Here is a 461373-nt window from a genome sequence, read left to right as displayed (position 1 = left end):
TAACCACAGGTTTTGTATGGCACAAACCACGCTGAACTTGCCCATTTCGGGCATGCTGGTTTGGCCTAACACAGCCTCTGTACTGGGCTGATAAAATACCGCTAGATTAACAGGCGCCTCAATAATCCCCTCAAGTTTCAAGGCGTCATATTGAGCCCGCTTTTCACCACTAAACTGTAGGCTGCCAGCAGCATTTTCTTCTACGAAAGTTTGTTGTACTGCCTTTTTGGTCGCTAAGTCTCGGATAACCACAAATTGCCAAGGTTGTGAATATCCCACCGAGGGCGCCTGCATCGCTGCATTTAGCAGTGAATCAATCGTTGCTTGAGAAACCGGATTATCATTAAAACGATTACCGCGTACATCTCGCCTAAGGCGAATGATATCAGCCAATACTTGGCTATCGCTGTCACTAAATAACTGACTCATTTGGCTTCCATTTATGCTCTGGGGGCATTCGTTACGAATAAAAAAACGTGCCGTTAGCGGCACGTTTTGAGTATAACCAGATTGGGGGGGCAAGGTTAGCTTGATTGTGTATCAGCGAACCCTTTTATTAGTTTATCGCCATTGAAATAAAATAGCCGACAAATGTCGCTGTCACCACACCAATAAATCCAGGGATGATAAAGCTGTGGTTCAATACATACTTACCTATGTGAGTGGTACCTGTTCTATCGAAACTAATTGCTGCCAAATCACTTGGGTAAAATGGAAAGAAGAAGTAGGCATAGCAAGCTGGTAATACGCCGATCAATACCGGCGCAGGGATCCCTAAAGAGAAGCCTAGTGGCAGCATGATTGTTAAAGTAGCTGCTTGGCTTTTTAAAAACACCGAAGCGACAAACATGGCAATCGCAAATGACCAAGGATGCGCGTGTACTATGTCACTAACAGATTCAATCAAGTAACTCTTGTGGTGACCGATAATGGTGTCACTTAACCATGCGATACCGAAGATAATAATCACCGCGGTCATTCCGGCAATAAACACGTTGCTGTTAACTATTTTCTTGGGATCTATTTTGGTCGCTAATAAAATAAGCGCGCCGACAGAGAGCATCATAAATTGAATCGCCACCGACATCTTAACGCCTTCTGGTAGCAATTCTTTGCTAAACATAGCTAAACCAATGACGGCTAGGATCCCAAGTAAGAAAATGGTTAAACCTTTTTTGGCAATACTGTCACTTTTGGCTGCATCAGTGGTTTCTATTTCGGGATCAATAAGGCTATTTTTAAATTCTTCATCCAATAGACGAGCTTGAAACTCCTCGTCCTTATCAAGATCTTTACCGCGTTTTAGGCTCCACGCTGAAGCAACTAACACCCCGATAAGCGTAGAGGGGATAGTGACCAATAATACGTCTACTAAGCCAATGTCTAAATTGTTTTCCATAGAGGTGGCAATAACAACCGCTGCCGCCGCTGCGATTGGGCTAGCGGTGATCCCCATCTGTGACGCTACAGTGGCAATAGCAAGTGGCCGCTCAGGTCGAATACCTTTCTTGTATGCCACGTCATAGATCACTGGCAACAGCGGATAAACGGAGTGACCAGTACCAACCAGCACAGTGAGTGAATAAGTACATAGCGGCCCGAGAAAGACAATTTGATTTGGATGTTTACGCAGTAGTTTTTCAGCATAACGTACCAGAAGTTTCAAGCCTCCAGTCGCTTCTAGCGTCGCCGATGCGGCTACAACCGCTAGAATTATCAACATTACATTGATGGGAGGCGAGCCTGGAGCAATCCCAAACACAAAGGCGAGAATCGACACACCTAAGCCGCCTAAAAGGCCAAAGGCAACACCGCCATGACGGATCCCGACAAAGATGACAGCCAGTAATAACAGCATATGTACAAAAAACATGGGGTATCCTTATCTTGTGAGAAGCTGAATGATATTGTAGAACAAAGCATGCATTGCATAGGAACACGCTGAGCATTAATGGATTTATACCGTATGTTATCTACTGCTTAAATAGTGGCGGTGCAGCAAGGTGATAAGCCGCATTGTTCTGCCATTATTTTTAGATAAAATGTGAGCTTAGTGCTTTTCATTGGGCGCCAAACTATCGTGCTAAAAAACAGTTATTGATAGTAGGGCGGATTAAGAGAATGATACTAAAGTAGTAGAGGAAATAATCAGCAGGCCATGAATAGCCTGCTGTGAGGTGTATTTGTTAACGAATCAATAGCAGCGGTACAGTGCTTTTGAGCAGTACTTGTGTGGTATTACTTCCAACAAAGTACTGTCTTAGTTTTGAGTGGCCGTAGGCTCCCATTACAATCATTCCAAGCTGTTGCTGCTGCTGATAGCCGAGTATTGCGGTATCCACATGGCCTGTTAATACCCTCTCTGTCACCCTTATCCCGGCATCAGTCAGCTGTTTTGATGCTTGACTAAACGCGGCTGTTTTATCGCCAGAGCTATTGACCATTACAAGATGGCATTCAAGTCCTGTGAGTAGGGGAGTATTTTTGGCTTTTTCAATTAGCTTGTCGCTGGTTGCACTGCCGTCAAAAGCAATCATGAATGAGCTGGGTATAGCGAAGGTCTCATTGACCACCAGAGTATGTGATTTTATTGTTCTCAAAACACTCTCAAGCTGTGAGCCTATGTTTTTAGACGCGCTATGTGCTTCACCTGCGCGACCAATGACCAGCACTCTTAGCTCTGGTTCGATATCACAGAGTGTTTCGAGTAAATTACCATGGCGCTGTAATTTATAAATCTCATCAACGCCTTTAACGTGGGCGAACTCTTCAGCATCGTTGAGCAGCCGTTTTCCGTGTTTCAATGCTACTTTACTGCGCATCTCATCAAGTTCAACCAGCTCATTAAGTAACTCTTCTTGACTACCGATACCTATCTGGCCTGATAATTCACTTACGACAGGTCGAGTTGTTTTGTCGAGCACATGCAATAGGGTTAATGGTGCTTGGACTTTCTGTGCAACCCAAGCGCTGGCTTCACAGGTGGCTAGGGTTAATTTTGAACCATCAATACATGCAACTATATTTTTCATCTGTCTCATCCTTTAATGTCCAGCCAATAGTCTTTCAACTTCTTCGGGTTTGTCATGTACACCAAACTTATCGACAATGGTGCGGGTCGCTTGATTCATGCCAATGAGGTTTACTTGCGTCCCTTCACGGCGAAACTTAATCACTACTTTATCTAATGCTGATACCGCAGTGACATCCCAGAAATGAGTCGCAGACAGATCAATGGTGACCGATTCTAAAACTTGCTTAAAATCAAACGAATCAATAAATTTATCCGCGGATGCAAAAAACACTTGTCCGATAACACGATACTCACAGCTGTCATTTTTAGCGTTGTTTCTCTTTATCACCATCATGCGGCTGATCTTGTTGGCGAAAAATAGCGATGCCAGTAACACACCTACAAGTACTCCTATGGCGAGGTTATGGGTTGCCACCACCACGACTACCGTCGACAGCATGACAATGTTGGTCGACAGTGGATGCTTCTTCATGTCGATAATTGAACGCCAAGAGAAGGTACCAATGGCCACCATTATCATGATGGCTACTAAGGCGGCCATTGGGATCTGTTTTAACCAAGGGCCAAGAAACACCACCATAATCAGCAGAAAAATTCCCGCCGAAAAACTGGATAAACGTCCACGGCCACCAGATTTTATGTTAATCATCGACTGACCAATCATGGCACAACCTGCCATACCACCCAGTAAACCTGTTGATATATTGGCCAACCCTTGGCCCTTACATTCACGATTCTTATCACTACAGGTATCGGTAAGGTCATCGACAATGGTTGCAGTCATCATTGACTCTAACAGTCCGACAACAGCTAGTCCCAAAGAGTAAGGTAATACAATCAGTAAGGTATCGAGGTTTAACGGTACATCAGGCCATAGGAATATCGGCAAAGTATCGGGTAGATCGCCCATATCGCCCACTGTGCGTATATCAACATCGAACATCATCGTAAATGCTGTTAAGCCTACAATACAGACTAAAGGGGAGGGCACCACTTTACCGATAATCGGTAAATAGGGAAACAGGTAGATAATCGCTAGCCCTGCTAATGTCATTGCATATACATGCCAGGTAACATTGCTGAGTTCAGGAAGTTGCGCCATAAAAATGAGTATTGCTAAGGCATTCACAAATCCAGTTACCACCGAGCGCGATACAAAGCGCATTAGATCCCCAAGCTTTAGATAACCAGCAAGGATCTGTAGCAGGCCTGTTAACACCGTTGCTGCAAGTAAGTATTGCAACCCATGCTCTTTTACTAGCGTAACCATTAACAGTGCCATAGCACCAGTTGCCGCTGAAATCATCCCAGGACGGGCTCCAGTAAAGGCAATAACGACCGAAATACTGAATGAGGCATAAAGGCCTACTTTAGGGTCGACACCAGCAATAATCGAAAAGGCGATAGCTTCTGGAATTAGCGCTAGGGCAACAACGATACCCGCGAGCATGTCGCCACGAATATTAGATATCCAATCAATTTTGAAATTTTTAAACATTGAACTCTCAGTTTACGCACGGCAGTTCGCACCAGAGGTAATACCAATCAGTTTAAAGATTTGATCGCTCAGCGAGAGTTTAGCGGCTTTGAAGCAAGGCGATGAATGAAGAGCATAGTTATTCTACGCTCAAGTTCATTAACGCAGTATCAGAGCCGCTAAAACTCGCCAGTAGGAGTGTTTGGGCTTGCTAGTTCTACGTTGAATAAACTCATAAGGGAATAACCATTATGTCATTTATCCGCCTTGAATTAGCTTGCCAAAAATGCTCTGAGTAGATCAACTTCTTATACTGATTGGTATAAGGCTGGAGTGTTATGCGTGCTTTTTTGATAAAATTTTGGCGCGGAAAATGGTCGTAGTGATTCGACAACGAATTAACAAGCGCAAAGAATATAAGTGTGATACTTAAGTTAGCAATGAAAGCTATAGGGAGGGCAGAGCGTTAGGGCGGCGTCATTAGCACAGTGAGTAATTTCCTCTAGATTAATTTTAGCTGAAGACTACACCTTATAGCTGCTTGCTTTTGTGACCTGCATCACGCTGTAGTTGTTTTTCAATCAATGTAACAAGTCAATTTTATGCCAGCCTGCACTTTTCTGTTGAAGGTGCAGCAGCGTATTTTCGTGTACAAAACCACAGCAACCCCCTACAGAATTGCCAATCTTGTGTTTGAGTGAGTTTAAACCATAGTTAACTGACAAATTGCCCCGCAATTGGTTAGAATAAAGCAGATTTTTAAATTCAGAGTGACCACTATGCACGTACATATTTTAGGGATTTGTGGCACCTTCATGGGCGGCCTTGCGCTGCTTGCAAGAGCTGAAGGGCACAAAGTGACAGGTAGTGATGCCAATGTTTACCCGCCGATGAGCACTCAACTAGAAGAGCAAGGGATTGAGCTTATTCAAGGATTTGACCCATCTCAATTAGGACAAGGTGAAGATGATGCTCCTGATCTTGTCGTGATCGGCAATGCTATGAGCCGCGGTAACCCTTGTGTGGAAACCGTGCTCAACCGTGGTCTTAAGTATACTTCTGGCCCACAGTTTTTAGCGGAGCATATTCTTGCTGAGCGCTGGGTATTGGCGGTTTCCGGTACTCATGGTAAAACCTCAACTGCTAGCATGCTGGCCTGGATTTTAGAAGATTGCGGCTATGAACCCGGTTTTTTAATTGGCGGTGTGCCGCAGAACTTTGGCGTATCAGCCCGCCTTGGAGGCTCGCCATTTTTTGTGGTGGAAGCCGATGAATATGACAGTGCATTTTTCGATAAACGCTCCAAGTTTGTACATTACCAGCCTCGTACCTTGGTGATTAATAATCTGGAGTTTGATCATGCAGATATCTTTGATGACTTAAAAGCCATCCAACGCCAATTTAATCACGTAATACGTACAGTACCGGGAGAGGGTAAAGTCATTTGGCCTGCTGACGCTAAAAGTGTGCAGCAAGTTATTGAACTGGGTTGTTGGAGCGAACAGGAGATGTACCATCTAAACTCCGCAGCTACAGGTTGGTACGCCACTAACCTTAGTGAAGATGGTCATGAGTTTGAAGTGTTCTTAGAGGGTGACTCACAAGGTGTTGTTAATTGGCAATTGATTGGCCAGCACAATATTGAAAATGCAGTAATGGCAATCGCAGCAGCTAGACATGTCGGGGTTAAGCCAGATGCCGCGATTGAAGCATTGGTTAAGTTTGCGCCGCCAAAACGCCGTATGGAGCTGATTGGTTGTGTTGCTGGTGTTGAAGTTTATGATGACTTTGCTCATCACCCTACAGCGATAACCACCTCTTTGGCAGGCATGCGAGCTAAAGTGGGGGCGGGAAAAGTGACGGTTATTTTAGAGCCGCGTTCAAACACCATGAAAAGTGGTGTACATAAAGACACCTTAGCAAATTCATTGGCCTTGGCCAGTAACGCATATCTTTATCAAGCGGGGAATATTGATTGGGATATAAGCGCTGCCATGAGTACAGCTGCAGTGCCTGTTGAAGTCTTATTCGATATTGATGAGATTATTGCCAAAGCCGTGGCTCAAGCTTGCAGCGGAGATACTATCATTGTGATGAGCAATGGAGGTTTTGGTGGCTTGCACCAAAAGTTACTTGCTCAGCTAAGCGATAAAGCTAGCCACTAACATAGCGATTAAAATAGGTAATAGATTAAGCATGAGTGTCACATATCAAAAAGCAGACAAGTCTATCAGTTTAGCTTGGACTGGCGCCTCTGGTGCACCCTATGGTTTGAGGTTATTGGAGATCCTGCTTAAGAGCGATTACCAAGTTTTCTTGATGATCTCATCTGCCGCAAGAGTGGTACTCGCCACAGAACAAGGGTTGCAGTTAAGTGCCAATAGTGACAAAGCCAAAGCGCAGCTACTTGCACAGTTTGGCGATGTGGCCGGAGAGCTCATTGTACTCGGTAAGGAGGAGTGGTTTTCACCACCTGCGTCAGGTTCCGCAGCGCCTAAGCAGATGGTGATCTGTCCCTGTAGTACTGGGACTTTAGCCGCCGTTGCCACTGGGATGAGTAATAATTTACTTGAACGAGCGGCGGATGTTGTAATAAAAGAGCGTGGCCAATTGATACTTGTTCCAAGAGAAACTCCTTTTAGCGCCATACACTTAGAGCACATGTTGTCGCTATCTCGACTCGGTGCAACCATTATGCCTGCTGCGCCAGGCTTTTATCATAATCCCAAATCTATTGAAGATCTGGTAGACTTTATGGTCGCCCGGATTCTTGACCATTTGGGCGTCGACCATGCATTAACGAATCGTTGGGGTTATGAAAAGCATAATAGCAACGACATCGACTATTGAGAGTTTTATGAAACACACCACTGAAGTGATGATCTCTGCTGAAGAGATCGATCAAAAATTGGATATTTTGGCTGAGCAAATTAATGCTCATTACGCCGATAGTGACCGCCTGTTGATGGTCGGTCTACTTAAAGGTTCTGTTGTATTTATGGCAGATCTTTGTCGACGTATTAAAGGCCACGTAGAGATCGATTTTATGTCGGTATCAAGCTATGGCAATGCCATGACAAGTAGCCGTGACGTAAAAATCCTTAAAGACGTGCAGTCCGAGATTCAGGGGCGTGATGTACTGATCGTTGAAGATCTTATCGACTCAGGTAATACTTTAAATAAGGTACGTGAGATGTTACTTATCCGCGAACCAAAAAGTTTAGCCTTATGTACGCTGCTTGATAAGCCTGAACGCCGTGAAGTTAACGTACCTGTCGACTTTATCGGTTTTACCATTCCTGACGAGTTTATTGTTGGTTATGGTATCGACTATGCGGAGCAGTATCGTAACCTGCCTTACATCGCAAGAGTCGTTCCACTAGAAGACTAATTTGGTCTCTTTAGCTTTAATCTAGTTTCAACGCCGTTCGGCGTTAACGTTAGATTGAAGCTGGGAGCGCAATGTAAATTATTGACTCCCGCAATAGCGGGAGTTTTTTTATTGATACAGATTGATTGGAATAACCATGGCAAACACAGAAGCCGCCTTAGTTATTGACTCCCTAAAGAAAACCTATAAAGGCGGAGTTGAAGCAGTAAAGGGCATTAGTTTAACCGTTAACAAGGGTGATTTTTTTGCGCTGCTTGGGCCAAACGGAGCGGGTAAATCTACAACGATTGGTGTGATCAGCTCTTTGGTGCAAAAAAGCTCAGGCAGCGTGTCAGTATTTGGACACGATATTGATAAAGAGCTTGAGCTTGCCAAACTCAGTATTGGTTTAGTGCCGCAAGAGTTTAATTTCAATCAGTTTGAAACCGTGCAGCAGATAGTCGTTAATCAGGCTGGCTATTACGGCGTTAAGAAAGAGGTGGCGCTGCAACGTGCTGAAAAGCACTTAACTCAGCTCGACCTATGGGAAAAGCGTGATAGCCCCGCACGAGCCTTATCGGGTGGTATGAAGCGCCGTTTGATGATCGCTCGGGCGCTAATGCATGAACCACAGCTTTTGATCTTAGATGAGCCAACCGCAGGCGTAGATATTGAGCTTCGCCGCTCTATGTGGACATTTTTGACTGAACTGAATGAGCAAGGTGTGACGATTATCCTCACCACTCACTATTTGGAAGAGGCAGAAATGCTATGCCGTAATATCGGCATTATCGACAAAGGTGTGCTGGTGGAATGCACCACGATGAAGTCACTGCTAAGTCGATTGAACATGGAAACATTTATTCTTGATCTCGCTTGTGATCTGGCAGCTAAACCTGAGTTGTTAGAGATTGAAAGCCGTCTTACCGATCCGCATACGTTAGAAGTCGATGTAGCTAAAGATCAGAGCTTGAACGATGTGTTTGTGCAATTAAGTAAGCTTGATATTCAAGTATTGTCTATGCGTAATAAAGCTAACCGTCTAGAAGAGTTATTTGTCGAGCTGGTAGAGAAGGGCAAAATGGCTGAGGATCAACAATGAATATGAAAGCGCTGTATTTTACAGCTTTTAAAAGCATCTTAACCAAAGAGATAAACCGTTTTACCCGTATATGGGTGCAAACATTAGTACCGCCAGCTATTAGTATGACTCTGTACTTCCTTATATTTGGTAATTTAGTTGGTAAACGTATTGGTGAGATGGGCGGCGTGTCATACATGGAGTTTATTGCCCCTGGTTTAATCATGATGGCGGTCATCACCAGTTCATATTCTAACGTGGCATCTTCCTTTTTTAGTGCGAAGTTTCAACGAAACTTAGAGGAGTTGATTGTCGCTCCTGTGCCGCATTACGTGATTATTGCTGGCTATGTTGGTGGTGGTGTTGCTCGCGGCCTCTGTGTGGGCACGATAGTGACCTTAGTGGCGCTGTTCTTTGTCGATATCAGCATACAGCATGTTGGCTTGGTCGCTATTACCGTGTTTTTAACCGCGGTATTGTTTGCCTTAGCTGGCTTAATCAATGCGGTTTTTGCCAAGAGCTACGACGATATTAGTATTGTTCCCACTTTTGTATTAACGCCGCTAACCTACCTTGGCGGTGTATTTTACTCGTTGTCTTTGTTACCAGACTTTTGGCAAGGGGTGTCAGCGTTAAACCCGGTGGTTTACATGATCAACGTATTCCGCTTTGGCTTTTTAGGTTACGCAGATATGAGTGTGCCTTTGTCGGTTGCAGTGATGGTTGGCTTCTGCGTCGGCTTCTGGAGCCTAGCTTATTACCTAATTTCACGTGGAATAGGCCTAAGAAGCTAACACTATTAGCTTCAATAAGATCTGTAAAAAGCCAGCAATGTCATTGCTGGCTTTTTTATTCGTTTATTTCTGTAGCAGGGAAAGTTAACCCTGTTCGATAAATGCAACGACCTCAAATAGCTGTTCAATGGTATTAATCGTTAACTTACTGGTACAGCAGTGACCGTTTTGGCTAGCATATCGTTGAGCAGTGCTGCGTAGCTGATCTAAAGATATCTGTGGCGAAGCAAGCTGCAACCTTGTCGGGAAATCTTCGCTAATCAAGTAACTGCTACCTGTATTATCAATAATATAGCTGCCTTTTAGTACGCCGAGCATCTCTGTTTGTTCTGGCCAATCTTGTAAAGATTCAACAAGCAGCAAATCGTCGCTACCTTGTTGTTGCACAATGATAGGCCAGTTAACTTTGTCTAATAATACTGCCATCAATCCTCCCGATGGTGTAACCAAGGGTATTGTTTTTGGCAGGCATAATCAGCATAAGCTTGGGATTTGTCTTGAATGCTATCTGCGATGCCAAAGGCATAGCCCTTGATATATACAAGCACGTAAAAAGCGCGCTGTTGACCGTTATCAAATGGCGCCAATAATGAATTGAGTCGTAGGTTAAGCTGCATATTATCAATTTTCTTACCACTGCTCATTGCTAACTTTGAACAGACTAACATGTCGATTATTTCGGGCTTATCTAATACTTTATTGGCAGTGTTAATAAAATCATGCATCCCCATACCACCGCGAGTGGCAATCATTTTTTGCAAGGTTATGTAAGCAAGGCCTGTACCCAATAGGAGGCCAAGAATGAAGAGGGTGATATAACTGAGTTTACGCATGTTGTTGACAGTGTTTTTATATTGAGAATCCGTAAATCATACCTGTGTTGCGTATAAAACCTACCTTCTACACTCTTATGTGTGACATAAGTTTTATGTTACTTAGTCTCTAAAGTTTCTAAGGTAATTTGCGCTTTTCGATCACCAAGTAGCATTATGGTTGTCGCGTTGTTGGCGATAAGATTGTCGAAATGGCTATTCATCTCTTGAACTGATTCGATGTACTCAGGATCCGTCGTCTCCTTTTTCTGCCAATATCGGTTCCGCTCCAGTTTTTGTAACTCACTGGCTCTTAATATTTCAAAGTAACTATTTTCTTGTTTTAAGCGGTACACTTCACTGTCTAGAAGCTGTAATAAACGAGTTTTAGAAATAACTTCTTTCTGTAGCAGTGCTCGCAATGGATCGACAGTATTGGTGCGTTTATCTGAGTCAGTTTCGGTAGTAATGCCTAGTTGATATTCAATTTTGTGCTGTCGAAATTCCTTTGGGCAGGAATGTTGACTAAAGACGATCTTATCGTCTTTAGTGCACTTATAAATGCTGTTTGCGACAGCGGAACCACTAAGCATTATGCAAAGTATTGAGAGTATGACTTTCGTCATGGGGTTAAATATCCTTTTAGCCACAGATTCCATTACCGATTTCATCCATATTCCGCCAGCATTTTTAGCGATGCTTGGTTTTACTATAGATACAAATGTGTGGTTTGTGTAATAAGCATACTATGACTGAACTAGAAAGATAAAACCAGTTTTTTGACGCTGGATTAGAATGAGAAATTATGTAGTTAAGCCGGAGAATAAGGAGGTGTATAGATGATATTTGTGTTCAAAGTTCAAAATATTGACGTATAACCAAGCCTATTTAGTGAGATTAAATAGGCTATAAGCTAAGCCATAAAAGCGGGTGGGCTTAACAAGGCTCAAGCCCGCAGGCTTGAGCCTATGAAGGGTTACTTAAGTTTGACTATAAGATTATCGATTAAGCGTGTTGCACCCATATAAGCAGCGACCAAAATGACCTGTTCTGCATCACTGCTGTCTGCCTTATTGAATGTTTTTGCATTACGAATATCCAGATAATCGTTATCAAATCCCGCTGCAGAAATTGCTTGCTTTGCAGTGCTGATCACCTCGTCAGTTTGTTTGCCAGCGCGAAGCTCTATCGCCATTTTGTCTAAGGTTTGTTTGAGCACTGCTGCTTGCTGTTTTTGCGCTGCAGTTAAGTAGCCGTTGCGTGAGCTCATTGCGAGGCCTGAATCTTCACGAATCGTTTCTACACCGATAATTTCAATGGGCATAGAAAGATCTTCAACCATGGTCTTAATGACTAACAGTTGCTGGAAGTCTTTTTGTCCAAAAACAGCAATATCGGGCTGAACGATATTAAACAGCTTACACACTATCGTGGCTACGCCGCGAAAGTGGCCTGGACGGCTTTCACCACATAGCTGATCTGAAATAAGCGGCACTTCAACAAAAGTTTGTGCTTCCATTCCCTTTGGATAAATAATGCTCGGTGTCGGCGTAAATAGTAGTTCAGCTCCAGCCTCAACTAATGCACTTTGGTCATCACTAAGGGTTCTTGGGTAAGCATCAAGATCTTCATTCTGACCAAATTGCATGGGGTTGACGAAAATGGAAGCGACTACGTGATCGGCGCGTGATTTTGCTTCTCTAACTAATGTGAGATGCCCTAGGTGTAAATTACCCATTGTAGGAACAAAGGCAACAGTCTCGCCTTTCAAGCGCCATGCAAGGACTTGCTTGCGAATAGCGCTAATTGATTCGGTGGTGATCATGATTTTACTGCTCTAACACTGGCAAAAATTAAATTTTTGAAATACTTTTAACTAATCGTTTTAGCTAAAAGTATGCTCTTCAGCTGGAAAAACACCTTGAGCGACTTCGTCAATATAGGCGCGGACCGCACTGCGGATCTCACCTGTTTGCTTGAGGTAATTTTTAGAAAAGCGTGGAATGTAACCACTCGATATACCGAGTACGTCGTGCATCACTAAAATTTGCCCATCGGTATCTGCGCCAGCTCCAATACCTATTACAGGTATAGTTAAGGCTTCGGTAATTGCTTTTGCTAGTGGTGCAGGAATGCATTCTACTACGAGTAACTGCGCTCCTGCGGCTTCTAGTGCCTTAGCTTCATCGAGAATGCGTTGGGCATTATCTGCATCACGACCTTGAATTTTGAAACCACCAAAGACATGCACTGATTGCGGCGTTAACCCCAAATGAGCGCAAACTGGAATACCGCGCTCGGTAAGCATTTTAACGCTTTCTAGTAACCAGTGGCCACCTTCAACCTTAACCATGTTAGCGCCAGCTTGCATCAGCGTGGTAGCGTTAGTCATGGTTTGCTCTGGTGTGGCATAACTCATAAAAGGCATATCAGCGATTAGCAATGCGCGTTCAACGCCGCGACGAACACAGCGAGTATGGTAGGCAATATCATCAACGGTAACAGGCAACGTATCGTTATGTCCTTGAAGTACCATTCCCATAGAATCACCGACTAATAGCACGTCAACGCCTTCGCTATCGAATGCGTTTGCAAAGCTGGCATCATACGCCGTTAATGCAGTGAATTTCTTGCCTTCACTTTTGAAGGTTCTCAGTGTGGAACTCGTAATTTTGGACATAGTGGTAATTTTAAAACCTAAATTGTGAAGTTGTTATAAGCCAAGTAGCTCTGAACTTCAATGATCATGGAGTCAAACATCTGTACTAATGTGGATAGTCTATCAAAAAACAGCCATGAAAATGAATTCTATGGTTCGGACTGCTGCGCTAGTTGCAATTCGGCTACTAAAGCGTCGGTAATCAAACTGCTTAACGGTACTTCATCTGGTAGTACGAGTGTTGGAGATAGATCAAATAACGGCACTAATACGAAGCTGCGTTGCTTCATTCCATAATGGGGCACTGTTAGTCGAGGTAGATTGATCTGTTCATTTCCATACAGCAGCAGATCCAAATCTAAGGTTCTGGGTCCCCAACGCAACGTCCTTAATCGACCTTGTTCATTTTCTATCTTTTGCAGTGCGTCGAGTAGAGCAAGAGGAGCGAGATCCGTTTTAAAAGTGGCGACAGCATTAACATAATCAGGTTGTTCAACCTCACCCATTGGCACTGAACGGTAGTAAGGCGAGACGCTAAAAGAGGCTTCTTCGGCAATGCTCAACAATGCTTGGCAAGCATTGTTGAGCTGTTCGATGGGCTGGCTTAAATTAGCCCCCAATGCAACATAGACTTGAATCATTATTCAGCAGGTTTAGGTGCTGCTTTTTCTGAAGGCTTTCGGCGACGGCGTTGGGAGTTGCGGTTACGGCCGCCTTTGTTAGTCGATTTTGCAATCACATTACGTTGATCTTCACTACCTTCAACAAAGCTCTTCCACCAGGCTGCATTCTTGGCGACAGTTCCACCTTCGGCCTCGCCACGCAGTAAGAGTAGATCGTAAGCTGCTCTGAATTTAGGGTGCTCTATAAATTTAAACGCCTTGGTGCCTTTATTGCGTTCAAAACGTAATTGCAGTTGCCAAATATCTTTGGTTACCGTGCTAAAGCGGCGTGGAATGCTGATTGAGCGGCACTGCTGCTCCATGATATCGCCCATGGCTGCAGTGTAGGCGTCATACAAGCTAAGACCACTTTCTAAAGCTATATCGTCTGCTCGCTGGGTGAGTGGATACCAAAGCATTGCTGCATAGAAAAATGCAGGAGTGACTGGTTTTTCCTGCTCAATACGCGAGTCGGTGTTTTCCATCATCTCTTGTAGCAGCTTAGCTATCGGCCCGTGTGGGGCTTCATTTAACTGCGTATCAACCAGTGGAAATAGTGGCGCAAATAAACCAAAGTCACGCATCATATTGTAGTTCTGTGCAGCTTTACCGGCGAAGAACAGTTTTAATACTTCTTCATACATGCGTGCAGCTGGAATATCTTTCAATAGTGGCGCTAACTCTTGTATCGGGTCGGCAGCTGCAGACTCAATGCTCATATCGAGCTTGGTGGCAAAGCGCACTGCTCGAAGCATACGTACGGGATCTTCGCGATAGCGAGTCTCTGGATCACCAATAAGACGAATAGTGCGCGATTCTAGATCTTGCAGTCCACCGCCGTAGCTATGAATAGAGAAGTCACTGATATCGTAGTAAAGTGCGTTGACCGTAAAGTCTCGACGCTCGGCATCTTCATCGATAGAACCATAGACGTTGTCACGCAGTAAGCGGCCTGACTCGTTAGTCTTGGAGATCTTCTCGCCACTATCCACGTGATGACCACGCAAAGTTGCCACTTCAATGACATCACGACCAAATACAATGTGTGCGAGACGGAAGCGTCTACCGACAAGGCGACAGTTACGGAATAGACGTTTAATCTCTTCTGGTGTCGCATTGGTCACAACGTCAAAATCTTTTGGTTGCATGCCCAATAGAATGTCACGCACACCACCGCCGACTAAGTAAGCCTTAAAGCCTGACTTATGCAGCCTGTAGAGAACTTTGATCGCATTTTCGCTGATCTGTCTACGAGAAATTGAGTGCGCTTTTCTAGGCACAACTTCTAAACTCAGACCTTCCTGAGTATCTTCTTCAGCTTTCGGACTATCGTCAAATAACTGTTTACAGAATTGGCTTATACGGCGAAAAATGGGACACCTCTGAATTCGATCTTAACTTAGGTAAAAACAAGTGGGCTATGATAACCCAATTAAAGCTCAATGAGTATACGATTAAGCTCACGTAACTAACAGGATTTCAGATTGCTGAGGTACCTGATTCAAATTGAACTGGTCAACGGCTTGCTCTAGCATCAAACGAACATCTGTTTCTGTCTCGACTTGCGGTTGCCCTAAAAAGGCTAATGCTGCATTAATACTGGCTTGTGGCTTAATGGTATCAATCGCTGCAGCATGGTTTTGTTTGGATAACTTACGGCCTTTTTCTGCGCAGGCTAACGGCAGATGTAACCAATCAGGACTCGGGCAATTTAATAGCTTAAAAAGACTTATCTGGCGACAGGTCGGTTCGAGTAGATCTGAGCCTCTAACGACCTCAGTAATCTGTTGATAAATATCGTCAAGTACCACTGCCAACTGGTAAGCATATAGGCCATCGCTGCGTTTGATAATGAAATCTTCGGCAGCAAATTGGCTATCGACAGCAATTATGCCTTTTAGCTTATCTTGGAACTGTGCCACGCCATAACGGTTCCGAATGCGAATTGCTCCGGTTGTATGGGGCTGAATACGTGATCCACATCGGCCATCATAGCTGCCACCCATCGCCTTAATCTCTTTACGAGTGCATTGGCAGTAGTAGGCATTATCGGTTGCGAGTAATTGGTTAATTTGTTGCTGGTAAACATCGAGTCGCTGACTTTGATAAAGCACTGTGCTGTCCCAGTGCATACCGTACGCTTCGAGCGTTCTGAGTATTTGATCGCTAGCACCTTCGATTTCACGCGGTGGGTCGATATCTTCAATACGCACAAGCCATTGACCACTCAAAGAGCGGGCACGCAAAAAACTGCCGAGGGCAGCAATCAATGAACCAAAGTGAAGTGGACCAGAAGGGGACGGTGCGAAGCGACCGATATAGGGTGTCGAGTTAACCATGACGAAAAGAACAAAAGAGCGGAGCCTTTGCTCCGCACCTTATGATGGCGTTTAACCCGCCATCTGCTTTTCTTTGATCTCTGCAAGTGTCTTACAGTCGATGCACTGATCGGCTGTTGGACGAGCTTCCAGACGGCGAATACCGATTTCAATACCGCAAGAGTCACAGAAACCAAAGTCTTCTTCTTCGATTTTCTGTAGTGTCTTTTCAATCTTCTTGATTAGCTTGCGCTCTCTATCACGAGCACGCAACTCTAAACTAAACTCTTCTTCCTGGGCAGCACGATCGACAGGATCTGGGAAATTGGCTGCTTCGTCTTGCATGTGATTAAGAGTACGATCGACTTCTTCACGCAATTGGTTACGCCAAGCTTCAAGAATTGTTTTGAAGTGAGCAGACTGCTCCTCATTCATGTACTCCTCACCGGGTTTTTCCTGGTAAGGTTCTACACCTGCGATAGCGAGCACGCCGAGTTTTTTAGTGCCTTCTGGCATAACGCATCTCCTGTTAATCATTTGCGTTGTAGGGCGTCTGTATAATAACGGGCGCTATCTATATCAGAAACCCACGATATAGGCAAATAATTTGTGTTATCTGGACTCTATTCTTTGACTATGTCCGCTATTAAGAACAATTTCAACTGTATATTCTGAATTAGAGTTTAACCGGGCAGGATTTAACCAAACTCGCAGCTATGGGCGACATGTCAGCACTATAAGCTAACACCTCCACTCCGGTTGCATGGGCTTCACTGAGTAATTTGGCATATGCAGGGTCGATATGTTCAGCTGCTTTGACTGAGTGTATTCCTGTATGCTGAACAACAAACAGCAATACCGCCCTGTGCCCTTGCTCAACCATCTCCATTAATTCACGTAAATGTTTTTGACCACGAGTGGTGACGGCATCTGGAAAATATCCTTGCCCGTTTTCCAGTAGGGTGCAGCTTTTGACTTCTACATAGCAGTTAGCTTGTGCATCGCTGGTTAATAATATGTCTATGCGGCTATTTTCACTGCCATACTTCACTTCCCGGCGTAGCGACTCATAGCCTTGAAGCTCCACTATAGTGCCAGCATTAATCGCTTCTTCGGCTAAGGCATTGGCTCTGCCCGTATTAATACCAATAATGTCACCGTCAGGGGTTTGCGCCTGCTCCCAAGTGCGACTGTACTTGCGCTTTGGGTTGTTTGAGACTGAAAACCACACCTTGTTACCTGGAAATAAACAGTTACGCATTGAACCAGTATTTGGGCAGTGAATGGTGACTTCAGTGCCATCTTCTAGAGTGATATCGGTTAGAAAGCGTTTATATCGTTGAATGAGCAGCCCGCTCGCAAATTCAGGGGTGAATTTCATCTCTACTCCCAAGTTAAAACTGATTTTGCGTTAGGTTAGCAGAGTTCGTAGGTAGGATATGAGAAATATTCATTAGAGTGAGTTTAGTTTTTACTCGCTTGTACTCTAGAATAACCTCAGAAAATACTGGCTTTAGAAATCAATAGCAATCCAGTAAACTCAGCTGAAAATAATAAGCGAGTCGAGGGCACCACTGCTGATCGATTCATATTTTAAGGACCGAAAATGACGGATTTAATGCAAGTTACCCTCACTCAAGATGCACCCGCTGCACATTGGGGCAAAGCCAATGTTACTTTTCAAAATAACGTGGCTTCAATCCATATTAAAGCTGGCGATATTCAGCGCCAAGTTCAGCAGGCTGCTCGTAAACTGCAAAGTCAGGGCGTAAGCGCGGTAGCTTTGGAAGGTGAGTTATGGACCGTTGATTCTCAGTGGGCATTTGCTCAAGGTTTCGCGACGGCTCAAATCAAACCAAAAATTCAGTGGACCGGCGATGATGCGAGCAAAAAATTGCTTAATGATCGCCTAGAGAGCGCTAGCTTTGCCCGTGATTTAATTAACGAAACGCCTGAAAACTTGTCTCCTATGGCGTTGGCGACTCGCGCCGCTAACTGGCTGAGTGAAATAGGTGGCGATAAAGTCAGCTATCGCATTATAGAAGGTGAGGAGCTGTTGGAGCATCAGTGGATAGGTATCCATGCAGTAGGCCGAGGTAGTGAGCGCCCACCTGCTTTGCTAGAGGTCGATTTCAATCCGTTAGCCGCAGATGCCGATGTGTCAGTTGCTCTTGTAGGCAAAGGTATTACCTTCGACTCTGGCGGTTATAGCATTAAAAGCTCAGAAGGTATGCTGGGAATGAAGTGCGATATGGGTGGAGCTTCTACAGTCACAGCAGCACTTGGATTAGCCATTAAATCAGGCTTGAACAAGCGTGTTAAATTATTCCTATGTTGTGCTGAAAACTTGATTAGCGGTCATGCTTATAAGTTGGGCGATATCCTGACTTACAAGAACGGTGTCACCGTAGAAGTAGTGAACACCGATGCTGAGGGACGTTTAGTACTGGCTGACGGTTTACAGGCCGCTTCAGAAACTGGCGCGCCACTTATTATTGATGCTGCAACACTTACCGGTGCTGCGTTTATGGCTGTTGGGACTAATTACAATGCTATCTTCTCGCCACAAGCAGAAGTTCTAGCGTTGGCTCAACAAAAAGCGATTGCAGCAGGTGAGCGTGTATGGCCATTGCCACTTGACCCTTGGCATATGGATAACTGTCCAAGTCCATACGCGGATACGGCTAATAGCCGTGCTATGAAAGGTGGCGGCGCAGGTGGAGCATCAAATGCAGCTGGCTTCCTATGGCGTTTTGTCACCCCTGAAGCTAACTGGTTGCATATAGATTTAGCGTCAGCATTTTCAGATGCCGGCGATTCACTGTGGGCCGCTGGGGGGACCACGCATGGCGTGCTGACAATAGCGGGTCTTTTAGAAGGTTAGTGAGAACTATGGCCACAGCGGCAAGAGTGGTCATCAGTAAGTCGTAACTGTTTAAAAAAAAGCCACCTCGAAATAGGTGGCTTTTTAGTATTTACAGTACTAATACCAATTGCATTAAGTATTTGACCATTTCAGAGCCCCTCAGCCTTTTCAATTCAAAGCACATTGGTAAAGAAATGGTTATTCCCTTTTAAGCCAATGCAAAGCAGAAGTGGAAAGGCTGAAGGGCTCACGTAGTGCGGGTTTCAAAAACGCTGTATGCTGCGCTATGGGATTTGGATATAGAATAACTATTAGCTCAAATCCCACTGCTTGCCTACAACGTTTTGAATTCCCGCTGAATGGTCAAACTTTTAATGCAATTGGTATAAATGTAAGCCCTTTCAGAAATAATCCTCTTCAGGTTTTTCATTGAAGCGATATTCTGTTGTGCTTTGAGCGCGCTGAAGCCCATTCTGCTGAAAACAGTCTTTGCCAAATCTTTTTTATTGTTGCAGTATTGTTAACTAGTACTTAAGTATTGGTTTGCCGTCCATGAAATTGAGTTTTAGCGAATTTACCATCGATAATGAAGCTACTGAGCTACAAGTTAATGGCAATGTTTTTGCCTTAGATGAGCGTAATATTGCACTTATCCAACTGCTTTCTAATCATTATCCTGAACATTGTTCAAAGCAGGACTGTTTAGATAAGATTTGGGTTGGCACGGTAGTATCAGATATGTCTTTGTCCAAGTTGGTGTCAGACACGCGCAGGACGTTTAGCGATGCAGGCTATTCTGGTCCCTTAATTCAAACGGTTCATGGCCGAGGTTATCGGCTAGAGCATACGCTTGGGAAACAGTTGTCAAAATTACAGCCGGCAGCAGAACCGATAAGCACTTCACAAGATAAAATACCTTCCTCTGTCCCTTTTGTTGAGCGCCGTAAAAGTCCAATCGCTATTTCCTGGTGGGAAATATTTGCGAAAGTATTTATTGCTTTATTACTTGTTATTGCCCTTATTTTTCAGTTTTGGCAAGGTGACGTCAGTAGTGACTCGGTAACTGAGTTTAGAACTGCTGAGCCAGCTAACGCAGTGGGTCGGGTATTATGGGTCGATGACCACCCAGAGAATAATCTGGTAGAAAGGGCTTATTTGGAGCAGAGAAACATTGGTGTCTACACCACTGTAACCTCAGAAGAAGCATTAATGTTGTTATCAATGTATAACTACCAAGCGATCATTTCTGATATGGGGCGCCATGGAGATTCATTGGCTGGGTTGAAATTGCTGCAAGCGGTTCGTGCGGCTGGTTACGACACTGATTTTTACCTATACACCTATGTTGAATCTCCTGGTGTCAGTGATGCTATTTTTAAAAGTGGCGGTCAAGCTGTTGTCACCGAAAGTGATACACTGTATCAATTAGTATTAGCTCACTTTTAGACTTCCTTACTTCACGTTGCTGCACTGTTTAGCGGGCCGTAATGTGGGGGCTGTAAATTACTGTTCTGTGTCAACAAACCCACCATGAATACCAGCCATAATTATTAACTATCAACTGTTTGAACCTCTATTTAGGGCATTGTATTTAGCTTTAATAGAATAAAGCGCTAAAAAAAACAAACCCTATCCAATTGAATTTATTCAGTTTAATCTCAATTCATAATCTTTCAAACAAATTCAAATTATCTCAATGGGCAATTGCCAATGCCTATGGTATCTATATGTTTAACAAGTGATTAAAGCTTTAGCGCAAAACCTTCCTTGATACTTTCGTACGCCATAAGTGATGGTGTATCAAATGAAACAGCGTAATAGTTCTTCGATTAGCCACCTAAATTAGGTGGCCTTTTTTTGTGCTAACATCGACTTGCTTCTGTTTGAATAAACCAAGACTCAGCGAAAGCTGAATATCTTTAAATCGGCTTAATCAGAAAAACCATCTTGGATAAATAGGTGCTTAGTTTGATTAAAGTTTGCTTCGCTACAGTTTACAAAATCAATGGCAAACTGCGCATTGTCTAAGCGAAACTTCTCTATTTTTGCTATCTCATATTCATTCATCACGATATTCATCGCTTCTTGCGTCCACTCAGGCTCACCTTTACCAATCACAACTTCAGGCGGATCGTAATGAGTCACCATCCAGTTTTGCAGCTCTTCTGCAGTGATCTTGCCCTGTTTCCAAGAGGTTAAAAGTTCGGTTAATTGTACTTTAGTAATCTCTGACATTGTCATAACGGGTTCCTATTGGCGCTAATGCGGCATAGCTTAGCCTAATTTTACCAAGCTCAACAGTGGTTCAGGGCGCTATTATGTCAAATGCCATGAGTGCAAGATTGGGTACTCTACGCCATCTTTACCGGCAAATGATTCAAAGAGATGGAGTGCATTAGGTTGTAAAGTCAGTGCGGTATAACAAATACCGTCAACAGCCTCCTTGGCCTTTCTAGACAGGGTGATATGCGGGTTATAGTGGTATTCGCTTTGATGTAGCTTGAGTTTCTGCGCAATCGTTTGGCTATCGTTTGCTATCGATAACAGGTTTGGGTCAGACGCTGTGCCTTTAAGGCAGAGTATTTTTGGTTTTTTCCAGTGTGCAATGCAATCTAAATGGACCGTAAAATGCGGTTTACTCATCGCATCGATATTATTGATGAGCGCATCGATAGTCTCATTGCTGGCGTAGCCGAAAAATGCCAGTGTCATGTGTAAATTTTGGCTTGGTACCAGCCTAACATTTTCAGGAAGTTGTGACTGAATGGCTTCGATCTGCTTAGTTTGTTCAGTGGTGAGTGCGAAGCCAAGGAAAACCCGCTTTCCCGCCGCAGTGCATATGTTACGCGTACAGTTAGTCATCAATCGGTACCACAATAAAGATAAACACCTTTGAGAGTTTAGCCTGTTAGCGCTTTTAGAGTACACTGCTTGGCAAACATTACTTTAGTATGTGCGTTATACGCCGCCATAACGAGCCTCACTACAAAACAATGCCAGTAACTTCATTACCCATTCACAGCTTATTAGATCCTATTCGCCATGCTTTTAATCAAGCGAATCAAGTGATACTTGAGGCGCCTACCGGAGCCGGAAAGTCGACGGCATTACCTTTGGCCATGCTGGACTGGGATGAGATCGACGGTAAAATCCTAATGCTTGAACCGCGCCGAGTCGCTGCTCGAAATGTTGCCCAGTTTATTGCAAGCCAGCGCGGCTGCCCATTGGGGGCTGAGGTTGGCTATCGAGTTAGAGGCGAATCAAAAGTTAGTCGCGATACCCGGCTTGAGATTGTGACAGAAGGTGTGCTGACGCGGATGATCCAAAACGATCCTGAATTGACAGGTATTGCGCTGGTAATATTTGATGAGATCCATGAACGTCATCTAACCACTGATTTAGGTTTAGCTTTAGCGTTAGAGATCCAAGCGAGTTTTCGCGAGGATTTAAAGTTACTGGCTATGTCAGCCACCTTGTCGGGATTACCGCTAAGCGAGTTGATGCCTGATGCGCTGACTCTGAGCAGTGAAGGGCGCAGCTTCCCGGTTGAGCAGTGCTATCGCGCCGCACCTGTGCAATCGCTATGGATCGATCACATGGCAAAAGTGATCGCAGATGCCTTGAATACCCAGCAACAGGGCTCATTGTTGGCATTCCTACCTGGGCAAGGGGAGATTAGGCGGCTGCAAAGTTTACTTGCACCGCGTTTAGACCCCAACTTATTTATTATCTGTCCGCTGTATGGCAGCTTGCCAACTAAAGCACAGGATCAAGCTATTGCGCCGCCGGTAACAGGTATTCGTAAAGTGGTACTCGCCACCAACGTAGCCGAGTCTAGTTTGACGATTGAGGGAATAACCCAGGTTATTGATTCAGGCTATAAACGCCAAGCAAGCTTTAATCCAAGAACTGGAGCGACGCGGCTATCACTTAAGCGGATAAGCCAAGCATCCGCGGCTCAACGTAGTGGGCGAGCTGGGCGGCTCATGGCTGGTTTTAGCACTCGATTGTGGAGCCAAGAGGAGCATGGACGATTGATAAAGGCTGATGAGCCTGAGGTCATGCATACCGATCTCATTACGATGGTATTAGATGGTGCGTACTGGGGCGTTAAATCTCTCGACGAGTTACCTATGCTAACTCAGCCGTCAAAAGCGAATGAAAAGGTTAGCTGGCAGTTACTTCGCTCGCTTGAAATGGTTGATGATAAACGGGTGATTACCGCTCATGGTCGTGCTGCTTATGAGCTGGGTTGCCAGCCACGTATTGCGCATATGCTGCTTAAAGCGCAGCGTTTATCAAGGCAAGAGAGTGATAATAATCTAGTGATGCTTGCAGCAATTTTGGCTGGCACTTTAGAGGCTAGAGGTCGCAGTCGTAAAGGCAGTGATATCAGCCATTATTTTCAAGAAGCTTTAACGTCTGAGGCTGGCAAACAGATCCGTCAGTGGCTTAATAGCTTAGGTGTTCGCAATGGTTCGTCGCACACTCTTTCAATGGTCGCAAGGCAGGCTGCTAGTGATGATATTGCCATGCTGCTGGCTTTTGCTTATCCCGATCGCATTGCCAAGCAGCGCGGCGCAAGCGGCTATCAGTTAGCAGGTGGTACGGGCGTCGAGTTAGCGAACGATGATAGCTTGTCAGGGCAACCTTGGTTAGTGGTTGCTGACTTTCAAGAGAGTGAAGGCCGCAGCAATGGCAAAGTCTATCTAGCTGCCACACTCAATGAACAATTATTTACTGATCAATTGTCGAGCTTAGTGGATACTATTGAGTACTGTGGATGGGATAACATTAAAGGACGATTTTTCGCCGAGCTACGACGTAACGTCGGTCAGATATCCCTCAGTAAAACCCCAGTTAAACAGTTAGATAAAAAGCTTATTAAAAATGCGATTGTAGAGCAGGTCGTACTCAATGGCTTAGCATTACTGAAATTTGATGAACGTACAGAGCAGTTGCGCTATCGAGTGGCGATTGCCAGCGACCTAGATAAATCGCATGATTGGCCAAGCTTAGATGACGAAAGCTTAATTGCATTATTGGATGATTGGCTAAAGCCCTATCTTGATGATGTGCGCAGTTTGGCACAATTACAGCAATTAGATTGTTATACTTTGCTGCTTAATTTAATGCCTTGGGCTACCCAACAGCACTTAGACCGAATATTGCCAATTAAATGGCTCATGGCCACCGGTACACATGCCAAGATTGAGTATGACGCTCAGAAGCGTGGACGGTTAAGTGTAAGGTTGCAAGAGGCCTTTGGTATGCAGCAGAGCCCTCAGTTAGTTAATGGTAAGTTAGTGCTTACTATGGAGCTGCTGTCGCCAGCTAGGCGACCTTTGGCATTAACGGCTGATTTAGCGAGTTTTTGGCAAGGTCCATATGACCACGTAAAGAAAGAGATGAAGGGCCGATACCCAAAGCATCTATGGCCTGATGACCCGGCAAATACACAGCCCACCAAATTTACTAAAAAGAAGACCTTTAGCTCACAATAGTGTTGAGCTAGGCAGCGGAACAGTAATGACTGATAAAGCGACACCAAAACCTAAAAAAACCACCAAGCGTCCAGCGGTAAAAAGAGTATCAGCCGGCAAAGGTGGTAAAAAAAGAGCCACTAAGAAATCTCCCCAAAAATCGGGTTGGGGCCGTAAAATATGGTCTATAACTTGGAAGCTTGGCGTTATTGCAGCAGTCGTTATTGCTGCTTATGGGATCTATTTGGATCAAATTATCGCACGCAAGTTTGAAGGGCAAAAATGGCATTTACCTGCGCAAGTGTTTAGCCGCTCTATGGCACTATATCCTGGAGCAGCTGTTAGCCACGGGCAGTTGATGTCTGAGCTAAAACTACTGGGCTATCGTAAAGTGGCTAACCCGCGCCAAGTGGGAGAGTTCTCTGCTTCAAAAACAAAAATTGATCTATGGCGTAGACCTTTCCTACATCCTAAAGGTGACCAAACAGAACAAAGAGTGATGATAACGTTTGACTCGAACGGCATAAGCTCTGTGGCAAGAAGTAGCGACCAACGCCAGCTGGCGGTATTTCATTTAGAACCGGTACTACTGGACAGAATTATTACCGGGGATGGAGAAGATAGATTATTTGTGGCAGCCGATAAGATGCCACAAGCGATAATTGATGCGCTTATCTTGGTTGAAGATCGCAGCTTCTACGAACATCACGGTGTTAATCCTTTTGCCATCTTGCGCGCGGCCATGGTGAATATCAGTGCTGGTCGGACAGTGCAGGGTGGTTCAACTTTGACCCAACAACTCGCTAAGAACTTCTTCCTTTCAAGTGAACGTTCACTGACGCGTAAGCTGCGTGAAGCCTTAATGGCGATTATTATCGATTTTCGTTATGAGAAAAACGAGATCCTAGAAGCTTACTTAAATGAAGTCTACATGGGGCAAGACAAAGCGCGGGGGGTTCATGGCATGGGACTCGCCTCACAATTCTATTTTGGCCGACCAATAGGCGAGCTAACCTTGCCTCAACAAGCATTCTTAGTCGCGGTGATTAAGGGGCCTTCCTATTACAACCCTTGGCGATATGAAGAGCGAGCACAGAAACGTCGTGATTTAGTGCTTAGGTTACTGATGGAAGCGGGAGAGCTGAATGTGGCTCAATATGAAGCTGCAGTTGAATCACCATTAGGACTAAGAAAGTCCGATAAACCAGTACACCAAAAACTGCCAGCGTTTTTCGCTGTGGTTAAGCGTGAATTGTCGACTCGATATGGTGAGGCATTATTGCAACAGTCAGGCATTAAGGTCTATACCACACTTGACCCTATGGCGCAGGAGGCGGCTGAGAAAGCGGTGAAACAGACCCTTAAGCAGCTAGGTAAGAATGATGAATCCTTGCAAGTTGGCATGGTGCTGACCGATAAATACTCAGCGGGTATTGCCGCAATGGTCGGTGATAAGGTACCAAGTTATCAAGGCTTTAATCGTGCAGTTGAGATAAGGCGACCTATAGGTTCGTTAATCAAACCATTTGTATATGCCACAGCGCTTAATCAACCGAAGAAGTACACCTTAGCAACGCCTTTAAAGGATGAACCTATCACCCTTAAAAATGGCCAAGGTAAAACCTGGTCACCGCAAAACGTAGATAGAAAATTTCGTGGCCAAGTGCCGCTATTGACTGCGTTTAAAAAGTCGATGAACGTGCCGACCGTTAACTTAGGAATGGCAATTGGTGTCAGCAGTGTGGCAACGACCTTAGACAAAGCGGGTTGGAAAGATAAGGTCCCTGAGTACCCATCAATGCTACTAGGCGCGGTTAATGGCTCACCACTCATGGTGGCGCAGGTGTTCCAGACCGTTGCAGATAATGGTCGTTATCGCCATTTAAACTCGGTTACCACGGTGCTAGATGAGAATAATCAACCGTTAGTCGCATCTAAGCGGGCAGCGACGCAAGCGATTCCTGTTGCAAGCAATTACCTGGTCAAATATGCCATGACACAAGTGGTCGACAATGGCACCGCTAAACGCTTGGGTAATGCTTTCCCTCGAGCGACACTTGCGGGGAAAACAGGTACCAGTAATGATTCACGTGATTCATGGTTTGCTGGTTTTGATGAGCGAAACGTAGCGGCTATCTGGGTTGGCCGTGACGATAACGGTAAAACAGGCCTCTACGGTAGCAGTGGCGCGATGGCAGTCTATCAAGCGTTTTTGAAAAATCGTCCTCCGCTGAGTCTGCGTATGGCGCCTGTTGATGGTACGGTTCAAGGTTATTTTGATCGTAATAGCGGCGCGGCGAAACAAGCTGACTGCGGCAATGTGATCAAGGTTCCTGCTTTAAGGGAAAGCTATCAGCCGGTGGCTAATTGTGGTGAGCCGCTACCGTGGTGGAAAAAGTTGATTGGCGGCTAGCAAAATAATAGCGGCTTTCTCCTTTGCTTTAAAGGAGCAAGTCGCTGTTGCTTTATGCTAGATCCAACTTTGCTCAATCGCGGTTGAAAAAGCCGTAGAGAAGTTAGACAAAATAGCATTATGGCCAGTAGTAAACATTTTAAATGACGCATCAATAGGCACTGTTTGATCACTGCTAGTAACGCTAACTGCAAGTACCGGGAATAACACTGTACTGGCGCGATTGACTAAATCTTGTGCTTCAGTTATTGAATATTTATCATTGCTAAGGCTGGCGGTAGAGACATTGGTTAGCTTGGAGCTTGTCACTCGCTTTATTACCGCGGAATTCACTAATTTGGCCAGTGATTCATCAGCGTCATTAACTACATCAGCTGTTTCTATATCAGTGGGTTCTACCCAAGTGTATTCATAGCCATCATTAAATTGGTAGCTGCGGTTATTTTCAAATTCAATTCTAGCTGCAGTGCTGTCGACAGGCAGGTGAAAAATAATACGACTAGCATCCGTACTTTTAGCGTAATCATTTTCCTGCGTTACATTATTGTAGCTATATTCAAATCTGACTTCTTGTTGGTTGCTTTCACTGCTGAGGACGCTAATACACTTAACACTGATCTCCTTAGTCGCTGTACAGAGTTGAGTGATAATAGCTTCAGATAAGCCCAATTGCAGCGCATCATTTTTGAAATTTTCATCAATTACGATTTCATCACCATCGTCTGGATGTAATATATTGTCGACGTATTCACAGCCGACTAAATTCAAACATAGCAAACTTACTAGCAGCATTTTAACTTTTGTATTCATTCCTTGAGTACTCTTTCTTACTGATTAATTAGGAGATAGCGACAATTTAGCATTGTTTTTATTAGTACTAGTAGTGAAACTTACACTTATTGGGTGTGGGCGAACATCCGGTTTCGATAACTGTTAGCGTTGACAGAGTTGAAATTCCGCTAACCTAGGCGTTATTGAGTCAGTATATTGTGACTATAGACAGAAACATTCATTGCTGGAGTGCTTAATGTGAGTCATTACAAACTGATGATTGATTATTCTGCCAATTTGGAACTCTATGCCGAATGGAATAAGGCTATATACTTATAGGTCTTTTATAGACCATTTAAAAGTGGCAATAACTCACTATTAATCTGAGGCGTTAGCTTATTGTTAGCAGCAGAATAAAGAGGTGAAAATGGATTTAAATCTGTTGAAAACGTTTGATGCGGTGATGAACGCCCGCAGTGTAAATGTAGCAGCTGAAGTACTAGGGATAACCTCTCCAGCGGTTAGCCAAGCGTTGAACCGGCTCCGAGAACAATATGGTGACCCACTATTTGTGAGAGCTGGGCGAGGAATACGACCGACTAGTTTTGCGGTGGAACTTCATGCTGAAATACAACAACCCTTGTTGCAGTTAGTCAACGGCACACAATCTCGTCACCTTTTCAATCCTAAAACCAGTCAACGAAAGTTCAGAGTATCTAGCCATAAAGATCTGGATCTAATGCTGATCCCAAGTTTGGTGAGATATCGCCAAAAAAAGGCGCCCCATACCAAGTTTATCGCCGACATTGAACACGACAGTGAAGAGTCTAGGCAAGATGATTTAAGGATGAGAAAGGTCGATATTATTATATCGACTGTGCAACTCGAAGAGCATGGTTATCATAACCAGTTACTTTTTAAACAAGACCTCGTTGTAGCCTTAAGCAGTGAACATCCTAGGATTCAAGGGAGAATGAGTGAAGATGCGTTTTTTGCTGAAGAACACATACTTTGGCAAACCAAAAGAATGGACCGCTATACCCTCAACTCAGTAGCCACTAAACACTTACCCTCAAGAAGAGTTGCTTACTCAACGGGGTCTGCGATGACGGGGCTTAACTTAGTGGCTGACACTGAATGGTTATGTGTCAGTTCACGTTGGCATTCTAACCAAGTTGCTGTGACGGGACGAATACAAGTGCTGGAGTTGCCATTTGCAACCCAGCAAGTACCAGTTTATATGACGTGGCACCATTCGCAGCACAAGGATGCTGGTCATCAATGGTTCAGAGAAGCAATAATGACCACTAGCTCCACACTATTTGGTTAGCACTGGTTAAAGTTTATTGGGTATTAATGATAAGTAAATCTTAATAGTTGTTTAAGTTTTACTCTATCGATACTGTGGCGATAACCTCTTAATATCTCCTTCATCAACGGGCCAAATAGTTGAGCCCGTCACTTTGAGAGAGTATCACTATGTTTAAATCTAACCTCATCGCAACATCAATTTGTGCAGTACTATTAGCTTCTGCAACAACGAGTGCGTTTGCTGCTAATACTGACTTAGTTCGTAGCGCCGACCCTTCTTTTTTCACTAACGCGCAAGTGCAGAGCCATTTGGCGAAAGTGGTTTGGCAAGATGAAGCGCACAATAAAGCTTACACCGAAAGCTCTGACATGATCCCAGTGGCAATGACGGAGTTTGCTAAGCAAATGGCCCCTAAAATACAAGAGATTGCGCCGGGTAAGCTCTACTCTATTTCCGGCTTTCAATTGGCATCAACGCTAGTTGCCGTAGGTGATGATGGTTTGATCATTGTCGATCCTGGTGAAAATGACACGGCGGCCAAAGCTTCTATGGACGCTTTCAGTCAATTTTCTAAGTTACCGGTAAAAGCGGTTATATATACCCATCGTCATCCTGATCATGCATTTGGCGCAGCAGGGTGGGGCGTGACGGAGGAGCAAGTGAAATCAGGTGAAGTTAAAATTATCGCGTCAGATAACTTTATCCCAAACCTTGTCAGTGATGTAGGAGTGACGGGAGCCATCCTGACGCAACGTACAGCTTATGCAAGTGTTTACTTGCCAAAGGCACCAGCAGGACGCCCGGCACAGTTTGGCTTAGGGCCAACCTTTACGGCAGGCCCCGTTTCGTTCTTCATGCCAAATGTTTTAGTGAGTAATGAGCAGCCATTAAAGATCACCGTCTCGGGCATCGATATGGAAGTTTTTGGTGCATACGGTGATGCAGGTGATGATGAAATCGATATCTATTTTCCTCAATTCAAGCATGTTCATGGTAGCGAAACAATTCAAGGTGAAACGTTCCCGAATCTATACACACTGCGCGGGACTAAATATCGCGATGTACAAAAATGGTATGAAGGTATCGACCACTTGTTAGCTTATTCGGAAAAGGCCAATACCTATAGTGGTTCTCATATGCGAGCTTGGGTTGGTCACGACTTTATTAACCAACGCATAACTAATTACCGCGATGCCATTCAATATGTGCATGACCAGTCTGTTTACTATATTAACCGTGGTATTAAGCGCGATGAACTTGCTGAAAAAGTTATTTTGCCTGAAAACCTAGCGAATGACCCTTGGTTAGGTGAGTACTACGGTACTGTTGCTCACTCTGTGCGTAATATTTATAACGGTTACCTAGGCTGGTGGGAAGGCGATGCAACTAAGCTTGCTCGTCCTGCGGTAAAAGAGATGGCTCAAGACTATGTCGATGCCATGGGTGGTGAGGCTAATGTGATTAAGATGGCGCAAAAAGCCGTTGATACGGAAAACTATGGTTGGGCGGCTGAGATATTAACTCATGTGAACAACGTTGACCCAGCAAATATGGATGCGCGTAACTTAAAGGCTGAAGCATTACGTGAGTGGGGTTACAAGCAAACCAATATTTATTGGAGAGGATTTGCCGTTGCTGATGCTGGAGAACTTGATGGCACGTTAGATCGCTCAGTTGCTTGGGATTTTGCAAACCCAGCTATTGTGAAAGTACTACCTACAACCAAGATTTTAGCCACGCAGCGTGTGAACCTTAATGCTGAACGCGCCAAAGGCCAAGCATTATCTATCAATATTAAGGTGTCAGATACTGGCGAAGTGGCCAACTATACCGTACGAAATGAGATTGCTATCTTCTCGTTAAAACTAGACCCTAATGCTGATGCTACATTAACTGGTAAGAAGCTAGAAATGTTGGGATATTTCACAACGGGTGATGCTAGCAAAGCTCAAGTATCGGGTGATAACAAGTCAGTCGAAACCTTCTTTAGCTTATTTGACCACAACAAGGCAAATGATATTAATCTGGTTTTACCAAACTAATTAGTGTGTAAAGGGTGTAAAGGATGAAAAGCGGTTCATAGTGAGCCGCTTTCTTAGTTTGGCGGTTGAACTTGTTGTTCATGGGCTGCTAATTATTTGCGTCTTTTCTAACTCAATAGCGTCTCAAGAGGTAACTAAACACTTTATTTATTCGGAGTTAACCATGATCAAACTTATTAGCTTTAAAAATTGCCCCTTTGTACAACGCGTAATGGGTGCACTTGTTAGCAAGAATATCCCTTTTGAAATCGAATACATTGAACTTAGCAATAAACCTCAATGGTTTTTAGACATTTCCCCTAATGGCCAAGTGCCAGTACTCATTACTGAAGATGAAACCGTACTATTTGAGTCTGATGCCATTGTCGAGTACTTAGATGATAAATATGCACCTATTGAACAGGTATCGGCCGAACAAAAGGCGCTAGATCGAGCTTGGTCATATCAAGCGAGTAAGCACTATATGGCTCAATGCGGCACTATGGGGAGTAAAGACCAAGAGACCTTTGAAGCACGCTTAGCTAAGCTATCAAAGTCGTTCGCTAAAGCTGAAAATAAACTTGGCGACAGTGCTTTCTTTAAAGGCAGCACCATCTCTAATGTTGATATTGCGTGGTTACCGATATTACACCGAGCTGATGTTATTAAGCGCTGTTCGGGTTTTGATATGCTCGATGGTTTTCCTAAAGTACAGAAGTGGCAAGCCGCTTTGATAGAATCCGGTCTTGCAGATAAAACGGTACCAGATGATTTCGTTAACAGCTTCAGTAATTTCTATTTGAAGAATACCTATCTGGCGAGCTTGGTTGCTGGTGCTGTCATTAATGGCAAGGCGAGCTGCTGCGCCACTGACTCTTGCTGTGCTTAGTTGTTGAATATCATCGCCCTGTTATGTATCAGGGCGATATTTTTATTACATAGTATTCTTGCGCAGGCGTGTTATTTGATCCAGCATAGGCCTTGTTTCGACAAGCTGTGAGGAGTAGCCATTGGATCTGTTTGAGGAATATCGAAAGCAACAAGCTTGGCGAAATTGGCCCCATTATCTACAGCATGTTCCTTTTAAAAGCAGTGACGTTGTCATCGACCTCGGCTGCTCTGTGGGGGGGATGTCATCATTGTTAGCGTCTGAAGTTAAACAGGTGGTTGGGATCGATATAAACCGAAGCTTTATCGACTTCTGCCAGCAACATCAAAGTGCAAATCAAACTTTCATTCACAGCGATTTTGATAGTATTGATTACCAGGCGTTGGGTGAGATTAACGGCGTATGGGCAAGTTTCTCGCTATCCTACCTATCGAATCCGCTTGAGTATCTGACGAAGCTGCATGCTATTATTCAGCCTGGTGGCTGGGTAGCTGTGCTCGATGTCGCAAGTTTTATCTCTGCTAATCTCAGTCTCGACAGTGCTTTTTATGACAAGGTGCGTCAGTTTGAACTGCAGTCGGCACAATCTGGGATCTATGATTTTGACTTCGGCGACAAAATGCAGCTGATGTTGCAGCAGGTTGGTTTTGAAATTGGCTACGTCGATAATGATGTTACCGACCTTGAACTTAACTTTTTAGGCGCTGCGCGGGCAGATGTGATCTTGGGCTGGTCTGCAAGGCTTAAGCGTATACAAAAATTGCGGCAGTTACTTGGAGGTGATTATTGCAGCTTTTGTTCTGATTTACTGGCAAACCTTCAATCGCCACAGCATCAACAACGAGGCTGCGTTAAATATGTTATCGCTAAGAAAGCAGAGTGAACTGATTATTTTAACCTTGCGGTGAGTCAACTTTTCTTCTGAGCGCGACAAGCATAGCAAGAAAAACTTGTTATGCTTTTTTCGATTATCTACTCACTAAGTCTAGGCGTCGACAAAGATGACTTCACCCGTAATGAATCCATCGACAGAACGCTCAAAGGCTTTGCCTACCAATGCGCTTGGAACAGGCTCAAATCCTGGCATCATTTCGCCGTAAACATCCCATGCTTCTGTTAATACGGTTGGGTTTACAACATTAATGCGTTGATTTCTAGGCATTTCAAAAGCAACACATTTGGTAAAGGTGTCAATAGCACCACTCGTGGTGGCGTCGGCAATAGCAAAAGGGATCGGCTTAACATTAAGTATGCCGCTTATCAGTGTGAACGAGCCGCTGTCAGCGATATACTCTTGGCCAATACGCACTAAGTTTATTTGTCCCATCATCTTGCTCATTACCGTGTTCATCCACTGGGCATCTGTCATTTCAGTGAAGTTGGCGTATTCACATACACCGACTGTGTTCACTACAGCATCAAATTGACCGACGCTTTTATAGAGGTCTCTGATTGATTGCTCATCGGTAATATCAACGATGTGGTCAACGTCACCAGAGCGACCTGCGGTAATCACCTTGTGCTTTCCAAGACCCATTAATGCCGCTTGTCCCATTTTTCCGAGTGCACCAATTAAAATTACTGTTTTCATTTCGTTCTCCAATCATTCACTTTGTTTCGATGCCGAGATAGTAGAGGGCTTGCTTAACAAATAGAAACAAAGCTTATTTGTTAGTGATACAAATTATTCTTGTGTAATGTTGGTCTAGGATCGGCGGCTGGGTTAACTTTAGAGTGGCAAGTCGATAAATGAGGGGAATGAACTGTGAGTAAACTAGACCGATTAGACATTAAGCAGCTACGGGTATTCCAAGCGCTGATCCGCGAACAGAATGCCTCTAAAGCGGCGAGCCAACTGGGGATGACTCAGCAAGCGGTGAGTGAGCATTTGAAAAAACTGCGTGATGTGTTCGATGACCGCTTGTTTCTGCGAAAAACCAATGGTTTTGTGCCGACGCCTTTTGCTGAGGAGCTATCCATCGGCGTCGATAAGCTATTAAACGATTTTAAGGCGTTGTTAGCACCTAGCTGTTTTGAACCGCAAACTATTAGCGGTACCTTCGTGATTGCCGCCACCGATTATGCTCAACAGGTGGTGTTACCATAATTGATGGCAAAGTTAAGACGGCTGTCGCCGAATTTGAAGTTGATTGTTAGGGATTTTGAGATCGATAAACTGCATGATCTAATGCAAAGCGGCAAAGTGAACCTAGCGATAGCCTTCCCTGATTACATTCCTGATAGTTACCCAATAGTTACGCTGTTTGAAGAGCATCATGTCTGCGTGGCTTCTCCAAACGCCTCGATAGCACAATTTCCCCCTTCACTGGCGGACGTGGCTAACTACCCGAGTATTATTGCTTCGCCATCTAGGCCCAATTTTAAAGGCTCGATTGATGATTGGTTTAAGCAGTTTGGTTTAAAGCGCAATATCGTTATATCTGCGCCCTGTTTTTCAGTTGTGCCTATGTATCTTAAAACCACAGACTCAATAGCATTCTTGCCATCGAGAGCGATTAAAGGCTTGGACTTAATTGAAATAGCATTAGAGCAGTCGCCCGATAAGTTTGATGTTATTGCGGCATGGCATCCTCGTTATAACGAAGATGCATTGCAAAAATGGGTAGTTTCGCTATTAAAAGAGAGCGAGTAATTAAAGCTTAGCGCTCGCTACTTCATTTCTTTTTACGACGTTTCACTTTAGCGGGTTTCTGTTGTAGCCAAATATAGCAGCCCGTTAAAGACATGATGATCAGTGCGAATGCGACCAGATCCATCAGCCAAGGGCCTAAAGTGCCAAAGAAACGACCACTGTGTAGATCCAGTAAGACTCGTTCCCAGTGCAGTCGACTGCTACGGATTTGCTCGGCGGCCTCCGAAATATCAGTACCTTCTATCGGCTTAATCCAAGGAATTGCCGCTAACGGTTGTGCTGGTGACCAATCAATCAAATCACTATCAGCAACAAATACTCCAGCTTGAGTTTTAAGCCATAGGTTTTGTTGTAACCCTATTGCATGAATATGGGAGGGAAGGCCTGTGGCACTGTCTTGGGTTTCCAGCAACTCGCCGCTTGAGGACATTAAATACAGATGACTTGCATCGATAGCAACCAGCATATTGTTATAGTGGGTTACTGCTAACACTAGGCTGTTTGCTTCGAGTATGAGCTGATTGTCTAGCCAGACTTGATTTCCAGCACTAATGAGTTTCTTTGGGCTTTGTTGGTAAAAGCTTATCTCAGTGGGGGCTTTAATACCGTAGTAATCGAGTAACCAGCGCTGTTTTACTTGGGCACTATCGAGCGAAAGAGCATTACTGTGATTAATGAGTACCCCTGACACGGCAATAAAGATGACCAATAGGGTGGAAAATATCCCAATCCTACGATGCCAAGGGCGTAATTGTCGTAACAGTTTGACTCTAAAGCTGGGGTGTTTGCGCGTCATTCTTTATCTTTATTTATCACATAATCGTCTAGATACAGGGCAATGCGCGATAACTTAGTTAACGCTCTAACTGATAATGTAGCACCTGTTATGCCATCAATATGTGTATCGAGTTGTAAGTCTTGCTTGAGTTTGGCTGATTTAAACTGATCAGTAAAGAAATCATGTCTGACTTCATCGCCGCGACTCTCTCGATAAACTAGTACTTTTGTTTGGGCAATCGCACTGTCTTTGACATGAATGCCGACTGTGATGGGGGACTCTTTGCCAATTTCATCCATGATCCATACGCTTTCATCTGCTTGTTGCCAGTAGCGTAGACGCATCTTTTTAAAGTTATGGGCAAGAATAGATTCAATGGCTTGTTTTGCGGTATCGTCAATCCAGAATACTTTTGCTTTTGGCACTTCAGCATTAAAAGCCTGGCCAATAAACTCTTCTGGTGTTTGGTAGGTCCCTCTAGCGTTTACTGCAGCGCTCGTCAGTGAGCAACAAAATAAGACAGATAATACAACGAGGGGTAGTTTCATATTGCGCTAGCTCGTGTGAGAGGAATTGAATGAGTGCTCAAGGTTGAGCACTCATTTTTAGGTCAGTTTAGTTCAAATTAGAACTGGTACCCAACACCTAAGTTGAATCCGTCAGCGTCTTTAGCGCCGCCAACTTTTTCGTAGTCTGCTTTAAATACTACGTTTTCGTGCAACCAGTAGTTAATACCTACATTGGTTTGCTCTATTTTAGTATCGTCGCTGCTACCTGCGTTGTTGTCATACTCGTTGTAGCGAGCAAATAGGCCAAAGCTATCGTTGAACTTGTAAGATGGCTCAATGTACCAACCATTTTGCTCGTCACGTCCTAAAGCTTCGGCTTCTTTACCATCGATATCCCACTGTGCGTAAAGTGCTTTAACAGTGAAACCTTGGATAGAATAGATTGCGTGCGCAGAAAGCAATGTGGCAGATGCTGTGTCAACGCCACCAGCACTTTGCGTTAGGTCAGCTTGATATTGTGCAGTCGCTGCTAGCTCAAGACCAGGTACCGCAGTGTATTTAACACGAGCCGTGTAGGCTAAATCTGAAGCGTCGGCTTTAGCTACTTTTTGACGGCCGCCACGAATGCTATAAGTTTCATCAACTTTAAGACCTGAAGTAATTGCACCATCAAACGCTAAACCTGGAGCCGCTTTTAAGTTAAGTGCAGCACCGGCTTCCCACCAAGTTGCTGGGATGATGTTTTTCTCAACTGGGTTACGCTCAACACCGTAGAAAGTTGGTGGCTCATGAGTTTCATTAATAATACCGACTGGTACTAAGAATAGACCCGCTTTACCAGTAAACATGTCGTTAAAGTCATGCTCGATATACGCTTGCTCTAGCTCAACTTCACCTGGCTTGTCGTCACCTGAAAGTGCATGCTCAACTTCTAGCTCAGAGAAGAAACGAGTGCTTTCTGTGAACTCATGGCCAAAGAAAAGTACGAAGCGGTGGAAATCAATCGCTTTCTTATCTTTACCAGACTTATTGTCAGTGATGTTGTTGTAATGTAGCTCACCGTAACCACCGATAGTGGTTGCACTCTTAGATTCTGAAGCTGACTCTTCAACTACATCTGCGGTTTTCTCTACACGCATTTCAGTTTCATCGAGACGTTTTTCAAGATCTTGTAACACTTTCTGTTGCTGCTCAATAATCTTACGTAGCTCAGCTGTTTCATCAGCAGCATAAGCTCCTTGAGTTGCAAACATGCTAACTAGCGCAGTAGCAAGTAAGGTTTTCTTCATCATCATTCTATCCCTTTGTTATGGCGGGTTGTAAAATTTGTGGAGGAGTTTACCAATTGATTAACATAATGCAAATTATTCTCATTTAAATTATGATTAAGATCAAGGTTTGTAAATTATTTGTGTTAATGTTTATGGCCATGTAATTTATATGGTTATATTAAGTTGTTGCAAATCAATCGGTTGTGGGGCTTGTGTTTTTGAGGGAAATAGGAAGGATTTTTCTTTACGTTTGTAAATTTTCGGCCGAATGAAAAATTAAAGAGTTAGCAAAGCCCATTAGCGCACTAATGTAAGATTTTTATGCTGTAACAGCGACGCTAAGCATGGCCTAAATACACTCGGCAATGACTGAAATTTCTACGGCTACATTTAGTGGTAAGCTGCTGCAACCTATGACTGAGCGAATGTGACCTGCTTTATGCTGTAGCACTTTACTGAATAGATCGGATGCACCATCAAGTACTTTTGCATGCTGGTTAAAGTCGTCAGTGGCATTGATGAAACCTTCCACTTTAATGATGGTTTTTAATGAATCGAAGCCGATTGCCTGGTTAACTTGGCTGAGAATATTGAGCGCACTCAGTTGTGCGGCTTGGTAACCCTCATGCAAACTAAGCTCTTGGCCTAGTCGCCCTTGATAACGCGGCACGCCATTGACGATAGGAAGTTGACCTGAGATAAAAAGCTGCTTGCTGGACAAAAGGTATGCTTGGTAATTGCCACCAGGGGCGGGGGCATTCGGTAACTCAAAGCCAAGTCGCTGTAAGCGCTGTATCACACTGATCATCTGTTATCCTTAATTGGGTATTTTTACTAGCAGCAATAGGTGCCAAGACGTGTTATTCCGCGATACAGAAGGTTAAATCACCTTCTGTATCGGTCACGGCTATTACCCAATACATCTAGTATTGGACCTGCTCAGAGCCACTCAGGCCTTTCAATTTCCGCTGAATGGTCAAACTTTTAGTGCAACTGCTATAAATTGTTAGTCAGCGAATTTAAACGGAATGTGAGCCCGCATTGATACCACCATCAATAAAGTGAGTTTGTCCTGTAACGAACTCTCCACCTTTACCAGACAGCAGCATTACCCAACTAAGAATATCGTCTAAGTGACCTAACTTTCCTAGTGGGTGTAGCGATGCCAGGCTAGTTAGGGTGTCTTTATCCATTAGTTTGTCATAAAGCGGCGTTTCGATAATGGCCGGGGCAAGGGTGTTCACCCGGATATTATCTTTAGCGAACTCGATTGCGAGGTGTCGAGTCAGTGTATGCATGGCGCCTTTAGCGACTTGCGATGCTGAAGCGGGGGTGGCTTCTATTGGATTCTCAACCCACATAGAACCTATGTTGATGATTACGCCATTTTTTTGGGCTTGCATTGTCGGGATGACGGCTTGGGCACTGAAGTAGCTTCCTTTAACCGTTGTTGCGTAGTAAGCATCGAGGTTTTCTTCCGTTTCTTCGAGGAATGGTTTAGGTACAAATGCCCCTGCATTGTTGATGAGCACATCAATCGTGCCAAAGTTATCTAGTGCAGTCTGTGCTAACCGTAAGGTAGTACTTTTTTGGCCAATATCGCCAATAACAGTCTTTATTCGATGGCTGTGGTTGTTATTTTCTGCAATAAAACTGCTGAGTTTTTCTTCACTGCGGGCGTTTATTACCACATTTGCTCCGGCTTCTAAAAAAGCTTGTGCAATCGCTCTGCCCATACCAGATGCTGCGCCTGTTACGATGATCGTTTTGTTTGAATGCATGATTTGTGCTCCTATTTAGGTTGCACAAAAGACTAACGAAAATTAAAGTATATAAATAATCGATATTTTTTATGTTTTCTATAGAGGTTGTCTATATGGAGTTGCAGCAGATAAAGTATTTCTTGGCTGTGGTAGATAGCGGGACTTTTCTTGCTGCTTCGAAAAAAGTCTTTGTTACGCAGCCGACCTTATCTGCGGGGATCCGTAAGTTAGAGGAATCCTTGCAGGTAAAGTTATTCCACCGTGGTAGCCGAGTTGCATCGCTTACACCCGCGGGTAAGCAGTTCATTGCTACCGCCAGGCAGTCTTATAATCAGCTTATGACGATAAAGTCTGAATTGAGTCATGAGCCGCAAAAATTGGTTATCGGCGTATTGGTGAATATTCATATGGATCATGTCGCTAAAATTATTGGAGTTTTTCGCCGCACTTATCCGCATATTTTGATTGAATTTATCATTGCTCATGACCAAGAGTTGCAACAGCTCCTCAAACAGCAAAAGATTGACCTTGCCATTGTGAATAGCCACACCAAAGCAGACAGTTTTGTGCCCCTAATTCCTGAGAAAATGTGTGTAGTGGTATTAAAGAGCACCCTATGGCTAATCAGTCATCTACTACCTTAGCGGCTTTGGATGCTGAACTGTTTATTGAGCGGTTAAAGTGTGGTTTTTGGCAGGAGCTACAGGATCTGTTTAAAGCAAAACAGATTGTCCCTCATACTGTCATGAAAGCTGAGAATGATGAATTTGTGCTATCGCTTGTGGCTGAAAACTTAGGCGTTTCCATCATCACAGATAGAGCTACCCCTTATCAAGTCGCCTTTATTCCAATCGATGACTTTAAAATTGAGCAATATATTGGCATTGCCATATCCACAACAGATTTTGCAGCGCATGTTCAGGTGTTGTTCGACACAATAATTGGCCATTACTGTAACAATTGAAGCCGGTGTTTGTTGATGGGCGCGGGTATTTATCCTGTCTCCTGTGTGCAGACGAGTCATCGGGTGAGTCAAATTTCAATCATGGTATACAATGCTCGGCCACTTTAAAGGCTAACAAGATTGTTGAGTGACTATGTTTCTAAGTTCTTTCTCTAAAAAAGTAAACCAGTCAGTTGTGATTGCTCCTGAACAAGCGAGTGAGTTTGCTAAAAGCGTTGCCCATGATTTCAATCCAATCCATGACGTTGCCGCAAAGCGTTTTTGTGTACCTGGCGATCTGCTTTTCTCTTTAGTATTAAATGAATATGGTCTTAGCCAGAAAATGACCTTTAATTTTGCGGGGATGGTAGGTGATGGCGTTAAGCTGCAGTTTCCAGCTGCAATCGAAGAAGATTTCGATATTAGAGATGACAAAGATAAATGCTATCTAAATGTGCACCGTAGTGGTGATGTAAGACATTGCGATGTGCAAATCGAGTCTTTCATTCGCAAATATGTGGCATTTTCAGGCCTTAACTTTATGCATATTTTGGTGCCGATGATGAAACAGCACCAAATGATGATTAATCCCGCAAGACCTTTGGTCATTTATGAAAGCATGTCTTTTGATTTAACGACCCTTGATTTTACTGAGGTTGAGTTGACCTTGGTCGCGCAAGACTTAAAAATTGAAGGTAAGCGTGGTGATGTCACACTGACTTTTGAATTGCACAGTGGTGACACGCTAGTTGGGACAGGTATCAAAACGTTAGTGATGAGCGGCCTGCGTCCTTATGTTGAAGAGCAAGCGCAGCAGATGTGTGATACCTATGAAGAGCGCCGACTCAGCTATACTGGCTAAGCTATAGCGTTTAACTTGCTATCAGACATTCGTCAATGATTGTTGATAAACCGACTAATGACACTGGTGATTAGTCGGTTTTTTGTTTTAAAGCGATGATTTAAGCAGCAGCCAATCCGATTTGACTTTGTGAGTGAATAAACTGTGAACTGGCTCACTTGAGGCTAGAGGATAGATAACGCATTCTGTTTGCCCCTATTATTTGTATTTCGGTACGAATAATAGAGATCCGTTCGGATGAAGGTAGCAGGAGAGTAGGTAACGATACCACTTCCATTGAATATGTACTCAATTCAGAGCTTTCTCAATGCGCTTCAATGTAAGGCGCATTGTTGATAAAGGTTTTTCCCCTTTTGAGGTAATGTAACGCCACAGTGAAAGTATTGAGAAGCTCACTTCGTGCGAGTTTCAAAGCCCTGTAGGCTATGTTCGATAATCTAGATATAGAATAACTATTAGCTTCGATTATCCGCCTTGCCTAAAGGGCTTTGAATTCTCGCTGAATGAGAAAATATCCAAAGGAATTGGTATTACTACACCGACGAGGCAACTTTGTTAATGCTTAGGCTAAACAAAGCACTCTTTCAGGTGCCACTTATGTGGTGAGGACTGTTACTGGACGAGCCTCTGGAGAGACTGTGAGCAAATAAGTGTTCGTCAGCTTGATTGTCACGCAGCGCCGAAGGCGAAAGTGTTAGCATTTTTTGCTAATGCGAAACGCTCAGGCAAAAGGACAGAGGAGAGGATGACTGTGTTAACTTTTATCAAATCGATATTAGTCACTGTCGTTTGCCGCTGCGCCTTTTCTGTCCTCATTCGAGGCGGATAAACCGTTTGCTGCGCTCGGCAGCACGCTACACTAGCCATTTCTTTTCCTCCTCCGATTATTAATAACTCCTATTTCAAGCCGTTTGAATATAGCGAGTTCTGTTGTTTAATACTCGAGGAATACCATGAATTTTGAAACACTGCTAGCCGATATCAACGCCATCGTTTGGGGGCCAGTTACTCTCTGCCTATTGGTGGGTACCGGTCTTTATCTCACTATCCGATTAAAGCTTATCCAAGTTTTTAAACTCCCTTTCGCACTCAGTTTGCTGTTTAAGCCTGCAAGTGGCAAAGGTGATCTGTCTTCTTTTGCCGCGCTATGTACCGCGCTGTCGGCAACCATAGGCACCGGTAACATTGTCGGGGTTGCCACCGCGATAAAAATTGGTGGTCCAGGTGCGCTGTTTTGGATGTGGTTAGCGGCGTTTTTTGGCATGGCAACCAAATATGCTGAATGTATGTTGGCGGTTAAATATCGCACTACCGATGCTCGCGGCAATATTGCTGGTGGCCCCATGTATTACATTGAACGGGGGCTAGGGCTTAAGTGGTTGGCTAAAATCTTTGCAGTGTTTGGTGTTGGAGTCGCCTTTTTTGGGATCGGTACTTTTGCCCAAGTTAATGCGATTAGTGATGCGATGACTATCGCCTTTGACGTACCTGCTTGGACAACAGCCATCGTATTGACCTTAATGGTCGCTGCGGTAACTTTAGGCGGAGTCAAGCGTATTGCCAATGTGGCGCAAAAACTGGTGCCGACAATGGCACTAGGCTATGTGCTTGCGTGTATTTGGATATTACTAATGTTTGCCGATCAGATAATGCCCGCGCTACAACTCGTGCTGCACTCGGCCTTTACGCCGATATCGGCAGCGGGTGGTTTCTTAGGGGCGACGGTTGCTCAAGCATTACAAATCGGTATCGCTCGCGGGGTGTTCTCCAATGAGTCAGGCTTAGGCAGCGCACCCATTGCCGCTGCGGCCGCTAAGACCAATGAGCCCGTTGAGCAGGGTATGGTCAGCATGACGGGCACCTTCTTCGATACCATTTTAATTTGTACCATGACGGGACTCGTGTTGATTATTACCGGTGTTTGGAGTGGTGACACTGCGGGCGCAGCCATGACCAGCGCTGCATTTGCTGCTGGAGGCTCAGCGATTATTGGCCAATATGTGGTGACTATTGCTTTGGTTTGTTTCGCGTTCACAACGATTTTAGGCTGGCATTACTATGGCGAACGTTGTTGGTATTACTTAACGGGACAGCGTCTTGGCGAGAAAGGCATTAAGTTATATCAGCTGACTTTTCTCAGTTTGATTGCCGGGGGAGCCTTCATCAAGCTTGATCTGATCTGGATGTTAGCCGATACGGTTAACGGACTAATGGCAATACCCAACTTAATTGCCCTGATTGGCTTAAGGCATGTGATTATGGCTGAGACCAATAAGTATTTCGCTAAGCGTCGGGCAGCAGTGCTTGATGAATTGCGTGCGCAATAGGGAGACCTAGCGGCAGCTGCTCTTCGATTAATCTGCCATGAGTCGAGATCTATAAGATTGTTTTATCGAAGGCGCTCAATTGCCGATTGATTGAGCACCTTCACCGCAGAAAATGGCGTATGATCGCGCTTCCCTAATTTAGTCACTAAAGTCAGCAAAATAGCTGCTTGGCGATGATTGCCAAGCGCGGCGCTTTCCTTTAATTTAGTGACCAGCTAATTTTATTATCAACCTCTTTATATGCGTGTTGCTATCACTGCGACACGTAACCGCTTGCTAGCCATTTTTGCTAGCAAGCTGCGTTTGGATTAAGGAATGTAATGCCAAGCTTAAATCGCATCGTACTGATTGATACTCACTTGCCAGGCGTGGTCGAACTCGCCCTTGATGGCCATACCAACATATGCGGCACGAACGCATCGGGTAAAACCACGCTACAACGTTTGGTACCGGTTTTTTACGGTGAGTACCCAAGCCGAGTTGTCCCCTCTACACGTGATAGTTTTGAGCGCTGGTACCTGCCGCACGAATCAAGCTTTATCATCTATGAATATATCAAGTCTGACGGACTCGCTTATCAAGCGGTATTAGCCTCTGCAGGCGACGGCAAAGGGGTTAATTACCGCTTTATCGGTAAAGGTTTTGAGTTAGATGATTATATTAAAACTCAGCAGGGCGATAACATTCAGTGTTTTACCATGGCTGAACTTGGCCGTGAGATGAAGCGAGCGGGTATTGCGGTCACGAACTTACTCAATACTCGAGAGTTTAGGGCGATCATTCAGAACGATAGAGCATTATTGAGCACTGGTAGTAACCGTACCGAGTTACGTAATTACGCCCGTCAATTCTCACTCTGTGAAGCTGAGCATTCGCTACGCCATATTGAAAAGCTAGCTAAAGCGGTGCACTCAAAAGAGGGCAAGATGGAGACGATCAAATCGATGATCGCCGCTATTCTTGAGGAGGATGGCGTAAATCCACCGAGCTCGCGTATTAACCCACAACATGTTGAGTCTTGGATCAAAGAAAGCCAACTTATTCAAGGTTTTGAGCTTATCCGTCCAGAGTTTGAAAAGCTTGAGCAGGAGTTTGACCAGCTACTAAGCACAGAGCAGCGACTCGCCAGCCTGCGCCGCGGTTATAGCAAAGATGAAAGTGATGAAGTTGAAAGGCAAGAGCGTCACCAAGATCTATCTAAAGCGCTCAACGCCAAGCTAAGAGAGCTAGATGAAGAGTGGAAAGAGCAGCGTGACGAGCTCAACCTTGACCTTTCTGCCGCGAAAGGCGATGTGGCCAAGTGTGAACAAGAGTTAGATTCTATTGAAGATCAACATGCTTCTTTTCAAGATGCAGAGATTGAACAAGCAAAATTGGATCTAGAGCAGCTACCAAGCTGGCGTGGTAGCTTAGAAAACTTGTCAGAGCGACATAAGTTACAAACTGAAAAGCACCAAGATATTGAAGCGGCTTACAACGCACGCCGCAGTAAAATTGGTGAAGGGCTTAACCGAGAGCTGGAAAATTTGCATCAAGAGCAAGACAGCTTAAGAGAGTCTCGCGATAAACAGCGTGAACAAGGCCGCAGTGAATTAGCAGCATTAGAAGAGCAATGGCGTGACGCGACCGATAAAGGTCAGGCTAAATTTAGTGAACAGGCCTATCAATTAAAGCTGTCTGCCGCAGAGCTAAAAGTACGCGTTGATAGCGTGACCTATTCGGAAGAGGAAAAGCTTGCCTTAGCAGTATTTGATGAACGAATTACCCGCGCCGATGAGGAGCAAGAAAGCTGCAATGCTAAGGTTGATCGCTTCACAAGTGAAGAGCGAAAACTGCGGGCTAAACGTGATCAAGCTAACGAAGGTTTGCGGGTGGCTGGCATACGCGTCACTGAGCGCCAAAGCGAGCTTGAAGAGCTGCACCATATCTTATTCCCACAGTCACACACGTTACTAGAGTTCTTGCGTAAAGAGGCCAATGGTTGGGAGAACACCTTAGGCAAGGTGATCAATTCAGATCTACTACACCGCAGTGACTTGCACCCGACTATTAGCGGTGAAAACCTTGAAGCTTTATATGGCATAGCGCTTGATCTAAAAGCTATCGATTCACCAGAGTACGCTGCATCTGAGCAGGAGCTGCGCATCAAGCATGCTAACGCGGATGAGATGTTAACCAGTGCGAAAGAGTTACAAACTGAAGCAGAAGCTAAATTGGTGGCCGTTAATTCAGAGCTTGATGCGATGGCAAGAGAGCTAACATTTGCCCGCACAGCATACAAAAATAGCCGCGATGATCTGCGCCGTCTGTTTGATGATAAACGCGCTGAGCAGGAGAAGATCAACCAAGCACTTAATGAGCGAAAGTCTGCCTCGCAAAAGCAGCTTGCCAGGCTCGATAACGAGCTGAAACAATTAAAGCAACAGCAGCAAGAGTGGCTTGAAGAGCAAAAAGAGCAGGCGTTAGAAGCGCGAATGGAGAAAAACGCTTATTGGCAAGAGGTTGTTGGTGCATTAGACAATCAACTTGGTCAGGTTAAAGCGAATATACAGCACCGCCGAGATCACGCCAAAAGTGAACAAAAGGCGTGTGAACAGTGGTACAAGAATGAGCTTAAATCTCGTGGTATCGATGAAGCCAAAATTGTTGCGCTAAAAACAGAGATCCGCACCCTTGAAGCGAATATCAGTAAAGCGGAACAACGCCGCAGTGAAGTGCTGCGTTATGACGACTGGTATCAACATACTTGGCTTAAGCGTAAGCCTAAGCTACAAACTGAGCTTAGCACTGTTAAGCAAGCTAGCTTATCGTTAGAGCAGCAGCTTAAAGCCAAATCTAATGAGGTCAAAGCCAAGCGTAGTGAGCTTGACGGTGAACGCAAGCGCTCTGATGCTGTGCAAGTAGAAGCATCGGAAAACCTCACTAAATTGCGCAGTGTTATGCGCAAACTCACCGAGCTTAAACTGCCTGCTAATAATGAGGATGCTCAAGGTGGACTCAGCGAACGTCTGCGCCAAGGTGAAGACCAGCTGTTAAAGCGTGATTCATTACTCGGCTCTGTTAAGCAGTATGTTGAACACTTTGACTCGGTGATTGCCAGTAAGTCAGGTTCTAGTCTGTCAGAGACCTGGGAGCGTGCGCGCGAAGAGTCGAGCTTTATCAATGATAAAGGCATTCGTATTCTAGATTACCGCAAATTAGTGCCGCAGTTGGAACAGCTACTGAACGTGATGGTGCCACAGGCAATGAAGGGTCTACGAGATCAGGGGCAAATATTCGGTATTGATCTCACTGCATTTTATGATGTACTGGCCGATATTGACCGCCGTATTGCCACCCAAAGCGCCCGTATTACCCGTGAGGTGGGTGAAGAGTTGTTCCTTGATGGGGTATCGGAATCTGCGGTTAAAATCCGCTCACGCATTAGCGAACTAGAGTTTTGGCCAGAACTTGAAGCCTTTGTAAAAGCCTATCGCCAATGGAAAGCCGATGGCTTCAGTGAATTGCCGGGTGAGGATTACACCAACAGCATGCGCCGCGCATTAGATATTATCGGTCGGGCAGCATTATCGGGCGGCATTGCTAAGTTACTGGAGATTGAACTGCGCTTAAAAGAGGGCAATAGCGACCTGATAATACGTACCGACAGACAGCTTAATGAGTCATCAAGCCATGGTATGGCGTATCTGATCTTATGTAAGTTCTTGTTGGCATTTACCCGTCTACTGCGTGGCCGGGCGGAGGTGACCATTCATTGGCCTATCGATGAGCTCGGCACCTTGCATCACGGTAACGTGAAAAAGATTTTTGATGCTTGTGAAAACAATAATATCTCAGTGTTGGGTGCATTCCCGAATCCAGAATCTGAGGTGCTTAGCCTGTTTGCTAATCGTTATATTATTAACAAGCAAACCAAAAAACTGCAGGTGGTTAAACCACAAATTAATCCAATAGCCGAAAAACTTAGTCAGCGACGTACCCAGGAGGCGGTGTAATGAGCCAAGCAACAGAAACCACATTAGTTGGCACTAGTGCGCTGATTGAACGCTTACTAAAAGGCCAGTTTATTTGCCGAACCACCGATGAAGATGGCTGGCGTGCGCTGAAAAACCCAGACACCCGCGAGCGTGTTGAAGCCTATTTAAACCAGATTAATCGTACTATTGGTTCGGCGGGCGAAGGTGAAGTGTTCTTTTGTGGCTATCAGCAGTTAGGCGAAAGCGAACGCAAGGTGATTTCGTCGCAATTCAAAGATATCTGTAATGCGCTTATTCCATTGGTCGAGTGGCTGGTGTTGGTGCAAGAGGGCAGTGGTCAAGATGCGCCGTTATCTGAAGGTGCAGCAGTTAGACTGACAGAGTTACAGACCCGCATTGAAGATACGCCAGCTTTTCGTGAGCAATTGGCTAAAATCAGCCACTATCGTCTGTTTGGCTCGACCAGCAGCAATGTTGATGCGCAGATAAAGTTAGTGTTTAAGCGTTTGGTCGAGCTCGGATATTTAACTAAGCCTAACGCAGAAAAGCAGATCTTTATCGCCACAGGTAAGCTAGATTACCTGTATGAGGTTATCCGCTTTATTGATGAGACTGAAGGCTTGAGCTTAGAGGCGCAAGCTGAAACTGCCACCCAAAGGGACTTGGTCTAATATGAGCAGTAACTTACATCAAGCTGGCGTTAAGCTGCTCAAGCAGCTTGGCCGTCATGCTGAATTAGTGATGGATGTGTATCTATCGGGCTCAGTGTCAGAAGATGAAACCAATGCGGCGGCAATAGAGAAGCTACGTAAAAGTGATATCTTATGGCGGCCTGAAGCGGATCAAGAGTTACGCTTGAAGCGTTCGGTACGTGCCTTATTAGAGGAGGCATTAAGCGATGAGCGTAACCGTCAAATAGACTCGAATGTTGGCAGTTCGCTAGCCAGCATTAAAACCTTGGCTGCTCATTATAAAGAAGCTCGTCACAATGTTGATTATGCTGCTTCTGAGGCTTATCTTGCTGACTTAAGTGAGCATGTCTATAGCTTTGCTGATGGCCTACGCTACTCGATACGGGTACTGTGGAGCCGCATTAACAACGAGTTTGGTTATGTGGGGACCATCAACGCTAAAATTCGTGAGAACGAATTGGCACAAAAACAGGTAACGGAACTGCTCAATGGATTGGAGATGTTCCAGTTTAGCGAGCTTGGTGAGATAGCGGGCGATATTCGTGAACTAAGAAAGCTCTTAGTCACTTCTTTGCAGGATACGTTGAGTGATTGTACTCAAGAGTTGAGCGTGGTGCAGGGACGTTTGCTAGAGTTGCTTGGCCGCTTCCGTCAAATTCGCGGGCGTACTCGTTTGCTAAAGGGCTGGCAGCTCTATACCGATCTTCATCCTGATTATCATCCTGCGGATCATGTCAGTCACAAACAGCTGCCTGCATTGTTTAATTGCGCCGAAGCTTTGCTCGCGCCAGCAGCGGTAGATGTTCACAGTACTTTATATGAGCCTGAGCTTTTTGAAATCGTCTCCAATATTAAGCGTATCGATAGGCTTAATGCTGGGCATGTTATCACTGAGCATGATGTATCAGTATCGCTAAGCCAAACCGAAGATTTCGATATTCCTGATAACCCTCTCAAGTTGGCGGTTGATGCCTATTTCTGTGCGGTGATTGATTCAGGCAAGAGTCAATCGGCATTAGAGTACCTTGATGAACAAGCGCTGGATTGGGATCGTGAAAGCTGGCTCTATCAAGTTATTTGCGGCTATGAGGGCTTGCCTGAAGAGCATAGACAATATTTCGAGCTCGAAGCTATTGGGGAGTCAGACCCTGTTTATACTGGCAATTTTGTTATCCGAGATGTAGAGCTGTGGCTCGCCTAACTAAAGTCCATGCAAACCTCATTACCAATGTGCTGCGAAAGCGCAGTGCTAAGGTAGCCTTTAGCAGCAATTGGCAAAAGATATTCGCTGAGCTAGAGGTGGGCAGTGTCGATGAGTCTGGCCGATATCTGCATTTTAGTGCTGCTCAACAGCATCAACTTAAGCAGATGTCGGTAGATTACTTTGGTAGTGATCTGCTGACGAATACTTTTGATGGTGATCGTATTGATGTTGCTAAACATAGCCGTTATGAAAAGCTTGCTGCCATTGCGCCTGATGACCAGTTTGTACTGATAAAATCTCGCCCTTTTTTCCCTAATATTCCTATTGAGTGCTCACTTAGAATACCGCTTACTAACGTCATTCAATTACTTGAGTCGCAGATTGCAACGATTACTCACCTAGTGATTGTTGAAAACCTCGATGCCTTTGATTATTGGTATCAGTTTTCGGTCGATGAAGCGCTCAACAATGTATTAGTGGTGTATCGAGGGCATAACGGATTGAGTATAGGGCTTAGCGTTTTGCTTGAGCTGCTACCAGAGAAGGTTACTGTTGTAGCATTTGTTGATGTCGATCCAGCTGGTGTACAAATCGCACTCACGACGCCCAGAGTCACTCAGCTGCTCGCCCCAAGCATTGAAGCCCTTTCATCGCTAGTCGTTACCGCAAGCTCCACGGAAGACTACACTGCACAATATAAACAACTTAAATATATCCAACATCAAAGTGAACAGTGGCGGCCATTACAGCAGTTTATTATCGAGCATAAAGTCAGCATTAAGCAGCAGCATCTATTGGCTCATAATCTAGGGTTAATTATCCATCCTCGAGCTTGTTAAGCATAAAAACTCAGCAGTTTTTCTTTAGATAACACTGCGCAATAAAGTTGGTTAGTTATGCCGACTGCTCGGCCTGCTTTCGCTAGTGCATTGCGCTGCCTAGGTCGTTTTTAATAGGTGTTGTCACTGCTCTGTTTTTGCTGGTATGTTTCTATTGTGTTGCCTTGGTGTTGCCTGTGTAAAAGTTGCTTCAATTTGGCTTTCAGTTTTGCAGTTGAATTTACTGTTGATACAGAGGGTTATCTTGTTACTGCCGGGGTGTTATAAGATTGTTTCATAAACTAATTTTATGGTTTTGATTGAAATTCTTGCTAGCATGTTTCACTATCCCTGCCACTAATAGATGGAAATTAAATATCCATCAAGATTGAAGGCAATAGAAGACATGCGATAAGACATGTCGAATATAAGGCAAGTTAATGACTAAATCACTTTCTACTCGGATCTTTATCGGTCTGTTTTCAGGTTTGATCCTCGGCTCGATCATTCAGTACTTCCTCGCAGATATCGGTTTCTTCACTGGCACTGTGGTCGATATCGCTTCCGGTGCTGGCACCATGTTCGTTAATATGATCATGATGTTAGTTGTACCATTAGTATTCGTTTCAATCGTATGTGGCGTTTGCGAACTAAAAGACCTCAATAGTTTTGGCCGTTTAGGCGGTAAAACGTTTGGCTTCTACATCATTAATACCTTAGTGGCTATTTTTGCCGCTTTAGCTGTCGCTTTGCTATTGGCACCGGGTAAAGGTGTTGATATGTCGAGCGGTGGTGGTGTTGATATCGTCGCCACAGAGCTACCAAACTTAGTACAGCTGATTGTTGGTATCGTGCCTAGTAACCCTGTCGCAGCCTTTACATCTGGCAATATGCTACAAGTGATCTTTATGGCACTTTTGCTCGGTGGCGTGATTAAGTCACTTGGTGAAACAGCTAAAAGTGCTGTGAGCGGCTTTCAGGTTGCTAACAAAATCATGATGAAGCTCATTAGCGTGGTTATGCAGTTAGCACCTATTGGTGTGTTTGCATTGATGCTAAAGCTGGGAGCAACCCTTGAAGCTGAGATATTTGGTAGCGTATTAGAATACCTTGTGGTGATTTTAAGTTTACTGCTGTTATGGATATTTGTAGTTTACCCATTTGCTGTAAGCATGTTTACTCCAGTGTCGGCCAAAGAATTCCGCGCTAAAACTCGTGAACAGATCCTATTTTCACTTTCAACAGCGAGCTCAAACGCCACTATTCCAGTGACAATGCGTACCTTAACTGAGAAGCTTGGTGTTAATCGTGCCGTGGCAGGTTTTGGCGTACCGCTGGGCGCAACGATGAACATGGGCGGCGTATCAATTTACATCACCATTGCTATCTTCTTTGTGGCTAATGCGTTTGGCGCACCAATTGGTATGGATCAGTTACCTGCACTATTGTTTAGCATCTTCTTACTGTCTGTTGGTGCTGGCGGTGTTCCAGGTGGCGGTATGGTGATGATTGGTGTACTTATTCATCAGATGGGTCTACCAGTAGAAGCATTCGCTATTGTTGCCGCGCTTGACCGTTTAATCGATATGGTACTGACATCATGTAATGTAGTGGGTGACGCTGCAGTACTTACTATTGTTGATGAAACAGAGAAGCGTGCAGAAGCTAAGCTGGAAACTGCATCAAACAGTGTTACCTCAAGCTAAATTGAGAACTGGTTATTGCCAAAAACTCGCCTAAATTGGCGAGTTTTTTGTATGTATTCTCAAATGTTATTTTTCTTGTTTTAGCCGACGACTTAATGCGCTTTGGCTAATACCAAGCATTCGTGCTGCAGCCGTCTGGCTATTGGCGGTGCGACTCATAGCCTCATTAATCAATGCATCTCCCATCTGTGCCAATGTCGGCAGTTCTTTTGGAAAGACTAACTGATCACAATGCTCTGCAGTTACCTTGCTGAGGTTGATGGCCTCCATAAAAGGGCTGATATTGAGTTGTATACCATCACTCCTGCTTACAGCATCAAATACCATCCCTTTTAATTCATGCAAATTGCCAGGAAACTCATAGTCTGCGAGTTGCGCGGCAAGGGTACTGGGTTGGTTAGGTCTTGGCAGGTTCATTTCATCAGCTGCTAAGGTGATGAAATGATTGATCAACATGAATAGATCAAGCCTACGTTGTCTAAGTGGAGGCAGTTTAATGGTGTGAGAGCGTAGGCGGTAGAGAAGATCATTACGAAACTTACCAGCTTTGCTTAAAGCGAGTAGATCGTGCTGCGTTGAAATGATTATTTTACACAACACTGGGTAGGCTTTGTCGCTGCCAATAGGGTAATACTGTTTATGCTCAATCACATCCACCAGCTTTGCCTGAGCTTCTATCGGTAAATCACCAATCTCATTGAGATAAAGTAAGCCGGATTGCACTTGATGCAACACGCCTGCTTGAGCGCTGACTTGACCATTATCTAAGGTCTTGATTTGGCCAAACAGCTGTAATTCAAATGCGCTCGCGCTTATTCCTGCTAGATTGACGTTGATAAAGGGAGCTTCTGGGCAGCACAATTGGTGTGCTGATTTAGCAAACTCATCTTTGCCAGTGCCACTCTCACCTTGGATCAGGATTGGCTCTGGACTAGGTGCAACCGCTTCAAAATAGCGAAACTGATCGAGTAGCGCGGGTTCACAGGTAAGAATGTTATTGAATGCTTCGGGTTGGGTTAAGGTTTTACTGAGAAAGCTCTCTTTAATTCTCAAATAATTACGTTCCAGCCCCACGACTTCTAATGCGCGGCGCACTGTGCGGGCAAGATCGTCAACATTATCGGTTTTGATAAAGTAGTCATAAGCACCATGCTTAATGCAACGCACTGCAGTATCAACCTCATTGACACCGGTGACTATGATGACCCGAGTATTGGGGTGGGCATTGCGGATCATATTCAGCAGCTCTTCACCTGAGTGGAACGGCATAGTTAAATCCAGTAACACTAGCGCGTAATCACCGACTTCAAGGCGGTTCATCACCTGCCTGCTATCGACACAGGTATCAATTTTTGCTTCGGGCACTAATCGGTTGAGCGTTATTGCAAGGGTACGTAACCAAGAGGCCTCATCATCGACAAGTAGAATGTTTCTGGCTAGTTTCACGTTTGAGTCTCCAATGGGAAGCGAAGGGTAATAACGGTACCTTTGCCAATATGCGATTTTATCTGCATGTCAGCTTTATGCTCTTTAATGATGCGGCTACAAACCGACAGCCCAAGCCCTGTGCCGCCGCTTGAGCGTCTTGTTGTGAAAAATGGCTCTGTGATCCGTTGTAAAGTTGCCCTGTCCATACCTTGCCCTTTATCGGTAATCGTCAAGTAAGCAAATTCTTGCTCAATGTGGGTTTCGAGCACAATATGCTGGTCATTATCATAAGTGTCAGCATCGAGCACGATGGCGTGGCAGGCGTTTTGAATTAAGTTGATTAGCACTTGATTTAATTGCTGTGCATCGCCTTTAATAATGGGACTCGGACTGGATAAGTCAGTGACTACGTTTAAGGTTTTTATCTGATTCGCTGTTAAGCGCAAAGAGACCTGTACCACTTCATTAAGTGATATTGCTTGGTATTCATCAGCAATGGTCGGTAAGGCATAGCGTTTTAAGTCGTTAACGATACGGCTAATACGATCGGCCCCTTCAACAATCGATTGGCTACTCAGATTGAGTTCAGTTAATGCCGATGTAGGCTCTAGTCCTGCAATATTCCAAAATGGGTTCTGTTTCTGGTAGCTATCAGCAGCGATAGAAAGATCAGCTAGGGCATCATTTATAAACGCTATAGAGTGGATGATTATGCCAGTGGGGTTGTTGATTTCATGAGCGATACCTGCTGAAAGTTCTCCTAAAGAAGCCAAGCGACTGGCCTCGTCATTAGCTTGACGCAGTAGTTGCTGCTCTGTGGTCTCTTCCAGCAAAATAACAGCTTGGTCGTCGCCAATGGGATGCAATTGTAACTGCCAATGCTGGTTTTTAATAACCATATCAGCGATGGTGGAACGGTTGCTGTCTAAGGCTTCAAGTAAGCTTGGCAATAGCTTGAATGGTTGACCATCGATGTAGTGGAACTCAGGATTTTTGAGTAGTTGATTATTATCATTACTCCACAGGCATTCACCTTGTCGATTAAATAAGGTGACTCCATGAGGGATACCGTCGAGAACTGATTGAAACTGTTTCGATAAGTTGGATATTGCCGCTTCCGCTTTTTTCCGTTGAGTTAACTCTAATTTTAGTGCTTTGCTGCGTTTACGTAAGCTGAGACTGACATACCCTGTGAGCAGCATGCCAACAGCAGAGATCAAGCTGACAAAAATTGCCAGTGACAACATACGCTGTTGCGCGGAGTTAAGGTCGACTTTTTCACGCCCTGTACCAAACCACTTATTCACTAGACGGTCATATTCACCCGATAGTTTCAGTTGACGCAGTGCATCATTAATGTGTGCCATTAAGGCTGCATTTTTGCGATTACTAACAAAGTTAAACGCGCCATATATCAGTGGGTCACTAGAACTTCTGATAGAGGGGTATAATGGCATTAGTCGTCTGGCTACAAAATTTTCTGCGATCACAACATCGACTTGCCCCTTTATTAATAGCTGAAACCCTGTCTCGTAAAGGTCAACATCAACTCTCTTAAAGTCTTGTTGTTTGCCAGAGATATACACATCGACAAAGGCCCCTTTTTTAATAGCGACTCGTTTACCTTTTAGATCGTCCCAGCCTTCGATAAAAGATTTACCTTGCAGGGTATAAGCTTTCGCGTGGGTGGCGTAGATCGGATCGGACTGGCTAAGGTCGCGATCGATTGTTACTGGGCTGACAACCGCGATCACATCAATCAGGGAGTCAGGATTATGAACATCTGTCAGCAACTGTTGGAAGGTCTTACGTCTAACTGCAATACGGTTACCGGTGAGTTGACCGATCCGATCCAGTAGCTCCAAGTTAAAGCCTTGATCGACACCGTTATTACGCCATTCAAGTGGAGCTGTTTTTGAGTGAACACCAAACACAATACTGTTGCTCTCTTTAGCAACAGCAGTTTGGGTGAGTAGCGCTGAAGTTATTACCAGCAGTGCGTATAAAAGCTTAACAAGTATTTTCATCGCTTAATCTTAGCATGCACTTATACACGTTAACTGTGCAGTAATTCTCGGTTTTTGACCGCTACAGCAGCTAGATAATGATGGGATTTTCAAGCCTGAAGTCTCTTTGAGGATCTAAATAATCGCTGCAAGAGGTCTTATTGATCAATGTTAGCTCGCTCACACAGAGTTATGCATTTTTGCATAACCCATCATGCCGTTATGCATTCGTGCATGAGCAACTAATCAGCCTGTGATCAAGTGTTTAGTTTGTTACTTGCTGAGCCGTTGTTGATTGAGCGTAGGCAATATTGAGCTCAAAATGAATTTGAACTTAACAATTGACGACAACATTAACGATTGTCGAAATTACCGTGATGACTTTTATAAGTGACGATAAGTGACTTGGTGAGAGTGAGGATTTGAGATGAAAAACTTTAAAAAAGCAGTGTGTATTGCAACGCTATTAGGCTCAGCTGGCTTTATGGGTAATGCAATGGCTGCGGATAACTTAGCTGAATTCCATGGTGAAAACCAAGAGTGTGATAGCTGCCACATGCCAGATGGCGAGCTTTCAAACGACAACCTAAGTTACGAAAATGAGCAGTGTGTATCATGTCATGGCACGATGGAAGAGGTGGCAAAAGAGACTGAACATGAGCACTACAACGCACACGCATCTCACTTCCCTGGCGAAATCGCTTGTACTTCTTGCCATAGCGCCCACGAAAAATCGATGGTTTACTGTGATTCTTGCCATAGCTTCGACTTTGACATGCCATACACGAAGAAGTGGGAGCGTGATGAGCCTAGCATCGATGAATTATTAAAGGACAAGTCAGATCGCCAAGCTGCATTAGCTGCTGAACCACGCGACACAACTGATGTAGTGGTTATCGGTTCTGGTGGCGCAGGTTTCTCTGCTGCAGTTTCTGCCTATGACAACGGTGCCAAAGTTATTCTTGTTGAAAAAGAGCCTGTTATTGGCGGTAACGCTAAACTAGCTGCTGGCGGTATGAACGCTGCTTGGACAGATCAACAAAAAGCCAAAGGTATTGAAGATAGCGTTGAGTCTATGGTTAAAGACACCATGAAAGGTGGCCGCAACTTAAATGACCCTGCTCTTGTCGATGTATTGGCATCACACTCAAAAGGTTCAGTTGACTGGTTAACTGGCATGGGTGCCGATCTGACTGACATTGGCCGTATGGGCGGCGCGTCAGTTAACCGTTCTCATCGTCCAACAGGTGGTGCAGGTGTGGGTGCTCACGTGATTCAAGTGCTTTACGATAACGCAGTTAAGCGTGATATCGATATGCGCATGAACACCCGTGGTATTGAAATCCTAAAAGATGATAAGGGCAATGTTAAAGGCCTGCTCGTTAAAGGTATGTACAAAGGTTACTACTGGATTAAAGCTGATGCAGTGGTACTGGCAACAGGTGGTTTCGGTAAGAACAACGACCGTGTAGCCAAACTTGATCCAAAACTTAAAGGCTTTGTATCAACAAACCAACCAGGTGCGACTGGTGATGGTATTGATGTAGCGGGTAATGCTGGCGCTGCGATGCAAGATCTACAGTACATCCAAGCTCACCCAACACTGTCTGTTAAAGGTGGTGTGATGGTTACTGAAGCGGTACGTGGTAACGGTGCAATCTTGGTTAACCGCGAAGGTAAGCGTTTCGTCAACGAAATCACCACTCGTGACAAAGCCGCTGCAGCGATTCTTGAGCAAACAGGTAAAACAGCTTACCTAATCTTTGATGATTCCGTGCGTAAGTCACTAAGCAAAATTGATAAGTACATCGGCCTAGGTGTTGCCCCGACTGCTGACTCATTGGTTAAGCTTGGTAAGCTAGAGAACATCGATGGTAAAGCATTGACTGAAACTGTGGCGCGTTACAATAGCTTTGTGACTGCTGGTAAAGACGCTGACTTTGAACGTCCAAACCTACCGCGTGCTCTTAATGAAGGTAACTACTTCGCGATTGAAGTAACTCCTGGTGTTCACCACACTATGGGCGGCGTGATGATTGACTCTAAGTCTGAAATCTTGAACGCTAAGAAGCAGGTTATTCCTGGTCTATACGGTGCGGGTGAAGTGACAGGCGGTGTTCACGGTGCTAACCGTCTAGGTGGTAACGCGATTTCTGACATCGTTACCTTCGGTAGAATGGCTGGTGAAAATGCAGCTAAGTACGCCGAAAAGAAATAACTTTGGTAGCGTTAGTTTGAAAAGGATTAGTTTCGAAGTTTCTCTTTAAATTAATCTTTAAACTGAAAGCCTTCACCTTATTAGATGAAGGCTTTTTTGTATCAGAGTGATTTGTCTAAGGCTTGAAAATAATCGATAAGGTAGTCTATAAAAGCTCTGACTCGGTAGGGTTGATAATCATCATTTTTGAACACCGCATACATGGGTAAAGCGATAGATTGATAGCTAGTCAATACCTGGATCAGACTACCAGTTTTTAACTGCTCAGCAACCATCCAGTTAGGCAGTGCTGTTATGCCACGCCCAAGCAAGGCCATCTCAAGCAGCAACTCTGGGCTATCACTTTTAAACACTTCTTTGACCATGACTTTTGCATCTACTTTACCGCCTTTACGTAAGCTCCATATATTGGATGGACTCATAAGCGAATAGGTTAGACAGTTGTGAGACTGAAGATCGCTGGCAAGGATCGGAGCTTCTCTGCCTAGTAGATAGCGAGGTGAGGCAACATAAACGGCTTGGTTATTAAATAAGAAACGTGCTTTGTAACCTGAATCTTCTAAAACAGCGGCTCTAATGGCGATATCGATATTGCTTTCTATCAGATCGACTTGCCGATCATTGACAGAGGTATCAACTGTGAGCCCAGGATGAAGATCCATAAAGTCGTTGATTGGTTGCAGTAGTAGTTGAGTGGCAATTGAACTTGGCACTGATAGTTTGAGCTGGCCTTTAACCTGCTCTAGTTCCTCTTTTAAGCTAGATTCGAAATGTGTCATTTCATCGATAAATCTTTCGCTATATTGAAGATACTGAACACCTTGAGTGGTTAACTGAATTTGTCTGCTGTTACGGTGAAATAGCGCAAATCCGAGCTTGTTCTCTAGCCATGCAATTTTTTTACTCACGGCACTCTGCGTGATATTCAGTTCGTTTGCCGCGGCAGTAAAGCTACCTAGCTGCGAGATTTTGACAAAAATTTGGAGGCAATCAAATTTATCCATTGCATTCTTATTTGGAATGTAAGTTATGCCAAAAATAGCATTTATATAACTTTTTAGGAATGCTTTAATTTCGCTATTCAAAAAGAGGATGCTTAAGATGAAAGAAATTATTATCGCTGTGTTAGTCACTTTCTTTATGTTTGCCAGTTCAATTAAGTTGCTAGGTTGGCAAAAATTGATCTTCGAAACTCAGCTTAAATTTTTTAAGAAGTATGGTCTTAACAGACAAGTAATGTTTGTTGTTGGCTTGATAGAGCTATCCGGCGCTATATTACTGAGTGTATTTCTAGCTATCGCTACACCTATATGGACGTTATGGCTCGGTGCAGTGCTTATTGTTGTGACCTCACTTGGTGCGATATTTTTCCATCTACGTTTTGACAGATGGCAAGATGGAATTCCTGCTATGGTCACTCTACTTCTGTCCCTTACTGTACTGCTAAGTTGATTACTGCTTTACTCAAATCTTATAGTCAGTTATTTGTTCGCTAGACAAAGTCTAATTTTAAGGTTTTAGTCTGCCATCCATTTAGTAACCAGCCAAAAAAAAGCGCAGTCCTAACTATTATAGGATTGCGCTTTCTTAGGTTTAGGAGTCAGTGTCAAGAGCCTTCTTTAAGCTTCAGGTTGCAGCTTTTCCGATTAGCTACTTTAGCTTTTACGGTCTGTACCTTTCCGAGCTCCTAGGATCTAACGTCTTATATAGTTGGCTCTTGTGAGTAATCAACTTGATGATACTCAAGGCATGCGTCAACTTCATTGGCAGAACCTAAGATAACCGCCACACGCTGGTGGATCTCGCTTGGTTCGATGTCCATGATGGTTTCATAGCCGGTAGATGCTTTACCGCCAGCTTGCTCAACTAGGAAAGACATTGGATTTGCTTCGTACATTAAGCGTAATTTAAATGGTTTGTTCGGGTTCTTGTTATCAGTTGGATAGGTGAAGAGTCCGCCGCGGCAAAGTACTCGGTGAACGTCGCCAACCATGGCTGCAATCCAGCGCATATTGAAGGCTTTTTCACGTGGACCAATAGTGCCTAGTAGCAGATCGTTAATGTAGGTCTGCATTGGCGCTTCCCAGAAGCGTTGGTTTGACATATTAATGGCAAACTCAGCTGTGTCTTTACTGATACTCATCGCTGGATCAGTTAACAAGTACTCATTGGTTTCAGGATTTAAGGTAAAGAGTTGCACGCCTTTACCTGTGGTGAGCGCCAACATCGTAGATGGGCCATACAGCACATAACCTGCGGCAACTTGATTACGACCCGCTTGTAGGAAGCTTTTCTCTGAAAACTCGCCCGCTGGCGCTGGTAATACCGAAAAGATAGTACCGACTAATGAGTTAATGTCGATGTTTGATGAGCCGTCTAGTGGATCAAAGCAGACTAGAAACTCGCCGTTAGCATCGGCATCAACCACGTAGTCTTCCTCTTCAGATGCAATGCCGCGGACTGTACCGTCAGCTTTTAGTGCATCTTTGAGCATATCGTTGGTAATGATATCCAGTTTCTTTTGGGTTTCACCTTGAACATTTTCTTGCTCTGTAGCGCCTAAAATACCTGCTAAGGCACCATGGCGAACTGCATGGCTGATCTCGATCGAGGTGTCAGCTAAGGTCAGGATCAGTTTTTCAAGAGAGGGAGAAATTGCTTGCGATGTCAGGTTTTCAGCCAGAGTCTGCATGTTGTTTCCTATGACAATTTAAGTGTATTAAATTGAGTTAGAGGTCGGGATTTTTAGTTTTAATACCTATCGGGATAAGTAGTTGGTCTACTCAGAGTGTTTTTTGGCGAACTAATTCAAGGCGGATAATTGACATAATGGTTGTTCCCTTTTGCCTTTATCCAACACAGAAGTAGGAAGCCAAAACACTCCTTACAGGCGAGTTTTAGCGGCTCTGATGCAGCGTTAATGAGCTTGAACGTAGAATAACTATGTACTTCACTCACTGCAAACCACATGGCCTAGCATGTTCCTGACATGCTTAAGGCATTACCTCCATCCCTGGAGGTCAGATGTGGTGAATGTCATTAATGCTGGAGCATTTAATGACCTTGCTTCAAAACCGCTAACTCTCGCTGAGCGACCAAATCTTTATACCGATTGCTATAAACCTATTATTGTCGGCGATGATACCTGAGATTGGCAGTTTTTTCAGCTGTAAAGCGCACACGCCAATGCATATTGTCTGCATTGTTTTTGTTTTGCTTATATTTGAGGCACAATGTAGACGAATTTTCAGCCAAAACACGTTTTAACAACGTGTTATCCAAGGAATAATAATGAAAAAAAATTGGATGAGTTTGCTGCTTGCCACGTTTCCAATGATGATGGCATCTCCAGCAATTGCACAATCTTCAGTCACCAAAGGTGGTGACAAACCATTAACTATCGAGCGTATGTATGCCTCGCCAGCTTTAGCTGGCACCAGCCCGCGTGGGCTGAAGCTTTCGCCTGATGGTAAGCGAGTGACCTATTTGGCTGGTCGTAAAGATGATCAACATTTTTATGATCTATGGCAGATGGATGTCGCAACGGGCAAGCAAAGCTTGTTGCTTGACGCTGATAAGTTGACGATTGGCGAGCTATCCGATGAGGAGAAAGCGCGTCGCGAACGTCAGCGTATTTATGGCCAAGGCATTATGGAATATTTCTGGGCAGATGATAGCCAAGCTATGCTTATCCCAGCCTCAGGCCAGTTGTATTACTTCTCGGTGAAAACCAATCAAGTAAAACTGCTTAAAACTGGTGAGGGCTTTGCGACCGATGCAAGACTGTCTCCTAAGGGCAATTACGTCTCTTTCGTACGTGAACAAAACTTGTATGTGTTGGACCTAAAAACTGAAAAGGTGACAGCATTAACCACTGATGGCGGCGGTGCGATTAAAAACGCCATGGCTGAGTTTGTTGCGCAAGAAGAGATGGGCCGTATGACGGGCTATTGGTGGTCACCTGATGAATCAGCGATTGCCTACACTCGTATTGATGAATCTGCTGTCGAGTTAGTTACCCGTAATGAAATCTACGCCGATGGCATTAAACTCACCGAGCAGCGTTATCCATATGCAGGTAAAAATAACGTAACAATCGCACTAGGTGTCGTTTCGCTTAGCGATAGCAAAGTCGCTTGGGTTGATTTAGGCAAAGATACAGATATCTATCTTCCGAGAGTAAAGTGGTTGCCTGATAGTAAGCAACTCTCTTACCAGTGGCAGAGCCGTGATCAGCAATCGCTCGACTTAAGAGTTGTTAATATTGATGATATCAAGCGCAATAAAGACTTGGTACAGGAGCGCAGCGAAGCATGGGTCAATTTGAACGATGACCTGCATTTCTTAAAGAAACAGAAATCGTTTATCTGGGCGTCGGAGCGTGATGGTTTTAACCACCTTTACCTAATAGGGCTTGACGGCAAGGTTATTCGTCAGCTTACCCAAGGTGATTGGGCGGTAGATGCTGTTGAGTATATCGATGAAAAAGCCGGCGAAGTGTACTTTACAGGGCGTAAAACTAAAGTTACTGAAAGGCAGTTATACCGGGTCGCTATCACTGGTGGTAAAGTCGAACCTATAAGCAGTCGCTCTGGTATGCATTCAACTGTGTTTGCCGATAACCAGCCAGTCTATTTAGACTATTTTAGTAGTTTGTCGCAGCCACCTCAGGTGAGTTTGCACAGTGAGTCAGGCAAGCGATTAGCCTGGGTTGAGCAAAATGAAGTTAAAAAAGGCCACCCACTTTATGATTACTTTGGGCTGTGGCAAGTGCCTGAGTTTGGAGAGTTAACCGCAGAAGATGGACAAGCGTTACAGTACCGCATATTTAAGCCAACAAACTTTGATGCTAACAAGAAATATCCTGTGGTTGTTCGGGTCTATGGTGGTCCACACGCACAACTAGTGACCAATAGTTGGAGTCATCAGGACTACTTTACTCAACACCTACTGCAGCAAGGCTTTATCGTTTATCAATTAGATAATCGTGGTTCCGCCCATCGCGGTACAAAATTTGAATACGTGATTTACAAGCAACTAGGTGATGCTGAAGTTAACGATCAAAAAGTGGGTGTCGACTATCTGCGTAGCTTGCCGTATGTAGATGGCGATAATATTGCTATCTACGGCCACAGTTATGGCGGTTATATGGCGTTGATGAGCTTGTTTAAAGCACCTGATTACTTCAAGGCCGCAATCTCTGGTGCACCAGTATCCGATTGGTCATTGTATGATACCCATTACACCGAGCGTTACCTGAGCCACCCCGAGACAAATGCCAAAGGCTATGAGGCGAGTAGTGTGTTGCCATATGTCAAAGGTTATCAGTCTGGATTGTTGATGTACCACGGTATGGCGGATGACAATGTGCTATTTGAAAACAGCACGCGAGTTTATAAAGCATTGCAAGATGAAGGAAAGCTATTCCAGATGATAGATTACCCCGGTTCTAAACACTCTATGCGCGGTGAGAAAGTACGGGTTCATTTATATCGCTCGCTAGCAGACTTTTTGGACCGTGAACTAAAATAGAGTTAACAATTTCAAAATAGGTATAAAGACAATTAAGTTTATGCCTATTTTGATTAACCGAAGATTAAATATCGTTAATAAGAAGGTTTATTTATTCTTAACGTTAAAAAGCGACCTATATAGGGACAAAGCAATATTTATAATTATGGTTGGCTTATTTGACAAATGAGGATTATCTGCTAGCGGAATTTAACTTGTTCTAGCGTCAGATTAAGGTTTAATTAAGATTAGGTGTCAAGTTTATAGCTTAGTTATTTGACTTGTTTTCCTAGATTTTAGATACAAAAAAGCCAGTCAAATGACTGGCTTTTTTGTATTAGAAGATTGGATTAGTCTTCTAAGTTACCACAAAAACGGTAACCTTCACCGTGGATGGTAGCGATAATTTCTGGTGTATCTGGCAAGCTTTCGAAGTGCTTACGGATACGACGAATCGTCACATCAACAGTACGGTCATGTGGCTTAAGCTCACGACCAGTCATTTTCATAAGTAGGTCTGCACGGCTAAGGATCTTGCCTGGGTTCTCTACAAAGTGCAGCATAGCGCGGAACTCACTACGTGGCAGCTTGTAAGACTCACCTTGTGGACTAACTAGAGAGCGGCTGTTGATTTCTAAGCTCCAACCGTTGAAACGGTAGAACTCAACTGCGCTTTTCTCTTCAGACTCAGCACCAGTGCTATTTACACGGGTCAATAAGTTACGAGCTCGAATAGTCAATTCACGTGGATTGAATGGCTTAGTGATGTAATCATCAGCGCCAATTTCAAGTCCAAGAATCTTGTCTACTTCGTTATCACGGCCTGTAAGGAAAATAAGGCCAATGTTATTAATTTCACGAAGTTCGCGTGCTAATAAAAGTCCGTTTTTGCCGGGAAGGTTAATATCCATCACGACTAAGTTAACTTTGTTATCTTGCATAGCTTTATGCATTTCAGCGCCATCATTGGCTTCAGATACCACATATCCTTCTGCTTCAAAAATACTTCTAAGTGTGTTTCTGGTAACGGCTTCATCTTCAACAATCAGAATGTGCGGGTTTTGCATATTAATTACCTAATCTCTGTCAATTCTATTCTAACCATGAGTATAAATAATTTTATACTCCATAAAGTCATGCTGATATTTCACTGATACACGCTGGTGTTTTCAAATTCTATTCTGAAACAGCAACACACTTCATGATAAGTAAAGTATGGGTATCTCACATATGGAAAACGTAAACTGTATTTCCTTCGATAAACAATAGGGACAAGAAGTTCCTTAACGATTGTTTTTTTTTGAAGTTTAAATGTTAAATCAAACATAGATCACATTTGGTACAGCTGTGTGGATTACTCTTCTATCTGTTTCAGATATGTGTAACAAAATGTGTCATCACATGTATATCAGTGTGAGTTAATCAACAGGACCTATTGTACTCGTTTTAGGCATTTGTTAACAAATGAAATGTTAACAAATTTACAAGAAGGCATGACTTAGATCACGAAAAAGCAGTTAAGTGGTTGATAATTAAGATAAGTGAAATTTTATTTACTGTGATCGATATCACGTCTCTAGGCAGCCCTAACGATTTTGCTATAATAAAATCACTTCAATTAGAGAATTTGTTAGCAATGAATCACTCAGTAGAAAGGCTTTGGCACGAATATCAACAAACGGAATTCTTGTTCACACAAGGTTTATCTCCCAAAATTTCATTCGCAATCATCACTGCTCACAATCCGAAAGGTGAATCATTGGCTCCTAGTCAGAATCGATTACTCGACCGTAAGCTACTGCAAGAGATCCTCGGTTTACGGCGTCCTTATCGGGCGATGGTAGGAGCGTCTCAAGATCGTAGCCATATGGAAAAGAGTTGGGCGGTTGCCACTGATAAAGCCTCTGCGATTAAACTTGGCTGTAAATTTAATCAAAATGCTATCTACTATGTCGAGTCAGACAAACTGCAATTGATCCCTTGCTTATTGTTACAACAGGAAACGGCTCTTGGTGCGTTTTCACCTCGAGTTAACGTAGTGCATGAGCTGCCTGATAACGTGTAATAGCAATTGAGATCAAATCAAGGTGGCTGCTTTGAGTCGAGCAGTTATTTATTGGTTGGTATAATTCTAAAGTTGTACAAATTTTGTTTGACTTGCTGGCGTTAATTATATATTTTTCACTTTCTTGATTTGTATACAAATTGAGTACAGAAGAGGAGCGTTAACTAGGTAGTGAATGAGAGGGGACCAAAACCCAAAGATCATTCATGAGGGAGATTAGCGCCGAGATATTAAAAGCTTTTTGGGATAGCTTTAAGTATCGGTCGTTCAGGCTGAATCCTGTCGATTGTCACCTATTATTATGGTGGAGAGCTTCTGGTGACGATCGCTGTTTCCCATCAATGGGGTGCATATCTTAGCACCAGGCTCTTCGAACGAAGTTAGTTCGGAGCTTATTCATGTTAGTTTTTCAAAACCGTCAGTTTATTCAGATTCCACTTTCCGTGGAGGCTGCCCTATGTCTATAGCCAATGGTTTAACTGTCGCTAAGTTTGGCGGAACCTCAGTTGCAGACTATGATGCGATGCACCGCTGTGCTGATATCATTATCAATAACCCAGCTACAAAAGTGGTGGTGGTGAGTGCATCAAGTGGCGTCACCAATAAGCTTGTAGCACTGACTCAAGCTACAACAACCTCAGAGCAAAGCAAACTGCTGATTAAACAGATTGCTTCTATTCAGTATCAGATCCTCGATAGGCTGGGTCATCCAAGTGAAGTGGCTGCAAAAATTGATGCCGTCATTAGCCATATATCGGTACTCGCCGAACGCTTAGTGCTGAGCCGCAGCAAAGCAGTTATGGATGAAATGCTATCGCAAGGCGAGATGTGCTCGTCGGTATTTTTCGCCGCTGTGTTACGTGAGAAAGGCGCAGCAGCTGCAGCATTCGATGTGCGACAAGTGATGCGAACTGATAGCCATCATGGCCGTGCAGAACCACAAATAGAATCCATTGCTCAACTTGCTGAAGAACATTTAGCGCCATTGTTGAGTTCTCAAGTAATAGTTACCCAAGGTTTTATAGGGGCTGATGAAGAGGGAGCTACCACGACTTTGGGGCGTGGCGGCAGTGATTATTCAGCAGCACTATTAGCAGAAGCGCTGCGGGCAACCGCGGTTGAGATCTGGACTGATGTTGCTGGGATCTACACCACTGATCCAAGACTTGCCCCCAATGCTAAGCCTATTGCTGAAATCAGCTTTAATGAAGCGGCAGAGATGGCTACTTTCGGGGCTAAAGTATTGCATCCAGCCACGATTCTTCCAGCGGTTAGGCAAAAAATCCAAGTGTTTGTTGGCTCAAGCTGGACACCAGAACAAGGCGGCACTTGGATCCGTCACCAGGTGTCTGACGAGCCCGTCTACCGCGCGGTAGCGGTAAGAAGAGATCAAACGCTGCTAAATCTTCATAGTCTACAAATGCTTCATGCACAGGGTTTTTTAGCCCAAACTTTTGCCACCCTAGCAAAGCATAAGATCAGTGTTGACCTAATTACCACCTCAGAAGTGAATGTGGCATTAACCTTAGATAAAACCGGCTCTGATTCGAGTGGCCATGGTTTATTGAGTGAGTCGCTGTTGCAGGAGTTGTCGCAGCACTGCCGAGTTCGTGTTGAAGATGGCTTGGCATTGGTTGCTGTTATAGGTAACAGAATTGCGTCAACGGCGGGTGTATGTCGCAGAGTGTTTGAAGTACTAGAGCCTCATAATGTACGCATGATCTGCCAAGGCGCGAGCCCGCATAATCTATGTGTACTGGTAGAAGAAGCACAAGCCGCTGATGTGATCCGTGCATTACATGAAAATTTGTTTGAATCATAATCGCCGTTGAATATTAGTCGCTGGTGAAGCAAGGAACCGAGTACACATGATGCAATTTACCCAATCTAGCCTTAATGTTGGCGAACTGGCAACAGGGCAAGAGCTAAGCATTCCTGTGTACCGTGTAGCTGCGAAAGACCCATCTGCGCCGAGTGTATTTGTGCAAGCGAATGTTCACGGTGCAGAAGTACAGGGAAATGCGGTTATTTTCCAGTTAATGAAGCAACTGGAGCGAATGGATGTTCGCGGTGAAGTGACATTATTGCCGCTTGCTAATCCGTTGGGGATCAATCAAAAGAGTGGCGAGTTTACACTTGGGCGCTTTGATCCTATTACAGGGGTCAACTGGAACCGTGAGTACCTTGAGCATTCAATCGATATCCCTGCATTTTATCAACAACATTGTCATCTAGATGATGTGCAGCTAAAGCAGCAGTTTAGGTTGGCGTTGCTGGCATCATGTGAGGTACATTTAGCAAACCCTTGGGGCGTGACGACAGGTAAAAGGCTCGCTGTCACGTTGCAAACGTTAGCGCATCAAGCCGATATTGTGATTGATCTGCATACCGGACCTAAATCCTGTAAACACCTTTATTGTCCTGAATACGATAGAGATTCAGCAAGGTTTTTTTCTATTCCTTATAGCTTAATCATCCCCAATGATTTTGGCGGCGCGATGGATGAGGCGGCATTTTGTCCTTGGTGGGCATTGGTTGAGCATGCTGCTAGCCAAGGGAGAGAGATGCCTGTTCCTGTAGCCGCTTTTACACTGGAGCTAGCTAGTCAAGAGCGTATTGATATGCGAGATGCCCTGGTCGATGCTCAGGGAGTTTTGGCTTATCTTAGTTTTCGCGGGGTGATCAACGAGAAGGTTGCCCCGGCCGATATGCCTCGCTTTGGTTGTTTACTCAAGGATTACAAAAAATATCATGCACCTAAAGGCGGATTAGTAGAGTACTTAGCTCAGCCAGGTATACCGCTAAAGGCTGGTGAACCGCTGGCAAATATTCTTAGGCTGGACTGTTATGGCACCGAAGATGAGTTAACTTCGCTGCAGCTTGAACAAGATTGTGTGCCCATTCTTCATTTTGCTTCAGCCTCTGTTTATCAAGGCACAGAGTTGTATAAGCTGATGACTAATGTGTTTGAGCTTTAATATCATCACTAAGTAAGGGCTGTTTAATGTTATGCTAATGTTTAAATAGAACATTATTGATAGAGGTTCGGGCTAATTATGCGACTAATCCCACTATGTGCAGCGCTATTGCTAACAGCAGGTTGTACTGCTGACAAAGCGACTCCAGATCAGAATGTGCAAGCTAAAGTGACCAAAGTAGCCGAAGCTGAAGTTGAAACAAACGCTATAGGAATGGATAAGGTATCGACAAGCAATGCGACTAGCTTGCAGCTAAACGGCGCTAAGTTTATTGCCGAGACTACCCCTCTGGCTAAAGGAACTCGGGTCTTTAACCCCGAAATGAGCCAAGGCGGAATATTAAAAGGTAGTTTTGTCGTTCAAAGCGAGTCTGGAATCGATTCGCTGCATACGCTGTATTCTATTGAGCAGATAGCGGCAGAAACTTACCGATTAATACCTACCGATGAGGATGTTGACTTGTTAGTTATGTATAAGTCGTTGCAACAGGATGTCAGCTTACGTACAGTCGAAATTGAAATAGATTATAGCCGTTCTTTAGCTACAGACGAATACTAATATATTTCTAACTAGCTAGGGGCTGTTGATCTTTCATGGTTGTTTTTGCCGCAGTTTATTGGCTTTTTAACAAGGCAAAGGTTATGCGGTTTAGTCTTTCTCCACAAATATCCTATAACGCAGTAAAAATAGCCAAGAAGCGCGGTCCTTCGGGGGCGTTGCAATGCTTTATCACTGCGCAACGAGCTGTTCACCTAGCTCGTTAAACATCATTGCTCAAGCCTTCTCCTAAAAGCATTATTCCTTACGGTAAAGAATCGAACAAAAACTAATACCAATTGCATTAAGTATTTGACCAATTCAGAGCCCCTCAGCCTTTTCAATTCAAAGCGCATTGATAAAGAAATGGTTATTCCCTTTTAAGGCAATGCAAAGCAGAAGTGGAAAGACTGAGGGGCTCACGTAGTGCGGGTTTCAAAACGCTGTATGCTTCGCTATGGGATTTGGATATAGAATAACTATTAGCTCAAATTCCACTACTTGCCTACAGCGTTTTGAATTCCCGCTGAATGGTCAAACTTTTAATGCAATTGGTATAAGCTCGAAAGTTCAACAGCCCTAATGAAGTGAAATAAAAAAGCCATAACTTTTGTTATGGCTTTTTGTTATCAGCTATACCAGGCTTATTTGCGGCGACGGAACGCTGCAAACGGTAGTAGCATCAATGCTATCCAGCCCATTGAGCCACCGCTTGAAGAGTTCGATGCCGGCTTGGCAACTTCTGGAACATCTTTAACGTAAACTTTGATTTCAGATACGACATCGTCTGTACCATCATTCACTGTTAGGCTGAACTCCAAAGTTTCACTGCTAGCGACTGTTGGCGCAGTAAAGGTCGCTTCGTGAGTATCTGCTCCCGTTAATGTTGCTGCTGTGCCAGCTGTTTGTACCCAGCTATATGTATGGCTATCAGCTGCATTCGCATCAACAGTGACTGACGATAGCGTAACAGAATCACCTTCATTAACGCTTGAAGCGCTTGCGCTTATTGAGACGTTAGGTAAGCGATTGTCACAAGCATTGGTATCACCAGCGATTTGTGTATGGAACACATTAGAAGTGATATTGCTGAATGTAACGTTATCGACAATCCAACCAAATGAGTTGGTATTGCTGTCAGTTACAATGCGGAAACGGAATTGAACTTCATTGCCATTCAGTGCCGTGCCAAAGTTAAGTGATTCAGTCTCTCCTGGAATAGGTAAATTGCCAGTAAATGCTTTTCTACCCGGTAACAGGTTTTCAAGCTCAGCAGAGTAACCTGTGCCACCAAATACACCACCCATATCTGTTACATCTTCCCACTCGCCGCCATTGACACGTATTTCAACAACACCACCATCATACTCTGTTTCGATTTGATAGAATTGGAACCAGCTCACACTGAAATCGCCGCCATATCCAACAGTAAATGGCTTAGTCTCAAAGGCTACATCAGATGTAAAGCCGTTGTTTCTAATGTACATGTACTGCTCGCCAACAGGGAAGAAGTTCGTATAGCGTGAATCAAGTGATGAAGTGCCTGCTGCTAGCTCTCCACCGCTTAGCACTACTTCTTTGAAGTCGACTAGGCCTGAGTAATCTTCCATATCACTGGTAGACATACTGTTTTCGATATCTTTACTTGCAAAATCCATGTTTACAGCTGTGTGTAGGATATAGTCAGCAGGTTTGATATCTTCATCGAGATCAGGGAAAGATAACTCGAAAGTCACTTCGTCGGCAGTGCCTGCTTCGTCTAAAGTAAATTCAATCGGAGTACTAGTCGCATCATTAAATGGAAGTACGTTAGAGAAACTAATTTTACCTTCATTCGCTAAAGTGACTTTATGATCACTGGTGACTTTAACAACAGCATCGATAGTTTCAAATACTTCGCTACCTTTGTTGGCGACTGTAAATGAGATGGTAGCCGTTTCACCTTTATCGACGATGCCATCTTTTGAACAGTAACCTACAGTCATACCTTCGTAATCGGCATCGATGTCATGATCAGCAACAATGAATTTTGCCAGAGTTGCTTCGTACGATTCAACAACTCCCGTGTGCTTTCTGTCCATACGTTCTGGCGATACTGCTCCAAAACCCATACCACGACGCGCAAACGCTGCCATGATTAATTCGTAGTCCGCAACATCGTTTGCATAGGCTGCAGCAAGAATTGCATCACGAGCTTCAGTATAGGTTGGAGCGACTGGAGTCATCTTATAACCAGCAACGAGATAGTCCATCATCAAGCTACGCGCTTCAGCAAAAGAATGGCGCTCATCATTGATAAGGGCTACATAGCTATCCCAAAGCATTGCTGCCCACGGCTCACCTGCATCATGTACTTCTGCGTTACCGTACTGATCTGGACCAGTACCATTGCCTAATTCAACATTGGCAAAGGTGAGTGGGTTAACTTTCATATCAGTACTATACGGGTAGTTACGAATACCTGTGTAGAAAGACCCTACGTAAGATACTGCAGCGTAGGCTTTCTGGAACATTTCGTTGCCTTCAAGCATTGCATCGTCTGCTTCAGAAACTAACAATAGTGCGTGGAAGTCACCCCAACCTTCACCCATTGAGCGACCTTGCTGGTTATATAGACCTGAAGCGTTGCCTACTAAACGGTTAGAGATGTAATGTCCCCATTCATGGGCAACAATTGCATTATCCCAAGAACTTGCCTTGTAAGGCTTTTGGTTAAACATCGACACAGTGACGTCTTCACCACCATCAAGTAAAGCATCGATAGCTTTAGCATCATTGAGTGATAATCCCATGCTTGGGATTGTCACTGTATCATCACTGCCACCCATTGGAGCGGGTTCAGTTGTACCAGAATTATTAGCAATTAATACCGCGATTGCACCGGCATCCTGCGCGTGCTTAACTTTCTGGGTAAACGCACAAGCGCCGCGATCAATTAGTGCTATATTGCCTGCTATCTCGACTCCGTTGGTGGTTGCTTCACAACCATCTTTAACAGTGCCGTCAATTGTTCCGCCTTCACCGTCATCAGTTAAAATGGCCCCATCGTCGACACGAACAATAGAGCCTGAAAGGTCAAATTGACCTTGTCCAAAGCTAGCTCGCTGCGATGAGAGAAGTAAGCCTACAGAGTCATCAGAGGTTACTGTTACACCGTAATGTTCACCAACAACGGCATCTTTGCTATCCCAAAGGTACATTTGCATACGTGGCGATGCACCATCTGCAGGTGTGCTCATATTGGCATTATTAAAGCCTGAGTTATCTTGCACTTCTGCACGTATTGGATCGCCCTCAACACCACCACGGTCAAAGTTTAGTGCTTGTGCATTACCTGATGCTTCATCAAAGCCATGATCGTAGAAAGTATCATGTAAGTAGTTGTTAATATAGAAAAGGTTAACGATTGCTGCTTTACGGTTATTGACAGAGCTTTCAGCTTCTTCTGTGTTGTATTTATAGTCGAACGTGTTAGCACCAGTCACTTCAGCAGCAAAGTCACCATTAGAGAATCCATCTGGTGCAATAGCATCCACATAAGCATTAACGTTATTACCTGAAGTGGTAGTGGCATCAGCTGCAAGCCAAGCATCTTTAGTGCTGATAGGACCATGGGTCATTGTCACCATTGGTGCATCAAGGTATGCAGTGGCATCAATTTGTTCTGCGCTTGCCGCTGGAATAACATTGCCGTGTGGGCTGTCCCAAGGTACACCCGTTTCATCTGCATATACACGGTAGTTAAAAGCTGAATCTTCAGAAGTTAAGTTGTGCTTGAACAGTACTTCCTCTGTATTGGCATCGATAATGAAACTGTAGAATTCAGAATCAACACTTTCAGAATCTGCAACTTCTAGCTCTACATAATGCGCTGGGACGAGGTCACCTTTCTTATCGAAGTAAACTTTTTTAGCTCTCGGTTTTCCTACTATTTGTTTGGAACCTGATGCATTTGAGCTTAAAAATGACTGATACTTTTTAGAGCCAGAATCTACCGCTGTTAGAGTGACTAAATTGCCGCCCATGTCCGAGAATGCAGTGTTAATGGCCGTAGAAGCTTCGCCAAAGTTGTGCTGAATACCGGTAATACTGTTGCTTGAGTGAGAAACGTTAGCAAATTTACCAGAACTGGCGACAAGGTTGAATTCACGGTCCATCATGATGTTTACTTCATGATTAAATACTTCAACACCATTAATCTCTTGGCTGTATTTAGCAACTGAAGCCCCGCGACCATTATCATGCATGCTGGTTAATACAGCTTTTGCAGCACCTTTGTTAGCAGATGAAATTCCAGTAACTTTATTTAGGTAATAGTCTGCAGCCGTTGCAGCTTTGTACTTTTGCTCTAGAGCGCCTAATGCGGGTGCTTGCTGGCCTTTTTTAGCCCACTGAAAGGTTGCCTCACCTGATTTTGCATCATATTGATCGCGCATACCGCTGATGCTTGATGTTGTCACTTGCGACTGATGTGCGACAGTTTGAGGTATTTGGCTAATAGTTGCATTGCTTGCAGAAGCTGCAACCGCATAGGTAGCCGATGAAATAAGCGCAGCCGAAATGGCTATTGATAGTTTAGTTTTCACAACGATTTCCTTGTCAATTTTGTTGTAACTCCAAGACCTACGTGGGTTTTGGTTATTTTTATATGTTGGTTTTTTGTTATGGTTGCGCTGTTGTATCCACAGGCTGCCGTCAGCTTTGTAACACAAAAGACTTATTTTGATAACAAATGTGTTAAAAAAAGTCGCAGTTAGTGCTTTTATTGATACATTTGGCTGATTTTTGAACCATGATTATGGGTTGGCTAACAGAAAGCTAGCTATAGCAGGGGTTGAACGAGTAATAAGTATATTTGTGTTGTTTGCTATTCAATAAAGTGGCAACTGATAATCTGGGCTGGTAATGGAAGAATGGAACATTGGCTTTACAGTTGGATAGTTATTGCCGCTATTTTTCTGCTTTATTTCGATATTTTATATAAATCTAATAGAAAGTACTGCCTAATTTGAATGTTCATAAATAGATCTTTTGTTAACGTTGGAGTTTGCTCGCGAGTCAATGCATTCGTTTACTTCAACTCGATGATTTAGGAGCATTATTGCTACCACGCATATTGATATACGTGGTAATTTAGTCTGCAGGCATTAAGGCTTAACCGCTCTTACAATTGGGTTTTGTAGACTGATAAGTGTTTCCGTTGATTGGATCTCATCAATCGACTGAATGCGGTTAATCAGTACATGCTGGAGACCGTCTATTGATTGGCACATCACTTTGACAAACACGCTGTAATTACCTGTGGTGTAATAGGCCTCTACCACCTCTTCAAGTGCATTTAGTTTAGACAGGGCTGCGGGGTAATCGCCTGCACTTTTAAGATTGATGCCGATAAAACAGCAAACATCGTAACCCAGTGCTTTTGGATTGACGGTGATTTGGGCGCCAGTAATAATTCCCGCTTGCTTCATTTTCTCTACCCGCACATGAATCGTGCCAGCGCTGACACCAAAGCGTTTTGCTAGCTCAGCGAAAGGTGTACGTGCCTCTTGCATCAGTGCTGAAAGAATTTGATTATCGAGTGAATCTCTTTGAAATGAAGGTTCCATAATAAATACGTAAATTAGCTAAGGGAGTGCTTGGTAATCTACGTATTTTTGTATGGATAATCTAGTCATTACGCCTATTTTTTATAAATTACTGCTCGCCCTCAGCTTGCATGAATGGGGCTTCACAGCTGAAGGTCATCGGCTCTTTAGTATAAGGGTGGGTAATTGTTAATGACTGGGCATGCAGCAGCAGCCGTGACGCTAAACGCTTGGCTAATGGATCGGCGTAAAAATTATCACCCAAAATCGGGTGCCCTAATGCCATCATATGCACGCGTAATTGGTGAGAGCGTCCGGTGATTGGCGTCAGCTTGACTAAGGTTGAGCGCTTGGCACGACTAACCACATCATAATGAGTTTGTGAGGCTTTACCTATTTGATGATCGACTTTTTGCTTTGGTCGATTAGGCCAGTCACAGATTAGTGGCAGGTTTACTGTGCCACTATCGGCTTTGACATGACCGGCAACGCGGGCGTAGTAAGTCTTCGCAGTTTCTCTATCTCTAAACTGCCTTTTCAGCTCAGACTCAGCGCTACGCAGAAGCGCGACCACAATAACCCCTGAGGTTGCCATGTCGAGGCGATGCACTATCTTTGCCTCAGGATACTGGGCTAACACACGGCTATAGGTACTATCATTATGAGCTGGATCTCGCCCAGGAACAGACAACAGGCCTGAAGGCTTATTGAGCACCATAATATCTTGGTCTTGGTGCAAAATATCGAGCCAAGGCGTAGTCGGCGGCGAGTATACAAAATCAGTCATGATAAAACCTTATTTAAAATGCGCCGCAAAGATACCTCTTTGGCCGTTCTTGATGCAAGTAGATTATCCCTATTGGGCAAACTATCGAAACATTTATTGATGCAGCTGGAGCAATAGCACTATCAGGTTGAGTTTTTCACACCATTATGAAGTGGTGAACTCATTATCTAAGCTAAGATCGGGGGAGAGAAGCTAGTGCTGTTAGCGTTTCAAGTGTGGTTTTTATTCGAGTTCAATAATGTTAGGCCGAGGCTTTCGCGATGATGCTTAGCGAGCTAAGTGAAAGCTTGTAACCCACGCTATTGTAATACCAATTGCATTAATTATTTGACCAGTTCAGAGCCCCTCAGTCTTTTCAATTCAAAGCGCATTGGTAAAGAAATGGTTGTTCCCTTTTAAGCCAATGCAAAGCAGAAGTGGAAAGACTGAGGAACTCACGTAGTGCGGCTGAGGTTAAACAAATTGGCAAACGCTGTATGATTCGCTATGGGATTTGGATATAGAATAACTATTAGCTCAAATCCCACTACTTTCCTACAGCGTTTTGAATTCCCGCTGAATGGTCAAACTTTTAATGCAATTGGTATAACAAGCTAAAAGCATTGAAACGAACCCAAAGGGTCGCGCTTGGCTATTTTCTGTGGACTCATCAAGAGTCAGGCTAAATCAGATAGTAGAAGGCGCTGGATATCAGGATCACTCCAATGACTCGGCTGGAGATTTTACCAAAGGGCAGCAATTTCTCGAGCATGACCAGTAAAGTGAGTAGCAGTATCCATTTTAGGTTCATCACTCCCGTGGCAAACAACAGTGCCATTAAAAACCAGCAGCAGCCTAGGCAGTATTGCCCATGTTTAAAACCCATCCAGATCGCGCCATCAATTCCCTCTCGCCATTGGCTACTTATAAAGCCAATGGGCGAGCGGCACTGACTTAAGCAGGCTTGTTTCAAAGGGGTGAACTGATATATTCCAGCGATAAAAAGCAGTGCTGCGGTAAACGTGTCATTAGCACTGATCATCATGCTATTAAGTAGTGATAAATGATGTAGTCCATATTGAACTAAGGTAATGATTGCGCTGTAAAAGCTCCAAGCTATCAGGTAACCCAGCATAAAGTACAAACTGGGGGCATAGCTGCTGTGGCGTTGTTTGCGTTGTTGATTGAGTTTTTCAACTAATAAAATAACTGGGGCGGCTGATGGCAGCATCATGCCTGCCATCATGATTGCCCACATCACAAAAAGCATCGCTATATCGTGCAGTTGCCACTGCTGCACTGGGTCCATATTCATGCTCATGGCAAACAGCATGTAGTACCAACTCAGTGCTGTCACTAGTAGTAATGTGAGTGCCACTAGGCTACGGCGTAGGCCGTAGGGCGATAACCATTGCGTTAACAAGTTAAGCGTTGTTCCAGTTAACAACGGCTTTAGCTGCAAAGCGACCGACATGCTCAAAGGTTACGGCGCCATAATTCATCGACATCTTATCCGTTGTGCCAATGATGCCGTCATTCCACATAAAACCGCCATCAGGAAAGGTAATATGTACATTTTGGTCTTCACCTGTGACAGGGTTTTTGAGCGGACGTTGATACGCCTCTGTTATGCCCTCAATAGAGAACCATGAATGGGTATCCGATGCATCCATTTTGATATCGCGAATAATCGGGCCTTCGAATGCGCTAAAAGTGGTCGCCAATGCTTCCAGTGGCATGCCGTTAGCTTGTCCCGACATGATGGTCGCTAGTGCGGTTATTTGCTCGCTACTGGCCGCCGAGTCGATGAATAAAACACCTTTTCCATTGCCTTCATGCATTGCTTGAGGCCACATGGCGGCAAATACCATTTTTAAGCCAGATAAATCCAAATCGCCATAATGGCCATCGATGATCAAAAAACCTAGGACTGCTTCACAGCCACCATTTTCGCTATCGGGAAAGCCGCCAAATTGGCAACCACAACCGTGGCTACAACTGCAGTTTTCAATTTGGTGCATTGATAATGCCCAATCTTTAATATCCGACATAGTACTTCACCTTAGATGATCAATATTCGATTGAGTATAGTCCAGCTAAAGCTTTATGTTTTGGGAGGACTCGCGCTATAGGCAGCAGGTAGGTATTGGCTGGTCTAACTTTCAATAGGATTCAAGTATCTACGCTATTCAACAAGCTGAGTCGTCTATAGACTAATTGGATCTATTAATGGGAAGCCACCCACTAAATGGTGATTTAGCTATGGCTCTAGGAAGTTTTGCGGATTACTTTTCGGCGGCTATATTCCTAGCGTATATAAAAGAGGAGTTAAGAGAAGCCGCTACCATTGACGTGCATAATACAAAAAGTCCATACCACAAAGGCCAAAGAGCAATGCACCAGTGCGTAGAAAGACTGATCTAGTCGGCCCATACTTCTGGCATCCCAAATGAGGATTATATGCAGTAGTACAACTAACGGAAATAGTGCTAACAAGGGGTAAAGGCTGAGGCTGCTGGCATCGCCAAACACTAAGCGACTGATCAGTGACCATACAACCATAGCACCGGTGATGATTGGCGGCGCTGCAACGCGGTAATGTTCAGGGTATGGAAACATCATTATGCGATTAATCCTTTAGCCGTTTTTATAATGGTTTTTGAGCAATGATTTGAGCTTTATAACTTGCGTTACTTGATTCACCAAGCAGACCTTCAGAGTAATGTAGGCAGCGCCAGTTAGCAAATAAAGCTTTTAGCTCGGCATCAGTGAGCAAAAAATTAGGATTACGTGGCCTGCCTATACTGGCTTGCTGGTGGGTAAAAGTCTCATAAATAATGAGTCCACCTGGTTTAATCGCATCAATTATTTGCGAGAAGAGTGGTCGATGTAGGTAATTAAATACTACAACCACATCATAGCTATTAGCGGAGAGTGTTGGTGAGTTGTTTGTTTCTAAATCCCACTCAAGCAGCTTAGCCTTGTCGCTGACATGCTGAAGCTCAAGCTTGCTTAAGTCACGATCAAGGAAAGTTACTTGGCAGCCGTGTTCTAAAAACCATTTGCCATTGTGGCCAGTGCCGCAGGCTAAATCGAGCACATTAGTGCTCGGTGTGAGATGTTCAGTTAGCGCAGTAAACTCACTGATAAGCGCCGCAGTTTTAGCCTTTAACTTCTTTTCTACCATCAATTCTGCGTCCGTGTACAATTGAAAAGTGCCTCAAACCTGCAGGCCCATGAGAGACGACCACCGACAGTAATACTACTGTGATTAGCAGTTCTGGTTTATAAGTTGCTAATGGGATAAATAAGCAGAGTAAGCCTAATTTTACCAGAGTCAGTACGCCTTTTAGTTGGATCAACCAACGCCAATCCCTGACAACTTCCCAGAGCATCATTGCTGCGCCTGTACTCATGGCCATGATCCAGTAGATCTGCCATTGCTCTTTAGGGACATGCATTAGAATGCCGCCGCCAGCGCCTGTGATCCCGAGGATATGTATAGCGCGCAAGCTTGTCTTCGAGAAACGTTGGATCCAAAATTGCTTTTCGCTGAGCTCTTTTCTAGCCATAGTGAAATGAATATTCCTATTAATTTGGGTAAAGCTTATCAGTAATTGTTGTAAAGGTAAGCGGAGATTGATCACAGCTTGCTTATCTATCTTGAGAACGCAATTACAGGGTGCAAGACAAACTTATGAATATCACATAAACTTACTTCCCATATTATCTACTTATTTTGGATAAGGTTCTGCAATGAAAATCGGTTTTTTTAGCGCTAAGCATTACGATATGCAGCATTTTGATCGCACCAATAGCGCATTCGGTGCTGATATTGAATACTTTGATTACCGTCTATGCATGCAAACGGTAAAGCTTGCAGCTGGCTTTGAAGTCATCTGTGCGTTTGTAAACGACTCTCTTTGTGAAGAGGTGTTAGTGGAGCTGGCAAAAGGTGGCACTAAGATTATCGCCATGCGCTGTGCAGGCTTTAATAATGTCGGCCTGGAAGCAGCAGAGCGGTTAGGCATGAAAGTAGTGAATGTTCCGGCCTATTCGCCAGAGTCAGTTGCTGAACACACCGTGGCTTTGATGTTGACTTTGAATCGTAAGATCCACAAAGCATATCAACGCACCCGTGATGCAAACTTCTCTCTTGAGGGCTTGGTGGGTTTTAATATGCATGGTCGCACTGTCGGTGTCATAGGAACGGGGAAAATAGGCTTGGCAACGATTAAAGTGTTGCAAGGCTTTGGCTGCAAGGTCATTGCGCATGATCCGTATCCAAGTCAGGCCGTGACCGATTTAGGCGTTGAATATGTCTCTCTTGAAGATATGTACCCTGTTTGTGACGTGATCAGTCTGCACTGCCCATTAACCGCCGATAACCATCACCTGTTGAGTGAAAAGAGTTTCGCTAAGATGAAGCCTGGCGTGATGGTGATCAATACCAGCCGCGGTGGTTTGTTAAACGCGCAAGATGCGATGGAAGCACTTAAGACAGGCCACCTAGGTTCACTAGGGCTTGATGTTTACGAGAATGAGAAAGAGCTGTTTTTTGAAGATAAATCGAGTGAAATCATTCAAGACGATGTGTTTAGACGTTTATCTGCCTGTCACAATGTTATCTTCACTGGCCATCAAGCTTTTTTAACAGAAGAAGCGCTGGGAGCGATTGCGGCAACGACACTCACTAATGTACAGCAATTATTAGCTGGAGAAACGTGTCCTAACGAGCTTTTCTAGGGTTATGGATGATTGATATGGAATAGCAGGTACGACGGTTAAAGTTGTAGCTGCTTTTTTGTGGCTAAAAATAGCTGACTGTTTTAGGCTAGAGCCTGATATTTAACTGAAACATGCTATTTACTTGATGTAATATCTTGCTAGGTTTAACTAATCAGCGTCTACGACTGACTCTAAGGAAAGAAAGCCGATGGTCATCACCCAAGAAACCCATGATATTTCAACTGCCACAGGTACGATGCGTACCTATCTTTATCGCCCGGATTGTGATGGTCAGTTTGCAACGATCATCTTTTATTCTGAAATTTTTCAGCAAACCGCTCCTATTGCTCGCGCCGCAGCAATCCTTGCGGGGCATGGATTTGTGGTACTGGTACCGGAAGTGTTTCATGAGTTGAATCCTGTTGGTACTGTGCTGGCTTATGATGATAACGGTAAAGATAAAGGTAATGCCGACAAGTTTGCTAAGCCATTAGAACATCACGATAGTGACACCGAAGCCTTAGTCGATTTTGCTCGAAGCCTGAGTTTTTGTACGAGTCAAATTGGCAGTATGGGAGTTTGTATTGGTGGGCATCTGGCATACCGCGCCGCACTAAACCCAGATATTTTAGCGGCTTTCTGTTTATATCCAACCGATATTCACTCCAATACGCTACCTTGTGAAAAAGATAATGATTCACTGTCGCGTACTGGCGATATATCTGGTGAGTTGGTGATGGTGTTTGGTAAGCAAGATCCGCATGTCTCCAGCGAAGGGCGTAAGCTTATTTACGCTAAGCTTGAAGCAACAGAGCGCAACTTTAGTTGGCATGAAGTTAATGCTCAGCACGCCTTTATGCGTGATGAAGGTGAACGATATGACGCTGCTATTGCGCTGCAAATGTATCTAAAAGCAGTGGCATTTTTTCAGCGAACTTTGAAATAGTTTTTTGGGTGTTTTAGCGGAGAAAGGGCGAACTCAATTCACCCTTTTGTATCTTTCGACTTAAGCAGCTGTCATTAGCCCTGCTGGTAATTTAGCAGTTCATCTAAATCTACTCGTGCGATAAAGCTGTCATCTAAATAAAAGTCGACATGCTTATCTTGCTTCATACCTGACATCAGTTGTTGGCTACCATCTTCATAAGTTAGCAGCATCAATAAGGTGTTTTTATCTTTTGCTTCAAGGGTCGCTTGGGTTAGCTTTACATCGGTGAGCGGCGCTTTAGTTAAGTCATCGTCTAAATGCTGGTTTACCTTAAAAATAGCTTCCACTGGCATATCAACCACTGCAGGCGACTTTCCGGTTACCGGATTGGTACCCGTCCAGAACTCAATGCTGTTGACAATAAATAGATCGGCCGTTGCAGCTATCCCATAAACAGGGCTCATCAGTGCAAATAGACCTGCACGGCCATAACGGTTATCTACTGCACTCAAGTTTCCCTTAGTGACCATAGCACTTAATCCCATTTGCCCCATGCAGCCTGTCAATTGACTCGTCAGCAATCCCGATAAAACCAGTGCAGATATTTTCTTTTTCATAGTTAGATTTTAATTATTCAACTCAGTTAGCAGGGGGCTGATTGTATGTATTAGTACAAATTAAATTGCGATCGTGTGCTCATTTTTATGTTGTTATTTTGCTGAGTAAGTTGTTGTCTTGTGGGCTTTGTAGGTGAGTGCGTCTAGTTGTATCTCTGTTGGTGGGGATTGGCGTTGTTGGTAAGCAGTCTGTTGCGCAGGAGTACAAAAAGCGAGTGCTGCTCAGCGTCAAACTGAGACAAGTTACAAAGCGTTCAATTGTGCTTTAATTTAACGCATAATAGCGCTCCGATTACTGGAGAGCCCATGTCTGATTACCAAGTATTGCATCAAACCGAAGATGAATATGGCCCTCTTATTGTTCTAGACGATAAAGAGAGCAGAATTTTAGCCTTTGCTGAACATGATGAACAAAGTAAATTGCTCAAAGCAGCGCCGCATATTCCGCAGCACACTTATGTGCAAGCGATGTTATTGGTACTACTCTATAGCCAACCTAAAAGCGCGATTGTACTGGGGTTAGGTGGAGGCGGACTTATCCATGCTCTGCGTCATTTCGATGCTGGCATTAAGTTGACCGCCGTCGAGCTTAGAGCTGATGTGATTGAAATTGCCAAACGCTATTTTCAGTTACCCCTTAGCAAGAAACTTAAGCTGGTTAACCAAGATGCGACTCAGTTTCTAGCGGCAGGCGATCATAAACGCGTTGATATTGTTTTTACCGATATCTACAGCGCCGAAGGCGTTGATGCGGCGCAGGTATCAGAAGCATTTATCGCTCAATGTGCAGCGCTAATAAAAGCAGATGGTTATTTGGTGTTGAATTGCTGGAAAGAACACAGCAAGAACCGAGAACTATTAGCCTACCTTGAGCTGCATTTTGTTGAAGTTAGAGCCTGTTTAACCGGTAGCGCAAACTGGGTGGTAATTGCTGGCAAGGCAAAACGAGAGATCAGTGCCAACGGATTAAAGCAGCAAGCGCAAGCGCTGTCGCAGAAGCTCGATTTTCAGTTGGGCCGATCGCTAAATCGCTTTGATATTTGGGAGTGATGCTGGTCTTTTAACCATGAGAAAGATAGCGGTGAGGGTATTGCTAATATTAACCTTTCTATTTTCAACTATTACTAATGCTGATGATTGTTTATTTGAACAGGTTGGTGATAATTACCGCATTGAAAATGCCATTCGTGATGCTAATACCAATTGCATTAAGTATTTGGCCAGTTCAGAGCCCTCAGTCTTTTCAATTTAAAGCGCATCGGTAAAGAAATGGTTATTCCCATTTAAGTCAATGCAAAGCAGAAGTGGAAAGGCGGAGGGGCTCACGTAGTGCGGCTGAGGTTAAACAAATTGGCAAACGCTGTATGCTTCGCTATGGGATTTGGATATACGACTAAATAGTCTATTTTGTTCCATACAAAATAAGACATTCCGGCCCTCCTTGGCGGTCAGATTTAGGAGGTACGAGGCCAAGGATGGTCGAAGGTAGAATAATGCAGGAGCAATTATCGAGAGCGAAGCAGGATGCCAGAGCCGAGAATAACTAGTAGCTCAAATTCCACTACTTGCCTACAGCGTTTTGAATTCCCGCTGCATGGTCAAACTTTTAATGCAATTGGTATAATAGTGAGTATACAAGTGGTTCAGTCTACTTTATTAATGTCGCCAGCTCTGTTGCGCCAGTGCGTCCAGTAGTTCCTGTATAAATCACGCTGAACTAGTACTTTTGGTAATTGAGTACGCCAGCGCATTTAATCAAACAATGATTGAGCGGGCAAAACATAGTACTCATTACGGGTGTGCCGCAGACTTAATATAGCTTGGCGCTAATTATCTAAACAATCCAGGTTTTCAACATTGCGGTGCAAGTGAGCGAACGTTGTTCATTGCTATAGTATCTCTGCTACTTACTACTCACTGTTTTGGTGGCCGCAGATTAACGCTCAGTTAATCGCATCGCGTTCATTTCACTCTCCATTCGGAAAAACAGATTAAGATAATAGATTTTGTCCGTTATCTTATTTTTTTGTACTGCTCTATTATTCTCACATCGGAAACGAACTGGCTTAAGAGACTCATCATCACTCACCCTAGTTTGTTGAATTATAAAGACTCATCATCTTATTTTTTAATTTTTGAATATTTAAAACGGAGCTTAACATGCATCAATCAATCATCAACTCGACTATCAAGCCTTTCTCTGCAACCGCTTTTCATAACGGTGATTTCCACCCAGTAACAGAGCAAGACCTACTTGGTAAGTGGTCAGTTGTTTTCTTCTACCCAGCGGATTTCACGTTTGTTTGTCCAACAGAGCTAGGTGACATGGCTGATCATTACGAGAAGCTACAATCTATGGGCGTTGAAGTTTACTCAGTATCTACTGACACTCACTTTACTCACAAAGCATGGCATGCAAGCTCTGATACCATCAACAAAATCCAGTACCCAATGATTGGTGACCCAACTGGCGCAATCACTCGTAACTTTGGCGTGATGATTGAAGAAGATGGCTTAGCGCTTCGCGGCACTTTCGTTATCAACCCAGAAGGTGAAATCAAAGTTGCTGAAGTACATGACCTAGGTATTGGTCGTAGCGCATCTGAACTTGTTCGTAAAATTCAAGCGGCTCAATATGTAGCGACTCACGACGGTGAAGTATGTCCTGCTGCATGGCAGCCAGGTGAAGCAACACTTGCTCCATCAATTGACCTAGTGGGTAAGATCTAACTCAAGAGCAAATGGATGATAGTGTGCTAACAAGCCCCATCTCTTGTTATCACACTCGATATTCATCATCGAGTTACATCTCCATTGTTCAGCTTAGCGCCCCTGCAGTCTAAGCTGACCCCCCCCTACTAACCGTTAGTCGCTGCACCTTTTTATTTTCGATTCATTTTTATTTTATTTCTAAGACTTAAGCGCAGGCTTACGACCACGGCTGTCTGTAAGTCGAACTAAACAGCTTTGCTTTACCTTATTAGGAGTCATCATGTTAGATGCAAACGTAAAAAATCAACTGAATACTTACCTGCAGAACCTCAAACACCCAGTTGAGCTTGTTGTATCTGCCGATGACAGTAAAAAAGCCCAAGAGCTTAAATCACTTGCCAGCGATATCGATAGCTTATCGTCATTTATTTCTGTCACAGAAAAAGTCGGTAAACGCACACCGTCAATGGCGGTGATTAACCCGCAGCTTGCTAGTCAAATTACCTTTGCAGGTTTGCCAATGGGGCATGAATTTACCTCCTTGGTATTGGCTTTACTGCACAGCGGAGGACACCCAATCAAGCTTGATGCTGATGTGATTGCACAGATCCGCGATCTTCCCGGTGAGTACCAGTTTGAGACGTATGTATCACTTAGCTGTCAAACCTGCCCCGAGGTTGTGCAAGCGCTGAATATGATGGCGGCAATTAACCCTAATATCACCAACGTGATGATTGATGGTTCTCTGTTCCAAGATGAAGTTAACGAACGCAACGTGATGGCGGTTCCTGCGGTATTTCTTAACGGCGAGCAGTTCTCCATGGGGGCGATTAGCACTGTAGAGATCCTTAACAAACTCGATGTGAATGCTGCAGGCAGAAAAGCCGAGCAGCTCAATGAGAAAGAACCGTTTGAAGTGTTAGTCGTAGGTGGTGGCCCAGCAGGCGCATCTGCAGCGATTTATGCTGCACGCAAAGGTTTACGAACCGGCATTGTTGCCGACAAATTTGGTGGCCAAGTGGCTGAAACGGTAGGTATTGAGAACTTTATCTCAGTTAAAGCCACAGAAGGACCAAAGCTGGTGGCCAATCTTGAAGCACACGTGCATGAATATGATGTTGATATTATGGATAGTCAGCGCGCCTTGAGCTTAAAGTCAGGTGAACTGTTTGAACTCACGCTCGAAAGCGGCGCAGTGCTGCGCAGTAAAACCATATTGCTAGCCACTGGTGCTCGCTGGCGCGAAATGAACGTACCGGGTGAGCAAGAGTACCGCGGTAGTGGTGTTGCTTATTGCCCACATTGTGATGGCCCATTGTTTAAGGGCAAGCGTGTGGCCGTGATTGGTGGCGGCAACTCGGGTATTGAAGCTGCCATTGATCTGGCCAATATTGTAGAGCACGTTACTGTTCTTGAGTTTGATAGCACACTAAGAGCAGATGACGTTCTGCAGCGCAAAGCCAGATCAATGGGTAACATTGAAATCATTACTCAGGCGATGACCACTGAAGTGACCGGTGACGGCAAACGAGTTAACGGGCTGAATTACACTAATAGAGCGACAGGCGAGTCACACCACGTTGAACTGGCGGGTATTTTCGTACAGATAGGTTTGGTGCCGAACTCTGAATGGTTGCAAGAGACAATTGATATGACGGCTAGAGGCGAGATCATTGTCGATGCTAAAGGTGAAACATCACTGCCAGGCGTATTTGCCGCAGGTGATGTGACCAACTCCGCCTATAAGCAAATTATTATCGCTATGGGCAGCGGCGCTACCGCTTCACTGGGGGCGTTTGACTATTTGATCCGCCATAGTGTTGATGAAGCGGTCACAGCATAAAGCTTATCATTCGTGTGTTAGTTTGATTCGTATCATAAGAGCCAGTGTTTACTGGCTTTTTTTATTAGAAAACTCAACTAACATTGAAGGAGTGAAATCGTTATCAATACTAGGGCGTTAGTCTGAACAGCAAGCAATATAAACATCAACTCAAAATTGAAACTCAAAAAATTCTCCAGCGAGGGATTTTTTGGGCGATGTATATGACGCTGTTTTTGGTGCTAGTTGTCCTACTCAATACCTATTATTTTTCACATGATATCTATGACCTCAAGGATATTTTTCCAGAATTAGCGCCAGTGACTCTGTTAGTTATCACGGCTTTTGCTGTCATCAAGTTTTTGCATATTGATAGCGTAACTCCAAGGCAAAGCCAGCTATTTTTAATGTTGCTCATTTTAACTTGGTGTTACCTGCTTTATGGGCTGATACAATTATCAAGCGAGCCTCTACCTGGTATTGAGTCTCTGGCGGATATTCTGGTAATGGTATTCGTGTTTGCGCTGTTTCCCAATCGAAAGGTGATGTTGCTGGGCATATTACCCTTTCTATTGTTCTCTTGTTTTTATCGATTGTATGAATACCCCGAATCACCAGTATATCCACTGACCAAATTCGCCTGTGTATTGGCAATCATTATTTCTGGGCAAAAGATCATTTCCGGCTGGTTTATTAAGGCTGTGATCCGTGATTTTGAAAAGCAGAAACTGGTTAAGCAATTTAAACGTTTAGCACTCATTGATGGACTGACTAATATTAGTAACCGTCGCCATTTTGACGAGATATTGAGCCAAGAAGTGCGGGTCGCTGAGCGTAATCATCACGCGCTGTCAATTATCCTGCTCGATATCGATTTCTTCAAGCGTCTCAATGATACTTTAGGCCACCAAGCCGGTGATGCACAATTAATTAAAATTGCTGAGATCATTAGTTCGGCGGTGAATCGCCCACGAGATCTGGTGGCCCGATATGGCGGCGAAGAGTTTGTTATAGCATTGCCAAATACTAATCTAGAAGGTGCGATTAGAGTGGCGGAAAAGGTTAAAAGCCTACTTGAAGAAGCACAGATTGTGCATCCATGTTCCGATGTTTCAGCGCAAGTGACACTGTCACAAGGTATTGCTCAGTGGGAGCCGGGAATGAGTAGGGACCAATTAATCAAAGCGGCTGATCGCATGTTATATCGAGCTAAATCAGCCGGTAGAGACAGTTATTGCTTTGAAGGCCGCAGTCGCTAACTATGCTTTAGTGCTAATAATATGTCCTGCATTGCCGACAGGGGCTGGAGCGGTTTCAGGCAAAGCGGATTCAATCAGTTTAAGTGCTATATCGCCCTCAATTTTCTGCTGCTCTTTAGACATCTGTGCGACTTTCAAACCGACACTGCCGTGACTCATATTAGGTTCGAGATTTGGGGTGGATAGTGAAATAGCCATAGTGGACTCATCGTTAAGGGGGACAAGCTTTTATCGGCGCTACACACTGCAACTTAAGCACGTGCTTGTTACAGTGTGTATCACCATCTTTAGTGAGTTATTAGCCTAACTTTTTCTTCCTTTTTTCAACCATTTTTCGAGTCAAAGTGATGACAAAGGTGAGGACGATAGAGCTTAGAATAAGCCCAATAGCGAGTACTACGTTTTGCAAGGCAGTTGGGTCCATAGCTAGCATGCCGCCAAGACCTACCATCATAATGCCCGACATTAACTTAAGCGTTTGTCCCTCTTTCTCTGTGAGCTTACGTTTGCCCAAAGAGATACTGAAAGCGATAACAATAATTGCTAACGGGATCACGTAGACGATGTTATAGAACACCAGATACATGTAGCGCTCCGCAGCCTCAAGGTCGTGCATTGATAACACACTGGTATAGATCATTGGGAAGCCGGCCGTGCAGAGTAACTCATAAGCATTGGCGAGAATCGAAAGCACCACAGTTCCGGCTATCATAGCGGTCATACTACTGGCACTGGTGAGTTTCCCCATACGTTTGATGAGTCCCGTTCGATTCTCTGCAGACATGGATAGGGTGACCTCACCTTTGGTAAAGAAGTAGTCCTTAATATTTACCGCCCCCGCGATAAGTGCAAGAATACCGGCCCCGAGAATAATCAAACCACCGTCGCTGCCCGCGCCAAGCAATTGGAAAATATTGAGCCAAGCGCTCATAAAGATGAAGTAGATAAATCCTGAGAAGAATACAAAAATACCGCCAACAATCAGCATTCTCGTGCGACTCTTAGCATTAACCATGATTGATAATAAAAACAGCAACACAAAAAAGGCGCAAGGGTTAAATGCATCTACACCCGCAAGTACCACAGTGAGTAATGGCAGTGACATCTGCTCAGGGTGAACCACCCCTACTAATGGGATTTCAACGGGTTGTACATCGGAAGTGGTTATTGGGCTGGTGGTTTCCAGCCCTAAGTCACAGGTTCCTTCATCGGCACTTTCACTACAGGTTTCAAAAAATGCGCCGCTAGCACTGGCCATTGGTGCTGTATAGCCGCTGTTATCTCCAGGTTTAAGTTTGCCACCTAAGGATACGTAGTAAGATTTTAATCGACTTAATAGAAACTCACCGGTAACGGCTTGGCTGCTATAACCGACCACCGCTTTTTCGCCGCTGGCAAAAAAGGGGACGGAGCGGGCCTGTGTTCCTGTTTGCTTGGCGATACTTTGCCAAATATCCATGGTGCCAGGATCTGAAATTAGATGATCTTCCACTTCGATCCATGGGTAACGTTCAGGCAAACTATCGATAAAAGGGTGCGCTTCTTTGCAGTGAGGACAGGTTTGTGACCAGAAAAAATATAACTTAACTTTTAGCTCTCCTGCATCATTGGTGTAATGCCATACCGTCGCTGGTTCTGCGGGAGAAGCTGCAAAGCTTGGGAGTGAAAAGCTCGAAAATAGCAAGGTAACTAAGAGTAATATATATTTCGCCATAGGGGCTCCGAATTAGCTAATAGCGCAAGACTTTCTTGTGGTATTAGCTACTTTACTAAAGCTATATTTAATTGGTAAATAAATGTGTCGGATATGCGGGGGGATTCTCGAATAAATAACTTTTGAGAACAGTAGTTTGTTTTTAATAATAATTTGAAACTTTTAGCAACATTGTGAGTCAATTATTTTAGGCGGCGATGTATTAGGAATCTTCAATGGATAATCGAGTTCACATGTAGGTTTATACTGAAGAGCGACTCGCTGTAGGAGTTAACAGACAGTAGAAGAGTGCGGAACTCTGTATGCTTTATATATAAAGGCTACCACATAATATATTGCAGTTTTAACTTTTAAGCGTTAACTACACTTATACCAATTGCATTAAAAGTTTGACCATTCAGCGGGAATTCAAAACGCTGTAGGCAAGTAGTGGAATTTGAGCTAATAGTTATTCTCGGCTCTGGCATCCTGCTTCGCTCTCGATAATTGCTCCTGCATTATTCTACCTTCGACCATCCTTGGTCTCGTACCTCCTAAATCTGACCGCCAAGGAGGGCCGGAATGTCTTATTTTGTATGGAACAAAATAGACCATTTAATCGTATATCCAAATCCCATAGCGAAGCATACAGCGTTTGCCAATTTGTTTAACCTCAGCCGCACTACGTGAGCCCCTCAGTCTTTCCACTTCTGCTTTGCATTGGCTTAAAAGGGAATAACCATTTCTTTACCAATGCGCTTTGAATTGAAAAGGCTGAGGGGCTCTGAACTGGTCAAATACTTAATGCAATTGGTATTATTGCTTGCTGGTTGTGGGAGCTTTGATACTTGCAACCCGCAACTGAGTCTTTTCTGTTGGGGAGGCACACCAATGAATGGCAACAGAGCGGTCAGTATCTGTACTCGCGGTTAAAATTTTGCTGATGATTGGCGCAGAATATTCAGACTCATTGAGGTAAGTTCTAATACGCTCTATTCTACGGTTGGCCAGCCATTTATTATAGTGACGCACATCTTCACTCGGCTGAATATTGTTTACTTTAAACTCAAGCAGTAAATAACCTGCTTGCTTGGAGGGGTGAGCAATTAGATCATCAAGCTCGGAACCGTACTTACTACTAAAATAGGAGCTATTTTTAGCATACGCAATATCAGTAATATGAACTTTTTGATTGCACTGTGCCATCACTGAGGTGGCAGTGAAACTTATGAAAATTAGCCACGTGGCAGCTATAAATCTCATTTTTAACATTCCCTTGTAAAATAAAAGTCTTTTAAGAGCCTTTTGGGTAGCATTATCCATTAATTTTATGGCTGGGAATTTATGCTATTGCGTAGTTGATTGCAATGGGAAATGGCCATTTTCTACGACGAAAGTATTGCAAAATAGGGCTGCACTTTGAGTGTCATTAAATGGTCGCCCAATTTTACTCGGCTAGCGTTAATAGCGACCTATTTAATGACAAAATATTGACTCTTTTTTGAACAAGTGAATTATGCTAATACTTGCTTATTCACTGTTAATTCGACCTCTATATTGTTACGTATTGCATTGGAGTATGGGCATACTTGATGGGCAATACGAACCAATTCAACAGCAACTGTTTGCTCTAGTTCAAGCTCAATAGCTAACGCTGCAGAAAGTGCAAAACCGCCTGATTGATTAGCGCCTATGCCTATCGTTGCGCTTACCGGCGCCGCATTAATAGCAATTTTTTGTTCACGAGCAACATGTAAAATCGCATTTGAAAAACAAGCTGCGTATCCCGCGGCAAAAAGCTGCTCTGGATTGGTCGCATTACCCGCTCCCCCCATCTCTTTTGGATAGCTTAAATTAACTTCGAGTAGCCCATCTTCAGTTTTAGCGATGCCGTTACGGCCAGCGGTAGCATTTGCAGTTGTTTGGTAGAGAGTTTTCATGATTAACCTTTGGATTTTAAGTTGCGCGCAATTTAATTGGTGGCAAGTTTATCTCGATCTTTATGTTTAACGCAAGTATATTGTGCGCAATTAAATTGTTGGAGTATTCTTAGATGGCTAATGACAGCATACGCGACCCACTTTGTTTAGATAACCAAATCTGTTTTTCGCTATATAGCGCGACCAATGCAATGGTGCGGGCATACCGTCCACTACTTGAAAAACTCGATCTTACCTATTCGCAATATTTGGCCATGATGGTGTTGTGGCAAAGTGATGGGATTAGTGTGAAAGATATGGGCGAACAGCTGCATTTAGATTCTGGCACGTTAACTCCGTTATTAAAGCGTTTAGAAACTAAAGGCCTGGTGATAAGAGGTCGAAGTGAACATGATGAAAGAGTACGTGTACTTAATATCACCGCCGCTGCCAGAGTATTAAAGCTGGAAGCTGAAAAAGTACCAGAGCAGATGAAATGCCAAATTAAAATTTCAGACGCTAAGTTAATGCAGTTAAAGTCGCTCTGTGATGAGGTATATGGCAACTTCACTGAGTAGCTGATCCGAAGTGCCAAGAGAAAGCTTAGAATTGAACAGCAGTTTAATTGGGTTGCTATTTAGCGTGCCGTCGACTCCGAAAAACTAACAAAAGGCTGTGGCATAGGGTAAGTTAGATAATACTTAAGACAAGCTAATTCACGCATGGAGGTGGAATGTCGACAGTCGATCTGGTTATCGTAGGAGGCGGCATTAATGGAGCGGGTATCGCCCAATGCGCTGCCGCTGCAGGTTACAGTGTTATATTACTGGAAAAAGGCGTGGTAGCAGGCCAAACCTCGGCTAACTCCAGCAAACTTATTCATGGTGGTTTACGTTATCTAGAAACTGGCCAGTTATCTTTAGTTAAGCAGTCGCTTGCTGAACGTCGAGCCCTGCTAAAGCTTGCCCCTTCGTTAGTTAACCCTATCCCGTTTTATATTCCTGTTTACGAAAATAGCCGTAGAGGTGCGATTGCGATACGAGCTGGTTTGAGTATGTATTCAATGCTCAGTAAGTTTGATGCCTTAGGTCAATTTAAATCCGTTCCCTCAGTGCATTGGGCAAAAATCAAAGGACTAAAGCTCGATGGTCTTAAGGCTATTTATCAGTATTGGGATGCGCAAACAGACGATAAATTGTTGACAGAGGCGGTGGTTCGTAATGCACGTAGTTTAGGCGCACAGGTGCTTGAGCATACGAAGTGTACTCAAATTGAGCACTTGAAAAGTCATTGCGTGGTGCACTATCAGCACCAACAAGCGTTACATAAAGTTGAAGCGCTAGCGGTAGTTAATGCAGCAGGACCTTGGGTCAATGATGTACTCGATTGTGTAACACCTGCTGTCGCTCCATTGCCGATTGAATGGGTACAAGGTAGCCATCTGCTGCTCGATATTGACGCCGCCGATGGTATTTTATATCTCGAGTCTTGCTTCGATAAACGGGTTATTTTCGTGATGCCATGGAACGGTAAAACATTGATTGGCACCACTGAAATTGTGCTCGATGAAATAACAGGGCGGCCGACACCGACAGCTGATGAAATCGATTACTTACTCGGTATTTATCAGCACTATTTTCCAACGTTAGGTGATGTTGAAAGCTTAAAAACACAAATTATTGATACGTTTTGTGGGGTACGTGTATTGCCCAAGCAGCAGGGGAGTGCCTTCGATCGCCCCCGTGATACCTTGCAGCAAACCACTGCATCTCATCCACATTTGTTGACGCTTTATGGCGGTAAGCTAACCACCTATCGCACCACTGCCGTTGAAGTGCTTAGTTGGGTAGAGTCTCATATTGGTCGTCGCAATGTATTGGCGGACTTTAACCAGTTACAGTTAGACTGATAAAATTTGGCATTGTGTTTAGGGCCTGTTGAGCTTTCACGGTTATTTTTGCCGCAGTTTATTGGCTATTTTGACAAGGCGGAGGCTATGCCGTTTAGTTATTCTCCACAAATAGTCTACAACACAGTAAAAATAGCCAAGAAACGTGGCCCTTTGGGTTCGATTCAATGCTTCTATTACGGTGTTATGAGCTTTCACTTAGCCAGCTAAGCTTTATCGCTCAAGCCTTGTACTAGAAGCATTATTCCTTACGGTAAAGAACCGAACAAAAACTAAGTTCGAAAGATCAATAGCCCCTAGTGCTTCATTAAACTGTCATCTTTGTGTCATATTATTTGGCAAATTGATTGTTGGCATTTTAGGACGTTGAGCATGCTGCAAATATTTATACGATTTTTCTCATTAGGGTTAGTGTCCTTTGGCGGTCCTGCAGCCCATATTGGCTATTTCAGACAGACATTTGTTCAAGAGTTGCAATGGCTTGACGATAAACATTACGGCAGCTTGGTGGCGCTAAGCCAGTTTATGCCTGGACCAGGTTCTAGTCAGGTTGGCTTTGCCATTGGCTATCATCGAGGCGGCTTATTAGGCGGCATTGCCGCTTTCTTAGGCTTTACATTGCCCTCATTTATTTTGTTATTTTTACTGGCGGTGACCAGCAGCCAATGGTTGGAGTACTCCATCACTCAAGGGGTGATCCATGGTTTAAAGCTGTTGGCTGTCGTGGTGGTTGCCGATGCTATTTTAATTATGTTTAAGCAGTTTTGTCAGCGCAAAACTGCCAAGTTATTGATGGTCTTAAGTTGTGTGGTTATTTTGCTGCAGCCATCAATGCTAGTGCAATTTTCTCTGCTCATTATCGCTGCTATTGTAGGACGATTTTACCTGTCCGCTAGCGATAATGCAGAGCCCCCAGCAAGTTCAACACACACAACAGAACCTGTGCGTGTTAATTTCTTCTGGTTAAGTATCTTTGTCGGTCTGCTTATCGCTTCGTTGGTGGCTGTGGGCCTATCTAAGCAGGCCGGAATTGCTACCCTGACAGAGCTATTTAGCCAGTTTTATCAAGTCGGTAGCATGGTATTTGGTGGCGGCCACGTGGTATTGCCACTGCTGCAGTCAAGTATTGGTGATGCGGTTAATAATGACCAGTTCTTAACAGGCTATGCATTAGCACAGGCGGTACCTGGACCTATGTTTGCCCTAGCGGCATTTCTAGGTGCCGAAATTTGGATCTCACAACCGTTAGTGGGTGCGTTAGTGGCAACCTTAGCGATATTCTTACCCGGCTTTTTACTGATGTTAGTTGCCCTTAAAAGTTGGCATGGGATCAGTAGTCGTCCAAAGGTTACTGGGGCGATAGCGGGAGTGAATGCGACGGTGGTAGGCTTCTTGTTAGCTGCGCTGTACAACCCTATTTTTAGTAGTGCAGTACTGTCACCACTGGATATGGCATTAGTAGTATTAGGTTTTGGGTTATTTAAGATTTTTAAACCTAATATCTTTATTTTAGTTGCTGGGTTTGGCGTTTCAGGTGCGTTGATTACAGCGATTATTTGATAGTTTTTACAAACATATAGCACACAAAAAAAGGCCGCAGATTGATACCGTTCTACTTGAATATCAATCTGCGGCTTTTGGTATTAGTTCCGTTTCTCGCTATGCAAGTATCGCACTTTCTACCTTGGCAACTTTCTCTACTTTCACTGCACAAACTTTAAATTCAGGGATTTTTGCCACTGGATCTAACACATTGTTGGTGAGTTTATTCGCGGCAGATTCTGCAAAGTGAAACGGCAGAAAGATAACCCCCGCTTGGGGCGCGCTTAGTCACAAAAGCTGCAATCTCGATCTCACCGCGGCGGGTAGATAACTTAAGCTGATCGCCGTTGTTTATCTGCAATCGCTCGGCATCGAATACTGAGATCATTACTCGCGGTGAGCCTAGCTCATTAAGCCCCGGGGTTTTACGGGTGAGGGTGCCTGTGTGGAACTGCTCCAATAAGCGTCCGGTAGACAGCATCAGTGGATAGTCATCACAAGGCATCTCTGCCGGCAAGCGATACTGCACAGGGCGCATTTTTCCTTTGCCGTGAGTAAACTGTTTACTGTGTAGTATTGGCGTGCCTGGGTGGCCTTCTGCCGGGCACGGCCACTGCAAACCCTGTCGGCCATTGGCGGTTTCACTGTCGATGACTTTCCACGTAATACCTCGGTATTGTGGGGTCACTTCGGTGATCTCATGCCAAATTTGCTTTTCTGACTGGTATTGCCAATCTTCACCCATCTGCTGCGCTATTTGCTGCACTATCTGCCAGTCATTCATCGCTTCACCCGGCGGCGTAACTGCGGGTAGAAGCTGCTGTACGCGGCGCTCAGTATTGGTAAAGTGCCCCTGTTTCTCTGCAAAGGCTGCAGCTGGCAAGACGACATCGGCCAATTCTGCGGTTTCGGTTAAGAAGATATCTTGTACTACCACAAACTCTGCTGCTGCGAGGCCTGCGAGAACATGCTGTTGATCTGGGTCGCTCAACACGGGATTTTCACCCATTACATATAAGGCTTTGAGTTCGCCATGGGCTAGCCCATGCATCATCTCCGTGGCTGATACACCTTTACCGGAGCACAGCTCACTCTTACCCCAAGCCTTTCTAAAGCGTTGCTGAACTAGCGGATCATTGAGCTTTTGGTAACCGCTGAAGTAGTTTGGCAGTGCGCCCATGTCACACGCACCTTGAACATTACTTTGGCCGCGCAATGGGTTTATACCAGCGCCCTTAATGCCAATATTGCCACACAGTAACTGTAAGTTAGAGATAGCGGTGACATTATCATGGCCTGAGGTGTGCTGAGTGATCCCCATTGCATAGTAAATAGCAGTCTTTTTAGCGGTGCCAATTAATCGCGCCATTTCTATGATATCTGCCGCGCTAACACCGCAGATTAAAGCAGTATTTTCAGGGCTATAGTCGTCACTCATCACTTCATCGAAAAGCTGACTGAAACCTTCAACACGCTGTTGAATATAATCTAAATCGTGCCAGTCGTTTTTGATGATCTGCTGCATTATTGCATTCAATAGCATCACATCTGTGCCAGGTCTTTGCGCAACATAAAGCTGGGCTTTGTCGGCAAGAGAAACCTTTTTCGGATCGGCAACGATTAAGCGTGCGCCATGATTTTGTAGCGCCAGTTTAATATGTGAGGCAATGATTGGATGCGCACTTTCAGTATCCGAGCCAATAATAAAAATTAGATCAGAATCTTTAATGCTAGGAATATCGTTGGTCATGGCACCACTGCCTAAGCTTTCGCGCAGGGCGGTAACGGTTGAAGCATGGCAGAGCCGTGCACAATGGTCGATGTTGTTATTGCCAATGACGCTGCGGAACAACTTTTGAAATACATAGTTGTCTTCGTTAGTCGCCTTCGCCGACGAAAGTCCCGCTATCGATTTACGTCCATGCTTAGCTTTAATGCTAGTGAACTTCTCTGCAATTAAGCTGATAGCTTCTGGCCAACTGGCAGGCGTGAGCACTCCTTCTTTGCGAATTAACGGCGTAGTAAGCCGTTTATCGCTGTTGATAAAGTCGAAACCAAAACGTCCTTTAACACACAGCATGCCGCCGTTGACGGGGGATTCTGTATCTGCACTTATACGGCGGATTTGATTCTTCTGTTTATCAACATGCATCTCTACTCGGCAACCAATACCGCAATAGGTGCAAATAGTCGACACTGTTTCAAGTGGTGCTTTTAGCTCGGAGGTTAGCCCCTGGGTTTTATCACGCGAGTCAACCAGCGCGCCAGTTGGACACACTTGCACGCAGTTTCCACATTGCACGCAATCACTGTCGTTCATGCTGGCGCTAAAGCCGACTCTTGGCGCATTACGTTTGGCTGTGTTATCAGTCGAGGGTAGCGCTTGGTAGTGATCTTTCTCAAAGCAAATTGCGTTATGGCCGCTAGCCCCTTTGCAGGTTTCTACGCAGGCGCCACAGCTAATACAGCGGTTTGCGTCGAATGTAATAAACGGTGCGCTACTGTCGATGCTAAAGTGCTGTGCTTTACTGATATCCAGCTCCGGGGCTTTGACTTTGTACTCAGTGGCATAGTCGCGCAGTTTACAGTCGGTATTGGCTTGGCAAGCACACTCAAGGCAGCGCGCAGCTTCTTTCATGGCGTCATCGGCGGCAAAACCTAGCTCGACTTCGCTAAAATTGAGGGCTCGCTGCAACTTGTCGAGCTCCGGCATTTTACTGCGTAGTTCATGCTTGGCTGCTGGATACATAGCTTGCGCGTTGAGTGTTTCAAGTTGGCGAGTTTTAGCCGCTTTGCTGGAGTTAAAGGGTTGCTTTTCAAGTTCGCAAGTCAGCCCTTGGGTCAGCAGTTTCTCAATCGCGTCGGAGGCCTTCCTGCCATCAGCTACAGCTGCAACCGCTGTAGCAGGGCCAGTACGAGAGTCACCAATCACAAACAGTTTATCGAGCCCCGCTGCCAGACCTGCCGACATGGTATGCTCGCAACCTTCAAAAGTGTTCCAGCGGGTTAACGCTATTTCACCGGTGGCTAATTGACTGTCAGGATGGTTGAGAAACTCCATATCGGGCGTTTGAGAGACGGCAGGGATCACCGTATCAAAGGCTTCAGTAAAGGTTTCACCGGTTGGCTTTGGCGAGCGGCGACCAGAGCTGTCAGGCTCTCCAAGTGCCATCACTTCGAAAGTGACTCTGCTAACGCGGCCATTGTCGTCGCTGTGGTTCTCAATAGGATTGGTTAAGAAATGAAATTTAATCCCTTCCTCTTCCGCTTCATGGATCTCATAAGGCTCTGCGGGCATCTCATCGCGGGTTCGGCGATAAACTAAAGTCACATCGGCGCCATCGCGTTTAGCAGTGCGGGCGCAATCGATTGCTGTGTTACCACCACCAATGACCGCTACTTTGTTGCCTGTACGGTAGCGCTGTTCGGTGCAATAATCTCGGAGGTAATCGACGCCTAAATAGCAACCTTCTAGCTCAATACCGGGGTAGTTCATCGGCACTGCTTTTTGTGCGCCAATGGCTAAACAAATAGCGTCATAATCTTCAATTAAGCCATTTAGGTGTATGTCTCTGCCGAGTCGAGTATCAGTTTGAATGTCTAAGCCATTTTCACATAACAGTGCGATCTCTTTGTCGAGGATTGCTTTCGGCAAGCGGTACTCTGGGATACCGTATCTTAACCAACCGCCTGCTTGGGGCATGGATTCAAAAATAGTGACGTCATGACCGTTATTCGACAGGTAATAACCCGCTGAAATCCCCGCAGGGCCACTGCCTATGATGGCGACTTTCTTATTGGTCGCGGCCTTTTTAGGTGGCACATATGGAGTATTGTCTTCAAGATCGAGATCGGCTGCGTGACGCTTTAGCTGGCGAATCGCAACAGGTTCGTCGACTAAGCCACGACGACATTCTGTTTCGCAAAATGCTGGGCACACACGGCCGATAGAGAGCGGCAGAGGCAGCGTTTGCTTGATGACTTTGACCGCTTCTTGATGATCGCCTTGGGCAATATGGTAAAGGTATGACTGCACGTCAACACCAGCAGGGCAGGCGGTTTGGCAGGGCGCTTCACAATCGGCAAAGTGGTCTGAAAGTATATTGTGTAATGCTGCTTTGCGCTGCTTACTTAACGCGGCAGATTGGGTAATTACTTCAATATTCTGAGCATCTAAATCGGCGATTTTAGTGTCGCAGGCGCGTACTGAACAGAGCTCGCCATTGGCTGATTTAAGTTCAACATGGCACAAGTCACAATGTTGTTTAGTGTTAGTGACTAAAGAACCTGCAGGGCTTTTACACAAATTAGGGATCGCGATATCGGCGTTTAACGCAGTATCGAGTAAGGTATCTTGTTGATTGGCAGTTAGGGTTTTGCCATCAATGGTAATCTGTTTCATCGCAAGGGCCTGTTAGTTATAGGGCTCACAGCTTGCGACAAGGTATTGAAACACAAAACCTCAATTGTCACTGTGGCGCTTTGAATGTGGACTCGGCGAAATGAGTGACTTTGAGTATACCTGTGCACCTTTTTTACGCAGAAAATGCAGCTTAAGTTTGTGCTAAATTTGCAGGTGGATTCACAAAGGCTAATGGAAGTGTGCGCTGGCAAGTTTTGTTGTTTTTTAGAGTGTGAGCTGGGCGGTGTTTATTGCTCATCTACTCACAGTGGCTGTCGTGAATAGTCACTGGCGAGTCACTTTACGGGCTTGAAAATTTACCCAATAAGCGTTTTGTGATAATTTTTATCCCGCATCAGGTGTTTGTTTTAGCTTTAAATATAAGGATATTAGATTGTCTACTGTAACTGTCTTTGGCTTCATCTCTATCCCCGAAACCGACCTTGAGGCTGTGCTTCAAGCATTGCCTGAGCATATAAAGCTGACGCTCGCAGAACCGGGTTGCCTAACATTTAGCGTTAGCCCATCAAGTATAGACCCAAGGCGTTATGAGGTTTATGAAGAGTTTGTTGACCAACAAGCCTTTGATTATCATCAGCAAAGAACTTTAGCGTCAGAATGGGCTAAGGTCAGTAAAAATGTTTCTCGCTTTTATCAAGGAACAGTTGATGACTAGGTGGCAATTTATAAATTGCTATTGGGTTAGGTTGCTCAAGCTTCAGCTGAATCTCTAATGCACCAGACTACGCATAATTAAAGTCGTGGTGCTTCGCCCATTCTTGAAACAGAGAGCGGAGCCAAGGGGCAAAGCGCTTGATTTTATAAGAGTCTATTCCCCAGCGCCCCTAACAAAGCTGTCTTCCTCGTACTTATTCAAAATAGCCTAACACTTCCGATGGGGCATCTGCTGTAAATGGATTTACCAATGCAGCGGTGGCATAGAAGCAGGAGAAGGACCGTGTGGGAATTATGGACTTTGGCTAATAAAGGGTCTTCAACGCACTTCGGCAATTTCGATGGGGAATCGGTGTGTTCTGTAAGTTTTTGATACTCCCTTTTGCCCCAAAGTTAGCTTGCTTTCGAATGAAGACTAATTACATTTTTGACTGCTGTTATCGATCAACCTGTTTGAACTTGTGGTCTCATGGTTATTAATCGCCTCCAGCGGGTGCTGGACAGGATGACCTAATGTCGTGAACACATGGTCAATGATGTTCCCGACATCATTATGACATTTCCCATATCCCTATGGGTCAAATGTGAATGAACGATCGTATGTGCAGACACTGCTGAAGCACGCTTCAAGTACGTCCGTGTAAGCTCAGCGAAAACATCCATGTTTCCGACGGCTTCAGCCGTATCTACACTGCTTTACTGGTGTTTCAATCTATACTCTTGCGGCTTGATGCTTAACGCGGAAATATCCCAGAGTTAGTTAACTTTAAGTTAAACGTGGATTACAAATTCTCATACAGGTATAACTAAAAGTGAGCAAGATCACTCAATATGGCGTAAATAAAGATGCCAAAAACTGTCCTGCGAAGCATCGATAATTGTTTAACATTTCACAAAACCTATAAAATTTAGTCTTATGATATATGTACAAAAGTGATATACGGGCCCATCGAGCAACCTAGGCTTAGTTTCTCCGCAGTCAATGCCGAAATACCTACTGCTTAAATCTAGAGTTTATCTATTTACAGCAATACCTTAGCAGTGATAGATTGTTAAAAGTTAACGAGTTGCTGAGAATGTTATCGAGCGACTAATGAAGAAGCTGTTAAAAGGCTGTTGAGGGGGCGTCGTAAGGTATGGAAAAGTACAAAACGATCAACCCAATCCCTACATTTGAGCGAGATGCTGTTGAAATTTTTCATGACTTGCACCGCGATAACCTAGCTGTGACTATCTGCATTGATCAAGCAGTTGAAGGTGTGCTTAGTGACCTTGTAGTAACGTTTGAAAGTTACGTGTCAGCTATGTCACTAGATGATCATTGGCACCCAAAAGCGCCTGAGTATCTAGATAGCTTTCCTACAATTGAAAGTTTTTCCTGGCCTCTTGTAGAAGTAGATGAATCCTTGTGGTTAGGAGTGCTATCCTCATCACAAATTGATGTTGCAGGTATTCCTAAGAATTATCGTTTTATCAGCCTCAATAATACATTGGATGTATTGACCTTTAGTGAACCAAAATTCAACTGGGTAAAATCAGAACAGCTTATATCAAGGCAGTTTAAGTCTAACGAGGACTACTATTTTTTCTTGGCAATAGGTACTGAAGATAGTGAACAGCGTTGTAATGAAATTGGGTGTGAGAACTATAGGGTCTCATCATCAAGAAAGTGTAGAAAACACCATTTTGAGATGATTAGAGGCTATCAGCCACCAGTTAGCGCCTCTTAAAAAGGCCAAGCAAGCCGACTCCGTCAGCTGTCACGTTTTTTGCAAAAGTCGCAACAAATCGCACCAACTACTGCACGATTGTTGGCGGCGTTATATTTACCAAGGAGAGTAGTTTTGAGATTCGTAGTAATAATATTTATTGCATTATTGTCAGGTTGTACTGGTCTCCCTGAATCTATAGGAGAGCTGCAGACAAACTCCCATAAAACGTTCAGTTTCAATGCAGATATTTCCCCTGAGAAAACGTATGAACTCCTTCAAAAAGAGATGGTGGCTTGTTACGCCTATAATGGTGAATTGACTTATCCAGTAGCGGGCTCATTTATTACCAGTAGTGCTCAGGCCGGAATGTTCGTCGAGGGCAGCAAGTTATCTTCGGATGAGTATCAGATCGCGCTTAGTCAGCAAGTAGAACCCTACCCAAGAGGGTACTTAGAGCTGGTCAGAATCACTGGTGAAGTTGGTCAGACTACAGTTTATGTTTATCCGCTAAATAGATTTTGGGAAAGACATGTAAAAAGAATTGAAACATGGCTGGAAGGTGGCCATGTGGATGATTGCAGAATTTGGTAAATATAACAATCCGTTGTAGGCGGATTGCAACCAACTTGGTTGCGCTCGTTCCTCCCCATTTTTGCAAGCAATTATCAGCCCTCTCAATGGGTGTTATGTACATAGGGAATCGTCAAATTAATGGATTACGAACCAAACTTTTCTGAATACTCTTACAACGATTTGTTAGATGCTGAAAAGCATATAAACAAAGACATGTATCCTCAGAGATATGAAACTGTTGTTAAACTTTTAAATGATCCTAATCATTTACCAGAAGGAAAAATTGAATCTTCCAAAGAAATTGAAGTAGATAAATATTCTACATTCTGGCCCCGTTTCTGGGCTGCGACAATTGATGGGATTGTATTTGCAATAATTTTGTATGTGGAATGTCTAGTTTTTGGTGTTGAGTACAGTGCTGAAGATCAGTTCCTACAAGCATTAAATGGAGTACAGTTTGCGATATACGCCATCTTTATGCACGGTTGCTTTGGTCAGACACTCGGAAAAATGTTTATGGACGTTAAAGTCCTCAACCATGACACTGAAACTGAAATAAATGTTAAACAAGCATTACGAAGAGAGTCCGTTAATTTAGCTCTAAATATTTCTTGGGTCTTAATTATCTTAGTTGTTGCAATATCTTTAGAATTGTCTGGAGCTATCTCAGAAGGGGTAGCTTACGGAGTAATTGGATTTGGTATTTTAGCCACGGTATGGGGATTATCCGAATTTATTACTATGCTATTTAACGATAAACGCCGAGCATTACATGACTATATTGGTGGGACAGTAGTAGTACGAACATAACAAGCAATCAACCAAGAACACGTAACAGTTGGCTAGGTTTCGCTTCGTTTTACATTCTAGCCAACTACAATTTTCCCCTTAACAGGACTGTTAGCTAAACCGATAGTATGGCGCTTTTTCTAATTATTATTTATATCTATTTAGTTTGTGGAGTAGTGCTTTATGCTAAAAAACGTAAAGCATATAGCCACTTCAGATACTCAATCAGTGAATTGGGGGAGTTGAACTCGGAATATGAAAAGCAGGTTTCATATTTCATATTCTTACCCGTAGGATTAGGTTGTTTAATTGTTTCTTTTGCTACGTATACCAGTAATTATCCAGCTGCGTTGGTAAGCCCCTAGAACAGTAGACACTTCATAGAGTTATACTTAACCAAAAATATGAGGTGTTACATGCGCGGAAAACGATATCCAGATGAGTTCAAAATAGAAGCTGTTAAACAAGTCACTGAGCGTGGTTATCAAATCGCAGATGTTGCTGATAGATTAGGCGTCACTTCCAAAAGTTTGCACAACTGGATTAATAAGTTTGATAAGCCGGAAAAGCAACACATCACCATTGATAATCAACAAGACGAAATACGTAAACTCAAGGCTGAACTACGTCGCGTAACCGAAGAGCGAAATATCCTAAAGGAGGCCGCCGTGTACTTTGCAAGCGAGTCAAAGAAAAGTACACGTTCATAAAGTCTAGGCTCAAGCACTACCCAGTAAAAACCCTATGCGAAATACTTGGCGTTCACCGCAGCGGCTTCTATGCCTGGCTTAAGGAGCCTCTGAGTCGCAGAGCTACTGAAGATAAGCGACTACTAGGTAAAATTAAACAGTATTGGCTAGAAAGCGGTTGTGTGTATGGCTACCGAAATATCACTTTAGACCTTAAAGATGATGGTGAGGCTGTTGGAAAAAATCGGGTATATCGGATCATGAGAACAGCTGATATTAAGGCTGTACGTGGCTATAAGCGCAATCCAAGTTTTGGCAGAGGCGATGTTAGTCATACAGCACCAAATACGTTAAATAGAGGGTTTGACATCGCTGAGCCCAATAAAGTTTGGGTGACCGACTTTACCTATATTCGGACTCATGAAGGTTGGCTATATCTCACTGTTGTTATCGATCTATTCTCTCGACAAGTTGTCGGTTGGACAATGAAAAGTACAGCTAGAGCTGACCTAGTTATTGATGCGCTACTGATGGCGGTATGGAGACGCACTCCAACAGAAAAGGTGCTTATCCATTCCGATCAAGGCGTGCAATATACTTGCTCTGATTGGCGCAGCTTTCTTAAAGAGCACAACCTGGAAGCGAGTATGAGTCGAAGAGGAAACTGTCATGATAATGCAGTTGCTGAAAGCTTTTTCTCATTACTGAAAAAAGACAGGATTAAGCGAAAAGTCTACAAAACCAGAGATGAAGCGCGTGCTGAAATATTTAACTATATCGAATATTTCTACAATCCAGTGCGGCATCATGGTAGTAATAACGGACTGTCTCCAATGAATTTTGAAAAGCAGTATTATGAGAACTTAGAAAGTGTCTAGAAAACTAGGGGCTTACCACGTTCTTATCGGGTGCAATTGGCTTGAGCTATTTTCTAAGTGCATTTTTTCCGTGCGATCCGGGAACCCCTTTACTAGGTACGTGGAAAAACTCCATACATAATATTATTGGTGGTGTTTGTTACGCTGCGATGGCATATCAACTAAATGAATTAATGGACAGCAAGGAAGTTTGGTTTATTGACGTAGCTTTTACTTTGCTTTGTTCTTTTTTATTAATATTTCTTATTGGGTTCCCTAAAAGGTTTATTGGTTTAGCGCAGAGGTTAGCTGAAGCAAGTATATTTCTAAGTACGGTTTTGTTACTTTTTGGTGTAAGTTTTCACTAACAAGCTGTTCCAGCGGAACATGTAACCGTTGCAGGTTCCGCTCGCTTCAGATTTCAGGCAACTACAATTTTCCCCTTACAGGTCGTTAGGCACACGTGGGGTATGGATGAGCTCACCTAACTATGAAAGATACAATCTGGACGAGTTACACGATGTGCTCGAAAACATAGATCGTGAAAAGTGGCCCCGTGCACTTCAAGTCATTCAGCCATCTTGCCTATCAGATGTGGGCATAGCTTTGGCGGGACAAGCGCTTTGATCCATAGCTCGGGTTTGGGGTTTAGATGTCGAACCGCTTCAAACACAAATAAAATTTTGTCCAATAATGAGTCCGCTACAGCAATAAGTTTGCAAGCTATTCATCTAAGTTGAGCTATGCAAGCTGCTAAATCATGGATGATTTAGCAGAGCCTATAGGGATATATTCACGGCGACTTGCAAAAGCTCAATGCAGATGAATTGCATTTGATTGCGATATATTCTCTTTACCCCGCGCTGTAGTACTTAATCTATTTAAGCCATTGAGCAACAAAGTAGCCTTAACGGGTCATCTTTTTCACAAATACCACCACGAAAAGCGCAATAGTAAAGCTGCCGGTGAAGGCTTCGAACGCAGCGATTGCGCGGGAGATCCCTATGGGGGTGAAGTCTCCATACCCGAGTGTGGTAAAGGTGACTACAGAGTAGTAGATACAATTTAGAAAGATAAACAGGTTATCGACTAAGCTGTTGTTAAAGCTGAATTGGTGCACTTCGCCGTTAAAGTTAAGTCCAGTAAAAAAATATAAAATGGCGCTGAACAATATCAACACCAAAGAAAACCCTATGACTCTCAAGGGCGCTTCACCGTAGCCGCAAAACAGATCAATCGCTTTAGAGATAAATCGTTTTACGCAACGTTTGGGCATTTGGTGGCGGCGCATGGTCAATTCTTTACGAATATACTCGCCTGACATGGCGAATAGTCCTTCACGCTCGGCGGCTTTACGTAGGTCGCGATAGATCTCTTCTGCCTGCTCAAAATAGTCCATGGCTTTTTCTGTGTTACCACATTTTTCAGCCGCTAGCGCGAGCTTTTCCTGACGCAGGATCTTGCCTGCGTGCATGTTCTCTATTTTGGAGCCAATCCATTTAACTCCCAGCAAATTACAGCCATCAAGGTTGGCGCAGTGCAGATTTGCTTCCCGCAGATCTGCCTTCATTAAACTGGCATCAGTAAGGTTAATATTAAACAGGTGACCGCCACTTAAATCAGCACGGTAGAGCTCGGCGTTACTGAGATCGTAGCCAATTTTTTGTTGGTGGCGCACCAGATCTATTCCGCTAAGCTTGGCATGGTTGAGACTGATGCCCCTAAGTTGACCTCCGCGTCTGGCGTATTGTTCAAGCTGTTGAATATCTTCGGGTCTGTCTTTAATAAACTTTGGGTCGTGCCAGTAGCACAAGCCTGAATCACCTGCCGGTTCTTGGCAAGTGTGGTTATTTTCCTCATGATAACGGCATGTCAACGCTTGGTCGTGTGTCGGCGGCATTCGCTGATTGTGGCCTCGGTATTTAATGGTCTTTTTAGTATAGAAGTTGTTGCTATTTTCAGCGTTTTTTTTGTTAATTCCCTAGAATTTATTGGTTCCTGCATCAAGTTTTACTTAGTTTATTTGGATTGGTATTTTCCGTCTAAGCATCATAAAAGAAGTGTGGTCGTTAGTATCAATGTGGGTTTTTAGCGCTTTAGCTAATATTGTTGAATAAAATTGCTGTTTTGATCGGTTTTGCGGCTAGGTTTCAACCCATGCATAGGTTAAAATAGCGGGTTTTCTATCTGTATATAATTGAGGCGCTTGCAAGTCATTGCTTGTCGTCGGCAAAACTAATTAAAAAGTTGGCTAAATCATGTTTGAAGTAAATCCAGTTAAGTTCAAAATCAAGGAGCTCGCTGACCGTACCGACCTTCTTCGGGGGTATCTTTGACTACGATGCTAAAAGTGAGCGTCTAGAAGAAGTTAGCAGAGAACTTGAAAGTGCTGAGGTTTGGAATAATCCTGACAACGCACAAGCGCTAGGTAAAGAGCGTTCCGCACTTGAAGCGGTAGTGAAAACTATCGACGATATGGATAGCGGCTTAGAAGATATTGAAGGATTACTTGAACTTGCTGTTGAAGAAGATGATGAAGAAACCTTCAACGACGCAAGTGCTGAATTAGATGATCTTGAGAAACGGTTAGAGGAACTTGAGTTCCGCCGTATGTTCTCTGGTCCACATGATGCAGCCGATTGTTATTTAGATATTCAATCTGGTTCTGGCGGAACAGAAGCGCAAGATTGGGCCAATATGGTACTGCGTATGTTCTTGCGTTGGGGTGAAGCCCACGACTATAAGCCTGAACTGATTGAAGTGACTGATGGTGATGTTGCTGGTATTAAAGGCGCTACCATTAAGTTTACTGGCGAATACGCCTTTGGCTCACTGCGTACAGAAACCGGTGTACACCGTTTAGTACGTAAGTCACCGTTTGATTCATCGGGCAAACGTCACACCTCTTTTTGTTCGGTGTTCGTTTATCCAGAGATTGACGACTCGATTGAGATTGATATCAATCCGTCTGATCTAAGAATTGATACCTACCGCGCCTCAGGTGCGGGTGGTCAGCATGTGAACAAAACCGAATCTGCGATTCGTATTACTCACGTGCCTACAAATACCGTCGTGCAGTGTCAGAATGACCGTTCACAACATAAGAACCGTGACGCTGCGATGAAACAGTTAAAAGCGAAGCTGTATGAGCTAGAGATGCTTAGACAGAACGCTGATAAGCAAGCCGCTGAAGATGCTAAATCAGATATTGGTTGGGGCAGCCAGATCCGCTCATATGTGCTCGATGATGCACGTATTAAAGATCTGCGTACCGGCGTTGAAAACCGAAATACCCAGAGCGTTTTAGATGGCGATCTGGACAAGTTTATTGAAGCTAGCCTTAAATCTGGCCTTTAACGAGAGAAGAAGATGACTGAACAAACACAAGATGAGAACAAGTTAATTGCAGAACGCCGTGCCAAGTTAGAGCACATCCGCGCGAACTGCCCAGCAAACGGTCACCCGAACAACTTCGATCGAAAACACAAAGCGGCAGATATCCAAGCTGAGTATGGTCACCATACTAAAGAAGAGCTTGAAGGCATGGACGTTCAACGTTCAATCGCTGGTCGTGTTATGGCTAAGCGTGGCCCATTTTTGGTTATCCAAGATGTGAGCGGACGTATCCAAGCTTATGCGGGTAAGGATGTTCAAAAAGATCTTAAAGCCACTTTCCAAGGTCTAGATATCGGTGACATCATAGGTGTGACAGGCAAGCTGCACCTTTCTGGTAAAGGTGACCTTTACGTGAACATGGAACAGTACCAGTTGCTAACTAAAGCACTGCGTCCACTGCCTGAAAAATTCCACGGCTTGTCAGATCAAGAAACTCGTTACCGTCAGCGTTACGTTGACTTGATTGTTAATGAAGAGTCTCGTGAAGCCTTTATCATGCGTTCAAAGGTTGTTTCAGCAATCCGTAACTTCATGATCAAAAAAGAGTTCATGGAAGTTGAAACCCCAATGATGCACAGCATCCCAGGTGGCGCTTCAGCTCGTCCATTTGAAACGCATCATAATGCCTTAGATATGGCTATGTATCTGCGTATCGCACCAGAGCTGTACCTTAAGCGTTTGGTTGTTGGTGGCTTTGAGCGTGTATTTGAAGTTAACCGTAACTTCCGTAACGAAGGCTTGTCTCCTCGTCATAACCCAGAATTCACTATGATGGAATTCTACATGGCGTACGCTGACTATAAAGATCTGATGGATCTTACCGAAGAGATGCTAAGTTCTATCGCCACTGATCTTTGTGGTTCAACTCAGCTGCCATACGGTGAGCATACGGTTGATTTTGGTGGCCCTTACGCGCGTTTAAGCATGTTGGATGCGATCAAGAAGTACAACCCAGAAAACGCAACGATTCAGTCAATGACTTATGAAGAAGTTAAAGACGTTGAGTTTATGCGTAACCTGGCGAAAAGCATCGGCATGACAATCGAGAAGTTCTGGACTTGTGGTCAACTGCTTGAAGAGATCTTCGGTGAAACAGCTGAGCCTCAGCTAATGCAACCTACTTTCATTACTGGCTACCCTGCAGACATCTCTCCGCTGGCACGTCGTAATGATGAAAACCATTTTATCACTGACCGTTTCGAGTTCTTTATCGGTGGCCGTGAAGTGGCTAACGGTTTCTCTGAGCTTAACGATGCAGAAGATCAAGACAACCGTTTTAAAGCTCAGGTTGACGCGAAAGATGCTGGTGATGACGAAGCAATGTTCTATGACGCAGATTATATCCGCGCACTAGAGCACGGCCTACCGCCAACAGCGGGTCAAGGTATTGGTATCGACCGTTTGGTGATGCTATTTACCAACACGCACACTATTCGTGACGTGATTCTGTTCCCAGCGATGCGCCCACAAGGGTGATTGTTAGGGGCATTGCCTCACTCAATGTGAGTTGAGTCTGATTAAGAAGCAGTTAGGTTTTCCTAGCTGCTTTTTTTATATCCACTGATTTAGAGGTTTAATTTTTCGCTAAATGTTACTTAGTTTATTTAGTGATAGAGCACACAGAATTGATTCGAAAACGGTTAACTCGGTTGGGTATCACATACAAATAAATAGGCAGCATGCTAGCCTCATCACTAGAGAATGATGGCTCTAGATACAAGAGAAACACTGAATATCATAAAGGTATCAGGAAGATGATGACTTTTTAAAAGGGTTTATCATAATGAAAAAAGTTTTATTGGCGGGTCTTTTAAGCTGCTTGATTGCAGGGCAAGCAAGCGCAGAGCAGTTAGACCAAGATGTGGCATTAGGCATGGCAAGTCTAATGATTTGTACCACATTTTATGCTGAACATGACATGCAGATAGAAGGTAGTATTGTCGGGCAGTCTGCCATGGCGCATAGAGGTGCTGGTATTGAAGATATGGTGATGTCAAAGGAGACAAGTGACGCACTGGATCTCTATATGAAGAACTTCCAAGCGGCCAACAAACAACAGCAGGTTAAGATCTGTGAAGCTGCAATAACATTTGCTCGCGAAAGTGAGTTTGTTAAAGCGAGTTAGTCTTGATTGAGACTTACAGGCTTTAGTTGTTCACCGATATTAAGCCGAATTAAAGCAGCTAAGCCTGAGCTTAACTGCTTTTTTTTATAACTGAAAAATGTGCTTCGCTTAGCTAAAGCTATTTAAACGCGTTAGCTATTGAGATTAGAAACACTCTAGTCGACAGAGTGCTTCTATTGACTGACATAAGCGTCCAGTTAAAGCAGGCGTGCAAAACATTCAACTTAGGCTATAAAAACATTAGACAAAACCCGGTGCATCCAGAGTTTTGCCACTCATGTCGCCGGTTACAGCTGCAACGTAGGCGTTTGCTGTATCTGCAGCAGATAAACCTGACGTTGTATCCATGCCCATCATTGCCATGGTCTCTTTTACAAAGATAGGTGCTACGACGTTAACACGCAGTGTATCGAGTTCTAGTGCTGCCGCTTTTACAAAGCTCTCTAAAGCCCCGTTGGCCATACTGATAACGCTGCTACCATGCATAGGCTCACGTGATAATACTCCAGAGGTGAGGGTAACCGAACCGCCAGTGTTGACAAATTGTTGACCAATTCGAATCAGGTTGATTTGCCCCATGAGTTTGTTCTGTAGCGCTAGTTGATAGTCTGCTTCGGTCAGCTCATTCAATGCCGCAAACGATGCTAATCCAGCGGTAGAGATAACGGCGTCTACCTTGCCTACAGAGTTGAACATCGCGTTAATGGATTCAGTGTTGCCAAGGTCAACCTGCACATCGCCGCCACTAAAGTTTGCAGAGATGACTGTATGCTCAGGCTTAAGAGCTGTTTCTACTGCTGCGCCGATAGTTCCAGATGCACCGATAAGTAATATTTTCATGTGTTGCTCCAAGTTGATTCGTTGTAGATGATGGAGTCACTATAATTGTTCATGTATATTTGATAAATAACCTCAAAATGAAATGAATATTCTCCAAATGAGAAAAATAGATCTATTAAAAGCGATGCGAAGTTTTGTCATCGTGGCTGAAAGAGAGAGTTTTACTGAGGCATCGCGAGAGCTGAATATTGTGGCGTCGGCAGTAAGTAAACATGTATCTGATTTGGAAAGTCATTTTTCATCACAGCTGCTCTATCGCACCACCAGAGCGATGCATTTAACCAGTGAGGGTGAATATTACCTCGAGCAGTTTAAAGAGATTATTGCGCGGATAGATAGCCTCGAAAATATTGCCAGTGAAAGGCTGCAGCAAGTTGCGGGAAATCTGACTATATCCGCGCCTCAAGGAAGTGCGGCATTAGGTTATCTGCACAATACCAGCGAGTTTATTAAGCGGCATCCTGATGTGCGGATCTCGTGGTTATTCTTAAATCGTTTCGTCAACATGGTTGAGGAGGGGGTGGATTTAAGTATAAGAATAGGTGAGCTTGCGGACTCTAATTTGATTGCACGGCAATATACTTCGATAAAGGTACATTTTGTTGCGAGCCCTGACTACATTAAGCTACATGGTTTACCTAAACATCCGAAAGAGTTGAGCCAGCACCAATGCGTGCTTGATAGCTCGAACCGCCAGCCAGGTCGATGGCGCTATAATGAGGCGGCTAAGGAGTCGACGATTACAGTGAAAGGCTATGTGCAGGCCAATGACGGTGAAGTTGCAGCGAGATTCGCCGCTGATGGTCATGGAATTGCTTACCTGCCTTCATTTTTGATGCAGCAGTATTTAGATTCTGGTGAACTTTGCCCAATTCTAGAGGATTATGAGTTTGACGAAACGCCTGTTTCACTGGTTTTCCCAGCCAACAGATTGATGAATCCTGCCCTTAGAGCGTTAATCGAATTCCTTATTGAAAAAAAACCAGCCTAATGGCTGGTTTTTATTGAGTATCAAAACCCTATAAGCTTGTGTTTTCCTCTGGAGTTTCAGCAGTTTTGGTGTTTATTGCTGGGGTAAAATGCTCAGCACTAATGGGTAAGTTTTTAGCTGAGTTGGCTGCATAGCGAGTTATTTTCTTATGGATTGGCTTTTGAGCAAGAGTCGCTAATATCTCTTTATAGCGGCCATTTTTGCTGTTGCTTAATACTTTACATAGCCAAGCAAGTGAGTCTGCAAATTGGTCATTTTGGGTGTCTTGGCTGTCCCAAATATACTGTGCGATATGATCGAGTGTTGCTTGATCGGTTAAAGGTAGTTTTATTGCCTCTCTAGCGGCGCTGCGAATTTGAGTGACATCATTGCTGACAAGGCGAGAGAGTAGATCGCGAAAATCTGCAGAAACTGCAGAAATATCAGCATCAGTTTGTTTTGATTTTAGGTCAACCAGCCAATGTGTCTTCTCATACCTAAGTTCCATAGAACCAAAGTTAATGTACGATAAGCGCAAATTTTGAAACGTCTGACGGCCAATAAAAGGGCGTCTATAACTACGAATATACTGTCCGACCCCATTTGGTTGCCCGAGCAATGAAAGTACCACTTCTAAGGTATCGCCAACTTTTATTCTTTTGAAGTTTTCAGCGGTTGCCCGAATATGCTTAGGGTCACTCAACGCTACTTGTGCTGTGTAGTTTGTAGCATCAAATTGTAGCTCTTCAGTATTGTTAAGCTCTTTGATTGCTCCCTTAAAGTAGCGCCTTACTTTACTCGATTGTGCCAGCTTTAATTGCTCGTTTAACAGTGTTTGGTATCGCCCTCGCTGACTCTCACCTATGGCTTTCGCTAGCCAAGAGATAGTGTCGTCAAACTCTGCATTACTTCTGTCGCCATTGCTATTCATTGACCAAATAGTAAAGGCGGCTAAATCCCAGAGTTCGACATTATCAGGTAGATCATGGTGTAGCGCTTTGGCACCCAATTTTACATTCTGCAAATTATTACTATTGAGTAGATCCGCGTAGACAGATTCTTTACTGTCAAAAGCTGCATGAGCACTGAATGTAAATAGTATTAAAAGCGCAAGGATGAGCTGTTTCATTTTGAGGTGTGTCCATTATTAGTAGTCAAACGTAAATGTCTGAAAACCTTCCTTAGTTAGCACTATGATGACTGAAATTCGCTAGAGCTTCAATTAATTGCGGTTGCTGTTATTAAGCTCGAATTGGTGTGATTGAGTTTGTGCGTATGAGGGGAAACTAGCTTTTCACCTGTGATGCCACAGGAGTATCCAATAGAGGCTGTTCGCCTAAAGCTGTTATGGATAAATTGAATCTTGGCAATAACAAAATATTTTCGTACGAAAAACCAGCTATCAATCTGAAAGTTAACATGCTAGGTTAAAATGTAAGCGGTTACATTTTGTGTCTGTGAAATTTAACCATATTTACGATCTACAGAGTGACACCATTTTACTGTGGTGTAGTGCTAAGGTGCTTCAAGGATGCAACGACAAATCATAAAGGGACGCTTGGGTTTAGTGCAGCAAACCTCTAGTCAAACCATCTCTTTAAAAGAAAAACTAGGTTATGCCTGCGGAGATGTCGCCTCTAACTTTTACTGGCGGGTGTTTGATGTTTTTCTATTCATTTTCTATACCGACGTGTTTGGCTTATCGCCTGCCGTAGTCGGCACCATGATGTTGGTCACGCGGATTATTGATGCCTTTTCAGATCCTCTCATGGGGGCATTAGCGGATAGAACCCACAGCCGTTTTGGAAAATTCAGACCCTACCTTATATGGGGCATATTGCCTATTGCCGCTGCGGGCATACTGACATTTACAGTCCCCGACTTAGATGAGCCAGGCAAAATTATCTGGGCTTATGCGACATACATTTTGATGATGCTGGCCTATACCTTTATCAACGTGCCTTATGGTGCGCTGCTTGGGGTTATCACCGCCGATACTCAGTCTAGAACCGCGCTGACTAGCTTTCGCTTTATTGGCGCTTTCTCTGGCGGAACCTTGGTGGCTTATCTCACCCCTGAATTGGTGAGTTGGTTAGGTAATGGTGATGAGGCATTGGGTTGGCAATTAACCATGATGGTCTATGGAATCGCAGCAGCCGTGTTATTTACTATTAGTTTTGCTACCACCACAGAGCGCATTAAGCCACCGGCACATCAACAAACGCCTATCAAGCAAGATATTAAAGACCTATTTAGTAACCGCCCTTGGATTATCCTATTTTGCTTAGCGCTCATTATCATGATGACAATCTCGCTGAGGGGCAGTACTGGCACCTTTTATTTTAAGTATTACGCCGAGCGTGAAGATCTTATCGGCAGTTTTGCCATGGTGTATATGCTGGCCTTGGCTACGGGGGCTGCACTCACACCGCTATTGACTAAGTGGTTTGATAAACGCCGTTTACTGCTTATTTTGATGACGGCAGTGACGCTATTATCGGCGCTATTTTATTTTGTACCTAAAGAGAGCATCGGCTTGATGTTCAGCTTACAGATTTTGATAGGTTTGTGCTTGGGGCCAAAATCACCGCTGGTATTTTCAATGTATGCCGACACCGCTGATTATTCTGAATGGAAGAATAAACGTCGTGCCACGGCAATGATTTTCTCTGCCGCCTCTTTTGCGCAAAAGCTTGGCGGCGCGTTAGCGGGTGGAATGATAGGTTGGTTGCTTGCATCGATGGGTTATGTTGCTAACCAAGTTCAAAGCGGTGAATCTCAACATGGCATTGTATTATTGATGACTCTGCTACCCGCACTGTTCTCCTTGTTGTCATTGGTGGTGATTCGAATGTATCCATTGGATGATGCAGCGCTGCAGCAATTACAACAGGAATTAATTGAACGCCAGCAAGGGGAGTTCGAAGATGCCCGTGGTTAAAGCTAATGCACCTCTTTTCTCTATGAGTCAACACAGTGTGCAGTTAAATAGCGCCACCGCGATGCCCAAAGCTTCGGGCTTCTTGTGGAATAGACAGATGATGTTACATATGAATTGTCGCGGCTACGCAACTGCACAATTCATGCAGCCAGAACCAGCAAAATACAGCCATGGACCAATGCTAGAAGCTAAAACGTTTATGCAGCCTGAGCATAGTTATTTTGCGCATCATCCAGGGCGGTTTTTCTATATCAAAAATGAAGATACTAACGAGCTATTTTCCGTGCCTTATGAGCCCGTTCGATGTCGCTCGCAATCTTTTAGTTTTGTGCAATCTAGCGCTGCAATAAATTGGCTGGTGGAGTGTTTTGGCCTATCGGTTTCAATTGAAGTTAATCTGTCTGCGAGTGACCCACTTGAGATGTGGCAGTTCGAGGTTAAAAACACTCGCGATAGCGCAGTTAATATCAGTATCTACCCCTACTTCTCGATTGGATACATGTCGTGGATGAATCAGAGTGCAACTTTTGACTCTGCTTGTAATGGCATCGTGGCGACGAGTGTTACGCCTTATCAAAAGGTGGAGGATTACCCAAAGCTGAAGGATTTTAAAGACCTAACCTTTTTAATTGCAGAGGATAAACCCGATAGCTGGACGGCAAATCAATATGGCTTTGAAGGAGAGGGCGGCTTGGCCAGTCCCGACGCAATCAATACTCCGCTATTAGCCAGCAAAGTAAGCGCTTATGAGCCGCCTGTCGCGGTGATGCAGTATCGTCATCGTTTGCTGCCGGATGAGATTAGGCGGCATCGCTTTGTGTTTGGACCAGCGACTAATAAAGCTGAGGTTAAGCAGAACCGTCAGCGCCACTTTGGTGACCCCAAAGCGTTTTCTACGCAGCAACAGCGCTACATAGATTATATTGAGTCTGGTAAAGGTTGTTTAAATATTAATTGTGGTGATCCGCTGTTCGATCCGTTTTTTAATCAATGGTTGCCGCGGCAAATGTTTTATCACGGCGATGTCAATCGCTTGAGCACCGATCCACAAACACGTAATTTTCTGCAAGACAATATGGGCATGAGCTACATCAATCCTACTACTGCTCGGCAATCTTTTTTATTGGCGATGTCGCAGCAGTTATCTTCAGGTGCTATGCCCGATGGAGTGTTGCTGAGTGAAATTGCAGAGCTTAAATATATCAATCAAATTCCCCATACAGACCACTGTGTTTGGCTGCCTATCTGCGTGAGCGCTTATCTCAATGAGACTGGGGATATTTCGTTGTTAGGTGAGCAGGTTAAGTTTGCTGACAGTGAGCAAACCTTGAGTGTGCATCGCCATATTGAGTTGGCTTTAGGCTGGTTAATACAGCGTAGAGATAGCCGTGGCCTTAGCTATATTGAACAAGGTGACTGGTGCGATCCAATGAATATGGTGGGCCATAAAGGGCGTGGGGTTTCTAGCTGGTTATCTTTAGCGACTGCATTTGCACTGCAGCAATGGGCTGAGATAAACCAAAGGTTAAATAAAGATAGCCAGCGTCTACTCGCAACTGCAACTGAAATTAATGCGGCAGTCAATCAACATTGCTGGGATCAAGACTGGTTTGCTAGGGGAATAACCGATGACAATGTTGCCTTTGGGGTTAAGGCTGATGCTGAAGGTTCTATCTACCTTAACCCCCAAAGCTGGGCACTAATGAGCAAGGCTGTTGATGCCGAGCAAACCACGAAAATACTTGCTGCCGTTGAGAAACAGTTGATGACGCCCTATGGCCCTATGATGTTGGCCCCGGCTTACACCGCAATGCGTGAAGATGTGGGGCGGCTAACGCAAAAGTATCCTGGCTCAGCTGAGAACGGCAGTGTTTATAATCATGCAGCGGTATTTTATGCCTATAGCTTATGCTTGATTGGCGAGCATCAAAGGGCATTTGAGATCCTCATTAAAATGCTGCCTAGTCAGCGTGATGCGCTCATTCGAGGTCAGTTACCTACTTTTATCCCAAATTATTATCGCGGCGCATATTTTCAACATCCGCAACAGGCTGGGCGTAGCAGTCAGCTGTTTAATACCGGCACTTTGGCTTGGTATTACCGCTGCATTGTGGAAGAGATAGTGGGGGTGAAAGGTGAGTTAGGTTGTTTGGTTATAGAGCCGCATCTTCCAAAAGAGTGGCCGAAAGTGGAATTGCGACGGATGTTTAATGGGATAGAGCTGAACATCAAAATTGAGCAAGCTGTGGTTGAGCAAATGAGCATCAAGGTGAATGGTGAGCAGATTGAAGATAATCATCTACAAGGGTTAGTCGCAAGCAAAAGTTACCAAGTGGAAGTGCTGGTTCCAAAGACTGCTGCGCAGCAAAATGCTGTCATGGAGGCTGTATGAATACCAGCTCCACACTACCGCAATTGATTATTGTAATGGGCGTTAGTGGTTGTGGTAAATCAACACTAGCGCAGCGACTTTCAAACGTATTAGCGGCTCAGTTTATTGAGGCTGATGACTTCCATAGTGCAGCTGCTAAGGCCAGCATGGAGCAAGGTATTGCGTTAACTGATGAGCAGAGACAACCATGGATTGGCAGGCTATTGCATCAGGTCAGTAACCTGACTGAGCAGCAAACGGCTGTTTTGGCATTTTCTGGACTCAAAAGAGCACATAGAGATTGCTTTAGGGCGCTCGGTTATCGCACCCTGTTTATCTGGTTAGCCGTCGATGAAATGGAGGTTTTACAGCGGCTCAGCAATCGCAAAGATCACTTTTTTCCAGCTTCATTATTGAAAAGCCAGCTTAGCGCGTTGGAGCAACCGACCGATGAACCCGATGTTTTAATACTGTGTCAGAATGAGAATATCGAAGAGCAAATAGTACGGCTCTTAAAAGTATTTTCAATCAAAGCTATTAGGGGCTGTTGATCTTTCGAGCTTAGTTTTTGTTCGGTTCTTTACCGTAAGGAATAATGCTTCTAGTACAAGGCTTGAGCGATAAAGCTTAGCTGGCTAAGTGAAACGCTCATAACACCGTAATAGAAGCATTGAATCGAACCCAAAGGGCCGCGTTTCTTGGCTATTTTTACTGTGTTGTAGACTATTTGTGGAGAATAACTAAATGGCATAGCCTCCGCCTTGTCAAAATAGCCAATAAACTGCGGCAAAAACAACCGTGAAAGATCAACAGCCCCTAATAATACGCTTGGAGTATAAGCAATGACCTCGTCAGATAAATGCTTAAAGTCATGGTTGCCAGTGGCGCTATTGCTGACTACATCAATAACTAGTTTTGCCTATGAGGCGCCTTTTGCTGTAAAGGCACCGGTAATTGATGCGGTTGCTGATGAGCCCATTTGGCAGCAAGGGAAATGGTACCAGATAGATCAGCTTATTTTGGGGACACCGCCTAGTCATGAGGACTTTAGCGGGCGTTTTAAGCTTGCATGGACTAAAGAGCACTTATATTTGTTGGTGGAGATCAAAGACGACATTTTATTTGATCAATATGCAGATCCTTTAACAAGTTACTGGGATGATGATTGCTTAGAAATTTTTATTGATGAAGACCATTCTGGTGGTGAGCACCAGTTTAACTTTAACGCCTTTGCTTATCATATCGCACTGGATAACCAAGCTGTTGATATCGGCCCGAATTATCAAGATGGCCAAACGCAAGTTTTGCTGTTGAATCAGCATGTAGAAAGTCGTTGGCAACGGCAAAGTACGGCCGATAATAGGATTGTTTGGGAGGTCAGCTTAGAGGTGCATGACGCTAGCTTTTCAGTGAGTGGAGCAAGCAACTCTAGAGTCAGCTTAACAGATGGGAAAACGATGGGCTTTATGCTGGCTTACTGTGACAATGATGGCTCAAAAGAGCGGGAACACTTTATTGGTTCCCAGTCTATAGAAGCGGTTAACGGCGACAAAAACCTAGGCTACAAGAATGCTGATGTGTTTGGCGAACTAAAGCTATTGAAAGCCGTGCGATAACAAAAGTGCATTGTTAGACTGCTAACAATGCACTTAAAAATAACAGAAATGACCACGGTGTTGCGGCTTACTTACCTTTATAACTAATGCGATAGATAGCATTAGCCGCATCATCTGAGATCAATAATGAACCATCATTTAGGGTCAACACTGCAGCGGGTCTGCCCCAGCTTTGCTCTCCTTGCAACCAACCAGAAGCGAATACATCTGCGTGCGCGACTTGGTTACCATCAAGCTTCACATTAACAATACGGTAGCCAACTTTACTGCTGCGATTCCAAGAGCCGTGCTCCGCAATAAAGATACTGTTTTTGTAACCAGCGGGGAATTGTTCTCCCTGATAAAACTCCATGCCTAATGCTGCCACATGGGCACCTAAATTGAGCGCGGGTGGCTGGTTGTTAATACTACTGGCTTTCTTACCAAACTCAGGGTCGAGAATATCGGCGTTATGTATATAGGGAAAACCAAAATGTTGTCCCTCTTTAGTCACATGGTTGAGTTCATCATCGGGTAGATCATCGCCCATCATGTCTCGGCCATTATCGGTAAACCATAAATCGCCAGTGTGTGGGTGGAAATCAAAACCGACGCTGTTGCGAACTCCCTTAGCCACAGTAGTGACTTGCTTAGTATCAACATTGAGTTTAATGATACTGGCAAAAGGAGCGTCACTTTCACACACATTGCAGGGCGCGCCAACGGGGATATAAAGTAAACCGTCCGGACCAAAGCGGATGAATTTCCAGCCATGATGTGACTTGTTAGGCAGCTTGTCATACACCAATTCTGGCTCTGGTATTTTAGGCAGACTTGCTTCTATATTGCGGTAGCGCCAAATCTTATCCACCTCAGCAACATATAAATCGCCTTGGTGAAAAGTAATCCCTGATGGCAGAAAAAGATCGCTAGCCACTTCAAACATTACATCTGCTTGGTCGTCATTGTTACTGTCTATTAGCGCATGGACTTTGCCAGCTTTGCGGCTACCGACAAATAGCGTGCCTTTATCTCCAAGCGTCATCTGACGAGCGTTTGGTACATTGGCTGCGTAGGTGGATATTTCAAATCCCGCAGGGAGGGTTATTTTATCAATTGGTAGTGCTGCATTTGCGATTGAGGGCAGTAGTAAACTAATTGAAACGGTCAGTTGTTTTAGCACAAGCTTCATCCTTGTTATTGTTATGCTCCCATAATAAGGCTAAGTGGCTACGGATGAAAAGTACCTGTTTGATCACAACCCTTATTTTATCTAGCAGACGCGCTTTAGATACTGCTGAGTGGGTCGCTAATTAGTGTAAAGGTAATATATGCATCAAATTTGCAATATAATTACTCGCTAATACTAATAATGGTTAGTAGATTTGTCTTTTTACGATAAAATAACTGATTAATTACCTGTAAATGTTGGCCTTTCAAGAATAATCTGGCAGGTTATATCTTGTAGTCTGAATTTTGAGCTGATGTTTGGTAGTCACTAGGTGGAGCGTTGAATGATAGAGATTGATGTCTCAGATACTCAACAAGTTCAGTGGGGAACCTCCATTGACATGCTTGCGCGTGTTTCTAGTTGTGGAGTTGCACTATTAAGGATGGGCCATGATGGCTGTTTTAATGTGTTTTCAGCAACAAGGGTGAGTGACTCTTATTTAGAGCGCCTCTGTCAAAATTGTACTCAACAAACTTTTTCGAATTCACAGCGATCAAGCTCAGTAAGCCCAGTAAATCCGCAACAAGTGATTAGACCTCTAGCGGCCAATGAGCAATATTTTGAAATTGACTTAAGCTGTTCAATGCCAATCTATTGGCCTTCACAGGCTCTGTTTGGTTATCTATGCATCACCCAAGAAAACCCTCAAACTAACGCTTCATTGAGTAAGACAGATTTAAGGTTATTGCTTAAACAGTCTGCCGATAGTATGGAGTTGGATCTAAGCAAGATTTACCGTGATTACAGTAAAGGGATTCAACGTACTGCTGATAAGCCGCTGAACGTGAGTTTGCAGCAATTTATCGACGCAATGAAAGAGCATGTGTGGATGAAGGATGCTGAAGGCCGCTATATTATTGTTAACCAAAGCGTCGAAATGGCCTGGGAGCTATCAAGGGAACAGATCCTCGAACATACCGATGAGGAGTTGTTTACTCCACAACTGGCGCAGCAGTTTATTGAAGGCGATAAAGAGTCGATCACCAAAGGCGTGCAAGTCACAGCAGGTGAGTGCAAAGGACTGGATATTGGTAATGTCGAATCTTGGTTAGAGACCACTAAAGTGCCTGTTGTCAGCGAGGCTGGAGAGCTTTCCGGTATTATTGGTATCTCCCGTAATATCTCGACCCATAAAGCTGCGCAAGATCAACTCGAACTAGCATCACGTGTATTTGAAAACTCGGTAGAAGGGGTGCTAATTACTGACGTCGATGGCATCATTATTGATGCTCATGGCGCTTATACCGAGATTACTGGCTTTGAAAAAAGCGAGCTAATTGGCCAAAATCCGCGGGTGTTTAACTCTGGTCGTCATGATAAAGCATTTTTTGAGTCATTGTGGCAGTCCCTGCTCGGTAGCGGTAAGTGGCATGGTGAGATCTGGAATCGACGCAAGAACGGCGCAGTATTCCCGCAACTACTAACTATAAGTGCAGTTTATGGTGATGAACATCAAATCCGCTATTTTGTTGCTGTGTTTGCTGATCTATCGACCCAGAAAAAGAATGAGGCAGAACTGGCCCATTTAGCCTTCCATGATCCGTTAACTAAGCTGCCTAATCGGATGGCGGTGACCTCTCGCTTAGAACAAGAGATCAGATTGGCAAACCGAAGCGAATATCAGTTAGGTGTTATTTACATCGACGTTGATCTCTTCAAACAGGTTAACGAGAGCTTTGGTCATGTTATTGGTGACGAAGTACTGGTTGAGTTAAGTCAGCGTTTAACGTTAGCTATAGGGAGCCTGGCAACCATTGCCCGCCTAGGCGGTGATGAGTTTGCAGTAATATTACCTAATATTGAAAGCAGCGATATGCTATTGCTGCGGCTCAGTAAATTGCCGCAGATTTTTGAGCGGCCCTTTATGCTGGGTGAACATGCGCCAGTGAGGCTTACTGCAAGCATGGGGGTTGCTCTCTATCCACAAGATGGTCGTGACTCCAGTACATTATTGGTTAATGCTGATGCTGCTATGCACAGAGCCAAGCAAGATGGCCGTAATAACTATGCTTTTTATACTCAGTCTTTGACGTATGAATCGGTCGCCCACCTTAAGTTACAAAGTGCGTTGCATGATGCGCTGGCTCAAGAGGCCTTTTACTTGGTTTACCAACCAAAAGTTGATTGTAAGACCAAGGCATTAAGCGGTTTTGAAGCGCTGCTTCGCTGGAATGATCCGCTATTAGGTAGCATTTCTCCGGCTATTTTTATTCCTGTTGCTGAGAAGATAGGCCTTATTCAGGAGATTGGGCGTTGGGTATTACAGCAAGCTTGTGAACAGGGGGTTAGTTGGCTGGCTGAGGGCAAAGATTTTGGCCGTATAGCGGTCAATGTTGCGGGACCGCAGCTGCAACGGCGCACCTTTGTCAATGAAGTCGCCGATGTGCTTAAGGCGACAGGGTTGCCTGCAAATCGTCTTGAATTAGAAGTGACAGAAAGCTGTATGATGTCAGATCCTGAATCGGTTGGGCGCGATCTTATTTTGCTGGCTGATATGGGCATTGTACTTTCAATAGACGATTTTGGTACCGGCTACTCTTCGCTCAATTACCTTAAAAAATTACCGATAAATAAGCTGAAAATCGATCAAGGTTTTGTCAGAGATATCCCTGAGGATGCCAATAATACTGCTATCGCTAAGGCTGTCATTGCATTGGGTCGTTCTCTTAACTTGAAAGTGATCGCAGAGGGGGTTGAAACGCCCGAGCAAGCAATGTTTTTTGCCGACAATGGCTGCGATGAAGCCCAAGGTTATTTGTTCAGTAAACCTAAAGCTGCATCTGAATTGGAACACTTTTTTGAAGTACCATATTGCGTCTAAGGCTTTGGCTTTAGCGCCGCATTAAAATCTGATAGAGGCGTAACATCGCCAGCCTGCATACCACCAACAAATATGTTGCCAATTCTGACTCTGACCAACCTTAGTGTGGCAAAACCCACTGCAGCGGTCATTTTTCTTATCTGCCGGTTTTTACCTTCGCATAGCGTTATTGACACCCAGCTTGTTGGACCATGCCTAGGATCGCGGATCTTACGGCCTCTTACTGGTAGCTGTGGTTCCTCAGTCAACCTAAAAACATTGCAGGGCAATGTTTGATACTTCTCGCCGTTAATACCGATCTCTACACCTAGTTGTAACGCAGTTATCGCGCTGGCTGTGATATCACCATCGACTTGTACGTAATACTCTTTTTCGATGCCTTTACTGCGGATTTGATGACTCATCATGCCGTCAGTCGTCAACAATAATAATCCCTCTGAATCATGATCTAGTCTACCTATCGCCATGGTTTTGCTGGGGAAACTAAACAGTTCACCGAGTAGCTTTTTGCGTTTACGGGCTTCAGGTAGAAACTGGCTCAGAAAACCATAAGGTTTATAGATTTTAAAGTGCTGATGACTGATGTCATCTTTAATAGTGCAGGCTTGCTCTTGATCGCTTAACGTCATGCAGTTGCTCTTAATCAGCGGAGTTAATCTCTTAAGGAGAGTTCATTATAAATAGCATCGGTGCTTCAAGCCAATTTAGTCAGTGTGGTGTCTGTGCAATACAAATTTTTATATCAAACCATTAATAGTAATGACAGCGTTGTCATTTGAGGTTATAGTTATGTTACATAACGTGTTGGTATAATTAGCCGCTGTTATCCCTGTTTCTGTTGTTACCATATTGTATGGTGCTGCAGTGACTGTTAGATATTCACTTTTATTGGATCAATTTATGCAAATCGTAATATTAAAAGACAGCGCTGCAGTCGCGGCCTATGGCGCAAATATCTTTATAAAGCAGCTGCAGAAGAGATCGCACTCAGTGCTGGGCTTAGCAACAGGGTCAACGCCAGTATCGCTTTATCAGCAGTTAATTGAAGCGACTAAGGCTGGCAATATTTCATTTTCTAATGCCACGACTTTTAATCTCGATGAATATCTAGGTCTTGCAGGTACTCACCCACAAAGTTACCGTTACTTTATGAAGCAGCAATTGTTTGATCATATCGATATTGATCAAACAAACACTCACGTACCACCAGGTGATGCAGCTAATCCTATTGCGGCTTGCCAAGGCTATGAACAGCAGATTGAGGCTGCGGGTGGTATCGACATCCAGCTATTAGGGATAGGGCGTAATGGTCATATTGGTTTTAACGAGCCGTCATCGGGTTTAATGTCGCGCACTCGAGTAAAGACTTTAACCAAAGCAACAATTGACGATAATGCACGTTTCTTTGAAGCCGATGAGTACCAACCGCATCTGTCGATTACCATGGGGATAGGCACCATCATGGATGCCAAGAAAGTCGTGCTATTAGCGACAGGCGCCAATAAAGCTGAAGCGATTAAGGCGACAGTCGAAGGTCCGTTAACTGCTGCATGCCCTGCATCGGCGCTACAGATGCATAAAGATGTGGTACTAGTGATAGATGAAGCGGCGGCTGCGAGTTTGTCTGACTGTGATTTTTACAAGCATATAGAGGCTGAAAACCAGAAGCTGATGGCCAGACTCGGGCTGTAATAATAACGCAGCCAAAAATACTCCTTACAGGCGAGTGCTAGTGGCTTTGAAGCTGCGTTAATGAACTTGAACCTAGTTTAACGATGCTCTTCATTACAAACCACATGCCTAGCATGTTCCTGACATGCTTAAGGCATTCGCTCCACCGCTGGAGATCTGATGTGGATAATGTCATTAAAGCACGACTATATGGTCTATTTTATTCTATACAAAACCAGGCATTCCCTCCATTTCTGGAGGTCTGATATAAGAGGTACGAGAGCAACGATGCTCGAAGCTAGCATCATGCTGGAGCGATTATAGAGAGTCACACTGGTGCAGTTACCGAGGAGCATTTAATGACCTTACCTCAAAGGCGCTAAACTCTCGCTGAGCGATCAAATTTTTATACTGATAGGTATAAGCTATGGCTTGTCCTTTTTTGTTTTAAGCTCGACAACCATTTTGCTGTTGACGAATGGCAGTAGTATTTAGTTGACGCTTTAGTGCCGCGCAACGCTTATTGGGGGACATTTACGGGTTAATGAAAATACCTGTAAGCAAAAGTAGGCTCTACTCGCATGAATTAACTCGCCTATTCAGTTAGGGACGATTACCACTTTGCCTGCGACCAAATCCGTCTCTGTTCATATGTTAATTATTTGTATACTCTTTATTGGTTAAGATAATTTTTAGGCCAAAACTAGGCTTGCAAGTTCAATAGCCCTTAATCACTTATTAGAGAGTAAAAAAATGCTAAAAAAATTCTCAATAGCGGTACTGATACTCATCGCGCTGCCCTTTATTATCGCGCTATTCGTACAGAAAGAGTATTCGGTAGTGACTAATATCACCATCGATAAACCTGTGGCTGAAGTGTTTGATTATGTGAAGTATTTAAAGAATCAGGATAACTTCAGCGTCTGGGCACAGATGGATCCTGATATGGTTAAAAGCTATCGCGGTACAGATGGAACCGTAGGTTTTGTATCTCGATGGGAAAGCCAGTTGGAGGATGTTGGAATCGGTGAGCAGGAGATCATGCGTATTGACGAAGGCAAGCGTATTGATTTCGAGTTGCGATTCTTTTCGCCTTTTGAGTCAACCGACCCCGCTTTTATGAGCACAGAAGCCGTAGGTACTAACCAAACTCGGGTGCAGTGGGGTTTTGATGGCCATTTAGATTACCCAATGAATCTAATGTTTCTGTTTCTTGATTTTGAAACCATGATTGGCAACGATCTTAATCAGGGGTTAGTGCAATTGAAACAAGAGCTTGAAGCTCAGTAACTCATATTAATATCGATAGATAACTTTAGTTGGAGAATGTTATGACGATACCATTATGGTGTTTAGGCATAGTCGCTTTACTGCCGTACTTGCTCGCGGGGCTTGGTGGCTATTATAAAAAGACTCAGCTTGGGTATATTGATAGCGAAAACCCGAGAGAGCAGTTCAAGTTACTCACCGGTAATGCTATTAGAGTGCTACCAGCACAGCAAAATGCTTGGGAGGCTTTAGGGTTGTTTACTGCTACGGTGTTGATTGCGCATTTAGCTGGCGCTAATGCAGAATTAAGTGCGTTTGCATCCATTATTTTTGTGTTGACTCGGTTAGTTCACCCATTTCTGTATATTGGAAACTATGCTAAGGCCCGATCAGCGATCGTTATATTGGGTTTGTTGAGCTGTATCTTTATGATACTTCTCGCGAGCATGGCATAAGAAGTAAATTGCATTACTGCCGCTTTGCTAACAAGTGAACAGTAAATTTGCACGGTTAACTATAATAAGCAGTGGCCAAAGCGCTGCGATGAAGGTAGGTAGAAATGTCGGAAGAGCATCATCCATTAACGGATTTTATCGAGTACCCCGAGCATGAAATGCTTGAGAGAGCTGAGCAACACTATCAAGACATAAAGCGTCGCCACTCGATTCGTAAGTTCTCAGATAGAGCCGTTCCACAAGCGCTAATTGAAAAATGCATTTTGGCCGCGGGAACAGCCCCCAATGGTGCTAATCATCAGCCTTGGCACTTTGTTGCTATCAATAGCTCTGAGGTTAAGGCTCAGATCCGCCATGAGGCTGAAGCGTTAGAGCAAGCTTTTTATGCTGGGCGTGCCGGAGAGGAGTGGCTCGATGCGCTTAAGCCATTAGGCACTAATGCCAGTAAACCCTACCTTGAGCATGCTCCTTGGTTAATTGCTATTTTCAGTAAGAAACGCAGTGAAGAGGAAGGCGAGCAGAAAACCAATTATTATGTACATGAATCGGTTGGTATTGCGACTGGTTTTTTGATCCAAGCATTGCACAATGCAGGGCTAGGAACGCTTACTCATACGCCTAAGCCTATGTCTTTTCTTAGTAAAGTCTGCGGCAGAGACAGTGCCAATGAGCGGCCTTATATGTTGATTATCGCAGGTTATCCAAGTGAAGATGCGACGGTTCCTGAACATGCATTACAAAAGAAGCCGCTGGCAGAGATCTGCGATTTTATCTAAAAGCTAAGAATATTAAAAAGGAGCATAGCGTCAGTCGACGGTATGCTCCTTTATGGCTTGATAGGCTAGCACTTATAGCGAAGCATGTGGACCAAAGACTTCATAGTGAATACGGCAGCTATCTACTCCTAACTCTATCAGCTGCTGCTTGGCAAACTGCATAAAGGCGACGGGGCCACATAGGTAATAATCACCACTGTCGATCGGAAGAGCATCTCTCAATGTGGCAAAGTTCATAAAGCCTTGGTGAATGTTGCTAACATCTGCAACTTCATTTGAATGAGCAATATCGCGGTACCATGTGTGATGCTGTAAATCTAAACTTAGCCCTAGCGTTTCAACACGTTGGTTAAATGAGTGCTGTTCTACGCCTTCGCAAGCATGTAGATAGAATACTGGCTTAGCGAAAGACTTAGCCGCCAACATCTCCAGCATAGATTGCATCGGAGTCACCCCTACACCTGCAGAAATGAGTACTACAGGGGCTTCACGCTCCTCGTAATGAAAGTCTCCAGCGGGTGGATAGACATCAAGGCTGTCACCAACATTCATGTGATCATGCAGATAGTTCGACACTACACCAGGTGTTGCTTGTGCTTCACGCTTAACTGATATGCGGTACTGCTTGCCATTAGGTTTATCCGATAGTGAGTACTGACGCATTTCACGATATTCATGTTCAGCGGGCTCTACACAGATCCCAAGGTACTGGCCGGGTTCAAAGTCAATAACAGCTTGGCCATCAACAGGAGTTAACACAAAGCTTGTTACCAGCTCTGATTCTTTCGTTTTATCGGTAATAGTAAATTGTCGTGCGCCTTGCCAGCCGCCAGTTTCATTGGCACTTCTATGGTAAAGGGCACCTTCGCGCTCGATAAAGATCCCAGCGAGTACACCGTAAGCAGCACCCCAAGCTTCTTCGACTTCAGGAGTAAAAGCATCTGGTGCTAATTCTCTTAAGGTTTCAAGTAGGTGATGACCTACGATTGGATAATGCTCTGGCTGAATATTAAAGCTGGTGTGTTTATGGGCAATGCGCTCAACGGCGCCAGTTAATGCGCCCAAGTTATCAATGTTTTTAGCATAGGCTGCAACAGCATTGAAAAGTGCAGCAGGCTGGCCGCCAGAGTGCTGGTGGCTTAAGTTGAAGATATGTTTTAGCTCTGGATTCTGGCTAAACATACGTTTATAAAAGTGTTCGGTGATGGCAGTACCAGCAGACTCTAATAATGGAATGGTGCTCTTAACTATGCTGATATGTTTTTCAGATAACATCTAAATATCCTTAATCAATTTTTGTACCGGAAAGCGGCACTGTTAGGGTGTAATTTCTAATTGTGTTCTTATTAATTTGTTTTGATATCGACGATATAGATCTTGTTTAGCTCGGCCTTGGGCGCACAAGTATTAAGCTGTAGTGCCAGATGAATAAACTGAAGGCGGCTACCCAGCAAGTAGCACTGATATCCCAAGCCAAAATAGGCTGCTGAGCTAACGGTAATATTACTCGTGCCAAAGCACCTGCAAGAATAAGCATAAAAGCGATATTGATTGAAAAGTGAGGCTTGAGTGGCCGACCTGTATGACCTAATGAGACGCGCGCGATCATCGCGAGGATCATCGCACCTAAGGTGCCCACCGTGATTAAGTGCAGCGCATCAGCAAAACGTAACGCGTCAATATGATAGCTAGCCCCGAGCGCAATCAAGCCCAGTCCTAAGGCTAAGTATGAACCGTGCAGTGACCACAGCAGCGGTACTTTTATTGTGGCTAGGCTGTTCCAGTTAAGTAAGCGTAACAGATGCATGGCACCTGCTAGCATCAACAGTGTTGCTGGTGTAAAAGGGAGTTCGATGAAGTAGCCAGTGAAAAAGACGGCCAGTCCGAGTAGAGAAACCCAAGGTAACCATTTATCGAGTTGCGGTGTTGGTTTTACCTTGGCATTTTCAGCGCCTCTGCCGGTGAAAAATGGAATGACGCGGCCACCAATGATGCCGACTAACAAGCAAAACAGTAAAATAGCACAGCGAGAAAGGTGCATCGCCAACTCGGTATAGCCATTTATATCAGCCAGTAAAAAGCCAATATTGAATGACATCATTGCTGTTAATAATGGAATGAATTGATAGTTGCGACTGCTTTTAGCTTTAATCACCATACTGGCTAAATAACCAATCGAGATAAGCCACCAAGATGCCTGCAGTGCAACCGCTGCTAGCTGTAATTTGGGGTCATTCGACCAGAGTAAGCCACGTACCGCTAGCCAGATTAGTGTAAGCGCTATTAATGGTAAACCGTTTATGCTGCGGCGGTTAGTCCAGGTCTGGGCGGCTGTGAGCAAAAAGCCAACCGCAATCGTCGCTGCAAAACCAAATAACATTTCATGAATATGCCAAACAACAGGGCTTAGACCCGTTGTTGCTAAGCTAGGTAGCTGACCATGTAAAAAGAGTAGCCAAGCTGCAATGCTTAGCACAGATGATAACGTGGCAGCTAAAAACCAAGGTCTGAAAGCAAGCTCCCATATAGGCATATCGCTGATCTTGCTCAACAATGAATCAGGTTTTATTACTACAGCCTCTACTTCACCGCTGGCTGAGAGTATTTGCTTGGTCTTGGCAGAGCTAATCGTTTGCATCAGTATTGTTGTCCAAATGGTAGTCGTAAACGGTAATTGCGATCAAAATTCTTTCCTAGGGCCTTGCTACAACTGTAAGTGCCCCATGCCATCGAGTCCTATGCAGCGCATCACGTAGCCAATTTTTACTGCTGTCGCAAACAGTATCAAACCGATGTGGCTGGCGACTTGTGCCCACAATGAAAAGCTATCAGCATAGGAATAACCAACTAAAATGCACAAGAGTAAGCCAATGATCGCAATCAACATGGTGCTGTTGCCGCCAATCAGTGCATGTGAATAAAATCGATTCGATGCTGCCCCAAGTTGCACTAACGTACGTTGCTTGGCTGTTGATGTCGCAGCAAGCTGAATGTTCTGTTTTTTAGTTAGCTCGTCGACTAAATTTTCGTGAGAGTAGGGCATTGATTGTGTGGCTATCATGAGTTTGCTCCATTTGCTCTGCTACAGTGTGCTTGAACTAGTGTATTGCGATAACCGTGCCAATATTCACGCTAGTGATAATTACTAGCATTCAGCCGTTTAATTGAATGATTGTAGTCATAATGACTACGCTGCTTTGTAGTCATTATGACTCATTGGAGTGCTTTTGATGGATAGTGGCTAGCATGATAAGCTAAAGCCAGTTTTAGACGATTAGGTTTACTATACTTGTGAGTGAAATATCTTCTGCTGCTTTGGTGCAACTCGCGCTAGATCTCACCAACAGCCTGACAAATCATGACAGGTTTGAGCGCTTGCTTAATACGGTGCGTCATACTGTTAATTGCGACGCTGTAGTGCTGCTGCATGTGCAAGGTGAGTATTTGAAGCCGCTAGCACTACAAGGTCTGACTAAAGAAACTTTAGGACGTCGATTTGAAATCGCAGCTCATCCAAGATTCGAGCTGATATCTTCATCGCAAACACCGGTTCGTTTTGCAGCTGACAGCAAGCTAGCGGATCCTTATGATGGCCTACTGCTTTCCCATGAAGGTGACCTCCCTGTGCATGCTTGTATGGGGTTACCATTATTGTCAGATGACAAGCTGATCGGTATTTTGACTTTAGACAGTATGGTCCCCAATGTATTTGATGAGATCCCTAAGCGTACACTAGACATTATTGCTGCTATGTCAGCAGCCACCTTAAACACAGCGATATTATTGCAGCAGCTTGAACTGCTTTCTAAACATAATCAGCAGGTTGTTGCTGAGCTGACCCACGAAGCATTAGTTAAAGACGGTGGCGAGCTAATCGGTAACAGCGAGATCATGGTTAAACTCAAACGTGAAATCGAGATGGTTGCCGCCTCTAATTTTTCTATTTTAATCGAGGGAGAAACTGGCGTCGGCAAGGAGCTGGTGGCAAGAACTCTACATCGCCAATCTAGCCGAAGTGAAGGGCCTTTGGTGTATGTTAACTGTGCCGCGCTACCTGAAAGCCTAATTGAGAGTGAGCTATTTGGTCACGTCAAAGGTGCATTTACAGGTGCGGATCGAAATCGAACCGGTAAGTTCAGCCTAGCCAGCGGCGGCACCATATTTTTAGATGAAATTGGCGAGTTGCCATTAGCGGTACAGAGTAAGTTACTTAGGGCGCTGCAGAATCAAGAGATCCAAGTTGTCGGTAAAGACGATGTAGAGTATGTCGACGTGCGTATTCTTGCTGCAACCAATAGACAATTAAAAGTCGAGGTAGAGCAGGGGCGTTTTCGCGCCGATCTGTATCACCGTCTGAGTGTGTATCCCGTTATTGTCCCGCCATTAAGGCAGCGTGAAGGCGACATCAGTTTGCTTAGTGGCTACTTTATTGAATTAACGCGGCGTAAGCTTGGCATGAGTCAGTTGACCCTAAACGCTAGCGCGATAAAAATGCTAAACCAATATGACTGGCCCGGTAATGTACGTGAGCTCGAGCACGTTATTAGCCGAGCTGCGTTGCGAGCGAGAAGTGAGAGCACTGCAGCGATAGTGCGTATTGGACTCACCCATTTAGCTCTATTGTTATCGACTAACCCTCAAGGTGATGATAGCAAGAATAAAGCTGAAGACTCAGCACTGGAAATCGAGGTGTTAGCACAGGGAAACCTTAAGCAGCAGACTGATGACTTTCAGCGGCAACGTATTTTGCAAACCATGACTCAGTATCATGGTAACTGGTCTGCAACCGCTAAAGCGCTGCAGATGGATCGTGCTAACTTAAATCGTTTGGCAAAACGTTTGGGTATACGTGTGAGCAAGAGTATCGTTATTGATAACAATGATGGTGGGCTGGGCAATGGATAAAGCTAATATTTTTGGTAACTTGGCTAAAGATCTTACGCGAGAGCAGTTTGAGCCAATCGTAAATACAGATGGCGTTTTAGTCGAGCGTATTACCTCTAAAGCCCACGTGACTCCCGCTGGGCAAATCGATACGATCAAGCTCATTATTCAATGAGTTGCTAAGGCTGAAGCAAAGGATAAATAAGTGGATAAAGCTAATATTTTTGGTAACTTGGCTAAAGATCTTACGCGAGAGCAGTTTGAGCCAATCGTAAGTACAGATGGCGTTTTAGTCGAGCGTATTACCTCTAAAGCCCACGTGACTCCCGCTGGGCAGTGGTATGATCAGGAACGCAGCGAATGGGTGATGGTGATGCAGGGCGCGGCTAAATTAGAGTTTGAAACTGGCGAAATGCTGCTCTTAAAGCAAGGCGACTATGTCAATATTGACTCCCATGTAAAGCATCGAGTCGCTTGGACATGCGAGCAAGCAGAGACAATTTGGTTAGCGGTGCATTACTAGTTTTAAGTCGTTATTAGCCGTTATAGATAGTAAATCAACAAGGAAGATCGTCACTATGCAACATGATAAATGGACATGTATTAAGTGTAACAATAGAGAGTTTGAAACCGGTGAAATTCGTGTGTCAGGCGGCTTTTGGTCACGTATTTTTGATATGCAGAACAAGCGTTATTACGCAGTGACTTGTAGTAACTGCAGCTATACCGAATTTTATAAAGGAAAATCTTCCGCCTTAGGTAACGCCTTCGATCTGTTTACTTAAGCGAACCCTTACTAGCGCTGCTGGATTAATGAACAAGTAATCAGTCGCTTAACTTCCTCCAAGCAAGTAACTCTTCTCGATTGTTACTGACTAGCCGTTGATGTTCTTCATTAATGGCTAGTATTGCTGAGTATATTAGCTAACGCCAAATGTGAGATTTTGCTATAATCTTCGCCCAAAATAATAGTCTTTTCCTTTTTGAGTGATTTTTTTATGAGCAATGTTGGCATCTTCAGACCTAATGAAAAGCCTGCTGGTGAGCCTTTGGCGCCTCTAGAAACCAATTCTAATCGTCTTGAGTTGTTAGCGCCGGCTAAAAATGCAGACTTTGGTATTGAAGCTATTCGCCATGGTGCCGATGCTGTATATATCGGTGGTCCTGCATTTGGTGCGCGCGCCACTGCAGGTAATAGCGTTGAAGATATCGCTCGGCTTTGTCGCTTCGCTCATCAATATCACGCACAAGTGTTTGTGGCGATTAACACCATTTTGATGGATGAACAGGAGCTAGATGCTGCGCAAAAGCTCATCTGGCAAGTGTATGAAGCCGGAGCGGATGCATTAATTGTGCAAGATATGGGGATTTTACAGCTCGACTTGCCACCGATTGCACTGCATGCCAGTACGCAGATGGATAACCGAAATCCTGAAAAAGTGGCATTTTTAGAGCAAGTTGGTTTCTCTCAAGTGGTACTCGCGCGTGAACTTGGCTTGAGCCAGATCCGAGATGTTGCTGCCAAAACCAACATGCAAATTGAGTTCTTTATTCATGGTGCGCTATGTGTTGCCTACAGTGGCCTGTGTAATTTAAGTCACTCTTTCAGTAACCGCAGTGCAAACCGCGGTGAATGTTCACAACTTTGCCGCCTTCCTGGCGATCTGAAAACCCGTCAGGGTGAAGTTTTGGCGCAGAACGAACATCTACTGTCGCTTAAAGATAATAACCAAACGGATAACTTGGAAGCGTTAATTGATGCCGGTGTACGCTCATTTAAAATTGAAGGCCGCCTTAAAGATCTCAGCTACGTAAAAAATGTGACTGCTCATTATCGCCAAGAGTTAGACAAGATTATCGCTAAGCGTCCGGAGTTTAGTGCATCATCCCATGGTCGTTGCGAACATACCTTTACGCCTGATCCAGAGAAAACTTTCAACCGTGGCAAAACCGATTATTTTGTCCATGAACGTAGCCAGGGGATGAACGACTTTCGTTCACCAAAATATATTGGTGAAGAGGTCGCAACCGTTAAGCGCATAGGCAAAGATTTTATTGAAGTCGCCTCGGAACATACGTTCAACAATGGTGATGGCCTATGCTTTTTCCCAAGTAACTACGCCGAAGCTAAACAGTCTGACGACAAGTTAAAAGGGTTGCGAGTCAATCGAGCTGACGGCTTAAAACTCTTTGTTGCCCGTATGCCTAAAGAACTGCAGGTCGGTATGACTATTTACCGCAATCATAATCAGGCCTTTGAAGCAGTATTATCCAAAGAGTCGGCTAAACGGATTATTGGTGTTGATATTACCCTTAGTGATAGTGATGAGGGGGTGTCATTGACCATGACCGATGTCTACGGTCACACTGCAACACAGTCTTTAGTTTGCGAAAAAACGCCGGCCACAGATGTTGAAAAGGCACTAAAAGGCTTACGTAAACAGCTGGGTAAGCTGGGTAGTACCGACTTTAATGCTCAACAGATTAACATTGAAACAGCACAGGCGTGGTTTATTCCTACCTCCGTACTAAATGGCTTACGACGTGACACAGTGGCAGCATTAGAGTTGGCACGAGTCAATGATTATCAACGGCCTAAAGCGTGGGAATATAATCGTGATGCGGTATACCCAATGAAGCACTTAAGCTACTTAGGTAACGTAGCCAATGATAAAGCGAAAGCGTTTTACCAACGCCATGGGGTTATCGATATTCAAGACACCTATGAGAAAAACGGTGTTACTGAAGATGTACCATTAATGGTCACTAAGCACTGCCTGCGCTTTAACTTTAATTTGTGCCCGAAAGAGGTGCCAGGGATTAAAGCCGATCCCATGGTGTTAGAGATAGGCAAAGATGTATTAAAGCTGGTTTTCGATTGCCCTAAATGCGAAATGCTGGTGGTTGCCGAAAACAGGCAAGTGCCCAGTTCGCAGAAAGTGTAAACAGTAAAAGAATCGCCTTATGGCGATTTTTTTATATCTCAGGTAAGTTAATCAGACAAGCTTGAGCTTCTAGGGACTAGCAGTTCTCAACATAAAATATTAAGGAAAATAGCATGGGATTATTGGATTCATTGATGGGTAACGCCTCTGAGGTCAACCTTAAAGAACTCACCGAGGAGCTTAGCCCTATTATGGCGGAAAATGAGGGCTTACATTTAGCCTATAAAGTGGTACGCGATATGTTTGTGTTTACCAACAAGCGCCTGATCCTGATTGATAAGCAAGGCATGACAGGTAAGAAAACCAGCTATCATTCGATACCTTATAAAGCCATCACCCATTTTGAGGTGGAAACTGCCGGCACGTTTGATATGGACGCTGAGCTAAAGTTATGGATCTCAGGCCAAAAAGATCCATTAATCAAAGAGCTTAAGCGTGGTACTGATGTGGTTGGCATTCAGAAAACCATAGCTAACTTTTCACTGTAAGTCTCGATCTTAGCCCACTTGCTACTCAGCCAATGGCCGCAGCACATTTAGCTGCGGTTGTTCCAGCGCCAACTTGGCTTACTCAATATATCTTGTCCAATCATCTCGGTTTGCCCGAGCTGCTTATCCAGCTCTATCAAATTGCAATCTTCAAACTGATTCAGTGAGTTAATTAGACGGTTAGCATGAGAAACGATCCACAACTGACAGCGCTCTGAGGCTTTAATGATTAAGCGAGAAAGGGCGGGCAGAAGATCGGGGTGCAAACTGGTTTCAGGCTCATTAAGTACCATCAATTCTGGAGGGCGCGGGGTGAGCAGTGCGGCAACTAATAGCAAATAACGCAAGGTCCCGTCTGATAGCTCTGCCGCATTCAGCGGTCTTAACAAACCTTGTTGATGAAATTTGAGGCTCAACATGCCATTGGATTCATACTCGATAATGACATGAGCGCCGGGAAACGCGTCACTTAACGCGGTATCGAATGCGTCTCTATCACCCACTTCAAAAATGGTTTGAATCGCTGAGGCTAAGTCTCTGCCGTCATGGTGTAACACTGGTGTGCGCGTGCCAAGCTGCGGTTTACGGGCGGGAGCGTCATTGTCACTGCGGAAGTGATCGTAAAAACGCCAAGCGCGAATGTTATCGCGCAGGCGGATCACTTCAGGGCTTCGCTCAGGATCCGCAAGCTCAGTAAAGATACTATCGCTATGTTGCATATGCACATTTAAGGTTTGCCAGCCAGCAGGTTTATCCTTGCCAGTACGACTTTTTACTAAGGCTGAGCGACGCTCAACCAGCACAGTGGATGGACGGTAGGCATTACCAACCCAAATAGCCTCACGCTTAATTTGTGGATCTAAACCGAATAGCGTAGTGGAGTCGGGCTTAGGTAAACCAAGCTCAATTAAATAACTGAATTCGTCGCTGGAAAAACCAAGCTTTAACCGCTTTACCTCTTGCCTAACGGTTGCCTCAACGGGGACTTCACCGGCGAGCATTGCGCGCGATAGTGTTTCAGGGCCAGCCCAAAAACTGGAATCTAAGCCGCCTTCTAGCGCAAGCGCATTCACCACGCCACCTTGGGCTGTTTGCGCCAGCAGCCTTAGCGCTTTGTAAAGATTGGATTTACCACTGCCATTAGCGCCTGTCACCAGATTGAGTTGCGCTAGTGGTATGGTGATATCGCGTAAAGAGCGATAGTTGTTAATGGCAAGTGCGGTTAGCATATTGTTGTGAATGCTCCTTGAGCTCAGAGTTGTTCTTTGGGCTCTCTGTGGAGTTAATGGGCTGGGTTGATTTTGGCTGTTAGCACGTGATCTTGCCAGATCCCGGCTATTTTTAAATAGGATTTCGCCAACCCTTCTTGTTTAAACCCTAATTGTTTGAGCAATGCAGCACTGCGCTGATTGCTTGTCATATAATTCGCCATCACCCGATGTAAATTTAGCTCATCAAACACATAGGCCAGCGCTGCTTGCAGAATTTCGCGCATATAACCTTGACCTTGATATTTGGCTGCAACCGAGTAACCCAGATTACAAGCTTGAAAAATACCCCTTTGGATATTGGTAAAGTTGCAGACCCCGATGACTTCACTAGCATTTTTATTGAGCACAACTAGCTTTAAAGCAGAGCCTATTGCAAACAGGCGACGATTGTCTGTTAGTTGCTGCTGCCAATGCTCTAAGCGATAAAAACCACTGTCTCTTTGTGGTTCCCAAGGGTTGAGGTGCATTCGGTTTTCTAAATAGTAGTCAAGCATTAGCTGGGCCTTTTCTGGCGCCAAAAGCAGCATCATACTTCTCTCAGTTTCAATGATAGGCATAGTTATGCTTACAGGGCTATTCATGACTATATTTCCAATGATAGTGGCTTCGATTTTAATACCGTTGTTAACTAAGAGGTCGCAATTATACTAACACCTCATTAAGCACTCTTTGCCAGTTTTGTCCCATGATCTTATCGCGGTCGTTACTCGTAAAGCCTGCCTTACCGAGCGCCAAGTCGATACGCTCCATGCGATCGATATGGTTCAGTTCAGGGATCACCACATGCACAGGTTCAACATCGTAACCGAGTACATTTTTCTCTCGTAGGCTATGCCACCAATCAAGATACTGCTTAACCCCTTCAGCGTTGTTGTTATTAAGTTTTAGTAGATTTTTCTGGCCTCTAAGGGGGTAATCATTGGCAATAGCGACGGCATCAATCCCAGCCACTTTAGCGACATGCTTCAAATGGTTTATATAGTGGTCTGTTGTCGGTACTTTATCGTTAGTAAGCCAAAAGCTCATCATAAATACCCCAAACAAGCCGCCTGTGTCGGCGATGGCCTTTATCACTTCATCTGGGCTGCACCGAGCATGATTAACAATAGCCCGCACTGCGCCATGGCTTTGCACTATCGGTGAGTTGCTTGTTCTTGCGGTATCTAAAGCCGCTTGCGGGCTTGAATGGCTAACATCAACCAAAATATTGCTTTGATTGAGTTTATGAATGAGCGCTTCACCCGCTTTGGTTAACGGTAGATTTAAGCCGCCACTGGCATCGTTATCCAATGCCCCGCCGCTAAATTGGTTACCGTAATGGTGAGTAAGCTGCAGGGCGCGTAGACCTTTAGCATGAAATTCATCGACTTGGTTTAAGTTGTTATCAATACTCTCCTCAACGCAATCAGCGCCTTGGATTTGAAAAAACACAGCGGTGCGATCGGTCTGCTTTGCCCGTTTGATATCTGAGCTATTTAGGCCAAGGATCAACTTATCCTTATTAGCCTCAACTCGGCTGTTTGCCTCTGCAATGCTCTTGATGCAAGCTTTATAAGTACGCTTATAGTTAGTGGTGCCATCGGGCTGTTTAATAGCTTCAATGGCAGATATGTCACAAAGATAAGCATCAATTTTGGAGCTGCTTAGGTCTGCCAAATCATCAGGAAGAAAGCAAAGGCCATCAACAAATAGGCGCCGTTCGTTACTGGCTAGCGCGGGCAGAGAACCGAGTTGGCTCAAGATTGTACCAGCGGTAATCCCTTTAATCAGTTGACGTCTATTAATTAGGTTTTGCATATTTGTCCTTTGTCTTCATTAGATTAGCGACACTTATCGTTATGCTTGCCATATTAGCCTATATGTCTTTATGAGTTCAAAATGGATCTAGCGGATTGTGGATTATTGCTTTTCATCAGCCTTATATGAGGCGTTCTAAACAACTATTACGGCATACTTCACCGCGAGTTTTTGGCTTGTTTGGTGGGTTTGTTCGACTATTCGACGGCTTGACAATGGTTAACTCTTCAGTGAGTATCGAGGCCAAATTGAAGTGAAATCGTTAATAATTAAAAGCTTTTAAATTAAAGCCTAATATAAAAATAAATGAAATTTGAGGGGAAAGCTATGTTGCATCGTGTGTTAATGCTTGCACTACTATTGGTCTTGCCAGCGTCGGCTCAGGCCGATAATTATTCGATTGGCACGGGTGGCCAAAGTGGGATCTATTATCCTTTTGGTGGCGCCTTAGCCAAGGTTTGGTCTGATAAGGTCCCTGAAGTGAATGTAAAAGCGGAAGTGACGGCAGCGTCAGTGGAGAACACGATTAAAGTGGTTCGTGGTGACATGATTGCGGGCATCGCGATGGGCAATGTGGTCCTTGATGCTTATAAGGGGGAGGGTAAATTCAGAAGTGCAATGCCGGTCAATACTTTATTCGCGCTATACCCAAACTTAGTTCATGCTATCAGCCTAGAGAACTCTGGCATTAGCTCTTTGGCCGATCTTAAAGGTAAGCGCATTTCGCTGGGTGCGCCAGCGAGTGGCACTGCGGTGACCTCGGCTGCACTGCTTGAATCTATCGGTATTGACGTAAAAAAAGATATTAAAGCGGTATATCTTAACTACTCTGAGACCACAAACGCATTAGCTAACGGTCAGATTGATGCCGGCTTTATTGTGGGTGGCCAAGGCGTTGGCGCAGTGACTCAAGTTGCACTGACGCATAAAGTTAATATTATTCCTGTCTCAGCTGCGGAGAGTGCGGCATTTATCAAGCAACACCCAGCTTATAGCAGCTATACCATACCTGCCGATGTTTATAACAACGTGGGCGCGGTTGCGACATTAAGTGTATGGAATGTGATTGTGGTGAGCGCTAAGATGAGTGATGAGATGGCGTTTAACCTTACCAAAGCAGCCTTTGAAAATATGACTGAAGTGCAAAAAGTGGTGAAAGTGGCTGAGGCGACAACCCCTGATAATGCAGGTCGGTTAGAAGGTGTGCCATTGCACCCTGGTGCGCAAAAGTACTTAGACTCGTTGGCTAAATAGTTTACTTTTCAGTAAGCGATTCTTGAAGTCGACGATCATTAGCAGTTAATAAACTGCGGTGTAAATCATCAATAAAGGCAGCTTTGGGTTGCCTTTATTTTATCTAGCTTATATCTCAAATGCCCGTAATCTATCACCGATTGAACATGAGTCACGGAGCATTTGAGAGTAGACAATTTGAGGACATGCTATGAGCCCTCTTCAACAAAACAGTGATACGGATGCGACGACACATGCACCTGTTGTAACGCCACTTCCCCATGAATCGACTGTTAAATATCTCGGCTATGTGATTCTTGCTATTGCGGTGGCGCTGTCATCCTTTCAAATATGGCAGGGGATCACTTCAACAATTTCGGCGACCTACTTTCGTCCAGTGCACCTATGTTGGGTGTTAGTGTTGATATTTTTACATTACCCGTTGATAAGCAATCGATATAGCAAAGGCTACATGCTCGGTCGTGTAACCGATCTGCTGTTGTGTGGACTGACCGTTTTTGCCGGATATCGGATGCTGATCTTCGACTACAACGATATTGACCACTTATTGTATGGCTTAGGCAATATCGACTTAGCGGCAGGATGCGCCCTGCTGTTGTTATTATTGGAAGGGTGTCGCCGAACTGTCGGCTGGGTGATGGTGATGATTGCCGGGCTATTTTTAGCTTACAGTGCATTTGGTGATATGTTGCCGGGCGCGTTAGCAACTAAAGCCTACTCGTTGCAGGAGCTTATTCAATTCCAGATCTTCTCTGCTAATGGGGTATTTGGCTCCGCCTTGGGGATTGCCGCGACCACAGTGTTCATTTTTGTACTATTTGGTGCTTTTCTTGAGGTCACAGGTGCAGGCAAGTTCTTTATCGATTTGGCGTTCTCTATTGCGGGGAAATATCGTGGTGGACCAGCCAAAGCTGCGGTTTTAGCATCTGCGGGTTTAGGTTCCATTTCTGGCTCCGCTATCGCCAATACAGTAACAACGGGTTCGGTGACGATCCCGATGATGAAGAAGCTTGGCTATACGCCAGAGCAGTCCGCAGGCATTGAAGCCGCTGCATCAACGGGTGGGCAGATCATGCCGCCAATTATGGGAGCGGGCGCTTTTGTCATGGCGCAGTTTACGGGCGTGCCCTATAGCGACATTATGCTGGCATCGATTGCACCAGCTATCCTCTACTTTTTCTGTACCTTACTGTATGTGCATTTGATGGCGTGTAAGTTGAACTTGCAAGCTGCGAGTCGCACAGAGGCTGTTATTGCGGTGATGAAACAAGGGGCGCATCATCTTATTCCGTTAGTGATTATCACCGTACTGCTGATGATGGCTTACTCGCCATTATTGGTCGGTGTTGCCGGTTGCGCTGCAATACTACTTACCGCAGCTTTGCGTAAGCATAGCCGTATAGGCTTGAGTAAATTTATTTCAGGAATGAAAAATGGTGCACTAATGGCACTGCCAATCTCTGTTGCTTGTGGCGCAGCGGGCATTATTGTTGGCGTGGTGGGACAGACAGGTATAGGGCTGCAGTTTACCCAGTTTGTGATGGATTTCTCTGGCGGTTATATGTTGGTGGCTTTGGGGTTAATCAGTATAGTCGCTTTAGTATTAGGCATGGGTCTACCGGTAACTGCTGCTTATATCGTATTGGCTGTTATGGCTGTGCCGATGTTGGGCGACTTTGGTTTGCCGCTACTAACAGCGCATCTAATCGTATTTTGGTTATCGCAAACATCAAACGTAACACCACCGATTGCACTGGCGGCATTTGCTGGTGCTGGGGTGGCAAATGCAAATCCTATGAAATCTTCTGTTGAAGCGTTTAAGTTAGCAGGAGGCCTGTTTATGATCCCGATTATGATGGCTTATACCGACTTACTAAATCCAGAGGCCGGTGTATTGGCATTTGGATTTGCCATACTGCAAACTGCCACGATTATCTTGGCATTAGCAATTGCGATTGAAGGTTATCTGCTGCGTGCTTTATCAAGCGTTGAGCGTATTGTCGCTTTTGCTGCAGTGCCACTGGTGCTGTTCAATCCGTTTGGTATCGGCTTTGTGGGCATGTTGATTGTATTAGGTTTGTTGGTCAAACAGTGGAAAACCACAGCAAAGGTAGCTGTTTAGCATTTTATCACCAGCCAAGTGTAGACTTGGCTGGTACTCGATTTAGCCGATGAAGCTTGTTACTTGGTATCAACAACACCTGCTTTAATCGCTTGGACTAACGCCAATAAACCATTAGTACGAGATGGGCTGAGCTGACCTTGTAAGCCAAGCTGACTAAAGTAATCATCGGCATCGAATGCGCTTATTTCTGCACTTGTTTTACCATTACAGGCAATCAACAATAGTGTGACTAACCCTTTAACTATGCGAGCATCGCTGTCTGCGAGGAAGTAATGCTTGCCATCTATTTCACTGTGATACAACCAAGCATCACTTTCGCAGCCTCTAACCTGAGCGCTTTCAACGCGGTATTCATCAGCAAGTTTAGATAAGTTTTTACCTAGCAGCATGATATGACGATAACGTTCTTGCCAGTTGTTTGCTTGTTGAAACAGCGCTAACGTTGCTTGAGTCGATTGGCTGAACTCTAATGCTAAAAAGTCTGCTGTTGAAGGTTGGATTAACTGGCTCATACTCGACCTAAGATTGATGTAATGGTGATATTATAAATATAGTTGTAAAGAGTGTTATCTGACTTTTAGAAGCGTCAGCTTTTAAATTAGAGCTGCCTAGCATCTAGTCGCTATAACAGCAGTTCTTTCACTGATTTCATTGCGGTTATAAAGTTGTCGATATCGGCTTTATCGGTATAAACGCCAATGGAGGCGCGGCAACAACCATTTAGCTGTAATATTTGCATCAGAGGCATGGCGCAGTGGTGGCCGCAGCGAACCGCGATCCCTTGTTGATCAAGTAAGATCCCCACGTCTTGATGATGCTCTCCAGCTAGATTAAAGGCGACGGCACCAAGATTATCGCTATGAGCGCCGTATAGCGCTATATCACCTAAGTCTTGCAGTGAATCTTGTAAGTAAACCAATAAAGCTTGCTCTGCTTCACGCACTGGCGTTTTAGGCAAAGCATTAAGGAAATCGATTGCAGCGCCTAAACCGATAACCTCTGCAATCGGTGGCGTGCCAGCTTCTAGCCTGTTTGGCAGCTGGTTAAATACAGTGCCGCTAAAACTGACGGTTTTTATCATCTCTCCGCCCGTCATTAACGGGGTGAGTTTATCTAGTGGATCAAAGCGACCATAGAGCACACCGATCCCCGTCGGTCCATACATCTTATGGCCTGAGAATACGTAAAAGTCACACCCTATCGCTTGTACATCAACATCCATGTGGGCGATGGCTTGTGCACCATCGACTAAGGTGATTGCCCCCACTTGCTTGGCTCTAGCCACGAGCTCGGCCACTGGGTTCACGGTCCCCAACACATTGGACACATGACTTAGCGCGACAATTGCAGGGCGCTCGGTTAATAGCGCATCGAAAGCGGTAATATCTAAACGGCAATCGCCAGTTAAAGGAATGGGTTTAACAATTGCGCCAGTGCGCTGTGCCAGCTCTTGCCACGGCACGATATTAGCGTGATGGGCTGCACTATCAATTAAAATCAGCTCGCCTTGCCTGAGCTGCGAGGTAAGGCCATTAGCGACGATATTTATCGACTCAGTGGTACCGTGGGTAAAAATTATCTCTTCGCGGCGCTCAGCACAAATCAACTGGCAAAGCTTGTCGCGTACCGCTTCATATTGAGTGGTTGCTCGGGCTGATAATTGGTGCGCAGCGCGATGCACGTTGGCATTATCGAATTGATAGTAGTGATTCATGGCATCAATCACTTGTTGCGGTTTCTGGCTGGTGGCGGCGGTGTCTAAATAGCACAGCGGGTAGCCGTCGTTAGACTGGGCAAGCGCAGGGAACTGAGACCGTAACGTTGAGAGATCCATTAATTTGACCTGTGGATTAGAATGCGCGCAGATCTTGTAAGATCTGCGCCTTTAATGCAAGCCTATTTACTAAGGGCAAGGCAAGCGATATAGCTGTGCTAGTTCATTAAGACGCAACTGCAACTGTGGTGAGATACTGCAATGAATGCTATCGATATTCTCTTTTAGCTGCTCAAGGTTGGTGGCGCCGATAATATTTGAGCCAACAAACTTTTGCTGATTAACAAAGGCCAACGCCATTTGTGCTGGGCTAATATTGAACTCTTTAGCCAGTGCCACGTAAGCATTTGTTGCCTCAAGCGCCATTTCAGATCCTGTATAGCGAGCAAAGCGTTTAAACAGAGTCAGTCTAGCGCCTTCAGGCCATTGATCATTAAGATACTTACCCGATAGTGCCCCAAAGGCGAGCGGGGAATATGCAAGCAATGGTACCTCTTCGCGATGGCTTATCTCTGCCATACCGACTTCAAAGCTGCGGTTGAGCAGGTTGTAAGGGTTTTGCACAGAGACAATCTTCGGCAAGCCATGTTTTTCGGCAAGCTGTAGGTACTTCATAAAGCCCCAGGGAGTTTCATTTGAGATCCCGATATAACGGATTTTACCTGCGGTGACGAGATCCGCTAATGCCTCAAGGGTCTCTATAATTGGGGTTTGCTGTTCGTTGTCATCTTGTTGGGTATAGCTCAACTCGCCAAAGAAGTTAGTATTACGATCGGGCCAATGGATCTGGTAAAGATCAATGGTGTCTAGTTGCAAACGCGCTAATGATGAATCGACGGCCTGATGAATATTACGCCAGTCTAATGCCATATTAGGACGAATATAGTCGCTCTTACCACCAGGGCCAGACACCTTGCTGGCGATGATGAGGTTGTCGCGATTACCGCGCTGCTTAAGGTAGTTACCGAGAATGGTTTCGGTGGCGCCTTGGGTTTCAGCTTTTGGTGGCACAGGGTACATTTCAGCGGTATCGATGAAGTTAACGCCTTCACCAATGGCATAATCAAGTTGCTCAAAAGCTTCAGCTTGGCTGTTTTGCTCGCCCCAAGTCATGGTGCCTAAACAAATTTCACTGACGTCTAAACTTGAGTGTGGCAGACGTTTATATTCCATAATGCAACTCACTTAATTTAAAAAACTACCTAATCTTGAGGCTAACAAGTTTTTAGCATAAAAACGATATGCTTAATGGCTTAAGTTGATTTCGTTTGGCTTAGTTTTAGTAACATGGTTATTTCGCATGCATCATGCCCAGTACTACCGAGCGGAGCATCTAAATGCTGGAAAGAGAGTGACTCATAGAGCTTTATTGCTTCAGTTAAATTAGCTGTGGTTTCTAGATAACAAGCGTCATAAGCTTGCTCTGTGGCAAAACCGATAGCTTGTAGCGCTAACCGCCTAGCAAAGCCTTTACCTCGCAGAGCCTGAGAAAAGTACATCTTTTGCAGTTCACATACGCCAGGTTGATTGTTCAGTGGTGCGATGCCGCCCCCGCCAAGGATCTGTCCGTCCTGTTCAATCACCCAATAACAAGCATTGCTTTGTTGATAGACTTCGCTGAGACTATCGAGAGTAGGATCTGATACTCCGTAGCCTTTATCTGCAGTGAGTCCATATTCAGCTGAAACGTCACGAATGATCTGCGCCATAGCCGCATTATCGGCAGGCTCAATAGTTCTAATGTTATAACCGATTTGCGCTTTAGATTGCATAACAGCTTTATTGTATTGACTCAGTGATTGCTCTATTTGTGAGATCTGTGCCACTGGCAGTTGCGCCATAATCTCATTGAACTGCTGGTTCTGTTGGTTATCAAGCTTAATCAGCTGCTTTTTGCCGCTGGCCGTTAATTGAGCCACTAGACTGCGGTTATCTTTGGGGTTAGCTGTGGTTTTAGCAAATCCCTTCTCAACTAAATGACTCACTGCGCGGCTGGCATTAGATTTATCAATATTGAGTAATTCAGCTAACTGTTTAATCGAGTAGTTGCTCTGGCCTAACTCTATCAGTGTGTGGGCTTGGACTGGTGACAAGGGTTGATTACCGCAGGCAGCATCGAGCAAACCTAATTGGCGAATAAGTTGTCTTGATAAGCGGCGTAATTGAGAAGCTTGGCAGAGAGGCTGAGGCATAGTGAAATTATTTAGACTCATTTAGTTGCGACTTGCATCTAACTTACGAGGGCTACTAAATAAAATCAAGTGGATCTTAACTATTGGAACTTAAGTATTAAGTTAACTACTAAAATATGCTTGGTCAATAGTTACTTCAGACTGACCAAGCTTTAGTTTTATAGGCTAAAAATTTCAGGGTTAAGCATGGGGGCCATTGCAAGAATAATAGCCTGGGTGTAAATACTCTGGCGAGTAGCATGGCCCTGGGTCAGTAATGCTATTGCACCACCTTGTTGTTTGATATTGACGGTATTAAACATGCTGTCCATGACATGACCTAGCTCCTCACCTTGAGTTAAAGCTTGATATACCTGCATAGGCAGTGGCAGCAATGCACTGCGGCCGACACTTACCTGCTGTTTATGGGCAATAGCGATATGGGCGAATGTGGCCGGGCCATGGTCAAATAGATCGACACCGCCTTCCATCGCAAGAAAGTAATCGGCTTGGTAATTTTCCATGCAGTACTTAACTCGATTAACTGCACCTGCTTGTGTTTCGCTTTCGGTCATGGGTTGATCGGCCACAAGCGAGGGCGCATGTACACCTTCACACTCGATAACCACTTCAGGGAAGAGGGTACTTAATGCCGATTTTGCGGCACCAACTTTCACTGGATTTTTTGAACCAACGATAATTCGAACTACTTGTGTCATAGGAAGGGGCTTTTCTATTTATATATAGCTTAAATTATTTCACATAAAGCGGGTCATTAGCGATTAATTTTAACTGTTTTTATAAGGCATAATCTCGCTGTCAGCTGCACTGTTTTCTATCTCTAAGTTGGTCTGCTAAAAATAGGGTAAAACTATTTTCCTATATTAATCATTAGATTGACTAATACCCAGAGAAAATGGGGCTGAAAATCGCGAGATCCAGATCAAACTTACCGTGCTGAATGCTGGTCGATGTCTCAAAATGCGTAATTTTTAGAGCTATGTCCGCCGCTCAATTTTATCTCCGGTGGAGTTTATATCAGCATTTAATGAATTAAGTGAGATTCGTGTTAAATCTAGGTTCGATTCGGTTATCAAACTGCAATAAAAATGAAAATTCATTACATGAAATAAGCGATATAGCTCCCAATATGCGTATATTGTGAAATTCAATTACAAAATGTGCATCCAGATCAATTTATCTGCCCTGCATTAGGATTACCTTAACCGCGAAAATTACTCCTTAGATACAAATCTACAGGTGTTAAGAAACACCTTAAAGGTAAAGCTAATGCAAAAAGACGCGATAAGTACACAAGAAGTGACCCAGGATGATGTAGCGACAACTAAGTCGTTACCGTGGACACGACAAGATACGACTTGGATGTTGAGTTTGTTTGGTACCGCAGTAGGTGCTGGCATTCTATTTTTACCAATTAATGCTGGCATGGGCGGTTTTTGGCCTCTTGTACTCATGGCAGCAATTATTGGCCCAATGACCTACCTTGCTCATCGTGGCTTATCACGTTTTGTGTGTTCTTCACAAAGACCAGGAAGTGATATTACTGATGTAGTAGAAGAGCATTTTGGCGTTGGCGCTGGTAAAGCGATTACCATGCTGTACTTCTTCGCTATCTACCCAATTGTTTTGATCTACGGCGTAGGTATTACTAATACCGTTGATAGCTTTATCGTTAACCAACTCGGTATGGCGTCGCCTCCACGCTTCTTACTTTCTGGCGCGCTTATCATTGCGATGATGTCAGTCATGGTTGCTGGCGAGAAGTTTATGCTTAAGGTGACTCAGCTGTTGGTATACCCATTGGTTGCTATCTTGGCATTTATGTCTTTCTATCTCATTCCTGACTGGAAGATGGATGCGCTGAACGTTGTACCTAGCACCGGCGCTTTCTTGGGTACTGTTTGGTTGACGATTCCTGTGCTCATTTTTGCATTTAACCACTCTCCTGCCATTTCACAGTTCTCTGTGGCACTTAAGCGTGAACATGGTCAGAATGCAGCACGTAAAGCAGACTCTATTTTGCGTAACACCACTATGATGCTAGTGGGCTTTGTGATGTTGTTTGTGTTCTCTTGTGTATTGTCACTCTCTCCAGCACAGCTTGCTGAAGCCAAGGCGAATAACTTACCGATCCTTTCTTACCTCGCTAACGTACACGACAGTGGTTTTGTAAGTTACTTTGGTCCTATCATCGCTTTTGTTGCCATCATCTCTTCTTTCTTCGGCCACTACATGGGCGCAACTGAAGGCATGAAGGGCATTATTAGCAAGCAGCTTCGTTCAAGTAACAAAGAAATATCAGACAAGAAGTTAAACAAGTTTATCTTAGGCTTTATGTTCTTCACCATTTGGGCTGTAGCGGTAATCAACCCAAGCATCTTGGGAATGATTGAAGCACTAGGTGGGCCGATTATTGCGGCAATTCTTTACCTTATGCCTATGTATGCGATTCATAAAGTGCCAGCTCTAGCGCCATACCGTGGCCGTGTGAGCAACATCTTTGTTGTGATTGCAGGTTTACTTTCTATGACCGCTATCCTGTTTGGACTTATGTCTTAACTGAGCAGGAGCGTTGGCTGAACGCCATTTTAAATGGCGTTTAGCCCCAATGATTTAAGTACAATGTTTGACACAGGGTTGAAAAATCTTTTAGCCCTTCCTCTGTTTTCGAGGTAATTCTATGTTTAGCGCATTCGATATTTTTAAGATAGGTGTGGGCCCGTCGAGCTCTCATACTGTCGGGCCGATGAAGGCCGCAAAAGAGTTTATCGACGACCTACATCAAGCAAACCAATTTGAAAAAGTCACTCGCTTAAGTGTTGAGATCTTTGGCTCATTGTCACTCACAGGCAAAGGGCACCATACTGATATCGCAATTCTTATGGGCTTAGGTGGTAATACACCTGAGAGCGTCGATATCGAATCTATTCCGCATTTTATTAGCCAGGTTGAGCAAACTGAAAAGTTGCCAATGGGCAAAGAGCAGCGACTCGTCGATTTTGGACATGACGCCGTTATTTTCCACAACTACGCACTACCAATGCATGAGAACGGCATGATGTTGCACGCTTATGCTGGTGACGAAAAACTCATGAGTAACACCTATTATTCAATCGGTGGCGGTTTTATTGTCGAAGAAGCGCAGTTTGGTAAAGCAGTCGAAAATCCAGTTACCGTGCCTTATCCCTTTAACTATGCAGACGAATTGCTAGCAACATGCAATGAAACTGGGATGAGCATTAGTACCATCATGTTCAAAAATGAGCTGGCATTTAATAGTGAAGCTAATATCTACCAAGGTTTTGCAGATGTATGGGGTACCATGCACGCAGCGATCGAGAAAGGTTGCCAAACTGAAGGCGTATTATCTGGGCCTTTGCGAGTACCACGTCGTGCCCCTGCACTTTACCGTCAGCTATTAACGGGCGAACGTTTATCACAAGATCCAATGGAGATCGTCGATTGGATCAACGTATTTGCCATGGCTGTTAGTGAAGAAAATGCTGCTGGTGGACGGGTGGTGACTTCGCCAACTAATGGTGCTGCAGGCATTATTCCAGCGGTATTGGCGTACTACGACAAGTTTATTAAACCTGTTGGCCCACAAGAATATACTCGCTTCTTTTTAGCCGCTGCCGCAATTGGCTCCCTATATAAGCGTAATGCTTCTATTTCTGGTGCTGAAGTGGGTTGTCAGGGCGAAGTGGGGGTTGCTTGTTCTATGGCCGCTGCAGGTCTAGCAGAGGTTATGGGCGGCAATGCTGCACAAGTTTGTATGGCGGCTGAGATTGGTATGGAGCATAACTTAGGCCTGACGTGCGATCCCGTTGCAGGTCAAGTGCAAGTGCCTTGTATTGAGCGTAATGCGATTGCGGCAGTTAAAGCGATCAACTCATCAAGAATGGCGATGCGTCGTAATTGCCAACCTAAGGTAAGCTTAGATAAAGTGATTGCGACCATGTATGAGACAGGCAAAGATATGCATGTTAAATACCGTGAGACTAGCCAAGGCGGTTTAGCTATTAAGGTCACCAGTATCTGCGGCTAAAAGTTGAAATAGTTGCTAAAAAAGGCCATCAGTTGATGGCCTTTTTTAATGAATTAGAATCAATGAAAGCTACTTTTCTTCGTACATTAGATAGTAACTTTGATCCATACCTAGTGCGCTATAAGTCTGCTGCGCTTTGATATTTTCCTGCTCAACATAGAGTCTGAAGCTGGCCGCACCACCATTTTGTGCGGCGATATCTTTAACCTCTTGATAGAGTTTTTTGTAGATCCCTTGGCGACGATTTTCAGGGCGAATATAAACGCTTTGGATCCAGTAATAATCTTTAGCGCGCCAGTCACTCCATTCAAAGGTGACCATTAATGAACCCGCGATCTCACCATCAACTTCAGCGACTATATAAAAGCCCTTTTCCGGGGAGCTAAGTAGGGTGTTAACGCCTATGGATAGCTGGTCTGCGTCGAGCGAAAGCCCTTCCGTTTCCAATGCCATTGCTTGGTTGAAGTCTATTAGCGCTTGTAGATCAGTGGATAAGCCTTTACGGATGAGCATATTTAATTCCTCCTTTTTTGCTAACTTTAACATGAGCTCAAGTTTAAGAAATGCAACTTTTAACCATTTCGCTCCATTTTTATTCGACTAAAGTCTAACTCTGCTACACTTTTTCTATAGCTTATTTATAGGTGAGGGCGCGATGGAAAATACTCCCCAATCTGATGAACATAAAGATAATGATGAATGTAAACAGAGGGCTGTTGATTACAAGTCTATCAATCATCCACGCCATTTCGTGGCAACGATACTCACCTTTGGTCTTTGGGGGCTGGTTTGGTGGTGGCTTATCTTGCGTTCAGAAGGTAAGCATAAACAGATCTTTAGCGGTTTTGATGATGCTTATTGGAGCTACTTAATTGAACGAGATCAACCGCCAGCAGCACTTCATAAGATGAGTTTTAATAAAAATAAAGAAAATGCAAAATTCGACGCCTAATATTGAGAATTATTCATTGTAGTGGCAATTTTTGTAGTGAGTAGTTCGTTGAAGAGCGCAGCGTGATACAGATCATCTCTCCTGTTTAGTGCCTATGCTAAACTGCCGCGTTATTTTTTAAGCAAGTATCTGCTTGTGTCCTCTTTATCCAACAGTAGCAAGGTTTAAATATGTCAAAACAACAAACTTCACTTTTTAGAAAAGTGTGGTCAAGCTGGATGTCTGTGCCACTGTGGCTACAGATCATGATTGGTATGCTACTCGGGATCTTAACCGGTATCGGTTTTGGGGAACAAGCAACGGTACTAAAACCGATCGGCACCCTGTTTGTTAATACTATTAAGATGTTGATTGTGCCTTTGGTATTTTGTTCGCTGATAGTGGGCGTTACCTCTATGCAAGATACTGCCAAGATGGGGCGTATCGGCTTCAAATCTTTTGCCTTCTATTTGGGCACGACCTCAATAGCCATTACTGTGGGCCTTGCTGTTGGACACTTTTTACAGCCTGGTAAAGGGTTGGATATGGTTGCTGAACCCGCGGAACAAGTGGTTAAAGCGGCGCCATCAGTGATGGAAACTTTGATTAATATTGTGCCAACAAACCCTATTGCTGCATTGGCCAGTGGTCAGATCTTGCAAGTGATTGTGTTTGCAGTAGCGCTAGGTGTTGCTCTGGTACTGATTGGTGACCATGGCAAGCCTGCAATCAAAGTCTTTGAAAGTCTTGCAGAAGCTATGTATAAGCTGACTGATATGGTGATGAAACTAGCACCGTACGGTGTATTTGGCCTAATGGCATGGGTGGCTGGAGAGTATGGCATTGGCATGCTAATGCCTCTGATTAAAGTCATTGCGGCAGTTTATATTGGTTGCTTGCTGCATATTGTTGGCTTCTATAGCATAGTGTTGACAGTATTTGCCAAACTTAACCCTATACAGTTCTTTAAAGGGATCAGCAACGCTATTGCTGTTGCCTTTACCACCTCAAGCTCGGCGGGTACGTTACCTGCGAGTATGAAGTGCGCTAATGAGTATTTAGGGGTCAATAAGAAGATCTCTAGTTTTGTATTACCCCTTGGCACCACCATTAATATGGACGGCACGGCGTTATACCAAGGTGTGACAGCACTGTTTGTAGCACAAGCGTTTGGTATCGATTTAAGCTGGGTTGATTACATCACTATTATCTTAACCGCCACACTTGCTTCGATTGGCACCGCGGGTGTACCGGGCGCAGGCCTGGTGATGCTTACCTTAGTGTTGACTACCGTTGGTTTACCGCTAGAGGGTGTAGCATTGATTGCTGGTATCGACCGAGTGCTTGATATGGCTCGAACCGTGGTGAATGTGTCTGGCGATTTAGTGGCGACGACTGTGATAGCCAAATCTGAAGACGAACTTAATGTTGAGCATTACAATGCGGGCGTTGAAGAAAGCGCTGAAATAGCTGAAAAGTTAAAATCGTAACAGCTTAATTTAATAGCAAAAAAACCGCCAGTTGGGCGGTTTTTTTGTGTCATCTTTTACTGCTATACACAGTTTTACAATATTGGTTACTGCTTGCTGAGTACCATCAAGGTCTTACTATCTGCATCTTGCAGTAACAATTTACCTTTGCTTATTTTAGCTTGGCTAACTTCAGGCATCGCTTGCATGACGCGTTGCTCTTGTGCCATTAATGCATCGACACAGGCTTTCATAGTGTTACCTGCAGGCTGTAGCTGTATAGATTGACCTGATAAAACGTAACTGCCAAAGAAGTTATTGCAGCTATTATTACCGGTTAACTTACCTTCTGCTTCGAAAGTGAGCTGAGCTGGGCTATAGTCGATAACGGGTTGGCCGTTTGCGATCTCGATATGCCATGTACCTTCTATGGCTAAATCCTCGATTTGGGCTTGCGGCGTTGATTGGCATGCGGATAAACCCAGTAGCAAACTTGCTACGAAAAAGGATTGTTTTATCATGTTACGGATCCAAAGTGATTAATATCATTATATTGTGAGTATTTTAGCTCAAAATCAACCGAAATAAGGCGTTTGTTAGTGCAAAAAAATGTAATTAATTACCTCAAGATGTTGCATTGGGTAGGCTTAAGCATGTTGTTATGCGGTGTTGGCTTATATTTCTTTACGGAGCTAACACAACAGGTTACAGGAATGATGATTGTCGCCAGTTTGGCTGGATTAGGCATGGTAATGATGTCGCCTTTTCCCATTGCACTATTTCTGCAATGGGCTCAGGCTCAAAATCAAGATCAATAAGGTTTAGTCACTAAAGATTGACGACATAGTTCGAGATTATCCTCTGCGGCTTGCTGCATAGGGACCAATGATTGCTGGGCATCTGGGGTAAAAAAGCTTTTGCCGACTAGGATACTCAACTTACCCGCTTCTTTGGCTATCTGTTTGCGTAGGCGGCCAATTAAGGTGTCTAAGTTTGATTCACTATCTACAAACGCTAAGATCATAAATCTATCTTCATCAATACGGGCTGACATATCTGCTTCACGTAAGCTCTCGGCTATGATTCGAGCAAGTAATCGAGCCTTTTGCGCAGTCGATAGTGGGGCTGTGCGCATTAATGGATTGTCGACCAGCTCAATTAATACTATTCCCGCATGAGAGCCAAACCGTCTACTTAAACTTAATTGCCTTGGCGCCATTAAGCCAAAGCCATAGTGGTTAAGCATTTGAGTTGTTTCGTCTTGAAACGATAGCCTTTGCACTTGCTGCATTAAGTAAACTTGCTTCAGTTCACTTTGTAATAATGAACGCACAGACTCTATCACTGTTAGTGATGCTGATGTTGCTTGGGTTGTGTTTGGATCGCAAATGAGGATACAGCCGAAGACTCGACCATCAGGCCAGGATAACTGTATGCTGAGAACCTGCTCAAACTCAGCAAAGGCATCTCCAAGTTCATCGATAGTAAGTTCACTTGAGCCAAAGCTACTGATTGAGTTTATCGCGGTTAAAAGTGGAGAATTAGTCAGCACTTTTCCTGCTTTTAGAGCGCTATCATGATGCTTTTTACCACAAACTATCTGAGCATCTTGTCCCGAAAACTGCATAACAAGGCAAGTTTTAGCGCGATAAAGGTCGTTGAGTAGATCAACCTGTTGTTGCCACCTTGGCAAGCTAACTGCGGGTTGTTCCTGATCTCGCAGCCAAACATTATGATCGATATTTTGAGCTAACATGGGTAAAACTCACTTGTGATTAATTATGCTGATAATTCGGAATTAAAAATACATTTACTAGGTCGACTATACTGTTTTTTTGAAGTTGTTGAAATGTAAACAAGTAAAGATTTGATGTTAAGCATGCTTAAATCATGCTCATCGGATCACTCTTAATGCCCTTTGTATATTTGCTGCGATTTATAGCCATATTTTCGTTGGTGAAGTTGCTATAATGGCACTATTAATTAGGGTTTTTACTCCAGAAAATAATGATGAATAGCATTAAAATCCGTTTAGCCACAGTGCAAGACGTTGCCGCTTTGGCTGTCTTAGAGCAAAGCCAACAACAAGATGAATTGGCGATAGAACAGCGAAATAACAGTTTAGCTGGTCAGTCATTTAGTCAAGGTGATCTAACTTGTTTAGTCACACAGCATTGGGTTGTCGTCGCCGAACTTGATGGTGATATTATTGGTTACGTTATCGCGGGACGTTGGAGTTTCTTTAAGCAGTGGCCGATATATCGAAATTTGCTTAATCGACTGCCAAGAATTGACTACGAAAAAGCCAAGCTTAGCGAAAGAAATTGCTGTCAATATGGCCCGATCTGGATCGCGAGCGAATATCGTGGCCAAGGCATATTTGAAGCATTAGTGCAGTTTGTCAAAAAATCGGTGGCCAAGGAGTTGCCTTACATGGTGACTTTTATTGCTGAAGATAATGCAGGCTCCTTTGCCGCACATACTCGTAAGGGCGGAATGCAGGTCGTCGATTTTATTAGCTTTGACGATCGTGATTATTATTTGCTGGTATTACCCACTAGTGACTCTTTTTTCTAAGGACTGTTATGTTGTCTGAATCGGTAGCATCTATTTTCTCCCCCTATCTGCAATTGAATTTGTCAGCCTTCGATAACCTTAAGCTGGTCGTGGCGGTTTTAACCGATAGAGCTGAAGAGTGCCATGCCTTAGAAGCTGAGATGGCTGTTGAGGGGAAGGCTCAAACGGCATACTTGGTACGCTGGCATAAGCACTTTATCTATTGTGGTCGGACAAACTCTTATGGCAATAAGATTGATGAAGTCGCCGACTTGGATGCGATAAACCCTGAGTCGATAGAGGTGCTGCAGCCACCGGTATTGTCGATGCAACAAGTTGAGTTTATGTGCATGGAAAATGCTCACTTCGACCATATTTAGAGGGTAAGCGCCCCGGCGAAATTTAAAAGGCGAAATTTCCAATAGGAAAGATTAGCTACTGTTAGTTGTGGTATTGAGGTTTATATTGATATTTACAGATGATACGAATAACGACATTTTCAACGTAGTTCGATAACTCCTATGGGAAATTGGCATTGTCTGTGAATCTACTATTGCTTCGATGTGTTCAAGTCATCGCTATTCAGTATTGAAGTTTTAGAACGTTTAAGCTGACCTTCATCTATTTACGTTACAGTTAGCTCTGTCTCAACAATGTTTGATGAAGAGTGACACTTGATGTAGAAGAAGGTATTTTTACGCCGCTATACGTTAGTGAGTATCGATACTGGCATCATAAAAGTTGCTGTAATGGTTTTTATCTTTAAATTTTTCGAAGCTTGCATACTTCGCCTGGAAAACAATATATGAGTAGTACATCGACACATAAGCCTCGGCCTTTGGTTGACCTGATAGTGAGCATTGCGATCCCCGCTTTTATTCTAATGAAGCTAAGTGGTGAAGATCAGTTAGGGGCGAGTGGTGGATTAATGTTGGCGTTGAGCTTTCCGCTGGGCTGGGGCTTATTCGAGTTAATCAAATATAGGAAGTTTAATTTTATCGCCTTGCTTGGATTAGCCAATGTGCTGCTGACTGGCGGGATTGGTTTACTGGAGCTGGACCTTAAGTGGTTGGCCATTAAAGAAGCTGCTATCCCGGCGATTATCGGCACCGCTGTGGTGTTGTCGACCTTTACTTCTAAGCCATTAATTAAAGCCATCATATTTAATCCGGCGGTGATGGATGTTGATAAGATCAATGACAGGTTGAAAAAGAACAATTGCGTGGCTGCATTTGAACAGCGCTTAATGAAGGCCACTTATTTAGTTGGCGGCTCCTTCGCCTTTTCTGCCGTTATGAATTACGTTTTGGCTAAATGGATCGTCACCAGCCCAACAGGGACGCCAGAGTTTAATGAGCAGTTGGGGCAATTGAGTCTATACAGTTACCCAATGATCGCCGTGCCATCGATGTTGATGATGATGGGGATCTTTTATTATTTATGGCGCACTATTCATGATTTAACTGGGCTTAAACTAGAAGAGGTTTTGGCCAACCAGTAATGGTTGTGTCAGGTTGCGGCTGACTTACGCTTTACAGCGATAGGCAATCAAACTTCGTTTGATAAAGGGTCGTGACCTTGTCACTTATCAGGCGATGCCTGACTTCTAAGTTAGATTGCGTCTAACAACTGACGTCGCGGCGCTTCGCCCGCACCCAAGTGCCAATCAAGCTGCGCTTGATAAAGGTCGTGAGCTTCCAGCTCACACTCGGTCAAAAGGGGAACAACAGCTTCCCTCTCTTGATCATTTCTCTTATAAAAAGTCCGAGCCGCCCCTACGAAGTTGTTGATCCTCATGCTCCAATAAAAATTGCCTAACGGCTCAGATGGGACATCCATGTCCCTCCGAGCCTGAACCATCATCTTATAGGCAGGATGCCTGAATGTCTTGAAGTGCATGGATGCACGAGAAAGGCCATGATGGTTCTACGGCATTTTCATCTCCGCACTTCGGCAACTCCGATGGGGAATGTGTGTGTTCTGCTCGTTTTGAAGGTTAAATTTTACTCTGCCCCACTAATCTGGATGCCAAAGAACGGCCTGTCCCGCGAAAGCTATGCCGACATCTGATAGGCAGTATGCCTGAATGTCTTGAAGTGCATGGATGCATGAGAAAGACCGTGTGGGCATTACGGTTATTTTTCAACGTACTTCGGTAACTCTGATGGGGAATTGGTGTTTTCAGGTAGCCTTGTGGAAAGTTTAGGTTGATCTCACTTATTTCAACTATTGTTCAATAAAATTTGAAATAGAGATGCTATTTCGATCTGCCCCGCTGTCTATTAATTATTCACTATTCTTTTTTAGTGCTAGAGTGTTGTGGCTACAAAAGGATTTATTAAAAAAAGGATTTATTAAAAAAAGGATTTGTAATGAAAGGATTTGTGAGAAAAGGATTTGCTCTTAGCGTCTTTTTATTGTTTTTTTCAACTAACTCAGTGGCTCAGGATGAGTGTTATGATGAGGAGTGTCGCGTTAATTCGAAAGAGGTTGTTAATATTGAAGGTGCAGTAGCCGTTGGAGCTAAAACTGCAAAGTTAAAAGTTGCTTTCGAACTCGATATTACCAAAGCTTCTCTTAGAGGTGAAACTAACATCAGTGTTAACTCAAAGAAAATTAAGTCGATTGACATAGAGATGGAATGTGATTGGTCTGAGGATATCTGCAGTAATGAAAATAAGCTCAAGCAATACTTTGGATATGATTTAAGGGAAGTTAACTCATATTTCATGGATAGCACAGGATTTAATTGGAGTGCCCTTGTTTTTGCTCAACCAGCTGTTTCGAAAATTAAAGTGCCTATTGCCAGCTCTGCTAATGCATTTGTACGTGGCTTAACTGATGAAACGGTTAAGTTGCTGATAAATTACTATCAAGAATATGAAAATGGCAAGATTTACATTACCTACAAAGGACAAGGGATTGAGCTGAAGGTTAGACTTGTACTGAACAAAAAGACTCAATACTGGGAAGTTGATGAGAGTATTTTTTTTAATGTAGAAGATAAGTATATGGATTTGGCTACAGATGATATATGGGGCTTTCTGGCAGCGAACGAAGACCTGCGTGATAGCATTGTTGATCCTTTAGTCTCAGCGAATAAAATAAAATTTTGTGAGGAGGTACCCTACAAAATTATGGTCATACAGAACGATGGTACCGTAAGAGAGCACACAGGAATGGCTACACGCTGCCATTTTGTAACTGTATTAAATTAGAGTTAGCGTGTTTTTCTCGTCAATTTTTATAGTCAGCAACTCTAGTGCTAGATAGTTCCTGAGTTGCTGAATCAGTGTAGATACGGCTGAGGCCGTCGATAACATGGCCAATTCTGTTCCATACAGAATTTGGCATTCCCTCCGTCCATGAAGGTCAGATGTTTTCGTTGAGCTTAGATTGTAATTAGGAAGCGGAATGCTTATCTTGCGAAGTTTTATAGTTGGCGGCTATGCATATTACAGGAAGAAAAAGCTTGAACACGGTAATGCTGTGACAATGCTAATATTATCTGTATTTGGCTTGCCTACATTAATTGTTGCTGGGGTGGTCTTTCATATATCTAAAGACCTTTCTGCTATTTTTGATAAATATGTATTCGAGCTAATATTAGTGTTTTTAGCTATTGGTCTATTAGCTATTTATAAGATGGATAAATACTTAGAAGCATACCAAAGTGAAGAGATGTTAAAAGCTCTATCAAGAGAGATTAGCATTCATAGTGTAATCGTTTATTCTCTAATTGCTGTAAATTTTTGTGTTTGGTATTTTCTAAGGTAGTTAGTATGGTCAAGCTTTGGTTCTCTAAGGTGTTTAGCAGAAGTTTTAGGCTGAGTACATTTTAATTATTAGTGACTTAGGTGACGGTGCTTTCTAACCCAGTGTAGATGCGACCGTGACCGTCCATGACATGGATGTCATGGCTGAGCTTACAGGGAGGTATTTATAGCGTGTCACGGCAGTATCTGCACATGCGCTGACCGCAGGTCATTGTAACCTGTGTGGTTGCAAGTTGCCACTGAGTATTACCGTTACGCTGTAGCTGCTGGTTCACTAAGGAAAATGAGCTAACCCCATTAAAACAAGTTCCTTATCAGAACCCTGATACTTCAAAAATAACTGCGCAATATCATTGGGCGCGTCCTCAATGACAGTAAATCCATGTTGAGCATAAAGTCCTACTAAATGGGCGAGAGCAAAAATGTAAGTTTTGCCATCACAAAGAACGGGTTCAAGTTCTCGCATCAACAAATGCCCCACACCTTGGCCGCGAAAATCTGGATGCACCAACATCCCGGTTAAAATGGATAACTGACCAATAGGCCGAATTCGCGCACTAGCTATTATCTTCGAAGAGGTGATTTCGCCAAAACTATCAAAGTTAGGGTCAGTTTGCGTTAACACGCAGAGTGACTCTTTCTGTAACAAGCGTGCGTAGGGCATGTGCTGGCGATAGAACTTCTTCACCTCGTTGCGATCATCAGGCGCTAACCAAGTTAATTGCACTGTGCTGTTTATCCTTACCGATTAAAAGAAAATTATGACGACTAAAGCAAAATGCATACGACTTGCGGTAGAGCTAATTTTTGTCAGTTCAAACATCTGAGGTTAGGTCATATTGCTTTTCTAATCTAGTGTAGATGCGACTGAGGCCTTCGATGGCATGGATGCCATCACAGAGCTTACAGGGCCAATTCTGTTCCATACAGAATTTGGCATTCCCTCCGTCCATGGAGGTCAGATGTACTTGCAGCGTATCTCAGTAGTATCTGCACATACGCCGACCGCAGGTCATTGGAACCACTACAGTTGGAAGGTAACTGTAATACGCTATTTATGGCGTTTTGCGTAATTGTGTCACTCTGATGCAAAACCTATACACAAATTACAGAGATAACGACGATTTCTTGCCATTCATAGTAAACCTTCATGTCTGTTCCAGACATAACGACGATTTTTTGCCATCCTTGGCAAATCGTCATAAATGTTCCAGACATAACGACGATTTCTTGCCATCCTTGGCAAATCGTCATAAATGTTCCAGACATAACGACGATTTCTTGCCATCCTTGGCAAATCGTCATAAATGTTCCAGACATAACGACGATTTCTTTCCATCCTTGGCAAATCGTCATAAATGTTTCAGACATAACGATGATTTCTTGCCATCCTTGGCAAATCGTCATAAATGTTCCAGACATAACGACGATTTTTTGCCATCCTTGGCAAATCGTCATAAATGTTCCAGACATAAAAAAAACCGCCGGTAGGCGGTTTTAATTGCAAGCTTTGCCGATTTAATCGGTAGAGCTTAAAGACCTGCGTCAGCGCGTAGGGCTTCTGCTTTGTCTGTTGCTTCCCAAGGGAACTCGTTACGACCAAAGTGACCATATGCAGCAGTCGCTTGATAGATTGGACGAGCTAGGTTCAACATCTCTGTTAGACCGTATGGGCGTAGGTCGAAGTGACGACGTACTAGATCAATCAGTAACTCTTCAGCCACTTTCGCAGTGCCAAATGTTTCGATGCTGATTGATGTTGGCTCTGCCACACCAATGGCATAAGACACTTGGATTTCACAACGATCTGCAAGACCCGCTGCAACGATGTTCTTCGCCACGTAACGTGCTGCGTATGCTGCGCTGCGGTCAACCTTCGATGGATCTTTACCAGAGAAAGCACCGCCACCGTGACGAGCCATGCCGCCGTAGGTATCAACGATGATCTTACGACCTGTTAGACCACAATCGCCTACTGGGCCACCGATAACAAAACGGCCGGTTGGGTTGATGAAGTATTTAGTGTCTTTAGATAACCACTTAGCCGGAAGTACTGGCTTGATGATGGTTTCCATAACACCTTCAATCAGATCCGCTTGACTAACGTCTTCACGATGCTGAGTTGAAAGGACCACAGCGTCGATTCCCGCAATGCTACCGTCGTTGTTGTACGCAAAAGTCACCTGACTTTTCGCATCTGGACGTAACCACGGAAGGGTCTTGTCTTTACGTACTTCAGATTGACGCTTAACCAGCTTGTGTGAGTAAGTGATAGGCGCAGGCATTAACACGTCAGTTTCGTTATTTGCATAACCAAACATTAGGCCTTGGTCGCCAGCACCCTGTTCTTTAGGATCTGCGCGGTCAACACCTTGGTTGATATCTGGAGACTGTTTACCAATAGCATTGAGAATTGCACAAGAGTCAGCATCAAAACCCATGTCTGAGTGGGTGTAACCGATTTCACGTACGGTCTTACGGGTGATCTCTTCGATATCAACCCAAGCTGAAGTGGTGACTTCGCCGCCAACCATAACCATGCCAGTTTTGACATAAGTTTCGCATGCTACGCGTGCTTTTGGATCTTGCTCCAAAATTGCGTCTAGTACCGCATCAGAAATCTGATCGGCGATTTTATCTGGGTGACCTTCTGAGACCGACTCAGAGGTGAACAAGTGCTTTGCCATGATGGTAAATCTCGTCTTTAAACAATTTGAATGTGTAGAAGTATCTACATCTAGACGGCTATCTTAGTGGAAAACAGCTTGGATGACACCCTTTTCACTTAATTTTGTGCAGTAATCCACGCTATTAAATCCCTAATAGGTACAAGGATAATAACGCTGGTTTTTTCTAAGTTACTGATAAAAATATTATAAACTTGTTTGGTTCGCTAGCTTGTTCTGATAAAAAAATGATCAAGCAATTGCCATTATTGAGCGGTTAGCTGTGGAATATTTTATTTTTGCTTAGCTAAATTCGTTCGCAATTAAGTTAAGGTGTTGTTAAATATGGTTAGAGTGTCATAGGTAATGAATAATATGTTTCGATAATTTTTCATATCAGGTGAATTAAATTTGCGTCCTACTGCCTAGTAGGCGAAAATATGGCTCCAAATTTTGCTGTAGTAGAAGGTTAAGCAGATACCGCACTTGCTGCCTTTCGCTAGATCTAAGCCTCAATACCCAACACGACGCAGGAGAGAGCATGTCATCTCGTAAAGAACTCGCTAACGCAATCCGTGCATTAACCATGGATGCCGTTCAAAAAGCCAATTCTGGTCACCCAGGTGCACCAATGGGGATGGCTGACATCGCTGAAGTGCTATGGAATGATTTCCTAAAGCACAACCCAAACAACCCTGAGTGGGTTGATCGTGACCGTTTTATCTTGTCAAACGGCCATGGTTCTATGCTTATATACTCTCTGCTTCACCTTACGGGTTATGCATTGCCAATCGAGGAGTTGAAAAACTTCCGTCAGCTTCACTCTAAAACACCTGGTCACCCAGAATATGGTTACACACCTGGTGTTGAAACAACCACTGGCCCACTAGGCGCTGGTATCAGTAACGCTGTCGGTATGGCGATTGCTGAAAAAACATTAGCGGCACAGTTTAACCAACCAGGTCATGACATTGTTGACCACTTCACATACTGCTTCCTAGGCGATGGCTGTTTGATGGAAGGTATCTCACACGAAGCCTGTTCTTTAGCGGGTACCTTAGGTCTTGGTAAGCTAGTCGCTTTCTGGGATGACAACGGTATCTCTATCGATGGTCACGTTGAAGGCTGGTTTACTGACGATACGCCTAAGCGTTTTGAGTCTTACGGCTGGCACGTAATTGCTAACGTAGATGGTCATGACAGCGACGCTATCCGCGCCGCTATCGAAGAAGCTAAGTCAGTGACTGACAAGCCAACTATGATCTGCTGTAAAACAACGATTGGTTTTGGTTCACCAAACAAGTCTGGCAGCCATGATTGTCACGGCGCGCCACTGGGTGATGCTGAAATTGCAGCTGCACGTGAGTTCCTAGGTTGGGAACACGGTGCATTTGAAATTCCTGAAAAAGTTTATGAAGGGTGGGATGCTAAAGATTCTGGCGCTTCAAATGAAGCTAGCTGGAACGAAAAGTTTGCTGCATACACTGCTGCTTTCCCTGAACTTGCTGCTGAATATAAGCGCCGTGTTATCACTGGCGAACTGCCTGCAGAATTTGAAGAAAAGGCAAATGCCTTTATTCAAGAGTGCCAAGACAAAGCTGAAGGCATTGCTAGCCGTAAAGCATCACAAAATGCTATCGGTGCATTCGGTGCAATCTTACCTGAAATGCTAGGTGGTTCAGCTGACCTTGCTGGTTCTAACTTAACGTTATGGTCAGGTTCTAAAGGTATTCAAGATGACCCAGCCGGTAACTACATCTACTACGGTGTACGTGAATTCGGTATGAGCGGTATCATGAACGGTGCTTCTTTACACGGTGGTTTCATCAACTACGGTGCTACTTTCATGATGTTTATGGAATACGCGCGTAACGCAGTACGTATGTCAGCATTGATGGGCATTCAAAACATCTTCGTTTACACCCATGACTCTATCGGTCAAGGTGAAGATGGTCCAACTCACCAGCCTGTTGAGCAACTTGCCAACTTGCGCATGACTCCAAACATGACAGTATGGCGCCCATGTGATGCGGCTGAAACTGCTGTATCTTGGAAGAACGCGATTGAACGTCGTGACGCCCCAACATCCCTTATCTTTAGCCGCCAAGGCCTAAAGGCTCAAGCACGAAGCGCTGAGCAGTTAGCTAATGTTGCTAAAGGTGGTTATGTACTGAGTGATTGTGCTGGCACACCTGAGCTAATTCTTATTGCAACGGGTAGTGAAGTGCAGCTGGCACTTGATTCTGCAGCTGCGCTAACAGAGCAAGGTCAAAAAGTTCGCGTCGTTTCTATGCCGTCAACTAACGAGTTTGACAAGCAAGATGCAGCTTACAAAGAGTCTGTACTGCCAAGCAATGTGACTAAGCGTGTTGCTATTGAAGCTGCTCACGTTGATTTCTGGCACAAGTATGTTGGTTTCGGCGGCGCTGTTGTTGGTATGACTACCTTTGGTGAGTCTGCACCTGGCGGCGACTTAATGAAGCACTTCGGTTTTACTGTTGAAAATGTTGTAGCAACCGCTAACGGTCTATAATCAGTTTTAGCATTTAAAGCAGCAGATGCAATGGCTCACTTGCCTGTCGATTAGTGCGTGCATTGCATCTCATGATTGCTCTATGATCTAACGGCTTACCAATTGCGGTAGGCCGTTGTTGTATCAAAGAAACAAGGTAAATGAGTTAATGATAAGAGTCGCTATTAACGGCTACGGCCGCATTGGTCGTTCAATTCTTCGTGCAGTCTACGAGTCTGCAAAACGCGATCGAATTCAAATCGTGGCGATTAATGAGTTGGCAAAGCCTGAAGCGATGCTACATTTAACCCAGTACGATACTACTCACGGCCGTTTTCATACCCAAGTTAAGCTTGATGAACAACATATGATTATTGGTGATGACGCCATCAAGCTGTTGCATGAGCCCAATCCTGCTAACTTGCCTTGGCAAGAGATGGATATTGATATTGTATTTGAAGCGACGGGGGTTATTAACGACAGACAAGCGTGCGAAGCACATATTGAAGCAGGTGCTCGGCAGGTTTTAATTAGCCATCCCTCTTCAAGTGATGTAGATGCGACCATTGTTTACGGTGTTAACCAAGATCTCCTAAAGGCTGAACATACTATTGTCTCAAATGCCTCATGTACTACCAACTGCATCGTACCTGTGATTGATGTTTTAGATAGACATTTTCAAGTTAAGAGTGGCGCTATTACCACTATTCATTCTGCGATGAATGATCAACAAGTGATTGATGCTTACCATGATGATTTGCGTCGCACCCGCGCTGCTGGACAGTCAATTATTCCGGTTGATACTAAGCTTGCCCGTGGTATTGAACGTATATTGCCGCACATGAAAGATAAGTTTGAAGCGATTTCTGTGCGTGTACCAACGATTAACGTTACCGCTATCGACCTCTCCGTTACGCTAGATAAGCGCGTCGATATTGAGCAGGTAAATAGGGTGCTTAAGCAGGCAACTGAAGGCTCATTTTCCGGTGTAGTTGGTTACACTAATGAACCATTAGTGTCGTGTGATTTTAACCACGACCCGCGTTCAAGCATTGTCGATGGCACTCAAACTCGAGTCAGCGATGGCCATTTAGTAAAGCTATTGCTCTGGTGTGATAATGAATGGGGGTTCGCTAACCGTATGCTCGATACCAGCTTAGAGATGATTAAGGCTAGAAGAGCATAGGCCCTGCTACTGTTGTAGAACGGCATTTATTTGTAGGTCGGTATTTATGCCGTCAAAGGTATATAGCAATACCAAGAAACAGCTTGGACGTTTGAAGCCTGAAAACAACGGCAGCAGGCAAAGTTGTAGAATGGCCTTTTTTGTAGGTCGGCATTCATGCCGTCAAAGATTTATATCATGGCCAAGAAACAGCTTGGACGGTTCAAGCTTAGAATAGATGTTCAAGCTTGAAAGATAAAAGATAAGTCGCTTCAAATTCGGCATGTTTGATTATGCTGAACCTAGAAAGAATAAACCAGATGGCTAGGTGTTGTGTCCCAGCGGTCAGGTAATACAGTTTAACTTTAATTTTTTAACTTTAACTTAAATCGTAAGGAAGCATGAAAATGTCGATTCTTAATATGCAAGACCTAGAGCTACAAGGTAAGCGTGTGCTTATTCGTGAAGATCTTAACGTACCGGTTAGCGATGGTGTAGTAACAAGTGACGCGCGTCTACGTGCATCACTTCCAACTATTAAGCTAGCGCTCGAAAAAGGCGCTGCTGTTATGGTGATGTCGCACTTAGGCCGCCCTACAGAGGGGGAGTTTAACGCTGAGTTTTCTATGCAACCAGTCGTTAACTATCTTGCGAAAGCACTGGATTGCCCTGTGCGTCTAGCTAGCGAATACCTTGATGGTGTTGACGTGGCTGTTGGTGAAGTGGTTGTATTTGAAAACGTCCGTTTCAATGTCGGCGAAAAGAAAAACGATGAAGCATTAGCGAAGAAGATGGCTGCACTGTGCGACGTTTACGTGATGGATGCATTTGGTACAGCGCATCGTGCTCAAGCGTCAACTCATGGTGTGGGTTTACACGCTCCTATCGCTTGTGCGGGTCCTTTGCTAGCGGGTGAACTTGCAGCGTTAGGCAAAGCACTAGATAACCCTGCGCGCCCAATGGTGGCGATTGTTGGTGGTTCTAAGGTATCAACTAAGCTGACTGTACTAGAAAGCCTGTCAACTAAAGTTGATCAGCTGGTTGTTGGTGGCGGTATTGCTAATACGTTCGTGGCTGCAGCAGGCCACAATGTCGGTAAGTCGCTGTATGAAGCAGACTTGATTGATGAAGCTAAGCGTCTTGTTGCGGCAGCACAAAGCGGTGGTGGCGATATTCCAGTACCAACCGATGTGGTTGTTGCTGGCGAGTTTAGCCCAACGGCGACTGCAACCTTGAAAGATGTTAGTGCTGTTTCAGATACCGATATGATTTTTGATATTGGTCCAGATAGCGCAGAGGCGTTAGCTGAAATTATCAAAAATGCAGGCACAGTTGTTTGGAACGGCCCTGTAGGCGTATTTGAGTTTGATCAGTTCGGCGAAGGTACTAAGCGTATTGCACAGGCAATCGCTGATTCAAATGCCTTCTCTATTGCGGGCGGCGGTGACACGCTTGCAGCGGTTGATAAGTATGATATCGCTGATAAGGTGTCATATATCTCAACAGGTGGCGGTGCTTTCCTTGAGTTTTTAGAAGGCAAAGAGTTGCCAGCAGTAGCAATGCTTGAGAGTCGCGCTCAGTAATAGACTCTGATTTTGCTATAGCATACAAAAAAATTACCAAACTGTATGTTGGCGGGCTTTAAATCGACATTTGTCGGGGGTACACTAGCCGCCAACTATACAGTGCTTAGCGCTGTAGCTTAAAAGTATAACAATTATAAAAAATAACCAGTAACCGTTATTGAGTTTAAAGCAAGAATGCTGGTGACTTGATGACATAAAAATCAATCCAAACGATAGCGACCTCGGTGAGTCAAATCACCCTATTATTGGAGTAAAAAATGGCCTTAATTTCCCTACGTCAAATGTTAGATCACGCAGCAGAACATGGATATGGCGTACCTGCGTTTAACGTAAACAACCTTGAGCAGATGCGTGCAATTATGCAAGCTGCTGAAGCAACTGACAGCCCTGTGATCGTGCAAGCATCAGCTGGTGCCCGTAAGTATGCTCGTCCACAGTTCCTGAAGTATCTAATGGCTGCAGCACTTGAGCAGTATCCGGATATCCCTGTTTGTATTCACCAAGATCACGGTACGGATCCTGATATTTGTCAGCGCTCTATTCAATTAGGCATGTCATCAGTAATGATGGATGGCTCTTTGATGGCAGATGGTAAAACTCCTGCATCTTATGACTACAACGTCGATGTCACTCGTCGTACAGTGGCATTTGCTCACGCATGTGGCGTATCTGTTGAAGGTGAAATTGGTTGTTTAGGTAGCCTAGAAACAGGACAAGCTGGCGAGGAAGATGGTATTGGTGCAGTAGGCACGCTGAGCATGGATCAAATGCTTACCACTCCTGAAGAGGCTGCACGTTTTGTATCTGACACTCATGTTGATGCACTGGCCATTGCGATTGGTACTAGCCACGGCGCGTATAAGTTTAGCCGTAAACCTACCGGTGACGTGCTACGTATTGACCGTATCAAAGAGATCCACGCTCGGATTCCTAACACTCACTTAGTGATGCATGGTTCATCTTCAGTGCCACAAGAGTGGTTAGAGATCATCAACCAGTACGGTGGTGCTATCCCTGAAACATATGGTGTACCACTGGAAGAGATCGTTGAAGGTATCAAACATGGTGTTCGTAAAGTAAACATCGATACTGATTTGCGTCTAGCATCTACCGGTGCTGTACGTAAGTTCCTTGCTGAAAACCCAACAGAATTTGATCCTCGTAAATTCTTGAAGGCGTCAATGGAAGCAATGGCTGATATCTGTACCACTCGTTACGAAGCATTTGGTTGTGCGGGTATGGGCTCGAAAATTAAGCCTAAGTCGCTGCAAGCGATGTACAAGGCATACCAGTCAGGCGAACTTGATCCACAAATCAAGTAAGTTTCATTGAGAAACTGAATTGCTTTAAATAAAAATACCTGCCGAGTGCAGGTATTTTTTTATCCATTTTTCAGGTTTTTAATTCACAGAATAAAAGCTGAAAGAATGTTATAAGTCATATTTTCAATTACTAGCACTAAATGTTAATATTGCGCCGATTTTTAGGGATTTAAGTAAACGGAGTAATACAAAAATGAAAACAATGTTGACTGCAATTGCAGTTCTATTGGCGGCTCCTTTTGCTGCCCACGCTGGCGCTGACTTTGTAGAGGGCGATAAGACTTTCGCAGGTGAAGCTGAACTCGGTGCTACTTTAACAACAGGTAATACTGATACATCGTCTATCAAAGGGCGTTTAAACCTAATGCAAGAACTAGGTAATTGGGAAAACCAGTACCTATTTGAAGGACTTTATAAAGAAGATACTGGCGAGGTAACTGCTAAGCGTTATTATGCGGGTATCCAAGGTGACTATAAATTCGATGACAAGAACTACATGTTCATCACTGGCAACTATGAAGTCGATCCATTCACTGGTTATGATTTTAAATCAGTAGTTTCTGCCGGTTATGGTCATAAGTTCATTGATACTGGTAAGGTATTGCTCAGCGCCGAAATTGGTCCTGGTTATATCTACAAGAGTCTTGATGAAGAGCAGACAGCACTACGAGGATATGACAGCGAAGATAGTGTGGTTGGTCATGGTGTGATGAACTTTGCTTATGAAATCAGTGAAAGTTCAAAATTCACGCAGATGTTTGTCGCTGATTATGGTGAAAGCTTAGAAGGGCGCTCTGAAACGGCTATCACGGCAAATATTGTTGGTGCCTTAGCAATGAAATTTGCGGTAATTGTTCGCTATAACAGTGAGCCGCTAGACGATAAGAAAAGCACAGATACAGAAACAAACATGACCTTGCTATACGCATTTTAATCGTCATGATTGTTGTTATGTTTTGAATATAGGCACTCGTTTTCGGGTGCCTTTTGTTTTTATGTTGCAAATATCAAGGAGAATAGAGGAGACTTTTGTTTCTAAGGTTGGCTTTTACTTTCTGGTGGTTACTTTTCGGTAACTAGGTTATCAACTTGTATCCTCCCTATACTGATTAGCGATTCGATTAACGTGCTAAAGCTCACGAAAGCGTTATTGAGTCTAGGATTGCTTGATTTAATCACGGACTCTGGAATCGATAGCCATTACACTGATAAGCCCTAGAATTTTTTGAGTTGCAAATGTGTTTATAGGTCCAGTCAGGTTTGACGTTGAGCTAAGGCAGTTGGTGAATACTGAATCTGCGCAAGCACTCAAACTGTCTAATATTGAGTTTCTAGTGATCAAGGAGCTGATCTCGTATAGAGGCCAAGTGGTGTCTACGGAATCAATTTGCACCTTACTCGAGCCGCAAGTTGCAACGGCGCAAGATATCACTATTGCCATCACCAATATCAAAGCATTTTTGGGTGTTAGTCTAGCTCCTATGATTGAGGTAGTGACTAATCAGGGCTACTTACTGCATGTAAAATCCAGAACCTTACAACTGCACAGTAGCCCTTACGAAGCTATCTCGCTAAAGCAATTGTCGATATTTTTACTGCTTGGAATTATGTTGGTTGTTTTTCTGACTAGCCGTTTTGAGACTACGCCTAATATTCATTTTTCGCTCCCAGAGCAAATTTTACTAGACGGAAAAAAATCAGTTTTAGTGCCAATCTACTCCTCGGATATCGAACTTGCGGCCTTTGGCGACAAGTTTAGAAGGATGGCTGTGTTGATTGATAGCTGCGATACCATCGTTTGGCAAAAAATCTACGCTGCATCCTCTCAAAAGGGCGATGTACTCCATTTCATTTTGCATAGTACCGACGCCGTTGGCGATGAATTTACCGGTTTTAAAGTGATTAATGTTGATGAGAATTGGGACTTCTTGACGAGTGCTTGGCTAAAGGAGGTTGGCTTCTGTGAATAGACGATTAAACCGCGAATTATTCTTGGGCTTTAAATCGACGCCAATATTGACCATGCTGGTTTTCATTTTGGGACTCTGCCTGTTGCTCGACCACATTGTTGAGCCCAACGAAGATATCAAGCTAATCTGCGATACCAGCAGTTATGATGTTGAAAAACCTAGTGCGGAAGTTGGGAATATACGCTTTGAAATAGAGCGGGTTGCGAATGCCATCGCGCTGGAAATGACCTTTGTAAAGGCTAATCATCCGCTTGTTAGCGTTAGTGCGGTTGGTTCGTTGCTTGAAGTGAGTGGTCCAGTATTGACCTATGAAATACAGTTACAGAACGGAAAAGTGCACAGAGATATTTTGAACACGACGTTTAGCGAAGAGATCCGTGACCAAGTCGAATTCGTTAAGGAATCACTTATTTTAGACTCTTTCGAACAGGAAAAATCCTTTTATATTAAGGTACTCGAGATGGACAAAACGCTCGGTTTTGTCTCTTTACAGTTCTCGGCTCGAAACGGGTTATGGGCCTGTAAAATTCAGTAAAGTTGAATTAGGATGATCTTTCAAACTTAGTTTGTACCTGAAAGGGTCGCGCGTCTTGGTTATGCTTACTGTGTTATAGGCTATGTGTCGAGACTAACTAGAATTCATCGCCTCCGCCTTATTAAAATAGCCAATAAACTGTGGTAAACCAAGCGTGAAAAATCTACAGACCTTAGTGCCAATTTAGTTTCAATAGTTGAGATACGCTATACTTGCTTCATGGTTGAAACGCCCTGTTGTAATATAGTATTACTAACAAATAACGGCGGCTAGAAAGAGCTAAACTACATGCAAACGGCAAGTCAGCGAAGTAATGCATGGTAAAGGTTGATATCAATCATCTTTAGTGATGGCTTATGCGAGAGTGCTCACCTGTCTACTTCCTCGGTGAAATGAGTTGCATAGAATAAAGAGTCCTCACACTCATCAAGCTCTATTTACGGCGTTATCACGTCGTCTCACTTCGCTATTAATGTTATAAAGCCTTTGGTTATCGTCGTATCGTAATGCGGCGCATTGATGTCGAAAAGATACCAACTGCGAAGCTATCAAGCTGTTGTCGTCATAAGGATATTTGTGGCTAAAATTAGAGTTAAGCAAGAAGAATCACTATCAATCAAATTTCTACATCAGATGGAAGTGGGTGATAACCGTCGATTAGATCTGTATTTTTTCTTGCCGAAAGAGATGGGGATAAATCCGCAGAGTTTAAATGAGGAGGAGTATTACCATTCTTCAATCACTGGGCGGCGTTCTTATTACTCCTCAGGGCTGCATTTGCCATTAGTGCAAAGCCGCTTTGTTAGTCAGAAGAAACGAACAGTTGAAGAGTTTCGACTGTATTTAAATCTATTTGCTTATCAATTCTCTGTTGCAATAGAGACCGACAGTAAAGAACTGGCTCAGGTCGAAGATCTCGTTCAATTTTATACCTCACTGGAAGAGTTAAGCGCACAGGTTATTCATCTGCTCAAGCGTTTTAGGCGTAATGAACCTAGCGATGAGAAATGGAAGTCATATTTCGAGAATGCGGATAATTACCTCTCTTGGTTGTGCGAGCAGCGATTACTAAAGCTTTTGGCCCATGCCCCTCGAAGTAGTGATTATACCGAGATCACAGAGAGTGTGGTTGCACTGTGTCGAGCGGAAGCTGATTATCGCAAAGAGCATAAGTACAACTCCTCCAAGACGTTAGAGGACGCTAATCGTATCGCCAACAAGATGCACTTGTTAAGACGTTTGATCCAGCAAGGGGTGGTACTTAAAGAGGAGCTTAAGCCATTAGGTATAGGGCTTAAAAAGATGACCACAGGCATTGCTACAGCTATGGTCATGCTGGTGGTTTCTACTTTAATTATTAAAGCGCAAGGTGTGTTTAGCGGCTTAACCATTGCGTTAGTATTAACCCTTGCGGTTATCTATGGTTTTCGAGAGATCTTTAAAGACGATATCCGTAATGCATTGTGGCGGCTTATTCAGCGTGGACGGCCGCGTTGGAGCCGATTATTAACAGATACAACCAGTAAGCTATCAATAGGTAAGCAGCTTGTATGGCTCGACTTTATGAAGAAAAAGGAGTTGCCGCCTCAAGTTAATCAGATCTTAAAGAAGCGCCATAGCCAAAATAAAGTGGACGCTGAGATATTGCATTATGGGATCCACTCTCGAGTTTCGGCCAAAGGTTTTTTAGCTGGCTACTCACAAATTCAAGAGCAAGTTAACTTTAGCTTTGTACCCTTTGCCAGAAACTTAGAACGTGGTAAGGCCAAAATTTATAAAGAACATGAAGGTAAAATTAGCAATGAGTCTGTAGAGCGCCGTTATCAAGTTAATCTTATTTTAGTACTCAAAGAGGGCAAGGATGAGCCACAGTACGCTCGTTATAAGATAACCATGAACCGCTCAACTATTATTGAGATCACTGAAAGTGATTTGCCGTCAGGCATGAAGAATATGGATGAAGCGCCATTTGAGGATGAACTATTAACCCCTAGTGCAACTGACGCCGTAGAGGTTAAATCTTAGTCCTGAGTATTAAAATATCTGTCTGGTAAAGGCTTGGCAGATATTTTGCTCATCAGTTTGCTTCGCTCGCTTTAAGGCAATCTCTGCATTACTCAGGAACTGTTCTAGTACTTGGCCGCCCTGATAAGCTGCGATTCCTATGCAGATCCCTTCACCTAAGCCATTGCTTTTCAGCTTAGATAGGGTATCGATGGCAAAATAGTGTGCTTGGTCAGAATCAGTATCAGGTAGCATGATAATCAGTTTACCCAATTGCCAGCGGGACATTTGATATCGATTGGGCAACTCACGCAATAGCTGACTTTCAACCTCTTTTTGACGACTCTCTAACTGGCCAATATCACTCATGTGGCTTAGCATGCCTTCGGCAGCAATATCGAGTAGCATCAGGCTTGAGAAATCCTTTTTCTCTTGGCTCATATTATTAAAGTAGCGTTCAAGATCGCGACGATCGTTAAAGATAGTGCTGCGATGCGGCACTGAGCTACCTGGTTCTGTACCATGGGCTTTTAACTTGGCGTGCTCAAAGGTGCAGACAATGTATTCGATATCGTCTGATGCATCCAAATGACCCTTTAAGGTGGCAAGCATACAATCATCACTAGCACGGTTATTGGCAGATAATATCTGCCCCTGCCAAGTCCTTTTGAGGATAAGTTGCTGTGAGATCTGTGGCCATTGATTTTTAAAGTCTTTGGTCAATAAGTCGGTAATCTGCAAGCTACGGCTATCCTTTACCTGCATTAAAGAGTTGAATGCAGCGTTAGACTTGATGATGACACCTTTGGCGTCAGACAGTACCGTTGCCATCGGATTATCATTAAGCAGTTGGTTTAATCTTGCTTCTTCCTGACTATGTTTTAGCTCGCCAATATCTTCAAACGTCACCAAGGTGTAGTTCTGCTTGTTATCCATATCGTATTCGAGACGCAGGCTGACAGACAACTGAGTATACTCAGAAGCCTCTGTATCAAGCTCTCCACGCCACTCTTTTTGTTCTGCAAGTACAGTCTCAAGTTCCTGGTACTGCTCGTCATCCATATGCAGGATACGCTGTAAGCTACGGTCGGACAGTTCATCTTTTTCGAGTGATAACAGTTTTGCAGCCATGGTGTTGGCACTGAGTACTCGCCCGAGTTCATTGGCAATAATGTAGCCTGAATCGGTATTAAATAAGCGATTGGCTAGATCAATACTAAAATCTCGTGAACGGTGTACTAGACGGTATGCATGGGTCAAATAGATAACAACACAAGCGAGTAGAGTCAAAAATATCGCTCCGCCCATCAAAATATTACGCCACTGTTCAAACTTGGCGGCGATATCATCGTTCTTTACATAGGAGAGTAGGAAGTACTCTCTGCGGGTTTCGTATTGTGTGGTTAGCTCGACTTTAAGGTAAACAAACGTGGCATCGTCGCCGTGGAACTGGCCAAAATTACTGGTGGCCATTTTGCGCCAAAGGGCTGGATAGGATTGTTTGAGGCTGCCGCCCATGGTTTCTGGTAATCGACCCGTGGTAGGAGAATCAAGTGCACCAGAGTAAAGCAGCCCTTGGGTATCAAGCATCATTAACGGTGCTTGCTTACTTGAGTAAGCTGGCTTGATATTTTTTAACATGCGCGACATAGAGTTGTACGCGACCAGATAACCTCTCACTGATTGGTCCGGGTTTTCAAGCCATGCAAGTTGATAGAGATAAGGCTCTAGTTTGCCATTGATCGGACTAAACTCAAGCGGTGAGGTGTAGATTTCATTACCCCCCATATTACGTGAACTGCCTAACAACGACGGTGGAAGAGCGTTGTGACCAAACTCTTCGTCTGTGGCAAATTTTAGCTGGCCTTGTGGGTCGTAAAGTGCAATCCCCAGTAACTCGGGAATGTTATCCACGACGATATCCCAGTTATTTTGCAGATTCTCTTGGTTAGCTTCAGTCGGTAAGTCCAGATAACGATTAAGTAGCTCTGATGTGGCAAACATTTGTGTTCTAAACTGTTGAAAAGAAACTTTATCAGCAATCAGTGTACCTACCGCTTGTAGCTCACTGTAACGCTGGGTAGCCCAGTCTTCTTGCAGGCGTCTTTCACCAAGAGTAATGACAATATTGGTAAGAACAATAACCGAGATCAATAGAATGCAGATCTGACTAGCAGCAGCAAAAATTCGTTGTTGGGACCATTGGATCCCTTGTGCATTGATAAGTAGCGGTAATTTTCGCGTTAACATGAATAGCTATTTTCGATGGTTGTTATAGCCGCTATATTATACCAATTCGGCTATATATGTAATCAATTCAGTAGGGTTATCCCGCGGTTGATTAAACTCAGTTGAGGGAGTGTCTGTTCTAGCCATAACTCAAGAAGCTATTGATTTAAGTGATATTAGCCGACAACCCCTAGCTCTCTTTGTTTGAACTTAGCACCTGCCACTTCAACTATTTTGCGGCAAGCCTCAATATCTACCTCTGCAAGCCCGTTTATCGCTGATACTTGAACATCTGCAATGTAGTGTGGCGCGAGCTCGATAAATTCAAGTAGGGCGGCATAGGCACCTTTTAGTTTTGGCTGGCAATGTTCTTGATAAGCGGCTGCTGTATCTGTGTTGAGTGAAATTGACAGGCTGTCTACGCATTTTGCTAGTTCAGGTAAAATATTGCGGCGATGAAATAGATTACCTAGCCCGTCAGTATTAACTCTTACTCTGCCACCGCGGGCTTTAATTTCGCTAGCAACGCTTAAAAGGGTGGCTAAGTTGAGGGTTGGTTCGCCGTAGCCACAAAATACATATTCATCGAAAGCTGTTGTGTCACCTAGTAGTGCGATTACTTCGTCTGCGCTTGGTTGGTTCTCTAGAGCAAGTTGATACTGATGAACTTGTTTACTGCCGTTGTGCTTAGGGCAAAATTGACAGCGTAGAGTGCATCTACCGGTGATATTTAAGTAGCGACTATTGCGAATGTCGTAAACAAGTGTGGCAGCAGATTGGGTCATATTAATGGTCACTAGCAAGAGAGGCGTTTAGCATAGCGAATGCCAGCGACTAATTCTGTTCGCTAGATCGAGTATTGTATCAATTCCACTAAAGATGTGATCAATTCAGAGCTTTCTCAGGACTTTCAATTCAAGGCGCATTGTGGAAGAAATGGTTATTCCCTTTTGAGTTTATTCAACGCAGAAGTAGCAAGCCAAAAACACTCCTAAACTCTCGCTGAGCGAGCAAATCTTTATACTGATTTGATCGCTCAGCAGTGAATGTCCTGAAAAGCTCACTGCGTGCGGGTTTAAATCCCTTAATACGGCGCATTTGGCTTTCGATATAAAACCCACTTGCTTGTCTAAAGTGATTTAATACCAATTGCATTAAGTATTTGACCAGTTCAGAGCCCCTCAGCCTTTTCAATTCAAAGCGCATTGGTAAAGAAATGGTTATTCCCTTTTAAGCCAATGCAAAGCAGAAGTGGAAAGACTGAGGGGCTCACGTAGTGCGGGTTTCAAAACGCTGTATGCTTCGCTATGGGATTTGGATATAGAATAACTATTAGCTCAAATTCCACTACTTGCCTACAGCGTTTTGAATTCCCGCTGAATGGTCAAACTTTTAATGCAATTGGTATAAATTCCCGCTGAATGACCAACTCTTTAATGGAATTGGTATTAGTATTTTTATTCAGGCATAAAAAAGGAGGCCAATGGCCTCCTTTATATAAAGAACTAGCGACTCATTAGTTAGAGGGCTGCTCGACTTCAACAGTCGCTTCCGTGTCAGCTTTAGGTTGCCACCACCATTGGTAAAAACGGTTTAGTACCCGCTTTATATCATCAAGAATAATATAAAGCAGAGGCACTAAGATCAGCGTCACCACTGTGGAGAACAAAATACCAAATGCCAAAGAGGCTGCCATCGGGATGACAATTTGAGCTTGTAAGCTCTTCTCTAACAAGATGGGGACTAAGCCAACAAAAGTGGTAAGTGAGGTTAAGATAATTGCTCTAAAACGATAACAACCAGAGTCGACAGCCGCTTTGATGATTGAATGCCCTTCAGCACGAGCGCGGTTAACAAAATCAACCAAGATCAACGAGTCATTCACTACCACTCCAGCAAGCGCCACAATGCCACATAAGCTCAAAATACTCATGTTAAGACCCAAGATGAAGTGACCAAACAGCGCGCCAATCATACCGAATGGGATCACTGACATGATAATCAATGGCTGGCTATATGATTTTAGCGGAATCGCCATCAGTGCATAGATTGTAAATAGGGCAAAGAAGAATCCTTGTAGCAAGCTAACAAGCGCACTTTGCTCATCCGCGCTGCCACCATCTAATGCCGTCGATATACTAGGGTATTTCTTCGATAGCATCGGCAAGAAATCAGCTTGGATTTCTGACACAACTTTTGATGGTTCAACCTTGTTGGTGTTGGCATTGGCGGTAATTGTAATTGCGCGTCGACCATCTACCCGAGTAATTGACGAGTAAGAATCACCAAGTTCAAGCTGGGCAACATTTGCAAAGGGAACTGCAGTACCAGTAGGAGTGCGGATCAGCATATTCTCAAGGTGGCCAACGGTGCGGCGCTGCTCAAGAGGGTAGCGCACCATGACTTTCACTTCCTCTTTATTACGTAAGATCCGTTGAGCTTCATAGCCGTAAAATCCATATCGCACCTGACGTGCAAGATCAGACAGAGTCAATCCTAGCGCTTCGGCTTCAGGTTTGATCTTAAGTTTGATCTCTTGGCTGCCAGAGGAGAAGTTGTCAGCAATATCATAAACGCCTTCGTAGCTCCTCAACTTCTGCTTTAGCTCCGCTGAAGCTAAAGACAGTTGTGCAAGATTACTTGAGGTTAGTCTGAAGGAGATGTCACCACCCGCATCGTTGGTGCTGGCATTAATATTGAGCTTTTTAACTGCTAGCAGTTCAGGTAATTTTGCTCGCCATGCGGATGCGATGGTTTCCCCATCGACATCGCGCTCTTCACCTTTGGTGAGTTCAGCAAAAATAAACGAAGAGGTACGTGAGCTCATGTTGATGAAACTATGTTTCACGACTGGGTAACCTAGCTCAGCCTCCATTTCATCATTCATGCGATACAGCGCTTCTTCAACCTCTTGCACTACTTTAAGGGTGTTTTCCTCTGAGCTGCCTTCGTCCATTTCGATATTGACCTGAATGAAATCAGACGGAATATCTGGGAAGAAAACCCAACGTACCTGACCACTGACGACCAACGCGATAGACAGAATCAGCACTCCAGTAAACACCGCGACAGTGTTATATCGTTGCTTAATGCAACGCTCTAAAAATACACGGTAGTTGTTATGAATGAAGTACTGGACCTTGTCATTCAGGCCAGCTTTGAGCTTGCCAAAGTAGCCCAGCTTAGCACGAGGCTTAGGTGGCTTCATATGAGCAAGATGCGCAGGCAAGATCAGCTTAGATTCGACCAGTGAAAATGCCAAACAGAGCACTACAACCATGCCGATAGATTTCCAAATAATCCCTTGTGGGCCTGAAACCATCAACATAGGCATAAAGGCAGCTATGGTGGTTAATACCCCAAAGGTTGCTGGCATGGCAACTTTCTTGGCACCTCTAACCACATTATCCAGTGAGTGACCATGCCGCTCTATTTCACTATAGGCACTCTCGCCAATGACAATGGCGTCATCCACCACAATCCCTAGCACCAGAATGAATGCGAACAGCGTAAGTAGGTTAATAGACAATGAAAAAGGCTCGATCGGCATAACCAGCATCGCGCCCAAGAAACAAATGGGTAGGCCAACCATGACCCAAAATGCGAGTTTGATCTCTAGAAATAGTGCCAAAATGAAGAACACCAATAAAGCACCATAAAACATGTTGGATAACATCATGTTTAATCGGCCTTTGAGGTAATGAGTTAAGTCACCCCAAGTATCGAGTTTGGCACCGGTAGGAAGATCTGCTCGCTTAGTCTCAATATAGCTTTTGACTTGGGCTGAAATATCAAGTGCATTTTGATCGTCAACACTGAGTATTTCGATAATAGCTGCAGGCTGTCCATTAAAGCGAGTGTACTCAAGACGCTCTTCAAAACCATCATTGATAATGGCGACTTCTGGCAACATGACCCTGCTACCATCGGGGCGGGTACTGACGACTATTTGTGAGAAGTCTTCACCTGTGTATGCCTGACCTTTAGTGCGCAGCAGGATGTCGCCATCTTTTGCACGAATAGAGCCACCAGGTAAATCAATAGAGGAGTTTTGTACCGCTGTCGCTACCTGAGAGAAGGTAAGGCCGTATTCGCGCAGCTTGTCTTCAGACAATTCGATGCTTATCTCATAATCACGCACGCCAGTGACTTGGGCGCGAGTCACTGCTGGTAAAGCAGTGACTTCGTCGCGAATCGTTTTTGCTAACTCCTTCATATCTTCAAGAGATTGGTCACCGTAAACGGAGACCCAAATAACGTTATTTTCAGGTTTAATGCGAACGATATTGGGCTTTTCGATATTAACGGGGAAGGTCGAGATGGCATCTATAGCCAGTTTAGCTTCATCGAGGATATCTTGTGGATCATGGCTATCTTCAACTTCAATCCTAACAGAGCCAACCCCTTCACTAGCGACCGAGGTGACCTTCTTTATGCCATTAATATCTTGGATCGCTTCTTCGATCTTAATATTAATACCTTCTTCAATCTCCTGTGGGGCAGCCCCTGGGTATGCGACAGAGATATTGAGGTAGTTAAGTTCAAAAGTTGGGAAGATCTCTTTATTAATAATAAGCGTGCTAAATAGCCCGCCTATTAATAGCACCCACATTAATAAGTTCGCCGCGACGTTATTCTTAGCGAACCAAGCGATAATACCTTTTTCAGTGGCCATTATTGGTCACCTGCGCTAGCGAGTTGCTCTTCGGTTGTCGCTTCATCAGTACTTTCGATAGTTGAGCTGTTGTCATCACCTAAAATTTTAACTAATTGGCCATCTTCAGGATTACTGAGATTCGTCACGGAGATGCGCTCACCGCTAGCTAAGCTGTCTTTGATATAGACATTTTCTAGATCAGTGCGGACGATGTTAACTTCTCGTACTTCAACACTGCTTGTAGCTGTGATTAAAGTGACTTTGCCATGGCGCACTAAGTGGCGTGGCAGTTTTACAATCCCATCGACAGTTCGGCCTTTGATGATAGCAGTGACAAAGCTGCCGTATTTAAGTGGTAGTTGTCCTTCGGCCTTAGCGCTGCGAAGGTAAGGATCTTTTACCTCTGCAACCAAGTAGACCATGCGGTTTTCTGCATCTATCACACCTTCGCTGCGAATGATCTTGCCAGTCCAAGTGACCACTTTACCTGCAAGGTCGGCACTTAAGGTCACTTCAGTATCTGGGTTATCTACCGATTCTAGGTAGGCTAAATCATTATTTGACAGTGGTAGACGGATCTCGGCAACACGAGTGTCATAAAGCTCACCGAGGTTTGTGCCTAAAGTAACATACTGGCCTAAGTCGACATTGCGAGCTTTTATTATGCCATCAAAGGGGGCGCGTATTATGGTTCGTTCAAGGTTACGCTCTGCTCGCGCCAAGGCTGCTTGCTGGAATTTAACGTTGGCTTGCTCTTGCTTAAGTTGTGGTAAACGTAGGCCTAACTCTGGTGGAATGCCGCCGTCGTATCCTTTCCAGTCATTCTTAGCCACTTCACCTTTAGCGCGTTCTTCTTCGAGTGCTGCTTTGGCTTGTGCGAGAGAAGCTTGCGCTTGCATTAAGTCTGCTTCGTAATCTGAAGGTTCAATGACAGCCAGCTCTTCGCCTTTTTTGACAACGCCGCCAGCAACAAACTTATTTGAAATATTTAGCATGCGACCTTGTACTTCAGTCACTAGCTGAGTTTTATATTTGGGGCTAACAACGCCGTATGAGGGGAGATTGAGAGAGACCGTTTGCTGTTGAACTTCCATTATGTCAACAATTGGGACCGGTGCTTCATCTGCCTTTTGCTCAGGTGCCTCTTTAGTGCTAATAAGTACTAGTGCAGCAACAATAAAGAGAATAAGAATAAGTAATGGGGAGACCCTTCGAATTATTTTTTTTATCATTATAGTTTCGCTTTTCCATGTAATGCGTTTCCTAACGGCTAAATTACCAGACTAAGCGTTGAGGGGATACGATTTTTTGTAAATAAAATGTTTCAATTTATGGCGTTAGTTACAAGTTTTGAAGGGCGAGTCTGGTGCAAGGTAAGAGGTTAACAGGGATGACTGTGACAGTTTAAAAAGCGATGCAATACGGGAAATAAAAAAGGATCAGCAGATGTGATCCTTTCAAAAGCGGTGAGAAGTTAAACCTTACTTCTTTTTCTTCTTGTTTTTCTTACTGAATGTCTTGCCAGTATCTTTAACTTTCTTCTTCCCTGGAGGCTTCGCCTCTTTGTTTTTAGGGCGAAGATCTTTAATGAAGCGACGCTTAAGTGGTTGCTCTATGTAACGTTCAATCTTACCAACCACGCGAATATCATGGGCTTCGACCAAAGATATTGCGGTTCCCTTAGCGCCTGCTCGGCCGGTACGTCCGATACGATGAACATAGGTATCTGCAGAGCGTGGCATATCGAAGTTGATCACATGAGTGATATCATCAACATCGATACCACGGGCGGCAACATCGGTTGCTAGCAGTACATTGACTTCACCTTTGGTGAATCGGCCTAGTGCTTGAAAACGAGCTTTCTGCTCCATATCACCGCGCATAAAGCTGCAAGTGATCCCTTGCTTTTGCAACAGGCCGTCTAGGCTTGCTACTGCCTCACGTGTTTTGACAAACACGATCGCACGCTCTACTTCTTCTTGCTGCAAAATAGCGTATAGCAGGGCAAATTTATGTTCTCTATCATCAGCAATATGAACCCATTGGTGGATCTTAGCCTTTTCGCTACGCGGAGCTTCAGCTTCTAGCTTCACAGGGTTGCTTAACAGCTGGTGGGAAAAACGACCAACGTCGCTGCCTTCAAGCGTTGCAGAGAACAACATGGTTTGTTTACGGCCAACAGATTCAATCGCGATGGTTTCAACTACGGCTGAAAAACCCATGTCTAGCATGCGGTCTGCTTCATCGATGACGAGCACTTCAACCTCTTCTGCATTGAATAGGCCTTTATCTAGGTATTCCATCAAGCGACCAGGAGTGGCAACTAAGATATCGACGTTTTTCTTTAACGCTTCTTCTTGAGGAGCGTAGGGCACGCCGCCAGTGATGATGCTGATATCCAGATCTAAATCAGTCGCCAAATGAGATGCGTAGCGGTGGATTTGACTGGCCAGCTCACGAGTAGGTGTTAGCACTAATACTCGAGCTTGGCCGCCGAAGCGACGTGGAAAGTCAATAATATGCTGCAGCGCTGGCAGTAAGAAGCTCGCTGTTTTCCCCGTTCCTGTTGGTGCGCGAGCAAGAATATCTCTTTGCTCCATCGCTACAGGTATTGTTTGTTGTTGTATCGTAGTGGGCTTGTTGTGGCCCATTGCTTTCAGTGACTCTAACAAACAAGGGTCAAGCTGGAGATCTTCAAATAGCATGCGTGGCATCTCAATAAATAACAGCCGAACATTATAAAGGTTTCAACCCAGACTTGAAACGATTAGATCGCCAGATCGCTACAGCTTTAAATAAAAACTTTTGCTCAGCAGTATAAAGTCATCGCTGTAGTGGCCATCAGTGTTGCGGATCACCAAGTTCGAGACAGGATGGGTTGTAGCTTGATTGGCAAAGTTTGAGCGACAAGGTGTAATGAGTAGTAATTGTCGATTGGGTTTTTTGCCTTCAACACTGGCAACTAACACCGCATGTTGGCAGGTGAGCTGGTGTTGCTCCAGTTGCTGCAATAACTGATTTGCGCCAGTTATCGGTAATATAAGGCTCGCCTGTCCTGCTGGACTTAATAATGAACTGATAGCCGTTAATAGCTCATCAAAACTTAAGCTATCGGTATGGCGAGCTGTGGCTCTTAAAGCACTATTAGATTGTGGGCCGTTGTCAAAATAGGGTGGATTACAGATGATGTGATCAAAGCTGTGTTTCTTAGCTGTTGTGCAAAATTGCTGAATTGAACGGGTCAACAGCGTTAATCGTTTACTCCAAGGGCTTAGGTTGAAGTTACTTTGGCAATCAAGCGCTGCATTTTCGTCAAGTTCTATGGCGGTGATATTTGCCTTACTGCGCTGAGCGGCCATTAAGCTAAGTAAGCCACTACCTGCGCCGATGTCGAGAATATTTTTGCTATTGGATAAAGGAGCCCAGGCACCAAGTAGTACGCCATCGGTGCTCACAGGCATACCGCAGCGGCGATCATCTATATGAAATTGCTTAAAGCTAAATGGCATGGAATTTACAGGCATCGAGTCAGTTAAATAATTGTACGCTAATTTATTACGGTCGGTAACAGGCATATTTGGTTTCCCTCTGTATTTTTTAAATGCAGAAGGTAAGTGTTTACTCGCGATTGAGACCTTGCTAGAGCAGCAATTGAATGTTTCTTGCTTACATGACAAATGCGCTGAATGTAAGTTATGGAATCGACCTGTTATTGAATTGTTATTATTTATATCGAGTGTGGCGTTTATTAGGTGTCGATTCTTGTTAATTAGCTGTGACTCTGATAATAGTATGGCCCTCCTAGTAGGTTCAAAGCCTATTCTTAGGGACGGTAAACCAGTTTTATAGCAATTTCAGTGTTCATTTTTTCGCTGCTGTTCATAAACTCGCCAAGCTTAGGTCGTATTTACCACTGGGTTGTGTAAACCAAATATTACACACTGAATTTTGTCATTCTAAAGTGGTGCAGTTAAGGCCTGATGACATGAAATTGTTAATTATAAAAATTATTGATGAGGCATAAAGTGCAAAATAATCAAATGAGTATTGCAGATACGTTAGGGTTAGGTTTCATGACCTTCGCGTTCTTTCTAGGAGCGGGTAACCTTATTTTCCCTCCTCTTGCAGGTTTTCTTGCTGGCGAGAATATGACATTAGCTATGCTTGGCTTTCTTGTCACCGCAGTTGGCTTACCTCTGATAACATTGATTGCTGTCGCGAAAGCAAATGGCAAGATTATGGATCTGTTGCCTCCTATTGCTGCAACCACTCTTGCAGTGGCTATTTTTATTATCATTGGCCCAGCTTTCGCCGCGCCAAGAACAGGGTTAGTAGCATTCGAAGTGGGCTTTAAGCCATTTTTAGACAATGCTGATGCAACCTTTGTACTTGCGGGAATTACCTTCACCACAGCTCAACTTATCTATACGCTGGTCTTTTTTGGTATCTCTATGGTATTTGCACTGTACCCAGGGAAGCTACTTGATAACGTAGGTAAGGTATTAACGCCTATTCTTATATTATTGCTTGTCGGTCTTGCGGCAACGGTAATTATCCTTCCAGGTAGCCCTGTCGAAGCGGCTGTTGGTGACTACCAAACCAACCCGTTAACGAAAGGGATATTGGAAGGCTATAACACTATGGATACTTTAGCCTCGCTCATTTTCGGTATTTTAATTATCGACATTTTGCGCAAAAAAGGCATCACAGAACCTAAAGCACAGACTGGCTATTTAGTGAAAGCGGCTCTTATAGCTGCAGCGGGTCTAGCATTTGTTTATATCGCATTATTTTACTTAGGTGCTACAGCAGGCGATTTAGCCGCAGGTGCTAAGAATGGTGGTGTGATTTTAACTAACTATGTCACTCATGAATTTGGTACAACAGGTTTGGTGTTATTAGCGACGGTCGTAACCTTAGCTTGTTTAACCACAGCTGTAGGCCTTATTAGCGCCTGTAGTGAGTTCTTTAATGAGCTATTACCTAAGATCTCATACCGCCGATTTGTTGTGCTATTAAGCGTTATTTGCGCAACGATCGCTAACGTTGGTCTTTCTCAGCTTATTAGTATCAGTATCCCAGTATTGATGACGGTATACCCTGTTGCGATAGCGTTGGTTGCGGTAACGTTCCTAACTGAACGTTTTGCAAAACCTGAAGCCGCTCATAGAATCGTGCTTAGTGTTGCGTTGTTCTTCGGTATTATTGATGGTATCAAAGCTGCTGGTGTTGATGTGAGCGTATTTAACTTTATGCCTTTACACGCTGAAGGTATGGCTTGGTTGCTACCCACTGCGATTGCTATTGTTGCGTGTTTAATGATGAAGAAACAGCAAGCGACTGCGGCTGTTAGCTAAGCCACTTGGCTGCGATGCTCGGGTGAGATAGCATCTGCAAGCTTGATAACATATGATAACGGCGATGAATTTATGATTCATCGCCGTTTTTATATCTAATTTAAGGAAGCCATTTTAGGTGCCTACCGAGTATACCCCTGATCGTGCAATTGATCTGTTTCTTGACCATTTATGGTCAACTAAAGGCTTGAGTGACAATACCTTAAGCGCCTATCGTACAGACCTGCGCCATTTCGACCGCCACCAACAGTTAAAAGGTTTAAAGTTGGTTGAAAGTAGCCAATTTGATGTCAGGGATTATCTTGCTACGCGTTTTGATAAGGGCTTTGCTAAAACCAGTAGTGCAAGAATGATGAGCAGTCTGCGGCGCTTCTTTGGTTATTTGGTGGTAAATAAGCAGATTAGTACAGACCCAATGGCTTTACTCGAATCGCCCAAATTGGCACGCAAGTTACCCGACTCATTAAGCGAGGATGATATTGATAGGTTGTTGTCTGAGCCACAAGCCGATGATCCTATCGAGTGTCGTGATAAAGCCATGCTTGAGCTGCTGTATGCTACTGGTCTGCGGGTGTCTGAACTTGTAGGTTTGACCATGGAGCAACTGAGTTTACGGCAAGGGTTAGTACGTATCGTGGGCAAGGGCGGCAAAGAGCGCTTAGTGCCTCTTGGTGAGCTTGCGGTTGGTGAGGTTGAAAACTACCTCAAATTTGCCAGAGTGGAGCTACTTAAAGGTAAGCAAAGTGATGTGCTGTTCCCTTCAAAACGTGCACAACAGATGACACGGCAGACATTTTGGCATCGAATAAAGCTTTATGCGCTGCGAGCAAATATTAGCACTGAGCTGTCACCGCACACCTTAAGGCATGCTTTTGCTACACACTTACTTAATCATGGTGCAGATCTAAGAGTGGTGCAGCTGCTTCTTGGCCACAGCGATTTATCAACCACGCAGATCTACACCCATGTTGCCACGGCCCGTTTAGCGAGTTTACACTCAGAGCATCACCCACGCGGTTAAGTCTTAATACTGACGATTCAGTTGGGAAGATGAAAATCTTTAGTGCAGAGTTCTAGCAATAACTTGATAGATTTCACGTCTGTATGATTTCGTTACAGCAAAAAGTTTGCTTTAGTTAGCATGAGACTGTAACTTTTCAGCTCCAGACTAGGTCTAATCCTTATACCCTTTAATAGACCGTAACGTAGAATAGGATATCCAATGAAGTTCACCCGAGCATTTTCTTTGATCATTGCAATGGTCATAGCCCCTGCAGCCCTTGCCGGGTCAAATACCCAAAGTGATGACACTGCGGCGATAAAACAGAAGTTGTCTGATACATTAAGCGTAGATGTGATGTCGCTGAAAGAGTCGCCAATTCCTGGTTTGTATGAAGCCCTAACCAATCGTGGTGTGCTGTATATTAGTAAAGATGGTACTAAGCTGTTGCACGGAAATCTTTATGACTTAGATAAAGGCATGAAGAACCTAACCGAAGCAGCGATGTCAGGTCCACGTATTGACATGATGAAACCTCTTGAGAAGAACATGTTGGTTTATAAAGCCAAGAATGAAAAGCATGTTGTTACGGTGTTTACTGATGTTGATTGTGGTTACTGCCGCAAGTTACATAATCAAATGGATGAATATAACGATCTCGGCATTACAGTTAGATACTTAGCATTCCCACGAGCAGGTATTCCATCAGCTAATGCTGACGAGATGGAAGCTGTTTGGTGCGCTGCCGATCCATTGCAAGCGATGACTGATGCTAAGTCGGGGAAGTCAGTTAAAGTGGCTAAGTGTGATGCGAAAATTGCAGAGCAATATAATCTTGGCCAAACCTTTGGTATTAATGGAACACCTGCAATCGTGCTTGAGGATGGCAGCTTGATCCCAGGTTACCAACCGCCTAAAGATCTATTAAGAGTGCTAGATGCTGCAGCCGCAGAGTAATAATTAATTAGGGGCTGTTGGTCTTTCACGGTTGTTTTTGCCGCAGTTTATTGGCTATTTTGACAAGGCGGAGGCTATGCCGTTTAGTTATTCTCCACAAGTAGTCTACAACACAGTAAAAATAGCCAAGAAACGCGGCCCTTTGGGTTCGATTCAATGCTTCTATTCTTTTATGACTAGAATGTGTTATGAGCTTTTCACTTAGCCGGCTAAGCTTTATCGCTCAAGCCTTGTGTTAGAAGCATTATTCCTTACGGTAAAGAATCGAACAAAAACTAAGCTCGAAAGATCAACAGCCCCTAGTAAAAAAGGTGAGCCTCGGCTCACCTTTTTTGTGCCTGCTAAAGAGAGTGAAGAGCAAGCCTTTATTAGCAGTCTTTGCTATGCTGGCAGGACTCATTGTTTAAAGGTAGTCAGCCCTGTGATCCATAAGATAGTTCGCCGCTCAAAAGTCGATGATAGCCATTTACCTAACTCTTTATCTCCACTGTTAAAACAGATATATGCCAGCCGTGGTGTGAGTGCAAATGAATGTGAATTGAGCCTAGGTAAACTACTTAGGCCCAATACCATGTTGGGAGTGACCCAAGCCGCAGAAATTGTCGCAGACGCGATTGCAGCGCAGAAATCGATTCTGATCATGGGTGACTTTGATGCCGATGGAGCCACCTCAACCAGCGTATGTATGTTGGCGCTAAAAATGATGGGCGCTAACAATATAGATTACTTGATCCCCAATCGATTTGATTATGGCTATGGACTGAGTCCCGAGATTGTCGCTGTAGCAGCGCAAAAAGGGGCTCAACTCATCATTACAGTTGATAATGGTATCTCATCAATTGAGGGCGTCGCCGCGGCTAAAGCATTGGGGATGACCGTTGTTATCACCGACCATCATCTGCCTGGCCAGTCTATACCTGATGCTGATGCGATTGTTAATCCTAACCAGCACGGTTGTGAATTTGCCAGTAAATCTATTGCGGGGGTTGGCGTAGCGTTTTATTTGATGTCAGCACTGCGTGCAGAATTAAGACAGCGTGACTGGTACCAACAACAAGGTATCAACGAGCCAAATCTAGGTCACTTACTCGATATCGTAGCCTTAGGCACGGTTGCTGATGTGGTATCGCTTGATACCAATAACCGCATCTTGGTTGAAGCGGGGCTGCAAAGAGTGAAAGCGGGGCGTTGTCGAGTGGGGATCACCGCGTTACTGGAAGTGGCTAAACGTACTCCGTCACGTATCGTCGCCTCTGATTTTGGCTTTGCAGTCGGCCCAAGGCTTAATGCTGCAGGGCGTTTGGATGAGATGGCATTAGGTGTTGAAACACTCCTGTGTGAAGACATCATGCTAGCTCGAAGAATGGCATCTGAGCTCGACAGCTTAAATGCAGAGCGGCGCGATTTAGAAACTGAGATGCAACAGGAAGCGCTTAAGAGTCTTGAAAGTGTTGAGTTAAACGAATCCGAGCTTCCTTGGGGAATTGCACTGTTTCAAGCTGATTGGCACCAAGGGGTTATCGGCATTTTAGCCTCACGCATTAAAGATAAGTATCATCGTCCTGTTATCGCATTCGCCGATGCGGGAGATGGTCAAATAAAAGGTTCAGCTCGTTCTATCAAAGGTTTGCACATGCGCGACCTTTTAGAGCTCATCAACAGTCGCCATCCAGGGCTTATTCTTAAGTTTGGTGGTCATGCGATGGCTGCTGGCCTATCAATAAAAGCGGGGCAGTTTGCGTTGTTTGCTGATGCATACGATAAAGCGATTCGTGACATTTTGGCGCCAGAGCTACTGACTGGTGAATTGGTTTCCGATGGTGAGCTGACGCCAGATCAATTTACTTTGCCTTTAGCAGCAGAGCTCCGCGCAGCAGGCCCATGGGGGCAAAACTTCCCTGAGCCACTGTTTGATGGTCACTTTAGGATCATCCAACAACGAATTGTTGGTGAGAAGCATTTAAAGCTAGTGTTAGAGACCGAGTGCGGCCAAGTGATGCTGGATGCTATCGCGTTTAATGTTGACCTGAAAACTTGGCCTGATGCGAGCATTCAACATGCCGAGATTGTTTATAAGCTGGATGTGAACGAGTTTAGAGGTAATCAAACCTTGCAGTTGATGGTGGATCAGATAGCGCCAAAGTAGTTTGGGCTGGGAAATCAGCTTTTAGCTTTTAGCTTTAAAGTTAAAGTCAAAATCTAGATCAAAGTCGTGGCGCTTCGCCCACACCAGACCAAAAAGGGGAAAGCGCTTGCCCCCCTTTTGGATATCCCTCAGCGCCCCGGCGAAATTTAAAAAGCGAAATTTCCAACGGGGGAGATCTGAATCTGGACGTTTGGTTAATGTATTTAAGCCACGATGTTTACTGAGAGATAGCTATTTCTTATTTGAAGGCTGATAACTCAAATGCAGATAGTTTGCGCTTTTCAAACTCAGTGTAGTCCGGCTGAGGCCTTCGGTTTCAGGAGCAATTCTGTTCCTTACAGAATTTGGCATTTCCTCCATCCTTGGAGGTCAGACGGCGCAAAGCGAGCCTCAGTTGCGTCTGCACATACGCTGACCGCAGGTCATTGGAACCACTTTGGTCAGCAGCTAACGCATTTATGCCCCAAAATGAGTTTACGCCAGCAATTAGTCCAATACAGCAATAACCTCTTTGCAATATTTTTCTCATCAGTCGGAAAGAGCAGTGTTTGTGTTTTTATACAGTATTATTGGTTTTGTGCGGATAATCACCAAATTATGCGCAATCAGTTCGCGGTTTGCTATTGAGCTAAAATAAAAAGAATTGTAAATTCAAGTAACTAAAAACGCGCTTGCTCGTTTTGCAGGAGATACGAGGCAAACAAAGTGTGCATTCTCGTTTTTCCAGAAGGTGTATTTGGACTAACCGTTGAAAGTTATTATAAATCAGACGTTTAAGTGCATACATTTTGACTGCTCTAACCTGGTAAACGCGCAAGGCGTGTATACAAATGTTAGGGCTATCTAGGATTTTGAGTATGTATCAACATAATGGAGTATGTTTTGAGTATCCTGATTCTTGGGAAGTCATCGACGATGATAACGATGATCTTATCAGGGCAATAACGATAGAATGCCCAAATGAAGGGTACTATACGATTGATATTTACAATTCAGAACAAGCTCCTTCAATAGAAAACTATATTGAGCGCTCATTAAAATATTTCATTAAAGAACTGCCTTTTGGTTTCAAAATGCTTTCGGAGCCAAGTCAGGATGTCGAAAGAACGATTCATCAAAAATCAGAAATAGAAGGTTTAAAACTGGAGTTCATCATAAGAACATTGTTCAGGCATAAAATAAAATATATCAATAGCTACTTCCGAGTTCAGTCAGGAAGTAAAATTAGTCATATATCTGGACAGTTTTTGGCTGAGCATGAAGTAGATTCAGTAGCTGGTTTTAACAAAATAATTGCTAGTTACAGTTCAGTGTAAATAGCCCTAACAAGCTAATTAATAAGGACAAAAAACAGTTGGCTGTTTTCGTTCCTCAACATTTTAGCCAACAATTTTTTGCCCATTATTAGGGCGTTGGTATGACTCCCCACGTCAAGCAGAACATCACTATTTCGGCCTAAATATTTAAGCCTGCTTTTGCTCTTTTGACTAAATTGGATTGAGCTAACACAGTCGATGAAGCAAGTAATTTCGTCGGTTGTCATGCTGATATCCGTGGATTACTTATCTTTCAATAAGCAGCGCCTACCTTACCTTTTGTTATTAATTATGGCGTCGTGACACCTGTCTTCAGTCTATGTTCGTGGTTCAATACAGAGTTAACCGTATTGCCATCCTAACGCCCTCGGTGATCGTGTCACATCCGATGCTTGACCCACTGTATTAGCTCAAAATCGTTTATCATGCAGGTACTCTCGACAACCGTAGTTTAGGGTTAACTTTTGTCAGTACCACTTCTCGTGAAATCGCCCAAATATAAGCAATCATTTCTCTGGCTATGGCTGTCACGACTACGTTGTTATGTTTACCTTTGTACATGAGTTTTGGTATCGACGACAAAGCCTAAGCTGCGCTTGCCATGCAATATCAATGATTTCTTTCGGTAAACCTTCTTGTCTTATTTGCATCTCGCTTGAGATCTTAGCGGGGTAGCGATAGGAGTGAGCCCCTTCGACTAATAGCCGTCTTGCTCGACCATTGCCGCATTTCGTTATCGCACCCAAATGCCGCTTTCCACCACTTGAGTGTTCCGATGGAACTAGGCCTACATAACTCATTAGTTTTCGGGGATGATCAAAGCGAGTTAAGTCTCCCAACTCAGCAATGACACCTGCAGCAACCAGTAACCTCACTCCACGTAATGCTTGTATGGCTTTGATGACCGGATAGTAACGCCACTTTTTAACGTGATGCTCAAGTTCATTGTCTAGCCGTTTTAGCCTCGCGATCCGCTCTGAAATGGTTTGTAAGTATTCTTGCAAGACAATCTGTTGACTCGGGTGCGGCAATATCAGTTCAGTCAGCCAGCGTAAGTGCTTTAGCGACCAGTTAGCAGTGCCTCTGTAGTTAATATTGTTTCTTAGCTGAAGCGCTTTAAGCTGGTATTTGGCATCTTTTAAATCTTTCATCGCGGTCTCACGAGCACGAGATAAATCGCGGATAGCTTCATCTTCAGGCTCTGGAACATAAATCGCGCTAAGATCTTCCGACTTAAGCAGCTTTGCTAATTTAAGCGCATCACGTTTATCGGTTTTAATTTTCTCACCAGGTTTTTTGGGAATAAGTGAAGGGGCTATAACATAGCAACAGTGACCTAGGCTGGTAAGCAATCGTAGATCCAGTAACCGCAGGGGCCAGCCTCATACACAAAGTGTAAGGTTGCTTCTGGGTACTTAGATTGAAACTGCCTAGCCAGTTTAGTGATAGAGGCTTTCGCACTTGAAACTCGTCCAAAATGAACCGCTTGCGCTCCTCTTTGATCTTCAATATAAGCAATTTCTACAAATTCTTTATGTGTATCAAGGCCAATAAAAAGTATGTTATGTTTATTCATGCTGATCTCCGATTTAGTTTCTTTAACAAAACTATTATGGCTCTGGCTTTCAGCTAACCCACGATTGATTGGAGATCAGCACCTTTTGTGGGGAGTCATTATGTCTATGTTGCTAAGAAAAGTATGATTAATATTCGAATAGTATTTATTATAACTGGAGTTATCTTTCTAGTTTTAACCCATATAGGTGATACATATTATCGTGATTGGGTTTATTCCAATCAAATAGCAGATTTTGGCTTGGCTAACTATTTACCAAGTATTACTGGGACAATTACTGCGATTTTTCTTTTAATAGGGCTATCAAAAGAATCTTTCAAAAAAGCTCCCACCTCAGCATTTGGGGTAATGGTTGGTTGTGTAATATATGAGGTGATGCAGCCCACTTTAGGAACAGGTACCTTTGATTGGCAAGATTTGATTGCTGTAGTAATTACTGGTTGTATTGTAGTTTTTGCACTAAATATATCAAATAAAACAATGGTTAATGTCACAACATAACAAGAATTTAAATCGGGACTGCTAACAGTTTGCTCGGTTTCGCTTCGCTACACATTTTAGCAAACTATTATCAGCCCATTAGCAGTACAGGGATGGATATGTTGTTACAAGTAGTTGAGGGAAATATTCGAAACGAGTTCCCTTCACTTAAATACTTTATGAATGAAAGTAATGATACTTTAATCATTAAAGGACCTAATGACTGCATTGGTGACATTGAATTGGAAGATGATCTAGATGAAATTATCGTAATGGTAGGTAATTTTACTCATTGGCATGCCGCATGTTATGACCAAACTATAAGTAAGGAAGAGAGAGATAAACAAGTTTCGGCTGAAATTACTGGATTCTTAAAAGATCTCTTTACAAATAAACTTGTTTTATGGGGCAGTCATCAAGCAGGTGGTGGGTTCTACAATATTGATTTTGATATCAATGAACAAGATTCTCCTTGCGAACCAATTGAAGTAGAACAGTATTTTTGGTCTGGAGAAAAGTACAGCTAACAAGCAATTAAAGCGGGACTTTTTACAGTTTGCTCAGTTCCGCTTCGCTTCACAATTTTAGCAAACTATTATCAGCCCCTTAAATGGGCGTTGACGTATATCCACTTTCCATACTTTCCCTAATGGCTGTCGTTGATTTCAGGGATATGTGGGGCAGAGTAAACTTTATTTGAGAACCATATTTTTCCTCATCCCACGCCCTAGCTTTAGACTCCTTGCTCTAACCAATTTTTGTCCAATAATGAGCTTGCCCGTTAGGCTGATATCTAGTGACTAACAGCCATTACAGACTCAGCCAATACACCCACTCCCCATCGAAGTTACCGAAGTGCGTTGAAGAAATAGCCGTAATGCCCACACGAACTTGGCATAGCTTTCGCGGGACAGGATGTCCCATCGGAAGCGCTAGGCTATTTCGAATAAGTATGAGGAAGACAACTTCGTTTGGGGCGCTGAGGGATTGTTAAGGGGCGCAAGCGCTTTGCCCCTTGGCTCGGGTGTGGGCGAAGCGCCACGATCTTATATCAAACGAAGTTTGATTGGTTTGGCTTTTAGATGCAGAAGTGCTTTAAGCACCAACAAACTTTTGTCCAATAATGAGTTAACGACTACCATCGACTTGCAAGTATTCATCTGAATTGGGCTGTGCAAGCTTCTAAATCATGGATGATTTAGTAGAGCCTATAGGGATATATTCACGGCGGCTTGCAAAAGCTCAAGGCAGTTGAATGGTGCTTAACTGCTATATTTCCGCTTAACCTCGATACTGATCTTTCGGCTCCTCAGCCTACCTAATACCTGTCCAAAAACGTGTTTCACTTCTCATGACCAAAAACACAAAGCATTAAAAAAGCCAGTTGAATTAACAACTGGCTTTTATTTTGTCTAGCAATGCTAGACAAGTCGCTTTCGCTAAAGCAAATTACTCGCCTTGATCAACGCCTGCACGGTTGATTAAGAACTGAGTCAATAATGGTACAGGGCGACCTGTAGAACCTTTATTTGCACCGCTGTTCCAAGCCGTACCTGCCACATCTAAATGTGCCCAGTTATACTTTTTCGCGAAGCGAGATAGGAAGCAAGCCGCAGTAATAGAACCTGCTGGACGACCACCTAAGTTAGTCATATCAGCAAATGGGCTCTCTAAGTGCTCTTGGTACTCATCCCATAATGGCATGCGCCAAGCGCGGTCACCACTTTGCTCACCAGCATTAAGTAGCTCATGTGCAAGCGGGTTATGACCAGAGAATAGACCTGATGCGTGCTTACCCAGTGCAATAACACATGCGCCGGTTAAGGTTGCCGTATCAACCACTAATTCAGGATCAAAACGCTCAACGTAAGTTAATACGTCACATAATACTAATCGACCTTCAGCATCAGTGTTTAGCACTTCAACCGTTTGACCTGACATAGTGGTTAAGATGTCGCCTGGACGATATGCATTACTCGATGGCATGTTTTCACAGCCGGCAAGTACGCCGATGACGTTGATGGGGAGCTGCATGTCACACAGTGCTTTCATCGCACCGATAACACCTGCTGCGCCGCCCATATCGTATTTCATCTCATCCATGCCTTCGCCTGGTTTAAGTGAAATACCACCTGAATCGAAGGTTAGCCCTTTACCGATAAGTACAATTGGTTTTTGAGTATTATCAACAGCGCCTTTGTATTCCATGATAGTCATAACTGATTCGTTATCACTACCACGGCCTACTGCTAGGTATGAGTTCATTCCTAGCTTTTCCATCTGCTCTTCGCCAACCGTTGTTACTGTGAGGTTCTCAGTATTTTCAGCGATTTGACGAGCTTGTGATGCAAGGTAAGCGGGGTTACAGATGTTTGGCGGCATGTTTGCCACGTCGCGACAAAGGTGCATACCAGCTGATACAGCCATACCATGCTCAATCGCGCGTTCGCCAACCGTTAGCTCACGTCGAGTGGGTACGTTAAACACCAACTTACGTAGTGGACGACGAGTTTCGCCTTTACGTGTCTTAAGCGCATCAAAACTGTATAAGCTGTTTTGTGTACTTTCGACCGCTTCACGTACTTTCCAGTATGTATCGCGACCTTTTACGTGTAATTCGGTAAGAAAACAAACAGCTTCCATTGAACCTGTTTCGTTTAGGGTATTAATGGTCTTAGTGATAATTTGCTTGTATTGGCGTTCATCAAGTTCACGCTCTTTACCACAACCGACCAAAAGTACCCGTTCGCTTAATACGTTAGGCACATGATGCAGTAATAACATCTGTCCTGGCTTACCTTCCAAATCGCCACGACGAAGTAGGTTACTGATGTAACCTTCACTGATCTTATCTAACTGTTCGGCGATACCGGACAAGCGTCTTGGCTCGTATACACCTACGACGATACAAGCTGAGCGTTGCTTCTCTGGGCTACCGCTCTTTACGCTAAACTCCATGAGCTCTCCTAGATTCTTAAAGACAAATTTTATTATTTATTAGATAATGTCTGCTTGTGCCCAAAAAGGGCCTGAATATGGCGCACCCTAAAATAGATTTTTCAGGTGTTTTCCTGGCCATGTTATGCAATTGTTGGTTACAAAACTACTAAAAGTAGACAGTTTACATGAAAGTTGTATTGATACCAGCATAATTCAAAGTTTAGAGACAGGATCCTACCTGTGATTGTATTTAGATACTTGATTCGAGAAGTTTTAAAGGCCCAAATAGCGGTACTTTTGGTGCTGTTAGCTATTTTTATTAGCCAACATTTCGTGCGTGTGCTTGCAGACGCCTCTGATGGCGAATTTCCCGCTTCCCTAGTGATGACATTGCTAGGGCTCAACATGCCGTTTTTAATTGTTTTAGTGCTGCCCCTCAGTCTATTTTTAGGTATTTTGCTGGCTCATGGGCGTATGTACTCTGAAAATGAGATGGTTATTTTGCACGGTGTCGGCATCAGTGAATGGTATATCACCCGAGTCACTTTGCTGCTGGCTGTGGTTAATATGATTTTCACCGGCTTTTTGTCCATTTATGTTACCCCTTGGGCTGAAGAGCGGCAGAACCAAGTGTTGGAGCACGCCCAGTCTGAGGCGGGCATCGCTGCATTAACCCAAGGTCGTTTCCAAACTAGCCCTAATGGCCGTGCGGTACTATTTGTGGAACGTATTGGTCGAGACAATAAGCTTGATAAGGTATTTGTTGCTCAGCTTCCGGATCCTGATGATGAAACAGGCCTAGCTAATGTTGTAGTTGCACGTTCAGGCAAGGTGGTTGAAGACGCAACGGGTGGGCAAAGATTACAATTGGAAGACGGGGTTCAGTACCAGGGCAGCCCAAGACGTGTTGATTATCAGGTGGTCGAGTTTGGCGGATATCAAATGGAAATTAAAGATCAAGAGGCGGGAGAGCGCAGACGTAAGCTTTCGGCATTGCCCATTGATCAGTTGATGGATATCGATACGCCAGAAGCGACTGCAGAATTCCATTGGCGACTCGCGATACCACTCGCAATTCCATTGATGACTTTAATTGCAGTACCTATGGCTCGGGTTAATAACCGTCAGGGTAAGTTCGCTAAGATGTTCCCTGCTATTTTGCTTTATTTAGGTTACTTCGGACTGATGGTAGCAGGCCGTAAATCATTGGAGGACGGGGTAATTCCGGAGTTTCTTGGCATGTGGTGGATCCATGCCTCCGCCTTGTTGATAGGGTTATTATTGCTCGGAAAAGAGCGGCCTACTGGTGCAAAACTTTCTGGCGTATTTAAGCGGAAAAAGGCGGAGTGCTCATGAGGATTTTAGATCTTTATATCGCTAAGGTTCTTATCAGTAGTTCCTCTTTGTCACTGCTTATATTGACAGGCCTGTCAGGGATTATTAAGTGGGTCGACCAGCTGCGCCTAGTGGGACGAGGCACTTATAGCATGATGGATGCTGGGATCTATGTATTGTTTCTGATCCCTCGTGATATTGAGATGTTCTTCCCGATGGCGGTGTTGCTTGGGGCGCTCACGGGCATGGGAATGCTGGCATCTAATTCTGAATTAGTGGTGATGCAATCATCCGGTTTATCGCGCTTGCAAATAGCGTTGTCGGCGATGAAAACAGCGATACCTTTGATGATTTTAGTCATGCTACTGTCGGAGTATGTTGCGCCTGTTGCCGAAGTGCGAGCGAAAGAGATCCAGCGAACGCAGATCTCAGGCGGTAGTTTGATTGAGTCTACTCGCGGAGTTTGGGCCAAAGATGGCGATTTGTTTGTCAATATTGGCGGCGTTGTCGATAGCAATAATTTACGTGATATTACTTTGTATGAATTTGACGATACCACTAACCTTACCAGCACTGTACATGCTGAAACCGCTAAATATATGGGAAAGTTTTGGCAGCTCTATGATGTTAGAAGAACGTCACTAAAGAGCGAACAAGTGGTGCTGACCAACCTCGATGAGGATAAATGGATATCGTCTTTGACACCTGAGAAGTTAAGTGTTGTATCGGTGAAGCCAGAGTCACTATCTATCGAAGGCTTGCTGGATTATTTAGACTATCTTAAAAATAACAAGCAAGCGTCAGCGCGTTATGAATTAGCATTGTGGCGCAAGCTTATGCAGCCGGTGACCATTGCGGTAATGATGTTAGTTGCACTCTCCTTTGTATTTGGTCCACTGCGAACGGTGACCATGGGAGCGCGAGTGCTGCTAGGGGTCGTTGCTGGCTTTAGTTTCTATATATGCAGTGAAGTGTTTGGACCGCTGAGTATTGTTTACGGCTTACCTGCATTTATAAGTGCCGGGATGCCAGCACTGATATTCAGTGCCGGTGCGCTGTACTATATCCGTAAATAAAGGTCTAACCCTTAGAAAGTAGGCAATAAAAAGCCAATAAACTAGTGGTCAGTTTATTGGCTTTTTCAGTAGTATCTAGCAAGTATCTAGCAAGTATCTAGCAAGTATCTAGCAAGTATCTAGCAAGTATATTAGCGATTAAACACCACGCCAGTTACGCATCTGATTTGCCTCTTTAGATAATACCACCACTTCAGATCGGGTCATCATATCTTGCAGTGCAAGCTTGTCGCCATTAATCAATATCCACAAGTTACCTATACCTAAGAGCGACCAAACAAGTCTTGCAGCAGCAGTGACCATGCTGAGATTCTGACCATTTGGATGCTGGATCTTTAGTCTCCAAGCGCGCATACCAAGTGTCTGACCACCGTAGCTCCAGAAGCTGATGTAGAACAAGCCTACACATAGCGCGATCCAGAATTGGTAGATCCCTTTATACAAAGGGACGGCATTAAGTGCATCGGACACATGTTCATAGCCCGTTATGTCGATTAGTCCGCCTGCAACCAGTGCGGTGAAAATGCCAAAACCAATCGCACCTGCGATCATATAAACGGCGACTGCTAGCAATAGATCGTAAATAATTGCGCCGCAGCGTTTGAAAAACCCAGCGCGTGGAAAGTTGGCATGATCGCTATTAGGCATAGAGTTTGCTGTCATTAATATCACTCAATTGGTTAGTTTCCAGGGAAGCGTTTAACTGGTTAACGCGCTTTAGGGTCATCTTTTATGTAATAGATATCGCTAAAACCAAATCTAGCAAACTCCTTATTACGGAAATCCCTTACGGCTGATGAGCCTTTAGATGTCATTTCAACTTGCTGTTCCATCATATGGTAGCGAGTTAAATCTACGCCTTCCTCTGCAGCCACTGCTTCATAGATGTCATGAAATTTGTCGTAGGCAAAGTTAATCTCTTTTGCTTTGCCTTTGAACTTATAGGTGATTCTTACGGCCATATTGATCTTCTCATTTTAAATTGGGTGTAAGCCCAAGCAGCCTCAAAATGCAGTCTGGAGCAAGTTGAGGTTAATTATCGCTATGATAGCAAATCTCGGCTACAAGGTATAAACCATATAACAGGCATCGGCAGGGTAATCGCTAAGATCTTTATCAATCTCCTGCACTTTAAAGCCTTGTCGTTGCCAATAACGATCAGCACCCTGTACGGCAACCAAGCTAATGTTGCTAAACCCATGAATCTTGGCGAATTGCATAAGTTGATCTAGGATCAGACCGCCAGCTCCTTTACCTTGAGCCTTAGCCGACAGTGCAATATCGTGTAGATAAAGGGTATCAGTAGTGGTAATGGGCCCGAGTTCTTGTTCTAAGGTCGGTGGAAACCCGAGTATCCAAGGGTGCGCCAAACAGTAGCCTGCAACTTTGTTGTCAATCTCTAGACTAAAGCAAGACTTAGGTGATGCTCGCCATTTACTCTGTAATACTGCTAATGATTCAGGCTCTATTTGAGGGTAGCATTCAAGCTGGATCTCAAGAATACTCGGCCAATCAACTGTTTCAATACTGCGTAACTTCATCGATTTATCCTGTTATACCAATTGCATTAAGTATTTGAGCAGTTCAGAGCTCCTCAGTCTTTTCAATTCAAAACGCATTGGTAAAGAAATGGTTATTCCCTTTTAAGCCAATGCGGTATTAGCTTGCACTGCTTAAGCGCCATACCTTTGTAAAAGATGCTTCTTGAAATACTCAGGGTTGAGTGTCTCTCCCGTAGCCTGTTGAACCAATTCATCGGTGGTCAATAAACTGCCTTTCGACCAAATATTATGTTCAAGCCAACCCGTCACCGATGATAAATGTCCACTTGCGACAAGCGACTCCATTGAACCTAATTGCTGCTCCATTGCTACCCTAAATTGAGCTGCATACATAGCGCCTAAGGTGTAGCTAGGAAAGTAGCCCATTTCACCAACAGCCCAGTGAATATCTTGCATGCAACCGTTCTTGTAGTCGCCATCGGTATTGATTCCTAAAAGGGACTGCATCTGCGCCGACCAAAAATCGGGGAGGTCGGCAACTGCAAGTTGATTGCCGACTAAGGCTTTCTCTGCTTCAAAGCGCAGCAGAATATGGCAAGGATAAGTGACTTCATCGGCATCGACTCTGATATGTCCTGGTGTGACTCGAGAGTAGATATTAAGTAACTGCTCGTGGCTTAAATTGCAATCCAAGCGTTGTTGTAACATCGGCTGTAGCTGTTTGAGAAACGCACTACCACGGCCAAGTTGCATCTCGCAGAACAAACTCTGGCTTTCGTGGATAGCCATTGAGCGCGCAACACCAGCGGGCTGACCGCGCCATTTTAGCGGTAAGCCTTGCTCATATTTAGCATGACCTGTCTCGTGCACAACCCCCATCAAGCCGCTGGTAAAGTCCGCTTCATCATAACGAGTTGTTAGGCGAACATCACTGGCAACGCCGCCACAAAATGGGTGGCTGCTGGTATCGAGCCTGCCATGATTAAAGTCAAACTGTAGTAATGTCATTACATCACGACTTAACAGTGCTTGGGCATCACTAGAGGCATGAGGGATCTGAAAACGATCTTGATGTCGTTGCTTTTCTTGAATTTGTTCAATCAATCCAGGTAACCAGCTTTTTAAACCACCAAATATATGTTCAAGCCTTGTTGATGTCATCCCTGGCTCAAACTTATCCAATAGCGCATCGTAAGGCGAGATGTTGAGGGCTTCTGCACGGATCTGCGCCTCCTCTTTTGCGAGTGCGAGTACATTTTCAAGGTTAGGTCTAAAGCCTTGCCAGTCGTTTTGACTTCGCTGCTCTCGCCAAGCTTGCTCGCACTTGTATGCGGCTTTAGTTTTAGCTTCAACAAGGCTTCCTGGTACGATGTTCGCTTGTTGATATTGATAACGGATCTCTCGAAGGTTGGCCTGCTGTTGGGCGGTTAACGCTTCTAGCTCTGCAGCTGCAATAGTTTGCTCTAGCATGGGCGCAGTCTTCAGCGAGTGAATATGTTTAGCAAGTTCTGCCATGGCCGCGCCTCGCGCCTCGCCACCGCCAATAGGCATCATTGCAGCTTGATCCCAATCTCCAAGGGCGCTTAAATGTTCGAAGTGGCTAATGCTTTGAAAGTGGCTACAAAGCAATTGATAGTTTTTGTTAGTAGGCTGGTTCATAAAGGTCAGCTAAAGATGAATAATCTCGCTATGCTAGCATGAAGTTCAATGGCAAATAAGCGCTACTAAATCGATTATTTATATTGCAAGTGCAGTAAGTAAAAAGGAGATAATAATGAGCAAAGCTCAGGGAAAGAGTCTTATTGCAGCCAGTATGCTGCTGTGTAGTTTTAATTTGATGGCGGGGAGTGAAGCATTTAAACCGGGAACTGTATTGCCTCAATACGGCAAAATAGCTGAGGTTGAGACTAGCGTAACCATACCCAAAGAGATGCAATTCAAAGTGGTATTCGACATGAGTAAAGCCGCTGAGCCAGGAAAAGTTAACCGCAGTTTGGATTCGCTGGCGCGTTTTATCAACATGCATGTCAGCAACGGAGTCGCACTCGATGATATCGACTTGATGATGGTGGTCCACGGCAGTGCCGTCAAAGATTTTACCCAGGACAAATTCTATCAATCAACTCAAGCTCTGCCTAACATCAATGCAGAGTTGATAAACCAACTGTCAAAGCTTGGGGTTAAGTTTAATTTGTGCGGTCAAAGCGCTGCTTATTATGATGTTTCGCTACAGCAATTATTACCAGGAGTTGATATGGCATTGTCTGCGATGACAGCTCACGCCATTGCAGCTAAAGAGGGCTACAGCTTGAATCCTTTTTAAGCTGTGGATTTTTTAGTTTGGCTAAGGGGCAAAGTTTGGTATGCTGAATAGTACATAAATTATTTTAAATTATGTAGTTAGCCACATTGTAAGGCAGCGAAGCCTTACGCCGCACAGGATTATGCGGATAAATTGTGTTCATGGAGGATTTAATGGTTTCATTTCTATTAAGCCAAGAAAACTTACCCTATGTCATCTCGTTATGTATTGTTGGCATACTCGGCATTGTTGAAAGCTTATCTCTTGTCATAGGAGCCAGCTTCTTGGGGCTGCTCGATGATTGGGCGCCTAATGATGCAGGCAATGATGTCGGCGGAGTCACCGGACTCGCTGGTTGGTTGTGCATTAGTCGTTTGCCGCTGCTCATTTGGTTTGTATTGGCACTCGTTAGCTTCGCCATTGCAGGCTTATCTGTAAATTACTTCTCCCTTAGCTGGTTTAATAGCTTGCTAACTCAATCTGTTTCTTTGCCCATATCACTAATGCTAATGGCTTTAAGTTGTCATTTTCTTGGGGGAAGGCTTGCTAGTATTTTACCAAAAAATGAATCATCAGCCGTTTCTGTTGAAGACCTCAATGGTTGTGTCGGTACATTAACTATAGGTAAAGCCGTTTTAGGAAACCCTAGCGAAGCTTTAGTTAAAGATGACTATATGCAAAAACACTATGTATTAGTGGAGCCCGACGAAGACGGCGTTGAGTTTTTGACTGGGACGCAAGTGGTGCTGCTTAAAAGAAAAGGCAGAGTGTGGAGCGCCGCAAAACTTAAATCATAAATTAGTATAACGTTAATAATGAAGGAACATTATAGATGGAACCAGTACAAGATATAGCAGCAGGATTTGGTGGTAGCTTCGCTTTAATAGTAGCGGGCTCAGTCTTTGTCGGTATGTTGGTAATAGGGATGATTTTTGCCAAACTATATTGCCGTGCCACCAAAGAGATGGCATTTGTTAGAACGGGTTTCGGTGGTGAGAAAATAATCAAAGATGGTGGCGCTATCGTGCTGCCTGTATTGCACGAAACCACCGTAGTTAATATGAATACCTTGCGTATTGAAGTGGAAAAAACCCAGAAAGATGCCTTAATAACCAAAGATCGTATGCGAGTCGATGTTAAAGCGGATTTCTATCTACGGGTTGCCCCCAATGTAGAGGGGATATCCATGGCAGCGCAAACACTTGGTACCAGAACAACCAGAGTTGAAGAGCTGAAAAAGTTGATGGAAAGTAAGTTTGTCGATGTGCTGCGAGCGGTGGCGGCAGAGATGAATATGACCGAAATGCATGAACAGCGAGCTGACTTTGTGCAGCGAGTGCAAAATAATGTCGCTAATGACCTTGAGAAAAATGGTCTTGAGCTGGAATCGGTATCGTTAACAGGCTTCGATCAAACAGATCTGCAATTTTTCAATGAGAACAATGCCTTTGATGCTGAAGGTCGCGCACGCTTAGCTAAGATTATTGAAGAGAAGCGTAAAGAGACCAATGATATCGAGCAGGAAAACCGTATTAAAATAGAGCAGCGTAACCTCGAAGCTGAAAAACAGTCGCTTGAAATCGAAAAGACGGAAGAGGAAGCAAGGCTAGTGCAACAACAAGCGCTAGAGTTTAAACGTGCTGAACAAAAAGCGGAGATCTTAAAGCAACAAGAGCAAAAAACGCGTGAAGAGCGCGAGGCTGAAATTGCTAAAGAGCGCGCCATTGAAACTGCGGAGATTGAGAAAACTAAAGATATCGAAACCCGTGAAATTGAAAAGCGTAAAGCGATTGAGCAATCACGTATTCAGCAGCAACGCGATATTGAAGTGGCTGAGCAAGACAAGCAAATTGCCGTTGCCGCTAAATCTGAAGAGGAGTCTGCAGCGCGTGCGCAAGCCGCTGACGCTGAAAAGCTTAAAGTAGAGAAAGAAGAGGCGGTTATCACCACTCGTCAAGTGGCTGAAGCTAACCGCCGTAAAGAGATTGAAGTGATTGATGCGCGCAAAGAAGCGGAGCGTGAGGCGGTGGGAGTCACCGTTGAAGCAGAAGCTGAAAAGCGTGCTGCCGAAGATAGATCGAGTGCGATCTTGATTGAAGCGAAAGCAGCAGCAGATGCGAAGAAGTTAAGCGCAGAAGCGGATGAAAAAGTCTATGCAGTTGATGCTGCAGGTAAGCAAGCGCTACATGAAGCCGAAAATGTTTTGAGCGATGAGCAGATTGCACTGCAACGCTCACTGGCGATTTTAGCTTCGCTGCCTGACATTATTAAGGAATCTGTTAAGCCACTGGAAAGCATTGAAGGCATTAAGATCCTACAAGGCTACGGCGCTGGTAACGGTAATGCTACTGGTGCAACAGAAATTGCAGGCCAACAAGGGGGGATTGCTGAGCAAGTCACTACTGCAGCGCTAAATTACCGCGCTAATGGCCCTGTAGTTGATGCCATGCTACAAGAGCTAGGACTGGTTGATGCTAAAACGGGCAACTTAAGTGAACTGCTAAAAGGTAACAACACCCTCACAGAGCAAGCGCTTAATATCCCTAAGGTTGAGCTTGATACGCTCGAGGGGCACAGCCATAAGCAAACCACAGCAGCGGATCTTAACTAAACTCTCTGCCACCTAAAAAGAGCGCCTTTCGGGGCGTTTTTTTGTGTCTAAAGCAAATGAGTATTGTGTAGTAAAGGCTGTTACCCGCTTTGAAATTAGGCTGATAAAATGGGGTTTATCTTACATTATCAGGGTAACCTCCAGCCTCGGCTGCAATTCTAGCAGCGTATTTAGCGGCCAATTACTCGCTAATACTTTAGTGCTAGGAAGATATTCTAAAAAAATATGTTGAATTTTTACTCAATAAATTCACCTTTTAAATTCTCTTAGAGCATCGGTGAATATTAGTTAATTACCTGAAAAAAATAATTATAAGTTAGGCTGAGAAGTATTTTCTATATGGAGATTTATTCATATCGACGAGGGTTTACAAAATTTACATTTGTTAATTTATTGTTGCGAGCGATGGTTGTGCTAGGTTTTTAAGTTCCACTTAGTTGGTATTGCTGCCAACTAAAGGATTTGTAGTTAAAGAATCTAATAATTAATTGGGCCATAAAAGAGCCTTGTGCAAACCTCTTTGGAGCAACACTTTATGAAATTGACAAGAATTGCAGCGACCTTAATAGCACTATCTGTTGGCGCCTCTGCGGCAGCAACAGCAGATGAGCGCTATGTTATTCAAGTGGATAACAGCAAAAAAGGGGTTGTAAAAGCCTTAGCAAAGAAGGTGGGTGGAGAATTAAAGCTTGATGGTGATGGCTTTATTGCTGCGACATTTTCAGGAAAAGATCTCGCACAAGTGAAAGGTTTGCTTAACAACCCACACATTCAACTAGTAGAAGTGGATCAACGTCGAGCGTTAATGTCATTCAATGACGATGTTGGAAACCCTATGGCGCAGCAAATAACCCCTTATGCGGTTTATCAATCTAATGTGAACGATATTGGCTTCAATAATGCCGCAGGTATGAAGGTATGTGTGATTGACTCAGGCTTAGATGCGTCAAACCAAGACTTTGAATGGGGCAATATTAGTGGTAATTCTGACAGTGGTACAGGAAACTGGAATGAAAATGGTGGCCCACATGGTACGCACGTGGCTGGTACCGTGGGTGCTGCAAATAATAACGTAGGTGTAGTGGGCATGGCACCAGGCGTAGATATGCACATTATTAAAGTATTTAATGCCGACGGTTGGGGCTATTCGTCCGACCTTGCTCACGCCGCTAACTTATGTAGTGCAGCGGGCGCAAATATTATCAGCATGAGCCTAGGTGGCGGCGGTTCAAACTCAACAGAGTCAAATGCATTCCAATCTTTTACTGATGCAGGTGGCCTTGTCGTTGCCGCAGCGGGTAATGATGGTAACAGTGTTCGCTCATATCCTGCTGGTTACCCTTCAGTAATGATGGTTGGCGCCAATGATGCAAATAACGACATTGCTGATTTCTCGCAATTTCCAACGTGTACGACGGGTAGAGGCAAAAAACGAAAAACAGATACCAGTATCTGTGTTGAGATCGCCGCTGGTGGTGTCGATACACTATCGACCTATCCAGCTGGTATGGCAACAGCATCCAGCATGAGTGCTGATGGCGTAGCCTACTCAAGCTCAGCTATGGAAAATTCAGGTTCAACATCAGGCAGTGTATTTTACATGGGGACTGCAGAAGCAACCAATGCAGGTGCTAACGGTATGGTCTGTATGATTGACCGAGGTGCTATCTCCTTCCATGACAAGGTATTGAATTGTGAAAACTCTGGAGGTGTCGGCGCCGTTATAATCAATAATGAACACGGTATGCTTTATGGAACATTAGGTGACACCAATGCTACCACTATTCCTGCTGTTGGCGCAGCATTTGAAGACAGAGCAGCGCTGATTGCGGCTGCTAACGCTGATATTGCAATTGGCATCTCTGATTACGGTTTTATGAGCGGTACTTCAATGGCTACACCCGCTGTATCTGGTATTGCTGCGCGAGTTTGGTCTAACCATAGTGAGTGTACGGGCAGCGAAATTCGCGCCGCATTAAATGCTTCGGCAATGGACAGTGGTGCCAGTGGGCATGATGTTTACTTTGGCCACGGTATTGTTGATGCTGCAGCGGCAGATGCTTACTTAACGGCTAATGGTTGTGCTGGTGGCGATGACGGCGGTGAACCTGGCACTGGTGACGGTCTAACGTTAACTGAAACCCACTATAAACGCCGAGGTGTTAAAACGGTTGAGCTTAAATTTAGTGGGGCAGCGGGCACTAGCGTTGATGTTTTCCGTGATGGAAACCTTGTTGGAACATCTCTTAGTAACGCGACATTCACAGACCGCATTACCACTAAAGGTGGTGGGACGTTTATCTATAAAGCTTGTGATGCTGGTACTACAACGTGCAGTGCGGATATTAGCGTAACATTCTAAAGCATGCTGTTAGTCGATAGAAAAAGGCCTGCTTTCGCAGGCCTTTTTGATCCGATAAGATTGTTATTTAGCAGTGAGTGGCTGTAATAGTGCAAGTGCTGGCTGTAGATTCTTCGGCCATATTTGATAAGCCTTGTGGTGCTTAATCAATGAGGCTTTTTTGTTGCCAGCACTGATAAGCAGATCATGCTTATAAGCCACCGCGGAAAAAGCAGGTTCTTGGGCGCGCACATAAAGTGTGATGGGTTTAATTAATTCATCGCCATCAATACGCTGGCTAAATTGATCATCAGAGATGATTAAACTTGCGTGGCCTTCACTGTCGAGTTTCAGTTTTTTGCTGACCTCTTGATCGGTAATGATAAGCCAATCGTCCGCTTCAAGTTCAACTAACATCGCCTTTAAAGATGCTGCCAGTCCTTGTTGTTTGTTGGCAATGTAGCTGTACTGTTGACTAATTTTTTGCAGCAACAACTTAAGCTCTGCTCCAGCTCCCATACTGCGGGCTTGTCTTATCCAAAAAGTAAGATCATCAGCGATCAGTTTTGAGAAACTACGCTTCTTTAACGCTGTAACCATCCAGCTACATAAAAAATGACTCTCTGCCGCGGGTGTTTTGGTGCTACTACTGCTCGCTGCTGACTCGGCAAGTGCAGCAAGACCTGCGTTAGCAAATTCTAAAAGGGCTTGGTTATAACTGATATCGGACATGAGATCTCCGCCGTGAAAAATGATTAAGGGTACGGCGGAGGGATTATAGCTAATGCAGTTCTTAACAGCTACGTCGAAGCGCAGCTAACAGAGGTTATTTGAGTGCCAGTTTTGCTGCGGTAATGATTAACTCAGGCGCAGGACGGACTCTAAAATTGGGGTTCACATATTGGAAATGGACTAAACCACTCGCATCGCTGATATAAACTGCTGGCACTGGCAATACTAGGCGGCTCTCGCCAGTAGGAGTTTGCCATAGCTTATTTTCAAGCTTCATTTTGCTTGTGTATCGAGCAGTGGTTTTGGCGCTGGTGAAATAGGCTAGGCCAAAGGCTTTACTGGCCGCTAAATTGGCATCTGACAATAAGGTATAACTGAGTTCTTGCTTGGTCATCGATGCTGTTAACTTCTCTGGAGTATCTGGAGAGATGCCTATGAGTTGATAGCCCATCTCAAGTAGCTGTGGCTCAATTGCTTGTAACTGACCCATTTGAGAGTTGCAAAATGGGCACCAGCCACCACGATAGAAAAAGATAATGCTGGGTTTTCCGGCAGTGAGTTTGGCGATATCAACACTGTTGCCATTAAGATCTTTTAGTGAAGCAGAGGGGATAGTTTGTCCGTTCATTAACGGCATCACATTCAATTCATCGAGTGCGATAGGTTTAGCAAAAATAGGCAAACTAAACAGTAGCGTTGATAGTGTAAGTGACAGTACAACTAAGGTCTTTTTTAACATTATTTTGGCCTTTGAATATAGGGGGCATTATTCGCAAAGTAATAGACCTGTGAAATGTAATTTAACTTTCAATAATACCAATTGCATTAAGTATTTGGCCAGTTCAGAGCCCCTCAGTCTTTTCAATTCAAAGCGCATTGGTAAAGAAATGGTTATTCCCTTTTAAGCCAATGCAAAGCAGAAGTGGAAAGACTGAGGGGCTCACGTAGTGCGGGTTTCAAAACGCTGTATGCTTCGCTATGGGATTTGGATATAGAATAACTATTAGCTCAAATTCCACTACTTGCCTACAGCGTTTTGAATTCCCGCTGAATGGTCAAACTTTTAATGCAATTGGTATAATGTGGCTGCTATTGAAAATAAGCCAAACTGATCAAAAAAAGCACCAATGGGTGCCTTTTTTGATTATAAAATAATTCGATGTCCGTACTGCGATTATTTTATCTTCTTTATTTTTGCCGGTGAGGCATTTTTCACTTTCACGCGACGGCCTTGCATGTTTTTCTCGGCAATCACTTGAGCGCCAGCATTGTCGGCACGTTGCTGCTTCTTGGCAAAGCTGCGACGAGTTTGCAGCTGTTTAATCAACAGATCTCGACTACCCACCTCGTAACCTGGAACCGTTACACGGCGTAGCTTTTGGCCAATCAATTTTTCAATATCAGCTAATGTACGTTCCTCTTCACGACTGACAAATGAGATGGCAACGCCAGATTTACCTGCTCGGCCAGTACGGCCTATACGATGAACATAATCTTCTGCAAGAAAAGGTAGGTCGTAGTTGACTACGTATTCAAGGTCTTGAATGTCGAGGCCGCGAGCTGCTACTTCGGTTGCAACTAGCACGCGCATTTTACCTTCTTTAAATTCACGCAGTGCACGACGTCGGCTACCTTGCGCCTTTTCGCCGTGTACGACTGCTGTAGGAATACCATCTAGATTTAGCTCTTTCTCGAGTTTATCTGCGGCATCACGGGTGGCTGTAAACACCAATACTTGTTGCCAGTTTTTCTTTCCGATAAGTTCTGAAAGTAGCTCGCGCTTACGACGTTGCTCTACTGGGTATATAACTTGGCTAACGGTATCTGCGGTGGTGTTCTGTTTGTCAGCTGTGATGACGTTGGGTTTTACCATCATCTCACTGGCAAGCTTTTTCACAGGAGCAGAGAAGGTGGCTGAGAACATTAAGTTCTGACGCTTGCTGTTCACTGCTTGTAGAATTTTTTGGATATCGGCACTAAAACCCATATCTAGCATACGGTCAGCTTCATCGAGTACTAAAAAGTCGACATTTGAAAGGCTAAGATTACAGGCAACGATATGCTCAAGTAAGCGACCTGGCGTAGCGATAATAATATCGGCACCGCGCTTTAACTTAGTGGCCTGGCTATCCATTTTTACGCCGCCGACAATAGTGACGACATTGACCTCAAGGTATTTCGCGTAATCATTGATGTTGTCGGCAATTTGCGCTGCTAACTCGCGAGTAGGCGTTAAGATTAACGCTCGGGCGTTAGAGCGCTGCGTCGCGCTTGGGTTATCGAGCATTTTTTGCAAGATAGGCAGTGAAAATGCAGCCGTTTTACCTGTACCGGTTTGGGCGCTAGCTAACACATCCTGACCACGGCGAACCGCTGGAATTGCCTGCTGCTGAATAGGTGTCATTTTTTGATAACCACATTCAGAGATGGCGCGCAAAATCTCGGGAGCAAAACTAAAAGATTCAAATCTCATGATGAGGGTCCTGTAATCAACTATTCAACCGCTAGCGAACGGCGCTAACTTCTATCTACCATTAAAATGGCGGTGGCGGAGTATAGCAAACTTTAGCTTAAAACCTGTACTTATTTTATAGGGGCTGTTGATCTTTCGAGCTTAGTTTTTGTTCGAATTCAATGCTTCTAGTACAAGGCTTGAGCGATAAAGCTTAGCTGGCTAAGTGAAAAGCTCATAACACCGTAATAGAAGCATTGAATCGAACCCAAAGGGCCGCGTTTCTTGGCTATTTTTACTGTGTTGTAGACTATTTGTGGAGAATAACTAAACGGCATAGCCTCCGCCTTGTCAAAATAGCCAATAAACTGCGGCAAAAACAACCGTGAAAGATCTACAGCCCCTAGACTACGACAAATGAAATTAATAAAAAAGCAGCGCTGATGCGCTGCTTTATCGAGGAGCGGTATTATATCGCTGCGGTAACCTTGTTGAGCCAAGCCAGTTCTGTGCCTTGCATGTGTGGAGTTAGCTTTTCTCGCACCTGCTGGTGGTATTGGTTGAACCACTCAATTTCAGCGCTAGTCAGTAAGCTCTTATCTATCAGTCGAGCATCCATAGGGATAAAAGTTAGTGCTTCAAACTCCAACATTTCACGCTCACTATTGGCTAAGGTGACTGATGGACGCACTGCGACTAAGTTTTCCAGCCGAATACCGAATTCATTGGCACGGTAATAGCCTGGCTCATTTGATAACACCATACCCGGCAATAAAGCGATAGCGCTTCTATTCTTAGCAATACCTTGTGGCCCCTCATGGACGCTGAGGTAGTGGCCTACACCATGACCTGTACCATGATCGAAATCAAAACCATGTTGCCACAGGTACTGGCGAGCGAATGAGTCTAACTGTTGCCCCGATGTGCCCAGTGGAAACTTAGCTTGATCAATGGCGATATGGCCTTTTAATACCAAAGTCACCATTTTACGCTGTTCATCAGTCACTTCACCTATGGCAATGGTACGAGTGACATCGGTAGTGCCATCTAGGTACTGAGCACCAGAATCGACTAGATAGATACTGTTCATGCTCATCTGTGCCGGCGTGCCATCGTTGTGGTTGTAATGACACATCGCTGCGTTGGCGCCTGCGGCTGAAATAGTATCGAAACTTGGCTCTTGATATAGCGGATCTTCTAAGCGGAAGCCTTCTAGTTTATCGGCAAGTTGCCCTTCATCATATAGACGTTCTGCCTCAACTTCGCTATCGAGCCAAGCAAGAAAACGGCTAACGGCGACGCCATCACGAATATGACAGGCCTTCATGCCACCAAGTTCTGCTTGATTTTTTTGCGCTTTAGGCAGCGCGACAGGATCGGCAGCAGCAATAAGTTCTGCACCAGCATTTTTGGCGGTGATCTGTAACCATGCATTGGTGGTATCTGGGCTTGCGAGCACCTTTGCGCCAGTAAGCTTACCCAGCTCCGCTTCAAGTTCTGCTTCGGTTTTAAAACTAACGCCGTTACCGACATGCTGCTGTATGCCCTCAGGCAGCTTTGTAGTGTCAGTAAATAGCAGCATATCGCCGTTGGCATGAAGCAAGGCTGTACCTAAAACGACAGGCAAACGTGGCACATCTTTACCACGAATATTGAGTAGCCAACAGAATGAATCGAGTGCTGCGATAATCGCCACATCAGCGCCTGCGGCCTTTATTGCTGTGCCTATTGTGCTGCGCTTCTCTATGCTGCTGCGGCCGGCACTTTGTTCACAGAAGGCCATGATAGGTTCGCTTGATGCTTGTGGTCTATCGCTCCAGTTAAGATCGATTGGATTGTCTTTAACGGCAACTAACTGTATCTGGGCCTTGCTTAATGTATTACGAGTATTGTTGAACCAAGAAAGGGTGTGCAGTCTTGCGTCAAAGCCTACATTAGCGTTGGCACTGAGTTTCTCTGTCAGCCATTGGGCTTGCGGGGTGTCGTGCAAGCTTAAATATTCAAATAACTCTGCATCAACTTGTTGACGAACCTGCACCGTGTAACGACCATCGACAAATATAGCTGCGGAGTCTTTTAGAACTATGATCATGCCAGCAGAGCCGGTGAAACCACTAGCCCACAACATGCGCTCATTATGGGCTGGGACATATTCCCCCAAATACTCATCTGCACGTGGAATGATAAAAGCATCGAGATTAGATTTTTCCATCTCACTTCGAATAGCACTTAACCGTGCGGCAATAGTATTTGACATTAATGGCTCCCACCTAGCATTTATACAGCAACAGGGTATTGGCTGCAGGCTATGAATTTTAGTTAGACTTTAGCGCGGAGGTTATCACAATCTATTATCGCTAGGGGAGTGGCTCACTCGCTTATTTGTATCACTTTTTTTACTAGTTTGTAGCATTGTCTGTGACTATAAGCCTATATTCAGTGGTTTACCTAGGTGAGTTAACACTAAATTCGTGCCACTATGTGGCAACAAATTTTTGATCAGAGTGACGACGTCGCGTGTTAATTGCGTTGTTTAAGGATAATAAAAAGCTTATGCCATTTAATGTATGGGTACTAACGTTGGCACAGGCATTTGCCATGAGTGCCACGCCAATGATGATGTTGTTAGGCGGTATTATCGGTGCTGAGATCGCGCCATCACCAGAGTTGGCAACTTTGCCGATAGCTTCTATGGTAATCGGCGTGGCGTTGTCTATTTTTCCAGTGTCTAAGTTAATGCAGGCTTTTGGTAGAAAGCGAGTCTTTATATTTGGCGCATTGGTGGCAGCATGCTCTGGGGCAATAGCTGCTGTTGCGACGTCACAGCAAAATTTTTTGCTGTTTTGTTTAAGCGGAATGATGCTAGGTTCTGCAGGCGCTGTGGTGCAGCAATATCGTTTTGCTGCGATGGAGTCAGTGTCTGAAAGCTTGGCAGCTAAAGCGGCCTCGAGGGTACTACTTGGTGGGCTGGTGGCAGCCATAATTGGACCTGAATTGGCAGTAATAGGTGGCATCTTGTCTGATCAAGCTTATGTTGGCGCTTTTTTCTTTCTAACCATGGTGAGTTTGATTGCTGCGCTCATTCTATGTTTTTATCGGGAAGCAAAAATCGAGTGTAACCCTACCAAGGAATTCACTGGAACCACGGGCCGGCCTCTAGGCGCAATATTGTTACAACCACGAATTTGGGTGGCGATTGCGGGGGCAACTTTGGGCTATGCCATGATGAGTTTTGTGATGACGGCTACTCCGCTACATATGCACCATATTGAGCATCATTCGCTTGCCGATACTAAATGGGTTATTCAAAGTCATATTATCGCTATGTACCTGCCTTCATTAATCAGCGGTGCATTAGTGGTACGTATTGGTGTTTCTAAGATGATGTTGCTCGGCTTACTTGCGTATGTGATCACCATTGTTACCGCGCTGCTTGGGCATGATCTACTTAATTATTGGGCCGCACTGGTATTACTTGGTCTAGGTTGGAATTTTCTATTTGTGGCGGGCACTGCTTTGCTACCTCGCTGTTATAACAAGGATGAACGCTACAAGGTGCAAGCGTTTAACGATAGCTTTGTTTTTGGTGCGCAAGCGATGGCGTCGCTGAGTGCTGGTTGGGTGATTTATGTTCTAGGGTGGGAGATATTACTGATCAGCTGTTTACCACTGATTGCAGCCTTACTGTTACTCATCGCTTGGTGGAAACTATCCAAAAGTCGCATGTTACAAAAAGATCGCTAGGGGCTGTTGAACTTTTGAGCTTAGTTTTTGTTCGATTCTTTACCGTAAGGAATTATGCTTTTAGGGCAAAGTTTGAGCGATGATGCTTAGCGAGCTAAGTGAAAAGCTCGTAACGCATTCTAATCATAGAATAATAAAAGCATTGAGTCGAACCCGAAGGGCCGCGCTTCTTGGCTATGTTGACTGTGTTACAGGTTATTTGGGCAGAATGACTAAACGACATAACCTCTGGCTTGTCAAAATAGCCAATAAACTGCGGCAAAAATAACCATGAAAGATCAACAGCCCCAACATGATATTAAGTTTGTTGTGGTAAGCTATTTAATCGATATTTGTGAACGTCTTAGGAGTAGTTGGTGCAAACATTAACGGTGGACATTAGTGGTTCAAAAGCCTTATTTGAGATTGAGACCCAAGGGCGAATTGAACAATATAAGATCGGTGCCAGCGATTCGTTCAATATAGACAGTTTAAACATTCAAATTGCTGAGCTAGAGCAAGACTATGATCTTAATGGCTACTCGCTGGGGATTGCCGTTCCTGGTTTGGTGCAAGACAAGCAATTAGTCACTTGTAAGTCACTTCCGGGGCTTAATGGTTTGTCAGCAGGGCAGTTGGTGACAAGGGCAAAGCAGATCATCATTGCTAACGACAGTGATGCTGCTATGCAAGCATTGTTAGAGCCTAAGCAGCAGTGTGAACTGCTAGTAATGTGTGATACCGGGATTGGTATGTCGATCGCGATTAACGGTAAACCTTTTACTGGGGCTGCGGGGATAGCTGGAGAGCTTGGGCATTGCAGAGTGATGACGGAATCTGGCGAATTTAATTTAGAAAGGCTTGCGAGTGGCGAGTCTATTGTGGCAAGAAACCTCAGTAGCAGCGCCGATCTATATCGCGCAGGTAGCTATTTAGGCATGGGGTTAGCTTGGGCTGTTAACCTTTTTAATCCCTCTCGAGTCTATCTTGCGGGCAGCATGATGAATAACCTTGATTACTACAAAGGTTGCGTCGACACATTGAAACAGATGGCATTAAGAGCGCCGTTGGCCAGTGCAAAAATTAATCGCGTTGATGACCGTGAAACCATAGTATGTCGCGGGCTAAAGGTGATGTTAACGAGTTAATGGCTAAGTCGAGTCATATTAAGGAGCGCTAGTCGCTCCTTTTTTATTGCTAATAAAACGATGCTTTCTACAGTTATACCAATCAGTATAAAGATTTGATCGCTCAGCGAGAGTTTAGCGGCTTTGAGGTAAGGTCATTAAATGCTCCTGCATTAATGACATTCACCACATCCATGTGGTTAGCAATGAATGAAGAGCATAGTTAAACTAGGTTCAAGTTCATTAACGCAGCATCAAAGCCGCTAAAACTCGCCTGTAGGAGTGTTTTTGGCTTGCTACTTCTGCGTTGAATAAACTCATAAGGGAACAACCATTATGTCATTTATCCGCCTTGAATTAGCGTGTCAAAAACGCTCTGAGTAGATCAACTTCTTATACTGATTGGTATTAAACTAGGCTTTTCGATAACTATTTATCAATTACCTGCAATTCTCAGTGAATTTTTGTATATTTTATGCTAGAAAGTGTGGCAGATATTCTAAAATAGATCTTCCTGTTTAAATATTGCCGTAGTAATAGCAATAAGATGGGAGGGCAGCTTCAATTATGATAAGCGCTGAACGCCGTGAATACGGGGTGACTTCGCCGCTTAGAATTAACTTTTAAGGTAAGGGTAAGCAGATGACTATAGGTGTAGGCGGTTCTACCGCAGAACAAGAGCTAGCAAAGCTCACAGACATGACTCAAGGCGCAGCGTCAATTAGCCGTGATGAATACTCAGCACGCATCGCAAACGCACAGTCAATAATGCAGGCTGAAGGAATTGCCGCTATTTATGTCAATGCTGGCACCAACCTATACTATTTTACTGGAACACGATGGTATGCCAGCGAGCGTATGGTAGGAGCGATTATCCCTGCTAGTGGCGCTGTTGAATACATCGCGCCCGCATTTGAAGTTGATACCCTAAATGGTTACATGACGATTGAAGGTAAGGTAAACACTTGGCAAGAAGATGAAAGCCCTTACGCACTATTTGGTGATGTATTGGCTCAAATGGGCATCAACTCAGGTGATATCGGTATTGATGAGTCTGCAGCATTCTTTATTTTTGATGGTGTTCGTCAAGCGCACCCACAGTTCAACTATGTTAATGCCAAACCTGCAACAGCGGGTTGCCGAATGATTAAATCTGCAACAGAGCTAAGTCTATTACAACGTGCTAAAGATATGACGTTAGAGGTACACAAAGCTGTGGCGCGTATACTTCGCGAAGGTATCACCACCACTGAAGTTGAAGCTTTTATTAATGCGGCGCACATAAAGGTTGGCATCCCTGCTGGATCTTATTTCTGTATTGTGTTGTTTGGCGAAGACAGTGCCTATCCGCACGGAGTTAAATCGCCAAAAGCTCTGGAGTTAAACGACACGGTATTAATTGATACTGGTTGCCAGTTGTTTGGCTATAACTCGGATATTACTCGCACTTATGTTTATGGTGAGCCAAGTGCGCGCCAGCGTGAATTGTGGCAGTGTGAGCAAGATGCGCAAATCGCAGCTTTTGAAGCCGCGCAACTGGGGGCGAGCTGTGCAAGTGTCGATCGCGCGGCCCGTGATGTGCTAGAAGCAAAAGGTTTTGGCCCTGGTTATGATGTACCTGGTTTGCCACATCGTACTGGGCACGGAATTGGCCTAGATATTCATGAATGGCCGTATTTAGTGCTTAACGATCAGACTCCACTCGCTGCAGGAATGTGTTTTAGTAACGAGCCAATGCTATGTGTCCCTGGTGAGTTTGGTGTACGTCATGAGGACCACTTCTATATGACAGATCAAGGCCCAGTTTGGTTTACTAAGCCTGCGCATTCAATCGATGATCCGTTTGGTTATCAAGCTTAACGATTACTCAAAAAATGACACAAAAAAGCCCGAATGGTTAACCGTTCGGGCTTTTTTTAAAAGCGATTGTTAATCGATACTGATGAGCTCGACATCAAAAATTAGCGTTGAACCGCCAGCAATTTTTCCAGCACTGCGATTGCCGTAGGCTAATTCACTTGGAATAAAAAAGCGTGCTTTCTCGCCAACAACCATCAGTTGCACACCTTCTGTCCAGCCCTTAATCACGCGATTTAATGGAAAGCCTATTGGCTCGCCGCGCTCAACAGAGCTATCAAATACGGTGCCGTCGATTAAAGTGCCATGGTAGTGAACGGTAACAGTATCACTTGCCTTGGGATGGACAGTACCATCGCCCGCCGCCAATACCTGATACTGCAACCCTGACGCGGTGGTGGTGACACCCTCTTTCAACTTGTTCTCTGCTAGAAAGGCATTACCCAGTTCAATATTCTCTTTAGCTGCTTTTTGGTTATTCATTGAAGTAAAGAAGTAAAAAATTACGCAGGCAATGACGACTACGGCGAGGATCATTTTCATTTTGATTCACTTTATTTATTGTCTTGAAGGCAATCATATCCAATTGCTATTGAGAGGTAAATCAACGCAAGCTTATAGCATGCGCTGGATCTGATCTGTAAATGAGGACAATAGTAGATAACACAGACCGAGATTAATTAATATCGTTAGCCAAAGTATTATTTTAAATGAGGTTTTAGCTGACTTATGCCTTAATGCTTGCTGCGCCAGTAACGCTCCAGGCCAACCACCAAGCAGTGCCAAAAGGTGCAGTCTAGACTCTTTTATACGCCAGCTTTGATTTTTTGCAGCTCGCTTATCCAGTGCGTAAGCGATAAAGGTAATACTAGATGCCGCTATAAAATAAACAGCGGCATCTAGTGGTATTATCGCCAAATAGTACAGTATGAAAATGCCGATAATCGCAAAAATGGCAAATAGACTCACAAGATTTAGTCGCCTACTTGTTGTCCGATGTTGGTGGTATTTATCTGCTTTTGGCATTGACTAGCGCTCTATACACTTCTAATTTGAATTCACTTATTCATAATCCCCCCCTCATAGAGGGGCTTCGACAGTTTAGCTGTACTGGCTATAATCATTGCCACGTACGTATTAGGGGTTGTTGATCTTTCGAGCTTAGTTTTTGTTCGGTTCTTTACCGTAAGGAATAATGCTTCTAGTACAAGGCTTGAGCGATAAAGCTTAGCTGGCTAAGTGAAAAGCTCATAACACCGTAATAGAAGCATTGAATCGAACCCAAAGGGCCGCGTTTCTTGGCTATTTATACTGTGTTGTAGACTATTTGTGGAGAATAACTAAACGGCATAGCCTCCGCCTTGTCAAAATAACCAATAAACTGCGGCAAAAACAACCGTGAAAGATCAACAGCCCCTAGTTTATCAAAATATGTAACGAGCAAAGGCGGGATTTAATGTTAAATATGGATTTAAGCCAGCGAGTCGTCATTAGAACCCAGCAGCAAGCTTGGTTAGCAAGCCCGTCTCCAACAGTATTTCGTAAACCGTTAGAACGCGCAGCAGCCGAAAGCGGGCATACAAGCAGCATTGTTAAGTATCAAGCTGGGGCGAGTTTTAAACGTCACTCTCACCCATTAGGGGAGGAGATACTGGTATTGGAAGGGATATTCTCCGATGAAGACGGTGATTATCCTGCTGGCACTTATATTCGTAATCCCCCTGGGAGCAGTCATGCGCCGTTCAGCAAAGAGGGTTGTGTGCTGCTGGTAAAGTTAAACCAGTTCGATAAACGTGATTTACAAAGGGTGCGGATTAATACTCGCACTAATGAATGGCGAGCGGGGATCGGTGGTTTACAGGTGATGCCGCTGCATGAGTTTGAGCATGAACATATCGCTTTAGTTAAATGGCCTGCGGGCGAACGCTTTCAAGCACATCGGCACTTTGGCGGTGAAGAGATTTTTGTGCTAAGTGGCGAATTTGCCGATGAGCATGGCGCTTATCCACAATACACCTGGCTGAGAAGCCCACATAACAGTGAGCATTTTCCATTTGTAATACAAGAAACCATTATCTATGTAAAGACAGGCCACCTTTACCTTAAAGGGTAATGGACATTAACACTTCTCGTCGCTGCAACACTCCTCTTGCAGAAAAGCAATTAACCCGTCTAAACATTCAAACTGAGGGATACAGTGCAACACTCTTCCCTCTCTTTGTTGCTTAACAAGGCCGGCAGACATCAAGCTTGAAAGGTGATGGGACAAGGTAGAGTTAGGGATCTGTAATGTCTCTTGTAGTTGTCCAACAGGTAAACCTGCGTGCCCCGCCTTTACTAAGCAGCGAAATAGCGTCAACCTTGTAGGGTGACCAAGTTCTTTCAATGCCTTCGCGGCAACGTCAATATCCATAATTTCAACTCAGTGTCATTGTTGTGATTGTCTTTAAGCGCAGAATTAGCTCGCCGTGATAAAGCTTTATTTCTCTGGCCTGCTATTATTTCGATTGTTGCCGAAATAATAGCAGGGTATACGCTGCCATTGAAGCTCTATCCGCAAATACTTTATTTTCTCAATGGTTTTTCTGAGATCCATAGCTTAATTGTGCCCTGCACCACTGCTACGCCGTCTGTATCATATGCCGTTACTGGCACTAACATGTCACCAACCACCCATTGCTCAGGCTTTACTTCAGCAATACAAGTGATATCACTGCCCGCTTTAGCAGTGTAATCAACACTCATCCCCTTAGGGATCCAACGTAAGTGACTCGGAATCGAAGCTTCTGCCATGGTGCCCATTGCCATCTCGAGACCATTACAAATTGCGATTACATGCACAGTTTGAATATGGTTGTGGACTAATTTACGTTTTTTAATAAGACAAACGCATTTATTCACTTTTAATTCACTGATAAAAGGTTTTACTGTACCGAAGTAAGGGGCCATGCGGCAGACCATGAGTGAAAATATCTTGTTGCCAAAGGGTAAGCGAGTAATTCGCTTGTATAGAGACATCACCTTGGTCGGTTTGTTGCTTGGCTTGTTATTAGTTGAATTGCTCATCTTCTTCCTTGTGAACTTTACTGGTCGGATGAGATTAACATTGAATTAACATCGATTGCTAGCGTCTTACTTGTTTCAAGAAAAAGATAAGCTTCGCTTCTCAGGTGTAGCGCAGTATAATTTTGGCAGATAACTCTACTGAGTCGATTAAGGAATAAAGTGAACTATTTAAAGACCTACCTTAAAGGGATGGCAATGGGAGCGGCTGATGTCGTACCTGGTGTTTCAGGTGGTACTATCGCCTTTATTACAGGCATTTTAGATCAACTGCTTGATAGCATAAAAAAGATTAGACCCTCTTTATTTAGCGTTATCAAGCAGCAAGGCGTTAAAGCGGCTTTTATGCACATTAATGGACCGTTTCTTGTATGTGTATTTGGTGGGATATTAACCAGTATTCTCACGTTAGCTAAGCTTATTACCTATCTACTGCATACTCATCCTATCCCCGTTTGGTCATTTTTCTTTGGGCTAATCGTAATATCTGTAGTGCACATGCTCAAACAGGTTAAGGGCTTCAGCGTTGGTCGGTTAGCCTTGTTCGTATTAGGGGTCGCCATTGCATGGGGGATCACTATGCTCAATCCTATTGCATTGGAGATGACCTACTTAAATGTGTTTCTCGGAGGCTGTATTGCCATTACCGCTATGATATTACCGGGGATCTCAGGCAGTTTTATTTTGTTGTTACTAGGGTTGTACACCTCGGTAATGGGAGCGGTTAAGGGATTTGATATTGCCATCATGGCAACATTTGCAGCAGGAGCCGCTACAGGCTTGTTGAGCTTTAGCCATGTATTGTCGCTATTATTACGTAAGTATCACGATGCAACATTGGTCTTCCTGACAGGGCTAATGTTGGGCACGCTGGGTAAGATTTGGCCTTGGAAAGAAGTACTGACTTTTCGTGAAAACTCAAAAGGTGAGATGGTGCCACTGGATGAGCGTATTTTGTCACCATTTCAGTATGAGCATATTACCGGTCAGCCTGCATTATTAAGCTATGCCATTGTCGCCATGCTATGCGGAGTCTTATTAGTATGGGGGCTTGAGCAATTCGCTAATAAAGACCGAACCTAATTTGAGTAAAGATATACCTAAATTAGGGGGGCTGATTTGAGTAATGGTAAATAAAATCATTACTCAAATCAGAGCATTGATACGAGTAGGCGGAATTAATTTATAATAGCTGTTTCGATGTTTGCCTCTAGGGCACTTTTACAGGTATATTGGCTTTTAAGACGTTCTATTGGTATTGATTTCAGCCAGCCTCTCAAAGTGTGAATAACAACGTGTTTGCAATCATCACTAATAATACTCGCTCGTTCAAAAGCGATTTTATCTCCATCATCATAGCGAAAGTTTTGTTTGTTTGTTGACTTAATAGAATTGTCATTTGAACTTATTTGAATCGCGCCTAATGCCAAGGTTTTTGAAAGTAAGCGACGCATGGTCTTAATGAGTGTCTCGCCATTGTTCGCTAACCAGTATTTTTCAGGTGATTCAATAGGCAATTTTGAAGATAAGACTTCTATTTGATTTTGGTAAAAGACTTTACGTTTTTTTCCTGTCACGTGTTGGTCTTTTTTCTGATAGACGAGAAACTGTGTCCTCAAAATCAGGGTGTCTTGTTTTTGATTGAGTAGGTAAATAGGGGTTATATCAAGTATGAAGTCAGAATCAGAATGGCTGTCACTGTAGCTTGCAAGCTTGAATCCACGTGACAGAGCAATGTCCTCAAGTTGTGATACTAGCGCCTGATTGGGAATATCTTTAACGAAAGAGCGATAAGGAATTGTAACTCTATCTGCTATATCTTGAGCTCTGTTTTTCTTATCATTTTTAATTGACTCCGTAATTGCAGCATGTGTGATGACAGATGCGAAGAAATCTACAGGAGTCACTGCTGGATATAATATTCCTGCGTGATCAACATTGGCTGCGCTGGCTTCTACTTTACCAATCATTAAAGCTGTCCCGTCAGGAACTTTAACGTAAAGTTGGCTGTTTTCTTTTAAGGTAATTCTGTTGTCTACATGTTTTACATAACCCTTAGATTGATGCGTACTGCAAGCTGACAGAAAAAATATGAGTATACTAAGGGAGATGACTTTAGGCATAAATATTCACTTTGTAGTGAAGGGAGATTGATCTCCCTTGGTCAATTTAGAGCGTAATGTTTGACTTGATCGCTTCTTTACCTGTCGCTATTACTTCATAAAGTGAATTTGTTAGCCCTGGAAATAACGGTGGTTCATCCCACTCAAGCTCTGAAGCTTTACGATTATTAAAAGGTTTATATAATACGTACTTATTATTTTCTAAATCAATGATGTATGCTTTTCCGGTAAATGTGGCGACAGGATCCATTGTTGGGACATAAGAGGAGTAGTTTCTATAGGCACCAACCTGTGTGACATCTACTACTAATAGATAGTTAATGCCCTTACTTTTATAGCTAGAATAATCTCTTGTAGCGACGTTTGGTGCTTTAGATTTGTTTTTCTTTAATTTTGTAACATCAATATTTCCTTGAAGAGCGACCGCGTCAACCCCTGTATCCAAAAGTATCTGAGTGAGTTCAGATTTTAGGTTTTTAATATCATCAACAGGGATAGTTTTTAGGTGCTCGTCTAATGATGAGTTAGCTGCAGATGCAACTGCGTAGCATAGCAAACAACTAGCCCCAGTAATGGTCGTTTCTGGCAATGGAATACTAGAGGTAATAACACCAACTTTCGCCTCTGTCTTTTTTAGGGCATTTGCATCTAAGGGAACAATAGGCTGTATTTTTGCTGCGCAACCACCAAGTATCATTGATGTTAGTACGACAAAAATGAGAGTGAATTTATCTTTCATGTTAGTCCTTTAATCGCTTGTAAATGTGTGTTTCCGCTATATTAAATTTTTGTCTATCTAAATGTAAAGTGAATGTTTTTTGTTTGAGGTTTGTTTGAGGTTTACAATAGAAAAGCTTTAGTCAATTAATCTGTTTAATTGGGGAAAGTTTGGATTTTGTCACTAGTTTGTAGCTTTTATTGTAGTTGTTTTTAGGTATTAGTTTTTTATAGAACCTTATAGATTATACTTTTTAATTGGTTGAAAATACTTGGAGTGAACTCTGACGCTTTGAAAGCGTTTCCACCTAAAAAGTGCCTCCAATACAAGTAAGTTATACAATAGCTGCTTCCTACGGAGTTAAATATTTATTTTTATTAATGTAACTTGCAACTTAAATTAAGATCGTAATGGTAGTGGCTATTTTGATTTATATGCAATTAAAGTTGGAATTAGAGCTTTTTTACATAAGGGCTTGTGCGTTTCGACAGAGATTAAAAAGTCTCAATTCAATTTGTACATATTAGTTCATCATGGTCGTGGCTTGATTGTGGCGCTTTAATTTAGAAATCGTTCAAGTTTATTCAACTATTTGTTGGGAACAATATCTTGATCCAAGCCTGTTAACCCCCTCTGAATTTTTACCTTCAGCTGAAAGCGTATAAAAAGCAGTGCCTAAAAATTCTTTAGGGAACACAAAGGTGACCTCTCAAGTATTTTGATCTAACAAAAATGGCTTGGTGCTTATTACGCACAAAACAAGGCTAACTTTTTGTAAAAAACTCCTTTATGCTAAAGCACTAAATTAATTTTTATTAAAAGGGATTTTCATGAAATATTTAGCAGCGTTATCTTTGGTTTTAGTGTTGTCGGCATGTGGCTCTAATGCCAGCTACTCGGTTTCTGCCAGTTCAGATGATGATGTGATGGGCTCTCGACAAGCGCCGATGATGAGTGACAATCCCCCGATTATTAATGACGATCTGGTGAAGGAAGCAGATGAGAAAGAGCAGGCTAGTAAAGCAAAAGAATAGAGCGCCACAGAGTGAACGCTCTAGCTTATAGCTGGTAATTAAGAGCTTTTACGGCTGTTATCGACCTGCTTCTTATCGTAATACTCAAAGGGAAACATATTTCTTATCCTTTGAGTTATATCATCGCCGACATTGGCTGATACATGCAATCTGACGCCGTTGAGTTTTTCAGCTCTAATGGTACAGGTCAGTTTGTTAGTTTTGGCGATAGCGCGGCACTCTTTTTCAAACTTCTCGGGGATCTTACCTTTGTGGGCGTTTAATCTGCCTTCTTTAAAATGCATTTCAAAAACGGTTAACCCTCTTTTACCGCTGAAAATCAATTTGTAGACAATGAAGATACCGATAGCAATAAAAGCGATTTTGAGTAGCGTTGGCGTCATATCTATTCCTTTTATTTTAGGGACTGTAGATCTTTCACGGTTGTTTTTTCCGCAGTTTATTGGCTATTTTGACAAGGCGGAGGCTATGCTGTTTAGTTATTCTCCACAAATAGTCTATAACACAGTATAAATAGCCACGAAACGCGGCCCTTTGGGTTCGATTCAATGCATCTATTCTTTTATGACTAGCATGTGTTATGAGCTTTCACTTAGCCAGCTAAGCTTCATCGCTCAAGCCTTGTACTAGAAGCATTATTCCTTACGGTAAAGAACCGAACAAAAAATAAGCTCGAAAGATCAACTGCTCCTAGTCCTATCACCTAAGATACTCTGGCTGATTGCTTTTTTAAAGTGGGCAGAGCACAGTTTGCCAAGATTTGTAATTTTTAATCAATAGGATATATTGATGTTAATTGCGTTATGCAATTCAGATAGTTAATACAGTGTGTATTAGCGGCCAAGGAGTGATGGCTGGCTATTCTTTTCAGTAAAGGAAGACAATATGAGCGTTTCTAACGCAAAAAGATGGGCTGAGCTGTGTCAACAGCAGGCTGAGTTGATTGATAATCTGACTCGTGTTTTCCCCGAGCGCAGTGATGAACATGCACATTTGAGTGACCATTGGCGTGAGGTTGGTCGGAAGATCACCGAGGGTGAAGTTGTTTTAATGCCAAAACTTAGATAATTGAATATCAGTCAGCTAATAAAAAACCGCCAACAGGCGGTTTTTTTATGGGTAGGAAACAAGGTAAAAGCAGTATTAGAAAGCGTAGCTCGCTGACGCTAATACTGTGCCATCGTTTCTCCAAGGCTCAGATGAGTCGATGATATTGTCTGAGCTTAAGTTAGTATCTAACCAAGCTAAAGACAGCGCCACACCACCAAGCTCTGTTGAGACGCCAATCGAATAGTCGGCGTAGTCTTCGCCCCAATCATAGTCTGCGCCGTCGCCATAGCTGTAACCTACGTGAGCATCAATACTCCAGTTTTCAAAAATCTCATAGGAGTAGTTAAGCTCGGTATAGTTTAGCGCTACATCGGCATTTGAATAATCATTGGTATACCACTGAGCAAGATGAAAATCGCCATAGTATAAGCCGACAGAAGCTTCTAAATACTGTGAACTTTCATCTTGTCCAGGGTAGGTATAGTAGGTCAATGTAACGTCATATTCCCACTCTTCATCAGCACCGAAAGCCCCGGCATATCCGGCATAAATATCAACTTCTACATCGGCATCATAGCTAGCATCATCAACATTACTTGCCCACACACCAAGGAAAATACCATTTTCCATGCTGTAATCTACGCTGCCTTGAACGGCAAAGTCACCAGCTGTCTGAGATACGCCGCGGAAGCGGTAATCATTGGTCACCCCTATCTCACCTGAGAACTCTGCTTGAGCAAGTGGTGCAATTAGCGCTGTTGATAAGGTTAGACCGACAACTTGGGCAATCCGTTTTTTATTTAATTTTTTATACACGGTAGTTTCTCCATTTTACTATGTTGACTTAGATGCTTGGTTATTGTGTTTTAAGCACCTTATGGTTTTGCCAAACAGCAGCATTTGCTACGACCTCATGGCGAGAATCATCAATCTAGGTGAAACAAAAACCTAAGATTGAGTTGAATCCTAATTCGGTTTTATTGGGCGTTTGACTCGAAAATCACGTACACTTTTCGGCAATCTTCAAGTACCTCCCAGCTGCCCTTAAATCCCGCTGGGATCACAAATCTATCGCCAGCTTTTACGGTGGTTTGATTGCCAATGCTGTCGGTGATCACGCTCGCCCCTGATAGAATTTCACAGTATTCATGTTCGCTATAAGAGACTTTCCAGCGGCCAATATCACCTTGCCAAACGCCAGCATGAAACTGCTCACAATCACTTGAGTAATGGTTTTGCAGCTGCTGCTGAGGGTCACCCTGAAGCCGTTTTTCTGCAGCTAGCTTGTAACGCTCAACGGCGGTATTGATGGCCGAAAAATCAATAATTGAATCAATGCCTATGCTCATCGGACTCTCTATTCCTTTTACGTGCATGAGTTATGTTATTGGGTGATAAAACGACAAATGCGCAGCGTTAACTGCGCATTTTTCGGTTACTTCATTGTTGGCATTACAAACTCAGCCTTTGCTTGCTTACTTGGCTGCGGCCAGCGAGCGGTAATTGCTTTACGTTTGGTGTAAAAACGCACTCCATCTGGACCATGCATATGCAGAGGACCAAACAGTGAACGCTTCCAGCCACCAAAACTATGGAAAGCCATTGGCACTGGGATCGGTACGTTCACCCCAACCATGCCCACTTGCACGTGATGACAGAAATGACGCGCCGCTTCACCGCTTTGGGTAAAGATTGCGGTGCCGTTACCAAACTCATGGTCATTGATGAGTTGCAACGCTTCGGCGTAGTCTTTTACTCGCACAATGGCGAGTACTGGGCCGAAGATCTCCTCTTTATAGATGGTCATCTCAGGGGTGACATGATCAAACAAACAGCCACCTAAGAAATAACCTTGTTCATGGTCAGCAACGGTTAGCGCTCTGCCATCGGCCAGTAACTTGGCGCCTTCATTGAGGCCCGTTTCAACATAGCTGGTCACTTTCTCTAGGTGTTGCGTCGAGATTAGTGGCCCCATATCCATCTCTGGCGTCACGCCGTTCCCGACTTTTAGTGCTTTGATTTGCGGCAGTAGCTTTTCAACGAGTGCATCGCCAGAATCTCCAACCGCTAGCACGACAGATATCGCCATGCAGCGCTCGCCCGCACTACCGTAGGCTGCGCCCATAAGGGCGCCAACGGCTTGGTCTAGATCTGCATCTGGCATTAATACCATGTGGTTTTTAGCACCGCCTAAGGCTTGAACACGTTTACCGTGTGCTGAAGCGGTAGCATAAATATATTCTGCAATAGGGGTTGAACCAACAAAGCTAACCGCATGCACATCTTTATGAGTGAGCAGGGTATCTACCGCCTCTTTGTCGCCATTAACGACGTTGAATACACCATCAGGTAACCCAGCTTCGGTAAGTAGTTCAGCCATACGCATCACTGAGCTTGGGTCTTTCTCTGACGGCTTCATGATAAAGCTATTACCGCAGGCAATGGCAATAGGGAACATCCACATGGGTACCATCACCGGGAAATTGAACGGTGCAATACCCGCCACAACGCCTAAAGACTGGTTTAAGGTCCACGCATCGACGCCGCCGCCGACTTGTTCTGTATGCTCACCTTTCAATAGGTGCGGAATACCACAGGCAAACTCAACCACTTCTAGCCCACGAATGATCTCACCTTTAGCATCGTCGAGTACCTTGCCGTGCTCGCGAGTGATCAGCTCTGCCATCTCATCCATATTAGCTTCGACCAGCGCTTTGAACTTGAATAGCACTCGAGAACGGTTTAGTGGAGTGACTTTAGACCAAGACTCATGAGCCTTTTTTGCTATTTCAATGGCACCAGCAACATCTGCTGCGCTGGCTAAGGAGACACTGCCGCGCTGCTCTCCCGTTGCTGGCTCATAAAAAGCTTGTGTACGTTGGCTAGGCGCAGTGTGGCCGCCATTTATGTAATGGTTAATCGTGTGCATAGCGCAAAAATCCTAATTCTAATTCCCTTTAGGGAGCCAATGGTGTTTATAGGTTTTAATGGATTAGCCTGTTGCAGTTATCACCTAAACTCGGACAATTAAGGCAACAGGCTTGAGATTAACCGACAGCGCTAATCGCATCCGATAAGGTATTAATGATGGTATCGACCTGTTGTTTATCGATGATCAACGGCGGTGATATAGCAATAATATCGCCAGTTGCCCGCACTAAGGTGCCATTAGCAAAGCAGTGCTCAAAGATACCAAAGCCACGCTTGCCGACTCCTTTATCACTTGGGGCAAACTGAATACCGCCGACCAAGCCGGTGTTGCGGATATCGATGACATTGGGCAAGCCTTTTAAGCTGTGTACAGCATCCTCAAAATAGCCTTCAAGTTCGCGGCTGCGTTCAAATAGCTTTTCGTTTTCATAGATATTTAGGGTGGCGATAGCGGCCGCAGCTGCCACTGGGTGGCCTGAGTAGGTGTAACCATGAAACAGCTCGATGGCGTTTTCTGGTCCTTGCATGCAAGTGTCGTAGATGGCGTCATCTATCAACACCGCGCCCATAGGAATGGCACCATTGTTAAGTGCTTTGGCTGTGGTGATCATATCTGGAGTGACTCCCCAGCGCTGACTTGCAAAGGCATCACCAACACGGCCAAAGCCGGTAATTACTTCGTCAAAAATCAATAAAATGCCGTACTTTTTAGTGATATCACGTAATTTTTGCAAATAGCCTTCTGGTGGCAAGATAACGCCAGCAGAACCTGACATCGGCTCAACAATCACCGCCGCGATATTCTCGGCACCGTGCAGGGCGACTAACTGCTCAAGCACTTCTGCTTTTTCTGCACCAGTCTTTGGCATGCCACGGCAAAAGGCATTTTCTTGCATATCAAGTGTATGGGGTAGATGGTCAACACCTTGTAGTAGCTGCTGATTAAAGGTCTTGCGGTTGTTACCAATACCCCCGACTGAAATACCGCCAAAGCCGACGCCGTGATAGCCAAGCTCACGGCCAATAAAGCGTGTACGAGTCGCTTCACCATTGGCGCGATGATAAGTCAGGGCAATTTTAAGGGCGCTATCAACAGACTCAGAACCTGAATTGGTAAAGAAGGCCTTATTCAGTCCTTCTGGACTTATCTGCGCTAAACGTTCAGCCAGTTCAAAAGCAAGCGGGTGACCCATTTGGAAAGAGGGCGCATAGTCCATCTCGTGGATCTGCTTGCTAACGGCTTCAGAGATCTCTTTTCGTCCATGACCAGCATTGCAGCACCAAAGTCCTGCAGTACCATCTAATATGGGGCGACCAGCAGTGTCTTTGTAATACATGCCCTCGGCATGAGCCAGCATTCTGGGGTTAGACTTAAATTGTCTATTGGCCGTAAACGGCATCCAGTAATTTGATAAAGACGGTGTTTCGCTGTGGTGGTGCGTCTTTGAATCTGCCATATCATCTACCTTGATTCAGTTTAATTATTGTTGTTTTTTTAGTAAGTGTTGCTTTTTTAATCGAGCGGTTGATATTTGCTATGCTATGTCAGAAATAATGAACATGAAAGCTTTTTGTGCATTTATTTATAGCAAAAAAGAACTTTTTGTAAAATATATTGAAATTTAGGGGCGGTTAAGCGTAATCTTGCTTAATACCTTCTTGGGGTCGGTTGCCGTTTATAGGTAAAAAGAGCCCATTTAAAGCGATTCTAATAATTACATACAGCGTTAAGAGGTCATCATGAGCACACCCGAAAACCGCAGCCAGTGGCAAGCACTCGCAGATTCAATCGCTATTAATGGTTCAGCGTTCATCGCTGGCGAATATGTTGAGTCACAATCGAAAGCGACCTTTGACTGCATCAGTCCTATAGATGGCAAAGTGTTGGCAAAAGTGGCGAGCTGTGATGAGGCTGATGCTAATATTGCCGTTAGCAATGCCAGAGCAACATTTGAAAGTGGTGTGTGGGCAAACCTGCCGCCTGTTAAACGTAAACAGGTGATGATCCGTTTTGCCGATCTGCTCGAAGAGCATGTTGATGAGTTGGCGCTGCTAGAAACGCTTGATATGGGCAAACCTATTCAATATTCCCGTGCAGTGGATGTTGCTGGCGCTGCGCGCTCTATTCGTTGGTCAGGTGAGGCAATAGACAAGATTTATGATGAGATAGCGCCTACTGCCCATAACGAGATCGGTATGATCACTCGTGAGCCAGTCGGTGTTGTTGCTGCCATTGTGCCCTGGAACTTCCCGCTATTAATGGCATGCTGGAAATTGGGGCCTGCATTGGCAACGGGCAACAGTGTGGTATTAAAGCCCTCTGAAAAATCACCTCTAACCGCTATTCGTATGGCAGAGCTTGCCATTGAAGCGGGGATCCCTAAAGGCGTGCTAAACGTACTGCCGGGTTTTGGTCATACCGTTGGTAGAGCCTTAGCGCTGCATATGGACGTTGATACCTTAGTCTTTACCGGTTCGACCAAGATAGCCAAACAGCTGATGGTTTACGCGGGTGAGTCAAACATGAAACGTGTTTGGTTAGAGGCGGGTGGTAAGAGCCCGAATATCGTATTTAATGATGCCCCCGATCTTAAAAAAGCCGCTCAAGCTGCGGCGTGCGCCATTGCGTTCAACCAAGGCGAAGTGTGTACTGCAGGTTCACGTCTATTAGTTGAAGCCGGCGTTAAAGATGAGCTTATCGGCCTCATTGCTGAAGAGTTACAAGCTTGGCAGCCGGGTCATCCACTGGATCCAAATACCACATCGGGCGCGGTGGTTGATAAACAGCAGCTCGACAATGTATTAGGCTACATTCAATCGGGTAAAGATGAAGGGGCTGCGCTCAACTTTGGTGGCCGCCAAGTGATGCAAGACAGCGGCGGCGTCTATGTTGAGCCGACTATTTTCTCCGGTGTTGATAACAAGATGACTATCGCTAGAGAGGAGATCTTTGGCCCAGTGTTATCGGTGATCACCTTTGATGGCATGCAGCAAGCGATTGAGATAGCAAACGACAGCATCTATGGCTTAGCCGCTGGCGTGTGGACCGCTGATATTAGCAAAGCCCACAAAACGGCTAAAGCACTGCGCAGCGGTATGGTATGGATAAATCATTATGATGGCGGTGATATGACCGCACCGTTCGGCGGTTATAAGCAGTCGGGTAACGGCCGCGATAAATCACTGCATGCGTTTGATAAATACACCGAGATAAAAGCGACTTGGATCGCGCTGGATTGAGCTTGAGCTAAGCGATAAGGAAAGCCAGCCTCATTAGAGGCTGGCTTTTTTCTAATTCTTACCTTGGTTCGACCTATTAACTCCGTAATAAATTCATCTCACCGATAATGTAGCCTAATTTATCTTTGTTTCATCTATCGAATTTAGGTGCTAATTGCTCCTTTAACTGTAATCGTAGAAGTTAGATGTTTTAGATGGTTCAATCACTCTGTTTTCCTTATGTCAGGAGGTGTTTCTGCGTAGAATATCTTGGCTAAAATACTATGAGGTCGGCGTCTAGGTATTTCTTTGGCGAGCTCATTGCTATCTGAACAGACTGTTTTGGTTTCTAGAGCCTCATTATTATAGAATAATTATAGGGCTGTATTTTATAGTAGATATTTAGATTCTTGAACTGCTGTAACCTATATATTTCTGCTTTATGCTGATTAGGCTTTGCGAGTTGTGCTATTGATAAAAAATGATAATAATCAGTACCATACCTCTTATAATAAAATTCACTCTAATTACTGTTAGCAAACTGTTAACATGTCATGCTTATGTCCTATTTTTTATATTGAAAAATAGCCTTATAGCATGGAAATAACTTGTCATGGATAACTTAGTTAAGAAAGTCGGCAGTGGACTACTGCTCGCCATTATTAGCACCAGCTTTGTTTGGGCTGCAAATGGCTCCCCCAGTGAACCTGGTGAAAATGAGTTTTTAAGTGGTGCATCAGAATTTGACCTTGAACGATTAAACCCAAACCCGGAACTAGAGGTTTTGTCTAATAATTTAGCAGGTGAAAACATCTCATTAGTCGATGGCTCAATTTCATTTTCTATTACCGATATTCATATTCCGCTCTCATCAAATTTGGCCGTATCTGTACAGCGTAATTATTCAAGATTGCAAGGGAAGAGTCAGAGGCAGGCATCGGCATTTGGAGATTGGGAGTTAAATACTCCTACAATTGAATCAACTTATATTATTGGGGACACTAGGTTAACACCTAATGGATATGCAGAAACCGCATGTAGCCGAGCATTAACGGCCGGACCAATCAGAGCTGCGCTTGGTCAAACTGTGGAGCAGTATGAATATTTTAACGGTGTCGATATAAATATTCCTGGAAAAAGTAGTGGGAAGCTAATGGATAGCACAGGGCCTGCAGACTACACTACAAAGGATAACTTTGCTGTTTTTTGTAAAAAAGATACTGCAGGTAACGAGTATTATAGTGTTAACTCTCCTGATGGGGTGACCTATACATTTTCTCAGCGCATAACTGAAAAAGCTAAGCCTTTAATGAAGGCTTTCAAAGCCGCTGCAAGGAAAAAATTAATTTACGCGGTATCTCAAATAGAGGACTCATCTGGTAACCGTATTAAGTATAGTTATGTCGATTCTAGAATAGCTAGTATTAGCTATATTGCAGTGGGAGTACCATCAGAAGAGTTAGTTCGTTTTAACTATGATAGTTTGAATCGTATATCTACGATTGTTGCTGCTGGTAAATCTTGGGCTTATTCATATTCAGGGCAAAATTTATCAAGTGTTACAAGGCCTGACGGTAATAATTGGTTATATAATTTTCCTGAATATCATGAATATGCACCGCAAGTTTTACCTCTAAATTTTGGTAGAGATAGTTTAGTCACTACTGCTCAAGCGCAATGTCAATTCGAAGCTAAAAAGCTAGACCGAAAAGAGTTTTATGTTACTCACCCTAACGGGGCTTTTATCCAGTTTAATGTGGGTTTATTAGTGCATGGGAAAACTGATGTCCCTAGTGCTCAGATGATTAGTGCTAGTGGTATTACCAATAAACCTCTTTTTAATATAAATGCTTGCTATGGCAATATAGGGGTAATTAGTAAAAAAATCACTCTAAGCCCAAATACTAGCTATCAATGGAATTATCAATTTAGTAACGATGGTGCTCATTGGGACTCTTCGGGCTTTAATCCCTCTATGTGGGTTGGTATTGCTAATCCTAGATTTAATTCAAATGCACTTTTAGATGGTGAAAAACAAACAAAATGTGCACAAATCTCCGATTGTAACGTAATTCCAAACGATTTAGGCTTTGAACAATACGACTTACGCTTATTGACTGTGACGGAACCCGACTTGTCGAAAAAGAGGTATTACATTAGCAAGCGCTGGGATCATACTGATGGTGAAATAGTTTCAACGCAGATATCTGACGCTAGCAGTACTCTACGGCTGAAAGAAGTAAAAGCATTTGTAAAAAGTGCAAAACTCGGCACAACAGAAATTAACTCAGAATTTGTTACGACAAACGAAAAAAACCTCGTCTATCGAGCTAATAACAGTAAGAAGAGTGTTGAGCAGGACGGGGTAATTTATACAAATGAATATACAAATTATAATTCTTATGGAACGCTTCTTACATCTGTTAGCTATAACAGTGTATCCCCCACACTGAAACGTTATAGTAAAACTGATTTCCAACATGATATAAATAAATGGCAACTCAACCTGCCAACGAAGTACTATCTTAATACATCATCAAGTTTTGGCTCTCCTTATAGAGAAACTATTTACAATAGTAAGTTACAACCTTATCAGCAAAAAACTATGGGGCGTTTAGTTACAACACATTCCTACCATATAGACGGTAATCTTAAAAAAACGACTTATAATGGCTCAAATCGTTATGAACAGTTTGAAGACTACTATCGTGGTAAAGCGCGTAAAATAACCCTTCCTTGCGCAATTTCAAATGGCTGTAATACCGCTAACGGTAGCACTGCCAATACTATGATTGCCAAAGTTGAGGTTAATAGTGATGGTACAACCAAGAGTGTGACGGATTTTAAGGGTTTTAAAACCTCTTATAGCTATAACGCTATCGGTTGGTTGACTAAAGTTGATTATGCTGATTCAAACTGGACAGACAAAATCATCAGTTACGCCAAAGTAACGAGTGCCAACGACGGCATTAGCGGTAGTGGTATTGCTGTGGGGCAGTTAAAGCAAACCATTACACAAGGTAATTTTGAGCAGAAGATATATCATGATGGTTTATTGCGGCCTACGTTTACAAGGACGCGCGATAAAGCAGATGGCTCAACCATTAATTATCAGCGTAATAATTATGACTATGATAATCGGCCAACGCTGCAAACCTACCCTAGCAGTAGTGCCAGTAATACCATTGGTATGACGACTGAATACGATGCTCTTGGGCGTGTAATAACTAGCACGCGCCAAAGTGATAATGCTTTCACTACAGTGGAGTACCTAAGTGGTAATCGTAAACAAGTCACTGACGCCAAAGGTAATGTGACCACCACAACTTATCAAGCATTTGGTAGCCCGAGCTATAGTAAGCCTACTCTGATTGAAGCGCCAGACAGCAGCGATACTCGCATTAGTTACAACAAGTTTGACCAAGTCACTTCAATCTCCCAAGGTGGTGTGACTGAAAAACGCTTATACGATGCTTATCAGCAGTTATGTAAGACTTACCGCCCAGAAACAGGCGTAACCGCCTATGGTTATAACGCCCAGCGTCAGCCTATTTGGCGCGCAGAAGGGACTAATGGCGGCAGTAGTAGCTGCGCTGCGGCTTCAGTTCCCGCCTCGCATAAAGTACTGTTAGCCTATGACAACTTTGGGCAATTGAAAACTGAGAACTTTCCCGATACAACTCCAGATAACCACTACCGCTATGACGCCAATGGTAACTTAACCAAGCTCACATCGGGCAGCGGCAGCAGTGCTATTGTCTGGGATTACCAATACAACTCACTCAATTTGGTTGAAAAAGAATCCTTAGCCATTGATGGCAAGAGCTTTGTGCTGGACTGGGGATATAACGCATTAGGTGCGATTTCCTCACTGAAGTACCCTTCAGGTGAGACCGTTAGTTATGCACCAAACGCCCTCGGACAAGCAACCAAGGCGGCAATAACGGCTTACCAGTATGCCAGTGACCTCAGTTATCATCCCAACGGGCAACTCAAGCGTTTACGTTACGGCAACGGTATTGAGCGCAATATCGCGCTCGACAGCACAGGCCGGATTGACGAGATAAATGATAAGAAAGGCAGCAGCTACCAGTTACGCCTGGACCCTCGCTACGATAAAAACGACAACGTCACCGGGGTCATCGACTGGGTAAGCCGCGTTAACGACATCGACAATATGCACTATGACGGTGTTGATCGCCTTGAAAGCGCCGACGGTAAGTGGGGAACGGGCAGTTATAGCTACGATGGTTTAGGCAATATCCTCAGTCGCAGTATCAATGGTTCTAGCATTAATTATCATTACAACAGCTTAAATCGCCTTAACAATATTACTGGCGCCTATCGTTACAGTTACGGTTATGACACCCGTGGTAACGTCAAACACAACGGCCGCTACGGCTTAACCTTTAATCGCGCTAATCAGGTGACCGCCGCCAAAGATAATAGTTATCGCTATGATGGCCATAATCGACGGGTCAAGCAGACCACACCTAAAGGGGTTAGCTACAGCGTTTATAGCCAAGGTGGTCAACTTCTCTATCGACGTAAGCCAAACGGGAACCATATAGACAGCGTGTATGTAGGTAAACAACTAGTTGCCGATGTTGAACGTCGTTGAAGGGAGATAGTGAGATGAAAAAATTAGCGATAGCAACTTCTATTCAAGTGTTTTGTGTAGCTTCTATATGTATGCTGGTTTTGCTGCTTGGTTCTGTTGTAACAGCGACAACGGTACGAGCGAGTGAATCAACGCAGGGGCAAACAGTATTTATTCCTATAGCGGTAGGGGATATCACCACCTTTATTCCTATCATGCCTTCTAGCAGTACGGCAAGTGTGATGGGGGGGGATACTGACGGTAGTTATCATTTAAGTTGGGCGGCGGTATCAAACGCCAGCTATTACCAAGTGATAATAACAGATGAAACTGGTGAACAGCGTATCATCAAGGTACTAGGCACCAGCTATGATTTGGCAGGCCTCTCGCTAGGCAGCAGTAAAGTAGAAGTGCAAGCGTGTAATGCTAGCAACCAATGTGGTGTCGGTTCCTATGCTGGTACCATCGCTCGCAGCAGCAAGGTCACTTACCAACATACCGATATGCTCGGCACGCCAGTGATGGAATCTGATGAGTCTGGAAATGTAATTAGTCGCAGTGTGTATGAACCGTTTGGTAAACGCCTTGGCGGTGAGAAAGCGGGCATAGGTTATACTGGGCATCTGCAAGATACCGATCTTGGGCTGACGTATATGCAGGCACGATACTATGATCCAGTTATAGGTCGTTTCTACTCGAATGATCCGGTTGGGTATACCTCTGCCAATCCTGTGATGTCATTTAACCGATATATGTATGTTAATAATAACCCCTATAAATATAATGATCCTGATGGGAAACTATTAAATTTTGCGATTGGGGCGGCTGTTGGGTTTGTTTCTGAGGTTATTGTACAAACAGTGATTGAGGGTCGAAGTATTGGTAACTTAGATACAGGTAGGCTTGGACAATCGACTGCGATTGGAGCACTTTCAGGAGGTGTCGGTGGTGCTGCTGGAAAACTAGCAGGTAAAGTTATTGGAGCAGTGACTAAACCTGCATCAGGTATGGCTAACGGTGCATCGAGAGTTGCTACAGGTGCAGCTCAAGGAACTGTTTCTGGTGCCACTGGCAGTGCAACTCATAGTGCAGCTACACAATTTGCTAATACAGGAAGTGTCGATATGGGACAAGTCGGGGATGCTGCTGTTTTAGGAGCTGCAACAGGTATGGCAGGTGGTGCGGTAGCTGGGCAAGTAAGAGCAAATGCTGCTCAGAAAACCTTGGGAAATCCTAAGGCTCAAACTATGTTTACTAATACTCAGCCAGGTGCACGGGCAGGAGCTATAGCAGGTAATGCGGCTGGAGCTGCTTCAGGTGTAGGTAAAGCTACTAATGCAGCATGTCAGAAAGAAGGAAGTGGTTGCTAATGATTCTTAAAGAAAAAAAGAGTGCTATAAGTTTACTTTGCCATTATTTATTCATCTATCCGGCCTACTATCTATTTGCAATGGCTTTAGCGTCTGCATTTGCGGTATGGTATATGGATTGGGGTTATGAAGCAGGTAAGCGATATTTTCTTATTTTAGGGATAATTATGTGGCTAGCCTCATATGTAATTCATTTTGATATTTTGAGATTTTCGATAAGAGAAATGAGCAGAAAAAATAAGATGTAACTAGAAGCCCCGCAAGGGATTAACCAAGACACCCATCATAAGAAAAAGTAAATAAAATAGACACCCATATTTATCTGATTGATTTACCGTGTTTTATCTTTAAATAACCATAAGATCACCAAAGCCTCGTTAATGCAGTAGCAATAACGAGGCTTTTTCTTAGCTGCTGTTTTCTTAGTTGCTTGTTATTTTAAATCATCACTAAAAGCACGTTTAGCATTGTGTTTAAGGATCAGACTTTCTAATACAGCCTTAACCACTTTACGATCTTCTTCGCTAAATTGAGTCAGGAGCTATGATGATTTCTGGTGTACGAGTTTGAAAGGAAAGAATACATAGACAGCCATAGTTAATGGCATCAGCAAATAATATATAGACACCCATAGTTAATGGCATCAATCGCGACCTCCTACTATGCTTGATTTGAGCATTGAACAAGGAGGTTGCATGCCAAGGCCAAGACGAACCCTCATTAGTATTGAAGACACCCCCTATTACCACTGTTGTAGCCGTGTTGTTCGGCGTGCCTTTTTGTGTGGTGATGATAAATACACAGGTAAAAACTATGACCACCGCAGAGGCTGGGTTGAGGAGCAACTACTTAAGTTAACCGAAGCATTTGCCATTGACGTTGCGGCATACGCTGTAATGAGTAACCATTTGCATGTGGTGCTTTATATTGATTTAGATACCGTGAACAGCTGGTCAGATAGAAAGGTTGTCGAGCAATGGCATAAACTGTTCAATGGCACAGCGCTGACGCAAAAATTTGTTAAAGGTGAAGTGATTGAAGAGTGCATGGTCGCACAACTTAAACAGCTTATCGCGACTTACCGCTCACGTCTAAGTGACTTAAGTTGGTTCATGCGGTGCTTGAATGAACCTATCGCGAGGCAAGCCAATATTGAGGATAATTGTACAGGGCATTTCTGGGAAGGGAGATTCAAGTCTCAGGCGCTGTTGGATGAGGCTGCAGTGCTTGCCTGTATGGCCTATGTAGAGCTCAACCCTATTCGTGCCAAGATGGCGAATACACCGGAGAAATCTAATTTTACGAGTATCAAATTAAGAATCGAAGCTGCACTAAAAGGCGAGCAGCCCAAGTCACTCTTGCCCTTTATTGGTAACGAAAGAGTCAATCAGCCTAAAGGCATTGCATTCTCGCTAAAAGACTATTTAATCCTAGTCGATGAAACGGGAAGGGTTATTCGTGATGATAACCGTGGGGCTATCTCTTCAAGTGCAGAAACCATTTTGAATCGACTCAATATACCATCAACGAACTGGGTTAAAATCGTCACGGAGTTTGGGCATTTATTTCATGGTTCGGTTGGTACGCTGCAGGAGCTTAATCGTTATTGTGAACACTTAAGTAAACGACGACGGCACTTTTACAACAGTTGTCAATTTATGCAAGGCAGCTAATTTAAAGCAGTACCTTTTGCCACCTTTTCCTCTATATTCCCGATAGAGTTAGCTAGTTACGTCTTCGAGCACATTGTTTTGGCTTCATTCATCAATTTTACCTTTTGTTCTTCCGCAATAAGCATTGAAAGTACTTTTGTAGAAGTAGGGCAAGATAGTGTCAGTTGATATTAAGAGGGAAGCTGGCTATGTTGTTGATTTATAGTGGCTGGCAATAGAGATTCTATAGAGATTCTTTTTGTTCTTCCGCAATAAGCATTGAAAGTACTTTTGTAGAAGTAGGGCAAGATAGTGTCAGTTGATATTAAGAGGGAAGCTGGCTATGTTATTGATTTATAGTGGCTGGCAATAGAGATTCTGTAGGGGATATCACCACCTTTATTCCTATCATGCCTTCTAGCAGTACGGCAAGTGTGATGGGGGGGGATACTGACGGTAGTTATCATTTAAGTTGGGCGGCGGTATCAAACGCCAGCTATTACCAAGTGATAATAACAGATGAAACTGGTGAACAGCGTATCATCAAGGTACTAGGCACCAGCTATGATTTGGCAGGCCTCTCGCTAGGCAGCAGTAAAGTAGAAGTGCAAGCGTGTAATGCTAGTAACCAATGTGGTGTCGGTTCCTATGCTGGTACCATCGCTCGTAGCAGGAAGGTCACTTACCAACATACCGATATGCTCGGCACGCCAGTGATGGAATCTGATGAGTCTGGAAATGTAATTAGTCGCAGTGTGTATGAACCGTTTGGTAAACGCCTTGGCGGTGAGAAAGCGGGCATAGGTTATACTGGGCATCTGCAAGATACCGATCTTGGGCTGACGTATATGCAGGCACGATACTATGATCCACTGATTGGGCGTTTTTATTCTAATGACCCTGTTGGATATACAGCAAAAAATCCTGTGATGTCATTCAATAGATACTTGTATGTCAACAACAATCCATATAAATATACTGATCCTAATGGTGAGTTTCTGTTCGCTCCTCAAGTTGGTGCAGGTATAATTGGATTTGCGATTGGGGCAATAGCCGAGGCTGTCGGCAACGAAAACGCTAGCATTGGATCTGTGATGAAAGCTGGCGGTGTTGGTGCTGCTGTAGGTGTAGCAACTACGTTCGGTGGAGGGCTACTAGGCACGATGGCAGTTGGAGGAGCAGCAAATGGACTTGGTGAAGTTGCAAATCAGGCTATGGACGGAGAGTTTAACCCAGAGGGAGTAGCTGAAGCTGTAGCAATTGGAACTGTTGGCGGGGCTGTTGCTAAAGGTGCTGCTAAGATTGCTGTTGCTGGCAGAGGTTTACCAAACAATACTGCGACACAGGCATCACATAACACTACAGCATCATCGTCACAGCGAGTGCTTGCAGACTCAAAAACTCTCAGCTCAACACCAGCCAATCGTGCAGTTGCAGAGGTGAAGCTGGGAGGTGCATATGGAACAGGAGCCGCTGCTGAAGCTACACACCAACAAACTCAATGCCAAAATGAATCTTGTTAAGAGTTGATATGAAAAAGATAAATGTTGCTGGAGGAAGTTCAAAAAGAGCAAACAGAAAGCGAGCTGCTATTGCATATAGCTGCTTGGTTATTGCAAGCTTGATTATTTATTTTCTTGGTGTTTGGATAGTGAGTTTATATGGCTTTGAACTTAAGACAAAGATCAGAGATGTTGATTCTTACAAGGCCCTATTGGTATTTATAACTATGATCCCAATAGTCGGATTAGTAATTTGGGGCACATTAAGTGTAATAAATCTGATATTTAATAAGCTAAAGATTTAATTGTAGAGATGTAAATAATTCACCATTTTGAATCCAAAGCCTCGCACTCGCGGGGCTTTTTATTTTTTCAATTCTTCCAAATTCATATATTAAACTATAATCTTAGTGTGCTGTATTAATTGAGTTTTATTGATTTTTAGATGGATAATAGAGGGAATACATAGACACCCATAGTTAATGGTATAATACCAATTGCATTAAGTATTTGACCATTTCAGAGCCCCTCAGCCTTTTAAATTCAAAGCGCATTGGTAAAGAAATGGTTATTCCCTTTTAAGCCAATGCAAAGCAGAAATGGAAAGACTGAAGGGCTCACGTAGTGCGGGTTTCAAAAACGCTGTATGCTTCGCTATGGGATTTGGATATACGACTAAATGGATTTAGGAGGTAGAGCGAAGCAGGATACCAGAGCCGAGAATAACTATTAGCTCAAATCCCACTGCTTGCCTACAACGTTTTGAATTCCCGCTGAATGGTCAAACTTTTAATGCAATTGGTATAAAAAATATATAGACACCCATAGTTAATGGCATCAATCGCGACCTCCTACTATGCTTGCTTTGAGCATTGAACTGGGAGGTTGCATGCCAAGGCCAAGACGAACCCTCATTAGTATCAGTAAAATACATAGACACCCATAGTTAATGGCGCAGATGGTTCGATATCAACATACCTATATGCTCGGCACGCCAGTGATGGAATCTGATGAGTCTGGAAATGTAATTAGTAAAAAAATACATAGACACCCATAGTTAATGGCATCAATCGCGACCTCCTACTATGCTTACTTTGAGCATTGAACAAGGAGTGTAGTGGTACGGTGAATTTGGCCACCTAGTTAGAGGTGATATCATTACCTCATAAGTAAACAGGTGACACTATGACGAAACGTACAAGAAGACTTTTTAGCGCAGAATTCAAACTTGAATCAGCTCAATTAGTGCTAGATCAAAATTACTCAATTGTTGAAGCCGCTCAAGCTATGAACGTGGGTAAATCGACCATGGATAAGTGGGTTCGGCAATTAAGAGAAGAGCGACAAGGTAAGCAACCTAAAGCATCACCTATATCACCAGAACAAATTGAAATTCGAGAGTTAAAAAAGCAACTAGCTCGCCTCCAGGAGCACAACGAAATATTAAAAAAAGCCACAGCTCTGTTGATGTCGGACTCACTGAACAATTCTTAATAATTGAGAAACTCAGGCAGAGCTACAGCATAAAAACATTATGCGAAGTGTTCAGTATTCATCGTAGTAGTTACAAGTATTGGAGAAAACGGCCAATAACCATAAACGCAGATAAAGTAAAGCTTCGAAGTCTAGTTAGCGAAGTACATACTGCAAGTAACGGCTCGGCAGGAGCTAGGACGGTTGCAGATATGGTTAGCCAGCAAGGTATCTCGTTAAGCCGTTATCGCGCCACTAAGCTGATGAAGGAGCTTGGTATAGTGAGTTGTCAGGTACCTAAGCACAGATACCGAAAAGCGACACTAGAGCACATCGAAATCCCTAATCACCTAGGTCGACAATTCGCTGTCACCGCTCCGAATGAAGTTTGGGTTGGTGATGTCACCTACGTGTGGGCAGGTAACCGCTGGATGTACTTAGCGGTTGTGATTGATCTATTTGCTCGTAAAGTCATTGGCTGGGCTATGTCGTTATCACCTGATAGCCGTTTAACGGGCAAAGCGCTTTCGATGGCCTATGAAGGTCGTGGAAAACCTAAAGGTGTTATGCTCCATAGCGATCAAGGGACTCACTATACAAGCAGAAGATATCGACAACTATTATGGCGATATCAGCTCAAGCAAAGTTTATCTCGACGTGGGAACTGTTGGGATAATAGTCCAATGGAACGCTTTTTTAGGAGCCTTAAGACAGAATGGATACCACCAATAGGGTATCGTAGCTTTGCTGAAGCTCAGCAAGAAATTACACGATACATAATTGGATATTATTGTCAGCTTCGCCCGCACCAATATAACGGCGGACTGACACCTAATGAATCAGAACGATTGTTTTGGTTAAACTCTAAGATCGTGGCCAATATTAGTTGACCACTACAGAGGTTGCATGCCACGGCCAAGACGAACCCTCATTAGTATTGAGCTCTTTATTTGGTAAGAAGTCCCTATTATCACTGCTGCAGCCGCGTCGTTCGGCATGCATGCTGTCGAAACAAAAAGTGTGTGGTGATGATAAATACACAGGTAAAAACTACGACCACCGCAGAGGCTGGGTTGAGGGAAAGAAATACATAGACAGCAAAAGTTGACGCCATCCATTGCGACCTCTTATCTATGCTTGACTTGATTAGAATCAATATGGACAGGCTTAATGAATGATGACGCGGCTAGTTCATAGTATCTAAACTATGGGCTAGCCGCTTAATATTGAACCTATAAACCTTACGGAGTGACGATATTAAACACCCCTTTAGGCTTATCCAGTTTGGAAAAGAAACTGGCTAAATCAATCTTACTGCCCTCAATTTCTAACTCATCTGAAAATAGCACATCCTTTACGCCAGCCTTACCAATAATCAGGTCGATAAACAGTTCGTGACTGATGTTAAGCGTGGCATTTGCACTGAGAGATTTTTGGGCCAGTTTGTGGTGCAGCACTGCATTTTTAAGCGTTAGCACGTAGTTCTTATCAAGGTCAGTAAAGTAGATATTAAGTTCAAACTCATCACCAAATGCCTTTGGCCCTATAACCCTTGATGCCATCGATTGCAGAAAGTTCTCGACTGGCGATCGCAGTAAGATTTGTTTCATGGAGGCCAAATCAATGCCAGTCTCTGGACTACCATGTCGCAGTTCATAGGCCGCGCTCAGGTACACATCACGCCAAGGTGCTGACTCAGCCTGATACCCGAGTTGATCGTAGCTTGAAGCCAACAGCTCTTTAGCACGGCTGTTGCTATCATCAGCCACCACAAGGTGGTTAATGAGCTCTGCCGCCCAGCGATATTCGCCGTCTGCTATGGCGATTTCAGTCTGCTTGATAATATTGTCAGCGCCGCCCAGCAACGCGACATATTTTTCTGCTGACTCGACTGCTGGTAGCGGATCTAAGTGAACGGGGTTGGCGTCATACCAGCCTAAATAGGCTTGATATACCGCTTTAGCATTGTGTTTAGCTGTGCCGTAGTAGCCGCGACTAGAGAAAGTATTTGCCAGCGCCGGCGGCATTTCAATCGCTTCGGCTATCTCTGCTGGAGTAAGCCCAGCATTAAGCATACGCACAGACTGGTCGTGGATATATTTATAGGTATCGCGCTGGGTTTCTAAAAAGTGATTGATTGGCTCTTGCCCCCAAATTGGCCAGTGGTGACTACCAAAATATACCTTGGTGTCGCGCTGCGCATTGAGCGCTTTATCAATCGAGCTGCTCCATGTTAGCGCATCGCGCACCTTGGCGCCGCGCAGGGTATAGAGATTATGCATGTTTTTAGAGACCAGTTCTGCGCCGCAATAAGCCTGCTGCTCTGGTAGGAAAAAGGTAAATTCAGCTGGCGCTTCACTGCCAGAGACAATTTGAAACTCAAACGGTACCCCATCGATGAGTTGCGTTGAGTCTTGCTCAATGACGGTGGTGGGGCTCAAAATGCCAAATTGTCCAAATGCTGGCTCTTTACCTAAACCAGAACCAATATGCCCCCTCGCTGAGCGAGGAAGTTGTTTACCGTACATATACATGGCGCGACGGCTCATTGCGGTGCCAGCCATGACGTTTTCACTGGTGGCTTCATGCATAAAGCCTGCTGGGGCGATAATGTCTATCTCTTCTAGGGAGTTGTTCTTCTGGGTATTGGTTTCAAGTAAGCCGAGTGCACCGCCAAAGTGATCCATGTGGCTATGGGTAAATAAAATGGCGCTAATCGGTCGTTCTCCTAACTGCTGCTTAAGAAACTCAAATGCAGTTTTAGCCGTTTCTGCGGTGGTTAACGGGTCTACCACTATCCAGCCAGTCTTGCCTGCAATCACCGTCATATTGGCTAAATCAAAGCCACGTAGTTGATATACGCCTTCGGTGACTTTAAATAGGCCATCAATGTTGTTCAGTGTTGCTTGGCGCCAAAGGCTCGGATTGACGCTGCTAGGGGCTTCTCCAGTAATGAAATCGTAAGCGGTTCTATCCCAAATAGTTTTACCTTGTTCATCAGTCACAACCAGTTTAGGCATTCTGGCGATGAAACCGCGTTTGGCATCGGTAAAGTCTTGGGTGTCTGCAAAAGGGAGCTCATCCAACAGCGCTTTATTTGCATTGATGGTATGGCTACTTGCCGCGGTAAAGCCATAGTCATCATTGCTACTGTCATCAGTGAGCGTTTGATTTGGCTGACATCCAGCTAACAGTATTGCGGCTAAACTAGCAACCAACAGCGGCAAAGAGGTGCCGGAGGTGAAGGGAAAACAGTATTGTGAAGATTGACTTGGCATAATGACTCACTGGCTAGGGAATTAACAATTAACCGTAAGTTATTACAAGTTGATAACGAGTTAGTTATCATTTTTCGCCAACTTAGCTTGTGACTTTGAAATTATCTTTAGATAGCAGGCGATAATTTGCCGGGCTAACGCCGCTCCACTGGCTAAAGGAACGGCTGAAATTACTGACACTGCTGTAGCCTAAAGTGTCTGATAATGCGCTAACGGACATCTGAGTATTCAGCAGATAATGACGGGCCAGCTCTTGGCGCTTTAACTTCAACAAGGCCCTAAATCCAGTCCCTTCAAGCTTGAGGTAACGGCTTAAACTGCGCTCACTGATGTTGTACATCTGCGCAATTCTAAGCGCTGTTGGCTCGCCATTAACCAGTAGGGCATGGATCCCTTGGCTGGTTTTTTCCTGCCAGCTTAACGCTTGCATGTTATTTAGATACTGCCTGACAACTTGTTCATTGTGCTGTGCTAGATGGCGATTTCTACTGATAACGGTCTGCTCAAGCATGGTGCGGTCCATCCACATACAGTTGCTGTCTGCAGCCATCGTCACCGGGCAGCCAAACATGTCAGACCAAGCTTGTTGTGACTTAGGTATTGCTCTGAGCAGGTCAACTTTTCGGACAAAGTCGCTATGACCAATCATCTGTTTACCGTGCAACATCAAGCTGGCGAAAAAGGCATCAATCGCGAGATCGCTGATCTCAACGCCATTAAGTGGGATGATTGTAAACCCAAGTAGCTGCGGGGTACGTTGTAAGCTAATTACCGCTGAATTACTCACTAGAGCAGCGTAGTCGGGCAAGGTTTCAAAGGCTTGGGCGAGCGTATCACTGCTTAGCATGAGTGCGCCAAGGGCGCGAAAGTTTATTGGGTAAGCATATTGGCCAACGGTAAGTCCAAAAGCCGCAGAGCCAGATTCTTGCTCTGCTGCCTGCCAAAGCAAGGTCATTTTATCAATCGCCACCCGTGAGTCGGGTTCGGCTTCTAGCTGAGGCAGAGATAAACCCGCGCGTTTAAATAAGGTATTTGCGTCTATATTACTTGCGCTGAGAGCCCGGGCAATCGCTAACGACCAAGCGGCAATAGTGCTGTATTTTGCGGTTGTCAAAGCTCACTCCACTTCTGCTTAGTCGATGTTATATCTTAACCTGTGTGGTGATTGTAGCGTTAAAATCTATAAAATTGATATGGTTATAATTCATCCTGTTATGTAGTCTGGGTGATGACAATGGCATAAAAATGGAAAGGTATAGCTGTTATGGCTTCGATAGAAGTAAGGCAATTAACGGAGCAAGATTGGCGCGAGTATAAGCGTTTACGCTTGGCATCATTACAAGATGCCCCCGACTCATTTGGATCCACTTTTGAAAAAGAACAGCTTTTTACTGAAGCGACATGGCGGGCCCGTTTAACAGCTGCAACAGTTACAGCGCAGTTGCCATTAGTTGCATTTATTGATGGCACAGCGGTTGGTTTGGCGTTTGGTGTACTGCATAACGGTGGTGATCGCTGTGCTCATGTATATCAAATGTGGGTAGCCAAAAGTGCACGCGGCCAAGGTATTGGTAGACTGTTGCTGAAAAAAATACTTGATTGGTGCGGAGACCTAGCCATCGCCGAAGTTAATCTGTTGGTGACGATTGATAACGCAGCGGCTATTACGCTCTACCAAAAGCTAGGTTTTCAAGCCCGGCCGGAACTTGAGCCACTTAGAGAAGGCTCAAAGATCATGGTACAGGCGATGGTCTTCGAGGTCGATTGATAGGGAGGTTTGTGAGTGTGAATTTGTAATTATGAAAATTGTTGCGAAGTTGTTATGGTTGGTCGGTTTTTAATAGATAACAAATTGTCATCGCATAATGGAATTTATACATATGGATAAGTGGATTAAAATACTGGCACTGGTGTTCACCTTGCCCTGCGCTGCTGCGACAAATAGCATTCCTGTCGAAAGTTTTTCTAATCTCAAAATGATTGAATCTCCCCAGGTCTCGCCAAATGGCGAGTCTATTGTCGCTATTTATAATACTGAGAATGGTCCTTTGGTCGTTTTGTCTGCGTTCGGTTCAGCAAACATTACTGGGCTCGCTCAGCTGAAAAAAGCTAAAGATAGAGTCGACTTTGTTCGCTGGTCTGGCAGTGAGTATGTGATTATTGGTACCAGTTACCCGGGCTATTTCAACGGTATGTACTACAGAGTATCTAGACTTTATGGCATTAATGTTAAGACCAAGAAGGTACGAGAACTCATCAATAAACGGATGAGTAAGCAAAGTTTTCATGAGGTGCAATCTTATCAGTTAACGTCAACACTAAAGAATGAGCCAGAGCACGTGCTGATCAGCACATATGATCAAAGAGATAAAGCATACAGTGTATTTAAGGTCGATCTATCTGATGGTGGCTTTGATAAGCAATTTGCGAATAAATATGAAGTTGGCGCTTGGTACCCTGATGCTAAAGGCGTTATTCGTTTTGGAGTTGGAGGGGAGAAAGCGAAGAGCTTATTTCAAGAAAAAGGCCACTTTATAAGTACTTGGTATCGTAAAACAGAAGACGAAGATTTTGCTTTGTTGCATAAAAGAAAGATGGGTGAAGGTGCTACCTTTAGTGTTCAAGGTTTAACTGATGATGGTAGTCAGGCATATATTTTGAGCGATAGAGAAACTGGCCGTCAAAGTTTGTGGCTTTACGACATAGTCAGCGGACAATTTGATTCAAAGCTGTTTGGTCATGAACAGTTTGACCTTAGCGGTACCATTACTAACTCTAGCGGAGAAATAGTTGGTGTAACCTGGAATGACGACTTTCAAAGACGTCATTATTTTGATGAAAAAGACAGTCAGCACTTTGAAGATGTAAAAGCGGCACTGAAAGGTTACGAAGTATTCATTAGTAGTGAAAGCAAAGATCAAAGCAAAGTATTGGTTTTTGCGATTAAAGATAACTCTCCAGGTAAGTATTTTTGGTTAGATCTCAAATCGAATAAAGGGGGCTTATGGTTTTCTCAATATCCTCATTTGGAGAAACAGCCACTTGCTAGCGTGCAGGCCATTGAATACCCAGCAAGCGATGGGTTGATGATCCCGGCTTACCTCACTCTGCCAGTTGGCCTTAAAGAGGGGGAAAAACCGGCGTTAGTCGTGTTACCACACGGTGGACCCCATGCGAGAGATATGCGTTACTTTGACCCATTGGTTCAGCTCATTGCAAGTCGAGGTTACGCTGTTCTGCAGATGAACTTTAGAGGCTCTCAAGGTTTTGGCACAAAATTTGAGACTGATGGTTATTACCAGTGGGGCAAACGGATGCAACAAGATGTGATGGATGGTGTTGCATGGCTAGATACGCAGAATATTGTTACAAAAGACGCTTGTATTGTCGGGGCTAGCTATGGCGGCTATGTAGCACTGACTGCTGCATTTCAAGCTAGCGAACGCTTTAAGTGCGTAGTGAGCATTGCTGGGATTAGCGATTTGAAAGTGCTAGTTGAAGACGAAGAGCGCCAATCTTCATACGTCGAGAATATTGTAAAGTTTGGTGATGATGACGCTGTTGAAGCGTTGGATGAGGTATCTGCAATCGCTAACATTAATAAAATCAAGGCGCCAATATTACTTATTCACGGCACTAGAGACACTCGAGTTGGTTATAGTCAGTCTAAAGATTTCTATAAAAAGGCAAAAAAGAAGCTAGATATTAACTACATTGAGTTTAAAGATGGTACCCATTTCTTGGATAACCCCGAGAACCGAAAAGTGGCTTATGACGAGCTGAGTAAATTTTTGAGTAAACACCTTTAAGTAATACAAATAGAACATATTTATAATGAACTTGACGAAACGTCGTTCGAAAAATGTGTAGTCATTTTTGAGTTATCAAGTTATACCAATTGCATTAAAAGTTTGACCATTCAGCGGGAATTCAAAACGCTGCAGGCAAGTAGTGGGGTTTGAGCTAATAGTTATTCTATATCCAAATCCCATAGCGAAGCATACAGCGTTTGCCAATTTGTTTACCTCAGCCGCACTACGTGAGCCCCTCAGTCTTTCCACTTCTGCTTTGCATTGGCTTAAAAGGGAATAACCATTTCTTTACCAATGCGTTTTGAATTGAAAAGACTGAGGGGTTCTGAACTGCTCAAATACTTAATGCAATTGGTATTAGTTAGCTTATCAAAATGAAAAGCCTGTAGAGAAATCTTCAGGCTTTTTTGGTTATTAGCCTGGGTGAGTCATATCGTTTATTTACAACAGTATGTTACAGGTGCTAGCTTGTTGTTCAAATAATAAAAACTATTACAGATCCTTGCTGTATCAAGCATGGTAAGCCATGAGAAACCATTATGAAAATCGAGGTATTACACAGTGAAGACCGCAACGTTTTTGACGCATTAGTTGCCGGTCTTCGCCTGCACAGAAATGAAAACATGGGTGATGAGGACACTAAACCATTGTCCGTTGTCGCCAGAGATGATGCAGGAAATATTATTGGCGGCGTTACTGGCCGCAGCATTTACAAAAACTTTTTAATTGAAGTGGTGTGGGTCGACAAAGCAGCTCGAGGCACAGGTCTTGGACGGCAATTAATGGAGCAAGCCGAAGAGCAAGCAAAACAAAGAGGTTGCCTCGTTGCTCAGCTCGATACTTTATCTTTTCAAGCACCGCAGTTTTACCAAAAGCTAGGTTTTGAAGTTGTAGGAACTGTGCCGGAATTTGCTGGCAGCCCCGCACGTTACTTTATGCTGAAAAAGTATCAATAGGTCTTTTGGCATCTTTCTGGGTAAGTGGTTAATGCGTTAAGAAGCCGTTTATATCTGTTTGCAGTGTTACCAATGCTTAATAGTAAAACGGCTGCCATTTAAAGCTGTTCTAATTTCTAAAAAATATCTCTGAATCTATGGTATAACATGCCCATGGCTAGTAGTGGCGAACGTAGGTGAGGGCCACCAGGGAATGTCATATGCGGTATTTGTGCAAAAATATCAAACCGTTCTGCTTGAGTGCTGATAGCTTCTGCAATTAATTTGGCTGCCATATGGGTGGCATTTACACCGTGGCCTGCATAGGCCTGAGCGTAGAAGATATTTTTTGCATCTGGCAAGCGACCTATTTGCGGGAGGCGGTTAGCGCCTATCCCTATCATACCGCCCCATTCGTAATCGATACGGACGCCCTTAAGCTGCGGGAATACTTTTTCAAGATTAGGTCTGAGCGCTGCTTCTATATCTTTAGGATCTTTACCTGAATAGGTGCACAAACCGCCGAATAGCAGGCGGTTATCTTCTGATAGGTGATAGTAGTCGAGGTCGACTCTTAGGTCGGCAAAAGCCATATTTTTGGGAATGATGCTGTCACATTGTGCTTGCGTTAATGGTTCTGTTGCCAGAATATAAGTGCCAGCTGGCAGGACTTTGCCACCAATATTACTCTCAAGTTCGTGACCCAGGTAAGCATTACCTGCCAACACCAAGTATTGGCAATTTACCTCACCATGTGCAGTCATCACTTTAGGTTTATCACCTTTAATTATCTTCTCTGCCGCGCTGTACTCATACATTTTTACCCCTAAACTGCGAGCAACCTTGGCTTCACCTAACGCCAAATTCAAAGGGTGTAGGTGACCGCTAGCCATATCGACTAGTGCACCTTGATAGAAGTCTGAGCCTATTACTTCACTTACGCGAGACTTGTCGAGTAGTGTCATGTTTTTGCCGTAACCAATTTTGCTCAGGTGTTCGAGATCAGCTTCGAGTTCATGCATATGTTTGGGTTTTATTGCCAAGTCGCAATAGCCCATCTGCAAATTACAGTCGATGTTATGCTGTTTGACTCGCTGCCTGACAATATCAACAGCTTCAAAGCCCATCTGCTCGATGCTGTTAACTCCTTCACGGCCGATGATATTCTCGAACTGTTCAATATTATGACCAATACCGCGAATAAGCTCTCCACCATTGCGCCCAGAGGCTCCCCAGCCAATCCTTTTTGCTTCGAGTAGCGCGACAGAAAAGCCTTTTTGCGCGAGTTCTATCGCAGTATTAATGCCACTAAAGCCGCCACCTACAACACATACGTCAACATCGATTACTTCTTCCAATCGCGGTGATTGGTGTAGCTCTTTTGCTGTTGCAAAGTAATATGAGGCTGGGTATTGCTCACTATGCACCGGGCTTTTAGTTGACATATTTTCTCCAAACATGTGTTTTTATTGTAAATTGGACTTGGGACAGTATACTCAAGACTCTGTAAATAAATTATTTACATATGTTCGTTATTTTTAACACGCTTTCCTGTAGAATACAAATACGCCCGATAAAATGAACAGTACTTTTTGAATCAAGCTGTACTGAGTTAGAACTAGGTCGTGCGTTTTATTGTTCTGCATGTTGTTGGAGGCATAGAGCAACAACTTCAATTAGGGGAAAGAATTTGGATATTGGAGCAAGCCTTAAAACCGTTAGAAAAGAGAAAGGCTTATCACAGCGCGAACTTGCTAAGCGTGCTGGTGTAACTAACAGTACCATCTCGATGATTGAGAAAAATAGCGTTAGTCCGTCAGTGAGTTCTTTGAAAAAAGTACTCTCTGGGTTACCTATGTCTTTGGTGGAGTTCTTTTCTATTGAAGATGAAACTGTCAGCGAACAGAAGGTGGTTTATCGTAGTGATGAACTTTTGGATATCGGTGATGGCGTTTTGGACTTCAAATTAATTGGTCGAGATTTTCCAAATCGCGCCATGTCTGTGATGAGTGAAACTTACCCGCCAGGTGCTGATACAGGCATTGAGATGCTTAAGCATGAAGGGCAAGAAGCCGCGATGGTGATTGAAGGAAAGCTCGAGCTCACCGTCGGCGAAGAGGTCTTTGAGCTTAACGAAGGTGATAGCTATTACTTTAATAGTGAACTGCCCCATCGTTTTCGTAACCCGTTTGATACGCCTTGTCGTATTGTTAGTGCGACCACTCCAGCGAACTTCTAATCGTATAAGAAAACCCTTCATAAGACCTTACCAGCTAGATACCTATTTAGCTGGTGGCTTTTTGGCGCTTTATTTACGCTAATGTCCAGTGTCCTTTTTAAATTCACATGTTCCATGTGTAAATAATATAAAGCAGGGTGACGCTCTTTTTGTGAAGTGTGTCAACAATGGAGAACATGAGTAAATCACTCGACTATTGCCTGCAAAAGCCACTGTTTTACTAGTAAAATAAACCTTATCAACTTCAAGTTGTTGTAATTAATTGGTTTTTGATTTTAGTTCGATATTATTTACATTCCTAGCTGTTAATCTATTGCCTAGTTTCAAAATTAAGTGTACTGTGTGAAAAAATGAACATTTGAGTGTAATTTGTTCATTATAAAAAATTCGTAAATCAAGATTAAAAATTACTATAAAAACCATTGAAAAAACTCTGAATACGAAGGATTGAAGGTGTTATATGTCGGAAGTAGGGCTCGCGGTAGTAGGTGTGACGGCATGCAATCAACAGTTAGGATTGCATCCATTTAACATTGTTGGCGAAAAGTACTTATTAGCTATAGCAGATGCCACTCAAGCTTGGCCTCTGGTTATCCCTTCGCTGGGACATTGCCCAGCAGAAGTCGTGTTATCAAGACTCGACGGAATTTTGTTTACCGGCTCCCCCTCGAATATTGAGCCGCACCATTTTGATGGACCAGCAAGTGAAGCGGGAACGCATCACGACCCTAAGCGAGATGCCACAACTTTACCATTGATTCATGCCGCTATTAAGGCGGGTGTACCTGTGCTTGGAATTTGTCGTGGCTTTCAAGAGATGAACGTCGCTTTTGGTGGCAGCTTACACCAAAGATTGCATGAAGTCGGTGGTTTTATCGAGCACCGTGAAGACAAAACGGCACCAGTTGAAGAACAGTATGGTTTATCTCATGAGGTCAAGATAGAACCTGGGGGATTGCTTCACGATGCGTGGGGCCGCAGCTCCGCAGAGGTGAACTCTGTGCACACTCAAGGCGTAGACCGTTTGGGTGTTGGGTTGCGGCCAGAAGCATATGCAAATGATGGATTAATTGAAGCGTTTTCAGTTAAAGACGCAAAGAATTTTGCATTAGGTGTTCAATGGCATCCAGAGTGGAAAGTGTTAGATAACGCTTTTTATACTGCAGTTTTTAAGGCCTTTAATGAGGCTTGCCAGCACCGTGCAGCGAGCAGAGTAAAATAATAATGAAAAAACTAATTAGCTATTTAAAAGACCAAAAGATCACCGAAGTTGAATGTGTTGTTTGTGATATGACCGGTATTGCCCGTGGCAAAATTGCCCCAGTGGGTAAGTTCATCGATGAAAAAGGCATGCGAATGCCTGAAAGCGTGCTATTGCAGACAGTAACTGGCGATTATGTCGAAGATGAAGCTTATGATGCTTTATTGGATGCTGCCGATATCGACTTTGTTTGCGTGCCAGATGAGAATGCCGTCTATAAGCTTCCTTGGACGATTGAAGCGACAGCGCAAGTGATCCACGATACCTACGATAAAATGGGGAACCCGATAGAACTGTCTCCCCGAAACCTACTTAAAAAAGTACTCAAGTTATATGAAGATAAGGGCTGGAAGCCAGTTGTAGCTCCAGAAATGGAGTTCTATCTTACTCGTATTAATGAAGACCCTGATCAACCGCTTATTCCGCCAGTTGGCCGTTCTGGCCGCCAAGAGTCTGGCCGCCAGTCATTTTCGATTGATGCCGCCAATGAGTACGATCCGCTGTTTGAAGATATGTATGACTGGTGTGAGATCCAAGGTTTAGATATTGATACCTTGATCCATGAAGAGGGCACTGCGCAAATGGAGATTAACTTCTCCCACGGTGATGCACTGTCGCTTGCTGACCAAGTATTTGTGTTTAAGCGTACCTTGCGTGAAGCAGCACTAAAGCACAATGTATGCGCAACCTTTATGGCAAAACCCATCACTAATGAGCCTGGCAGTGCGATGCACTTACATCAAAGCATTGTTGATATTAAGTCGGGTAAAAATATCTTCTCAAACGAAGATGGTAGCAAAGGACCACTGTTCTATAGCTACATTGGTGGGCTACAGAAGTTCATTCCTGAATTACTGCCACTCTTCGCGCCAAATGTGAACTCTTTCCGCCGTTTCCTACCAGGTACTTCAGCGCCCGTTAATTTGGAATGGGGCGAAGAGAACCGCACTTGTGGATTACGAATTCCAGAGTCTTCACCGCAAAACTTACGTATTGAAAACCGCATTGCTGGCGCTGATGCCAATAGTTACCTGTCGATAGCTGCAAGCTTATTGTGTGGCTATATGGGCATGATTGAAGATGTTAAACCTATGACGCCAGTTCAAGGTCGTGCCAACGAGACTCGTAGCGGAATATCGCTGCCACTCACATTAGAAGAAGCGTTGGCAGTGATGGCTGAAAGCTCAGCCTGTCGAGAGTATTTAGGGGAAACCTTTACTAATGGCTATGTTGCAGTCAAGCAAGCTGATTTAGAGAACTACCGTCAAGTGATCAGTTCTTGGGAGCGTAAATTCCTGCTGTTAACGGTTTAAAAGAGAACACTACTGCTATCGATTTTGGGGATTGGGAACAGTAGTGAGCTTTGCCAGTAATTAACAATGAATAAAGAAGGAGTCATTCATATAGATAGTGCTATAAAACAGAGCGTTATCTATATGAAAGCTGTAAAGCAGTAGTAACTGCCGGTGCGGTTTTTCAGGTGTAGCATTGGTTAACAATAAGAACTAAGTCGATTAATCGGCAAACAATGCAGCAACAGCAGAGAAGGTATCTCTGCTGCTACGCTAAATAGGAGATAGCATGAAGCTTATAAAAAAGGTGACCACATTAGCACTCGTCACAGCAAGTGTTTTGGCCAGCAGTGTCACTTATGCAGAAGAAGTGGTTAGGGTATATAACTGGTCTGACTATATTGCCGAAGATACGCTTGAAAACTTCCACAAGGAGACTGGTATTCGCGTTGTCTACGATGTGTTTGACAGTAATGAAGTGGTCGAAGCTAAGTTACTTTCTGGTCGCTCAGGTTACGACATTGTCGTACCATCTAATAGCTTTTTAGCTAAGCAGATTAAAGCGGGGGCTTTCCAAAAGCTTGATTCGAATCAATTATCAAATCATAAGAATCTAAGCCCTGAGCTCATGACTCAGCTGGAATCTGCCGACCCGGGTAATCAGTATTCGGTACCATACTTGTGGGGAACAAATGGTATTGGTTACAACGTCGATAAAGTCAAAGCAGCGCTGGGCGAAGATGCACCAGTAGATTCATTAGAGCTAATCTTTAACCCTAAATATGCTGAGAAACTGTCGAAATGTGGACTATCGCTGTTAGATAGTGCTGATGAGATGATCCCAATGGCGCTTATCTATTTAGGGCTTGATCCAAACAGCACTAAGGCTGATGATTTTAAAAAGGCGGGTGAAGTTCTGGCTAAAGTACGCCCATACATCACTTACTTCCACTCTTCACGTTACATTACTGACTTAGCCAACGGCGATACCTGTGTTGCATTCGGTTACTCAGGGGATATTTTCCAAGCGGCAGCACGTGCGGAAGAAGCGGAAAATGGTCAGGTTATCGAGTACTCAATTCCAAAAGAAGGCTCAAACCTATGGTTTGACATGTTAGCGATACCTGCTGATGCAGCTAACGTGAAAAATGCCCATACCTTTATCAACTATCTACTTCGTCCAGAAGTGATTGCGCCTATTAGTAACTATGTTGCTTATGCGAACCCAAATGTTCCCGCGCTGCCATTAGTGGATGAAGAGGTACGTACTAACACCTCAATTTACCCAAGCAAAGAGGTGCTAGATCGCCTTTACGTCGGTGATGTACGTCCAATGAAATCTCAGCGTGCCTTGACACGCGTGTGGACCAAAGTTAAATCGGGTTATTAATCAAAAATGGGGCAAGGTATTACCTTGCCCTTTTTGATCAACAGCAAAAATAGACACAATTTTAAAAGGTAAGCCCCTGACCTTAAGGGTTTATCTGTTGGAGAAGTAATATGACTAGTACCTTGGGCGTCACCAATAAACCGATTACAAAGACGCAAGGCGAAGTGCTACTTCAGATCGACCGAGTGAGTAAACTTTTTGACGAAGTGCGCGCAGTAGATGATGTGTCGCTGAATATAAAGAAGGGTGAGATATTCGCATTATTAGGCGGCTCAGGCTCGGGCAAGTCAACCTTATTGCGTATTCTCGCTGGTTTCGAAAAGCCGTCCGAGGGGCGTATTTTCCTCGATGGCGAAGATATTACCGATATGCCGCCCCATGAGCGACCTATCAATATGATGTTCCAATCTTATGCACTGTTCCCCCATATGTCAGTTGAGCAGAACATCGCCTTTGGTTTAAAGCAGGACAAACTACCAAAAGCTGAAATTGCTGAGCGTGTGCAGGAGATGCTAAAGCTGGTTCATATGGAAGCCTATGCCAAGCGCAGGCCAAATCAGTTATCTGGCGGTCAACGTCAACGTGTGGCACTAGCTCGCTCGTTAGCGAAACGCCCTAAATTACTACTGCTTGATGAGCCAATGGGCGCGTTAGATAAGAAGCTGCGCACGCAGATGCAACTTGAGGTCGTCGATATTCTTGAAGCAGTTGGCGTGACTTGTGTGATGGTAACCCATGACCAAGAAGAAGCGATGACCATGGCTGGGCGGATCTCGATCATGAATGATGGCTGGATTGCGCAAACTGGCACGCCTACAGACATCTATGAAAGCCCGAGCAGTCGTATGGTTGCCGAGTTTATTGGCAGTGTTAACCTGTTTGAAGGCCAGATAATACAAGATCAAGCCGATCATCTGATGATCGCCAGCGAAGGCCTGTCGCAGAATATCTTCATTGACCACGGTGTATCGACCAGTGTTGAAGACAAGACCGTTTGGGTCGCAGTGCGCCCAGAGAAGACACGTATTACTCGTGAGCAGCCTCAAGGTGAATATAACTGGTCAAGTGGTGTAGTGGAAGATATCGCTTATTTAGGCGGGATCTCTGTGTATTACATCCGTCTACCGAATAAGCAGTTAATTCAAACCATTATGACAAACCGCGAACGTCGCTCTGATCCTCCTACATGGGAAGAAGCGGTTTTCATTAGCTGGGAGGCCACCAGCGGAGTGGTCCTTAGAACATAAGGAATCGATCATGAAAAAGCCGTTAAAGTTTCGATTACCCAAAGGCCAATGCTGGACCATAGGCGTCCCCTATTTTTGGCTACTACTGTTTTTTGCACTGCCCTTCGCAATTGTACTTAAGATCAGTTTTTCCACTCCAATTATTGCCATACCGCCATATGAGCCACTATTTCAGTACGCGGAAGAGTCACTGAATATCATGCTCAATCTGGGCAACTACTTGCTCATTCTTGATGACTCCTTGTATTACAACGCTTATTTAGGTTCGCTAAAAATGGCGACAATCTCAACCCTAGGTTGTTTGCTTATTGGCTATCCGATGGCCTACGCCATTGCAAGAGCCCCAAAGAGCAGCCAAACCTTGTTGGTGTTGTTAGTAATGTTGCCGTCTTGGACCTCTTTTCTTATTCGGGTTTATGCCTGGATGGGAATATTAAGCAACAATGGTGTGATCAATAATGTATTGATGTGGACAGGGCTTATCTCTGAACCGCTGCAGATACTTAATACTAATACTGCCGTATACATTGGCATTATTTATACCTATTTACCCTTTATGATTTTACCTCTGTACGCCACCTTATCGCAGCTCGATATGAGTTTGATCGAGGCTGCTTCAGACTTGGGCTCTCGTAGCCTAAACACCTTTTGGAAAGTGACATTGCCGCTATCAAAAGGTGGCGTTATTGCAGGCTCGATGTTGGTGTTTATTCCAGTTGTGGGTGAGTTTGTTATTCCTGAACTATTAGGTGGCCCCGATTCCTTGATGATAGGTAAAGTGTTATGGCAGGAGTTCTTTAATAACCGAGATTGGCCGGTAGCGTCTGCGCTAGCGATTGTGATGTTGGGCTTATTGATTATCCCTATCACGCTATTTCATCGTTATCAGGCACGTGAAATGGAGAAAACAGCATGAAGAAGTTAAGTTTCTCTACCATTATGCTTTGGGCTGGCATGTTCTTCCTGTACGCGCCAATGTTCATCTTAGTGTTTTACTCATTCAATGAATCTAAGCTCGTTACCGTATGGGGTGGGTTTTCGGTTAAGTGGTATGGCGAGCTGTTTCGCGACCAGCAGATTCTAGATGCGGTAGGCACCAGTTTGCAGGTGGCGTTTTACGCCTCTACCATGGCGGTTATTCTCGGCACAATGGCGGCGTTTGTGATGACTCGTTTTGCCCGCGGTTGGGGTAAATTGACCTTGTCGAATATGATCACCGCTCCTCTGGTCATGCCAGAAGTGATCACGGGTTTGTCATTGCTGTTACTGTTTGTGCATATGGCTGACTTTCTGGGCTGGCCGGCAGAGCGAGGCATGCTCACCGTGTGGATTGCGCACTCAACTTTCTGTGCGGCTTATGTTGCGGTGGTGGTGTCGTCGAGATTGCGCGAGATTGACCGTTCAGTGGAAGAGGCGGCGCAAGATCTTGGTGCTACACCGTTGAAGACCTTCTTTCAAATTACCGTACCCATGATCTCTCCGGCAATCGTCGCTGGTTGGTTGCTGTCGTTTAGCTTGTCGTTGGATGATCTGGTTATTGCTAGTTTCGCTTCAGGCCCTGGTGCTACAACCTTACCTATGGTGGTGTTCTCGTCTGTGAGAATGGGGGTATCTCCAAAGATAAATGCCTTAGCAACCTTGATTATCCTGATGGTGTCCTTGATAGCATTCATCTCCTGGTACTTTGCCCGCAGAGCAGACGCTAAACAGCGCTCAAGTTCAGCCTAGACAAATTAGGAAGAGTCAGGTCATGTGGAGCTTAGTTTTGCATGGCCTGCGATAAGGCATCGTTAAATTGTTGAACAATCAGAGCGACATATCGCTCACAGATAGTGATCGTAAAATTCGCTTAGAAAGCGAGAAGGACAGAAGTTATGTCAATAATAAATAACCAAAGACAGGCGGAAACCATGACCAGTACACCTCATGCAGATTCATACTACGCGGCATCGGCTAATGACAAAACAGAGCGTGCTCAACTGCGAGATAATATCGATACTGATATCTGTATTATCGGTGCTGGTTACACTGGTTTATCAACTGCATTGCACTTGCTGGAGATGGGCTATAGCGTCACTGTGCTTGAAGCGGCGCGTATCGGCTGGGGGGCTTCGGGGCGAAATGGTGGCCAAATAGTCAATAGTTTTAGTCGCGACATTGATTCGATTGAAAAGACGGTCGGTAAAGAAGCAGGCAAGCTATTTGGCGAAATGGCATTTGAAGGTGCTCGGATCATTAAAGATCGCATTAGCAAGTACAATATCCAATGTGATCTGCAAGATGGTGGTGTATTTGCCGCGTTGAATAATAAGCAGATGGGCCACCTACAGTCGCAAAAGGCGCTGTGGGAAAAACATGGTCATATGAACCATTTAGAGTTGTTGGACAAAAATGATATCCGTAAAGTGGTTGATACTGAAGCCTATGTGGGAGGATTACTCGACAAAAGTGGTGGGCATATCCATCCGCTTAACTTAGCACTGGGTGAAGCAAATGCCGTTGAGTCCCTTGGCGGAAAGATCTATGAAAACTCCGCGGTAGTTAAAGTCGAGGAGGGCGAAAACCCAGTAGTGCATACCGCTCATGGAAGTGTAAAAGCTAAATTTGTCGTGGTCGCGGGTAATGCATATCTTGGTGGCTTAATCCCTCAACTGCAAGCTAAGGCTATGCCCTGTGGTACACAGGTCATTACTACAGAGCCCCTCAGTGATGAATTAGCGAAAAGCTTACTCCCACAAAACTACTGCGTAGAAGATTGTAATTACCTATTAGATTACTTCCGTTTGTCTGGAGATAACCGTCTTATTTATGGCGGTGGCGTGGTGTATGGCGCACGTGATCCAGCTGACATCAAGTCGATCATTACTCCCAAAATGCTGAAAACGTTCCCGCAGCTTAAAGGCGTGAAGATTGATTACACTTGGACTGGTAATTTCTTGCTGACTTTATCTCGTCTACCTCAAGTCGGGCGTATTGGCAGCAATATCTATTACTCACAGGGCTGCAGTGGTCACGGAGTTACCTATACGCATTTAGCCGGAAAAATCTTAGCTGAAGCGATTAATGGTCAAGCAACGCGATTCGATGCGTTTGCAGGTTTGCCACACTACCCGTTCCCTGGTGGACATATGTTTCAAGTGCCATTCAGTGCTATTGGCGCTTGGTACTACACTATGCGCGATAAGTTAGGCGTTTAAGGCGGCACCAGCGACACAAGTGTTAAAGTGTTTTAATCCAATAACATTAAGTATTTGACCAGTTCAGAGCCCTCAGACTTTTCAATTCAAAGCGCATTGGTAAAGAAACGGTTATTCCCTTTTAAGCCAATGCAAAGCAGAAGTGGAAAGCCTGAGGAACTCACGTAGTACGGCTGAAGTTAAACAAATTGGCAAAACGCAGTATGCTTAGCAATGGGGTTTGGATATACGATTAAATGGATTTAGGAGATAGGGCGAAGCAGGATGCCAGACCCGAGAATAACTATTAGCTCAAATTTCACGGCTTGCCTACAGCGTTTTGAACTCCCGTTGAATGGTCAGACTTTTAATGTAATTGGTATTTGTGAATGTTTTGCCTAGAGTTTTAAGCGAGAAAGCATCGTGGAGAGTGTGAATATTTCAATATAAAGCCTGCATAGCAGGCTTTTTTCCGATCAAGAACTGACAGGTTCAAAGTTCAATGCTCTCTTTAAGTGACTCCATGGTCAATGCATAGTGGCGCATGTCCAATAGCGGTTTTTTACTGACCATTGGCGATAGCGTTTTGAGCATGTTTTCATAACTTAAAGAGTGGCACTCTTCCTTCCATTTAAGAGTTTTCACAATCCAACACAGTGCATCAAAAGTTGGTTTTAAGTCGCAGTCATAACCAAACTGTCTTAAGAACCTATTTTGTCCCATAGCAACAGCCCCTCTTTCGATCTCATTCAGTAATAATATGCATTTAAGGACATCTTCTTTATCTGAAAGCAGTTGACCTTCTGCGATGGCTTGTTTCCAAACACTTTGTGCTTGCTCTTTTACCTCGATGAAAAGTACTTGCAAATTCCCCACGAACTCGGGGCTGGCGAGATCGTAGATATGAGGGTTTACCCCCAGAAAGTTCATACAAAGATCATCTTTTTCCGCAGCCCAGCATTTCATTGGGTCGAGGGCCATCGAGTATATGATTTTCTCTTGATTGGATAGGGAGTCTGAATCAATGATTCTATTCACGCAGTTTGAAACATCATTGATGTGTTGAATATATAGCGAGACGACAATGTCTTCTTTGCATTTAAAATAGTTATACAAGGTTTTCTTGGAACAGCCTGCTCGGTTCGCAATTGTCGCCATTTTAAACGAGCACATACCTTGCTCTTTTATTACCTCTGAAGATACTTTTAAAATGTAGCAAATGACCTTGGGTGGGTTCAGTAAATAGTTGTTCATAGTAGGTATCTTCTTTTGCATCTCTCCTTTCATAGTGTCACTTTCGGCTCCACTAAGCCCCCTGATTTTCAGTGTAAAACCAGATTCTGTGACAAACATTAAAATAATTTAATGTCTGGGATTGGCCTAACAAATTGCTACTAACTTGTGAATTTGTGCCTTTAAAACGTAAACACTTGGTTTCCTATAAGAGGATTTTTGCTCACGGAACACATCTCTGCACCTCGTTAACATAATCATCAGAAACTAACCTGATCATTATCGAGGAAATATGAAAACTTCTCTTACCACATTGGCCGCTGCACTGTTCATGACATTTACTGCATCCGCAGCAAACGTTATTGATATTGACACTCCTGCGCTGGATAACACTGTGCAAAAAGTGTACTCGGTCTATTGTCCATTCTGTTACAAGTACGAAAAATCAGTCACTCCTAACCTAATTAAAAACCTCCCTAGTGGTACCGATTTTCAAGGTGTATGTCTTGAAAACAAAGGTGAACTAGGCACTGAAGCATGTGAAGTTCTGGCGGCTGCAGACACCATCAGTCATGAAAAATATAAAGCTGCAAAGTTAGCTATGTACTCGGCTGTACATGACAAAAAGCTGAAGAATGTCAAAGGAGCAGGGGCGATTAAAGGTGATTTGGCCGCTATTGGTTTAGCGGCTGCAGAGATATCTCAGCAGGATTTTGAAACCGCGCTTAGCTCAGCAGCTGCGCAAGATAAGCTTGCGTACGACCGTACTATCGCACTGACCATTGCAAAGGTAAAAGGTATCCCAGCCATTGTTATTAGTGGGAATAAGTTAGTTGATACATCGACAGTTTCTTCCCTATCTGATCTCGATAAAACCATCAAAAATAACCTTTAGGGGCTAACTATGATCACCAACTTTAAACAGTGGCTAAGTCAATTGCGTCAGCAGCCATTATTAACGTTAGAGGCCACGCAAGAGCTGCGAACCGTTTGGACTGTTATGGTTTTTGCTTGCGTGTTCCTGCTGGGTTCTGCCATGGGTTATTTCCAGTGGTTTTTAGAGATGGCGCCTTGTGAAAACTGTGTCTATATCCGCTTTAGTCAGTTCTGCATATTGATAGCAGGCGTGATTATTATCATTAATCCTAAGCACACACTGCTTAAAATTATCGGCTTAGTTCTAGCTTGGTACGGCATTATCTATGGCTTGGACAAGGCGATTATTTTGTCTGGCCAACATGTGGCATCACACGCTGCCGACACAGGTTTAGATCTCTTCCAATCAGGTCAAGGTGCAAATGCTTGCTCCTTAGAGCCTAAGTTCCCATTAGGTTTACCGTTGCACGAATGGCTTCCCTATGAGTTTGCACCAAGTGGGATCTGTGGTGAGGACGACTGGTCGCTGTTTGGTCTGAATATGGCTCAATACTGCATCATTAGTTACTGCGTATTTATTGCCTGTGCATTGCCACTGACCATTGCATTCATCACCAAGATGCTGAAGAGAGGTAAATGATGAAATCGTTCATGTTAGTTGGCCTCTTCGCAATATTTATCTTTGGTTGTACATCAGCTCCGAGAGCGGTAGAGGTCATCACTTATCAAGACGGCAATATTGTTTGTAAAACCATTACAGATGAAGCAACAGAATATGTCGATATTGAAACGGCTTCTGAGTGCCCAGTTGAAGGCTTATAGCCAAGTATAACAATTGATAAATCAGGATGATGAAGATGAATTTTAAAATGAAAAAAACAGCGCTGATGATGGGCTTACTCGGTGCGCTCATTGTGCCGACTTCGAGCGCGAGCATGCTTGCGATTGAGGCGGGCATCATGGATTGGAGTGACAGTACCGAAGACTATTTTGGTGACGGTAAAAGCGAAAATGAATTTGTCACTATTAAGGGAGCCACAGGCAGTGCTTTTGGTGATGTCTATGCCCGCCTTAAGTTAGAAGACTTTACTGATGCTGACATGATTGGTTCGGAAATAAATATCATTGGCCAGATCAATATGGGTGAAAGTGATTTCAATTGGTACGGACAGGTATTTAGCAAGCAAAAACCGACTTGGTCGGAGACCAACACCTTACTCGGTTTTAGCCATGACAAAACGTGGGATAACGGTTGGTACACCCAAGTTGCAGTCGCTGGCCATGTTGTCACCTCTTACTACAACCATTTCAGTAAACCAGATGGCGAAAAATTCGATGCGAATGGGTTTAATGGTGGCTATGCCTATCTGGCCGTAAACAAAAGCTTCAGCGCATTAAACCAGGACTTTACGTTTGGCTGGTGGCAAGAGCATTACTTCGGTCGTGGTGATGATTACCTAGTGGTGTCTGGTGATATTGAAGATCACGGTTTTAACGGTCAAGCCACGCTTCGCTGGCATCTGGCGGGTGGTTTATCTACCGCTATTCAGTATCGATACGCGCAAAACAACCTTGGAAAAGAGGGGTGGCAAAACGCCATATTCTACTCAATGCAGTACAACTTCTAATTAAAATCTTAATTAAAACAAATAAATAAACATTCTGGAGTTTAAGATGAAAAAGACAATTTTAGCCACGTCCTTAGCCATTGGTTTAATCGGTTTGAGCGGCACCGCCGTTGCTGCGGGGGATTGGGCGGATAAATATTTAACAACGGTAAAGACTCAAGGTCAGATCGGTATTGTTAAAGTGAACCCTTACGATTTTGCGCCATTAACAGCGATTATCGATCTAAATGGCTTTGAAATATCAAATGTGGAAGTTCGCGTCGAGCCTAAAGCTGGTGGCGTACCTATCGAATACCCTGTAGATGATGTGGCAGTGACGACTCATAACGGTATCCCTATATTTGGTCTTTATGCAGACTATCAGAACACAGTTAGCGTCAAATATATTAAGAATGGGCAGAAGGTTTCAGAGAAATACAAGATTAATACTGGACCATTAAAGAGACTGTTATTCGATGGCCAAACTCGTACTTTTCCAGAGGTGAAGCCTGTTAAAGTTGCTCATGAGTTTAAAGATAGACTGTATATGGTTAACCACTTAGGCGCAGATGATAAAACTGAAGGCTGGGATAATTACCCTGTAGTATTTGTTGCCGATACAACGGGTGAAGTTCGCTGGTTTATGGATTGGGATAAGGTCTACGATCAAGAAACAACCAAAGGCATAGCGATGGGCTTTCATCTAGCAGATAACGGCGAGCTTTATTGGGGGCAAGACCATTACTATGCCCGTTATGACATGTTAGGTCGTAAGGTATTTAAACGGGAAATGCCACGTGGGTTTACTGGTTTTTCACACGCTATGTTAGAGATGCCAAATGGCCACTATTTACTGCGAGTAGCAAAAGAAAAGTACCTCCGTGAAGATGGTAAACGTATCGATACTGTACGTGACCATGTTATCGAAGTTGATCAAACGGGTAACGTTGTCCATGTTTGGGATTTCAACAAAATATTCAACAATATGCGCGACGATCTGCTTGTAGGATTAGATAGTGGCGCCGTGTGTCTGAATGTTGATGAAAACCATGCCGGTGAAACCATGGATATTGAACCTGATGCGCCATTTGGCGATCTGCCAGGTGTGGCTGCTGGACGTAATTGGGCTCATATCAACTCAATTGAGTACGATGCAAAAGATGATTCTGTCATTGTGTCTATGCGCCATCAAGGTACCGCAAAAGTGGGGCGTGATGGTGATGTTAAGTGGATCTTAGCGGCAAATAAAGGCTGGGGAGAGCTAAGCGATAAAGTATTGACCCCTGTGGATTCAAAGGGCAATAAGCTAGATTGTGATGAGAATGGCCGTTGTAACGACACTGATTTTGACTTTCCTTGGACGCAGCATACTTCTTGGCTAACTTCTCGTGGCACACTCGTTTCTTTCGATAATGGTGATGGTCGTTACTTTGAGCAACCAGCCATGCCAACGATGAAGTACTCTCGTGGTGTCGAATATAAGATCAACGAAGATAAGATGACGGTTGAACAGACCTTTGAGTATGGTAAAGAGCGAGGCTATGAGTGGTACTCGGCGATTACTTCGAATATAGAATGGCGTGAAAAGAGCGAAACCTTCTTTATGTATTCCGCAGCCGCTGGACTTTTCACTGGAGAGCCTGGCAAGCACTTTATCAATGAAGTAACAGAAGATGGTAAGGTTAAAGTGGAGCTAACAATTAACTCTATGGCTAAAACTGAGCCATCTTACCGTGCGTTGATTGTGGAGCCTCAGAAGCTATTCAGCAAATAGTTATTTCTAATAGAAAGGCCGCGATATCTGCGGCCTTAAAGAAGTATAACTATGATCAAATTAAAGCACTTAACGATAGTGATATTAAAAAGCCGAGTATGTTTAAGAAAGATGAGTTTAATTCTTAAGGGAGATCAGCCTGACGTCAGTTACAGCTGTTTATTCTGAAGATAAAAGTCTACTTGCGTCGTTTTTATGTTGCAATAATGGCTTTATAAACTTGATGTGAACTTTTTGATCGCTAGTCCCAAACCTATTACCAACACCTCAACAGCGGCAATCCCTGCGATAACGTGAAGTAATGCAGGTACATGTCTAATAAAATCCATCTCTATTTCTCTCTAGATACATGTTGTTACTTTTTCTAAATATCTCATACATCTAGCTCTCAATTTTTGATGTTGATCGCAAAAAGCCTGTTTTTAAGCGCAGGAGGCTAAATTTCCTTTTACGCCCTCAAAAAAGGGAGAGAGGCGTTAGCTTGTCATTCAATTTGCTTAGAGTTGTGAACTAATTCCACTGTGGAAACGTAACGTTATTTAGAATATATGGCTATTAATGCTGGAAAGTTAAGCAATCCATACTAGCTTCAATAGGGTGCCTAAGAATAAAAGAGAACGCTAATGAATCGAATAATGCTGCTGGCTGTGCTGTTGATTTTTGTCACTGATGTTAATGCGGACTATGAACCTTCCTTTGAGATAGGTAAGCAAAAAGCCAAAGTTTGTATGACATGTCATGGTGAGGATGGCATATCAACACTCGATCCTTATCCCAATTTACGTGGTCAGAAAGTGGGTTATTTGATCTCCTCCCTCAAAGATTATAAGTCGAGGCAACGTACCAGTGGCCTTGCGATTCTAATGCAGCAGCAAGCTGATGCTTTATCAGAGCAAGATATCAAAGATATTGCCTACTATTTTTCAGTGCTCGGTACTAAAAAGGAAGGGGAATAGCGTATGTCACAAGGCATGGAGCTTTATGACGTAAAAGTTGTCCGTTACTTTATTGTGGCCGCAGTGGCTTGGTCCATTGCTGGAATGTTTATTGGCGTCGTACTGGCTGCGCAGCTGTATTGGCCTGTGCTTAATTTTGATTCTGAATATATCCAGTTCGGCCGCCTAAGACCGCTACACACCTCGGGGGTGATTTACGGTTTTGTGGTCAACATGTTGATGGGAACTTCACTCTACATAGTGCAAAGAACTGGTCAAACTAAACTGTTTAATCAAAGCCTGTCCTGGATGGTTTTTTGGGGATGGCAATTAGTGTTGTTTTTGGCTTTAGTCACCTTGCCAATGGGATATACCTCTAGCAAAGAATATGCGGAACTAGAGTGGCCAATTGATTTACTGATAGTGTTGGTTTGGGTGCTATACGCAGTGTTGTTTTTCGGCACGATAGCAAAAAGAAAAGTCAATCATATCTTTGTCGCAAATTGGTTCTTTGGCGCCTTTATTATTGTGGTGGCACTTATCTTTATCCTCAATAACCTCGCTATGCCTGTGTCTTTAATGAAATCATATTCTGTATTTGCAGGGGCTCAAGATGCCATTGTTCAGTGGTGGTGGGGGCATAATGCAGTTGGGTTCCTGCTAACAGCCGGCATCATTGGCATGAACTACTACTTTATTCCTAAGTTGTCAGAAAGACCTATTTATTCATATCGGCTATCCGTCATCCATTTTTGGGGACTGGTGGGTTTCTACACTTGGGCGGGTACCCATCACTTAGTTTACTCATCAGTACCTGTGTGGGTTCAAAATATCGGTATTGTTATGTCACTCATCCTTTGGCTTCCCTCTTGGGCGGGGGCATTTAACAGTGCGATGACTTTATTGCAAAACAAGGAAAAGCTTAAGACTGATTACATTATGTGGTTTTTCATGTCGGCAATTCTCTATTACTGCTTAGCGACATTTGAAGGGCCGTTACTGGCGATTCGCTGGTTTAACATGGTGGCACATAACACCGAATGGATTATTGGCCATGTACATTCGGCAGCGCTCGGTTGGGTTGGTATGTCGGGTATTGCAACTTTCTATTACTTTATTCCGCGGTTGTGGGGTAAGACTCAGCTTTGGTCAAATCGAATGCTCAAATGGCATTTCTGGTTAGCCCATGTGGGGGTGGCACTCTATGCCATCGCGCTTTGGGTTGCGGGGATTGGTGAGGGCTATATGTGGTTGGCACAGCAGGAGAACGGTTCACTAGCGTATAGCTTTGTAGAGGCAATGGACTTTAAAGCACCTTGGTTATTTGTTCGCTTCTTTGGTGGTGCATGTTTTGTATTGGGCCTGCTACTGATGGCATTTAATCTCTATAAAACGGTTTCGCAAGAGCAGGGGGAAGTCGCTGATGCTAACTAAAGACTTTACGCATTCGGTGGTGATCTTAATTATCTCTACTATCGTGGTTGCGAGTTTTTCGATATTGGTACTTATCGTTCCTAACCTTGTTCGTACCGATGAAATAAGAGCGACATCACTCGCTAAACCGCTAACCGCACTAGAGGTGGCAGGTAGAGATATTTACATTAGTGAGGGGTGTCATGTTTGTCATACCCAAATGGTGCGAGGAATTGAGCCTGAAATAAAACGTGATGGTCGAGCGAACAAAGAGGGGGATGACATTTATGAGTTTCCTAACCTTTGGGGGTCGAAAAGAACGGGGCCTGATTTGACTAATTTGGGACGGAAGTATTCAGCGCAGTGGCAACGATTGCACCTTATTGATCCAAGGCAGGTCGTACCAACTTCTTTAATGCCGGCATATCCATGGTTATTTAAACAGGTGCTATCAGGCGATGATATTGAAAATAAGATGCGGGTCCTTAAAGGGTTGGGCGTCCCCTACACTGAAAATGAAATAGAGCGATCGCGACTTGCTGTTAAAGGGGTGACGAAAGGGGAGGCTTTGGTTCACTATTTACAAAGCTTAGGAAATGATACCGCCAGCGATCAGGAGCGTTGATATGACTGTTTTCTGGAATACTTGGGTAATAGGGTTCATCCTCATCTTTCTGGCATTTATGGCATTAGTTGTCATTAAATATTGGCGCAGTGAGCACACCGCAGACAAAGATAAGACGGTCGAAACATTCGATGGTATTGATGAAAACGATGCCCCACCTCCGCGACTTTTTTATCTTTCTTATTTAATCGCATTTATCATTTCGGCTGGATTTTTAGTGTTATATCCAGGCCTTGGTAATTGGGCGGGTCTTATGGGGTGGAAGCAAATTGACGATGCTCTGAGCTCCCCTTTGACAGACTTGGATATGCAAATAGCACCGTTAAGCGATCTCAGTCTAGGAGGATTAGCCGCTAATCCCCAAGTAACTAAAAGCGGCGAGTTGTTGTTTCAAAACCATTGCGCAGCATGTCATCGCGCCAATGCTCAAGGGCAAAAGCACTTCCCCAACCTTACTGATAATGAATGGCTTTATGGCGGAACCGAAAAAGATATTCTTCACTCTATTGAAAAGGGACGTCATGGTGCAATGCCTGGTTGGAAAGGTATTTTATCGGAAGATCAAATTCTTAAAATGTCTTACTACATAGCCTCCCTGCAACGTCGAAACTTAAATGCTCCACAAGTGAAAATTGATCTGGGTAAAGAGATATTTGTGCAATATTGTTCAAGCTGTCATGGCGACGGTACGGTTGCCAATATTGAAATAGGTGCGCCAGTATTATCAGATGATATTTGGTTGCATGGCGGCAGTATTGAGGAGATAGAACATACTATTGAATTTGGTCTGAATAACCTGATGCCAGCTTTTTCTGAACAGTTAAGCCGTAATGAAATACTGGCTATTGGCGCTTATATTACCGAGCAAAGGCTTAGGTATGACGCCAAACTTGCTGCGCTAGACCCTCAATCCGTTGCACGAGGTGAATATCTAGCCAATGCGGGTGACTGTGTTGCTTGCCATAGCTCAGAAAGTGGCGAGCGCTTTGCTGGTGGGCTGCCATTTAAAACGCCTTTTGGCACCATCTATTCAACCAATATTACGCCGCACTTCAGTGAAGGTATTGGTGATAATGACTATGCGGAGTTTAAAGCTGCGTTATTTGATGGAAAAGGCAAGCATGGTTATCTGTATCCTGCAATGCCTTACACCTCTTATCAGTATTTAACCGAGCAAGACACTCAAGATTTATGGAATTACTTACAGTCGATTACGGCGGTGCCAAGGCAGAATGATTCTAATGAGATGATGTTTCCGTCCAATATTCGCCAAGGGCTATTAGGTTGGAATCTGGTGTTCATGGATAGCGAACCTCTGTCTTATGCAGCCCCTGAACATGTGGAGCTGAATGAGCATGAACTCAAGCAGTGGCAGCAGGGTAAGTATTGGGTGATGGGGTTGGGTCATTGCTCTGAATGCCATACTCCTCGAAATTTGGCGCAGGCTCTAATCCCTGAAAAAATATTCCAAGGAAATATTATTGATGGCTGGAATGCCCCTAATATTTCTGCCCAAGAGCTGCATGAAGACCGATGGGATTTAGAGTCCCTAACTGACTTTTTGCACACTGGGCACTCAGATAAAGGTTCGGCGTTTGCTGGTATGGCAGATGTGGTGAAAAATAGTACCAGCTTGATGACCCGAGATGATATTGAAGCGATATCACGCTATTTATTGGTTGGAGATGTTTATAACACCATTCCTGATGGCCAAAAGCAATTATCGCCTACGGGGTTTGTGGCCGAGTCATATTCAGCTGATCAATTTGAAACTTTTGCAATGTACGCTGATACCTGTGGGGCTTGTCACGGAGAAGATGGAAAAGGTCGTGATCCGATTGCGCCGACTCTGCTTAATAATGGGATCATTATGCACAGCGATCCGTTTAATACTATCGCCGTGACGATCCGTGGTTTAGCACCGACCTATCTGGATGAAGAGCGAAACTTTATGCCGATGACCAGTTTTCAGAATGTGCTTACCGATAGTGAGTTAGCAAAGCTTATCAGCTTTGAACGCTTATATTTGGGTGGCCGTGAGGAGCCTGTGACTGCCGCGCAAGTCAAGGCGGTGCGCCAGAAGTTGGAAAAAGCTGGATTTGCAGGCAATCTGCACACCACTCCTGATATGTATGATCATAAAGATACTGATATCAATATTGATTAGCGAATTTTCGACTGCATAAAAAAAGCCTGCTATGCAGGCTTTTTTATGCGTTTCACCAGAGTATTAGCGAACAAAAGGGTCGCTAAACTTTTCATCTGTGAGCAATGTTTCATCGGTGAGTGTTTCTAAAAAAGCCACTAGTTGTGCTTGTTCCGTCGCGCTAAAGTTATACCGTACTGGATTACCGTCAGCATCTTTTAGCAGGGCTTGCAACGTCGGATGTGCCTCAATGCCGCTACTGTAGTGCTCTACCACTTCTGCTAACGTGTCGAATCGACCGTCATGCATATAAGGAGCGGTGACCCCAATATTTTTAAGTGATGGGGATTTGAACTTTCCTCTATGGCCCATAGCGCCAGTCGATTCAAACACCCCTTGGTCGCTATCGGAGTTGGCATCTAGGCCGTTATTACTCGCACTGGTGGTTGCATTAGAATCCTCACCAATTAATGGGCCGACAAAAGCTTCACTGCTATGACAGCTCGTGCAGGGAGGTATGCCATCTCTAAACTGCATGAACAGCCTTTTACCGGCATTTTCATCAACGCTAAAGTTACTAAAATCATCTAATGGGTTATTGACTGTTAGGCGACCTTGATCATATTTGGCATCGATGCTTACCATAGCGCGAATAAACTGCGACAGGGCAAAGCTAATCCGCTCACTACTGACCTCATCGTCACCAAATGCATTGATAAACAGACTGTTGTAATAGGGTTGCGCCGCAACGACATCGACTAGCTGAGTCAAGGTTAACCCCATCTCAACCTCATCTTGAATAGGCATCAATACTTGCTGCTCTAATGTATCTGCGCGTTCATCCCAGAAGAATTTCCCTGTTTGATAAAACCGAGCATTCGCTAAAGACATAGAGTGGCGACGCGTCTCTCCACCGTCAAAACCAATACTCAAGCGACGAGAGTCGGAAAAACCTTCGGCTTGCACATGGCATGAGGCGCAAGAAACAGTATCGTTAAAGCTGAGTTTTGTGTCGTAGAACAGCACTCGTCCTAAGGTGGCCCCATGATCGCTAATTGGGTTGTTTTCAGGAGTATTGTCAGATTCGATCGCGGCGGTTTGAAATATAAAATTACTAGGGAAAGCATTAGTCGTGTAATGCAGAGGCAACGCTATTACAGCATAATTAAAGGGAGTCTGCGGCAACTGCAGTACGCTTTGCTGCGCTAGTGGATTGATGGTTATCTCGATGGTTTGTTCAACGGTTATTTGTCCATCAAATAAGCTCACTGTCAAGTTTTGAACTTGCTGGGTTTGTACTTCTTCGGCAGTGATAATCAATTGGTCCGCGATGATTTCGCTGCTAATCAAAGGAGGGTTGTTGAGGCTATATGTCAGTTGGTCTGAATCCGCGTCGGTGGCGGATACTCCTATGCTTGTAGAGCCTTGACTGTCGATGCTGACGGTTGTTGTTGTCAGGGTTAATACTGGCGCACTGTTTACCGGAGCGACAGGTGTATCGGGGGCGATAGGAGTTGGCGTAATTTCAGCCTCCGAAGAGGAGTCTCCGCCACAAGCTGTGATAAATACAGCGAGAAAAATACTGCTTATGGCAGGGCTTGATGAGTGATTTAACGGCATAGCAATCTCTCTTTTTATTAACTTTTTGGTAACAGTTATCACTATAGATAAATGGACGTAAATGAACGCGTGTTTGATGTAAAGTAGTGCAAAGCTGACGATGTTATTTACGTTTATACTGGTGCTTTAATATTAACACTTTGATTTTTAGTCTAGTTATTGTCGCTATATTAAGAGTGATGACTTTGTTCTTTATCAAGAAAAGTAGCGGTTTAACAACTGGTATTAATACAAATCGAGAATGGCTAGTTGGTGTTCATGTTTAGGTTTTTGTGTTGAATATGTTAAGTGGGTTGAAATATTCGATGTTGATAATGTTTTTGGCCGCTGCTAGTTTTATACTGATTGATATTACTGGTAGCTTTTTATGCTAAATCGAGATTTGTCGTATAGGTCATATTTCCTCCCTTTATTGATCCTGTTTTTAAGCCGCAGGGGAGTTACCTAATTAATCTTGCCGATTACTTTGTGTTTTCTTGCGTCGTGTCGGCTGGTGATTGCCATGACTCTTCCCCATCAAGCGGTGCGAAAGATATGCCGGGTGCTAAAGGTGTATTTGCTTTTAAACCCAGTGATTGGATAGAAGGAAAAACGACCTGGTGGAAAGACAGTGATGGAGTCGCACCTGGTGTTGCGGGTTGCCATATTGGTACTGATAAAAATGGCGTCGCGAACGGCAGAATGTTTGGCGAAGCATGCTTACCCGATGGCTTGCTGGTTGAGTCTAACCCGGGTAAAGATGTTGTTCATGCCCACGCTAATGATACGGGACACCCTGATACATTTGACTGCAACGCTTGGTGTGTCGGTACGGGAAATAGCAGTGGTATGTGCACTATTGCATCCGCGGCACCTTGCGAGCAATCTGCTAAGTGTGTCTGTAAATAGCGGCTAGCTATATTAAATTTAAAGCAAACCGTTTACCTGTCGTTGGGGGGAAACGGTTTGCTTTATTGCCCATTAAATTAATCTTGCAGGCTTACTGTTATATTAAAGACTAAATTCTCCACGTACTGTCAAAGCAAACTGTCTTGGTTCGCCTAACGCCGGCGTACGAGTAAACTTATTGGTAATGTACTCTTCATCAAATAAGTTCTTACCTTGTAAGTAAACCCCTACGTTTTGCCACTCATAGCCTATCTGCATATTCACCAGTGTGCGGCTGTCGTTGTATGGATCAAACAGAGCGTCACCTTCTTTATATCCTTCACGGTACGGATCGACCTTAACTGGCGCACTGTCGGCGTAGTTGGCATTGAGGTTAGCGAAAATACCATTATCGGCGGTGTAGGTTGCGCCGACATTACCTGTCCACTCCGGCGCGGTAAATTGACGACCCGATAAGTCATTCACAATGGGAGTGGTTTCAGTCGGAATGGAAATTACAAATTCAGTAAACTCGGTCTTTGATTGCCCAACTGAGGCATAAAGCGCTAGTTCATTAGTTACTTGGTAATTCAGTTCAAGCTCAAACCCTTTCACGGTTGATTGACCCGCATTGACTGTCTCGCTGTCATAACGGTTGGGTGAAAGCTGTACATTTACTTGTTGATCGCGCCAGTCCACATAAAACACGTTGGCATTGGCAATTAGGTCACCGTCTAACCAAATTGAACGCAGTGAAAATTCATAGTTATCAGTATATTCTGGGTCATATTCAAACACCTCTCCACGCGCATTATTAATGCCTACGCCGCCTGAACGGTAGCCCTTTTGGAAAGAAAAACTGGTGATTAAGTCTTCAGTCCAGTGATAGCTCACGCCTAATTTCGGCAAAATGGTATTAAAGTCATTATTAATTTGTGGCGTGGCTGTTGAAGCATTCGCTGCTAAATCATAAAACTGCTGGTTAATACCAGCGATTAAAGGTGCGATACCTTCATAATGGGGTACCCATATCACTGGCTGGATCAGGCATTTTATCTTTATTTCAAATGATGTACTGGGCGTCATTCTGAGTTTCTTGTTTTTCATGGTCAAAGCGAATACCGCCAAAACATCCCACTTTTCAGTGATATTCCAAACAGCATCAGCAAACAGTGCATAGCTGGAAACTGTCTGTTGTGATGACGTTAGTGCGCTTGTGTGAGCGGGGTTAAACTCGGCATATTGGTTAACCACTAGATCAGCGATAGGTTGGCTTAAACCGTACCTTGCTTGTAAAATATCACTTGTCAGCCCTAAGCGGTTTAGCTTTAAGTTACTTAAACCGTTAGAGTGGTCATCGATGTCTGTATTGAAATAATACGCACCAATAATGCCGCTAAAATCATCGTACTCAAAGGTAAGTCTCAGCTCTTGACTGAGCGAGTCGGTAGTATTGTTATAGTTAGAAATACTGCCGGTATCTTCTGGGAGTTCACTTCCCTCGATTGCCAAGAAGTCAGAGTCCCAAGTAAATTGTGTATCTACACTAGACCAAGTGGTGTAGGAGCTAAGTGCCCAATAATCACTTAAGTCATAGTTTAGCTCCAACACCAGTATGTCGGCATCGACCGCCTCTGCTCTTTCATCATTATTGTAAACATAGCGATTTTCAAATGGATTTTGACCTTGGGCAATTTCTACCGCGGTATGACCATATTCACTATTGGCACGGGTATAACCTAGTTGAGCTGAAAACTCAGGCATTGCCGATGGCTGATATAGCAGCTTTAATCGGTAAGTGCCGTCTTCACGATAATCGGCAGCTTCATTACGCACTAGGTTTTCGATATAGCCATCAATCTCTTTCTTTTCGCCACTAAAACGAAATGAAAGTTCATCTTCGATAAGACCACCACCAATTGCAACGCCAATCTCTCGTTGACCATTTTCACCTACCGTTAACTGATATTTGCCTTGCCAATCTTGGGTTGGTGCTTGGGTCGTCATGATGACTGCGCCCGCTAACGCATTACGTCCTTGCAAAGTAGATTGTGGGCCTCGTAATATTTCAACTTGTTTAGCGTCCCAAGTTGAAAAGCCACCACCATAAATCATGCGTTCTGGCAAAGGGGCCCCGTCTACGTAAACACTGGCTAAGAAACTATTCCCACCACCGGAAACGTTAAAACCATCAATACCACGAATACTAAAGCTGCGATTACCAGTGACTTGAGCATTAGCGGTATTGATTAACACTTCACGAAAATCATTAATGTTTTCCTGCTCCATCTGCTTCTCTGTTAATACGGCAACACTGGTCGTCGTCTCTTGCACTGAGCGAGCAATTTTCTGCCCAGTAACCATGATGCGCTCGATATCACTGGTATCGATGCTGTCATCTGCCATAACTGACAGGCAGGTTAAAGAGGCTGGAATAATTAACCCAAAGCGGATTGCGTTGGTAATAGGGTTTAACTTAGATGATCCCATGGTTTATCGTCCAAATGATAATGATTGCTATTAACTGTGGCGCAGGATGCTATCACAATCATCTTGAGTTTTTCTAACGTTTTTACGATAATAAATACAAATCGTTATCATTTGTATTTAATTTTGGGTTGGATTTATGATTTTTGTGGGCACATTACTGCTTTGGTTTGCTTGTTTTTTTAGTTATTTATCATCTAATAAACAGAGGCTTATTGATTATTCTTTACCAAAGCACATTGTTTGGATTGGGTTTGTAGTCTCCGTGGCTTTGGCTATCAGTACCTTTACAAGTTACTACGGTTTGATTGTTGCTATGTTAATCGCTTTGTTATTAATCATGGCGATGTGGATGATATTGGTGGTGATCTCCTCTCATGCTAACCGTCGTAGCATGTTGGTCTTTTCCCTCGGTGTGGGTTTATTTTCAAGTATTATTTTACTAGGGGGCATTAACCATGTGGCCTAAGTCTATTATCGCTTTTCTCGGTGGTTTATTGCTCTCTGTGAGTATTATGCTGAGTCTTTATCTGTTGCTCCCTTTAGCTATAGATATCAAATTACTGCTAGGTCTTTTGTCGGGCTTTCTTATTTGGGTTGCTGTCATGGTTTATTGCTATAGCTTTAACAATGGTAAAGCAGTGGCAGTCGCCTGCGGCAAGCTGTTGATGCTGTCGCTGCTCGTTAATGCTGTACTTTTCTGGACTCTACCTCCGCTATGAATACTCAAATAATGAAGAAACCTCAAAATAAATTAATTAAAAACCTCACTGAATCCCATAGTTGGATAGGGGTCATCATTTCGCCATTGCTGTTCCTTATATTTTGGGCTGGAGCTGTGACACTTTTCTATGAAGAGGTGAAGCAGTGGGCTGTGCTACCGCAGTTTCCAGTTGCTGTGCAGCAGCAAGAGCTACCTTTACAAGAGATTGTAGAAAGCAAGTTAGCACAACATGATTTTGACTATAAAGAGCACTTGATGGTGCAAATGCCGTCAGAGCATGACCCCTACTATAAGGTGTACCTAGATCTTGTTCGTGAGGAGGGGAAGGAGGACGAACATGGCGAGGTTGTATCTTTATTAATTGACCCTAACACAGGCGTCAGTGTGGCTGATAAAGAGGACTTTTTCTTAGGTGACTTTCTCTATCAACTGCATTACAACCTAAATTTACCAGGAGGAACCTATCTCGTCGGTATCATCAGTTTATTCTTCTTGTTTGCTCTGGTTTCTGGGATATTCATTCATGCAAAAAAGCTGTTTAAACACTTCTTTTTATATCGACATGATAAAAATCGCCGCGATAAATTGTTAGATCTGCACAATGTGGTCGGGGTGATGACGCTGCCGTTTACCTTAATGTATGCCATCAGCGGCTTGGTATTTAATTTGGCGATAATTTATCAAATTGCCTTTGTAGTGTTTATCTATCAAGGCGATCAAGACACGCTATTTAAAGATGCTGGGTTTACGTTGTTCGATGAACCGCAAATCGAAAAAACAATCGACATGAGCGGTGCATACCAGATTATCGACGAGGTAAGGGCGCGAGATGATTTTCACTTGCGGAATGTGATTTTTTATAATTATGGCGACGAAGCGGCCATAATTCAGCTAAGAGGTAATGACTTAGTTAACTTCTCTCAAAAGGATGAGTTTTTCTATCGCGTTAAAACCGGCGAACTACTTAATAAAACCGATATCAGTAATTACAATGTATTCCGTAAAGGTAGAGAGATTATAGCAACCCTGCATTTTGGTGATTTTGCTGGCGTTGATGTGCGGGTTCTCTATTTCATTTTGTCGTTGGCTATCTGCGCCATGATAGTCATTGGTAATATGTTGTGGCTGGATAAACGTGCTTTACAACAAAATGCTTCGCAGCGAAGCATCAGTATTATACGAGGGCTGACTCTAGGTGGCTGTGGTGGCTTAGTGCTGGCAACAGCTGTGGCTTTCTTTATTGAACGCGTGCTGCCTGCAGCTATGCTAAACCGCGCAGACTGGCTGGTTTATGGCTTTGTCGGCAGTTTATTGCTTGCCATGGTGCTTGCGTATATCGTCGACGATAAAAAGCGTTATCTGGCACAGATGATCCTCGCCACTGTCGTGATCCTCGCGGTGACGCTGGTCGCTGACTGGATATTATTTGGCGCGCAGTTAACACAGCTTTGGCAATCAGGGTTTCAATCGGTGTTAGCTGTAGAAGTCGGCTTATTACTGTTTATCTGTCTTGGTTTATGGGTCGTGAATAAACTGAATGTATTTAAACGGCTTCAAGCGAACAATGTTGCTTCGACAAGCGTGTTTGAAGGCTCATAACTTGGGTTGTTTTTAATGGCTCATCGGTGCCCCGAGAGCGCAGTATTACGCTGCGCTCTTGCTATTTCTTCGTATGTTATATCAACACATTGAACAAGTTTACTATGATTATCATGAAGTAAATTAATTTAATTTCAATGCTTTAGCGAATATTATCCTTCAACAGTAAAATTTTATTTTACAATCCTAAAAATTGGTGTAAATTACGCCGCCTTATCTAGTTCAACTTGTATTGATAGATAGATGCCATAGTCTGATTTAGGTCATTTTACCTAGGTCATTGTGTTGTTTATTTTGAATACTCTACACCTCCCAAAGTCTCATGACCCCAAGAAAGATAGAGCATTCCATTTTATAGGAAAGTTCAATGAATATATTATTTCTAATGTATCCATGGAAAAATATTGAGCCCGAAACCGATACGACTTTACGTCTCATTCATGAGTGTGTGGTGCGTGGCCATATTGTGGCACTGGCGACGACTAGCAATTTAACAATGCGTGACACTGAAGCGAGTGCTTATTGCCGTGTGTTTAGTAAAGAGCTGCCTACATCTAATAACATCGTTTCTTTTTATAAGAAGGCGGAATTTAAAACATTACGTTTACCGTTAGCCGGTTTTGATAGCATCATTATGCGCGCAAACCCACCGCTGGACACCATCGCGCTCAACTTTCTTGATTCGGTGCGTGATGACGTATTTATCATGAATGATATTGATGGTTTACGAATCGCCAACAATAAGCTGTATACCGCCTCTTTTGACGATCCTGACAATAAGTTTATTCCGGTGACGCATGTGTCAAAGACACCTGAGTACTTAGAAGAAGTGTTACGAGAGTCTAAGACCGACAAGATGATCATGAAGCCGCTTGATGGCTTTGGCGGTCAAGGCGTGATCTTAGTCGAAAAAGCGGCTCAAAAGAGTTTTCATTCGCTGCTCGAGTTTTACATCAACAACGGCAAGGGCGGAAACTACGTTATTTTACAAGAATATGTAGAGGGCGCAGAGCAAGGCGATGTGCGTATTTTGATGTTAAATGGTGAGCCTATAGGCGCCATGAAGCGCATTCCTGCATCAGGAGAAGTGCGTTCGAATATTCATGCTGGTGGTCGTGTTGTTAAGCATACATTGACCAAAAATGAAAAAGCACTTTGCAAACATATTGGTCCAAAGCTGGTTCGTGATGGATTGTTTTTCGTGGGTATTGACGTCATCAATGAAAAGTTGATTGAAGTTAACGTGCAAAGCCCTGGTGGGATTATGCGGATAAACAAGTTAAACAACGTGAAATTGCAAAAGAAAGTGATTGATTTTGTAGAGAATATTGTGAATGCCAAAGAGGCGTTAAACATCAAGAAAACAGCATTCAGAAAGGCGATTGATGATGCTCACATTAACTGAAAAAGAGTGCATAGCATTAATCAATAAAGGCGAGTGTTTTCACGCTGAAGTGAATAACGGAGCATACATCGTTAAAATTGATGAATACTCGCCAGTTGTCTGTACCGCTATTCATAATGGTCATCGCTTGCGAGACGATTTGAATAAAAGCTTCTTGCTGACAAAGGCTGAGCGCTTCTATGAGGAAGATCCTTATACCGATGAGTTACTGTCGTCTTTTCCTATTGTAATGATAGGCAATGACTCACGTTTTGAATATGACTTGAACCGCCCTAAAGCGTTATCTACCTATTTTAAAACAGCTTGGAATAAGCAAGTTTGGCAGAAACCATTAACACCAAAGCAGCGTAGTGAAAGTCATGCAAAGCATCAATCTTTCTACAATGTGCTGGCGGCACTGATAACAAAGTTAGAGCAGCAGTTTAAAAACAGTATTGTGTTTGATCTGCACTCTTATAATCATCAACGTATTGCGGCTGATACGCCGACATTCAATATTGGCACTAGCCAAATTGATATTGAGCGCTGGGGAGCGACTTGTCATCACTTTGAAAAGCAGCTTAATAGAATGGCGCTACCTAACTTAGTAGTGCGAGCTGCAACCGATGAGGTGTTTCAAGGGCGTGGATACTTAATCGCTCACGTAAACGCTCATTTTGACAATACCTTAGTGTTGCCCGTTGAAGTAAAAAAAGTGTTTATGGATGAAACCACGGGCGAGTTATACCCCTTGGTATTAGAGGAGTTAAAAGCGGGCGTTAAGCTGGCGATATCAGAAACTGCAGCGTACTTTATGCGCCGCTTTGGGAAACGAAAATCGGTACGTAATGTTGACCTGTTATCATCGACACTGTCGCCAGAGATAATATCACTGGATAAAAGCTTATTTAAGATAGCCAATAATGTCGCCACACTGAAATACATTAACCCGATTAATATCGCCAGTGAACGTAAAAAGTTTTTAGCAAAAAAAGGCGCTGTGGCGCCTGAGTTTAACTATAAGCAGCTGAATATCAATCCGTACCAATTTCGTGAGCAGCTATACAAGCTACCCGTCGAAAATGTCATGGATGCGGATATTCAGCAGCTTTATCGTCATGTGATTGATAACTTAGCGACTAAAATTGATCTGCTTTGTTCGATTGGCACTGACGACTTTGTGTATAACTCGCTGAAATACTACGGTCAGCCTGATAAGGATGATATTGCTAATGCGGAGTTTTTACTGCGTGCACCCGAGATAGAGGGAGATGATGACGCCCTAATCTATGATGCTAACCATGCGGTTAAATCTTTTCAAAAGCAGGCCGATGAGTGGGGGCTGAAATGTAAAGTAGAAAAGTCTTCACGCATTGTCGCCAAAGCGATGGTGGACAATGAGAAGGGCTGTTTGTTAATTAACAAAGATGCCATGTTCTCAGCTAAAGAGTTGATCGCATTTGCCTACCATGAATTAGGTGTGCACATGTTGACGACCATGAATGCAAGACGTCAACCATTGCGAGTGTTGTCTTTAGGATTAGTGGGTAATACTCATACCCAAGAAGGTGTGGCCATTTACAGTGAGTACTGCTCAGGAAATTTAACCCTCAATAGGCTGAAGGTGTTGGCTCTGCGTGTTATCGCAGTCAATTTAATGTTAGAGCAGCGGGATTTCTCGATGACGTTCCAGGCATTAATGCGGCAATATGGACAAACAGCAGAGCAGGCATTTACCTTAACGACACGAGTCTATCGTGGTGGCGGTTTTACGAAGGATTTCCTCTATCTAAAAGGCTTTAGAGATATCGTGAACCTGAGCAAAAGTTCACCGCTTGATAATTTACTGGTTGGTAAAGCGGGGATATTGGATCTACCTATTATTAGCGAGATGGTGGAGCGTAATATGCTAGAGAAACCAGTGCCGCTGTTTGGGCTTGAGCATTGCCATACGGTAGAAAGTGCTGTGATCGATTATCTGGTGTCAGCCATTCGATAGGTTAACGTTGTGACATAAAACGCCCAGCCTTTTTTACAGACTAGGGCGTTTTTTTGTTTTGAGCATTTTCTAGATTTTCGGCAAAATACCAATTGCATTAAAAGTTTGACCATTCAGCGGGAATTCAAAACGCTGTAGGCAAGTAGTGGAATTTGAGCTAATAGTTATTCTCGGCTCTGGCATCCTGCTTCGCTCTACCTCCTAAATCCATTTAGTCGTATATCCAAATCCCATAGCGAAGCATACAGCGTTTGCCAATTTGTTTAACCTCAGCCGCACTACGTGAGCCCCTCAGTCTTTCCACTTCTGCTTTGCATTGGCTTAAAAGGGAATAACCATTTCTTTACCAATGCGCTTTGAATTGAAAAGGCTGAGGGGCTCTGAATTGGTCAAATACTTAATGCAATTGGTATAACAAACAAAAGCGCTTAGTTTGCAGTGCTTGAGCCAAAGATAATGTTCAAGATATTAGCAAGTCACCTTACTTGGTCTATGCAAGCACTAAACAATTATGTCCTGTAAAGTACCTTAATTACATGCCAACCGAACTTAGTTTTAACTAGATGCGGGGTGAGCAGTTCACCGGTGAAGCAGACTTTATCGAAAGCTGGCACCATAGCCCCTTTTTTAAACTCACCTAAATGGCCGCCTTTTTTACCTGATGGGCAACTTGAGTGCTTTTTTGCTAACACGTCAAACTTAGCACCTTTGTTCAATTGCTTGATAATATCTTCAGCAAGTTCTTTGTGCTTAACTAAAATATGCAGTGCTGCTGCGGTCTTTGCCATCTCTAAGCCTATTTCGATTGAAACTATTGTGCGGATTATAGCGTTTAAGGCTGAGCCTAAGCTAGTGCAGAACAGAATAGATATGTATGAGTGGCTGTATCGTTTTATAATAGCGGTTGAATACCGTTGAGCCGTTAGAGAAGTAGAGATTATTCGTGTTAAAAAGCCGAAATTACCACCGTACTGGCCCTGATTATCGTTTTGATGAGCAGGTTACCTTTGTTGATATCAAACAGGTTTTTGGCCTGGGGCATATTCGCTTAGGCAAATGGGTGGAAAATGAGGAGCGTGATAAGGCGGCGAACCTTATTTTTGACTCCTTGGCAGACTTAGCTTTTATCTTAAAGCTTCCGCCAAAAGCTTTGGGTTTGCGTGAAACGTTAAATTTGGCGTTTGGTAGCGGCGGCCAAAAAGGCGTGCAGGCGCATTATGCACCTGATAGACGAGAGCTTGCTTTGGCTAAGAATGCAGGGGCCGGCGCGCTTGCTCATGAGTTTTGGCATGCATTTGATCACTACATAGCCCCTAAATCCTTTTATACTTCCCCTCGCGGCACCTCTTTTGCGAGTCATAGCTGGATTGCTGATGTTAAGCCGAAAATACACCCACTTAACCAACGTTTAGAACGAATATTTGCAGTGAGTTTACTAACCGAAGATGGTGAGGATGGGCATGACTATGTGAGTCGTGCCATTGCTCTTGATAAACAGCATGGTACTCAGTACTTTTCAAAGCCAACTGAATTAATGGCACGAGCTTTCGAATCGTGTATTGAATCTTATGCCGATATTACTAACCCTTACTTGGTCGACGAGACGCTAAAGTCACCACTTTTTGATGCAGGCGGTTATCCAGAACTCGCTCATAGGGAGCAGATTTATAGCGCATTACTCGCCTATTTTGAGCCTTTAGGTGTAGCCTTAGGCAAAGAATAGTTGAGATTAACAATAGCAAGAAAAAGCTAAAGACGGCTAACCGTCTTTAGCTGAGTGAGTCTAAAATGTCACAGAATAAACGTGACGATTTGACTCATTCATCGCAGTAGCTTGATTTAACTCTTGGTCATTGGTATAGCGAGCAATTTTTTCTGCTACCTTTTTTGAGCCTTGCATAAGTGCAAAATCATGCAGTGATTGGCCGTTACAAATCAGCTTAGGAAAGATCAGTGTTTCGTTAATACGATGCTCTTTTAGTGTGCGTTTAAATTGCAAGACACTATCTTTAGTTGTTGCTTTACAGACCGCAACGAGGCTGGTTTTCATGGTTGGACTCATAGCTGCAGATGCACTCAATGCCAGCGATGAGAGGCATAAGCCAATGAGTAGGGTTCCCTTCTTCATATCTTGCTCCAATTTACTGCTAGTTTAGGTTTAATTCGCAGACCGAGATCTGTGAGCAAGATTAAAACTGATACCAAAGTATATCGCTGTACATCGTTAGTATTAATGTGGATTTGGGTGAACGAATTTCAATGCTTGGTGAGGGGAGTGGTACTTTTGCGTGAATAAAAAGCCCGCATTAAGCGGGCTTTAATAACATTTGGTTGCAGGTTATGCCGTCTTCACCTTCCAGCTTACCTCTTCACCGGCGAAGAAAGGTACTATCGGATTGCCGTTTGGTAGAATAATCTCTGATGGCACCGTCCAAGTCTCTTTGACTAGTGTCACTGAACCCGTATTGCGCGGTAAACCATAGAAATCAGGGCCATGGATACTGGCAAAACCTTCAAGCTTGTCTAGCGCGCCTAGATCATCAAAGACTTGAGCGTATAGCTCTAACGCACTCCATGCACTGTAGCAACCAGCACAGCCACAAGCTGATTCTTTACGGTGCTTTTCGTGTGGCGCTGAATCAGTGCCTAAGAAGAACTTACTCGACCCCGTCGCGACTACAGCACGCAGTGCTTCTTGATGAGTGCTGCGCTTAAGTACGGGTAAACAGAAATTGTGCGGACGCACACCGCCAACAAGCAGGTCATTTCGGTTTAGCAATAGGTGTTGTGGGGTAATCGTTGCCGCGACATTATCAGCCGCTGACATTACAAAATCTGCAGCATCTTTAGTGGTGATATGTTCAAACACCACTTTGAGCCCTGGGAATGCATTAACAATACGAGCAAGGTATCGCTCGATAAAGAGTGCTTCACGGTCAAAAATATCGATATGTGACTCAGTCACCTCACCGTGAACGAGCAGCAGTAAACCGTGCTTTTCCATGGCTTCAAAAATAGGAAACAACGCATCCAGTGCTTTAACTGCAGCATCTGAGTTGGTCGTCGCACCGGCTGGATAAAGCTTCGCGGCAACAACGCCAGCAGCCTTAGCATCAATGATGTCTTGCTCTGTGGTGTTGTTGGTTAGAAAAATCGTCATTAACGGTTCGAAAGTAGAACCTGCTGGGCGAGCAGCTAAAATACGCTCACGGTATGCACTTGCAAGCTTGGCATCTGTCACTGGAGGTAAGAGGTTTGGCATTACGATAGCGCGATTAAATAACCTTGCTGTTGCTGGTACGGTTTCTTGCAACATATCTCCATCACGGAAATGAAGATGCCAATCGTCAGGTGTAATTATAGTTAGCTGCGTCATGTAGGGTTCCTAAGCGTTTACGACAAAGTATTAGGGAGCTTTATTATCCATTTTTTCGAGCGCTATTATGCCTGAAATCGTATTTGCTTGATAGGTTCTGCGCTAGATAACCATTAGCCCAATGCTCTATAACCCAATAAGGTGCAGCACTTTAAAATGCTATCAGCTACCATAACGCTATCAACCCTTTGCTGTATTGTGTTTAACTAGCCGTTAGAATAGTAAAAACGATCAGCAAGATAGCCAAATTAAATAACTTTTAGGATGGATAAAGTATGAGTAAACAAAAGGGATTTACGTTGATTGAGCTGGTTGTGGTTATCATTATACTCGGTATTCTTGCTGTTGTGGCGGCACCAAAATTTATTAACCTCTCCCGTGATGCAAAGATCAGTACTTTGGATGGTATTGGTGCAGCGATTAAGTTTGCTGCAGATGAAACTTACTTAAAAGCACAAATCGAAGGCGCCGCAGAACAAGCACGGAGTTCTGCGAGTAATCCTCCTTTCGTTGAGATCCCTGCTGGTATCTTTGAGCTCAAATATGGTTACCCTGAAGCTTGGCCTGAGAGCGGCTTAGGGATCCTTGATATGGTTGATATTGACGACTCTATCGTGGTTTGCTTTGGTAGTGATTGTGATAGCGCAAGTAACTCTAGTCGAGTACAGATCGGATATAACCTCGTGCAAGGGGAGTCTTTGCCTAGTGATGATGAAGCCTGTTATCTACGGTATAGTGAGCCTGGAGGTACGGGCGGGAACTCTGAGACGCGGTACACTGTTACTCACTTTACCGATGGTTGTTAAGCCATTGCTGTTTAATGAATGATGAGCCTCATCTTTTATGCGCCTTGATAAGTTTCTATGTAAAAGTACCAAACTGACCCGCAGTGCTGCTACAGAAGTCCTAGCGTTAGGGGAGGTGAGCGTTAACGGCAGCATTGTTACCGAGGCACGTTTTCAAGTTCATGAGAATAACAGCGTGCTCTGGAGAGGAGAGCGGTTAATTGCTCGGCCCTCGCGTTATATTATGCTGCACAAACCGCTCAATACTTTAAGCTCAAATGTTGATGGTGACTACCCAAGTTTATTCCATTGTATTGATATTGAACGCGCTGAAGATCTGCATATAGTAGGGCGCCTAGATGCTGACACCTCTGGTCTAGTGTTGCTCACAGATGACGGTCGTTGGTCATTTGAGATTATCAGGCCTGATAAGCTGTGCCCTAAAACCTATCGAGTTACTCTACGTGACCCTATTGCTGCTGATGTGGCTGAAAAATTTAATGTGGGCGTTCAGTTACAAAACGAATCTAAGTTGACTGCTCCAGCAATGCTTAAGGTGATTAATGAACGTGAGGTGCTGCTGACGATTACGGAAGGACGTTACCACCAAGTAAAGCGCATGTTTGCCGCAGTTGGCAATCGCGTCAACGGATTACATCGAGAGCAAATTGGTGACTTACAGTTAGATGTAGTACTTGGAAATTGGCGTTTTCTTTCCCCACAAGAAGTCGCGGGTTTTCTTTGATGGTACAAATATGTTTTCGGTGACAATTTGAAGCAACAGATTAAAACGCCGCTTTGGAAAGCTTTTTGGTTATGGGTTTTGCCCTTGCTGCTTGCTTACCAACTGCTTTGGGGGCTCGTATTTAACCTGCCGCTGGAGGGAGGTGATTACGCTTTTTACTCGCAGCTAATTCTGATTAAATTAATCATCGAATTGCTGATTTATCTGTTTCTGCCTCTGTACTTCTATCGAGCGACCGCGACTTGCGGTCGCTATAGTCATCATGTTACTGGGCTATTTTTTGCTATTCTATTTGGTTTAACTTTTGAAGCTATTCTAGTCCGCTTTATTTTATAACGGATATAAGCGTTTAACTTAACCGCTTTAGCCTCGATTGCAAAGTCGCATTGAACATACAGACTTTGATGGAATATTAGTCAAACTGAGACACAGGTTCAAAGCGTTGATATAAATCTATGTTGTTAATGGTTATTGCACCCAATGTAATACATCACGAATAATAGACCAGCGCGGCTTCTGCTCTACGGCACCTTGCCCTAGCATCCAATAGTTATAGATTTTATCTTGGTGACCATCGACTTTGCGTAGCCGTTGCCAGTTGTTGACATAATTGAGTAAGGATTGATTTGATTGTGCTACTGCATAAGCGACGGGATAACGAGATTTTCCTTCAAGTAACGCAATGCCGTAACCGGGAAAGAATAAGGTCCAAGCAGAGCCTGCTTGGGCGCTAATGACTACCGCATCATACTTGTTCTTTTTCTGCCTAAAAAAGTCTTTGTAGCCATCAATTTTGACAAATTTTACATTGGGTGCTTGTAATCGCGCGTCTTCGACTGCATCACTGTGCTCTACATACGCTATGGTTACCGGCCCCATATCGAGAATTTTTTTGTTACTCTTAAAGGTGTTAACTAAATGGTCTTTGGTCGCTATGGCTAGATTTAGCTCGAGTACTGGATCGGCATAACTTAGCGCATCCATCTGTTCGATATCCATCGCTAATCCAGACATGGCAATATCGAAGAAGCCGGCATCCAAGGCTTGCGCGAGTTTGTTTTTCCTAAACGGAATGAACTCAACTTTTACATTGAGATCTTCGGCTAACTTGGTTGCCATTGCGGTATCAAAACCAACCAGTCGCCCTGAATTGTTGTAATAACTAAAAGGCACGTTACTGGGAATATAACCGACCCTGAGTACGCCACGGTTGCGGATTTGTGTGATACCAGCAATCGCTGATTGTGACGTTGTACCTATAACTGGGAACTGCTTACTGACTTTTGTGGGAACCTTATCTGCCACTTGCATATTAGCAATCACACCGCTGGTCGTTTCAGGGCCGTGAATAAAGAGTCCCATACCCACGCGACATACTATGAGTGTAAGCACTAAGCTGACACCGATCCCAAGCCCCATTTTTATCAGTTGTGGTGCTCGTACCTTAAGGCTTTTCTCAAATAATGCTGCGGTGAGTAGTGTAAGCACGAATAGATTCATCACTGCGGCAATAGAGTTGAATTTACCCGTGATGAAACCAGACATTACAAATAACTGGAACAAGTCAGAGGGTAAGTGAACCAAATCCAGCATAAAGGGAATGGCGACATATACGCTGCCAAATAAGGATAAAAGTCCACTAATAGATAGTGAAGGAATGCTACTGACGTCTACAGGGGTGCCATTGAACCAACCTGCAAACAGTACAAACAGGATGACAGTTAGCTTACCTATGTTGGGGAAGGTAAAGGCGATAGGTACTAAAATTTCTATTAAGGTAGCACCATCTTCACTTAAGTTTTCGTGCTCACGCATGATTTGCTTACACTCTTCCACGATAACGGGGATCACAATGAAAATGTTACCGGTAGCAAATGCTGTGACTAAGCTCGCTTTTGAGATCCTCAGTGCTTGAGCAAAAGTGATAGGTGTTAAAGAGGCGACAATCCAAGGTAAAATCCAGAAAGTGAGCAGCAAACACAGTACAAAATAGCTGATTAAATACACCTGCATACTGGCAAATTCATCGACTCCCATTGTCCCTGCAGCAGACGCCGACATTGCAAAAATACCGATAGGCAAAATTTTCACTAAACCGCGAGTGATGCGAGAGAAAATTTCGGAGCAGGTGTGCATAAAGGTTAAGATTTGCTGTTTGTTCTCTCCCTGCATGCCGATAAGAGCAAGTCCCATTGCGATACTAAAAACCACCATTGCGGGGACATAACCATCAGCCATCGACTCGAAAGGATTTGAGGGAATATAGAGTTTAAAATAGTCTATTGGTGTAACGGGTTCGATACTGCTAGTGCTAAAGAAAGACGCAGACTCAACGACTGGAAAGGACAGTGGCATCAGCGCTACAGTCAGTAAGCCTAAACCCCAAAGCAGTAGCATGATAATACCTGTTCGGCTAAAAATAAGCTTAGCGGTATTTTTTTGCAGCTTGCCTATACCACCTACAAGAGATACGACAATATAGGGCAAAACGGTCATCTGCATCAGTAGAATGACACTGGTTCCTATGGTACCCATCCAACCCACGGATTCACCGAAGAACAGACCTACAGCAAAACCAATAAACATGGCCACTAACATCTGGGTTGAGCTGGTCATAGAAAGTACTTTTTTTAGCACAGGTTCCATCCATTATTATTTTTAATTGATCTAAATTTTTTGAACATAGAGTGCTGTATGTTAAACGTCACTAGTCGCTACAGAGAACGTTAATTCTGGAATTATTTTTAACGCTAATAAAGCTACCGTTAAATTAGCAAGGGTGCTTGCTGATGTGCGTTGTCAGTCGTTAATTATAGATATAGAACGATTTAACTTTAAAGTAAATATTTTAAACTTTTACGATTAGCCTTAACAAAGTGATTTGCTCACCGCTTAACTTTCATTATTGACTAGAGTGAGCTGTTTATTGTTCTGTTTTAGAATATTGATTATATGAATTTTGAAAGATGTTCCCGCTCATTAAGATTAGCTTTTCTATTGGTGTAGTTAACAACTATGGCTTAATAACGATGGCCTTTAGCGGACGCAGTTGCTAGACAACTCGCAAGTTTGCTAATAGTTGCTAGGCTTTAAACGTAATTATGTTGGCATCTCCTAAACTCAGAATTCCCCTTTATTTATTTTAATTACCTTGATGCTGACTCACTCACTGAAAGGATGATAGGAATGAAAAATATTCTATTAAAGATAATTGTTGGCAGTTGGTTGCTGACGATGAGCTTGAGTAACGTAGCTTTAGCGGCTCACCATAAACCAGATTCGTTAGCTGATGTATGGGTTATGGTTCCTCACCAAGGCCAACAAGCAGCATTTGAAAAAGCATTTGTTAAACATATCCAGTTTCGAGCCAGTAAGGGCGACCCGCGAGCATGGAAAGTTTATCGCCCAGCGATTGGCACGGGCATGGATAGGTATATCATTCGTTACTGCTGTACCAAATGGAAGGATGTAGATGGCTACCAGAAATGGCAAGCAGATAACAAAATTCTCGATGATTGGTACGCGAATGTGGCGCAGTATATAAATCATTACGAGCACTTTTACAGCCGTATTGATATGAAAAATAGCCACTGGCCGAAAGATAGTAAAGGCTTCAAATATTTTGCCGTGACAAACTATCAAGCGAAAATGGGCAAAGCTAAATCAATTGCGGACGGAAAAAAACTGCTGAGTGACAACGCTAAAGCGATGAAGTGGCCTTATTTATGGTCATGGGGCAATACTATTGGTGGAGAAGGGGAGCTATCCCTAGTCATTCCTTATAAGAATTATGCTGAGATGACTCCACCGAATAAGTCGTTTTCAGAGGCGTTAGCGACTCATATGGGTGATGAGGCTAAAGCGGGGGCAGCATTAAAAGCTTGGTCTGAGAACTTTCACTCGACGACCTACACGGTTTATCGATTAGTTGATGAGTTATCGATGAAAGACAAATAGTGTTAATTGATGTAAATAATAAAGCCGCTTTTGCGGCTTTATTATTTACATCTTATCTTAATCGATCTGCTGCCAGATCAATAAATGCTCTGACCTTTGGTGAAAGGTGTTTGCGGCTGGGGTAGATCACAAACACATCAACAGTCGTTGTTGGAAAGTCTTCAAATAGCACTTGGAGCTGATTGTCTTGTAAAGCTTCTTGCATATAGAACAGTGGCAACCTTGCCACGCCATGTCCCTCTAAAGTCATAGCAAGCTGCATATGGCCATTATTGCAGAGGACTTTAGGGCGGACATCAACAGAGAAAGGTTTACCATCCTTGTCGACATAATCCCAACGGCTGGGGGTTTTTAAATTGGAATAGCAGATCCCATTATGAGTCGCTAACTCTCGTGGGTGATAAGGTTTTCCATGACGGGAAATATATGCTTTTGAGGCAACAGTGAAAGCGCCACAGCTGTATAATTTACGGCAGATAAGACTGGATTCATCCAGTTGTGAGGATGCTCTTATAGCCAAATCATAGCCATCGGCAATCACATCGGTGCGATTATCGCTTAAGTCTAACTCTAGGCTGACATTAGGGTAAAGCTGCAGGTATTCAGAGATAATCGCTTTGAGGTGAGTCTGAGCAAAACCGATGGGACAACTAAGTTTTAGAACGCCTTTTGGGCTTACATCGTGCTGCGTTATCAAACCTACAGCTAGCTCTGCATCGCTGATTAATTGCAGGCATTGTTGGTAATAGGCGTCACCTTCTGGCGTTAAACCAATTGAGCGCGTGGTGCGGTTGAGTAGTCTAACACCAAGTCTAGCTTCCAGTTTATTGACCTCTTTACTCACATATGAGGTTGAGTGACCTAATGCATCCGCTGCAGCTGAGAAACCGCCGCTCTTAACTACTTGGGCAAATATCACTACACCGTCAAAAAGTTTATTCATAGTCATATGGAAATAGTCATTGTCAATTTAGGTTATTAATTACTTCTGGGTTGTAATATACACTGCTTCCTATCGAGTTGTCGCTCAATACTTAAGCTTATTGCTAATAGTTACGCTGACAATTTAACGCTTTTACGCTGCAGGATTAACTGCAGATACCACGGAATAAAGGATCAGAATATGAAACTATTAGCATTTGCAGCCAGCAGCAGTAGCAAGTCAATCAACAAACAGTTAGCAATTTACGCAGCCTCACTGGTAGAGGGTGCTGAAGTTGAGATCTTAGACATAAACGATTATGAGATGCCTATTTTTAGCCAAGATAGAGAGGAGTTGCTAGGTCAGCCTGAGCTTGCCCAGCAGTTTTTTGCCAAATTAGGTGAAGCCGATGGAATTATCATCTCCTTTGCTGAACATAACGGCTCATATACCGCAGCTTATAAGAATCTGTTTGACTGGACTTCACGTATCGATATGAAAGTTTTCCAAAACAAACCTATGGTGTTGCTAGCAACATCACCTGGCCCTGGCGGAGCAGCATCTGTACTGGCTGCAGCCTCGGGTTCTGCGCCGTATTTTGCTGCAGACGTAAAAGGGAGCCTTTCTATTCCTAGTTTCTTCGACAACTTTGATATGGAGCAGCAAACCCTTAGAAACCCAGAATTAAAAGCCTCTCTTATTGCAGCGCTGGCAGGACTGAAGTAAGCGCCTCAACCGTCTTACATCGTGAGAAATAGTCTGGCTTTGATAGCCAGACTATTTGGTCGAAGCTACGGCTATCCTAATGCTATGTTTTATGGCACAGAGTCATTTATCCCTGTTCATGGTTATTTTTGTTGGTCTTATTGTGACCGGTTACGCAGTATTGTTTTTGTTCCAATGTTAAAAGTTATCCTTGTATTTCATGTTTCTAGGCCATCTAATTTGTGATTTTGGTTGCTGCTAACATATCAATTGGGTTTATTCATCCATAGAAGGCGCTAGCACAAGGACAAGACGAATGCTGAAGCAAATCAGTCGACTCGATTATTTTACGCTGCAGGTTTTTATTGGGCTCGTTGATCTAAAAAATGGCAGTGCAGTAGCTGCAAAGCTCAATACCAGTCAGTCAAAAGTCAGTCGTGCCTTGGCAACGATGAGAGATGTGTTAGGCGATGAGCTATTTGTCAGGCAAAAGTATGGGCTTGAACCTAACCAGGTTGCGTTAAAAATCACACCAATGGTACGAACCATCTTAGAGCAACTTGATAAAATTATTGAAACGACGCTAGATAAAAAAGATGCTCCTTATGAACTTACTTTTGCAGCTAACGAGCACTGGTCGTTAGCTGTTCTCAACTGTATTCAACAGTCTTGCCGATGTGTTACTGGTGGTGTTTATGTCAATGTGCAGCCCTGGTCTGAGACTGTCAGTCAGCGCCTATGCCAAGGGAAAATCGATTGCTCTATCTCTATAGAGCCGGTTAATCACCCCATGGTAACCGATACCAAAATAGGTGATATCAGCCACTTCTTTATTGTTGCTAAAACTGGGCATCCTATTTTTAGTGCTTCTGAGCCGCTTAAGGCTATCTTTGATTACAAAATAGCCTTGGTAAACTCTAATCTTCAGTCTCATCAGTTGCATCGCATTGAGGAGTATGCACAAGTTGAAGATATAGATATTAAAGTAGTACTTAAAAGCCCGAGTGTACGTATGGTTGTTGATCATGTGAGTATGACTGATGACGTTGCCATCTTGGTTTCTGCAATGACTTATTATTATTTCGAAAATAGAAAGGACGTTGATTTCTTAGATATCTCGCATGCGTGGAAAGCGACTCAAGCTTTAAAATCTGATAGCTACTACTTGCACAGTCATCAAAGTGTCATGCCGCCAATGGTTAACTGTCTGAAAAACTTATTGGGCGATAAATTGATTGAGATGCAAAGTCATTTCGAAAATATAAACACCACTAATAATTCGCCAGCTCCCTTAATGGCCTGCTGTACTCAAAATGACTGTAGACCCACTAACTGCAATGTTGACTGCGTGCAGCGCACTACTGCAACAGCCAACAATAGCGTCACTGAGTGAGCTTTGAATGCCTTTACTAATCGATTGTTAGTGAAGGCCGTGGCTAATAATTCGATTAATCGCCTTACTTATATCGCCTAACGTGCTCGAACGGTTTGATTTTGCCTTGATTAAATAAAGGGTAGGGTGAGGTTGAGACAAATAGAGTCGGTTGGTTTCCATTTCAGATAAACAACACACATGTAAACCAGGTAATAGGTTACTGTGATCATAAACCTTGCTATAGGGCAGTAGTGCTAAGTGATCTGTCTGTACTAGAAGAGGCTGCAAGTCGTGAAAACTAAGACGGTTTTCAACGTTTTCGGTATTCGCCAGTCGACATTGGATATGATGTTGCTGGCAGTAAAATATAAAAGGATCAACTGAGGTCGGGGTCGCTAAGTCTTGTGCGCTGACATAGGGGTAGTCAGCAATGGTATCTAAATCCAAATCTCGTTTTAGAATAGGGTGAAAGGCATCACTTATAAGGTACATGTGATTTAGCTTTTGCAAAGGGGTTACCTCTAATGCATTGGCATAAAACTGCAGTAATTGTTGATTCGATTCTGTGATAAGAGCAACATCTAAGACTCCAGACTCTATGTCGGCAAAGGTATTAATTGATTGAGTGTGTAGCTTATAACTTACATGAATTTCAGACAGCTCAATAGCTTGGTTAAGCTGCTGATGAAGGTGTTGAGCTAACATATCGCTGGCATATATATTGATTTGTTTGCTACTCAAAGCCGTTACCGATGTAGATAGCTGTTGTAAATGTTCTGAACACTGTAAAAGCTCTTTCGCGATAGGGTAGAGCTTTTGGGTAAACTCATTTGGGACGAGCCCATGTTTCTTTCTGATAAATAATGGGTTATTGAATATGACTCTCGCATTTTGTAAGCAGCGACTTACTTTTGGTGCTGGAATATTCATTTTCTTTGCAACGTATGTTGCTGAATGCTGCTCATATAAATTAACGAGAATACTGATGCTAAGTATGTCTAGATTTTCAATAGTTATATTTTGCATGCTTAACTCCTCACTATTTCAATCTATAATATTAACCATACACTAATTGTTATGTTCGGTAAAATAACAATTGAATGTGCTTTTTTAATTTATTAATATATTCCATTCTAGTTTTTCTACCTGCAGCCGTCGTTTTGTGTCTTCTTGTTTGGTTTTTAGTTAAGCTTTTGGTTTTTAAGGGTGTTCGCTCTATTGTTGCTTCTGGGGATGATTTGATTTTCTATAATTTGATAACGTCATTTCTACTTTGTGAATATCTGTAATGATTAATGTCGATAATTGATTTTGTGATTGGTTCTTGGGTTTTATATAATGATTTTTATATTTATTGCTAACTGAGTTTTTAAAGCGTAATAATTATTCCGAGGGTTAGGAAGTTAGTTTAAACCTTGGAGGTTTATTATGAATGCCACAGTGATATTCAGTTATGCTTTTATATACTTTGTTTTATTTCTAATTGTTCCTCTCGTCATCATAACTTTTGTAATGACATGCATTAAGTTTTTTAAAGCTAGTGAAGTAGATATGGTGGGTGCTGAAATTAGCATTAAGCCTCATTTGCTTGACAAAGAATCAATGCATTTTTTGAAAAGCTTAAAGGCGATAGCTAACAAACGTTACGATATTCTTTATGGTGCGTCATTGGTTAATGTTGTTGATATTGACGATTCGGTAAGGCACCACGAAGAGGTTGAAGATTTTATGGAGCACTGTCACCTTGACTATGTTGTTGTTGATAACGAGTCATCTTCGGTTAAGTTGGTCATTAGCAACCCAGATGACAGCTCTCCAGAACAGGCGAAGTTCATTGAAAAATGTTTAGATTATATTGGTGTGCAATTCATCAAACTAGATAAGCACAAACAGTGCGATGAAGCCCTAATCAAAACAGCGCTCGCCGCATAATTCAGTCTGACTCAGCGCCAAATGACCCATTTGGCGCTTACTCCATATCTTTGGCTGTTCACCTATTGGTGTAAGGTTTTGTTATGTCATTGACTAACCGTTACGGCGTTTCTGTTATCTATATCGTATGGTTTCTGCTCCTGTGGCTAAGCTTTCCAGGCATACCTGTTGCCGCTGAAGTGAGAAGTATCGACAGTAGCCAGTGCTTAAAGTGCCATAAGCGCAACGGCAATATGTTGGGGTTACATGCAAATCAGGGGCTGGCTATTACCTGTGAAGATTGCCATGGCGAAAAAGGTAAGCATCCTAGAAAAGATTCTAAGATCATCAGATTTGGCGTGAAAAGCGATACTCAAACAAAGCGACAGGTAGAACAATGTTTAGCTTGTCATGATCACGAAGAGCTTGCGCAGGCGCATTGGACCCATAATGTGCATGCGACGCGAGTATCTTGCGCCCAGTGTCATCAGCTTCACAGCGAAACGGATCCTGCATTGACGCTCATCGGCCCAGCAATGAGCCAATCATGTGCTAAATGTCATCAAGATAATCATTAGGAGGCACAGCATGGATACTTCAAAGAGAAGGTTTCTTAAAGGTTGTGGCGGCGCGATTGCAGGGGTTTCTGTGTATTCAATGACACGGCAGCCGCTGGCTAGAGATGCAGCGGAGGAAAGCGAAGTTAAGTATGCAATGTTACATGATGAGAATCTCTGTATTGGTTGCAATGCATGTGAAGATGCTTGCCGAGAGGTAAACCAGGTTCCTATTGGCGTTTCTCGAGTTGATATCGTGCGCACGGGGCCTTTTGGTGAATATCCAGAGCAAAGTTATCGATTTAGTCGCCACTCTTGTCAGCATTGTGAGGCAGCACCTTGTGTCAAGGTTTGCCCTACTGGTGCGGCCTATATCGACAAAGAGACTGGCATAGTAGCAGTTAACGAAGATCGCTGTGTAGGTTGCCAGTATTGCATTGCAGCCTGCCCTTATCAGATACGTTTTATTAATCCTGTGACAAAGGTCGCTGATAAATGTGATTTTTGCCAGCAAAGTCAATTAACTCGTGGACTACAGCCAGCTTGCGTATTGGCCTGCCCTACTGAGGCACTGGTTTTTGGAAACTTAAAAGATCCAAACTCAGCATTGGTTAAGACGCTTAAGTCGAAGCCCACCTACCGACAAAAAGTTGATTTGGGTACTCGTCCTAAGTTATTCCATGTGCGAACTGTTGATGGGGAGATTGTATTATGAGTGCTTTTCACTTTGACGGCCTAGTTTGGCATTGGCCTATTGCAATTTACCTTTTCTTGGCAGGCTTATCGGCAGGAGCCGTTTTTTTTGCCATTATGCTAAAGCATTTTAAGCTGGCTGAAAGGGCATATTTATCACCTTTTGTGCAGGCGGCTGCCTTAATTGCACCAATTGCAGTTTGCGCTGGCTTAGGGATTTTGGTGATAGATCTGACTAAACCGTTAGCATTTTGGAAGATACTAGTGTTTTACAACACCTCGTCAGTGATGTCGATGGGAGTACTGGTACTTCTAGTCTATCAGCTAGTGCTTTTTGCATGGATTGGCAGTGTATTTAGCCTGCCGGTAAATAAATGGTTAGATGGCCGCTTTTATTTGCTGACTAAATGCTTAACGCTGTTGGCACGACATGAGGATATTATTACTGGCGTGCTGGTTATTTTGTCGTTATCCCTTGGCGCTTATACCGGATTTTTATTGTCAGCCTTAATCGGCTTCCCATTATTAAATAACCCTGTTTTACCACTGTTATTCTTAATCTCAGGACTATCTTCTGGAGCCGCAGCGACGCTTTTAGGGGGCGTTTTGATGCGTGGTAACCCTAATGGCATTGAAGTGAAATTTATACATAGGATTGAGATCCCGATGATCTTAGTGGAAATCATGCTGCTATTTACCTTTTTTGCGGGGCTAATTTTGTCGGGAGGACAAAGTCAGGTAGCAGCACTTAATGCTATTGGAGAGGGGTTTTGGGGCTGGATTTTTTGGGGCGGAGTGGTTGGCGTTGGACTAACTTTACCCCTAGCCTTTAACCTATGGATGAAGGTTTCATCCGACCGTAAGTTTACCTACGTTGCAGTGACCGCCAGTTTTAGCTTGCTTGGGGTACTGCTATTACGAAATTTTATTTTGTACACCGGCCAGATGACCGGCGTGTAAAGGATGTATTTCAAAATTCAACCAAGAATTATTGTCTATAAAAAAGGCTGTTCACTTTATGTGAACAGCCTTAATCTATGTACGGTGGAAAGCGTAATCAACAATAATATTGTTATTTTTGATTTTGCTCCATAAGGTATTCATTGGCTTTTGCTAAGCTGCCAAATGAAGCAATTAGATTGCTTTGACCTTTTTCTTGGATTTCAGGGTTTCCAGATTGGGTCATCATCCATATCCATGTTTGGATGAGTGGTAAAGGTGGATATTTTTGATTGGATGAATCCAACATACTTGCATCCCTTGATAGTTAATTTGAACTGAGCATTTAGATGCCCTTGGTCCTGTTTACTCTAAAAATCGAAGTTAAAGATAGTATCAAACCCTTTACGGTTGAGTAATAATGTTTGCACTACTTTAAGCGATATTTTGAGACCTCAATGGCCGAATATCTGTTGCGACCAAAGATAATCTCCACATAGTGCTAAAGTAGTACTTTTTGTGGGCTGTTATCAAGCTTTAATTTAACAAAATCACTACAGCTGTTACGTGTTATTTGGCTCTGAGTCATTATTTTCCATACTCAAGAGTCGTGCTTTAATTTATCAATTCTTATTTATTGGAAGTAATCATGCGCCCCTCCTTATATTTTGATGGTCCCGTCGGAAAGCTCAATTGGCACGTACTGAAACTGCTTTGGCCATACTTGTTAGAGTTTAAGCAAAGAGTGGGGTTGGCACTGTTATGTTTAATTGTGGCCAAGGCTGCGAGTGTCGGTTTACCGTTCGTATTAAAAGCACTCGTTGACGATTTGACCCTCGACGGGAAGAGTGCCCTTTTAGCTGTACCTGTTGGTTTAGTTGTTGCCTATGGCGGTATTCGCCTGCTAAACACCATCATTTCGGAGGTCAGAGACACGCTATTTGGTAGAGTGACGGAGCGTGCGATACGGCGCTTAGGGATCGCCGTCTTTGAGCACTTGCATCGACTTGATATGGCTTTTCATTTAGAAAGACGTACAGGAGGTTTGTCTCGTGATATAGAGCGAGGCACCAGTGGTGTGAGTTTTTTGATGCGCTTTATGGTGTTCAATATCGTGCCAACATTGTTAGAGATTATCTTGGTCGTCGGGATCCTATTTTATAACTATGGTGTCGGTTACGCTGCAGTAACGCTGCTTTCTGTGGTGGCTTATGGTGCATATTCCGTGGTGGCTACTGAGTGGCGTACTGGTTATGTCAGAGACGCAGCCAAAGCTGATTCAGTTTCTAACACGCGCGCTGTCGATAGTCTGCTTAACTATGAAACGGTAAAATACTTTAACAATGAACAATATGAAGCCAACCGCTATGACAGTGCTTTAGCAGACTGGGAAGAAGCTAAGCGTAAGAATCGATTGTCATTGTTTGCTTTGAATGCGGGCCAAGCTTGTATTATCTCAGTTGCGATGACCGTTATGCTTGCCATGGCGGCAAATGACGTTGTTCAAGGAGCCATGAGCATTGGTGATTTTGTGCTGATTAATGCATTTATGATGCAGCTGTTTATTCCGCTTAATTTCTTAGGTTTTGTTTACCGGGAGATCCGCGGAGCATTCGCTAATATTGAGCGTATGTTTGGCCTGTTAGATAAAGAGCCGTTGATCGAAGATATCGATAATGCAAAAACTGAGAAGCTAACCGAAGGTGTTGTTTCATTTGAACAAGTCAGCTTTAGTTATGACAGCCGGCCTATTCTTGATGAGGTCAGTTTCTCTGTTAAGTCTGGGCAAAAGGTCGCGATTGTCGGCGACAGCGGGGCAGGAAAATCGACAATCGTAAAATTATTGTTTAGGTTTTACGATGTTGTGTCTGGAGTTATTCGTATTGATGGGCAGGATATTAGAGAATTAAGTCAAGATACCCTTAGACAAGCGATTGCAATCGTCCCACAAGATACGGTGTTGTTTAATGACACATTAATTGAGAATGTTCGTTATGGACGTCCATCGGCAACGGATGCTGAGATTGCTGAGGCGATAAAGATGGCGCACTTAGGGCGTTTTATTGAAAGCTTGCCCGAAGGTGGCGAAACCCGTGTAGGTGAACGCGGTTTAAAGTTATCTGGCGGTGAAAAACAACGGGTAGCAATTGCCCGAGCAATTCTCAAACGGGCGCCAATTTTAGTCTTTGATGAAGCAACCTCTTCGCTGGATAGTCATTCTGAACAGGCTATATTAACTGCATTAAAAGAGGTGGCGAAAGGCCACACGAGTTTAGTCATTGCCCACAGATTGTCGACTGTGGTTGATGCTGACCAAATACTGGTGCTTAGTCAGGGACGGGTGGTCGAAACTGGCACCCATACTAGTTTGCTTAATGCTGGAGGTTTGTATGCCAAACTTTGGCGGATCCAGCAAGAGTAGTAGCTAGAATGTATTAGTTTAAGTGATTGAGGTTTTAAGCAAAGGCTGTATACAATTCAGCCTAGGTTCAGAATAGTGTGCTTATAATCAACTTAACATTAATCATGATTATGCTGAGAAGGTCAATATGAAGAACATACCTCTACTTGTACATATCGAAGGGCAAGACAGCAAGGTAAACACCGATTGGCTTGCCATTATGGCTACGCTTAAAAAACGTGGCCTAGAAAAAGATGAGCTCGAAGTGATCTATTTTGAATTATCAGCAGGCATGCGCGTTACGACTCGTGGTTTAAGCTTGGCGAAAGCAAGCCCTGTAGAACCGCTTAAAGGTTTGTTGCACGAACCGAAATTTTCAGCTCGTGATTATGCGGGAATGCTAACTGCCTAGTATTTTAGCTTACCAATTTTCCAACCATCACAGAGTAAGTTCTTAGGGGAAGGTGTTTTCATCTGTTGTAAGCTGGTGATTTTACCTTCCCTAAAGCAGACGTACTCCCCCTCTATTACAGTCATTCGTTGACAGCTATTACAGCTTACAGATAGCCCTTTGTTTTGCTCAGGCGTATCTTTGTCATCCATTACTCTACTCCATACATAAAAGAATACTGTTTAGACTAGCATTAACCTGCTTGAGTAAAGACAGTTACAACTAACCCTTATTGGATATACTATTTAATCACTAAAAATGTAGTTATCCAAGTGTATTTAATTAGAAAGTTAACTTTATTAACTAATAATTCAAATTGTGACAGTGTAACCTATTTTCCAAAATGATGTTTTTCTAAGCTCACTTCACCAGTTACTTTAACCGATAATAGGTATAGATCTCCGTAGTCTGATTCTGTTAGTGGTGTTATTTTTGGGCCGCCCAATGCACTGATAATAAGTGGAACCGTATTGGAATGCCCTGCGACTATGCTGTTTCCATCTGAACTGTTAACGAGCTCAACGATTTGTGTGATGTGTTCTTGTAACCCGTCAGCAGTTCCGACTATGTCTATACTAATGTTATTAGCGTCTGCAATGGGTTTTAGTGTTAACTGTGTGCGTTGGTAATTACTGGCTATGGCTTGGGAGAGTGGTAGTTTAGGTAATACATTGATGAGTGCGGTGGCTCGTATTGTTCCCTTTTTACTTAATGCTGGATCGCGTGTGCCGTCATTGTGTTTTTCTGCATGTCGCACCACGATGATTGTTTTGCTTTTTGTTTCATTGAGAGTGGCTTGCTCGGCTGCGGATAGGGCATTGCCATTCAGCATAATAATGGCAAATACAAATAGTGTTTTGATGGTGATTTTCATAGGTAAGCCTTGGGGTTACTCATTTTTATTTTTATAAAGAGGGCTTTAGCAGCACTTTTCGTTTGGCTCTATATAATTTTCAAGCTTAAAATATCTTTGATAGATTAATCTTTCTGAATATGAAATAAAAGTTTATGCTGAAATGACGACTCACTTTGGGAGAAGATTATGTGGATTGAAGGAAAAGTCATAGAACGCCAAGATTGGAGTGACAAGTTATTTTCCCTAAAGATTAAAGTCGATATTGGTGACTTTATTGCTGGTCAGTTTATTAAGTTGAGTCAGTTGATTGATGATAAACGCATTGGTCGAGCATACTCGCTAGTCAACCCGCCTGGAACAGACTATATCGAAGTGTTGGCAGTTGCAGTCGATGATGGTCAGCTGTCGCCTAACCTTCAATTACTCTCTAAAGGGGATGTTATTGATGTAGCGACCAAAGCCTCAGGCTTTATGACCCTTAATGAGCTCCCTAAAGATGATAAAAAGGGAGAACACTTATGGTTTTTAGCAACAGGCACAGCTGTTGGCCCTTTTATCTCAATGATGGCGACCAATGAACCTTGGCAAAGTTACCAGAAAGTAGTATTAGTTTATGGTGTCCGAGAGGTTGAGGATTTAGCCTACTTGCCCCAGCTCAGAGAATTTGAAGACAAGTATCCGCAACAATTCAAACTGGTGTTGTCGGTGACAAGAGAGCCTTTTGATGGCGCATTAAATTGCCGGATCCCTGATGGGCTTAACAATGGTGATATTGAAGCTAAAGCGGGTATTAAGCTATCAGCTAAAGATTCACAAGTAATGATTTGCGGTAATCCTGGAATGATTACAGATGCTCAACAATTTTTAAAAGAACTGGGCTTGGCTAAAAATTTACGTCGTGCTCCTGGGCAAATTACTGTCGAAAAATATTGGTAAGGAACGCTGCATGAAATTGTATTATTCCGATGCATCGCCTTATGCGCGCTGCGTTCGAGTATTTATTTGTTATCACAACATTGAAGGTATTGAAGAGATTATTGCTAATCCTTTTGATAACTCTCCTGAACTCCTTAGAGCCAACCCGTTAGCCAAAATCCCCTGTTTGCAATTGAATGATGGCTCAGCACTGTTTGATAGCGAGGTGATTATGCGCTATCTGGATGCAGAGCATGGTCAGTCAGGTTTATTTGGTTCGATGGAACATAATTGGTCACAACAGTGCCATTTTTCATTGTTAAAAGGCATCTTTGATAGCGCAGTTTCGTTAAGGCAAGAGCAACTTAGAGAGGATGAAGGTTTACGGTCTGCGTTCTGGACCTCGCGTTTTGAACAGGCTTTATTAAGAGGCCTAAAAGAGGTTGAGACGCTGGGCATTACTCGTAGTGCTGAATTAACTGCGTTGCAGGTTATGTTGGTTTGTTTATTAGAATATGTCGACTTTCGTCACCCTGATCTGCCTTGGCGAAATGTCACTTCTGCATTGAGTGTTTGGTTGGAGCAAGCGCAGCAAGCTGATGTTTTTATTGCGACGAGACCCAAGATGTAGATTGGCTTAGGTAAATCGTATAGTTATATTAAACCTATGTTAATTAAGCTTTTACTAAATAGTGGTGGCAAGTTTTTAGCGGCTAAAAGTTTGCACTAATTACTTGCTGTTATCGCTCTGATTGATTACCCTTGTTGCAATTGAGAACTATTATCAGCATCGTGCTGGCTATTAGATATTGTAAAAGGGGTAAAGGTCATGAGAGTAATCACCAGTCTAATGATGGTTGGGCTTCTGTGTAGTGCAAGTGTGGTGAGTGCCGCAGAAAGATTAACGGTCTATTCTTATCGTCAGGCCTTTCTTATTGACCCGATTCTAGCTGACTTCACTAAGCAAACTGGCGTAGAAGTAGACGTCGTTTTTTCAAAAAAGGGTATTGCTGAACGTATGATGCGTGAAGGCCGACTATCGAAGGCTGATATAGTACTTACGTCTGATTTCTACCGTTTAATGGAATTGGTTGAAAAAGACCTTGTGATCCCTGTTAGCAGTGAAAAATTGAAGCAAAATATACCGCAAAAATACCGCTCACCTGATGAGATGTGGTACGCCTTAACAATGCGTGTTCGTAACGTCTATTCCTCTAAAGATAGGTTAGGTCCGTTGGATATTAACTATGAAGACCTAGCAGACCCCAAATACGCCGGCAAAATATGTACTCGTAGCGGCAAACATCCTTACAATGTGTCATTAGTAGCTTCTATGATCGCTCACCACGGTGAAGCGGAAACAAAAACATGGTTAGAAGGTCTAAAGTCGAACCTTGCACGTAAACCTCAAGGTAATGATAGAGCGCAGGTGAAAGCGGTGAGCGAAGGCTTATGCGATATAGCGATTGGTAACAGTTATTACCTCGGTAAGATGCTGCAAGACCCTAAGCAGAAGCCTTGGGCTGATGCGGTGGAGATTAATTTCCCGAATCAAGATAACCGTGGATCGCACATCAATGTATCGGGTATGGCACTGGCTAAGCACACTAAAAATACAGAGGCAGCTATTCAGTTGATGGAGTTCTTATCAAGTGATACTGCGCAACAAACATACGCTGATGTTAATATGGAGTATCCGGTTAAGGCTGATGTAAAACCGTCAAAACTTGTCGCTTCTTGGGGGCAGTTTAAAGCGGATGAGCTTCCTATCTATAAGTTAGCACAATACCATGGTGCAGCGATTAAGCTCTTAGATGAAGTGAAATTTGATCTTTAAGTTTACTATTTAAGGTTGGTCTAACACTATTGCTATATAGTGTTTCAGCTTGAATCTTTTATGGTTGTACTGTCAAAACCTATCTTTACGATAGGTTTTGTTTTTTTAGGTACTTTTACTCTCATGACCCTTGGGCATCTAACATCATGATATTAGGCTTAGCAAAACGCTGGTCTGTTGCAAGTTACACCCTAGCGCTTCTCATTGTTATGCCGCTTGTAGCGCTTATCTTGCAATCATTTTTACCCGATGAAGCTGTTTTCGGCCATCTGATGGCAACCGTTTTGCCGACTTATATAAGTAACACTCTGTTGCTTATATTTTGGGTGGTGATTGGCGCTCTTATATTTGCAATTCCCGCAGCTTGGTTAGTGGCAAAGTGTCGATTCCCAGGACGAAATATATTTCAATGGGCGCTGCTATTGCCGTTAGCTATGCCTGCTTATGTCGTTGCCTACGTTTACACTGATCTTTTTGATTATGCTGGCCCAATACAGCGAAGCCTTAGAGCGTTATTTAGTTGGCAAACGCCTCATGACTATTACTTTCCGCAAGTTCGCTCGTTAGGGGGCGCAGCAATTATGCTGGCGTTAGTGCTTTTCCCATATATTTACCTATTGGCTCGAACCGCATTTATGGAGCAGTCTGCAAGCTTGGGGCACGCTGCACGTGTTATGGGTTGTAGCCCTTGGAAGAGTTTTTGGCGATTAAGTTTGCCAATGGCAAGGCCCGCTTTAGCTGTTGGGGCAACGCTCGTCGCTATGGAAACGGCTGCTGATTTTGCTACCGTAAGTTACTTTGCAGTGCCTACACTGACTACTGCAGTTTATGATACTTGGTTTGAATACGGCAGTTTAACGGCTGCAGCTAAGCTTTCTACAATCATGTTGTTTGTGGTATTTGCCTTCGTGGGTTTCGAGCGCTTCGCACGTCGAAAACAACAACTTTTTCAAAAGCAGTCGGCGCCAGGCGAGCTTGACTACTATTGCCTTAATGGTGCAAAGGCATTTGCTGCTACAGGTTATTGTTTTATCTTATTGGGATTAGCTTTTATTCTTCCTTTTGTGATTTTATTGCAATATGCATGGGGCTATTTTGCAGAAAGCTGGAATGCTAATTTTTTTGAATACAGCTTTAATAGCTTATGGATTTCGTTATTAGTAAGCGTTATCTGTGTCTGTATTGGTATTGTGCTAATGTTTGTCAGAAGGGTGAGTCCTCGTAAAGCTGATATGTTGCCTTCCAGGTTAGCTTCTACCGGTTATGCACTGCCTGGTACCGTGCTAGCCATTGGGATTTTAGTGCCTTTTACGCAACTTGATTTTGCTATTAATGATTTAGCTTACTATTTTGGCCTGCAAGAGCCTGGGCTGATATTAACTGGAAGCACTTTTATTCTAATATGCGCTTTTTGTATTCGTTTTGCAGCAATTGCTATTGGCAGCATTGAGAATAGTTACAAGCGTATTTCACCTTCTTTAGACATGGCTAGTGTGACCTTAGGTTTAACGCCTAAATCGATGCTCACTAGGGTTCACATACCTTTGCTTAGAAAAGGTATTTTTGCCGGATTACTGCTGGTCTTTATCGAGTGTATGAAAGAGCTTCCTGCAGCTCTACTGCTTAGGCCGATAGGTTTTGAAAATTTGGCGACTTATGTATTTCAATTTGTTTCAGATGAGCAGCTCGAACACGGTGCGTTAGCAGCGATAGTCATCGTATTAGTCGGTCTTGTTCCTTTGATTTATCTCAATCGTTCGTTGGAGCAAGAAAAGTAATTATGGCTACGTTACAAGTCAACAATGTTCACAGTAGTTACCAAAATAATGTTGTGCTTAAAGGGTTAGATTTAACGGTTGAAAAAGGCGAGATTGTCGCTTTGTTGGGGCCTAGCGGTTGCGGTAAAACGACATTATTGCGGGCTATTGCCGGTTTGCAGAGTATTTCTGCTGGCGAGATAAGAATTAACGGCAAAGCGGTGGTTTCTGATAAAGAGTTTATCGCCAGCGAGAAACGTGGAATAGGGATGATTTTCCAAGATTATGCTCTGTTCCCACATTTGACCGTTGCAGAAAATATTCTCTTTGGAGTAAAGCTAGCCGGTAAGACCAACAAAGCTGCAAAGCTTGACAATATGCTGGCTCTAGTCAAGCTGGATGGGCTGGGGGGACGTTATCCGCATGAGTTATCTGGTGGGCAGCAACAAAGGGTATCGATCGCTAGAGCACTGGCCTATGAGCCTGAAGTCCTTTTGCTAGATGAACCCTTCTCTAATATTGATGCCAAAGTCCGCAGAGAGATGATGCTAGAGATCCGCAATATTTTAAAGAGCCATAATATTAGTGCGGTTTTTGTGACGCACAGTAAAGACGAGGCATTTGTTTTTGCTGATAAGCTAGCATTATTTAACCAAGGAAAAATCGCTCAATGTGGTGATGCCGAATGCTTGTATTTACGTCCTCAGGATAAATATGTTGCTGATTTTCTAGGCGCAAGCAACTATCTTGAAGCAACTGTGATAGCAGCCAAAAGAGTGTCTACACTTATTGGTGATATTGATAGCGAGCAACAGCTTAAAGCCGAAATAGGTAGTGATGTGGAGTTATTACTAAGACCGCAGCAACTACAGATCGCTAGTAGCGAGTCGGGGACCGGTGAAGTTATCGAACGACGTTTTCTAGGTAGTATTTGCCAATACTTGGTTAGCATTGGTAACAAGACACTTGATATTCACAGTGAGTACTTAGATATAAAGATCGGAGAAAAGGTGGCAATTACTACAACGCCACACAGTTTAGTATTATTGTAATTGACGTAATCGAGGCCATTAGCTGACTTTCTATCGCAACATAGTAAAGTGCAGTATATTTAGATAGTTGCTTTTATAAGTGTTTATTGACTATTTTACTAAGCTTGGAACAAGTGTGTTGAGTTTATATTAAATTGGATTGCCCCCTTGTTTACTCGTGCTGATACTGTCCCAAAAACTGAGTGATACTGGTCGCTAGCTTGGTAAGTTGATTAAAGATAAGTCTTTATTTTTGGTTAATGTGCGTCAGATATAATTATTAATGACTAAAGTTGTAGATAATATTGCCGAAGATTAATGAATAATAAGGGTTACAAAAAAAAATGGATAGTCAGGTTATGCCTCGTGAACAGCTGGGAGTTTGTGCGGAAGGAAATTTGCACAGTGTCTATTTAATGTTTAATGCGAATGATGGTGTTGATTCGCAAATGCGACCGTGTGTAGCAAATGTGGCTCAATATATTCATGATCTTGCCGATCAATTTGCCGACAGTGCCTTTAATGGCTTCGTCGCTGTAGGAGCCAACTACTGGGATACGCTTTATCCAGCAGCTAGGCCTTGCCAGTTAAAACCATTTCCAGCTATGAACCAAGAAAATAGAGACGCACCAGCCATTGAGTATGATCTGTTTGTGCATATTCGCTGTGACCGCTTTGATATTCTTCACCTTGTTGCCAACGAAGTATGCCAGATGTTTGAAGGGCTGGTTGAGCTTGTCGATGAAGAACGCGGCTTCCGTTTCATGGATAGCCGAGATTTGACTGGTTTTGTCGACGGCACCGAAAACCCTAAAGGTCGCAGTCGTCAAGATGTCGCATTGATTGGAGAGGAAGATGCGGCATTTAAAAACGGCAGTTATATCCACGTGCAGAAATTTGCTCACAATTTGAGTAAATGGAATCGCCTACCTGAAAAGAAGCAGGAGGATATTATTGGCCGTACTAAAGCCGAGAATATTGAATATGCTTCTGCAGATAAGCCGTTAACCAGTCATATTAAGCGGGTTAATTTGAAGGATGATGCTGGTAAATCAATGGAGATCTTACGCCAGAGTATGCCTTACGGTACGGTTAAAGAGCAGGGGTTAATGTTTATCTCTACTTGCCGTAATTCGGTGAACTTTGAAAAAATGCTCGAGAGCATGGTTTATGGTGATAATGAGGGAAATCATGATCACCTTTTGCATTTTACTCAAGCGTTAACTGGGTCATCGTTTTTTGCACCATCGTTAGATTTTTTAGATAAATCGGCTTAAAAGACTAGGGGCTGTTGATCTTTCACGGTTGTTTTTGCCGCAGTTTATTGGCTATTTTGACAAGGCGGAGGCTATGCCGTTTAGTTATTCTCCACAAATAGTCTACAACACAGTAAAAATAGCCAAGAAAGGCGGCCCTTTGGGTTCGATTCAATGCTTCTATTACGGTGTTATGAGCGTTTCACTTAGCCGGCTAAGCTTTATCGCTCAAGCCTTGTACTAGAAGCATTATTCCTTACGGTAAAGAATCGAACAAAAACTAAGCTCGAAAGATCAACAGCCCCTAAGCAATATCAACAAAAAAACGCACATTCAGTGCGTTTTTTGTTGATATGAATTGTGGCTATCAATCTTCATCTTTATCAAAGTAGCTACTAGGGCGGCGGCTATACACTTCGTTCATACTTCGAACCAATACTTTATTGGTTTCTGGATAAACGACTACATCGTGAGCATCGCGGTTTCCTACAACTAAAAAGATAAAGTCAGCGTCACTGGTATTAACGAATTTGTGCGCAACACCTGAGTTGGCGGTAAAGCAGATATACTTGCCCTCACTAAACACATGAGGCTCTCCATCAAGATAAAGCGTCGCTTCACCTTGCATCGCATAAATATGTTCTTCTTCTTTGGTGTGATAATGAGACAGGGCTGAAGTCATGCCAGGCGCTAACTTTTCCATGGTGACGCCGACTCTTTCTGCTCCTGCTGTATCACCAATGTGCTTCTGATGACTGCCATAGTCCTTTTCGTGAGACCAATACTCCCAGCCCACATCAGAAACATCAATTAATTTGTTTTTCATTTTTATTATCCTCAACGTAGGAATGCTGTCCTAATTGGCAGTATAACGATATTGTGAGAATAAAAAATGATAGATTCAATATATTGTATAAAGAAAAGGTTGGAGTGTGGCTTAAGGGGGGAATAGGGCGGTGTTTCCGCCCGTTTCTTATTTTTTAAAAGTTAATCCGTGTAATTGAACAACGACTTAACCGTTTCTAATGTATCTTCAATTTGCTGAATATTTGATGGGCTGATAAAAATTGTATCATCGCCAGCGATGGTGCCGAGAATACCTTCAGGCTTGCCTATTGAGTCGAGTAACCTTGCGATTAATTGCGCTGCACCTGGACTGGTACGTACCACGATCATCGACTGATTATGATCGACATCCAATACTAAGTTTTTAAGTGGACTACCGGCTGTTGGAACACCGAGCTCAGCAGGTAAACAGTAAACCATCTGCTGTTTGGCATTTCTGGTTCTAACTGCGCCAAACTTACTCAGCATGCGGGATACTTTAGATTGATTGATATTACTAAAGCCTTCCCCTTGAAGGGCTACCACAATTTCGCTTTGGGAGCCGAAACGCTCCTCTTTAAGAATTGACTTAAATGTTTTAACTAATTCGTCTTGATTTTTGCTTGTTTGCATATTTTATTATTCTTTATTCAAAAAAATCCGTTATATGATGATTATATTTGCCTTTTATGTCAAATGCTATTCGTTTTATTGAATAAAAATTCATGGCGAAAGCTTGGTTTTAGTTGTGAAATATGATGTAGAGTATAAATTCTAATTTTTTTGACCTTACTATTACGAGAAAGCAACTAGCCCAAAGCTAGGCGGGCTGGGCTCTGAATGTAATTGCATACTGAAAAGTGAATCTAAAGTAGATTGAACACGACTAAGGGATAATTGAATTTTTGTTGTGAATCCAGTACTGTTGCGCCATTAGAAAAACAGATCTAAATCACAAAAATCCAAGAATTGACGGAGATAACTATGAAAGTTGCTGTACTTGGTGCTGCTGGCGGTATTGGCCAAGCGCTTGCCCTACTATTAAAAACTCAATTACCTGCTGGTTCTAAATTGTCGCTTTATGATATTGCTCCTGTAACACCAGGTGTTGCGGTTGACTTAAGCCATATACCAACAGACGTTGAAGTAAAAGGATTTGCTGGTGAAGATCCTACCGCTGCGCTTGAAGGTGCAGATGTAGTGCTAATTTCTGCTGGTGTTGCACGTAAGCCAGGTATGGATCGCTCGGATCTATTCAACATCAACGCTGGTATCGTACGTAACCTCGTTGAAAAGTGTGCTGCAACAAGTCCTAAAGCGCTTATCGGTATTATTACTAACCCTGTTAATACCACGGTAGCGATTGCTGCTGAAGTACTTAAGAAAGCAGGTGTATATGATAAAAACCGTTTATTTGGTGTGACGACCCTTGATGTTATCCGCTCTGAAACTTTCGTTGCAGCGGCAAAAGGTTTGAACGTTGCTGACGTCAAAGTTAACGTTATCGGCGGCCATAGTGGTGTGACAATTCTTCCGCTTCTTTCTCAAATCGAAGGCGTTAGCTTTACTGACGAAGAAGTTGCAGCGTTAACAACACGTATCCAAAATGCGGGTACTGAAGTGGTTGAAGCTAAAGCCGGTGGCGGTAGCGCAACACTTTCTATGGGCCAAGCGGCGTGTCGTTTCGGTTTGTCTCTAGTGCGTGGCCTACAAGGTGAAGCAAACGTTGTTGAGTGTGCCTATGTCGATGGTGGCAGCGAGCATGCAGAGTTCTTTGCACAGCCTGTAGTTCTAGGTAAGAACGGTGTTGAACAAGTACTTGCATACGGCGATGTTAGCGCATTTGAAGCTAATGCTCGTGATGCAATGCTAGACACGCTAAAAGCTGATATCGATTTAGGTATTGAGTTCGTTAAGTAATTCTATTTTTGAAAGTTAGTTGCTTAAGCGAAAAACGGAGCCAATTGGCTCCGTTTTTTTGTGTTAAACAGCATTGCTAATGGTTACGTTGTACCGCAATCTTCGCCAGCGATACGAGTGCAGTTTTATATTCTGACTCTGGCAGTATGTTTAACGCTGCAATAGCCTTATTGGACTCTTCAATAGCGCGTTGCTCAGTATACTCGAGTGCACCACAGCTTTTTAACGCACTCAAAATGACTTCGATGTGCTCTGTGCCATCACCTTTCTCGATCGCTTCTCTAATCAAGGCTTTTTCAGTGTCGCTGCCATTAGCCATGGCGAAAATGAGCGGCAGAGTCGGTTTTCCTTCTGCTAAGTCATCACCAATGTTTTTGCCTAGCTCTTCTGTTTCAGCTGTATAGTCAAGAAGATCATCGGTCAACTGGAAAGCGGTGCCCAAGAACTTGCCATATTCAGCAAGTGCCGTTTGCACTTCTTCTGAGCTTTCTGCTAACAGGCCTGCTAAACGTGTAGCGGCTTCGAACAGTTTCGCTGTCTTACAATAGATAACACGCATATAGCTGTCTTCTGTTGTGTCAGGGTCGTTACAATTCATTAATTGTAGGACTTCCCCTTCAGCGAGCACATTGGTGGCATCAGCTAGGATCTCGAGTACTTCAAGACTTTTTAGCTCTGTCATCATTTGAAAGGAGCGGGTATATAAAAAGTCACCGACCAGCACACTCGCACTGTTGCCAAAAAGGGCATTAGCCGTTTCTCTGCCGCGGCGTAACATTGATTCATCAACCACGTCATCGTGTAGCAATGAGGCGGTATGAATAAACTCAATAATAGCAGCCAATTTTAGGTGAGATTCGCCGTTATAGTCGATCGCTCTAGCGGCTAAAATTGACAATAAAGGTCTTAAGCGTTTACCGCCACCGTTAATAATGTAAAAGCCTAACTGGTTAATTAGGGCTACATCAGACTCTAGTTGTTTATAGATCAGTTGGTTGACAGCTTGCATATCGCTATCAGCCAATTGACGAATGGCGTTCAAATCCATAAATAGGCTCTATTTGTTGGCTACAATGACAATCAGCAGCTCATTTTAGACATAAGTGTTATAATAGGAGGATTCTACCTAAATTTACGCTGCAAGACAGTAGTTGTCGGTAATTGTGAGAGTTATTTGGGTCTTTTTTTATTCTTATTCAATTAGCACTTGTCAGATGCGGGTTCTTAGCGTAAACTCCGCGACCATTGTCATTAAAGCTTTTATAGCACCCCAGCATCAATCTATTATGTTTGAGCGGCGTGTTAGAAATATCGGAGTAAAATAGCTATGTACGCTGTTTTTCAAAGTGGCGGCAAGCAACATCGCGTTGAAGCCGGTCATACAGTTCGTTTAGAAAAATTAGAAGTCGCTACAGGCGAAACTATCGAGTTTGATCAAGTTCTTTTGGTTGCTGATGGTGAGACTGTACACGTAGGTGCACCTTTAGTTGAAGGTGGAAAGGTTGTTGCTGAAGTTGTTAGCCACGGCCGTGCGGAGAAGGTAACTATCGTTAAGTTCCGTCGTCGTAAGCACCACGATAAGAAGATGGGCCATCGTCAATGGTTCACCGAAGTTAAAATTACAGCTATTAGCGCTTAATTAGGAGTCTAACTCATGGCACATAAAAAAGCTGGCGGTTCTACTCGTAACGGCCGCGATTCAGAAAGTAAACGTCTTGGTGTAAAGCGCTTTGGCGGTGAATCAGTTCTAGCTGGTAACATCATCGTTCGTCAACGTGGTACTAAATTCCACGCTGGTGTTAATGTTGGTATCGGTCGTGACCACACTTTATTCGCACTTACCGATGGTAAAGTGAAGTTTGAAGTTAAAGGTCCACAGAACCGCAAGTTCATCAGCATTGAAGATTAATCTTTAGCTTCAGCTAAGATTGATACTAAGCCCCGCCATTGGTGGGGCTTTGTTTTTTTTAATATTAAGTAAATTGTGTTTTGGCGACTAGAATCGTTAAGAGTATAATTCTTTCATTCTGTGGTGCCAGGAGTTGGTATGAAGTTTGTCGATGAAGCGACTATCCGTGTAGAAGCGGGTAATGGTGGCAGTGGTTGCGTCAGTTTTAGACGTGAAAAATATGTTCCTGATGGTGGTCCTGACGGCGGTGATGGTGGTGACGGTGGCAGTGTTTATCTGCAAGCTGATGAAAACCTGAATACGTTAATTACCTATCAGTTTGAACGTTTCCATAATGCCGAACGCGGTAAAAATGGCCGTGGTCGTGACTGTACGGGTCATGGCGGAGAAGATCTCGTGCTTAAAGTACCTGTTGGTACAAGAGCTGTAGATGCTGAGACAGAAGAAACTCTTGGTGATTTAACCACGCATGGTCAGAAAATGCTTGTGGCCAAAGGCGGTTTTCATGGTTTAGGTAATACTCGTTTCAAGAGTAGTACTAACCGTGCCCCAAGACAGAAAACACTCGGTACCGATGGTGAAGTACGTAGTTTGAGACTTGAACTCATGTTGCTTGCTGATGTGGGACTGTTGGGCATGCCTAATGCGGGTAAGTCTACTTTTATTCGTTCTGTCTCAAAAGCAAAGCCGAAAGTAGCCGACTACCCATTCACAACTTTGGTACCTAACCTTGGGGTTGTTAACCCAAGACCTGGTCAGAGTTTTGTGATTGCTGACATTCCGGGCCTTATCGAAGGTGCCGCTGACGGAGCGGGTCTTGGTGTTCAGTTTTTGAAGCACTTGGAACGCTGCCGCGTTTTGTTGCATATATTGGATATTGAGCCTATCGATGGTAGCAACCCTGTCGATTCTGCACGCGCTATTGTCGGTGAGCTTGAGAAGCATTCACCAAAGCTTGCGGGTAAACCGCGCTGGTTGGTGATTAATAAAGCTGACTTAATGCTTGAAGAAGAGCTGCAGGAAAAAATTGATAAGGTTGTTGAAGAGCTAGCCTGGGATGGAGAAGTCTTTACTATCTCAGCTTATAACCGTGAAGGTACTGCAGAATTAGCACTTAAGCTACTAGACTTTATCGATACACTACCGCCAGAAGAGGAGGTTGATGTAGAGGCTGAAGTTGAGTTTAAGTGGGATAATTACCATCAGAATGCTAACGAATCAGTTAATGAAGATTATGATGATGATCTTGATGATGACGATTACGATGATGATGATTATGATGTTGAGGTTATCTATCAAAGATAGGTAGTTTCAACAGAGGATGTTGAGAATTGTACGCCGACACGCAAAATGATATTACTCGTCAAGTTGTTAGGGTTGCTCAACTTCTTCTAGCTTATGGCGCTGACTCCGAACTTGTTGAAGAGATCAGTCAGCGCTTAGGCTATGCGTTAGGTCTTGTCAGCGTAGAAATATCAATATCTTCAAACTCCCTTGTTTTAACTAGCCTAGTCCATGGGCGATGTATAACCACAACTCGACGTACCCGTGAACATGGGATTAATATGACAATCGTATGCGAACTTCAGCGCATCTGTCTATTAACCGAGAAGGGAATTTACGGACTACATGAAGTGCGTAAGCGCGTCGCTCGTATCGAGCCTAAAACTTACCCAGCAAAGTACGTCGTACCTATGATCGGGTTATCCTGTGCAAGCTTTTGTCATCTGTTTGGCGGAGACATTGCTGCTTGCGTGATAACCTTTATGGCTTCAGCAATTGGTATGTTTGTTAGGTTGTCGATTGCCAAACGACATTTCAACTTATTGCTTAACTTTAGTATTACAGCTTTTGTGACCACCATTATCGCGCAAACTGGTTTTCAATTTGATCTCACTGCAACACCTAAATTGCCAATGGCAGCTAGCGTATTAATGCTGGTGCCAGGGTTCCCGATGATTAATGCTATTTCGGATATGGTAAAAGGTCATTTAAACGTAGGAATTTCCCGCTGGGGTCATGCGACCTTGTTAACATTAGCATCTGTTATCGGTATTACCATGGCAATGCAAATAGGAGGTTTGTTTTTATGATCTCTCTTATTTTGGCGATGCTAAATGATGCGGTGTTTTCTGCCATCCCTGCGGTAGGTTTTGCTATGGTTTTTAACGTTCCGCGTCGTTTCTTGCCTTTTTGTGCACTGGCTGGTGCATTAGGTCATGGTAGCCGAACTTTATGGCTTAATGTCGGCCTACCTATAGAATGGGCTACCTTTTTGGCTGCAGCGCTTGTAGGGATTGTTACCATTGGCTTTGCTAAAAGGCATTTAGCCCCTCCATTAATGTATGCCGTAGCAGCTATTATTCCTATGATCCCTGGGACGTACGCATTTAATACTGTTATTGCGCTTGTCCAGTTGACAGCTCAATCACATGTGAGTCCTGAACTGACGTCAGAAGTAATTAGTAACGGACTTAAAACTGTATTTATTCTTGGCGCATTATCTGTAGGTCTTGCTATGCCTGGACTACTTTATTTTCGTTCGCGTCCAGTTATCTAACAACATTAAGAGGGAACTATTTTGAAAATTGCTATGATTGCCGCGATGGCGAACAACCGTGTTATTGGTAAAAACAATAAAATGCCTTGGCATTTGCCAGAAGACCTGCGTCATTTTAAGGCGTTGACCTTAGGTAAACCCGTTGTTATGGGGCGTAAAACCTATGAGTCGATTGGTCGTCCGTTACCAGGTCGGCATAATATTGTGATAAGTCGCCAAGCCGACTTATGCATTGAAGGTGTAACTACTGTCACCAGTTTTGAAGATGCAAAATCTGCAGCTGGCGATTGTGAAGAGCTGATTATCATGGGAGGAGGTCAACTTTATGAAACTTTACTTGGTATATCGGATATTTTATATTTAACTGAGATTTCGCTTGATGTTGAAGGAGATACCTATTTCCCTGATTGGGATGATGGTTCTTGGTCAGAAATATCGAGAAATGTAGCAAAAAATGATAAACAATTGGAATATAGCTTTATCAAATTAGTTAGAAAATGTTAAATTAAGCGGGTTATTTAGTACCCTGTAACGATGATCAAGAAAGCGGATTATTAACTAATTGTGCTTTCTTAATACAATAAATAAAAACTAAAAGAGTAAGGAGTGTCTGATGCGCTTGCTATCCATGAGCATCGCTACACTATTTGTGGCATCTTCAATATCGATTTCATCCCCGGCGTTAGCTAACCAAGATCAACTAGCTGCAAATATTTGTAACTACGTTGTTAGCGATGACAAGAACCGTCTTCGTAAAAAACTCAAAGAAAGCCGAGTTAAACTGCGAAATATTTATGACGGCGTTTCATGTAATGGTGACAGCTTATTAAGAATCGCTATGAAAAGTGGTTCTAATGCAGTAGGTACATTCGTTGCTAAAAGATTACCTGTGTCAGATCTTAATAAAGCAGAAGCCGATGGACAGACTATTATTGCATGGGCTGAAAGTAACGGACATGGAGGCAGTGAAATTACCTCAGCAATTAAGAGCCGCATCGCCGGCGGTTAATTTTCATTAGTTAATTGTGCCAAGAAAATGCTGGGTTAACCCAGTATTTTTTTTACCTGAAATTCAATGGGGTAGAGTGATACCAATAAAAATAATAAGTTGTACTACTCAGAGTGCTTTTTACCAGCTCATTTAAGGCAGGCTACCCCAAAGTAAGTCATGACATAATAGTGATACTCTTATGAGTTAATACCAATTGCATTAAGTATTTGACCAGTTCAGAGCCCCTCAGTCTTTTCAATTCAAAGCGCATTGGTAAAGAAATGGTTGTTCCCTTTTAAGCCAATGCAAAGCAGAAGTGGAAAGACTGAGGGACCCACGTAGTGCGGGTTTCAAAACGCTGTATGATTCGCTATGGGATTTGGATATACGACTAAATGGATTTAGGAGGTAGAGCGAAGCAGGATGCCAGAGCCGAGAATAACTATTAGCTCAAATCCCACTACTTTCCTACAGCGTTTTGAATTCCCGCTGAATGGTCAAACTTTTAATGCAATTGGTATAATTCGTTGCCGAAGTCGCCTGAGTAAAACACTCATTAAAGGCGAGTCTTAGCCGTTCTGGTATTGCGTTAATGCGCTTGAACCTAGTTTAACTATGCCCTTCACTCATTAACTTACCCTAAAGCCAATAAGCCCTCGCTGAGCGATCAAATCTTTATATTGAATGGTATTCATATTATCACCTCAGTATAAAATAGTTATTTACTAGTGTGACATATGAATAGTGAGTTCTTTAATCTATAACTTCGAATTAAGTAGGTGTTTAATTCTGATTCGATTTTTGTTTTATCGGTAAGTAAATAGTTTTATCGGTAAGTAAATAGATTGATTGGGAACAAGTGATTAAAAAAGGGAGCCATAACGGCTCCCTTTTTTATTCATTGCTATCAGAAATGCATTTAGACTTTAAACTCTTTCACTGAAGCTTGAAGTTCTTCAGCAAGCTGGGCAACTTGGTGGCTAGATTGTGCCGTTTGATCTGCGCCTGTAGATGTCTCTTCTGAAATCGCAGCAATATGTTCAAGTTTCTCTGAAACTTGTTGGCTAACTAAGTTCTGCTCTTGCGCTGCATGTGCGATGTGGGTACCAGAGTCATGAGCTTGGTGCACCGCATTACTAATACTCTCTAGCGCAATGTTAGCCTGCTCAGTTTTATCAACACAGGAGCTTGCCTGTGAGCGACCAAGCTCCATTACCGCTACAGCCTCTTGAGTACCCTGTTGGAGCACCTCAATCATCTGCTGGATCTCTTGTGTTGAATCTTGGGTTCTAGAAGCCAGGCTACGAACTTCATCAGCTACAACGGCAAAACCTCGGCCCTGCTCACCTGCTCGTGCAGCTTCAATAGCGGCATTCAATGCAAGTAGGTTAGTCTGCTCTGCGATTGCCCTAATCACATCCAATATTGAGCCGATTGAAGCACTATCTGCATGGACTTTATTAATAACAACTCCCGCCTTTGATACTTCATCGGCTAGGGCAAGAATAGTACGTTTGTTCTCATCAGCAATTAGGCGCATATGTCGACTTTCGTCATCTGCAGCTTTTATCTGACTTAGCGCTTCATCAGCGCTAGCGGTAACTTGTTGAGCACTTGAGCTAAGCTCTGTTGTAGCTGTTGCTACTTGATCGACCTGACTCTTTTGCTCTTGAATGCTGACTGTCGTCTGCGCGGTAATGGCAGATGTCTCTTCAGCTGCCGCAGCGAGTTGATCTGAGCGATCTAGGATCCCTTGGATTAAGGAGCGTAAACTGTCGACCAGTTTATTACAGTTAGCTGAAAGCTTTGCAAACTCATCATGGCCACTATCATCAAGTTTATGGGTTAAATCGCCTGATGCCAGTACATTAAGTGCATGGTTTACCTTCTCTAAAGAACGAGTTAAAGGGCGTACAACCGCTATGCTGACTACGATAGCTACCACAATGGCGATAAGTACCAAGATAATTGTTTGAACGCTAGCACTGTCGATATCCTTTATCGCTCGTTCACTTACCTCTTTTGAAATTGATTCGATGGTTGAGGTCAGGATAGCCATCTGCTTATTCACATCGCTTGCCTGTTTCTCGACTGAGCTTAGCAATTGAGACGCTTTGCTATTTAGCTCAATCTCACTGGCTTTCATTGAAATTAGAGAGTTGCTACCTTTGACAAGGGCAAAGACTTTAGACGCCTCTGTATTGATTTCATCAATCAACTCTTGTTCAACAACACCTTCCCAATGGTTAGTTACATATTTCAGCCTGCTCTTGGTGTCACTGACAATATAATCGAGTTCTTTTGATATGGTATTAAATTTAGATTTTTCAGTTGTGCCGATTAAATCAAAACTAGTGCTGACGATACCGCTTAGGCTTGAATCAAGTGTACTTGCTGTGGCTGCAATTTCCTGCTTAATAACATCTTCGCTAAGCTCAAAATCGATAAGGTCCAATAGGAGTGAGGCGCTGTCATCAACTGCCATTTCAACATCATCATATCTGTTTTGAATTCTTGCTTGAGTCTGCAGTGCACTCTCATGAGTGCTAATCATGTTTTCACTCTGATTTTTAAAGCTGTTGTAGCTGTTTTTTAGCTTGTTAATGACTTGGCTAAAATCGTTCCTGTTACTGACTAACGCAGTGAGTTGATTTAGTTCTTGGGTAAATGTGTTGCTTGCAGTCGTAAATTGAGACTTTATTGTTGGTACGGCATTACTATCTGGACTGTGGTAAGCCACTAATACTTGTTTCTCTTGTTTAGAGAGTGTGTGGGACAGCCGATTACTTGACTCTAGAGCTGGCAAACTAAGATCTTGTAGTAGGGTGGTGCTAGTTTTGAGCTTACTATTGGTAAACCACGATGCGGCGCCTAAAACGATGAGTAGAAAGGTGACAAATGCGAAGCCTCCAATCACTCTAGTTGCTACATTTAATTTCATAGAAGCTCCATTTATTATTATATTATTCCAGATGACAACACTACATTGGAAGGCACGCTATACCTTATATCGACCAATTACGCAGATAGTTTAACTCTTTTTTAACCTATTTTGAGTAATTTTTTGATCTGACTCTGCATGCCACAAAGTAAGGTGCTCTCCCCAGCAACAGCCTGTGTCGAGAGCTTTCAGTTTTGGTGAACTGACTTTGCCCATTATTGCAGCCCAGTGGCCAAATACTAAAGTATGAGAAGGGTGTAATTTTGCTTTGTGATCGAACCAAGGGGATAACTGGGGGTTATCGCATTGTTGTATCGGGAGTTTGCAGTCGAAATCTAAACGGCCATCAGGAAATATATATCGCATCCGAGTGAGTGCGTTAATGGTGTAGATTTTTTTTTCTAACTCCGACAGCTCTTCATTCCAACTATCCACTGAGTTGGTATACATGTTTGCGATTAAGCTGGTTAAATAATCTTCTTGTTGTAGCGCTTTAGAAACATTATCAGCTTGTTCTTTTAGAGTATGCAGATCCCAATTTGGAGGGACTCCAGCATGAGTCATGATGATGTTTTTTTCTGAATGTTGTTGGTAGAGTGGTTGCAGCCGTAGCCAATCAACTAGATTACCAATCTCCTGAGAGTGTAACAGTTCATCTAACTGATCTTTAGGGTTAGCTCGCTTTAGCTTCCCATGAACAGCAAGTAAGTGCAGGTCATGATTACCAAGTACTACCTTCGCTGAGCCTGACAGAGATTTTAGGTATTGCAGAGTTTGTAAAGAACCAGAACCGCGTGCGACTAGATCGCCTACAGTCCACAAACAATCGATTGATGGATTAAATGCCACTTTATCGAGAACTAATTTTAGTTCGTCAAAGCATCCCTGAATATCACCTACAAAGTAATTTGCCATGTAACGGTATAACCCTTAATGAAGTAAGCCTGGTACAGCAAGGCTAAATGCTGATATTGGTGCTTTGAACTCTTCGCCGTTACTCTTAATCATGGTGTAGTTGCCTTCCATTACTCCAAATGGAGTTTCTAGAACAGTTCCGCTGGTGTACTGATAGGCTGTATTGGGTTTTATCGTTGGAGTTTCACCGACAACGCCTGCACCTTCAACTTCACTTTGTTGTCCATTTGCATCTGTAATGCACCAGTAGCGACTCTTTAAAGTGACATCTTGATCACCTAGATTGATTATGGTGATGGTATAACTGAATAAATATTTCTCTTCATCTGGTGTCGATTGCGCTTCAATATATTCTGTCTTAACTTCAACTTTTATCGGGGACAAGCGTTGGTTCATCTGTAGCCTCAGAGATCAAAATCAACAAAGTGTATCGACATACTAATGTGACTTTTAACGAATAGATAGCGACGTTGGCAAGTGCGACTCAAAATAAAAGGGCAAATATATGCCCTTTATAAATACTTTGATGATTAGTGCTGTTTATGATTTAGTCTGCTTATCAATAAACAGGTTTGCCATAGCAACGTATTGCTGCACACTAATCTGCTCTGGTCGCAAGGTAGAGTCTATCTCAAGTTGTGCGAACTCATCGTCAGATAACATGTGCTTGAGGTTATTTCGCAACGTTTTACGACGCATATTGAACGCAGTAGTGGTTAAATGCCTCAAGACTTCAACATCCTTACATGGGAAAGGTTTTGTCTTATAAGGAACTAAACGTACAACTGCTGAGTCGACTTTTGGCGGTGGCGTGAAGCAACCTGGTGGTACTTCTAGCACAGGCATGACTTGACAGTGATATTGCGCCATGACGGTTAAGCGGCCATAGGCTTTTGTTCCAGGGCTCGCCGATAGTCTCAGTACAACCTCTTTTTGCAACATAAAGTGCATATTTTCGATGTACTGGGCAAACTCGAAAAGGTGGAACATTAACGGAGTAGAGATATTATATGGCAGATTACCAAACACTTTCATCTGCATATCTTCACGAACAAGTTGCTTAAAATCAAAATTCAAGGCGTCACCTTGATGGATTTCAAGCTTATCTTTTAGCGTTGGATGAGTTTTCAGGCGCTCAACCAAGTCTTTATCTAGCTCTACAACGGTTAATTTGTCGATGCCGCTCGCCACTGGCTCTGTAAGCGCTGCAAGGCCGGGACCAATCTCTACCATTACGTGCTCATTGTCAGGTGATATTGCACCAACAATACGATTGATCACATTTTCGTCGGTCAAGAAATTCTGACCGAAGCGTTTTCTAGCGGTATGGCCTAAATGTACTTTATTACTCATGGGTTAACTTTTCACTAATTCTTTGCGGCCAAATCAATGGCTCTATTTAATGCACAGACAAAACTACCAATATCAGCGGAGCCAGTGCCTGCAAGCTCTAGGGCCGTACCGTGGTCGACCGATGTTCTTATGTAGGGTAATCCTAGAGTAATATTGACTGAACTGCCAAAACCTCTAGCTTTTAGTACTGGAAGGCCTTGATCGTGGTACATAGCGAGTACTACATCTGCATCTTCTAAGTATTTAGGTTGAAACAATGTGTCTGCGGGTAGCGGACCGATAATATCCATATCCAGCGCTCTTAACTCTTCGAGTGCAGGAATAATCGTATCAATCTCTTCTCTGCCTAAGTGGCCGTCTTCCCCAGCATGTGGGTTTAGGCCGCAGACATAAATTCTTGGTTTGGGAATGGCGAATTTTTCGACCAGATCCTTATGAAGAATTTTGACTATTTGATGTAAGCGATCGCGCGTAATAGCTTTTGACACATAGGCTAGCGGAATATGCGTTGTCACCAAAGCTACCTGCAAGCCTGGAGCAGCTAACATCATCACGACATCTTGGCAGCTTGCCTGATTGGCAAAAAATTCTGTGTGGCCGCTAAAAGGGATCCCCGCTTGGTTGATTATTCCTTTATGTACGGGACCTGTTACCACAGCATCAAACTCGCCGACCATGTTTTTTTCTCCTGCGAAACGCAGGGTATCAACAACATAGTGACTATTTTGCTCATCAAGCTTTCCACATACCACTTCACTTTCTAAAGCAAAAGGTACAATTGTGAGCGTACCAGCTTCTTGCGCTTTAGGTGCTTGATTTGGTTGGTAAGGGCGTAATTGAATTGCTAGGCCAAGTTTTTTAGCTCGAGCTTGCAGCAATTCAGGATCAGCACAAACGACTAGCTCAGCAGGCCAAGCCTGCTGAGCTAGTTGGATCACTAAATCTGGTCCTATCCCCGCCGGTTCACCCGGCGTGATAGCGATTCGTTTAGTCGACAATATGGTTAACCTCGATTTGGTTCCGGCTCGAAAATATCAATAAATGCTTCAGCACGCATCTCATCTAACCAGTTTTGTAACTCTTCGTTAAACTTACGGCGATAGATTAACTGGTGAGCGCGGTTTGTATTAAACTGTTCGGTAGCATCAGTGGTGCGTCTGCCTTCAAGCTGAACAATATGCCAACCGTGAGTAGAGCGGAATGGCTCACTGATTTCGCCTTTCTTAAGGGAGTTCAATGCTTGTTTAAATGCAGGAACCCAAACATTTGGATCTGCCCAGCCCAATTCGCCACCTTTTACTGCTGAACCCGGATCTTCTGAATACTGGCGTGCAATGTCTTCGAATTTAGCTTCGCCTGAGCGGATCTGAGCTAAGAATCTATCCATCATGCCTTTCGCTCGTTCCTCTGAAAGGATCGGAGATGGTTTTAAGAGAATATGACGAGACTTAACTTCTTCGATCTCTTGGGTTTGCAAACCTCGAGCATCCATTATTTTGAGGATATGAAGTCCTGCCCCGCTTTTGATTGGGCCTATGATATCATTAACTTTGGCATCATTGACGACTTCGGCAAATAAGGTCGGCATTTCATTGATGTTCATGTAATCCCAAATACCACCCTCTAATGCTTTTGGCCCTGAAGAGGCTGCAATGGCAATACTTCTAAAGTCATCACCATCTTTAAGACGTTTGAGTACTACATCAGCTCTTTTACTAGAAGCTTCAAGTTGGGCACTGGTTGCATCACTTGGTACATCAATCAGAATGTGACCTATTTGAAATTCAACGTCTTTTAGGCCTTGCTCATTAATAAGGCTTACTAGGTTGTTAATTTCTTGCGGTGAGACTTGGATACGACGCTGAACTTGAATACGTTGAATCTCGCCAAGCGTCACTTCTTCACGGAGCTGCTCTCGGTATTGGGCAAAAGAGGTTCCGTCACTTTCGATTTGAGCTCTCATATCCTCAACGGAAATGTTTTGTTCTTTGGCGATATTGGCAATGGTTTGATCTAATTGCAGATCACCAATATGCAGACCTATACGATCAGCCATCTGCATCTGCAGACGAGTAAGAATTAAGCGCTCAATAACTTGCGTGCGCAGCGCAGTATCTGACGGTAGCTTCTGACCAGCATTGGCAGCGTTGGCTTTAATGGTTTTAACCATGCCTGCAACTTCACTTTCTAAAATGATGCCTTCATTAATTTGTACTGTGACTCGGTCTAACGGTTCAACCGCAGCGTGAACAACTTGGCTCATCGCCAATGTTAGTAAAGCAAAAATCAATCTGTTACAGCGTTTCATCCACAAAAATCCTTGGCATTTATGAGTGTCATTTGCGGTATTCGCATACCGTGTTAATGATTCTTTTGTCCTGCTTTGACTGCTTGTCTTCAGCTAGGTTCAGCATTTTAGCTAATTTTGTTTATCTAATTCTTTAAGTAAAGCGGTTTACGATAGTTAAATAGGCCATCGTCAAGCATATCTGAAACCCCTAAAGGACCCGAACCGCCTAAGCCTTTTATCACGAAGTTTAAGTAAACACCGCTTTCAAATAACTCTCGAGTATCATTGACTGGGTTGTCTTCGTCAACGTAATTAGTCTTAATTCGATAATGATAACTCAAACGTACTGCCCAGCAACATGATTCATATTGAAATCCAGTATAGGTTTCTACGCTGCGACTCTCATTGAGGTCATAATACCAGTTTCCAACAAGATATAAGTTGTCGTTAATTGGCCATGCGCCCCTAAAGCCGACTTGCTTAATATCGACGGACTCATTGGTGTTGGTATTGAGTAAGTCGGGTACATAACGATAACTGGCTTGCAATAGCTTATTTTTACCTGGGCGGTAATCAACCGTTAATTCACTCTTTTTGTTTTCGCTCTCTTTGGCGTCATATTGAATCGAACCACTTAAGAACCAATCGGCATAGAGTTGGGTGCTGAGCTCTGCGGCTAATGCTGAGTTCGAGGTGTTCTCCTGAACAAAGGTGTCGGCGCTGCCGTTGACATCATTGATGCCTACACGGCTATCTTCCAAATATAAAATTTGGCCTAAGCTGAATTTAAAAATTTCTTTGTTTTGTTCGTCAAAAAGCTTGGTGGTTAGACCTAAAGTAAATTGATTGGCATCAGCTATTCGATCTAAGCCTGAAAAGCGACGTTCGCGAAACAGACCGTTATAATCTTCTTGTAACTGAGCGGTATCGTAAATACCTATGTTTGATTGATCTTCATAGCCAACATAGAGGTACTGAAATTGTGGCTCTAAGGTTTGACGATAGTTAGTATTAAAATAATCAGTAAATCGCTCGAAATTGATCTGACCATGAATGCGAACTTGCGGCAACGTACGGTTTACCGTGTCATCAAGAGTCGAGTTTGCCAGGTTTGAGTTGTCATCTTGCCAATAATTGGTTTGCAGTAGTTTGACTTCACTTGTGAGTGAACCTGCTGGGCCATGAATCGGATATGAAATACTAGGTTCAATATGCAAACGTGTCGCGGTTGAATATTCGCTATCTTGATGGGAGAAGTTAGTGACTTCACTCATCAAGTTAATATCAAAACCGTTCCAGTATTCAGGTGCTCGATAGTTAAAAGTAAACTGTGGCATCACTTGGTAAGGTTTTTCCTCCTCACCAAGCACTTTAATATCTTGCACGCGGCCGCTTATATCCCAGTTTTCTTCAAAATAACTGATTTCACCAATTCGAGTTAACTGGTTATCTGTCGCACGTTGGACATCTGAGTTGAGGTCGTTGAAGTAGTTATTATCAGAAACATCCGTGTAGTTAGCCAATACGCGCCAATTCTTGTCTATGGCGCCACTATGTTCCCAATGATACAGGTAACGATTCGGGCTGTTGGTTAACTTATCGTCGTCGGGTAAAAATTCGAAGTTCAATTGACCTTGCTGCTTTTCACCGGCGAGATATCTAAACTCTGTCTTGGTATATAAACCACGAGCAGACATATAGTTAGGTGTAAAGGTAAGATCAAACTCAGGTGCAATATTCCAATAATAAGGCACGGCGAACTCTACGCCGTTAGTGGTGCTGGTACTAAACGATGGGAATAAAAAACCTGATTTCCGTTTATCTGACACTGGAATAGTCATGTAAGGAATGTACATAACGGGTACACCACCAATTTGAAGCTTGGCGTCCCAGATCTCTCCCCACTCCTCAGTGCTGTCAATTTTTATCTTGTCAGCTTCTAATAACCAAGCAGGGTTATCGGCTGGGCAGGTGGTGAAATTGGTTTCAGACAGTAGCAAGTTATTCTCTTTGGTGATCTCTAATTTATTAGCATCACCATGAATTTGTTGCCCGTGTAACCAATACTGTGCGCCGAGTAAGGTGGCACTATTACTGCGCATCTTTGCGACTAAAGAGTCAGCTGTTACTGTAAATAACTCATCTTGGAATACCAAGTTACCGTTGGCGGCTAACTCTTCTGCCTCTTGATCTAAAATAGCCTCATCTGCAGAGATGTTACGTCCGCCTTGACTAAAACTCACATCACCACTGAATTGAGCTTGTTTGCCCATCTGTGCTTTGGAGCTGTCAGAAATAATAGAGATACGTTCAAGATCTGCTGGGCTGTCTAAATCATACAGCGGCACGTACGGTTTTACTGGAGGCTCAATAACACACTGCGAACTTTCAACAGTTGCAGTATTGGCGTCATTTGCCAAGACTAATTGGGGAAGCAGGCTCAAGGCCAGAAAATAACGGATCTGCATCTTAGGTCAATTAATTATGATTTCTTAGTCTGGACTATTGAAGAAGAGAAAAGTTGCACCCTTTCTTGGGCAACTCAGCCAAATAATTTGTTTCAATCGCTTAGCTGTTTCCATTTTGTCGTTATAATAAAGCAATTTCTTCTTAAGAGCCATGAGGTGCCCTTGTCAGATCCTAGATTTATTCAGTTAAATGCATGGCTAAACCAATATTTTAGCTCAAATATCACTCCGACGCTTATTTCCGGGGATGCAAGTTTCAGACGATATTTTCGAGTTATCGTTGATTCAGTTTCTTATATTGTAGTTGATTCGCCGCCAAAGCTAGTGCCGATAACGCCATTTATACAAATAGCTGAAAGTTATTCAGCTATTGGCATACCTGTTCCGAAAGTGATTGCTTGCGATGTTCAGCAGGGCTTTATGCTTCTTAGTAATCTTGGTGATGTCCAACTGTTATCAGTACTGAGCGCTGGCAATTTGACTGACTACTATCAAAAAGCGCTATTACTGCTAACTGATATTGCGAAAGTGACAACAACTGAACAGGGTGAACTGCCTATTTACGATGATGAATTTGTGCTGCGAGAGTTGAACATCTTTATCGAGTGGCTTGCTGTACACCATCTTGGATTAGCTATTGATGAAGTTGAGTCCCGTACTCATGATGTTTTCGATATTTTAGTTGAGAATGTCAGACAGCAGCCTCAAGTTGGAATGCATCGAGATTACCACAGTCGAAACATCATGCTGCAAGATGGCGAACTGAAGGTGATTGACTTCCAAGATGCGGTTATAGGACCTGTGACTTATGATGCTGTTTCACTATTGCGTGACTGTTATATTCGTTGGCCTGAACAGAGTGTTAACCAGCTAATGTCGCTCCATTATAAGCAAGCGCTAGAGACTGAGCTGTTGTCTACATCGGTGAGTTTCTCACAGTATCAACGTTGGTTTGATCTGATGGGATTGCAGCGACACCTCAAAGCTGCAGGGATCTTCGCTAGATTGAACTATAGAGATAATAAGCCAGCATATATGGCCGATATTCCGTTAACATTGGAATATATTCGCGATATAGCCAGTCGTTACGCCGAACTAGCTGAATTTAGCCAGTGGATTGCAAGCGTCATCATTCCTGCTGTAAAGGCCAAACCATGAAAGCAATGATTTTAGCGGCTGGACGTGGAGAGAGACTGCGACCATTGACTGACCATATACCGAAACCTTTGGTTGAAGTTGCCGGGAAACCTCTCATTGTTTACCACTTAGAAAAGCTCGCTAAAGCGGGCTTTAAAGAGGTGGTGATTAATCATGCATGGCTAGGTCATAAGCTAGTCTCTATGCTAGGAGATGGTGCTACTTGGGGACTCACAATTAACTATAGCGAAGAAACCCAAGCGCTGGAAACTGGCGGTGGGATAAAGAAGGCATTGAGCTTACTTGGGGATAAGCCATTTTTTGTTATTAATGGTGATGTCTTTATTGATACTTTGCCAAAAATCACTGAATTGAGCGAAGGGGAACTGGCACATCTATGGCTGGTTGATAACCCTATACAGCATCCCACTGGCGATTTTGCACTGATAGAAGGTAAAGCTGTAGCACTTGGTGAGAACAAGTTCACCTTTTCGGGTATGGGAGTATACCATCCTGCTCTGTTTGGTAATATTGCCGAGCAAGCTTTTGCTCTCGGTCCGTTACTGCGACAAGCGATGGGTAATGGTAAGGTTTCAGCAGAGCACTTTGCTCCATATTGGTGTGACGTTGGTACGCTAGAACGTCTTGAAAAAATTGAAGAGCGTGAAGCACAAAAGGGTAAGTAATGCGAATTTGGGGAAAAGTTTTTGGTTTTATTATTGGTTATATGTTCGGTCGCCTTGGCGGTGCCATTTTTGGCTTGTGGCTTGGGCATATGTATGACCGACGTCAAAGTGCTAGAGCTGGTTTAGGCAGTAGCAGTAAGCGCCAAGCGCTATTTTTTAATACCACATTTGCTGTCATGGGGCATGTTGCAAAAGCGTCTGGTCAAGTTACAGAAATTGATATTCGTATTGCAAATGCACTGATGGATCAAATGCGTCTCACTGGCGATGCCAGAGCTGATGCGCAAGCTGCCTTTAGAGAAGGTAAAGAGAGTGACTTCGATATTCACGCCTGTTTGAAGACGTTTAGATTGATCTCCATGGGTCGTAAAGAGCTACTGCAAATGTTCTTAGAGATCCAGATTCAAACGGCACTATCAGACGCGAAGCTGGATCCTAAAGAACACACGATTCTATCGACGATTGCAAAAGAGCTAGGCTTTAGTCAAAAGCAACTCGATGAGCTGTTGGCAAGATGGCAAGCTGAATTCAATTTCCATCAACAGGGCGGGGCGGGTCACCAGACCTCCGTTGCAGATGCTTATGACGTGTTAGGGATGAAAGAGTCGATGTCGGACCAAGATATTAAGCGCGGTTATCGTAAGTTGATGAATGAACATCATCCCGATAAATTGGTTGCCAAAGGCTTACCACCTGAAATGATGGAACTGGCAAAAACAAAAGCACAGGATATTCAAGCCGCCTATGATAGGGTTAAAAGTGATAGAGGTATGCGTTAAGCCTTGAATTAGTGAAAGTAAAATAAAAAAGGAACTGTCATGAAAAAGAGTCTAGTACTTGCATTGTTCGGATTTTGCTCCTTACCCGCTGCAGCTGAAGTCTATGTCGCCCCTTTTGGAGGTTATAGTTTCGGCGCCAGCAATTTTGATATCTACAGTACCCAAGGTGAAGATAGTGGCACAGTGAAGCTGTCTGAATCTGAGAACTATGGTGTTATGCTCGGCTTCACCACAAAAGATCCTGGCAATGTTTATTTACTATATAGTCACCAATCAACTGATCTGCGCGCAAGTGGCAATTTTAGCCCTAATATCATTTCTAAAATGGATGTTGACTACTTTCACGTTGGTGGCAGCCTGTATTTCCCAGTCGAAAATGTAAAACCTTATGTGACGACAAGTCTTGGTTTAACCCAGCTACGCCCCAGTGGCGAATACTCTAACGAAACTCGTTTTTCGGTTGCTTTAGGGGGAGGGGTTGAATATCAAGCGACTGACGCATTGTCATTATTTGCCGAAGTAAAAGGTTACGCGACTTTTATTAGTGCAGACAATGAACTCTTTTGTAGTGGCCAAGGTTGTATCTGGAATATTCAATCAGACATTATGTGGCAAGGCCAAGCAAATATTGGCGCGAGTTTTAAATTTTAAATGAAACGTGAGAATGATTGATGCGAATAGTGGTGTTAGATGGATATGCATTAAACCCTGGTGATCTAAGCTGGCAGCCTCTTGAAGAGATAGCAGAGCTAGATTGTTTTGACCGTACTCCAGCGCAAGATGTATTGGCACGCAGTAAAGATGCAGAGGTGTTGTTCACTAATAAAACCGTGCTTGATGCCGCGACCTTAAAACAGCTTCCCAAACTTAGATATATTGGAGTACTTGCCACTGGGACAAATGTGGTTGATATCGATGCCGCTAGCGCACTTGATATTGTGGTAACCAATGTTCCAGGTTACGGCCCTGACGCTGTTGCACAAATGGTATTTGCGCATATCCTAAACGCCACTCAGCAAGTTGCTCGCCACTCTGATGCTGTTATGCAGGGGAAATGGTCATCGAGTGATGATTTTTGTTTTACCCTGTCGCCGCTGCAATCACTTAAAGGCAAAACCCTAGGTTTAATCGGCTTTGGTGATATTGGCCGCACAGTCGCGCAAATCGCGCTAGCGTTTGGTATGAAGGTAGTGGTCAATACTCGACACCCTAATCTTGAGCTACCAAAAGGATGCGCTTGGTTACCGCAAGATGAGTTATTCCGAATCGCGGATATCGTATCACTGCATTGCCCATTAACACCTGCTACTGACAAGTTTATTAATCAAGGTTTGCTCAGCAAAATGAAATGCAGTGCAATGCTGATAAACACAGCTCGCGGTGGCTTAGTTGATGAAATGGCTTTGGCTGATGCTTTGGTTAAAAGGGAGATTGCTTTTTGTGGTGTTGATGTACTTTCGACAGAGCCACCTGAAGCAGATAACCCACTGATTTCAGCGCCCAATATTACTATTTCACCGCATAATGCTTGGGCAACCATTGAGGCAAGGCAAAACTTGTTAAATATCGCTGTAAATAACTTGAGTACTTTTTTAGCTGGAAAGACAGTTAATAAGATTAACTAGTAGGCATTATTGGCTGAAAAAATAGGCTCTGTATCTCAGCTGAAATATAGAGCCTAATGATAGTCAGTTTTAACCTACGACCTTTATCAAAGTCGTTAAAGAATGACACTCACTTTACTGGCAGAGGTCAATGCTTTATCGACTGCTTTTTCAATGCTGCTATCTCTAGCTAGTGCTACCCCAAGTCGTCTGCTGCCATCAATCTCTGGTTTACCAAATAGTCTAATTTGAGTATTAGGCTCTGCTAGCGCTTCAGCGACTCCTGAAAATTGAATATTAGTCGATTGGCCATTGGCTAAGATCACCGCTGATGCACTGGGACCATGTTGTACAATATTACTGATAGGCAAGCCTAATATCGCCCGCACATGCAGTGCAAACTCAGACAAGTCTTGGCTAATCATAGTTACCATACCTGTGTCATGGGGGCGAGGTGATACTTCTGAAAAGTAGACATCGTCACCTTTGATAAACAGTTCTACGCCAAACAAGCCGTAGCCGCCCAGCGCCTTGACCACTTTTTCTCCGATCTCTTGGGCTTTGGCTTTGACAATATCGGACATGACTTGTGGCTGCCATGATTCTCTATAATCACCATCCTCTTGACGGTGGCCGATGGCGTCGCAAAAATGAATACCATTTACAGCGCTAATTGTCAGTAGGGTAATCTCGTAATCAAAAGCGATAAATCCTTCAACGATGACGCGTCCACCGCCGGCTCTACCACCTTCTTGAGCATACTGCCAAGCCGAATCTATTTGGGCTTCACCTCGAACCACGCTTTGACCTTTGCCTGAGGAACTCATTACAGGTTTTACCACACAAGGTAAACCAATCTGGCTAATGGCCTTTTTAAATTCGATTTCGGTATCGCAAAAGAAATAAGGTGACGTTGGAATCGCGAGTGTTTCTGCTGCTAAACAGCGTATGCCTTCTCTATCCATGGTCAACTGTGTTGCTTTGGCTGTTGGGATTATATTTACCCCTTTGGCTTCGAGTTCAACCAATGCTTGGGTGGCGATAGCTTCAAGTTCAGGGATCACCAAATCTGGCTTTTCTAAGTTGATGACCTGCTCTAACGCCTCGGCATCTAGCATATTAATTACATGGCTGCGGTGAGCAATTTGCATTGCAGGGGCATTTGGATAGCGGTCAACGGCAATGACCTCTATGCCATAACGCTGCAGTTCAATGGCGACTTCCTTACCTAACTCTCCGCATCCAAGTAGCATAGCGCGTTTTGAGTTTTGACTTAATGCTGTACCTATCATCTTTTTTACCTTTGTTTAAATTGTAGGGATGCTCTCCTTGCTGCAAAGCAAACAACATAGGGGCACTATTTATTATTGGTTTTAGTCTACCTTGCCATTAAAGCTTGCAATGCCGCATTGATGATAAACGTGCGGCAGATCACGCTGTTTTAGAAAAACACCCTATGCTTATATAATGTTTTAATTCAAAAAAAAATAGCTTTGTAGATGGTTTGTTGCCAAGATGTTTGTATTGAGATGACGGTTATAGATGTAATCAAAACAATTTAAGGAGAGCGCAGTGTTTTTAGATTACTTTGCCTTAGGCATTATATTTTTTGTCGCCATTTTTATTTTTTACGGCGTAATCGCCATTCACGATATCCCCTATGAAATCGCTAAAAAACGCAATCATCCGCAGCAAGATGCACTGCATATAGCAGGTTGGGTGAGTTTGTTCACACTGCATGCCATTTGGCCGTTTTTATGGATTTGGGCCACGCTTTATCGCGAAGATCGGGGGTGGGGTTTTAGCGAAGTGGTTGAGAAAGAACAGCTGTTAGAGAGTGAAATTAAAGGCCTGACTGAAACAGTTAGAAAACTTGAACAAAGGTTGGCTGCAGTTGAAGGGGTGAATACTAAGGCTGAGCCGAACGTTCCTGCTGTGGATGCTGTCAACATCACGCCAGAGGGGAAAGTGTAATATGGATTTACTACTGGTTCTAACCTACACCGCTGTGTGTATCGCTATTTTCAAGATATTTAAAATCCCACTAACAAAATGGACAGTTCCTACTGCTATTTTGGGTGGTATTTTTATTGTCGGCGCCTTGATTTTATTAATGAACTATAACCATCCTTATACCCCGTTCGCTAAGGATGTATTTGTCACTACCCCAATAAACCCCTTAGTTAGAGGTGTGGTTGTGTCTGTTGAAGTAGAGCCTAATACTCCTATTAAAAAGGGCGATGTTCTATTTAAATTGGATGCAACAGGTTACGCTGCTATTGTGAAGCAAAAGCGGGCAGCATTGGTTGCTGCCGAACTCGAAGTGCCTCAATTGGAGGCTGCTTGGGAAACAGCTAAGGCTGCAGTGACGAGAGCTGAAGCTGATAGAGATAGGACCAAGTCAGCATTTGATCGTTATGAAAAGGGCCGTAAACGAGGTGGTGCTAACTCACCATTTACAGAGCTAGAACTGGACAACAAGCGTCAGCTCTATTTAGCCTCGCAAGCGCAACTTACAGCTGCGCATGCTGAGGAGTTACGAGTAAAGTTGGCGTACGAGTCTAATGTTGACGGGGTGAATACTAAAGTAGCAGGAATTCAGGGAGAGCTTGAAAAAGCGTTGTTTGACCTTGAGCAAACCGTGGTACGAGCGCCTGCTGATGGCATGGTGACACAGATGGCATTGCGGCCAGGAATCGTGGCAGTGCCTATGCCATTAAGATCGTTGTTGAGCTTTATTCCAGATGAAGACCGGACATTTGCTGGTGCATTTTGGCAGAACTCCCTATTAAGATTAAAAAAGGGAGATGAAGCTGAAGTTATTCTAGACGGAGCACCTGGGGTAGTATTTAAAGGAAAAGTCGCTCAGGTTTTACCTGCTATGGCTGAAGGTGAAATTCAGTCCGGCGGTCGACTCATTACCGCTAACGTCATGATGATGCGTGGTCGTTCTATTGTCGTGATTGATCTTGAAGATAAAGATATCTTAGCTCAATTCCCAGCAGGGGTCTCTGGTCATATCGCGATTTATACTGAGCACTTTGCCCATGTGGCAATTATGCGTAAAGTCTTGTTGAGAATGCAGGGATGGCTGAACTACTTATTCCATTAAAAGTAATGTTATAGAGTTTATTAAAGGGACCGAATCTGGTCCCTTTATTGTTAGTTAATTTTGATAATGAAGGTTGTGAAACATGCAAGATATAAGGGATTTAACTGCGATTTTACGTTCCAACACTCCTATCGTGATTATCGAAACCTATGAAGAGTATCGAGTTTTAGATTTACTAAAAAGGGTGTCACAAGTTTTATATCAACCGTTATTTAGCTGGAGCATCACTAAAGGTTTATCCCGGGTAGATAGACAGCTAGGCGTGCAAAAGTTTAATAGTGAACCTGCAGATATATTGGGGCAGATAAAATCAACGCCTCAAGGAGGAATTTATGCGCTTTGCGATTTTCATCCATTCGTCATTGATGACCCGAAAAATATCCGTTTACTAAAAGAGATAGCACTAGAGTATGAATCGTTAAAGCATACAATTATCTTAATTAGCCATGCTTTTGATATACCTGCGGAGATTAAACGTTATTGTGCCCATTTTAGATTATCGCTACCAAATAGCACTCAGCTTCTTAATATTATTCAGCAGCAGGTCAGGCAAGCTAATCAGCAAGGCTTGCACATTGAAGTGGATGAATCGGCAGCACTAAAGTTAGCAGATAATCTTCGTGGAGTGACATTTGATGATGCTCGCCGCTTAGCCCATAAAGCGATTGTTGATGATGGAGCGATTACTCACTCTGATATAGACCTGGTTAATCGAGGTAAGTTTGAACTGCTTAATATGGATGGAGTGTTGCAGTTTGAATATGACACTAGCGATTTTTCACAAGTTGCAGGTTTACATAATCTCAAGCAGTGGCTGCAGCATCGTAAACCGCAATTTGAACAAACAGGTAGCATAGAAAGCCCTAAAGGTATTTTGCTACTGGGAGTACAAGGAAGTGGTAAAAGTTTGGCCGCGAAGGCAGTTGCAGGGTTATGGCAAAGGCCGTTGCTAAAACTTGATATGGCGGCGTTGTATAACAAGTATATTGGTGAGACTGAGAAGAATCTACGTCAAGCATTAACGCTGGCCGATTTGATGTCACCCTGTGTATTGTGGATTGATGAAATAGAGAAAGGGCTAAGCAGTGGCGATAGCGATGATGGTACATCTAAACGGATATTAGGTACCGTACTTAATTGGATGGCAGAGAGACAGTCAGAGGTCTTTTTAGTTGCTACTGCAAATGACATCAGTGCACTACCACCGGAGCTTATGCGGAAAGGGCGTATGGATGAGATCTTTTTTGTTGATCTGCCAGATGATGAGATCCGCCAGGCCATTTTTCTTATTCATGTGAAAAAGCGAGGTATCGAGCCTAATATATTGGACTTGGCGCAATTATCTATAGCTAGTGAAGGGTTTTCTGGCGCTGAAATTGAACAAGCAGTGATATCTGCGATATATACGGCCAGAGCGACTAATCAAAGAGTGGATCAACAATTGCTTCTAGCTGAGTTACTTAATACCCAGCCATTGTCGGTTATTATGAGAGAAAATTTAGTGGAATTACGGCAATGGGCGAAGGAGCGAACCGTTAACGCACATCGATAATAATGAGAAGAGCCTCTGCCTGAAAGATCTGTTTGCAATTGATACTTTGCGCTGTTGTAAAAGAGTTTGTAAGCTGATCGCTTAAAATAACAATAAGTACTGTGGACAGTATTAAAGGACGAGAATGCTTCTTTTCACCAATATAAAAAATAGCGCTAAGCGAGCCATTACGGTTTGCTTTATTTTGTTATCAACACTCTCAGTTTGCAGTGTTACTGCAGCAGAAAGTCCATCTGCAGCGGCTAAAGTTGAGCCTGAAGTTGTCGTGACTGAGCATAGAGCACGGATAAATGATAACAAAATTAACTACCAAGCAATTGCGGGCGAAACAATTTTAGAAGATAGCAAAGGTTTGCCATTAGCGAGTATTTTTTCAATCAGTTATCTACGTACCGATGTTAAAAACAGTGATAAACGGCCTGTTACGTTTGTCTTCAATGGTGGCCCAGGCTCAGCATCACTTTGGCTGCACATGGGACTTTTCGGCCCTAAGCGTGTGGTGGTTCCTGGTGATGCAACTGATGATGGCGCAGCACCTTACCCGTTAATTGAAAACGAATTCTCAATATTAGATGAATCAGATTTAGTCTTTATAGATCCTGTCGGTACTGGCTTTAGCCGAGCGTTAGGAGAGAATAAAGGTGCAGATTTTTGGGGGGTGAGTGAAGATGCAAAATCCATTGCGGAGTTTATGCGTCGCTGGTTGATCGAACACGGACGTTGGAACTCTCCTAAATATCTAGCGGGTGAAAGCTATGGTACCACTCGAGCAGCGGCACTCGTGGACGAGTTGCAAGGCGGTTGGACTGATATCTCAATTAATGGTGTGATGTTGATATCATCTATTCTTGATTTTAGTCACGCGCGTTATCAGCCGGGTAACAACCAACCTTACATTGGTTTTTTACCTACAATGGCAGCAACTGCCTTTTATCATGACAAAGTCAGTGCAGCAGATAAAGCCATGGGCTTAGAGGCTTTTATTGAAGCCTCTCGTCAATTTGCGATTAAAGACTATGCGCTGGCATTGTTGCAAGGTAATCGACTTGACGATGCGACTTACCAAGCAACCCGTAAACAATTGGCTCGTTTTACTGGCTTGTCTGAGTTCTATTTAGACAGAGTTAATTTACGGGTCAGTGCGAGTCGATACACTAAACAGTTACTACGAGATCAAGATCTGACAGTTGGTCGCTTAGATAGCCGTTACAAAGGAGTTGATTACGACAGTGGTGGTGAGCGAAATGATAATGACCCATCGGGCTACGGTATTGATGGCGCTTATACAGCAGCAATACATGACTATATCTATAAAGATTTAGGGATTAAGATGACTCGCCCGTTTAACGTACTCTCTTATGAGGTCAATCGGGGTTGGAACTGGAATGTCAGTGGCAAACAGATGCATTATGTCAATGTTGCCCCTCTGCTAGGGCGAGCACAGCGAGAGAATAAAGATCTTAGAATATTCGTTGCTAACGGCTACTTTGATTTTGCGACACCATTTTTCGCAACTGAAAATACTTTTGCCGATAATGGAATCGACAATCGCAGGGTATCAATGCACTACTATGCAGCAGGGCATATGATGTATGTTGAACCTGATTCTTTGGCTCAATTAGCTACAGATATTAGAGCATTTTATCACCCTGAAAAGTAATAGGAAATGACGATAACCTTAGTTGAAAAGTTGAGCTCTTAGGGGTTCTTTATTTAAATCACGTAGTAAAAGGTAAAGGGAATAATGAGTTTTAGTGCATGGCTAGGGTTGCTAGCTATCTGTTGTTTAGGCGCTATGTCTCCAGGGCCTAGTTTAGCCATGGTAGTAAGGCATACTCTTGGTGGTGGAAGAGGTAAAGGTATTATTTGTGCTTGGGCTCATTCCATCGGTATCGGCGTTTATGCCTTGGTGACTCTACTCGGGCTTGCAGTAGTGCTCAAGCAGGCTCCGATGGTATTTAATGGTATTGCGATTATAGGTGCATTGTATTTAGCCTATATGGGCGTGCAAGCTTTACGTTCTAAAGGTGGAATGTCGGACAAATTGGCCGCAGGTAAGTCAACAGATGCATTAACGGCTGCTCGTGATGGCTTAGCCATTTCGCTTTTTAATCCCAAGATAATGCTGTTCTTTTTGGCACTTTTTAGCCAATTTGTCATGGTCGCAGATAACATGACAGCAAAAGGGTTGATTGTGTTAACTCCTCTGCTGGTGGATGGCCTTTGGTATACCCTTATTGCGCTGGTTTTATCACACTCTGCAGTGTTGCCAAAATTACGAGAGAAAGCAGCATTAATTGATAAGCTGTCTGGGATTGTATTGATTTTATTGGCGGTAAGAGTACTGGTTACCCTATAGAGTGCGACTTTAGGTACTATTTAAGTAATAAAAAAGCCATCAGAAATGATGGCTTTTTTATGCTGCATTTAGGCATTCATTAAGAATTGAATACCTGCACAGAATCATCTTTAGCAGGCTCTTCAGCTTTAGGCTGTGATGGATTCTTAATATGGTCTTCAAGATTGTCTTTCAACATCTCTTTAAATTCATTGCTAAACCACTCGAGTGCATTATCCTTTTCAGCGGCAAGATCAGCTGATTTCAATGATGCTTCAAAGGCATTGAAACGAGCAGCTGCAAAACGCATTCCTGTGCCGACTTTACCGACATCTTGCTCTTTTGCTGAAAGTTCGTTGGCCAATGCGATGAATTGATCGGCTATTTCAAAAATGGTGGTTTCTTTTTTAGCTTCTGACATTCTGCTTATGCTCTTAATGATTGAGATTTAGATGACTGATTCTATCTTAAATTAGCGGCTAATAAACCATTGTTATCAACTATTGGGATCTGAATCGGTAATAACGCTGCCGTCTCGAGAGTCGTAATAGATAGACATAGTTTGTTCTGGCAGCAGATAAAAGAAACATTGATCTGGGCCTTGATAAGCGGCGCGATAAACTGCATCGGGCGTATTGGCCGAATTCGATACTATGGGAGCATCTTCGAGTACAGTGCGCCAAACAGACATGCAGTCATTGGTATTATTCAGTCGCGGGCTACTCTCAAAGGGAGGATAATTTTGCGCAGGAAAACCCCATTGGTTGATATCTAGTTGGCCCGATGCCCCGCCGCCAAAGACTTGCAAATTATCAGCAGGTCCTGAGTTTCCCGCTGCTGCCCATTTGACATTAGCTAAGGTTATTCCGCCCTTAAAGGCTCCACCGGTCGCTTGATGGGTCGCTATCTCAGCATCTTGCCTTAGGTTGATAAATTTAGGAAAAGCGATAACGGCGAGAATACCCAAAATGATAATAACAACAACGAGTTCAATTAACGTGAATCCTTGGTGCGCGGTTTTTTCTGCCATGAATAGTTCCGTTATTCAGTTTGCCTGAAGTGAGTTTAGCTTAACGTAATCTAACTGATTGGATCTGAGTCTACTGTAACGGAGCCTAAATTAGAATCATATTGAATTGATAGGTTGGTATTTTCTCTATAGTTAAATGTACAAGTCGCTGTTGCACTATAGATTGCTTTATAGTCAGTCTTATCGGCATTATTGTTATTAGATACACTAGGCTCATCACCTTGAAAGATAACTTGCCAGACCGAGATACAGTCTTCTACATTATCAAGCTTGGGCGATGCCTCATTGCCATGAATATAGTGCTGTGCTGGCCAGCCATTAGCATTAAAGTCAACTTCACCAGATTGAGCAGTACCAAATACCGGTAGGTCTTCAACGGGGCCACTGCCCACTTTTACAGCCCAAACCGCTCTTGACAGATCAAGTCCCGATTTAAATGCTCCAGCTGTGCCTTTAACCGTCGAGACTTGTGCATCGTCAGATAAATTAATGAACTTAGGTAAAGCAATAACCGCGAGAATCCCTAGGATGATGATGACAACTACAAGCTCTATTAAAGTAAATCCACACTGTGACTTTGAAGATGAAGGGGTCAGCATTTGAGAGGCCGTCCTAGGCAAAAAATGAGCGAATATTTTAACAGCTTAACTGCTGAATACCAATTGCTATTACTTAATGGATTGCATGGGGTAAGCCGAACTTTTACTATAGGGGAGTAATACTTTTTATGAGCAGAGTAATGGTTACCGAATCAAGCTGGGAACAATTCATTAAGCAGCAGAAACAGCAGGACTACTTTATTGAACTTGAGGCATTTGTTAGCGCAGAGCGAGCAGAGAAAGTTATCTATCCTGATGAGTCCTTGGTACTTTCAGCATTTGAACATACCCCGCTGGAAAAGGTTCGGGTGGTGCTAATTGGACAGGACCCCTACCACGGTGCAAATCAAGCCCATGGCTTGTGTTTTTCGGTGCAAAAAGGGATAAAAACCCCGCCATCACTGGTCAATATGTATAAAGAGTTAGCGACCGATATCGAAGGCTTTAAAATTCCTCAGCACGGTAATTTGCAAGCCTGGGCTGAGCAGGGAGTGTTGATGCTAAATACGGTGTTGACCGTTGAGCAAGGTAAAGCACATTCTCATGCTAAATCAGGTTGGGAAACGTTTACCACCAATGTACTGCTGCATCTCAATGCACAACCACAACCGATTATATTTGTGCTTTGGGGGGCTCATGCGAAGAAAAAGGGCAAGGTGATAACGGCTAAGCAGCACCAAATTATCTCCGGCCCTCACCCATCGCCATTGTCAGCTTATCGAGGGTTTTTTGGTTGTAAGCACTTCTCTCATATCAATACGTTAATTGCACGACAAGGCGGCCAACCAATTATTTGGCAGGTATAGAACACTGTAACCGTCACAAGTGTAGGCTAACCAAATGAGTAGCTTTTCGATGGTGTGATAATGAATGGCAGCGGAATATCCCATAGTTGACAGGCTAACTGGCTGACTTTTTGGCAGTTATGGGCATAACCGATTGGAAAAGGTTTACCCGTTGCTTGCCAATTGGCTAAAGTTCTGTCGTAGTATCCACCTCCCATCCCCATCCTATTACCCACTTCATCAAATGCAACCAGAGGGGTTATCATCACATCCATTTGGTGTGGCAGGATCATTTGAGTGATATCGAGTTTGGGCTCCCAAATACCTAAGCTGTTTTTCTCAAGAGTTGTCTTTTGATCATATTGAAGAAAAAGCAAGTTGCCAGCACTAAAGGGGTGCAACCTAGGTAGGTAAACTTCAATGCCATGCTGCCATAGCATTTCAATTAAAGGGGCTGTGTCGAGCTCGCCGTCATTGGTAAGATATAGCGCCACTTTAGATGCTTGGATTTGTTTGAGTTTATCTAGCGCGCTTTTTGCCGCTAAAATGGAGCCTTCTTTTTGCTGCGTTAAACTCAAATTACGGCGAGCAGTGCGCACAGCCTTACGTATGGCCTTGGGACTATTTGGAGCAATTTCTTGGTTGTTATCTGCTGTTACTGGCATAGGATAGAATTGAGTTTTAGTATATAAACCTGAGTCTACGGGCTGATTAAGGTAATCGCAATCGCTAACCGTTCATCTTGATAGAGTTGTACTTTCCAAGATACTGCAGATTTAAAAGGTAAAAAGCCCAATCATTAAATGTTGGGCTATAGCTGATTGAGTAGAATGGAAGCTTTACTGACGAGTACTAATACTCATCCTCTTCTGCGGCATCTTTAATGCGCTCTTTACGCTCCTGCTCCTCTTCAAATGCAGCTTGGATCTCTTCCAATACCGCATTAATGTCAGCGGTATGCTCGCTTTCAACAAACTCGCCCGTGAGCTCGCTTTCAGGTGATAGTTCACCAGATTCAAACTTTAGCCACATCTCTTGCGCATATTTAGTTTTTAATAATAAAGGTGCAAACTGACCGTAGTACTGGGTCATGTTGTTTACATCACGAAGTAACATACGCTTGGCGTTATTATTGGCTGCGGCATCTACTGCTTGAGGTAGATCGATAATCACAGGGCCTTTGTCATCCAGAAGTACATTAAACTCTGAGAGATCGCCATGAATAAGGCCTGCACAGAGCATACGTTGTACATCTTTCATCACTTGATAGTGATGTGCGGTCGCCATCTCGGCAGTAAGGCTAATATCATTGAGTCTTGGTGCGACGTAGCCAGCGTCGTCAGTGACCAGCTCCATCAACAAGACGCCATCAAAGCAGCCATATGGTTTCGGTACACGCACACCTGCATAAGCTAGGCGAAACAGCGCATCAACCTCGGCATTTTGCCAAGCCTGCTCTTGCTCTTGACGGCCATAATTTGAGCCTTTTTCCATTGCACGAGCGCGGCGACTGTTGCGGCCTTTACGACCTTCGCGGTATTCGACGGCTTTTTTAAAGCTACGTTTGTCAGCTTCTTTGTAGATTTTAGCGCAGCGGACATCATCGCCACACCTTACGATGTAGACATCAGCTTCTTTGCCACTCATTAATGGACGAACAACTTCGTCTATTAATCCTTCATCAACCAATGGTTGGAGTCGTTTAGGGGTTTTCATAGTGCTCTTATACCTTACTTAAGCAAGCTATGGAACAAAAGTGGGTAATTCATCATAAAAGATTCGGCCTATGGCAGTCTTTTAATGCTTGTTCGTTTGTTGCCACTTAATAAACGTATTGAGACTTTGGATTCAGTGGCAACCATATCAGAAGTATTTGAATAGTTAAGGGCATATCCACTCAGTTTTATGTGAGGAAAGATCCCTATACCTGAAATCAATTGACCTTGGGCGCTATAAGTTAATGCTGCACTGTAATTGATGCTAATGCCGCTTTGCACTAGCTTCACCGAATGACGCGGACTTAAACTACCTCGGGTTCGCTCTCCTATAATCTTTACATTCGGCCAGTTTGCGGCTCTCAATGCCAACCACTCGCACTCTTGTTGGCAGCTTGAGTCGACAAGTAAATGCAGCTGTCTTCTTTCACTGGTAACGTATGGATATTTAGCTGCTCTACGGACAAGCCATTGGCTAAAAGCTTTTGTGTTATCAAACTGACTATTAAACCCTACTGTTTCTAGTTGGGTTTGTTCAAAAAAAGGCAATTCATCTAATGAGGAGAATGCTTGTCTTGAGAATGAGGCTATATTAGAGCTTGGATAACGTTTGTATTTTATCAAACCTATGGCGCTGTCATAGGGAAGATAGCTCGGCGCAACATTATCGTTAAACCACTGGCTAAGACGATTATCTATTGAGGTTAATTGCCTTAAATCCAACCGTATTAGATTGCTAGTGTTAGATTCAAGCTGTTTAAAAAAGTGACTCTTAAACTTATTATTTGCTGGGTATATCAGAGTTTGTGGCTCAGAGGGTGACTGTTTATGTTCAAGTATAGTGCTTTGCTGAATATCCTCGTTGGAGTAAGCTAATTTGGTCGTATGCTGAATGCTATCGCCTTCTGAGCTTGCAAAGGTGAATTGAGCCGAGTCTGAGAGAGGAAGGCCTATATGTTGTCTTAGCTGGTTAATGCGAGATATCCAGCGGCTTTGCTCTATCGCAGAAAGCTTTAAAGAATCTGGGATATAATGTTGAGCGGCGGTGACCCACCGATTCATTGGCAGGCCATCAATATGGGTGAGGTATGGATAGTCTTCATCAAACAGCTCTTCATTCGACATAAATGCAAGCCAGTGCTTGTCATCATGGTGTAACACGCCTTGGAAACTTGCTAGTACTTTGGAGCGAGGCACATTATTAGGTAGTGTGACGCTAACTGCAGGATCGTTTAATATCGATAGCCAAGCTTGTAAACGAATATGGAATATAGAACTGTTGGTGCTAGGAAGATTGGCGAGCAGCAAACGTTGGCTTACCAAATTAAAGTGCTGTTTTCGATGTGGATCTAATGCTGCAAAAGCTGATTTTTGATTGATATCACTGAGCAACTGTTTAATGTCTTGTTTTTGCTGCGCTGAAGTTAGCTGATAAGAGGCGCTGTGTGGGAAAAAAGAGAGTCTAATTAGCTGCACGGCACTTATGAGCATCATAGTTGCAAAGATAAAGAATATACTTTTAACACTCAATGCCATATCTAATCCCTGATATGGGCAGGCTTAACTAGGCATATAGCCTGCCATTTTGAACCATTCGGGTCACTGCATTTATGCCCACACTTCCCAGCTATCTAGCTAAAGAATGTCGTTAATCGAGATCCCTATGCCAATACGTTGGTTATGTGAATTATAGTCGATTAAACTTTCACCGTAGCCATTAAAGTATTGGGTGTATAAGCGTAAGTTGCCCATGATGGGATAACTCCAAGTAAATTCAACCGCGCCATAGTTAGGTTTTTGTATATAGTTACGCACCATCAAAGTGAATCTATGGTCATCTAAGCCATAAACCCCTCTAAATTCTACATTGCCCATATAGTCGGTAATATCGGGGTTATCATCTCCCTGCGGGGAGGTCGGTGTCTCTTTTTCATCTTCAGGAATACGCCACCAAGCCTTAGCTTCGAGTGCGAATGGTCCAGAGTCAAACACCATCATGCCGTATAGTCTGTTCCAACTTCTCGATAATGAGCCTGCTTGACCATTGGACTGATGCACCGCGCCCACTCCCCAAAAGGAGTTCTTTAGCGGCCCTAATTGCCAGTCATTAGTGAAGATCATAAAGATTTCTGGCTCATGATTAGTTTCTCTAAAAGGTGAGGAGATATCTTTGTTGTATACCTGCCAATATGACTGGTTTGTGTAAGCGGCAAATAGATGACCGTTGTCGCCAAAGACATTGTGCCAAAGAGGAAATTTAAAGCTTATTTGAAACTTAGCTTCTAAATTATCAAGAGTGAAAGGGTGCTCTTTTGCCTCTTGAGCAAAGGGGTCCATATTCGGTGAACTGTTGTAAGTCACTGGAAGAATGTAATTTACCTTGTGCGGTGTTATTACATAAGGCCGGTCACCGGTTTCTGTTTCTTGGGTAATACGGTTATCTACCAGTGATTTTTCACGCTTCACTTCGATATCTTCAGTACTGCTATTTGCTTGCTCAGTGCTTTTAACGGGTTCGGCAAATGACGCAAAGGAGCAGCTCAATCCAATAGACAAAAAAAGTGTGCCTAGCTTGTTCATAACATTCCCTGAAAGTGATTAAAACTATGCTTTTTTAATTTGCGGACAAGTTTACCTAGCAACAGGGGTTATTAACAGAGTTATAGCAAACTCGTAACGGGTTCTATGATGCCGTTCAGCGTAATACTTGCTGTTTCCGTTGTGATGTAAAGCGGATATTTGCCACTCTAGCTAGATCCAAATGCAATAACTTAGTGCCGAATAGCTGCTCGTTGGCTGGCTAGTTTAGTGTGAAAAACACAGCCTCAACTTTCAACGTATTGAATTAATTGGTTTTATAGATATTTATCTGCTGGTTTTATGATATGCATCACCTCATTAATAACTAAAAGTTATAAGAGGTTTGAATTTTCTATTTATTATGGAATAAGAGGGCGGCTATATTCAGGCTATCAAATTAGAGTGAGGGTGCGTGATGGAGATTGTAACTTTACCGGGTCAAGCCGCAGGTGGAAAAGTGTGGCTAGTAGGTGCTGGCCCTGGTGATGTTGATCTGCTAACTGTTAAAGCTTATCGAGTGTTGCAAAGTGCAGATGTTGTGCTGTATGACGCTTTAGTTAGCGAAGATATCATGGCGCTTATTCCTAATAAAGCTGAAAAGATAGCTGTGGGAAAACGTGCAGGTAAGCACAGTGCAGCGCAAAGCGAAATCAATCAACTGTTGGTGACCAAAGCATACACCCGTAAAAATGTAGTTCGCCTTAAAGGTGGCGACCCGTTTATTTTTGGTCGTGGTGGAGAAGAGTTACAGACAATTGTTGAAGCCGGTCTGTCATTTGAAGTCATACCAGGGATCACTGCCGCAAGCGGCACTGCAGCTTATACAGGGATCCCATTAACCCATCGCGATTATGCCCAGGGTGTCAGTTTTATCACTGGCCATTGCCAACTAGAAAGTCGCCCTATGGACTGGCAGGGCTACGCTAACCCGAACAATACCTTAGTGGTCTATATGGGGATCCTAAACGCCAATATCATTAAAGCAGGTTTACTGGGTGCAGGACGCTCAGCAGACACGCCTGTTGCTATCGTATCGAAAGCGACAACTCATGAGCAGCGCACCTTTGTTGGCACGCTCGATAATATTGAGCAGCTTGCAGCAGATCCTGAACTTGTTATGCCAGCCTTAATGGTAATTGGTGAGGTGGTTGAATTGGCTGATAGCTTGAACTGGTTTAAGCCTCAAGGCTTGCCAAGCAGTGATTTGAGTTTAAACAAAAAAATTAAATAGATGTGCTTAGCACAATAGAATCAAGAAGACGGAGAACTAGCATGGCCGCCAAAGAGTTAAGCCATTTGCAACAATTAGAAGCTGAGAGTATTCAAATTATCCGCGAAGTTGCGGCAGAGTTTGATAACCCAGTAATGATGTATTCCATCGGTAAAGACTCTTCAGTGATGCTGCATCTTGCACGCAAAGCTTTTTATCCTGGAAAGATCCCATTTCCTTTACTGCATGTCGATACTGATTGGAAGTTCAAAGAGATGATCGCCTTTCGTGATGCACAGGCGAAAGAGTTTGGTTTTGAATTGCTAGTGCACAAAAATCCTGACGGTATTGAAATGGGCGTAGGTCCGTTTACTCACGGTAGTGCAAAGCATACCGACATCATGAAAACCCAGGGGCTTAAGCAAGCACTGAATAAATATGGCTTTGATGCCGCCTTCGGTGGGGCACGTCGCGATGAAGAGAAATCTCGTGCTAAAGAGCGAGTATATTCATTCCGTGATAAGCACCATACTTGGGATCCGAAAAACCAGCGTCCAGAACTATGGCGAACCTATAACGGTGCGGTAAATAAAGGCGAGAGCATTCGAGTGTTTCCGTTATCAAACTGGACAGAGCTTGATATTTGGCAGTACATCTACCAAGAAAGTATCGAGTTAGTTCCGCTGTATTTTGCTCAAAAGCGTCCCGTTGTTGAGCGTGATGGCATGATGATCATGGTGGATGATGACAGGTTGCCTTTAGAAGAGGGTGAAACGGTTAAAGATGAGTTAGTGCGTTTTAGAACGCTAGGTTGCTATCCATTAACCGGGGCAATGTATTCAGAAGCCGATACGTTAGAAAAGATTATCGAAGAGATGTTGTTAACCCGCTCAAGTGAGCGTCAGGGACGACTTATCGATTCAGATCAAAGTGCCTCGATGGAGCTCAAAAAACGTCAAGGTTACTTCTAAGCGCGGCAAGTTACAGCCTTATTAGATTTTAAAGGAATTACTCATGAATCAAGCAGTCAATAACAACACCCGCTCAGCCGCTGAGCTTGAAGATTTAGGTGTGAAAGAATATTTATCCCAGCAGCAACATAAAGGTTTGCTGCGCTTTTTAACTTGCGGTAGCGTCGATGATGGTAAAAGCACCTTAATAGGACGTTTACTGCATGACAGCGCTCAAATTTATGAAGACCAATTAGCCAGTCTAAAAAGTGACAGTGCTAAAGTGGGCACTACCGGTGAAGAGATTGACCTGGCATTACTTGTTGATGGCCTGCAGGCTGAACGTGAGCAAGGGATCACTATTGACGTTGCTTATCGTTACTTTTCAAGTGACAAACGCAAGTTCATTATTGCCGATACACCCGGCCACGAGCAGTACACTCGCAATATGGCAACAGGTGCATCTACCTGTGATCTAGCGGTCATTTTAGTTGATGCACGTTATGGTGTGCAAACACAAACACGTCGTCATGCTTTTATAGCTTCACAGTTAGGCTTACGTCACTTTGTGGTTGCGATTAACAAGATGGACTTGCTTGATTTTGACGAGAAAGTCTTTAATGACATTAAAGCTGAGTTTGCTGAATTTGCGGCGCAGCTAGGTGATATCGATATTCGTTATGTGCCGTTATCAGCATTAAAAGGTGATAACGTCGTTGAGCGCAGCGCGCAAACACCTTGGTACACTGACGGCACTTTACTTGAGCTATTAGAGACCATTGATACCCGCCGTGAGCTCAATAGTCTGCCTGTGCGTTTCCCTGTGCAATATGTATTGCGCCCCGATCTCGATTTTAGAGGCTTCTCTGGCACACTCTCTTCTGGGGTTATTAAAGTCGGTGATGAGTTGGTGGCCTTACCATCAGGTAAACGCAGCAAGGTTGAACGCATCGTCACATTTGATGGTGACCTTCAAGAAGCCATCGCTGGGCAAGCCGTAACCTTAACACTTGAAAATGAAATTGATATCTCTCGTGGCGATCTACTATCACAAGTTGAAGATGCACCATCGTTGGCCAATCAGGTGAGTGCCGATATCGCTTGGATGGACGAAAAGCCGCTGCAAATAGGTCAGTTATATGATCTAAAAGTAGCCGGTAAAAAGCTGCAAGCAAGTGTAACGAATATCGAGTATTTAGTTGATATCAATACACTAGAGCGCAAAGATAGTGAGGTCATTGGTTTAAATGACATGGCACGAGTAACGCTTGAGTTAAACGAAGCGATTGCAATCGATCCATACACTTTGATCCGTGATACCGGTGGCATGATCTTAATCGACAGGCTGTCTAATGCAACCGTGGCCGCTGTAATGGCAGTAACAACGGCTAAAGCGAAGCAGGCTACTAGCCAGTTTACTGACTTTGAGCTGGAGCTTAATGCATTGATCCGCAAGCAGTACCCGCATTGGCAAGCCCTAGATATTAGCAAGTTAGAGGGCTAGCAGTGTCAGAGCTGTGGGTGTTATCGAGCATATTACTTGTCCTTGTTGTAGCCTTAATGGCTGGAGCATGGACACCCGCAGCCCTATTTTTTACAGCCGCATTAACCACCTATCTTCTTGGTATGGTGGAGTTGGAAACGGCATTGGCAAGTTTTACCAATGCAGGATTAGTGACGTTAGTGCTGATTATCTTGTCGACGGCAGCACTAGAAAAGACTTCGTTACTCGGCAAGCTGAGCCAAGTGGTAGGCCAAGGCTCATTGGCATCAACTATGGCGAAGCTAGGTTTATCGACCGCGCTGCTGTCTTCGTTTACTAATAATACGGCGGTGGTGTCATCTTTAATTGGTGTGGTAAGGCGCAATCAGTCTCACGCACCGGCTAAGTTATTATTGCCATTGTCTTATGCGGCCATTCTCGGGGGAACCTTAACGCTAATAGGTACCTCTACCAATCTAATTGTGAACTCTTTTGTTGAAAATGCGGGGCTAGAGCCCTTAGGATTTTTCGAGTTCTCAATGATTGGTGCAGTGATCGTCACTCTTGGCGTCGGTTTACTGGTATTGCTAGCCAATGTGCTACCAGACAGGCGCGAAGAAAGTGCAGAGGAAAGCTTGCCTTACCTACTAGAAGCTCGTGTTGCTAAGCTCTCGCAGTTGATAGGTAAGAGTGTGTTGGATAACCGCTTACGAGCATTGAAAAAGCTTTACTTAGTTGAACTTGAACGTAGTGGTATACGTATTTGCCCTGTTCCACCACATTTGGTGCTGCAAAGTGAAGATATATTACGTTTTGGTGGCGCAGTAGAGTCAGTGGAGCTATTACATCAGTTTGATGGTCTCGAATGGTTTGGTAAGCAACAAGCTAAAGGGCAGAACCTCATTGAAGCGGTACTTTCACCGACATCAAAACTTGTTGGCACCTCGTTAAAGGTATCAAAGTTTAGGGAACGTTTTGATGGTGCTGTATTGGCTATTCGTCGTGGGCATCACCCGTTAAAAGGGGGCCTTGGTGATATAGAGCTGCAAGCGGGTGATGTTTTATTGATTACTCCCGGTGATAGTTTCAGCCATAACGCCAAATTAGCCGCTGATTTTGTCGCGGTAAGTGGTCTGGATTTGAGTGTTCGTCTAGATAGTAAGCGCAGTCGGTGGGTGCTCGGTGGTTTTGTATTAACCATTTTTGCCAGCCTCATAGGCGCCTTACCGTTGATCAAAGGTTTGATTCTACTATTGATTAGCTATGTCGCTATTGGCGCGGTGAGTTTAACTGAATTAAAGCGACGTTTTCCTATTGAGCTTGTGGTCATTGTTGGCAGTGCGTTGAGTTTAGCTAATCTGATGTTATCGACGGGGCTGGCAAATGATATCGCTAGTTTTATCTTAACGTCACTCAATGGTTTTGGTGTTTTTGCCGCTTTTGTCTGTGTGTATTTTTTAACGTTACTGCTAACAGAGCTTATTACCAATAATGCGGCTGCAGCGCTCGCTTTTCCCGTTGCCTACGCCATAGCCTTAAATTATGGCGTCGATACTCGGCCATTTATCTTGGCTGTCGTTTTTGGCGCAAGTGCGAGTTTTATATCGCCTTACGGTTATCAAACTAACCTAATGGTTTATAGCGCGGGTAATTATCGTTTTACCGATTTTTTAAGAGTGGGAATACCGTTATCGGTATTGTACTCATCGATAGTCATTATTTTGGTGCCGCTGTTGTTCCCGTTTTAGGTTTTAGTCAATCTTAAGCGTGTTACCTGATAGTTTGGCGCAATGTTATTTATTAGATTAAAGTTCTGGAGTGGTTATGTCTGACATCGTTTGGCACCAACATAGTATTGACCAAGAGTCTCGTGCTTTGCTGAAAGGGCAAAGCCCTGTATTACTTTGGTTTACTGGGCTTTCTGGCTCTGGCAAATCAACGTTAGCAGGAGCATTAGAGCGGGCACTGTATGATGCAGGTTTTCATACCTATTTACTCGATGGTGACAATGTTAGGCACGGCCTGTGTAAAGACTTAGGCTTTAGTGCTGATGATAGAGATGAAAACCTACGCCGTGTCGGCGAAGTTGCCAAGTTGATGGTTGATGCAGGTCTAGTGGTTCTATCAGCCTTTATCTCGCCGACTAAAGAGGAGCGTGAACGTGTTCGCGGCTTATTCGATGAGGGGCGTTTTATTGAAGTTCATGTATCTACCCCTATAGAGGTTTGTGAGGCACGAGATCCTAAAGGGCTTTATAAAAAGGCGCGAGCGGGAGAAATTAAAGACTTTACCGGGATCTCTGCACCTTATGAGACTCCGACTGCGGCAGAGCTGACTATAGACACCAATAAGGGAGACTTAGCATCTCAAGTTAGTGCGTTGCTCGACTATCTAGCTGCGATTCAAGTGATTGACGGGGCTAAGCTAAAAGCAGCTGGTTAGTATTTCATTTAAACTGAGCTGATAAAAATGCCATACATGGATTCATGTATGGCATTTTTGTTTACGAACTCATATTAGTTTAAGGTATTTATATAAAGGCTGAATACAGTTTATTGATGGATGTTCGTTTAGCTAGGAAAGGTAGTACGCTCATATGGCTATTAATCAGTGGGCATGCAGTTATAGCTTTTGCAGTTGTAGTACCGATTATTGGTCAACAATGAAACATGACAACTCTAAATGAAATTTGACCATGGCTGTTTTACTATTTGTGAAGATAATCGCCCGTCAGTACATAGATTTCTAAATAGAGAAGGGAGTTAAATATCTTAAGGAGAATTGTGGCTAGTCAAAAGCAGGTGTGCGAAGAATTTAAAGCCGATTTTATACCTTGCTATCAAGTCGATAAGCTTGGTCTTGCTATTGAGACATTAGGTAAACTTCCGATAAATGGCTTGCGACATAAAATAGAAAATGGAACGTGCGGCTGGTACATTTGGTGCGGTGAAGAACTGAGACCGGATGCTGATTTTTTTAAACCATTACACGTGAGTCATTTAAAAGAATATTTACCAGAAGTGGAGCGATATTTAGCACTACCTCCGGGTTATAGATTTTTAATTTCTGGTGATTTTGAGGATGTTTGGTATGACTCTTCCCTCATGAATATTTAATAAATGCTAATGGAATTTTTCACATTGTGGCCGCGATATTTTTACGCTACTTTCAAATGATAGACTAAATGAAATGTTGACGTTTGACTCAAGGGAAGTATGTCACTTAAAAATCAGGTTATTTTGAAAGCCGCATTGAGTAATGCCGCAATGTTTATTGTGGTTTGGTTGGGGATTTTAGCCGAAGCTTGGTTAGATAGTGAAGATGAAGTAAGCGTTAAGGGGGCTCTCATATCTTTTTTATTGCTACAAACTTTAGCTTTAATTCTAACTTTTAGGGTGAAAATGAGATTAGACCGTAATCCCATAAAGTAGTTTAAACACATACATTACACTTCATTTGATATTCAACGCTTGGCAATGTTCCCTGCTAAAAATACAGGTTAAAGTTTCGCTAATTCCATTAATATCATGCACAAGAGAGAACCTTCGTCGATGCCTGAACCAGAACTATCGAAAATTATGTCCTTTGAGACTGGGCAAAAACTTGCTGAGTGGCTCACAGAAAATCACGCAACTGAAACTGAGTTGTGGATAAAGATTTATAAGAAGGGTTCAAAAGTTCAGAGCGTGACTTGGAATGATGTTGTGGTAGAAGTTTTATGCTGGGGCTGGATAGATGGCATAAAGAAGTCGATTGATGAGCATGCTTATCTGCAACGTATTACCCCAAGGAAAGCGCGCAGTAATTGGTCTAAAAGAAACACTGAGCATGTTGAGCGTTTGCTAAGTGAAGGGCGGATGAGGGAGAGTGGGCTTGCTCATGTGAATGCTGCGAAAGCAGATGGACGTTGGGAAAATGCATATCGTGTCAGAGAGATGGAAGTGCCAGCAGATTTCTTAGCTCAATTAGAGAGTCAGCCTTTAGTGAAGCAGTTTTTTGAAACGCTTTCCAAATCGAGTCGTTATGTTATTGCTCATGGGCTGACAAGTGCCAAGAAACCCGAAACGAGGCAAAGGCGAATTACAAAGTATATGACCATGCTTATTAATAAAGAGAAACCGTAAATAAAGAAGTTTAGAGTATGAGCTTACCGATAAGGAAATATAGCAGCCTGTTTTCATCACTCTTCATTTTAGAATACTAGGGGCAGTCAAGTGGCTGTATAATCTGAGTCTAGTTAATCAACCTGCTCTAATCAATCCTAAAATCTTGGGCAAATACCGCTTTTAATGCTTTGATGTAGCTGGTGTCAGTATTGAAGTGGATCAATTGCGCTAGTTCATCGCCTACCGGCGTGAAACGGTAATAACTGAAAAACAGCTGACCGCTTTTCGGGGTGAGTTTTAGCTTGATATTGCTAAGCGCAAAGTGAATCGGTTTTTTACTGCTAAGTAGGCCTGTTTCTAGCTCGCTGCGATGTAGAATTCCCGCTTCAATCAAAGTTAAAATATTAGAATAGGGCAGCCCAAACTGCGATAAACCTATATTAGTTTGAGTCGGTTTTTTAAATAGATGCCCTAAGCCACTGGCATGCTTAAAGCCAATGACTAGCTTCAATTTGCTCTCATTATTAACCAGTACTGACATCCCCAAGGCTTTTTCTAGTATCTGCGCTTCTTTGTGGGTTAGCTGCTTTAACGTGGTTAATGTACGGAGGCTAAAGTTACCTGGGTTGGTGATCTCGCAGGCTAAAATACGCCCCCAAAGCTCCTGCATTTTGCGGTTGTGGATCTGCTCGGCAAGTTGAAAAAATTGGTGCGCCCAATCGGCATCGAGATCCATACCGGTAACATCTGAAGGGGTTTGGCTTATGGCAATCTTATAGATAGTTTCTAAATTTGACTGGTACTGATTAGCGAGCTTTTGCGCTCTATACACGCTGCGTTCAGTGATGGAGGCGCTGCTGGGTCGATAATCCCCTTCGCTGGAGAGTCCAAGCATCCGCCCAAGCTGCAGTGCTTTCTTTCTTGCTGACACATCGGCTGACTTGGCGCCATCAATAACCGTTGGTTTGTCTATATGCGCTTTCGAGTCTTGCACTGTTTCAACCATCAGCCGAGTCCTTTGTAAACATTACAGTTATCTTTATGCCGAACAAGTCGTTAATTGTCTAGCTATTTGTCTGCGTTAGTCAGTGGTGGCAGTTTGCCAAATAGCGCAACCTCTTCGCCCCTTTGTGGGTGACGAGGCACATTTATCGCTAAAATCAGTGAACACACAGCGAAGCCTGCACCGATGTAAAATACTAGCGCTGGTGAGGTTAACCACAATAGCCCCAGTAGGGCGGGGATCACCACCGCTGCAATATGATTGATGGTGAAGCTTACTGACATAGTTGCCGCAATATCTTTGGGATCGGCAATTTTTTGGAAGTAGGTTTTTACCGCTATCGCCATTGCAAATAAAAGGTGATCTATTACGTAGAGCGCAGCGGCAATTTCCGCGTGCTCGACTAGCGCATAGCTGACAAACACCAGGGTTAAACCAATATATTCAATCGTTAACGCATTACGCTCACCAATACGGCCAATGAAGCGGCCAATTGCTGGGGCAAATAGCAGATTCACCACGTAGTTAATTAAGAAAAGTGAGGTTATTTGGCTGATGCTATAGCCGAACTTCTCAACCATCATAAAGCCAGCGAATACCATGAAGATCTGCCTTCTGGCGCCAGAGAAAAAGGTCAGCATGTAATACAACCAATAGCGTTTTCGTAGGATGATTTTTTTGTGTTGTAATTCGCCTTGAGGAAATGTTGGAAAATACATTGTAATGGTGATGACCATCACTAGCCCTAACACACCGATGATGGCGTACATCCATTGATAATCGAGCTGTAACCAAGTCAATATTATCCAAATACTGCCATAACCCATCAAAGCTGCTGCACTTCGCCAAGCGAGTGCTTTTCCTAAAAAGGCTGCGGTATTTTTCTTTTCAACCCACTGCAAGGTAAGTGATTGGTTGATGGTCTCAAAGTAGTGAAAGCCAATCGACATCAATACCGTGGTGATATATAGCCCCAGTACTTGAGGGAAGAATCCCGTTATTGCAACTCCCACGCACAATAAGGTTAACGACAATAAAGCAAAGGTTTGCTCTCTTATCAGCAGCAGTACGAAGATAGCGGTGAATGCAAGAAAGCCCGGCACCTCTCTCAGGCTTTGTAAAATTCCAATTTCGGCACCGGTAAACTGTGCTCGTTCGATAACAAAGTTGTTGAGCAACACCTGCCAAACGGCAAAAACGAGTGACATGATAAATGTCATCCAAAGTAATAGCTTTTGCGGGTTATTCTTCATTGAAACTATCCATGTACTGCGGCGAAAGGGTGAGCAGTATATACCAATCCGTAAAAATTTGGGGACTCAAGGTGGTTTTACTATGCACTGATAAACTTTGAATGACATCCGCAATGTGTCGCTCAAGTATGGCGTTATTTTAGTCTGCTTTTTAACCTGCTAAACAATATGCGGACTTGATTTTTATGGAGCTGACCTTGCTGAATAAATAAGCATTTCTATATTCGAACAGTCCGTCTTTTTTGCGTAACAAGTTTGTCATGATTAGTTAATTGCAGTATTTGCTAATTTATTTTTTCTCTTATATTCTTCAATTTTTATGCTAAGGGTGCTGCTTTAAGTTGTTGATAGTTATCTATTTACCTTGCTTTTTAGATGTGGCTGTCAGCTGTTAATTTGCTTTAGCTAATGTAAGTTGTTTGTAAATTATATTGTAAAGAATAATGCAAATCGTTCTCATTTGGGGTAGTTTGGCGGCAATAATTAGGGATGCTGGATTCCAGCAAGAATCAATTGAGAGCCGTTTTATGAAAAACATGTCAAAACATGTGAAGCTAAACCTACTCGCTGCAACTATCGCTGGTGTGTTTAGTGCTAGCGCCATGTCAGCAACAGATCCAGAAGCATTAGCCGCAGCCATTGCCAAGCAAGAAGCTGAACTGGTGGCCTTGAAGGGCCAGCTGAAAGAGTTGGCTAAGCAGCAGCGAGAGCAACAAGCTCAAGCTGAACAACAAAAAGCGCAGCAGTTAGAGCAGCAAACTGCAATTGAAACGGTTCAAGCTGAATCTAGCAAACTAAGTAAATTCTCTTTTAAGTCATACGGTAGTGTCATCTATACCAATGATGAATATTACGACAACGTTCAGGATACAACCCCAGAGCGCCGTGGTCGCTTTGACCTTGAGCGAATTGTGACTGAGTTTGGCTATCAGTTTAACGATGAGTGGGACATGGAAGTTGAAATTGAATATGAGCACGGTGGTACTGGTTCATCTTTAGAATACGACGGCTTTGATGAATTTGGCGAGTTTGAAGCTGAGGTTGAAGCTGGCGGCGAAGTGATGATCGAAAAGGCACAAATTCGTTATCGTCCAAGCGACGCGTTTGGCGTTAAATTCGGTAATATCCATCTGCCTGTTGGTTTGAGTAGCACTCTACATAAGCCTAATCAATATCTTACTGTTCAGCGCCACAAAAGTGAGGCTGCAATGCTTCCAGCTGTTTGGAATGAGAACGGTATTGGTGTTTTTGGTGAAATTGCCAATTTCCATTATCAAGCACAGGTTGTTAGCGGTTTAAATTCTGAATACTTCCGCACTTACGATTGGGTTGCCTCTGGTCACCAAAAACGCTTTGAGCATGTTAATGGCGATGATCTGGCATACGTCGTACGTTTAGATTACGGCAATTTTAAAAGCGGTTCAGCTGTTGGTGTTTCGTATTACTACGGTAATACCAGTGGTAACCGTCATAAAACTAACAAGATGAGTGCTGATGGCACCGTGGGTATTTTATCTGTTGCAGGCGCCTATGTTGAGGGCCCGTGGATTTTACGTGGTCAATATCTTAACGGAACCTTGAGTGACGCAGACGCAATTACTCAAGCGAATAAAACAACCCCGGGTCTAAAGCCTGGTAACTTTGCCCAGCTTGGCAGTGAGTCTGAAGCCTTCTTTGTAGAAGCCGGCGTCGACTTAAGCCACTTCACCTCTATTCCTGTCACTGTTTTTGCCAATATCGATTATTCAAACCCACTTAAAGAGGTTGAATCGGGCATCGCCACTAAGCGATACGAAAATACTTGGATTAGCGGTGGCATCAACTACTTCCCTATCCCTGAGATTGTTATCAAGGCTGAGGCTGGTGTGCAGCAAGTTGCAGTGTCTTCAATTCCTGATACCAACTTCTTTGCGCTAGGCGTGGGCTATCAGTTCTCGCTATAAATAATCAAACACAAGTTAGCCTAATCAATTTACCTAAGTTATAAAAAAATGGAGTTTTTAATGAAACAATTTACTCATTCAGCGGTTGCTATCGCATTAATTTCTGCACTTGCTGCATGTGGTGGTTCTGGTTCTGACAGTACACCAACAACTGAACCTGATAACTCTTTCTCGTTCGATGCCACTGAGATGGTGACTAATCTTACTGAGGACGTCATCGTCGCCGGTTACAATGACTTAGCGGATGAAGGTGAAGCTATGTTACTCGCAACGCAAACTTTGGTTGCAACACCTACTCAAGCTAATCTGGAAGCTGCGCAAGATGCATGGAAGGCAGCACGTCAGCCTTGGGAGCAAGGTGAATCACATATCTTCGGCCCAGTTGACTCAATGGGTATTGATCCACATTTAGATAGCTGGCCTTTGAACACGATTGATTTAACAACGGTACTTTCTACAACCACTGGTTTTGATGCTGAAACCATCAAAAGTTGGAATGATGACGTGCAAGGTTTCCATACTATGGAATACCTGCTCTTTGGTGACGGTGTCGCTGACAACACTAAAGCCATTGCAGAGCTAACGGCCAATGAACGTGATTATTTAATGGGTCTTGCTGAAGTGTTCCGTGATTACACTAAAGATCTCGATGATGCATGGGTTGTTAGCCATGATGCAAGTAGTGGTAAAGCTTATGGCGAGTTGCTTAAAAATCCAGGTAGTGACGGTAATACATTCTACAGCTCAAACGTTGGTGTGGTTGAAGAGTTAATTAACGGCATGATTGGTATTGTGGATGAAGTGGGTAACGGTAAGATTGCCGATCCTTTTGGTGAGTCTGTAAGCAGTGCTGATACGTCAAAGGTTGAATCTCAGTACTCTTGGAACTCGTTAACTGACTTTAGCAATAACATCATTGGTGTGCGTAATGTTTATCAAGGTGAGCTGACGGGTGCAGCTGACAAGCAAGGTATTGTTGATTTTGTTGCCGCGGCAGATAAAGACTTAGCCACGCGTGTCGGCACTGAAATTGATAATGCTATTTTGACTATTCAAGCAATTGAAGGCTCAAATGACATGCCATTCCGTCAAGCTATCTCTGATACTGAAGGTCGCAAACGTATCCAAACTGCAGTTGATGCATTATCAAAACTGCAAACAAGTCTTGAGTCAGATGTACTTCCACTCCTAAAGACGTGGAAAGTGTAAATAAGTGACTTTTTAAAAGGCATAGGGTTAAACCCTATGCCTTTTTCATGTAAATCACCGGCGTTTTGGTCTTTAACTGCTAGCCAACTTAAAAACTGAATTGACGGTAGAACGTGTGTGGTAAAGCAAATGCGAAATAAAAATCATAAATTTAGTGTCAACTCTACCAAGCTTAATGCTTTAGCTTTAGCTGGCATATTGAGCTTGTCAGCATGTGGCGGTAGCGGTGATGATGAGACGACACCTACGCCAGAAGAGAAAGTCTACCCTAGTTATACTGATATCACTGCCAGTGGCGGTGATACAACAACTTATGATGCATCTGAATCCGGTCATGGTTTTTCAACACCTGCACCCAATTTAACCGCTGATGAACTTGCGTTACATTTAGACGGCGACCTTGGCTTTGAAACCGCGTTTACAACCGCACCGAACCCCGCGCATCCAGATTTAGATGGTCTTGGTCCTGTATTTAATAATGCCGATTGTAACTCTTGTCACCAACGTGATGGCCGTAATTCAACGCCGCAAGTTGCTACGGGTGAAACCCGGGTTAAGCTGGGCTCTGAAGCTGGTATTTTTCTTAGGATAAGTAAAGCCCCTGATGAGCCATGTATAACTGGTACTGCGGCAAATAACTATTGTGCACCAATTGCAGTGCCAGATTTTGGCGGTCAGTTATTTCATCGTGGTGTGTTAAAGGCACGCTCTGACTGGCAGCAAAACATGTTTATTGGCCAGGCGGATGTTTACCTGTCTTATGAGACAAAAACAGTTACCTATGCCGATGGTACGAGTGTGACGCTAAAGAAACCGCTATTTGATGTAGAGAATCCTTACGACGCACCAGGTGAAACTAAATCAAGCTCAAATGTGACCTCAAATCTGCTCCAAGACGATGTGCTAATGGGCTGGCGTAATGGCATGCCGGTGTTTGGTTTAGGTCTTTTAGAAGCTATTCCTGAAGCCGATATTGTGGCAAATGTTGATGCTGAAGACAGTAATAACGATGATATCTCAGGACGTGCAAACTATGTCTTTGATGCCGTTAAAGCGCAAAATGGTGATAGTAACCCGGTATCGCTAGGTCGCTTTGGTTGGAAAGCCAATACACCAAGCGTCAGAGTGCAGTCATTAGGTGCATTGCGGGGCGATATAGGTATCACTAACCCGCTATTTCCCGATGAAAGTATTAAAGGCACCGCGCTGCATGATGATTATCTCGTGCGAACCGGCTTTACCGATACAGGTGAAGGGATTGATGGCGAACCTGAAGCTAATGCTGAATTTAGTGACTCAGTTGTGTTTTACGCTGAAACATTAGCAGTGCCTGCAAGACGTAATGTCACTGACCCTGATGTTCGAGAAGGTGCGCGCCTGTTTGAGCAACTTAACTGCAGTGGCTGTCATACGCCTAGCTTTGTCACTAAGGCCTCGGGTGATATTGGTGGCACCGAGATGATTGCTGGGCATAAGAGCCAGACCATTTATCCCTTTACTGACATGCTGCTGCATGACATGGGGGATGAGTTAGCGGATGGACGTCCTGATTTTCTTGCCGATGGCAATGAATGGCGAACCCGTCCACTATGGGGGATAGGCTTGACCCAAACTGTCAATCCTCAAGCTGGCTTCTTGCATGATGGTCGAGCTGCCACACTGGAAGAAGCGATTTTATGGCATGGCGGCGAGGCGCAGCAAAGCACTGATGACTTTATGGCTCTTAATGCCGATGAACGTGCTCAAGTTGTTGATTTTTTGATGTCTCTCTAATTTAAGACCGTTACAATCAAAGGGAATACAGTTTTATGTATTCCCTTTTTTAATTTTGTGAGGTAGGTAAAGGTAAAACGGATTATCGCTTAGAAGCTCGTGATCTGATTCAATTAAAAATACTGGAATTTCACCTATGATAAATCTAATTCAAATTTACCTATAGGGAACCATCTGGTGAGTAATATTCTTATCGTTTATTCAAGTGTACATGGCCAGACCCGCAAAATTTGTGCTTATCTGGAAGAGAAGTTGGTTGCTTTAGGCAATCAGGTTCAGGCTGTGAGTGTAAGCGATACAATCGATCTCGCTAAATTTGATAAAGTGATTATCGGCGCCAGTATTCGCCATGGAAAACATAACCCAGCGGTTTATGACTTTATAGAAGCGAATCAAACACAACTTGAACAAAAGCCAAGTAGTTTTTTCTCGGTCAATTTGGTTGCGCGAAAGCCATTAAAAAACACGCCTGAAACTAATCCTTATATGCAGGCTTTTATTGAGAAGTCGCCGTGGTTACCTAAACTAGTTGCAGTATTTGGTGGAAATCTTAATTACCCTAGTTATGGTATTGTTGATAGAAGCATTATCCGTTTCATTATGTGGATGACCAAAGGGCCGACCGAAGCCGATACCAATATTGAATATACTAATTGGCGTAAAGTTGATGCTTTCGCTGATGACGTTAATCAGCTTTCGATCTAACGATATCTTTAAGTTGAGGTAAGAATGGCAAAATCCAGATTGCGAAAGCTATTGAGCGTTTTTGCTGCACGTCAGCACATCATGATTATTGTTAGTGTTGCTTACCTCATAGTTACCAGTGGCTGGATCCTAATTGGACGAAGTTTAAGAAGTAATGCCAGCTTCTGGGATCTCAGCCATGTTTACCTTGGGTTATTCGCCGCATTCCTTGCAGCTTCATTCTTAATTACTACCTGCCTAAAAGGAAAGTGGCGCCAGTATTTTCCTTGGCTAATAGCAGATTTCTCACAGCTAAAAAGTGACTTGCAGGGACTGGTAAAAGGTAAGTTACCTATTGCAGGGGGAAGAGGCCTTTTTAGTATTGTTGAAGGTCTAGGACTGCTAATATTTTTAGCGGTAGGGCTTACTGGTGTATTGTGGTTTTTAACCCAAGGCACTACTGATGCACTCATGTGGCGTAGTTATCATACTGTTTGTGCCAAAGGCTTTATTGGCTTTATCGTGGTGCACGTTATCTTTGCAGGTTTACATCTACTCGACTTTATTCGTAATTAATTCTCGCTAATACTGAAACAAAGCTTTTATCTTTAAAGGCTTTAAACTAACTTATCCTTATGGAGTCATTGCATATACAGGGATAGGCGTTTGCGAGTAAAGGTAGTTCAGCTTATTGATGATGCAAAACTGGGGGGCGTGAATATCGCGCTAGAAAGTCTTGCAGCCTCAAAACTGAAACAAGAGTTCCAATTCCAGTTAATTCATTCTCGACTCTATCTGCCTAAATTTAATCACTATGATGCATCAGTGATTGTGATCCACGCTGCGATGAGCTGGCGCAAATTCCCTGCGCTTTTGGCATTAAAAATAGCTAATTGGTCGACCCCAATCTTGTATCAAGAGCATCATTATAGTCGGGAGTTTGTTCGTCATTGCGTGGCTAACCCTTCTCGTTTCAAACTGATGCTCAAATTAGGTTATGCCTTGGTGGATAAAGTGCTTACGGTTTCTAATCCGCAGGCTGATTGGCTGGTGGATTTTTGCCAGCTGCCTGAGAGTAAAATTGCCCGGGTTGGGCAAGCAAAGGAGTTAAGTTCATTTATGGCGGTGGCTAAAATTAGACGCCATTCCCCGCTACGTTTGGCCGCTTATGGACGGTTGACTAAGCAAAAAGGCTTTGATTTGCTAATTAAAGCTATTGCTCATTTCCCCGATACCGACGTGACTTTAACCATTGCTGGAGATGGTGAAGAAAAAGAGGCGCTACAGCAATTGGTTGAACATAAGTCGCAAGTTAGTTTTATTGGTGAGATTGACGATGTATCCACTTTTTTAAGTACTGCAGATGCGGTGGTCATTCCATCACGTTGGGAGCCTTTTGGGCTGACCTGTATGGAATCCGTCGCTGCTGGAAAACATGTTATTTTGTCCGCTATTGATGGATTAGCTGAACAATTGCCTAATCCTGATGAGCGCATTGGTTTTGAAGTTATTGAGCCTTTATCTATTAAAGGGATTATTGAAGCGATAGAGAAAGTAAGCAATGAAAGTGATTTAGGCGTTAGCGAGAGTCAGCGGCTTGCAACCGAGCAAGCTTGGGAAAACATGTTGCAGCGGTGGCGGCAGTTATTAGCCGAGTATAAATGAAACTATTTTTTGGTTTAGATACAAAAAAGGCGCCCTTAGGCGCCTTTAATATAAGTAAACGATTACTTATATTCTACCGCTAGGTAGTTGATTAGGTCGATAAGCTCGCCAAGAGTCCGTACAGAACTCATGTTAACAGCATACTTGTCGTTAACGACGAAGGCTGGAACACTTTGTACTCTAAACTCTTGCTGCTGTGCGCGCCATAAAGCTAATTTAGCGTTAGTTTCTTTGCTGTCAGCTGTTGCGTCATATTGCGCACTATCAACGCCAAACTTGGCGAATACTGCTTTGATGTCGTCACGGCTTTTTAGTGGTTCTGCATGTTTATGCCCTGCTGCACCATGATCGTGTTTCTCACCGTTGTCGCCTTGAATGACTTTAAACATAGCGTCAGTAAGTGGCTTTGGATTATCCAAAGTTTGAATCACGGCAAGAGAGCGCATGACTTCAGTGTTAATTTCAGTGTTTGCAAAATCAACATGCTTGCTGTCAAAGGCTACTTGTTTATTTAGATTGGCTTTAATGTCTGGTAGGTACATCTTTTCCATATTGAAGCAGTTGCCGCAGAAAAATGAGTAAAACTCAGTCAGTTTAGGCTCACTGCTTGGTGCTTTATTTGTAACAACGGTGAAGTGTTTGCCTTCAATGAATTGTGCAGCAAAGCTGCTCATAGGAGCAACTACAAGGGTTAGTGCTAAAGCGATATGTTTAATCAAGCTGATGTCCTCAAAGTGACCTTTGTCTTTATAGACAGGGTTATATAGTAACGAAAATACAGGTATTAAGTTTCCGTTATACTAATTTATATAGTTGTTAAGAATAAAACCAGATGCTTAATTATGACTTAATTTTGCCTTTCTGACATGTACTAGAGTGTGACATATATAATGCTTTAGGTGAGAATCGGCGTTTTTCATATTAAAGTTTGTAGTGCTTCACAATCTAGATTGAATTTGAATAGATTTTTTATTTTTGCAGGAACTTAATGGCATTGCTGAACCATGTATCAATAGCGAGTAACGGCTATGTTTTAGATGGCACCATCGTTCGTTATGAATAATTTAAGCTTTTCATAGACATCACTACTAAGATTAACCTGATTAAGCTAACTACTTGTGTTAAATTTTAGCAAGATATTGAGTTTTTATCATTCGAGTCGAAGCACTCAGTGTTAAAACTAAAAAGTCATGTTGGGGGAAATGGATTTGAATACACCATCATATTTAATTATAGGTTCGATTGTTTTTGCTGGAATGGGGTTGACTGCTAAAGCAGAAGGTACTGATTGGCGAATTGCTTTTGGTGGCCATAATACGATTGTAGAGCAGGTTGACTCACATACTCTGGGCGCCCATGCAGGCTTTTTTGTTGAGCATATAACTGAGTCCAATATTAGCTGGAAAGGTAATATAGACATTTTTATCGATGATGATAAAGATAAACTCGACCCTGATCATATCCCAATTTGGTTTCAAACTGCTTGGTCCGTTGATGGCAATCTTTATCGCTTTTCTCCCACAATGAACCTGCAGTGGCAGGTGACTCTTGATGGTAAGCGCAATACTGTAAGCTCGGTTGAGAAACAATCGAAACTATTTCCAGCTATTGTCGCTCGATTTGATAATCAAAAGTTTTATGCCGGGATAACGCTAGGCGGCGGTCATTATATGCTTGAGATTGATGATGATGTACCAAGAGAGCGTGGCTATGATCGTGAAGATTTTCAAAATAAAACCGGCGCTTATACGGTTGCGGCAGATACAAAAATCATGCTGGGAAAGTCATTTGATATCTATGCGGGTGCTCAAACATGGAATGATGGCAGTGACTGGCTAGAAAATAAATACTCAGCCGTTTTTAGTTATCACTCGGACAGTTGGATTGAGGATAGCGAGGTAAAGCTTAGTGTTGAGCACTCAGAGTATAATTTAGACCCGTTTGATAATCGCGATAAAAACGATGCAGACTATTTAGCTATATTGCCTTGGGATAACGACACGTTAGTCCGAATATATGTCGATATGCCTTGGGGCTAAGTGGCGTGTAAAATAATACTAAGAGCCGCTAAAGGCGGCCTTTTAAAGTGATATCACTTTCCTTGTGTGAGCGCTATGAAAACCTTTTCTTTGTTAGTTTTACTGTTTGCAACCTTATTGGGTATTGTTATCTCCGTGGCCATTGGTCAGCGTCTTTATGCGGAGGAGACTCGAACGATTGAAGCCGAGTTTGCTCGAGATGTTGATGATAAAGCACAAGTTTTAGAGCAGGAGGTAATGCTCAATATTGAGGTGCTTCATGCCCTTAAAGGGGTCTTTATTAGCTCTGAGCACGTGAGTGGTGAAGAGTTTAAACAGGTCGCTACCAGCTTTCTTTTACGCCATCGTAATATTCAAGCCCTAAAGTGGATCCCTAAAGTTAACTCGCTTGCACGCCCTTCGATTGAAAGCAGCCAACTAAAGTCTCACGAGGATTTTGAGTTTACCGAAAAAGGCAGTGATGAGAGTTTGGTGACAGCGAAAACTCGCTCCACCCATTTCCCTGTCGTGTATCTAGAACCATTTTCTGGCAATGAAAATGCACTCGGGTTTGATTTCGCCTCTGATCCAGCGTTATTGAGAGTGCTCAATAACGCTCGAGATTTGGGCTCTTCTATGGCTTCTGCAGGTATTAAAGTTGTACAGGCTAGTGAGCAAAACTCCATTTACGTATTTTTACCCGTCTATGATGGTGAGCCCAGTACGCTATTAAAACGACAGGAACGATTGTTAGGCTTTGTCGCTGGCATTTTTCGCGTGGCAGATATGTTCGATAGCGCGATAAAAAGAACCTGGGTACAAGGGATCTATTACACCTTAGAAGATATTACCAATGATAAGCACCAGTCACTCTACAGTCATTTATCGAGTGACGTTTCTGCGACATTACATCAGAGTAACAGTGAGATTGTTTATCAACGTCCATTGACTCGTTTTAGTGGTCGTCAATGGCAAATTCATGCCATGCCAAGTGAAGGCTATATTGCAGAACGGCGAACGGAATTTCCCTATTTAATCGCGCTGTTTGGCATATTGGGCAGCCTGGTGCTGGCCATTTATGTATTTTTTATAATGAGGCACAGTCATATGGTTAATATGCAGGTGCTTGAGCGTACGCGGGATCTAAACCTAGCTAAGAAAAAGCTTGAAGCATTATCAATGACAGACAGCCTAACTCGTATCGGTAATCGTCGTTTCTTTGATAATGCCTTTGAGCGAGAGTGGCAGTTAGCGATTAGAAACAAAACGCGTTTAGCGTTGTTGATGATCGATATTGATAATTTTAAAAGTTACAACGATACCTATGGTCATCTTGCTGGAGATGAATGTTTAGTTGAAGTCGCTCAAGCAATCGCTGAAGCCTTACACAGGCCCAGTGATGTCGTGGCGCGGTACGGCGGTGAGGAGTTTGTCGTGATTCTGCCACATACTCGCGATTGTTTATCACCTGCTCAGCGCTGCTGTGAAAATGTTGCTGCACTCAATATTGCCCATTCTAATTCTACAACCCGCCCTTATGTCACTGTGAGTGTTGGAGTAACCAGTATTATTCCTACTGAGTCTGACGATATGGTTAAGTTTGCCGCTATCGCTGATATGGCGCTCTATAAGGCGAAAGAAAATGGTCGAAATCAAGTGTTTGTAGATGCTGAAGCGATAATACCTAAGGCGCTGTAGTTTTGTTGTTAGCTTGGCTCTTCAGCGAAGGGTTGTGCTATCAGCCTTTCTAATATCACAGCGTTTCTAAGCCAGTTGCTGCGATGAGCTAAACTTTGGTTATCATCCAATAGTAATTTAATTATATTTTGTTATGATTTAGTCAGTTTATTAATTTGATGAGATATCGATGCTGAACCCACAGTGGCTTAAAACGTTCGTTACACTTGCAGAGGTCGGGCACTTTACTCGCACTGCTGAGCAGTTGTTTATGACACAACCAGGTGTAACTCAGCATATCAATAAGCTCGAGAGTCAAATTGGCACTTTATTGTTAACTCGCATAGGTAAAAGCTTTGAGCTCACTGACGCTGGCTTGCAGTTGTTATCGTATGCGAAAGGTAAAATCCTCGAAGAGGAGCAGCTATTGCAGATGCTGCAGACTGATGAGCCCCATGCCGGAACATGTCGCTTTGCTTGCTCCGGAGCCCTAGCAATGCACTTCTATCCGCGATTTGTCCAGTACCAACTACAACATGAGCAGCTGCAAGTTGCTTTAGAAGCGGCACCCAATAGCAGGATAATAGAAAGCATATTAGACAATAGCGTTGATATTGGTATTGTCACACAGCGGCAATCATCGCTAGAACTGAATCAGCTTTATTTAGGCAAGCAAGCACTATGCTTAGTATTACCGCCAAGTTTTAAAGGCACCGACATCACACTGGAATTGCTGGAAAATGTAGGTTTTATCAATCATCCTGATGGCCACTATTACGCTGAACAACTACTGAGTGCACAGTTTGGCAATGAGTTTGTCGGCATGAGTAAGCTTAAGCAGCGTGGTTACATAAATCAGCTAAACCAAATTTTATTACCCGTTTCAAAAGGTTTAGGTTTTACCGTTTTGCCGAAAATGGTCGTCGATGAATATCCACAGCCCTTGTTTGTTGCTAACACTTTGTCTGAAGTGGTTGAAGAGCTTTATATGGTCAGTAAAAAGCAACGCCAGCTGCCAAGTCGTTATCAATGGTTTATCGATACGATTTGTGAACAATTGACGTCGCAATAACTGCTAGTAAAGTTAGTTATTACTCTGAGCCAGCTCAGTACCTGCCTGTTTATGTTGTTGGATAAGGCGGTATTCAATGATGCTGGAGATGATAAACATCATCAAGTAGCCACTGCCCATTGCAAGTATTACTGCAACTACGTTATCAGTGAACACTCGCAAAATATAAAACATCGTTATTAGCGTCACTACCCCTGCCACTCTAATCGATAAACTTTGTAAAAAGTGGCCATGGGCTTTGATATAGGCCACCTGAAAAGCGTTAAGCATCATAAAGCCAAAGAATAGCGCAAAGTGCATTAATACCGGGGCTGCAGTGGCATAAGTTGTTGGGAATATTAGCGTGACCAACTCCTCGCTATAAAAAATCATACCGAGTAAAAATACAGTGCTAATAGTTATACCTAGCGTATAAAACCAGCGGCGCATTTGTGCAATCTGTTGATGTTGACCCTGCCGTAAGCATTGGGCTATTTCCGGCAGAATATATCGATAGACGGGGAACACAAACAATAGTGTCATATAGGTGAACATGGGTCTGACAACGACTTGGAAGTCACCGAGTTCATCAACTGTAAAGTAAGCGACGGTGAGTAAAACGGTGATATAAATCATTAGAATACTTGCGCCAACCTCGAGTGAAGACAACATGCTTTTTTTCACAAAGCTGCGCATTTCAGGGTCTAGTTGCACAGGCGCAAGTGGCGTGGTGGCAATCTCTTTACGACGCTGAATAAACATGTAGCCTGCAACGGCGATGCTCGAAAGCATTAAGCTAAAGAACAGTGATGAAACAGCACTTTGTTGCAGTAAGTAATAGCAGAACAAGAACAGGACTATTTGCACCATAGGTTCTATCCATATTGCTTTATTAGCAATGTGGTACAGTCGGTACATGCCTATCTGATTGGTGAAATAGACCTTAAAGCCCATGCCAAGGATAATTCCGACCAGCTGCACGTATTCAACATCTATTTTGAGCTGATGTTTGATATAGGGGAGAACTATTCCCCAGGTAAGTAGCACCATTAATATCAACGAGTAGCGGAATATATTAGTAATGTCTTGAGCATTTTTTGTTTGCGAGAAGCTCACCACCATTGAGGTTCGAAAGCCACTTAATAGAATTAATGAGAGTGAGATAATGTCGACAACGGTATGGTAGAGTGCAAGATCGCTCTTAGCGACCCACTGTGCTAACCAAACTTTAAACGCCAGCCCAAGGGAGATACTGGCGAGCGTGGCCCATATTGCCGCTATAAAAGAGCGTTTTGCCCGCTCAAATGAAGTTTCTGACATAGATGAATATAGCCCGCTGGTAACGACAATGAGACATTGATGATAGTGGGAAATACTACGTGACAATTATAAGTGCAGCAGAAGTTTCGTTTAAAGGTGTGATCTGCCCTTAAACTACTGATTAAATAATTAACTCAAGCAATGTTCATCCAGCAAGGGCGTTGTTATTTCACCGTCCAATCGCTAGTCGAAAACATGTGGGCAAGCCGAATAGTCATTGAAGCCATCATCCCAGCGACGGACATCATTGGCACGGCGCCAGCGGTTATGCCAAAATTCCATTAAACAAGTGCCACCATTGATTTCGACTAGAAAGGTATCCTGCTCTTTGACCTGTTCGTAAGGTGGATAGTCTTTACTACTTCCCCAAGTAATACCACCACGGCCGTCAGCCCAATTTTGCCAAAAATCTTCAATGCTAAGCCACTGCTTCGTTTCTGCTACCCATGCCATTGCTTTTCCATTAAGCATGGCTATTTCGCCATCACTCTGGCCGACTTTGGCGGTTGAGTCTGCGGAAAAAGAGTTACTTGAAAATACCAATGTTGAAAATGTTAACGCTACGGTTATGAATATTTGTCGAGTCATACTATTAATCCTGCTATGTTTTATTGTAAAAGACCTGTTAAAAGCGAAATGTATTCAAGTAGGATTTGATATATTTTCAATAAGTATAGAGCAGAGCTGAAAAACTTTGCTTAAATATCAATCGCGGAGTCGTCTTTAGAGGAAATATGATGAAAGTAATAGATATGGATATTCGCCTTGTTTGTTGTATTTCTCTTTGTCTCGGTATCATGACACCGGTTAGCGTGTTGGCCGCACCTGCTGCCAATGTAAAAACCTCAATAGATAGGGCTGAAACCCCTGACAACGTAAAGGAAAAACTGCTACTTCCCTATTTTTTTAATTCCGATTCTATGGGGCTTAACATCGGTCTGGGCGGCATGCTGAGTGGTTATTTCCAAGACCAAATGACGATTGGTGGCACCGTATTTGGTGGTGATGTAAGTAGAGGGGCAGGGTTAGGCGTTTGGAATTTTAAACTACCGAAAACCGAACGGTTCTTCTTAAGTACTTATGGTTTTCTTGGTTATTATCCGGATCAGCGTGCATACGCTGGAGCGGGGCGGGAGTTTATCCCAGCAGGTACACCGCTACCGGGGAGCAATGACTCCACTAATTTGCAGTTTTTAGAGGCGGATGGTTCCTCTAATTGGTTTGATATAAAGCTAGAATACGCTTTGCCTATAGGGGCGACAAAAGATAAAGGTATGGTGGAATATAAGCTTGAAAATGGCTTACTTATTTCAGAACCAAGCGGTGGTGATAGTTGGAATCCGCTGGAAAGTGGGGCAACAGTGGTGGTGCTACGGCAGTTTAATCGGTACCAAAGTTTTGAGTTTGCAGATGACGAACTTGATGGCACTATCCACGCTATCGAGCTTGGGATCTTGTATGACAATACCGATTTTTCGGTTAACCCATCAACAGGCAGTAGCCAGTACTTCTCAGTTTCACATGATGCAGCTTGGTTAGACTCTGACAATGAGTGGACCTTTATGAATCTTGATATGAGTAAGTATTTTTCGTTTGGCGAGTCAGAGTATGCTAGCCAACGTATACTTGCACTTAACTTCTGGACTGGGTACTCACCCTCTTGGGAGCTGGAGTACGATGACCAAGGCGGACGCCAAGTTACCAACAATGCTCCTTACAATGAAGGGGCGACCTTGGGTGGTTTCTACCGCATGCGCGGTTTTGATCAAAACCGCTTCCATGATAAAGCGGCCATTTATACCAGTGCGGAATACCGCTACACCTTAAAATATAATCCTATCGAAGATATTAATTGGCTTAAGTTTTTACGCTTAGATTGGTTCCAGGTTGTAGGGTTTGTTGAAGCGGGAAGAGTGGCTCCAGAGTATACTGCCAGTACATTACTGTCTGATTTAAAAGTGGATTACGGCTTATCGTTAAGAGCGTTAACCGCAGGGATAGTTATTCGCTTTGATATCGCTCATTCAGATGAAGCCACTAATGGTTGGGTTATGGTTGATCATCCATTCTAATAAATCGAATGGATATTGCACTATTTCGCGTTATTCATTCTAATCTGTGTTTGTTAACTTAAAGGCAATGAAAACTCTTTAGGTGAAACAGATGAATATAATTAAACAATATCCAGCGCATCAAACTACAGATGGCGATGGAGTGAATATTACACGGCTTGCTGACTTTAGCCGCGGCCATTTTGATCCATTCTTAATGATCGATGAGCTTAAATCCGATGATGAAGCCGATTATATTGGTGGCTTTCCTCCACATCCCCACCGCGGAATTGAAACCTTCTCCTACATTCTTAAAGGTGGCATGGAGCACAGAGATCAGCTTGGCAATGTAAAAGCGATTCAGGCTGGCGATGTGCAGTGGATGAGTACTGGAAGTGGAGTCATTCACTCTGAGATGCCGTTAGCCGATACTGATACTGGGCTGCATGGTTTTCAGATTTGGCTCAATATGCCTGCCAGTGAAAAGATGCGTCCTGCCCGTTATCAAGACACGACGACTACGCCGATCCCAGAGTACAAAAATACAACTGGAGCACAGTTAAGAGCGCTTGCTGGCAACTGGCAGTTTGCTGGACAGTCTTTAGCTGGTCCGATTGAAGAGCTTGCTGGTAGTGCTGCAATAGCAGATATTAGTATTGAGGCTAACGGTAGTGCAGAGTTAGCGTTAAAGCAGTCTTTTGTTGGCATTTACCTCTACTCGGGAGAGCTCATCGCCCAAGGTAAGCGTTATAGTGCGCAGCAACTATTGCTTCTTGATTCAAGCAAAGCGGTGAATTTAGTTACTAGCAATACAGGGGCGGGAATGTTGCTCTTGACCGGTACGCCAATCAAAGAAGAGATTGTGCATATGGGGCCATTTGTGATGAATAGCCAAGCTGAGATCCGTCAAGCTATTGATGATTACCAAAGTGGTCGATTTGGTAATATCCCGAAAACGAATCTTGAAACTTAAGCTGTTGGTTTTACGAGGTTGTCTCCGAGTTCTTAGGTGATGGAACTCGGTTTTATAGCGTTAAACTCTTTATGCAGATTGTGACAAGCAGCTTCAAGTAAGTTGTTATTGTTTAAAGCGCAGAGGTTCCTCAATCACACATTCGCTGACTGATTTTGGTGCTGTTTCTCTGTCAACGAGCCAGCACTCATCGTAGATAGAGCAGTAACATAGACTGATTTTAATATCGTCATCAATTGCTAAGAACTGTTGGTATTGAGCGCCTTCATAAGTAAGGGGCTTAATAATGCTTTCTGCTGGCATAATTCTATTGCCGAGATGTGACTGAGTTATATACGGTAGTTCGGGAATGTCTGTCCATATTTTTATCGGTTTAGATTTATAACTAATTGCTGCATGTTTGATGATAGCGGGACCTGTACCATTATTGGCTATTTGATAGTTAAAAAATGTTTTGCCAAAACTTCTAGCAATTTCAACTCTAGGCCAAACAGATGCGCGAGCATAAGCTCTATCGATATAAGCCGAATAGATCCCGACCACAGTAGTGACTATGCTGATCAGTAGTGCAGAAAGCGCTACGATCATCTCGGGCTTCTTGTACCAAGCGGCGTTATCCATGTTATAAATCTTCCTGCTTTAACGTGACAGCTTTTAGTTTTTATTAATATATTCAGTTAAGTAGAACTTAGTGTTTTTTTGCTCTAGCGTGAAAGGTTAACACTTTGTTGCGCAAGGCGGCAACTATTGTAATGGCTGTTGGTCGCGGACCATGCGCTTTATTAACGTTAAAAAAGCGAGCTCAGGGGCTCGCTTGTATCGGTAAAATGGCAAATTATTTAACTGTTGGATTATTGTGCTACTTATCTTCGATATTAAATACCACCTGTCCATCAACCCATGTTTGTAGCACCTTAGCTTGCCAGATTTGGCTGGCATCAGTTTTGACAATATCACGATCAATGAAGATGAAATCGGCCTTCATTCCTTTAGCTAAGCTGCCTATTTGGTGCTCTTGGTGCGCTGAAAAAGCCGCTGCCGTAGTGAAGCTTGTTAGCGCTTGAGCTATGGTCATGCTCTCATCTGTATACCAGCCTTCATCTGGTTGGTTATCATGATCTTGCCGGGTAACTGAAGCATGTAAACCGTAAAAAGGGTTGGCTGATTCAACAGGAAAATCTGAACCTGCGGCAATGACTGCATTAGCATTGAGTAGTTTTTGCCAAGCATAGGCGCCTTTAATACGATCGGCACCGACTCGGTCTTCTGCCATGTTTTTATCGCTGGTGGCATGGGTCGCTTGCATAGACGCTACAACCCCTAGTTTGGCAAAGCGTGGGATATCATCAAGGCGGAGGATTTGTGCATGCTCTACTCGATGACGCAAAGCCTTAGTATTGGTTTGCTTAATTAGAGCCTCATAGGAGTCTAAAACTAACTTATTGGCATGATCGCCAATAGCATGGGTATTGACCTGAAACCCTGCCTGCATAGCGGTTAGCATATAGCTCTTTAGCTGTTTATTGCTATGCAATAGCAGCCCTTTATGGCCGTGCAGATCTGAATAATCCTCTATTAACGCAGCCCCTCGGCTGCCCAAGGCGCCATCAGCGGAGATCTTAACGCTGCTAAAATCAAGTTTTTGCGATTGATGCTGATATGGGCCTTTTGCCATTAGCTTATTAAATTGACTATCTCCTGCTGCAACCATGCCGTATACCCGAATTGGCATCTCATCTTTGTTGGCTAAATTCTTATAGGCGATAATGGTGTTGCTGCCCACGCCAGCATCGTGAACACTGGTTAAGCCTAGGCTCGCTAGATCAGTCATCGCGGTTTTTAATACAGCTTCCTGTTCGGTGATACTAAGTGGCGGAATAGCTTGGCTTATCAAACTCATCGCATTATCGATAAACACCCCGCTTGGTTCTCCAGCTTCGTTGCGTATTATCTCTCCGCCAGCGGGCGCTTTGCTGTCTTTATTAATCCCCGCTAACTTCATTGCTGCACTATTCGCCCAGCCTGCATGGCCATCAACTCGCCTTAGCCACACAGGCGTGTCGGGAAAGTGCTCATCCAGTGTTGTAGCGGTAGGGAAGGTTTTGCTTTGCCACAAAACTTGGTTCCAGCCTCGGCCTTGTACCCAAGTAAGCTCTGGGTTTTGTTGGCGAAACTGACGGGTACGCTCAACTGCTTCAGCTTCTGATAAGCTGCCGCGCAGATTAGTGCGCATCAAATTGAGCCCCCAACCAAGCACATGGCCATGGGCATCAATTAGCCCTGGTAGCATGGTTTTACCATCAGCATCAATAATTCGCATATCGCTGCTTATGCTGGGCTGCTGCTTGTTGTAGAGGCGGGTTATTTTGTCATCTTTGAACTCTATCGCATCAAAAGTACTAAGTTGGCCATTATTGATACTGTAGCCGTTAACATTTTTTATCAGAGTCGTTTGAGCATGGGCGTTGCAACTTAGTGCGAATAGCGCGGGATAAATCCATTTCTGCATATTTTTCATGACGTTCACTGTCTTAGTTTACTGTTATTTTTGTTGGTATTAGATACTAACAGTTGCGGTTTTTTACGCAATACGTAGCTGTTTCGCGTTATGATTCGTTAATCTATAGCAAGGTACTATGCAGATTAATGCGCTGGGAATTGGTATGAGTTTATATAAATTTGCCCTAGCGGCCGATAAATCAGTACAAATAAGGCGGGCGCTCGGGGCTGAAACTGAGGCTTATTTTGCTGCGATGGAAGCGGCGGAGCAGGCTTTTTTCGGTTCAATAACGAATGAGAGAAACCAGCAAAAGTTTGATTGGTTGCTGCTGCGAACGCACCTTATTAGTCGCATGAGTGACAAGGAAGTTGCAGCACTTGCAGACTATCGTGTCGACAAAGTGCAAAATATTGCTGAGCATCTTGATGGAAACGAGCGGCAAATATCTATCGTAACCAGCGATACCTTAGCGGCGGCGATAACTGATATTAACGCTCAGCAATGGATTGGGTTTGACACTGAAACTGCAGCAACTTTTGAAAAAGGTCGTCGCAATAGCAACCCCGTCTCTTTGATTCAAATTGCGACGGCGAGCCACTGTTACTTGTTTAGAATGGTTGGTAGGAATGTATCTATCTTTAAAGCTGCGCTAGCAGAGGTACTGTCTGAGCAATCGAATATTCTTAAGCTTGGCATTGGACTTCGCAGTGATGTGAACGCGATGAAGCGTGATTTCAATATTGTCCTAAGCCCAATGTTAGATCTCAATTGGCTGATGAATCAGCTAGGCGCAGCGAAACAGATGGGGACAGTACAGATTGCGGCAAGTGTATTGTCGCTTAAATTACCTAAGAGTAAACGGGTGACGTTATCGAACTGGGCATTGCCACTTGACATGCCTTTATCGAATGAGCAAGTTTTGTATGCCGCTACTGATGCCTTGGTAGCATTAGATATATACCACGGATTGTTTGCACAACTTGAGCCTTATAAAGTGCTTTGGCCGAATACAATCAAGCAACGCTTTTTGGGAGAAGAGAAAGAGTGATAAAGAAGGGACAAATAGTTCGCTGGAATGACAGTAAAGGCTATGGTTTTATCAGGTGTGAGGTGCAAGGCAGCGAGCAGGCAACACAAGATGTATTTATGCATATGTCTGCACTTGAGCCTATGGGGAGACGTCCTCAGGTAGGCGATGTGGTCGACTTTCAAATAGAGGTGCAAGCCGATGGCAAGCAACGGGCATTTGCTGCTTGTATTGGAGAGAGCGAAAGCGGTAGTGATGGCAATAAACGACGTAAAGCAGCAATAAAACCTGTTAAGCCGCAAAAGCCAATTAAAGGCGTGCTATATCGTATTGCGATAATGCTGGTGGTATTGGCGATTGCCAGTTTTGTTTATAACAAAACCATAGCGCCAATGACTGCAAATACTGCACTGCCGGTTATTTCAAATGCTGTTGCAGCTGATTACTCGCCAATAAGCCAAGCGTTTAAGCAACAGCAAAGTGGCATTCAGGTAAAGAGTAGCGGTGTGGTCACTAGAATACTTGCCGATGATAATAAGGGCAGCCGCCATCAGCGGTTTATTATTAAACTCAATAACGGACAAACTCTGTTAATTGCTCATAATATCGATTTAGCCCCGAAGATTAATAGTTTGAAAGAGGGGGATACCGTGAGCTTTTATGGCCAATATGAGCATAACGATCGCGGCGGCGTGGTGCATTGGACGCATTATGATCCTAATGGTCGCCATCTTGGTGGTTGGCTAAAACACCAAGGTAAAACGTATCAGTAACGGTTTGTTTAAAGTGCTCAATGGCGAGTTAATTCGGCATTGAGCACTAACTGTTGTCAGCTGCTTCTGACCTGTATTATTTAGTGCTAGCGTTCTTAATTAATCGAGTGCGTAACTGATCACCAAACTGAAACAGTGCTAACCCGGTTAACACAAAGCTGGCGCCAATAGCCAAGGCTTGGGTTATCGCCTCACCATTAAGTTGTGCACCTAGTATCATCGCGAACACCGGGGTAATGAGAGTGACTAATGCTACAGTGCTGGCGTTGAGGTGCTGTAATACATAGAAGTAAGCAATAAAGCCAATTAACGAGCCAAATACACCTAAGTAAACGATTGCCATTAATGAGCGTGGCTGCCAAGTATCCACTGGCACGGTTCCATCAAAGAGTAACCAGGCAATAGCAAACATCGGTGTCGAATAGATAAGTGCCCCAACGGTACTGGCTATCGGATGAATGTTTATCTTCACTGTTTTTATCAATACGCCGCTTAAACTAAATAAACTTACCGCGGTTAAAATCAGTAGCAAGCCAACCCAGCTATCACTTGCTAGTGAAAGTTTAGCGGAGCAAACGATGCCAAGACCGGTAAATGCAATTGCCAGAGCGAGGAAGCGCATTGGACTAAACTTAGGTTCATTCAGTATTTTCTGCGCGAGTAAGCCTGAGATTAAGGGCGATAAGCCAAAAATCAACGACATGGTGCCTGAAGGCAGGTAACGCGCGGCAAAGTAACTCAGTAACATGCCTCCTACTATTCCTATTGAGGAGACTGTGTATAGCTTTCTGGCAGTGGGGTTCCACGGTAAGCGAATACGCATGAGTAAGATGATTATCGAGCCCAGTAACAAGGCTATCAACATACGCAATAAAACCGCCATTGTTGGATGCACTGACTCACTGCTCCATACGATCCCTAGTGGCGTTGTTGACCAAATTAATACCACCGACATAAAGGCCGCCGGAACCATCTTGGGTAATGCTGTTGCTGACATCTCAACACTCCTTGCGTTTATAGCTAGGTCACACATAGTGACATCATAGCTAATGATACAGATTAGTTTAAAACCGCTGCAGGGCAAGGCGAGAAAAGGAGAGTTGTCCATCACCGCGCTGCTGATTGTTGCGGTGTGGAATCGAGAATTACTGGCTAACTATTGTTATATTCCCAATTTACCGCGCAACGACATAACCACATCACACTGGCGAGAAGTCGCAGTGTCAGGCAATGTATTTGCGTATAAATAATGGTGAATATAAGTGTCATGTTACCAATAGAATTTAATGTCTCGAAGGCTCAATAGTCTAATTGTTGTGCGCTTGAGTCAACAGTTAAATCAGTAAAAGGTAAATTTAATTTATGCTGAAGTTTTTGGTGGAAATACTAGGCGGTTATGCCGTTATCTTTGTTATGAAAAAACGCGAATGCTAGATAGTCAAAAGGGGCTAAGCCCTTCAGCTTTTGCCCCTTTTGTTTGCGGTTGTATGACCCTTTACCTTTTTTAGGTTTTTCAGTACGCGTCCTAAATAGTGGACTGGTAACGATAGCCTTTAATGCGTTGTCTTTAATAACTCCGCGGCCACTTTCGTGCTCTATCTGCGGTGGTGATTGGCGATGTTTTGCCATTTGGTGACTCCAGTTTAAATTTGAGGTTAGTATTATTTTCGTCAGCAATTATACGCTTAAAAATTGTACGTGCTAATACTTTTTACAGCTGCAAAGAGTATTAGCACGTGATTGTTTTGCTGTGTGTTAAGCAAAGATGAAGCTATAAAGGTAACCAGCACCTATCGCCATACCGAGAATGACAGTTAAAAACGCTGCTATCATTTGGTTCTTAAAAATCGATTTAAGCAAAATCACTTCGGTAAGGCTGGCACCGGCGCTACCGATAATTAACGCCATGACTGAACCAAGTGCCATGCCTTTAGCGACTAATGCTGAGCTTAATGGAATGACCGCCTCTGCACGAATATAGAGGGGAATACCAATGACTGCAGCAATAGGAATGGCATACCACATACCTTCACCTGCATACTTTGCAATAAGCTCAGTAGGCATAAAACCGTAGATGAATGACCCAAGTAAAATACCGACCATTAAGTAAGGTAAAACCTGCTTAAAATCTTTCCATGTTGAGCGCCAAACACGCATCCAGCGGTTGTCTTTAGTTACTTTAGCCTTATTATCGCCACAACTGTTTTGCGTAGTACTTGTTGGAGAGCTGCATGAACTTGCTACTTGAGCGCTGCCGCATGATGCTGTTGCAAGTACTGGAGCGGCAGGAGTAGGGGCTGATTCACTGCAGCAAGATGTCACTTCTGCTTTAACTGGCGCACTTTTAGGCGCTGTATCACCACAACTCGTACCGCAGCTTGAGGCTGTTACCGCTTCATAAGCTTCAGGTTTCACGTAACGTTCAAACCCTAGCTTCTCAAGCACATAGCCTGCTGTCACCGAAACGACCATAGCGACTAAGAAATAGAACACCGCGACTTTAAAGCCAAATGTCACGACAAACAGTCCAATAATGATTGGGTTCAATAATGGGCTTGAGAACAAGAACACCATCATAGGCCCAAAACCAGCTTTTGCTCTAAGTAACCCTTTCAAGAAAGGAATCGTTGAGCATGAGCAAAAAGGCGTTATTGACCCCAATAGCGCGGCAATGATATAGCCTTTTCCTTTCTTCGAGCTCAAGATTGATTGGATCTTTTCCGGCGGAATATACTCTTGCAATATTCCGACGATGTAACTAATTGCAAGAAACAGTATGGTTAACTCTGCAGCTAGAAACAGAAACATATTGGCTGTTTCTTTTGCCATGTTGATGATTTCAGGGCTCATAATAATGACCTAATTGATGATTGTTTTGTTATTTCTGGAATTACCGAAATAATTGAGATGGACAGATAATAGACTTATTCAAAAATAAATCAACAATTATTTCGATACTTGTCGAAGTTATATGTTGAATTTCTTCGGTAGTGTTAAAACTTCTGGCTAATAAATGAAGTAAGCGACTATGATAGGTTAAGGCTTTTCAAGAGCTTAAAGGAATAAATATGTTAGATGCTATTTGCAAATTTGATGAAGCTGAGCCGATAACTTTTTCAGTGTTCAAGTTTCAAAAATTATCAGATGACGACATTGAAAAGTATCGTCAAGCTCTTGTTTGTCCAGCCTGTGCAGGTAAGGCTTATTATCGTAAAGCCTCAAAAGACGGTAAAGCTGCCTGTTTTGGTTCCCGCTATCATCAAAGTGATTGCGTCGAGTTTAAACCATCTGCAGCTAAGGCTCGTGAGGAGCTACACGCCATTGAAGTGAATCAGCTAGTGGTTGATAGTGATGCAATGATTATCGATTTTAACCGCGCAGCAAAAGTTTCTAAGGTTAAAACTCAGAAAAAGATACTAGAAGAAGCAACGTCTATTGCCAATACTGCTGTAAAAGCTAAGCCAGATAAAAGTGTGCTTGAGGGAGAGGATACGGCACTTCCGTTTAAGGTTTCTTCCGATTTAAAAGTAACAAGTGATGTTAAAAAAAATCAGCCTGAAAAGCGCGTTGCGACTCAGGGGTTGGAAAAAGTGCTACATAGTTTATTACGAGGTAGTGACTTAGCAAGCTCAGAACTGTGGGTATACACCGATGAAAAGTATCGCTGGCGAGCAAAGAACTTGTTTGTCAATTTCGCTGATGCAGAGCCTACTGAAAACGGTGCGCCACGAATGTATTGGGGCACGATATCCCATACCGATAAAGAGCGCTTGTGGTTAAATCCTGCAGAGACCAAAGATGTCGGGATCCCAATCGAAATGTTTTCGAGCTCGTTAGCCTCTCGTTTCGATCTACAATCACGTCGCGACTTTGAAGGTGCGGGGATCATATTGTTCGGAAAGTGTTTTTGGAACAAAAGTAAAAGCCGCAAAATTATCCAGTTATGGAGCAACGACATTAATCGACTGTTTATCTCTAAGGCGGATGAAACTGAATAGCAATAGTTGTTAATCAATAGGCTGCTTATTGTGTTGTTTCATATGCTTGAGCCATAAGTTTACTACTATGTACAAAAAAGTATTTGCGATATTTATAATATTGATTGACTCAAAAGCGATTGGGGATTATTTTCTGCGCGATGTTTTTCCTTGGGCTAGATAAAAGGCCCGTAAAATCCACCGTATCGGCAGGTGCACACAAAGGAAAGCAGCAATTGAGCTCGACAAGTAAGTGTCTGAGTTTGGTGAATAATCTTGCCTTTTTGGCACTTTATTATAAGGACCTTAGCGCATGTCTGAGCCGACAGCCTTAAGTCTTATCCCACCTGTGGTGGTTTTGGTGTTAGCGATTGTGCTACGCCGTCCAATCCTTTCTTTAATTATTGGTGCTTTAGTTGGCCTCGCGATGTATGACAGCGCGAATCTGTTGACTAATTTTGCCGATACATCTTTGTCTGTCATGGCTGATGAGACTATAGGCTGGCTAATTTTGGTCTGTGGTGGTTTTGGTGCTTTGATTGCGCTGCTGGTAAAAACAGGCGGTTCGATGGCGTTTGGTCGTCATGCTCTTAAGTTAGCTAAAGGACAGAAGTCTTCACTGTTCATGACCTTCATTCTCGGGATGGTTATCTTTATCGATGATTACCTTAATGCGTTAACGGTTGGATCAACCATGAAGCGCGTTACCGATAAGTTTAAGGTTTCTCGCGAGATGCTTGCCTATGTTGTTGACTCAACGGCTGCCCCCGTTTGCGTACTCGTGCCACTTTCTACTTGGGCGGTTTTTTTTGGTGGTCTCTTAGTTGATAACGGAATCGCAAATGAAGGGCAAGGGATTGTTGTTTACATGCAAGCGATCCCCTATATGCTCTATGCGTGGTTAGCCGTAGCGATAGTTTTACTGGTGATTATGGGAATTATTCCTGCATTTGGGCCGATGAAAAAGGCACAACTTGCCGCGCTGCAAGGTAAACCAGCCATAAAGCAGATGGATTTAGATGAGGTGCAAACTTCAGATGAATATGCGCTTAGGGCGATTGAAGATGAATTTAAGCATGCAGATGACGGTGGAAAGCTACACAACTTTTTCGTGCCCATTTTCTTATTGGTTGGTTTTACCGTTTATTTTGATATCGACGTACTAAAAGGGTTGATAGCGACGTTAGCGGTTACTCTGCCCTATTACGGGGTGCAGAAATTGATGCCATTATCAGAGATGATGGAGCAGATGATTGATGGCTTTAAGAACATGTTGCCAGCGATTGGGACGGTAATAGCAGCATTCATCTTTAAGGATGTGTGCGACAAACTAATGTTACCTGAGTTTGTTATAGGCAGTTTAAGTCCTTATATGACGCCTGTTCTTTTACCCGCAGTGGTATTTTTAACCATGTCGGTTTTGGCTTTTGCAACAGGATCGAGTTGGGGGATCTTTGCGGTTTCAATCCCGATTGTGATGCCATTAGCCCAAGCGGTTGATGCCAATATTCCACTCGTGATTGGCGCGCTTTTATCTGCGTCATCATTTGGTAGTCAAGCTTGCTTCTACTCCGATTCGACGGTACTGGCCGCGCAAGGTTCGGGCTGTAACCTAGTTAGTCACGCGGTGACCCAATTACCCTATGCACTCATTGCTGCAGCGCTCACCTTTGTAGGCTTTCTTCTGCTAGCGTGAATTTTTACTATTGTGGTACAACAAGAAAAAGCCGCATACAAAAATGTGGCTTTTTTTGATACATGTTTTTCGTTTTCGTATTGTTGTAAGTGATTAATCCTTTACTTGTGGACTCTATGGTAATTGCCGTTAAGCTATTTTTAAACTTATGACATTGAAAGCGCTTATTTATGTCTTGTATTTTAATTATTAATGTACAGTAGCTGAAAATAAATAAGTGCCTCAAACTTACTATTTTATTAATGTCTCTCGTTAAAACTCTCATTAAAACTCTCGTTAAAACTCTCGTTAAACTTTCGTTAAAACTTTCGTTAAAACTCTCGTTAAAACTCGAGTTTTCTTGGTAGGTATAAATGGTCATAACTTCGACCTTATTGCGATAAGATTTTTATTTAGCACGGAACTTACTCTCTATTTGTAAGGCTTTAAATAGTGCCTCAATTGACAGTCTTTTCTTTGAGAATACTAATTTCTGCAATACTCGTATGAATTTCCACCAAGCTGATTAACCAAATGAATGAGCTCCTTTGGTTGAGCAAATAGATAAGGGCGTTACAAATGGTTTCACTTGTACTCTTGTTGTTACTCTCGTGTTAACTGCCTGTAATTATTGAAACTATTTTCACGTTTAACGTGGAAATTGAGTGCTTATTGTTGACTAAATGTATTACGCATGTAGTTTTGGTTGTTGTGTTTATTAGTTTTATTCACAGTAAAAATATAAAACTCGGTAGAAGTTAACAAACTGGGTGCATAATCAACAAAGGGAATGATAAAGATGACATCAATTAGCAGTTTGACTAAAGCGGTAAGGGTTGCATTACTTGCAACTACTAGCGCAGCATTAATGGCAAGTACTGGTGCTTATGCTGCAGAGGAAGAAGATAGTGGTATTGAAAGAATTGAAGTAACAGGATCTAAAATTAAGCGTATCGGCGAGCTCTCGCCAACGCCAGTAACAGTTATTACTGGTGCCGATATGATGGACATGGGTATTACTAACGTTGCTGATATCCTTAATAAACTTCCTTCTTCAACTGTTGGTATCTCACCTGAAACATCGAATAATACTATTTTTGCAAACGGACTTAACCAAACTAACCTCCGTGGTTTAGGTAGTGACCGTACTCTTGTATTAGTTAACGGTCGCCGTTTTGTTGCTGGTTCAAATGGTAATTCTGCGGTCGATTTGAATACAATACCCACTGCAATGGTAGCTAGAATTGAAGTTATTACTGGCGGTGCCTCTGCTGTTTATGGTTCAGATGCTATCGCTGGTGTGATTAACATTATCACTCGCACAGATGTTGATGGTGTGGAACTAGATGCTTCTTACATTCAGCCAGAGCAAAGTGGCGGTGAAGAAAGCCAGTTCTCTTTAACGGCAGGTGGTGACTTCTTAGATGACAAACTTTCTACAGTATTTAACTTTACTTATGCTGAGCAGAAAGAACTTCGCCCTACAGATAGAGACTTTTTAGATAACCCTGTTACTAGTATTTATAATCCTGATACGTCCGATGGTGCTCCTGCTCGAATTCCTTATTTTGGTCGTAAGCCGCTGTCTTGGATTAATGAAGCAGGTACATTTTTTGCTAAAGACGGTGGTCAATACACTTTTGACAACGATGGCAATATGAAGGTATTTGATTATGGTGAAGGCTTAATCGAAGGTCCTGGTAACAACGGTAATTATTGTGGACCAAGCTGTGAAGGTTATGATCCTGTTAATTATGGCTTAATACGTACGCCGCTAGAGCGTATGGTATTTACCTTAAATACTGATTACGAAATTAACGACGATCATAAAATCTTCACCGAAATTACTTATGTTGATTACCAGTCAAACGGTGAAAGTTCACCAGTATTCCATACCAATAATCCTATATCAGCAGATAACGCATTTCTTCCAGATGATACACGTCAGCTGATGACTGACACTGGAATGACAGGGTTTAATTTTTACCGTATGGACACTGAGTTTGGTAATCGAACTTATAATCAAGATCGTGAAACAATGCGATTCCTCATCGGTATAGAAGGTATTATTAGCGATGATTGGGATTACTCTTTCCATGCTCAACGTGGCCAGTTAGATGAAACCACTGTATGGGGTGGAGAGATTTGGGGTGATCGTTATGACCAAGCTAAAGATGCTGTTTTTGCTGCAGACGGAAGTATAGTTTGTCGTGATGCAGATGCTCGTGCTGCGGGTTGTGTTCCTTTAAACCTTTTTGGTGAAAATCAAGCGAGTCAAGAATCAATTGACTGGGTAAGCACCAGTGCTGGTCAAACTGCTAAAACTACGCAGACAACTGCTGGTTTAGTTGTGAGTGGCGCACTATTTGATCTACCTGCTGGTTACGTTAGCGCTGCATTTAGTGCTGATTACCGTAAGGAAGAGTCAGAAACAAACCCAGATCAAGAACTAATAGATGGCACTATCTTTGGTAACACTGCTAACCCTATGAAGGGCGAGTATGATGTAACAGAGTTTGCTGCTGAATTTAGTATCCCACTATTGTCAGATATGTTCCTAGCGCACGATTTAGGTCTTGACCTTGCATACCGTTGGATGGATTACAGTACTGCAGGAACAGACGATGCATGGAAGATTGGTTTAAACTGGGCGCCAATTGAAGATCTTCGTATTCGTGCAACTAAGTCAAAATCTGTACGAGCACCAAACATTGGCGAACTCTTTAGCCCTGCTGGACAAACATTTGAAAGCTTCACTGACGTTTGTGACAAAATTAATGTTGAGTTAGGTCCAAATGATAATCGTAAAGCAAACTGTCAGGCTAGTGGTCTACCAGAAGGTTGGAATCCTACTGATGCTTGGTACTTAAGTAACCATGCAGGAAGCAATGCTGGTAATCCAGATCTAAAAGCTGAAACCTCACACGATTACACGTTAGGTGCTGTTTATTCTCCGAGCTACCTAGAAGGCTTCTCTATTACTGTCGATTACTGGTCATTTGAAATTACAGATGCAATTGAATATATCGACGTTGCTACAGCAGTTCGTTATTGCTACGACTCTGAGTCGTTAGATAATGTTTATTGTGGTCGTTTTACTCGTGATGCTGCTACTGGTGACATCGTTGATTTCGTTCAGAGTCCTGTAAACTCTGCGACGTTTGATGTTAAAGGTGTTGATATTGAGAGTCAGTACGATATTCCTACTGATGGTTTTGGCGACTTTAAAGTACACGTTATTGCGACATACTTGGAGCAGTGGGAAACAAACCCAACAGGTTTTGCTGAAGATCTACAGGTTGACGTTGGTGAATACACTGATCCACGTTGGAAAGCGATGTTTAGCTTAGGTTGGAATCTAGATGCACTTAACCTAGAAGCAAGAGCTAACTACCGTCATGCGTCAGTTGCTAGCAATGATTGGAAGCCAGAGAACAATAACTACAACGATATCCCATCGTCTACAGTTTGGGACTTCACTGGGTCGTATGCGTTCACCGATTCACTTTCTGTACGCTTTGGTGTGAAGAATGCGTTCGATTTAGCACCTCCACGTAACCCATATGTTTATGACGGTGCCGGCTATTATGACACAACTGGTCGTGCATTCTTCTTGGGTGCCAACTATAAGATATAGTCGTAAAAGTATATAACTCTACTTTTTAGATAGGTACTAGGTAAAAGCCAGTAGTGAATAACTACTGGTTTTTTTATATCTAAAAGGAGGTAATAAAAATCAAGGTTTGTTGCGCCCTTGTTGTCATCGCGTTTTGGTTTTGTTGCTATCGGTTTATTTTTTGCCTAAATGTAACAAAGTGTTTGGCTAATCCTCAATTTGCTGCTAGGTATAAAGGGGCACCCACTCAAGAAAGGATAATCTATGAGTCAAAATAGCCTGTTTAGCCGTACAAGTATTATGCTAACTGGAGCCCTAGTTACATTGGGTTTGTTCATTTTTATGGCGCAACTAGTCAAAACCGACCAAGTCTCTAGCGGCACTGCAACCGTCACTCCCTCTTTTCAAATTACCGCTGATATTCCAGAGCCACTGCCCCCTAAAAAAATTGTCAGGATCAAACCTAAGCCAGTTGTGACAAAGCCTCCTGTCATTACTATCCCTAACGGTGGTGATGGTGATGTCACGCCGATTGCTGAGATTACTCCACCTGTCATGCCACAAGTTATAGAGCAGTATAGTCAAGGTCCTGTTAATCAGGATGCGCTACCGGTAGTGCAGGTGACGCCGCAATACCCTATCGGGGCTGCACGAGATGGCAAAGAGGGCTATGTAGTCCTTGAGTTTGATATTAGTACTCTTGGTAGTGTAACGAATGTAAGTGTGGTTGATGCCAAGCCTAAACGAGTATTCAACAAGTCTGCCGTGCGGGCTATTAAAGGTTGGAAGTATAAACCGAAAGTGGTGGAGGGGAATCCTGTTGTTCAGCAAAAGCAGCAGGTAAGGCTAGACTTTACCTTGGAAAAAGCGCAGTAGCTATTAACTCGGCATCATCAGTAAGAAGTTGATGCCGAGTCGTTTAACCTAGCAGAGTCTACTGCAGATCAATAGTCACTACATTGGTAACGCCAGATGCTAATTGCACCATACCAGTGGTATAAAAATCACCACTTTTAGCCTTGGCCTTTAGGTAATATTGGCCGCTATTAAGCATCTTAGTTCTGGTGTCTAATGTTAGAATTGACTTCTTATTCATCCACCCATTTTCATCCATTGAATATAGATATTGGTTGCTCTCCAATGCCGCACCGCTATCGAGATGGAAGGCAACGAAACGCACCATCGTCATTCCTTTAGGGTTTTTCTCTGCTGTAATGGAGCGGATAACTCCGTAATCCTTACTTGTTTTGCCTGTGCGATGGACGCTGATATCTTCGGATTCATTAGCATATTGAACAGGGCTATGTTCATAGGCTGGAGTGGTTGTCGTTGTGCTTGAATTTGCAGAGCTTATGGCTGCGATATCTGAAACAGAACTGGTGATGTTACGAATGTCGGTGCTTTTACAGGCAGCAAGGCTTAATACTGCTGCACATAGGAGTACTTTTTTCATTTTTTAATCCGTTAATGAGGCTTCAATCCATGACATAGTCTTAGTTAAACTAAGTTGTTAATTTTGCGCAGTGCTAAAATAGCAATCACTAAGGTTAGAGTCAACATAAGCTTATTGTGTTTCATATGAATCAAGGACTAGCCTAAACTAGCTCTAAATCAATATATTAGTTGTTATGCTACCTCCAACCCCAATCACTTAATCCCCATGACTATTCAATATGAGCCCATGGAATAAATTCTGCTTGAAAGTAAATTAAATGACTTGGGGGGACATTGGTTGTGCACTTGAATAAATCAATTGATTTTTGGATGCAAGCACTGCAAATGTGCTCCAAACTAGCGCGAGCAATGCACAAAGCTGAAGTGGTTGTTGCCAGCTGCCCGAATGTTCGTGAATTGCGCCCATAATAATTGGTCCTGTCGCGGCCAAAAGGTAACCTAGAAACTGTGCCATTCCCGACAATGTGGCAGCTTGATGTGCTGATTGAGTGCGTAAACTTATCAGTGCTAATGCAACAATAAAACCGCCTCCAGCCCCAAAACCAAATAACATTCCCCATACCATGGCGTGGTTCGGTACATAAATAAGGCCTAGGATCCCCAAAAATGCCATGATGGTTAAGCTAAAGCTCAGTAAGCGTTTATCACTGATCTTTGCCATTAGAGGAATAAGTATAATCGCAGGTACGGCCGTGAAGCAGTTGTAGCACACCGTGAATGACGCCCGCTTGATGATGACTGTAGCCGAGCTCAACCAATATAGTTGGTAGCCAACTGATAAAGATATACATCAAAAATGAGTTCAGGGCTAAAAACAAGGTGATACTCCAAGCATCGACATTTCGCCATAGATAACTATGGCTATCAGGCTCTGTGGAGTTTTTGCTAGGTGCTGAATGACTGCGCAGTTGTGGTAACCAAACGAACATAGCAATTACGGGGAATATAATTAGGCTAGCTAATGAGAACGCCCAGCTAGGCACGGCACTAATTGACAGTCTTGATGCTAGATCTGTTAATGGAATGGCTAAACTAGCACTTAGCGCTGAACCAGCCCCCATCATTAGTACATAAATAGAAGTCATCGTGGCGATCTTGGTTGGGAAGTCACGCTTCATTAAGCTCGGTAGCAATACATTGGCAATAGCAATGCCGGCTCCAATAATGACGGTTCCAGAAAATAATCCAACTGAGTTACCAATAGATCGAATGACTAAGCCTATGGTCACTAATATCAGCGATAGCATTAACGCTTGTTCTAGTCCTTGCTTACGACCAATCCTGGAAGCAATAGGAGAGAAAAATGCAAATGCGAGTAAAGGCAGTGTGGTCAGCATTCCAGCCTGGGTCGCCGATAAATTTAGTTCTAATCGAATCAAATCAAGCAGTGGGCCGATACCTGTAATCGGGCTTCTAAGGCTAAGCGAAATAAGTAACACACCTAACATCAAAAAAGTGCCGCCAGTAAGACGAGAAGATAGTGGTTTTGCCATGATGAGTTCCTTGAGCAAAAGAATGACTGCTTGGCAGTGAAAGTGGGTTAGATTACGCTTCATTTTTCTTGCTGTATTGAGATATAGTGACATTTTATATCTAAAAACGGCCAAGGTAGTTGCAACAAATTAATGCGTTTCCAGTATTTGACTCAGATGCTTTTCCACAAGATGTGGTAGCTTTAAGCATGTCTGGAGGAGAGCGGGATGCAGAAACACCACCGCATCAGCATCGTAAATGTCAGTTAGTGATGGCACTTAGCGGCTATGTAAAATGCAAAATTGCCGATGCTATTTGGATGGTGCCTCCCAACAGTGCAGTGTGGATCCCTAGCCAGCAATGGCACAGTAATTTGATCTCCAGTAATGCCAATGTATGTATGCTATTTGTTGACCCTGACGTGGAAGGCATGCCAGAAAAGAGCTGTACCTTGTCGATAACACCATTGATAAGGGAGTTGACGATACATTTGACTCAACAAGAGCAGGACTACCATGCCAGTAGTGCAACAGCCTACGTGGTAAAAGTGCTAATCGATCAATTAAGATTGATGCCGACAGCGCACTATGATTTTCCAACGCCGAGTGAGCCAAGGCTGAAGTTGATTGCGGCAAAGCTTATTCAAGCACCTGATGATAGACGAACCGTTGCCGACTGGGCAAAAGATCATGCCATGAGTGAGAGAACCTTAGCGCGACTAATCAAGCAAGAGGTCGGGCTAACCTTTGGCCGTTGGCGAGGACAGCTGCATATTGTATTGGCTCTGCAAAAGCTTGCTAGTGGTGAGTCTGTTCAACGTATTGCTGAAGAGCTTGGCTATGAATCCGTGAGCGCTTTTATTACTTTTTTCAAAAAAACGCTCGGCAAATCACCCAAGCAATACATTAAGCAGACTGATACTTAAAGCAATGCATTATAGCTTGAGCATCTGGTGATAATGACTGCTACTTTTTAGGCCACATATCTCATTATACGCTGTTTGGTACTTAAGCTGAGTCAGTTGGTAACGATGGTTGCGCAGCAACTGCTTGGCCTGCACAACTAAGCTCTCTTCCTTTTCAGTTAGCTCAATGAAGTTCTTATTGGAATCAACAGCACCAACAAGATAATGGATGGATTCTGCGATACCGATGATCTTTAGTCTATTGGTTTGCGCGAACGTCGCTTGTTGCAGCGTACCTGTTTTGCCGAAGTTCTTCATCGCTAGCTGCTAATCTATTGTTCAGCTATAGGTTTTCTTGATGAAATGGGTTCACCTTTTCAACAGGTTTATCCGCTAGAAAAGTGAAGTCAGTCAGATCTGCTTGGCGATGATAATCTTGATTGCTTGAAAACTTTGGTTTATCAGTCTGTGTTTTTGTGTTTATTTGGTTTTATTAGCCATGACTTTGTTGGTTGGTTGAGGCATTGTATTGAATGTCTAAATTAGACTTCTCCTATTCAGAGCTTGGTTACGCATGAATGGATAGATCTGGCATCATTAAAGAAAGGATAAACAATGACCTTAATATGTCCGAGGATTGTGATTGTGGGCGGTGGCGCTGGCGGACTTGAGCTGGCGACTCAACTAGGACGCAAGTTAGGTAAAAAAAAATTAGCGCAAATTATATTAGTTGATAAGAATCGTACCCATATTTGGAAACCTTTGCTACACGAAGTCGCGACAGGCTCGTTAGATTCAGATCTTGATGGTGTTGTTTATTCAGCACATGCTGCCAAACATGGTTATCAATTTCAACTTGGAACCTTTTGCGGATTATCGCCAGAACAGAAATCTATCTCAGTGGCACCGATTACTGACGACAGTGGCAAAGTATTATTACCTGAACGCCAAATACAGTTCGACAAGCTGGTGATTGCTATTGGTAGTGTCAGTAATGACTTTAATACCCCAGGAGTAAAAGAAAACTGTTTTTTTCTCGACTCTCACCAGCAAGCGAATCGTTTTCATAATGCATTGTTAGATAGTTTCACTCGAGTGCACCAATCAGATTCTATCAACGAGCTCAATATCGCTATTGTTGGTGGAGGAGCTACTGGGGTAGAGCTTTCTGCTGAGCTTTATCATGTTACCGATCTTCTAAAAGTATATGGTCTCAGCAAAATGACGGCTGAAAAGCTCAATATACATTTGATTGAGGCTGGACCTAGGATCCTTCCAGCTTTGAGCGAAAGAATAGCTGGCTCTGCACGCCATGAACTCAGTCAGCTTGGCGTCTCCGTAAAGGAGAATACTCGTATTAGCGAGGCCACATCTGCGGGGTTTGTTACCGCCGAAGGGTTATTGATTGAAGCTAACTTGATGCTTTGGGCTGCAGGTGTGAAAGCGCCTGATTTTATCAAGGATATGGCTCTATTTGAACTGAACCGTGCTAATCAAATTAAGGTTAAAGCGACACTTAAGAGTACGGTGAACGATGATATTTATGTCATTGGTGACTGCTGCGCCTTTGAGCAGGCGGATGGCAGTTTTGTGCCACCTAGAGCGCAATCGGCGCATCAAATGGCGCAATGTGCAGAAAAGAATATTATCAAGGACATGAATGCAGAGCCACTGATCGAATATGTTTACGTCGATCACGGTTCCTTGGTCAATTTATCACGCTACAGCACTGTCGGCAGCTTGATGGGAAATCTGACTAAAAGCAGTATGTTTGTTGAAGGAAAAATTGCGCGCTTCGTTTATATATCTTTATATCGCATGCATCAAAAGGCCATTCATGGCACGTTTAAAACCATAGCATTGTGGCTAGCCGAAAAGCTTATGAGAGTGGTTAGGCCGAGAATGAAATTACACTAGATTATTAGGGGATGTTGATCTTTAACGATTGTGCCCCAGTTTATTGGCTATTTTGGCAAGGTGGAGGCTATGTCGTTTAGTCATTCTCGACAAATAACTTACAACACGGTCAAAATAGCCAACAAGCGCGGCCCTTCGGGTTCGTTTCAATGTTTTATTCTTTTATGACTAGAATGCGTTACGAGCTTTTCGTTTAGCCAGCTAAGCAGCATCGCTGAAGCCTTGTACTAAAATTATTATTCCTTACGGTAAATAATCGAACGAAAACTTAGCTCGAAAGAGCTACTGCCGCTAATTATTAGCCTCGTCAAAATTACACTTTTCAAAGGTGATTGAGGTAAAGTAAGTGTAATTAGGAATGGTTTATATTTCACAAACAGATGGGTATTTGATGAGTAACCAAGTGATTGATTTAGGGTTCGATTTCGATAATAGCTATGCCAATGAACTAGAAGGGTTTTACGTCTCTTGCCAAGGTGAAAAAGCGCCGTCTCCTGAATTGGTGAAACTAAATATTGCATTGGCTGAACAACTAGGGATAAGCAATCGAGATCATGCTCAGTTAGCCGAAGTCTTTTCTGGCAGTGAAGCGCCGCAGGGAGCAGCTCCATTAGCACAAGTTTATGCCGGCCATCAGTTTGGCGGGTTTAGCCCGCAATTAGGTGATGGTCGTGCTTTGTTGTTAGGGGAGGTGCTTGATTCAAGCGGTAAACGGCAAGATATACAGCTAAAAGGATCTGGGCGTACTCAATTCTCTCGCGGCGGTGACGGTAAAGCGGTACTTGGCGCAATTCTACGTGAATATATACTGTGTGAAGCGATGCATGCATTAGGCATTGCCACCACTCGAGCACTTGCAGTCGTAACCACTGGCGAGCCTATTTACAGAACGCGATATTTACCTGGTGCTGTACTTACTCGGGTGGCATCAAGTCATATTCGGGTGGGAACATTTGAATACTTTGCTGCACAAGGCGCGGAAGATAAAGTTAAGCAGCTGGCCGACTATGCTATTGCACGTCACTATCCTGAACTTAAACAAAGCTCGCAACCCTATTTAGATTTAGTCTGCGCAGTGCGTGACAAACAAGCGCAGCTCATTGCCCAATGGATGTTAGTTGGCTTTGTACATGGGGTGATGAATACCGATAATATGACCATAAGCGGTGAAACTATCGATTACGGCCCCTGTGCATTTATGGACGACTATGATGCTCGAGCGCTATTTAGTTCTATCGATCAAGATGGTCGTTATAGCTATAGTAATCAGCCTGCGATGGCCCAATGGGATCTCGCAAGGTTTGCTGAAACACTGTTGCCGTTTATTGATGAAGATACAGATAAGGCGATAGAGTTAGCAACCACAGAGATCAAAGCCTTTTGGGAACAGTTTAGAGCTCATTGGCTGCAGGGCATGCGCGCTAAAATTGGCATGATGACTGAGCTAGATGGTGATTATGAGCTTTGTGAGCAACTACTGGCAGCAATGCAGGGACAAGCGGTCGATTATACGCAGCTATTTCGCCTGTTAGCTGATGATTTGCTGACAGACAGCAATGATGCTGAATCACTCTTTACTGACTCAAGTTTATTTATGCAGTGGAAGCCGTTATGGCTGGTCAGGTTAGCGCAAGAGTCATTGTCTGCAAAAGAGAGTGTTGAGTTAATGAACAGTGTTAACCCAATTTATATTCCGCGAAATCACTTGGTTGAAGCTGCAATAGAAGCGGCGGAAGAGCGTAATGATTACCAGCCCTTTGAAACACTCGTTAACGTATTAGCGCAGCCTTTTACTCGGCAACAAGGTAGAGAGGACTATGCTCAGCCTGCTCCAGCAAGCTTTGGAAAGTTTACTACCTACTGTGGCACTTAATCTCTCCGTTTTTACAAAAAAACCACGCAATGGAATAGTTCATTGCGTGGTAGTCGAGTACTAATGCAGAGTTGTGGGGTGGAGCATCAATCTAAAAACGCTAGCTCTAAATGTGCTTTTTCACCTTTAACTTCGACGGCGACGCGATAGCTGTCAATGGCATCTTTCCACTCAACTGAATCTAGCTCAAGGTTGTACTTACCTGATTCTAATTCCGTTATGGCCATGGTGCAGTCGACATCGGCAATGCAGTTAGAATGGTTAGCTTGATGCCAGCCAAGCTTATATTTTACTGAAGAACCGCCTTCTTTAGGGTACCCCATCAAGATTAAGTTAAAGGCACCTGCGTCGGTTACCAACTTTTCGTCATCCCCAGTCAGTGTTAATGCCACGCTGCCTTTTTCTGCATCGACCGTGGTTAGATTAACGCTTAAGGTTTCAGTATCATTAATTCCAATTGTTGAAACCGGTGGCTCGACGGGTGGCTCAACTGGTTTGTTGTCGTCATCATCACTACCACAGCCGAGTAAAAGCACAGAGCTTAGACCGATAGCACAATATAATTTAGTGTGTTTCATCGTCATTCCCTCTAGTTTACAAAGTGGCCTGTGTGGCAGGTATCACATGCCATATTGGTTTTCACACTTGGTTGGAACGTTGATTCTGAAGTATGGCAAGTTTGGCATCCCGCAACCGTATCTGAAATTGGGTGTGGGTTTTCGGTTTCACCGTCAAAAGCGTTGTTAAGCATAGTGACTAGCTCATAAACGATAGACGCTGATAGTTGCTTACAGCGCATACCTTTTTGGCTGAAGGACTTACCATTTTCTCTTGCCCAAAGGCTGATTGAAGAGTGACACATAATGCTGTTTGCTGATGTTGGTGTACCCACTTGATCCTTGGTTTCTGCCATATCAGCACCGATGCCCTCAATAAACTCAGCAGTTTGCAGCGGTAGCTCTGCACTCTCGTAGTAGCGCATGGTTGGGTTAAGAATACTATTGGCTGATTCACCATTAATCGAAAGCAAGTTAACTAGCATGCCGGTGGCATTAATATTACCGCAAACGGTTCCTTCGCCTAACATACCTGCATAACCGTAATGCGCCATTGCTGTAGGCACTTGAGCAAATTTCTCTGCATCTGGTGAGTTTGATGCCGCTAAGCTTTGAATGATGCTGTCAAAGACTTGGAACATACAACCGTTACCTGTCTCGTAGGCGAGTTTTGCGACAGTCATTGGATCTAACTTAACATAAGCAAGGCGAGTACCCACTTCTAGTTTCCAATCACCTGTGCTACTTGTTACCGCTGCTATAACTGGGTTAGCTACTAGTGCGCCGCCAGCGGCTACTGAAGAGATACCAATGATACGGTTTATTGCTTGTCTTCTATTTAATGTTTTCATCGTTTCACGTCCCATTTTTTATAAGTCACTCAATACTTAGGTTGAGCGTTTTGAATTAGCTGCAGACTCTTGATAACTGGTTTAAATTATTGCCAGATATCTTTGCTACGTTGGCTTGAGGTAAGCATGACAGACGTGAAAAACAGCGGTGGGAGCTAGTTCAAAGTAATTTTTGGGAATTTAACTGCGTTGAGGCTAGATAGCTTTGTTGATGTTTTATCTCTTTTTTATGAGTTGTCGTGAGATAAAATCTCTCTATATTGCGCTTTGTTGGTTCGTAATACTGATTACAGGGTTTTATCCTACTTATTATCATTGGTATTTATTGATCTAGATCTAATAAAGAGTCGAATCGTTATATATTTATATTATCGACTTGTAATTCTTTACTGATTTATTTTGCGAAGATTTAATAGTCAAACGTTAGCCTAGTTTTGTATTAACATTAATTAGATAAGTAGATTGCTTATTAGTGGTCTATAACATTGACGTGTTCTACATTATTGGCATTAGTTAGAACTAATGCATAGTTGTCAACAAATTATGCGAGCTATGACTAATTTGTGATTAGCTAAAGGTTTGTTGGCTCCTAAATCCAGTAAACTGGCTTTAGACTTTTATATGGACGCGATTGATATGCGGTTAAAAACCTTTGAGTTTGATATTGCTAATAGCCAATTATTCAACACTGAAACTCAAAGCTCACTTCATCTAACTCGTACTGAATGCCAGGTACTTGAGCAGCTCGCTAACCACCCTAATCAAGTCATGAGTAAAGGGCAGCTTGCCTGTGCTGGTTCACAAACCGCTGTGATGAGTGAGTCAGCAGTTGCTAAGGCGGTTTTTACGCTGCGAAAATACTTTGGCGAACAGCATGCCGATCTTATTGAAACGTTACCGCGTAAAGGTTATCGACTCAATATTCAAGTCCCCACTGCAAGTTGGTCAAAGCGATCAAAAGCCAGAAAAAAATACCTTGCGTTAACGGTGGTAGGCCTCTTGTTAGCTTGCATTGCTGTTGTCACTGCGATGCATCAATACATACTGTTCGAGAATGTTGACCCACCGATAAAAAACAGTCGCAATATCGTATTAGATAACGGTGAAGAGGTACTACTGACTTGGTTAGAATCGCCACGCATAAGATTGCGCCAAGAGGTTCCTATTGAAGAAAAAGTCATTGCAGCATTGAATCGTTGCTCTCATTTAACATGGCAAAAAGTGAACCTAGCGTTTTCTAATGATATGCAGGTGCTTAATGTATCAATGCTTGGGCAGTCAGCGAGTGGTGAAACATTGATGAGAAACATTAAGACCATTGATTTTAGTTTGAGCCCGCAGTTCATTTCAGATAACTGGCTTGAAGAGGTATCTCTCTGTGATTAAGCATCTCAAAGTGGGTCTTAGTGGCGCGCTGTTAATACTCGTTATCGGCATCATAGTGTTACAGCATATAAAAGCCACTGAGGTTGATATAGTACTTTCTTGCCGTAATGAATTAGTGTCAACTAATCCGAAAAATCACGAAATTGAACATCACTCACTTATTGCTGATTTTGCGTTGCAAAAACGTTCGGCCAGCATTAGCTACCGTTACTTCACCACTGATGGTATACCCATTGCCACCTTGCATTTGAAAGGCGATGTACTGAGCGCTAACAAGGATAAAGATACTTATATTCTTAACCTTGTGAGTAGTGAATTAATCCGCCATAACAGCGATGTACCACTGCCGCTTCATGCAACACATTTGGAGGCTTTTGCTAGCCGGAATATCACCAAGGAGGGAGTGCATAACCTGACAATACAAATTGTTAGCCGTGATGAAGCAGAAAATACTGCACTGTTGTATTTTCTGCCAAGCACTAATATCTGCGCCTGTAGTTTGGTCACTATGAGTTAAGAGTGTAGTCAGCGCTAGCGGTAGGTTTAGGCTAGCACTTTGATTTTTTTGTTAACTAACAATGCTTTTTGTCACTCTTTTTAATTCAACTATAATTTGAATTAAGAGATCTATCTTGCATGCTAGCTACTCATCTTGTCGCTAGCCTGTAGGACATATAGGATAATGGGTATGGCTGAGCTTAAAATCAAAAATGTCGGCAAAGGGTTAGGGCTGGAATTACCTCAAGAGATCGTCGAGCAATTACACTTAGGTGCTGGTGATAATATCAGCTTAGAGAAGATGGGGCATGGCAGCTACCGGCTCAGAAATAGCAATGATCTACAGGCTGAGCAAATCGCCCTAATTGAAGGGTATATGCACGAAGAGGATGCTTAGGGGCTGCTTATCTTTCATGGTCGTTTTTGTCGCAGTTTATTGACGATTTTGACCATTTTGACAATGCATAGGCTATGCTGTTTAGTCATTCTCCCCAAATAAGCTACAAGATAGTAAAAATAGCCGAGAAGTATGCCTTTCGGGTACGCTTCAGTGCTGTGATTTTTGACAACATGACAACATGACAACATGACAACATGACAACATGACAACATGACAACATGACAGCGTAATAAGCTTTATTTAGTGAGTTTACATTCCATCACTAAAGCCTTGCCCTAATAGTATGAATTTGAGAAAAACTAAGCTCGAAAGTTTAATCGCCCTAAATCTTCCCCCCTTTCATGAAAATTTCTCGTCGCAATGAAACGTGATATCAATGACGCGTCTTTACTTTTATTTTTTATACATCTACTTCATTGATTCTATGAACTATTTGTTTGTATTACTACTCACAAGTTTTCAACGCTTTATTGGTGTTAGCCGAGATTTCTTTATTAATTCGGTATATGCAATTATCGTTTATCGATAATTAATGATTGACTAGGGGTGATTTGATGGGTAGGTTCTCAACTAAATTAGCTTGAGTTAAATAAGGATGTTAAATGAAACACACTGCAAATTTGGTCATGTTTTGTGTAGGGTTAATACTACTGCCTGCTTGTCAGTCTATTTCGATCACCGAGAAACATTTTTTATACCCTGATGATTCAATTACTCAAGAAGCTATTGATACTTGGGAGCGGCAGCAAACCCTTGAGTTCATCAAATTGAAAGCGACAGATGGTACAGAATTAAGCGGCGCCCTCATTACACAGCCCAATGCTCGTTTTACGTTGATCTACTTTGGTGGTAATCAATTTAGACTCGAGTCACAGGGGGGAGAATTGGCAAAGATACTGAGCCAATTTGAGAACAACTTGTTGATAATGGATCATCGTGGCTATGGCATGAGTATGGGCTTGCCAAGTATTAGTGCACTACAAACTGATGCTGTTGATATATATGACTATGTAGATTCACAGCCAAATTTAGCTGAACTGCCCATTATTGTGCATGGGCTGTCTTTAGGGAGCGTAATTGCAGGTAGTCTCGCAAAACAACGGCCTGTATCGGGGTTGGTGTTGGAAGGTTCAACAACGACAGCAAAGGAAATGATTGATGCGCGAGTGCCTTGGTACGCGGCGCCGTTTATTGACCTGACTATTAGTGAAGAGCTCGCTAGTGTAGATAATCTTGCCAACATTGAGCACTATACTGGCGAGTTATTAATAATGGTTGGTGAAAATGATAAAACCACCCCTGTTAGTTTGTCTGAAAGCTTATATCAGCACGCAGTGACTAACACTAAGCAGCTGTTTGTGGTTGAAGGTAAAGGTCATGGCAATGCCATAAAGTCAGAATCTTTTTCTACAAAGTACCAAACCTTTGTTAAAGGTGTGCTTTTAGCGGCAGAGAGTGAAGTGCTATGAATCGAATTAAAACATTGAGCTTGCTCGTCAAGTTTGGGCTTTACTTTACTTTGCTATCGATGTTATTGAGCTTGGGAGTAGGTGTGTGGCACCAAGATCACCATGTTGTTTTAGGTGCAGAAGGTGCCATGAAAGCTTGGCTAGGGCTTGAAGTCACAGGCAATTGGGAGCCTCTGGCTGAGCAACTTGCACAAAGTGGCTTCAACGAAGTGTTGTTATTAGGCGTAATGCAGTTGGTTCCATTGTTACTCATTAACTGGATATTATTACGTTTGTTTAGCCTATATCAGCAGGGGAAGGTATTTGAGCTCGCTAATATCAATTGTTTTAGATATTTGGGCTGGACGATGGTTGGACAGTTTGTACTAAATATAATCTATCCTCCATTGCTCACTTTAAGCATGAATGAGCTGTATGCTGATCTTGTTCTTACACGGTCGATTACTTTCGGGGAGAACGATATTGCAATGTTATTGGTAGGGTTTATTATCATCGTTATCGCCGAAGTAATGCGGCAGGGGCTAATTTTGCAATCAGAGCAAGAGCTAACAATTTAATATGGCAATCGTTATTGAGCTTGATGTCCAGCTGGCAAAACGCAAGATGAAATCAATCGAGCTAGCTGCAGCCATTGGTATTACACCGCAGAACCTTTCGATCCTCAGATCCGGCAGAGCCAAAGCAATTAGGTTCTCTACCCTGGAGGCGATTTGCCAGCACCTCTCTTGCCAACCAGGAGATATACTGCGTTATTTAGATGAACCCGCTAATACCTGAAGCATAAGCTGTTGGTTATTCATGGCTGGGGCTAAGCGGCTCATTTTTTATCTGAGCGCGGCTGGGCGTGGGTTCGATACACTCTACTTGGTATTTTGCAGTGACTTTCCCCTTGGTATCAGGCGTTAGGACTTCTAGACGATACCAGCCAGAAATCGTGTTATTGGAGCTGGCCCCTTTAACAGCTAAAGTGCTACTCGCCTCAGGTTTTGAGACCGTGCGGTGCCAATTTCGCACGGCGAGGGTACTTGCTTTGTTGAACTTCAAGGTGAAGGTTGGCGACACTTTTGCGTCATGGCTTACATAGCGATATTTTACCGTTCCAGCGTTATTGCTGCTAATGCTGCCATTAAATTTGATACCCGAAGGGCAGCTGCCTTTATAGGTGCTAGGAGTGGCTTTAAATTTAATACTCTTTATCAGCGGTAACAACATGGCGGTGGCAGTTTTAGGCTTAGGTTTAGGTATTTTTGTTTCGGCTATAGCTGAAGCTAGGCAGGCGATTTTAGCATTTACTTGGGTGGTTTTTGACGCGCTGTCGGTAAAGCCTAAGCCCGTGGGTTTACATGTTAAATGATAACCTACAGTAAAGGCCGCTGGGTAATTAACATTCAAGCCTTTTGCTAGTATATGGTACTTGCTTAGTGTTGGCTGTGAGGATAAGCGCTTGTTCAGTTCATCGTTACACACCTCGCTGGGACTGAGATTTTGCCCCTGAGTATAACTATAATTTCCAGAGGCTTCATTACTGTGAGGGATCAAAAAATTAGCAGGTTCTGCACTGTCGCCTACGAGTGAAAAACCAGAGACACTCATTCTGCCCTTATAGGCTTTATTGCCCTTTCCTTCATACTTGCACTCTGCTTTTAAATTGATGGAGAACTGACTAATTTTGGTCTTGTCAACTTTATCCCAGCGCTCGCCGTTACTCGAATAGACGGTAATTACAGGCGCTTGATTAAACCCATCTTGAGCGGAGATAGATAACTTTTTAACAGAATTAGCGTTAGCGTTATTGATATTAACGGCTACAAGCAAAGTTGTAGTGAATAAAAGTGCAGCAGTACCTGAACGTGGCATAACAGGCCTCCTTATTTTGAGTATCGCTGAGCGATGCGCACCAGAGAGTACTTAGTGTCACTTTGAGGGTTAAGCTAATTTCTAATGGACACTTTGGTAGCTAAATCGTAAATGTTTTGCATCTTTTATCAGTTGAATAAAAGACTTTCTACTCATGTGAACCAAGTTACTGTGATCTCCTGCCTCAAAATAGATCTCTTTAGCCTCAACTAATAGATCGTCATAAACGGCTTCCAGATTGAAGGCTCCACCTAAAGAGGGGATTGCACCATGCTCGCAATCTTTAAACATAGGGTAGATCTGCGTTTCTTTAAGCAGGTGCAGGTCGCGGTTGAGTTTGTCTCCGAGAGAGCGCAAGCTGACTTTGTGGTTGGCGGGAAGTACAGCCATGATCTTGCGGCCTTCGTGGTCTTCTAATATCACAGCTTTAGCCAATAGTGGAGCTGCGACATTGGCGGCAATAGCTGAACTGAGCGAGTTTTTGCTGTGGCGGTGAGGGACCAGTTCGTAGTTAACCTCATTGGCGGCTAGATACTGATTTAATCGATTTGACATAGTCATAGTGTAACCCCTTTCAGCGTATGACAGTTGTCCTAATTATAGTTCAATCACACAGGTATTGTGGCGAAGCATCAGTCTGGCTAGGGCACTTTTAAGGGTAATTGACAGCTAAAGCGAGCGCCACCTAAGTGGCTATGGCTGACAAATAAGTGCCCATTAATACGCCGAGTTGCCGCCTTTGCGATAGGTAAACCTAAGCCTAAACCCCCAGTCTCTTGGTTACGGCTTTTGTCTAGTCGAGAGAAAGGCTGGAAAATGGTTTCAAATTGTAGATTGTCTATTCCGGGGCCATCGTCATCAACGGTAAGCATGATAAGGTTTTTTGGGCTGACTTTGAGGTTAACTTCTATATGAGTTGCTGCGTACTGAAGTGCATTTTTAATAAGGTTATCAAATATCAAGCGTAAATAGGCTGGATCGCATTCCAGCTGCAGCGCTTGCAGGTTTAGATTGATGCTTAAGTTGTTGTCGACGACTAGACGCTTAATCCGCCCCTGCAGAAAGTCGTCAAGTTTTATACATTGCTTAGCTTGATGGTCACACTGGTTTGATATCGAATTTAGCTTTGAGAAAGTGAGCACCTGACGAGTTAACTTTTCGATGTCATCGATGTAATCATCGATATTATCAAGTAGCACTAACTCCTCACATTTTAACTTTCGTTGTCGCAGTAACCCCGTTGCAAGTTGAATACGACTCAAAGGTGTGCGCATTTCGTGAGGCACTGCTTGGGCAAAAATTTGATTCTCGCTCACCGTTTCCGTAATGGCATCGGCCATTCTGTTAAAGCTCTGCGCCAATTCATTCACCGGTTCAGTATAATTTTTTTGGGCACGAGCACTGAGCTCCCCTCTGCCAAATTCTTGGTTTACTTTTACTAATTGGTTAATCTGCTTTTGTAGTCGTCTCACCGAAAAGTAGAGTGTAGTGCCTAATGAAATGATGACAATGAGTAGCAATAAATAGGGAATAAACTCAGAGGGGTCGTTGCGGAACAAGGTGATAAGACTGCTATTTTGTTGCCTGCGATCCCCTGAGAAAATCGAACTATTCGCTGGTTTATCGGAGATTAAAATAACCTCTTCGCTTTGCTGCAGAGGATAGACTGCCAATAGCTGTTCATCGGATAACTGGTATATAGCTGTATTGGCAATAACGCTCAAAAACTTGCAATGTTCACAATCGGCATTGGCATCCCAGTTTTTCTGCCAGAGGATCTCAAACTCAGGATCTAGTACTGTATCGTCTTTGAACAGTTGCTCTGCAGTTTGTCCATTTCGCTGCAGATATGAGCTGACGTCAATAAATACTTGCAGGCTATCTTCATAGAAATCGACAACATCGCTACGCTGAAGAAACTGCTCACTCAAATAGAAAGTGAGCAGAATGCTTGCAAATATTGCCGTTAATAAACTTAAATAAAGCCGCGTAAATAGCGGAGGGAGGTACTTAGCCATTGCTCAACATGTACCCTTTATTACGTATGGTCAAAATGGTCTGGTAGGGGAGTGCATCATCATTGAGTTTTTTACGAAGCCCTGAGATCCGCATGTCAACAGAACGGTCATTGAAGTCATAATTGATCCCTCTTAAGGCGCGGCAACAATCTTCTCTTGAAACAATCTTACCTGCGTGGGTCGCTAGTAATAATAACATCTCGTATTCTGCGGTCGTAAGAGCGGGGATTAATCCATTGCAGCTGACTTGCTGCTTATTAGTATCTATCTTTAATTGACCGACTTGAAGTTGCTTACTATCTTGCGCCGTAAATTGGTAGCGACGTAGAAGGTTCTCGATTCTCGCAAGCAAAACATGGGGCCTGACGGGCTTGGTCAAGTAGTCATCAGCGCCAAGCTTAAGTAAGCTGACTTCACTGATATCATCACTGCAGGCCGTCAAAACCAGTATGGGGTGTTGATAAAATTGGCGCAGCTGTTTACACACTGACACGCCGTCGAGTCCAGGTAACATCAAGTCCAGAATGATAAAATCTGGTTGCTCATGATGAACCGTTGTTTTGGCTTTAGCGCCATCAGCAATAATATGTGTGCTGTAACCTTCAGCTTCGAGGTACATGGCGGTTAGGCGCGAGATCTCTTTGTCATCTTCAATGATGAGTATTTTAGCTTTACTCAAAAAACCTACCTCAATATAGCGCCAGCAGCGCTCCGGTTAAACAGCGATTCAGTATCGCTAATTCTACAGGGCTCAGGTGAAATTAGTAGCCCGCTTACATATGCTTACATTGCCACGGAGCTGCTTACTCATGCTTACCTTAAGGGCGCCGAGAGTATGTTAATTTCATTTCTCAATTCAAGATGTAAGGGGAATAAAATGGTGGCAAAGGCAATCATTGCAGGAGTGGTTTGTGTAAGTTTTTTAGCTTTAGTGGCCTGTAATTCGGACTCTTCAAAAACACCAGCTAACCAATCGGGCACAGATTTATCAGCGGAGACTGTAGCGCTAGGGATAGAAGCCATACCTGCTCAGTTATCGTCAACCTACAGTATGGCTCTAAAATTTAATCGTTATACCAAGGTCACCGCGCCCAACAATAAACCAATTCATATCGTCGCCCAGGATAAGTTGAGCGATAACCAAATCGTACGTGCACGGGCAATCCTAACCCATTACCTGACTGACTTACCTGGTTCAAAATATGGTAGTGATAAATCTGCCGTGGCTAACAAGATGGCGACTAATGGTGCAATTTTGCTGTTACTCAATGGCAGTGATGATGGTAGCAACAGCGCCGCAAACTTAAATGGTCAACCACTGTACCAAAATGAAATACAAGTAGAAGGTGGCACTTGGTATATCAATCAAGACTTTGAACAACATCGAGATGCTAGTTTTGAAGAGATATTACATATGGTGCATGACTATGGCATAGGGATTGATCAAAACAGCGAATTCATTGGTGCCTTACCTGAGTTTCAAGCCGAAATCCGCTCTGCTCAAATAACGGCGTTAAATGACAAGTTGTGGGGTGGAGATACGAATTGGATAACAGAGCTGACCGCTGAGAATAGCTTAACTCAAGAGTATTTGGCGTCAGTCATCGATGCCTATTATGGCCTCTGGGGGGCGTGGACTGGGAGTGAAACCCATAGCATGTGGGGAGGATATGTTGCTAAAACACGGGCAGAAATAAAGGGTGAAGACCCATTAGCAGCGACACTGATGGATAAGCAGTTTTTTCATTCTTACCTCACTTATAATGCTCGTATTGACGCTAGCTTTAAGGGAGACTTTAGTCTTAGGTTTGAGCCAAAGCTGGGGTATACCCACCACTCTCAATACTTAAAGGACATTACCTTGACGGGTAATGAAGCCAGCAATGTAGTGGTTAACCAGTTTGACAATAATATCAGTGGAAATAGCGCTAAGAATCAGGTGAAATTCAGTGGTAATTCATCGCAATATTCTATAGAGAAACAAGAAGATGGTACGACTGTTGTGGCCGATTTAGTAAGCAATAGAGACGGGGTAAATACTCTTAAAGAGATTGAACAGTTAGTATTTGAAGATAGCAGTATTTCACTATAGCCTCTTTGTTATGTTAAGCCGCTAATCAAGCGGCTTTGACCTCAGGCTAACTAATTCTGCGGCTGTAGCGTTGTTCAAAGCTAAAGGCACTCATTTTAAAGGTGCGAACGGCGTCAACCCAACCCACAATAAAAGGCACAAGTGTCCAACTAAACACTAGGTATAAGCTGCCTTTTAGATACTGACCTAAGTAGAACTTGTGGATCCCTAAGCCGCCAAACAGAATGCTAAACCATATAGCGAGCCGCTGATTTTTAATGCGAATATCGGGATCAACACCAGAGAGAGATTCAAGACCTTGAGCGGCCTTGCAATGCGGACAAGCAGCTAGGTTCAGGTCGATCTCTTGGCTGCACTGAGGGCAATTGATGTTTTGCATCACAATCTCCATTAATCAATATAGTGTCAGGGCTTATTATGCGTACAAGTGTTCGCTGAATGTAGGTGTGTGGATCACAAAATGAAAATATAGCTGACAAGGAGCTGAGTTAGCGGCTCTGATGCTGCGTTGATGAACTTGAATCTATTTCACTATGCTCTTCATTCATAGCAAACCCCATGGCCAAGTATGTTCCTGATAGGCTTAAGGCATCCCATCCAACCTTGGAGGTCTGATATAGGAGATACGAGCGCAAGGATGCTCGAAGTTAGAATAATGCAGTAGCGATTATCGGGAGTAACGCAGGAGCAGTTACCAAGGAGCATTTAAAGACCTTACTTTGAAGCCGTTAAACTCTCGATGAGCGAGAAAATCTGTATTCTGGTTGGTATTAAAAACGTGCTGATTATTTGTAATAAAAAGCAGCGTTCTACATAGGGCATAGGGCATAGGGAGACATTAGTGAGGGGGTTGACCAGCCATGAAGGTCACGGCTGGTTAAAGTACAGTGTGCAGCTTATTTATGATGTGCTTGTAGCATTTGAAACAACACATCTTTAAGGTTCGCGCGCTGAACTTTTAGCTGATGCATATGTTCGTCGTCAGTAGGACTGCCGTTCACTTCAAGTTTTCGAATTTCATAATCTAACAGATGATACTGCTTGGACTGCTCTTCAAAGGCGGGATCTTTATGGTTTAAATGTACAATGTCTTGTTTAAATTCTGGGAAGTCAAAAATAAGCGCGTGATTCTCATTTAGCATAGCTACTCCAGGAGTCTGAACTACAAGGTTGTCTATGACCCACATTACAGCATTATCGATTTTAGCAAAGGGGTTAATGCCGCTATTTTGCCGATCGAGTTAACAAAAATTACTATGCCAAGTCGCTTCTAAGAGGAGGAAGATACTCTCATACCGTGGGTACGAGAGTGCTAGGAGTCAGATATTGTGACTGTATGCTAGTGAGATCAATTGAAGGTATTTTTCAACTGATTGGCAAAGGCGATAAACTTCTCTTTAATGGTACGCTTTACTGAAACAGATAAACTGCCGAGTATGACTTTACCTTCGATGGTAATGATAGGTGCTTGGCGGTTCGCCATCGACGGAGCACAGTTTTCAATGCTACTGACCGCACAGTAAGTTTTGCACACCACATTGACATTCTCGGGGATAAATACCGTTGCGCTACCTAAAATACAGTTGAGCTTTATGGTGATATCTTGGTGCTGAAAAATGGCATCGGTAAAGTCGAGGGTTGTTTCGCCTAACACATTGTTGACTTTGATTATTTTGGGAACCACCCACTGACCGCTACGCTCATTGTTACCAAGCACACAATTGATATTCAGCGTATCATCTTGTTGGTTACTAGAATAATTAGGCGTAAATTGCTGATCTTTCTTACTGCTGTAATCATCGTCAGCGGACAGTGACAGATCCGAAACTAAATTGAGCAAGTCTTGATGAGACTCACTGGCCATCGCATCATCGAGACGTCGCTCAAATGCTTCAGCAGATATTATTCCGTGACTGTAGTTCACAATCAGCTTGTCGATGACTTCTTCTCTTACTTTCTCAATAGGTCTATCTTCTAACGTGACTGGCATCAGCCGCTCCTTTGGCTCTAAATTGATAATACAAAACAGTAGTATTGAACTAAAAATAAGCATTTTTCATGCCGAACACCCAAATGCCAGCCTAATCATGATGTTAGTGATTTGTTGTCATCTTTATGGGTTAGCATACCGTCACAGTTTAGCTAATTAGTTAAACATAGCACCAAATAGTGGTGGTTTTAACTGCAGTAATAGTATTACAGCGGTTGGAAACGGTTAGAGGAAGGTGGCGTTAACGACTAATTTGGTTAAGGCGTGCGAATGATTAAAGATTAAAATCTTGCCAGTAACTGTATAGGCCACCTATATTCAATGAGCACATTAAGGCCATCGCACCTTTGAGCTCTTCATCGCTCCAAAGCCACCATTGCATCTCGAGCAATTGAGATATTTCGGTTTCTGAAAAACGGAAACGAATATGTTTTGCAGGGTTTGAACCTACAATTTCGTAGGGCGCAACATCTTTGGTCACTACCGCGCGGCTAGCTATAATCGCGCCATCACCCACAGTCACACCACTCATTATCATGGCTTCGCTGCCAATCCATACATCATTGCCTATGATGGTATCGCCAGCACGCTCAAACCCATCTTTGGCTCCGATAAAGTTGTCATTGTCTTGATAAAAGAAAGGAAAGGTACTGATCCAATTGTTTTGATGACCTTGATTTCCCGCCATCATAAAGACCGCGCCAGATCCAATCGAGCAGTAGCTACCAATCATGAGCTTATCAATGTCTGTTCTATCCGCCATTAGGTAACGTGCACAATCATCGAAACTGTGATTATGGTAATAGCCAGAGTAATAACTGTGCTTACCAACAACAATGTTTGGGTTGGTGACTTGCTCTTGGAGCGACTTACCCTCAAAAGGGCTTTCGAAATAATTGTTCAAGCTAAAAACCTTTTTAACTTCTGTGGATGCTGGGTCTCAGGAGCGTGCCTAACACTGAGTGACAATACTGCTCAATGTCGGCTCTCCAGAGGTTTGCCAATGGTACTCAAAATAGCAATTAGTTGCCTTTACTTCTGCGACACTAGGCCTGTTTTTCGGCACTGTTACATCGAAGCCACTGGTTGCGACGAGTCTATGTCAACGATTATTCAGATTTTGCGGAAATTCGGTTGACTACTTCATGAGCTTCTTTTAGTCCAGCCCCTGTCTCTTGGCGATATAGGCGAATAGCGGTTAACTTTTTACCTAAGGTAATCGCCGTTAACACATCTTTAGATACATGTATGTTTTCGTCAAACACAATGCCGTTGTTCTCTAAGAGTGTGTCTATTTTATTTTCTATGATTTTTAGCTTTCTATCTGTGTTCTGTATATGGAAAAAGTAAAAAACGAGTCCTAAAATTATGATGATTAATAGTGGTTCTTCCATGATGTATCGATTCCTTGTCCTTTGAGGGTTTTGTTGCGCGCTATCTTTAAATTGAGCGTTATCTACTCACTTGTTCTGTATAGCACTTTTGCTTTGCTTAGGGAAGCGGGTGACTCTATTGTGTCGCGATTCGACAGAGAGCTTTATCAAAAAACAAATAGCCTTTAGCTATACCCGTGCGACTTGAAGATGCAGGATTCAGTGGGAGTTTAATGGACTTTAATCACGGCATTGATTGCCACTAATGGTCATTCCCTTGGTAAAATCAATAACACTGAGTAAAGTCCATGCTTTTTATATAAAAAAAACCATCGCAGAAGGCTTTGTGTCAGCCCACTTCGTTGTTGCACTAATTTAAAAGGGAATAACCATTTCTACATTAATGCGCCTAGAATTGAACTGGCACAATGCCTCTGAAACGAGCATCTTCAAGTAGAACGGGTATAAAACTTTAGCGCTGAGCGTTACACCTGTCAGTGCAACAAATTAAAAGGTAGAGACAAAAATGCCGATAGTGGAGCATCACTATCGGCATTTTATTTAGGCCGAACCAGTTTCTAAGAGAAAGCTTTAATTAAGATGTGCTTTCGCTTGTTAGCCATTCTAGATCTGAGTTAACCCATGCAAGTGTTAATTGTGCGAGGGCGATATAGAATTTTCCTGTATCTACTTTGGCGACTTTCGCTACAAAAGTCGCTAGCCAGTTGGTCAGGTTGTCGCGAATAAATTCAAGCTGCTGCTGGTTACTAGTGTACATAGCGATATGTGCCACATAAGCCAATATCACTGCCAGGTGATCGGCAGGCTCTGGAAACTCACTCTGTACCTGCAGCTGGCTCTGTTTTAAAAACTGCGTCATCTGTTGGTGTTGCTCACCAAATAGTAAAGGCTCATCACCTTTGGCCACTGGAGTGTCAGTTAGGTACAAACTTGCGTAAGGTGAAGCGCTATTGTTAGTACCGACTAGAAATAGGCCGCAATAGTCGGCAGCAAGCTCTAGCAAGGCCTTATCGCTATTGAGTTTAGCCAGTTCTGCGACGAGAACGTCTACATCAGCCTTAAAGTTTGGCTCTTCAGCAAGTTGTGACCAAAATGCTTGTGCCTGAGTACTGGTTAGCTCATGCAATGTCTTATGATCAACCTCTTTGGCGAACAAAGATGAAAGCAATTGATAAATAGTGCTTCTTGCCTGATTTACTGGGTTAGCTGTTTCTGCGCTCATAGTGCTATCTCAACGGGTCCGCTAAATGAACTGACACTTGGTACTTTACCTTGATACTTTTCAAATTCAACTAGACAAGTATAGGCTGAGCAGGCTTGAGCAAGTTTTGAGGTACCAATATCTTGGGTCAAGGTGTTGGGGTCGCCATAGCTACATAACGCACCAATTTCGGCGCCGCCCTCTTTGCTGCCATCTTCGCCAACAGGACCATACCAAGCCCCTTCATGGATACGAATAACGCCTTTCGGGAAGTTATTTGACACTACGGCACCAGCGAGAAGTTGGCCGCGGTTATTAAATACCCGCACAACGTCACCTGCTTTAATGCCACGTTTTTTCGCGTCATCAGGGTTTAGATAAACCGGCTCTCGGCCATTGACTGTGTAAGTTTCACGGAACTGCTCAGATTCACACATCTGTGAGTGTAAACGCTTATCAGGGTGGCAAGACTGCATCCACACGGGGAACTTATCGGAACCAGGTCCGCCATGGCTGCGCTCTGATTTTTCCATCCAAGTTGGGTGGCCTGGACAATCATCATATTGGTACTGGGCTATCTTACGACTAAAGATCTCAATCAAGCCTGACGGGGTACCCAATGGGTTGATTTCAGGATCTTCTCTAAAGGCTGCATGACGAGTCCAAGGTTTACCTTCGCCAAAGTGCACGTAACCTTGCTTCCAGAACTCATCAAATTCTGGCATGTCAAATTTACCCGCGTTAGCATTCTTACAATCAGTGTATAGCTTGTTGAGCCATTCGCGTTCAGTCATGCCGCGGGTGTACTCTTTTTCTTTACCCATAATACGAGCAAAGCGAGTGAATATTTCGAAATCCGATAAGCTTTCATAAAGTGGCTCGACCATTTTTTGCATCGCCAAAACACCACGATTCGCGTAGCTACCATAGACATCGATATCGTTGCGCTCGAACGTAGTACATGCAGGCAGCACTATATCGGAGAAGCGGCAAGTCGCCGTCCAGTTCATGTCGATAGTCACCACACATTCAAGCTTTTGGAATGCTTGCTTCATGCGGTTACGATCTTGATGGTGGTTCCAAGGGTTGTTACCGGAAAACACCATCATTTTAATATCAGGGAAAGTGACTTTACTGCCGTTTGAGTCAATCGTTTTCCCTGGCTCCAGTATCGCGTCTATCCAGCGTGCGACGGGAATAGTGCTGCTAGTGCCTTTAAAATCATTGCTATCAAACAGTGGCTTTTGGTCTTCATCCAAGTTACGCGGGAATGCACCTGGCGCTGCTGCACCTGAAGATGGCACCCCAATGCTCGAGTAGTGGTGACCATAACTAATACCGCCGCCTGGTAAGCCTATTTGACCTGTCATCGTGGCAAGTACAGCCGCCATCCAATAAGGCTGTTCGCCATGCTGCTGACGCTGGATACACCAGCCCATCAGCATTTGCGTGCGACTTTGAGTCATCACCTTGGCTAAATCTCGGATAATCTCTGCGGAAACGCCGGTGATCTCTGCCGCCCACTCAGGTGTTTTTTCAATCCCATCGGTTTCACCCTGAATATAAGGTAGGAAACGATCGAAGCCTAAGCTGTAACCTTCAATGAATTTAGTATCGTGAAGATTTTTAGCGACCATTTCGTGGGCAATACCTAGCATTAACGCCACATCGGTTTGCGGGTTAACGTACAGTTGTTCACAACCTAAATACTGTTGGGTCTTAGTGACGACAGGGTCAATGCTGATTACGCGGATTTCACCTTTAGCCACTTTATCTTTTAGCTGTGCAAGGTAAGCGTATGACTCATGCGTTTCTGCATTCCATCCCACTTGTAAGTTTTTGTAGGGATCGTTCGACCATAAGATAATGGTTTTAGAGTTCTCGAGTATGAGTGGCCAAGATGTGCCTTGGGCGTACACTTCAGTTGAACCCAAGATGTAAGGCAAAATAGTCTGCCCGGCACCGGTTGAGTAATCGCCGACTTTCTTAACGAAGTTGCCATGCATGCCCACAGCACGCTGCATATGGCTGGTGCTTGAGTGTAATTGACCCGTTGCACGCCAACCTGTTTGGCCTGCATGTAGCCCTGAAGGCCCATATTTGGTCTGCACTTCATCAAGTGAATCTTTAAACAGTGACAGGGCTTTATCCCAAGTGACACGAACAAAGCGGAAGTCGCCGCGTTGGCTAGTATCGCTCTTATGGCCCTTAAGCAAAAAGTCTAAACGTACCATTGGGTAGCGTACGCGAGAAGGGTTGTACACTAACCCCTTAACGCCGTTAATCATGTCGGTCGGGTATTTGTCGCGATCGAATGGAATAACTTGGTCAATCACGCCGTTTTTGCGCTTCATTTTAAATGCGCCAAAGTGTGAACCTGTCGTTAGCCAACCATCGCCCGCTTTTGCGCCAGAGGCTGCTAGCGCATTCAATGGCGCCAGGACTGACGAGCCGCTAAGTACAACATATGAGGTGCCGACTAAACCTTTTAGAAAATCTCTTCTGTTCATGATCTGCTGTCCTATTAGTGAGCCGACTTATCGAAAGTAGATGAATGCTCTTGTAAGTACTTTTGTACTAACGCCTGGGTATCTTGATCCATATTGACGAAGGCGATCATGCCTTGGAACATACCTGGCCATGTATTAGCGTCAAAATGCGCTTCATCTGGCTGAGTGTGGCAGACACTACAGCTGTCGCTATAGGTGCTGCGAGCATAGTTCCATAGCGGTTGAAGGTCGCTAAGTAAGTAGTCTGTATCTGTCCAGATAACGGCTTCGACACGCTGCCATTTCAGGCCTGTCATTGGATCTTCTTTCTCTTCGAAAGTCTGAATGACGCCCTCTTCGAGTGCTGCATCCTTGGTCAGTTGTGCTGAGAGAATGTTTAAACCGAAGTCGTAGTAGATCACGCGGCCTGCACCGATTTTCTTTCTCCAACCGTCGATTCCGATTTTGGCGCGGTTACCTTTGAGCTCTAATACCTTCACCTTAGTGGCGATATTTAAAGTACCTGCTTCAACGTCTGTTTTCTCATTAAAGTAAACAGGCTTGGTCAGTGCAGTAAAGTAGCTTTGGTCAACCTCTAAGCCATTAACACCTGAACCGACTTCAGCGATGAGCTCTGGCGCACGAGCGGTGCCCATATCTGGTAGCTTATGGGCGATGCCCTTGTGACAATCAATACAGCTTTGGTCGAGCTCGGCTGCACGTTTCATCTGTTTTTGTGCGAGCTTAGACATGCTGTCCCACTTCATTGAGTCGTAGTTATGGCAGTTTTTACAGGCTAGCGAGTTATCCCGGTCGAATCGCTTCCACTCACGGCTTGCCATCTCTAAACGTTTATCTTCGAATTTCTCGGGGGTATTGACGGTCTGTAATAACCAGCCCCACACATCGTGAGAGGCTTCAATTTTGCGGCCTATTTTGCGGCTCCACTCATGGGGGACATGACAGTCAGGGCAGGTTGCACGAACACCTGAATGATTTGACCAATGCACCGTTTCTTGCAGTTCTTTGTATGGCATGCTTTCCATGCTGTGGCAGCTAATACAAAACTCTTCTGTGTTGGTGGCTTCAAGTGCGGTGTTAAAGCCGCCCCAAAAGATAACGCCCATTAGAAATGCAGACACGCTAACGGTGCCGAGTGTAAGGTATTGTGCTGGTTTGGTTAGTGTGCGCCAGATGTTAAGTAACCATCTCATAATCGCATCCTCGTAATAAGTGTATAAAGTGAAATAGGGATTAGTGAGCGACAACGCCACCAAATGCTTGGATCATCCAGATGATGAAGCCGTAGCTACTCACAAAGGCGATGCTTAGCGCAGGGAATAATATGAAGATGATGAAGCTAAGAGCTTTGAGTTCATCTTTCTTGCTACTCGTGTTTAGTTTATTCGGGTGTTGATTTGTCATGACCATTCAGCTCCTGCTCAATCCTTTCTTCGATGAGGTCATTATAGGGAGAGGTTGTGAACAGCGATGGGGCTTGCAATGAACAGCTTGAGACAAGTTATGAAGAAATATGAACAGAATTGTAGTTAGCCAGCTTTAACTGTTTTATGGGTTATAACCGGTGTTTTAAAGTGAGTAGACTATTGAGTGTGCGCGAGTTCTTGCACCGGTTCTCTGAATCAGCCGCCAATTGACGCTGCAAACAGCGGCTGATATTAAAAGTATGATTATTTCATCATAATAAGATAGCAGATAAACCCAACCCAACTTAAGGTCAGTAAGCCCCAAGGAAGATATGGACTGGCGGCGCGATCTTCTATATTTTCTTCTTCAACATGCTCACTTTCAGCGGCTCTAGCCTTAGCGCGAACTTGCTGCTTCTTTTGCTTATCACGTACTCGAGCTTTACCTTTTTGTTGTTTCTTGTATTCGGCAATACCCTTTTCAATGCCTTGAGCAATCAGCTTAGTCTGCTCCTTCGTTTGGCCTGGTTTCTGAGTTGACTTAGCCACTTTCATCGCCTCATCTTTGGTTTCGCTGGAGATCTGTTGTGCCATAATTTTTGAATGCTTAGCTAACGATGGGCTAACTATAACATGAGCCTGTTTATCCTTTGGCTATCAGTGAACAAAATATTGTGGTGGGTGAGAAGGTATTAGATTGGAAGCTAAATTGAAACTTATAGGTGAAAAGGGTTAGTTGAGGTAGCACTAAAGACTGAAAATTGACCTAGGTTGTCGCTTGTTCTTGCCTCGGCGTTGCGAAGATGTTGCTTACTTGTGAGAATGGCGGCTGGGTCAATCTTACACTGATGTTATTGACTAGAGTCTACGGAATTATTCAATTATTTAGGGATACTTTAATGAAAACTTTACTCCGCTCCACACTGGCTATTTCTATAGGTTTGGCGCTAGTTGCATGTGGTTCTGATGATGAACCTGCTGAGGATGAAGTTATTGTAGTCGCTCCGGTTGCACAACAGCCAACTGAGCAAGTGACTCAAAAACAATCAGGCTCACTCACGATAGTGGTTGTGGACGCAGCAACAGGGTTGCACCCTGTGGATGAAGGTGGAGTCAATATTCCTGTTTCCTATACATTGCTGCAAGATGTTGCTCGTCTGGTGAATTTAAAGGGGGAGGCTTTAACTGAAGCTGATGCCAAGTTTGAAAATAGTGACAATGCCGTTTCACTGGCATTAGGTGCAATCGCTGCAACAGAGTTGGTAAAAATTAACGTTATTGCAGAGGCTGATGGCTACTTTCCAAACAATATTGTTGCGCAGTTGAGTGTAGAGCAAAGTGAACCTGTGGTGACAATAAGACTTACGCCTAAAGCGTTGCCTGACGACATTCAAGTCGATGTAGAAACCAGCGTACAGCCGCTTACTGATCTAGCAACGAATGTGGTGTTTGACAGTACCACTGGTGTCATTACTGCTGATTCACCGATGACGATTACCGTCGACGTCCAACAGGACGGGGAAGCAAGCACAGGTGGCGCGGCGATTACATTGCCAAGTGGCACAGCGCTTTTAGCTGTCAATGAGGCTGGAGAGTCAGTACCTTTAACGTCAGCGCCAGAAGTTGCTATTGGTTATTACTCAAACGAAGCGCTGGCTGAAGGGGAAACTGATGCCACTCCTGCTGAGTCTGCAATTGACTACTTTCCTGGTGGTTTAGCCGTAGATTTACAAGGCAATGACGGTGCGACTGAAGGCGATTTTCTCACCGGTGGATTTGTTGCTATCGAGATAACCGATGATGCGGGCAACAAGGTAAAGACCTTTGGTAAGAATGATGATGGCAGCGATAAGTCAATTGAAGTGAAGATGCAAGTTGACGTTAATACTAATAATGCATGTCCAATGGTATTTGGTACCTCTGATATTGAACAAGGTGCGGTAACAGCGTTTGCAGAAGATGCAAGTAAAGCGACTGATGGCGCATACTTTAAACAAGGTGTTTGTGAGGCTTCAGCCGCGGCGCGTAAAATTGAATCTGGCGATATCATTCCTATTTGGAGCTATGAAGAAACTGCGGGCAGCTGGCAGTTCGAAAGTTATGGGGTCGCTGTTGAAAATGCCGATAATGCTGCCATTCTCGATGTGGTGGTTCAAGTTAATCATCTCTCTTTTTGGAATTTAGATTACTTCTTAAAAGGCACTCAGCGATGTGCTTCTCAAGTGCGTTTTGCGCTTGAAGATAAGAACGGTAACCCAAATGCAGTTTCTGCTACCTTGCTGTTAGAAGCTCAAGGCGGTGGTGCTAGATTCTTGCGTAAGGGTTATGAATGGGGCGGTGCTGATTCGGCGATATTTTATCGCCCGCCCGCTTATCCTGTCACTATTCAGTTTTTGGTAGACGGTGAAAACGTATTGTTAGGTACTCAAGATGATGCAGTGGCAGGTCAGCCGAAAGTATTGCAAGTTGCAGAGCTATGTGAACTTGAAGGCGAGACATTAGTTCTGGATGTGGAAGCACCTGAAGTACATGATCAAACCATTAAAACTTCACTGGTTTGTGATGAGACTGGCGCAGCTGCGGGCACCATTTTCCCAGAACCTATAGCGACATCGACTTACGTCTACCTGTATAAAGATACTTACCAGTTCTATTACACGGATAACAGTGGTGAAGCTCTGGCAGAGAACCTAGAAACAGGTGCAGATTATACTGCTTATGTTTATGACTTTGCGAACAACCGCTATATTACCAGTACGGTGACAGCGACATCTGCAGACGATACCATAAATCTTGAAATTCCGACGCAATGTGAAGTGATAGAGCAACCTGTTACAGGCGGAACTGGCGGAACGGGCGCTGGTGGCACTGGAGGCTAGTAGTGAGCTATGCAATGATGGCTGCTTAAAGCAGCCATCATTTATAAAACATCTGCTATTGTGGATTTTTAGCCAGAAACTCAAACAAGCCTGTTTGCATGTTCACATTCCAGAAGCGTCCGGCTAAGGTTAATGTTAGTGCCTGATTACTTAGTATTGCCAGACCATGATCTTGCCATGCTTTAAACAATGGTCGCAGCTGGTTTACTTGCTGAGATTTAAGTTGGTTGAGTCTGAGCTCTCCACTGTCTAAACCCCGCTTGAAAATTGCGTCAAGTTTGGCTGATGGGTTGGGTGTAAGCATCATGCCTGGGACGTTTTTAGGCGTTGATAGTGACGCCGCATTATTCAATGTGCAGGCTTGTTGTTGGGCTTGGTGCCAGTCGGTTAGGCTGCGTGCATTCATCGTTCCATGGCCGTGAATACTGCCACCAGCACCTGCGCCAAAGGGAAGGATCTCAATGCCACTCTTAGCAAGTGAGTTATAAACGCTGCGCTCGCGAGCATCTCGACGCCAATGACAACTGGATAGACGTTGCCATTGATTCGACTCAAGATGATCGGCGCCGTATGCATACATCTGTGCTCGGGTTTGGCTATCGGCTTGAAACTCGCTGCTGTCGGTGCCCAAAATTTTACCTTTCTCACTGGCGCGATCTATGCGGGTGCCACCCAAACCTATTAATTGATACAAATCGACGCCGTGGACGCCGCTGTCGATAACAGCCTGCAGATCTTGTTGCCAAATCGACATGGTTTGCCCCGGTAGGCCGAAAATGAGATCGACTACAATGCTGGCACTGTCGTGTTGGCTTAACGTTGATAACCTTTGTAGCAATTGCGCTTTGTCATCAAATCGACCAGCGGCACGCCTAACCTCGGTATCGAAACTTTGCACACCGAATGAAAAGCGATTAAAGCCAGCCTCTAATGCGTTATGCCACTTGTCATCATTAAAACCATTGAGACGACCTTCGAGCGTCACCTCTGCATTATCAAGCAGCGGGAATCGATTTATTGCCTCGCCTAACATTGCTATTTCTGACGCTGTTATATCTGTCGGGGTACCACCACCGACATAAACGGTGTCGAAGCCTTGGCTTTGCGCAAATGGGCTGTTAGCAGCTACCATTAATTGCTGACACAACTGCTGCATGTAATCACTAATCCGTTGTGGATTCGCGCCATTTTCGAAGAAGTTACAAAAGCTACATCGCTTTCGGCAAAAAGGGATATGGATATAAAGCGCTCTTTGCTGTGCCTGAGTAGGCTGTTGCCACCATTGTTGCCAAAGTTCTGGGGTGACATTAATTGGGCGACTGCCGCTGCGACCAGCGTGCGGTGCACTTTTGACTTTAAAGGCGTGTTGTAAGGGATCTGGACTCGCGAGGCCAGTCATTGTTGGCGTTAAGATCATTATCAGTCTCAATCACAAAATAATAAGTAATGATAATCATTATCAACTGTGGTGTGGGTGAAGTAGATCAAATTCACCGTTATTTGCAATGTAAATATTGCTTGAAAACGCGCTATGAATGGGACTGGTCATTCCATCCTTGGAATGAATACAGTTTAAAGCGATAGCCAATTGCTGTATTAAAACAATAGCGGTATTTTTTGACCTGGCTCCATTACGACGACGGGATCATATTTCCAAACTTGGCGTATGGTTTCAGGGGTTAAAGTGGTTGCCGGCGATCCATCACTGACTACTTTTCCTTGCTCCAAAACGATTAGCCTGTCGGCGTAGCGTGAAGCTTGGTTCAAATCGTGTAGCACCACTACTACCGCATAGTTGTTTTCATGGGCAAGCGACCGTGCCAGTTTTAACACTCGATGTTGCTGTGCTAAGTCCAATGCAGAGGTCGGTTCATCTAAAAATAGGATCGCAGGTTTATCCGATTGAGCTAGCTGAGTTAGTACTCTTGCTAGCTGCACTCGCTGCTTTTCACCTCCAGAGAGTGTTGGGTAACTGCGTTGCTTTAATGCCGTTAGATCTAACTTATTCAGTTGCGAATCAATTAACTGCTCGCCTTGTCGTTGAGATAGGGTTAATGGGTACAATCCCATTTCAACCACTTGCTCTACGTTAAACGGAAAGGTCAATGAGGCATGTTGTGGTAAGACAGCAAGAGATTTTGCCAGTTGGCTGCGATCCCAGTTTTCTAGCACTTGACCGTGAACTTTAATCCGTCCGGTTTCCGCTGCAACCTCTTGGCATAGGCTCTTTAGCAAGGTTGACTTACCGGCACCATTTGGTCCCAGTAGCGCGGTCACTTTACCAGCTTGTATAGTCAAGTTTATATCGGTTAGAACAGGCTTATGACCGATGCGCACTGAAAGGTGGTTAACTTCTATCACTGTGGAGTGCGATGGCGACTGAGGCTGTGATGTTTGCTTCATAGTTATACCAACTTACTGCGTTGTTTAAGCAATAGAACGATAAAGAAAGGCGCGCCTAAAAGCGCAGTGACTAAACCTACGGGCAACTCTGACGGAGCAACAATAGCGCGTGCACCTATATCGGCAAGTGCCAACAGTGCAGCGCCGAGCATGGCACTTAGCGGTAGAAGCTGTTTATGGTCGGGCCCGACTAACATGCGCACTAAGTGCGGTACCACTAGGCCGATAAAGCCAATAATACCGGTAGCTGCAACGGATATCCCAACGCCTATAGCACATAGCACAATCAGTTTGAGTTTCAGTTTGTCGACATCGAGTCCGAGATGACGTGCTTCAGCTTCACCAAGCAATAGAGCGTTTAGCGCCTTTGCGCTGCGGTTAAACTGCCAGCTGACAAGTGCAAGCGCAATGAGTGTGAGTATGACGTAATGCCACTGCGCTCCCGCAATCGATCCAAGCTGCCATAGAGTGAGGTCTCGTAAAGCCATGTCGTCAGCCATATAGGTCAATAACCCTATTCCGGCGCCAGCAAGAGCGGCAACGGCAACACCCGATAGCAGCAGTAACACGACAGAAGTACCTGTTGGACTGCTAGCAAGGCGGTAGACCACTAATGTGGTGACTAAACCTGCCAGGAAGGCACTGACAGCAACTGCATATTCACCACCTTGGGGAAATAGTACGATACAGATAGCAGCGCCGAGCGCTGCCCCAGAGGAAACACCAATAATGCCTGGGTCTGCCAGAGGATTACGAAACAGTCCCTGCATGACGGCACCGCATTGCGCCAGGGCTGCTCCCACAGCTAAAGCGAGTAAAGTACGTGGCAAACGGACATTATCTATGACGAGTTGTTCATGGGGGGCAACGCTTCCAATCTCAAAATGTGTTGCCCAATTTATGACGGCACTGAAGCTAGCACTGGGGCTAATTTGCAGTGGACCTATGCTGACAGACATCAGGCTTGTTACGACCAAAGCGGTCAGTAAACAGGGCCAAAGCCAACGAGTATTTTCCATTTATCTATCCCAGTTTTGCTGATTTAGTAACGCTTAACGCTGATGAAATCACTGGCTAACTTATCTGCTGCGGCAATAGCACTAATCCCGAGCCCACCGAGTAAAGCTTGTGGATTAAGATTTTGGATCTGCTTATTCTTACCCGCTGGCGTGTGGGCAAGCAATGGCATACTTTTTAGTAGCGATTCCACAGGGTTTTCTGTTGCTTTATCAGAGCGATTTGAGATTAAGATAACGTCGGGGTTGAGCGCAAGAATGCCCTCTTGTGAGACACTTTTATAGCCTGAGAAGCCAGCGATATTTTCACCACCGGCTAAGTTAATAATAATGTCAGCCGCAGTTTCATCACCACCGACTCGCGCTGGTCTGTCAGCTTGTAGCAACAGAAATAGTACTTTTGGTGCATCACCTTTACTCGCTATCTGCTGTTTTTTAGTTTCTATATCTTTAAATGATTGCTGTAAATCAGATTTGAGCTGTTTGGCTTGCGGTTCCCTTTGTAATAACGTACCCATTGCATCAATATTACTAAATAGTTGAGCTTGGGTATTGGCACTGGGGAGTTGTACAACATTAATTTTAGCGGCTGACAGCACATCCAATGTGGCTTTGGGACCCATGGCATCAGTGCCCATGACTACGCTTGGATTAAGCGCCAAAATACCTTCTGCAGATAGCATGCGGTGATAACCAAGTTTGGCAATATTCTGAGATTCATCTGGCAGTTGGCTGGTAGAGTCAACGGCAACCAGTTCATCGCCAGCATCTAAAGCAAATACCAGCTCTGTCATTCCCGCGCCAGCACTAACAACCCGAGGAGCCGCGTGGTCATGTTCCCCTTGGTGGGCAATCGCGCTGCTACACAAAAGTGTAGATAAACCAAAGCCAATAGCTATGCGGCGAGTCATAGGAAGGAAAGCATTAAAGTTAAGCATGAAAAACTCCAAAAAATTAAACTGATTCATAAAAGCGTGTACCCACACTTGGCTACACGTAAATTCGATAGTGTGACTAAAAGCGATTTGCCTAGGGTGTTTCCTGTATAAATCCTTTGTATTTAAAGCGCTCCACCTATTAAGGCTCCATCAAAATTTGAGTATTGCTTATCTGTTGTCGCTGTAGCAGTGCCAACACATTCATCAAGGGTTGAACGGGTGCTGTTTTATCGGCGGCGACCACGACTTTTACTTCCGGATCCGTGCCAAAAATCTTGATGAACTCTGCTTCAAATTCATCAAAGCTTTGATAAGTGGTGCCATCAATCGCCCAATGTGGTTCGGTGGTGAGGATATTTATTGCGATATGTTTGTCGTGGGACAAGGCACTTAAGCTAGCATCAGCTTCAGTAGGCACATCCACAGGTAAGCTCAGCAGCTGCGTGTTTGCAGTTAGCAGCAAAAACACCAGTACAATAAAAATTATGTCAATGAGTGGGGTCAGATCTAGCCCTTGTAAAGCACTGTTTTGTTCAGTTTCGCTAGTTATCATCAGCTAAGCTCCGCATTCGCCACTTGGCAGCTCGCTTCTTTGCAGGTTGCTGCTTTATTGCATAACTGAGCAGCAGAGTCGCTACCTATACTTAAGGCTTGATCAAAGCCTTCCAACCACAGGTTTAACAGATTAAGCGCATGGGCCAACTTATTGCATCGTCTCTCAGCCCAGAGTGTAAACAGATGTGCCATGGTGATAGCGGGGACCGCAATAATTAGACCTGCTGCGGTGGTATTCATCGCAAGGCCTAGTCCAGAAGCTAATTCAGAAGGGGTGACAGGTCCGTCGGAAAGCCCGAGTTGATTAAACATTTCGATTAAGCCAAGCACAGTGCCTAGCAGACCTAGTAATGGGGTGATAATACCAATGATTTGCAAGATCTTAAGGCCTGATAGTAAACGGCCTTTTTGTTTTACTAGCCACAAGCTGACAATCTCTTCGCGCATCTCGCGGCTTTGATCACTATGGCTTAATAACAGTGCTGTGCCTTTGGCAAGCATACTGCGTCCTTGGCTAATTTGCGTCGTGAGTTGTTGACGCTGCTCTGGTGTCGCGCTGCGTGCTTGTTGCCGTAGTTGAGCAAGCCAACCGTCTCTTTTAGGCAGTTCGTACAACATTAACGCTAAGCGTTCGAGAATGATCATCAGTGCCAAAAATGCGCAGATGAATAGCGGCCAGGTAAGATACCCCAGCTGCTCTGACAGTTGGTGATACAGGGGCTGGGAAGCTGACTGCGCTGCTGATTGAGATAAAGATTGAGACATGTAATTTTCCTATACGATTATCTTTGTATCGCGTCGTGTTAGTTGGTTAATTCGCGTCGTCCCTAAAACGCTTGTTTTAAATCTTCAGCATTTGCCTATTTAAGCTATGCTCCTCTCTCTCCTAGAAAGAGGTCATTAACAATCATCTAGTGGCTTAGCGCCATTTCATCGATTGCTTTAAGTTGATATAGAGTTAATTCAGCTGAAACTTAACCGGCACCCGCACTGTATAGGCGTAGGCTGTTTGCGGCGTGGGAGCTGAAAACTGCCATTTTTCTACGGCATTGAGTGCCGCTTTATCTAGCAGTCGATAACCTGAACTATCGACTAATGTTAGCGATAATTGTTCGCCCACCTGATTGAATATCACCTCGATGGTCGCCGTTCCTTGTAACCCACGTTTACGGGCCTTCTTAGGGTAGTGAGGTTGTGCTGGTGGCGCGGCAAACGTTGGTTGACTTAACTGTACAGACTGCTGTGTGACGCCTTGCTTGGCACTTACTTGGCTTTGATTATGAGTCAGCTGTTCACTGCTAATGTCCTGCGCTACCTCTTGGATAGGCTCAATTTTCTCTGGTTGTTTTTTCGCTACAGCTTGTGATTTGGCAACAGGCTTTGTCTTTGCGGTGGTTTTTTTGCGGACCTCTGTCGTTTTGGGTTTTGTGTTTACCGCTGGCGTGGTGGCGGCAGGTTTGGTCTTAACTGTTTTCGGCGCTTGCTTTACAGGTGCGACTTCCTTAACTGGCTCAGGTTCGGCAGTGGCACTAGCAGGTGCTTGGCTTGCTTGCATAGCAATAGACAGATTCATGGCCTGATTAGAGCCCATGGCTGAGCCTGAATTAAGTTGCAGATTTGGGGCGCTGTTTTGTGAGGCGAGCACAGCACCTTGGATTAACAGCGTGATGCAACCAAAAGCAAAGTATCGTTTAGGGGTCATGAGCGATTGTCTTCGTTAAAATCAGTGCTACAGCAATACACCTTATAAAATACATATGCTTAGATAAGCTTTACAAAACTTACAATTTACATATTTTACAGAAGGTTATGTTCAATAGTTTTAGTTAATGACAATAAGGTATACGAATCTTAATAAGATCGCAAATGATAATGATTTTCATTTGATCTGTATTTTGTTCTCAGGTAAAGTGCCAAAAATAATAGAACGGGTGTCCGATTCTGCGCAATTAAAGGACTAAATGAGTTGTTGTCGCTGCCCCATAAACTTACCTTGAGGATTGAAACATGACCAAGAAGCCGCTCGTAATTGCGATGGCAATGGCTTTTAGCTCCAGCGTATACGCACAAGATACCCAAAAAGTCACCGAATTCGATGAAGTCGTTGTTTCTGCGACTCGCGTTGCAGAAAAGGTGTCTGAAACCAGCCGCAGTGTTGCTGTTGTGAATGAAGAGCAGTTACAAGAATTCCAGCCAGCGTCTGTTGCACAAGCGCTTAAAAACGAAGCTAACGTGAACGTATCAAACGGCCCTAGAGCTTCATCACAAGGGGTTGAAATTCGTGGTTTAGGTGGTCAACGCGTTCTGCAAACGATTGATGGTGCGCGTCAAAATACTAATTCTGGTCACCGCGGGACCTATTTTATAGATCCTGAACTTTTGAGCTCTGTTGAAGTTCTACGTGGCCCAGCAAGTAGTCTTTGGGGCAGTGGTGCTATTGGTGGCGTAGTTGCCCAAAACACCAAGTCTGCGAGTGATTTTCTTGAAGATGAAGACACGTTCGGCGGTTATTTAAAGCAAGGTTTCGAAAGCAATGGCGATCGCATTAAAACCAGTGGTGCAATCTACGGATTATCTGAAACCGCGAACACAGGCACGGTAGATTGGCTGATAAATGGTAGTTATTACGACAGTAATAATATTAAAGTGGGTAACGACAAAACTCTTGAAAATAGTGCTTCTGAAGGCACTAGTGGCTTAGCCAAATTTGGTTGGCAGCCGACAGATGAGCAGCGCTTACAGCTTTCTGCAAGATTTTCAAAAATCGATGAATTAGTTCCGAGTAATCCTAGCACTGAAGTTGGCAGTTCTGTACCACTGGTGAAGCGTAAAACAAACGATCAAAACGTCACCTTAGATTACAGCTTCAATCCAGAAATGAATCCGTTGCTCGATCTTAATGCCACACTGTATTGGAATGGCACTGATTACGATGAAGACCGCGTCACTAAAAATCAAGTGGATAGCACTGAATATAACACTCTAGGCTTTAGCATTAATAACAGTTCTAAGTTTGCTAACACCATACTGACATACGGTGTAGATGGATACCAAGATACGATTAAAACAGTGCGTGATGACAGTGGTCAAGCTGGGCAAAGGCCGGATGATATTGACGGTGAAACTGCAGTTTGGGGAGCATTCACCCGTGCTGATATTAGCCTATCTGATAACTGGAAACTTGATGCTGCCGTGCGTTATGACGCATTTAAAAACACCAGTAATAACTTAAACCAAGAATCAGATGATAGTGCATTTTCACCCTCTTTAGGTTTGGTATGGACGGCAACTGATTGGTTAACGCTGAGTGCTCGATTTGATCAAGCGTTCCGCGCACCAAGTATTGAAGAGATGTATTCAACTGGTACTCATTACTGCATCCCACCGATCCCCGGCTTCTTGCCTGGTGGGCTTTGTAATACGTTTGAAATCAACCCTGATTTACAAGCTGAAAAGGCACAAAACAAGGAGATAAAAGCAGATCTTCGCTTTAGCGAACTCGCCGGTGACGACGAATTAGCAATGACGCTAAGCGTATTTAGAAATGATGTTGATGATTTTATCGAGCAATCAGTATCTGATCCGCTGATGGGGATCCCAGGTTTTGAACAAACCACCTCTTGGAATAACGTTGATGAAGCCAAGCTCACAGGTTTTGAATTCAGCACTCGCTACCGTTATGAGCAAACTCGATTGAGCTTGAATTATGGTCAAACAGAGGGTAAAGACAAAACCGAAGGCGACTACCTGACTAACATACCAGCTAAAAAGTTGGGCATCGATCTGTCACAAGCCATTATGGAAGGTGATATGAAGTTTGGTACTCGTTTCACTTACGTCGCAGAGCAAGACCAGTTACCACAGGATTACACTAATCAGTATGACTCTTACAAACTTTGGGATGTCTATGTTGCATGGGAACCTGCAATGGGCACTTTCGAAGGCTTAAGAGTCGACTTTGCAGTTGAAAACATCGGTGATGAGGAATATCGCCAAGCGTGGCAAACCCTGTATGAACAGGGAAGGAACGTTAAATTGTCTGCGCGTTATAGCTTCTAACGAAGCTATCGAATAAGGCCAAGTCACCAACGATAGGTGACTTGGCCTTTTGTTGTTTTTCTAATTGGAGATATTCCATGTCAGCTACAGTAGAAACCATCCGTCAGCATTTGATTGATAACCCAAGTGCAATGCCTAGCCAAATTGCAGCAGAATTAAACGTGTCAGAGTTTGAAGTGGTGTCAGCATTGCCTACCGAGCAACTGGCGTTGCTTCCCGTCTCTGAAAAAGATGCCTTGCTAACGTCTCTGCCTGAGTGGGGCAATATGACCACCATAGTGTCGGCTTCAGGAAGTATTTTTGAGTTTAAGGGGTCGTTTCCTAAAGGAAAGTATGCCCACGGTTATTACAACCTCATCACCAAAGGTGATGGTCTGCACGGTCATTTAAAGCTAGATGATATTAGTGCTATTGCCTTAATCAGCAAACCGTTTCGCGGCACAGAAAGTCACTCTATTAACTTCTTTGGTCCAGCTGGTGAAGTGGTATTTAAAGTGTATTTAGGTCGCGACAAAAAACGAGTATTACTGCCAGAGCAAGTCGCTCGCTTTAAGGCAATAAAAGCTGAGCTACAGGCTGCTACGGCTTAACGCTATATACTATATTTTAGCGGAACAAACCTAGGGGCTGTTGAACTTTCGAGCTTAGTTTTTGTTCGAATTCAATGCTTCTAGTACAAGGCTTGAGCGATAAAGCTTAGCCGGCTAAGTGAAAAGCTCATAACACCGTAATAGAAGCATTGAATCGAACCCAAAGGGCCGCGTTTCTTGGCTATTTTTACTGTGTTGTAGACTATTTGTGGAGAATAACTAAACGGCATAGCCTCCGCCTTGTCAAAATAGCCAATAAACTGCGGCAAAAACAACCGTGAAAGATCAACAACCCCTAATAGCCACAGCTCGAAAAGCCGAAGTACTGGCTACAAATTAAAATAAGAGAATAGCGCAATGACGACTGAAAAAGAGCAAAGATTAAGAGACAAACTACTGCCAGAGATTGAAGAGTTTAAGCGTGCTCGTTCAACCCTGCAGCTTGCAACACAAGATGCTAGTGGTATTCCAAACGCAAGCTATGCACCATTCGCATTGGCCGATGATGGCTTTTACATTTTAGTCAGTGAGCTTGCTCGTCACGGCACTAACCTAAAAGCCTCAAATATCTTGTCTGTGATGCTGGTTGAAGACGAAAATGAATCCAAGAGTGTTTTCGCCCGTAAGCGCTTAACCTTTGATGCCACTGCTGAATTGGTCGAACGTGAAAGCGAAACTTTTATAAAAGGGGTGGCGGCACTCTCTGGCCGCTTTGGTGAGATGATTGATAACCTCGCCAGTCTAACCGATTTCAACCTGTTCAAGCTTAATCCCCATCAAGGGCTCTATGTTAAAGGCTTTGGTCAGGCATTTAGCCTATCAGGAGCGGAACTGCTTGATGTCGATTGGAAACGCGATGGTCATCATGGCACACCAAAAGCGGAGCTTGCTGACACAGCAATATCTTAATCCCAATCATATAGCAGCTTAATCAAATCAAGCTGTTTGCACTCTTTCACACAATCATTACCCGCTACTCAGCGGGTTTTGTTATTCTAATCTTGTTTACATTCAAATTTAGGACACTGCATTGAGCCAACAAGCATCCTCTGTCTCCAGCGGAACCTCTGAGACAACCGCGCCCAATAAGGCGCCGCTAGAAACTGCCAGCGTCACATCTTCGGTTAGTCGCCGCGCTGTTTTACCATGGATTGGTGCTTTTTTGAAACCTTATAGAGGGAGAGTCATCGCTGCGATTATCTTCCTATTTATCGGCTCTTTAGCCTGGCTTTCACTCGGGCAAGGTGTCCGTTTGATGGTTGACGAGGGTTTTTTGCAAGACAATAGTTCGCGTCTTAATGAAATCATTTTGTTGGTTATCGGGATTACCGCATTAAGCAGTAGCGCGATATTTTGCCGCTTCTATCTGATGACTTGGTTAGGCGAGCGAGTGAGCGCCGATATTCGGCTTAAAGTTTATGATCACCTACTGAAGTTATCGCCTGGTTTCTACGCCAAACTAAGAACCGGCGAAGTGATCTCACGCTTTACGGCTGACTCAACATTGCTGCAGTCAGTGGTTGGACAAAGTTTGTCTATGGCACTGAGAGCTAGCGTAACTGTGATTGGCGGCATCGTCATGATGGCTATCACCAGCCTTAAAATGACTGGACTGGTGTTATTGGCGGTACCTATGGTGCTGGGGCCAATCTTCTTTTTTGGCCGTAAGGTGCGTGATTTATCTCGTAAAAGCCAAGACAAAGTCGGTGACTTGGGCGCTTATGTCGATGAAACCTTGCATGAGATCCACACAGTACAAGCTTATTCTCATGAAGATAGAGACCGCGCGCTGTTTGGTGAGCGTGTTGAATCAGTTATGGAGGCTGCCAAAGGGCGTATCAAGTATCGCTCTATCCTTATTTCGCTAGTGATGTTTTTAAGTATTTTAGCTATAGCATTAGTCACTTGGGTGGGAGCACATGATGTAATGAATGGCAGTATCACCGGGGGCGAGCTATCCGCCTTTATGTTCTATGCGGTGATGGTGGCGGGTTCAGTGGCAACAATCAGTGAGGTGATTGGCGAAATACAACGAGCTGCTGGCGCTACTGAAAGGTTGATTGAGCTAGTTGAAACGCCGATAGATATTCCCACTATTGCAGAGCCATTATCCTTACCTGAGGTGGTTAAAGGTGAACTGGCGTTAAAACAGGTTCGATTTGCTTACAGTAATATTCGTGAAGGTGGCATAGAAGAGCAAGGCGAAGATGATGTGATCCGTGGGCTTGATATTCACATTAACCCTGCAGAGCGGGTAGCCCTTGTAGGTGCTAGCGGGGCAGGTAAAAGTACCTTATTTGAATTACTGCAGCGCTTTTATGTGCTTAACAGCGGCAGCATTGAGCTAGACGGCGTTGATATCTCCAAGCTGTGTCCGCAAACCCTCAGGCAGCAATATGCATTAGTACCACAAGAGTCAGTGATTTTTGCTAGCAGCGTACTTGAAAACGTACGTTATGGCCGCCTTGATGCAACTGAGGCTGAGGTGAAGCAAGCTTGCATTGCAGCCAGAGCCGATGAGTTTATTACTGAATTTAGCGATGGTTACCACACCTACCTCGGTGAACGAGGCGTGCGTTTATCTGGCGGACAAAAGCAGCGAATCGCCATTGCGCGAGCGATATTAGCGGATAGGCCAATCTTATTGCTTGATGAAGCGACCAGTGCACTGGACGCAATCAGTGAGCAAAAGGTTAAGCAAGCGCTTGATAGCTTGATGGTAAACAAAACAACGTTAATCATTGCCCATCGCCTATCAACAGTCATTAATGCCGATAGGATCTTAGTGTTGGATAAAGGCCTGTTGGTTGCTAGTGGCACCCATAATGAGTTAATGCAAAGCAGTGAGCTTTATCGAGAATTTGCCAGTTTACAGCTATTAACTGAAGACCTTACCGCGCCAACGAGTTAACCGTGTCATTGTATGGTTTATAAAGGGCGAGTTATCTCGCCCTTTTTTACTTTGAAAGCCAAGTCGCAGGTTAATACTAAACGTATTAAGATTAAACTTGCGGTCATAGTGAACCATACTCTAGTCGTTAACGTATTGAATCATAGTCGTTGACTATTATTCTCTTAAGGGCTTATCTATGCGGTTTTTCTTAGTGTTATCGATGTTGTTTTTGTCAGCTTGTACCGGCCTACCAAAAGGTATTCAACCGGTCGATGATTTTGAGTTACCTAAGTACCTCGGCACTTGGTATGAGATCGCTAGGCTCGACCATAGTTTTGAGCGTGGTATGACACAAGTGACCGCTAATTATGAGATGCGTGAAGATGGCGGTGTTAAGGTCACTAATCGTGGTTTTAAAACCGACGAGAAAACATGGAATAGCGCCGATGGCAAAGCTTTCTTTGTTGATGAGACTAACATTGGCCACTTAAAGGTATCGTTCTTTGGGCCATTTTACGGCTCTTATGTGGTGTATGAATTGGATAAAGTGGGCTATCAGTACGCTTTTATCACCAGTTACAACCGCGATTACCTGTGGTTTTTATCTAGAACGCCAGAGGTAAGTGAGGAGCTTAAACAGCAGTTTATCAAGCAAGCTAAAGAGTTAGGGTTTGCGATGGATGAGATTATTTGGGTTAGTCAGTCGTAGGCTCTCTCGTGAAGTCACGCAATTATTCCGCTTTGTTTGAAAAGTAAAAGTAGTGGCGCTTAGCCCATTCTCGTAATCAAGAGCAGAGCCAAGGGGCAATGTGCTTGCAACCCTTGGCAATTCCTTAGTGTTCCTGCGAAGTTTCTGAAAAACGAAAGCTGCAACGGGGAAAATAGGTTTTAACTGTAAGATTGAATTTATCGTTGATTTTTCGTGTTTCCCAATGGATAAGTAGAATGCTAAATGATCATGCTTTTTCACCCCATCTATAGATGCGATTGAGGCCTTCGGTTTCAGGGATGAAATCCTGGCGGTTAAGCAAATCTAAGGTTTACTCTAATTATTTAGAGCTCTTTTTCTCCGGTTGATATTATGGGGGGATTGGTTGCAACATGAGAAATAAGCCTTTACTGCAATTACTTAGTAGTGCTAGGTTTGAGCTTGCTCAACAAGCAGCTTATGCCTTTGCAGGCAGCAGAGCGCATAACTATAAAGAGGTTTTATTTTTACTCTAGTTGTCGACATGGAAGTTAATATCAAATGAAGTTCACTATAATAGTTTTTTTAGTTTTACTGTCTCTACCTGCATTTGCAGGTAAATACTCTGGCTGTGAGGATCCACAATACAAAGCTTACGTAGCCAAAAGGTTAGCGTTCTATGAAAAATCCTATAAAGAACATTATGACAAGGCGTTGAATGAACTAGATGATAGTCCATACGAAAATATGGGACTATCAGAAAAAAGGCGCTTTTTAAATTCGAACATTGTTCTCAGTGCAAGATTTGACTCTAAAGAAGTCGCATTAAAAAACATCAATAGAATTGAATTGATTCAGGAGGATATGCCTTTTTATATTAAGTCAGGTGATATACCACACTTAGTTAATATTGCACGAGGTTGGATAGCATTGAATGAAGGAGATGAAGAAGCAGCAATTGGTTATTTACTCGATTCAACTAATACAAATGGGTCCCCCGTATTAGGTAGCTTCGGTCCTGATAAGACTTTAATAAGGGTTTTATATCAACAAGGTCATAATGATGCAGTTCTAGAATACTTGAAGTCTTCAGAATTATTTTGGAATACCGAAAGTGCAAAAAGCTACATCGAAGTTTGGCGTAAAATGATAAAAAATAATTGTGCTATTCAGTTTCAATTCTATGACACAACCTCGATAAAAGAACTGGGGTTGTAGTCACTTAAAAATAAAACAAATAAAGGTAGGCAGTACGGCTGATTTGAAGAGATAGCAGCTGTAAAATAGAAAGGCAATGATACGATAAAGGGAGCCATTGGCTCCCTTTATCGTATTAACTAGTGAAACTTAAAACTTAACTCAGAACCACTTAGATTGTTACTGACATAACAGCATACTAGCTGCTGCCAGTGACAAGTTTTAGCTAACGTCAGCTTGGTATTTTACATGCTATGAGTCAACATGATTCTATCGCTGATGATGTCTTAACAACCACTGAAATCTGTTTCTATAACTGCGGGTGAAGTTAGGCTTGCTGCTCGAAAGTATTTTACTCGGCAGCGCTCAGGTGTTGGTGCTGAAGAGTATTCGAATACGGCTGGTGAGTAACTATCGTCATAGGTAATGTCAGCGTCGCTATCTAACTCTATCAAACTGTTTACTGCGAGTGCTTTATCACTGGTAGAGCCATCGCCATAGATCACAAAGTCAGGGTAACCATAACGTAAGCCATAGTGTTTTCCACTAATGATAAAGCTGTCACTGGAATCCATTTTGTTTGATATTAGTGCTTTTGCATGCGACATCTTAACAGCGTCGCTTAAACTACCTTGCAGAGACTGCATGACTGACTTTCTAGCATCGCTGCCCAAGTCAATAAACCTAGGTGCTGCTGTTACGGCTAAAATACCTAAAATTATAATAACAACAACCAGTTCAATCAGTGTGAAGCCATTTTTTTCCATGATTAATTCCGTAACATCCTAATTGTCTGATTACTAGTCGTTTTTAAGCGTAAAATATTAAGCTGTGTTAAGTTCTAGTCAACATAATTTGCTGGAAAATCGATGAAAATTATTCAGCTAAGTGATAATTTCGAGCCGCTGTGACTCTTTATGCGAAACAGTGAGCTTGTCGAATGTTCTAGTTTAAAGCTTCAATTTAGCTAGCAGGGTTTCATAGTAATCAAAGTAAATAGGTGATCAGAAATAGCGCAGGGAAAACGCTTGAGAACAAGGTGCGGAATTTCGGTAAGTAGTTATTATACAATCAAAAATTATAGCGATGTTATCGAGTTTTTTAACAAGATCGGGAGTTATCACGACGATTGTTATTATACATTAACCCGAGAAAGGACACTTAATATTGAATGGTGGAGTTTGATATTAATACTACTAAGGAAGTCATAGGCTCCCTTAGTATTGGCTCAACAACTTAGCTTAAACTTGAGCTATTTACGTAACTCTCTACGCAAGATCTTACCGACGGTTGACTTGGGTTGGCATCAACAAAGTTAATGACTCTAGGGACTTTGTAGGCGGGGAGTTGTTAAGACTGAGAACTCAGGTTTTAAGACTCTTTTTGAGCCATATTGAGCATGAGGCTTTCTCCATTTATGCGGGTTAGTTGAAATTGAAAAGTGGACATAATTTGCGAACTACGCGTTTAACTGTTTTGTACACCGCCAGCTGTAGAGTGTTGGGCTTATTTTTGATTTATTGACTCGGCTAAAACTTACGTGTTGCTTAAACTATGATGAAAAATAAGCGGTTTACTGTCTTTGTATAGCAATGCTAGATTGGATTGCTGCCGTTTTGTTAAGTGTAGCGACTGTGTATGAATGAGTGGAAAGGTTAACGCTATGGAGTTTTGTTATGGATGATAAAAACCAAATGGATGTATTCGAGAAAATGACTGAAGCTGTTGGGGTTGCAAAAATATCGGAACAACTTGAGAAGCTAAAACCTAATCCTTTTGTCACTTTTTTAAATTTTCTTTGCATTTTAGGTTTAACTTACTTTTATATGTTTTTTATTCCAGCAACGAAAGATGACCCAGACTTCGTATTTTTAGCCATGTATATGATCGGTGTAACTGGAATAGCCTTTTCTGATATCTATAGAATCAATAAGCGAATTGACTTGCTTGTAAAATTGCTGAAAGTGAAGCTTGGTAGTTAGCAGGTATTCGTAAAATAGCTCTTGGTCTCAAGCTTTATTGATGATAATTAAGCTCATTTCACTATTGGCAGCTTTCAGATTTAGGATGTGCTTAATGTGGTGAAGCCGTTATTTGAGGGAATACCGTATGCATACTAAGGTAAAAAGACGTCTCGGTTTAATTGTTATTTTATTAGGTATCTACTTTTGTTGGCTTACCTTTGAGCTGGCAGGTTGGAGTGTTATTGTTACTTTAAAAGCGATTAGTGTGGTGAGTTTTGTCTTTGCGCTGCTAATCTGCGTGTGTTTGCAAAAGTTGTTTTTACATTTTAAATGCCATGCTGAATTCTTGTTTATTATTTTAGCGTTAATATCCGCATTAGCCCTTGGGGTATCGGATTCTGATTTTATATTGCCGTTCAATGTCGATGTTAATCGTTGGCTGCAATCTGCAAAAGTAGAAGTGTTCGGTTGGTTTATGAGCTCCGTTGTTATTTTGGCGTTCATGTTTTCTATCAATAGGCTTGCGAGTATCAGTTCTAGGGAAAGTTAACTGTCTTTGGCGATGAGCCATATAGTTATTTCGAATGACTCAGGGCAGGGGAAACCATATAAAGTAAAGTGCGATAGCTTAGATGGTAATGGTAAGTATCATGTGGCATATGCATATAACAATTGTTGGCCACATAACCCAACTAGAGAAGCAAGGAGTTGCGGTTAGATTACTTTCAATCAGCAATAGGTTGTCACTCATGAGCGTAAATTTACCCACTAAGGCAAGATCATGACCAGAGCTAGAAAATTCAAGTTGCTGATGATTATCTATGTCATTGTCACTTTAATGTTCCAAGTGATTCCTGTCGAACTCACATTCTATATGAACCCTTTTTATATAATAGGTATGACGCTTGGGGCTTTTTTGATACTAAAGGCGATTGTTTACGCTTGTCCAAACTGTGGAAAGCATCAAATAATGCTTGGTTTTTTTAAGTATCGCTTGCCAACAGACTACTGTTATACATGTAGCGAGAAACTTGATTAATAGCACATTGGCTGCCCAATTAATTTGCGACGGCTTTATTCTCGTAATTGATTTTCCTGCAGATATTAGGGGGAAGACGATAAAGCAGTAAATACGAAAAGGGAGCCGTTGGCTCCCTTTGCTTTTGCTCTAAAACTTAACTCAAATCTATTACTTACGCAGCTCTCTGCGCAGAATTTTCCCTACGGTTGATTTAGGTAGGGCGTCAACAAAGCTGATGATCTTAGGGACTTTATATGCCGTGAGTTGTTCACGGCAGTACTTGTCGACCATTGCCTTTGCTTGCTCGTGTTCTATATTGCTGTCACTGAGAACGATAACCGCTTTTACTGCTTCGCCGCTGCGCTCATCTTCGACACCGATGACGGCGCATTCGAGTACGGCTTCATGGTTAGATAACACATCTTCGACTTCATTAGGGTAAACGTTAAAGCCTGAAACGATTATCATGTCTTTTTTGCGATCAACAATTTTGTGGTAACCGTCGTCTGTCGCTAGGGCAATATCGCCAGTTTTAAAGTAACCATCACTGGTCATCACCTTGGCGGTTTCATCGGGATTATTCCAATAACCTAACATCACTTGTGGGCCAAAGACGGCAAGTTCGCCTGTTTCACCGATAGGCACTTCATTATCATCCATATCTAGGATCTTAACTTGAGTACCAAGAACGGGTTTACCTATGGTACCGAGTTGCTCAAGTCCTGGGGCATTGAGTGAAACTACTGGGGAGGTTTCTGATAATCCATAACCTTCTGAGATAGTGCAGCCAGTAGTTTGCTGCCAAATACTGGCGGCGGCCTGGGTAAGTGCTGTGCCACCTGAGATAGTGACCTTTAGATGGCTAAAATCTAATGCTTTAAACTCGGGCTGATGACAGAGGCCAACAAATAGAGTATTGAGCCCTGCAAAGCCAGTAAAAGGATATTGTCCTAAGGTGGATATTAATCCTGAAATATCACGTGGGTTGGGAATAAGTACTGAGCAGCCGCCGCGTTCATAGTAGAGCACCAAATTCACCATAAAGGCGTAGATGTGGTACACAGGGAGCGGTGCGACAAATATCTCTTCCCCTTCCACTAACCTATCGCCTAAGCGGGATTTTATCTGCATTGCATTGGCGAGTAGATTGCCATGAGTCAGCATTGCGCCTTTTGATAGGCCAGTGGTACCGCCCGTATATTGCAGCGCGGCGATTTGGCCAGAAACACTAATGACCGGCGCATAGGTAAGCTTCTCTCCTGCCGAGAGCACATCACAAAAAGGTACGGTTGCAAATGGCACTTCTGGTTGCGGCTGCGGTGCAATTAAGTCCATCGCATGGGTTGAGATAACGGTTTCAATGCCCGTGTTAGCGACCACTTCGGTTAACGTCGGTAGTAAGTCTGATAACACGACTAAGGCTTTTGCGCCTGAGTCATTGAACTGGTGGATAAGTTCACGTTGGGTGTAGAGTGGGTTAGTGTTAACTAACACCATGCCAGCCTTGATTGCACCGTAAGCGGCAATCACAAATTGGGTAATGTTGGGCAGTTGAATCGCGACTCTGTCACCTTGCACTAGATTGGTCTCTTGCTGCAGATAAGCGGCAAATTGACGTGAGTAGTGGTTAATTTCGTTGAAGGTTGTCTCGTGGCCTAAGCAGGAGTACGCGGCTTTATCACTATATCTTGCACTAGCAAGCTCTATCAGATCATTAAGCGATGCGTAGCGTGAAAGGTCTAGTGTCGAGTCTGAATCATATGCCATGGAGATACCTTAGTTAGCCAGTTTCTAATTATTATGGATTGGTAAAAATCAAACAGGTGTTTAGATTAGTGCGAATATCCCTCCAAGGTCAATGGTCAGCGGTGAAATAAATTGTTTCAGCAAAAATCAAACTAAAGCGGAGTATCGCATTGTTAGGATTAGACTTTTTACTCTACTTGGCGGCGGAGGCAATATAAATGAAAGGTAATGCAAATCGCGCATTACCTTTCATTGCTTGAAGTGAAGGCTGGAGTTTAAATCGGGCTAAAGAAGCTGGAGTTTTGCGCCACCTGACTATGGCTGTGTTGTTCGGCGACCACAAAGGTTATTTCATTGCGGCTTTTATCAAGCGCGTTGAGATCGGCTGACACCGTTACTGGGTAATCCAGCTGTTCGCCAGCCTCAATTAATACTCGTGATTTGCCTGCGAGTTGGTAGCTGTTATTACCCGATACGTATATTTGATAGTGACGTGCCTGTTGAGTTTTATTGCGGATCTTTAAGGTAAAACTATTCTCGATAGCATCGGTGAGCGTTTCACGGTAAAGGGTTTGTCGATCGCGAATAACATTAAGCTCAATGGCTGAGCGGCTACTAATATCAAATCCAATCACTGCAAGCATGATCAATGCGGCGATACCATAGCCTAGGAATTTATAGGACTCGTAAAAAGGCACAGCTTTATCGACTAGCTCATTTTCGCTGGCATAGCTGATGAGGTTAGTTTTATAACCGAACTTCTCCATGGTTTGATTACAGGCATCGACGCAGGCACCACAGTTGATGCATTCATACTGTAGGCCGTTACGAATATCAATGCCTGTTGGGCAAACATCCACACACAGGTTACAGTCTACGCAGTCACCTAAGTCAGTCTCTTGTTTGCGTTTGCGTGGACCACGGCTTTCGCCACGGCTGGCATCATAGGTGACTGTCTTGGTATTAGCATCAAACATCACAGACTGAAAGCGTGCGTACGGGCAGCAATGTAGGCACATCTGTTCGCGCATCCAACCTGCATTTAAGTAGGTACAAATCGCGAAGAACCATACCCAGGTGGCGATCCAAAAGCTGGCTTCGAAAGTCAAAATGTCTAAATACAGTTCTCGAGCAGGAATAAAGTAAGCGATAAAACCACAGCCGGTAAGTAGAGCAATAGCGCCCCAAGCTAAGTGTTTACTGATGCGTTTGCTTGCCTTTTTTAAGCTCATTGGCGCCTTGTCTAGCGCCAAACGTTTGTTGCTACTGCCCTCTATACGCTCTTCAATCCAAACGAACATAAATGTCCAAGCGGTTTGTGGGCATAAGTATCCACACCAAACTCTGCCCCAAAATACCGTGGCAAAAAATAGAAGGAAAGCGGCTGCAATAAATATCCAAGCGAGAATAGTAAAGTCTTGCGGCCATAAAGTGGTGCCAAAAAAGATAAACTGCTGCTCACTAATATTGAATAAGATAGCTTGTCTGCCTTGATAGGAGATAAAAGGCAGTAGGAAAAATAGCGCTACTAGAAGACTATTCATTCCGGTTCTAATGCGTTGAAAGTATCCCTTTTGCTGGCGAATATGGATCTTGCCACTGGTTTGGCTGTCGATCTGCTTTATAGGAATACGCTGACTTGTTAGTGGGCGGCTCTTAGCCACGTTGCTGTTCTCTACTGCACTGCTGTTACTATTGCTATTTAACATTGGCTTCTCTATAGACACTGACATTGTTCACTCAGCGTCTATTTAGCAAGCATTAGACCATGTTTTAAGTTGTTGATTAACAAGGTGTTCACTCCTTTTGCTACCTATTCCTGTCACGATATATCGATAAGTAACGATATATCGTGAGCTTTTAGGCAATTAAATGGGACGGCTAATACCCAGCTTGCTCATTCGAGAGCGCAAAGTGCTAGGTGGCATACCGAGTATTGCCGCAGCCCCAGTTACACCAGAGATCCGCCATTGGTTCTGCTTTAATATCTTTAATATGTGGGCTTTTTCTATTTCAGCTAATGTTTGCTTAGTCCCGCTGCTGCTTGATGTTTGCGTTTGTGATTCAGTGGTTAACTGGCCAAACTCTAGTACGGGGCCATTTGATAAAATCATTTCCCTTTCAAGGACATTTTGCAGCTCACGTACATTGCCAGGCCAACTGTGTTTGATGAGCTTTTGCATGCCGCGTTGGCTCACTTTGCTGATTTTTTTACCGAGCTTTCTATTAAGTTCTTGAATTAAGTGACTGACTAGTTCTGGAATATCAGATAATCGATTACGCAGTGGCGGTACGATGATTGGAAAGACATTGAGGCGGTAGTATAGATCCATTCTAAACAATCCCTGTTCGACCCGTTTGAGTAGGTCATGGTGAGTCGCAGTAATCAATCTAATATCCACCTTTATCGTTTGGCTACTGCCTACTCGCTCGAACTCTTGCTCTTGGATCACGCGTAGTAACTTCGACTGAGCTTCAAGGGTTAGCTCAGCGACTTCATCGAGAAACAGCGTGCCATTGTTAGCCAGTTCAAATCGCCCCTTGCGTCGGCTTGTCGCTCCAGTATAAGCGCCTTTTTCATGACCAAACAGTTCACTTTCTAGCAATGCTGCTGAAAATGCGGCGCAGTTAACACTCACTAACGGTTTGTCGGAGCGGTTACTTAAACGGTGTAGATTACGCGCAACCAACTCTTTACCTGTGCCGTTTTCGCCACTAATGAGTACGGTGCTCTCTGTGTTTGCCACCAGTTTTATCTGTTGGATTAACTGAGATATTTGATTGCTGCTACCTGATATTCCTACATCCCCAGTTCTGTCGGCAAGCTCTAGCTGTAGGTATTGATTTTCGAAAGATAGTTTTTCCGACAACGCCTGAACCTGCTCTAACGCTTGCCTTAAAGATTGCTCAGTTTGCTTTTGAATACTGATGTCACGAAATATCGCGACTACCCCCATCATCACACCATCTTTATATACGGCGGTTGAAGTGTAATGCACTGGAAAACTCGAACCATCTTTTCGCCAAAACACTTCATGGCTTATTTCACGTGCAACGCCATCCTTAAGGGTGCTATAGATAGGACAGTCTTCTTGGGGATAGTGGCTTCCATCGTTGTGGCTATGGTGATGGCAGTCATGAATATTTTTGCCTAGTAGCTCTTGGTTTTTCCAGCCAGTCATTTTTTCAGCGGCTGGATTGATGAACACCGCATTGCCCTCGAGATCAAAGCCGTAGATCCCTTCACTGACGGCATTCAATATCAATTGGTTTTCTGGCAGAAAGTCTGCGTGTGTGGTTTTTTGTTGCAGATTGATAGCTGTCATGGTCTTCCTATCGCGATATAAGGTGAGCAATCCAGCATAAGTATACGCTAAAGAGTTAAGTCACGACATAACGTGACTCTATTGATCGAGGTAAGTGTAAGATTATTGTCTAAGTGAATATTTGCTGGTGACTCGTCTTTATTAGTGATGAAAAGATAATTGAACAGGGCAGCTAGGCATATATTAAGTTAAAATGGTATCAGTTGAGTCTTTACTTAAGTTTGAGCCTGATTATGGAATACGATTTTTTGCGCAATACGGTAACCGGCACTGCTTTTGCGCGGTTTAGTATGGATCATGAAGCACTAGGATTCTGGTTGTCAGAAGAGTTGGGTGATGATGCTGGTAAGTATGTTGAGATCTGTCAACAGATTGCAAAACTGCAAGCTAGCCAATTAAGTGATTGGCGTCTAGTTGGGAAGGCACTTTCTATTGAGTTAGATCGTGAGCAGGCTAGGGTCTTTGCTAATAATATCGCAGAAGGTGACAGCGATGATGTTGAAATGGATGAATCTATGTCATTTTATGATGGTGAGTCAGAAGCTTTTTGCGGGCTAGAAGATTTTTACGAGGTATTGATTAATTGGCGCGAATTTTTAGATGAACGCTAGATGACTTATGTTATACCAATTGCATTAAGTATTTGGCCATTTCAGAGCCCCTCAGCCTTTTCAATTCAAAGCGCATTGGTAAAGAAATGGTTATTCCCTTTTAAGCCAATGCAAAGCAGAAGTGGAAAGACTGAGGGGCTCACGTAGTGCGGCTGAGGTTAAACAAATTGGCAAACGCTGTATGCTTCGCTATGGGATTTGGATATACGACTAAATGGTCTATTTTGTTCCATACAAAATAAGACATTTCGGCCCTCCTTGGCGGTCAGATTTAGGAGGTACGAGACCAAGGATGGTCGAAGGTAGAATAATGCAGGAGCAATTATCGAGAGCGAAGCAGGATGCCAGAGCCGAGAATAACTATTGGCTCAAATTCCACTACTTGCCTACAGCGTTTTGAATTCCCGCTGAATGGTCAAACTTTTAATGCAATTGGTATTACTTGCGGATTGAAAAAGGCAGCCTAGGCTGCCTTTTATTATTGAGTTTTGGGTAAATAATTACTGGTTAAGGTATCTTACTGCCATCTCTGTACGAGATTTTGCGTTTGCTTTACGCAATAAGTTCTTCACATGTACCTTAACTGTACCTTCACTAATGTGCAGTTGCTCTGCAACGACGCGGTTGCTTTGGCCTTCTGCGAGGTGTTGCAGAATTTCAAGCTCTCTTGGCGTTAGGTTTTCAATCCATTCCTGTTCGTTGACCGAACTATTTAGCTCTGACAAATACTCTTTTACATTATCGCTAATAATACGGTGTCCAAGCATGGCATTTTTAAGCATATCGAGTAGTAGATCTGGCTCAGTATCCTTTAGCAGGTAACCATCAGCGCCCGCTCTTACAAGCCTAATCACATCCTGCTTAGCATCGGAAACAGTTAAAATGACAATACGCGAGGTGACCCCTTCTTGCCGCAGTGCATTAAGGGTATCTAGGCCTGTCATCCCTTTCATATTTAAATCGAGTAATACGATATCGGGTTCATTTTCAGCAACGGCTGAAAGCGCATCTAGGCCACTTCCTGCTTCACCGAACAGAGTGAAATCTGAGTCTGAAGTAATAAGCTGACAGATCCCACGACGTAATAGTGGATGATCGTCAATAACGAGTACTGAATAAGGCTTACCCATTTAAAGGCCTCCTGCTGAGGTAAATTTGTAATTCGTTAAAATATGCATCTGCTATGCCTTATGAACCTGTTCTATAAGCTAATAGTTTTATACTGGTTCTTGTTGAGGCGGGAAAGTTAAGGACACCGTGGCGCCACCTTCCTCATTTTGATTAAATTCTACCACACCTGAGAGGCGACTGGCGCGCTCATGCATGATCCCTAAGCCAAAATGTTGGTCTCTTTCTTTGAGCTTTTCGATACCTACGCCATCATCACTGATATCGATGATCACTTTTTCGTCACTGATCTTCTGACAGCTAATATGAATATGCTTCGCCTTGGCGTGTTTAACAGCATTGAGCGTCGCTTCTCGGGTGAGCTGAAGAATGTGGATATGTTGATGTGCACCAAGTAATTGTACCGGAAGCTTGTAGTCTAAGGTTATTTCGGCATCAGTTTGGCCACGAAGTTGTTCGATCATCGCTTCTATAGCATGGCCCAGGTTGGGGTCTTTAATGGTTAGTCTAAAGGTTGATAATAACTCCCTAAGCTGAACATAGGCGGTATTAACTCCTTCATTGATTTCCTGTAACTGTTCAGCTGCTCGGGGGCTCTTAGAGGTTTTGTCTAACTCTTTGGACAATAGGTTTACTTGGATCTTTAAAAATGACAGTAACTGGCCTAATGAATCATGTAACTCACGAGCAATGACGCCACGTTCCTCCATTAACGCTAATTGCTGCCTTTGCTCTCCAGCATTATGGATAACCATAGAGCGGGCAAGCATGATGGCAAAGTTACTATATAGCGCCGTTGAGAAGGGCTGTTTTGAGATCACCTCTAAATAGCCTAGGTTATTTTGCTCAAACTTCAGGGCAAACTTTTGCGTGCTTTTAACATCACGCGGCCATTCACCTTGTGCGTCGAGAATATATTGCACTTGTTCATCTTCAACTATCACTAACCTTAAGTTGATATCGGGGTTATGGCTCTGCAGCTGATTGATTGCATCAGTTAATGTACTAATGTCTAATTTACTAGAATGTAACATCACCACATTATCGTAGAGTAATTTTAATTCGTTATTAGCGCGAGTAAGGGCAATCGTTTTCTCTTGAACTTGAGACTCGAGTCCCTGATACACACTGGCAAGTTTTTTTACTGTGGTATCGAGGGCACTGCTTAATGCACTCAATTCGATATACTCTGTTTTAGGCATATCTACATTAAAATTACCTTGTGAAATTGTATCTGCAGCCTGCATCAATTGTTGCAGTGGTTTAACAACTTTGCGTTTAGCTATTCTGACTGTGACAAAGGCAATAAGCAACATTATAGCTAAACCGGTTATTTGACTTATGGCCAGTAATTTAAGTTTGAAGGCTGCATGTTGTTCAGTTTCTAATACAAAAAGATCAATGGTATCGACAAAGTCTTTTAGTGCAGCCGCGTATAGCCGAGAGTTCTCCGACTCAATGTAATAGCGCATAACTTGCCATTTATCGATGACGGCTAAGTATTTTTGTTTAAGCTCTTTGGGTGTATACCAAGTGAGTGAGGCTCTAAGTGCTTGAGAATCTAGTGTGTTTTCAAACTCTGCAATTTTTTCTTCTGCAGACTCACTGCCAGAATTAGCATAAAACATAAGCCGATAACTCTGCATTCGAAGTGAACCCGATGCATTAATTGCTCTAGCGTCGCCCAAACTATATGAGAGATTAACAATGGCAAAAATGGCCAGTCCGCTAGAGAGTAAAATTAGCGTTAGCATGAATCCCCATATTGCCGATGTAAGTCTGCCTTTTTTCATTAAAAACTCTCAATTATTGGGTTTATGTGCTATTCGTTTATAGCAGTTCTATATTAGTGGATAGTTGAATACATTAACAAAAACCTAGAAATGTGAGCAACAACACGTTCACATGTTGATCTAACGCAAGTTTCACTGCGGATACCCCATAAGGGGTATGTTTTTGTTCGGGATTAGAGACTAACTTCACTCTCGTAATAGGTGGGTAATAAAGATTATAAAGTAACATGGAGATGAGATGGTGAGAACATTAACTAAAAAGACTTTTGCAGTAAGTGCAATGGTCGCTGCAAGCTTACTAGCTGGCAGCGCATTCGCAAGTGATAAAACTGAACCACGTAACGAAATTTACAAAGATAAATTTTCAAAGCAATACGATAGCTGGCATGACACTTCAGAAAGCAAAGAAATTGTCGATATGCTTGAAGAAGTACCAAGCTTAGTTGTCCTTTGGGCTGGTTACGGTTTTGCTAAAGACTATAACGCTCCTCGTGGCCACATGTACGCCGTTACAGACGTACGTAACACGCTTCGTACTGGCGCACCAACTTCAGCTGAAGATGGTCCAATGCCAATGGCATGTTGGTCTTGTAAGAGCCCAGACGTACCTCGTATGATCGAAGAACAAGGTGAAGATGGTTATTTCACTGGCAAGTGGGCTAAAGGCGGTCCTGAAATTGTCAATGTTCTAGGGTGTTCTGATTGTCACGAAAAAGGTAAGTCGAAGCTACGTATCTCTCGTCCATTTGGCGAGCGTGCTATGGAAACACTAGGCACTCCATTTGATAAAGCTTCTCGCAAAGACAAGCAATCAATGGTTTGTGGTCAGTGTCACGTCGAGTACTACTTCGAGAAGACTAAAGATAAGAAAGGTTTCGTTAAGTTCCCTTGGGATAACGGCACTACAGTTGAGCAGATGGAAGTCTACTATGACAACATCGAATTCTCTGATTGGACTCACGCCGTTTCTAAAACACCAATGCTGAAAGCACAGCACCCTGGTTATGAAACTTGGCAGTTAGGTGTACACGGTAAGAACAACGTAAGTTGTACTGACTGTCACATGCCTAAAGTTAAGAATGCTGAAGGCCGTAAGTTTACTGACCATAAAGTGGGTAACCCATTCGATCGCTTTGAAGAGACTTGTGCTACTTGTCACGAGCAAAGCAAAGAGTTCATGGTTAACCTAACTGAAGAGCGTAAGCATAAAGTTGCTGACCTTAAAGAGCGTGCTGAAACTCAGCTAGTTAAAGCTCACTTCGAAGCAAAAGCTGCTTGGGATGCTGGTGCAACTGAAGCCGAAATGAAGCCTATCCTTATGGATATCCGTCATTCACAATGGCGCTGGGATTATGCAACTGCATCACACGGTGTTGCTGCTCACGCTGCAGATGAAGCTCTTCGTGTACTAGGTACTGCGGTAGACAAAGCTGCTGATGCTCGCATCAAGCTTGCTCAACTACTTGCTGCTAAAGGTGTTAAGCAACCAATTGCTTACCCAGACACTTCTACCAAAGCTAAAGCTCAAGCAGCTCTAGGTATGGACATGAAGAAGATGAATGCTGATAAAGCTGAATTCAAGAAAACTATGTTACCTAAGTGGGATGCTGAAGCTGAAAAGCGTGAAGCGACTTACAAGTAACAGCTATATATAGCTAAGTTTTCTCTGCATAGCTCTATTGTAGAAAGCCCTCATTATGAGGGCTTTTTTTATGCGTCAAAAATTGTTTAGCCTTCTGTTAAACACCGCTACTTAATTAACGCTAATAATGCTTTAAAGCGTTCGCCTATTGCTTCATGCTGTAATTCGAATAGCAATGATTCTACATTTGTTTTTAGCGCCCCATGTTCCTGCATCATCTCTATACCTAACTGTTTATTCTCAGGTGTTCTCGAAGACATGGCATCGACGATTAAGTGTGTCGGGTAAGCATTGTCGAGAAGGTCCATACAGGTCTGATAGACACAAACATGAGTTTCTATCCCTGCGACCAATATATGTTTCTGTCCCATAGCGGAAAGCTTTGCTCTGAATTTAGGGCATTGCCAGCCACTAAAGTGCTGCTTTGCAATTGGCTCTGTGGTTCGTATCAACTCTGTGGCGAGTACGTCAGTTGTCGCACCAAGCTTATCCGGAAGTTGCTCTAGCCATAAAATCGGTATGTCGAATAACTGTACCCCTTTTATCAATATGGTCAGTTTTTGGTGTAGTGCTTCACTTTGATGCATCACTCGTGCGAGTTGCCCTTGCACGTCCACAACAACTAATACGCAATCTTCGGGTTTCAACATTCAAGGTCCTTGGTACTTGTGGATTATTTGCACTAGTACAACTCAAATCCGCGTTGTAGCCAATAGGCGATAAGTCTAAGCCGTAATGACTGTGCCTTATGGCAGTGCAGTTATTGCATAAATGCACCCGATTGGTGCATTTATATTTATATTTTAATGGCTGTGAAAGGCTATCTGTATGTTTTTAATGGTTTTGTATTTTTGGCCTGATGCTTGAATTGTCTTTATTAGAATTAAAATAGTCTCAGGGAGATAGCCATGAAATTGGTCAGTGCCATTATTAAGCCGTTTAAGTTAGATGATGTAAGAGAAGCTATCGCCAGTGTCGGTATTGAAGGGATGACAGTGACAGAAGTTAAAGGCTTTGGTCGTCAAAAAGGCCATACAGAGCTTTATCGAGGTGCAGAGTACCAAGTTGATTTTCTGCCAAAAGTTAAACTCGAAATAGCAACCAAAGCGGAAAATGTAGAAATGCTAGTGGAAGCGATTACCGGTGCAGCCCGTACTGGCAAGATTGGTGATGGCAAAATTTTCGTTACCAACTTAGAGCAAGCAACCAGGATAAGAACTGGCGAACTCGATAACGAAGCACTTTAAAGGGGTAGGGAAATGGACGATTTAACTAAACTTGGATTAACAGTAACTGAGCTACGTTTTGCTCTGGATACTTTTTATTTTTTGATCTCCGGTGCGCTAGTGATGTGGATGGCGGCAGGTTTTGCCATGTTAGAAGCGGGACTTGTTCGCTCAAAAAACACCACTGAAATTTTAACTAAGAACGTCTGCTTATATTCAATCGCATGTGTAATGTATCTAATCGTTGGTTACAACATTATGTATGTAGATAACGGTGAAGGTGGATGGTTACCCTCATTTGGTTCTCTGATTGGTTCACAAGCGGATGGTGCAGATCATGCGCTTGAGTCTGATTTCTTCTTCCAAGTGGTATTTGTGGCAACTGCCATGTCGATAGTGTCTGGTGCTGTCGCTGAGCGTATGAAACTGTGGGCATTCTTGGCATTTTCAGTGTTTATGACTGCCGTTATTTACCCTGTTGAAGGCTACTGGACTTGGGGCGGCGGCTTCTTATCTGAAGCGGGTTTTGTTGATTTCGCTGGAAGTGGCATTGTGCACATGGCTGGTGCAGCAGCGGCTATTTCGGGAGTACTGTTACTCGGTGCTCGAAAAGGTAAGTATGGTGCAAACGGGCAAGTGAATCCTATCCCGGGCTCCAACTTACCTATGGCAACCTTAGGTATGTTTATATTGTGGATGGGTTGGTTTGGCTTTAATGGCGGTTCGCAGTTATTGGTATCGGACGCTGAGAATGCAAGTGCTGTGGCAAAGATATTTGTCAACACCAACTCAGCAGCAGCGTTTGGTGCGATATCAGCCTTAATAGTATGTCGACTCATTTGGGGGAAAGCAGATTTGACCATGATTTTAAATGGTGCATTAGCGGGATTGGTGGCAATTACGGCGGATCCATTATCGCCATCGCTAGCCATGGCTGGAGTTATTGGTATTGTTGCTGGCGGCGTGGTGGTGTTTTCGATTGTTGCCTTTGACCGAGTTAAAATAGATGATCCAGTTGGGGCTATCTCGGTACACGGTGTGGCTGGGCTATTAGGCTTAATGTTAGTACCGGTATCTAATGCAGATGCATCTTTTATCACTCAGCTTTATGGCGCAGCGGTGATATTTGCTTGGGTGTTCCTCGCTTCTACTGTTGTTTGGCTTGGCCTTAAAGCAACCATGGGGATCCGTGTTACGGAAGAGGAAGAGTATAATGGTATGGATGCTTCAGACTGTGGCATCGATGCATACCCTGAGTTTGTTTCAGTAAAAAGTGGTAGCTAATTATTCATAGAGATGGAAAAAGCAGAGCTTAGGCTCTGCTTTTTTATGGGGAAAGGTTTTCTTGAAGTGTCGAGAACCAGTTGGTTACAGGCGATAAAAAAGAGCGGAGATAATATTTGGCCAATGGATCTGCAGGAGCGTTAAGTATAGGATGGGGTTAACTTTATCTTAGGTATTACTTGGTGATGGATTAATGAAAAAAATCATAAATACCAGTTTACTATTGTTGTGCTTTAGTAGTTTTAGCGCTGTATCGGGTCAAGTGGTGGTGCGTAAATCCAGTGAACCATTTGATGCTTTTGCTGTTCGTGACCAAGTGCTTTTAGAGCATGATTGGCAACAATCACTTAGGTTTCAACGACAAATTCAGATCCTACAAGCGCTGCCGATAGGCTGTTTACCTATTGCGGTACCCTATCGCTATTTCACTTGTGGTTCTCAATTTTATCGGCCTTATAGTTACCAAGATAAACAACTTTATATCGAAATAGATAAACCGTCTCCCATAACATCGCAGTGATAGATGTTAGTTATTGACTAATGAGCTCATGCATTTGATTTACGATTTGTAACGTTTTTAGCAAAGAGAATAAGCCATACCGACTATGCTTATAGGTAAGGTTTCTTGTGTTGAGAGTGTTATGAAGAGTGTTTCTATAAGCCTATTATCATTTCTTTTTCTGCTGCAAGCTTGTACTTCGACCTCTGAACCAAGCAAACAGTATGCACTTGAAAGCTATTATCATGATGAGCACTTCCATGCGATCCCCGAGCTTCCAGCGGCCGAGAGTCTATTTTATTTATCAGATAACGACCTTAGAAAAGTTCGCAAGGATTTTAATAGAGCCAAGTTGTCTAAATCGAATAATATTTTAGTCCACAAATGGTTAGCAAACTATATTAACGCTCAAGATGGAGGGTTTCGTTATGCCGATAACTTGACCCGCTCTGCTAGCGAAACCTTCAATGACAGAGAAGGGAACTGTTTATCTCTAGTGCTATTAACCGCCGCTATAGCCGATGAGCTAGATGTAACTGTCCAATTCCAAGAGATTGACGTTCCGCCTGTTTGGGATAAACAAGGGGGATTTTATCTTGTAAATGGTCATATTAACCTTAAGTTACTGCCTCAAGAGCAGCGTAACAGTATTAATTTTTCTATCGGCGCAATTCAAATCGATTTTTTACCTGAGCGAGCGATGCAAGGCTATGACAAGCGTCGAGTGAGTCAGTCGATGGTGGCCTCAATGTATTACAATAATGTTGCCGCAGAAGCCTTGGTAAAAGGACAATATGATAAAGCGTATGGCTTGTTGAAGCTCAGTTTGCAGCAGGATAATCAATTCTTACCTGCGATTAATACGCTAGCTGTGCTATATCGGTATAAGGGGCTGATTGAAGAGGCTGAGGCTTTGTACAAATTAGCGTTAACCATCGATCCTGATGATATGAATGCGCTGTATAACTATGCGATTATTCTTGGCGAGCAAAATAGGCTCGATGAGTGGGCTGATGTGCACAAAGTGATGGAGCTTGCTCGGATCCGTAATCCCTATTATTACTACAGCATGGCACAGCAAGCTTACTTCGATAAAGAGTATAAGCTCGCGTTAAACTGGTATAAAAAAGCGATTGATAAGGCTGATTACCGTCATGAATTTTATTTTGGTCTATCTAGAACATATTGGGCTACGGGTGATGAACGTCGAGCTCAAGTTAACATGGAGAAGGCATTATCATTGACCAACGACTTAAACAATAAGCATCGTTATCAATCAAAACTTCATGCAATGAGAAGTCATTAGCTTGCTTGCTAATGACATCGGTTTTTATCGATATGCAGTGATACCTAATGCTTGTCTTTTATAGGATAACGCCTGTTCTCCCCGACAGCCCAACCACCATAACAGCCCATCTTCGTTGATTTTTACAGCAGCGACTGTCACGATCCTAACTACGAGTAACATTTTGTATACTTGTGCACGGCAGTATTTGAACGCGTTATTAGTTAGTTGAAAGCATTATAGGATGTTTAGTGGGAATTAATTGGCTTTATATAGAATAAAGATAGTGAAAGTCATTCTAATTATTCCTTTTAAAATAGGTAGTTAAGTTTATTTTGTGTAATTTATAATTACTTGATTGCAATGTGAAGCGATACTGGATAAATTGAACGCAGTATCGCAATCGAGAGATAAGAATTCACACGCTAGACGGAGCGCAGTATTACCATGTATTACCAAAATGATGATGTTCGAATTAATAAGATTAAAGAGTTGTTACCTCCAATTGCAATTTTGGAGCGATTTCCGGCAACAGAGAACGCATCAGCGACCGTATTTAATGCGCGTGAAAGCATCCATAATATCTTAGCAAAAAAGGATGACCGCCTTTTAGTGGTTATCGGCCCTTGCTCTATTCATGATCCTGTTGCAGCAGTTGAGTACGGAAAACGTCTCGTTGAGCTGCGTGAGAAGTACAAAGATCAATTAGAGATTGTTATGCGCGTCTATTTTGAAAAGCCGCGCACAACAGTTGGCTGGAAAGGCTTAATCAACGATCCGAATATGGATAATAGCTTTAAGCTAAATGATGGTTTGCGCACAGCTCGCAAGCTTTTGCTTGATCTTAATGATATGGGCTTGCCAACTGCTGGTGAGTTTTTAGATATGATCACGCCGCAATATGTTGCCGACTTAATGTGTTGGGGCGCAATTGGCGCTCGCACCACTGAATCGCAAGTGCATAGAGAGTTAGCTTCTGGTCTTTCAAGCCCTGTAGGGTTTAAGAATGGTACCGATGGCACTATTAAAGTCGCTATTGATGCCATTGGCGCAGCCAGCGCACCACACCATTTCCTTTCGGTGACAAAATTTGGCCATTCAGCGATTGTTGAAACTAAGGGGAATCCTGATTGTCATATCATTTTGCGTGGTGGTAAAGAGCCTAACTACAGTGCAGCGCATGTGGCGGAGATCAATCAGCAGCTCGAAAAAGCAGGGCTTGCTAATAATATTATGATCGACTTTAGCCATGCCAATAGCCGTAAACAGTTTGCGCTGCAGATGTCAGTTGCCGATGATGTGGCTGGCCAATTGAGCGCCGGTGAAACATCGATATTTGGTGTTATGGTCGAAAGTAATCTGGTTGAAGGTAGACAGGATCCTGTTGAAGGCCAATCACTTTGTTATGGTCAGAGTGTAACAGATGCATGTATCGGCTGGGGTGACACTGAGACAATGCTGAGCGTATTGAACGAGAGTATTCTCAAGCGTCGATAACAAGATAGCGCTAAGCTATTTGTTAAAATGAAACCTGGTGTTAGCACCGGGTTTTTTTATGGATTTTTATAACGACAAAAAGAGCAGCTAGGCTCTTTGTTGATAAACGCAGCAATACTGCTGTCTATCTTTTTCGTCAATCTAATCGTTCGTGCTCTAATCTCAATATAAACTTAGGGTTTACTTTGAGCTAACCTGAATTTTCTCAATATCACTAGCCGGAGCTTCAACCACAAAATCAAGCTGCACTAGTGAGTCTTTTGCGCCAGTTTTGGACTCGCTATAACGCCACTGCTTTAACGCTTTAATGGCTGATGCATCAAACACTGCCGTTGGCGATGATTTGATCACTTTAATATTGTTCACTTCACCTGCGGGAGTGATATCAAATTTCATCACTACAAATCCATTCTGGTTAGCTTCAACTGCCGCAGCAGGGTAGACGGGTTCTATTCTAATCACGGGATGAATATCCTGATTTTTATCATCTCCTGCTAACACTTGCTGGTTTAGTAAAAGGCTACTTAAGCCAAGTGCCACTGTCAGCCCGATAACGGCTAGACCACTTTGGCCTTTTTGGTGAGTTTTCATTTGCATAATACGCTCCTTGAGTATGTGTTTATTTCCATAGTGAGTGTGTAACAGACCGTGATTAGCCTGTTGCGAGTAAGCGAGTAACATTTTGCTATAAACTATTTTTTCTGCAGTATCGAGAGTGGCTGTCACCTTGGCATCACAAGCTAGCTCCTGATCATTTCTAAAGCGTTTATAGGCTAGCCAAAACAGTGGGTTAAACCAAAATGTGGCTAAGATCCCGTAGGCTAAAAGATTACAAAACAGATCCAATCTTTTGTGATGGTATTGTTCGTGAGCAATAATGGCACGCTGCTTTAATGGGCTTAGACTGACGAAATCAGGTGGCAGAATGATCTTAGGGCTAATAATCCCAATTAACATGGGACTGTGAACTTTTGGGTGGCTATAAGTGGGCAGATATGAAGCTAAACCTTTTACTTTAATAGCAGTCTGCAGCAATGTGCGTAGGTAAGCGCTTTGCAGGAATAAGGCAAAAGTCATACAACTAAAACCAATCAACCAAGTGGAGATAAGTGTTTGTCTATACCAAGAAGACTCGCTTTGGCTTATCACCTTACCAGCTTTAACACTGTAGTAAGCTATCTGATCGGACTGAATGGGGAAAAGCTGTGTTGGTAGGTAATTGACTAACAGTGAGCTTAGTAAGATCAGCGGCAAAAGCATCCATAGAGCATAGGTTTTGTGCGCACCTAGGTGTTTTTGCAATCGACTATGGCTAAGTAAGAGTATGCTGCAAACGAGACTTAGCAAAAGTGTTTGTTGAAGAAGCCAGAGGATCATGACTTATTCTCCTCTTGCCAGGTATCAATCAGTTGCTGTAACTCCTCTACATCTTTTGCACTTAGCTTATTTTCACGAGCAAAGCCTGCAACCAGTGGTGCAACCCTGCCAGAGAAGAGTCTTTCGATAAAAGATTCACTCTCTTTGAGTTGATAATCACTTTGATCGATCAATGGATGATATAAGTAACTACGCCCCTGTTTTTCAAAACCGATAGCCTGTTTTTTCACAAGTCTATTTAGCAGCGTTTTAACAGTCTTTTCATGCCAGTCATTACTCTGAGCCAAAAGCGCTACGACTTCGCTGGCGCTTATTGGGGATTTTTGCCAAAGCACATTGAGTACATTGAGCTCGGCATTACTTATCTCTTTCATCATTACCATCGATTACAGTTGTAATATGTGATTATGATTACAGATGTAATCATAATGTGCAAGCTGTAATGTTAAGAAATTGATAATCAATTGGTAGTGGATGTCGGATGTGCTTGTATACTATTGAATACATTAGCTAATGGTGAAATTCGATTGGTTTTATAAGTTGTTATTGAATTTTATCTATAGCCTTTAGGCGCTGCCACGGTACAATAAGCTAAAAATGAGTGCCCTAAACAAGGATTGTAAAGGTATGAATGCAAGTCAGCTATCTCGCAGGGTAATCTGTTCCGTACTTTTTTGTTGTGGTTTTTCTGTTAATGCTTATGCATCAGAAGCGACTGATAGTTCGTTTAATAAGACCCCTAAACTTCTGCCTATTTTCAGCCAGAAGTTGAGCTTTTTCCTTCCCAATGATTGGAAACTAGCCTACACCCACCTCGAAGATGGGATGTTTTCTGCTGAGTTTTTACCTCAAAGCGAAGGGCTACATAACTGGTCTTCAATGGTTTGTATCCAAGGATTTGAGGGCTTGTCAGCAAATATTGCGCCCGAAGAGTTCCTTGATACCATGGTCGATACCTACAGAGAAAGCTGTAGCGGTGAAGTGATTTATCAGCGCGTAGATGATGAGTATATCAATGGGTATCAAACAGCGAGTGCGATTATAGGTTGTACACAAATGCCTAATAGTCATCTTAATGAACTACAAATCGATTTCTACAGTGAGCCACCGCACTTAAGTGAGATAGGTTTTTATACAGCGGTTAGCGGTGAGCGTGATCTTTACCTTATTCATAAGTCGTTAAGAGGCGCTGAGTTTAAAGCTATTACCGCTCCGATTGAAAAGACAAACTATCGTGAGTTTATGTCGACGGTTAGCCCCATTAACCTGAATTAGATAATCTCTTAGCTCCTTGAACGAGCGTTTATTTGTTCTGTACATACTGCTTCCTTAAACGTAACGGACTATTGCGTTAGCAATACAGAACTCAGTCGGTTTTATGTTTATTATTCTCTATCACTGGGCTTAGTTTGCTCATTTTCATATGACTTCTGAATGAATAATTTTGTCTGTCGAAAAAGTGGCTTGAAGGTAAACTAAAGGATTAGTTGCTAGCTCTAATGTCATACCCGCTCTCTATACTCAGCAGTCCAATAGTTGCAATCTAAGCTAGAACAAATCGACTTACTGATTAGTTAGACATTTAACCGTATAGACGTCTATAATGCGCGCACAAAGCGGTAACCTGATAATACCGCTGCGTAACAATCATAATAACTAACTAGTCAACTTTATTGGTGCCTCTGCTTTCAACTTGCGTGTTGGCTGAGGATAATCGGGAAGTCAGTTAAATTCTGACACTGCCCCCGCAACGGTGAATGGTGAGAGACAGGCGCTTTAAAGCTTGTTATCGCATATTGATGACTTCTTCAATATAGAACCTAAGTCCGGAGACCGGCCCGTAAAGTGATTTCGATGATTTCGGCGGGCAGATCTCGAAGTGCGGCAAAATTGTAAATATAGCGAAGGAACTATGCGCTAGTTGATTTACTGTGCCGTGACGCATTTGCCCCGTTTTCCTTTAGGAGTCAAGGGTAAATGGGTACTAAACAATCAAACATTGCGTTGCTGATCAGCGGCGTATTCAGCTTAACTGCATTGCCAACAGTGGCAGCAGAATCCAATCAAGACGTTACTATTGATGAAACCATTACCGTAACTGGTACCCGTTTCGATAGAACCAGCGAACAGCAGCTTACCGTCATTAATACTATTGAGCGTAGCGAGATTGAGCGGCTTAATCCTAAGTCAGTCGCTGACGTGTTAGAGACTCTACCTGGCGTTAGTGTTGTACGAAATGGTGGTGCAGGGCAAAGTGCTTCGATTAGCCTACGCGGAACCAATTCTAGCCACGTTTTGGTCATTGTTGATGGCGTAAAAGTGGGGTCTGCGACGCTCGGTAACTTTAGTTTTAATACATTATCACCTGAAAGTATTGAGCGAATTGAAGTGTTGAAAGGTCCTAGAGCATCTGTATGGGGCAGTGATGCTATTGGCGGTGTGATTCAAATTTTCACTCGCCAGCTTAAGAGTGATGAATGGTATGTTGGCGCTGAATATGGCTCTAATGATTATATTCGAGGCTCTGCGGGAGTTGGTGTTGAACATGGTAATGGCAGCAGCACATTGACTGTAAACCGCGAACAATCTGACGGCTATGATATTTATCGAGGCGCTGACTCTGAGAAAGATGATGATGGCTACAGTCGTACCTCACTTTCTCTTAAAGGTTCGCAGCAGCTGGATCAGCATTGGCAAGCACTATGGAGTGGCCAATACGACAGAGGCAATACTCAGTACGACGATATCTACGGCAGTGGTGGCGCGGACGAATCGGATTATGCAAATTATATTTGGAACCTAGGAGCTCAATACCAAGGCGACAAACTTACAAGCAAATTCACTGTTAATCAGTCTAGGGATTATAATGAAAATTTTCGCGGCGATAATAAAGATGTAGCGCGCGCTGACTTTGAAACGATGCGTAAACAGGTTAGTTGGAGTAATCAGTACCTGTTAGCTGATGGTTTAAATCTTAATGGCGGCTTAGATTGGTCAAACGAGGCTGTACTGGGGGATTATGCTCAAGATGAGAGAGACATTCTTGGCGCATATGTTTTAGTTGGTAAGCAGTGGCAGCAGTTACTAGCCGAAGTAGCGGTTCGTTATGACGATGTTGAAAATATCGACAGCGAAACGACTTATAATGTCAGCTTCGCTTATCAGTTTGATGAACACTGGCGTTTATCTGCCACCACGGGCACAGCCTTTAAAGTGCCTACTTTTAATGATCTGTACTGGCCCAATTCTGGAAACCCAGATCTGCTATCTGAAACTTCTACAAGTTATGATATGACACTAAATTATAGCCGTAACACAGTTAGTGCTTATATTAGCGTCTTTAAAAATGATATCGATAACTTGATAGCTTGGGCACCGACTGGTGAAGTTGATGATAATGGTTGGGATATTTGGAAGCCTGCCAATGTAAACAATGCAGAAATTTCAGGCGTTGAATTTTTCACTAAGTTTGAAATATTTGGATTTGATAATCAGCTGGCTTATACCTACTTAGAGCCAGAGGATAAGAAAACTGGAGAAATGCTAATTGGTCGTAGCGAGAATGAAGTTAACTATTCATTGAGTTATCAGTGGCATGATTTTGATTTATTAGCTAACTATCATTATCAAGGTAAACGCTTCGCAGGTTACGGTTTATATCTTGAGGCATATCAACAGTTAGATTTAGGTATCGGATATCAAGTGGCTGATAATTGGCAATTACGTTTAAAAGCTAACAATGTATTTGATGAAGAGATCATCTCTGCAACCAACTATATTAGCCCTGGTCGTGAGTTATTCTTTAGTGTGAGCTATAGCGCTTTTTAACAGCGGCTGAGAAATCAAAAAAGCCAGTCTTAATCAGACTGGCTTTTTTGTGCCTGCAACCTAACTAAAGAGTGTGTTGCTGTAGGGTTTCAAACCGCAGATACAAAAAAACCTCGCTAAGCGAGGTTTAAGTTGTAAGCTTAAGGTCTTAAATTGCCTCAGCTTAATGTTTAAATGTTGCAACACCTAAACGAAATATTGGTGCCCGAACCCGGAATCGAACCAGGGACACGAGGATTTTCAATCCTCTGCTCTACCGACTGAGCTATTCGGGCAACGGGCGCTATTAAAAGGCTTTTACCGATTTGAGTCAACCAATTTCTGCTAAATATCACTATTTTTTAGCTGGACGTTGAATAATTCAGCGTTTAGCTGCACAACTGAGCAAATTGTCTATCAGTTCGCTAGCTTTAGCCATTGAACTACTATTTGTTATAAAACTGTGAATATAATCGCGAGTTACACGGTCTAGTATTTATAACTAAAATATCAGTGAGGGTGAAGCTAGTTGCATATTCAGACAGTTTGGAAAATTCAACGTTATCCAGTAATGCTACTCGTAGCTATTGCTTTTCTGTTGTTGCTTTCATTGCTAGGACTACATAGGTTGAACCTTGATGTCGATTTTAGTGATTACTTCTCTCCAGAGGAACCACGTTTTATTGCTTTTAATAACATGAGTGATAACTTCGAACGTCATGATCAGTTGTGGTTATTGCTTGAGAGCAAGCAGGACTGGCGTGACGGCGAGCTTAACCACTCCTTGTTAGCGTTTGTCTCTCAAATTGATAAACAGTCAGATATCATCAGTGTGCAGGGCTATAACCAATTCGTGCAAGGTCATGCTCAATTAAATAAAATCCTGCCCTATAAGAAGCATCCTCGTCTAGATTCCGTTTTGTCTAATGACGGCCATGCAATATTGCTACAGTTTCAGCTAGATGAGTCTAAGGCATCACAATTTAAAACCCGTAGTTTATGGCTCATCGATACGTTAGATAACATCAAACTTCAATCGCAGCAGTTCTGGAAACCGTTAAAGGTTAATAGTTACCTCAATGGTACCCATGCCTTAAACTGGCAATATGCCAAAGTATTGCGCCATGACCTTACTTGGTTTGCCCCCTCTTTGTTACTCGTCATCTTTGTTATGGCGGCTCTGTTTATTCGGCAGAAAGTATGGATTGCAGCACTGTGCCTTAATAGTTTGATAGCGCTTGTTCTGACGCTTGGCGTTGCTGCATGGTTGAAGCTCACTTTGGCTGCTATAAGTGCTTTTGTGCCGGTGATTATTGTGACGCTAGCGCTTGCCTATGCATCGCACCTGTATTTTGGTTGGCGCAGGGCGGTGAATAATGGTTTGTCGAATGAATTAGCGCTAAAAGAAACCGTTCGTGTAAATCAGGCACCACTTTTCTACTCAACCATTACCACTATATTTGGTTTCTGTTTACTGACTTTTAGTCCATCACCTCCAATTCAAAGCTTTGGATTACTCGTAGCTTTTGCTGTGCTCTGTAACTATTTACTGAGCCTTACCACGCTTATATATTTTGCCAAGTTCTCGGTTGCAAAGCCTCAACCAATCCGTTTATTTACCACTGTTATAGGGTTAGCTAAATATAATGTAAAAAGACCCAACTCGGTTATGTTGGGGATTGTGCTTATCAGTATCGCTGCCACATTTAGTGTCTCTAAATTGACCTTAAATGACGACCCATTAAGTTACTTCAATGAAGACAACCCTTTTACCGTTTCTAGCCAGAAAATGCGTCAGTATTTTGCTGGCATTAACTTGCAACATTATGTTGTTGAGAGTGTTTCAGGTGAGCAAGTGGATAAAACTGAGCTGAGCTTTATTTATAAGTTTGCACGCTTTTTAAAAGCTCAGACTGAAGTCAATAAAGTGCAGCATTTAGGTGACTGGATCAGAAGTACTGGGCTTGGGCAGCGTCAGTTTCATCGCTTACTCGCTAATAACTCAGCATCAGAATTGCATTTACGAAGTGAACTGTCCGCAAGCAAGAGTGCAGCCCTCGTGACGCTGTACCTCAAACCGATGACGGCCATGGAGTTGGTCGCATTTGAGACAAAGGTTAACCATTGGCTAAAACAGAATGCTTCGCAAGTTACTGTCAGTCCACCACTTGGTAGCAACTTACTGTTTGCCCATCTAAGTATTGATAACGCCAATAATATGCTGTCTTCATTTGGTGTGGCTTTAATCGCATTAGCTGTGCTACTCAGTATTTTAAAGCATTCGTTACTGTTTGGATTTATGGGGTTGCTGCTTAACTTTCTGCCTTTGCTGTGGGTATTTGCTTTGTGGCAGCTTAACGGCGGCTTTATTAGCTTAGGCACGGCAGTTGTGCTCGGTATGATGTTGGGCGTGATTGTTGACGATACATTGCACTTGATGTTGAAACTGCCGAGCGAACGTTCAGAAGACAGCATAGCGCTTATGTGGCAAGGGTTAAGTAAGGTACTACCTGTGATCAGTTTTACCACGCTGACGATAGCTCTTGGATTTTCCATTGGCTTATTGTCTGACTTTGCTCCTATAGCACAACTGAGTTTGTTGTCTTGCCTGGTAGTGCTTTTCGCCTGGGGCTTTGATGTATTGATGTTACCAGTGCTCTATCAGCGTTGGGTGTTAAGGAGGTCAAATGCTTGAGCGAAATTTACCTCGATGTTTTCCATTGAGAGGCAAACACTCAATTGGATTGGCTGATCATGCTAATGGTCAACGAATCGAAAGCTGGTTAAAAGCAGCAACAGTATCTCCTCTCCGCTTTTCTGATCAACAGACTGACGCGATGGCAAGATTGCTGCCTTTATTACTGTGCGGTGAACAATCAGCGCAGTTAGTATTTAATAGCGAGATAGCCCGCTTAGCAGGTTCGGAACATAAACTCATTCTAAACTGTTTACATGGAGTAGAAGCGGATGAATATCGGCACGACATAGCCTTGCAACAAGTTGCAACTCAATTGACGGAGCTTACCAGCTTTAACCTAGTGCAACGAAAAGCCAAGCGTTTTTATGCCAGCTTAGGGCGAGTTGAAAATTACAGCGAACACTTTGTCAGAATTTCCATCTTAGATACCTGTGTCACCCATATTATGCAGTCGTTTGAGCAATGCCATTTAGGCAGAGAGCATCCCTTTGCCCTATTGTGCGGGCTAATTAAAAAAGATGAAGCTAAACATGTTTACGTTAGCCGCAAACATGCAATGGCGCTTGGTGCGAGTGCTAACCAGTTTGCTGAGCAACATGAGCAAGTGGTGGGTAACTTGATGCAGCTGCTACTGACTCAAGGTGGGGCATTTGAGTCTATGGGAGTGTGTTTAGACGGTGTAACAAGAAAGCTGGAGGCTAAATGGCGGTAAAATTTGCTAAACATTCGCTCTCATTGAAAGGAATTGAGCACGCGCTACCTCATCACAATATTGATAATCAATATCTGTTAGAGAAGCTAAAGCTGCAGTGCGGTTTACTGATGGCTAGAAAAGCGAAAGCGATTGCACGGCGAATCGGAATAGAGGGGCGGCATTTGTGCCGTGATCTTAATGTCGCAACAAGTAAACCCTCGCCAACCAGTATAGAGTTGAGCGTTCAAGCTCTTAATGGGGCGCTGTTAGCTGCAGATATTGAAATCAGCCAGCTTGACTATTTACTTTCTCATACCTGCACACCACATACTCAAGTCCCCCCCAATGCTGCCTGGGTTGCGGATAAATTGGCATATCATGGCCCCTATTTGGAGTTACGCCAAGCGTGTACTGGCTTTGCTAATGGGTTGCAGATAGCCTCTAGCTTTTGTGCTGTGAATCAACAGCCGGTGGCCATTGTTGGTTGTGAGACCGGTTCTGTCTATTTTGATATGGATAATCAATTCATTGATACAGAGCAGTTGGTGAACTACGTGCAAATGGGAGATGGCGCAGCGGCTGTGGTGCTAGCACCTGCCGAACAATTAGCGGGTTCGATTGGCACTATTTCTGATATCTATTTGGGCCATATAGGCGTGGGTAAAGAGGCTGGTTTCTATCTCGACTCAGGTTCGCACGATGTCGCCAATAAGCAGATGGCTAGGTTTCATCATAATACTCAGGCGGTAAGGCAGCAGGGCAGCCAATTATTTGAGCTTGGTTTGGCTGCTTTACAATCACGGGGGCACCACCTTGATGACTTTCGTTTTATATTGCCGCATCAAGCGAATGGCCATATTGATCGATTACTTGGTGATGCGTTATCTATTGAATCTAGTCGGATTATTAATGATGCAAAATCACTTGGGAATTTAGGTTCGGCAGCGATATGGGTTAGTTTAGCTAAATTGATTAACTCTGGCGTGTTGAACTGCGGTGATAAGGTGATGGTATTAGGTGCTGAAGCGACAAAATATCTATATGGCGGTTTTGTTTACCATCATTTGTAAATCTATCTCTAAAAAAAATAAAGGCCTCTAATGAGGCCTTTATTGATAATAACGGGTGACAAAACAGCGATGATAATTAGCGCTGAGCAACCAATTTGTTGTCAGGGAAGTTAGCTTGCATCACCATAAGTGTATGCTCTTTAAGCTTATCTTGTCCTAGTTCGCCATATGCTTGAGACATGATCTCTAAAGCTCTTTCTGTTGATGGTGTACCAGGGAAACCTTCCATAACGAGCTGTGCTCGAATGGCTGCTGCACTCCATGCATTCATTTTTATGTAGTATTCAGCTACCTTGATCGAGTAAAGTGCCAGTCTATTTTTTAAGTGTTGCATGCGTTTTTGAGCATCTGCTGCATACTTACTGTTTGGATAAGCCTTAACCAGTCTATCGAAATCTTTAAATGCATCTTGAGCCGCTTTAGGATCACGATCAGATCTATCGATGTTTAACATATCGTGGAAAAGGTAACGATCAGACTGCATATTGACTAGACCGCGCATATAGTAAACGTAATCTATGTCTTTATGTGTTGGGTTTAATCGAATGAAACGGTCTATGTTAGCGATGCCTGAAGCTGGATCATCGAGCTTGTAGTAAGCAAATATTAAATCGAGTTGGACTTGAGTTTTATGAGGTCCAAATGGGAAACGGGAATCCAAAGCTTCTAAAGAACGAACTGCTTTGCTGTAATTTCCCAGCTCCATAGAGGTTCTTGCTTGAGAATAAAGCACTTCAGGCGAACTTTTGATCATTGCAGGGTCTTCGCCCTGTTTACTACTACAGGCCGTAACAGCAAGCGATATTAGGACTACAGCAACACTTTTAGCAATTTTATGCATACTTGAATTCGATTCTTTTAAAGTTATAGTTAAGAATTTTTCCATTTCACGATAAAATAGAAACAATCCGATTGTAACAGATAGTAAACATTTTTGGACCCCGAAACGTGGGTACGGTTCATATGACTCAAGAGATTAAACTAAAAAGCGAGATAACATCAATACAAACAGGGCAAAGATTAGACCAGACTTTGGCTGATTTGTTCCCTGATTACTCGCGAACACGCATTAAAGAGTGGATTCTGTCCGGTGCAGTTAGCATTGACGGTAATGTTTCTGACAAACCTAGAACCAAAGTTTTAGAAGGTCAGGAGATCATTGTCTTAGCAACACTGGAAGAAGAAACATCGGCAAAAGCTGAAGCTATCGATCTAGATATTGTTTATGAAGATGACCATATCTTGGTTATTAATAAGCAGGCTGGACTGGTAGTGCATCCTGGTGCTGGTAACCAAGATGGTACCTTGATGAATGCTTTGCTGCATCATTGTCCTGGTATCGAATTGGTGCCTCGTGCTGGTATTGTTCACCGTTTAGATAAAGACACGACTGGTTTAATGGTTGTAGCTAAAACGGTTGAAGCACAGACACATTTGGTCACAGCACTGCAAGCTCGTGAGATCACTCGTGAATATGAAGCGATTGTTCAAGGCGGCATTATTGCGGGCGGCACTGTCGATGAACCTATCGATCGTCATCCAACTAAGCGTACCCATATGGCTGTAGTCCATAACGGTAAGCCAGCGATGACCCATTACCGCGTGGCTGAGAAGTTCCGAGCTCACACCCGTTTACGTCTTCGCCTAGAGTCTGGTCGTACACACCAAATTCGTGTGCATATGGCTTACATCGGTCATGTATTGGTCGGTGATCCTGTTTATGCAGGACGTCCGCGTCCACCTAAAGGAGCAGCGCCTGACTTTTTTGAAACCTATATGGGGTTCAAGCGTCAAGCATTGCACGCAATACGTCTTGAGTTAGCGCATCCTTTCACTTGTGAAATTATGAGCTGGCAGGCACCTGTCCCTGACGATATGGTTAAGCTGACCAAGGCACTGCGTCAAGATACCCTCGATAATCCAGCCGTAATTTAATGGTTGATGTTGTTGATGAGAAGTTAGCATGGTTTATTCCTAAGGGAGTAAATCTTGCTTTTTCTACTCGTCAAGATGGCTGCAGTTTACCGCCTTACCACAGTTTAAACCTCGGTACACATGTTGGTGATGCTCTCGTTAATGTTAATCGAAACCGACAGATCATTGAACAACGATTAAACCTGCCTGTAAGCCCTGCTTGGCTTGAACAAACTCATAGTATAGAGGTTGTTAATGCCGACAATCATCATATTCATTATGCCGATGGTAGTTATTGCAATAGTAGCAACCAGGTCTGTGTGGTGATGACAGCAGATTGTCTTCCGGTTTTATTGTGTGATGTTGATGGCACCGAAGTCGCAGCAGTACATGCTGGTTGGCGTGGGTTATGTGATGGGATTATAGAAGTCGCAGTTAACAAGTTTAGTCATTCGCCAAAAGAGCTGGTCGCTTATCTTGGCCCCGCTATTGGCCCCAGTGCTTTTGAAGTGGGTGAAGAGGTAAAGCAGCAGTTTGTAGCCTATGATCTTGAAGCTGAAAATTGTTTTAAACAAACATGTCAACAAAAAGGCAGCGACAAGTATATGGCTGATATTCATGCGCTAGCAAAGATCCGCTTACGCAAACTCGGCGTGAATAAGGTCTATGCAGATAAACGCTGCACAGTGACTGACTCTGAATCTTTTTTCTCTTACCGCCGTGATGGTGTCACCGGCAGAATGGCCTCATTTATTTGGCTCAATGCATAACTCCTTACTTGAAATTGTTCAAATAGCCCCCATATTTTAGTTATCACATGCTTTACGTTCTAGTAGAGCAAATCTATTATTTTCTGTTTGTATTAAGCCAAATGCAGTGCTCAAAGAGTATTGAGTTTTGCGTGACGATTTGTGGCAATGATACAAACCTAACTGAGTTACCGGAGGAATGATGCGATTAGATCGTATGACCAATAAATTCCAAATTGCTATCTCGGACGCTCAATCATTGGCATTGGGTCGAGATCACCAATTTATCGAGCCCGTACATTTGATGATGGCATTGCTTAATCAAGATGGCGGTTCTATTCACCCATTATTGACCCAAGCTGGAATTCAAGTCAGTAGCTTGCGTTCTTTATTAAGTAAAGAGTTGGAGCAATTGCCTCAGGTTGAAGGCACTGGCGGAGATGTTCAGCTATCTCAAGCATTGATACGTCTTCTTAATGTGTGCGATAAGCTAGCGCAAAAGCGTAAAGACAAGTTTATCTCTAGTGAACTATTTGTTCTCGCCGCGCTGGATGGCAATGATGTATTGGCCAAAGCTTTGAAAAAGTCGGGGGCAGATAAAGCCCTATTGGAAAACACAATTGATCAGATCCGTAATGGTCAGAATGTTGATGATCCCAATGCTGAAGATCAACGCCAAGCATTGAAAAAGTTTACCGTCGACCTGACAGAACGTGCCGAGCAGGGAAAGCTAGACCCTGTGATTGGTCGGGATGATGAAATTCGCCGTACTATCCAAGTGCTGCAGCGTCGTAGCAAGAATAACCCGGTACTCATCGGTGAACCAGGAGTGGGTAAAACCGCTATTGTCGAGGGGCTAGCACAACGCATTATTAATAATGAAGTACCTGAAGGAATTAAAAACAAGCGAGTCTTGTCCTTGGATATGGGCGCATTAGTTGCAGGTGCTAAATACCGTGGTGAGTTTGAAGAGCGTTTAAAAGCTGTACTAAATGAACTATCTCAGGAAGAGGGCCAAGTTATCCTCTTTATTGATGAGCTGCACACAATGGTTGGTGCCGGAAAAGGCGATGGTGCCATGGATGCAGGGAATATGCTTAAGCCTGCCTTGGCTCGGGGTGACTTACATTGTGTTGGTGCGACGACGTTAGATGAGTATCGTCAGTATATTGAAAAGGATGCTGCGCTTGAGCGTCGTTTCCAAAAGGTGCTGGTGGATGAGCCCAATGTTGAAGATACCATTGCTATTTTACGTGGACTAAAAGAGCGTTATGAGCTGCATCATCATGTGGAGATCACTGACCCCGCTATTGTCGCAGCTGCGAGCATGTCTAACCGCTATATATCAGATCGTAAGCTACCTGATAAAGCCATTGATTTGATCGATGAGGCCGCTTCAAGTATTAGAATACAGATAGACTCTAAGCCTGAATCTCTCGATAAACTTGAACGCCGTGCAATTCAGTTAAAACTTGAAGAACAAGCTGTAAGCAAAGAGGAAGATGAAGCAAGCCTGCGTCGTTTGGATGTGTTGCGCTCTGAACTTAAAGAGGTTGAAGGTAAAGCAGGCGAGCTTAATGAGATTTGGCATACTGAAAAAGCAGCACTTGCAGGTACTCAGCATATCAAGGCAGATCTTGAACAAGCGAGAATGGATCTTGAGGTTGCAAGGCGAGCAGGTGATTTAACACGTATGTCTGAACTTCAATATGGTCGCATTCCTGAACTTGAAAAGCAGCTAGATTTAGCGGCGCAAGCTGAAATGCAAGATATGACTTTGCTTCGCAACAAGGTCACCGATATTGAAATTGCAGAAGTGTTGTCCAAAGCGACTGGGATCCCTGTATCTAAAATGCTAGAGGGTGAGCGTGAAAAGTTACTGCAGATGGAAGATGCATTGCATGAGCGTGTCATTGGACAAAACGAAGCCGTCGATTCGGTATCGAATGCAATTCGTCGTAGCCGAGCTGGGCTTGCAGATCCTAACCGTCCTATTGGTTCTTTCCTATTTTTGGGGCCCACAGGCGTAGGTAAAACAGAGCTGTGTAAGTCGCTAGCAAAATTCCTGTTTGATACAGAATCTGCGCTAGTTCGAATTGATATGTCTGAGTTTATGGAAAAGCATTCTGTTTCGCGTTTAGTTGGCGCACCACCAGGTTACGTTGGCTATGAAGAAGGTGGATATCTAACTGAAGCGGTAAGACGTAAGCCTTATTCGGTGATTTTGCTTGATGAAGTGGAGAAAGCGCATCCAGATGTGTTCAATATCTTACTACAGGTACTCGATGACGGCCGCTTGACCGATGGCCAAGGCCGCACTGTAGATTTTCGTAATACCGTTGTGATTATGACATCAAACCTTGGTTCTGATGCGATTCAAGCAGGTTTTGGTTCTCAAAACTACGATGAAATGAAATCTAACGTTATGCAGGTGGTCACACAACATTTTAGACCAGAGTTTTTGAACCGAGTCGATGAGTCTGTTGTTTTCCATCCATTGAATAAGGAAAATATTGCTCATATTGCATCAATTCAAATTGACGGACTCAAGCAAAGGCTAGCAGACAAAGACTACGAGTTAAGCATAAGTGATGACGCCTTAGCGATTATTGCAGAGGCTGGTTATGATCCCATATATGGTGCTAGACCACTCAAGCGGGCATTGCAGCAGGAAGTTGAAAACCCACTGGCACAAAAAATCTTAAGTGGTCAGTTGCAACCAGGTAAAGCTATTAATATATCTGTTTCAGAAAACGAACTGACTTTCACTCAGTAATAGTGCAGCCTGTTAACCCATCATCAAAAGACACTTTTGAAAAAAGGTGTCTTTTTTTACGCTATTTGCACGCCTTGTATAGCCCTAACTTTGCGATATCTTTGTATTATTCCGTTTTTCGTCAATACTCAATGAAATGGTTTTGGTCGATATGAGTGTTAAAAGCACAATATATAGGCCAAAGGTTATAAGACAGGGAGACGTTCATATGAAGTATCGATTAGTAATTCTAGCTTTGTTTTCAATGGCAGTAGTAGGTTGTGCAAACGATGACCAGCGTGAGCTAGCGTCAGCACCTTACATAGGAGAAGGTAATCAAGAGTACGAGAGCCTCTATCATTATGGTTACTATCGTGGCTGCAAAAATGCTTATGTAATGAAGCAGCAGAAAATAGAGCTTTACGGTTCAGTTGTTAAAGATACTGCGCTTGACGGGTTAGATAAGTTTGATGACGGTTGGGATGCTGGCCTAAAGGCGTGTGAAGATGGAGTCGCTCGGTCAATGTATAATTTGACTGCCAATCAGTAGTCAATAATAACGAGACAGACTAAGCGTGAGTCTGTCTCCCTAAATTAATAGCAAGGCATGAGTTATTTTGAGCAAAATAAAGAGATCCGTTGTTTTTGCTCTTTAATCGCAGTTTGGCGCTGCTCTTCTGTCATCGCAATGCTTTCGCCTGTTTCTTTATTCTGCTTATTCAATTTTGAATGACTGATTAGTACATTTAAGCTGTGTTTCGCATTATCGCAAATGACTTTAGCTTGTGCATTATCTGAACCCTTTATAGAAGTTGCAATCTTTTCTAACTCACT

At 43.5% G+C, this 461373-nt stretch carries 414 protein-coding genes, 1 tRNA gene, 3 pseudogenes and 3 riboswitches (2 of these 421 running past the window's edge); of the genes and pseudogenes, 241 read left to right on the top strand and 177 right to left on the bottom strand.

Translation table 11 applies throughout. From position 1 onward, the window contains the following. From bluB to SWP_RS19635, 4 genes are all read right to left on the bottom strand, one after another. On the bottom strand, positions 1–429 hold the 5' portion of the coding sequence (gene bluB, locus SWP_RS19650) for a 5,6-dimethylbenzimidazole synthase (protein WP_044556117.1). The gene continues 216 nt to the left of window position 1, outside the view; only the first 429 of its 645 coding nucleotides appear in the window; it begins with the start codon at positions 427–429; its stop codon lies off the left edge, out of view. 127 nt (positions 430–556) lie between these two features. Beyond that, on the bottom strand, positions 557–1873 hold the full coding sequence (locus SWP_RS19645; protein ID WP_020914382.1) for an anaerobic C4-dicarboxylate transporter: 1317 nt from the start codon (positions 1871–1873) through the stop codon (positions 557–559). A 313-nt stretch (positions 1874–2186) separates the two neighbouring features. After that, positions 2187–3032 carry a universal stress protein gene (locus SWP_RS19640; protein WP_020914381.1) on the bottom strand — a complete coding sequence of 282 codons (846 nt, stop codon included), beginning with the start codon at positions 3030–3032 and terminating at the stop codon, positions 2187–2189. A gap of 12 nt (positions 3033–3044) precedes the next feature. Further along, the gene (locus SWP_RS19635; protein WP_020914380.1) at positions 3045–4532 is read right to left on the bottom strand and encodes a SulP family inorganic anion transporter; all 1488 of its coding nucleotides are present in this window, start codon (positions 4530–4532) and stop codon (positions 3045–3047) included. Positions 4533–5290: 758 nt separating this feature from the next. On the opposite strand from SWP_RS19635, the gene mpl reads away from it, so the two are divergent. The 5 genes from mpl (at position 5291) to SWP_RS19605 (ending at position 9756) form a co-directional block, all read left to right on the top strand. Continuing rightward, complete coding sequence (gene mpl / locus SWP_RS19625) at positions 5291–6676, top strand: UDP-N-acetylmuramate:L-alanyl-gamma-D-glutamyl-meso-diaminopimelate ligase (protein ID WP_020914379.1); 1386 nt, start codon at positions 5291–5293, stop codon at positions 6674–6676. 31 nt (positions 6677–6707) lie between these two features. Then, entirely contained in the window at positions 6708–7361 is a 654-nt protein-coding gene (locus SWP_RS19620; RefSeq protein WP_020914378.1) for a flavin prenyltransferase UbiX, read from the top strand. A 7-nt stretch (positions 7362–7368) separates the two neighbouring features. Beyond that, positions 7369–7902 (top strand): hypoxanthine phosphoribosyltransferase, encoded by a 534-nt coding sequence (gene hpt / locus SWP_RS19615; protein WP_044556115.1) that lies wholly within the window; start codon positions 7369–7371, stop codon positions 7900–7902. 136 nt (positions 7903–8038) lie between these two features. Continuing rightward, entirely contained in the window at positions 8039–8983 is a 945-nt protein-coding gene (locus tag SWP_RS19610; RefSeq protein ID WP_020914376.1) for an ABC transporter ATP-binding protein, read from the top strand. Positions 8984–8985: 2 nt separating this feature from the next. Then, complete coding sequence (locus SWP_RS19605) at positions 8986–9756, top strand: ABC transporter permease (RefSeq protein ID WP_044556548.1); 771 nt, start codon at positions 8986–8988, stop codon at positions 9754–9756. Positions 9757–9840: 84 nt separating this feature from the next. Here the strand turns inward: SWP_RS19605 and SWP_RS19600 are convergent, their stop codons facing one another. The 10 genes from SWP_RS19600 to sfsA all read right to left on the bottom strand — a co-directional run bounded on the left by SWP_RS19600 (position 9841) and on the right by sfsA (position 17588). Beyond that, positions 9841–10182, bottom strand: a complete 342-nt coding sequence (locus tag SWP_RS19600) for a DUF4144 family protein (RefSeq protein WP_020914374.1) — start codon at positions 10180–10182, stop codon at positions 9841–9843. Continuing rightward, positions 10182–10589: a hypothetical protein gene (locus tag SWP_RS19595; RefSeq protein ID WP_020914373.1), complete on the bottom strand. Its 408-nt coding sequence runs from the start codon at positions 10587–10589 to the stop codon at positions 10182–10184. The genes SWP_RS19600 and SWP_RS19595 overlap by 1 nt, the downstream gene beginning before the upstream one ends. 98 nt (positions 10590–10687) lie before the next feature. Next, on the bottom strand, positions 10688–11194 hold the full coding sequence (locus SWP_RS19590) for a hypothetical protein (RefSeq protein WP_020914372.1): 507 nt from the start codon (positions 11192–11194) through the stop codon (positions 10688–10690). Between the two features lie 350 nt (positions 11195–11544). Next, positions 11545–12393, bottom strand: coding sequence for a pantoate--beta-alanine ligase (panC, locus tag SWP_RS19585; protein WP_020914371.1), 849 nt, complete (start codon positions 12391–12393; stop codon positions 11545–11547). 60 nt (positions 12394–12453) lie between these two features. After that, on the bottom strand, positions 12454–13248 hold the full coding sequence (gene panB / locus SWP_RS19580) for a 3-methyl-2-oxobutanoate hydroxymethyltransferase (RefSeq protein ID WP_020914370.1): 795 nt from the start codon (positions 13246–13248) through the stop codon (positions 12454–12456). Between the two features lie 128 nt (positions 13249–13376). After that, a complete protein-coding gene (gene folK / locus SWP_RS19575) occupies positions 13377–13868 on the bottom strand; it encodes a 2-amino-4-hydroxy-6-hydroxymethyldihydropteridine diphosphokinase (RefSeq protein ID WP_020914369.1) in 492 nt (163 codons plus the stop codon). After that, on the bottom strand, positions 13868–15169 hold the full coding sequence (pcnB, locus tag SWP_RS19570; RefSeq protein ID WP_020914368.1) for a polynucleotide adenylyltransferase PcnB: 1302 nt from the start codon (positions 15167–15169) through the stop codon (positions 13868–13870). The genes folK and pcnB overlap by 1 nt, the downstream gene beginning before the upstream one ends. A 180-nt stretch (positions 15170–15349) precedes the next feature. Beyond that, positions 15350–16228 carry a tRNA glutamyl-Q(34) synthetase GluQRS gene (gene gluQRS / locus SWP_RS19565; RefSeq protein WP_020914367.1) on the bottom strand — a complete coding sequence of 293 codons (879 nt, stop codon included), beginning with the start codon at positions 16226–16228 and terminating at the stop codon, positions 15350–15352. 51 nt (positions 16229–16279) lie between these two features. Continuing rightward, the gene (gene dksA / locus SWP_RS19560; protein ID WP_020914366.1) at positions 16280–16723 is read right to left on the bottom strand and encodes an RNA polymerase-binding protein DksA; all 444 of its coding nucleotides are present in this window, start codon (positions 16721–16723) and stop codon (positions 16280–16282) included. A 160-nt stretch (positions 16724–16883) separates the two neighbouring features. Beyond that, positions 16884–17588 (bottom strand): DNA/RNA nuclease SfsA, encoded by a 705-nt coding sequence (gene sfsA / locus SWP_RS19555; protein ID WP_020914365.1) that lies wholly within the window; start codon positions 17586–17588, stop codon positions 16884–16886. 225 nt (positions 17589–17813) lie between these two features. On the opposite strand from sfsA, the gene pepB reads away from it, so the two are divergent. Both pepB and SWP_RS19545 read left to right on the top strand, forming a co-directional pair. Then, the gene (gene pepB, locus SWP_RS19550) at positions 17814–19091 is read left to right on the top strand and encodes an aminopeptidase PepB (protein ID WP_020914364.1); all 1278 of its coding nucleotides are present in this window, start codon (positions 17814–17816) and stop codon (positions 19089–19091) included. Positions 19092–19625: 534 nt separating this feature from the next. Next, the gene (locus tag SWP_RS19545) at positions 19626–20519 is read left to right on the top strand and encodes a winged helix-turn-helix domain-containing protein (RefSeq protein WP_044556114.1); all 894 of its coding nucleotides are present in this window, start codon (positions 19626–19628) and stop codon (positions 20517–20519) included. A gap of 483 nt (positions 20520–21002) precedes the next feature. On the opposite strand, the gene SWP_RS19540 is transcribed toward SWP_RS19545, so the two are convergent. Both SWP_RS19540 and thpR read right to left on the bottom strand, forming a co-directional pair. After that, positions 21003–21314, bottom strand: coding sequence for a hypothetical protein (locus SWP_RS19540; protein WP_020914362.1), 312 nt, complete (start codon positions 21312–21314; stop codon positions 21003–21005). Positions 21315–21389: 75 nt separating this feature from the next. After that, positions 21390–21935 carry an RNA 2',3'-cyclic phosphodiesterase gene (gene thpR / locus SWP_RS19535; protein WP_044556113.1) on the bottom strand — a complete coding sequence of 182 codons (546 nt, stop codon included), beginning with the start codon at positions 21933–21935 and terminating at the stop codon, positions 21390–21392. Positions 21936–22024: 89 nt separating this feature from the next. Here thpR and hrpB point away from each other — a divergent pair, with 89 nt between their 5' ends. Together hrpB and mrcB are read left to right on the top strand one after the other, a co-directional pair. Then, positions 22025–24577: an ATP-dependent helicase HrpB gene (gene hrpB, locus SWP_RS19530; protein ID WP_020914360.1), complete on the top strand. Its 2553-nt coding sequence runs from the start codon at positions 22025–22027 to the stop codon at positions 24575–24577. Between the two features lie 25 nt (positions 24578–24602). Continuing rightward, complete coding sequence (gene mrcB / locus SWP_RS19525; RefSeq protein ID WP_020914359.1) at positions 24603–26969, top strand: penicillin-binding protein 1B; 2367 nt, start codon at positions 24603–24605, stop codon at positions 26967–26969. Between the two features lie 57 nt (positions 26970–27026). Here mrcB and SWP_RS19520 read toward each other — a convergent pair whose 3' ends face one another. Further along, the gene (locus SWP_RS19520; protein WP_020914358.1) at positions 27027–27779 is read right to left on the bottom strand and encodes a hypothetical protein; all 753 of its coding nucleotides are present in this window, start codon (positions 27777–27779) and stop codon (positions 27027–27029) included. Between the two features lie 388 nt (positions 27780–28167). On the opposite strand from SWP_RS19520, the gene SWP_RS19515 reads away from it, so the two are divergent. The 4 genes from SWP_RS19515 to SWP_RS19500 all read left to right on the top strand — a co-directional run bounded on the left by SWP_RS19515 (position 28168) and on the right by SWP_RS19500 (position 32845). After that, positions 28168–29070 (top strand): LysR family transcriptional regulator, encoded by a 903-nt coding sequence (locus SWP_RS19515; RefSeq protein ID WP_020914357.1) that lies wholly within the window; start codon positions 28168–28170, stop codon positions 29068–29070. 149 nt (positions 29071–29219) lie between these two features. Then, positions 29220–31094: an alkyl sulfatase dimerization domain-containing protein gene (locus tag SWP_RS19510; RefSeq protein ID WP_020914356.1), complete on the top strand. Its 1875-nt coding sequence runs from the start codon at positions 29220–29222 to the stop codon at positions 31092–31094. Positions 31095–31257: 163 nt separating this feature from the next. Beyond that, positions 31258–31962 carry a glutathione S-transferase family protein gene (locus tag SWP_RS19505; protein ID WP_044556545.1) on the top strand — a complete coding sequence of 235 codons (705 nt, stop codon included), beginning with the start codon at positions 31258–31260 and terminating at the stop codon, positions 31960–31962. Positions 31963–32083: 121 nt separating this feature from the next. Beyond that, the gene (locus SWP_RS19500) at positions 32084–32845 is read left to right on the top strand and encodes a class I SAM-dependent methyltransferase (RefSeq protein WP_020914354.1); all 762 of its coding nucleotides are present in this window, start codon (positions 32084–32086) and stop codon (positions 32843–32845) included. Positions 32846–32947: 102 nt separating this feature from the next. Here the strand turns inward: SWP_RS19500 and SWP_RS19495 are convergent, their stop codons facing one another. After that, complete coding sequence (locus SWP_RS19495) at positions 32948–33553, bottom strand: short chain dehydrogenase (protein ID WP_020914353.1); 606 nt, start codon at positions 33551–33553, stop codon at positions 32948–32950. Between the two features lie 174 nt (positions 33554–33727). On the opposite strand from SWP_RS19495, the gene SWP_RS24575 reads away from it, so the two are divergent. Then, positions 33728–34069 carry a LysR family transcriptional regulator gene (locus SWP_RS24575; RefSeq protein WP_020914352.1) on the top strand — a complete coding sequence of 114 codons (342 nt, stop codon included), beginning with the start codon at positions 33728–33730 and terminating at the stop codon, positions 34067–34069. Positions 34070–34072: 3 nt separating this feature from the next. Further along, entirely contained in the window at positions 34073–34615 is a 543-nt protein-coding gene (locus SWP_RS24570) for a LysR substrate-binding domain-containing protein (protein WP_020914351.1), read from the top strand. Positions 34616–34637: 22 nt separating this feature from the next. On the opposite strand, the gene SWP_RS19485 is transcribed toward SWP_RS24570, so the two are convergent. The 5 genes from SWP_RS19485 to SWP_RS19465 form a co-directional block, all read right to left on the bottom strand. Continuing rightward, positions 34638–35411, bottom strand: a complete 774-nt coding sequence (locus SWP_RS19485) for a PepSY-associated TM helix domain-containing protein (protein WP_020914350.1) — start codon at positions 35409–35411, stop codon at positions 34638–34640. Further along, positions 35408–35941: an FMN-binding protein gene (locus SWP_RS19480; RefSeq protein ID WP_020914349.1), complete on the bottom strand. Its 534-nt coding sequence runs from the start codon at positions 35939–35941 to the stop codon at positions 35408–35410. Before SWP_RS19480 ends, SWP_RS19485 begins: the two co-directional genes overlap by 4 nt. 77 nt (positions 35942–36018) lie before the next feature. Beyond that, positions 36019–37197, bottom strand: a complete 1179-nt coding sequence (locus SWP_RS19475; protein ID WP_020914348.1) for a porin — start codon at positions 37195–37197, stop codon at positions 36019–36021. 325 nt (positions 37198–37522) lie between these two features. Further along, positions 37523–37981, bottom strand: a complete 459-nt coding sequence (locus SWP_RS19470) for a RidA family protein (RefSeq protein WP_020914347.1) — start codon at positions 37979–37981, stop codon at positions 37523–37525. 211 nt (positions 37982–38192) lie between these two features. Then, positions 38193–38954 carry an SDR family NAD(P)-dependent oxidoreductase gene (locus SWP_RS19465; protein WP_020914346.1) on the bottom strand — a complete coding sequence of 254 codons (762 nt, stop codon included), beginning with the start codon at positions 38952–38954 and terminating at the stop codon, positions 38193–38195. A gap of 71 nt (positions 38955–39025) precedes the next feature. Here SWP_RS19465 and SWP_RS24785 point away from each other — a divergent pair, with 71 nt between their 5' ends. From SWP_RS24785 to SWP_RS19415, 9 genes are all read left to right on the top strand, one after another. Then, positions 39026–39580 (top strand): LysR family transcriptional regulator, encoded by a 555-nt coding sequence (locus SWP_RS24785; protein ID WP_079891966.1) that lies wholly within the window; start codon positions 39026–39028, stop codon positions 39578–39580. Further along, positions 39553–39900: a LysR family transcriptional regulator substrate-binding protein gene (locus SWP_RS24780; RefSeq protein ID WP_020914344.1), complete on the top strand. Its 348-nt coding sequence runs from the start codon at positions 39553–39555 to the stop codon at positions 39898–39900. Before SWP_RS24785 ends, SWP_RS24780 begins: the two co-directional genes overlap by 28 nt. 133 nt (positions 39901–40033) lie before the next feature. Continuing rightward, on the top strand, positions 40034–40741 hold the full coding sequence (locus SWP_RS19450; protein ID WP_020914343.1) for a DUF3581 domain-containing protein: 708 nt from the start codon (positions 40034–40036) through the stop codon (positions 40739–40741). A gap of 617 nt (positions 40742–41358) precedes the next feature. Continuing rightward, a riboswitch (glycine riboswitch) is annotated at positions 41359–41488 on the top strand. 206 nt (positions 41489–41694) lie between these two features. Continuing rightward, positions 41695–43068, top strand: a complete 1374-nt coding sequence (locus SWP_RS19440) for an alanine/glycine:cation symporter family protein (protein ID WP_020914342.1) — start codon at positions 41695–41697, stop codon at positions 43066–43068. Between the two features lie 320 nt (positions 43069–43388). Further along, positions 43389–47063: an ATP-binding protein gene (locus tag SWP_RS19435; protein WP_020914341.1), complete on the top strand. Its 3675-nt coding sequence runs from the start codon at positions 43389–43391 to the stop codon at positions 47061–47063. Next, positions 47063–47716, top strand: coding sequence for a condensin complex protein MksE (locus SWP_RS19430; RefSeq protein ID WP_020914340.1), 654 nt, complete (start codon positions 47063–47065; stop codon positions 47714–47716). Before SWP_RS19435 ends, SWP_RS19430 begins: the two co-directional genes overlap by 1 nt. 1 nt (position 47717) lies before the next feature. Next, the gene (locus SWP_RS19425; RefSeq protein ID WP_020914339.1) at positions 47718–48938 is read left to right on the top strand and encodes a hypothetical protein; all 1221 of its coding nucleotides are present in this window, start codon (positions 47718–47720) and stop codon (positions 48936–48938) included. Then, positions 48926–49780, top strand: a complete 855-nt coding sequence (locus SWP_RS19420; protein WP_020914338.1) for a DUF7281 domain-containing protein — start codon at positions 48926–48928, stop codon at positions 49778–49780. The genes SWP_RS19425 and SWP_RS19420 overlap by 13 nt, the downstream gene beginning before the upstream one ends. Before the next feature lie 419 nt (positions 49781–50199). Beyond that, on the top strand, positions 50200–51465 hold the full coding sequence (locus tag SWP_RS19415) for a dicarboxylate/amino acid:cation symporter (protein WP_020914337.1): 1266 nt from the start codon (positions 50200–50202) through the stop codon (positions 51463–51465). Between the two features lie 66 nt (positions 51466–51531). Here SWP_RS19415 and SWP_RS19410 read toward each other — a convergent pair whose 3' ends face one another. Then, on the bottom strand, positions 51532–52911 hold the full coding sequence (locus SWP_RS19410; RefSeq protein ID WP_020914336.1) for a sigma-54-dependent transcriptional regulator: 1380 nt from the start codon (positions 52909–52911) through the stop codon (positions 51532–51534). Next, positions 52908–54920, bottom strand: a complete 2013-nt coding sequence (locus SWP_RS19405; protein ID WP_020914335.1) for an ATP-binding protein — start codon at positions 54918–54920, stop codon at positions 52908–52910. Before SWP_RS19405 ends, SWP_RS19410 begins: the two co-directional genes overlap by 4 nt. 406 nt (positions 54921–55326) lie before the next feature. Between SWP_RS19405 and SWP_RS19400 the strand changes: the two genes are divergently transcribed. Beyond that, positions 55327–57117 (top strand): flavocytochrome c, encoded by a 1791-nt coding sequence (locus tag SWP_RS19400; RefSeq protein ID WP_020914334.1) that lies wholly within the window; start codon positions 55327–55329, stop codon positions 57115–57117. Positions 57118–57218: 101 nt separating this feature from the next. On the opposite strand, the gene SWP_RS19395 is transcribed toward SWP_RS19400, so the two are convergent. Continuing rightward, a complete protein-coding gene (locus tag SWP_RS19395) occupies positions 57219–58121 on the bottom strand; it encodes a LysR family transcriptional regulator (RefSeq protein ID WP_044556111.1) in 903 nt (300 codons plus the stop codon). 97 nt (positions 58122–58218) lie between these two features. Here SWP_RS19395 and SWP_RS19390 point away from each other — a divergent pair, with 97 nt between their 5' ends. Further along, the gene (locus SWP_RS19390; RefSeq protein ID WP_020914332.1) at positions 58219–58569 is read left to right on the top strand and encodes a DoxX family protein; all 351 of its coding nucleotides are present in this window, start codon (positions 58219–58221) and stop codon (positions 58567–58569) included. A gap of 250 nt (positions 58570–58819) precedes the next feature. On the opposite strand, the gene SWP_RS19385 is transcribed toward SWP_RS19390, so the two are convergent. Beyond that, positions 58820–59809 carry a class 1 fructose-bisphosphatase gene (locus tag SWP_RS19385; RefSeq protein ID WP_020914331.1) on the bottom strand — a complete coding sequence of 330 codons (990 nt, stop codon included), beginning with the start codon at positions 59807–59809 and terminating at the stop codon, positions 58820–58822. A 599-nt stretch (positions 59810–60408) separates the two neighbouring features. On the opposite strand from SWP_RS19385, the gene SWP_RS19380 reads away from it, so the two are divergent. Next, the gene (locus tag SWP_RS19380; protein WP_020914330.1) at positions 60409–62649 is read left to right on the top strand and encodes a S9 family peptidase; all 2241 of its coding nucleotides are present in this window, start codon (positions 60409–60411) and stop codon (positions 62647–62649) included. 329 nt (positions 62650–62978) lie between these two features. Here SWP_RS19380 and arcA read toward each other — a convergent pair whose 3' ends face one another. Continuing rightward, positions 62979–63695, bottom strand: coding sequence for a two-component system response regulator ArcA (gene arcA / locus SWP_RS19375; RefSeq protein WP_020914329.1), 717 nt, complete (start codon positions 63693–63695; stop codon positions 62979–62981). Between the two features lie 569 nt (positions 63696–64264). Here arcA and SWP_RS19370 point away from each other — a divergent pair. The 4 genes from SWP_RS19370 (at position 64265) to SWP_RS19355 (ending at position 68229) form a co-directional block, all read left to right on the top strand. Further along, a complete protein-coding gene (locus SWP_RS19370) occupies positions 64265–64693 on the top strand; it encodes a DUF3293 domain-containing protein (RefSeq protein WP_044556543.1) in 429 nt (142 codons plus the stop codon). 142 nt (positions 64694–64835) lie between these two features. Beyond that, positions 64836–65016: riboswitch (Lysine riboswitch) on the top strand. 134 nt (positions 65017–65150) lie between these two features. Next, positions 65151–66515 (top strand): lysine-sensitive aspartokinase 3, encoded by a 1365-nt coding sequence (lysC, locus tag SWP_RS19365; RefSeq protein WP_020914327.1) that lies wholly within the window; start codon positions 65151–65153, stop codon positions 66513–66515. 49 nt (positions 66516–66564) lie between these two features. Continuing rightward, positions 66565–67671, top strand: coding sequence for a succinylglutamate desuccinylase/aspartoacylase family protein (locus SWP_RS19360; RefSeq protein ID WP_044556542.1), 1107 nt, complete (start codon positions 66565–66567; stop codon positions 67669–67671). 78 nt (positions 67672–67749) lie between these two features. Beyond that, positions 67750–68229 carry a hypothetical protein gene (locus tag SWP_RS19355; protein WP_020914325.1) on the top strand — a complete coding sequence of 160 codons (480 nt, stop codon included), beginning with the start codon at positions 67750–67752 and terminating at the stop codon, positions 68227–68229. 623 nt (positions 68230–68852) lie between these two features. Here the strand turns inward: SWP_RS19355 and SWP_RS19350 are convergent. The 8 genes from SWP_RS19350 to SWP_RS19315 form a co-directional block, all read right to left on the bottom strand. Further along, positions 68853–72794, bottom strand: a complete 3942-nt coding sequence (locus tag SWP_RS19350; protein WP_020914324.1) for a rhombosortase-dependent M36 family metallopeptidase — start codon at positions 72792–72794, stop codon at positions 68853–68855. 561 nt (positions 72795–73355) lie between these two features. Next, positions 73356–73817 (bottom strand): transcriptional regulator AsnC, encoded by a 462-nt coding sequence (asnC, locus tag SWP_RS19345; protein WP_020914323.1) that lies wholly within the window; start codon positions 73815–73817, stop codon positions 73356–73358. Between the two features lie 88 nt (positions 73818–73905). Then, complete coding sequence (rluA, locus tag SWP_RS19340) at positions 73906–74583, bottom strand: bifunctional tRNA pseudouridine(32) synthase/23S rRNA pseudouridine(746) synthase RluA (protein ID WP_020914322.1); 678 nt, start codon at positions 74581–74583, stop codon at positions 73906–73908. Between the two features lie 661 nt (positions 74584–75244). Next, positions 75245–76036, bottom strand: coding sequence for a DUF2182 domain-containing protein (locus tag SWP_RS19335; protein WP_228371166.1), 792 nt, complete (start codon positions 76034–76036; stop codon positions 75245–75247). Beyond that, the gene (locus tag SWP_RS19330) at positions 75987–76613 is read right to left on the bottom strand and encodes a DUF1326 domain-containing protein (RefSeq protein ID WP_020914320.1); all 627 of its coding nucleotides are present in this window, start codon (positions 76611–76613) and stop codon (positions 75987–75989) included. Before SWP_RS19330 ends, SWP_RS19335 begins: the two co-directional genes overlap by 50 nt. Positions 76614–76890: 277 nt before the next feature. Then, positions 76891–77181, bottom strand: a complete 291-nt coding sequence (locus SWP_RS19325) for a hypothetical protein (protein ID WP_044556540.1) — start codon at positions 77179–77181, stop codon at positions 76891–76893. Between the two features lie 28 nt (positions 77182–77209). Continuing rightward, a complete protein-coding gene (locus tag SWP_RS19320; protein WP_044556109.1) occupies positions 77210–77749 on the bottom strand; it encodes a class I SAM-dependent methyltransferase in 540 nt (179 codons plus the stop codon). Next, positions 77724–78134, bottom strand: a complete 411-nt coding sequence (locus SWP_RS19315) for a hypothetical protein (RefSeq protein ID WP_044556108.1) — start codon at positions 78132–78134, stop codon at positions 77724–77726. The genes SWP_RS19320 and SWP_RS19315 overlap by 26 nt, the downstream gene beginning before the upstream one ends. Positions 78135–78318: 184 nt before the next feature. Between SWP_RS19315 and SWP_RS19310 the strand changes: the two genes are divergently transcribed. Together SWP_RS19310 and SWP_RS19305 are read left to right on the top strand one after the other, a co-directional pair. After that, positions 78319–79308: a 2-hydroxyacid dehydrogenase gene (locus SWP_RS19310; protein WP_020914316.1), complete on the top strand. Its 990-nt coding sequence runs from the start codon at positions 78319–78321 to the stop codon at positions 79306–79308. 190 nt (positions 79309–79498) lie between these two features. Beyond that, positions 79499–80236 (top strand): dienelactone hydrolase family protein, encoded by a 738-nt coding sequence (locus SWP_RS19305; protein WP_020914315.1) that lies wholly within the window; start codon positions 79499–79501, stop codon positions 80234–80236. A gap of 74 nt (positions 80237–80310) precedes the next feature. Here the strand turns inward: SWP_RS19305 and SWP_RS19300 are convergent, their stop codons facing one another. Then, a complete protein-coding gene (locus SWP_RS19300; protein ID WP_020914314.1) occupies positions 80311–80835 on the bottom strand; it encodes a DUF3332 domain-containing protein in 525 nt (174 codons plus the stop codon). 306 nt (positions 80836–81141) lie between these two features. Between SWP_RS19300 and SWP_RS19295 the strand changes: the two genes are divergently transcribed. The 4 genes from SWP_RS19295 to SWP_RS19280 all read left to right on the top strand — a co-directional run bounded on the left by SWP_RS19295 (position 81142) and on the right by SWP_RS19280 (position 86628). Further along, positions 81142–81885 (top strand): spermidine synthase, encoded by a 744-nt coding sequence (locus SWP_RS19295; RefSeq protein ID WP_020914312.1) that lies wholly within the window; start codon positions 81142–81144, stop codon positions 81883–81885. Between the two features lie 1110 nt (positions 81886–82995). Then, on the top strand, positions 82996–83565 hold the full coding sequence (gene ahpC, locus SWP_RS19290; protein ID WP_020914310.1) for an alkyl hydroperoxide reductase subunit C: 570 nt from the start codon (positions 82996–82998) through the stop codon (positions 83563–83565). Positions 83566–83827: 262 nt separating this feature from the next. Beyond that, entirely contained in the window at positions 83828–85390 is a 1563-nt protein-coding gene (gene ahpF / locus SWP_RS19285) for an alkyl hydroperoxide reductase subunit F (protein WP_020914309.1), read from the top strand. 122 nt (positions 85391–85512) lie between these two features. After that, positions 85513–86628 carry a GGDEF domain-containing protein gene (locus tag SWP_RS19280; RefSeq protein WP_044556107.1) on the top strand — a complete coding sequence of 372 codons (1116 nt, stop codon included), beginning with the start codon at positions 85513–85515 and terminating at the stop codon, positions 86626–86628. Here SWP_RS19280 and SWP_RS19275 read toward each other — a convergent pair whose 3' ends face one another. The 4 genes from SWP_RS19275 to ohr all read right to left on the bottom strand — a co-directional run bounded on the left by SWP_RS19275 (position 86629) and on the right by ohr (position 90261). After that, positions 86629–86826: a hypothetical protein gene (locus tag SWP_RS19275; RefSeq protein WP_020914307.1), complete on the bottom strand. Its 198-nt coding sequence runs from the start codon at positions 86824–86826 to the stop codon at positions 86629–86631. It lies immediately after the preceding gene. A gap of 100 nt (positions 86827–86926) precedes the next feature. Continuing rightward, a complete protein-coding gene (locus SWP_RS19270; RefSeq protein ID WP_020914306.1) occupies positions 86927–88342 on the bottom strand; it encodes a hypothetical protein in 1416 nt (471 codons plus the stop codon). 795 nt (positions 88343–89137) lie between these two features. Further along, a complete protein-coding gene (locus tag SWP_RS19265) occupies positions 89138–89644 on the bottom strand; it encodes a hypothetical protein (protein WP_020914305.1) in 507 nt (168 codons plus the stop codon). 191 nt (positions 89645–89835) lie between these two features. After that, entirely contained in the window at positions 89836–90261 is a 426-nt protein-coding gene (ohr, locus tag SWP_RS19260) for an organic hydroperoxide reductase Ohr (protein ID WP_020914304.1), read from the bottom strand. 113 nt (positions 90262–90374) lie between these two features. Between ohr and ohrR the strand changes: the two genes are divergently transcribed. The 4 genes from ohrR (at position 90375) to chrA (ending at position 93709) form a co-directional block, all read left to right on the top strand. Next, a complete protein-coding gene (gene ohrR, locus SWP_RS19255) occupies positions 90375–90818 on the top strand; it encodes a transcriptional regulator OhrR (RefSeq protein WP_020914303.1) in 444 nt (147 codons plus the stop codon). A gap of 155 nt (positions 90819–90973) precedes the next feature. After that, positions 90974–92149 (top strand): glycerol-3-phosphate dehydrogenase/oxidase, encoded by a 1176-nt coding sequence (locus SWP_RS19250; protein ID WP_020914302.1) that lies wholly within the window; start codon positions 90974–90976, stop codon positions 92147–92149. Between the two features lie 87 nt (positions 92150–92236). Further along, positions 92237–92359, top strand: coding sequence for a hypothetical protein (locus tag SWP_RS24655; RefSeq protein ID WP_266197775.1), 123 nt, complete (start codon positions 92237–92239; stop codon positions 92357–92359). Positions 92360–92521: 162 nt separating this feature from the next. Next, entirely contained in the window at positions 92522–93709 is a 1188-nt protein-coding gene (gene chrA, locus SWP_RS19245; protein WP_020914300.1) for a chromate efflux transporter, read from the top strand. A 99-nt stretch (positions 93710–93808) separates the two neighbouring features. On the opposite strand, the pseudogene fdhF reads toward chrA, so the two are convergent. Continuing rightward, a pseudogene (gene fdhF / locus SWP_RS19240) lies at positions 93809–98093 on the bottom strand (formate dehydrogenase subunit alpha). A gap of 394 nt (positions 98094–98487) precedes the next feature. On the opposite strand from fdhF, the gene SWP_RS19235 reads away from it, so the two are divergent. The 6 genes and pseudogenes from SWP_RS19235 to SWP_RS24845 form a co-directional block, all read left to right on the top strand. After that, complete coding sequence (locus SWP_RS19235) at positions 98488–98769, top strand: putative quinol monooxygenase (RefSeq protein WP_020914297.1); 282 nt, start codon at positions 98488–98490, stop codon at positions 98767–98769. 1135 nt (positions 98770–99904) lie between these two features. Continuing rightward, the gene (locus SWP_RS19230; RefSeq protein ID WP_020914296.1) at positions 99905–100498 is read left to right on the top strand and encodes a hypothetical protein; all 594 of its coding nucleotides are present in this window, start codon (positions 99905–99907) and stop codon (positions 100496–100498) included. 114 nt (positions 100499–100612) lie between these two features. Beyond that, positions 100613–101071 carry a hypothetical protein gene (locus SWP_RS19225; RefSeq protein ID WP_020914295.1) on the top strand — a complete coding sequence of 153 codons (459 nt, stop codon included), beginning with the start codon at positions 100613–100615 and terminating at the stop codon, positions 101069–101071. Between the two features lie 120 nt (positions 101072–101191). Next, the gene (locus SWP_RS19220) at positions 101192–101863 is read left to right on the top strand and encodes an RDD family protein (protein ID WP_020914294.1); all 672 of its coding nucleotides are present in this window, start codon (positions 101192–101194) and stop codon (positions 101861–101863) included. 395 nt (positions 101864–102258) lie between these two features. Further along, a protein-coding gene (locus tag SWP_RS19210) for an IS3-like element ISSpi1 family transposase (RefSeq protein WP_143711153.1) occupies positions 102259–103409 on the top strand; the annotation gives its coding sequence in 2 pieces (ribosomal slippage) (positions 102259–102496 and positions 102496–103409; 1152 coding nt in all). A gap of 32 nt (positions 103410–103441) precedes the next feature. Continuing rightward, positions 103442–103756: pseudogene (locus SWP_RS24845) on the top strand (DUF998 domain-containing protein); the annotation flags it as partial. A 539-nt stretch (positions 103757–104295) separates the two neighbouring features. Here SWP_RS24845 and SWP_RS19200 read toward each other — a convergent pair. Continuing rightward, entirely contained in the window at positions 104296–105288 is a 993-nt protein-coding gene (locus tag SWP_RS19200) for a pentapeptide repeat-containing protein (RefSeq protein ID WP_044556104.1), read from the bottom strand. 358 nt (positions 105289–105646) lie between these two features. Between SWP_RS19200 and prfB the strand changes: the two genes are divergently transcribed. The 3 genes from prfB (at position 105647) to SWP_RS19185 (ending at position 108909) form a co-directional block, all read left to right on the top strand. Next, positions 105647–106745 (top strand): peptide chain release factor 2 gene (gene prfB, locus SWP_RS19195; RefSeq protein ID WP_187148518.1). Its coding sequence is split into 2 segments (ribosomal slippage): positions 105647–105721 and positions 105723–106745, totalling 1098 coding nucleotides; the frame shifts between segments, so codons are not numbered across the junction. A 12-nt stretch (positions 106746–106757) separates the two neighbouring features. Continuing rightward, positions 106758–108260: a lysine--tRNA ligase gene (lysS, locus tag SWP_RS19190; protein ID WP_020914291.1), complete on the top strand. Its 1503-nt coding sequence runs from the start codon at positions 106758–106760 to the stop codon at positions 108258–108260. A 307-nt stretch (positions 108261–108567) separates the two neighbouring features. Beyond that, on the top strand, positions 108568–108909 hold the full coding sequence (locus SWP_RS19185) for a hypothetical protein (RefSeq protein WP_020914290.1): 342 nt from the start codon (positions 108568–108570) through the stop codon (positions 108907–108909). A 240-nt stretch (positions 108910–109149) separates the two neighbouring features. Here the strand turns inward: SWP_RS19185 and SWP_RS19180 are convergent, their stop codons facing one another. Next, complete coding sequence (locus SWP_RS19180) at positions 109150–109749, bottom strand: short chain dehydrogenase (RefSeq protein WP_020914289.1); 600 nt, start codon at positions 109747–109749, stop codon at positions 109150–109152. A gap of 97 nt (positions 109750–109846) precedes the next feature. On the opposite strand from SWP_RS19180, the gene SWP_RS19175 reads away from it, so the two are divergent. Next, entirely contained in the window at positions 109847–110740 is an 894-nt protein-coding gene (locus SWP_RS19175) for a LysR family transcriptional regulator (protein WP_044556103.1), read from the top strand. Between the two features lie 28 nt (positions 110741–110768). On the opposite strand, the gene SWP_RS19170 is transcribed toward SWP_RS19175, so the two are convergent. After that, positions 110769–111848 carry a hypothetical protein gene (locus SWP_RS19170; protein WP_020914287.1) on the bottom strand — a complete coding sequence of 360 codons (1080 nt, stop codon included), beginning with the start codon at positions 111846–111848 and terminating at the stop codon, positions 110769–110771. Positions 111849–112250: 402 nt separating this feature from the next. On the opposite strand from SWP_RS19170, the gene SWP_RS19165 reads away from it, so the two are divergent. Genes SWP_RS19165 through SWP_RS19155 form a run of 3 tightly spaced genes read left to right on the top strand, consistent with a single transcriptional unit; the run spans position 112251 to position 116582 of the window. Next, entirely contained in the window at positions 112251–113660 is a 1410-nt protein-coding gene (locus SWP_RS19165) for an MFS transporter (RefSeq protein WP_020914286.1), read from the top strand. Further along, complete coding sequence (locus SWP_RS19160) at positions 113647–116052, top strand: GH36-type glycosyl hydrolase domain-containing protein (RefSeq protein WP_020914285.1); 2406 nt, start codon at positions 113647–113649, stop codon at positions 116050–116052. Before SWP_RS19165 ends, SWP_RS19160 begins: the two co-directional genes overlap by 14 nt. Continuing rightward, entirely contained in the window at positions 116049–116582 is a 534-nt protein-coding gene (locus SWP_RS19155) for a gluconokinase (protein WP_020914284.1), read from the top strand. The genes SWP_RS19160 and SWP_RS19155 overlap by 4 nt, the downstream gene beginning before the upstream one ends. Positions 116583–116632: 50 nt before the next feature. On the opposite strand, the gene SWP_RS24270 is transcribed toward SWP_RS19155, so the two are convergent. Next, complete coding sequence (locus tag SWP_RS24270; RefSeq protein WP_187148517.1) at positions 116633–116782, bottom strand: hypothetical protein; 150 nt, start codon at positions 116780–116782, stop codon at positions 116633–116635. Between the two features lie 91 nt (positions 116783–116873). On the opposite strand from SWP_RS24270, the gene SWP_RS19150 reads away from it, so the two are divergent. Further along, on the top strand, positions 116874–117647 hold the full coding sequence (locus SWP_RS19150) for a sugar-binding protein (RefSeq protein WP_020914282.1): 774 nt from the start codon (positions 116874–116876) through the stop codon (positions 117645–117647). 67 nt (positions 117648–117714) lie between these two features. Here SWP_RS19150 and SWP_RS19145 read toward each other — a convergent pair whose 3' ends face one another. Beyond that, positions 117715–118818, bottom strand: coding sequence for a PQQ-dependent sugar dehydrogenase (locus tag SWP_RS19145; RefSeq protein ID WP_044556102.1), 1104 nt, complete (start codon positions 118816–118818; stop codon positions 117715–117717). 322 nt (positions 118819–119140) lie between these two features. On the opposite strand from SWP_RS19145, the gene SWP_RS19140 reads away from it, so the two are divergent. Further along, the gene (locus SWP_RS19140) at positions 119141–121678 is read left to right on the top strand and encodes a putative bifunctional diguanylate cyclase/phosphodiesterase (protein ID WP_020914279.1); all 2538 of its coding nucleotides are present in this window, start codon (positions 119141–119143) and stop codon (positions 121676–121678) included. Here SWP_RS19140 and SWP_RS19135 read toward each other — a convergent pair. Continuing rightward, positions 121675–122307 carry a pseudouridine synthase gene (locus SWP_RS19135; RefSeq protein ID WP_020914278.1) on the bottom strand — a complete coding sequence of 211 codons (633 nt, stop codon included), beginning with the start codon at positions 122305–122307 and terminating at the stop codon, positions 121675–121677. The genes SWP_RS19140 and SWP_RS19135 overlap by 4 nt on opposite strands. Positions 122308–122578: 271 nt before the next feature. On the opposite strand from SWP_RS19135, the gene nagB reads away from it, so the two are divergent. The 4 genes from nagB (at position 122579) to SWP_RS19115 (ending at position 125849) form a co-directional block, all read left to right on the top strand. After that, positions 122579–123370 (top strand): glucosamine-6-phosphate deaminase, encoded by a 792-nt coding sequence (gene nagB / locus SWP_RS19130; protein WP_044556101.1) that lies wholly within the window; start codon positions 122579–122581, stop codon positions 123368–123370. A 732-nt stretch (positions 123371–124102) separates the two neighbouring features. Beyond that, the gene (locus SWP_RS19125) at positions 124103–124639 is read left to right on the top strand and encodes an SRPBCC family protein (protein WP_020914276.1); all 537 of its coding nucleotides are present in this window, start codon (positions 124103–124105) and stop codon (positions 124637–124639) included. Positions 124640–124680: 41 nt separating this feature from the next. Continuing rightward, positions 124681–125073 (top strand): MAPEG family protein, encoded by a 393-nt coding sequence (locus tag SWP_RS19120; protein ID WP_020914275.1) that lies wholly within the window; start codon positions 124681–124683, stop codon positions 125071–125073. A gap of 104 nt (positions 125074–125177) precedes the next feature. Next, on the top strand, positions 125178–125849 hold the full coding sequence (locus tag SWP_RS19115; RefSeq protein ID WP_020914274.1) for a nitroreductase family protein: 672 nt from the start codon (positions 125178–125180) through the stop codon (positions 125847–125849). Between the two features lie 72 nt (positions 125850–125921). On the opposite strand, the gene hmpA is transcribed toward SWP_RS19115, so the two are convergent. The 3 genes from hmpA to SWP_RS19100 form a co-directional block, all read right to left on the bottom strand. Continuing rightward, the gene (hmpA, locus tag SWP_RS19110) at positions 125922–127124 is read right to left on the bottom strand and encodes an NO-inducible flavohemoprotein (RefSeq protein WP_020914273.1); all 1203 of its coding nucleotides are present in this window, start codon (positions 127122–127124) and stop codon (positions 125922–125924) included. A 106-nt stretch (positions 127125–127230) separates the two neighbouring features. Further along, on the bottom strand, positions 127231–128487 hold the full coding sequence (locus tag SWP_RS19105) for an NnrS family protein (RefSeq protein ID WP_020914272.1): 1257 nt from the start codon (positions 128485–128487) through the stop codon (positions 127231–127233). 66 nt (positions 128488–128553) lie between these two features. Next, a complete protein-coding gene (locus tag SWP_RS19100; RefSeq protein WP_020914271.1) occupies positions 128554–128910 on the bottom strand; it encodes a hypothetical protein in 357 nt (118 codons plus the stop codon). Between the two features lie 230 nt (positions 128911–129140). On the opposite strand from SWP_RS19100, the gene norR reads away from it, so the two are divergent. The 6 genes from norR to SWP_RS19070 all read left to right on the top strand — a co-directional run bounded on the left by norR (position 129141) and on the right by SWP_RS19070 (position 134166). Continuing rightward, positions 129141–130754 carry a nitric oxide reductase transcriptional regulator NorR gene (gene norR, locus SWP_RS19095; RefSeq protein ID WP_020914269.1) on the top strand — a complete coding sequence of 538 codons (1614 nt, stop codon included), beginning with the start codon at positions 129141–129143 and terminating at the stop codon, positions 130752–130754. Next, positions 130747–130908: a cupin domain-containing protein gene (locus SWP_RS24265; RefSeq protein WP_187148516.1), complete on the top strand. Its 162-nt coding sequence runs from the start codon at positions 130747–130749 to the stop codon at positions 130906–130908. The genes norR and SWP_RS24265 overlap by 8 nt, the downstream gene beginning before the upstream one ends. Before the next feature lie 30 nt (positions 130909–130938). Continuing rightward, on the top strand, positions 130939–131256 hold the full coding sequence (locus SWP_RS19085; protein WP_020914267.1) for a cupin domain-containing protein: 318 nt from the start codon (positions 130939–130941) through the stop codon (positions 131254–131256). Positions 131257–131311: 55 nt separating this feature from the next. Beyond that, complete coding sequence (locus SWP_RS19080) at positions 131312–131518, top strand: zinc ribbon domain-containing protein (RefSeq protein WP_020914266.1); 207 nt, start codon at positions 131312–131314, stop codon at positions 131516–131518. Between the two features lie 213 nt (positions 131519–131731). Continuing rightward, entirely contained in the window at positions 131732–133678 is a 1947-nt protein-coding gene (locus tag SWP_RS19075) for a peptidase U32 family protein (RefSeq protein ID WP_020914264.1), read from the top strand. 113 nt (positions 133679–133791) lie between these two features. Further along, on the top strand, positions 133792–134166 hold the full coding sequence (locus tag SWP_RS19070; protein ID WP_044556100.1) for a PH domain-containing protein: 375 nt from the start codon (positions 133792–133794) through the stop codon (positions 134164–134166). Between the two features lie 47 nt (positions 134167–134213). Here SWP_RS19070 and SWP_RS19065 read toward each other — a convergent pair whose 3' ends face one another. From SWP_RS19065 to SWP_RS19055, 3 genes are all read right to left on the bottom strand, one after another. After that, on the bottom strand, positions 134214–135395 hold the full coding sequence (locus SWP_RS19065) for an AAA family ATPase (protein ID WP_020914262.1): 1182 nt from the start codon (positions 135393–135395) through the stop codon (positions 134214–134216). A gap of 53 nt (positions 135396–135448) precedes the next feature. Next, a complete protein-coding gene (gene rimJ / locus SWP_RS19060; protein WP_228371083.1) occupies positions 135449–136018 on the bottom strand; it encodes a ribosomal protein S5-alanine N-acetyltransferase in 570 nt (189 codons plus the stop codon). Between the two features lie 61 nt (positions 136019–136079). Then, the gene (locus SWP_RS19055) at positions 136080–137234 is read right to left on the bottom strand and encodes a membrane dipeptidase (RefSeq protein WP_020914260.1); all 1155 of its coding nucleotides are present in this window, start codon (positions 137232–137234) and stop codon (positions 136080–136082) included. A gap of 327 nt (positions 137235–137561) precedes the next feature. Between SWP_RS19055 and SWP_RS19050 the strand changes: the two genes are divergently transcribed. Both SWP_RS19050 and SWP_RS19045 read left to right on the top strand, forming a co-directional pair. Next, positions 137562–138488: a TAXI family TRAP transporter solute-binding subunit gene (locus SWP_RS19050; RefSeq protein ID WP_020914259.1), complete on the top strand. Its 927-nt coding sequence runs from the start codon at positions 137562–137564 to the stop codon at positions 138486–138488. A gap of 190 nt (positions 138489–138678) precedes the next feature. Further along, positions 138679–140610 (top strand): TRAP transporter permease, encoded by a 1932-nt coding sequence (locus SWP_RS19045; protein ID WP_020914258.1) that lies wholly within the window; start codon positions 138679–138681, stop codon positions 140608–140610. 59 nt (positions 140611–140669) lie between these two features. Here the strand turns inward: SWP_RS19045 and SWP_RS19040 are convergent, their stop codons facing one another. From SWP_RS19040 to yjjX, 5 genes are all read right to left on the bottom strand, one after another. Further along, on the bottom strand, positions 140670–141125 hold the full coding sequence (locus SWP_RS19040) for a SufE family protein (RefSeq protein ID WP_020914257.1): 456 nt from the start codon (positions 141123–141125) through the stop codon (positions 140670–140672). A gap of 110 nt (positions 141126–141235) precedes the next feature. Beyond that, on the bottom strand, positions 141236–142447 hold the full coding sequence (locus SWP_RS19035) for a cysteine desulfurase (protein WP_020914256.1): 1212 nt from the start codon (positions 142445–142447) through the stop codon (positions 141236–141238). 69 nt (positions 142448–142516) lie between these two features. Beyond that, entirely contained in the window at positions 142517–143560 is a 1044-nt protein-coding gene (locus tag SWP_RS19030) for an NADP(H)-dependent aldo-keto reductase (RefSeq protein WP_020914255.1), read from the bottom strand. Between the two features lie 80 nt (positions 143561–143640). After that, positions 143641–144600 (bottom strand): bifunctional helix-turn-helix transcriptional regulator/GNAT family N-acetyltransferase, encoded by a 960-nt coding sequence (locus tag SWP_RS23645; protein ID WP_020914254.1) that lies wholly within the window; start codon positions 144598–144600, stop codon positions 143641–143643. Positions 144601–144737: 137 nt separating this feature from the next. Then, a complete protein-coding gene (yjjX, locus tag SWP_RS19020) occupies positions 144738–145277 on the bottom strand; it encodes an inosine/xanthosine triphosphatase (protein WP_020914253.1) in 540 nt (179 codons plus the stop codon). A gap of 571 nt (positions 145278–145848) precedes the next feature. Between yjjX and SWP_RS19015 the strand changes: the two genes are divergently transcribed. Together SWP_RS19015 and SWP_RS19010 are read left to right on the top strand one after the other, a co-directional pair. After that, positions 145849–147138 carry a serine/threonine transporter gene (locus SWP_RS19015; RefSeq protein ID WP_020914252.1) on the top strand — a complete coding sequence of 430 codons (1290 nt, stop codon included), beginning with the start codon at positions 145849–145851 and terminating at the stop codon, positions 147136–147138. Positions 147139–147259: 121 nt separating this feature from the next. Beyond that, positions 147260–148627 (top strand): L-serine ammonia-lyase, encoded by a 1368-nt coding sequence (locus tag SWP_RS19010; protein ID WP_020914251.1) that lies wholly within the window; start codon positions 147260–147262, stop codon positions 148625–148627. Positions 148628–148696: 69 nt separating this feature from the next. Here the strand turns inward: SWP_RS19010 and SWP_RS19005 are convergent, their stop codons facing one another. Continuing rightward, positions 148697–149140 carry a GNAT family N-acetyltransferase gene (locus SWP_RS19005; protein WP_020914250.1) on the bottom strand — a complete coding sequence of 148 codons (444 nt, stop codon included), beginning with the start codon at positions 149138–149140 and terminating at the stop codon, positions 148697–148699. A gap of 142 nt (positions 149141–149282) precedes the next feature. Here SWP_RS19005 and SWP_RS19000 point away from each other — a divergent pair, with 142 nt between their 5' ends. Together SWP_RS19000 and SWP_RS18995 are read left to right on the top strand one after the other, a co-directional pair. Continuing rightward, a complete protein-coding gene (locus SWP_RS19000; protein ID WP_020914249.1) occupies positions 149283–149579 on the top strand; it encodes a hypothetical protein in 297 nt (98 codons plus the stop codon). A gap of 170 nt (positions 149580–149749) precedes the next feature. After that, positions 149750–151048, top strand: coding sequence for a dicarboxylate/amino acid:cation symporter (locus SWP_RS18995; protein ID WP_020914248.1), 1299 nt, complete (start codon positions 149750–149752; stop codon positions 151046–151048). 86 nt (positions 151049–151134) lie between these two features. Here SWP_RS18995 and SWP_RS18990 read toward each other — a convergent pair whose 3' ends face one another. After that, positions 151135–151548 carry an META domain-containing protein gene (locus tag SWP_RS18990; RefSeq protein WP_020914247.1) on the bottom strand — a complete coding sequence of 138 codons (414 nt, stop codon included), beginning with the start codon at positions 151546–151548 and terminating at the stop codon, positions 151135–151137. Positions 151549–151626: 78 nt separating this feature from the next. On the opposite strand from SWP_RS18990, the gene SWP_RS18985 reads away from it, so the two are divergent. Further along, a complete protein-coding gene (locus SWP_RS18985) occupies positions 151627–151845 on the top strand; it encodes a hypothetical protein (protein WP_020914246.1) in 219 nt (72 codons plus the stop codon). Here SWP_RS18985 and SWP_RS18980 read toward each other — a convergent pair. Next, positions 151839–152783: a GGDEF domain-containing protein gene (locus SWP_RS18980; protein WP_020914245.1), complete on the bottom strand. Its 945-nt coding sequence runs from the start codon at positions 152781–152783 to the stop codon at positions 151839–151841. The genes SWP_RS18985 and SWP_RS18980 overlap by 7 nt on opposite strands. Positions 152784–153046: 263 nt before the next feature. Between SWP_RS18980 and SWP_RS18975 the strand changes: the two genes are divergently transcribed. The 3 genes from SWP_RS18975 (at position 153047) to SWP_RS18965 (ending at position 155084) form a co-directional block, all read left to right on the top strand. Beyond that, positions 153047–153604, top strand: coding sequence for a GNAT family N-acetyltransferase (locus SWP_RS18975; protein ID WP_044556529.1), 558 nt, complete (start codon positions 153047–153049; stop codon positions 153602–153604). An 8-nt stretch (positions 153605–153612) separates the two neighbouring features. Further along, complete coding sequence (locus SWP_RS18970) at positions 153613–153963, top strand: hypothetical protein (protein WP_020914243.1); 351 nt, start codon at positions 153613–153615, stop codon at positions 153961–153963. Between the two features lie 425 nt (positions 153964–154388). Then, positions 154389–155084 carry a VC0807 family protein gene (locus tag SWP_RS18965; protein WP_020914241.1) on the top strand — a complete coding sequence of 232 codons (696 nt, stop codon included), beginning with the start codon at positions 154389–154391 and terminating at the stop codon, positions 155082–155084. Positions 155085–155194: 110 nt separating this feature from the next. Here SWP_RS18965 and SWP_RS18960 read toward each other — a convergent pair whose 3' ends face one another. Further along, the gene (locus SWP_RS18960) at positions 155195–155422 is read right to left on the bottom strand and encodes a hypothetical protein (RefSeq protein WP_143711213.1); all 228 of its coding nucleotides are present in this window, start codon (positions 155420–155422) and stop codon (positions 155195–155197) included. A 533-nt stretch (positions 155423–155955) separates the two neighbouring features. Here SWP_RS18960 and SWP_RS18955 point away from each other — a divergent pair. Beyond that, entirely contained in the window at positions 155956–156801 is an 846-nt protein-coding gene (locus SWP_RS18955) for a hypothetical protein (protein WP_020914240.1), read from the top strand. A gap of 196 nt (positions 156802–156997) precedes the next feature. Continuing rightward, the gene (locus tag SWP_RS18950; RefSeq protein WP_020914239.1) at positions 156998–157360 is read left to right on the top strand and encodes a hypothetical protein; all 363 of its coding nucleotides are present in this window, start codon (positions 156998–157000) and stop codon (positions 157358–157360) included. A 273-nt stretch (positions 157361–157633) separates the two neighbouring features. Here SWP_RS18950 and SWP_RS18945 read toward each other — a convergent pair whose 3' ends face one another. From SWP_RS18945 to metK, 3 genes are all read right to left on the bottom strand, one after another. Beyond that, positions 157634–158086 (bottom strand): GNAT family N-acetyltransferase, encoded by a 453-nt coding sequence (locus SWP_RS18945; RefSeq protein WP_020914238.1) that lies wholly within the window; start codon positions 158084–158086, stop codon positions 157634–157636. Between the two features lie 368 nt (positions 158087–158454). Beyond that, positions 158455–158832 carry a hypothetical protein gene (locus SWP_RS18940; RefSeq protein ID WP_143711212.1) on the bottom strand — a complete coding sequence of 126 codons (378 nt, stop codon included), beginning with the start codon at positions 158830–158832 and terminating at the stop codon, positions 158455–158457. Between the two features lie 59 nt (positions 158833–158891). Continuing rightward, positions 158892–160046: a methionine adenosyltransferase gene (gene metK / locus SWP_RS18935; RefSeq protein WP_020914236.1), complete on the bottom strand. Its 1155-nt coding sequence runs from the start codon at positions 160044–160046 to the stop codon at positions 158892–158894. 520 nt (positions 160047–160566) lie between these two features. Between metK and tkt the strand changes: the two genes are divergently transcribed. The 8 genes from tkt (at position 160567) to SWP_RS18895 (ending at position 171140) form a co-directional block, all read left to right on the top strand. Beyond that, entirely contained in the window at positions 160567–162558 is a 1992-nt protein-coding gene (gene tkt, locus SWP_RS18930) for a transketolase (RefSeq protein WP_020914235.1), read from the top strand. Between the two features lie 148 nt (positions 162559–162706). Continuing rightward, the gene (gene epd / locus SWP_RS18925; RefSeq protein ID WP_020914234.1) at positions 162707–163723 is read left to right on the top strand and encodes an erythrose-4-phosphate dehydrogenase; all 1017 of its coding nucleotides are present in this window, start codon (positions 162707–162709) and stop codon (positions 163721–163723) included. 386 nt (positions 163724–164109) lie between these two features. Further along, positions 164110–165285 carry a phosphoglycerate kinase gene (locus tag SWP_RS18920; RefSeq protein ID WP_020914233.1) on the top strand — a complete coding sequence of 392 codons (1176 nt, stop codon included), beginning with the start codon at positions 164110–164112 and terminating at the stop codon, positions 165283–165285. 260 nt (positions 165286–165545) lie between these two features. Then, positions 165546–166610, top strand: coding sequence for a class II fructose-bisphosphate aldolase (fba, locus tag SWP_RS18915; protein ID WP_020914232.1), 1065 nt, complete (start codon positions 165546–165548; stop codon positions 166608–166610). 193 nt (positions 166611–166803) lie between these two features. Continuing rightward, a complete protein-coding gene (locus tag SWP_RS18910; protein WP_020914231.1) occupies positions 166804–167544 on the top strand; it encodes a DUF481 domain-containing protein in 741 nt (246 codons plus the stop codon). Between the two features lie 349 nt (positions 167545–167893). After that, positions 167894–168580: a helix-turn-helix domain-containing protein gene (locus SWP_RS18905; protein ID WP_187148515.1), complete on the top strand. Its 687-nt coding sequence runs from the start codon at positions 167894–167896 to the stop codon at positions 168578–168580. After that, positions 168573–169115: a hypothetical protein gene (locus tag SWP_RS18900; protein WP_044556096.1), complete on the top strand. Its 543-nt coding sequence runs from the start codon at positions 168573–168575 to the stop codon at positions 169113–169115. Before SWP_RS18905 ends, SWP_RS18900 begins: the two co-directional genes overlap by 8 nt. 576 nt (positions 169116–169691) lie before the next feature. Further along, positions 169692–171140: a hypothetical protein gene (locus tag SWP_RS18895; RefSeq protein ID WP_020914229.1), complete on the top strand. Its 1449-nt coding sequence runs from the start codon at positions 169692–169694 to the stop codon at positions 171138–171140. Between the two features lie 9 nt (positions 171141–171149). Here the strand turns inward: SWP_RS18895 and SWP_RS18890 are convergent, their stop codons facing one another. From SWP_RS18890 to SWP_RS18860, 6 genes are all read right to left on the bottom strand, one after another. Further along, a complete protein-coding gene (locus tag SWP_RS18890) occupies positions 171150–173369 on the bottom strand; it encodes a PAS domain-containing protein (RefSeq protein ID WP_020914228.1) in 2220 nt (739 codons plus the stop codon). Between the two features lie 155 nt (positions 173370–173524). Continuing rightward, a complete protein-coding gene (locus SWP_RS18885; RefSeq protein ID WP_044556095.1) occupies positions 173525–174133 on the bottom strand; it encodes a TatD family nuclease-associated radical SAM protein in 609 nt (202 codons plus the stop codon). Positions 174134–174864: 731 nt separating this feature from the next. Further along, positions 174865–178023, bottom strand: a complete 3159-nt coding sequence (locus tag SWP_RS18875) for an efflux RND transporter permease subunit (protein WP_020914225.1) — start codon at positions 178021–178023, stop codon at positions 174865–174867. After that, entirely contained in the window at positions 178023–179237 is a 1215-nt protein-coding gene (locus SWP_RS18870; protein ID WP_020914224.1) for an efflux RND transporter periplasmic adaptor subunit, read from the bottom strand. The genes SWP_RS18875 and SWP_RS18870 overlap by 1 nt, the downstream gene beginning before the upstream one ends. A gap of 249 nt (positions 179238–179486) precedes the next feature. Next, positions 179487–180710, bottom strand: a complete 1224-nt coding sequence (srmB, locus tag SWP_RS18865; protein ID WP_044556094.1) for an ATP-dependent RNA helicase SrmB — start codon at positions 180708–180710, stop codon at positions 179487–179489. A 78-nt stretch (positions 180711–180788) separates the two neighbouring features. Next, on the bottom strand, positions 180789–181514 hold the full coding sequence (locus tag SWP_RS18860; RefSeq protein ID WP_044556528.1) for a tRNA1(Val) (adenine(37)-N6)-methyltransferase: 726 nt from the start codon (positions 181512–181514) through the stop codon (positions 180789–180791). 504 nt (positions 181515–182018) lie between these two features. Between SWP_RS18860 and brnQ the strand changes: the two genes are divergently transcribed. The 5 genes from brnQ to SWP_RS18835 all read left to right on the top strand — a co-directional run bounded on the left by brnQ (position 182019) and on the right by SWP_RS18835 (position 188781). Next, positions 182019–183362: a branched-chain amino acid transport system II carrier protein gene (gene brnQ, locus SWP_RS18855; RefSeq protein WP_044556093.1), complete on the top strand. Its 1344-nt coding sequence runs from the start codon at positions 182019–182021 to the stop codon at positions 183360–183362. A 118-nt stretch (positions 183363–183480) separates the two neighbouring features. Next, positions 183481–184383: a site-specific tyrosine recombinase XerD gene (xerD, locus tag SWP_RS18850; protein ID WP_020914220.1), complete on the top strand. Its 903-nt coding sequence runs from the start codon at positions 183481–183483 to the stop codon at positions 184381–184383. Between the two features lie 201 nt (positions 184384–184584). Next, positions 184585–185319, top strand: a complete 735-nt coding sequence (dsbC, locus tag SWP_RS18845) for a bifunctional protein-disulfide isomerase/oxidoreductase DsbC (RefSeq protein WP_020914219.1) — start codon at positions 184585–184587, stop codon at positions 185317–185319. Between the two features lie 421 nt (positions 185320–185740). Further along, a complete protein-coding gene (recJ, locus tag SWP_RS18840) occupies positions 185741–187465 on the top strand; it encodes a single-stranded-DNA-specific exonuclease RecJ (RefSeq protein ID WP_044556527.1) in 1725 nt (574 codons plus the stop codon). Positions 187466–188322: 857 nt separating this feature from the next. Next, positions 188323–188781: a hypothetical protein gene (locus tag SWP_RS18835; protein WP_020914217.1), complete on the top strand. Its 459-nt coding sequence runs from the start codon at positions 188323–188325 to the stop codon at positions 188779–188781. Between the two features lie 423 nt (positions 188782–189204). Here the strand turns inward: SWP_RS18835 and SWP_RS18825 are convergent. Then, positions 189205–190357 (bottom strand): annotated as a pseudogene (locus SWP_RS18825) (IS110 family RNA-guided transposase). A 123-nt stretch (positions 190358–190480) separates the two neighbouring features. Here SWP_RS18825 and SWP_RS18820 point away from each other — a divergent pair. Then, a complete protein-coding gene (locus SWP_RS18820) occupies positions 190481–190858 on the top strand; it encodes a hypothetical protein (protein WP_020914213.1) in 378 nt (125 codons plus the stop codon). A gap of 92 nt (positions 190859–190950) precedes the next feature. Beyond that, positions 190951–191364 (top strand): hypothetical protein, encoded by a 414-nt coding sequence (locus SWP_RS18815; RefSeq protein ID WP_020914212.1) that lies wholly within the window; start codon positions 190951–190953, stop codon positions 191362–191364. A 922-nt stretch (positions 191365–192286) separates the two neighbouring features. On the opposite strand, the gene pepA is transcribed toward SWP_RS18815, so the two are convergent. After that, positions 192287–193795, bottom strand: coding sequence for a leucyl aminopeptidase (gene pepA, locus SWP_RS18810; RefSeq protein WP_020914211.1), 1509 nt, complete (start codon positions 193793–193795; stop codon positions 192287–192289). A gap of 222 nt (positions 193796–194017) precedes the next feature. Here pepA and lptF point away from each other — a divergent pair, with 222 nt between their 5' ends. Further along, entirely contained in the window at positions 194018–195133 is a 1116-nt protein-coding gene (gene lptF / locus SWP_RS18805) for an LPS export ABC transporter permease LptF (RefSeq protein ID WP_020914210.1), read from the top strand. Beyond that, the gene (lptG, locus tag SWP_RS18800) at positions 195130–196188 is read left to right on the top strand and encodes an LPS export ABC transporter permease LptG (protein ID WP_020914209.1); all 1059 of its coding nucleotides are present in this window, start codon (positions 195130–195132) and stop codon (positions 196186–196188) included. The genes lptF and lptG overlap by 4 nt, the downstream gene beginning before the upstream one ends. Before the next feature lie 138 nt (positions 196189–196326). Here the strand turns inward: lptG and SWP_RS18795 are convergent, their stop codons facing one another. The 4 genes from SWP_RS18795 to SWP_RS18780 all read right to left on the bottom strand — a co-directional run bounded on the left by SWP_RS18795 (position 196327) and on the right by SWP_RS18780 (position 199349). Next, on the bottom strand, positions 196327–196836 hold the full coding sequence (locus SWP_RS18795; protein ID WP_143711260.1) for an RDD family protein: 510 nt from the start codon (positions 196834–196836) through the stop codon (positions 196327–196329). Positions 196837–196895: 59 nt separating this feature from the next. Beyond that, entirely contained in the window at positions 196896–197150 is a 255-nt protein-coding gene (locus SWP_RS18790) for a DUF2960 domain-containing protein (RefSeq protein ID WP_020914207.1), read from the bottom strand. 99 nt (positions 197151–197249) lie between these two features. Then, complete coding sequence (locus SWP_RS18785; protein WP_020914206.1) at positions 197250–197729, bottom strand: GNAT family N-acetyltransferase; 480 nt, start codon at positions 197727–197729, stop codon at positions 197250–197252. A gap of 132 nt (positions 197730–197861) precedes the next feature. After that, positions 197862–199349, bottom strand: coding sequence for a carboxypeptidase M32 (locus SWP_RS18780; RefSeq protein WP_020914205.1), 1488 nt, complete (start codon positions 199347–199349; stop codon positions 197862–197864). A gap of 115 nt (positions 199350–199464) precedes the next feature. Between SWP_RS18780 and SWP_RS18775 the strand changes: the two genes are divergently transcribed. The 4 genes from SWP_RS18775 (at position 199465) to SWP_RS18760 (ending at position 204965) form a co-directional block, all read left to right on the top strand. Further along, the gene (locus tag SWP_RS18775; RefSeq protein WP_020914204.1) at positions 199465–200013 is read left to right on the top strand and encodes a DsrE family protein; all 549 of its coding nucleotides are present in this window, start codon (positions 199465–199467) and stop codon (positions 200011–200013) included. Between the two features lie 152 nt (positions 200014–200165). Continuing rightward, entirely contained in the window at positions 200166–200789 is a 624-nt protein-coding gene (locus SWP_RS18770; protein ID WP_020914203.1) for an OB-fold-containig protein, read from the top strand. A 35-nt stretch (positions 200790–200824) separates the two neighbouring features. Then, the gene (locus tag SWP_RS18765) at positions 200825–202603 is read left to right on the top strand and encodes a flotillin family protein (RefSeq protein WP_020914202.1); all 1779 of its coding nucleotides are present in this window, start codon (positions 200825–200827) and stop codon (positions 202601–202603) included. A 535-nt stretch (positions 202604–203138) separates the two neighbouring features. After that, positions 203139–204965 carry a S8 family serine peptidase gene (locus SWP_RS18760; protein WP_020914201.1) on the top strand — a complete coding sequence of 609 codons (1827 nt, stop codon included), beginning with the start codon at positions 203139–203141 and terminating at the stop codon, positions 204963–204965. A gap of 63 nt (positions 204966–205028) precedes the next feature. Here SWP_RS18760 and SWP_RS18755 read toward each other — a convergent pair whose 3' ends face one another. From SWP_RS18755 to SWP_RS18735, 5 genes are all read right to left on the bottom strand, one after another. Beyond that, complete coding sequence (locus tag SWP_RS18755) at positions 205029–205676, bottom strand: DUF2913 family protein (protein ID WP_020914200.1); 648 nt, start codon at positions 205674–205676, stop codon at positions 205029–205031. Positions 205677–205770: 94 nt separating this feature from the next. Then, the gene (locus SWP_RS18750; protein WP_020914199.1) at positions 205771–206415 is read right to left on the bottom strand and encodes a peroxiredoxin-like family protein; all 645 of its coding nucleotides are present in this window, start codon (positions 206413–206415) and stop codon (positions 205771–205773) included. Positions 206416–206850: 435 nt separating this feature from the next. Further along, positions 206851–208149: a DEAD/DEAH box helicase gene (locus SWP_RS18745; protein ID WP_020914198.1), complete on the bottom strand. Its 1299-nt coding sequence runs from the start codon at positions 208147–208149 to the stop codon at positions 206851–206853. Between the two features lie 167 nt (positions 208150–208316). Next, positions 208317–208466 (bottom strand): hypothetical protein, encoded by a 150-nt coding sequence (locus tag SWP_RS24260; RefSeq protein ID WP_187148514.1) that lies wholly within the window; start codon positions 208464–208466, stop codon positions 208317–208319. A gap of 131 nt (positions 208467–208597) precedes the next feature. Beyond that, complete coding sequence (locus SWP_RS18735; protein WP_020914196.1) at positions 208598–210385, bottom strand: aminopeptidase P family protein; 1788 nt, start codon at positions 210383–210385, stop codon at positions 208598–208600. Positions 210386–210681: 296 nt separating this feature from the next. Between SWP_RS18735 and SWP_RS18730 the strand changes: the two genes are divergently transcribed. From SWP_RS18730 to SWP_RS18720, 3 genes are all read left to right on the top strand, one after another. Next, on the top strand, positions 210682–211872 hold the full coding sequence (locus SWP_RS18730; protein ID WP_044556090.1) for an MFS transporter: 1191 nt from the start codon (positions 210682–210684) through the stop codon (positions 211870–211872). A 356-nt stretch (positions 211873–212228) separates the two neighbouring features. Then, positions 212229–212999 carry an ROK family protein gene (locus SWP_RS18725; RefSeq protein WP_020914193.1) on the top strand — a complete coding sequence of 257 codons (771 nt, stop codon included), beginning with the start codon at positions 212229–212231 and terminating at the stop codon, positions 212997–212999. A 621-nt stretch (positions 213000–213620) separates the two neighbouring features. Further along, complete coding sequence (locus SWP_RS18720; protein ID WP_020914191.1) at positions 213621–214838, top strand: M24 family metallopeptidase; 1218 nt, start codon at positions 213621–213623, stop codon at positions 214836–214838. Between the two features lie 69 nt (positions 214839–214907). On the opposite strand, the gene SWP_RS18715 is transcribed toward SWP_RS18720, so the two are convergent. Continuing rightward, positions 214908–215378: a BamJ family beta-barrel-assembly machinery protein gene (locus tag SWP_RS18715; RefSeq protein WP_020914190.1), complete on the bottom strand. Its 471-nt coding sequence runs from the start codon at positions 215376–215378 to the stop codon at positions 214908–214910. Positions 215379–215450: 72 nt separating this feature from the next. Next, a complete protein-coding gene (locus SWP_RS18710; RefSeq protein WP_020914189.1) occupies positions 215451–215861 on the bottom strand; it encodes a DUF1294 domain-containing protein in 411 nt (136 codons plus the stop codon). 430 nt (positions 215862–216291) lie between these two features. On the opposite strand from SWP_RS18710, the gene SWP_RS18705 reads away from it, so the two are divergent. Next, positions 216292–216948 carry a cupin domain-containing protein gene (locus SWP_RS18705; RefSeq protein WP_020914188.1) on the top strand — a complete coding sequence of 219 codons (657 nt, stop codon included), beginning with the start codon at positions 216292–216294 and terminating at the stop codon, positions 216946–216948. Between the two features lie 6 nt (positions 216949–216954). Here the strand turns inward: SWP_RS18705 and SWP_RS18700 are convergent, their stop codons facing one another. Continuing rightward, entirely contained in the window at positions 216955–217248 is a 294-nt protein-coding gene (locus tag SWP_RS18700) for an ArsR/SmtB family transcription factor (protein ID WP_020914187.1), read from the bottom strand. A 152-nt stretch (positions 217249–217400) separates the two neighbouring features. Continuing rightward, positions 217401–217901: a hotdog fold domain-containing protein gene (locus SWP_RS18695; protein ID WP_020914186.1), complete on the bottom strand. Its 501-nt coding sequence runs from the start codon at positions 217899–217901 to the stop codon at positions 217401–217403. A gap of 159 nt (positions 217902–218060) precedes the next feature. On the opposite strand from SWP_RS18695, the gene SWP_RS18690 reads away from it, so the two are divergent. Then, positions 218061–218981, top strand: coding sequence for a polyprenyl-phosphate transporter (locus SWP_RS18690; RefSeq protein ID WP_044556089.1), 921 nt, complete (start codon positions 218061–218063; stop codon positions 218979–218981). Positions 218982–219076: 95 nt separating this feature from the next. Here the strand turns inward: SWP_RS18690 and SWP_RS18685 are convergent, their stop codons facing one another. Together SWP_RS18685 and SWP_RS18680 are read right to left on the bottom strand one after the other, a co-directional pair. Next, the gene (locus SWP_RS18685) at positions 219077–220021 is read right to left on the bottom strand and encodes a hypothetical protein (RefSeq protein ID WP_020914184.1); all 945 of its coding nucleotides are present in this window, start codon (positions 220019–220021) and stop codon (positions 219077–219079) included. Positions 220022–220067: 46 nt separating this feature from the next. Next, positions 220068–220760 carry a hypothetical protein gene (locus tag SWP_RS18680; protein WP_020914183.1) on the bottom strand — a complete coding sequence of 231 codons (693 nt, stop codon included), beginning with the start codon at positions 220758–220760 and terminating at the stop codon, positions 220068–220070. Positions 220761–221569: 809 nt separating this feature from the next. Here SWP_RS18680 and SWP_RS18675 point away from each other — a divergent pair. After that, a complete protein-coding gene (locus tag SWP_RS18675) occupies positions 221570–221773 on the top strand; it encodes a hypothetical protein (protein WP_020914182.1) in 204 nt (67 codons plus the stop codon). 38 nt (positions 221774–221811) lie between these two features. Here SWP_RS18675 and SWP_RS18670 read toward each other — a convergent pair whose 3' ends face one another. Next, positions 221812–222156 (bottom strand): DUF3634 family protein, encoded by a 345-nt coding sequence (locus SWP_RS18670; protein WP_020914181.1) that lies wholly within the window; start codon positions 222154–222156, stop codon positions 221812–221814. A gap of 502 nt (positions 222157–222658) precedes the next feature. Between SWP_RS18670 and SWP_RS18665 the strand changes: the two genes are divergently transcribed. Beyond that, complete coding sequence (locus SWP_RS18665; protein WP_020914180.1) at positions 222659–222841, top strand: hypothetical protein; 183 nt, start codon at positions 222659–222661, stop codon at positions 222839–222841. 75 nt (positions 222842–222916) lie between these two features. Here SWP_RS18665 and SWP_RS18660 read toward each other — a convergent pair whose 3' ends face one another. The 4 genes from SWP_RS18660 to aptA form a co-directional block, all read right to left on the bottom strand. Further along, positions 222917–223639, bottom strand: coding sequence for a TorF family putative porin (locus SWP_RS18660; RefSeq protein ID WP_020914179.1), 723 nt, complete (start codon positions 223637–223639; stop codon positions 222917–222919). A gap of 161 nt (positions 223640–223800) precedes the next feature. Beyond that, positions 223801–224172 (bottom strand): cupin domain-containing protein, encoded by a 372-nt coding sequence (locus SWP_RS18655; RefSeq protein WP_020914178.1) that lies wholly within the window; start codon positions 224170–224172, stop codon positions 223801–223803. Positions 224173–224258: 86 nt separating this feature from the next. Beyond that, a complete protein-coding gene (locus SWP_RS18650; protein ID WP_020914177.1) occupies positions 224259–225752 on the bottom strand; it encodes a CoA-acylating methylmalonate-semialdehyde dehydrogenase in 1494 nt (497 codons plus the stop codon). Between the two features lie 118 nt (positions 225753–225870). Then, positions 225871–227211 carry an omega-aminotransferase AptA gene (gene aptA, locus SWP_RS18645; RefSeq protein WP_020914176.1) on the bottom strand — a complete coding sequence of 447 codons (1341 nt, stop codon included), beginning with the start codon at positions 227209–227211 and terminating at the stop codon, positions 225871–225873. A gap of 283 nt (positions 227212–227494) precedes the next feature. On the opposite strand from aptA, the gene SWP_RS18640 reads away from it, so the two are divergent. The 8 genes from SWP_RS18640 to SWP_RS18600 all read left to right on the top strand — a co-directional run bounded on the left by SWP_RS18640 (position 227495) and on the right by SWP_RS18600 (position 240460). Beyond that, entirely contained in the window at positions 227495–228994 is a 1500-nt protein-coding gene (locus SWP_RS18640) for an aldehyde dehydrogenase (protein WP_020914175.1), read from the top strand. A gap of 592 nt (positions 228995–229586) precedes the next feature. Continuing rightward, complete coding sequence (locus SWP_RS18635; protein WP_020914174.1) at positions 229587–233594, top strand: RHS repeat domain-containing protein; 4008 nt, start codon at positions 229587–229589, stop codon at positions 233592–233594. Between the two features lie 14 nt (positions 233595–233608). After that, complete coding sequence (locus SWP_RS23635) at positions 233609–234943, top strand: RHS repeat-associated core domain-containing protein (protein WP_020914173.1); 1335 nt, start codon at positions 233609–233611, stop codon at positions 234941–234943. Beyond that, on the top strand, positions 234943–235191 hold the full coding sequence (locus SWP_RS18625) for a hypothetical protein (RefSeq protein WP_044556088.1): 249 nt from the start codon (positions 234943–234945) through the stop codon (positions 235189–235191). The genes SWP_RS23635 and SWP_RS18625 overlap by 1 nt, the downstream gene beginning before the upstream one ends. A gap of 447 nt (positions 235192–235638) precedes the next feature. Further along, positions 235639–236616, top strand: a complete 978-nt coding sequence (locus tag SWP_RS18620) for a hypothetical protein (protein ID WP_020914172.1) — start codon at positions 235639–235641, stop codon at positions 236614–236616. Between the two features lie 338 nt (positions 236617–236954). Beyond that, the gene (locus tag SWP_RS24560) at positions 236955–238118 is read left to right on the top strand and encodes an RHS repeat-associated core domain-containing protein (protein WP_228371082.1); all 1164 of its coding nucleotides are present in this window, start codon (positions 236955–236957) and stop codon (positions 238116–238118) included. Positions 238119–238126: 8 nt separating this feature from the next. Continuing rightward, positions 238127–238402, top strand: a complete 276-nt coding sequence (locus tag SWP_RS18610; RefSeq protein WP_044556087.1) for a hypothetical protein — start codon at positions 238127–238129, stop codon at positions 238400–238402. An 880-nt stretch (positions 238403–239282) separates the two neighbouring features. After that, a protein-coding gene (locus SWP_RS18600; protein ID WP_143711184.1) for an IS3-like element ISSpi4 family transposase occupies positions 239283–240460 on the top strand; the annotation gives its coding sequence in 2 pieces (ribosomal slippage) (positions 239283–239541 and positions 239541–240460; 1179 coding nt in all). Between the two features lie 351 nt (positions 240461–240811). On the opposite strand, the gene SWP_RS18595 is transcribed toward SWP_RS18600, so the two are convergent. Then, a complete protein-coding gene (locus SWP_RS18595; protein WP_020914168.1) occupies positions 240812–242848 on the bottom strand; it encodes an alkyl/aryl-sulfatase in 2037 nt (678 codons plus the stop codon). Between the two features lie 82 nt (positions 242849–242930). Further along, a complete protein-coding gene (locus SWP_RS18590) occupies positions 242931–243962 on the bottom strand; it encodes an AraC family transcriptional regulator (protein WP_020914167.1) in 1032 nt (343 codons plus the stop codon). 150 nt (positions 243963–244112) lie between these two features. Here SWP_RS18590 and SWP_RS18585 point away from each other — a divergent pair, with 150 nt between their 5' ends. The 3 genes from SWP_RS18585 to SWP_RS18575 all read left to right on the top strand — a co-directional run bounded on the left by SWP_RS18585 (position 244113) and on the right by SWP_RS18575 (position 247616). After that, positions 244113–244616 carry a GNAT family N-acetyltransferase gene (locus SWP_RS18585; RefSeq protein WP_020914166.1) on the top strand — a complete coding sequence of 168 codons (504 nt, stop codon included), beginning with the start codon at positions 244113–244115 and terminating at the stop codon, positions 244614–244616. A 112-nt stretch (positions 244617–244728) separates the two neighbouring features. After that, complete coding sequence (locus SWP_RS18580; protein ID WP_048908477.1) at positions 244729–246657, top strand: alpha/beta hydrolase family protein; 1929 nt, start codon at positions 244729–244731, stop codon at positions 246655–246657. Between the two features lie 542 nt (positions 246658–247199). Then, positions 247200–247616: a GNAT family N-acetyltransferase gene (locus SWP_RS18575; protein WP_020914164.1), complete on the top strand. Its 417-nt coding sequence runs from the start codon at positions 247200–247202 to the stop codon at positions 247614–247616. A 116-nt stretch (positions 247617–247732) separates the two neighbouring features. On the opposite strand, the gene SWP_RS18570 is transcribed toward SWP_RS18575, so the two are convergent. Then, positions 247733–249040 carry an NAD(P)/FAD-dependent oxidoreductase gene (locus SWP_RS18570; RefSeq protein WP_020914163.1) on the bottom strand — a complete coding sequence of 436 codons (1308 nt, stop codon included), beginning with the start codon at positions 249038–249040 and terminating at the stop codon, positions 247733–247735. 245 nt (positions 249041–249285) lie between these two features. On the opposite strand from SWP_RS18570, the gene SWP_RS18565 reads away from it, so the two are divergent. The 8 genes from SWP_RS18565 to SWP_RS18530 all read left to right on the top strand — a co-directional run bounded on the left by SWP_RS18565 (position 249286) and on the right by SWP_RS18530 (position 258221). Next, positions 249286–249834: a cupin domain-containing protein gene (locus SWP_RS18565; RefSeq protein WP_020914162.1), complete on the top strand. Its 549-nt coding sequence runs from the start codon at positions 249286–249288 to the stop codon at positions 249832–249834. A 460-nt stretch (positions 249835–250294) separates the two neighbouring features. Continuing rightward, a complete protein-coding gene (locus SWP_RS18560; RefSeq protein ID WP_020914161.1) occupies positions 250295–251056 on the top strand; it encodes a gamma-glutamyl-gamma-aminobutyrate hydrolase family protein in 762 nt (253 codons plus the stop codon). 2 nt (positions 251057–251058) lie between these two features. Beyond that, positions 251059–252408: a glutamine synthetase family protein gene (locus SWP_RS18555; protein ID WP_020914160.1), complete on the top strand. Its 1350-nt coding sequence runs from the start codon at positions 251059–251061 to the stop codon at positions 252406–252408. Between the two features lie 268 nt (positions 252409–252676). Then, positions 252677–253777 (top strand): polyamine ABC transporter substrate-binding protein, encoded by a 1101-nt coding sequence (locus tag SWP_RS18550; RefSeq protein WP_020914159.1) that lies wholly within the window; start codon positions 252677–252679, stop codon positions 253775–253777. Between the two features lie 110 nt (positions 253778–253887). Beyond that, entirely contained in the window at positions 253888–255024 is a 1137-nt protein-coding gene (gene potA / locus SWP_RS18545; RefSeq protein ID WP_020914158.1) for a polyamine ABC transporter ATP-binding protein, read from the top strand. Positions 255025–255034: 10 nt separating this feature from the next. Continuing rightward, the gene (locus SWP_RS18540; protein WP_020914157.1) at positions 255035–255940 is read left to right on the top strand and encodes an ABC transporter permease subunit; all 906 of its coding nucleotides are present in this window, start codon (positions 255035–255037) and stop codon (positions 255938–255940) included. Then, positions 255937–256752: an ABC transporter permease subunit gene (locus SWP_RS18535; RefSeq protein ID WP_020914156.1), complete on the top strand. Its 816-nt coding sequence runs from the start codon at positions 255937–255939 to the stop codon at positions 256750–256752. The genes SWP_RS18540 and SWP_RS18535 overlap by 4 nt, the downstream gene beginning before the upstream one ends. 182 nt (positions 256753–256934) lie before the next feature. Continuing rightward, positions 256935–258221, top strand: a complete 1287-nt coding sequence (locus SWP_RS18530; protein ID WP_020914155.1) for an NAD(P)/FAD-dependent oxidoreductase — start codon at positions 256935–256937, stop codon at positions 258219–258221. 471 nt (positions 258222–258692) lie between these two features. Here SWP_RS18530 and SWP_RS18525 read toward each other — a convergent pair whose 3' ends face one another. Next, the gene (locus SWP_RS18525) at positions 258693–259454 is read right to left on the bottom strand and encodes a TetR/AcrR family transcriptional regulator (protein ID WP_228371165.1); all 762 of its coding nucleotides are present in this window, start codon (positions 259452–259454) and stop codon (positions 258693–258695) included. 271 nt (positions 259455–259725) lie between these two features. Between SWP_RS18525 and SWP_RS18520 the strand changes: the two genes are divergently transcribed. The 9 genes from SWP_RS18520 to SWP_RS18480 all read left to right on the top strand — a co-directional run bounded on the left by SWP_RS18520 (position 259726) and on the right by SWP_RS18480 (position 268830). Further along, positions 259726–260328 (top strand): thioredoxin domain-containing protein, encoded by a 603-nt coding sequence (locus SWP_RS18520; RefSeq protein ID WP_044556085.1) that lies wholly within the window; start codon positions 259726–259728, stop codon positions 260326–260328. Between the two features lie 9 nt (positions 260329–260337). Continuing rightward, positions 260338–260949 carry a disulfide bond formation protein B gene (locus SWP_RS18515; protein ID WP_020914152.1) on the top strand — a complete coding sequence of 204 codons (612 nt, stop codon included), beginning with the start codon at positions 260338–260340 and terminating at the stop codon, positions 260947–260949. After that, complete coding sequence (locus SWP_RS18510) at positions 260946–261131, top strand: hypothetical protein (protein WP_020914151.1); 186 nt, start codon at positions 260946–260948, stop codon at positions 261129–261131. The genes SWP_RS18515 and SWP_RS18510 overlap by 4 nt, the downstream gene beginning before the upstream one ends. 35 nt (positions 261132–261166) lie before the next feature. Further along, positions 261167–261937 carry a nucleoside-specific channel-forming Tsx family protein gene (locus SWP_RS18505; protein WP_044556084.1) on the top strand — a complete coding sequence of 257 codons (771 nt, stop codon included), beginning with the start codon at positions 261167–261169 and terminating at the stop codon, positions 261935–261937. 46 nt (positions 261938–261983) lie between these two features. Further along, positions 261984–263690, top strand: coding sequence for an aryl-sulfate sulfotransferase (locus tag SWP_RS18500; protein ID WP_020914149.1), 1707 nt, complete (start codon positions 261984–261986; stop codon positions 263688–263690). Positions 263691–264313: 623 nt separating this feature from the next. Further along, entirely contained in the window at positions 264314–264646 is a 333-nt protein-coding gene (locus SWP_RS18495) for a c-type cytochrome (RefSeq protein WP_020914148.1), read from the top strand. 3 nt (positions 264647–264649) lie between these two features. Further along, positions 264650–266059: a cytochrome-c oxidase, cbb3-type subunit I gene (gene ccoN, locus SWP_RS18490; protein ID WP_020914147.1), complete on the top strand. Its 1410-nt coding sequence runs from the start codon at positions 264650–264652 to the stop codon at positions 266057–266059. Next, positions 266049–266663: a cbb3-type cytochrome c oxidase subunit II gene (locus SWP_RS18485; RefSeq protein WP_020914146.1), complete on the top strand. Its 615-nt coding sequence runs from the start codon at positions 266049–266051 to the stop codon at positions 266661–266663. The genes ccoN and SWP_RS18485 overlap by 11 nt, the downstream gene beginning before the upstream one ends. 1 nt (position 266664) lies before the next feature. Continuing rightward, positions 266665–268830 (top strand): cytochrome c, encoded by a 2166-nt coding sequence (locus SWP_RS18480; protein WP_020914145.1) that lies wholly within the window; start codon positions 266665–266667, stop codon positions 268828–268830. A gap of 63 nt (positions 268831–268893) precedes the next feature. Here SWP_RS18480 and SWP_RS18475 read toward each other — a convergent pair whose 3' ends face one another. Then, positions 268894–270429: a cytochrome-c peroxidase gene (locus SWP_RS18475; protein WP_020914144.1), complete on the bottom strand. Its 1536-nt coding sequence runs from the start codon at positions 270427–270429 to the stop codon at positions 268894–268896. 468 nt (positions 270430–270897) lie between these two features. Here SWP_RS18475 and SWP_RS18470 point away from each other — a divergent pair, with 468 nt between their 5' ends. Then, on the top strand, positions 270898–271317 hold the full coding sequence (locus SWP_RS18470; protein ID WP_228371081.1) for a hypothetical protein: 420 nt from the start codon (positions 270898–270900) through the stop codon (positions 271315–271317). 102 nt (positions 271318–271419) lie between these two features. On the opposite strand, the gene SWP_RS18465 is transcribed toward SWP_RS18470, so the two are convergent. Then, the gene (locus tag SWP_RS18465; protein ID WP_020914141.1) at positions 271420–273786 is read right to left on the bottom strand and encodes a TonB-dependent receptor; all 2367 of its coding nucleotides are present in this window, start codon (positions 273784–273786) and stop codon (positions 271420–271422) included. Positions 273787–273922: 136 nt separating this feature from the next. Here SWP_RS18465 and SWP_RS18460 point away from each other — a divergent pair, with 136 nt between their 5' ends. The 5 genes from SWP_RS18460 to SWP_RS18440 all read left to right on the top strand — a co-directional run bounded on the left by SWP_RS18460 (position 273923) and on the right by SWP_RS18440 (position 279489). Beyond that, positions 273923–274252, top strand: coding sequence for a hypothetical protein (locus tag SWP_RS18460; RefSeq protein WP_020914140.1), 330 nt, complete (start codon positions 273923–273925; stop codon positions 274250–274252). Beyond that, entirely contained in the window at positions 274242–274505 is a 264-nt protein-coding gene (locus SWP_RS18455; RefSeq protein WP_020914139.1) for a hypothetical protein, read from the top strand. The genes SWP_RS18460 and SWP_RS18455 overlap by 11 nt, the downstream gene beginning before the upstream one ends. A gap of 11 nt (positions 274506–274516) precedes the next feature. Next, the gene (locus SWP_RS18450; RefSeq protein ID WP_044556082.1) at positions 274517–276106 is read left to right on the top strand and encodes a PepSY-associated TM helix domain-containing protein; all 1590 of its coding nucleotides are present in this window, start codon (positions 274517–274519) and stop codon (positions 276104–276106) included. Positions 276107–276473: 367 nt separating this feature from the next. Next, positions 276474–277511, top strand: a complete 1038-nt coding sequence (gene gshB, locus SWP_RS18445) for a glutathione synthase (protein WP_020914137.1) — start codon at positions 276474–276476, stop codon at positions 277509–277511. Then, positions 277492–279489 carry a flavohemoglobin expression-modulating QEGLA motif protein gene (locus SWP_RS18440; RefSeq protein WP_228371080.1) on the top strand — a complete coding sequence of 666 codons (1998 nt, stop codon included), beginning with the start codon at positions 277492–277494 and terminating at the stop codon, positions 279487–279489. Before gshB ends, SWP_RS18440 begins: the two co-directional genes overlap by 20 nt. A 509-nt stretch (positions 279490–279998) precedes the next feature. Here SWP_RS18440 and ppiC read toward each other — a convergent pair. Beyond that, positions 279999–280277, bottom strand: a complete 279-nt coding sequence (ppiC, locus tag SWP_RS18435; RefSeq protein ID WP_020914134.1) for a peptidylprolyl isomerase PpiC — start codon at positions 280275–280277, stop codon at positions 279999–280001. 155 nt (positions 280278–280432) lie between these two features. On the opposite strand from ppiC, the gene SWP_RS18430 reads away from it, so the two are divergent. Next, positions 280433–281212, top strand: a complete 780-nt coding sequence (locus SWP_RS18430) for a CLCA_X family protein (protein ID WP_020914133.1) — start codon at positions 280433–280435, stop codon at positions 281210–281212. A 60-nt stretch (positions 281213–281272) separates the two neighbouring features. On the opposite strand, the gene SWP_RS18425 is transcribed toward SWP_RS18430, so the two are convergent. Both SWP_RS18425 and pyrC read right to left on the bottom strand, forming a co-directional pair. Further along, positions 281273–281617, bottom strand: coding sequence for a DUF3718 domain-containing protein (locus SWP_RS18425; protein ID WP_020914132.1), 345 nt, complete (start codon positions 281615–281617; stop codon positions 281273–281275). Positions 281618–281827: 210 nt separating this feature from the next. After that, positions 281828–282865, bottom strand: a complete 1038-nt coding sequence (gene pyrC, locus SWP_RS18420) for a dihydroorotase (protein ID WP_020914131.1) — start codon at positions 282863–282865, stop codon at positions 281828–281830. A gap of 275 nt (positions 282866–283140) precedes the next feature. Here pyrC and SWP_RS24735 point away from each other — a divergent pair, with 275 nt between their 5' ends. From SWP_RS24735 to SWP_RS18405, 3 genes are read left to right on the top strand one after another with little or no spacing between them, the layout of a single operon-like run. After that, positions 283141–283671: a type II secretion system protein gene (locus SWP_RS24735; protein WP_020914130.1), complete on the top strand. Its 531-nt coding sequence runs from the start codon at positions 283141–283143 to the stop codon at positions 283669–283671. 37 nt (positions 283672–283708) lie between these two features. Beyond that, entirely contained in the window at positions 283709–284395 is a 687-nt protein-coding gene (locus tag SWP_RS18410) for a pseudouridine synthase (RefSeq protein ID WP_020914129.1), read from the top strand. A 27-nt stretch (positions 284396–284422) separates the two neighbouring features. Continuing rightward, positions 284423–284731, top strand: a complete 309-nt coding sequence (locus SWP_RS18405; protein WP_020914128.1) for a hypothetical protein — start codon at positions 284423–284425, stop codon at positions 284729–284731. A gap of 132 nt (positions 284732–284863) precedes the next feature. On the opposite strand, the gene SWP_RS18400 is transcribed toward SWP_RS18405, so the two are convergent. Further along, positions 284864–287011 carry a cation:dicarboxylate symporter family transporter gene (locus SWP_RS18400; protein WP_228371079.1) on the bottom strand — a complete coding sequence of 716 codons (2148 nt, stop codon included), beginning with the start codon at positions 287009–287011 and terminating at the stop codon, positions 284864–284866. 570 nt (positions 287012–287581) lie between these two features. Here SWP_RS18400 and SWP_RS18395 point away from each other — a divergent pair. Continuing rightward, positions 287582–288352 (top strand): hypothetical protein, encoded by a 771-nt coding sequence (locus SWP_RS18395; RefSeq protein WP_020914126.1) that lies wholly within the window; start codon positions 287582–287584, stop codon positions 288350–288352. A gap of 52 nt (positions 288353–288404) precedes the next feature. Here SWP_RS18395 and SWP_RS18390 read toward each other — a convergent pair whose 3' ends face one another. Beyond that, positions 288405–289301, bottom strand: coding sequence for a LysR family transcriptional regulator (locus SWP_RS18390; RefSeq protein ID WP_044556081.1), 897 nt, complete (start codon positions 289299–289301; stop codon positions 288405–288407). 174 nt (positions 289302–289475) lie between these two features. Here SWP_RS18390 and SWP_RS18385 point away from each other — a divergent pair, with 174 nt between their 5' ends. Beyond that, positions 289476–290000: an NADPH-dependent FMN reductase gene (locus SWP_RS18385; RefSeq protein ID WP_020914124.1), complete on the top strand. Its 525-nt coding sequence runs from the start codon at positions 289476–289478 to the stop codon at positions 289998–290000. A 295-nt stretch (positions 290001–290295) separates the two neighbouring features. Further along, a complete protein-coding gene (locus SWP_RS18380; protein WP_020914123.1) occupies positions 290296–291372 on the top strand; it encodes a LysR family transcriptional regulator in 1077 nt (358 codons plus the stop codon). A 27-nt stretch (positions 291373–291399) separates the two neighbouring features. Here SWP_RS18380 and SWP_RS18375 read toward each other — a convergent pair whose 3' ends face one another. Beyond that, positions 291400–292380, bottom strand: a complete 981-nt coding sequence (locus tag SWP_RS18375; protein ID WP_020914122.1) for a LysR family transcriptional regulator — start codon at positions 292378–292380, stop codon at positions 291400–291402. Positions 292381–292782: 402 nt separating this feature from the next. Here SWP_RS18375 and SWP_RS18370 point away from each other — a divergent pair, with 402 nt between their 5' ends. The 4 genes from SWP_RS18370 (at position 292783) to nrfD (ending at position 295475) form a co-directional block, all read left to right on the top strand. Further along, entirely contained in the window at positions 292783–293286 is a 504-nt protein-coding gene (locus tag SWP_RS18370; RefSeq protein ID WP_020914121.1) for a DUF2726 domain-containing protein, read from the top strand. A gap of 83 nt (positions 293287–293369) precedes the next feature. Next, positions 293370–293843, top strand: a complete 474-nt coding sequence (locus tag SWP_RS18365; RefSeq protein WP_020914120.1) for a formate-dependent nitrite reductase — start codon at positions 293370–293372, stop codon at positions 293841–293843. A gap of 10 nt (positions 293844–293853) precedes the next feature. Further along, positions 293854–294537 (top strand): 4Fe-4S dicluster domain-containing protein, encoded by a 684-nt coding sequence (locus SWP_RS18360; protein WP_020914119.1) that lies wholly within the window; start codon positions 293854–293856, stop codon positions 294535–294537. Next, the gene (gene nrfD, locus SWP_RS18355; protein ID WP_020914118.1) at positions 294534–295475 is read left to right on the top strand and encodes a cytochrome c nitrite reductase subunit NrfD; all 942 of its coding nucleotides are present in this window, start codon (positions 294534–294536) and stop codon (positions 295473–295475) included. The genes SWP_RS18360 and nrfD overlap by 4 nt, the downstream gene beginning before the upstream one ends. A gap of 112 nt (positions 295476–295587) precedes the next feature. On the opposite strand, the gene SWP_RS24255 is transcribed toward nrfD, so the two are convergent. Beyond that, complete coding sequence (locus tag SWP_RS24255; RefSeq protein ID WP_020914117.1) at positions 295588–295764, bottom strand: hypothetical protein; 177 nt, start codon at positions 295762–295764, stop codon at positions 295588–295590. A 339-nt stretch (positions 295765–296103) separates the two neighbouring features. On the opposite strand from SWP_RS24255, the gene SWP_RS18350 reads away from it, so the two are divergent. Together SWP_RS18350 and SWP_RS18345 are read left to right on the top strand one after the other, a co-directional pair. Further along, positions 296104–297876, top strand: a complete 1773-nt coding sequence (locus SWP_RS18350) for an ABCB family ABC transporter ATP-binding protein/permease (RefSeq protein ID WP_020914116.1) — start codon at positions 296104–296106, stop codon at positions 297874–297876. Positions 297877–298003: 127 nt separating this feature from the next. Then, on the top strand, positions 298004–298267 hold the full coding sequence (locus SWP_RS18345; protein ID WP_020914115.1) for a hypothetical protein: 264 nt from the start codon (positions 298004–298006) through the stop codon (positions 298265–298267). Here SWP_RS18345 and SWP_RS18340 read toward each other — a convergent pair. Continuing rightward, positions 298264–298458: a hypothetical protein gene (locus SWP_RS18340; RefSeq protein ID WP_020914114.1), complete on the bottom strand. Its 195-nt coding sequence runs from the start codon at positions 298456–298458 to the stop codon at positions 298264–298266. The genes SWP_RS18345 and SWP_RS18340 overlap by 4 nt on opposite strands. 179 nt (positions 298459–298637) lie before the next feature. After that, complete coding sequence (locus SWP_RS18335; RefSeq protein WP_020914113.1) at positions 298638–299180, bottom strand: histidine phosphatase family protein; 543 nt, start codon at positions 299178–299180, stop codon at positions 298638–298640. A gap of 168 nt (positions 299181–299348) precedes the next feature. Between SWP_RS18335 and SWP_RS18330 the strand changes: the two genes are divergently transcribed. The 7 genes from SWP_RS18330 (at position 299349) to SWP_RS24250 (ending at position 306202) form a co-directional block, all read left to right on the top strand. Beyond that, positions 299349–300098 (top strand): ferredoxin--NADP reductase, encoded by a 750-nt coding sequence (locus SWP_RS18330; protein ID WP_020914112.1) that lies wholly within the window; start codon positions 299349–299351, stop codon positions 300096–300098. Positions 300099–300108: 10 nt separating this feature from the next. Further along, positions 300109–300708, top strand: coding sequence for a glutathione S-transferase (locus SWP_RS18325; protein ID WP_020914111.1), 600 nt, complete (start codon positions 300109–300111; stop codon positions 300706–300708). Between the two features lie 198 nt (positions 300709–300906). Next, a complete protein-coding gene (locus SWP_RS18320; protein ID WP_020914110.1) occupies positions 300907–301914 on the top strand; it encodes a Fe(3+) ABC transporter substrate-binding protein in 1008 nt (335 codons plus the stop codon). A gap of 146 nt (positions 301915–302060) precedes the next feature. Further along, positions 302061–303692, top strand: a complete 1632-nt coding sequence (locus SWP_RS18315; protein WP_020914109.1) for an ABC transporter permease — start codon at positions 302061–302063, stop codon at positions 303690–303692. Between the two features lie 2 nt (positions 303693–303694). Further along, positions 303695–304723 carry an ABC transporter ATP-binding protein gene (locus tag SWP_RS18310; RefSeq protein ID WP_020914108.1) on the top strand — a complete coding sequence of 343 codons (1029 nt, stop codon included), beginning with the start codon at positions 303695–303697 and terminating at the stop codon, positions 304721–304723. 323 nt (positions 304724–305046) lie between these two features. Continuing rightward, positions 305047–305979, top strand: coding sequence for a Dyp-type peroxidase (locus tag SWP_RS18305; protein WP_020914107.1), 933 nt, complete (start codon positions 305047–305049; stop codon positions 305977–305979). Between the two features lie 73 nt (positions 305980–306052). Further along, positions 306053–306202 carry a hypothetical protein gene (locus SWP_RS24250; RefSeq protein WP_187148512.1) on the top strand — a complete coding sequence of 50 codons (150 nt, stop codon included), beginning with the start codon at positions 306053–306055 and terminating at the stop codon, positions 306200–306202. A 123-nt stretch (positions 306203–306325) separates the two neighbouring features. On the opposite strand, the gene SWP_RS18300 is transcribed toward SWP_RS24250, so the two are convergent. Together SWP_RS18300 and argR are read right to left on the bottom strand one after the other, a co-directional pair. Further along, positions 306326–306784: a cupin domain-containing protein gene (locus SWP_RS18300; protein ID WP_020914105.1), complete on the bottom strand. Its 459-nt coding sequence runs from the start codon at positions 306782–306784 to the stop codon at positions 306326–306328. A gap of 161 nt (positions 306785–306945) precedes the next feature. Next, on the bottom strand, positions 306946–307416 hold the full coding sequence (gene argR / locus SWP_RS18295; protein ID WP_020914104.1) for a transcriptional regulator ArgR: 471 nt from the start codon (positions 307414–307416) through the stop codon (positions 306946–306948). Between the two features lie 351 nt (positions 307417–307767). Here argR and mdh point away from each other — a divergent pair, with 351 nt between their 5' ends. Continuing rightward, positions 307768–308703, top strand: a complete 936-nt coding sequence (gene mdh / locus SWP_RS18290) for a malate dehydrogenase (RefSeq protein ID WP_020914103.1) — start codon at positions 307768–307770, stop codon at positions 308701–308703. A gap of 76 nt (positions 308704–308779) precedes the next feature. On the opposite strand, the gene ispB is transcribed toward mdh, so the two are convergent. Then, positions 308780–309751, bottom strand: a complete 972-nt coding sequence (gene ispB / locus SWP_RS18285) for an octaprenyl diphosphate synthase (protein WP_020914102.1) — start codon at positions 309749–309751, stop codon at positions 308780–308782. A gap of 279 nt (positions 309752–310030) precedes the next feature. Here ispB and rplU point away from each other — a divergent pair, with 279 nt between their 5' ends. The 7 genes from rplU to SWP_RS18250 all read left to right on the top strand — a co-directional run bounded on the left by rplU (position 310031) and on the right by SWP_RS18250 (position 314181). Then, on the top strand, positions 310031–310342 hold the full coding sequence (gene rplU, locus SWP_RS18280) for a 50S ribosomal protein L21 (RefSeq protein ID WP_020914101.1): 312 nt from the start codon (positions 310031–310033) through the stop codon (positions 310340–310342). A 15-nt stretch (positions 310343–310357) separates the two neighbouring features. Then, positions 310358–310612, top strand: a complete 255-nt coding sequence (rpmA, locus tag SWP_RS18275) for a 50S ribosomal protein L27 (protein ID WP_012154114.1) — start codon at positions 310358–310360, stop codon at positions 310610–310612. A gap of 138 nt (positions 310613–310750) precedes the next feature. Beyond that, the gene (cgtA, locus tag SWP_RS18270) at positions 310751–311917 is read left to right on the top strand and encodes an Obg family GTPase CgtA (RefSeq protein ID WP_020914100.1); all 1167 of its coding nucleotides are present in this window, start codon (positions 310751–310753) and stop codon (positions 311915–311917) included. A gap of 26 nt (positions 311918–311943) precedes the next feature. Next, complete coding sequence (locus SWP_RS18265; RefSeq protein WP_020914099.1) at positions 311944–312705, top strand: threonine/serine exporter family protein; 762 nt, start codon at positions 311944–311946, stop codon at positions 312703–312705. After that, entirely contained in the window at positions 312702–313172 is a 471-nt protein-coding gene (locus tag SWP_RS18260; protein ID WP_020914098.1) for a threonine/serine exporter family protein, read from the top strand. The genes SWP_RS18265 and SWP_RS18260 overlap by 4 nt, the downstream gene beginning before the upstream one ends. A gap of 21 nt (positions 313173–313193) precedes the next feature. After that, positions 313194–313676 carry a type 3 dihydrofolate reductase gene (folA, locus tag SWP_RS18255; protein WP_044556080.1) on the top strand — a complete coding sequence of 161 codons (483 nt, stop codon included), beginning with the start codon at positions 313194–313196 and terminating at the stop codon, positions 313674–313676. Between the two features lie 109 nt (positions 313677–313785). Continuing rightward, the gene (locus SWP_RS18250) at positions 313786–314181 is read left to right on the top strand and encodes a DUF3718 domain-containing protein (protein ID WP_020914096.1); all 396 of its coding nucleotides are present in this window, start codon (positions 313786–313788) and stop codon (positions 314179–314181) included. 901 nt (positions 314182–315082) lie between these two features. Here the strand turns inward: SWP_RS18250 and SWP_RS18245 are convergent. The 7 genes from SWP_RS18245 to lptD all read right to left on the bottom strand — a co-directional run bounded on the left by SWP_RS18245 (position 315083) and on the right by lptD (position 324130). Beyond that, entirely contained in the window at positions 315083–317104 is a 2022-nt protein-coding gene (locus SWP_RS18245) for a methyl-accepting chemotaxis protein (RefSeq protein ID WP_020914095.1), read from the bottom strand. Between the two features lie 90 nt (positions 317105–317194). Continuing rightward, positions 317195–318019, bottom strand: a complete 825-nt coding sequence (locus SWP_RS18240; RefSeq protein WP_020914094.1) for a symmetrical bis(5'-nucleosyl)-tetraphosphatase — start codon at positions 318017–318019, stop codon at positions 317195–317197. Between the two features lie 15 nt (positions 318020–318034). Next, complete coding sequence (apaG, locus tag SWP_RS18235) at positions 318035–318415, bottom strand: Co2+/Mg2+ efflux protein ApaG (RefSeq protein WP_020914093.1); 381 nt, start codon at positions 318413–318415, stop codon at positions 318035–318037. 144 nt (positions 318416–318559) lie between these two features. After that, complete coding sequence (gene rsmA, locus SWP_RS18230; protein WP_020914092.1) at positions 318560–319372, bottom strand: 16S rRNA (adenine(1518)-N(6)/adenine(1519)-N(6))-dimethyltransferase RsmA; 813 nt, start codon at positions 319370–319372, stop codon at positions 318560–318562. Positions 319373–319386: 14 nt separating this feature from the next. Beyond that, positions 319387–320370 carry a 4-hydroxythreonine-4-phosphate dehydrogenase PdxA gene (gene pdxA / locus SWP_RS18225; protein ID WP_044556079.1) on the bottom strand — a complete coding sequence of 328 codons (984 nt, stop codon included), beginning with the start codon at positions 320368–320370 and terminating at the stop codon, positions 319387–319389. Between the two features lie 5 nt (positions 320371–320375). Further along, positions 320376–321680: a peptidylprolyl isomerase SurA gene (gene surA, locus SWP_RS18220; RefSeq protein ID WP_020914090.1), complete on the bottom strand. Its 1305-nt coding sequence runs from the start codon at positions 321678–321680 to the stop codon at positions 320376–320378. Positions 321681–321805: 125 nt separating this feature from the next. Continuing rightward, positions 321806–324130, bottom strand: a complete 2325-nt coding sequence (gene lptD, locus SWP_RS18215) for an LPS assembly protein LptD (protein WP_020914089.1) — start codon at positions 324128–324130, stop codon at positions 321806–321808. A 156-nt stretch (positions 324131–324286) separates the two neighbouring features. On the opposite strand from lptD, the gene SWP_RS18210 reads away from it, so the two are divergent. Genes SWP_RS18210 through SWP_RS18190 form a run of 5 tightly spaced genes read left to right on the top strand, consistent with a single transcriptional unit; the run spans position 324287 to position 328357 of the window. After that, complete coding sequence (locus tag SWP_RS18210) at positions 324287–325288, top strand: aminoglycoside phosphotransferase family protein (RefSeq protein ID WP_044556078.1); 1002 nt, start codon at positions 324287–324289, stop codon at positions 325286–325288. Next, entirely contained in the window at positions 325285–325953 is a 669-nt protein-coding gene (murU, locus tag SWP_RS18205; RefSeq protein ID WP_044556077.1) for an N-acetylmuramate alpha-1-phosphate uridylyltransferase MurU, read from the top strand. Before SWP_RS18210 ends, murU begins: the two co-directional genes overlap by 4 nt. Then, complete coding sequence (gene djlA / locus SWP_RS18200; RefSeq protein ID WP_020914086.1) at positions 325953–326732, top strand: co-chaperone DjlA; 780 nt, start codon at positions 325953–325955, stop codon at positions 326730–326732. Before murU ends, djlA begins: the two co-directional genes overlap by 1 nt. A 39-nt stretch (positions 326733–326771) precedes the next feature. After that, a complete protein-coding gene (locus SWP_RS18195) occupies positions 326772–327383 on the top strand; it encodes an outer membrane beta-barrel protein (RefSeq protein WP_020914085.1) in 612 nt (203 codons plus the stop codon). Between the two features lie 20 nt (positions 327384–327403). Continuing rightward, the gene (locus tag SWP_RS18190; RefSeq protein WP_020914084.1) at positions 327404–328357 is read left to right on the top strand and encodes a D-2-hydroxyacid dehydrogenase; all 954 of its coding nucleotides are present in this window, start codon (positions 327404–327406) and stop codon (positions 328355–328357) included. 95 nt (positions 328358–328452) lie between these two features. On the opposite strand, the gene purT is transcribed toward SWP_RS18190, so the two are convergent. Then, positions 328453–329628, bottom strand: coding sequence for a formate-dependent phosphoribosylglycinamide formyltransferase (gene purT / locus SWP_RS18185; RefSeq protein WP_020914083.1), 1176 nt, complete (start codon positions 329626–329628; stop codon positions 328453–328455). A 280-nt stretch (positions 329629–329908) separates the two neighbouring features. Between purT and SWP_RS18180 the strand changes: the two genes are divergently transcribed. The 5 genes from SWP_RS18180 to SWP_RS18160 all read left to right on the top strand — a co-directional run bounded on the left by SWP_RS18180 (position 329909) and on the right by SWP_RS18160 (position 335359). Further along, the gene (locus SWP_RS18180) at positions 329909–330310 is read left to right on the top strand and encodes a DUF3302 domain-containing protein (protein ID WP_020914082.1); all 402 of its coding nucleotides are present in this window, start codon (positions 329909–329911) and stop codon (positions 330308–330310) included. A 1-nt stretch (position 330311) separates the two neighbouring features. After that, positions 330312–331448 (top strand): HlyD family secretion protein, encoded by a 1137-nt coding sequence (locus SWP_RS18175; protein ID WP_020914081.1) that lies wholly within the window; start codon positions 330312–330314, stop codon positions 331446–331448. 82 nt (positions 331449–331530) lie between these two features. Next, positions 331531–333000 (top strand): AAA family ATPase, encoded by a 1470-nt coding sequence (locus tag SWP_RS18170; RefSeq protein ID WP_020914080.1) that lies wholly within the window; start codon positions 331531–331533, stop codon positions 332998–333000. Positions 333001–333124: 124 nt separating this feature from the next. Then, on the top strand, positions 333125–334660 hold the full coding sequence (locus tag SWP_RS18165; RefSeq protein ID WP_020914079.1) for a S10 family peptidase: 1536 nt from the start codon (positions 333125–333127) through the stop codon (positions 334658–334660). Positions 334661–334744: 84 nt separating this feature from the next. After that, positions 334745–335359 (top strand): LysE family translocator, encoded by a 615-nt coding sequence (locus SWP_RS18160; protein ID WP_020914078.1) that lies wholly within the window; start codon positions 334745–334747, stop codon positions 335357–335359. Positions 335360–335438: 79 nt separating this feature from the next. Here SWP_RS18160 and SWP_RS18155 read toward each other — a convergent pair whose 3' ends face one another. From SWP_RS18155 to SWP_RS18145, 3 genes are all read right to left on the bottom strand, one after another. Beyond that, positions 335439–335759, bottom strand: a complete 321-nt coding sequence (locus SWP_RS18155) for a DUF3144 domain-containing protein (RefSeq protein ID WP_020914077.1) — start codon at positions 335757–335759, stop codon at positions 335439–335441. 75 nt (positions 335760–335834) lie between these two features. Next, positions 335835–336368 carry a type II secretion system protein gene (locus tag SWP_RS18150; RefSeq protein WP_020914076.1) on the bottom strand — a complete coding sequence of 178 codons (534 nt, stop codon included), beginning with the start codon at positions 336366–336368 and terminating at the stop codon, positions 335835–335837. A gap of 50 nt (positions 336369–336418) precedes the next feature. Then, positions 336419–336967 carry a type II secretion system protein gene (locus SWP_RS18145; RefSeq protein ID WP_020914075.1) on the bottom strand — a complete coding sequence of 183 codons (549 nt, stop codon included), beginning with the start codon at positions 336965–336967 and terminating at the stop codon, positions 336419–336421. A 140-nt stretch (positions 336968–337107) separates the two neighbouring features. Here SWP_RS18145 and ung point away from each other — a divergent pair, with 140 nt between their 5' ends. Beyond that, on the top strand, positions 337108–337773 hold the full coding sequence (gene ung, locus SWP_RS18140) for a uracil-DNA glycosylase (protein ID WP_020914074.1): 666 nt from the start codon (positions 337108–337110) through the stop codon (positions 337771–337773). A gap of 26 nt (positions 337774–337799) precedes the next feature. Here ung and SWP_RS18135 read toward each other — a convergent pair whose 3' ends face one another. The 4 genes from SWP_RS18135 to SWP_RS18120 all read right to left on the bottom strand — a co-directional run bounded on the left by SWP_RS18135 (position 337800) and on the right by SWP_RS18120 (position 342047). Beyond that, positions 337800–338417, bottom strand: a complete 618-nt coding sequence (locus tag SWP_RS18135) for a 5-formyltetrahydrofolate cyclo-ligase (protein ID WP_020914073.1) — start codon at positions 338415–338417, stop codon at positions 337800–337802. Between the two features lie 187 nt (positions 338418–338604). Continuing rightward, complete coding sequence (locus SWP_RS18130) at positions 338605–339468, bottom strand: PA4780 family RIO1-like protein kinase (protein ID WP_020914071.1); 864 nt, start codon at positions 339466–339468, stop codon at positions 338605–338607. 68 nt (positions 339469–339536) lie between these two features. Continuing rightward, on the bottom strand, positions 339537–341003 hold the full coding sequence (locus SWP_RS18125) for a S41 family peptidase (RefSeq protein WP_020914070.1): 1467 nt from the start codon (positions 341001–341003) through the stop codon (positions 339537–339539). Positions 341004–341102: 99 nt separating this feature from the next. Then, entirely contained in the window at positions 341103–342047 is a 945-nt protein-coding gene (locus SWP_RS18120) for a phospholipase A (RefSeq protein WP_020914069.1), read from the bottom strand. A gap of 415 nt (positions 342048–342462) precedes the next feature. Here SWP_RS18120 and cobA point away from each other — a divergent pair, with 415 nt between their 5' ends. From cobA to SWP_RS18080, 8 genes are all read left to right on the top strand, one after another. Then, positions 342463–343278, top strand: coding sequence for a uroporphyrinogen-III C-methyltransferase (gene cobA / locus SWP_RS18115; protein WP_020914068.1), 816 nt, complete (start codon positions 342463–342465; stop codon positions 343276–343278). 41 nt (positions 343279–343319) lie between these two features. After that, positions 343320–344228 carry a sulfate adenylyltransferase subunit CysD gene (gene cysD / locus SWP_RS18110; protein WP_020914067.1) on the top strand — a complete coding sequence of 303 codons (909 nt, stop codon included), beginning with the start codon at positions 343320–343322 and terminating at the stop codon, positions 344226–344228. A gap of 43 nt (positions 344229–344271) precedes the next feature. After that, complete coding sequence (gene cysN / locus SWP_RS18105) at positions 344272–345711, top strand: sulfate adenylyltransferase subunit CysN (RefSeq protein ID WP_020914066.1); 1440 nt, start codon at positions 344272–344274, stop codon at positions 345709–345711. Positions 345712–345713: 2 nt separating this feature from the next. Beyond that, on the top strand, positions 345714–347438 hold the full coding sequence (locus SWP_RS18100) for an SLC13 family permease (protein ID WP_020914065.1): 1725 nt from the start codon (positions 345714–345716) through the stop codon (positions 347436–347438). 76 nt (positions 347439–347514) lie between these two features. After that, entirely contained in the window at positions 347515–348132 is a 618-nt protein-coding gene (cysC, locus tag SWP_RS18095) for an adenylyl-sulfate kinase (RefSeq protein ID WP_020914064.1), read from the top strand. Positions 348133–348473: 341 nt separating this feature from the next. Beyond that, entirely contained in the window at positions 348474–348806 is a 333-nt protein-coding gene (locus SWP_RS18090) for an immunity protein Imm33 domain-containing protein (RefSeq protein ID WP_020914063.1), read from the top strand. Positions 348807–348905: 99 nt separating this feature from the next. Beyond that, on the top strand, positions 348906–349121 hold the full coding sequence (locus tag SWP_RS18085) for a hypothetical protein (RefSeq protein ID WP_020914062.1): 216 nt from the start codon (positions 348906–348908) through the stop codon (positions 349119–349121). Positions 349122–349241: 120 nt separating this feature from the next. Continuing rightward, complete coding sequence (locus SWP_RS18080) at positions 349242–349814, top strand: YdeI/OmpD-associated family protein (protein WP_020914061.1); 573 nt, start codon at positions 349242–349244, stop codon at positions 349812–349814. A 127-nt stretch (positions 349815–349941) separates the two neighbouring features. On the opposite strand, the gene SWP_RS18075 is transcribed toward SWP_RS18080, so the two are convergent. Together SWP_RS18075 and SWP_RS18070 are read right to left on the bottom strand one after the other, a co-directional pair. Continuing rightward, a complete protein-coding gene (locus SWP_RS18075; RefSeq protein WP_020914060.1) occupies positions 349942–350802 on the bottom strand; it encodes a TIGR03899 family protein in 861 nt (286 codons plus the stop codon). 62 nt (positions 350803–350864) lie between these two features. Then, positions 350865–352052, bottom strand: coding sequence for an MFS transporter (locus SWP_RS18070; protein ID WP_020914059.1), 1188 nt, complete (start codon positions 352050–352052; stop codon positions 350865–350867). Between the two features lie 527 nt (positions 352053–352579). Between SWP_RS18070 and SWP_RS18065 the strand changes: the two genes are divergently transcribed. From SWP_RS18065 to SWP_RS18040, 6 genes are all read left to right on the top strand, one after another. Further along, positions 352580–353995, top strand: coding sequence for a porin family protein (locus tag SWP_RS18065; protein WP_020914058.1), 1416 nt, complete (start codon positions 352580–352582; stop codon positions 353993–353995). Between the two features lie 60 nt (positions 353996–354055). Then, on the top strand, positions 354056–355204 hold the full coding sequence (locus SWP_RS18060) for an imelysin family protein (RefSeq protein ID WP_020914057.1): 1149 nt from the start codon (positions 354056–354058) through the stop codon (positions 355202–355204). Positions 355205–355333: 129 nt separating this feature from the next. Further along, positions 355334–356977: a di-heme oxidoredictase family protein gene (locus SWP_RS18055; protein ID WP_079891964.1), complete on the top strand. Its 1644-nt coding sequence runs from the start codon at positions 355334–355336 to the stop codon at positions 356975–356977. Between the two features lie 177 nt (positions 356978–357154). Next, complete coding sequence (gene hemG / locus SWP_RS18050) at positions 357155–357682, top strand: menaquinone-dependent protoporphyrinogen IX dehydrogenase (RefSeq protein WP_020914055.1); 528 nt, start codon at positions 357155–357157, stop codon at positions 357680–357682. A gap of 24 nt (positions 357683–357706) precedes the next feature. Next, positions 357707–358237: a cytochrome b/b6 domain-containing protein gene (locus tag SWP_RS18045; RefSeq protein WP_020914054.1), complete on the top strand. Its 531-nt coding sequence runs from the start codon at positions 357707–357709 to the stop codon at positions 358235–358237. A 90-nt stretch (positions 358238–358327) separates the two neighbouring features. Further along, positions 358328–359326 (top strand): glycosyltransferase family 4 protein, encoded by a 999-nt coding sequence (locus SWP_RS18040; RefSeq protein ID WP_044556076.1) that lies wholly within the window; start codon positions 358328–358330, stop codon positions 359324–359326. A 62-nt stretch (positions 359327–359388) separates the two neighbouring features. Here SWP_RS18040 and SWP_RS18035 read toward each other — a convergent pair whose 3' ends face one another. Continuing rightward, positions 359389–360045, bottom strand: a complete 657-nt coding sequence (locus SWP_RS18035; protein ID WP_020914052.1) for a thiol:disulfide interchange protein DsbA/DsbL — start codon at positions 360043–360045, stop codon at positions 359389–359391. A 489-nt stretch (positions 360046–360534) separates the two neighbouring features. Here SWP_RS18035 and SWP_RS18030 point away from each other — a divergent pair, with 489 nt between their 5' ends. The 3 genes from SWP_RS18030 to SWP_RS18020 all read left to right on the top strand — a co-directional run bounded on the left by SWP_RS18030 (position 360535) and on the right by SWP_RS18020 (position 364093). Then, entirely contained in the window at positions 360535–361365 is an 831-nt protein-coding gene (locus SWP_RS18030; RefSeq protein ID WP_079892010.1) for a hypothetical protein, read from the top strand. Between the two features lie 75 nt (positions 361366–361440). Continuing rightward, positions 361441–363042, top strand: coding sequence for a diguanylate cyclase domain-containing protein (locus tag SWP_RS18025; protein ID WP_044556075.1), 1602 nt, complete (start codon positions 361441–361443; stop codon positions 363040–363042). Between the two features lie 169 nt (positions 363043–363211). Continuing rightward, a complete protein-coding gene (locus SWP_RS18020) occupies positions 363212–364093 on the top strand; it encodes a LysR family transcriptional regulator (protein WP_044556074.1) in 882 nt (293 codons plus the stop codon). Positions 364094–364105: 12 nt separating this feature from the next. On the opposite strand, the gene SWP_RS18015 is transcribed toward SWP_RS18020, so the two are convergent. Both SWP_RS18015 and SWP_RS18010 read right to left on the bottom strand, forming a co-directional pair. Continuing rightward, positions 364106–365392 (bottom strand): MATE family efflux transporter, encoded by a 1287-nt coding sequence (locus SWP_RS18015; protein ID WP_044556073.1) that lies wholly within the window; start codon positions 365390–365392, stop codon positions 364106–364108. 183 nt (positions 365393–365575) lie between these two features. Beyond that, a complete protein-coding gene (locus SWP_RS18010) occupies positions 365576–365980 on the bottom strand; it encodes a hypothetical protein (RefSeq protein ID WP_044556072.1) in 405 nt (134 codons plus the stop codon). A 146-nt stretch (positions 365981–366126) separates the two neighbouring features. On the opposite strand from SWP_RS18010, the gene SWP_RS18005 reads away from it, so the two are divergent. Then, entirely contained in the window at positions 366127–367464 is a 1338-nt protein-coding gene (locus tag SWP_RS18005; RefSeq protein WP_079891963.1) for a BamA/TamA family outer membrane protein, read from the top strand. 91 nt (positions 367465–367555) lie between these two features. After that, positions 367556–368416, top strand: a complete 861-nt coding sequence (locus SWP_RS18000) for a pirin family protein (RefSeq protein WP_020914044.1) — start codon at positions 367556–367558, stop codon at positions 368414–368416. 105 nt (positions 368417–368521) lie between these two features. On the opposite strand, the gene SWP_RS17995 is transcribed toward SWP_RS18000, so the two are convergent. Further along, entirely contained in the window at positions 368522–369037 is a 516-nt protein-coding gene (locus tag SWP_RS17995; RefSeq protein WP_044556071.1) for a hypothetical protein, read from the bottom strand. A gap of 238 nt (positions 369038–369275) precedes the next feature. Then, positions 369276–370934: an amidohydrolase gene (locus tag SWP_RS17990; RefSeq protein ID WP_044556070.1), complete on the bottom strand. Its 1659-nt coding sequence runs from the start codon at positions 370932–370934 to the stop codon at positions 369276–369278. A 145-nt stretch (positions 370935–371079) separates the two neighbouring features. On the opposite strand from SWP_RS17990, the gene SWP_RS17985 reads away from it, so the two are divergent. Beyond that, the gene (locus SWP_RS17985; RefSeq protein WP_020914041.1) at positions 371080–371964 is read left to right on the top strand and encodes a 3'-5' exonuclease; all 885 of its coding nucleotides are present in this window, start codon (positions 371080–371082) and stop codon (positions 371962–371964) included. Next, entirely contained in the window at positions 371961–372716 is a 756-nt protein-coding gene (locus SWP_RS24775) for a DUF3465 domain-containing protein (protein ID WP_020914040.1), read from the top strand. The genes SWP_RS17985 and SWP_RS24775 overlap by 4 nt, the downstream gene beginning before the upstream one ends. Positions 372717–372792: 76 nt before the next feature. Here the strand turns inward: SWP_RS24775 and SWP_RS17975 are convergent, their stop codons facing one another. After that, the gene (locus SWP_RS17975; RefSeq protein WP_020914039.1) at positions 372793–373713 is read right to left on the bottom strand and encodes a DMT family transporter; all 921 of its coding nucleotides are present in this window, start codon (positions 373711–373713) and stop codon (positions 372793–372795) included. A 52-nt stretch (positions 373714–373765) separates the two neighbouring features. Between SWP_RS17975 and SWP_RS24245 the strand changes: the two genes are divergently transcribed. Further along, entirely contained in the window at positions 373766–373966 is a 201-nt protein-coding gene (locus SWP_RS24245; protein WP_187148570.1) for a hypothetical protein, read from the top strand. A gap of 136 nt (positions 373967–374102) precedes the next feature. On the opposite strand, the gene SWP_RS17970 is transcribed toward SWP_RS24245, so the two are convergent. Further along, the gene (locus tag SWP_RS17970) at positions 374103–374345 is read right to left on the bottom strand and encodes a ribosome alternative rescue factor ArfA (protein WP_044556069.1); all 243 of its coding nucleotides are present in this window, start codon (positions 374343–374345) and stop codon (positions 374103–374105) included. Positions 374346–374471: 126 nt separating this feature from the next. Continuing rightward, the gene (locus SWP_RS17965; protein ID WP_044556068.1) at positions 374472–375566 is read right to left on the bottom strand and encodes a permease; all 1095 of its coding nucleotides are present in this window, start codon (positions 375564–375566) and stop codon (positions 374472–374474) included. 218 nt (positions 375567–375784) lie between these two features. On the opposite strand from SWP_RS17965, the gene SWP_RS17960 reads away from it, so the two are divergent. The 4 genes from SWP_RS17960 to SWP_RS17945 all read left to right on the top strand — a co-directional run bounded on the left by SWP_RS17960 (position 375785) and on the right by SWP_RS17945 (position 382860). After that, entirely contained in the window at positions 375785–376714 is a 930-nt protein-coding gene (locus SWP_RS17960; protein ID WP_020914035.1) for a hypothetical protein, read from the top strand. Between the two features lie 292 nt (positions 376715–377006). Next, positions 377007–378389 (top strand): Na+/H+ antiporter NhaC family protein, encoded by a 1383-nt coding sequence (locus SWP_RS17955; protein ID WP_020914034.1) that lies wholly within the window; start codon positions 377007–377009, stop codon positions 378387–378389. 778 nt (positions 378390–379167) lie between these two features. Then, positions 379168–382005 carry a TonB-dependent receptor domain-containing protein gene (locus tag SWP_RS17950; RefSeq protein ID WP_020914033.1) on the top strand — a complete coding sequence of 946 codons (2838 nt, stop codon included), beginning with the start codon at positions 379168–379170 and terminating at the stop codon, positions 382003–382005. Between the two features lie 243 nt (positions 382006–382248). Beyond that, positions 382249–382860 (top strand): energy transducer TonB, encoded by a 612-nt coding sequence (locus tag SWP_RS17945; protein WP_020914032.1) that lies wholly within the window; start codon positions 382249–382251, stop codon positions 382858–382860. A gap of 58 nt (positions 382861–382918) precedes the next feature. Here the strand turns inward: SWP_RS17945 and SWP_RS17940 are convergent, their stop codons facing one another. The 3 genes from SWP_RS17940 to SWP_RS17935 form a co-directional block, all read right to left on the bottom strand. Beyond that, on the bottom strand, positions 382919–383437 hold the full coding sequence (locus tag SWP_RS17940; protein ID WP_020914031.1) for a hypothetical protein: 519 nt from the start codon (positions 383435–383437) through the stop codon (positions 382919–382921). A gap of 255 nt (positions 383438–383692) precedes the next feature. After that, positions 383693–384100, bottom strand: a complete 408-nt coding sequence (locus SWP_RS24540; RefSeq protein WP_020914029.1) for an MFS transporter — start codon at positions 384098–384100, stop codon at positions 383693–383695. Further along, positions 384084–384932, bottom strand: a complete 849-nt coding sequence (locus tag SWP_RS17935) for an MFS transporter (protein ID WP_020914028.1) — start codon at positions 384930–384932, stop codon at positions 384084–384086. Before SWP_RS17935 ends, SWP_RS24540 begins: the two co-directional genes overlap by 17 nt. Before the next feature lie 188 nt (positions 384933–385120). On the opposite strand from SWP_RS17935, the gene SWP_RS17930 reads away from it, so the two are divergent. Further along, positions 385121–385837: an AraC family transcriptional regulator gene (locus tag SWP_RS17930; protein WP_079892008.1), complete on the top strand. Its 717-nt coding sequence runs from the start codon at positions 385121–385123 to the stop codon at positions 385835–385837. A 9-nt stretch (positions 385838–385846) separates the two neighbouring features. On the opposite strand, the gene SWP_RS17925 is transcribed toward SWP_RS17930, so the two are convergent. Further along, positions 385847–386134 carry a hypothetical protein gene (locus SWP_RS17925; RefSeq protein ID WP_020914026.1) on the bottom strand — a complete coding sequence of 96 codons (288 nt, stop codon included), beginning with the start codon at positions 386132–386134 and terminating at the stop codon, positions 385847–385849. Positions 386135–386431: 297 nt separating this feature from the next. Here SWP_RS17925 and SWP_RS17920 point away from each other — a divergent pair, with 297 nt between their 5' ends. After that, the gene (locus SWP_RS17920) at positions 386432–387733 is read left to right on the top strand and encodes an NAD(P)/FAD-dependent oxidoreductase (RefSeq protein ID WP_020914025.1); all 1302 of its coding nucleotides are present in this window, start codon (positions 386432–386434) and stop codon (positions 387731–387733) included. Between the two features lie 391 nt (positions 387734–388124). Next, positions 388125–389606: a protein adenylyltransferase SelO gene (locus SWP_RS17915; protein ID WP_020914024.1), complete on the top strand. Its 1482-nt coding sequence runs from the start codon at positions 388125–388127 to the stop codon at positions 389604–389606. 86 nt (positions 389607–389692) lie between these two features. On the opposite strand, the gene SWP_RS23100 is transcribed toward SWP_RS17915, so the two are convergent. Further along, positions 389693–390184: a hypothetical protein gene (locus SWP_RS23100; protein ID WP_020914023.1), complete on the bottom strand. Its 492-nt coding sequence runs from the start codon at positions 390182–390184 to the stop codon at positions 389693–389695. 11 nt (positions 390185–390195) lie between these two features. Next, a complete protein-coding gene (locus SWP_RS17905) occupies positions 390196–391014 on the bottom strand; it encodes a cytochrome c3 family protein (RefSeq protein WP_020914022.1) in 819 nt (272 codons plus the stop codon). A gap of 636 nt (positions 391015–391650) precedes the next feature. On the opposite strand from SWP_RS17905, the gene SWP_RS17900 reads away from it, so the two are divergent. From SWP_RS17900 to SWP_RS17875, 6 genes are all read left to right on the top strand, one after another. Beyond that, entirely contained in the window at positions 391651–392400 is a 750-nt protein-coding gene (locus SWP_RS17900; RefSeq protein WP_187148511.1) for a winged helix-turn-helix domain-containing protein, read from the top strand. Next, positions 392393–392917, top strand: a complete 525-nt coding sequence (locus SWP_RS17895; RefSeq protein ID WP_020914020.1) for an aldehyde dehydrogenase family protein — start codon at positions 392393–392395, stop codon at positions 392915–392917. The genes SWP_RS17900 and SWP_RS17895 overlap by 8 nt, the downstream gene beginning before the upstream one ends. A 171-nt stretch (positions 392918–393088) precedes the next feature. Beyond that, positions 393089–393295, top strand: a complete 207-nt coding sequence (locus SWP_RS17890; RefSeq protein WP_044556066.1) for an AbrB/MazE/SpoVT family DNA-binding domain-containing protein — start codon at positions 393089–393091, stop codon at positions 393293–393295. A gap of 605 nt (positions 393296–393900) precedes the next feature. Beyond that, a complete protein-coding gene (locus SWP_RS17885; protein ID WP_020914018.1) occupies positions 393901–394767 on the top strand; it encodes an alpha/beta hydrolase in 867 nt (288 codons plus the stop codon). Beyond that, positions 394764–395324 (top strand): DUF2975 domain-containing protein, encoded by a 561-nt coding sequence (locus SWP_RS17880; protein WP_020914017.1) that lies wholly within the window; start codon positions 394764–394766, stop codon positions 395322–395324. The genes SWP_RS17885 and SWP_RS17880 overlap by 4 nt, the downstream gene beginning before the upstream one ends. 1 nt (position 395325) lies before the next feature. Further along, entirely contained in the window at positions 395326–395544 is a 219-nt protein-coding gene (locus tag SWP_RS17875) for a helix-turn-helix domain-containing protein (protein ID WP_020914016.1), read from the top strand. 15 nt (positions 395545–395559) lie between these two features. Here SWP_RS17875 and SWP_RS17870 read toward each other — a convergent pair whose 3' ends face one another. The 4 genes from SWP_RS17870 to SWP_RS17855 all read right to left on the bottom strand — a co-directional run bounded on the left by SWP_RS17870 (position 395560) and on the right by SWP_RS17855 (position 399321). Then, on the bottom strand, positions 395560–396624 hold the full coding sequence (locus SWP_RS17870; protein WP_020914015.1) for a hypothetical protein: 1065 nt from the start codon (positions 396622–396624) through the stop codon (positions 395560–395562). A gap of 81 nt (positions 396625–396705) precedes the next feature. Beyond that, entirely contained in the window at positions 396706–397185 is a 480-nt protein-coding gene (locus SWP_RS17865) for an aminoacyl-tRNA deacylase (RefSeq protein ID WP_020914014.1), read from the bottom strand. An 80-nt stretch (positions 397186–397265) separates the two neighbouring features. Continuing rightward, positions 397266–398642: an ATP-binding protein gene (locus SWP_RS17860; RefSeq protein ID WP_020914013.1), complete on the bottom strand. Its 1377-nt coding sequence runs from the start codon at positions 398640–398642 to the stop codon at positions 397266–397268. Next, complete coding sequence (locus SWP_RS17855; RefSeq protein WP_020914012.1) at positions 398635–399321, bottom strand: response regulator transcription factor; 687 nt, start codon at positions 399319–399321, stop codon at positions 398635–398637. Before SWP_RS17855 ends, SWP_RS17860 begins: the two co-directional genes overlap by 8 nt. 198 nt (positions 399322–399519) lie before the next feature. Between SWP_RS17855 and SWP_RS17850 the strand changes: the two genes are divergently transcribed. Further along, positions 399520–400734, top strand: coding sequence for a hypothetical protein (locus SWP_RS17850; protein WP_020914011.1), 1215 nt, complete (start codon positions 399520–399522; stop codon positions 400732–400734). A 46-nt stretch (positions 400735–400780) separates the two neighbouring features. Here the strand turns inward: SWP_RS17850 and SWP_RS17845 are convergent, their stop codons facing one another. From SWP_RS17845 to SWP_RS17800, 10 genes are all read right to left on the bottom strand, one after another. Beyond that, positions 400781–401113: a TM2 domain-containing protein gene (locus tag SWP_RS17845; RefSeq protein WP_020914010.1), complete on the bottom strand. Its 333-nt coding sequence runs from the start codon at positions 401111–401113 to the stop codon at positions 400781–400783. A 517-nt stretch (positions 401114–401630) separates the two neighbouring features. Further along, on the bottom strand, positions 401631–401876 hold the full coding sequence (locus SWP_RS17840; RefSeq protein ID WP_044556065.1) for an HP1242/YdcH family protein: 246 nt from the start codon (positions 401874–401876) through the stop codon (positions 401631–401633). 206 nt (positions 401877–402082) lie between these two features. Beyond that, positions 402083–402724, bottom strand: a complete 642-nt coding sequence (locus SWP_RS17835; protein WP_020914008.1) for a LiaF domain-containing protein — start codon at positions 402722–402724, stop codon at positions 402083–402085. 274 nt (positions 402725–402998) lie between these two features. Further along, positions 402999–403628, bottom strand: a complete 630-nt coding sequence (gene catB, locus SWP_RS17830) for a type B chloramphenicol O-acetyltransferase (protein WP_020914007.1) — start codon at positions 403626–403628, stop codon at positions 402999–403001. Positions 403629–403833: 205 nt separating this feature from the next. After that, positions 403834–404118 carry a hypothetical protein gene (locus SWP_RS17825; protein WP_020914005.1) on the bottom strand — a complete coding sequence of 95 codons (285 nt, stop codon included), beginning with the start codon at positions 404116–404118 and terminating at the stop codon, positions 403834–403836. A 574-nt stretch (positions 404119–404692) separates the two neighbouring features. Further along, positions 404693–405340 carry a molecular chaperone TorD gene (gene torD / locus SWP_RS17820; protein ID WP_020914003.1) on the bottom strand — a complete coding sequence of 216 codons (648 nt, stop codon included), beginning with the start codon at positions 405338–405340 and terminating at the stop codon, positions 404693–404695. Beyond that, on the bottom strand, positions 405337–407829 hold the full coding sequence (torA, locus tag SWP_RS17815) for a trimethylamine-N-oxide reductase TorA (RefSeq protein ID WP_020914002.1): 2493 nt from the start codon (positions 407827–407829) through the stop codon (positions 405337–405339). Before torA ends, torD begins: the two co-directional genes overlap by 4 nt. Positions 407830–407843: 14 nt before the next feature. Beyond that, entirely contained in the window at positions 407844–409022 is a 1179-nt protein-coding gene (gene torC / locus SWP_RS17810) for a pentaheme c-type cytochrome TorC (protein WP_020914001.1), read from the bottom strand. A 40-nt stretch (positions 409023–409062) separates the two neighbouring features. After that, the gene (torE, locus tag SWP_RS17805) at positions 409063–409233 is read right to left on the bottom strand and encodes a trimethylamine N-oxide reductase system protein TorE (protein ID WP_020914000.1); all 171 of its coding nucleotides are present in this window, start codon (positions 409231–409233) and stop codon (positions 409063–409065) included. 266 nt (positions 409234–409499) lie between these two features. Continuing rightward, positions 409500–409829, bottom strand: a complete 330-nt coding sequence (locus SWP_RS17800) for a DUF2956 domain-containing protein (RefSeq protein ID WP_044556064.1) — start codon at positions 409827–409829, stop codon at positions 409500–409502. Positions 409830–410134: 305 nt separating this feature from the next. Here SWP_RS17800 and SWP_RS17795 point away from each other — a divergent pair, with 305 nt between their 5' ends. Then, positions 410135–412114, top strand: a complete 1980-nt coding sequence (locus tag SWP_RS17795; protein ID WP_044556063.1) for a hypothetical protein — start codon at positions 410135–410137, stop codon at positions 412112–412114. Between the two features lie 55 nt (positions 412115–412169). Here the strand turns inward: SWP_RS17795 and hutW are convergent, their stop codons facing one another. The 7 genes from hutW to SWP_RS17760 all read right to left on the bottom strand — a co-directional run bounded on the left by hutW (position 412170) and on the right by SWP_RS17760 (position 418728). Continuing rightward, a complete protein-coding gene (gene hutW / locus SWP_RS17790; protein WP_020913996.1) occupies positions 412170–413531 on the bottom strand; it encodes a heme anaerobic degradation radical SAM methyltransferase ChuW/HutW in 1362 nt (453 codons plus the stop codon). A gap of 179 nt (positions 413532–413710) precedes the next feature. Next, a complete protein-coding gene (locus SWP_RS17785; RefSeq protein ID WP_020913995.1) occupies positions 413711–414517 on the bottom strand; it encodes a heme ABC transporter ATP-binding protein in 807 nt (268 codons plus the stop codon). Between the two features lie 2 nt (positions 414518–414519). Further along, on the bottom strand, positions 414520–415536 hold the full coding sequence (locus SWP_RS17780; RefSeq protein WP_020913994.1) for a FecCD family ABC transporter permease: 1017 nt from the start codon (positions 415534–415536) through the stop codon (positions 414520–414522). Between the two features lie 23 nt (positions 415537–415559). Further along, positions 415560–416471: a heme/hemin ABC transporter substrate-binding protein gene (locus tag SWP_RS17775; protein ID WP_020913993.1), complete on the bottom strand. Its 912-nt coding sequence runs from the start codon at positions 416469–416471 to the stop codon at positions 415560–415562. Positions 416472–416610: 139 nt separating this feature from the next. Next, a complete protein-coding gene (locus SWP_RS17770) occupies positions 416611–417024 on the bottom strand; it encodes an ExbD/TolR family protein (protein ID WP_020913992.1) in 414 nt (137 codons plus the stop codon). Continuing rightward, on the bottom strand, positions 417024–417791 hold the full coding sequence (locus SWP_RS17765; protein ID WP_020913991.1) for a MotA/TolQ/ExbB proton channel family protein: 768 nt from the start codon (positions 417789–417791) through the stop codon (positions 417024–417026). The genes SWP_RS17770 and SWP_RS17765 overlap by 1 nt, the downstream gene beginning before the upstream one ends. Positions 417792–417984: 193 nt before the next feature. Beyond that, positions 417985–418728 (bottom strand): energy transducer TonB, encoded by a 744-nt coding sequence (locus tag SWP_RS17760; RefSeq protein ID WP_020913990.1) that lies wholly within the window; start codon positions 418726–418728, stop codon positions 417985–417987. Between the two features lie 305 nt (positions 418729–419033). Here SWP_RS17760 and SWP_RS17755 point away from each other — a divergent pair, with 305 nt between their 5' ends. Next, complete coding sequence (locus tag SWP_RS17755; protein ID WP_020913989.1) at positions 419034–421085, top strand: TonB-dependent hemoglobin/transferrin/lactoferrin family receptor; 2052 nt, start codon at positions 419034–419036, stop codon at positions 421083–421085. Between the two features lie 77 nt (positions 421086–421162). After that, on the top strand, positions 421163–421675 hold the full coding sequence (gene hutX, locus SWP_RS17750; protein ID WP_020913987.1) for a heme utilization cystosolic carrier protein HutX: 513 nt from the start codon (positions 421163–421165) through the stop codon (positions 421673–421675). An 80-nt stretch (positions 421676–421755) separates the two neighbouring features. On the opposite strand, the gene SWP_RS24240 is transcribed toward hutX, so the two are convergent. Next, positions 421756–421905, bottom strand: a complete 150-nt coding sequence (locus tag SWP_RS24240) for a hypothetical protein (protein ID WP_187148510.1) — start codon at positions 421903–421905, stop codon at positions 421756–421758. Between the two features lie 127 nt (positions 421906–422032). Between SWP_RS24240 and hutZ the strand changes: the two genes are divergently transcribed. From hutZ to SWP_RS17730, 5 genes are all read left to right on the top strand, one after another. Continuing rightward, the gene (gene hutZ / locus SWP_RS17745; protein WP_020913985.1) at positions 422033–422584 is read left to right on the top strand and encodes a heme utilization protein HutZ; all 552 of its coding nucleotides are present in this window, start codon (positions 422033–422035) and stop codon (positions 422582–422584) included. Between the two features lie 121 nt (positions 422585–422705). After that, the gene (locus tag SWP_RS17740) at positions 422706–424586 is read left to right on the top strand and encodes an ABC transporter transmembrane domain-containing protein (protein ID WP_020913984.1); all 1881 of its coding nucleotides are present in this window, start codon (positions 422706–422708) and stop codon (positions 424584–424586) included. Between the two features lie 178 nt (positions 424587–424764). After that, on the top strand, positions 424765–425277 hold the full coding sequence (locus SWP_RS17735) for a lipocalin family protein (protein WP_020913983.1): 513 nt from the start codon (positions 424765–424767) through the stop codon (positions 425275–425277). Positions 425278–425669: 392 nt separating this feature from the next. Next, positions 425670–425792: a hypothetical protein gene (locus SWP_RS24650; protein WP_020913982.1), complete on the top strand. Its 123-nt coding sequence runs from the start codon at positions 425670–425672 to the stop codon at positions 425790–425792. Between the two features lie 25 nt (positions 425793–425817). Then, positions 425818–426474 carry a hypothetical protein gene (locus SWP_RS17730; protein WP_020913981.1) on the top strand — a complete coding sequence of 219 codons (657 nt, stop codon included), beginning with the start codon at positions 425818–425820 and terminating at the stop codon, positions 426472–426474. 266 nt (positions 426475–426740) lie between these two features. Here SWP_RS17730 and SWP_RS24730 read toward each other — a convergent pair whose 3' ends face one another. Further along, the gene (locus tag SWP_RS24730) at positions 426741–427220 is read right to left on the bottom strand and encodes a type II secretion system protein (RefSeq protein ID WP_020913980.1); all 480 of its coding nucleotides are present in this window, start codon (positions 427218–427220) and stop codon (positions 426741–426743) included. 909 nt (positions 427221–428129) lie between these two features. Here SWP_RS24730 and SWP_RS17720 point away from each other — a divergent pair. Next, a complete protein-coding gene (locus SWP_RS17720) occupies positions 428130–428435 on the top strand; it encodes a hypothetical protein (RefSeq protein ID WP_020913978.1) in 306 nt (101 codons plus the stop codon). 127 nt (positions 428436–428562) lie between these two features. Then, positions 428563–428967: a hypothetical protein gene (locus SWP_RS17715; protein ID WP_020913977.1), complete on the top strand. Its 405-nt coding sequence runs from the start codon at positions 428563–428565 to the stop codon at positions 428965–428967. 639 nt (positions 428968–429606) lie between these two features. Here SWP_RS17715 and SWP_RS17705 read toward each other — a convergent pair. The 3 genes from SWP_RS17705 to SWP_RS17695 all read right to left on the bottom strand — a co-directional run bounded on the left by SWP_RS17705 (position 429607) and on the right by SWP_RS17695 (position 434510). Then, on the bottom strand, positions 429607–431205 hold the full coding sequence (locus SWP_RS17705; RefSeq protein ID WP_020913976.1) for a long-chain-fatty-acid--CoA ligase: 1599 nt from the start codon (positions 431203–431205) through the stop codon (positions 429607–429609). A gap of 254 nt (positions 431206–431459) precedes the next feature. After that, positions 431460–432893 (bottom strand): cytochrome c oxidase accessory protein CcoG, encoded by a 1434-nt coding sequence (gene ccoG, locus SWP_RS17700; RefSeq protein WP_020913975.1) that lies wholly within the window; start codon positions 432891–432893, stop codon positions 431460–431462. Between the two features lie 159 nt (positions 432894–433052). Further along, positions 433053–434510 (bottom strand): sigma-54 interaction domain-containing protein, encoded by a 1458-nt coding sequence (locus SWP_RS17695; RefSeq protein WP_020913974.1) that lies wholly within the window; start codon positions 434508–434510, stop codon positions 433053–433055. 233 nt (positions 434511–434743) lie between these two features. On the opposite strand from SWP_RS17695, the gene SWP_RS17690 reads away from it, so the two are divergent. Beyond that, on the top strand, positions 434744–435121 hold the full coding sequence (locus SWP_RS17690; protein ID WP_044556061.1) for a YacL family protein: 378 nt from the start codon (positions 434744–434746) through the stop codon (positions 435119–435121). Positions 435122–435621: 500 nt separating this feature from the next. On the opposite strand, the gene SWP_RS17685 is transcribed toward SWP_RS17690, so the two are convergent. Together SWP_RS17685 and narQ are read right to left on the bottom strand one after the other, a co-directional pair. Further along, positions 435622–436251, bottom strand: a complete 630-nt coding sequence (locus SWP_RS17685; protein WP_020913972.1) for a response regulator — start codon at positions 436249–436251, stop codon at positions 435622–435624. An 87-nt stretch (positions 436252–436338) separates the two neighbouring features. After that, positions 436339–438042 carry a nitrate/nitrite two-component system sensor histidine kinase NarQ gene (gene narQ / locus SWP_RS17680; protein WP_044556060.1) on the bottom strand — a complete coding sequence of 568 codons (1704 nt, stop codon included), beginning with the start codon at positions 438040–438042 and terminating at the stop codon, positions 436339–436341. A gap of 238 nt (positions 438043–438280) precedes the next feature. Here narQ and nrfA point away from each other — a divergent pair, with 238 nt between their 5' ends. Beyond that, entirely contained in the window at positions 438281–439684 is a 1404-nt protein-coding gene (gene nrfA / locus SWP_RS17675; RefSeq protein ID WP_020913969.1) for an ammonia-forming nitrite reductase cytochrome c552 subunit, read from the top strand. Between the two features lie 107 nt (positions 439685–439791). Here the strand turns inward: nrfA and SWP_RS17670 are convergent, their stop codons facing one another. Then, positions 439792–440334 carry an isochorismatase family protein gene (locus SWP_RS17670; protein ID WP_020913968.1) on the bottom strand — a complete coding sequence of 181 codons (543 nt, stop codon included), beginning with the start codon at positions 440332–440334 and terminating at the stop codon, positions 439792–439794. A gap of 258 nt (positions 440335–440592) precedes the next feature. Here SWP_RS17670 and SWP_RS17665 point away from each other — a divergent pair, with 258 nt between their 5' ends. From SWP_RS17665 to aroG, 5 genes are all read left to right on the top strand, one after another. Continuing rightward, positions 440593–440931: a P-II family nitrogen regulator gene (locus tag SWP_RS17665; RefSeq protein WP_020913967.1), complete on the top strand. Its 339-nt coding sequence runs from the start codon at positions 440593–440595 to the stop codon at positions 440929–440931. Between the two features lie 12 nt (positions 440932–440943). Beyond that, the gene (locus SWP_RS17660; protein WP_020913966.1) at positions 440944–442194 is read left to right on the top strand and encodes an ammonium transporter; all 1251 of its coding nucleotides are present in this window, start codon (positions 440944–440946) and stop codon (positions 442192–442194) included. A 193-nt stretch (positions 442195–442387) separates the two neighbouring features. Beyond that, on the top strand, positions 442388–442714 hold the full coding sequence (locus SWP_RS17655; RefSeq protein WP_020913964.1) for a hypothetical protein: 327 nt from the start codon (positions 442388–442390) through the stop codon (positions 442712–442714). A 121-nt stretch (positions 442715–442835) separates the two neighbouring features. Further along, positions 442836–443999 (top strand): tetratricopeptide repeat protein, encoded by a 1164-nt coding sequence (locus SWP_RS17650; protein WP_228371078.1) that lies wholly within the window; start codon positions 442836–442838, stop codon positions 443997–443999. Between the two features lie 426 nt (positions 444000–444425). Further along, positions 444426–445475, top strand: a complete 1050-nt coding sequence (gene aroG, locus SWP_RS17645) for a 3-deoxy-7-phosphoheptulonate synthase AroG (protein WP_020913962.1) — start codon at positions 444426–444428, stop codon at positions 445473–445475. Between the two features lie 180 nt (positions 445476–445655). Here aroG and SWP_RS17640 read toward each other — a convergent pair whose 3' ends face one another. Further along, complete coding sequence (locus SWP_RS17640) at positions 445656–446852, bottom strand: M56 family metallopeptidase (RefSeq protein ID WP_020913961.1); 1197 nt, start codon at positions 446850–446852, stop codon at positions 445656–445658. Continuing rightward, on the bottom strand, positions 446849–447226 hold the full coding sequence (locus SWP_RS17635) for a BlaI/MecI/CopY family transcriptional regulator (RefSeq protein WP_044556059.1): 378 nt from the start codon (positions 447224–447226) through the stop codon (positions 446849–446851). The genes SWP_RS17640 and SWP_RS17635 overlap by 4 nt, the downstream gene beginning before the upstream one ends. A gap of 253 nt (positions 447227–447479) precedes the next feature. Between SWP_RS17635 and SWP_RS17630 the strand changes: the two genes are divergently transcribed. Continuing rightward, positions 447480–448127, top strand: coding sequence for a hypothetical protein (locus tag SWP_RS17630; RefSeq protein WP_020913959.1), 648 nt, complete (start codon positions 447480–447482; stop codon positions 448125–448127). A 382-nt stretch (positions 448128–448509) separates the two neighbouring features. Next, a riboswitch (cobalamin riboswitch) is annotated at positions 448510–448708 on the top strand. 121 nt (positions 448709–448829) lie between these two features. Continuing rightward, on the top strand, positions 448830–450680 hold the full coding sequence (locus tag SWP_RS17625) for a TonB-dependent receptor domain-containing protein (protein ID WP_020913958.1): 1851 nt from the start codon (positions 448830–448832) through the stop codon (positions 450678–450680). Positions 450681–450879: 199 nt separating this feature from the next. On the opposite strand, the gene SWP_RS17620 is transcribed toward SWP_RS17625, so the two are convergent. After that, a tRNA-Phe gene (locus SWP_RS17620) sits at positions 450880–450955 on the bottom strand. Positions 450956–451188: 233 nt separating this feature from the next. Here SWP_RS17620 and SWP_RS17615 point away from each other — a divergent pair. From SWP_RS17615 to SWP_RS17605, 3 genes are read left to right on the top strand one after another with little or no spacing between them, the layout of a single operon-like run. Continuing rightward, positions 451189–453354, top strand: a complete 2166-nt coding sequence (locus tag SWP_RS17615; protein ID WP_020913957.1) for an efflux RND transporter permease subunit — start codon at positions 451189–451191, stop codon at positions 453352–453354. Further along, the gene (locus tag SWP_RS17610; RefSeq protein ID WP_020913956.1) at positions 453347–454069 is read left to right on the top strand and encodes a hypothetical protein; all 723 of its coding nucleotides are present in this window, start codon (positions 453347–453349) and stop codon (positions 454067–454069) included. Before SWP_RS17615 ends, SWP_RS17610 begins: the two co-directional genes overlap by 8 nt. Further along, a complete protein-coding gene (locus SWP_RS17605; RefSeq protein ID WP_020913955.1) occupies positions 454060–455121 on the top strand; it encodes a 3-oxoacyl-ACP synthase III family protein in 1062 nt (353 codons plus the stop codon). The genes SWP_RS17610 and SWP_RS17605 overlap by 10 nt, the downstream gene beginning before the upstream one ends. A gap of 76 nt (positions 455122–455197) precedes the next feature. On the opposite strand, the gene SWP_RS17600 is transcribed toward SWP_RS17605, so the two are convergent. Further along, a complete protein-coding gene (locus SWP_RS17600) occupies positions 455198–455962 on the bottom strand; it encodes an outer membrane protein assembly factor BamD (RefSeq protein WP_079891960.1) in 765 nt (254 codons plus the stop codon). Positions 455963–456084: 122 nt separating this feature from the next. On the opposite strand from SWP_RS17600, the gene rluD reads away from it, so the two are divergent. The 4 genes from rluD (at position 456085) to SWP_RS17580 (ending at position 461089) form a co-directional block, all read left to right on the top strand. Next, entirely contained in the window at positions 456085–457056 is a 972-nt protein-coding gene (rluD, locus tag SWP_RS17595) for a 23S rRNA pseudouridine(1911/1915/1917) synthase RluD (protein ID WP_044556057.1), read from the top strand. Further along, positions 457056–457805: a peptidoglycan editing factor PgeF gene (gene pgeF, locus SWP_RS17590; RefSeq protein ID WP_020913952.1), complete on the top strand. Its 750-nt coding sequence runs from the start codon at positions 457056–457058 to the stop codon at positions 457803–457805. The genes rluD and pgeF overlap by 1 nt, the downstream gene beginning before the upstream one ends. 181 nt (positions 457806–457986) lie before the next feature. Then, complete coding sequence (gene clpB, locus SWP_RS17585; protein WP_020913951.1) at positions 457987–460560, top strand: ATP-dependent chaperone ClpB; 2574 nt, start codon at positions 457987–457989, stop codon at positions 460558–460560. A gap of 208 nt (positions 460561–460768) precedes the next feature. Beyond that, the gene (locus SWP_RS17580) at positions 460769–461089 is read left to right on the top strand and encodes a hypothetical protein (protein WP_020913950.1); all 321 of its coding nucleotides are present in this window, start codon (positions 460769–460771) and stop codon (positions 461087–461089) included. A gap of 62 nt (positions 461090–461151) precedes the next feature. Here SWP_RS17580 and SWP_RS17575 read toward each other — a convergent pair whose 3' ends face one another. Further along, positions 461152–461373, bottom strand: partial view of a DUF4124 domain-containing protein gene (locus tag SWP_RS17575; RefSeq protein ID WP_020913949.1) — the end only. It continues 288 nt past the right edge of the window; the window shows 222 of its 510 coding nt (coding positions 289–510); its start codon lies beyond the right edge, outside the window; it ends in the stop codon at positions 461152–461154.

Origin of the sequence: Shewanella piezotolerans WP3, assembly GCF_000014885.1 — a bacterium.
Lineage (GTDB): Bacteria > Pseudomonadota > Gammaproteobacteria > Enterobacterales > Shewanellaceae > Shewanella > Shewanella piezotolerans.
The sequence above is the reverse complement of the archived record's forward strand: the minus strand, read 5'-3'. Positions and strand labels throughout refer to the sequence as shown.

Bases quoted from the DNA above. Each gene is read 5' to 3' on its own strand.
- SWP_RS19645 (WP_020914382.1), bottom strand. From the start codon at position 1,873: ATGTTTTTTGTACATATGCTGTTATTACTGGCTGTCATCTTTGTCGGG.
- SWP_RS19640 (WP_020914381.1), bottom strand. From the start codon at position 3,032: ATGAAAAATATAGTTGCATGTATTGATGGTTCAAAATTAACCCTAGCC.
- SWP_RS19635 (WP_020914380.1), bottom strand. From the start codon at position 4,532: ATGTTTAAAAATTTCAAAATTGATTGGATATCTAATATTCGTGGCGAC.
- mpl (WP_020914379.1), top strand. From the start codon at position 5,291: ATGCACGTACATATTTTAGGGATTTGTGGCACCTTCATGGGCGGCCTT.
- SWP_RS19620 (WP_020914378.1), top strand. From the start codon at position 6,708: ATGAGTGTCACATATCAAAAAGCAGACAAGTCTATCAGTTTAGCTTGG.
- hpt (WP_044556115.1), top strand. From the start codon at position 7,369: ATGAAACACACCACTGAAGTGATGATCTCTGCTGAAGAGATCGATCAA.
- SWP_RS19610 (WP_020914376.1), top strand. From the start codon at position 8,039: ATGGCAAACACAGAAGCCGCCTTAGTTATTGACTCCCTAAAGAAAACC.
- SWP_RS19605 (WP_044556548.1), top strand. From the start codon at position 8,986: ATGAAAGCGCTGTATTTTACAGCTTTTAAAAGCATCTTAACCAAAGAG.
- SWP_RS19600 (WP_020914374.1), bottom strand. From the start codon at position 10,182: ATGGCAGTATTATTAGACAAAGTTAACTGGCCTATCATTGTGCAACAA.
- SWP_RS19595 (WP_020914373.1), bottom strand. From the start codon at position 10,589: ATGCGTAAACTCAGTTATATCACCCTCTTCATTCTTGGCCTCCTATTG.
- SWP_RS19590 (WP_020914372.1), bottom strand. From the start codon at position 11,194: ATGACGAAAGTCATACTCTCAATACTTTGCATAATGCTTAGTGGTTCC.
- panC (WP_020914371.1), bottom strand. From the start codon at position 12,393: ATGATCACCACCGAATCAATTAGCGCTATTCGCAAGCAAGTCCTTGCA.
- panB (WP_020914370.1), bottom strand. From the start codon at position 13,248: ATGTCCAAAATTACGAGTTCCACACTGAGAACCTTCAAAAGTGAAGGC.
- folK (WP_020914369.1), bottom strand. From the start codon at position 13,868: ATGATTCAAGTCTATGTTGCATTGGGGGCTAATTTAAGCCAGCCCATC.
- gluQRS (WP_020914367.1), bottom strand. From the start codon at position 16,228: ATGGTTAACTCGACACCCTATATCGGTCGCTTCGCACCGTCCCCTTCT.
- dksA (WP_020914366.1), bottom strand. From the start codon at position 16,723: ATGCCAGAAGGCACTAAAAAACTCGGCGTGCTCGCTATCGCAGGTGTA.
- sfsA (WP_020914365.1), bottom strand. From the start codon at position 17,588: ATGAAATTCACCCCTGAATTTGCGAGCGGGCTGCTCATTCAACGATAT.
- pepB (WP_020914364.1), top strand. From the start codon at position 17,814: ATGACGGATTTAATGCAAGTTACCCTCACTCAAGATGCACCCGCTGCA.
- SWP_RS19545 (WP_044556114.1), top strand. From the start codon at position 19,626: ATGAAATTGAGTTTTAGCGAATTTACCATCGATAATGAAGCTACTGAG.
- SWP_RS19540 (WP_020914362.1), bottom strand. From the start codon at position 21,314: ATGACAATGTCAGAGATTACTAAAGTACAATTAACCGAACTTTTAACC.
- thpR (WP_044556113.1), bottom strand. From the start codon at position 21,935: ATGACTAACTGTACGCGTAACATATGCACTGCGGCGGGAAAGCGGGTT.
- hrpB (WP_020914360.1), top strand. From the start codon at position 22,025: ATGTGCGTTATACGCCGCCATAACGAGCCTCACTACAAAACAATGCCA.
- mrcB (WP_020914359.1), top strand. From the start codon at position 24,603: ATGACTGATAAAGCGACACCAAAACCTAAAAAAACCACCAAGCGTCCA.
- SWP_RS19520 (WP_020914358.1), bottom strand. From the start codon at position 27,779: ATGAATACAAAAGTTAAAATGCTGCTAGTAAGTTTGCTATGTTTGAAT.
- SWP_RS19515 (WP_020914357.1), top strand. From the start codon at position 28,168: ATGGATTTAAATCTGTTGAAAACGTTTGATGCGGTGATGAACGCCCGC.
- SWP_RS19510 (WP_020914356.1), top strand. From the start codon at position 29,220: ATGTTTAAATCTAACCTCATCGCAACATCAATTTGTGCAGTACTATTA.
- SWP_RS19505 (WP_044556545.1), top strand. From the start codon at position 31,258: ATGATCAAACTTATTAGCTTTAAAAATTGCCCCTTTGTACAACGCGTA.
- SWP_RS19495 (WP_020914353.1), bottom strand. From the start codon at position 33,553: ATGAAAACAGTAATTTTAATTGGTGCACTCGGAAAAATGGGACAAGCG.
- SWP_RS24570 (WP_020914351.1), top strand. From the start codon at position 34,073: ATGGCAAAGTTAAGACGGCTGTCGCCGAATTTGAAGTTGATTGTTAGG.
- SWP_RS19485 (WP_020914350.1), bottom strand. From the start codon at position 35,411: ATGACGCGCAAACACCCCAGCTTTAGAGTCAAACTGTTACGACAATTA.
- SWP_RS19480 (WP_020914349.1), bottom strand. From the start codon at position 35,941: ATGAAACTACCCCTCGTTGTATTATCTGTCTTATTTTGTTGCTCACTG.
- SWP_RS19475 (WP_020914348.1), bottom strand. From the start codon at position 37,197: ATGATGATGAAGAAAACCTTACTTGCTACTGCGCTAGTTAGCATGTTT.
- SWP_RS19470 (WP_020914347.1), bottom strand. From the start codon at position 37,981: ATGATCAGTGTGATACAGCGCTTACAGCGACTTGGCTTTGAGTTACCG.
- SWP_RS19465 (WP_020914346.1), bottom strand. From the start codon at position 38,954: ATGCATTCAAACAAAACGATCATCGTAACAGGCGCAGCATCTGGTATG.
- SWP_RS24785 (WP_079891966.1), top strand. From the start codon at position 39,026: ATGTTTTCTATAGAGGTTGTCTATATGGAGTTGCAGCAGATAAAGTAT.
- SWP_RS24780 (WP_020914344.1), top strand. From the start codon at position 39,553: ATGGCTAATCAGTCATCTACTACCTTAGCGGCTTTGGATGCTGAACTG.
- SWP_RS19450 (WP_020914343.1), top strand. From the start codon at position 40,034: ATGTTTCTAAGTTCTTTCTCTAAAAAAGTAAACCAGTCAGTTGTGATT.
- SWP_RS19440 (WP_020914342.1), top strand. From the start codon at position 41,695: ATGAATTTTGAAACACTGCTAGCCGATATCAACGCCATCGTTTGGGGG.
- SWP_RS19435 (WP_020914341.1), top strand. From the start codon at position 43,389: ATGCCAAGCTTAAATCGCATCGTACTGATTGATACTCACTTGCCAGGC.
- SWP_RS19430 (WP_020914340.1), top strand. From the start codon at position 47,063: ATGAGCCAAGCAACAGAAACCACATTAGTTGGCACTAGTGCGCTGATT.
- SWP_RS19425 (WP_020914339.1), top strand. From the start codon at position 47,718: ATGAGCAGTAACTTACATCAAGCTGGCGTTAAGCTGCTCAAGCAGCTT.
- SWP_RS19415 (WP_020914337.1), top strand. From the start codon at position 50,200: ATGACTAAATCACTTTCTACTCGGATCTTTATCGGTCTGTTTTCAGGT.
- SWP_RS19405 (WP_020914335.1), bottom strand. From the start codon at position 54,920: ATGAAAATACTTGTTAAGCTTTTATACGCACTGCTGGTAATAACTTCA.
- SWP_RS19400 (WP_020914334.1), top strand. From the start codon at position 55,327: ATGAAAAACTTTAAAAAAGCAGTGTGTATTGCAACGCTATTAGGCTCA.
- SWP_RS19395 (WP_044556111.1), bottom strand. From the start codon at position 58,121: ATGGATAAATTTGATTGCCTCCAAATTTTTGTCAAAATCTCGCAGCTA.
- SWP_RS19390 (WP_020914332.1), top strand. From the start codon at position 58,219: ATGAAAGAAATTATTATCGCTGTGTTAGTCACTTTCTTTATGTTTGCC.
- SWP_RS19385 (WP_020914331.1), bottom strand. From the start codon at position 59,809: ATGCAGACTCTGGCTGAAAACCTGACATCGCAAGCAATTTCTCCCTCT.
- SWP_RS19380 (WP_020914330.1), top strand. From the start codon at position 60,409: ATGAAAAAAAATTGGATGAGTTTGCTGCTTGCCACGTTTCCAATGATG.
- arcA (WP_020914329.1), bottom strand. From the start codon at position 63,695: ATGCAAAACCCGCACATTCTGATTGTTGAAGATGAAGCCGTTACCAGA.
- SWP_RS19370 (WP_044556543.1), top strand. From the start codon at position 64,265: ATGAATCACTCAGTAGAAAGGCTTTGGCACGAATATCAACAAACGGAA.
- lysC (WP_020914327.1), top strand. From the start codon at position 65,151: ATGTCTATAGCCAATGGTTTAACTGTCGCTAAGTTTGGCGGAACCTCA.
- SWP_RS19360 (WP_044556542.1), top strand. From the start codon at position 66,565: ATGCAATTTACCCAATCTAGCCTTAATGTTGGCGAACTGGCAACAGGG.
- SWP_RS19355 (WP_020914325.1), top strand. From the start codon at position 67,750: ATGCGACTAATCCCACTATGTGCAGCGCTATTGCTAACAGCAGGTTGT.
- asnC (WP_020914323.1), bottom strand. From the start codon at position 73,817: ATGGAACCTTCATTTCAAAGAGATTCACTCGATAATCAAATTCTTTCA.
- rluA (WP_020914322.1), bottom strand. From the start codon at position 74,583: ATGACTGATTTTGTATACTCGCCGCCGACTACGCCTTGGCTCGATATT.
- SWP_RS19335 (WP_228371166.1), bottom strand. From the start codon at position 76,036: ATGTCGGTCGCTTTGCAGCTAAAGCCGTTGTTAACTGGAACAACGCTT.
- SWP_RS19330 (WP_020914320.1), bottom strand. From the start codon at position 76,613: ATGTCGGATATTAAAGATTGGGCATTATCAATGCACCAAATTGAAAAC.
- SWP_RS19325 (WP_044556540.1), bottom strand. From the start codon at position 77,181: ATGTTTCCATACCCTGAACATTACCGCGTTGCAGCGCCGCCAATCATC.
- SWP_RS19320 (WP_044556109.1), bottom strand. From the start codon at position 77,749: ATGGTAGAAAAGAAGTTAAAGGCTAAAACTGCGGCGCTTATCAGTGAG.
- SWP_RS19315 (WP_044556108.1), bottom strand. From the start codon at position 78,134: ATGGCTAGAAAAGAGCTCAGCGAAAAGCAATTTTGGATCCAACGTTTC.
- SWP_RS19310 (WP_020914316.1), top strand. From the start codon at position 78,319: ATGAAAATCGGTTTTTTTAGCGCTAAGCATTACGATATGCAGCATTTT.
- SWP_RS19305 (WP_020914315.1), top strand. From the start codon at position 79,499: ATGGTCATCACCCAAGAAACCCATGATATTTCAACTGCCACAGGTACG.
- SWP_RS19300 (WP_020914314.1), bottom strand. From the start codon at position 80,835: ATGAAAAAGAAAATATCTGCACTGGTTTTATCGGGATTGCTGACGAGT.
- SWP_RS19295 (WP_020914312.1), top strand. From the start codon at position 81,142: ATGTCTGATTACCAAGTATTGCATCAAACCGAAGATGAATATGGCCCT.
- ahpC (WP_020914310.1), top strand. From the start codon at position 82,996: ATGCATCAATCAATCATCAACTCGACTATCAAGCCTTTCTCTGCAACC.
- ahpF (WP_020914309.1), top strand. From the start codon at position 83,828: ATGTTAGATGCAAACGTAAAAAATCAACTGAATACTTACCTGCAGAAC.
- SWP_RS19275 (WP_020914307.1), bottom strand. From the start codon at position 86,826: ATGGCTATTTCACTATCCACCCCAAATCTCGAACCTAATATGAGTCAC.
- SWP_RS19270 (WP_020914306.1), bottom strand. From the start codon at position 88,342: ATGGCGAAATATATATTACTCTTAGTTACCTTGCTATTTTCGAGCTTT.
- SWP_RS19265 (WP_020914305.1), bottom strand. From the start codon at position 89,644: ATGGATAATGCTACCCAAAAGGCTCTTAAAAGACTTTTATTTTACAAG.
- ohr (WP_020914304.1), bottom strand. From the start codon at position 90,261: ATGAAAACTCTCTACCAAACAACTGCAAATGCTACCGCTGGCCGTAAC.
- ohrR (WP_020914303.1), top strand. From the start codon at position 90,375: ATGGCTAATGACAGCATACGCGACCCACTTTGTTTAGATAACCAAATC.
- SWP_RS19250 (WP_020914302.1), top strand. From the start codon at position 90,974: ATGTCGACAGTCGATCTGGTTATCGTAGGAGGCGGCATTAATGGAGCG.
- SWP_RS24655 (WP_266197775.1), top strand. From the start codon at position 92,237: ATGCCGTTTAGTTATTCTCCACAAATAGTCTACAACACAGTAAAAATA.
- chrA (WP_020914300.1), top strand. From the start codon at position 92,522: ATGCTGCAAATATTTATACGATTTTTCTCATTAGGGTTAGTGTCCTTT.
- SWP_RS19230 (WP_020914296.1), top strand. From the start codon at position 99,905: ATGGAAAAGTACAAAACGATCAACCCAATCCCTACATTTGAGCGAGAT.
- SWP_RS19220 (WP_020914294.1), top strand. From the start codon at position 101,192: ATGGATTACGAACCAAACTTTTCTGAATACTCTTACAACGATTTGTTA.
- SWP_RS19200 (WP_044556104.1), bottom strand. From the start codon at position 105,288: ATGCCGCCGACACACGACCAAGCGTTGACATGCCGTTATCATGAGGAA.
- lysS (WP_020914291.1), top strand. From the start codon at position 106,758: ATGACTGAACAAACACAAGATGAGAACAAGTTAATTGCAGAACGCCGT.
- SWP_RS19185 (WP_020914290.1), top strand. From the start codon at position 108,568: ATGAAAAAAGTTTTATTGGCGGGTCTTTTAAGCTGCTTGATTGCAGGG.
- SWP_RS19180 (WP_020914289.1), bottom strand. From the start codon at position 109,749: ATGAAAATATTACTTATCGGTGCATCTGGAACTATCGGCGCAGCAGTA.
- SWP_RS19175 (WP_044556103.1), top strand. From the start codon at position 109,847: ATGAGAAAAATAGATCTATTAAAAGCGATGCGAAGTTTTGTCATCGTG.
- SWP_RS19170 (WP_020914287.1), bottom strand. From the start codon at position 111,848: ATGAAACAGCTCATCCTTGCGCTTTTAATACTATTTACATTCAGTGCT.
- SWP_RS19165 (WP_020914286.1), top strand. From the start codon at position 112,251: ATGCAACGACAAATCATAAAGGGACGCTTGGGTTTAGTGCAGCAAACC.
- SWP_RS19160 (WP_020914285.1), top strand. From the start codon at position 113,647: ATGCCCGTGGTTAAAGCTAATGCACCTCTTTTCTCTATGAGTCAACAC.
- SWP_RS19155 (WP_020914284.1), top strand. From the start codon at position 116,049: ATGAATACCAGCTCCACACTACCGCAATTGATTATTGTAATGGGCGTT.
- SWP_RS24270 (WP_187148517.1), bottom strand. From the start codon at position 116,782: ATGCCATTTAGTTATTCTCCACAAATAGTCTACAACACAGTAAAAATA.
- SWP_RS19150 (WP_020914282.1), top strand. From the start codon at position 116,874: ATGACCTCGTCAGATAAATGCTTAAAGTCATGGTTGCCAGTGGCGCTA.
- SWP_RS19145 (WP_044556102.1), bottom strand. From the start codon at position 118,818: ATGAAGCTTGTGCTAAAACAACTGACCGTTTCAATTAGTTTACTACTG.
- SWP_RS19140 (WP_020914279.1), top strand. From the start codon at position 119,141: ATGATAGAGATTGATGTCTCAGATACTCAACAAGTTCAGTGGGGAACC.
- SWP_RS19135 (WP_020914278.1), bottom strand. From the start codon at position 122,307: ATGACGTTAAGCGATCAAGAGCAAGCCTGCACTATTAAAGATGACATC.
- nagB (WP_044556101.1), top strand. From the start codon at position 122,579: ATGCAAATCGTAATATTAAAAGACAGCGCTGCAGTCGCGGCCTATGGC.
- SWP_RS19125 (WP_020914276.1), top strand. From the start codon at position 124,103: ATGCTAAAAAAATTCTCAATAGCGGTACTGATACTCATCGCGCTGCCC.
- SWP_RS19120 (WP_020914275.1), top strand. From the start codon at position 124,681: ATGACGATACCATTATGGTGTTTAGGCATAGTCGCTTTACTGCCGTAC.
- SWP_RS19115 (WP_020914274.1), top strand. From the start codon at position 125,178: ATGTCGGAAGAGCATCATCCATTAACGGATTTTATCGAGTACCCCGAG.
- hmpA (WP_020914273.1), bottom strand. From the start codon at position 127,124: ATGTTATCTGAAAAACATATCAGCATAGTTAAGAGCACCATTCCATTA.
- SWP_RS19105 (WP_020914272.1), bottom strand. From the start codon at position 128,487: ATGCAAACGATTAGCTCTGCCAAGACCAAGCAAATACTCTCAGCCAGC.
- SWP_RS19100 (WP_020914271.1), bottom strand. From the start codon at position 128,910: ATGATAGCCACACAATCAATGCCCTACTCTCACGAAAATTTAGTCGAC.
- SWP_RS24265 (WP_187148516.1), top strand. From the start codon at position 130,747: ATGGATAAAGCTAATATTTTTGGTAACTTGGCTAAAGATCTTACGCGA.
- SWP_RS19080 (WP_020914266.1), top strand. From the start codon at position 131,312: ATGCAACATGATAAATGGACATGTATTAAGTGTAACAATAGAGAGTTT.
- SWP_RS19075 (WP_020914264.1), top strand. From the start codon at position 131,732: ATGAGCAATGTTGGCATCTTCAGACCTAATGAAAAGCCTGCTGGTGAG.
- SWP_RS19070 (WP_044556100.1), top strand. From the start codon at position 133,792: ATGGGATTATTGGATTCATTGATGGGTAACGCCTCTGAGGTCAACCTT.
- SWP_RS19065 (WP_020914262.1), bottom strand. From the start codon at position 135,395: ATGCTAACCGCACTTGCCATTAACAACTATCGCTCTTTACGCGATATC.
- rimJ (WP_228371083.1), bottom strand. From the start codon at position 136,018: ATGAATAGCCCTGTAAGCATAACTATGCCTATCATTGAAACTGAGAGA.
- SWP_RS19055 (WP_020914260.1), bottom strand. From the start codon at position 137,234: ATGCAAAACCTAATTAATAGACGTCAACTGATTAAAGGGATTACCGCT.
- SWP_RS19050 (WP_020914259.1), top strand. From the start codon at position 137,562: ATGTTGCATCGTGTGTTAATGCTTGCACTACTATTGGTCTTGCCAGCG.
- SWP_RS19045 (WP_020914258.1), top strand. From the start codon at position 138,679: ATGAGCCCTCTTCAACAAAACAGTGATACGGATGCGACGACACATGCA.
- SWP_RS19040 (WP_020914257.1), bottom strand. From the start codon at position 141,125: ATGAGCCAGTTAATCCAACCTTCAACAGCAGACTTTTTAGCATTAGAG.
- SWP_RS19035 (WP_020914256.1), bottom strand. From the start codon at position 142,447: ATGGATCTCTCAACGTTACGGTCTCAGTTCCCTGCGCTTGCCCAGTCT.
- SWP_RS19030 (WP_020914255.1), bottom strand. From the start codon at position 143,560: ATGGAATATAAACGTCTGCCACACTCAAGTTTAGACGTCAGTGAAATT.
- SWP_RS23645 (WP_020914254.1), bottom strand. From the start codon at position 144,600: ATGAGTCTAAATAATTTCACTATGCCTCAGCCTCTCTGCCAAGCTTCT.
- yjjX (WP_020914253.1), bottom strand. From the start codon at position 145,277: ATGACACAAGTAGTTCGAATTATCGTTGGTTCAAAAAATCCAGTGAAA.
- SWP_RS19015 (WP_020914252.1), top strand. From the start codon at position 145,849: ATGCAAAAAGACGCGATAAGTACACAAGAAGTGACCCAGGATGATGTA.
- SWP_RS19010 (WP_020914251.1), top strand. From the start codon at position 147,260: ATGTTTAGCGCATTCGATATTTTTAAGATAGGTGTGGGCCCGTCGAGC.
- SWP_RS19005 (WP_020914250.1), bottom strand. From the start codon at position 149,140: ATGCTCATCCGTAAAGGCTTATCCACTGATCTACAAGCGCTAATAGAC.
- SWP_RS19000 (WP_020914249.1), top strand. From the start codon at position 149,283: ATGGAAAATACTCCCCAATCTGATGAACATAAAGATAATGATGAATGT.
- SWP_RS18995 (WP_020914248.1), top strand. From the start codon at position 149,750: ATGTCAAAACAACAAACTTCACTTTTTAGAAAAGTGTGGTCAAGCTGG.
- SWP_RS18990 (WP_020914247.1), bottom strand. From the start codon at position 151,548: ATGATAAAACAATCCTTTTTCGTAGCAAGTTTGCTACTGGGTTTATCC.
- SWP_RS18980 (WP_020914245.1), bottom strand. From the start codon at position 152,783: ATGTTAGCTCAAAATATCGATCATAATGTTTGGCTGCGAGATCAGGAA.
- SWP_RS18970 (WP_020914243.1), top strand. From the start codon at position 153,613: ATGTTGTCTGAATCGGTAGCATCTATTTTCTCCCCCTATCTGCAATTG.
- SWP_RS18965 (WP_020914241.1), top strand. From the start codon at position 154,389: ATGAGTAGTACATCGACACATAAGCCTCGGCCTTTGGTTGACCTGATA.
- SWP_RS18960 (WP_143711213.1), bottom strand. From the start codon at position 155,422: ATGGATGTCCCATCTGAGCCGTTAGGCAATTTTTATTGGAGCATGAGG.
- SWP_RS18955 (WP_020914240.1), top strand. From the start codon at position 155,956: ATGAAAGGATTTGTGAGAAAAGGATTTGCTCTTAGCGTCTTTTTATTG.
- SWP_RS18950 (WP_020914239.1), top strand. From the start codon at position 156,998: ATGCTTATCTTGCGAAGTTTTATAGTTGGCGGCTATGCATATTACAGG.
- SWP_RS18940 (WP_143711212.1), bottom strand. From the start codon at position 158,832: ATGTCTGGAACATTTATGACGATTTGCCAAGGATGGCAAAAAATCGTC.
- metK (WP_020914236.1), bottom strand. From the start codon at position 160,046: ATGGCAAAGCACTTGTTCACCTCTGAGTCGGTCTCAGAAGGTCACCCA.
- tkt (WP_020914235.1), top strand. From the start codon at position 160,567: ATGTCATCTCGTAAAGAACTCGCTAACGCAATCCGTGCATTAACCATG.
- epd (WP_020914234.1), top strand. From the start codon at position 162,707: ATGATAAGAGTCGCTATTAACGGCTACGGCCGCATTGGTCGTTCAATT.
- SWP_RS18920 (WP_020914233.1), top strand. From the start codon at position 164,110: ATGTCGATTCTTAATATGCAAGACCTAGAGCTACAAGGTAAGCGTGTG.
- fba (WP_020914232.1), top strand. From the start codon at position 165,546: ATGGCCTTAATTTCCCTACGTCAAATGTTAGATCACGCAGCAGAACAT.
- SWP_RS18910 (WP_020914231.1), top strand. From the start codon at position 166,804: ATGAAAACAATGTTGACTGCAATTGCAGTTCTATTGGCGGCTCCTTTT.
- SWP_RS18890 (WP_020914228.1), bottom strand. From the start codon at position 173,369: ATGTTAACGCGAAAATTACCGCTACTTATCAATGCACAAGGGATCCAA.
- SWP_RS18885 (WP_044556095.1), bottom strand. From the start codon at position 174,133: ATGACCCAATCTGCTGCCACACTTGTTTACGACATTCGCAATAGTCGC.
- SWP_RS18875 (WP_020914225.1), bottom strand. From the start codon at position 178,023: ATGGCCACTGAAAAAGGTATTATCGCTTGGTTCGCTAAGAATAACGTC.
- SWP_RS18870 (WP_020914224.1), bottom strand. From the start codon at position 179,237: ATGATAAAAAAAATAATTCGAAGGGTCTCCCCATTACTTATTCTTATT.
- srmB (WP_044556094.1), bottom strand. From the start codon at position 180,710: ATGCTATTTGAAGATCTCCAGCTTGACCCTTGTTTGTTAGAGTCACTG.
- SWP_RS18860 (WP_044556528.1), bottom strand. From the start codon at position 181,514: ATGCCATTTAGCTTTAAGCAATTTCATATAGATGATCGCCGCTGCGGT.
- brnQ (WP_044556093.1), top strand. From the start codon at position 182,019: ATGAGGCATAAAGTGCAAAATAATCAAATGAGTATTGCAGATACGTTA.
- dsbC (WP_020914219.1), top strand. From the start codon at position 184,585: ATGAAGTTCACCCGAGCATTTTCTTTGATCATTGCAATGGTCATAGCC.
- SWP_RS18835 (WP_020914217.1), top strand. From the start codon at position 188,323: ATGTATCAACATAATGGAGTATGTTTTGAGTATCCTGATTCTTGGGAA.
- SWP_RS18820 (WP_020914213.1), top strand. From the start codon at position 190,481: ATGATTAATATTCGAATAGTATTTATTATAACTGGAGTTATCTTTCTA.
- SWP_RS18815 (WP_020914212.1), top strand. From the start codon at position 190,951: ATGGATATGTTGTTACAAGTAGTTGAGGGAAATATTCGAAACGAGTTC.
- pepA (WP_020914211.1), bottom strand. From the start codon at position 193,795: ATGGAGTTTAGCGTAAAGAGCGGTAGCCCAGAGAAGCAACGCTCAGCT.
- lptG (WP_020914209.1), top strand. From the start codon at position 195,130: ATGAGGATTTTAGATCTTTATATCGCTAAGGTTCTTATCAGTAGTTCC.
- SWP_RS18795 (WP_143711260.1), bottom strand. From the start codon at position 196,836: ATGCCTAATAGCGATCATGCCAACTTTCCACGCGCTGGGTTTTTCAAA.
- SWP_RS18790 (WP_020914207.1), bottom strand. From the start codon at position 197,150: ATGGCCGTAAGAATCACCTATAAGTTCAAAGGCAAAGCAAAAGAGATT.
- SWP_RS18785 (WP_020914206.1), bottom strand. From the start codon at position 197,729: ATGAAGTTACGCAGTATTGAAACAGTTGATTGGCCGAGTATTCTTGAG.
- SWP_RS18780 (WP_020914205.1), bottom strand. From the start codon at position 199,349: ATGAACCAGCCTACTAACAAAAACTATCAATTGCTTTGTAGCCACTTT.
- SWP_RS18775 (WP_020914204.1), top strand. From the start codon at position 199,465: ATGAGCAAAGCTCAGGGAAAGAGTCTTATTGCAGCCAGTATGCTGCTG.
- SWP_RS18770 (WP_020914203.1), top strand. From the start codon at position 200,166: ATGGTTTCATTTCTATTAAGCCAAGAAAACTTACCCTATGTCATCTCG.
- SWP_RS18765 (WP_020914202.1), top strand. From the start codon at position 200,825: ATGGAACCAGTACAAGATATAGCAGCAGGATTTGGTGGTAGCTTCGCT.
- SWP_RS18760 (WP_020914201.1), top strand. From the start codon at position 203,139: ATGAAATTGACAAGAATTGCAGCGACCTTAATAGCACTATCTGTTGGC.
- SWP_RS18755 (WP_020914200.1), bottom strand. From the start codon at position 205,676: ATGTCCGATATCAGTTATAACCAAGCCCTTTTAGAATTTGCTAACGCA.
- SWP_RS18750 (WP_020914199.1), bottom strand. From the start codon at position 206,415: ATGTTAAAAAAGACCTTAGTTGTACTGTCACTTACACTATCAACGCTA.
- SWP_RS18745 (WP_020914198.1), bottom strand. From the start codon at position 208,149: ATGAGATTTGAATCTTTTAGTTTTGCTCCCGAGATTTTGCGCGCCATC.
- SWP_RS24260 (WP_187148514.1), bottom strand. From the start codon at position 208,466: ATGCCGTTTAGTTATTCTCCACAAATAGTCTACAACACAGTAAAAATA.
- SWP_RS18735 (WP_020914196.1), bottom strand. From the start codon at position 210,385: ATGTCAAATACTATTGCCGCACGGTTAAGTGCTATTCGAAGTGAGATG.
- SWP_RS18730 (WP_044556090.1), top strand. From the start codon at position 210,682: ATGCCATTTAATGTATGGGTACTAACGTTGGCACAGGCATTTGCCATG.
- SWP_RS18720 (WP_020914191.1), top strand. From the start codon at position 213,621: ATGACTATAGGTGTAGGCGGTTCTACCGCAGAACAAGAGCTAGCAAAG.
- SWP_RS18715 (WP_020914190.1), bottom strand. From the start codon at position 215,378: ATGAAAATGATCCTCGCCGTAGTCGTCATTGCCTGCGTAATTTTTTAC.
- SWP_RS18710 (WP_020914189.1), bottom strand. From the start codon at position 215,861: ATGCCAAAAGCAGATAAATACCACCAACATCGGACAACAAGTAGGCGA.
- SWP_RS18705 (WP_020914188.1), top strand. From the start codon at position 216,292: ATGTTAAATATGGATTTAAGCCAGCGAGTCGTCATTAGAACCCAGCAG.
- SWP_RS18700 (WP_020914187.1), bottom strand. From the start codon at position 217,248: ATGGATATTGACGTTGCCGCGAAGGCATTGAAAGAACTTGGTCACCCT.
- SWP_RS18695 (WP_020914186.1), bottom strand. From the start codon at position 217,901: ATGAGCAATTCAACTAATAACAAGCCAAGCAACAAACCGACCAAGGTG.
- SWP_RS18685 (WP_020914184.1), bottom strand. From the start codon at position 220,021: ATGCCTAAAGTCATCTCCCTTAGTATACTCATATTTTTTCTGTCAGCT.
- SWP_RS18680 (WP_020914183.1), bottom strand. From the start codon at position 220,760: ATGAAAGATAAATTCACTCTCATTTTTGTCGTACTAACATCAATGATA.
- SWP_RS18675 (WP_020914182.1), top strand. From the start codon at position 221,570: ATGAAATATTTAGCAGCGTTATCTTTGGTTTTAGTGTTGTCGGCATGT.
- SWP_RS18670 (WP_020914181.1), bottom strand. From the start codon at position 222,156: ATGACGCCAACGCTACTCAAAATCGCTTTTATTGCTATCGGTATCTTC.
- SWP_RS18665 (WP_020914180.1), top strand. From the start codon at position 222,659: ATGAGCGTTTCTAACGCAAAAAGATGGGCTGAGCTGTGTCAACAGCAG.
- SWP_RS18655 (WP_020914178.1), bottom strand. From the start codon at position 224,172: ATGAGCATAGGCATTGATTCAATTATTGATTTTTCGGCCATCAATACC.
- SWP_RS18650 (WP_020914177.1), bottom strand. From the start codon at position 225,752: ATGCACACGATTAACCATTACATAAATGGCGGCCACACTGCGCCTAGC.
- aptA (WP_020914176.1), bottom strand. From the start codon at position 227,211: ATGGCAGATTCAAAGACGCACCACCACAGCGAAACACCGTCTTTATCA.
- SWP_RS18640 (WP_020914175.1), top strand. From the start codon at position 227,495: ATGAGCACACCCGAAAACCGCAGCCAGTGGCAAGCACTCGCAGATTCA.
- SWP_RS18635 (WP_020914174.1), top strand. From the start codon at position 229,587: ATGGATAACTTAGTTAAGAAAGTCGGCAGTGGACTACTGCTCGCCATT.
- SWP_RS23635 (WP_020914173.1), top strand. From the start codon at position 233,609: ATGAAAAAATTAGCGATAGCAACTTCTATTCAAGTGTTTTGTGTAGCT.
- SWP_RS18625 (WP_044556088.1), top strand. From the start codon at position 234,943: ATGATTCTTAAAGAAAAAAAGAGTGCTATAAGTTTACTTTGCCATTAT.
- SWP_RS18620 (WP_020914172.1), top strand. From the start codon at position 235,639: ATGCCAAGGCCAAGACGAACCCTCATTAGTATTGAAGACACCCCCTAT.
- SWP_RS18610 (WP_044556087.1), top strand. From the start codon at position 238,127: ATGAAAAAGATAAATGTTGCTGGAGGAAGTTCAAAAAGAGCAAACAGA.
- SWP_RS18595 (WP_020914168.1), bottom strand. From the start codon at position 242,848: ATGCCAAGTCAATCTTCACAATACTGTTTTCCCTTCACCTCCGGCACC.
- SWP_RS18585 (WP_020914166.1), top strand. From the start codon at position 244,113: ATGGCTTCGATAGAAGTAAGGCAATTAACGGAGCAAGATTGGCGCGAG.
- SWP_RS18580 (WP_048908477.1), top strand. From the start codon at position 244,729: ATGGATAAGTGGATTAAAATACTGGCACTGGTGTTCACCTTGCCCTGC.
- SWP_RS18575 (WP_020914164.1), top strand. From the start codon at position 247,200: ATGAAAATCGAGGTATTACACAGTGAAGACCGCAACGTTTTTGACGCA.
- SWP_RS18570 (WP_020914163.1), bottom strand. From the start codon at position 249,040: ATGTCAACTAAAAGCCCGGTGCATAGTGAGCAATACCCAGCCTCATAT.
- SWP_RS18560 (WP_020914161.1), top strand. From the start codon at position 250,295: ATGTCGGAAGTAGGGCTCGCGGTAGTAGGTGTGACGGCATGCAATCAA.
- SWP_RS18555 (WP_020914160.1), top strand. From the start codon at position 251,059: ATGAAAAAACTAATTAGCTATTTAAAAGACCAAAAGATCACCGAAGTT.
- SWP_RS18550 (WP_020914159.1), top strand. From the start codon at position 252,677: ATGAAGCTTATAAAAAAGGTGACCACATTAGCACTCGTCACAGCAAGT.
- potA (WP_020914158.1), top strand. From the start codon at position 253,888: ATGACTAGTACCTTGGGCGTCACCAATAAACCGATTACAAAGACGCAA.
- SWP_RS18540 (WP_020914157.1), top strand. From the start codon at position 255,035: ATGAAAAAGCCGTTAAAGTTTCGATTACCCAAAGGCCAATGCTGGACC.
- SWP_RS18535 (WP_020914156.1), top strand. From the start codon at position 255,937: ATGAAGAAGTTAAGTTTCTCTACCATTATGCTTTGGGCTGGCATGTTC.
- SWP_RS18530 (WP_020914155.1), top strand. From the start codon at position 256,935: ATGACCAGTACACCTCATGCAGATTCATACTACGCGGCATCGGCTAAT.
- SWP_RS18525 (WP_228371165.1), bottom strand. From the start codon at position 259,454: ATGAACAACTATTTACTGAACCCACCCAAGGTCATTTGCTACATTTTA.
- SWP_RS18520 (WP_044556085.1), top strand. From the start codon at position 259,726: ATGAAAACTTCTCTTACCACATTGGCCGCTGCACTGTTCATGACATTT.
- SWP_RS18515 (WP_020914152.1), top strand. From the start codon at position 260,338: ATGATCACCAACTTTAAACAGTGGCTAAGTCAATTGCGTCAGCAGCCA.
- SWP_RS18510 (WP_020914151.1), top strand. From the start codon at position 260,946: ATGATGAAATCGTTCATGTTAGTTGGCCTCTTCGCAATATTTATCTTT.
- SWP_RS18505 (WP_044556084.1), top strand. From the start codon at position 261,167: ATGAATTTTAAAATGAAAAAAACAGCGCTGATGATGGGCTTACTCGGT.
- SWP_RS18500 (WP_020914149.1), top strand. From the start codon at position 261,984: ATGAAAAAGACAATTTTAGCCACGTCCTTAGCCATTGGTTTAATCGGT.
- SWP_RS18495 (WP_020914148.1), top strand. From the start codon at position 264,314: ATGAATCGAATAATGCTGCTGGCTGTGCTGTTGATTTTTGTCACTGAT.
- ccoN (WP_020914147.1), top strand. From the start codon at position 264,650: ATGTCACAAGGCATGGAGCTTTATGACGTAAAAGTTGTCCGTTACTTT.
- SWP_RS18485 (WP_020914146.1), top strand. From the start codon at position 266,049: ATGCTAACTAAAGACTTTACGCATTCGGTGGTGATCTTAATTATCTCT.
- SWP_RS18480 (WP_020914145.1), top strand. From the start codon at position 266,665: ATGACTGTTTTCTGGAATACTTGGGTAATAGGGTTCATCCTCATCTTT.
- SWP_RS18475 (WP_020914144.1), bottom strand. From the start codon at position 270,429: ATGCCGTTAAATCACTCATCAAGCCCTGCCATAAGCAGTATTTTTCTC.
- SWP_RS18465 (WP_020914141.1), bottom strand. From the start codon at position 273,786: ATGGGATCATCTAAGTTAAACCCTATTACCAACGCAATCCGCTTTGGG.
- SWP_RS18460 (WP_020914140.1), top strand. From the start codon at position 273,923: ATGATTTTTGTGGGCACATTACTGCTTTGGTTTGCTTGTTTTTTTAGT.
- SWP_RS18455 (WP_020914139.1), top strand. From the start codon at position 274,242: ATGTGGCCTAAGTCTATTATCGCTTTTCTCGGTGGTTTATTGCTCTCT.
- SWP_RS18450 (WP_044556082.1), top strand. From the start codon at position 274,517: ATGAAGAAACCTCAAAATAAATTAATTAAAAACCTCACTGAATCCCAT.
- gshB (WP_020914137.1), top strand. From the start codon at position 276,474: ATGAATATATTATTTCTAATGTATCCATGGAAAAATATTGAGCCCGAA.
- SWP_RS18440 (WP_228371080.1), top strand. From the start codon at position 277,492: ATGATGCTCACATTAACTGAAAAAGAGTGCATAGCATTAATCAATAAA.
- ppiC (WP_020914134.1), bottom strand. From the start codon at position 280,277: ATGGCAAAGACCGCAGCAGCACTGCATATTTTAGTTAAGCACAAAGAA.
- SWP_RS18425 (WP_020914132.1), bottom strand. From the start codon at position 281,617: ATGAAGAAGGGAACCCTACTCATTGGCTTATGCCTCTCATCGCTGGCA.
- pyrC (WP_020914131.1), bottom strand. From the start codon at position 282,865: ATGACGCAGCTAACTATAATTACACCTGACGATTGGCATCTTCATTTC.
- SWP_RS24735 (WP_020914130.1), top strand. From the start codon at position 283,141: ATGAGTAAACAAAAGGGATTTACGTTGATTGAGCTGGTTGTGGTTATC.
- SWP_RS18410 (WP_020914129.1), top strand. From the start codon at position 283,709: ATGCGCCTTGATAAGTTTCTATGTAAAAGTACCAAACTGACCCGCAGT.
- SWP_RS18400 (WP_228371079.1), bottom strand. From the start codon at position 287,011: ATGACCAGCTCAACCCAGATGTTAGTGGCCATGTTTATTGGTTTTGCT.
- SWP_RS18395 (WP_020914126.1), top strand. From the start codon at position 287,582: ATGAAAAATATTCTATTAAAGATAATTGTTGGCAGTTGGTTGCTGACG.
- SWP_RS18390 (WP_044556081.1), bottom strand. From the start codon at position 289,301: ATGACTATGAATAAACTTTTTGACGGTGTAGTGATATTTGCCCAAGTA.
- SWP_RS18385 (WP_020914124.1), top strand. From the start codon at position 289,476: ATGAAACTATTAGCATTTGCAGCCAGCAGCAGTAGCAAGTCAATCAAC.
- SWP_RS18380 (WP_020914123.1), top strand. From the start codon at position 290,296: ATGCTGAAGCAAATCAGTCGACTCGATTATTTTACGCTGCAGGTTTTT.
- SWP_RS18375 (WP_020914122.1), bottom strand. From the start codon at position 292,380: ATGCAAAATATAACTATTGAAAATCTAGACATACTTAGCATCAGTATT.
- SWP_RS18370 (WP_020914121.1), top strand. From the start codon at position 292,783: ATGAATGCCACAGTGATATTCAGTTATGCTTTTATATACTTTGTTTTA.
- SWP_RS18365 (WP_020914120.1), top strand. From the start codon at position 293,370: ATGTCATTGACTAACCGTTACGGCGTTTCTGTTATCTATATCGTATGG.
- SWP_RS18360 (WP_020914119.1), top strand. From the start codon at position 293,854: ATGGATACTTCAAAGAGAAGGTTTCTTAAAGGTTGTGGCGGCGCGATT.
- nrfD (WP_020914118.1), top strand. From the start codon at position 294,534: ATGAGTGCTTTTCACTTTGACGGCCTAGTTTGGCATTGGCCTATTGCA.
- SWP_RS24255 (WP_020914117.1), bottom strand. From the start codon at position 295,764: ATGTTGGATTCATCCAATCAAAAATATCCACCTTTACCACTCATCCAA.
- SWP_RS18350 (WP_020914116.1), top strand. From the start codon at position 296,104: ATGCGCCCCTCCTTATATTTTGATGGTCCCGTCGGAAAGCTCAATTGG.
- SWP_RS18345 (WP_020914115.1), top strand. From the start codon at position 298,004: ATGAAGAACATACCTCTACTTGTACATATCGAAGGGCAAGACAGCAAG.
- SWP_RS18340 (WP_020914114.1), bottom strand. From the start codon at position 298,458: ATGGATGACAAAGATACGCCTGAGCAAAACAAAGGGCTATCTGTAAGC.
- SWP_RS18335 (WP_020914113.1), bottom strand. From the start codon at position 299,180: ATGAAAATCACCATCAAAACACTATTTGTATTTGCCATTATTATGCTG.
- SWP_RS18330 (WP_020914112.1), top strand. From the start codon at position 299,349: ATGTGGATTGAAGGAAAAGTCATAGAACGCCAAGATTGGAGTGACAAG.
- SWP_RS18325 (WP_020914111.1), top strand. From the start codon at position 300,109: ATGAAATTGTATTATTCCGATGCATCGCCTTATGCGCGCTGCGTTCGA.
- SWP_RS18320 (WP_020914110.1), top strand. From the start codon at position 300,907: ATGAGAGTAATCACCAGTCTAATGATGGTTGGGCTTCTGTGTAGTGCA.
- SWP_RS18315 (WP_020914109.1), top strand. From the start codon at position 302,061: ATGATATTAGGCTTAGCAAAACGCTGGTCTGTTGCAAGTTACACCCTA.
- SWP_RS18310 (WP_020914108.1), top strand. From the start codon at position 303,695: ATGGCTACGTTACAAGTCAACAATGTTCACAGTAGTTACCAAAATAAT.
- SWP_RS18305 (WP_020914107.1), top strand. From the start codon at position 305,047: ATGGATAGTCAGGTTATGCCTCGTGAACAGCTGGGAGTTTGTGCGGAA.
- SWP_RS24250 (WP_187148512.1), top strand. From the start codon at position 306,053: ATGCCGTTTAGTTATTCTCCACAAATAGTCTACAACACAGTAAAAATA.
- SWP_RS18300 (WP_020914105.1), bottom strand. From the start codon at position 306,784: ATGAAAAACAAATTAATTGATGTTTCTGATGTGGGCTGGGAGTATTGG.
- argR (WP_020914104.1), bottom strand. From the start codon at position 307,416: ATGCAAACAAGCAAAAATCAAGACGAATTAGTTAAAACATTTAAGTCA.
- mdh (WP_020914103.1), top strand. From the start codon at position 307,768: ATGAAAGTTGCTGTACTTGGTGCTGCTGGCGGTATTGGCCAAGCGCTT.
- ispB (WP_020914102.1), bottom strand. From the start codon at position 309,751: ATGGATTTGAACGCCATTCGTCAATTGGCTGATAGCGATATGCAAGCT.
- rplU (WP_020914101.1), top strand. From the start codon at position 310,031: ATGTACGCTGTTTTTCAAAGTGGCGGCAAGCAACATCGCGTTGAAGCC.
- rpmA (WP_012154114.1), top strand. From the start codon at position 310,358: ATGGCACATAAAAAAGCTGGCGGTTCTACTCGTAACGGCCGCGATTCA.
- cgtA (WP_020914100.1), top strand. From the start codon at position 310,751: ATGAAGTTTGTCGATGAAGCGACTATCCGTGTAGAAGCGGGTAATGGT.
- SWP_RS18260 (WP_020914098.1), top strand. From the start codon at position 312,702: ATGATCTCTCTTATTTTGGCGATGCTAAATGATGCGGTGTTTTCTGCC.
- SWP_RS18250 (WP_020914096.1), top strand. From the start codon at position 313,786: ATGCGCTTGCTATCCATGAGCATCGCTACACTATTTGTGGCATCTTCA.
- SWP_RS18245 (WP_020914095.1), bottom strand. From the start codon at position 317,104: ATGAAATTAAATGTAGCAACTAGAGTGATTGGAGGCTTCGCATTTGTC.
- SWP_RS18240 (WP_020914094.1), bottom strand. From the start codon at position 318,019: ATGGCAAATTACTTTGTAGGTGATATTCAGGGATGCTTTGACGAACTA.
- apaG (WP_020914093.1), bottom strand. From the start codon at position 318,415: ATGAACCAACGCTTGTCCCCGATAAAAGTTGAAGTTAAGACAGAATAT.
- rsmA (WP_020914092.1), bottom strand. From the start codon at position 319,372: ATGAGTAATAAAGTACATTTAGGCCATACCGCTAGAAAACGCTTCGGT.
- surA (WP_020914090.1), bottom strand. From the start codon at position 321,680: ATGAAACGCTGTAACAGATTGATTTTTGCTTTACTAACATTGGCGATG.
- lptD (WP_020914089.1), bottom strand. From the start codon at position 324,130: ATGCAGATCCGTTATTTTCTGGCCTTGAGCCTGCTTCCCCAATTAGTC.
- murU (WP_044556077.1), top strand. From the start codon at position 325,285: ATGAAAGCAATGATTTTAGCGGCTGGACGTGGAGAGAGACTGCGACCA.
- djlA (WP_020914086.1), top strand. From the start codon at position 325,953: ATGCGAATTTGGGGAAAAGTTTTTGGTTTTATTATTGGTTATATGTTC.
- SWP_RS18195 (WP_020914085.1), top strand. From the start codon at position 326,772: ATGAAAAAGAGTCTAGTACTTGCATTGTTCGGATTTTGCTCCTTACCC.
- SWP_RS18190 (WP_020914084.1), top strand. From the start codon at position 327,404: ATGCGAATAGTGGTGTTAGATGGATATGCATTAAACCCTGGTGATCTA.
- purT (WP_020914083.1), bottom strand. From the start codon at position 329,628: ATGATAGGTACAGCATTAAGTCAAAACTCAAAACGCGCTATGCTACTT.
- SWP_RS18175 (WP_020914081.1), top strand. From the start codon at position 330,312: ATGGATTTACTACTGGTTCTAACCTACACCGCTGTGTGTATCGCTATT.
- SWP_RS18170 (WP_020914080.1), top strand. From the start codon at position 331,531: ATGCAAGATATAAGGGATTTAACTGCGATTTTACGTTCCAACACTCCT.
- SWP_RS18165 (WP_020914079.1), top strand. From the start codon at position 333,125: ATGCTTCTTTTCACCAATATAAAAAATAGCGCTAAGCGAGCCATTACG.
- SWP_RS18160 (WP_020914078.1), top strand. From the start codon at position 334,745: ATGAGTTTTAGTGCATGGCTAGGGTTGCTAGCTATCTGTTGTTTAGGC.
- SWP_RS18155 (WP_020914077.1), bottom strand. From the start codon at position 335,759: ATGTCAGAAGCTAAAAAAGAAACCACCATTTTTGAAATAGCCGATCAA.
- SWP_RS18150 (WP_020914076.1), bottom strand. From the start codon at position 336,368: ATGGCAGAAAAAACCGCGCACCAAGGATTCACGTTAATTGAACTCGTT.
- SWP_RS18145 (WP_020914075.1), bottom strand. From the start codon at position 336,967: ATGCTGACCCCTTCATCTTCAAAGTCACAGTGTGGATTTACTTTAATA.
- ung (WP_020914074.1), top strand. From the start codon at position 337,108: ATGGTTACCGAATCAAGCTGGGAACAATTCATTAAGCAGCAGAAACAG.
- SWP_RS18135 (WP_020914073.1), bottom strand. From the start codon at position 338,417: ATGCCAGTAACAGCAGATAACAACCAAGAAATTGCTCCAAATAGTCCC.
- SWP_RS18130 (WP_020914071.1), bottom strand. From the start codon at position 339,468: ATGAAAACCCCTAAACGACTCCAACCATTGGTTGATGAAGGATTAATA.
- SWP_RS18125 (WP_020914070.1), bottom strand. From the start codon at position 341,003: ATGGCATTGAGTGTTAAAAGTATATTCTTTATCTTTGCAACTATGATG.
- SWP_RS18120 (WP_020914069.1), bottom strand. From the start codon at position 342,047: ATGAACAAGCTAGGCACACTTTTTTTGTCTATTGGATTGAGCTGCTCC.
- cobA (WP_020914068.1), top strand. From the start codon at position 342,463: ATGGAGATTGTAACTTTACCGGGTCAAGCCGCAGGTGGAAAAGTGTGG.
- cysD (WP_020914067.1), top strand. From the start codon at position 343,320: ATGGCCGCCAAAGAGTTAAGCCATTTGCAACAATTAGAAGCTGAGAGT.
- cysN (WP_020914066.1), top strand. From the start codon at position 344,272: ATGAATCAAGCAGTCAATAACAACACCCGCTCAGCCGCTGAGCTTGAA.
- cysC (WP_020914064.1), top strand. From the start codon at position 347,515: ATGTCTGACATCGTTTGGCACCAACATAGTATTGACCAAGAGTCTCGT.
- SWP_RS18085 (WP_020914062.1), top strand. From the start codon at position 348,906: ATGTCACTTAAAAATCAGGTTATTTTGAAAGCCGCATTGAGTAATGCC.
- SWP_RS18080 (WP_020914061.1), top strand. From the start codon at position 349,242: ATGCCTGAACCAGAACTATCGAAAATTATGTCCTTTGAGACTGGGCAA.
- SWP_RS18075 (WP_020914060.1), bottom strand. From the start codon at position 350,802: ATGGTTGAAACAGTGCAAGACTCGAAAGCGCATATAGACAAACCAACG.
- SWP_RS18070 (WP_020914059.1), bottom strand. From the start codon at position 352,052: ATGAAGAATAACCCGCAAAAGCTATTACTTTGGATGACATTTATCATG.
- SWP_RS18065 (WP_020914058.1), top strand. From the start codon at position 352,580: ATGAAAAACATGTCAAAACATGTGAAGCTAAACCTACTCGCTGCAACT.
- SWP_RS18060 (WP_020914057.1), top strand. From the start codon at position 354,056: ATGAAACAATTTACTCATTCAGCGGTTGCTATCGCATTAATTTCTGCA.
- SWP_RS18055 (WP_079891964.1), top strand. From the start codon at position 355,334: ATGCGAAATAAAAATCATAAATTTAGTGTCAACTCTACCAAGCTTAAT.
- SWP_RS18045 (WP_020914054.1), top strand. From the start codon at position 357,707: ATGGCAAAATCCAGATTGCGAAAGCTATTGAGCGTTTTTGCTGCACGT.
- SWP_RS18025 (WP_044556075.1), top strand. From the start codon at position 361,441: ATGAAAACCTTTTCTTTGTTAGTTTTACTGTTTGCAACCTTATTGGGT.
- SWP_RS18020 (WP_044556074.1), top strand. From the start codon at position 363,212: ATGCTGAACCCACAGTGGCTTAAAACGTTCGTTACACTTGCAGAGGTC.
- SWP_RS18015 (WP_044556073.1), bottom strand. From the start codon at position 365,392: ATGTCAGAAACTTCATTTGAGCGGGCAAAACGCTCTTTTATAGCGGCA.
- SWP_RS18010 (WP_044556072.1), bottom strand. From the start codon at position 365,980: ATGACTCGACAAATATTCATAACCGTAGCGTTAACATTTTCAACATTG.
- SWP_RS18005 (WP_079891963.1), top strand. From the start codon at position 366,127: ATGATGAAAGTAATAGATATGGATATTCGCCTTGTTTGTTGTATTTCT.
- SWP_RS18000 (WP_020914044.1), top strand. From the start codon at position 367,556: ATGAATATAATTAAACAATATCCAGCGCATCAAACTACAGATGGCGAT.
- SWP_RS17995 (WP_044556071.1), bottom strand. From the start codon at position 369,037: ATGGATAACGCCGCTTGGTACAAGAAGCCCGAGATGATCGTAGCGCTT.
- SWP_RS17990 (WP_044556070.1), bottom strand. From the start codon at position 370,934: ATGAAAAATATGCAGAAATGGATTTATCCCGCGCTATTCGCACTAAGT.
- SWP_RS17985 (WP_020914041.1), top strand. From the start codon at position 371,080: ATGAGTTTATATAAATTTGCCCTAGCGGCCGATAAATCAGTACAAATA.
- SWP_RS17975 (WP_020914039.1), bottom strand. From the start codon at position 373,713: ATGTCAGCAACAGCATTACCCAAGATGGTTCCGGCGGCCTTTATGTCG.
- SWP_RS24245 (WP_187148570.1), top strand. From the start codon at position 373,766: ATGATACAGATTAGTTTAAAACCGCTGCAGGGCAAGGCGAGAAAAGGA.
- SWP_RS17970 (WP_044556069.1), bottom strand. From the start codon at position 374,345: ATGGCAAAACATCGCCAATCACCACCGCAGATAGAGCACGAAAGTGGC.
- SWP_RS17965 (WP_044556068.1), bottom strand. From the start codon at position 375,566: ATGAGCCCTGAAATCATCAACATGGCAAAAGAAACAGCCAATATGTTT.
- SWP_RS17960 (WP_020914035.1), top strand. From the start codon at position 375,785: ATGTTAGATGCTATTTGCAAATTTGATGAAGCTGAGCCGATAACTTTT.
- SWP_RS17955 (WP_020914034.1), top strand. From the start codon at position 377,007: ATGTCTGAGCCGACAGCCTTAAGTCTTATCCCACCTGTGGTGGTTTTG.
- SWP_RS17950 (WP_020914033.1), top strand. From the start codon at position 379,168: ATGACATCAATTAGCAGTTTGACTAAAGCGGTAAGGGTTGCATTACTT.
- SWP_RS17945 (WP_020914032.1), top strand. From the start codon at position 382,249: ATGAGTCAAAATAGCCTGTTTAGCCGTACAAGTATTATGCTAACTGGA.
- SWP_RS17940 (WP_020914031.1), bottom strand. From the start codon at position 383,437: ATGAAAAAAGTACTCCTATGTGCAGCAGTATTAAGCCTTGCTGCCTGT.
- SWP_RS24540 (WP_020914029.1), bottom strand. From the start codon at position 384,100: ATGGCAAAGATCAGTGATAAACGCTTACTGAGCTTTAGCTTAACCATC.
- SWP_RS17935 (WP_020914028.1), bottom strand. From the start codon at position 384,932: ATGGCAAAACCACTATCTTCTCGTCTTACTGGCGGCACTTTTTTGATG.
- SWP_RS17930 (WP_079892008.1), top strand. From the start codon at position 385,121: ATGTCTGGAGGAGAGCGGGATGCAGAAACACCACCGCATCAGCATCGT.
- SWP_RS17925 (WP_020914026.1), bottom strand. From the start codon at position 386,134: ATGAAGAACTTCGGCAAAACAGGTACGCTGCAACAAGCGACGTTCGCG.
- SWP_RS17920 (WP_020914025.1), top strand. From the start codon at position 386,432: ATGACCTTAATATGTCCGAGGATTGTGATTGTGGGCGGTGGCGCTGGC.
- SWP_RS17915 (WP_020914024.1), top strand. From the start codon at position 388,125: ATGAGTAACCAAGTGATTGATTTAGGGTTCGATTTCGATAATAGCTAT.
- SWP_RS23100 (WP_020914023.1), bottom strand. From the start codon at position 390,184: ATGAAACACACTAAATTATATTGTGCTATCGGTCTAAGCTCTGTGCTT.
- SWP_RS17905 (WP_020914022.1), bottom strand. From the start codon at position 391,014: ATGAAAACATTAAATAGAAGACAAGCAATAAACCGTATCATTGGTATC.
- SWP_RS17900 (WP_187148511.1), top strand. From the start codon at position 391,651: ATGCGGTTAAAAACCTTTGAGTTTGATATTGCTAATAGCCAATTATTC.
- SWP_RS17890 (WP_044556066.1), top strand. From the start codon at position 393,089: ATGGCTGAGCTTAAAATCAAAAATGTCGGCAAAGGGTTAGGGCTGGAA.
- SWP_RS17885 (WP_020914018.1), top strand. From the start codon at position 393,901: ATGAAACACACTGCAAATTTGGTCATGTTTTGTGTAGGGTTAATACTA.
- SWP_RS17880 (WP_020914017.1), top strand. From the start codon at position 394,764: ATGAATCGAATTAAAACATTGAGCTTGCTCGTCAAGTTTGGGCTTTAC.
- SWP_RS17875 (WP_020914016.1), top strand. From the start codon at position 395,326: ATGGCAATCGTTATTGAGCTTGATGTCCAGCTGGCAAAACGCAAGATG.
- SWP_RS17870 (WP_020914015.1), bottom strand. From the start codon at position 396,624: ATGCCACGTTCAGGTACTGCTGCACTTTTATTCACTACAACTTTGCTT.
- SWP_RS17865 (WP_020914014.1), bottom strand. From the start codon at position 397,185: ATGACTATGTCAAATCGATTAAATCAGTATCTAGCCGCCAATGAGGTT.
- SWP_RS17860 (WP_020914013.1), bottom strand. From the start codon at position 398,642: ATGGCTAAGTACCTCCCTCCGCTATTTACGCGGCTTTATTTAAGTTTA.
- SWP_RS17850 (WP_020914011.1), top strand. From the start codon at position 399,520: ATGGTGGCAAAGGCAATCATTGCAGGAGTGGTTTGTGTAAGTTTTTTA.
- SWP_RS17845 (WP_020914010.1), bottom strand. From the start codon at position 401,113: ATGCAAAACATCAATTGCCCTCAGTGCAGCCAAGAGATCGACCTGAAC.
- SWP_RS17840 (WP_044556065.1), bottom strand. From the start codon at position 401,876: ATGCTAAATGAGAATCACGCGCTTATTTTTGACTTCCCAGAATTTAAA.
- SWP_RS17835 (WP_020914008.1), bottom strand. From the start codon at position 402,724: ATGCCAGTCACGTTAGAAGATAGACCTATTGAGAAAGTAAGAGAAGAA.
- SWP_RS17825 (WP_020914005.1), bottom strand. From the start codon at position 404,118: ATGGAAGAACCACTATTAATCATCATAATTTTAGGACTCGTTTTTTAC.
- torD (WP_020914003.1), bottom strand. From the start codon at position 405,340: ATGAGCGCAGAAACAGCTAACCCAGTAAATCAGGCAAGAAGCACTATT.
- torA (WP_020914002.1), bottom strand. From the start codon at position 407,829: ATGAACAGAAGAGATTTTCTAAAAGGTTTAGTCGGCACCTCATATGTT.
- torC (WP_020914001.1), bottom strand. From the start codon at position 409,022: ATGAGATGGTTACTTAACATCTGGCGCACACTAACCAAACCAGCACAA.
- torE (WP_020914000.1), bottom strand. From the start codon at position 409,233: ATGACAAATCAACACCCGAATAAACTAAACACGAGTAGCAAGAAAGAT.
- SWP_RS17800 (WP_044556064.1), bottom strand. From the start codon at position 409,829: ATGGCACAACAGATCTCCAGCGAAACCAAAGATGAGGCGATGAAAGTG.
- SWP_RS17795 (WP_044556063.1), top strand. From the start codon at position 410,135: ATGAAAACTTTACTCCGCTCCACACTGGCTATTTCTATAGGTTTGGCG.
- hutW (WP_020913996.1), bottom strand. From the start codon at position 413,531: ATGATCTTAACGCCAACAATGACTGGCCTCGCGAGTCCAGATCCCTTA.
- SWP_RS17785 (WP_020913995.1), bottom strand. From the start codon at position 414,517: ATGAAGCAAACATCACAGCCTCAGTCGCCATCGCACTCCACAGTGATA.
- SWP_RS17780 (WP_020913994.1), bottom strand. From the start codon at position 415,536: ATGGAAAATACTCGTTGGCTTTGGCCCTGTTTACTGACCGCTTTGGTC.
- SWP_RS17775 (WP_020913993.1), bottom strand. From the start codon at position 416,471: ATGCTTAACTTTAATGCTTTCCTTCCTATGACTCGCCGCATAGCTATT.
- SWP_RS17770 (WP_020913992.1), bottom strand. From the start codon at position 417,024: ATGATAACTAGCGAAACTGAACAAAACAGTGCTTTACAAGGGCTAGAT.
- SWP_RS17765 (WP_020913991.1), bottom strand. From the start codon at position 417,791: ATGTCTCAATCTTTATCTCAATCAGCAGCGCAGTCAGCTTCCCAGCCC.
- SWP_RS17760 (WP_020913990.1), bottom strand. From the start codon at position 418,728: ATGACCCCTAAACGATACTTTGCTTTTGGTTGCATCACGCTGTTAATC.
- SWP_RS17755 (WP_020913989.1), top strand. From the start codon at position 419,034: ATGACCAAGAAGCCGCTCGTAATTGCGATGGCAATGGCTTTTAGCTCC.
- hutX (WP_020913987.1), top strand. From the start codon at position 421,163: ATGTCAGCTACAGTAGAAACCATCCGTCAGCATTTGATTGATAACCCA.
- SWP_RS24240 (WP_187148510.1), bottom strand. From the start codon at position 421,905: ATGCCGTTTAGTTATTCTCCACAAATAGTCTACAACACAGTAAAAATA.
- hutZ (WP_020913985.1), top strand. From the start codon at position 422,033: ATGACGACTGAAAAAGAGCAAAGATTAAGAGACAAACTACTGCCAGAG.
- SWP_RS17735 (WP_020913983.1), top strand. From the start codon at position 424,765: ATGCGGTTTTTCTTAGTGTTATCGATGTTGTTTTTGTCAGCTTGTACC.
- SWP_RS24650 (WP_020913982.1), top strand. From the start codon at position 425,670: ATGAGAAATAAGCCTTTACTGCAATTACTTAGTAGTGCTAGGTTTGAG.
- SWP_RS17730 (WP_020913981.1), top strand. From the start codon at position 425,818: ATGAAGTTCACTATAATAGTTTTTTTAGTTTTACTGTCTCTACCTGCA.
- SWP_RS24730 (WP_020913980.1), bottom strand. From the start codon at position 427,220: ATGGAAAAAAATGGCTTCACACTGATTGAACTGGTTGTTGTTATTATA.
- SWP_RS17720 (WP_020913978.1), top strand. From the start codon at position 428,130: ATGGATGATAAAAACCAAATGGATGTATTCGAGAAAATGACTGAAGCT.
- SWP_RS17715 (WP_020913977.1), top strand. From the start codon at position 428,563: ATGCATACTAAGGTAAAAAGACGTCTCGGTTTAATTGTTATTTTATTA.
- SWP_RS17705 (WP_020913976.1), bottom strand. From the start codon at position 431,205: ATGGCATATGATTCAGACTCGACACTAGACCTTTCACGCTACGCATCG.
- ccoG (WP_020913975.1), bottom strand. From the start codon at position 432,893: ATGTTAAATAGCAATAGTAACAGCAGTGCAGTAGAGAACAGCAACGTG.
- SWP_RS17695 (WP_020913974.1), bottom strand. From the start codon at position 434,510: ATGACAGCTATCAATCTGCAACAAAAAACCACACACGCAGACTTTCTG.
- SWP_RS17690 (WP_044556061.1), top strand. From the start codon at position 434,744: ATGGAATACGATTTTTTGCGCAATACGGTAACCGGCACTGCTTTTGCG.
- SWP_RS17685 (WP_020913972.1), bottom strand. From the start codon at position 436,251: ATGGGTAAGCCTTATTCAGTACTCGTTATTGACGATCATCCACTATTA.
- narQ (WP_044556060.1), bottom strand. From the start codon at position 438,042: ATGAAAAAAGGCAGACTTACATCGGCAATATGGGGATTCATGCTAACG.
- nrfA (WP_020913969.1), top strand. From the start codon at position 438,281: ATGGTGAGAACATTAACTAAAAAGACTTTTGCAGTAAGTGCAATGGTC.
- SWP_RS17670 (WP_020913968.1), bottom strand. From the start codon at position 440,334: ATGTTGAAACCCGAAGATTGCGTATTAGTTGTTGTGGACGTGCAAGGG.
- SWP_RS17665 (WP_020913967.1), top strand. From the start codon at position 440,593: ATGAAATTGGTCAGTGCCATTATTAAGCCGTTTAAGTTAGATGATGTA.
- SWP_RS17660 (WP_020913966.1), top strand. From the start codon at position 440,944: ATGGACGATTTAACTAAACTTGGATTAACAGTAACTGAGCTACGTTTT.
- SWP_RS17655 (WP_020913964.1), top strand. From the start codon at position 442,388: ATGAAAAAAATCATAAATACCAGTTTACTATTGTTGTGCTTTAGTAGT.
- SWP_RS17650 (WP_228371078.1), top strand. From the start codon at position 442,836: ATGAAGAGTGTTTCTATAAGCCTATTATCATTTCTTTTTCTGCTGCAA.
- aroG (WP_020913962.1), top strand. From the start codon at position 444,426: ATGTATTACCAAAATGATGATGTTCGAATTAATAAGATTAAAGAGTTG.
- SWP_RS17640 (WP_020913961.1), bottom strand. From the start codon at position 446,852: ATGATCCTCTGGCTTCTTCAACAAACACTTTTGCTAAGTCTCGTTTGC.
- SWP_RS17635 (WP_044556059.1), bottom strand. From the start codon at position 447,226: ATGAAAGAGATAAGTAATGCCGAGCTCAATGTACTCAATGTGCTTTGG.
- SWP_RS17630 (WP_020913959.1), top strand. From the start codon at position 447,480: ATGAATGCAAGTCAGCTATCTCGCAGGGTAATCTGTTCCGTACTTTTT.
- SWP_RS17625 (WP_020913958.1), top strand. From the start codon at position 448,830: ATGGGTACTAAACAATCAAACATTGCGTTGCTGATCAGCGGCGTATTC.
- SWP_RS17610 (WP_020913956.1), top strand. From the start codon at position 453,347: ATGCTTGAGCGAAATTTACCTCGATGTTTTCCATTGAGAGGCAAACAC.
- SWP_RS17605 (WP_020913955.1), top strand. From the start codon at position 454,060: ATGGCGGTAAAATTTGCTAAACATTCGCTCTCATTGAAAGGAATTGAG.
- SWP_RS17600 (WP_079891960.1), bottom strand. From the start codon at position 455,962: ATGCATAAAATTGCTAAAAGTGTTGCTGTAGTCCTAATATCGCTTGCT.
- rluD (WP_044556057.1), top strand. From the start codon at position 456,085: ATGACTCAAGAGATTAAACTAAAAAGCGAGATAACATCAATACAAACA.
- pgeF (WP_020913952.1), top strand. From the start codon at position 457,056: ATGGTTGATGTTGTTGATGAGAAGTTAGCATGGTTTATTCCTAAGGGA.
- clpB (WP_020913951.1), top strand. From the start codon at position 457,987: ATGCGATTAGATCGTATGACCAATAAATTCCAAATTGCTATCTCGGAC.
- SWP_RS17580 (WP_020913950.1), top strand. From the start codon at position 460,769: ATGAAGTATCGATTAGTAATTCTAGCTTTGTTTTCAATGGCAGTAGTA.